This is a genomic window from Acidovorax sp. GBBC 1281 (assembly GCF_028473645.1).
Lineage (GTDB): Bacteria > Pseudomonadota > Gammaproteobacteria > Burkholderiales > Burkholderiaceae_C > Paracidovorax.
This window is the reverse complement of record NZ_CP097269.1, coordinates 5,020,575-5,469,137: the sequence shown is the minus strand read 5'-3', so window position 1 is coordinate 5,469,137 and position 448,563 is coordinate 5,020,575. Positions and strand designations below refer to the sequence as shown.

At 67.4% G+C, this 448,563-nt stretch carries 410 protein-coding genes, 1 tRNA gene, 15 pseudogenes, 1 riboswitch and 1 other annotated feature (2 of these 428 running past the window's edge); of the genes and pseudogenes, 218 read left to right on the top strand and 208 right to left on the bottom strand.

Annotated elements, in window-relative coordinates:
• From M5C96_RS25620 to M5C96_RS25610, 3 genes are all read right to left on the bottom strand, one after another.
• On the bottom strand, positions 1–265 hold the 5' portion of the coding sequence (locus M5C96_RS25620; RefSeq protein WP_272566139.1) for a universal stress protein. It extends 158 nt beyond the left edge of the window; the window shows 265 of its 423 coding nt (coding positions 1–265); its start codon is at positions 263–265; its stop codon lies beyond the left edge, outside the window.
• A gap of 125 nt (positions 266–390) precedes the next feature.
• Entirely contained in the window at positions 391–1,236 is an 846-nt protein-coding gene (locus tag M5C96_RS25615; protein ID WP_272566138.1) for a metallophosphoesterase, read from the bottom strand.
• Positions 1,237–1,270: 34 nt separating this feature from the next.
• Positions 1,271–2,239 (bottom strand): LysR family transcriptional regulator, encoded by a 969-nt coding sequence (locus M5C96_RS25610; protein ID WP_272566136.1) that lies wholly within the window; start codon positions 2,237–2,239, stop codon positions 1,271–1,273.
• Between the two features lie 126 nt (positions 2,240–2,365).
• Between M5C96_RS25610 and M5C96_RS25605 the strand changes: the two genes are divergently transcribed.
• Complete coding sequence (locus tag M5C96_RS25605) at positions 2,366–2,806, top strand: hypothetical protein (protein ID WP_272566134.1); 441 nt, start codon at positions 2,366–2,368, stop codon at positions 2,804–2,806.
• Between the two features lie 68 nt (positions 2,807–2,874).
• Here the strand turns inward: M5C96_RS25605 and M5C96_RS25600 are convergent, their stop codons facing one another.
• From M5C96_RS25600 to M5C96_RS25585, 4 genes are all read right to left on the bottom strand, one after another.
• Positions 2,875–5,994: an efflux RND transporter permease subunit gene (locus tag M5C96_RS25600; RefSeq protein WP_272566133.1), complete on the bottom strand. Its 3,120-nt coding sequence runs from the start codon at positions 5,992–5,994 to the stop codon at positions 2,875–2,877.
• On the bottom strand, positions 5,991–9,152 hold the full coding sequence (locus M5C96_RS25595) for an efflux RND transporter permease subunit (protein WP_272566132.1): 3,162 nt from the start codon (positions 9,150–9,152) through the stop codon (positions 5,991–5,993). The genes M5C96_RS25600 and M5C96_RS25595 overlap by 4 nt, the downstream gene beginning before the upstream one ends.
• 52 nt (positions 9,153–9,204) lie before the next feature.
• Positions 9,205–10,455 (bottom strand): efflux RND transporter periplasmic adaptor subunit, encoded by a 1,251-nt coding sequence (locus tag M5C96_RS25590; RefSeq protein ID WP_272566131.1) that lies wholly within the window; start codon positions 10,453–10,455, stop codon positions 9,205–9,207.
• 341 nt (positions 10,456–10,796) lie between these two features.
• On the bottom strand, positions 10,797–12,683 hold the full coding sequence (locus tag M5C96_RS25585; RefSeq protein WP_272566130.1) for a phosphoenolpyruvate carboxykinase (GTP): 1,887 nt from the start codon (positions 12,681–12,683) through the stop codon (positions 10,797–10,799).
• Between the two features lie 430 nt (positions 12,684–13,113).
• Between M5C96_RS25585 and M5C96_RS25580 the strand changes: the two genes are divergently transcribed.
• From M5C96_RS25580 to M5C96_RS25545, 8 genes are all read left to right on the top strand, one after another.
• Complete coding sequence (locus M5C96_RS25580; RefSeq protein WP_272566129.1) at positions 13,114–13,887, top strand: enoyl-CoA hydratase/isomerase family protein; 774 nt, start codon at positions 13,114–13,116, stop codon at positions 13,885–13,887.
• Between the two features lie 165 nt (positions 13,888–14,052).
• Complete coding sequence (locus M5C96_RS25575; RefSeq protein WP_272566127.1) at positions 14,053–14,682, top strand: TetR/AcrR family transcriptional regulator; 630 nt, start codon at positions 14,053–14,055, stop codon at positions 14,680–14,682.
• Between the two features lie 151 nt (positions 14,683–14,833).
• A complete protein-coding gene (locus tag M5C96_RS25570; RefSeq protein WP_272566125.1) occupies positions 14,834–15,829 on the top strand; it encodes a Bug family tripartite tricarboxylate transporter substrate binding protein in 996 nt (331 codons plus the stop codon).
• A 154-nt stretch (positions 15,830–15,983) separates the two neighbouring features.
• The gene (locus M5C96_RS25565; RefSeq protein WP_272566124.1) at positions 15,984–17,201 is read left to right on the top strand and encodes an acyl-CoA dehydrogenase family protein; all 1,218 of its coding nucleotides are present in this window, start codon (positions 15,984–15,986) and stop codon (positions 17,199–17,201) included.
• A 3-nt stretch (positions 17,202–17,204) separates the two neighbouring features.
• The gene (locus M5C96_RS25560; protein ID WP_272566122.1) at positions 17,205–18,284 is read left to right on the top strand and encodes an acyl-CoA dehydrogenase family protein; all 1,080 of its coding nucleotides are present in this window, start codon (positions 17,205–17,207) and stop codon (positions 18,282–18,284) included.
• Positions 18,285–18,357: 73 nt separating this feature from the next.
• Positions 18,358–20,469, top strand: coding sequence for an acetate--CoA ligase family protein (locus M5C96_RS25555; RefSeq protein WP_272566121.1), 2,112 nt, complete (start codon positions 18,358–18,360; stop codon positions 20,467–20,469).
• Entirely contained in the window at positions 20,456–21,013 is a 558-nt protein-coding gene (locus M5C96_RS25550) for a nuclear transport factor 2 family protein (protein ID WP_272566119.1), read from the top strand. The genes M5C96_RS25555 and M5C96_RS25550 overlap by 14 nt, the downstream gene beginning before the upstream one ends.
• Before the next feature lie 288 nt (positions 21,014–21,301).
• Positions 21,302–22,531, top strand: coding sequence for a porin (locus M5C96_RS25545; protein WP_272566118.1), 1,230 nt, complete (start codon positions 21,302–21,304; stop codon positions 22,529–22,531).
• Positions 22,532–22,709: 178 nt separating this feature from the next.
• Here M5C96_RS25545 and M5C96_RS25540 read toward each other — a convergent pair whose 3' ends face one another.
• Positions 22,710–23,492 carry an SDR family NAD(P)-dependent oxidoreductase gene (locus tag M5C96_RS25540; protein WP_272566117.1) on the bottom strand — a complete coding sequence of 261 codons (783 nt, stop codon included), beginning with the start codon at positions 23,490–23,492 and terminating at the stop codon, positions 22,710–22,712.
• 218 nt (positions 23,493–23,710) lie between these two features.
• Between M5C96_RS25540 and M5C96_RS25535 the strand changes: the two genes are divergently transcribed.
• Positions 23,711–24,478, top strand: a complete 768-nt coding sequence (locus M5C96_RS25535) for an IclR family transcriptional regulator (protein ID WP_272566115.1) — start codon at positions 23,711–23,713, stop codon at positions 24,476–24,478.
• A 30-nt stretch (positions 24,479–24,508) separates the two neighbouring features.
• Here M5C96_RS25535 and M5C96_RS25530 read toward each other — a convergent pair whose 3' ends face one another.
• The 14 genes from M5C96_RS25530 to M5C96_RS25465 form a co-directional block, all read right to left on the bottom strand.
• Positions 24,509–26,212 (bottom strand): flavin-containing monooxygenase, encoded by a 1,704-nt coding sequence (locus tag M5C96_RS25530; protein WP_272566114.1) that lies wholly within the window; start codon positions 26,210–26,212, stop codon positions 24,509–24,511.
• Between the two features lie 214 nt (positions 26,213–26,426).
• Complete coding sequence (locus tag M5C96_RS25525) at positions 26,427–27,218, bottom strand: SDR family NAD(P)-dependent oxidoreductase (RefSeq protein ID WP_272566113.1); 792 nt, start codon at positions 27,216–27,218, stop codon at positions 26,427–26,429.
• A 9-nt stretch (positions 27,219–27,227) separates the two neighbouring features.
• The gene (locus M5C96_RS25520) at positions 27,228–28,184 is read right to left on the bottom strand and encodes a branched-chain amino acid ABC transporter permease (RefSeq protein ID WP_272566112.1); all 957 of its coding nucleotides are present in this window, start codon (positions 28,182–28,184) and stop codon (positions 27,228–27,230) included.
• 8 nt (positions 28,185–28,192) lie between these two features.
• Positions 28,193–29,074, bottom strand: coding sequence for a branched-chain amino acid ABC transporter permease (locus M5C96_RS25515; RefSeq protein ID WP_272566111.1), 882 nt, complete (start codon positions 29,072–29,074; stop codon positions 28,193–28,195).
• Between the two features lie 34 nt (positions 29,075–29,108).
• Positions 29,109–29,828 (bottom strand): ABC transporter ATP-binding protein, encoded by a 720-nt coding sequence (locus M5C96_RS25510; protein WP_272566109.1) that lies wholly within the window; start codon positions 29,826–29,828, stop codon positions 29,109–29,111.
• A complete protein-coding gene (locus M5C96_RS25505) occupies positions 29,821–30,576 on the bottom strand; it encodes an ABC transporter ATP-binding protein (protein WP_272566108.1) in 756 nt (251 codons plus the stop codon). Before M5C96_RS25505 ends, M5C96_RS25510 begins: the two co-directional genes overlap by 8 nt.
• A gap of 22 nt (positions 30,577–30,598) precedes the next feature.
• Positions 30,599–31,354 (bottom strand): SDR family NAD(P)-dependent oxidoreductase, encoded by a 756-nt coding sequence (locus M5C96_RS25500; RefSeq protein ID WP_272566107.1) that lies wholly within the window; start codon positions 31,352–31,354, stop codon positions 30,599–30,601.
• Positions 31,351–32,259 carry an SMP-30/gluconolactonase/LRE family protein gene (locus M5C96_RS25495; RefSeq protein WP_272566106.1) on the bottom strand — a complete coding sequence of 303 codons (909 nt, stop codon included), beginning with the start codon at positions 32,257–32,259 and terminating at the stop codon, positions 31,351–31,353. Before M5C96_RS25495 ends, M5C96_RS25500 begins: the two co-directional genes overlap by 4 nt.
• A 36-nt stretch (positions 32,260–32,295) precedes the next feature.
• Positions 32,296–33,519, bottom strand: coding sequence for an ABC transporter substrate-binding protein (locus M5C96_RS25490; RefSeq protein ID WP_272566105.1), 1,224 nt, complete (start codon positions 33,517–33,519; stop codon positions 32,296–32,298).
• Between the two features lie 112 nt (positions 33,520–33,631).
• Positions 33,632–35,278 (bottom strand): long-chain-fatty-acid--CoA ligase, encoded by a 1,647-nt coding sequence (locus M5C96_RS25485; RefSeq protein ID WP_272566103.1) that lies wholly within the window; start codon positions 35,276–35,278, stop codon positions 33,632–33,634.
• Positions 35,279–35,492: 214 nt separating this feature from the next.
• On the bottom strand, positions 35,493–36,203 hold the full coding sequence (gene queC / locus M5C96_RS25480; RefSeq protein WP_272566102.1) for a 7-cyano-7-deazaguanine synthase QueC: 711 nt from the start codon (positions 36,201–36,203) through the stop codon (positions 35,493–35,495).
• Positions 36,204–36,279: 76 nt separating this feature from the next.
• Positions 36,280–36,435 carry a hypothetical protein gene (locus M5C96_RS25475; protein ID WP_272549895.1) on the bottom strand — a complete coding sequence of 52 codons (156 nt, stop codon included), beginning with the start codon at positions 36,433–36,435 and terminating at the stop codon, positions 36,280–36,282.
• Positions 36,436–36,517: 82 nt separating this feature from the next.
• Positions 36,518–38,119 (bottom strand): glucan biosynthesis protein, encoded by a 1,602-nt coding sequence (locus tag M5C96_RS25470; RefSeq protein WP_272566101.1) that lies wholly within the window; start codon positions 38,117–38,119, stop codon positions 36,518–36,520.
• 128 nt (positions 38,120–38,247) lie between these two features.
• Complete coding sequence (locus M5C96_RS25465; RefSeq protein ID WP_272566099.1) at positions 38,248–39,447, bottom strand: threonine ammonia-lyase; 1,200 nt, start codon at positions 39,445–39,447, stop codon at positions 38,248–38,250.
• Between the two features lie 166 nt (positions 39,448–39,613).
• Here M5C96_RS25465 and M5C96_RS25460 point away from each other — a divergent pair, with 166 nt between their 5' ends.
• Positions 39,614–41,398 (top strand): NEL-type E3 ubiquitin ligase domain-containing protein, encoded by a 1,785-nt coding sequence (locus M5C96_RS25460; RefSeq protein ID WP_272566098.1) that lies wholly within the window; start codon positions 39,614–39,616, stop codon positions 41,396–41,398.
• 208 nt (positions 41,399–41,606) lie between these two features.
• On the opposite strand, the gene M5C96_RS25455 is transcribed toward M5C96_RS25460, so the two are convergent.
• Together M5C96_RS25455 and M5C96_RS25450 are read right to left on the bottom strand one after the other, a co-directional pair.
• On the bottom strand, positions 41,607–43,277 hold the full coding sequence (locus tag M5C96_RS25455; protein ID WP_272566097.1) for an acyl-CoA dehydrogenase family protein: 1,671 nt from the start codon (positions 43,275–43,277) through the stop codon (positions 41,607–41,609).
• 88 nt (positions 43,278–43,365) lie between these two features.
• Positions 43,366–44,286, bottom strand: a complete 921-nt coding sequence (locus M5C96_RS25450; protein WP_272566096.1) for a LysR family transcriptional regulator — start codon at positions 44,284–44,286, stop codon at positions 43,366–43,368.
• Between the two features lie 163 nt (positions 44,287–44,449).
• Between M5C96_RS25450 and gtdA the strand changes: the two genes are divergently transcribed.
• The 11 genes and pseudogenes from gtdA to M5C96_RS25395 all read left to right on the top strand — a co-directional run bounded on the left by gtdA (position 44,450) and on the right by M5C96_RS25395 (position 54,495).
• Positions 44,450–45,520, top strand: coding sequence for a gentisate 1,2-dioxygenase (gene gtdA, locus M5C96_RS25445; RefSeq protein ID WP_272566095.1), 1,071 nt, complete (start codon positions 44,450–44,452; stop codon positions 45,518–45,520).
• Between the two features lie 47 nt (positions 45,521–45,567).
• Positions 45,568–46,266, top strand: coding sequence for a fumarylacetoacetate hydrolase family protein (locus M5C96_RS25440; protein WP_272569845.1), 699 nt, complete (start codon positions 45,568–45,570; stop codon positions 46,264–46,266).
• Positions 46,267–46,282: 16 nt separating this feature from the next.
• The gene (gene maiA, locus M5C96_RS25435) at positions 46,283–46,927 is read left to right on the top strand and encodes a maleylacetoacetate isomerase (protein WP_272569843.1); all 645 of its coding nucleotides are present in this window, start codon (positions 46,283–46,285) and stop codon (positions 46,925–46,927) included.
• A 61-nt stretch (positions 46,928–46,988) separates the two neighbouring features.
• Complete coding sequence (locus tag M5C96_RS25430; protein ID WP_272566094.1) at positions 46,989–48,314, top strand: MFS transporter; 1,326 nt, start codon at positions 46,989–46,991, stop codon at positions 48,312–48,314.
• Between the two features lie 53 nt (positions 48,315–48,367).
• Entirely contained in the window at positions 48,368–49,246 is an 879-nt protein-coding gene (locus tag M5C96_RS25425) for a cupin domain-containing protein (protein WP_272566093.1), read from the top strand.
• Positions 49,129–49,380, top strand: coding sequence for a helix-turn-helix domain-containing protein (locus M5C96_RS25420; protein WP_272569842.1), 252 nt, complete (start codon positions 49,129–49,131; stop codon positions 49,378–49,380). Before M5C96_RS25425 ends, M5C96_RS25420 begins: the two co-directional genes overlap by 118 nt.
• A gap of 199 nt (positions 49,381–49,579) precedes the next feature.
• Positions 49,580–50,308 carry an alpha/beta fold hydrolase gene (locus M5C96_RS25415; RefSeq protein WP_272566092.1) on the top strand — a complete coding sequence of 243 codons (729 nt, stop codon included), beginning with the start codon at positions 49,580–49,582 and terminating at the stop codon, positions 50,306–50,308.
• A gap of 85 nt (positions 50,309–50,393) precedes the next feature.
• Positions 50,394–51,158, top strand: coding sequence for an OmpW/AlkL family protein (locus M5C96_RS25410; protein ID WP_272566091.1), 765 nt, complete (start codon positions 50,394–50,396; stop codon positions 51,156–51,158).
• A gap of 673 nt (positions 51,159–51,831) precedes the next feature.
• Positions 51,832–52,461 (top strand): hypothetical protein, encoded by a 630-nt coding sequence (locus M5C96_RS25405; RefSeq protein WP_272566090.1) that lies wholly within the window; start codon positions 51,832–51,834, stop codon positions 52,459–52,461.
• Positions 52,462–52,687: 226 nt separating this feature from the next.
• Positions 52,688–53,317 (top strand): annotated as a pseudogene (locus tag M5C96_RS25400) (tyrosine-type recombinase/integrase).
• Between the two features lie 173 nt (positions 53,318–53,490).
• Entirely contained in the window at positions 53,491–54,495 is a 1,005-nt protein-coding gene (locus tag M5C96_RS25395) for a hypothetical protein (RefSeq protein WP_272566089.1), read from the top strand.
• 327 nt (positions 54,496–54,822) lie between these two features.
• Here M5C96_RS25395 and M5C96_RS25390 read toward each other — a convergent pair whose 3' ends face one another.
• Positions 54,823–55,734 (bottom strand): LysR family transcriptional regulator, encoded by a 912-nt coding sequence (locus tag M5C96_RS25390; protein ID WP_272566087.1) that lies wholly within the window; start codon positions 55,732–55,734, stop codon positions 54,823–54,825.
• 113 nt (positions 55,735–55,847) lie between these two features.
• Here M5C96_RS25390 and M5C96_RS25385 point away from each other — a divergent pair, with 113 nt between their 5' ends.
• From M5C96_RS25385 to M5C96_RS25370, 4 genes are all read left to right on the top strand, one after another.
• Complete coding sequence (locus M5C96_RS25385; RefSeq protein WP_272566086.1) at positions 55,848–56,858, top strand: 2Fe-2S iron-sulfur cluster-binding protein; 1,011 nt, start codon at positions 55,848–55,850, stop codon at positions 56,856–56,858.
• Between the two features lie 88 nt (positions 56,859–56,946).
• Positions 56,947–58,212, top strand: coding sequence for an aromatic ring-hydroxylating dioxygenase subunit alpha (locus M5C96_RS25380; RefSeq protein WP_272566085.1), 1,266 nt, complete (start codon positions 56,947–56,949; stop codon positions 58,210–58,212).
• 3 nt (positions 58,213–58,215) lie between these two features.
• Positions 58,216–58,707, top strand: a complete 492-nt coding sequence (locus M5C96_RS25375; protein WP_272566084.1) for an aromatic-ring-hydroxylating dioxygenase subunit beta — start codon at positions 58,216–58,218, stop codon at positions 58,705–58,707.
• 13 nt (positions 58,708–58,720) lie between these two features.
• A complete protein-coding gene (locus M5C96_RS25370) occupies positions 58,721–59,044 on the top strand; it encodes a non-heme iron oxygenase ferredoxin subunit (protein WP_272566083.1) in 324 nt (107 codons plus the stop codon).
• A gap of 24 nt (positions 59,045–59,068) precedes the next feature.
• On the opposite strand, the gene M5C96_RS25365 is transcribed toward M5C96_RS25370, so the two are convergent.
• The 12 genes from M5C96_RS25365 to M5C96_RS25310 form a co-directional block, all read right to left on the bottom strand.
• A complete protein-coding gene (locus tag M5C96_RS25365) occupies positions 59,069–60,538 on the bottom strand; it encodes a methyl-accepting chemotaxis protein (RefSeq protein ID WP_272566082.1) in 1,470 nt (489 codons plus the stop codon).
• 162 nt (positions 60,539–60,700) lie between these two features.
• A complete protein-coding gene (locus M5C96_RS25360; protein WP_272566081.1) occupies positions 60,701–62,008 on the bottom strand; it encodes an MFS transporter in 1,308 nt (435 codons plus the stop codon).
• Between the two features lie 4 nt (positions 62,009–62,012).
• On the bottom strand, positions 62,013–62,570 hold the full coding sequence (locus M5C96_RS25355; protein ID WP_272566080.1) for a hypothetical protein: 558 nt from the start codon (positions 62,568–62,570) through the stop codon (positions 62,013–62,015).
• A 61-nt stretch (positions 62,571–62,631) separates the two neighbouring features.
• The gene (locus M5C96_RS25350; protein ID WP_272566079.1) at positions 62,632–63,327 is read right to left on the bottom strand and encodes a hypothetical protein; all 696 of its coding nucleotides are present in this window, start codon (positions 63,325–63,327) and stop codon (positions 62,632–62,634) included.
• A 151-nt stretch (positions 63,328–63,478) separates the two neighbouring features.
• Positions 63,479–64,867 (bottom strand): sigma-54-dependent transcriptional regulator, encoded by a 1,389-nt coding sequence (locus M5C96_RS25345; RefSeq protein ID WP_272566078.1) that lies wholly within the window; start codon positions 64,865–64,867, stop codon positions 63,479–63,481.
• Positions 64,852–66,309 (bottom strand): sensor histidine kinase, encoded by a 1,458-nt coding sequence (locus tag M5C96_RS25340; protein ID WP_272566077.1) that lies wholly within the window; start codon positions 66,307–66,309, stop codon positions 64,852–64,854. Before M5C96_RS25340 ends, M5C96_RS25345 begins: the two co-directional genes overlap by 16 nt.
• Positions 66,310–66,446: 137 nt before the next feature.
• The gene (locus tag M5C96_RS25335) at positions 66,447–67,511 is read right to left on the bottom strand and encodes a homocysteine S-methyltransferase family protein (RefSeq protein WP_272566075.1); all 1,065 of its coding nucleotides are present in this window, start codon (positions 67,509–67,511) and stop codon (positions 66,447–66,449) included.
• Positions 67,512–67,533: 22 nt separating this feature from the next.
• Entirely contained in the window at positions 67,534–68,415 is an 882-nt protein-coding gene (locus M5C96_RS25330) for a LysR substrate-binding domain-containing protein (RefSeq protein ID WP_272566074.1), read from the bottom strand.
• A 52-nt stretch (positions 68,416–68,467) separates the two neighbouring features.
• The gene (locus tag M5C96_RS25325; RefSeq protein WP_272566073.1) at positions 68,468–69,631 is read right to left on the bottom strand and encodes an acyl-CoA dehydrogenase family protein; all 1,164 of its coding nucleotides are present in this window, start codon (positions 69,629–69,631) and stop codon (positions 68,468–68,470) included.
• Complete coding sequence (locus M5C96_RS25320; RefSeq protein ID WP_272566072.1) at positions 69,628–70,044, bottom strand: cupin domain-containing protein; 417 nt, start codon at positions 70,042–70,044, stop codon at positions 69,628–69,630. The genes M5C96_RS25325 and M5C96_RS25320 overlap by 4 nt, the downstream gene beginning before the upstream one ends.
• Positions 70,041–71,294, bottom strand: coding sequence for a CaiB/BaiF CoA transferase family protein (locus M5C96_RS25315; RefSeq protein WP_272566071.1), 1,254 nt, complete (start codon positions 71,292–71,294; stop codon positions 70,041–70,043). The genes M5C96_RS25320 and M5C96_RS25315 overlap by 4 nt, the downstream gene beginning before the upstream one ends.
• Positions 71,295–71,465: 171 nt before the next feature.
• Entirely contained in the window at positions 71,466–72,437 is a 972-nt protein-coding gene (locus M5C96_RS25310; protein WP_272549857.1) for a Bug family tripartite tricarboxylate transporter substrate binding protein, read from the bottom strand.
• Between the two features lie 280 nt (positions 72,438–72,717).
• On the opposite strand from M5C96_RS25310, the gene recQ reads away from it, so the two are divergent.
• The 4 genes from recQ to M5C96_RS25290 all read left to right on the top strand — a co-directional run bounded on the left by recQ (position 72,718) and on the right by M5C96_RS25290 (position 78,897).
• A complete protein-coding gene (recQ, locus tag M5C96_RS25305) occupies positions 72,718–74,592 on the top strand; it encodes a DNA helicase RecQ (protein WP_272566070.1) in 1,875 nt (624 codons plus the stop codon).
• 271 nt (positions 74,593–74,863) lie between these two features.
• Positions 74,864–75,865: a hypothetical protein gene (locus M5C96_RS25300; RefSeq protein ID WP_272566069.1), complete on the top strand. Its 1,002-nt coding sequence runs from the start codon at positions 74,864–74,866 to the stop codon at positions 75,863–75,865.
• A gap of 28 nt (positions 75,866–75,893) precedes the next feature.
• The gene (locus M5C96_RS25295; protein ID WP_272566067.1) at positions 75,894–77,030 is read left to right on the top strand and encodes a M15 family metallopeptidase; all 1,137 of its coding nucleotides are present in this window, start codon (positions 75,894–75,896) and stop codon (positions 77,028–77,030) included.
• A 109-nt stretch (positions 77,031–77,139) separates the two neighbouring features.
• Positions 77,140–78,897: an SAM-dependent methyltransferase gene (locus tag M5C96_RS25290; protein ID WP_272566065.1), complete on the top strand. Its 1,758-nt coding sequence runs from the start codon at positions 77,140–77,142 to the stop codon at positions 78,895–78,897.
• On the opposite strand, the gene M5C96_RS25285 is transcribed toward M5C96_RS25290, so the two are convergent.
• Both M5C96_RS25285 and M5C96_RS25280 read right to left on the bottom strand, forming a co-directional pair.
• Positions 78,894–80,066 carry a serine hydrolase gene (locus M5C96_RS25285; protein WP_272566064.1) on the bottom strand — a complete coding sequence of 391 codons (1,173 nt, stop codon included), beginning with the start codon at positions 80,064–80,066 and terminating at the stop codon, positions 78,894–78,896. The two genes, M5C96_RS25290 and M5C96_RS25285, sit on opposite strands and share 4 nt — an antisense overlap.
• Positions 79,948–81,180 (bottom strand): serine hydrolase, encoded by a 1,233-nt coding sequence (locus M5C96_RS25280; RefSeq protein WP_272566063.1) that lies wholly within the window; start codon positions 81,178–81,180, stop codon positions 79,948–79,950. The genes M5C96_RS25285 and M5C96_RS25280 overlap by 119 nt, the downstream gene beginning before the upstream one ends.
• Positions 81,181–81,386: 206 nt before the next feature.
• Here M5C96_RS25280 and M5C96_RS25275 point away from each other — a divergent pair, with 206 nt between their 5' ends.
• On the top strand, positions 81,387–82,292 hold the full coding sequence (locus tag M5C96_RS25275; protein WP_272566062.1) for a hypothetical protein: 906 nt from the start codon (positions 81,387–81,389) through the stop codon (positions 82,290–82,292).
• Positions 82,292–84,661 (top strand): ATP-dependent DNA helicase, encoded by a 2,370-nt coding sequence (locus tag M5C96_RS25270; protein WP_272566061.1) that lies wholly within the window; start codon positions 82,292–82,294, stop codon positions 84,659–84,661. The genes M5C96_RS25275 and M5C96_RS25270 overlap by 1 nt, the downstream gene beginning before the upstream one ends.
• Positions 84,662–84,712: 51 nt before the next feature.
• Here the strand turns inward: M5C96_RS25270 and M5C96_RS25265 are convergent, their stop codons facing one another.
• The 4 genes from M5C96_RS25265 to M5C96_RS25250 all read right to left on the bottom strand — a co-directional run bounded on the left by M5C96_RS25265 (position 84,713) and on the right by M5C96_RS25250 (position 90,078).
• Entirely contained in the window at positions 84,713–85,936 is a 1,224-nt protein-coding gene (locus tag M5C96_RS25265) for an MFS transporter (protein WP_272566060.1), read from the bottom strand.
• Position 85,937: 1 nt separating this feature from the next.
• A complete protein-coding gene (locus M5C96_RS25260) occupies positions 85,938–87,530 on the bottom strand; it encodes a carbamoyltransferase C-terminal domain-containing protein (RefSeq protein ID WP_272566059.1) in 1,593 nt (530 codons plus the stop codon).
• A gap of 3 nt (positions 87,531–87,533) precedes the next feature.
• Entirely contained in the window at positions 87,534–88,592 is a 1,059-nt protein-coding gene (locus M5C96_RS25255; RefSeq protein WP_272566058.1) for a SagB/ThcOx family dehydrogenase, read from the bottom strand.
• A 583-nt stretch (positions 88,593–89,175) separates the two neighbouring features.
• Complete coding sequence (locus M5C96_RS25250) at positions 89,176–90,078, bottom strand: oxidoreductase (RefSeq protein ID WP_272566057.1); 903 nt, start codon at positions 90,076–90,078, stop codon at positions 89,176–89,178.
• Between the two features lie 169 nt (positions 90,079–90,247).
• On the opposite strand from M5C96_RS25250, the gene M5C96_RS25245 reads away from it, so the two are divergent.
• Positions 90,248–91,255 (top strand): LysR family transcriptional regulator, encoded by a 1,008-nt coding sequence (locus M5C96_RS25245; RefSeq protein ID WP_272566055.1) that lies wholly within the window; start codon positions 90,248–90,250, stop codon positions 91,253–91,255.
• A gap of 70 nt (positions 91,256–91,325) precedes the next feature.
• On the opposite strand, the gene M5C96_RS25240 is transcribed toward M5C96_RS25245, so the two are convergent.
• A complete protein-coding gene (locus tag M5C96_RS25240; RefSeq protein ID WP_272566054.1) occupies positions 91,326–91,865 on the bottom strand; it encodes a GNAT family N-acetyltransferase in 540 nt (179 codons plus the stop codon).
• Positions 91,866–92,085: 220 nt separating this feature from the next.
• Between M5C96_RS25240 and M5C96_RS25235 the strand changes: the two genes are divergently transcribed.
• Positions 92,086–93,213 (top strand): hypothetical protein, encoded by a 1,128-nt coding sequence (locus M5C96_RS25235; protein ID WP_272566053.1) that lies wholly within the window; start codon positions 92,086–92,088, stop codon positions 93,211–93,213.
• A 113-nt stretch (positions 93,214–93,326) separates the two neighbouring features.
• Here the strand turns inward: M5C96_RS25235 and M5C96_RS25230 are convergent, their stop codons facing one another.
• On the bottom strand, positions 93,327–94,628 hold the full coding sequence (locus M5C96_RS25230; protein WP_272566052.1) for a Glu/Leu/Phe/Val family dehydrogenase: 1,302 nt from the start codon (positions 94,626–94,628) through the stop codon (positions 93,327–93,329).
• A gap of 166 nt (positions 94,629–94,794) precedes the next feature.
• Positions 94,795–95,721: a PPK2 family polyphosphate kinase gene (locus tag M5C96_RS25225; RefSeq protein WP_272566051.1), complete on the bottom strand. Its 927-nt coding sequence runs from the start codon at positions 95,719–95,721 to the stop codon at positions 94,795–94,797.
• An 86-nt stretch (positions 95,722–95,807) separates the two neighbouring features.
• Here M5C96_RS25225 and M5C96_RS25220 point away from each other — a divergent pair, with 86 nt between their 5' ends.
• Positions 95,808–96,626: a fumarylacetoacetate hydrolase family protein gene (locus tag M5C96_RS25220; RefSeq protein WP_272566049.1), complete on the top strand. Its 819-nt coding sequence runs from the start codon at positions 95,808–95,810 to the stop codon at positions 96,624–96,626.
• Between the two features lie 60 nt (positions 96,627–96,686).
• Here the strand turns inward: M5C96_RS25220 and M5C96_RS25215 are convergent, their stop codons facing one another.
• A complete protein-coding gene (locus tag M5C96_RS25215) occupies positions 96,687–97,634 on the bottom strand; it encodes a LysR family transcriptional regulator (protein WP_272566048.1) in 948 nt (315 codons plus the stop codon).
• A 117-nt stretch (positions 97,635–97,751) separates the two neighbouring features.
• Between M5C96_RS25215 and M5C96_RS25210 the strand changes: the two genes are divergently transcribed.
• Positions 97,752–98,228, top strand: coding sequence for a PACE efflux transporter (locus M5C96_RS25210; RefSeq protein ID WP_272569841.1), 477 nt, complete (start codon positions 97,752–97,754; stop codon positions 98,226–98,228).
• A 1-nt stretch (position 98,229) separates the two neighbouring features.
• On the opposite strand, the gene M5C96_RS25205 is transcribed toward M5C96_RS25210, so the two are convergent.
• The 3 genes from M5C96_RS25205 to M5C96_RS25195 form a co-directional block, all read right to left on the bottom strand.
• On the bottom strand, positions 98,230–98,919 hold the full coding sequence (locus tag M5C96_RS25205; protein WP_272566047.1) for a hypothetical protein: 690 nt from the start codon (positions 98,917–98,919) through the stop codon (positions 98,230–98,232).
• A 76-nt stretch (positions 98,920–98,995) separates the two neighbouring features.
• A complete protein-coding gene (locus tag M5C96_RS25200) occupies positions 98,996–99,820 on the bottom strand; it encodes a DODA-type extradiol aromatic ring-opening family dioxygenase (protein ID WP_272566046.1) in 825 nt (274 codons plus the stop codon).
• 54 nt (positions 99,821–99,874) lie between these two features.
• Positions 99,875–100,315 (bottom strand): DoxX family protein, encoded by a 441-nt coding sequence (locus M5C96_RS25195; RefSeq protein ID WP_272566045.1) that lies wholly within the window; start codon positions 100,313–100,315, stop codon positions 99,875–99,877.
• Between the two features lie 126 nt (positions 100,316–100,441).
• Here M5C96_RS25195 and M5C96_RS25190 point away from each other — a divergent pair, with 126 nt between their 5' ends.
• A complete protein-coding gene (locus tag M5C96_RS25190; RefSeq protein WP_272566044.1) occupies positions 100,442–101,347 on the top strand; it encodes a LysR family transcriptional regulator in 906 nt (301 codons plus the stop codon).
• A 96-nt stretch (positions 101,348–101,443) separates the two neighbouring features.
• Positions 101,444–102,253 carry an alpha/beta fold hydrolase gene (locus M5C96_RS25185; protein ID WP_272566042.1) on the top strand — a complete coding sequence of 270 codons (810 nt, stop codon included), beginning with the start codon at positions 101,444–101,446 and terminating at the stop codon, positions 102,251–102,253.
• A gap of 91 nt (positions 102,254–102,344) precedes the next feature.
• Here M5C96_RS25185 and M5C96_RS25180 read toward each other — a convergent pair whose 3' ends face one another.
• Genes M5C96_RS25180 through M5C96_RS25160 form a run of 5 tightly spaced genes read right to left on the bottom strand, consistent with a single transcriptional unit; the run spans position 102,345 to position 106,936 of the window.
• The gene (locus tag M5C96_RS25180; RefSeq protein ID WP_272566041.1) at positions 102,345–103,430 is read right to left on the bottom strand and encodes an alpha/beta hydrolase; all 1,086 of its coding nucleotides are present in this window, start codon (positions 103,428–103,430) and stop codon (positions 102,345–102,347) included.
• 35 nt (positions 103,431–103,465) lie between these two features.
• Positions 103,466–104,290, bottom strand: a complete 825-nt coding sequence (locus M5C96_RS25175) for a (R)-mandelonitrile lyase (protein WP_272566040.1) — start codon at positions 104,288–104,290, stop codon at positions 103,466–103,468.
• A complete protein-coding gene (locus tag M5C96_RS25170; RefSeq protein ID WP_272566039.1) occupies positions 104,287–104,904 on the bottom strand; it encodes a flavodoxin in 618 nt (205 codons plus the stop codon). Before M5C96_RS25170 ends, M5C96_RS25175 begins: the two co-directional genes overlap by 4 nt.
• A gap of 15 nt (positions 104,905–104,919) precedes the next feature.
• A complete protein-coding gene (locus tag M5C96_RS25165) occupies positions 104,920–105,909 on the bottom strand; it encodes an aldo/keto reductase (protein ID WP_272566038.1) in 990 nt (329 codons plus the stop codon).
• A gap of 10 nt (positions 105,910–105,919) precedes the next feature.
• Positions 105,920–106,936: an alpha/beta hydrolase gene (locus M5C96_RS25160; protein ID WP_272569840.1), complete on the bottom strand. Its 1,017-nt coding sequence runs from the start codon at positions 106,934–106,936 to the stop codon at positions 105,920–105,922.
• Between the two features lie 262 nt (positions 106,937–107,198).
• On the opposite strand from M5C96_RS25160, the gene M5C96_RS25155 reads away from it, so the two are divergent.
• The gene (locus M5C96_RS25155; protein WP_272566037.1) at positions 107,199–108,185 is read left to right on the top strand and encodes a LysR family transcriptional regulator; all 987 of its coding nucleotides are present in this window, start codon (positions 107,199–107,201) and stop codon (positions 108,183–108,185) included.
• Here the strand turns inward: M5C96_RS25155 and M5C96_RS25150 are convergent.
• Positions 108,182–109,099: a response regulator transcription factor gene (locus tag M5C96_RS25150; RefSeq protein WP_272566036.1), complete on the bottom strand. Its 918-nt coding sequence runs from the start codon at positions 109,097–109,099 to the stop codon at positions 108,182–108,184. The two genes, M5C96_RS25155 and M5C96_RS25150, sit on opposite strands and share 4 nt — an antisense overlap.
• Positions 109,083–112,520, bottom strand: coding sequence for a hybrid sensor histidine kinase/response regulator (locus tag M5C96_RS25145; protein WP_272566035.1), 3,438 nt, complete (start codon positions 112,518–112,520; stop codon positions 109,083–109,085). Before M5C96_RS25145 ends, M5C96_RS25150 begins: the two co-directional genes overlap by 17 nt.
• A gap of 173 nt (positions 112,521–112,693) precedes the next feature.
• Here M5C96_RS25145 and urtA point away from each other — a divergent pair, with 173 nt between their 5' ends.
• The 9 genes from urtA (at position 112,694) to M5C96_RS25100 (ending at position 120,555) form a co-directional block, all read left to right on the top strand.
• A complete protein-coding gene (urtA, locus tag M5C96_RS25140) occupies positions 112,694–113,959 on the top strand; it encodes an urea ABC transporter substrate-binding protein (RefSeq protein ID WP_272549824.1) in 1,266 nt (421 codons plus the stop codon).
• A gap of 204 nt (positions 113,960–114,163) precedes the next feature.
• Entirely contained in the window at positions 114,164–115,078 is a 915-nt protein-coding gene (gene urtB / locus M5C96_RS25135; protein WP_272566034.1) for an urea ABC transporter permease subunit UrtB, read from the top strand.
• 58 nt (positions 115,079–115,136) lie between these two features.
• On the top strand, positions 115,137–116,339 hold the full coding sequence (gene urtC / locus M5C96_RS25130; protein WP_272566033.1) for an urea ABC transporter permease subunit UrtC: 1,203 nt from the start codon (positions 115,137–115,139) through the stop codon (positions 116,337–116,339).
• A gap of 24 nt (positions 116,340–116,363) precedes the next feature.
• Positions 116,364–117,107, top strand: a complete 744-nt coding sequence (gene urtD, locus M5C96_RS25125) for an urea ABC transporter ATP-binding protein UrtD (protein WP_272566032.1) — start codon at positions 116,364–116,366, stop codon at positions 117,105–117,107.
• A gap of 51 nt (positions 117,108–117,158) precedes the next feature.
• Positions 117,159–117,848 (top strand): urea ABC transporter ATP-binding subunit UrtE, encoded by a 690-nt coding sequence (gene urtE / locus M5C96_RS25120; protein ID WP_272566031.1) that lies wholly within the window; start codon positions 117,159–117,161, stop codon positions 117,846–117,848.
• A gap of 74 nt (positions 117,849–117,922) precedes the next feature.
• On the top strand, positions 117,923–119,149 hold the full coding sequence (fmdA, locus tag M5C96_RS25115; protein ID WP_272566030.1) for a formamidase: 1,227 nt from the start codon (positions 117,923–117,925) through the stop codon (positions 119,147–119,149).
• A gap of 26 nt (positions 119,150–119,175) precedes the next feature.
• Positions 119,176–119,532, top strand: coding sequence for an FmdB family zinc ribbon protein (locus M5C96_RS25110; protein WP_272566029.1), 357 nt, complete (start codon positions 119,176–119,178; stop codon positions 119,530–119,532).
• A 140-nt stretch (positions 119,533–119,672) separates the two neighbouring features.
• Complete coding sequence (locus tag M5C96_RS25105; protein ID WP_272566028.1) at positions 119,673–120,158, top strand: hypothetical protein; 486 nt, start codon at positions 119,673–119,675, stop codon at positions 120,156–120,158.
• 25 nt (positions 120,159–120,183) lie between these two features.
• The gene (locus tag M5C96_RS25100; RefSeq protein ID WP_272566027.1) at positions 120,184–120,555 is read left to right on the top strand and encodes a hypothetical protein; all 372 of its coding nucleotides are present in this window, start codon (positions 120,184–120,186) and stop codon (positions 120,553–120,555) included.
• A gap of 115 nt (positions 120,556–120,670) precedes the next feature.
• On the opposite strand, the gene M5C96_RS25095 is transcribed toward M5C96_RS25100, so the two are convergent.
• Both M5C96_RS25095 and M5C96_RS25090 read right to left on the bottom strand, forming a co-directional pair.
• Positions 120,671–122,908 (bottom strand): NADP-dependent isocitrate dehydrogenase, encoded by a 2,238-nt coding sequence (locus M5C96_RS25095; RefSeq protein WP_272566026.1) that lies wholly within the window; start codon positions 122,906–122,908, stop codon positions 120,671–120,673.
• 159 nt (positions 122,909–123,067) lie between these two features.
• Positions 123,068–124,012 carry a DMT family transporter gene (locus M5C96_RS25090; RefSeq protein WP_272566025.1) on the bottom strand — a complete coding sequence of 315 codons (945 nt, stop codon included), beginning with the start codon at positions 124,010–124,012 and terminating at the stop codon, positions 123,068–123,070.
• Positions 124,013–124,358: 346 nt separating this feature from the next.
• Between M5C96_RS25090 and M5C96_RS25085 the strand changes: the two genes are divergently transcribed.
• Positions 124,359–125,048 carry a hypothetical protein gene (locus tag M5C96_RS25085; RefSeq protein ID WP_272566024.1) on the top strand — a complete coding sequence of 230 codons (690 nt, stop codon included), beginning with the start codon at positions 124,359–124,361 and terminating at the stop codon, positions 125,046–125,048.
• 37 nt (positions 125,049–125,085) lie between these two features.
• Here M5C96_RS25085 and M5C96_RS25080 read toward each other — a convergent pair whose 3' ends face one another.
• Complete coding sequence (locus M5C96_RS25080) at positions 125,086–125,925, bottom strand: transporter substrate-binding domain-containing protein (protein ID WP_272566023.1); 840 nt, start codon at positions 125,923–125,925, stop codon at positions 125,086–125,088.
• 114 nt (positions 125,926–126,039) lie between these two features.
• Positions 126,040–126,137: riboswitch (S-adenosyl-L-homocysteine riboswitch) on the top strand.
• A 29-nt stretch (positions 126,138–126,166) separates the two neighbouring features.
• Between M5C96_RS25080 and metH the strand changes: the two genes are divergently transcribed.
• The 4 genes from metH (at position 126,167) to M5C96_RS25060 (ending at position 132,507) form a co-directional block, all read left to right on the top strand.
• Complete coding sequence (gene metH / locus M5C96_RS25075) at positions 126,167–128,905, top strand: methionine synthase (RefSeq protein ID WP_272566022.1); 2,739 nt, start codon at positions 126,167–126,169, stop codon at positions 128,903–128,905.
• 109 nt (positions 128,906–129,014) lie between these two features.
• Positions 129,015–129,200, top strand: coding sequence for a hypothetical protein (locus tag M5C96_RS25070; protein WP_272566021.1), 186 nt, complete (start codon positions 129,015–129,017; stop codon positions 129,198–129,200).
• A gap of 46 nt (positions 129,201–129,246) precedes the next feature.
• A complete protein-coding gene (locus M5C96_RS25065) occupies positions 129,247–131,520 on the top strand; it encodes a phosphocholine-specific phospholipase C (protein WP_272566020.1) in 2,274 nt (757 codons plus the stop codon).
• Positions 131,521–131,586: 66 nt separating this feature from the next.
• Positions 131,587–132,507 carry a YihY/virulence factor BrkB family protein gene (locus M5C96_RS25060; protein WP_372588232.1) on the top strand — a complete coding sequence of 307 codons (921 nt, stop codon included), beginning with the start codon at positions 131,587–131,589 and terminating at the stop codon, positions 132,505–132,507.
• A 36-nt stretch (positions 132,508–132,543) separates the two neighbouring features.
• Here the strand turns inward: M5C96_RS25060 and M5C96_RS25055 are convergent, their stop codons facing one another.
• Positions 132,544–133,452, bottom strand: coding sequence for a DUF72 domain-containing protein (locus M5C96_RS25055; RefSeq protein WP_272566019.1), 909 nt, complete (start codon positions 133,450–133,452; stop codon positions 132,544–132,546).
• 220 nt (positions 133,453–133,672) lie between these two features.
• Between M5C96_RS25055 and M5C96_RS25050 the strand changes: the two genes are divergently transcribed.
• Positions 133,673–134,476 carry a glycine zipper 2TM domain-containing protein gene (locus M5C96_RS25050; RefSeq protein WP_272566018.1) on the top strand — a complete coding sequence of 268 codons (804 nt, stop codon included), beginning with the start codon at positions 133,673–133,675 and terminating at the stop codon, positions 134,474–134,476.
• Between the two features lie 272 nt (positions 134,477–134,748).
• On the opposite strand, the gene M5C96_RS25045 is transcribed toward M5C96_RS25050, so the two are convergent.
• On the bottom strand, positions 134,749–135,522 hold the full coding sequence (locus M5C96_RS25045) for a ferredoxin--NADP reductase (RefSeq protein WP_272549805.1): 774 nt from the start codon (positions 135,520–135,522) through the stop codon (positions 134,749–134,751).
• 231 nt (positions 135,523–135,753) lie between these two features.
• A complete protein-coding gene (locus M5C96_RS25040) occupies positions 135,754–136,374 on the bottom strand; it encodes a TetR/AcrR family transcriptional regulator (RefSeq protein ID WP_272566017.1) in 621 nt (206 codons plus the stop codon).
• Between the two features lie 125 nt (positions 136,375–136,499).
• Between M5C96_RS25040 and M5C96_RS25035 the strand changes: the two genes are divergently transcribed.
• The 4 genes and pseudogenes from M5C96_RS25035 to M5C96_RS25020 all read left to right on the top strand — a co-directional run bounded on the left by M5C96_RS25035 (position 136,500) and on the right by M5C96_RS25020 (position 143,039).
• A complete protein-coding gene (locus M5C96_RS25035) occupies positions 136,500–137,708 on the top strand; it encodes an efflux RND transporter periplasmic adaptor subunit (protein WP_272566016.1) in 1,209 nt (402 codons plus the stop codon).
• A gap of 18 nt (positions 137,709–137,726) precedes the next feature.
• A pseudogene (locus M5C96_RS25030) lies at positions 137,727–140,895 on the top strand (efflux RND transporter permease subunit).
• Position 140,896: 1 nt separating this feature from the next.
• Positions 140,897–142,351, top strand: a complete 1,455-nt coding sequence (gene adeC / locus M5C96_RS25025) for an AdeC/AdeK/OprM family multidrug efflux complex outer membrane factor (RefSeq protein ID WP_272566015.1) — start codon at positions 140,897–140,899, stop codon at positions 142,349–142,351.
• Positions 142,352–142,391: 40 nt separating this feature from the next.
• Entirely contained in the window at positions 142,392–143,039 is a 648-nt protein-coding gene (locus tag M5C96_RS25020; protein WP_272566014.1) for a TetR family transcriptional regulator, read from the top strand.
• A 7-nt stretch (positions 143,040–143,046) separates the two neighbouring features.
• Here M5C96_RS25020 and M5C96_RS25015 read toward each other — a convergent pair.
• Positions 143,047–143,968: pseudogene (locus M5C96_RS25015) on the bottom strand (LysR family transcriptional regulator).
• A gap of 106 nt (positions 143,969–144,074) precedes the next feature.
• Between M5C96_RS25015 and M5C96_RS25010 the strand changes: the two are divergent.
• The gene (locus M5C96_RS25010; protein ID WP_272566013.1) at positions 144,075–144,881 is read left to right on the top strand and encodes an SDR family NAD(P)-dependent oxidoreductase; all 807 of its coding nucleotides are present in this window, start codon (positions 144,075–144,077) and stop codon (positions 144,879–144,881) included.
• A gap of 8 nt (positions 144,882–144,889) precedes the next feature.
• Here the strand turns inward: M5C96_RS25010 and M5C96_RS25005 are convergent.
• A pseudogene (locus tag M5C96_RS25005) lies at positions 144,890–145,549 on the bottom strand (ATP-binding protein); the annotation flags it as partial.
• Between the two features lie 243 nt (positions 145,550–145,792).
• Between M5C96_RS25005 and M5C96_RS25000 the strand changes: the two are divergent.
• The 13 genes from M5C96_RS25000 (at position 145,793) to M5C96_RS24945 (ending at position 156,463) form a co-directional block, all read left to right on the top strand.
• Positions 145,793–146,356 (top strand): heteromeric transposase endonuclease subunit TnsA, encoded by a 564-nt coding sequence (locus M5C96_RS25000; RefSeq protein ID WP_272566009.1) that lies wholly within the window; start codon positions 145,793–145,795, stop codon positions 146,354–146,356.
• Entirely contained in the window at positions 146,356–147,126 is a 771-nt protein-coding gene (locus M5C96_RS24995) for a hypothetical protein (protein ID WP_272566007.1), read from the top strand. Before M5C96_RS25000 ends, M5C96_RS24995 begins: the two co-directional genes overlap by 1 nt.
• Positions 147,127–147,136: 10 nt before the next feature.
• On the top strand, positions 147,137–148,306 hold the full coding sequence (locus M5C96_RS24990; RefSeq protein ID WP_272566006.1) for a transposase family protein: 1,170 nt from the start codon (positions 147,137–147,139) through the stop codon (positions 148,304–148,306).
• Positions 148,303–149,235, top strand: coding sequence for a TniB family NTP-binding protein (locus tag M5C96_RS24985; protein WP_272566004.1), 933 nt, complete (start codon positions 148,303–148,305; stop codon positions 149,233–149,235). The genes M5C96_RS24990 and M5C96_RS24985 overlap by 4 nt, the downstream gene beginning before the upstream one ends.
• Positions 149,127–150,197: a TniQ family protein gene (locus M5C96_RS26955; protein WP_349816789.1), complete on the top strand. Its 1,071-nt coding sequence runs from the start codon at positions 149,127–149,129 to the stop codon at positions 150,195–150,197. Before M5C96_RS24985 ends, M5C96_RS26955 begins: the two co-directional genes overlap by 109 nt.
• Positions 150,198–150,608: 411 nt before the next feature.
• On the top strand, positions 150,609–151,010 hold the full coding sequence (gene tnpA, locus M5C96_RS24980; RefSeq protein ID WP_272563682.1) for an IS66-like element accessory protein TnpA: 402 nt from the start codon (positions 150,609–150,611) through the stop codon (positions 151,008–151,010).
• The gene (gene tnpB / locus M5C96_RS24975) at positions 151,007–151,354 is read left to right on the top strand and encodes an IS66 family insertion sequence element accessory protein TnpB (protein ID WP_272563683.1); all 348 of its coding nucleotides are present in this window, start codon (positions 151,007–151,009) and stop codon (positions 151,352–151,354) included. The genes tnpA and tnpB overlap by 4 nt, the downstream gene beginning before the upstream one ends.
• Positions 151,355–151,431: 77 nt before the next feature.
• The gene (tnpC, locus tag M5C96_RS24970; RefSeq protein ID WP_272564826.1) at positions 151,432–152,997 is read left to right on the top strand and encodes an IS66 family transposase; all 1,566 of its coding nucleotides are present in this window, start codon (positions 151,432–151,434) and stop codon (positions 152,995–152,997) included.
• Positions 152,998–152,999: 2 nt separating this feature from the next.
• A complete protein-coding gene (locus tag M5C96_RS24965) occupies positions 153,000–153,581 on the top strand; it encodes a plasmid pRiA4b ORF-3 family protein (protein WP_272563684.1) in 582 nt (193 codons plus the stop codon).
• 6 nt (positions 153,582–153,587) lie between these two features.
• Complete coding sequence (locus tag M5C96_RS24960; RefSeq protein ID WP_272564825.1) at positions 153,588–153,743, top strand: hypothetical protein; 156 nt, start codon at positions 153,588–153,590, stop codon at positions 153,741–153,743.
• Between the two features lie 424 nt (positions 153,744–154,167).
• Positions 154,168–154,929: a hypothetical protein gene (locus tag M5C96_RS24955; RefSeq protein WP_272566003.1), complete on the top strand. Its 762-nt coding sequence runs from the start codon at positions 154,168–154,170 to the stop codon at positions 154,927–154,929.
• Positions 154,930–154,961: 32 nt separating this feature from the next.
• Positions 154,962–155,642: a DNA adenine methylase gene (locus tag M5C96_RS24950; protein ID WP_272566002.1), complete on the top strand. Its 681-nt coding sequence runs from the start codon at positions 154,962–154,964 to the stop codon at positions 155,640–155,642.
• The gene (locus M5C96_RS24945; protein WP_272565999.1) at positions 155,642–156,463 is read left to right on the top strand and encodes an 8-oxoguanine DNA glycosylase; all 822 of its coding nucleotides are present in this window, start codon (positions 155,642–155,644) and stop codon (positions 156,461–156,463) included. The genes M5C96_RS24950 and M5C96_RS24945 overlap by 1 nt, the downstream gene beginning before the upstream one ends.
• Here M5C96_RS24945 and M5C96_RS26950 read toward each other — a convergent pair.
• The 6 genes from M5C96_RS26950 to dgt all read right to left on the bottom strand — a co-directional run bounded on the left by M5C96_RS26950 (position 156,398) and on the right by dgt (position 162,602).
• Positions 156,398–157,042 carry a nitroreductase family protein gene (locus tag M5C96_RS26950; protein WP_442867341.1) on the bottom strand — a complete coding sequence of 215 codons (645 nt, stop codon included), beginning with the start codon at positions 157,040–157,042 and terminating at the stop codon, positions 156,398–156,400. The genes M5C96_RS24945 and M5C96_RS26950 overlap by 66 nt on opposite strands.
• Positions 157,043–157,070: 28 nt before the next feature.
• Positions 157,071–157,667 carry a 7-cyano-7-deazaguanine synthase gene (locus M5C96_RS24940; RefSeq protein WP_272565998.1) on the bottom strand — a complete coding sequence of 199 codons (597 nt, stop codon included), beginning with the start codon at positions 157,665–157,667 and terminating at the stop codon, positions 157,071–157,073.
• Positions 157,664–158,881, bottom strand: a complete 1,218-nt coding sequence (locus M5C96_RS24935) for a PfkB family carbohydrate kinase (protein WP_272565997.1) — start codon at positions 158,879–158,881, stop codon at positions 157,664–157,666. Before M5C96_RS24935 ends, M5C96_RS24940 begins: the two co-directional genes overlap by 4 nt.
• Position 158,882: 1 nt before the next feature.
• Positions 158,883–159,215, bottom strand: a complete 333-nt coding sequence (locus M5C96_RS24930) for a hypothetical protein (RefSeq protein WP_272565995.1) — start codon at positions 159,213–159,215, stop codon at positions 158,883–158,885.
• 103 nt (positions 159,216–159,318) lie between these two features.
• A complete protein-coding gene (locus M5C96_RS24925) occupies positions 159,319–161,121 on the bottom strand; it encodes a hypothetical protein (protein ID WP_272565993.1) in 1,803 nt (600 codons plus the stop codon).
• Between the two features lie 104 nt (positions 161,122–161,225).
• Positions 161,226–162,602 (bottom strand): dGTP triphosphohydrolase, encoded by a 1,377-nt coding sequence (gene dgt / locus M5C96_RS24920; protein ID WP_272565991.1) that lies wholly within the window; start codon positions 162,600–162,602, stop codon positions 161,226–161,228.
• A gap of 447 nt (positions 162,603–163,049) precedes the next feature.
• Here dgt and M5C96_RS24915 point away from each other — a divergent pair.
• Positions 163,050–163,361, top strand: a pseudogene (locus M5C96_RS24915) (hypothetical protein); the annotation flags it as partial.
• A gap of 10 nt (positions 163,362–163,371) precedes the next feature.
• A complete protein-coding gene (locus tag M5C96_RS24910; protein WP_272565990.1) occupies positions 163,372–163,608 on the top strand; it encodes a hypothetical protein in 237 nt (78 codons plus the stop codon).
• A gap of 114 nt (positions 163,609–163,722) precedes the next feature.
• Here M5C96_RS24910 and M5C96_RS24905 read toward each other — a convergent pair whose 3' ends face one another.
• On the bottom strand, positions 163,723–164,634 hold the full coding sequence (locus M5C96_RS24905; protein WP_442867411.1) for an AraC family transcriptional regulator: 912 nt from the start codon (positions 164,632–164,634) through the stop codon (positions 163,723–163,725).
• 155 nt (positions 164,635–164,789) lie between these two features.
• On the opposite strand from M5C96_RS24905, the gene M5C96_RS24900 reads away from it, so the two are divergent.
• Positions 164,790–166,040 (top strand): MFS transporter, encoded by a 1,251-nt coding sequence (locus tag M5C96_RS24900; RefSeq protein WP_272565988.1) that lies wholly within the window; start codon positions 164,790–164,792, stop codon positions 166,038–166,040.
• 136 nt (positions 166,041–166,176) lie between these two features.
• Here M5C96_RS24900 and M5C96_RS24895 read toward each other — a convergent pair whose 3' ends face one another.
• Complete coding sequence (locus M5C96_RS24895) at positions 166,177–167,709, bottom strand: FAD-dependent oxidoreductase (protein WP_272565987.1); 1,533 nt, start codon at positions 167,707–167,709, stop codon at positions 166,177–166,179.
• A gap of 76 nt (positions 167,710–167,785) precedes the next feature.
• Here M5C96_RS24895 and M5C96_RS24890 point away from each other — a divergent pair, with 76 nt between their 5' ends.
• On the top strand, positions 167,786–168,433 hold the full coding sequence (locus tag M5C96_RS24890; protein WP_272565986.1) for a TetR/AcrR family transcriptional regulator C-terminal domain-containing protein: 648 nt from the start codon (positions 167,786–167,788) through the stop codon (positions 168,431–168,433).
• A gap of 1,053 nt (positions 168,434–169,486) precedes the next feature.
• Here M5C96_RS24890 and M5C96_RS24885 read toward each other — a convergent pair.
• From M5C96_RS24885 to M5C96_RS24845, 8 genes are all read right to left on the bottom strand, one after another.
• Positions 169,487–172,897, bottom strand: a complete 3,411-nt coding sequence (locus tag M5C96_RS24885; protein WP_272565984.1) for a hypothetical protein — start codon at positions 172,895–172,897, stop codon at positions 169,487–169,489.
• 497 nt (positions 172,898–173,394) lie between these two features.
• Positions 173,395–177,171 carry a hypothetical protein gene (locus tag M5C96_RS24880; protein ID WP_272565982.1) on the bottom strand — a complete coding sequence of 1,259 codons (3,777 nt, stop codon included), beginning with the start codon at positions 177,169–177,171 and terminating at the stop codon, positions 173,395–173,397.
• 669 nt (positions 177,172–177,840) lie between these two features.
• Positions 177,841–178,581: a DNA/RNA non-specific endonuclease gene (locus M5C96_RS24870; RefSeq protein ID WP_442867410.1), complete on the bottom strand. Its 741-nt coding sequence runs from the start codon at positions 178,579–178,581 to the stop codon at positions 177,841–177,843.
• Between the two features lie 191 nt (positions 178,582–178,772).
• Positions 178,773–179,369, bottom strand: a complete 597-nt coding sequence (locus tag M5C96_RS24865; RefSeq protein ID WP_272565980.1) for an alpha-ketoglutarate-dependent dioxygenase AlkB — start codon at positions 179,367–179,369, stop codon at positions 178,773–178,775.
• Positions 179,370–179,379: 10 nt separating this feature from the next.
• A complete protein-coding gene (locus tag M5C96_RS24860) occupies positions 179,380–182,502 on the bottom strand; it encodes an error-prone DNA polymerase (RefSeq protein ID WP_272565979.1) in 3,123 nt (1,040 codons plus the stop codon).
• Between the two features lie 9 nt (positions 182,503–182,511).
• The gene (locus M5C96_RS24855; protein ID WP_272565977.1) at positions 182,512–183,861 is read right to left on the bottom strand and encodes a Y-family DNA polymerase; all 1,350 of its coding nucleotides are present in this window, start codon (positions 183,859–183,861) and stop codon (positions 182,512–182,514) included.
• Positions 183,800–184,594: a translesion DNA synthesis-associated protein ImuA gene (imuA, locus tag M5C96_RS24850; RefSeq protein ID WP_272565975.1), complete on the bottom strand. Its 795-nt coding sequence runs from the start codon at positions 184,592–184,594 to the stop codon at positions 183,800–183,802. Before imuA ends, M5C96_RS24855 begins: the two co-directional genes overlap by 62 nt.
• Positions 184,595–185,260: 666 nt before the next feature.
• On the bottom strand, positions 185,261–185,728 hold the full coding sequence (locus M5C96_RS24845; RefSeq protein WP_272565974.1) for a hypothetical protein: 468 nt from the start codon (positions 185,726–185,728) through the stop codon (positions 185,261–185,263).
• Between the two features lie 1,225 nt (positions 185,729–186,953).
• On the opposite strand from M5C96_RS24845, the gene M5C96_RS24840 reads away from it, so the two are divergent.
• Complete coding sequence (locus M5C96_RS24840; RefSeq protein ID WP_272563777.1) at positions 186,954–188,048, top strand: IS630 family transposase; 1,095 nt, start codon at positions 186,954–186,956, stop codon at positions 188,046–188,048.
• A 6-nt stretch (positions 188,049–188,054) separates the two neighbouring features.
• Here the strand turns inward: M5C96_RS24840 and M5C96_RS24835 are convergent, their stop codons facing one another.
• The 4 genes from M5C96_RS24835 to M5C96_RS24820 form a co-directional block, all read right to left on the bottom strand.
• Entirely contained in the window at positions 188,055–188,411 is a 357-nt protein-coding gene (locus M5C96_RS24835) for a hypothetical protein (RefSeq protein ID WP_272565972.1), read from the bottom strand.
• Between the two features lie 34 nt (positions 188,412–188,445).
• Complete coding sequence (locus M5C96_RS24830; protein WP_272565970.1) at positions 188,446–188,781, bottom strand: hypothetical protein; 336 nt, start codon at positions 188,779–188,781, stop codon at positions 188,446–188,448.
• A 241-nt stretch (positions 188,782–189,022) separates the two neighbouring features.
• Positions 189,023–189,340 carry a DUF4124 domain-containing protein gene (locus tag M5C96_RS24825; protein WP_272565968.1) on the bottom strand — a complete coding sequence of 106 codons (318 nt, stop codon included), beginning with the start codon at positions 189,338–189,340 and terminating at the stop codon, positions 189,023–189,025.
• Positions 189,341–189,534: 194 nt separating this feature from the next.
• The gene (locus M5C96_RS24820; RefSeq protein ID WP_272565966.1) at positions 189,535–190,155 is read right to left on the bottom strand and encodes a hypothetical protein; all 621 of its coding nucleotides are present in this window, start codon (positions 190,153–190,155) and stop codon (positions 189,535–189,537) included.
• A 245-nt stretch (positions 190,156–190,400) separates the two neighbouring features.
• On the opposite strand from M5C96_RS24820, the gene M5C96_RS24815 reads away from it, so the two are divergent.
• Positions 190,401–191,522: a hypothetical protein gene (locus tag M5C96_RS24815; protein ID WP_272565965.1), complete on the top strand. Its 1,122-nt coding sequence runs from the start codon at positions 190,401–190,403 to the stop codon at positions 191,520–191,522.
• A gap of 12 nt (positions 191,523–191,534) precedes the next feature.
• Here the strand turns inward: M5C96_RS24815 and M5C96_RS24810 are convergent, their stop codons facing one another.
• Positions 191,535–191,792, bottom strand: a complete 258-nt coding sequence (locus M5C96_RS24810; RefSeq protein WP_272565964.1) for a hypothetical protein — start codon at positions 191,790–191,792, stop codon at positions 191,535–191,537.
• A gap of 160 nt (positions 191,793–191,952) precedes the next feature.
• Positions 191,953–192,504, bottom strand: a complete 552-nt coding sequence (locus tag M5C96_RS24805; RefSeq protein WP_272565963.1) for a hypothetical protein — start codon at positions 192,502–192,504, stop codon at positions 191,953–191,955.
• Between the two features lie 76 nt (positions 192,505–192,580).
• Here M5C96_RS24805 and M5C96_RS24800 point away from each other — a divergent pair, with 76 nt between their 5' ends.
• Together M5C96_RS24800 and M5C96_RS24795 are read left to right on the top strand one after the other, a co-directional pair.
• Positions 192,581–192,901: a helix-turn-helix domain-containing protein gene (locus tag M5C96_RS24800; protein ID WP_284428134.1), complete on the top strand. Its 321-nt coding sequence runs from the start codon at positions 192,581–192,583 to the stop codon at positions 192,899–192,901.
• Positions 192,902–193,074: 173 nt separating this feature from the next.
• Complete coding sequence (locus M5C96_RS24795; protein WP_272565962.1) at positions 193,075–193,590, top strand: hypothetical protein; 516 nt, start codon at positions 193,075–193,077, stop codon at positions 193,588–193,590.
• Between the two features lie 173 nt (positions 193,591–193,763).
• Here M5C96_RS24795 and M5C96_RS24790 read toward each other — a convergent pair.
• Both M5C96_RS24790 and M5C96_RS24785 read right to left on the bottom strand, forming a co-directional pair.
• A pseudogene (locus tag M5C96_RS24790) lies at positions 193,764–194,349 on the bottom strand (IS3 family transposase); the annotation flags it as partial.
• Positions 193,977–194,093 (bottom strand) — a sequence feature (AL1L pseudoknot). Its footprint overlaps the pseudogene before it by 117 nt.
• 103 nt (positions 194,350–194,452) lie before the next feature.
• Positions 194,453–195,331: pseudogene (locus M5C96_RS24785) on the bottom strand (YifB family Mg chelatase-like AAA ATPase); the annotation flags it as partial.
• 518 nt (positions 195,332–195,849) lie between these two features.
• Between M5C96_RS24785 and M5C96_RS24780 the strand changes: the two are divergent.
• From M5C96_RS24780 to M5C96_RS24720, 13 genes are all read left to right on the top strand, one after another.
• Entirely contained in the window at positions 195,850–196,512 is a 663-nt protein-coding gene (locus M5C96_RS24780; RefSeq protein ID WP_272565961.1) for a carbonic anhydrase, read from the top strand.
• Between the two features lie 18 nt (positions 196,513–196,530).
• Positions 196,531–198,144 carry a SulP family inorganic anion transporter gene (locus M5C96_RS24775; protein ID WP_272565960.1) on the top strand — a complete coding sequence of 538 codons (1,614 nt, stop codon included), beginning with the start codon at positions 196,531–196,533 and terminating at the stop codon, positions 198,142–198,144.
• A 298-nt stretch (positions 198,145–198,442) separates the two neighbouring features.
• Entirely contained in the window at positions 198,443–199,171 is a 729-nt protein-coding gene (locus tag M5C96_RS24770; RefSeq protein ID WP_272565959.1) for a TorF family putative porin, read from the top strand.
• 42 nt (positions 199,172–199,213) lie between these two features.
• Entirely contained in the window at positions 199,214–199,552 is a 339-nt protein-coding gene (glnK, locus tag M5C96_RS24765; protein ID WP_092744562.1) for a P-II family nitrogen regulator, read from the top strand.
• 46 nt (positions 199,553–199,598) lie between these two features.
• Positions 199,599–201,032 (top strand): ammonium transporter, encoded by a 1,434-nt coding sequence (gene amt / locus M5C96_RS24760; protein WP_272565958.1) that lies wholly within the window; start codon positions 199,599–199,601, stop codon positions 201,030–201,032.
• Positions 201,033–201,241: 209 nt separating this feature from the next.
• Positions 201,242–202,213, top strand: coding sequence for an SMP-30/gluconolactonase/LRE family protein (locus tag M5C96_RS24755; RefSeq protein ID WP_272569837.1), 972 nt, complete (start codon positions 201,242–201,244; stop codon positions 202,211–202,213).
• Positions 202,214–202,341: 128 nt separating this feature from the next.
• Positions 202,342–203,466 (top strand): glycolate oxidase subunit GlcE, encoded by a 1,125-nt coding sequence (gene glcE / locus M5C96_RS24750; protein WP_272565957.1) that lies wholly within the window; start codon positions 202,342–202,344, stop codon positions 203,464–203,466.
• 4 nt (positions 203,467–203,470) lie between these two features.
• Positions 203,471–204,274, top strand: a complete 804-nt coding sequence (locus M5C96_RS24745; RefSeq protein ID WP_272565956.1) for a YoaK family protein — start codon at positions 203,471–203,473, stop codon at positions 204,272–204,274.
• A 22-nt stretch (positions 204,275–204,296) separates the two neighbouring features.
• Positions 204,297–205,556, top strand: coding sequence for a glycolate oxidase subunit GlcF (glcF, locus tag M5C96_RS24740; RefSeq protein ID WP_272565955.1), 1,260 nt, complete (start codon positions 204,297–204,299; stop codon positions 205,554–205,556).
• Between the two features lie 78 nt (positions 205,557–205,634).
• Positions 205,635–206,612, top strand: a complete 978-nt coding sequence (locus M5C96_RS24735) for a ProQ/FINO family protein (protein ID WP_272565954.1) — start codon at positions 205,635–205,637, stop codon at positions 206,610–206,612.
• A 102-nt stretch (positions 206,613–206,714) separates the two neighbouring features.
• Entirely contained in the window at positions 206,715–207,113 is a 399-nt protein-coding gene (locus tag M5C96_RS24730; RefSeq protein ID WP_272565953.1) for a VOC family protein, read from the top strand.
• 13 nt (positions 207,114–207,126) lie between these two features.
• Positions 207,127–207,603, top strand: coding sequence for a GyrI-like domain-containing protein (locus tag M5C96_RS24725; RefSeq protein WP_272565952.1), 477 nt, complete (start codon positions 207,127–207,129; stop codon positions 207,601–207,603).
• Between the two features lie 66 nt (positions 207,604–207,669).
• Positions 207,670–208,374: a helix-turn-helix transcriptional regulator gene (locus M5C96_RS24720; RefSeq protein ID WP_272565951.1), complete on the top strand. Its 705-nt coding sequence runs from the start codon at positions 207,670–207,672 to the stop codon at positions 208,372–208,374.
• Between the two features lie 51 nt (positions 208,375–208,425).
• On the opposite strand, the gene M5C96_RS24715 is transcribed toward M5C96_RS24720, so the two are convergent.
• Positions 208,426–210,012 (bottom strand): hypothetical protein, encoded by a 1,587-nt coding sequence (locus M5C96_RS24715; protein WP_272565950.1) that lies wholly within the window; start codon positions 210,010–210,012, stop codon positions 208,426–208,428.
• A gap of 671 nt (positions 210,013–210,683) precedes the next feature.
• Here M5C96_RS24715 and M5C96_RS24710 point away from each other — a divergent pair.
• The 3 genes from M5C96_RS24710 to M5C96_RS24700 all read left to right on the top strand — a co-directional run bounded on the left by M5C96_RS24710 (position 210,684) and on the right by M5C96_RS24700 (position 212,541).
• Complete coding sequence (locus tag M5C96_RS24710; protein ID WP_272565948.1) at positions 210,684–211,388, top strand: hypothetical protein; 705 nt, start codon at positions 210,684–210,686, stop codon at positions 211,386–211,388.
• A 14-nt stretch (positions 211,389–211,402) separates the two neighbouring features.
• Positions 211,403–211,870, top strand: coding sequence for a hypothetical protein (locus M5C96_RS24705; protein ID WP_272565946.1), 468 nt, complete (start codon positions 211,403–211,405; stop codon positions 211,868–211,870).
• An 80-nt stretch (positions 211,871–211,950) separates the two neighbouring features.
• Positions 211,951–212,541 (top strand): hypothetical protein, encoded by a 591-nt coding sequence (locus M5C96_RS24700; protein ID WP_272565945.1) that lies wholly within the window; start codon positions 211,951–211,953, stop codon positions 212,539–212,541.
• 7 nt (positions 212,542–212,548) lie between these two features.
• Here the strand turns inward: M5C96_RS24700 and M5C96_RS24695 are convergent, their stop codons facing one another.
• From M5C96_RS24695 to lplT, 4 genes are all read right to left on the bottom strand, one after another.
• A complete protein-coding gene (locus tag M5C96_RS24695) occupies positions 212,549–213,034 on the bottom strand; it encodes a glutathione peroxidase (protein ID WP_272565943.1) in 486 nt (161 codons plus the stop codon).
• Between the two features lie 68 nt (positions 213,035–213,102).
• A complete protein-coding gene (gene dctP / locus M5C96_RS24690) occupies positions 213,103–214,116 on the bottom strand; it encodes a TRAP transporter substrate-binding protein DctP (RefSeq protein ID WP_272565942.1) in 1,014 nt (337 codons plus the stop codon).
• 202 nt (positions 214,117–214,318) lie between these two features.
• On the bottom strand, positions 214,319–215,191 hold the full coding sequence (locus tag M5C96_RS24685; RefSeq protein WP_272565939.1) for a DMT family transporter: 873 nt from the start codon (positions 215,189–215,191) through the stop codon (positions 214,319–214,321).
• Positions 215,192–215,393: 202 nt separating this feature from the next.
• Positions 215,394–216,674 carry a lysophospholipid transporter LplT gene (lplT, locus tag M5C96_RS24680; protein WP_272565936.1) on the bottom strand — a complete coding sequence of 427 codons (1,281 nt, stop codon included), beginning with the start codon at positions 216,672–216,674 and terminating at the stop codon, positions 215,394–215,396.
• A gap of 139 nt (positions 216,675–216,813) precedes the next feature.
• Between lplT and alr the strand changes: the two genes are divergently transcribed.
• Complete coding sequence (gene alr / locus M5C96_RS24675) at positions 216,814–217,920, top strand: alanine racemase (protein ID WP_272565934.1); 1,107 nt, start codon at positions 216,814–216,816, stop codon at positions 217,918–217,920.
• Positions 217,920–218,759, top strand: a complete 840-nt coding sequence (locus M5C96_RS24670) for a hypothetical protein (protein WP_272565933.1) — start codon at positions 217,920–217,922, stop codon at positions 218,757–218,759. Before alr ends, M5C96_RS24670 begins: the two co-directional genes overlap by 1 nt.
• Before the next feature lie 18 nt (positions 218,760–218,777).
• Here M5C96_RS24670 and M5C96_RS24665 read toward each other — a convergent pair whose 3' ends face one another.
• Positions 218,778–219,713, bottom strand: a complete 936-nt coding sequence (locus M5C96_RS24665) for a LysR family transcriptional regulator (RefSeq protein WP_272565932.1) — start codon at positions 219,711–219,713, stop codon at positions 218,778–218,780.
• A 157-nt stretch (positions 219,714–219,870) separates the two neighbouring features.
• On the opposite strand from M5C96_RS24665, the gene M5C96_RS24660 reads away from it, so the two are divergent.
• Positions 219,871–221,463 carry an ABC transporter substrate-binding protein gene (locus tag M5C96_RS24660; protein ID WP_272565931.1) on the top strand — a complete coding sequence of 531 codons (1,593 nt, stop codon included), beginning with the start codon at positions 219,871–219,873 and terminating at the stop codon, positions 221,461–221,463.
• A 130-nt stretch (positions 221,464–221,593) separates the two neighbouring features.
• Here the strand turns inward: M5C96_RS24660 and M5C96_RS24655 are convergent, their stop codons facing one another.
• From M5C96_RS24655 to M5C96_RS24645, 3 genes are all read right to left on the bottom strand, one after another.
• Complete coding sequence (locus tag M5C96_RS24655; protein ID WP_272565930.1) at positions 221,594–222,202, bottom strand: glutathione S-transferase family protein; 609 nt, start codon at positions 222,200–222,202, stop codon at positions 221,594–221,596.
• A gap of 135 nt (positions 222,203–222,337) precedes the next feature.
• On the bottom strand, positions 222,338–223,315 hold the full coding sequence (locus M5C96_RS24650; protein WP_272565929.1) for a 2-dehydropantoate 2-reductase: 978 nt from the start codon (positions 223,313–223,315) through the stop codon (positions 222,338–222,340).
• A gap of 110 nt (positions 223,316–223,425) precedes the next feature.
• On the bottom strand, positions 223,426–223,749 hold the full coding sequence (locus M5C96_RS24645) for a hypothetical protein (protein ID WP_272565928.1): 324 nt from the start codon (positions 223,747–223,749) through the stop codon (positions 223,426–223,428).
• A gap of 220 nt (positions 223,750–223,969) precedes the next feature.
• On the opposite strand from M5C96_RS24645, the gene radA reads away from it, so the two are divergent.
• From radA to M5C96_RS24585, 12 genes and pseudogenes are all read left to right on the top strand, one after another.
• Entirely contained in the window at positions 223,970–225,349 is a 1,380-nt protein-coding gene (radA, locus tag M5C96_RS24640) for a DNA repair protein RadA (protein WP_272565927.1), read from the top strand.
• 82 nt (positions 225,350–225,431) lie between these two features.
• Positions 225,432–225,881 carry a glycerate kinase gene (locus M5C96_RS24635; protein ID WP_272565926.1) on the top strand — a complete coding sequence of 150 codons (450 nt, stop codon included), beginning with the start codon at positions 225,432–225,434 and terminating at the stop codon, positions 225,879–225,881.
• A gap of 42 nt (positions 225,882–225,923) precedes the next feature.
• Complete coding sequence (locus M5C96_RS24630; RefSeq protein ID WP_272565924.1) at positions 225,924–226,862, top strand: branched-chain amino acid transaminase; 939 nt, start codon at positions 225,924–225,926, stop codon at positions 226,860–226,862.
• A gap of 5 nt (positions 226,863–226,867) precedes the next feature.
• Positions 226,868–227,074, top strand: a complete 207-nt coding sequence (locus tag M5C96_RS24625; RefSeq protein ID WP_272549760.1) for a zinc-finger domain-containing protein — start codon at positions 226,868–226,870, stop codon at positions 227,072–227,074.
• A gap of 3 nt (positions 227,075–227,077) precedes the next feature.
• Positions 227,078–227,878, top strand: a complete 801-nt coding sequence (locus M5C96_RS24620) for a glycosyltransferase family 2 protein (protein ID WP_272565923.1) — start codon at positions 227,078–227,080, stop codon at positions 227,876–227,878.
• Entirely contained in the window at positions 227,875–229,191 is a 1,317-nt protein-coding gene (locus M5C96_RS24615) for an O-antigen ligase family protein (RefSeq protein ID WP_272565921.1), read from the top strand. The genes M5C96_RS24620 and M5C96_RS24615 overlap by 4 nt, the downstream gene beginning before the upstream one ends.
• Positions 229,192–229,210: 19 nt before the next feature.
• Positions 229,211–230,185: a glycosyltransferase gene (locus M5C96_RS24610; RefSeq protein WP_272565920.1), complete on the top strand. Its 975-nt coding sequence runs from the start codon at positions 229,211–229,213 to the stop codon at positions 230,183–230,185.
• Between the two features lie 181 nt (positions 230,186–230,366).
• Positions 230,367–230,468: pseudogene (locus tag M5C96_RS24605) on the top strand (IS5/IS1182 family transposase); the annotation flags it as partial.
• Between the two features lie 67 nt (positions 230,469–230,535).
• Positions 230,536–231,630 (top strand): IS630 family transposase, encoded by a 1,095-nt coding sequence (locus tag M5C96_RS24600; protein ID WP_272563777.1) that lies wholly within the window; start codon positions 230,536–230,538, stop codon positions 231,628–231,630.
• Positions 231,627–232,478: pseudogene (locus M5C96_RS24595) on the top strand (IS5 family transposase); the annotation flags it as partial. The gene M5C96_RS24600 and the pseudogene M5C96_RS24595, both read left to right, overlap by 4 nt.
• 41 nt (positions 232,479–232,519) lie before the next feature.
• Positions 232,520–233,413, top strand: coding sequence for a DUF6402 family protein (locus tag M5C96_RS24590; RefSeq protein WP_272565918.1), 894 nt, complete (start codon positions 232,520–232,522; stop codon positions 233,411–233,413).
• Positions 233,410–233,787: a hypothetical protein gene (locus tag M5C96_RS24585; RefSeq protein WP_272565917.1), complete on the top strand. Its 378-nt coding sequence runs from the start codon at positions 233,410–233,412 to the stop codon at positions 233,785–233,787. Before M5C96_RS24590 ends, M5C96_RS24585 begins: the two co-directional genes overlap by 4 nt.
• A gap of 113 nt (positions 233,788–233,900) precedes the next feature.
• Here the strand turns inward: M5C96_RS24585 and M5C96_RS24580 are convergent, their stop codons facing one another.
• From M5C96_RS24580 to M5C96_RS24565, 4 genes are all read right to left on the bottom strand, one after another.
• A complete protein-coding gene (locus M5C96_RS24580; protein ID WP_272565916.1) occupies positions 233,901–234,416 on the bottom strand; it encodes a hypothetical protein in 516 nt (171 codons plus the stop codon).
• A 230-nt stretch (positions 234,417–234,646) separates the two neighbouring features.
• Positions 234,647–235,867 carry a HAMP domain-containing sensor histidine kinase gene (locus M5C96_RS24575; RefSeq protein WP_272565915.1) on the bottom strand — a complete coding sequence of 407 codons (1,221 nt, stop codon included), beginning with the start codon at positions 235,865–235,867 and terminating at the stop codon, positions 234,647–234,649.
• Between the two features lie 5 nt (positions 235,868–235,872).
• Positions 235,873–236,589 (bottom strand): response regulator transcription factor, encoded by a 717-nt coding sequence (locus tag M5C96_RS24570; protein WP_272549751.1) that lies wholly within the window; start codon positions 236,587–236,589, stop codon positions 235,873–235,875.
• A gap of 182 nt (positions 236,590–236,771) precedes the next feature.
• Complete coding sequence (locus M5C96_RS24565) at positions 236,772–238,106, bottom strand: AmpG family muropeptide MFS transporter (RefSeq protein WP_272565914.1); 1,335 nt, start codon at positions 238,104–238,106, stop codon at positions 236,772–236,774.
• A 109-nt stretch (positions 238,107–238,215) separates the two neighbouring features.
• Here M5C96_RS24565 and M5C96_RS24560 point away from each other — a divergent pair, with 109 nt between their 5' ends.
• The 3 genes from M5C96_RS24560 (at position 238,216) to M5C96_RS24550 (ending at position 240,958) form a co-directional block, all read left to right on the top strand.
• Positions 238,216–238,887 (top strand): helix-turn-helix domain-containing protein, encoded by a 672-nt coding sequence (locus tag M5C96_RS24560; protein ID WP_272565913.1) that lies wholly within the window; start codon positions 238,216–238,218, stop codon positions 238,885–238,887.
• Between the two features lie 135 nt (positions 238,888–239,022).
• Complete coding sequence (locus tag M5C96_RS24555; RefSeq protein ID WP_272565912.1) at positions 239,023–239,949, top strand: DMT family transporter; 927 nt, start codon at positions 239,023–239,025, stop codon at positions 239,947–239,949.
• A gap of 109 nt (positions 239,950–240,058) precedes the next feature.
• Positions 240,059–240,958 (top strand): M48 family metallopeptidase, encoded by a 900-nt coding sequence (locus tag M5C96_RS24550; RefSeq protein WP_272565911.1) that lies wholly within the window; start codon positions 240,059–240,061, stop codon positions 240,956–240,958.
• Positions 240,959–240,986: 28 nt separating this feature from the next.
• Here M5C96_RS24550 and M5C96_RS24545 read toward each other — a convergent pair whose 3' ends face one another.
• Positions 240,987–241,625: an MBL fold metallo-hydrolase gene (locus M5C96_RS24545; protein WP_272565910.1), complete on the bottom strand. Its 639-nt coding sequence runs from the start codon at positions 241,623–241,625 to the stop codon at positions 240,987–240,989.
• Between the two features lie 106 nt (positions 241,626–241,731).
• Here M5C96_RS24545 and M5C96_RS24540 point away from each other — a divergent pair, with 106 nt between their 5' ends.
• Positions 241,732–242,577 carry a hypothetical protein gene (locus tag M5C96_RS24540; RefSeq protein WP_272565909.1) on the top strand — a complete coding sequence of 282 codons (846 nt, stop codon included), beginning with the start codon at positions 241,732–241,734 and terminating at the stop codon, positions 242,575–242,577.
• A gap of 88 nt (positions 242,578–242,665) precedes the next feature.
• On the opposite strand, the gene M5C96_RS24535 is transcribed toward M5C96_RS24540, so the two are convergent.
• A complete protein-coding gene (locus M5C96_RS24535; protein WP_272565908.1) occupies positions 242,666–243,481 on the bottom strand; it encodes an exodeoxyribonuclease III in 816 nt (271 codons plus the stop codon).
• Between M5C96_RS24535 and pyrE the strand changes: the two genes are divergently transcribed.
• Together pyrE and M5C96_RS24525 are read left to right on the top strand one after the other, a co-directional pair.
• Positions 243,480–244,178 carry an orotate phosphoribosyltransferase gene (pyrE, locus tag M5C96_RS24530; RefSeq protein WP_272565907.1) on the top strand — a complete coding sequence of 233 codons (699 nt, stop codon included), beginning with the start codon at positions 243,480–243,482 and terminating at the stop codon, positions 244,176–244,178. The two genes, M5C96_RS24535 and pyrE, sit on opposite strands and share 2 nt — an antisense overlap.
• A gap of 5 nt (positions 244,179–244,183) precedes the next feature.
• Complete coding sequence (locus M5C96_RS24525) at positions 244,184–244,855, top strand: DUF4124 domain-containing protein (protein ID WP_442867340.1); 672 nt, start codon at positions 244,184–244,186, stop codon at positions 244,853–244,855.
• A 36-nt stretch (positions 244,856–244,891) separates the two neighbouring features.
• Here the strand turns inward: M5C96_RS24525 and gatB are convergent, their stop codons facing one another.
• Genes gatB through gatC form a run of 3 tightly spaced genes read right to left on the bottom strand, consistent with a single transcriptional unit; the run spans position 244,892 to position 248,212 of the window.
• Positions 244,892–246,397: an Asp-tRNA(Asn)/Glu-tRNA(Gln) amidotransferase subunit GatB gene (gene gatB, locus M5C96_RS24520; RefSeq protein ID WP_272565895.1), complete on the bottom strand. Its 1,506-nt coding sequence runs from the start codon at positions 246,395–246,397 to the stop codon at positions 244,892–244,894.
• A gap of 2 nt (positions 246,398–246,399) precedes the next feature.
• Positions 246,400–247,902, bottom strand: a complete 1,503-nt coding sequence (gene gatA, locus M5C96_RS24515; protein ID WP_272565893.1) for an Asp-tRNA(Asn)/Glu-tRNA(Gln) amidotransferase subunit GatA — start codon at positions 247,900–247,902, stop codon at positions 246,400–246,402.
• A 10-nt stretch (positions 247,903–247,912) separates the two neighbouring features.
• Positions 247,913–248,212: an Asp-tRNA(Asn)/Glu-tRNA(Gln) amidotransferase subunit GatC gene (gene gatC, locus M5C96_RS24510; RefSeq protein WP_272565892.1), complete on the bottom strand. Its 300-nt coding sequence runs from the start codon at positions 248,210–248,212 to the stop codon at positions 247,913–247,915.
• Positions 248,213–248,419: 207 nt separating this feature from the next.
• Between gatC and M5C96_RS24505 the strand changes: the two genes are divergently transcribed.
• The 4 genes from M5C96_RS24505 to mrdA all read left to right on the top strand — a co-directional run bounded on the left by M5C96_RS24505 (position 248,420) and on the right by mrdA (position 253,131).
• Positions 248,420–249,463, top strand: coding sequence for a rod shape-determining protein (locus M5C96_RS24505; protein ID WP_092745880.1), 1,044 nt, complete (start codon positions 248,420–248,422; stop codon positions 249,461–249,463).
• A gap of 180 nt (positions 249,464–249,643) precedes the next feature.
• The gene (gene mreC, locus M5C96_RS24500; RefSeq protein ID WP_272565891.1) at positions 249,644–250,561 is read left to right on the top strand and encodes a rod shape-determining protein MreC; all 918 of its coding nucleotides are present in this window, start codon (positions 249,644–249,646) and stop codon (positions 250,559–250,561) included.
• A gap of 64 nt (positions 250,562–250,625) precedes the next feature.
• Positions 250,626–251,144, top strand: a complete 519-nt coding sequence (gene mreD, locus M5C96_RS24495; protein WP_272565890.1) for a rod shape-determining protein MreD — start codon at positions 250,626–250,628, stop codon at positions 251,142–251,144.
• A gap of 46 nt (positions 251,145–251,190) precedes the next feature.
• Positions 251,191–253,131, top strand: a complete 1,941-nt coding sequence (mrdA, locus tag M5C96_RS24490) for a penicillin-binding protein 2 (RefSeq protein WP_272565889.1) — start codon at positions 251,191–251,193, stop codon at positions 253,129–253,131.
• Between the two features lie 15 nt (positions 253,132–253,146).
• Here mrdA and M5C96_RS24485 read toward each other — a convergent pair whose 3' ends face one another.
• The 5 genes from M5C96_RS24485 to M5C96_RS24465 form a co-directional block, all read right to left on the bottom strand.
• Complete coding sequence (locus tag M5C96_RS24485; protein WP_272565887.1) at positions 253,147–254,061, bottom strand: DMT family transporter; 915 nt, start codon at positions 254,059–254,061, stop codon at positions 253,147–253,149.
• 87 nt (positions 254,062–254,148) lie between these two features.
• Positions 254,149–254,892: an amino acid ABC transporter ATP-binding protein gene (locus M5C96_RS24480; RefSeq protein ID WP_272565886.1), complete on the bottom strand. Its 744-nt coding sequence runs from the start codon at positions 254,890–254,892 to the stop codon at positions 254,149–254,151.
• Positions 254,889–255,671, bottom strand: coding sequence for an amino acid ABC transporter permease (locus M5C96_RS24475; RefSeq protein WP_272565885.1), 783 nt, complete (start codon positions 255,669–255,671; stop codon positions 254,889–254,891). Before M5C96_RS24475 ends, M5C96_RS24480 begins: the two co-directional genes overlap by 4 nt.
• 33 nt (positions 255,672–255,704) lie before the next feature.
• On the bottom strand, positions 255,705–256,469 hold the full coding sequence (locus tag M5C96_RS24470) for an ABC transporter substrate-binding protein (protein WP_272565884.1): 765 nt from the start codon (positions 256,467–256,469) through the stop codon (positions 255,705–255,707).
• Between the two features lie 197 nt (positions 256,470–256,666).
• Positions 256,667–257,425: a sulfite exporter TauE/SafE family protein gene (locus tag M5C96_RS24465; protein ID WP_272565883.1), complete on the bottom strand. Its 759-nt coding sequence runs from the start codon at positions 257,423–257,425 to the stop codon at positions 256,667–256,669.
• 414 nt (positions 257,426–257,839) lie between these two features.
• Here M5C96_RS24465 and M5C96_RS24460 point away from each other — a divergent pair, with 414 nt between their 5' ends.
• The gene (locus M5C96_RS24460) at positions 257,840–258,832 is read left to right on the top strand and encodes a hypothetical protein (protein WP_272565882.1); all 993 of its coding nucleotides are present in this window, start codon (positions 257,840–257,842) and stop codon (positions 258,830–258,832) included.
• 24 nt (positions 258,833–258,856) lie between these two features.
• Here the strand turns inward: M5C96_RS24460 and M5C96_RS24455 are convergent, their stop codons facing one another.
• Entirely contained in the window at positions 258,857–260,569 is a 1,713-nt protein-coding gene (locus tag M5C96_RS24455; RefSeq protein WP_272565881.1) for a GMC family oxidoreductase, read from the bottom strand.
• Positions 260,570–260,826: 257 nt separating this feature from the next.
• Between M5C96_RS24455 and M5C96_RS24450 the strand changes: the two genes are divergently transcribed.
• From M5C96_RS24450 to M5C96_RS24435, 4 genes are read left to right on the top strand one after another with little or no spacing between them, the layout of a single operon-like run.
• The gene (locus M5C96_RS24450; protein WP_272565880.1) at positions 260,827–261,957 is read left to right on the top strand and encodes an MlaE family ABC transporter permease; all 1,131 of its coding nucleotides are present in this window, start codon (positions 260,827–260,829) and stop codon (positions 261,955–261,957) included.
• 4 nt (positions 261,958–261,961) lie between these two features.
• Positions 261,962–262,813, top strand: a complete 852-nt coding sequence (locus tag M5C96_RS24445; protein ID WP_272565879.1) for an ABC transporter ATP-binding protein — start codon at positions 261,962–261,964, stop codon at positions 262,811–262,813.
• Entirely contained in the window at positions 262,813–263,793 is a 981-nt protein-coding gene (locus tag M5C96_RS24440; RefSeq protein WP_272565877.1) for an MlaD family protein, read from the top strand. The genes M5C96_RS24445 and M5C96_RS24440 overlap by 1 nt, the downstream gene beginning before the upstream one ends.
• An 11-nt stretch (positions 263,794–263,804) precedes the next feature.
• Complete coding sequence (locus tag M5C96_RS24435; protein ID WP_272565876.1) at positions 263,805–264,482, top strand: ABC-type transport auxiliary lipoprotein family protein; 678 nt, start codon at positions 263,805–263,807, stop codon at positions 264,480–264,482.
• A gap of 10 nt (positions 264,483–264,492) precedes the next feature.
• On the opposite strand, the gene M5C96_RS24430 is transcribed toward M5C96_RS24435, so the two are convergent.
• The 7 genes from M5C96_RS24430 to M5C96_RS24400 all read right to left on the bottom strand — a co-directional run bounded on the left by M5C96_RS24430 (position 264,493) and on the right by M5C96_RS24400 (position 270,914).
• On the bottom strand, positions 264,493–264,654 hold the full coding sequence (locus M5C96_RS24430) for a hypothetical protein (RefSeq protein ID WP_272565874.1): 162 nt from the start codon (positions 264,652–264,654) through the stop codon (positions 264,493–264,495).
• 97 nt (positions 264,655–264,751) lie between these two features.
• A complete protein-coding gene (locus M5C96_RS24425; RefSeq protein WP_272565873.1) occupies positions 264,752–265,225 on the bottom strand; it encodes a hypothetical protein in 474 nt (157 codons plus the stop codon).
• Between the two features lies 1 nt (position 265,226).
• A complete protein-coding gene (locus M5C96_RS24420) occupies positions 265,227–265,934 on the bottom strand; it encodes a hypothetical protein (RefSeq protein WP_272565870.1) in 708 nt (235 codons plus the stop codon).
• A complete protein-coding gene (locus tag M5C96_RS24415; RefSeq protein WP_272565868.1) occupies positions 265,934–266,596 on the bottom strand; it encodes a hypothetical protein in 663 nt (220 codons plus the stop codon). The genes M5C96_RS24420 and M5C96_RS24415 overlap by 1 nt, the downstream gene beginning before the upstream one ends.
• A gap of 153 nt (positions 266,597–266,749) precedes the next feature.
• Positions 266,750–269,176 carry a TonB-dependent siderophore receptor gene (locus tag M5C96_RS24410; protein ID WP_272565866.1) on the bottom strand — a complete coding sequence of 809 codons (2,427 nt, stop codon included), beginning with the start codon at positions 269,174–269,176 and terminating at the stop codon, positions 266,750–266,752.
• Positions 269,177–269,383: 207 nt separating this feature from the next.
• Positions 269,384–270,376, bottom strand: a complete 993-nt coding sequence (locus M5C96_RS24405; protein ID WP_272565865.1) for a FecR family protein — start codon at positions 270,374–270,376, stop codon at positions 269,384–269,386.
• Positions 270,363–270,914 carry an RNA polymerase sigma factor gene (locus tag M5C96_RS24400; protein WP_272565864.1) on the bottom strand — a complete coding sequence of 184 codons (552 nt, stop codon included), beginning with the start codon at positions 270,912–270,914 and terminating at the stop codon, positions 270,363–270,365. The genes M5C96_RS24405 and M5C96_RS24400 overlap by 14 nt, the downstream gene beginning before the upstream one ends.
• 222 nt (positions 270,915–271,136) lie before the next feature.
• Here M5C96_RS24400 and M5C96_RS24395 point away from each other — a divergent pair, with 222 nt between their 5' ends.
• The 4 genes from M5C96_RS24395 to M5C96_RS24380 all read left to right on the top strand — a co-directional run bounded on the left by M5C96_RS24395 (position 271,137) and on the right by M5C96_RS24380 (position 273,458).
• Positions 271,137–271,535 carry a hypothetical protein gene (locus M5C96_RS24395; RefSeq protein WP_272565863.1) on the top strand — a complete coding sequence of 133 codons (399 nt, stop codon included), beginning with the start codon at positions 271,137–271,139 and terminating at the stop codon, positions 271,533–271,535.
• A gap of 191 nt (positions 271,536–271,726) precedes the next feature.
• Positions 271,727–272,350: a phosphoadenosine phosphosulfate reductase domain-containing protein gene (locus M5C96_RS24390; RefSeq protein ID WP_272565862.1), complete on the top strand. Its 624-nt coding sequence runs from the start codon at positions 271,727–271,729 to the stop codon at positions 272,348–272,350.
• Between the two features lie 210 nt (positions 272,351–272,560).
• On the top strand, positions 272,561–272,779 hold the full coding sequence (locus M5C96_RS24385; RefSeq protein ID WP_272565861.1) for a CsbD family protein: 219 nt from the start codon (positions 272,561–272,563) through the stop codon (positions 272,777–272,779).
• A 100-nt stretch (positions 272,780–272,879) separates the two neighbouring features.
• Positions 272,880–273,458, top strand: a complete 579-nt coding sequence (locus M5C96_RS24380; RefSeq protein WP_272565860.1) for a hypothetical protein — start codon at positions 272,880–272,882, stop codon at positions 273,456–273,458.
• Between the two features lie 115 nt (positions 273,459–273,573).
• Here the strand turns inward: M5C96_RS24380 and M5C96_RS24375 are convergent, their stop codons facing one another.
• Positions 273,574–276,942, bottom strand: a complete 3,369-nt coding sequence (locus M5C96_RS24375) for a sensor domain-containing diguanylate cyclase (protein WP_272565858.1) — start codon at positions 276,940–276,942, stop codon at positions 273,574–273,576.
• Positions 276,943–277,091: 149 nt separating this feature from the next.
• Here M5C96_RS24375 and M5C96_RS24370 point away from each other — a divergent pair, with 149 nt between their 5' ends.
• Complete coding sequence (locus M5C96_RS24370; protein WP_272565856.1) at positions 277,092–277,628, top strand: hemerythrin domain-containing protein; 537 nt, start codon at positions 277,092–277,094, stop codon at positions 277,626–277,628.
• 23 nt (positions 277,629–277,651) lie between these two features.
• Here M5C96_RS24370 and M5C96_RS24365 read toward each other — a convergent pair whose 3' ends face one another.
• From M5C96_RS24365 to M5C96_RS24340, 6 genes are all read right to left on the bottom strand, one after another.
• The gene (locus M5C96_RS24365) at positions 277,652–277,966 is read right to left on the bottom strand and encodes a hypothetical protein (protein ID WP_272565854.1); all 315 of its coding nucleotides are present in this window, start codon (positions 277,964–277,966) and stop codon (positions 277,652–277,654) included.
• Entirely contained in the window at positions 277,963–279,378 is a 1,416-nt protein-coding gene (creD, locus tag M5C96_RS24360) for a cell envelope integrity protein CreD (protein WP_272565852.1), read from the bottom strand. The genes M5C96_RS24365 and creD overlap by 4 nt, the downstream gene beginning before the upstream one ends.
• Before the next feature lie 124 nt (positions 279,379–279,502).
• Positions 279,503–280,966 (bottom strand): two-component system sensor histidine kinase CreC, encoded by a 1,464-nt coding sequence (gene creC, locus M5C96_RS24355; protein ID WP_272565850.1) that lies wholly within the window; start codon positions 280,964–280,966, stop codon positions 279,503–279,505.
• Positions 280,967–281,016: 50 nt separating this feature from the next.
• On the bottom strand, positions 281,017–281,718 hold the full coding sequence (locus M5C96_RS24350) for a response regulator (RefSeq protein WP_272565848.1): 702 nt from the start codon (positions 281,716–281,718) through the stop codon (positions 281,017–281,019).
• Positions 281,719–281,727: 9 nt separating this feature from the next.
• A complete protein-coding gene (locus M5C96_RS24345) occupies positions 281,728–282,363 on the bottom strand; it encodes a MarC family protein (protein ID WP_272565846.1) in 636 nt (211 codons plus the stop codon).
• On the bottom strand, positions 282,363–283,109 hold the full coding sequence (locus tag M5C96_RS24340) for an SDR family oxidoreductase (protein WP_272565845.1): 747 nt from the start codon (positions 283,107–283,109) through the stop codon (positions 282,363–282,365). Before M5C96_RS24340 ends, M5C96_RS24345 begins: the two co-directional genes overlap by 1 nt.
• Before the next feature lie 157 nt (positions 283,110–283,266).
• On the opposite strand from M5C96_RS24340, the gene M5C96_RS24335 reads away from it, so the two are divergent.
• The 5 genes from M5C96_RS24335 (at position 283,267) to M5C96_RS24315 (ending at position 287,253) form a co-directional block, all read left to right on the top strand.
• A complete protein-coding gene (locus tag M5C96_RS24335; RefSeq protein WP_272565844.1) occupies positions 283,267–283,956 on the top strand; it encodes a dienelactone hydrolase family protein in 690 nt (229 codons plus the stop codon).
• Positions 283,957–284,185: 229 nt separating this feature from the next.
• Positions 284,186–285,187, top strand: coding sequence for an acyl-CoA dehydrogenase (locus tag M5C96_RS24330; RefSeq protein WP_272565843.1), 1,002 nt, complete (start codon positions 284,186–284,188; stop codon positions 285,185–285,187).
• A complete protein-coding gene (locus tag M5C96_RS24325) occupies positions 285,175–285,933 on the top strand; it encodes a PIG-L deacetylase family protein (protein WP_272565842.1) in 759 nt (252 codons plus the stop codon). Before M5C96_RS24330 ends, M5C96_RS24325 begins: the two co-directional genes overlap by 13 nt.
• Position 285,934: 1 nt before the next feature.
• Positions 285,935–286,579: an SAM-dependent methyltransferase gene (locus M5C96_RS24320; RefSeq protein ID WP_272565841.1), complete on the top strand. Its 645-nt coding sequence runs from the start codon at positions 285,935–285,937 to the stop codon at positions 286,577–286,579.
• Entirely contained in the window at positions 286,576–287,253 is a 678-nt protein-coding gene (locus M5C96_RS24315; RefSeq protein ID WP_272565840.1) for a glycosyltransferase, read from the top strand. Before M5C96_RS24320 ends, M5C96_RS24315 begins: the two co-directional genes overlap by 4 nt.
• Positions 287,254–287,402: 149 nt before the next feature.
• On the opposite strand, the gene M5C96_RS24310 is transcribed toward M5C96_RS24315, so the two are convergent.
• From M5C96_RS24310 to hemB, 10 genes and pseudogenes are all read right to left on the bottom strand, one after another.
• Positions 287,403–289,043: an S-layer protein gene (locus tag M5C96_RS24310; protein ID WP_272565839.1), complete on the bottom strand. Its 1,641-nt coding sequence runs from the start codon at positions 289,041–289,043 to the stop codon at positions 287,403–287,405.
• A gap of 180 nt (positions 289,044–289,223) precedes the next feature.
• Positions 289,224–290,792 (bottom strand): DHA2 family efflux MFS transporter permease subunit, encoded by a 1,569-nt coding sequence (locus M5C96_RS24305; RefSeq protein WP_272565838.1) that lies wholly within the window; start codon positions 290,790–290,792, stop codon positions 289,224–289,226.
• A gap of 102 nt (positions 290,793–290,894) precedes the next feature.
• Positions 290,895–292,196, bottom strand: coding sequence for an HlyD family secretion protein (locus M5C96_RS24300; protein WP_272565837.1), 1,302 nt, complete (start codon positions 292,194–292,196; stop codon positions 290,895–290,897).
• 60 nt (positions 292,197–292,256) lie between these two features.
• Positions 292,257–293,843 carry an efflux transporter outer membrane subunit gene (locus tag M5C96_RS24295; protein WP_272565836.1) on the bottom strand — a complete coding sequence of 529 codons (1,587 nt, stop codon included), beginning with the start codon at positions 293,841–293,843 and terminating at the stop codon, positions 292,257–292,259.
• Between the two features lie 13 nt (positions 293,844–293,856).
• Positions 293,857–294,387 (bottom strand): MarR family winged helix-turn-helix transcriptional regulator, encoded by a 531-nt coding sequence (locus M5C96_RS24290; RefSeq protein ID WP_272565835.1) that lies wholly within the window; start codon positions 294,385–294,387, stop codon positions 293,857–293,859.
• A gap of 68 nt (positions 294,388–294,455) precedes the next feature.
• A pseudogene (locus M5C96_RS24285) lies at positions 294,456–295,266 on the bottom strand (ABC transporter permease).
• A gap of 1 nt (position 295,267) precedes the next feature.
• Positions 295,268–295,969, bottom strand: coding sequence for an ABC transporter permease (locus tag M5C96_RS24280; RefSeq protein ID WP_272565834.1), 702 nt, complete (start codon positions 295,967–295,969; stop codon positions 295,268–295,270).
• Positions 295,966–296,772: pseudogene (locus M5C96_RS24275) on the bottom strand (ABC transporter ATP-binding protein); the annotation flags it as partial. The gene M5C96_RS24280 and the pseudogene M5C96_RS24275, both read right to left, overlap by 4 nt.
• 55 nt (positions 296,773–296,827) lie before the next feature.
• A complete protein-coding gene (locus M5C96_RS24270; protein ID WP_272565833.1) occupies positions 296,828–298,006 on the bottom strand; it encodes a magnesium transporter CorA family protein in 1,179 nt (392 codons plus the stop codon).
• A 69-nt stretch (positions 298,007–298,075) separates the two neighbouring features.
• Positions 298,076–299,083 (bottom strand): porphobilinogen synthase, encoded by a 1,008-nt coding sequence (gene hemB, locus M5C96_RS24265; protein WP_272565832.1) that lies wholly within the window; start codon positions 299,081–299,083, stop codon positions 298,076–298,078.
• A gap of 126 nt (positions 299,084–299,209) precedes the next feature.
• On the opposite strand from hemB, the gene M5C96_RS24260 reads away from it, so the two are divergent.
• The 21 genes from M5C96_RS24260 (at position 299,210) to M5C96_RS24160 (ending at position 314,054) form a co-directional block, all read left to right on the top strand.
• Positions 299,210–299,638, top strand: a complete 429-nt coding sequence (locus M5C96_RS24260) for a CopD family protein (RefSeq protein WP_272565831.1) — start codon at positions 299,210–299,212, stop codon at positions 299,636–299,638.
• A gap of 23 nt (positions 299,639–299,661) precedes the next feature.
• On the top strand, positions 299,662–300,798 hold the full coding sequence (locus M5C96_RS24255; protein ID WP_272565830.1) for a VanZ family protein: 1,137 nt from the start codon (positions 299,662–299,664) through the stop codon (positions 300,796–300,798).
• A 9-nt stretch (positions 300,799–300,807) separates the two neighbouring features.
• On the top strand, positions 300,808–301,167 hold the full coding sequence (locus tag M5C96_RS24250; protein WP_092745838.1) for a (2Fe-2S) ferredoxin domain-containing protein: 360 nt from the start codon (positions 300,808–300,810) through the stop codon (positions 301,165–301,167).
• Between the two features lie 87 nt (positions 301,168–301,254).
• The gene (locus M5C96_RS24245; RefSeq protein ID WP_272565829.1) at positions 301,255–301,896 is read left to right on the top strand and encodes an alpha/beta hydrolase; all 642 of its coding nucleotides are present in this window, start codon (positions 301,255–301,257) and stop codon (positions 301,894–301,896) included.
• A 100-nt stretch (positions 301,897–301,996) separates the two neighbouring features.
• Complete coding sequence (locus tag M5C96_RS24240) at positions 301,997–303,166, top strand: D-alanyl-D-alanine carboxypeptidase family protein (RefSeq protein ID WP_272565828.1); 1,170 nt, start codon at positions 301,997–301,999, stop codon at positions 303,164–303,166.
• A 135-nt stretch (positions 303,167–303,301) separates the two neighbouring features.
• A complete protein-coding gene (rpsL, locus tag M5C96_RS24235) occupies positions 303,302–303,679 on the top strand; it encodes a 30S ribosomal protein S12 (RefSeq protein WP_010104110.1) in 378 nt (125 codons plus the stop codon).
• A 171-nt stretch (positions 303,680–303,850) separates the two neighbouring features.
• Positions 303,851–304,324: a 30S ribosomal protein S7 gene (gene rpsG / locus M5C96_RS24230; protein ID WP_056668881.1), complete on the top strand. Its 474-nt coding sequence runs from the start codon at positions 303,851–303,853 to the stop codon at positions 304,322–304,324.
• A 150-nt stretch (positions 304,325–304,474) separates the two neighbouring features.
• Positions 304,475–306,577: an elongation factor G gene (fusA, locus tag M5C96_RS24225; RefSeq protein ID WP_272565827.1), complete on the top strand. Its 2,103-nt coding sequence runs from the start codon at positions 304,475–304,477 to the stop codon at positions 306,575–306,577.
• 219 nt (positions 306,578–306,796) lie between these two features.
• Positions 306,797–307,987, top strand: coding sequence for an elongation factor Tu (gene tuf, locus M5C96_RS24220; protein WP_272549654.1), 1,191 nt, complete (start codon positions 306,797–306,799; stop codon positions 307,985–307,987).
• Positions 307,988–308,011: 24 nt separating this feature from the next.
• Positions 308,012–308,323: a 30S ribosomal protein S10 gene (gene rpsJ / locus M5C96_RS24215; RefSeq protein ID WP_005796953.1), complete on the top strand. Its 312-nt coding sequence runs from the start codon at positions 308,012–308,014 to the stop codon at positions 308,321–308,323.
• Between the two features lie 218 nt (positions 308,324–308,541).
• Positions 308,542–309,213, top strand: a complete 672-nt coding sequence (rplC, locus tag M5C96_RS24210; RefSeq protein ID WP_272549647.1) for a 50S ribosomal protein L3 — start codon at positions 308,542–308,544, stop codon at positions 309,211–309,213.
• The gene (gene rplD, locus M5C96_RS24205; RefSeq protein ID WP_092745107.1) at positions 309,213–309,833 is read left to right on the top strand and encodes a 50S ribosomal protein L4; all 621 of its coding nucleotides are present in this window, start codon (positions 309,213–309,215) and stop codon (positions 309,831–309,833) included. The genes rplC and rplD overlap by 1 nt, the downstream gene beginning before the upstream one ends.
• Positions 309,830–310,144 (top strand): 50S ribosomal protein L23, encoded by a 315-nt coding sequence (rplW, locus tag M5C96_RS24200; protein WP_272549645.1) that lies wholly within the window; start codon positions 309,830–309,832, stop codon positions 310,142–310,144. The genes rplD and rplW overlap by 4 nt, the downstream gene beginning before the upstream one ends.
• Positions 310,145–310,146: 2 nt before the next feature.
• Positions 310,147–310,971, top strand: coding sequence for a 50S ribosomal protein L2 (gene rplB / locus M5C96_RS24195; protein WP_092745109.1), 825 nt, complete (start codon positions 310,147–310,149; stop codon positions 310,969–310,971).
• Positions 310,972–310,981: 10 nt separating this feature from the next.
• The gene (gene rpsS, locus M5C96_RS24190) at positions 310,982–311,260 is read left to right on the top strand and encodes a 30S ribosomal protein S19 (RefSeq protein ID WP_272565826.1); all 279 of its coding nucleotides are present in this window, start codon (positions 310,982–310,984) and stop codon (positions 311,258–311,260) included.
• A gap of 9 nt (positions 311,261–311,269) precedes the next feature.
• Complete coding sequence (gene rplV / locus M5C96_RS24185; RefSeq protein ID WP_005796970.1) at positions 311,270–311,602, top strand: 50S ribosomal protein L22; 333 nt, start codon at positions 311,270–311,272, stop codon at positions 311,600–311,602.
• 16 nt (positions 311,603–311,618) lie between these two features.
• Positions 311,619–312,503 (top strand): 30S ribosomal protein S3, encoded by an 885-nt coding sequence (gene rpsC, locus M5C96_RS24180; RefSeq protein ID WP_272565825.1) that lies wholly within the window; start codon positions 311,619–311,621, stop codon positions 312,501–312,503.
• A gap of 2 nt (positions 312,504–312,505) precedes the next feature.
• Positions 312,506–312,922 carry a 50S ribosomal protein L16 gene (rplP, locus tag M5C96_RS24175; protein WP_056662458.1) on the top strand — a complete coding sequence of 139 codons (417 nt, stop codon included), beginning with the start codon at positions 312,506–312,508 and terminating at the stop codon, positions 312,920–312,922.
• 16 nt (positions 312,923–312,938) lie between these two features.
• Positions 312,939–313,136, top strand: coding sequence for a 50S ribosomal protein L29 (rpmC, locus tag M5C96_RS24170; protein ID WP_272549639.1), 198 nt, complete (start codon positions 312,939–312,941; stop codon positions 313,134–313,136).
• Between the two features lie 9 nt (positions 313,137–313,145).
• Positions 313,146–313,415, top strand: a complete 270-nt coding sequence (rpsQ, locus tag M5C96_RS24165; protein ID WP_092745113.1) for a 30S ribosomal protein S17 — start codon at positions 313,146–313,148, stop codon at positions 313,413–313,415.
• A gap of 132 nt (positions 313,416–313,547) precedes the next feature.
• On the top strand, positions 313,548–314,054 hold the full coding sequence (locus M5C96_RS24160) for a peroxiredoxin (protein ID WP_272565822.1): 507 nt from the start codon (positions 313,548–313,550) through the stop codon (positions 314,052–314,054).
• A 209-nt stretch (positions 314,055–314,263) separates the two neighbouring features.
• Here the strand turns inward: M5C96_RS24160 and M5C96_RS24155 are convergent, their stop codons facing one another.
• A complete protein-coding gene (locus M5C96_RS24155; protein ID WP_272565821.1) occupies positions 314,264–314,755 on the bottom strand; it encodes a GNAT family N-acetyltransferase in 492 nt (163 codons plus the stop codon).
• A gap of 93 nt (positions 314,756–314,848) precedes the next feature.
• A complete protein-coding gene (locus M5C96_RS24150) occupies positions 314,849–315,352 on the bottom strand; it encodes a TlpA disulfide reductase family protein (protein WP_272565820.1) in 504 nt (167 codons plus the stop codon).
• A gap of 182 nt (positions 315,353–315,534) precedes the next feature.
• Here M5C96_RS24150 and M5C96_RS24145 point away from each other — a divergent pair, with 182 nt between their 5' ends.
• The 4 genes from M5C96_RS24145 to ptsP all read left to right on the top strand — a co-directional run bounded on the left by M5C96_RS24145 (position 315,535) and on the right by ptsP (position 318,704).
• Positions 315,535–316,080 carry a hypothetical protein gene (locus M5C96_RS24145; protein ID WP_272565818.1) on the top strand — a complete coding sequence of 182 codons (546 nt, stop codon included), beginning with the start codon at positions 315,535–315,537 and terminating at the stop codon, positions 316,078–316,080.
• Between the two features lie 97 nt (positions 316,081–316,177).
• Complete coding sequence (locus M5C96_RS24140; RefSeq protein WP_272565817.1) at positions 316,178–316,633, top strand: PTS sugar transporter subunit IIA; 456 nt, start codon at positions 316,178–316,180, stop codon at positions 316,631–316,633.
• On the top strand, positions 316,602–316,871 hold the full coding sequence (locus M5C96_RS24135) for an HPr family phosphocarrier protein (RefSeq protein ID WP_272549631.1): 270 nt from the start codon (positions 316,602–316,604) through the stop codon (positions 316,869–316,871). Before M5C96_RS24140 ends, M5C96_RS24135 begins: the two co-directional genes overlap by 32 nt.
• Positions 316,872–316,949: 78 nt before the next feature.
• Entirely contained in the window at positions 316,950–318,704 is a 1,755-nt protein-coding gene (gene ptsP, locus M5C96_RS24130; protein WP_272565815.1) for a phosphoenolpyruvate--protein phosphotransferase, read from the top strand.
• A 98-nt stretch (positions 318,705–318,802) separates the two neighbouring features.
• On the opposite strand, the gene M5C96_RS24125 is transcribed toward ptsP, so the two are convergent.
• Positions 318,803–319,615, bottom strand: coding sequence for a TorF family putative porin (locus M5C96_RS24125; RefSeq protein ID WP_272565813.1), 813 nt, complete (start codon positions 319,613–319,615; stop codon positions 318,803–318,805).
• A 312-nt stretch (positions 319,616–319,927) separates the two neighbouring features.
• Between M5C96_RS24125 and kdpF the strand changes: the two genes are divergently transcribed.
• From kdpF to M5C96_RS24090, 7 genes are all read left to right on the top strand, one after another.
• Positions 319,928–320,026 (top strand): K(+)-transporting ATPase subunit F, encoded by a 99-nt coding sequence (gene kdpF, locus M5C96_RS24120; RefSeq protein WP_272565812.1) that lies wholly within the window; start codon positions 319,928–319,930, stop codon positions 320,024–320,026.
• Position 320,027: 1 nt separating this feature from the next.
• Complete coding sequence (kdpA, locus tag M5C96_RS24115; protein WP_272565810.1) at positions 320,028–321,833, top strand: potassium-transporting ATPase subunit KdpA; 1,806 nt, start codon at positions 320,028–320,030, stop codon at positions 321,831–321,833.
• Positions 321,834–321,842: 9 nt separating this feature from the next.
• Positions 321,843–323,939, top strand: a complete 2,097-nt coding sequence (gene kdpB / locus M5C96_RS24110; protein WP_272565808.1) for a potassium-transporting ATPase subunit KdpB — start codon at positions 321,843–321,845, stop codon at positions 323,937–323,939.
• Between the two features lie 21 nt (positions 323,940–323,960).
• Positions 323,961–324,533: a potassium-transporting ATPase subunit KdpC gene (gene kdpC / locus M5C96_RS24105; protein ID WP_272565807.1), complete on the top strand. Its 573-nt coding sequence runs from the start codon at positions 323,961–323,963 to the stop codon at positions 324,531–324,533.
• Between the two features lie 68 nt (positions 324,534–324,601).
• Positions 324,602–327,364, top strand: a complete 2,763-nt coding sequence (locus M5C96_RS24100; RefSeq protein ID WP_272565806.1) for a DUF4118 domain-containing protein — start codon at positions 324,602–324,604, stop codon at positions 327,362–327,364.
• On the top strand, positions 327,361–328,071 hold the full coding sequence (kdpE, locus tag M5C96_RS24095) for a two-component system response regulator KdpE (RefSeq protein WP_272565805.1): 711 nt from the start codon (positions 327,361–327,363) through the stop codon (positions 328,069–328,071). Before M5C96_RS24100 ends, kdpE begins: the two co-directional genes overlap by 4 nt.
• Positions 328,072–328,234: 163 nt before the next feature.
• Positions 328,235–329,386: a pectate lyase family protein gene (locus M5C96_RS24090; protein ID WP_272565804.1), complete on the top strand. Its 1,152-nt coding sequence runs from the start codon at positions 328,235–328,237 to the stop codon at positions 329,384–329,386.
• A 41-nt stretch (positions 329,387–329,427) separates the two neighbouring features.
• Here M5C96_RS24090 and M5C96_RS24085 read toward each other — a convergent pair whose 3' ends face one another.
• From M5C96_RS24085 to M5C96_RS24065, 5 genes are all read right to left on the bottom strand, one after another.
• Positions 329,428–332,601 carry a CusA/CzcA family heavy metal efflux RND transporter gene (locus M5C96_RS24085; RefSeq protein ID WP_272565803.1) on the bottom strand — a complete coding sequence of 1,058 codons (3,174 nt, stop codon included), beginning with the start codon at positions 332,599–332,601 and terminating at the stop codon, positions 329,428–329,430.
• A 9-nt stretch (positions 332,602–332,610) separates the two neighbouring features.
• Entirely contained in the window at positions 332,611–334,185 is a 1,575-nt protein-coding gene (locus tag M5C96_RS24080) for an efflux RND transporter periplasmic adaptor subunit (protein ID WP_272565801.1), read from the bottom strand.
• A 9-nt stretch (positions 334,186–334,194) separates the two neighbouring features.
• A complete protein-coding gene (locus M5C96_RS24075) occupies positions 334,195–335,496 on the bottom strand; it encodes a TolC family protein (protein ID WP_272565799.1) in 1,302 nt (433 codons plus the stop codon).
• Between the two features lie 105 nt (positions 335,497–335,601).
• A complete protein-coding gene (gene czcI / locus M5C96_RS24070; protein ID WP_272565796.1) occupies positions 335,602–335,967 on the bottom strand; it encodes a cation efflux protein, CzcI family in 366 nt (121 codons plus the stop codon).
• A gap of 114 nt (positions 335,968–336,081) precedes the next feature.
• Positions 336,082–336,411 (bottom strand): DUF4148 domain-containing protein, encoded by a 330-nt coding sequence (locus tag M5C96_RS24065; RefSeq protein ID WP_272565794.1) that lies wholly within the window; start codon positions 336,409–336,411, stop codon positions 336,082–336,084.
• A gap of 165 nt (positions 336,412–336,576) precedes the next feature.
• Between M5C96_RS24065 and M5C96_RS24060 the strand changes: the two genes are divergently transcribed.
• Positions 336,577–337,254 carry a heavy metal response regulator transcription factor gene (locus tag M5C96_RS24060; RefSeq protein WP_272565791.1) on the top strand — a complete coding sequence of 226 codons (678 nt, stop codon included), beginning with the start codon at positions 336,577–336,579 and terminating at the stop codon, positions 337,252–337,254.
• Positions 337,251–338,588 carry a heavy metal sensor histidine kinase gene (locus M5C96_RS24055; protein ID WP_272565789.1) on the top strand — a complete coding sequence of 446 codons (1,338 nt, stop codon included), beginning with the start codon at positions 337,251–337,253 and terminating at the stop codon, positions 338,586–338,588. The genes M5C96_RS24060 and M5C96_RS24055 overlap by 4 nt, the downstream gene beginning before the upstream one ends.
• A 45-nt stretch (positions 338,589–338,633) precedes the next feature.
• Here the strand turns inward: M5C96_RS24055 and lipA are convergent, their stop codons facing one another.
• The 3 genes from lipA to M5C96_RS24040 are packed head-to-tail and all read right to left on the bottom strand — an operon-like array spanning position 338,634 to position 340,649.
• Positions 338,634–339,614: a lipoyl synthase gene (gene lipA, locus M5C96_RS24050; RefSeq protein ID WP_272565787.1), complete on the bottom strand. Its 981-nt coding sequence runs from the start codon at positions 339,612–339,614 to the stop codon at positions 338,634–338,636.
• Between the two features lie 13 nt (positions 339,615–339,627).
• The gene (gene lipB, locus M5C96_RS24045; protein WP_272565784.1) at positions 339,628–340,329 is read right to left on the bottom strand and encodes a lipoyl(octanoyl) transferase LipB; all 702 of its coding nucleotides are present in this window, start codon (positions 340,327–340,329) and stop codon (positions 339,628–339,630) included.
• A 5-nt stretch (positions 340,330–340,334) separates the two neighbouring features.
• The gene (locus M5C96_RS24040; RefSeq protein ID WP_272565783.1) at positions 340,335–340,649 is read right to left on the bottom strand and encodes a YbeD family protein; all 315 of its coding nucleotides are present in this window, start codon (positions 340,647–340,649) and stop codon (positions 340,335–340,337) included.
• Positions 340,650–340,885: 236 nt separating this feature from the next.
• Between M5C96_RS24040 and M5C96_RS24035 the strand changes: the two genes are divergently transcribed.
• The 13 genes and pseudogenes from M5C96_RS24035 (at position 340,886) to pdeM (ending at position 355,678) form a co-directional block, all read left to right on the top strand.
• Positions 340,886–341,353 (top strand): ATP synthase subunit I, encoded by a 468-nt coding sequence (locus tag M5C96_RS24035; RefSeq protein WP_272565781.1) that lies wholly within the window; start codon positions 340,886–340,888, stop codon positions 341,351–341,353.
• A 21-nt stretch (positions 341,354–341,374) separates the two neighbouring features.
• Positions 341,375–342,253, top strand: coding sequence for a F0F1 ATP synthase subunit A (atpB, locus tag M5C96_RS24030; RefSeq protein WP_092745138.1), 879 nt, complete (start codon positions 341,375–341,377; stop codon positions 342,251–342,253).
• Positions 342,254–342,304: 51 nt separating this feature from the next.
• Complete coding sequence (atpE, locus tag M5C96_RS24025; protein ID WP_092745139.1) at positions 342,305–342,553, top strand: F0F1 ATP synthase subunit C; 249 nt, start codon at positions 342,305–342,307, stop codon at positions 342,551–342,553.
• A 34-nt stretch (positions 342,554–342,587) separates the two neighbouring features.
• Positions 342,588–343,058: a F0F1 ATP synthase subunit B gene (locus M5C96_RS24020; protein WP_272565779.1), complete on the top strand. Its 471-nt coding sequence runs from the start codon at positions 342,588–342,590 to the stop codon at positions 343,056–343,058.
• 11 nt (positions 343,059–343,069) lie between these two features.
• The gene (locus M5C96_RS24015) at positions 343,070–343,612 is read left to right on the top strand and encodes a F0F1 ATP synthase subunit delta (RefSeq protein WP_272565778.1); all 543 of its coding nucleotides are present in this window, start codon (positions 343,070–343,072) and stop codon (positions 343,610–343,612) included.
• Between the two features lie 43 nt (positions 343,613–343,655).
• Positions 343,656–345,209, top strand: coding sequence for a F0F1 ATP synthase subunit alpha (gene atpA, locus M5C96_RS24010; RefSeq protein ID WP_272565775.1), 1,554 nt, complete (start codon positions 343,656–343,658; stop codon positions 345,207–345,209).
• Positions 345,210–345,227: 18 nt separating this feature from the next.
• Entirely contained in the window at positions 345,228–346,094 is an 867-nt protein-coding gene (gene atpG / locus M5C96_RS24005; protein ID WP_272549600.1) for a F0F1 ATP synthase subunit gamma, read from the top strand.
• Positions 346,095–346,130: 36 nt separating this feature from the next.
• On the top strand, positions 346,131–347,537 hold the full coding sequence (atpD, locus tag M5C96_RS24000) for a F0F1 ATP synthase subunit beta (protein ID WP_272565773.1): 1,407 nt from the start codon (positions 346,131–346,133) through the stop codon (positions 347,535–347,537).
• A 121-nt stretch (positions 347,538–347,658) separates the two neighbouring features.
• A complete protein-coding gene (locus M5C96_RS23995; protein ID WP_092745245.1) occupies positions 347,659–348,075 on the top strand; it encodes a F0F1 ATP synthase subunit epsilon in 417 nt (138 codons plus the stop codon).
• A gap of 308 nt (positions 348,076–348,383) precedes the next feature.
• Positions 348,384–349,427: pseudogene (locus M5C96_RS23990) on the top strand (ligase-associated DNA damage response exonuclease); the annotation flags it as partial.
• A gap of 374 nt (positions 349,428–349,801) precedes the next feature.
• Positions 349,802–351,511 (top strand): ATP-dependent DNA ligase, encoded by a 1,710-nt coding sequence (locus M5C96_RS23985; protein WP_272565772.1) that lies wholly within the window; start codon positions 349,802–349,804, stop codon positions 351,509–351,511.
• Between the two features lie 394 nt (positions 351,512–351,905).
• The gene (locus M5C96_RS23980) at positions 351,906–354,947 is read left to right on the top strand and encodes a ligase-associated DNA damage response DEXH box helicase (protein ID WP_442867409.1); all 3,042 of its coding nucleotides are present in this window, start codon (positions 351,906–351,908) and stop codon (positions 354,945–354,947) included.
• A 14-nt stretch (positions 354,948–354,961) separates the two neighbouring features.
• Positions 354,962–355,678 carry a ligase-associated DNA damage response endonuclease PdeM gene (gene pdeM, locus M5C96_RS23975; RefSeq protein WP_272565768.1) on the top strand — a complete coding sequence of 239 codons (717 nt, stop codon included), beginning with the start codon at positions 354,962–354,964 and terminating at the stop codon, positions 355,676–355,678.
• A 23-nt stretch (positions 355,679–355,701) separates the two neighbouring features.
• Here the strand turns inward: pdeM and M5C96_RS23970 are convergent, their stop codons facing one another.
• From M5C96_RS23970 to M5C96_RS23955, 4 genes are all read right to left on the bottom strand, one after another.
• Positions 355,702–357,345: an NEL-type E3 ubiquitin ligase domain-containing protein gene (locus M5C96_RS23970; RefSeq protein WP_272565766.1), complete on the bottom strand. Its 1,644-nt coding sequence runs from the start codon at positions 357,343–357,345 to the stop codon at positions 355,702–355,704.
• A gap of 319 nt (positions 357,346–357,664) precedes the next feature.
• A complete protein-coding gene (locus M5C96_RS23965) occupies positions 357,665–358,243 on the bottom strand; it encodes a TPM domain-containing protein (protein WP_272565763.1) in 579 nt (192 codons plus the stop codon).
• A 2-nt stretch (positions 358,244–358,245) separates the two neighbouring features.
• The gene (locus M5C96_RS23960) at positions 358,246–359,169 is read right to left on the bottom strand and encodes a TPM domain-containing protein (protein ID WP_272565760.1); all 924 of its coding nucleotides are present in this window, start codon (positions 359,167–359,169) and stop codon (positions 358,246–358,248) included.
• A 22-nt stretch (positions 359,170–359,191) separates the two neighbouring features.
• Positions 359,192–359,791: a LemA family protein gene (locus tag M5C96_RS23955; RefSeq protein ID WP_272565758.1), complete on the bottom strand. Its 600-nt coding sequence runs from the start codon at positions 359,789–359,791 to the stop codon at positions 359,192–359,194.
• 193 nt (positions 359,792–359,984) lie between these two features.
• Here M5C96_RS23955 and M5C96_RS23950 point away from each other — a divergent pair, with 193 nt between their 5' ends.
• From M5C96_RS23950 to M5C96_RS23940, 3 genes are all read left to right on the top strand, one after another.
• Positions 359,985–360,434 carry a YybH family protein gene (locus M5C96_RS23950; RefSeq protein WP_272565757.1) on the top strand — a complete coding sequence of 150 codons (450 nt, stop codon included), beginning with the start codon at positions 359,985–359,987 and terminating at the stop codon, positions 360,432–360,434.
• Between the two features lie 80 nt (positions 360,435–360,514).
• Positions 360,515–361,591, top strand: coding sequence for a YheT family hydrolase (locus M5C96_RS23945; RefSeq protein WP_272565755.1), 1,077 nt, complete (start codon positions 360,515–360,517; stop codon positions 361,589–361,591).
• Entirely contained in the window at positions 361,584–362,108 is a 525-nt protein-coding gene (locus M5C96_RS23940; protein ID WP_272565753.1) for a DUF2946 family protein, read from the top strand. The genes M5C96_RS23945 and M5C96_RS23940 overlap by 8 nt, the downstream gene beginning before the upstream one ends.
• A 124-nt stretch (positions 362,109–362,232) precedes the next feature.
• Here M5C96_RS23940 and M5C96_RS23935 read toward each other — a convergent pair whose 3' ends face one another.
• The 4 genes from M5C96_RS23935 to M5C96_RS23920 all read right to left on the bottom strand — a co-directional run bounded on the left by M5C96_RS23935 (position 362,233) and on the right by M5C96_RS23920 (position 369,393).
• Complete coding sequence (locus M5C96_RS23935) at positions 362,233–363,129, bottom strand: c-type cytochrome (RefSeq protein WP_272565752.1); 897 nt, start codon at positions 363,127–363,129, stop codon at positions 362,233–362,235.
• Positions 363,130–363,442: 313 nt separating this feature from the next.
• Positions 363,443–364,906 (bottom strand): efflux transporter outer membrane subunit, encoded by a 1,464-nt coding sequence (locus tag M5C96_RS23930; RefSeq protein ID WP_272565750.1) that lies wholly within the window; start codon positions 364,904–364,906, stop codon positions 363,443–363,445.
• Positions 364,907–364,929: 23 nt separating this feature from the next.
• On the bottom strand, positions 364,930–368,088 hold the full coding sequence (locus M5C96_RS23925) for an efflux RND transporter permease subunit (RefSeq protein ID WP_272565749.1): 3,159 nt from the start codon (positions 368,086–368,088) through the stop codon (positions 364,930–364,932).
• 15 nt (positions 368,089–368,103) lie between these two features.
• On the bottom strand, positions 368,104–369,393 hold the full coding sequence (locus M5C96_RS23920) for an efflux RND transporter periplasmic adaptor subunit (RefSeq protein ID WP_272565748.1): 1,290 nt from the start codon (positions 369,391–369,393) through the stop codon (positions 368,104–368,106).
• A gap of 215 nt (positions 369,394–369,608) precedes the next feature.
• Here M5C96_RS23920 and M5C96_RS23915 point away from each other — a divergent pair, with 215 nt between their 5' ends.
• Positions 369,609–370,301: a TetR family transcriptional regulator gene (locus M5C96_RS23915; RefSeq protein ID WP_272565747.1), complete on the top strand. Its 693-nt coding sequence runs from the start codon at positions 369,609–369,611 to the stop codon at positions 370,299–370,301.
• A 33-nt stretch (positions 370,302–370,334) separates the two neighbouring features.
• Positions 370,335–370,410 (top strand) — tRNA-Arg (locus tag M5C96_RS23910).
• Positions 370,411–370,496: 86 nt separating this feature from the next.
• Here the strand turns inward: M5C96_RS23910 and M5C96_RS23905 are convergent.
• Positions 370,497–371,576, bottom strand: coding sequence for a YihY/virulence factor BrkB family protein (locus M5C96_RS23905; protein WP_272565746.1), 1,080 nt, complete (start codon positions 371,574–371,576; stop codon positions 370,497–370,499).
• 201 nt (positions 371,577–371,777) lie between these two features.
• Between M5C96_RS23905 and M5C96_RS23900 the strand changes: the two genes are divergently transcribed.
• On the top strand, positions 371,778–371,930 hold the full coding sequence (locus tag M5C96_RS23900; RefSeq protein ID WP_272565744.1) for a hypothetical protein: 153 nt from the start codon (positions 371,778–371,780) through the stop codon (positions 371,928–371,930).
• Positions 371,931–371,954: 24 nt separating this feature from the next.
• Here M5C96_RS23900 and M5C96_RS23895 read toward each other — a convergent pair whose 3' ends face one another.
• The 9 genes from M5C96_RS23895 to M5C96_RS23855 form a co-directional block, all read right to left on the bottom strand.
• Positions 371,955–372,722 (bottom strand): class II glutamine amidotransferase, encoded by a 768-nt coding sequence (locus M5C96_RS23895; protein WP_272565742.1) that lies wholly within the window; start codon positions 372,720–372,722, stop codon positions 371,955–371,957.
• A gap of 57 nt (positions 372,723–372,779) precedes the next feature.
• The gene (locus M5C96_RS23890) at positions 372,780–374,246 is read right to left on the bottom strand and encodes a DHA2 family efflux MFS transporter permease subunit (protein ID WP_272565741.1); all 1,467 of its coding nucleotides are present in this window, start codon (positions 374,244–374,246) and stop codon (positions 372,780–372,782) included.
• Positions 374,247–374,275: 29 nt separating this feature from the next.
• On the bottom strand, positions 374,276–374,464 hold the full coding sequence (locus M5C96_RS23885; RefSeq protein ID WP_272549570.1) for a 4-oxalocrotonate tautomerase: 189 nt from the start codon (positions 374,462–374,464) through the stop codon (positions 374,276–374,278).
• A 38-nt stretch (positions 374,465–374,502) separates the two neighbouring features.
• A complete protein-coding gene (locus tag M5C96_RS23880) occupies positions 374,503–374,751 on the bottom strand; it encodes a cysteine-rich CWC family protein (protein ID WP_272565740.1) in 249 nt (82 codons plus the stop codon).
• 184 nt (positions 374,752–374,935) lie between these two features.
• The gene (locus M5C96_RS23875) at positions 374,936–376,540 is read right to left on the bottom strand and encodes a methyl-accepting chemotaxis protein (protein ID WP_272565739.1); all 1,605 of its coding nucleotides are present in this window, start codon (positions 376,538–376,540) and stop codon (positions 374,936–374,938) included.
• Between the two features lie 227 nt (positions 376,541–376,767).
• Positions 376,768–378,984: a malate synthase G gene (locus M5C96_RS23870; protein ID WP_272565737.1), complete on the bottom strand. Its 2,217-nt coding sequence runs from the start codon at positions 378,982–378,984 to the stop codon at positions 376,768–376,770.
• Positions 378,985–379,195: 211 nt separating this feature from the next.
• Positions 379,196–380,590, bottom strand: coding sequence for a class II fumarate hydratase (locus tag M5C96_RS23865; RefSeq protein WP_272565735.1), 1,395 nt, complete (start codon positions 380,588–380,590; stop codon positions 379,196–379,198).
• A 4-nt stretch (positions 380,591–380,594) separates the two neighbouring features.
• Positions 380,595–381,578, bottom strand: coding sequence for a tripartite tricarboxylate transporter substrate-binding protein (locus tag M5C96_RS23860; RefSeq protein WP_272565733.1), 984 nt, complete (start codon positions 381,576–381,578; stop codon positions 380,595–380,597).
• Positions 381,579–381,606: 28 nt separating this feature from the next.
• Positions 381,607–382,980 (bottom strand): class-II fumarase/aspartase family protein, encoded by a 1,374-nt coding sequence (locus M5C96_RS23855; protein WP_272565731.1) that lies wholly within the window; start codon positions 382,978–382,980, stop codon positions 381,607–381,609.
• A 116-nt stretch (positions 382,981–383,096) separates the two neighbouring features.
• Here M5C96_RS23855 and M5C96_RS23850 point away from each other — a divergent pair, with 116 nt between their 5' ends.
• The 3 genes from M5C96_RS23850 (at position 383,097) to M5C96_RS23840 (ending at position 385,727) form a co-directional block, all read left to right on the top strand.
• Entirely contained in the window at positions 383,097–383,837 is a 741-nt protein-coding gene (locus M5C96_RS23850; RefSeq protein ID WP_272565729.1) for a GntR family transcriptional regulator, read from the top strand.
• A 199-nt stretch (positions 383,838–384,036) separates the two neighbouring features.
• On the top strand, positions 384,037–385,008 hold the full coding sequence (locus M5C96_RS23845) for a LysR family transcriptional regulator (protein ID WP_272565728.1): 972 nt from the start codon (positions 384,037–384,039) through the stop codon (positions 385,006–385,008).
• Complete coding sequence (locus M5C96_RS23840; protein ID WP_272565727.1) at positions 385,005–385,727, top strand: DUF3016 domain-containing protein; 723 nt, start codon at positions 385,005–385,007, stop codon at positions 385,725–385,727. The genes M5C96_RS23845 and M5C96_RS23840 overlap by 4 nt, the downstream gene beginning before the upstream one ends.
• Positions 385,728–385,766: 39 nt before the next feature.
• Here the strand turns inward: M5C96_RS23840 and M5C96_RS23835 are convergent, their stop codons facing one another.
• Positions 385,767–386,675, bottom strand: coding sequence for an FmdB family transcriptional regulator (locus M5C96_RS23835; RefSeq protein ID WP_272565726.1), 909 nt, complete (start codon positions 386,673–386,675; stop codon positions 385,767–385,769).
• Positions 386,676–386,831: 156 nt separating this feature from the next.
• On the opposite strand from M5C96_RS23835, the gene M5C96_RS23830 reads away from it, so the two are divergent.
• Positions 386,832–387,287 carry a DUF2214 family protein gene (locus tag M5C96_RS23830; RefSeq protein WP_272565725.1) on the top strand — a complete coding sequence of 152 codons (456 nt, stop codon included), beginning with the start codon at positions 386,832–386,834 and terminating at the stop codon, positions 387,285–387,287.
• 70 nt (positions 387,288–387,357) lie between these two features.
• Here M5C96_RS23830 and M5C96_RS23825 read toward each other — a convergent pair whose 3' ends face one another.
• The gene (locus M5C96_RS23825) at positions 387,358–387,696 is read right to left on the bottom strand and encodes a PsiF family protein (protein WP_272565724.1); all 339 of its coding nucleotides are present in this window, start codon (positions 387,694–387,696) and stop codon (positions 387,358–387,360) included.
• Between the two features lie 117 nt (positions 387,697–387,813).
• Between M5C96_RS23825 and argS the strand changes: the two genes are divergently transcribed.
• The 6 genes from argS to M5C96_RS23795 all read left to right on the top strand — a co-directional run bounded on the left by argS (position 387,814) and on the right by M5C96_RS23795 (position 394,217).
• Entirely contained in the window at positions 387,814–389,622 is a 1,809-nt protein-coding gene (gene argS, locus M5C96_RS23820) for an arginine--tRNA ligase (RefSeq protein WP_272565723.1), read from the top strand.
• A 12-nt stretch (positions 389,623–389,634) separates the two neighbouring features.
• A complete protein-coding gene (locus tag M5C96_RS23815) occupies positions 389,635–390,282 on the top strand; it encodes an SPOR domain-containing protein (RefSeq protein WP_272565722.1) in 648 nt (215 codons plus the stop codon).
• 57 nt (positions 390,283–390,339) lie between these two features.
• Positions 390,340–390,999: a thiol:disulfide interchange protein DsbA/DsbL gene (locus M5C96_RS23810; protein WP_272565721.1), complete on the top strand. Its 660-nt coding sequence runs from the start codon at positions 390,340–390,342 to the stop codon at positions 390,997–390,999.
• Positions 391,000–391,103: 104 nt separating this feature from the next.
• On the top strand, positions 391,104–391,757 hold the full coding sequence (gene lptA, locus M5C96_RS23805) for a lipopolysaccharide transport periplasmic protein LptA (RefSeq protein WP_272565719.1): 654 nt from the start codon (positions 391,104–391,106) through the stop codon (positions 391,755–391,757).
• A complete protein-coding gene (gene lptB / locus M5C96_RS23800) occupies positions 391,757–392,542 on the top strand; it encodes an LPS export ABC transporter ATP-binding protein (protein WP_272565717.1) in 786 nt (261 codons plus the stop codon). Before lptA ends, lptB begins: the two co-directional genes overlap by 1 nt.
• Positions 392,543–392,630: 88 nt before the next feature.
• Positions 392,631–394,217 (top strand): RNA polymerase factor sigma-54, encoded by a 1,587-nt coding sequence (locus M5C96_RS23795; protein ID WP_272565716.1) that lies wholly within the window; start codon positions 392,631–392,633, stop codon positions 394,215–394,217.
• A gap of 26 nt (positions 394,218–394,243) precedes the next feature.
• On the opposite strand, the gene M5C96_RS23790 is transcribed toward M5C96_RS23795, so the two are convergent.
• The gene (locus tag M5C96_RS23790) at positions 394,244–394,789 is read right to left on the bottom strand and encodes a TspO/MBR family protein (protein WP_272565715.1); all 546 of its coding nucleotides are present in this window, start codon (positions 394,787–394,789) and stop codon (positions 394,244–394,246) included.
• A gap of 213 nt (positions 394,790–395,002) precedes the next feature.
• On the bottom strand, positions 395,003–396,865 hold the full coding sequence (locus M5C96_RS23785; protein ID WP_272565713.1) for a methyl-accepting chemotaxis protein: 1,863 nt from the start codon (positions 396,863–396,865) through the stop codon (positions 395,003–395,005).
• A 206-nt stretch (positions 396,866–397,071) separates the two neighbouring features.
• Here M5C96_RS23785 and M5C96_RS23780 point away from each other — a divergent pair, with 206 nt between their 5' ends.
• Together M5C96_RS23780 and M5C96_RS23775 are read left to right on the top strand one after the other, a co-directional pair.
• The gene (locus M5C96_RS23780; RefSeq protein ID WP_272565712.1) at positions 397,072–398,343 is read left to right on the top strand and encodes a THUMP domain-containing class I SAM-dependent RNA methyltransferase; all 1,272 of its coding nucleotides are present in this window, start codon (positions 397,072–397,074) and stop codon (positions 398,341–398,343) included.
• Positions 398,333–398,812 (top strand): putative toxin-antitoxin system toxin component, PIN family, encoded by a 480-nt coding sequence (locus M5C96_RS23775; protein WP_272565711.1) that lies wholly within the window; start codon positions 398,333–398,335, stop codon positions 398,810–398,812. Before M5C96_RS23780 ends, M5C96_RS23775 begins: the two co-directional genes overlap by 11 nt.
• A gap of 40 nt (positions 398,813–398,852) precedes the next feature.
• Here M5C96_RS23775 and M5C96_RS23770 read toward each other — a convergent pair whose 3' ends face one another.
• Positions 398,853–400,667 carry an ABC transporter ATP-binding protein/permease gene (locus M5C96_RS23770; RefSeq protein WP_442867408.1) on the bottom strand — a complete coding sequence of 605 codons (1,815 nt, stop codon included), beginning with the start codon at positions 400,665–400,667 and terminating at the stop codon, positions 398,853–398,855.
• Between the two features lie 319 nt (positions 400,668–400,986).
• On the opposite strand from M5C96_RS23770, the gene M5C96_RS23765 reads away from it, so the two are divergent.
• Positions 400,987–402,288: a UDP-N-acetylglucosamine 1-carboxyvinyltransferase gene (locus tag M5C96_RS23765; RefSeq protein ID WP_272565708.1), complete on the top strand. Its 1,302-nt coding sequence runs from the start codon at positions 400,987–400,989 to the stop codon at positions 402,286–402,288.
• A gap of 37 nt (positions 402,289–402,325) precedes the next feature.
• On the opposite strand, the gene M5C96_RS23760 is transcribed toward M5C96_RS23765, so the two are convergent.
• Positions 402,326–403,156 (bottom strand): hypothetical protein, encoded by an 831-nt coding sequence (locus M5C96_RS23760; RefSeq protein WP_272565707.1) that lies wholly within the window; start codon positions 403,154–403,156, stop codon positions 402,326–402,328.
• 239 nt (positions 403,157–403,395) lie between these two features.
• On the opposite strand from M5C96_RS23760, the gene M5C96_RS23755 reads away from it, so the two are divergent.
• The 3 genes and pseudogenes from M5C96_RS23755 to M5C96_RS23745 all read left to right on the top strand — a co-directional run.
• Entirely contained in the window at positions 403,396–404,235 is an 840-nt protein-coding gene (locus M5C96_RS23755; RefSeq protein WP_272565705.1) for a UPF0149 family protein, read from the top strand.
• A gap of 84 nt (positions 404,236–404,319) precedes the next feature.
• Positions 404,320–405,822, top strand: a complete 1,503-nt coding sequence (locus M5C96_RS23750) for a SulP family inorganic anion transporter (protein WP_272565704.1) — start codon at positions 404,320–404,322, stop codon at positions 405,820–405,822.
• A gap of 15 nt (positions 405,823–405,837) precedes the next feature.
• A pseudogene (locus M5C96_RS23745) lies at positions 405,838–405,974 on the top strand (IS5/IS1182 family transposase); the annotation flags it as partial.
• A 119-nt stretch (positions 405,975–406,093) separates the two neighbouring features.
• Here the strand turns inward: M5C96_RS23745 and M5C96_RS23740 are convergent.
• Positions 406,094–406,534: a hypothetical protein gene (locus M5C96_RS23740; RefSeq protein WP_272565702.1), complete on the bottom strand. Its 441-nt coding sequence runs from the start codon at positions 406,532–406,534 to the stop codon at positions 406,094–406,096.
• A gap of 498 nt (positions 406,535–407,032) precedes the next feature.
• On the opposite strand from M5C96_RS23740, the pseudogene M5C96_RS23735 reads away from it, so the two are divergent.
• Positions 407,033–407,258, top strand: a pseudogene (locus M5C96_RS23735) (IS5/IS1182 family transposase); the annotation flags it as partial.
• Positions 407,259–407,364: 106 nt separating this feature from the next.
• On the opposite strand, the gene M5C96_RS23730 reads toward M5C96_RS23735, so the two are convergent.
• The 15 genes and pseudogenes from M5C96_RS23730 to apaG all read right to left on the bottom strand — a co-directional run bounded on the left by M5C96_RS23730 (position 407,365) and on the right by apaG (position 423,375).
• Entirely contained in the window at positions 407,365–407,910 is a 546-nt protein-coding gene (locus M5C96_RS23730) for a CinA family protein (RefSeq protein WP_442867339.1), read from the bottom strand.
• An 8-nt stretch (positions 407,911–407,918) separates the two neighbouring features.
• Positions 407,919–408,458 carry a phosphatidylglycerophosphatase A family protein gene (locus tag M5C96_RS23725; RefSeq protein WP_272565700.1) on the bottom strand — a complete coding sequence of 180 codons (540 nt, stop codon included), beginning with the start codon at positions 408,456–408,458 and terminating at the stop codon, positions 407,919–407,921.
• Positions 408,455–410,158: a DUF4139 domain-containing protein gene (locus M5C96_RS23720; protein ID WP_272565698.1), complete on the bottom strand. Its 1,704-nt coding sequence runs from the start codon at positions 410,156–410,158 to the stop codon at positions 408,455–408,457. Before M5C96_RS23720 ends, M5C96_RS23725 begins: the two co-directional genes overlap by 4 nt.
• Before the next feature lie 112 nt (positions 410,159–410,270).
• Complete coding sequence (locus tag M5C96_RS23715; protein WP_272565697.1) at positions 410,271–410,810, bottom strand: chemotaxis protein CheW; 540 nt, start codon at positions 410,808–410,810, stop codon at positions 410,271–410,273.
• A gap of 107 nt (positions 410,811–410,917) precedes the next feature.
• Positions 410,918–412,684 (bottom strand): methyl-accepting chemotaxis protein, encoded by a 1,767-nt coding sequence (locus tag M5C96_RS23710; protein WP_272565696.1) that lies wholly within the window; start codon positions 412,682–412,684, stop codon positions 410,918–410,920.
• 317 nt (positions 412,685–413,001) lie between these two features.
• Positions 413,002–414,735 carry a pectate lyase gene (locus M5C96_RS23705; RefSeq protein WP_272565694.1) on the bottom strand — a complete coding sequence of 578 codons (1,734 nt, stop codon included), beginning with the start codon at positions 414,733–414,735 and terminating at the stop codon, positions 413,002–413,004.
• Between the two features lie 373 nt (positions 414,736–415,108).
• Positions 415,109–416,083, bottom strand: coding sequence for a thiamine-phosphate kinase (gene thiL, locus M5C96_RS23700; protein ID WP_272565692.1), 975 nt, complete (start codon positions 416,081–416,083; stop codon positions 415,109–415,111).
• A 36-nt stretch (positions 416,084–416,119) separates the two neighbouring features.
• Positions 416,120–416,521 (bottom strand): annotated as a pseudogene (locus M5C96_RS23695) (GreA/GreB family elongation factor).
• A 410-nt stretch (positions 416,522–416,931) separates the two neighbouring features.
• Positions 416,932–417,282, bottom strand: coding sequence for an RNA recognition motif domain-containing protein (locus M5C96_RS23690; RefSeq protein ID WP_272565691.1), 351 nt, complete (start codon positions 417,280–417,282; stop codon positions 416,932–416,934).
• A 100-nt stretch (positions 417,283–417,382) separates the two neighbouring features.
• A complete protein-coding gene (locus M5C96_RS23685; protein ID WP_272565690.1) occupies positions 417,383–417,592 on the bottom strand; it encodes a hypothetical protein in 210 nt (69 codons plus the stop codon).
• Between the two features lie 290 nt (positions 417,593–417,882).
• Positions 417,883–418,404 carry an O-acetyl-ADP-ribose deacetylase gene (locus M5C96_RS23680; protein WP_272565688.1) on the bottom strand — a complete coding sequence of 174 codons (522 nt, stop codon included), beginning with the start codon at positions 418,402–418,404 and terminating at the stop codon, positions 417,883–417,885.
• Positions 418,405–418,427: 23 nt separating this feature from the next.
• Positions 418,428–419,552: a YbdK family carboxylate-amine ligase gene (locus M5C96_RS23675; RefSeq protein ID WP_272549522.1), complete on the bottom strand. Its 1,125-nt coding sequence runs from the start codon at positions 419,550–419,552 to the stop codon at positions 418,428–418,430.
• Positions 419,542–420,801: a cation:proton antiporter gene (locus tag M5C96_RS23670; RefSeq protein ID WP_272565687.1), complete on the bottom strand. Its 1,260-nt coding sequence runs from the start codon at positions 420,799–420,801 to the stop codon at positions 419,542–419,544. Before M5C96_RS23670 ends, M5C96_RS23675 begins: the two co-directional genes overlap by 11 nt.
• A 190-nt stretch (positions 420,802–420,991) precedes the next feature.
• The gene (locus M5C96_RS23665; protein WP_272565685.1) at positions 420,992–422,971 is read right to left on the bottom strand and encodes a site-specific recombinase; all 1,980 of its coding nucleotides are present in this window, start codon (positions 422,969–422,971) and stop codon (positions 420,992–420,994) included.
• Positions 422,968–423,375: a Co2+/Mg2+ efflux protein ApaG gene (apaG, locus tag M5C96_RS23660; protein WP_272565684.1), complete on the bottom strand. Its 408-nt coding sequence runs from the start codon at positions 423,373–423,375 to the stop codon at positions 422,968–422,970. Before apaG ends, M5C96_RS23665 begins: the two co-directional genes overlap by 4 nt.
• A 69-nt stretch (positions 423,376–423,444) precedes the next feature.
• On the opposite strand from apaG, the gene rpe reads away from it, so the two are divergent.
• The gene (gene rpe / locus M5C96_RS23655) at positions 423,445–424,125 is read left to right on the top strand and encodes a ribulose-phosphate 3-epimerase (RefSeq protein ID WP_272565683.1); all 681 of its coding nucleotides are present in this window, start codon (positions 423,445–423,447) and stop codon (positions 424,123–424,125) included.
• A gap of 38 nt (positions 424,126–424,163) precedes the next feature.
• Here the strand turns inward: rpe and M5C96_RS23650 are convergent, their stop codons facing one another.
• The 4 genes from M5C96_RS23650 to M5C96_RS23635 form a co-directional block, all read right to left on the bottom strand.
• On the bottom strand, positions 424,164–424,574 hold the full coding sequence (locus M5C96_RS23650) for a hypothetical protein (RefSeq protein WP_272565682.1): 411 nt from the start codon (positions 424,572–424,574) through the stop codon (positions 424,164–424,166).
• A gap of 157 nt (positions 424,575–424,731) precedes the next feature.
• Entirely contained in the window at positions 424,732–425,064 is a 333-nt protein-coding gene (locus tag M5C96_RS23645; protein WP_272565681.1) for a DHCW motif cupin fold protein, read from the bottom strand.
• Positions 425,065–425,106: 42 nt separating this feature from the next.
• Positions 425,107–426,150, bottom strand: coding sequence for an NAD(P)H-dependent flavin oxidoreductase (locus M5C96_RS23640; RefSeq protein ID WP_272565680.1), 1,044 nt, complete (start codon positions 426,148–426,150; stop codon positions 425,107–425,109).
• 66 nt (positions 426,151–426,216) lie between these two features.
• Positions 426,217–426,372, bottom strand: coding sequence for a hypothetical protein (locus tag M5C96_RS23635; RefSeq protein ID WP_272565679.1), 156 nt, complete (start codon positions 426,370–426,372; stop codon positions 426,217–426,219).
• Between the two features lie 96 nt (positions 426,373–426,468).
• Here M5C96_RS23635 and M5C96_RS23630 point away from each other — a divergent pair, with 96 nt between their 5' ends.
• Positions 426,469–427,563 (top strand): IS630 family transposase, encoded by a 1,095-nt coding sequence (locus M5C96_RS23630; RefSeq protein ID WP_272563777.1) that lies wholly within the window; start codon positions 426,469–426,471, stop codon positions 427,561–427,563.
• Here M5C96_RS23630 and M5C96_RS23625 read toward each other — a convergent pair.
• The gene (locus tag M5C96_RS23625) at positions 427,531–427,710 is read right to left on the bottom strand and encodes a hypothetical protein (protein WP_272565678.1); all 180 of its coding nucleotides are present in this window, start codon (positions 427,708–427,710) and stop codon (positions 427,531–427,533) included. The two genes, M5C96_RS23630 and M5C96_RS23625, sit on opposite strands and share 33 nt — an antisense overlap.
• Before the next feature lie 158 nt (positions 427,711–427,868).
• Here M5C96_RS23625 and ku point away from each other — a divergent pair, with 158 nt between their 5' ends.
• From ku to gph, 5 genes are all read left to right on the top strand, one after another.
• Positions 427,869–428,786, top strand: a complete 918-nt coding sequence (gene ku, locus M5C96_RS23620) for a non-homologous end joining protein Ku (protein ID WP_272565677.1) — start codon at positions 427,869–427,871, stop codon at positions 428,784–428,786.
• Between the two features lie 33 nt (positions 428,787–428,819).
• Positions 428,820–429,125 carry an endonuclease/exonuclease/phosphatase family protein gene (locus M5C96_RS26865; RefSeq protein ID WP_336297872.1) on the top strand — a complete coding sequence of 102 codons (306 nt, stop codon included), beginning with the start codon at positions 428,820–428,822 and terminating at the stop codon, positions 429,123–429,125.
• 5 nt (positions 429,126–429,130) lie between these two features.
• Entirely contained in the window at positions 429,131–429,631 is a 501-nt protein-coding gene (locus tag M5C96_RS26860) for an exodeoxyribonuclease III (protein ID WP_336297906.1), read from the top strand.
• 88 nt (positions 429,632–429,719) lie between these two features.
• Positions 429,720–430,196, top strand: a complete 477-nt coding sequence (locus M5C96_RS23610) for an RDD family protein (protein WP_272565675.1) — start codon at positions 429,720–429,722, stop codon at positions 430,194–430,196.
• A gap of 79 nt (positions 430,197–430,275) precedes the next feature.
• A complete protein-coding gene (gene gph, locus M5C96_RS23605) occupies positions 430,276–430,998 on the top strand; it encodes a phosphoglycolate phosphatase (RefSeq protein WP_272565673.1) in 723 nt (240 codons plus the stop codon).
• Between the two features lie 28 nt (positions 430,999–431,026).
• Here gph and M5C96_RS23600 read toward each other — a convergent pair whose 3' ends face one another.
• From M5C96_RS23600 to M5C96_RS23575, 6 genes are all read right to left on the bottom strand, one after another.
• Positions 431,027–431,668: a DUF1109 domain-containing protein gene (locus M5C96_RS23600; protein WP_272565672.1), complete on the bottom strand. Its 642-nt coding sequence runs from the start codon at positions 431,666–431,668 to the stop codon at positions 431,027–431,029.
• Complete coding sequence (locus tag M5C96_RS23595; protein ID WP_272569831.1) at positions 431,665–432,273, bottom strand: sigma-70 family RNA polymerase sigma factor; 609 nt, start codon at positions 432,271–432,273, stop codon at positions 431,665–431,667. The genes M5C96_RS23600 and M5C96_RS23595 overlap by 4 nt, the downstream gene beginning before the upstream one ends.
• A gap of 119 nt (positions 432,274–432,392) precedes the next feature.
• Positions 432,393–432,662, bottom strand: a complete 270-nt coding sequence (locus M5C96_RS23590; RefSeq protein WP_272565669.1) for a pentapeptide MXKDX repeat protein — start codon at positions 432,660–432,662, stop codon at positions 432,393–432,395.
• A 92-nt stretch (positions 432,663–432,754) separates the two neighbouring features.
• Positions 432,755–433,546 (bottom strand): molybdopterin-dependent oxidoreductase, encoded by a 792-nt coding sequence (locus M5C96_RS23585; RefSeq protein WP_272565667.1) that lies wholly within the window; start codon positions 433,544–433,546, stop codon positions 432,755–432,757.
• Positions 433,543–434,163, bottom strand: coding sequence for a cytochrome b/b6 domain-containing protein (locus tag M5C96_RS23580; RefSeq protein WP_272565664.1), 621 nt, complete (start codon positions 434,161–434,163; stop codon positions 433,543–433,545). The genes M5C96_RS23585 and M5C96_RS23580 overlap by 4 nt, the downstream gene beginning before the upstream one ends.
• Positions 434,164–434,429: 266 nt before the next feature.
• The gene (locus M5C96_RS23575) at positions 434,430–435,026 is read right to left on the bottom strand and encodes a chalcone isomerase family protein (protein ID WP_272565663.1); all 597 of its coding nucleotides are present in this window, start codon (positions 435,024–435,026) and stop codon (positions 434,430–434,432) included.
• 341 nt (positions 435,027–435,367) lie between these two features.
• On the opposite strand from M5C96_RS23575, the gene trpE reads away from it, so the two are divergent.
• Together trpE and M5C96_RS23565 are read left to right on the top strand one after the other, a co-directional pair.
• Positions 435,368–436,867, top strand: a complete 1,500-nt coding sequence (gene trpE / locus M5C96_RS23570) for an anthranilate synthase component I (RefSeq protein ID WP_272565661.1) — start codon at positions 435,368–435,370, stop codon at positions 436,865–436,867.
• Positions 436,867–437,202: a chorismate mutase gene (locus M5C96_RS23565; protein WP_272565659.1), complete on the top strand. Its 336-nt coding sequence runs from the start codon at positions 436,867–436,869 to the stop codon at positions 437,200–437,202. The genes trpE and M5C96_RS23565 overlap by 1 nt, the downstream gene beginning before the upstream one ends.
• Positions 437,203–437,245: 43 nt before the next feature.
• Here M5C96_RS23565 and M5C96_RS23560 read toward each other — a convergent pair whose 3' ends face one another.
• Positions 437,246–438,673 carry a helix-turn-helix domain-containing protein gene (locus tag M5C96_RS23560; RefSeq protein WP_272565658.1) on the bottom strand — a complete coding sequence of 476 codons (1,428 nt, stop codon included), beginning with the start codon at positions 438,671–438,673 and terminating at the stop codon, positions 437,246–437,248.
• 632 nt (positions 438,674–439,305) lie between these two features.
• Here M5C96_RS23560 and M5C96_RS23555 point away from each other — a divergent pair.
• Positions 439,306–440,019 (top strand): winged helix-turn-helix domain-containing protein, encoded by a 714-nt coding sequence (locus M5C96_RS23555; protein ID WP_272565656.1) that lies wholly within the window; start codon positions 439,306–439,308, stop codon positions 440,017–440,019.
• 314 nt (positions 440,020–440,333) lie between these two features.
• Here M5C96_RS23555 and M5C96_RS23550 read toward each other — a convergent pair whose 3' ends face one another.
• Genes M5C96_RS23550 through sctU form a run of 8 tightly spaced genes read right to left on the bottom strand, consistent with a single transcriptional unit; the run spans position 440,334 to position 447,733 of the window.
• On the bottom strand, positions 440,334–440,789 hold the full coding sequence (locus M5C96_RS23550; RefSeq protein ID WP_272549503.1) for a CesT family type III secretion system chaperone: 456 nt from the start codon (positions 440,787–440,789) through the stop codon (positions 440,334–440,336).
• The gene (locus tag M5C96_RS23545) at positions 440,786–441,808 is read right to left on the bottom strand and encodes a hypothetical protein (protein ID WP_272565654.1); all 1,023 of its coding nucleotides are present in this window, start codon (positions 441,806–441,808) and stop codon (positions 440,786–440,788) included. Before M5C96_RS23545 ends, M5C96_RS23550 begins: the two co-directional genes overlap by 4 nt.
• On the bottom strand, positions 441,805–442,068 hold the full coding sequence (gene sctS, locus M5C96_RS23540; protein ID WP_272565653.1) for a type III secretion system export apparatus subunit SctS: 264 nt from the start codon (positions 442,066–442,068) through the stop codon (positions 441,805–441,807). The genes M5C96_RS23545 and sctS overlap by 4 nt, the downstream gene beginning before the upstream one ends.
• A 16-nt stretch (positions 442,069–442,084) precedes the next feature.
• Entirely contained in the window at positions 442,085–442,756 is a 672-nt protein-coding gene (gene sctR / locus M5C96_RS23535) for a type III secretion system export apparatus subunit SctR (protein ID WP_272565652.1), read from the bottom strand.
• A complete protein-coding gene (gene sctQ, locus M5C96_RS23530) occupies positions 442,753–443,799 on the bottom strand; it encodes a type III secretion system cytoplasmic ring protein SctQ (protein ID WP_272565651.1) in 1,047 nt (348 codons plus the stop codon). The genes sctR and sctQ overlap by 4 nt, the downstream gene beginning before the upstream one ends.
• Positions 443,800–443,801: 2 nt before the next feature.
• Positions 443,802–444,566, bottom strand: coding sequence for a type III secretion HpaP family protein (locus M5C96_RS23525; RefSeq protein WP_272565649.1), 765 nt, complete (start codon positions 444,564–444,566; stop codon positions 443,802–443,804).
• An 11-nt stretch (positions 444,567–444,577) separates the two neighbouring features.
• Positions 444,578–446,632: a type III secretion system export apparatus subunit SctV gene (gene sctV / locus M5C96_RS23520; RefSeq protein WP_272565647.1), complete on the bottom strand. Its 2,055-nt coding sequence runs from the start codon at positions 446,630–446,632 to the stop codon at positions 444,578–444,580.
• 27 nt (positions 446,633–446,659) lie between these two features.
• Positions 446,660–447,733: a type III secretion system export apparatus subunit SctU gene (gene sctU, locus M5C96_RS23515; protein ID WP_272565646.1), complete on the bottom strand. Its 1,074-nt coding sequence runs from the start codon at positions 447,731–447,733 to the stop codon at positions 446,660–446,662.
• A 247-nt stretch (positions 447,734–447,980) separates the two neighbouring features.
• Between sctU and M5C96_RS23510 the strand changes: the two genes are divergently transcribed.
• Positions 447,981–448,517, top strand: a complete 537-nt coding sequence (locus M5C96_RS23510) for a type III secretion protein (RefSeq protein WP_272565645.1) — start codon at positions 447,981–447,983, stop codon at positions 448,515–448,517.
• 7 nt (positions 448,518–448,524) lie between these two features.
• Positions 448,525–448,563, top strand: partial view of a type III secretion system export apparatus subunit SctT gene (sctT, locus tag M5C96_RS23505; RefSeq protein WP_272565644.1) — the 5' end (the start) only. The gene runs 825 nt beyond the window's last position; 39 of the gene's 864 nt are visible here — the first part of the coding sequence; the start codon lies at positions 448,525–448,527; its stop codon lies off the right edge, out of view.

Below are 448,563 nucleotides of genomic sequence, written 5' to 3'. Positions count from 1 at the left end.
GGCCGGTCTTCACGATCCGCTGGGCGACCACCCCGTGGCGGGCGAGGAACTTGACCACCGGGCCGATGATTTTCTCGGCCTCTTCGGCGTGGTACTTCTCGACGGTTTCCTTGCCCAGGGCCGCGCGGGCGCGGGGCGGCAGGGCGGGCTGCACGGTCACCACGGTGTAATCGTGCGTGCCGGCCAGCAGTTCCTCGTGGGTGGCGAGGTAGGCGAGCATTTTCTTGGTGTACGGGCTGCCGTCGACGGCGAGGAGGATGTTCATGAAGACGTCTCCGAAAGAGAAGGGACCAGACTAATCTGCGCGTGCGCCTGTTGTCTTGACCTGCGTCATCTTTGTATGCCCTGCGCGGCGAAAGCGCCGGCGTGGAAGCCGGCACCTGTGAACGATCATACGGTGGCGGTGAAATGCGGCGAGAAGGTGTCCTGCTCGCCCTTGCGGGCATAGCCCAGCGGGTTGGCCACCACGCGGCAGCGCCAGGGCGTGCCATCGGCCCGCGCGCCCTGCACCGTGTAGTCGCTCGGCGAATGCAGGTGGCCGTGCATCCACAGCTGGGCATGGGGCAGCAGATCGTCCAGCGCATTGCAGAACCCCGCGGTGCCGGGAATCAACCCGTAGCGCGGGTCGGCGCTTTTCAGGCTGGGGGCGAAGTGCGTCACGGCCACGGTGGGACCGTCGAACGGGCGCGCGAGCGCGTCGCGCAGCCAGGCCTGGCAGGCCAGGGACTGCTCGCGCATCGGCTCGGCCAGGAAAGGCTCGCCGCTGCGGGTGCCGCCGGTCTTGCGCAGGTAGAAGTTGGCGGCGCGAAAGGCCTTCTCGCGCTGGCGCAGGCGGCGAGCGAGGTCGGTGCTGCCCTCGTCCTCGGCCAGCGCGTCGAAATCGCTCCAGAGGGTGGTGCCGACGAAGCGCACGCCCTCCAGCACCACGCTTTCGCGTTCCAGCCAGACCAGGCCCAGGCGGTCGCACACCTGGCGCAGGCGCTGCTGGGCGGCATCGAAGTCCTGCATGTCGTATTCATGGTTGCCGGGCACGAACAGCACCGGCGTAGGCCAGCCGGCGAACTGCGGCAGCGGGGAAAAGCGCGCCAGCCCGAAGTCGTCGTCGGCCAGCTGCGAGCCGGATTGGTAGGAGCCGATGTCGCCGGCCAGCACGAGCACGTCGGCGCCCGGGGCGGGGCTGGGGGCGAAGGCAGGGTGGGCTTCCAGGTGCAGATCGGACAGCAGTTGAATCTTCATGCCGCCGATTGTGGAGGCTGGCGCGGTGCCGCCGTCAGGCCACGGGAGGGCGCCGGGCCGTAGGCAGTGCCGAGCGCACCATCGCGCCCCGCAGCCAGCGGTGGGCCGCATCGTGCAGGCGGCGGCGGTGCCACAGCGCATCGACATGCACCGTGGGCAGCGGCATGGGCAGCGGGCGCCACACCAGTTCGCCGGCGATGCTGGCCACGCCCACGAAGTGGCGCGGCAGCACGGTGAGCAGGTCGGTGGTGGTCACCACGCGCCCAGCGGTGAAGAACTGGTTCACCGTGAGCACGATGCGCCGCTCGCGGCCCAGCGCGGTGAGCGCCTCGTCGATGAAGCCGTAGGGCTTGCCGGAAAAGCTCACCAGCAGGTGGCGCGCGTTGCAGTACAGGTCGAGCGTCATCGGCACCTGAGCGAGCGGGTGGCCGTGGCGCATCACGCACACGTATTCGCCGTCGTACAGGCGCACGCTTTCAAAGGCCACCACGCTGTCGGTCTGGGCGCGCGCGGTCAGGTCGGCCATCACCGCGGGGAAGTAGCCCACGGCCATGTCGGCGGATTCGTCGTCCAGCATGCTGCGCGGGTCGCGCGTGGTGAGCGGCACCACGCGCACAGACACCCCGGGCGCCTCGCGCTCGATGATCTCCACCAGCGGCGGGATCAGCGTGGCGCCCGTGGCGTCGGCCATGGCCAATACGAACGTGGAACTGGCGGTGGCAGGGTCGAAATCCCCCGGCGCCAGCGACTGTTGCAACTGCGCCAAGGCCTGCCGCACCGGCGGCCACAGCGTGAGCGCCCGGGGCGTGGGCTGCACGCCCTGCCCGCTGCGCACCACCAGATCGTCGCCCAGCACCTCGCGCAGGCGCCGCAGGGCGTTGCTCACGGCCGGCTGGGTGAGCGACAGCTTGTGCGCTGCACGGGTGAGGTTGCGCTCGGTCATCACCTCATCGAACACGCGCAGCAGGTTCAGGTCGAGCGAGCGGAAGTTGAGAGGCAGCATGTTGAACCATCACCTCAATGAATGACTGAGATTCAAAATATAAAGTGGAACAGCTATGGGGTAAACCCTAAGATTCACCCATTCGCCCGGCAATTTCGCCAAAAGCGTCTGAAAAGGGTCCTCATCATGGCAAATTTTGTACACATCGAATACCGCACCGAACACCCCGGCGTGCAGCGCGCAGAGCGCTTCGCCGCTTCCCTGAAGGGCGCTGCCGCCAGCCTGGACGGCGCACGGGGCGCATCCTCCCTCCTGCTGGCCGCCGTCGTGGCCGCCGTGCTGGTGGTCGCCAACCAAGTGGTCGACACCCGCGCCGAAGGCCACATGCTGGCCGCCTGGATGGTCATGTGGGTGATCGCCTTCGCCGCGCTGGCCCTCCTGGCCGGTCCCGCCCGCCGCGCCAGCGCCGTGTTGCGCTCCGGCTACAAGGCCTGGGCCGAAGCCCGCCGCCGTGAAGCCGAAGACGAAAAGACCTGGAACGCCGCACTGTACGACGCCCGCATCATGGCCGACCTGAGCCGTGCCATGAACGGCATCGCCGTGGACAACATCCGCCGCTACTACTGAGATCGGCGGCCGGACCGGCCGCGAAGTCTCCCCATCAAGGGCGCCCCACCAGGCGCCCTTTTTCTTTTTCATGGCGCGCCGGGTACGGGCTTCGCACCCCTTGCCAGCCACCGCTGGCGCCAGCGCTCCAGGCCGTAGTAGATGACAGGGGTGGTGTACAGCGTGAGCAACTGGCTGACCGCTAGCCCCCCCATGATGGCCAGGCCCAGGGGTCGCCGCAGCTCGGAGCCTTCGCCCGTGCCGAGCACCAGGGGCAGCGCGCCGAGCAGGCCTGCCAGATTGGTCATCAGGATCGGGCGCAGCCGCAGCGCCGCCGCACGGCGGATCGCCTGCTGTGGCGGCAACCCCTCGCGGCGCTGGGCGTCGAGCGCGAAGTCGATCATCAGGATGGCGTTCTTCATGACCACGCCGATGAGCAGAAACAGCCCCAGCAGCGCCATGAGGCTGAACGGCGTGTTGGTCAGCCACAACGCCAGCAGCGCGCCAACGCCCGCCGGCGGGACGGTGGAGAGGATCGTGAGCGGGTGCACCAGGCTCTCGTACAGCACCCCAAGCACCAGGTACACGGCCAGCACCACGCCCAGGATGAGCCAGGGCTGCGAGCGCACCGCGCCGGCCCGTGCCGCGTCTTCCCCGGACGGTGCCAGGTGCACCGAGGCGGGCAGCATGACGCGCGCCATCACGGCGTTGAGTGCACGCTGGCCCTGCTCCTGCGTCACGCCGGGGGCGAGGCTGTAGCCGATGTACATCGACGCGAACAGAGCGTCGTGCCACACCTGGTCCTCCGCCAGCCCGTAGCGCCACGTGGCAAAGGCCGTGAGCGGCACGCGCGATCCGTTCGGGGTGAGCACCTGCATCTGCGCCAGCGATTGCGGCTGCGAAGTGAAGCGCGGGTCCACCTCCATCACCACGCGGTACTGGTTGAGCCGGTCGTACAGCGTGGTCACCTGGCGCTGGGCGTAGGAGTTGTTCAACACGGACGCCACGGCCTGCATGTCCACCCCCAGCCGCTGCGCGGCCTCGCGGTCGATGTCCACCACCACCTGCTGCGCGCCACCGTCGCTCACGGCCTGCACGTCGGTGAATTCCGGTGCCTCGCCCATGGCCAGCGACACCTTCCGGGCCCAGGTGCGCAGCGAGCGAACTTCGCCCGAGCGCAGGATGACGGCCGTCTCGGCCTCGCCGAACGACACGCCGCCGATCTGGATGTCCTGCTCGATGCTGGGGCTCAGCACCCCGCCCGGCACGGCTGGCGCCTTCTCGCGAAGCCGGTTGACCACGGCTTGCGTCGGCTCGCCGCCACGCTCCGCCAGGGGTTTGAGGCTGACGATGAAAAAACTGTTGGCGATGCTGCCGCTGCCGCCGCTGGTGCCGGCCACGTGGGCCACGGCCGGGTCAGCCAGCAGCAGACGGCGGTAGGCCTCGATCTTCGGCTGCATCACCTGGAACGAAAAGCCATCGTCGCCGCGGATGAAAGCGTGGACGATGCCGGTGTCCTGCCGCGGCATCATGATCTTGGGCAGCGACTGGTAGAGCCACACGTTCACGCCTACCACGGCCAGGAATGCGAGCAGCACCACGAAGCTGTGGCGCAGCGCCCAGCCCAGGCTGCGGTCGTAGCCGTGGCGCAGGTCGGCCAGCATCGCGGCGCTGGCGGCCCCCACGCGAGCGGCCCAGGCATGCCGCGCCTGTGCCTGGCGTGCGCTGCGCTGCCCGCGCAGGCCATAGGCGCACAGCACGGGCGTGAGCGTCAGGGACACCACCAGCGAGATCACCACCGCCGCCGCCAGCGTGATGGAGAACTCGCGGAACAGCCGCTGCACCACGCCGCCCATGAACAGGATCGAGACGAAGACCACCACGAGGGCGAGCGTCATCGCCACCAGCGTGAAACCCACTTCGCCCGCGCCGCGCAGCGCGGCGCGCAACGGCGTCATGCCGCGCTCGATGTAGCGCTCCACGTTTTCCAGCACCACGATGGCGTCGTCCACCACCAGGCCGGCCGCCACGATGAGGGCCATGAGCGACAGGTTGTTGAGCGAAAAGCCCGCCAGGTACATCACCGTGAACGTGCCGATGAGCGACACCGGGATCGCCACGGTGGGAATGAGCGCCGTGCGCAGCCGCCCGAGGAAGGCCGCCACCACGGCCACCACCAGCGCCACCGAGAGCGCGAGCGTGAGATGCGCCTCGCGCAGCGTGGCCCGGATGCCCTGCGAACGCTCGACGACGATGTCCAGCCGCGCGCTCGCAGGCACCAGCGTGCGCAGGTAGGGCAGCTGCGCGCGGATCGCGTCCACGGTCGCCACCGTATTGGCGCCCGGCTGGCGCCGCACCTGCAGGATGACGGCATCGCACTCGTTGTGGAAGCCGCTGCTGTAGCGGTTCTCGGTGGAGTCGGTCACCCGCGCCACGTCGGACAGTCGCACCGGGGCGTTCTCGGCCCAGCGCACCACGAGCGACTCGTAGTCGGCCGCCCGGGCCGGCGCGCCATCCAGCGCCAGGGGCCAGTGGTGGGCGCCTTCTTCCACCGCGCCCAGGGGCTGCACCGAGCCGGCCCGCACGATGGCCGACCGCACTTCGTCCAGCGACAGCCCCTGGTGCGCCAGGGCGCCCGGATCGAGCTGCACCCGCACCGCTGGCAGCGAGGCGCCCCCGACCGAGACATCGGACACACCCGGTACCTGCGCGATCTTCTGCGCCAGGATCGTGGAGGCGGCGTCGTACAGCGCCGAGGGCGCGAGGTCCGGCGACGACAGCGCCAGCACCACGATGGGCCGCTGGGACGACTGGATCTTGCGGAAGGTCGGGTTGCCCTTCATGCCCGCCGGCAACTGGCTGCGCACTGCGTTGATCGCCGCCTGCACGTCGCGCGCGGCCGAATCCAGGTCGCGGCCCAGCACGAACTCGAGCTTCACCTCTGTCGTGCCCTGGTTGCTGCTGGACGAGATGGCCGCCACGCCGGCAATCGCACCGAGGGCGCGCTCCAGCGGGGCGGCCACGGTGGCGGCCATGCTTTCGGGGCTGCCGCCGGGCAGGCTGGCGCTCACGCGGATGACGGGGTAGTCCACCTGCGGCAGCGCCGCCACGGGCAGCAGCCGCCAAGCCAGCAGGCCCATGAGCACCAGCGCCAGCGACAGCAGCGAGGTGGCCACCGGGCGGCGGATGCACAGGCGCGCCAGGTTCATGGCCCGCTGCCCGCCGTGCCGTCCTGCCAGGCCGCACGGCGGCGCGAGAGCCTCTGCCCCAGCCGGTCGAAATAAAGATACACCACGGGGGTGGTGAAGAGCGTGAGCACCTGGCTGACCACCAGCCCGCCCACCATCACGATGCCCAGCGGCTGGCGCAACTCCGCGCCCGAGCCCTGTGCGAGCATGAGGGGCAGTGCGCCCACCAGGGCGGCCAGCGTCGTCATGAGGATGGGGCGCAGGCGCAGCAGCGCGGCACACCGGATGGCCTCGTGCGCGGGCAGCCCGAGGCGGCGCTGCGCATCCAGGGCGAAGTCCACCATCATGATCCCATTCTTCTTCACTAGGCCGATGAGCAGCACGATGCCGATCACCGCGATCAGGTCCAGCGGGCGGCCGCTGACGAGCAGGGCCAGCAGCGCGCCGACGGTGGCCGAGGGCAGCGTGGATAGGATGGTGATGGGGTGGATGGTGCTTTCGTAGAGCACCCCGAGCACGATGTACATGGTGACGACCGCTGCCAACACCAGCCAAAGCGTGTTGGACAGCGATGCGCGGAACGCCTCGGCCGCGCCCTGAAAGCGCGTCTCGATCTGGGGCGGCAGGCCGGTGGCCGCAAGCTCCCGTTCGATGGCCGCCACGGCCGCCCCGAGCGAGTGGCCCGCGCCCAGGTTGAACGACACCGTGGCCGCTGGAAACTGGCCCTGCTGCAGGACCTGCAGCGGCGCGGGCTGCTGGGTGATGCGCGCCACGGCCGCCAGCGGCACGCTGCGCCCGGACGGGGTGGACACGAACGTGGTCTGCAGCGCATCCAGCCCGCGTGCGTGGCGCGGATCGACCTCCAGCACCACGCGGTACTGGCTGGCCTGAGTGAACAGAGTGGCGATCTGCCGCTGCGCGTAGGCGTTCTGCAAGGCGGTGGCGATGTCGGCCACGGTGAGGCCCAGGCGCGCAGCGGCGTCGCGGTCCACCTCCACATGCGCCTGCAGGCCCTGTTGCTGCAGATCGCTGGCCACGTCCGCCAGTTCGGCGCGGGCGCGCAGCCGCTCTACCAGGCGGGGCACCCAGGTGTCGAGCAATGCCGGGTCCGGCGTGGTGAGGGTGAACAGGTACTGCGTGCGGCTCACGCGGTCTTCGATGGAGAGTTCCTGCACCGGCTGGAACCAGGCCGTGATGCCGCCCACCTGGCGCGCGCGGGCGCGCAGGCTGTCCAGGATGGCGCGGGCACTGGCCTGCCGTTCTCCATGGGCGCGCAGGTTGATGAGCATGCGCCCGCTGGAGAGCGAGGCATTGCTGCCGTCCACCCCCACGAAGGACGAAAGGCTCACCACATCCGGCTCCTGCAGCAGTGCGTCGGCCAGCGCCTGCTGGCGCTGCGACACCACGGTGAACGAGCTGTCGGGCGCCACCTCGGTCACCACCTGGACCACCCCGCTGTCCTGCACCGGAAAGAATCCCTTGGGCACGGCCAGGTAGAGCAGGACAGTGAGGACCAACGTGGCCAGCATTGCCAGCATCGTCAGGCCCTGGTGCGCGAGCACCGCATCGATCGCGCGGCCATAGCGTTCGAGCACGCGGTCCATGAAGCCCGTGCCCTTGCCTTCGCCGGGCGGCGCGTGAAGGGGGGCCTTGAGCAGCCGGGCGCTCATCATCGGCGTGAGCGTGAGCGACACCAGCAGCGAGATTCCGATGGCCACGGCCAGCGTGAGTGCGAACTCGTGGAACAGCCGCCCGACCACGTCGCGCATGAACAGCAGCGGAATCAGCACGGCCACCAGCGACACGGTGAGCGAGACCAGGGTGAACCCGATCTCCGACGCGCCCTTGAGCGCCGCCTGCAGCGGCGGCAGGCCCTGCTCTCGGTGGCGCGCGATGTTCTCCAGCATGACGATGGCATCGTCCACCACGAAGCCCGTGGCGATGGTGAGCGCCATCAGGCTCAGGTTGTTGACCGAAAAGCCCAGCAGATACATCACGCCGAAGGTGCCCACCAGCGACAGCGGCACCACCACGCCCGGAATGAAAGTGGCCGTGGCGCTGCGCAGGAACAGGAAGGTCACCAGCACGACCAGACCCACCGCGAACACCAGCTCGAGCTGCACGTCGCGCACCGAGGCGCGGATGCTCTGCGTGCGGTCGGTGAGCAGCGCCACGTCCACGGCGGCGGGCAGGGTGGCGGTGAGCTGGGGCAGCAGGGCGCGCACCCGGTCGGCGACGTCGATCACGTTGGCACCCGGTTGCCGCTGCACGTTGAGCAGCACGGCGGGCTGCCGATCGGCCCATGCGGCCAGAAAGCGATCTTCCGGGCCGGATTCGGCGGTGGCCACGTCGCCCAGGCGGATCGGAGCGCCCGGCGGCGCAGTGCCCGTGCCAGCGACGGCCGGGTTGGACGCCACCGTGCCGGTGGGGGTGCGCCAGGCGAGGATGAGCCGGCGGTAGGCGTCCGGCGAGGTGATCTGGTCGTTCGCGTCCAGCAAGGTGGTGCGGTACGGGCCGTCGAAGCTGCCCTTGGGCTGGTTGGCGTTGGCGCCCGCGATCGCCCGGCGCACGTCTTCCATGCCCAGTTGCTGCGCCGCCAGCGCCGTGGGGTTGACCCGCACGCGCAGGGCCGGGCGCTGACCGCCGGCCAGGCTCACCAGGCCCACGCCCGACAGCTGCGCGAGCTTTTGCGCCATGCGCGTTTCCACGAGGTCGTGCACCTCGTGCAGCGGCAGGCTCGCCGAGGTGATGGCCAGGGTGAGGATGGGCGCGTCGGCCGGGTTCACCTTGCGGTAGATCGGCGGTGCGGGCAGGTCGGCGGGCAGCAGGCTGGCCGCGGTGTTGAGCGCGGACTGCACGTTCTGCTCGCCCACGGCCAAGTCCGCGTCCAGCATGAACTGCAGCGTGATGACCGAGGCACCGCTGGAGCTGGTGGACGACATTTGCCGCAGGCCCGGGATCTGCCCGAGCCGGCGCTCCAGCGGTGCGGTGATGGCGCGGGCCGTGACATCCGGGCTGGCGCCGGGCTGGAAGGTGAACACCTGGATGACGGGGTAGTCCACCTGCGGCAGCGCCGCCACCGGCAGCAGGCGCCAGGCGATCGCCCCCGCGATGAGCAGCGCGAGCATGAGCAGCAGCGTCGCTACCGGGCGCAGGATGAACGCGCGCGATAGATTCATGGCAGCGGCGGCACCAGGGCGACGGTCGGGTGGGCGTTGCGGGACATCGCCATCAGCGCGCGGTGCTGGCGGGGGTGGAGGCGGGTTGCGCCGCGCTGGAGGCTGCGGCGGCCTGCGCCTTCGCGCGCTGCTGCAACTGCTGCGCGGTCCGGGGGGGCTCGCCATCCACCACCTGCGCCACGTCGATGCCGTCCCGCAGGCGATCCAGCCCTTCCAGCACGACGGAATCGCCTTCGGCCAGGCCCTGGGTCACGACCAGGCGCTCGCCATCGCTGGCACCCAGCGCCACGCGGCGCAGCACGGCTTTACCGTCCCGCACGGTGTACACGTAGGGGCCCTGGCTGCCGTGCTGAACCGCATCGGCCGGCACGACGAGGGCATTCTCCAGCGTGCGCACTTTCAGCCGCACGTTGACGAACTGGTTGGGAAAGAGCGCGTCGTCGGCATTGTCGAACTGGGCCTTGAGCCGCAAGGTGCCGGTGGCCGTGTCGATCTGGTTGTCCAGGGTGGTCAGCCGGCCGGTACCCAGCAGGGCGGCTTCGGCACGGTCCCAGGCCTGCACCACCAGGGGCCGTGCGCCGTGTGCGCCGGCACGCACGGCCGGCAGCTGGGTTTCGGGAATGGCGAACAGCACCGTGATGGGGTGCGTCTGCGTGATGGACACCAGGCCCTGGGCATCGGCCGTCGCGACCAGATTGCCCGCATCGACCCGCCGCATGCCCAGGCGGCCGGCCACCGGGGCCTCGATCCGCGTGTACGACAGCTGCAACTGGGCCTCCTGCACCTGGGCGCGCACAGTCGCCAGGCTGCCGCGCAGTTGGGCCACCAGGGCTTCCTGGGTTTCCAGCTGCTGCCGCGCGATGGAGTCCTGCTGCAGCAGCGTGCGGTAGCGCGCCACGTCGCGCTCCGCGCTTTGCAGTTGCGCCTGCATCTGCTGCTGCAGGCCCTCGGCCTGTGCCAGCTTCACGCGGAAGGGTGCGGGGTCGATCTCGGCCAGCACCTGGCCACGCCGCACCTCTTGGCCCTCCTGAAACAGCACGCGCGCCAACTGGCCGTCCACGCGGCTGCGCACGGTCACGCTTTGCAGTGCAGTCACGGTGCCGATGGCCTTGATCTGCTCGTCCATGGCCTGCCGCTGCACACCCACGAGGCGCACCGGAATGGGTCCGCTCCAGGGACTGGGCCCCGTTTCCTGCAACGCAGGTTGGCGCCACACGAGATACCACGCCACCCAGGCCAGCAACACCAGCACCACGCAGCCCAGCAGCCGCAGCCAGAGACGGCGTGTGGATGCCGCCGGCATCCGCTCAGAAACCATTTCAACCATGTCGGGCCCGTCGAGGGGAGAAGAGTGCCAGCGCCGAGGGCGCAGGAAGCGGGTGCGCAACCCGGCGAACCGGGCGGCGCAGCGGCATTGTCGGCCTCATGCGAAGACGGGGCAGTGGGGACGTGTGCGGTGCGATGCCCGGTGGGAGTTGGCCGCCTGCGAATTTAGCCGAAAGAACGGTCTAAATGATAATGACTTTTAATTGGAAGGTGATCTGTGCCACCACGAAAAAGCGCCCGGGCCGCTGTGCGGACCGGGCGCTGTGCATCGAACGGCCATTCGGGGCGTGGCGCCACCGAACCCCGTGCGCGAAGGGATCAGCCAGCCAAGCGCTTTTCCAGCGCAGCCTTCGTGTCCAGCAACGCGGCAGGCAGGTGGTAGGCCAGTTGATCGAAATGGGCTGTGTGCAGCTTCAGTTCGTCGGCCCAGGCGGCGGCATCGATGCGGGTGACCGTGTCGAACTGGGCCGGGGTGAATTCGATGCCCGTCCAGTTGATCTCGCCGTACTGGGGGGCGGTGCCGATCGGCGTGTCCTGGCCGCTGGCCTGGCCTTCGATGCGGTCGATCATCCACTTGAGCACGCGCATGTTGTCGCCATAGCCGGGCCAGACGAACTTGCCGTCGTCGCCCTTGCGGAACCAGTTGGTGGTGTAGATCTTCGGCTGTTGTGCGCCGGCGGCCGCGATTTTCTCGCCCATGTTCAGCCAGTGCTGGAAGTAGTCGCTCATGTTGTAGCCCATGAAGGGCAGCATGGCGAACGGGTCGCGGCGCACCACGCCCTGCTGGCCGGCGGCGGCGGCAGTCGTCTCGGAGCCCATGGTGGCGGCCATGTAGACGCCCTCCGTCCAGTTGCGGGCTTCGGTCACCAGCGGCACCGTGGTGGAGCGGCGGCCACCGAAGATGAATGCGTCGATCTTCACGCCCTTGGGGTCGTCCCAGGCTTCGTCGAGCGCGGGGTTGTTGGTGGCAGCCACGGTGAAGCGCGCGTTGGGGTGGGCGGCCTTGGCGCCGGTTTCCTTGGCGATCTGGGGCGTCCAGTCCTTGCCTTGCCAGTCGATCAGGTGGTCGGGCAGCTTGCCGGTGTCCTTTTCCATGCCTTCCCACCACACGTCGCCGTCGTCGGTCAGCGCGACGTTCGTGAAGATCACGTTCTTGTCCAGGCTGGCCATGCAGTTGGGGTTGGTGTGGTAGTTCGTACCCGGGGCCACGCCGAAATAGCCGGCTTCGGGGTTGATGGCGCGCAGGCTGCCATCTGCCTGGGGCTTGATCCAGGCGATGTCGTCGCCGATGGTGGTGACCTTCCAGCCTTCGAACGCCTTGGGTGGCACCAGCATGGAGAAGTTGGTCTTGCCGCAGGCGCTCGGGAAGGCGGCGGCCACGTGGTACTTCTTGCCTTCGGGGTTCGAGACACCCAGGATCAGCATGTGCTCGGCCAGCCAGCCCGGGCTACCGGAGGGGCCGCCAGCAGCCGCGCGGCCCATGGTGGAAGCGATGCGCAGCGCGAAGCACTTCTTGCCCAGCAGCGCGTTGCCGCCGTAGCCCGAGCCATACGACCAGATCTCGCGCGTTTCGGGGTAGTGCACGATGTACTTGGTCTTGTTGCAAGGCCAGGACACGTCCTTCTGGCCGGCTTGCAGGGGTGCGCCCACGGTGTGCACGCAGGGAACGAAGTCGCCTTCCATGCCCAGCACGTCGTACACGGCACGGCCCATGCGGGTCATGATCTTCATGTTCACGGCGACGTAGGGGCTGTCGGATAGCTCGATGCCCACATGTGCGATGGGCGAGCCCAGCGGGCCCATGCTGAACGGCACCACGTACATGGTGCGGCCCTTCATGCAGCCGTCGAACAGCGGCTGCAGCGTGGCGCGCATCTCGGCCGGTGCCATCCAGTTGTTGGTGGGGCCGGCGTCTTCCTTCTGGGCGGAGCAGATGTAGGTGCGGTCTTCCACACGGGCCACGTCGCTCGGGTCGGACCAGGCAAGGTAGCTGCCGGGGCGCTTGGCGGGATTGAGTTTCTGGAACGTGCCGGCACCGACCAGTTGCTGGCAGAGGCGGTCGTACTCTTCCTGGGAACCGTCGCACCAGTAGATGGTGTCGGGCTTGCAGAGGACGGCCATGTCGGCCACCCAGGCGAGCAGGCGGGCGTTTTTGACGTAGGCGGGGGCTTTGAGATCCAGGCCTTGCATGGTGGGTGCGTTCATCGGGAGCTTCCTGAAGTTGAAAAACAGTTTTTTCAAAAGAAGCTGCCGACGAGCGGCGCGACGTGGGGGCCTGCGCATGGGTCTTCTGAGCGCTGCCTTTGAAAAAACGGCTGGATGCTCAGTCGGCGGGCGGCGAGTGCGGCGAGAGCTGCAGGGTCCGCGGGTCGGCTGGGATGACGATTTTATGAATCCCACCCGCGCCTGTCTGTCAGACAGGCATTACTTTCATGCAAAAAAGGCATGGGGTTATGTGGATGGTGGACTTGATCTGGACTGCCATGTCGCTGCCGGGACAAATCTGCCGGTTTTTCCGTAGTCGCCTGCTTGCATGCCCTGCGGATTTCTCCGAAAGTTCAATTACCGCCCGGCAGGTAAAAATGGACTGCAGTGTTTTGGCCGTGGCGAGATTCCATGCCACACAAGGAGATATATGGACTTCCAGACCTTGCAACTCGCGGTGCAGGACCGCATCGCCGTCGTGACGCTGAACCGGCCACCGGTCAATGCCCAGAACGCGGAGCTGCGTGCCGAGATCACGCAGGTATTCGATGAATTGTCGGATCGGGAGGACGTCTCGGTCGTGGTGCTGACCGGCGCAGGCAAAGTTTTTTCCGCGGGTGCCGACATCCGCGAGCGCCCCAACCTCGGTGCGACCGCGGGCGCCTACGGCCGCCACAACCGGCTGGTGCGCGAATCGTTCTACGCCGTCGTCGAATGCTCCAAGCCCGTCATCGCGGCCATCAACGGGCCCGCCATGGGTGCGGGCTTCGGTCTGGTGATGGCCTCCGACATCTGGGTGGCTTCCGAGGACTGCTATGTATCGATGCCCGAGATCAACGTCGGGCTCGCAGGGGGCGTGACTTTCCTGCAGGAGGTGTTCGGCCGTTCACGCGCACGTCGCATGTTCTTCACCGGCATGAAGGTCAGTGGCGCCGAACTCTATCGCCTGGGCCTGGTGGAGGCCTGCCTGCCTGCCGAGGAACTGATGCCCTACGCGATGGACCTGGCGCGTGAGATCGCATCCAAGAGCCCCATTGCGCTGCGGCTGGCCAAGGAGGCCGCGCGACTGACGCAGCTGATGCCGTCGCGCGACGCCTATCGCTACGAGCAGGGCAACACCGTCGCGTTGTCCAAGACGGAGGATGCCAAGGAGGCCCAGCGCGCCTTCCTGGAAAAGCGCGCTCCGGTTTACGTGGGCCGCTGACGGGCAGAGAGAGCAGCCGGGGCTGTGCCCAGGACGCTGCTGCAAAATGGAGGCTGCACGACACCATCCCCATCGCAGCGATGCGAGGGGTTTGTGGCACCGGGGCGGCGCCGATCCGTCGCCCGGCCGGCTGCCAGAACTACAAAAGAGAGGAGGCCTCCCCCTATGGCAAACCGTCCAGCCGCTTCGGCGAACGACCCCGTCGACTCGGCGCCCACGACCCGCTCCGACACCCGGCAGGAACAGCTCATCGACATTGCATGCCGCTTGTTTGCGCAGCGCGGGTACGAGGGCACTTCGTTGCGTGACATCGCCGAAGAGGCCAAGATCACCAAGGCGGCGCTGTACTACCACTTCCCCAACAAGGAAGCGCTCTACGAGCGCATCGTGCTGGAATCCATGCAGGCGCTGGTGGACTCCGTGCGCGAGGCGATGGCCGGGGGCGCCACGCCGGTCGACAAGGTGCGATTGTTCATGCAGTCGTCGGCCGACTTCCTCGACCGCAGCCGCCATTCCTGGATCGCCGGCTCCAACGCCTTCTGGTCCGGCAGCGCGGTTGACCCGCGTGCCATGGCGGTCTATCTGCGCGACGAGTACGAACACCTGCTGCGCGACAGCATCGCGCAGGCCACCGCTGCAGGGCAGTTCCGCGCGGTGGACCCGGCCATGGCCGGGCGCATGCTGCTGTCCATGCTGAACCACATCGCGCGGTGGCATGTGCCTGGAGGGCGCCTCACCACCCGGCAGGTGATCGAGCAGTACCTCGATATGGCGTTCGGCGGCCTGCTGCAGTAGCGCGCGCCACCTTTCCTCGGGCGCCATTCCAAGCCGCTCCGGTCTGTGCCGGGGCGGCTTGTTCGTTTCTGGCCTTCCTGGCACGCGGCGCGGGTTTTCCCTGTTCATTTACTTGCCGGCCGTTTAGTAGACTTTTCGCAGGAGTCTACCCATGCGCACTGACCGACGCCATTTCCTCTTTTTGCCCTGGAGTGCAGGCCTGGCCTGTGCCCAGGCGCGGGCGCAAGGCGTGGTGGGCGTCGAGGGACTGGTGGGGTCCAGGCCCGTCCAGATCGTCGTACCCTATGCCGCCGGAGGTTTGACGGACAACCTGGCACGCCCGATTGCGTCGGCCCTCTCGGCGCGGTGGTCCCGGCCGGTGGTGGTCGACAACCGCAACGGCGGGGGCGGCACCATCGGTACGGCGGTGGTGGCGCGCGCGCCGGGCGATGGCCATACGCTGCTGCTCACGGCATTCGGCTACATCGCCAATCCGCTGTTGATGAAACAGCTGCCTTACGATCCGCGCGCCCTGACTCCCCTCGCCATGGTGGGCGACACGCCCAGCGTCCTGTACGTGAGCACGCGCCTGCCCGTCACGTCGGTGGCCGAGTTGGTGGCGTACGGCAAAGCACACCCGGGCAAGCTGGTGTTCGCTTCGTCCGGCAACGGGTCCAGTCCGCACATCGCCGCAGAACTGCTGGCGTCTCTCACGGGCATGGACATCGTGCATGTGCCTTACCGCGGCAATGGGCCCGCGCTGAATGATCTGCTGGGCGGGCAAGTGCATGCCATGTTCGATTCGGTGGCGTCGTTGTCCCATGTGCGCAGCGGACGGCTGCGGGCGTTGGGCGTTGCGAGTACCGCCCCGCTGGCCCGGGCGCCCGATCTGTTGCCCATTGCCCAGTCCGGCGTGCCGGAGCTGGCCTATTTCACCGCAGGGGGCTGGTTCGGCTTTTTCCTGCCGGCATCCACTGCGCCGGCACTGCAGCGATGGCTGCATGCCGAGTTGCGCCAGGTTCTGGAGCAGCCCGCCGTGCGCGAGGCCGTGGAGCGTGCCGGTGTCGAGCCCCGCAACCTAGAGCTGGAGGCCTTTGCGGCTTACCTGCGCGCGGAGAGCGAGCGCTGGGCCCCCGTTTTCCGTGAACGCAACATCCAACTGGACTGATGCGTGCCGTGGCCTCCACCCCGCCTGCGCGCGCAGCCGCCACGCCGCGGCACTCCACCGGCACCCGCCCTGACGGCCGCACCGTGGTCCAGGGCTGTGGCTTCCTTCTTTCCTGCAACGAACCGGGGCTAGCGCCCCAGCACTTCCAAGCACCATGACGATCCCCCACCCTTCATCGCACACCCTCGACCCCTACGATGCCTTCCGCGAGGAACTGCGCCAGTTCGCCGAGTCCGAATGCCCGCCGGCCCTGAAGGAGGTCGTTCGCACCAACCAGAAGGTCACGCGCAACGAGTACCGCATCTGGCAGGAAAAGCTCTTCGCGCGCGGCTGGGGTGCGCCCAACTGGCCGGTGGAATACGGCGGCACAGGCTGGGACCTGCAGCAGCGCTACCTGTTCGAGGAGGTCACCGCGCAGGCCGACTGCCCGCCCCAGTACCACCATGGCCTGGGCCACATCGGCCCGGTGATCATGCATTTCGGAACGCCCGAGCAGAAGGCGCGCTTTTTGCCGCGCATCCTGGACGGCAGCGAGTGGTGGTGCCAGGGCTACTCCGAGCCCGGCGCGGGCTCGGACCTGGCGTCGCTCAAGACGGCGGCGGTGCGTGATGGCGACCACTACGTGATCAACGGGCAGAAGATCTGGACCTCGCACGCGCAGGAGGCCGACATGATGTACACGCTGGTGCGCACGTCGAACGAGGGGCGCAAGCAGGCCGGCATTTCGCTGCTGCTCGTGCCCATGGACACGCCGGGCATCGAGGTGCGGCCCATCCCCACGATCGACCATTGGCACCACGTCAACGAGGTGTTCCTCAACGACGTGCGCGTGCCCTGCGCCAACCTCCTGGGCGTGGAGGGCGAGGGTTGGAAGTGCGCCAAGTTCCTGCTTGACCGTGAGCGGCTTTCGCCCGCGACGGTGCCGCGCCTGGCCCGCCTGGCCGAGCAGGTCGGGGAGCTGCTGCGCGCGCGCGGCGCTGGCGGATCGGCGCCCAGCGCGAGCCAGCATGTGCTGCTCGAACGCCTGTACCTGGCCCAGGCCGGCGTGGCGGGCGCGCGCGAGATGCTTCTCAGCGCGATCCAGGAGGAGATGCAGGGCACGTTGGCAGCCTCGAAATCGTCGGCGCTCAAGCTCTACTGCTCGGACCTGTCCCAGCAGCTCATCGGCATTGCGCTGGACATCGCCGGCCCCGAGTACGCCGCACGCCTGGTCGATACCGTCGCGGCCACGGGCCAAGAGGTGGCAAGCGATGCGGACGACTCCCTGCGCCAGCTCATCCACACCTACTTGTTCTACCGCTCGCGCACGATCGCCGGGGGCACCAGCGAAGTGCAGAAGAACGTGATCGCCCGCGACCTTTTCGGAGCCTGACCCATGACATTCCACGCGACGCCGATGTTTCCCGGCGACCTCTATGACACCACCGCCCGCGTGGCCGCTGCGGCGCCCGTGACCGAGACCTTCGAATCACAGGAGCCCAGCGAGACCTGGAGCCAATTCCTGCAACTGGGCTGGCAGGGAGTGCTGATCGACGAGGCGCACGACGGCGCCGGCGCCTCGCTAGGCGATGTGGCCGCCATCGCCGAAGCCGCGGGCCGACATGCCCTGGCGCAGCCCCTGGCCGCACGGTGTGCCGTGGTGCCCCTGCTGCTGGCCGGCCTGCCGGGCGCCAGCGACGTGCTGCGGGCCATGGCCGCGGGCGAGGCCTCGGTCTGCCCTGTGCTGGACACGGGCCCGGTGCCCCTGGCTGCCGTGCGCGATGGCGATCGCCTCACACTCAACGGTCGCCTCCATGGCGCCGACCTGACCGAGCCCGCCACGCACTTCGTGTTCGTCGCCACGCAGGACGATGGCCTGCCACTGCTGGTGCTGGCACCGCGTGATGCCGTGCCGGGCCACGCCAGCACCTGGCTGGGCATTGACGGGCGCCAGACGGCCGACATCGCCCTGTCCGGCGTCACGCTGGCGGCGTCCAGCGTCCTGGCACAGGGCGAGGACGTGTACACCCGGGTGGAGCGCGCCAGCGCCGTCGGCGGCCTGCTGGCCTGCGCCCAGACCGTGGGCGCGATCGGCGCGATGATCGAGCAGACCATCGAGTACCTCACCACGCGCGTGCAGTTCGGTGTGGCGCTGGCCACGTTCCAGGCGCTGCGCCACCGCGTGGTGGAGATGTACGTGGCCTATGAGAACGTGCGCGGCATGGTACGCCGACAGGTGCTGGACCTGTGCGAAGGCCCGGCCGGCAGCGCGCCGCGCGACATCGCGCTGGTCAAGCTCTACCTGTCGGTCACGGGGCGCCAAGTGGCCGAGTCCGCGATCCAGTTGCACGGGGGCATCGGCATGTCACGCGAACTGCCCGCGGCGCGCCTGGCCATGCACGCACTGGCCTGCAGCCTGCAGTGGGGCGATCGCTTCGCGCACCTGGACCGCCTGGCGCGGCCCGCGCTGCACTGAGCCGCCCCGGCCACGCCACCCTCCCGACCCGACCCGACCAGACAGAGACCCCCGTACAGAAGGACGCTTCCCCATGCATTCGTTGCACCCGCTGTTCCACCCCACGTCGGTCGCCCTGGTGGGCGCCTCGTCGGACCCCGAACGCATCGGCGGCAGGCCGCTGCGTTTCATGCTCGAAGGGGGCTTCGAGGCGCCGCTGTACCCCGTCAACCGCAGCGGCGACACCATCCAGGGCCTGCCGGCCTACGCCAGCGTGCGCGACATCCCGCACCCCGTGGACCATGCCATCATCTGCGTGCCCGTGGCGGGCGTGGAGGCGGCGGTGCGCGACAGCATCGCCAAGGGCGTGAAGGCCATCCAGGTGCTCACAGCCGGGTTCGCCGAGGTGGACGCCGAGGGTCGCGCGCTGCAGGACCGCATCGTGGGCCTGTGCCGCGATGCCGGGGTGCGCATGGTCGGTCCCAACTCCCTGGGCCTGCTGAACGTGCCCACGCGCTTCTTCGCCACCTTCTCCACGGCGCTCAATGGCCTGAAGCCGCGCCCTGGCCCGATCGCGCTGGCCACCCAGAGCGGTGCCTTCGGTTCGGCCGCCTACGGCGCGGCATCGTTGCGCGGACTGGGCTTCAGCAAGATCGTGGCTACGGGCAACGAGGCGGACGTGGATGTCGCCGAGTGCATCGACTACCTCGTGGACGACCCCGATACGCGCGTCATCTGCGCGGCGCTCGAGTCCTGCCGCGATGGCGATCGCCTGCGCGCCGCTCTGCTCAAGGCCGCGCATGCCGGCAAGCCCGTGGTCATCATGAAAGTGGGGCGCACGGAGCTGGGTGCTGCCGCCGCATCCACGCACACCGGCTCGCTGGCCGGCGACGACGCGGTGTACGACACGGTGTTCGCGGAGTGCGGCGCCTGGCGCGCCGCTTCGATCGAGGAGATGCTCGACATCGCCTACCTGCACTCCACCGCGGGCCGGCTGCCGCAGAACACCGATGTCGGCGTGGTTACCGGCTCGGGCGGCATCGGCATCCTGATGGCCGACGATGCGGGCGAGCGCGGGCTGCAGCTGTCGCCGCTGCCGGCCGCCGCGCGGGCCGCGGCGCTGGAGCTGCTGCCGTTCGCCGTGGCCAGCAACCCGCTGGACATGACGGCGCAGGTGACCGCCGTGCCGCAGGGCGTGCCGCGCACCGTGGCACTGATGCTGGACCAGGCCGACTACGGCACCGTGTTCGCCTACCTGGCGCATGTGGGCCTCTCGCCACAGCGCTTCGCGGCCACGCAGGCCGAGCTGATCGCGCTCAAGCAGCGCCATCCGCACCGGCTGCTGGTGCTCGTCATGCTCTCGCGGCCCGAGGTGAATGCGGCGCTGGAACATCACGGCATCGCCGTGTTCGAAGACCCATCGCGCGCTGTGCAGGCCGTGGCGGCGCTGGCCCACGTGCACCAGCGCCGGAGCACCCTGCACCTGCCGCCCCCACCGACCGGGCCTTCCGCACCACTGGGGAACGTGTCCACCGAAGACGGCGCCAAACGTGCGCTGGCGGCCGCGGGCCTGCCCGTGCTGCCCGAGCGGATCTGCCGCAGCGCCACGGAGGCTGCCGAGGCGGCCTCCGCCATGGGCTACCCCGTGGTGGCCAAGATCGTCTCGCCCGACATCGTGCACAAGACCGAAGTGGGGGGCGTGCTGCTGAACCTGCCCGACGCGCAGGCCGTGGCCGAAGGCTTTGCCACACTGATGCAGCGCGCGCAATCGGCCCGGCCCGATGCCCGGCTCGATGGCGTGTTGGTGGCGCCCATGCTGAAGGGCGGGGTGGAACTGATCGCCGGCATCCACCGGGACCCGACCTTCGGACCCATGGTGATGTTCGGCTCGGGCGGCACGGCCGTGGAGCTTTTCAAGGACGTGGCTTTCGCGTCGGCACCGCTCACGCCGCAGCGGGCCCGGGCGCTGATGGAGCGCGTGCGCTCCACACAGTTGCTGCGCGGCTGGCGCGGCGGTCCGCAGTATGACGAACAGGCCCTGGCTGATGCGCTGTGCAGGCTGTCGGAGTTCGCCTTCTCGCATGCCGACCAGATCGAGAGCATCGACATCAACCCGCTGGTGGTGCGCGTGCAGGGCGCCGCCTGCCTGGATGCCGTGATCGCCGTGCGCGCTCCCGCGCGAGGGGACTCCCATGGCACCCATTGAAGCGCGCCTGACGGCGCTGGAGGCCGGGTGGCAAGCCCTGGCCGACAAGGATGCCATCCGCGAATGCCTGTACCGCTACAGCCGAGGCATCGACCGCTGCGATGCAGAGGCCCTGCGCAGCGCCTACTGGCCCGACGCTACCGACCGGCACGGCCCCTACCAGGGCAGTGCGGAGGGATTCATCGACTGGGCCCTGGACAAGCTGCCGGGGAGCGGCCGAATGGTGCACCTGCTGGGCAATATCGCGATCGAACTGCGGGGCGAGCAGGCCGCGGTGGAGAGCTACTTCCAGGCCTTCCAGACGGGTACCAGCGCCCAGGGGGAGGCCGCCGAGACCTTTCTGTGCGGCCGCTACATCGACCGCTTCGAGCGCCGCTCGGGCCAATGGCGCGTGGCGGCCCGCACCGTGGTCTACGACTGGATCCACGAAGCGCCCGCCGCCCCGGGCACTGACGCGCAGCGCTTCGGCGTGCGCATGCCTGTGGGCGCACACAAGCCGGCGGACGCGTGGTATGCACTGCTGTCTGGATTACCCGATGGATAATTTCGACGCCTGATTTTCGTTGGGCTTCAGTAATGGCCTGGATGAATAATCCGGGCCATTGGTGCTGGATTTTTTGATTTTCGGATGGGTCTTCTTTGATGGTCGGTGAATACCCGTAATCGTTCGGTGCATACCCTGCAATTGCTATGTAGGTCATTGAAATCAATGGGATTTTTTCTTACCATTTTTTAACCGGTCGACAGGTAATTGATGATTTTGCTGTGGGTGGCCGGTCATGTGCCAACCCTGGCGGGTGGCGATTCATATTGCTGCGTGAGGAGACATTCGATGTCGGAAATATTCAACAAAACAGCCGGCCGCATTCGCCGGGGCATCCAGGGCACGCCATCACGCGTGCTAGTAGGCGCCATGGCCGCCTGGGCCTGTGGTCAAGCGCCGGCGTGGGCGCAACAGGCGCAGAAAGAAGAACTGCGCCAGATCACCACGCCCGCGGGCGGCATGGCCGCCGCCGCATCCAGCGTGACCCTTTATGGACTGATCGACACCAGCATCGCCTATGCCTCCGGCGCGGGCGGGCGCATCACCAAGCTGGACAGCGGGCACATGAATGGATCGCGGTTAGGTTTCCGGGGCTCCGAAGACCTGGGTGGCGGGCTGCGTGCCAATTTCTGGCTGGAGGCGGGCATCAACTCCGACACGGGTGGCTCGGGGCAGAACCAGGGCGCAGGTGCCAAGTTCTTCGGCCGGGGTTCCCTGGTCAGCCTCACGGGCGACTTCGGCGAGGTGCGGCTGGGCCGCACGGTGACCACGATCAGCTCCGAGGCGCAGGCCGTGGGCGATGCCTTCGGTTTGGGGGGCGCCGGCAACCTGCAGGGCATTCAGCCGGCCACGGGCCGCGCGAACAACACGGTCTGGTACCAGTCGCCCTCGCTGTCCGGATTCATCGGCAAGTTCTCGTACTCCTTCGGCGAGCGCACCAGTGCCACGGGAGGCACCCAGGCCGCCAACCAGGCCGCTGTCGCGTTGTTCTATTCCGGCCAGGCGCTCAGCGGCGCGGTGGCGTACACCACCTTGCGCCATCCCACGGACCTGAGCACGGTGCGCTGGCTCAACTCCAGCCTGGCCTACAACTTCGGCGGCTTCAAGCTGTTCGGCTCGTTCGCGACGTTCAAGAACCCCGGCGCCGACCTCAGCCCGGCCGTGCATGCCGCACTCGATGGCAATGTGCAGTTGGCGGGCATTCCGACCGTGGGCTACTACGCCGGGCAGGACGACCGCAGCGCCTCTCTGGGCGTGGCGGTACCGTTCGGGGCCAGCACGGTGCTCGCGCAGGTCGTCAAGGTGGATGACCGCGGCCCGCTGAACCGCGATGCCACGCAGTTCGGCGTGGCCTATCTGTATGCCCTGTCCAAGCGCACCACGCTGTATGCGGACTATGGCAAGGTGAAGAACCGCAACGGTGCAGGCTACGCGCTGACCGGCGCGACGTCGCAGGCCGGTCTCGGCGACGGCGGCAACAGCGATGCCGTGCACGTGGGCGTGCGCCACGCCTTCTGAAACCCGCGGTCGCGGGCAGGCCCACCTGGTGGGGACGGGGCCTGACCTCATGGCGCGCGGAGCAGCAGGAGTCCAAGGGCACCGGCCGCGTTGCAGCGCGGGTCGGCTGCCGGGTACCAAGCTCTGGAAGGCCCGGTGCGCAGGCTCGATGGGCCTGCGCACCGGGCCCGCAGGCGTTTCAGCCGGCGGCGGGGCGGGCCCAGCCGCCCATGGGCAGCGAACCCATGAGCGTGTGCGCCAGGCCGCCGTCCACCAGCAATTCGGCGCCATGCACGTAGGCCGCGTCGGGGCCCAGCAGGAAGGCGGCTACGCTTGCCATGTCATCGGCTTCGGCCAGTCGCCGCAGGGGCACGCGTGCCTCGCGCAGCGTGCGGGCCTCGGGATCGGCATAGGCCGCCGCCGTGCCCGGCGTGAGCGTCAGCCCGGGCGAGAGCGCGTTCACGCGGATGCCCTCAGGGCCCCACTCGGCGGCCATCTGGCGCATCAGCATGAGCGCGGCGGCCTTGCTGGCGCTGTAGGCGCCCAGCGGCGGCGTGGCATGGCTGCCCGAGATCGAGGTGATGAACAGCACGGTGCCGCGCGCGGCTTTCAGCGCCGGGTAGGCGGTCTGGGCCAACAGCAGCGGCGCGCGCGTGTTGACGGCGAAGACGCGGTCCCAGGTGGCGGGGTCGCCCGGTGCCGCGAAACCCGCGTTGCTGACCACGGCGTCCAGGCCTCCGAAGGCGCTCACGGCCTGCGCGCACAGGCGGGCCGGAAAGGCCGCGTCGGCCAAGTCGCCGCCCAGCACGAGCGCGGTGCCGCCCAGTTGCCGGATCTCGGCCGCCAGGGGCTCCAACTCGGCCAGATGTTGGTCTGCCAGCGCGATGCGGGCGCCGCCGTGGGGCGCCGCGTCCCGCGCCAGACGCAGTGCGATGGCGCGGCCGATGCCCCGCGCGGCGCCGGTGATGATGCAGCGGTTCATGCGGCCTCCGCTGGCGTGGTAACGCCGGGCTGGCCGATGGAAGGGAAAGGAAGGTGTGCCATGGGGTTCAAGGGTTGGAATGAAGGCTTGCGGGAAGGAAAGCGGTCCGCCGCGCGGGCCCGTGCCTGTGTCGCGCGCAGGGCTGCCGGCGGTGGCGGGGGCCCGCACAATGGGCCGGCCATGCCATGCACCCGCCGCGTTGTCTCTGGAGCTTTCCCATGCTCGCCAGTACGGTGAAGTCCGCCACGCGGGTGCTGCAGGTGCTGGAATACTTCGCACAGGTGCGCACGCCCCTGCCGCTCAAGCACATCAGCGAGGCGCTGGGCTACCCCCAGTCGAGCACCACGGTGCTGCTCAAGAACCTCATCGCCATGGGCTACCTGCGCTATGACCGCACCGAGCGCCTGTACTTCCCCACGCCGCGCGTCACGTCGCTGGGCGACTGGATCTCGCAGGCGCTGTTCGGGCAGGGCCGCATCTTCGAACTGATGCACGACCTGCACGGCGCCACGGGCGAGACGGTGTCCATCGCCATGCTCAACGACATCTACGTGCAGTACATCCGCGTCATCCAGTCCACGCATGCCATCCGCTTTCACACCGACGAGGGCAGCCTGCGCCCGCTGACCCGTTCGGCCGTGGGCTGGCTGCTGCTCACCGACCGCACCGATGCAGAGGTGGAAAAGCTCGTGCACCGCGCCAACATTGCCGTGCAAGGGCGGGGAGACCAGGTGCCGCTGGAGACCATCGCCCCCGAGGTGGCCGGCGCCCGGCTGCGCAAGGCGCTTTACCTGGAGAACCTGCCGCTGCTGGGCGGCGCCACCATCGGCGTGGTGCTGCCCTGGCGCGTGCAGGGCCGCCTCGTGGTGCTGGGCATGGGGGGCACCATCGAGCGCATGCGGCCCCACCGGGCGCGCTACACCGCGCTCATGCGGCGGCTGGCCCTGCAGCTGGAGCAACCGCAGCCCGAGCCGGGCCCCGCATAGCGCACGCATCGGGCAGGACGGCGCGGGCGGTCAGCCCGCCACCGCTGCTTCGGCCGGGGCTTCCTGGCCCGTATACGGCGCCGGCCGCGCCAGGGTTGGGCGCTGGAAGGCGAAGTTGCGGTAGCCGTCCTGCGCAGCGGCTGCGCAGTGCTCGCGATACTTGGCGAAGCCTCCGGTGAACAGCGTGAGGCCCTGCGGCTTGTCTTTCACGTTGGCGCCCACGTACCAGGTCTTGGCCTTGAGCAGCAGCGAGCGCTGCGACAGCGTGTAGACCAGGTCCATCCAGCCCTGCTCGGCCTGGGCGGTGGGCTCGATGGTGGCCAGGCCCTGGCGCTGCATGTGCTGCATGGCGGCGGCGATCCAGTCCACGTCGTTCTCGCTGATGCGGATGATGTTGGCCAGCGCGGCGGGGCCGTTGGGGCCGGTGGTCATGAAGAGGTTGGGGAAGCCCTCCATCATCAGGCCCAGGTAGGAGCGTGCGCCGTCCTGCCACTTGCCGTTGACGGTGCGGCCGTCGCGCCCGACCACGTCGAAGGCCAGCAGCGCGCCCGTCAGGCCGTCGTAGCCGGTGGCCAGGATGAGCATGTCCAGCTCGACCTCGCCGGACTGCGTGCGAACGCCCTTCTCGGTGATCTCCACGATCGGGTCGTTCAGCAGGTCCACCAGGTGCACGTTGGGGCGGTTGTAGGTCTCGTAGTAGCTGGAGTCGAGGCAGGGGCGGCGGGCGAAGATGGGGTAACCGCGCGGCTTGAGCTGCTCGGCCGTCACCGGGTCCTTCACGACCTCGCCGATCTTGCCGCGCACGAATTGCGCCACATGCTCGTTGGCTTCGGCGTTGGTCATCAGGTCGCAGAAGGTGCCGAGCATGGCCAGGCCGCCGCTCTTCCAGGCATCTTCCAGCAGTTGCTGGCGCTGGCGGGGCGTCACGCTGAAGAACGCGCGGGTGGATTGCGGGCGCACGCCGCCCACGGCACTGTTGCGCGCGGACTCGCGGATGCCGGCGTAGTGGCGCCTGACCTCGGCTATGTACTCGGGCGTGAGGTCTTCGTTGCGCATGGGCATGGTGAAACTGGGCGTGCGCTGGAAGACGAACAGCTCGCCCGCCTCCTTGCCCACCTCCTGCACGATCTGGATGCCGGTGGATCCGGTGCCGATCACGCCCACGCGCAGGCCTTCGAAGCGCACGGGCTCGTGCGGCCACCTGGCCGCGCGCAGCAGGCGGCCCTTGAAGCGCTCCAGGCCTGGGATCTCGGGGTCCTTGGGAATGGACAGCGGGCCGGTGGCCATGATGCAGTGGGTGGCTTCGTAGACGGCGCCGCGGTCGGTCTTCACCGTCCACAGCTGGCGTTCTTCGTTCCACACGGCGCTGGTCACGCGCGTGTTGAACTGGATGTGCCGGCGCAGGTCGAGCCGGTCGGCCACGAAGTTGATGTAGCGCAGCAGCTCGGGCTGGGCGGCAAACTGCTCCGACCAGGTCCACTCCTGCTCGATCTCGGGCGAGAAGGAGAAGCTGTAGTCGATGCTGGGCAGGTCCACGCGCGCGCCGGGGTAGCGGTTCCAGTACCACACGCCGCCCACGTCGCTGCCAGCCTCGAAGCCCTGGATCTTCAGGCCCATTTCCCGGAACTTGTACACGGCGTACATGCCGCCGAAGCCCGCGCCGACGATGGCCACGTCGATGCGCTGGGACTGGGTGGGAGCGTTGGCGTTCCCGTGCAGGGTTTGCGTTGTCATGTTGTCTCCTCTGGGGCGCGGCATGGTCCGTGCCGCGGATGGTTTCAGATGGGGTCAGGTCGCCACCGGCGCTGCGCTGGCGCGTGCGGCGTGCGGTCTGTCCTGCGGGAAATGATGCGTTCGCGCCGTGCGCGCATCAAGCAAATGCACGGGTGGGGCCTGCAACATCACATCCATGATTTCCGGGTGCCCGCGCGCCCCGTGCACGCCTGCCTCAGACGGCCAGCGTGCCGCCGTCCACCGGCAGCGTCACGCCGTTGACGAAGCTCGCCATGTCCGAGGCCAGGAACACCGCCGGCCCCGCCAGCTCGTGCGGCTGGCCCAGGCGGCCGGCGGGGATGCGCTGCATGAAGCGCGCGAGCCGCTCGGGGTTGGCGCGCGTGGCCTCGGTCATCGGTGTGTCGATCACGCCCGGCGCCAGCGCGTTGACGCGGATGCCATCGGGCGCGAGGTCGAGCGCCAGGGTCTGCGTGAACATCTTCACCGCCGCCTTCGAGGGCGAGTAGCCCAGCGCACCGCCCTGCGCGATGAATGCCGCGCCCGAGGCCACATTGATGATGCTGCCGCGCGTGCGCCGCAGCGCGGGCAGCCAGGCGTGCACCGTGTGGAACACCCCGAAGAGGTTCACGTCCATCGTGCGGCGCAGGTTCTCGGCGGCGCGCGGGCTGTCGATGCCTTCGCGGATGATCACCCCCGCGTTGTTGACGAGCGTGTCCACATCGCCGACCGACTGCGCCACCTGCGTGGCGAGGTCATGGCAGGCCTGGGCGCTGGACACGTCGAGCGCCCAGGCCCAGCCCTCGGTGCCGGCGGCGCGCACATCGCGCAACGTGTCCGCGCAGCGCTCGGCCTGCAGGTCGGTCACGATGACGCGCGCGCCGGCCTGGGCGAAGGCCACGGCCACCGCGCGGCCGATGCCGCTGGCCGCACCCGTGACAAGGGCCAGGCGGCCGGCCAGCAGCCCGGGCGTGGCGGGCCAGTTGAGGGGAAGTGCATGGGCTGGCATGGGGTCTTCCTACAGCGGTGCCGCGCCGCGCTGGCGGCGGCTGGCGAGATAGGCCTGGAACTGGCCGACGATGCCCTTGCGGAACAGCATGACCACGACGACGAACACCACGCCCTGCAGGATCAGCACCCACTCGGCGAACGAGGCGAGGTAGTTCTCCATGGTCACGATGACCATGGCGCCCACCACCGGGCCCAGCAGCGTCTGCATGCCGCCCACGATGCAGATGAGCAGGGCCTCGCCCGAGGTGGCCCAGTGCACGTCGGTCAGCGAGGCGAGCTGGAACACCAGCGCCTTGAGCGAGCCCGCGAAGCCCGCGATGGCGGCCGACAGCACGAAGGCCAGCAGCTTGTAGCGGTTGACGCGGTAGCCCAGGCTCTGGGCGCGCGGCTCGTTGTCGCGGATGGCGCGCAGCACCTGCCCGAAGGGCGAGTGCACCAGCCGGTGGATCAGCCAGAACGCGCCGCCGATGAGCACCGTGACGAAGTAGTACAGCACCAGCGTGTTCTCCAGCGAGAACAGACCCAGCACGGTGGGGCGTGGAATGTTCTGGATGCCGTCCTCGCCGCCCGTGAACGGCAGGCGCAGCGCCATGAAGTACACCAGCTGCGCGAAGGCCAGCGTGATCATCGAGAAGTAGATGCCCTGGCGGCGGATGGCCAGCAGCCCCGTCAGCAGGCCCAGCACAGCGGCCGCGGCCGCGCCCAGGGCGATGCCGCTCAGGCCCTCCCAACCCCAGACCTTGACCGCGTGCGCGGTGATGTAGCCGGCGGTGCCGTAGAACATGGCGTGGCCGAACGACAGCAGGCCGACGTAGCCGACCAGCAGGTTGACCGATGCCGCCAGCAGCGCGAAGCACATCAGCTTCATGAGGAACATGGGGTACACCACGAACGGCGCGGCGGCCAGGCAAGCCAGGGCGGCCAGCAGCAGCGCGTTGTGGGTGCGTCGACTCAGCAGGTCCATGGCGACTCCTAGTGGGCACGGCCGAAGAGGCCATGGGGACGGACGGCGAGCACGAGGATCATCACCACGAAGATGACCACCCCCGCGCCATCGGGATAGAAGACCTTGGTCAGGCCCTCGATGGCGCCGAGCGCGAAGCCGGTGACGATGGAGCCCAGGATGGAGCCCATGCCGCCGATCACCACCACCGCGAACACGACGATGATCAGGTTCGAGCCCATCAGCGGGCTTACCTGGTAGATCGGCGCGGCCATCACGCCGCTCAGGCCCGCCAGGCCCACGCCCAGCCCGTAGGTGAGCATGAGCATGCGCGGCACGTTGATGCCGAAGGTGCGCACCAGCGGGGCGTTCTCGTTGGCCGCGCGCAGGTACGCGCCCAGCTTGGTCTTCTCGATGAAGAACCAGGTGCCCAGGCAGACCGCCAGCGCTGCGGCGATTACCCAAACGCGGTACAGCGGCAGGAAGGTCACGCCCACGTCGATGCCGCCCGTCAGCGGGTTGGGGTAGGGTTGGCCGCTCACGCCGAACTGCAGGCGGAAGGCGCCCTCCATGAGCAGCGCCACGCCGAAGGTCAGCAGCAGCGCGTACACATGGTCCAGCGCATACAGCCGGCGCAGCATCAGGCGCTCGAACACGACCCCGAAGCCCGCCACCACCAGCGGCGCGATGACGAGCGCCGGCCAGTAGCCGATACCCAGGTATTCGAGCAGCCCCCACGCCACGAAAGCGCCCAGCATGTACTGCGCGCCGTGGGCGAAATTGACCACGTGCAGCAGCCCGAAGATGATCGACAGCCCCAGGCTCATCAGGGCATAGAAGGCGCCGTTGATGAGCCCGACCAGAAGCTGCCCGATCAGTGCAGCCCAGGGGATTCCGAATAGCCCGTCCATCGTGTTGTCCGTCCTGCGTTGGGTGAAGAAGGGCTCACAGGCCCAGAAGCGACTCGATGTGTTCGCGCTGCGTGTCGAGCTCGTCGCCGCGGAAGTGGCCTGCCACCTCGCCTTCCTCGATCACGTAGAAGCGGTCGGCCAGCGCGCAGGCGAAGCGGAAGTTCTGCTCCACCAGCAGCACGGTGAAGCCACGCTCGCGCAGCATGCGGATGGTGGCGCCGATGCGCTCGACGATCACCGGCGCCAGGCCCTCGGTGGGTTCGTCCAGCAGCAGCAGCTTGGCGCCCGTTCGCAGGATGCGTGCGATGGCCAGCATCTGCTGCTCGCCGCCCGACAGCCGCGTGCCCGGGCTGTGCCGGCGCTGCTGCAGGTTGGGGAACAGCGTGTAGATCTCGGCCACGCTCAGGCCGCCGGGCAGCAGCACCGGCGGCAGCAGCAGGTTCTCTTCGGTCGAGAGGCTGGCGAAGATGCCGCGCTCTTCGGGGCAGTAGGCCGCGCCCAGGCGCGCGATGGCCTCGGGCGGCAGGCCCTCGGTGGGTTGGCCGCGCAGCGTGATCCGGCCCTCGCGCCGGCCCAGCAGCCCCATGACGGCGCGCAGCGTGGTGGTCTTGCCGGCACCGTTGCGCCCCAGCAGGCACACCACCTCGCCTTCGTTCACGTCCAGGTCGATGCCTTGCAGCGCCAGGGTTTCGCCGTACCAGCCGCGCAGGCCGCGCACCTGCAGCAGGGGCCGCGTGTCGGGGGTCTCAGGCATGGGCACCTCCTACGTAGGCTTCGATGACGCGCGGGTCGCGCGAGACCTCGTCATAGCTGTCCTCGGCCAGCACCTGGCCGGCCTGCAGCACGGTCACGCGGTCGCACAGCTCGGCGATGACCTTCATGTTGTGCTCGACCATGAGCACCGTGCGCCCGCGCGCGGCTTCGCGGATCAGCGCCACCACCGGGCCGATGTCCTCGTGGCCCAGGCCCGCCATGGGCTCGTCCAGCAGGATCATCTCGGGCTCCATGGCGATGGTGGTGGCCAGCTCCAGCGCGCGCTTGCGCCCATAGGGCAGCTCGCCGGCGGGCGTGTCGCGCCAGCGCGTGAGGCCCACGCGTTCCAGCAGCTCCAGCGCCCGCGCGTCCAGCGTGCGCAGGACCTTCACATTGCGCCAGAAGGCGAAGGTGCCGCCGTGGCGCTTCTGCAGCGCCACGCGCACGTTCTCCAGCACCGTCATCTGTCCGAAGACGGCCGAGATCTGGAACGATCGCACCAGGCCCGCCATGGCCACGGAGGCGGGGTCGCTGCGCGAGATGTCGCGGCCGTTGAAGACCACGGTGCCCGAGGAGGGCCGCAGGAAGGTGGTGAGCAGGTTGAAGCAGGTCGTCTTGCCTGCGCCGTTGGGCCCGATGAGGGCGTGGACCGAGTGCCGGCGCACCCGCAGGTCCACGTCCTTGACGGCGTAGAAGCCGCGGAACTGCCGGCTGAGCTGGCGGGCTTCGAGGATGAAGGGGGCGTCCATGGCGGGGCGGCCGTTGGGCGGCTCAGAGGAAGGCATGGGTGACGCCGCCGTCCACGAGCAGCGACTCGCCGGTCACGAAGCTGGCGTCGTCCGAGGCCAGGAAGCATGCGGCCTTGGCGATGTCCTCCACCTCGCCCAGGCGCTTCATCGGCGTCTTGGCGATGCGCAGCTTGGCCTTTTCGGCATCGACGTTGATCTTCACGCCCTCGGTGAGCACCGAGCCCGGGCAGATGGCGTTGACGCGGATGCCGCGCGGCCCCAGGTCCACGGCGGCCGAGCGGGTCAGCCCCAGCACGCCGGCCTTCACACCGCAGTACAGCATTCCCTCGGGCAGGCCCAGAAAGGCGGCCGACGAGGCGATGTTGACGATGCTGCCGCCGGCCTCCATGGCTTCGGCACCCACCTGGATGCCCCAGACCACCGAGTTGAAGCCCGTGCCCACCATGCGATCGAGCATCTCGGGCGTGATGGCGTCGATGGGGCCGTAGCGCACCCAGATGGCGTTGTTCACGAGCACGTCCAGGCGGCCGAAGCGCTCCTTGAGCGCACCCACGGCGTCGCTGAAGCTCGCGCGGCGCGCCACGTCGCCGCCGAAGGCCATGGCCTGAAGCCCCTGCGCCTGCAACTGCTCGGCGGCTTCGTGCGCCATGTCCTCGGCGCGGTCCAGGATGCCGACGGCGGCGCCTTCGGCCGCCATGGCGTCGGCGATGGCACGGCCGATGCCGCGCGCACCTCCGGTGATGAGGGCAACCTTGCCTTCGAAACGTCGGGTGGTCATTGGGGGGTCCTTGTCGAATGGTGAGAGGGGAGGTCGGCGAAGCGGGCTTCCTCCAGCCCGCGCACGCCCGTGCCGTGGATGGCGAACACGGCGCCCGCGTCCGGGTGATCGCTGCGCAGCAGGTTGCCGCTGTCGCGGATGGAGGTGAGGTAGATCACGTCCAGCCCGGGGCCGCCGAAGCAGGGGCAGGTCACGAAGGTCACGGGCAGCTGGATGCGGCGCTCCAGCCGCCCGTCGGGCGTGAAGCGTGCGAGCTGGCCGTTCTGCACCAGCGCCACCCACAGGCAGCCCTCGGCGTCCACGGTAGCGCCGTCGGGCACGGAGCCCAGCACGCGCGCGTCCACCAGCACTTCGGCCGGGCCGATGTCGCCCGTGGCAGGGTCGTAGGCGTAGCGGCGCACCTGATGCGTGGGGCTGTCGGCAAAGTACAGCCAGCGCCCGTCGGGGCTGAAGCAGGTGCCGTTGGCCACGTGGATGCCGGTGTCCAGCGTGCGCACGCTGTGCGCGCCGAGTTGGTAGAGCGCGCCCTCGGGCGCCATGCGGCCCAGCGTCATCGATCCCACCACGAAGCGCCCGTTGCGGTCGGTGCGGCCGTCGTTCAGGCGCATCCGGTCGGCGCCGTGCGCCACCCGAACGCCCAGGGGCGAGAGGGTGCCCGTGTCCGGGTCCAGGTACTGGAAGTCGTCCTCCAGCGCCAGCAGCAGGCGGCCGCTGTAGCACAGCGCGATCGCGCCGATGTGCTGGGGCAGTTGCCACTGCGCGCCGGCCCCGGTGGCCGGTGTGTGGCGCCGCACGATGCCGGCGCGCCCGTCGATCCAGTAGAGCGACTGCGTGCGCGCGTCCCACAGCGGGCATTCGCCCAGCAGGTCCCGCTGCGGGGCCAGGATGTCGATCCGGAGGTCCATGGTGGGGCTCGGGCTGCGTATCGGCCGGGCGCGGGCCTACTTGGCGGCGGCCTTGATGTAGTCGCAGCTGCTCTCGGACAGCGGGCGCCAGGTCTGCTCGGGCGGGATCTCGCCGCGCACCGTGTAGAAGTCGTTGGGGCCCTTGGACTCGGAGGGCTTCTTGACCTGTATGGCGTACACCGTGCGCAGCGCCTGGCCGTCCTCGCGAATCTTTACGTCCTTGGAGAAGAAGTCGTTGATGGGCAGCTCGCGCATCTTGGCCGCGACCTTGGCGCCGTCGTCGGTGCCCGCAGCCTTCACGGCCTGCAGGTAGTGCCAGGCGGCGCTGTAGGCGCCCGCGTGGATGTAGGTGGGCACCACGCCCTTGTTGCGCGCCATGAAGCGCTTGGCCCAGGCGCGAGAGGCCTCATCGCGGTCCCAGTAGAACGGCAGCGTCAGCTGCAGGCCCTGGGCCACGTCCAGTCCCATGGCCGAGACGCTGTTGATCGTCATGCCGAACACCGTCACCACCTGGCCGCCGCGCGTGATCTTGTATTCCGCGGCCTGCTTGAGCGCGTTCGACAGATCGAGTCCCGCGTTCAGGATCACGATGGCCTGCGCGCCGCTGGACTGCGCCTGCAGCAGGTACGACGAGAAGTCGGTGGCGCCCAGCGGGTGCTTGACAGAGCCCACCACCTTGCCGCCGGCGGCCTGGATGAAGCGCGTCGCATCGTCCTGGTAGGCCTGGCCGAAGGCGTAATCCACGGTGATGAAATAGAAGCTCTTGATGCCCTGCTTCATCAGGCTCTGCACGCCGGCCTTGGGCAGCGCATAGGTGTCGGTGAGGAACTGGAAGTTCATCGGCGAGCAGGACTTGTTAGTCAGCTCCGCGCTCACCGTGCCCGCGATCAGGTAGGGCTTCTTGCGTTCCTTGAGCAGGCTGGAGATGCCCAGCGCGATCGACGAGGCCGAGCCGCCGACGATGGTGTCCACCTTCTCGGTGTCGAGCCACTTGCGCGCGATGTTCAAGCCCACGTCGGGCTTGTTCTGGTCGTCGGCCACGACCACCTCGACGGGCTTGCCGAGCACGGCGCCGCCGAAGTCCTCCGCGGCCATGCGCACGGCCAGCGTGGAGCCGGGGCCGCCGTTGCCCGAGTAGGGGCCGGTCTGGTCGGCCATGACACCGATGCGCACCACATCGTCGCTGATCTGGGCATGGGCCGCTGCGCCGCAGGCGAGGGCCAGGGCGGCAAGGGCAAGGCGGGAGCTGGGCAATGGCATGGGTGTGTCTCCTTGGTGTGTGCGTGTCTTCGGTCGGGACGGATGCATCCAGGGCCCCGCCGTCCGCGGGGTGTGCGATGCCAGCGGCCGGCAGGGGCCGCGGGGCGTGGAGTCAGGCCGCGTCGGTGGGCAGGCGGTGGTCGCGGAACAATTCGCGCAGCCGCGTCTTTTGCAGCTTGCCGGTGGCGGTGTGGGGCAGCGCGTCGATGAACACCACGTCGTCGGGCATCCACCAGCGTGCGATGCGGTCCTTCATGAAGTCGAGGATCTCCGCGCCGCTCACCGACTCGCCCGCCTTGGGCACCACGATGAGCAGGGGGCGCTCCTGCCACTTGCTGTGGTAGGCGCCGATCACCGCGGCCTCCTGGACCTTGGGGTGGCCCACGGCCAGGTTCTCCAGGTCGATGGAGGAAATCCATTCGCCGCCGGACTTGATCACGTCCTTGGAGCGGTCGGTGATCTGCACGTAGCCCTCGGCGTCGATCAGCGCCACGTCGCCCGTGGCGAACCAGCCGTCCGCATCCAGGGCCGCGCCCGGCTCCTGGCCGTAGTAGGCCGACACCACCCAGGGCCCGCGCACCTTGAGGTCGCCGGGGGTGCGGTCGTCCTGCGCGCGCTGGCGCCCCTCGGCGTCGAACACCGCGATCTCCACGCCGAAGATGGCGCGGCCCTGGCGGGCCTGCACGGCGTGGCGCCCTTCGGCGGGCAGGTCGGCATGCCGGGGCAGCAGGTTGCCGATGGTGGCCAGCGGGCTGGTCTCCGTCATGCCCCAGGCCTGGATCACGAACGCACCGAAGAGCCGGTCGAACTTCTCGATGATGGCGCGCGGCGCGGCCGATCCGCCCACCACCACGCGTTGCAGCCGCAGCGCCGCGCGCTCGGCGGCGGGCAACGCCTCGGCATGCTGGAAGAAGCCCAGCCACACCGTGGGCACGCCCAGCGAAAGCGTGCACTGCTCGTCGCGCAGCAGCGCGAAGAGGCGCTCGCCCGAGAGGTTGGGGCCGGGCAGCACGAGCTTGGCGCCGCTCATGGCGCTCGCATACGGAATGCCCCAGGCGTTCACGTGGAACATGGGCACGGCCAGCAGCACGCTGTCGCGCGCGCCCAGCCCCAGGCCGTCCGTGGCGCAGGCGGTCCACGAATGCAGCACCGTCGAGCGGTGGCTGTACAGCACGCCCTTGGGGTGGCCGGTGGTGCCCGAGGTGTAGCAGAGCGACGAGGCGGTGTTCTCGTCCAGCGCGGGCCAGGCGAAAGCGGCGTCGCCCGCGTCCACCAGGTCTTCGTAGCACAGCAGCGGCGCGGGCAGGTTCACCGCCGGCAACTGGTCGCGCCGGCACAGGGCCACGTAGGCCCTGACGGAGGGCAGGTGCGGCGCGATCTGGGCCACGAGCGGCGCGAAGTCCGGGTCGAAGCACAGGTACTCGTCGGCCGCGTGGTTGACGATGTAGCTGATCTGCTCGGGGAACAGGCGCGGGTTCACGGTGTGCAGGATGGCGCCCATGCCCGAGACCGCGTAGTACAGCTCCAGGTGCCGGTGCGTGTTCCAGGCCAGCGTGCCGACCCGCGCGCCCTGCGGCAGACCGCGAGCGTGCAGGGCGCTGGCCAGGCGCCGCGCGCGGCGGCCCACTTCGCCCCAACTGGTGCGCAGGCTGGTGTGCGCGTCGACGTGGGAGACGATCTCCACGTCGCCGTGGTGGTGAGCCGCGTGCTCCAGCAACGTGGAGATGAGCAGTGCTCCGGATTGCATCAAACCCTGCATTTGTCTTCCTCTTTCTCTGCGGCGTCGCCCTGATTCCATGAGCGATCTATTTTTTACATGCCGGCCGGTAAGTGAATTGATGCTAGCAGAACGACTCCGGACCAACAACGCCCGCGCGCTGGGTGAAAACCCTTGCGTCGCGAGGCATTCGACGCAGGGTGGGGACACAGGGAATGTGCGGAGAAGGCCGGAAAGTGGCGCATCTCCGCAGTCGTCAAGGGCCTGGCGGCAGCCCCGTCCACTGAAAGTAGCCTGCGCGCCGCAGTTCGCACGCCGGGCAGGTGCCGCAGCCGTAACCCCAGGCGTGCAGCGTGTCGCGCACCCCGTGGTAGCAGGTGTGGGAGCGCTGCACGATCAGGTCCACCAGCGCATCGCCGCCCAGCTGGCGCGCCATCTCCCAGGTGGCGGCCTTGTCGATCCACATGAGCGGCGTCTCGAAGGTGAAGCGCTGCCCCATGCCGAGGGACACCGCCACCTGCAAGGCCTTGAGCGTGTCGTCCCGGCAGTCGGGGTAGCCCGAGAAATCGGTCTCGCACATGCCGCCCACCAGCGTGTGCAGCCCGCGCCGGTAGCCCACCGCGGCGGCGAGCTGGAAGAACAGCAGGTTGCGGCCGGGCACGAAGGTGTTGGGCAGCCCGGCCTCGGTCATCTGGATGGCAGTGTCGCGCGTGAGCGCGGTGTCGCTGATCTGGCCCAGCACCGCGAGATCGACCATGTGGTCCTCTCCCATGCGGCCGGCCCATTGCGGGAACTCGGTGCGCAGCGCGGCCAGCACGTCCTGCCGTGCCTGAAGCTCCACGTGGTGCCGCTGGCCGTAGTCGAAGCCGATGGTTTCCACCCGCTCGAAGTGGGTCAGAGCCCAGGCCAGGCAGGTGGTGGAGTCTTGTCCACCGGAAAAAAGGACCAGGGCGTGGCCGGCTCTCATGGTGTGTTCCTTTGAAGGACGTGGGCGTAAAAAAGCCCCGCGGCGCGGGGCTCTGCGAAGGGGGAGGGGCCGGCGCTCAGGCCATGTAGATGGCGATGAAGGCCAGCAGGAACATCAGCACGCCGCCCACCACGGGCAGCACGATGGGCATCAGCGGGACCACGGCTTCGACGCCATCGGGGGCATGGTGGTGTTCGCCAACGTGCGGGGTGGTGGTCGTGTCGTGGGCCATGGGTTCTCCTGGTGGCTGCCTCAAAAAGTGATGAAATTCTAGCGGCAGCCGCCGGGCGGCCGCCACAGGGTTTCGACGGGTGTCACACCAGCTTGCGGTCCGCAGGCGCCGGCGGCACCCACTGGTAGAGCCACGTTTCGGTGATGGGCTCCTTGCCCACGCGCAGGAACAGGCGGATGGTGATGGGTTCGGTGCTGTCGTCCTCGGGCCGGATGTCGAACATCGCGCGCCAGCCGTTCACGGCGTCCAGGGGGCGGGCCGACGTGATCTCGACCTTGCCGCGGCTCACCGTGATCACGGGCTCCACCTTGGCGTCCCGGCCGAGCGCCACGAGGTTCTCGCCCGCGAAGTCGACCGCGAAGCGCCACGAGAAATACTTGCGCGGCTGGCCCACCACGCCGCCCAGGCCCGTGCGCGTGGCCACGCAGCTGGCCAGCGCGGGCCGGGCCGGTGGGTGCGCGCCCCAGTACAGGCGGTAGCCCACCAGCAGCTCTTCGCCCGCCTTCGGCTTGCGCTCGGGGTTCCAGAACGCCACGATGTTGTCGAAGGTCTCGTCGATGGTGGGAATCTCCACCAACTGGATCGAGCCCGCGCCCCAGTCGGCCTTGGGCTCCACCCACAGCGAGGGCCGGCGCTCGTAGAACACGCCGTCGTCCTGGTAGTGGTCGAAGTTGCGGTCGCGCTGCAGCAAACCGAAACCGCGCGGGTTCTGGTCGGCAAAGGCGTTGAACTGCAGGTTCGGCGGATTGGTGAGTGGGCGCCACACCCATTCGCCGTTGCCGCGCCACATGGACAGGCCGTCGGAGTCGTGGATTTCCGGACGCCAGTCGTTGGCCATCCGGTGGTCGTTCTCGCCGTGCTGGAACATGCTGGTGCAGGGGGCGATGCCGATGCGCTCGATTTCCTTGCGCGGGTACAGCGCGGCGTCGATCTCCATCACCTGCGTGTCGCCCGGGGTGATCGCGAAGCGGTAGGCACCGGCCACGCTGGGGGAGTCGAGCAGGGCGAGCACCACCACGGTGTTGGAGCCCGGGGCCGGCCGCTCCAGGTAGAACGCGGTGAAGTCCGGAAACTCTTCCGGCCGCTGCATGCCGGTGTCGATGGCCAGGCCCCGCGCCGACAGGCCGTACTGCCACTCGCCGCCCACGGCGCGGAAGTAGCTGGCGCCCAGGAAGGCCGCCACGTCGCGCACGGGGTCGGTGTGGAAGTTCAGTCGAAAGCCCGCGAAGCCCAGGTCGGCGGGCAGGTCGCCGGCCTTGAGGCCGCTCTTGCCGTAGTCGAACATGGCCGGGTCATAGGCCAGCTCCTGCGCCTGGCCGTTGGCCAGTTCGTACATGTGCACGGGCTTCTTGAAGAACAGGCCCAGGTGGAAGAATTTGGCCTGGAAGCGCAGCTTCTCGTCGGCCCAAAGGGAGTGGTCGGGCCGGAACTGCATGGACTGGTACTGGTCCCAGTCGAGCGACGTGACCGAGGGGGGCAGGGTGCCCTGGTACGGCTCGTAAGCCTTGGCTGCGAGGGCGCGGGCCTGGCCCTTGAGGGCGGCGAAATCGAAGGGCTGCGGCTTGCCCAGGGGCTTGAGCGTGGCGAAGGCCTGGGTCCAGTTCAGGCCGAGGGTCCCGGCCGAGGCCAGGGCGGCGCCTCGGCCGAGGGTGCGCAGGAAATGGCGTCGTTTTGGTTGCTGCATGGGCCAGCAGTGTGCCGAAAACCGTGCGCTATCCCATGCAACGCCGTGTATTCGGCGGGGAATTTCGGCAAAAAAACGCGTTTCTCCTACAAAAAACCCGCGGCCCGGAGCGGACGCCTTTCTGGGCCTCAGATCAGGTCGGCCTCCATGTGGGCCGCGCGCAATTGCTCCAGCACCTGCTGCACGTGCGCCTTGCCGCGCGTCTGCAGCACGAGTTCGATCTCCACGTTCTGGGCGGCCAGCATGGTGAAGGCCCGCTGGTGGTGCACCTCCTCGATGTTGGCGCCGGCTTCGGCCACGGTGGCGGTGATGCGCGCCAGCACGCCCGGGATGTCGCGCGCGCTGACCTTGATGCGGGCCAGCCGCCCGGAGCGCACCATGCCGCGCTCGATGATGGCGGCCAGCAGCAGCGGGTCGATGTTGCCCCCGCACAGCACCAGGCCCACCTTCTTGCCCTGAAAGCGTTCCGGGTAGCGCACGAGCGCCGCCAGGCCCGCGGCGCCGGCGCCCTCGACCAGCGTCTTTTCGATTTCCAGCAGCATGAGCACGGCCTGCTCGATATCGCCCTCCTGCACCAGCACCAGGTCGTCCACCAGCCGCGCGATCACTTCGCGGGTGAGCGTGCCCGGCGTGCCCACGGCGATGCCCTCGGCGATGGTGGAGGTGCCCTGCGGATGCTGCGTGCCCTTGATGGCATTGACCATGGCCGGAAAGCGCGCGGTCTGCACGCCCACGATCTCGATGCCGGGGCGGATCGCCTTGGCGGCCGTCGCCACGCCGGAGATCAGTCCGCCGCCGCCCACCGCGATGACCAGGGTGTCCAGGTCCGGCACGGCCTGCAGCATCTCCAGGCCCAGCGTGCCCTGGCCGGCGGCCACGGCCTCGTCGTCGTAGGGGTGCACGAAGGTCAGGCCGCGCTCCTCGGCCAATGCATAGGCGTGGGCGCGGGCTTCCTCCAGCGTGTCGCCGTGCAGCACCACCTCGGCGCCGAAGCCGCGCGTGCGCTCCACCTTCACGCCTGGCGTGAAGCGCGGCATCACGATCACGGCGCGCAGGCCCAGGCGCTGCGCGTGGTAGGCCACGCCCTGGGCGTGGTTGCCGGCGCTCATCGCGATCACGCCGCGCTGCTGCTCTTCGGGCGACAGCTGGCTGAGCTTGTTGCAGGCGCCGCGCTCCTTGAAGGAAGCGGTGAACTGCAGGTTCTCGAACTTGAGGAACACCTGGGCGCCCACGATCTGCGAGAGCGTCTTGGATTCCACGCACGGCGTGTCGAGCACATGGCCGCGCAGGCGGGCGGCGGCATCCTGGATGGTTTGGAGCGTGAGCATGGCCGCCATTGTGGCGTGTGCCGGACCGTGCACCGGCCATGACAACGCCAACCCACCGGCGGCGCCGGCCGGCCGGTTCGCCTCCAGCGCACCCCCTTCGGAGGGTGGGCGACCCTGGGTTCGGGCCCGGGGCAGCATGTCGGCGTTCTTCACTCCGCGATGCGCCATGCCCCTGTCCGGCCCTTCCCGTGCGCTGTCCGTGCCGGCCGCGCTGCCACCGCAGAGGCCGGCCGATCACGCGACCGCGCCGGTCGCCCCGCCGGAGAGGCACACGCTCGGATCGCTGTTGGGAATGCCCCTGGGGGCCATGGCGGCGCGGGCCCCTTCGGCACCAGGGGCCGCCGCCGCCGCGCCGATGCCCGCGCCCCCCGTGCGCCGCACGCTGGGGGAGCTGCTGGGAATCCCGCCCGCGCCCGCCGCAGGCGGGGCCGCGCACGGCGCACCAGCCACGCCCGTGCCGGCCGCAGCGTCCGCCCCGGGCCCAGCGGCCGAGGCGCCTGCCGTGTCCTTGCCGGCATGGGTGGACTGGCTGCAAGCGCCTGCCGCCGCCCAGTATCTGCACGCCAAGGCTCTGGCCCCCGCGCAGCGCGCGCTTCTCGCGCAAACCCTGGAGGCGATCTGGCGAAAGCATCCCGACCTGCAGGCGCCCTCCCCGGAGATGAACCTGTGGATGTCGGTAATGAAGGCGCAACTGCGAGCCCGCCGCGAGATCCGCCACGATGCCGGGCGCCTGGCCCAGGCCGGCCAGCGGGTCCTGTCCCTGCTGCGGGCCTGCGCCCCGCTCGATGCCGGGGTGGCGGTCCGCGACGGAGAGGGCCGCATGCGGGGGCCGGAGTACCGCGCGGCGTTCAACCACCTCCTGCGGGTGATCGGTGACGAATCGCTCGCGCAGCCCCTGCGCGATGCGGCCGAACGTGCCTTGCAGGCCCATCGCGAGAACGGCGCCACGCTCACGCCGGACCATGCCGCACGGCTGTCCCGGGAGGGCATCGTGGTCCTGGCGGAGCAGGGTTACCGGGCGATCGGTGCCGGGGCCCTGCACAAAGCCACGCCACCCCACCTTCGATCCGAGTTGCGCGCACCCTTCTCGCTCTGGCTGGAAGCCCAGGAAGCCTTCGATGGCGAGGAAAACGCGCCCGCGTTCGCCCATTTGCTGGAGCGAAGGCTGCCATCCACCCCGGCGCTGCGGAAAGCCCACGGGCCGGGCGCCACCCTCCTGCAGGAAGGGGCGCAGGTGATCCAGGCCATCGCCCGCGACGGCCGGCTCCGGGCGCGGGTTCTGGCCATGGCCGAGAACGCGCTCGGATCGTGCGGCGACAACGTGGCCGAAGGCTTTTCCGCCATCGTGCTCGCGGTGCGCAACCACCAGATGGCCCAGGCGGTGCAAGAGGGCCGCATCGACGCGGCGGGGCTGGACGGCTGGGCGCGGCAGCAGTTCCGACTGGGAGCGCTGGAGGCGGCCGTGCACCACTTCATCCGGCAGGCGCTGGAAACGCCCGGTGTTCCCGAGGACATGGAACGGCAGTTGCGCAGGGAACCCCTGGAGACCATGCTGCACGCCAAGGTCAGCCTGAAGGCCCTGCTGTGGCTGCCGGACAGCGTGCCCTCCGAGATGACCTATGCCGCGCAAAGCGTGCTGACGCCCGGCGACCTGTCGGCCCTGGCCGCGGGGGTGATGGACGCCGAAAGCGACGACTGGCAGCTCACGGCCTACCTGCTGTCCAACGAAACCTGGCGCGTCGGCATGCGGCACCTGCATCGCGGGCCGTTCGCCGCACTCGATGCGGCTTTCGACGAAGACCCGTTCCATGACCGCGATCTGCCGCGCGATGGCGATGCCCACGTGCAGGAGCGCGTGGCCTACAACGTGGCCGCCGCCGAGTTCATGCAACGCCAGCGCGCTGCCGAGGACGCGTTGCTGCTGCAGCGTTGGGGTGGCGTGCCGGGGTGAGCGTGCTCTCTGGCGGTGATCGAAGCGACCACAGGCGGCCCTCGCCCACTGTGGCAGGCGCGTCCGAGCCTTTTTTAGCGAAAACCGCCGCATGCCGGGAGATTGCATGCCTGTATTGCTATTTAATTGATAGCAAAAAGAGGGCCGGAGCGACGTCCGCCGGACGCGCGAAGGCCGCGTGGCAACGCGTGGGGCGTAGCCGGCTGGATCACGCCGGAAACGCCCGTTCCAGAATCGCCCCGGTGTCCATCGCTCGGGTGTCGATGGCGCCCACGACGCGGCCTGCGCCGCCGTCCTCCAGCCGGGTGGCAATGAACGCATCCGCCACCGCCTGCGGCGCATGGCGGCGCAGCAGGCAGGCTTGCGCCACCAGCACCAAGCGCTGCGCGAGCTGGCGGCCCAGGGGCTCCAGCTGTTCGGGCGGGAGGGCCAGCAGGCCTTCAAGGGGCCGGAGCGCGTCGAGGATGCGCGGCTCGCCGGCCGCGGCGTCGGCGAAGTCCTGCAGCAGCGCCGACGCGGCCTCGGGCTCGCGCGCCAGGGCGCGCAGCACGTCCAGGCACATCACGTTGCCCGAGCCTTCCCAGATCGAGTTGACGGGCGATTCGAGAAAGAGGCGCGCCATCACGCCGTCCTGCACGTAGCCGTTGCCGCCGAAGACCTCCATGGCCTCGCCGGCCAGCCCCACGCCGCGCTTGCAGACCCAGAACTTGGCGGCGGGCGTCATCACGCGCTTCCAGGCGCGGTCGGCCGCGCTGGCGGTGCCGTCGTCGTCGCGCTCGAAAGCCTCGGCCAGGCGCATCAGCAGCGCCAGCGCGGCCTCGCTCTCCAGCGCCAAATCGGCCAGCACGGCGCGCATCAGCGGCTGCTCGGCCAGGGCCCGGCCGAAGGCGTGGCGCTGGCGGGCATAGGCGATGGCCTGCACGGTGGCCTGGCGCAGGATGGCGGCGCTGCCGGCCACGCAGCTCAGGCGCGTGGTGGTCGCCATCTCGATGATCGTGGAAATGCCGCGGCCTTCCTCGCCCATCAGCAGGCCCCAGGCGCCGTCGAATTCCACCTCGCCGCTGGCATTGCTGCGGTTGCCCACCTTGTCCTTCAGGCGCTGCACGTGCACCGCGTTGAGCGTGCCGTCGGGCCGCCAGCGCGGCACGTAGAAGCAGGCGAAGGGGCCGCCCTCGCCAGTGCGCGCCACCACCAGGTGCGCGTCGCTCTGCGGGGTGGAGAAGAACCACTTGTGGCCGTGCAGCCGGTATTCGCCGCCGCGCCCGCCCGCGCCGACGGGCGTGGCCACGGTGGTGTTGGCGCGCACGTCGGAGCCGCCCTGCTTTTCGGTCATGCCCATGCCCAGCCAGACGCTGGATTTTTCCTGCGCGGGCCGGTCGCGCGGGTCGTGGGTGCGGCTGTGGAGCTTGTCCTCCAGCTGCGCCCAAAGCGCGGGCTCCTTGCGCAGCAGCGGGATCGCGGCCTGCGTCATGGTGGCGGGGCACAGGGTGCCCTGCTCGACCTGGCCGTGCAGGTAAAAGCCCGCGGCCCAGGCGGCCCATCGGCCGGGCCGGTCGCTGTCGAAGAAGGGCATGGAGACCAGGCCCTGCGCGCGGTACATCGCCATGAGCGCGTCCCACGCGGGGTGGAACTCGACCCGGTCGATGCGCCGGCCCCGGTTGTCGAAGCGGTGCAGTTGCGGCGTGTGGCGGTTGGCCTGTTCGGCCAGGGCCCCTGTCGCGGCCGTGCCGAGCTGCCGTGCGTAGGCGCCCAGGGCGGGCAGGGCGCCTTGCGCACCCGCGCGGCGCAGCCCGTCCTGCAGCGCGGCATCGGTGGCGAGCAGGTCGTAGTCGGTGCGTTCGGAAAACTGGTTGAAAACTGCGTGGGTGGCCTGGGCCATGGGTTGTCTCCTGCGCGTGGGGGCGCACCGTGCGCCCAGGCCGCCATGGTGCCCCCAATGGCACGGGCCTGCACGCCCTGGCGTGGGGTCAGGAGGCGGGTGCGGCGGCCTCGCGCAGGGCGCGCAGCATGCTGGCCACGGCCGCCCGGTCGGTGGTGTTCTCGCGCCAGTACATCGATACCGAGCCGAAGCCCGACAGCCGCACCGGCAGCACGCGCAGCGCGCCCATGTGCGAAAACCGCAGCGCCGCGCGGTGCGAGGCCATGCCGATCATGTCGCTGTGGCCCAGCAGCGTGAGGTTGAGCGTGACGGAGTTGGATTCCACGCTGCCCTGCGGCAGCGCATGCCCAGCGGTTGCCAGCGCGCCCTCCAGCGCGTTGCGGATCGGCGTGCCGCGCGGCCAGACGAGCCAGCGGTAGGCCATGAGATCGCCCCATTCCAGCGCGCGCTCCTGCCGCAGCAGCGGGTGCTGCGGGCGCGCCACCAAGTGGATGGGCTCCATGTACAGCATCTCGGTGTGGATGTGCGTGTCGTGCAGTTCGGGCGCGGAGCGGCCCACCACCACGTCCAGTTCGCCATGGGCCAGCTGCTGCATGAGCACGTTCATGGTGCTTTCGGCCAGCCGGATCTGTGCGCGCGGCAGCCACTCCAGCAGGCGCAGCACCGCCATGGGCACCACGTCGGACGCCGACGCACCCGAGGTGCCCACCGCCACCAGCCCGCTGCCGCCGTCGCGCAGGGCCTGCATGTCGTCGCGGGCGCTGTCCAGGTGGGCCTCGATGCGCCGGGCATGGGCGATCAGCGCCTCGCCCTGGGGCGTGGGCTTGAGCCCGCGCGCATGGCGCTCGAACAGCACCATGCCCAGGTCCTCCTCCAGCTCCTTGAGCCACTTGGAGAGCGCGGGCTGCGCGGTGTGGAGCAACTGCGCCGACTGGCTCATGTTGCCGGTCTGCGCCAGGCTCAAAAGCATCTGCAGCTGTCGCAGGCGCAGGCGGTGGGTCCAGTCCATGGGGTCGTCGGTGGTGTTGAAGGTATATCCAAAAGATTATGGATAAGACCAATAAATGATTTTACGGACTATCGACGGGTTCGAATAATCCGCCCCATGGACCGGCTGGCAACGCGCATTCGAGCGCTTTGGCATGGCTGGCCGCAGACACAGGAGACAACCCATGGACACGCCCACCCTGGCATCGCCGCCTGCCGCCGCATCCGCCGACCGGCAGGCCTACTACGACCACATCGCCCGCCACGGCATGGCCCCGCTCTGGGAATCGCTGCACAGCCTGGTGCCGCGCGAACCCCGCCCGCGGGCCGTGCCCGCCTTCTGGAAATACGAGGACGTGCGCCCGCTGGTGACGCAGGCCGGCGACGTCATCAGCGCCGAGGAAGCGGTGCGCCGCGTGCTCATCCTGGAAAACCCCGGCCTGCCCGGCCGCGCGAGCATCACCTCCACGCTGTATGCGGGGCTGCAGCTCATCCTGCCCGGCGAGGTGGCGCCCAGCCACCGCCACACGCAGTCGGCGCTGCGCTTCATCGTGGAAGGGCAGGGTGCCTACACGGCCGTCAACGGCGAGCGCACCACCATGCACCCGGGCGACTTCATCATCACCCCCTCGTGGACCTGGCACGACCACGGCAACCCGGCGGTGGCGGACGGTGGCGAGCCCGTGGTCTGGCTCGACGGGCTCGACATTCCCCTCATCGGCCACCTGGATGCGGGCTTCGCGGAGAACTACCCCGAGGCGGTGCAACCCGTGAGCCGGGCCGAGGGGCACAGCTTTGCCGCCTTCGGCCACAACATGGTGCCGGTGCGCCACCGCGCGGTGGAGGGATCGACCTCGCCCCTCTTCAGCTACCCCTACGAGCGCAGCCGCGAGGCGCTGGACCGGCTGTTCCGCCAGGGCGAGCTGGACGCCTGGGACGGCGTCAAGCTGCGCTACGTGAACCCCGCCACCGGGGGGTGGCCCATGCCCACCATGGCCACGTTCATGCAGTTCCTGCCGGCCGGCTTCCAGGGCCGCACCTACCGCACCACCGATGCGACCGTGTTCAGCGTGGTCGAGGGCCAGGGCACGGCGCGCATCGGCGAACGCACCTTCCAGTTCGGCCCGCGCGACACCTTCGTCGCTCCCTCGTGGGCGCCCGTGCAGCTGGCCGCGACGCAGGACGCGGTGCTGTTCAGCTATTCCGACCGCCCGGTGCAGGCGGCCCTGGGCCTGCTGCGCGAAGAGCGCCTGTGAGCCGCTGCGCATCCTGAATCTTCAATCCCCGTTTGAAAGACCCCTCCATGGCCTTCGTGTTTCCCGCTCCTCCCTCCGTTGCCGTGCCCGTTGCAGGCAGCGGCGATGCCTTCGCCGTGCGCCGCGTCTACTGCGTGGGCCGCAACTACGCAGCCCACGCCCGCGAGATGGGGTTCGATCCCGACCGCGAGCCGCCCTTCTTCTTCTGCAAGCCGGCCGATGCCGTCATCCCCGTGGCCCATGGCGAGACCCTGCGCTTGCCGTACCCCTCGCGCACCGACAACTACCACTACGAGGCCGAGTTGGTGGTCGCCATCGGCAAAGCGGGCAGCGACATCGCCCGCGAGAACGCGCTGGAACATGCCTGGGGTTACGCCGTGGGCCTGGACATGACCCGCCGCGACCGGCAGATGGAAATGCGCCAGATGGGCCGGCCCTGGGAGATCGGCAAGGCCTTCGATGTCTCCGCGCCCATCGGGCCCATCCACCGCGCCAGCGACGTGGGCCACTTCGAGCAGGCCGGCATCTGGCTTACCGTGAACGGCGCGGACCGCCAGCGCAGCGACGTGTCGCACCTGATCTGGTCGGTGGCCGAGACCATCGCCGACCTTTCCACCTGGTTCCGCCTGGAGCCGGGCGACCTGATCTACACCGGCACCCCCGAAGGCGTGGGCCCGGTGGTGCGCGGCGACCGCATGGTCGTGGGCGTGGAACGCCTGGGCGAGCTGCGGGTGGACGTGGTCTGACGCCATGGAGCCCGCCGTGCAGCTCTACAGCTTCTTCAACAGCTCCACCTCGTACCGGGTGCGCATCGCGCTGGCCCTCAAAGGGCTGCCCGCCGACTACCACGGGGTGAACATCCGCACCGGCGAGCACCGCGCGCCGGACTATGCCGAACTGAACGCCTCGCGCGTCGTGCCCACGCTGGTGGACGGCGACTTCGCCCTGGGCCAGTCGATGGCCATCCTCGACTACCTGGACCAGCGGCACCCCGAGCCGCGCCTGATCCCGCTGGAGCCCCGGCTGCGTGCCCGTGTGCTGGAGCTGGCCCATGTCATCGCCTGCGACATGCACCCCGTCAACAACCTGCGCATCCTGAAGTACCTGCAAGGGCCGCTGGCCCTGAGCGCGGCGCAGAAGGACGCCTGGTACGCCCACTGGGCGGCCGAGGGCTTCGAGGCTGTGGAGCGGCTGCTTGCCAGGCACGGTGACGAAGGCGGTCCCTGGTGCTTTGGCGACCAGCTCACGCTGGCCGACGTGTGCCTGGTGCCCCAGGTGGCCAACGCGCTGCGCGCAGGCTGCGACCTCCAACCCCATGCGCGTGCCATGGCCGTGTACGCGCACGCCGACCGGCACCCCGCCTTCATCGAGGCCCGACCGCAGGAGCAGCCCGACTACCAGCCTTGATTTTTCCTGTGGTCCCCGGCCCATGAGCCACCCCCATCCCTACAAGACGGAGAGAGACAAAATGACCCCATCCATGGCCGCCGGCATCCCGGCGGCAGACCGCGCCGCCTTCGGGCCGCTGCAGCTGCGCGTGACGCTGCTGTGCGCCATCGTCGCCATGCTCGACGGCTTCGATACCCAATCCATCGCTTACGTGGCGCCGCGCATCGCTGAAGACTGGGGGCTCAAGCCCTCGGAGTTCGGGCCCATCTTCGCGGCCGGCCTCTTCGGCCTCATGGCCGGCGCCTTCCTGCTCAGCCCGGCCGCCGACCGCTGGGGCCGCAAGAAGATCATCCTGCTGTCCACCTTCATCTTCGGCCTGTTCGCGCTGCTCACGGCCTGGGCCACCAGCATGAACGAGCTGTTGGCCTACCGCTTCATCACCGGCGTGGGCCTGGGCGCGGCCATGCCCAACATCATCGCCCTGACCAGCGAATATGCGCCGCAGCGCCTGCGCGCCACGCTGGTCACGGTGATGTTCTGCGGCTTTCCGCTGGGCTCCACACTGGGCGGGCTGATCTCCAGCTGGCTCATCGCGCATTTCGACTGGCACTCGGTGTTCGTGCTGGGCGGCGTGCTGCCCCTGCTGCTGCTGCCGGTGCTGGCCGCGCTGCTGCCCGAATCGTTGCGCTACCTGGCCGCCAGCGGCGCCGCGCCCGCGCGCTACGAACCCATCGTCAAAAGCGCCTACCCGGGCGAAGACCCGGCCACGGTGATGGCCGGGCTGCGCGGCGAGGCCGCGGGCGTGCAGGCGGGCTTCTCGGTGTTCGAACTGTTTCGCCACGGCCGCCTGCCCACCACGGTGCTGCTGTGGCTGGCGTTTTTCATGAACCTGCTGGTCATGTACTTCCTGGTCAACTGGCTGCCCACGCTGCTCAAAAGCGCCGGCCTGCCGCTGGAAAAGGCCATTCTCTCCACCGCCATGCTCAACCTGGGCGGCGTGGTCGGCGCGCTCGCGCTGGGCCGGCTCATCGACCGCTTCAGCGCCTACACCGTGCTGGGCGCGGCCTATGCTGCCTCGGCCGGCTTCATCGCGCTGATCGCCTTCAGCGGGCAGAACCTTACGGGGCTGCTGGCGGGTGCCGCGCTCTCGGGCTTCGGCGTGGTGGGCGCGCAGATCGGCTGCAACGCGCTGGCCGCCGCCATCTACCCCACCCACATCCGCGCCACCGGCGTGGGATGGGCGCTGGGCGTGGGCCGCATCGGCGCCATCGTCGGGCCGCTGGCAGGCGGCGCCCTGCTGGCCGCGGCCTGGTCGCCTGCGTCCATCATCCTGGTGGCTGCCGTGCCCGCGGTGCTGGCGGCTGCGGCGGTGCTGCTGCTCGGGCGTGTGCGCAGGGACGCCTGAGCCGAGCGCCCATTCAAGCCAAAACGGCCCGCAGCGCACAGGGAGAGCGCACCATGGCATCCAAAAGCATAGCAATGCAGTCGGAGCCGACCGGCGACAGGCAGGCCATGGAATGCGCCATCCGCACGTGGAGCACCGATGCCGTTCCTGCCGCGCAGCGGGCGGACTACTGGGTCGGCGCGGTCTGCGACTGCTTCCTCGACATGGAGGTGGAGCCCGGCCAGCGCCAGGCGTTCTCGGCCACGCTCGCCTCCATGCCCTGCGGCGGCCTGCGCGTCAACCGCGTGAGCGGCAGCGCGCAGCGCGTGCGCCGCACCTTGCAGGGCATCCGCCGCAGCGGGGGCGACAACTTCTACTACCTGCTCTGCAAGGAGTCGTCGCCCTGCCACGTCGCGCAGGACGATGCCGGCGCCGCGCGCCTGCTGCCGGGCGACCTGGCACTGATCGACTCGCGCCGCCGCTATTTGCTGGAATTTCCCGAGGCGGTGGACACCGTCTCCATCCAGATCCCCATCGGCTGGCTGGACACCTGGCTGCCCGCCGCCGACCGCTGGCTGGGCCGGCGCGTGGACGGCACCGCCGGATGGGGCCGGGTGCTGAGCGCCTACGTGACCCAGCTGCGCGCCGAACAGCCCGCCCGCCTGGGCACGCTGCAGGCCGAGCACCTGGGCGGCCTGTTGTCGCTGGCCTGCGGCATTGCGCCCGAGGCGCCGCCCCAGCCCGGCCTGCGCAGCGCATCGAGCACTGCGTGCGCCAGCGCTTTGGCGAGCACGGCCTCATCGCCGCCGACGTGGCCGATGACGTGGGCGTGTCGCTGCGCACCCTGCACCGCGCCCTGTCGGCGGGCGGAAGCACCTTCGCGCTGCTGCTCATGCGCGAGCGCATGGCGGTGGCGCAGCGCATGCTGCATGCGCCCTCGCACCGGCACCTGACGGTGGCCGAGATCGGCCGGCGCGCGGGCTTCCTGGACCCGTCGCACTTCGCACGCGCCTGCCGCCAGTGGTGCGGCAGAACCCCCGCGCAGGAGCGCTGCGCGCCAACGCGAGCCTTCGACAGTCCGCACTGACACGGCCTGGACTCAGTCGGGCAACCAGGCAAGGGGCGCCGCAGACAGTGCCGCAGCACGGCGAGGCGGAGCCAATGGCCGGCGCCGGTTAAAGGCCAGCCGTACGGCACGCAGCGTCCGCCACGCTGGCACGCATCGGCCATCCACGGACCGGCAGGCGCGACACCATGGGTCTCCCACATCACAAGGAGACAACGACATGGCGGACACCTACGTCCTGGTCCACGGCGCCTGGCACACGGGCGACACGCTGCAAGCCACCGCGGAGCACCTGCGCGCACGCGGCCACACCGTGCACTGCCCCACGCTGCCGGGCAACCGCCCCGGCGACGGCACGGCCCCGCTGGGCCTGCAGGATGCGATCGACGGGCTGGTGCAGTTCCTCGCGTCGAACGACCTGCGCGAAGTGCGGCTCGTCGGCCACAGCTACGGCGGCATGCTGCTGTCCGGCGCTGCCGACCGCGTGCCCGAACGCATCCGGCGGCTGGTCTATGTGAACGCCTTCGTGCCGCTGCCCGGCGAAGCCCTGTGCGACATGGCACCCCCGCACTACCGCGCCATGTTCGAGGGCCTCGCGGCCGCTGCAGGCGGTGGCGTGCAACTGCCCTTCGAGGTCTGGCGCGAATGCTTCATCAACGACGCCGATGCCGATCTGGCGCGCAGCACCTACGCCCTGCTGCACCCGCAGCCGCTGCGCTGCCTGACCGACCCCATCGCCCTGTCGCAGCCCACTGCCGCGCTGGCGCTGGGCAAGTCGTACCTGAACTGCCGCGAAGACACCGCGCTGCCCCACAGCCTGCCTTGGCACCCGCGCCTGTCGGAACGGCTGGGCCTGTTCCGCTACGTGGAGGCGGGCGGCAGCCACGAGGCGCTGTTCACCGACCCCGAAGGCTTCGCGCGCGGCATCGAGCGGGCCGGCCGGGACTGATCGGCAGGCGCCGCCGCTGCGCCCACGCCGCAGTACGGCAAAAGCGAAGAGAAGACACAGACAAATCAATTCAGGAGACGACACCATGCAATGCATTGCACACCACCACATCACCGCGCGCTGTTTCTCGGCGCGGCCCGCTTGCCCGCGCGCCCGGGCACGCCAGGCCGCCGCTGTCTTGGCCGTGGCAGCCGCTGTCGGCAGCCTCATCGCGGCACTGCCCGCACAGGCATACGCGCAGACCCCGGCATCGCCGGATGCGTCATCACCCTCGCCCTGGCGCATCTACGCGGGCCCCGCGCACATCGGCTTCAGCACCTCGGCCGAAGTGCGGGCCGGCGGCCAACTGGTGCCCGGCGCCAGTGCCAAGGCCGACTCCAACGACAGCATCGGCTTCGGCGCCATCTACGACTTTTACCCGGGCTGGAGCGCCGAACTCGCCCTCGGACTGCCGCCCACCACCGCGCTCAAGGGCGCCGGCGCCCTGGCTGGCGCGGGCACGCTCGGCAAGGTGAAGTACGGCCCCGCGGTGCTGTCCGTGCGCCGCCAGCTGTGGGACGAAGGCCCCGTGCGGCCCTACCTTGGCGCTGGCATCAACTACACGCTGGTGCTGGAATCCCGCGACGGCTTCGTGTCGGACCTGCATGTCAAGAACGGCATCGGCCCCGTGCTGCAGGTCGGCTTCGAGGTGCCGCTGGATGCACGCTGGAGCTTCTTCGTGGATGCCAAGAAGATCTGGCTCAAGACCACGGCGACCGGCACGCTGCCGGCGCTGGGTAGGGCGCCCGCACATGCGAAGGTGCGGCTGGATCCGCTGGTGGTGACGGCAGGGGTTAGTTATCGGTTTTGAGGGGGTTACGCTGGTTCGGGTGAGCTGGTGGACAAGGCGTATCGGGGTGATGCTCCGCTACGCCTTCTGTCTTTGCGGGGTCTTGTATGGCATTCAGGAAACCTATGCACGGCGTGTCGTGGCTGCTGATCGCTTTTGAAAGACTGCTTGGCAGCGTAAAGAGCCGGCCGGTGCCGGCAAGCCAGCTCACAGTTGATTCGGTTAAGCCGGCATACAGTTCGACGGCCTGCGCTGGCTTGACCGGCCGCTATGCGCGGCATAGCTGACTGAGTGCTGCGATTGGGCGGTGCGCGGCTTGAACGACTGCTCACACGCCGCACAAGCTCACAATTCCGAACAGAGGAGCCGCTCAGATCCAAGCCCCAAGGCCGTCCTTGGGGTGTGCAAGACACCCACGGCGCATCGAGCCTATGTAGTATTTTTAGCGAATGCTCTCAAAGATCCGATCCAGTAAGTGTGTGACGCGCATCATGGGAAGGGCTTCGGGCTAGCGCAATCCACATTAGTCAGACCTCTAGATATGTTCCACGAGCCACCAAAAAACTTTTTGTACTCATCCTATCGAGTTGACGCGAAACATACCGACAGTAGCGGCACATCTAAAGAAGGCATTGCTACTGGATTCGTCGTTGAGGGGAGGGCCGGGGAGGCTTGGTTCATCACGAACCGGCACGTGGTTGATCTCGACTACAGACAGGCGACAGCAAAATTCAACGACTTCCAACTAACCGAGTTCAGCATCACAGGGAGAAGGTCGGATGACTCCATCTATACATTCGATTTGCACCCAAGCGCAAGAATGTTCTTCCATGAAGATGAGGAGAACGACGTAGTGGTCATCGAACCACACTGTGTATGGGAAGGCGTGCCTGAGAACCAACGATCACTGCATTGGCATTTCGGCAAAGAGCACCTTGCAGACGAATCAGTCTTCAAAGAGTCCTTGCAGCCATTCGACGTGGTCTGCTATGCAGGCTTTCCTGATCAGCACGACAAGTTGGGCAATCGCCCAATCCTCCGAAGTGGCCACATCGCGAGCGATCCACGTTATGACTATTCGTGGGACTCAAAGGCCCGTGGGCAGTGTGTGGCATACGAAGGATTTTCGCTTTCGGGCTCCTCCGGCAGCCCAGTTTTCGCACCGCCAAGAGGCACAACAACTATGCCGAACTCTCGACATGGGTTTCTTGTCGGCATCAATGCTGGGCATTTGCCAAACCATCCAAGCGGGCATAGCGGTATCTCATATTTTTACAAGTCAACCGTTATCACGGAAATACTCGCTCGTAATGGCCTCGCCTAACTGGCCGACTAATTCCACTGTCCAAGGCTGTCCTACGGCGGCGGAACATCTCCAACGTTGAAGGTCTGTGTTCCAAGTCCACCACTGCCTGCTCTTGGCCTGGAATGCCAGTTCGCTTCGGCGCCTGGAAGTTGCCTGCCCGCACGAGTGGGCGCGCCCGCCCGGAATCTGACGGCGGATGTCGCCCTGACGACTAGCGAGCGCATCCTGGCAATCCCTCAACTCGATGGGAGACCATCATGGGATCGCAGGCAACAACGCTCATCGCGCCGTGGAACAAAGGCAAGATCGTCGGGCAGAAGGCGCCCTTCAAACTCAAGGATATCTGGGCACTTCGCGTGCGACTCCAGATGGAGCGGCGAGTCCGCGAACTAGCCCTCTTTAACCTGGGTATCGACAGCAAATTGCGCGGCTGCGATCTCGTCGCCCTAAGGGTAAGGGACGTGTGCCATGGTGACCAAGTGACGACACGCGCCATCGTCATGCAGCACAAGACCCAGCGCCCGGTTTAGTTCGAGATCACCCAGGCCTCCCGGCGCTGCAGGCGTGGATCAAGCAGGCTGGACTGAAGCAGGAAGACTTCCTCTTCCCGAGTCGGCTTCACGGTTCACCACCCCTCGGTACGCGGCAATACGCACGGATCCTCGGCCATTGGGTAGATGAACTCGGTCTGGACCGCGCCGACTACGGGACGCACTCGATGCGAAGAACCAACGCGACGCTGATCTATCGGCGCACCAAAAACCTGCGTGCCGCGCAACTGTTCCTAGGACACTCCAAGCTGGAATCAACCGTGAGGTGTCTTGGCATCGAGGTAGATGACGCCCTTGAGATCTCCAAGCAGACGGAAATCTGACGTGGTGGAGGTCCTGCCGCCCCCGCTTAAGCGCTGCGGCTGCGGGACACGACAGGCTGCTGTCTGGCACCCGGGTTCGCTCACGCTCCCGGCCAGGAGCTTCCGATCAATGACGTCTGCTTTCGGGTACGCTGTACGAACCTCTACAGCAACCTTGCGAGGCTTCGTTCAGTATGTTTAAGGTGTTCTACTCGTGGCAGTCAGATTTACCAAATGGCATCAATCGGGGTTTCATAGATAAGGGGCTGCAGCACGCGTGCGCAAAACTGACGACCACCAAAGGAGCGGCGGTTGAAGGCGTCGTCGACCGAGATACGCTCGGGGCATCGGGCGCACCTGATATTAAGGAGATGATCCTCGCCAAAATTGCAGACGCCGATGCTTTCGTCGCCGATGTCTCGATCGTCAACCAACCAAAGGACGAGCAAACCTCAAGCATGCGCGTGTCACCTAATCCCAACGTGCTCGTAGAGACTGGGTACGCACTATCGTGTCTTGGACCAGAGTCGTTAGTGTTGGTCTGCAACTCGTACTTCGGCCAGATCGATAGTCTGCCGTTTGATCTCCGCGGAATGCGCCTCCTTCAGTACAGGCTCGGACCCGGTGAAGACAAGAAGGCAGAGGCCGCGAAATTCCAGTCAGCACTCGCAGGAGCAATCGAGGCCGTGGCCAGAGTCGTTCGGTCTGACCATGTTTATTCGCTGCTGTATCAGCACTCGACAAGAATGGCAGGACAGGTCACGGGCATGATTGGCGACCTTCTGAAGATTGCTTCAGTAGCTGGACTCGAAGCCTCGCTGGAGATCACGCAGGAACAAGTTCAAACGGTGTGTCGCGCAGTCCCAATGAGTGCTCAGTTCCCACTGTTGATTGGCGATCTCCCCGAACGAGGTGGTCGCTATGCGACTGTCATTGAAGGGCTGAAGCACTGGAGAGGGCATAGCAAGGAAAATTTTCAGCGGCTTATGGTGTTCTCGTCGGCAGTAAAGCCGGAACACTTGGTGCTTGCGGCCAATGTCGAACACTCGTCCTTTTACGCGCTTCTTGATCAACTTCCCTCCAACGTTGGCGGCACGCTCGAATTCATGTCGTCAATGCTGTTCTCTCAAGTGCAGGCGGCATACAAACTTCAGCAGTATGCCGAGAGATACCTAGCCAGGCGCGCAGGCATTCTGTGACGGCTTCTCGCCATTGAGAAGTCGGGACTCGCAGAGTCTGCTGTAGGTCGATTCCTCCCAGTCACCTCAAGCCAGACCGGCCATTCAGGATTGGATCGCGGCCGCAAGTTGTTGAGTGGCAGGTTTGGGAGGTACTGCGGTCATACACGCCGCTGTCCGTCGATTGGCCGGTGATGATCGAAGCAGCCACCCAGGCTGCTGGCCGCGAATGACTCTGACCAGCCTGCAGGTGACATTGCGCTGTTCTTCTCCACATAAACAAGCGTTGCCGCAGCAGTATTTCCGTACGCGCTATGGCTAAGTCATGCAGACGTGCCATGAACCCCCTCACTCCCCTTCCGCAAACATCTCCACCAACACCCCTCGCAGCCACTGGTTCCCCGGATCCCGGTGGTACTTCGTGTGCCAGAACAGGTTGATCGCCACCTGCGGCAGCTTGGCGGGGTGGGGCGCATAGGCCAGGCCGAAGGGCTCGGCCATGCTCTGGGCCATTTTCTCGGGCACGGTGGCGACCATTTGCGTGGCCTGCAGGATGTGGCCGATGGCGACGAAGTGCGGCACGGTGAGCCGCACGTCGCGGGCCACGCCCATGCGCTCCAGCAGTTCGTCCACCTTGCCATGGCCCGTGCCTTCGGAGACCACCACCACGTGCTCCGCCTTGGAAAAATCCGCCAGTGCGATGCTGCGGCGCTTGTGCAGCGGGTGGCCCTCGCGGAACAGGCACACATAGGGTTGGCGGAACAGCCGGCGCTGGAAGAAGCCGGCCTTGAGCTGCGGCAGCAGGCCCACGGCCAGGTCCACCTTGCCGGCTTCCATGGCGTCCTTCAGGTCGGTGGCTGAATTGCGCACGGTGGTCAGGCGCACGCCCGGTGCGACCTGGGCCAGCCGCTCCAGCAGGCGGGGCAGGAAGTAGATCTCGCCGATGTCCGTCATGCCCACCTTGAACACGCGCCGGCTGGTGGTGGGATCGAACCCCAGCTTGTGGTTGAGGGCGCCGTGGATCATGGCCAGCGCGTACGACACCGACTCCGCCAACTGGTCGGCATAAGGCGTGGGTTGCATGCCATGGGCCGTACGCAAGAAAAGCTCGTCGCCCAGCAGGCGGCGCAGCCGCGCCAGCGCGTTGCTCACCGCGGGTTGCGTCAGGCCCAGGTTTTCCGCGGCCTGCGACACCTTGCGCGTGACCAGCAACTGCTGAAAGACCACCAGCAAATTCAGATCGATGTCTTCCAGTTCCACGGGGCACCTTTATTCATCAGGGTGATGCGGTGTATTCACGCCATTCTATTGGCTGATTATCGGATCGCGGGAATGATCGGGGCCATAACAACGACAGTGAGTGAGACAACCCGATGGAACTGCATATCGAGCCGCTGGGTCGCGTGCTGCCCGTGGCACCGGGCGCCAACCTGCTGGAAGTGCTGCGCGAGCACCAGATTCCCGTTTCCTACAGTTGCATGGCCGGGCGCTGCGGCACCTGCCGCTGCAAGGTGCTCTCGGGCGAGGTGATCGATGCGGGCCAAGCGCTGCGCATGCCGCCGCTGGGCGGCGGCGAGGGGCAATACGTGATGGCCTGCCAGACGGTGCTGAGCGAGTCCTGCACCATCGAGATCCCCGAGCCCGACGAGGTGGTGGTGCGCACCGCCCGCACGCTCAAGGCCACGGTGACGGCGGTGGAAACGCTCACGCACGACATCCGCCGCCTGCGCCTCAAGCCGGCCAAGCCGCTGGACTTCTCGCCGGGGCAGTACGCGCAGTTGCAGTTCGGCCCGGGCCTAGTGCGGCCGTATTCGATGGCCGGGTTGCCGCACGATGACGAACTCGAATTCCACTTGCGGCTGGTCGAGGGTGGGCGGGTGTCCACCCATGTGGCCCAGGTGCTGGCCGTGGGCGATGCGGTGCGCGTGAGCGGGCCGCTGGGCTCGGCCTACCTGCGCCGCAAGTACGAAGGTCCCATGCTCTGCGTGGCGGGCGGCACGGGGCTGGCGCCGATCCTCTCCATCGTGCGCGGCGCGCTGGAGTCGGGCATGCCCAACCCCATCCACGTCTATGCCGGCGCCCGGTCGGCGCGCGATGTCTACGGCCTGCAGTGGCTGAAAGATCTGCAGCAGCGCCACCCGCAATTGCAGGTGCATGCCGTGGTGGCCGCGGCCGCCGTGGTGGCCGCGGCCGATGCGGCGCCGGGCCAGCGCACGGGCCTGGTCACCGACGCGATCGCGCAGGACTGGCCCACGCTGGAAGGCTGGCGCGCCTACCTGTGCGGATCGCCGCCCATGGTGGAGGCCGTGTCGCTGCTGGCGCGCCAGCGTGGCGTCGCCGCCGAGCATCTCTACGCTGATGCCTTCTACGCCAGCACGCCGTGAGGCAGGGGCCAGCGCCCCTTCCTGCGCGCCCTTCCTTCTCTTGATTCGCAGCGCCCCATCACAAGCCCCAAGCCAAGGAGACAACGACATGAGTACGCCCCACCCCGTCTTCCCATTGCATCCGACCTGGGAAAGCCCCGGCACGCACCGCGTGCCCTTCGCGGCCTACACCAGCGAGGACATCTACCGCCGCGAACTGGAGCGGTTCTTCTACCGCAGCCACTGGTGCTACGTGGGCCTGGAGGCCGAGGTGCCGAACCCGGGCGACTTCAAGCGCACGGCCATCGGCGAGCGCTCGGTCATCCTGGTGCGCGGCGAGGACATGCAACTGCACGTGGTGGAGAACGTCTGCGCGCACCGCGGCATGCGGTTTTGCCGGGAGCGCCATGGCAACCGCAAGGAGTTCGTCTGCCCCTACCACCAGTGGAACTACAAGCTCGACGGCGCGCTGCAGGGCGTGCCTTTCCGGCGCGGCGTCAAGCAGGACGGCAAGGTCCACGGCGGCATGCCGGCGGATTTCAAGCTGGAGGAACACGGCCTGACGCGGCTCAAGGTGGCCACGCGCGGCGGCGTGGTCTTCGCCTCGTTCGACCACGGCGTGGAGTCCCTGGAGGATTTTCTCGGGCCGGTGATCCTGGGTTACTTCGACCGCCTGTTCAACGGCCGCAAGCTCAAGATCCTGGGCTACAACCGCCAGCGCATTCCGGGCAACTGGAAGCTGATGCAGGAGAACATCAAGGACCCCTACCACCCCGGCCTGCTGCACACCTGGTTCGTGACCTTCGGGCTCTGGCGGGCCGACAACAAGTCGGAGCTGAAGATGGATGCGCGCCACCGCCACGCGGCCATGGTGTCCACGCGCGGCGAGGCCAAGAAGCAGTCCGACGTGTCCAACGTCTCCAGCTTCAAGGCCGGCATGCAGCTGGAAGACCCGCGCTTTCTCGACATCGTGCCCGAGCCCTGGTGGGGCGGGCCCACGGCGGTGATGACCACGCTGTTCCCCAGCGTGATCCTGCAGCAGCAGGTCAACAGCGTCTCCACGCGCCACATCCAGCCCGTAGGGCACGATGCCTTCGATTTCGAATGGACGCACTTCGGCTTCGAGGACGACACCGAGGAGATGACCGAGCGCCGCCTGCGCCAGGCCAATCTGTTCGGGCCGGCGGGCTTCGTCTCGGCCGACGACGGCGAGGTGATCGAGTTCTCGCAGCAGGGCTTCGAGCAAAAACCTTTCCATCGCGCGCTGGTGGAGCTCGGCGGCCGGGAGGTGGGAGACACCGACCACATGGTCACCGAGACGCTGATCCGCGGCATGTACGAGTACTGGCGCGGCGTGATGGAAAAGGAGGACTGAACCATGGACGCCCAATCCACCGCGATCGAATTCGCCGACTACTTCGCCCTGCAGCAGCTCTATGCCGACTATGCCGCCGCGCTCGACGCAGCGCAGTGGGACCGGTGGCCCGGCTTCTTCACCGAAGACTGCCTCTACCGCCTGCAGCCGCGCGAGAACCACGAGCGCGGCCTGCCGCTGGCCACGCTGTCGTTCGACAGCCAGGGCATGCTCAAGGACCGCGTCTACGGCATCCGCGAGACGCTGTTCCACGACCCGTATTACCAGCGACACGTGATCGGTGCGCCGATCGTGCGGCGGGCCGGAGAGGGCCGTTGGGCGTGCGAGGCGAACTACGCCGTCTTTCGCACCAAGCTCTCGGAGCCTTCCACGGTGTTCAACGTCGGGCGCTACCTGGACGTGGTGGTGCGCACGCCCGAGGGCCTGCGCTTCGCCCGTAAGGAGTGCATCTACGACAGCGAAATGATCCCGAATTCCATCATCTACCCCATCTGAGAGGAGACACACCATGCCAGCAATCGACACCGGATGGACCGAGGCGACCGCGCGCGCCGACCTGCCCGAGGACGACGTGGTGGGCGTGACCGTCGAGGGACGCGACGTGGCGCTCTACACCGTGGACGGCGAAGTGTTCGCCACCGACAACCTGTGCACGCACGGCAATGCGCGGCTGTGCGACGGTTTCCTGGAGGGGCACGAAATCGAGTGCCCGCTGCACCAGGGCCGCTTCGACGTGCGAGACGGCAGCGCGCTGTGCGCGCCGCTCACCCAGGGCTTGCGCAGTTACCCCGTCCGCGTGGAGCAGGGAACGGTGTACCTCAAGCTCGCTTGACGCGAGGCGGCATGCGCCGCCGGCTCAGGTGGGCGCCGCCAGCGTGCCGCGCGGCGTCTGGAACTGGAACCCCTCCACCACGCTCTTGAGCCGACCGGCATGCTCCAGCAGGCTGGCCGCCGCGGCGGAGGACTGCTCGACCAGCGCCGCGTTCTGCTGGGTCATGTGGTCGAGTTCGGTGACCGACGTGCTCACGCGGCCCAGGTCGCTGGACTGGCCTTCGACCGACGTGCTGATGGTGCCCACGACCTGCGAGGCGCGCCGTGCGCAATCGACCACGTTCTGCATGTTGCGTCCCGCGTCGGCCGCCAGCGTGCTGCCGCGCTCGGCCTGCGCCACAGAGGCGGCGATCAGCGTGCGCACCTCGCGTGCGGCCTCGGCGCTGCGCCCGGCCAGGGCCCGCACCTCGCTGGCCACCACGGCGAAGCCCCGGCCCTGCTCGCCGGCACGGGCGGCTTCCACGGCCGCGTTCAGCGCCAGTATGTTGGTCTGGAAGGCGATGCCGTCGATCACGCCCACGATGTCGGCAATGCGGCCGGCGCTGGAATGGATGCCCTCCATGGTGGCGACCACCTCCGTCACCACGCCGCCGCATCGTTCGGCCAGTTGCGTGGCCTCCTGCGTCAGGCGGCGCGCGGCCACGGCCTCCTGCACGCTGTGGCGCACCACGCCGTCCAACTGCTCCATGGATGCGGCGGCCTCCTGCAGGTGCGAGGCGGTGCGCTCGGTGCGCTGGCTCAGGTCGCGGTTGCCGGAGGCGATCTCGCCCGAGGCCGACGCCAGGCCGGCCGCGGCCTGATGCACGTCCGCCACCACACCGTTGAGGCGTCCCAAGGCGCCCTGCAGCGCCCGGGCCGCCGCGCTGCGCACGGCCACATGGCCCACGTCCAGCGACAGCTGGCCGTTCGGCTGCAGGCGGCATAGTTGCTGCAGCTCGGCCGACTCGATGGCGTCGGCCCGCGTGCGCATGGCGATGGCGACTTCCACGGCGGTCTGCACCACCACGAAGCTGGCATGGATGAGGATGCGGCCGAAGTCGGGCTCGGTCAGGCAATAGATCGGCAGCCCCGCCAGTTGCAGCCGGTCGAACGCGATGTGGTGCACGGCGATCAGCCCCGCCGCGAAGAGGATGGGCCGCCAGTCGCGGTAGGCCAGCAGGAAGGCCAGGAACACGAAGACGCCGAAGTGCATTTCGGTGGCGCCCAGGCTGAGCTGGATGTGCAGCGCCACCATGCCCATGCCGGCCACCACCATGGCCAGGCGGCTGAGCAGCGTGCCGCGTGCCAGCAGGTAGGCCAGGGCGGCCAGGCCCGTCAAACCCAGGCCCCACAGCGCGGCGGTGCCGGGCCGGCCGTGCACCACGCCGATCCAGAGGGCGATACCCCAGCCCAGGGCGACGATGCCCAGCAGGAGGGCGTCGGCCCGGCGGCCGATCGCATGCAGGGCGTCGTGCGCGCCCATGGAGATGTCGTGGATGCCTTCGCCTCGTGCCATGCGGAATGCTCCCTGCAGTTTCGTTGGGACAGGCCGCGGGGCAGGCAACGCATGGGGTTGCTCCCGAGAATCGGAACCAGCAATCAGGACGCGGCGGGAAACATGTTGTAACGCAGCGGGCCCTCAGGCGTCAACCGAAAAGGTGTGGCGGGGCCTTTCTGCTCAGGCGGGCAAGGCCGGCGGTTGTGCAGGCGCCGGGCCGCTGTGGCCGGCAGCCCGCTGCGCCAGCCAGAAGACGGGCAAAGCCAGCACCGCACATCCCGCCAGCACGGCGAACGCGAGGCCGAAATGCCCCTGCGCCCCGACCACGCTGTTGGCAACGGCGGGGCTCAATGCTGCGCCCACGCCTTGCAGTGTCATCACCAGCCCCAGCGCGGTGTTGTAGCGGCCGCTGCCGCGCACGTACCGTTCCACCATCAGCGGAGTGGCCACGCCCAGCGCGCCGGCCGCCAAGCCGTCGAGCACCTGCACCGGGATGTTGGCCCAGGCATCGGGGATGGCCCAGGCGATGACGCCCCGCACGGGGAGCGCCAGGATGGCGATGTAGACGAACACCTGCAGGTCCCACCGCCGGCTGCGCGACACCCACAGGGCCACCGGCACCATGGTGAGTTGCGCGACGACGATGGCGACACCCGTCCACAGCAGCGGGGAGGAGTCGGGCACCGTGGCGGCGAGCCGCTGGTTCAGCAGCGGCAGCATGGAAGCATTGCCCAGATGAAAGAGCGCACAGGCCAGCCCGAAGCACCACAGCGCGCGGTGGCCCAGAAACGCGCGAAAACCTTCGGGTGCCACGGCTTCGGGGTGGGAGGAGGGGGCAGGCTTGGCACCGTCGGCTTCGGCGCCGCGCGCGGCCACATGGTCAATGTCGCCGGGCCGGATCGCCCGCAGGCACGCCAGCGCACCCACGGCCATGGCGGTCATGACGACGAGCATCCAGGGCGCGCCCATCCAGTGCGCAAAGGCCGCGGCCCCCAGCGCGGACACGATGTTGCCGGCATGGCTGTAGGCCTCGTTGCGGCCGGTCTGGTGGCGCAGGCCGGCGCTGCGCGCCAGCCCGAGCGTGAGCGCGGCCAGTGCGGCCGCCAGCACGGCGCCGGCAGCGCCGGTGAGCACCTGCGACAGCACGAGCAGGCTGGGCGACCGGGTCAGGAAGGCGACGGCGCTGGCGCCCAGCACCGCCAGCGCGCAGACCGCCACCAGCGCCCGCTTGGCGCGCGTACGGTCCGCGAGGGCGCCGGCCAGCCCCCCGGTGGACAGCACGATGCCGATCATCGTCTGGTCGATGCGCTGGGTCTGCAGGTAGGTGGCGAGGAACGGACCGAGCCCGTCGCGCACGTCCGCCATGAAGAACGCCATCCAGGCCAGGGCGGTCAGGGAAGCCCCGGCCGCAACGCCCGTGTGGGCGGGCGGCGGTACGGCCGGGGTGGGCGCGGAAAGCGCGCCAGGGGCGGTGTGCGCGGCGGTCATGGCGTTACAGCTTGGCGGGTTTGCCCGGCACGGCGTGGCCGTTGACGGTGCGCGCCTCGATCACGTGGGCGCCGGTGCTGCCGCGCAAAGGCCGGGCGGGGCCCTCGGCCGTCACCGCATCGCCCGGCTTCAGGTGCAGCCGGGCAAAGCCGTCGGGCCGTGTGTGGATGAAATCGCCCGTGTCCAGCACCACGCCGTTGGGCTCGCCGTGCCGGGCGTGGTGCAGGCGCGCCACATGGCCTTTCACCTCGCGCGGTGCGTCGTCCGGCGCGAACGCTTGGCCGTCGATGGACACCAGTCGCTCGAACACATAGACCTCGTGCGCGGCCTCGCCATGGGGAGGCGGTGGCGCCACGGTGCCATCGACGACCACCGTCTGGCCGGCGCGCAGGGCCTCGAAGGACTGGGCCGCACGGTCGTCGTGCTTGCCGAACACGAACTGCGCAGGCACGCCGTCCACGTCGATCATCACGCCCTCGATGTCGCCGCGCGGGCTGTAAAGGGCATGCTGGAACTGGCCTTCGAGGGACCAGACGTCGATCATTTCCTGGGGTTTGCTCATGGTGTCTCCGAATGGGTGAGGAAAGAAGAAGCGGGTGTATGACGCGTGCCGGGCGGCGGCTTCACGGGCGCAGCGCCGGGGCGCCGATCGGGCCGCCCAGCATGTCCTGCAGGGTGTCCGGCGTGGCGCCCATCTGCGCCGCTTCCATGCCGGTGCCCAGCGCGTTGCGGGTGCCCCAGCCGCGCACCGCCACGGTGGCGCCGGGCTTGAGCAGCGCCGCGACCGACGTGCCCATGTGGGGCGGAAAGCGCACGACGACGCCGTCTTCCAGCAGCAGGCCATGCGCATCGCCGCGGCTGTTGAACAGCACCTGGGCCACGCGGCCATTGGCCTGCAGGGCGGTCAGGGCTTCGCGCGGGGGTGGCGGGGGGCGCTGGCCGGGGGTGGGCGGCGTGTCCTGCACCGTGCGGCCCTGCGACTGGAAGGTCTCGGCGCGCAGCACGGGGGCATCGGGACGGTGCCAGCCGGTCACCTCCAACGGGTCGCCGGGGCGCAGCCACGCGGTGAGGGACTCCGACAGGTGGGGCGGGAAGGCGATCTGCGTGCCGTCCTGCAGCAGCAGGCCGTCCGCTTCGCCGTTCGGGTTGGGCAACCAGCGCTGCAGCCGGCCGCTTGCGGTCGCGGACTGCTCGGCGGCAGGGGCCTGGGCCAGGGGGCCCGGCCCGCCGGGCGGGGGTGGGGGCAGCTGTGCGTGGGCGGTGGCGGCGGCGAGGGCTGCGGCCATCAGGCTGGTGCGGAGCAAAGGGTGGAGCGTCATGAAAGTCATCCTTTCGAGTGGTGGTGCACTTTCTCACTCAAGACGCGTGCCAAGGCTGAATTCCTTATGAATCAATCACTTACGTGCGATGGTGACCACGCGCAGTGGGTGGAACGGCGACAGGTTGTCTGCTTTTGCGACAGGCCGGCGGTCATTCGATGCCGTATTGCGCGAGCTTGCTGTAGAGCAACTGGCGGTGGATGCCCAACCGCCGGGCTGCGAGCGAGCGGTTGCCCTGGGCCTGCGCGAGCGCGTGTGCCAGCATCCGCCGCTCCAACTGCTCGATGGCCTGGGGCAGCGATCCCTCCAGCCAGGCGGCGGGCAACGCGTCGCCCGCCCCGGCGAGGTGGCTGTGGTCGGGGTCATCGGGCGTGCCCAGCGATGGTTGCAGCCCCAGGTCGGCGGCCCCCACCACCGGGCCGCGCTGCAGGGCATGGCAGCGCTCCATGGCATTGCGCAGTTCGCGCACGTTGCCCGGCCAGGCGTGGTCCAGCAGCGCACGCGCCGCGCCGGCCGACAGTCGTTTGGCGGGTTGTGGCGCCGCGGCGCCGCGCAGGAAATGCTCGGCCAGCGGCACGATGTCGGCCAGGCGCTCGCGCAGCGGCGGCAGCACGATGTGCAGCACGTCCAGCCGGTAGCGCAGGTCTTCGCGAAACCGCCCTTCGCGCACGGCCGCCGCGAGGTCGCGGTGCGTGGCGGCCAGCACGCGCACGTTCACCTTCATGGGCCGGTGGCTGCCCAACGGCGTGACTTCGCCCTCCTGCAGCGCGCGCAGCAGCTTGGCCTGCACCTCCGGCGCCATGTCGCCGATCTCGTCGAGCAGCAGTACCCCGCCATCGGCCGCGCGAAAGCACCCGGGCCGCTCGGTGGCCGCGCCGGTGAAGGCGCCCTTCACATGGCCGAACAGCTCGCTTTCCAGCAGTTCTTTCGGAATCGCCGCGCAGTTCACCGCCACGAAAGGGCCCGCCGCGCGCGTGGAATGCCGGTGCAAGGCACGGGCCACCAGCTCCTTGCCGGTGCCGGTCTCGCCCTCGATCAGTACCGGGGCGTCGCTCGCGGCGGCCATGCCGATGCGCTTGTGCACCTCGCGCATGGCTTCGCTGATGCCGATGAGTTCGCCGTCCTCTTGTGCATCCGGTGGCGGTGCGGGCGCGGCGGCCGTGGCACCGGCGTCGGCCTCGGAGCGCAGGGCGCGCTCCAGCACCTCCACCACGGCCGCGCGGCTCACGGGCTTGGTCAGGTGGTCGAACGCCCCCAGGCGCATGGCCTCGATGGTGCCCGAGCCGCTGGCGTAGGCGGTGAGCACCAGCACGGGCGGCAGCCGAGCCATGCGCGCGGCCAGCGCCTCCAGCGTTTGCAGCCCGTCCATGCCGGGCATGCGCTGGTCCAGGAAGATGGCGCTGTAACGGTGGCTCTCCACCCGGCGCAGCGCCTCGGCCCCGCCACCGGCGCCGTGCACTTCGTGGCCCAGGCTCTGAAGGGTTTCGACCAGCGATTCGCGGAAGGCCGCGTCGTCATCGACGACTAAGAGGCGCGCCATGGCAGCTCCAGGATGAAACGGGCGCCGCCGCCCTCGCGGGGCGCGTAGTGCAGGTCGCCGCCATGGGCCAGCGCCACTTCGCGCGCCAGGGCCAGCCCCAGGCCGTTGCCGTCGGCGCGGCCGGTGGCGAAGGGCTCGAACAGTTGCGCCCGCAGGTCTTCGGGCACGCCGGGGCCGTCGTCCTCCACCGTCAGCGTGCACAGGGTGCGCGCCGCATCCACCTGCGCCGACAGCACGGCCTCGCCGCCGGCCGGCGCATGGCGCACGGCGTTGTCCAGCAGGTTGTCGATGGCGCGTGCCGCGTGCACGGGGTCGAACACGGCGTCGGCGGGCGCCTCGCCGCGCAGCGCCAGCCGCACGCCACGGGCTTGCGAGCCCGGACGGGCGGTGTCCAGCCGTTCCTGCAGCCAGGGGCCGAGCGGTACGGTGCGGGGGTAGAGATTGAGCGGCTGCACCAGCGAGAGCAGGCTTTGCACCAGGCCCTCCAGCCGGTCGATCTGCGTGACGATGGACGCCAGCGCGTCGGCATGGCGGGCCGGCGGCGCGGCCAGGGCGTTGTCCGCCTTCAGGCGCATGGCGGCAATGGGGTTGCGGATCTCGTGCGCGACCGAGGCCGTCATGCGGCCCAGGGCGGTCAGGCGCAGGTCGCGGTGGCGCTGGGCCAGGGCCTCCTTCAGCCGTGCCCGGGCGTCTTCCAGGCGGGTGCCGAACGCGTTGAAGCCGTCGACGATGCGGTCCAGCTCGCGGATGCCGGTGCGCTCCAGGTGCGGCACGGCGTCGCCCTGGGCCTGCGCCAGCGCGCCTTCCAGGCGCCGCACCTGGCGCAGGCCGCGCAGCAGCATCCAGCCCAGCCAGGCACCCGATCCCACCACCAGCAGTGCCAGCACCGCGATGCCGGTGCGCAGGGTGTCCTGTGCGGCGATGGCGCCGGCGTGGGCGCGCGTCATGGTCCACACCGCGGTGCCGGGGTGCGCGGCCAGGGGGCAGGCCGCGACCACCAGCACCTCGCGGCTGCCGCGCACCAGGTTCACGATGGGCTGGCCGGTGCTGCCGGCCTGCTTGGCCGACTCGACGATGAGCGGCTGCTCGGCGGCCGGCACGTCGATCTTGACGCCGCTGCCTTCATAGGTGGGGTAGGCGTAGGCCAGCATGCCGCTGCCGGCGCGCCACACGCCGCCTTCCACCTGCGGCACTTCCAGCAGCACCACGTGCAGCAGCACGCGCAGCAGGTCGGTCTGGGGGCTGTCGGCCGGCACGGTGGGCACTGACTTGGCGTAGCGCGTGGCGATGTCCTCGCAGGCCTGCGTGGCGCGTGCCCGGCTGGACGCCACCTGGGCGCCCGAGCCCGTCTGGTAGAGCACCACGATGATGGCCGCGACCAGGGCACAGGCGGCCAGCAGAAAGGCCCAGAAAAGAAGCAGTTGGATGCGCAAAGACCGCACGGTAGCCCATCGGAGTGAGTAAGGGCGAACACGCGGCCGCCCGGTAGGAAAGCGGCGTGTCTTGCATCGCCCGGTGGTGGCCGCGGCCCGTGCCGGGGCCAGGGGCTTCGAATGGGGCCGATCCGGCCCCATTGGGATCAGGCGGCTTCGGGGTAGAACAGCTTGCGTGCCGGCACGGGCGCCACGGCCTGGCCGATGGCCGCGATGTGGTCCGGCGTGGTGCCGCAGCAGCCGCCCACGATGTTGACCAGCCCTTCGGCGGCGAATTCATGCACCAGCCGGCTGGTCACCTCGGGCGTTTCGTCGAACCCCGTGTCGCTCATCGGGTTGGGCAGGCCCGCATTGGGGTAGCAGCTGATAAAGGTGTCTTCCGCCACCCGGTTCAGCTCCTGGATGTAGGGGCGCATCAGGGTGGCGCCCAAAGCGCAGTTCAGGCCGATGGCCAGCGGGCGGGCGTGGCGCACGCTGTGCCAGAAGGCCGTCACCGTCTGGCCCGAGAGAATGCGGCCGGAGGCGTCGGTCACCGTGCCGCTGATGATGAGCGGCAGGCGCTCGCCGCTTTTCTCGAAGAACTCGTCGATGGCGAAGAGGGCCGCCTTGGCGTTGAGCGTGTCGAAGATGGTCTCGACCAGCAGCACGTCGGAGCCGCCTTCGACCAGGGCCTCGGTCTGCTCGTAGTAGGCCGCGCGCAACTGCTCGAAATCGACGTTGCGTGCGCCCGGGTCGTTCACGTCGGGGCTGATGCTGGCCGTCTTGGGCGTGGGGCCCAGGGCGCCGGCCACGAAGCGGGGCTTGTCGGGCGTGGCGTATTTGTCGCAGGCGGCACGGGCCAGCTGCGCTGATTTCAGGTTCATTTCGCGCGCGAGATCGGCCATCTTGTAGTCCTCCTGCGCGATGGTCGTGGCGCCGAAGGTGTTGGTCTCGATCAGGTCGGCGCCGGCGGCCAGGTACCGCTCGTGGATGTCGCGGATCACGTCGGGGCGTGTGAGGCTCAGCAACTCGTTGTTGCCCTTCACGTCACGCGGAAAGTCCTTGAACCGGTCGCCCGCGCCGTCCGGGCCGCTGTAGCCCTCGCCGCGGTACTGGGCCTCGCCCAGCTTGAAGCGCTGGATCATGGTGCCCATGGCGCCGTCGAGGATGGCGATGCGGCGGGCCAGGATGTCGGGTAGCTGTCGGGCGCGGGTGTAGTGGAGCGGAGTCATCCCCCGATTGTAGGAAGCCGCGTCAACCCTTGCCGTGCCCGGCCACGTCGAGGAAAGTCTGCAGCACCGGGGTCAACGCGTCGCCATGCCACGCCAGGACCCCGACGGTCGGATGCTCCAGGTGGGCAATCGGCACGAACCGCACGCCCTGGACGGCCGCTTGCGCCATCGAGGCCGGCACCAGGGCCACGCCCATGCGCATGGCCACCAGTGCCACCACGGTGAGCCACTGCCGGGTGGCATGGCGCGTGTGGGGGTGGATGCCGGCACGGTGGAAGAGGGCGATGACGTTGTCGTGGTTGGCCGGCGCCACGTCGCGCGCGAACATCACGAAGGTCTCGTCGGCGAGGCTTCGCAGGTCGACTTCCGCCTGGCCCGCCAGGGTGTGGTCCTGCGGCAGGCAGGCCACGAAATGGTCCTCGGCCAGCGGCAGGCTGCGCAGGGGCGCGGGCACGACGCTGGCATTGATGAAGCCGGCATGCAACTGCCGGTGCAGCAGGGCTTCGAGCTGCTCGCCCGAGGACATCTCGCGCAGGTTGACCTCGATGCCCGGCGCGCGCTCGCCGAAGGCGCGCACGATGGCGGGCATGTCGCGGTACACCATGGAGCCGGTGAAGCCGATGTCCAGCCGGCCGCGCTGCCCCGCGGCCACGGCGCGGGCCGTCTCGCCGGCGCGGGCCACACGGTCGAGCGCCACGCGCACTTCGGCGAGGTAGGCGTGGCCGGCGGGCGTGAGCGCCACCTGCTTGCTGGTGCGCTCGAACAGCCGCACGCCCAGTTCATCCTCCAGCGCCTTGATGCCCGAGCTGAGCGGCGGCTGCGTGATGGCCAGCCGCTCGGCGGCCCGGCCGAAGTGCAGTTCCTCGGCCAGCACGGCGAAGTAGCGCAGGAGGTGCAGTTTCATGGCGGCGATGATGCCAGCGCGGCCCGCAGCGCCGGCACCGGCTTGCGGCCGTTCAATAGGATTTCGGCAGGCCCAGCACCTTCTCGGCGATGAAGCACAGGATGAGCTGCGGGCTCACCGGCGCCAGGCGTGGTATCCACGACTCGCGCAGGTAGCGCTCCACGTGGTATTCCTTGGCGTAGCCCATGCCGCCGTGGGTGAAGATGGCGCGCTCGCAGGCGTGGTAGCCGGCCTCGGCCGCCAGGTACTTGGCGGCGTTGGCCTCTGCCGCGCACGGCAGGTGCTGGTCGTACAGCCATGCGGCTTTCTGCACCATGAGGTGCGCGGCCTCCAGCTCCATCCACGACAGGGCCAGCGGGTGCTGGATGCCCTGGTTCTGGCCGATGGGGCGGCCGAACACCTCGCGCTCCCTGGCATAGCCTGCGGCGCGCGCCAGCGCCGCGCGGCCCAGGCCCACGGCCTCGCTGGCGATCAGGATGCGCTCGGGGTTCAGGCCGTGCAGGATGTACTGGAAGCCCTGGCCTTCCTCGCCCACGCGGTCTTCCACCGGAATGCGCAGGCCGTCGATGAACACCTGGTTCGAATCCACGCATTTGCGCCCCAGCTTGTCGATCTCGCGCACCTCGACGGTGCTGCGGTCCAGGTCGGTGTAGAACAGGCTCAGGCCCTCGGTGCCGCGGCATTGCTCCACCGGCGTGGTGCGCGCCAGCAGCAGGATCTTGTTGGCCACCTGCGCGGTGCTGATCCAGACCTTCTGGCCGTGCACCACGTAATGGTCGCCCTCCCGCAACGCGCGGGTCTTGAGCTGGAGCGTGTTCAGCCCGGTGTTGGGTTCGGTGACGCCGAAGCAGGCCTTCTCGCGGCCCGCGATCAGCGGCGGCAGCCAGCGCGCCTTCTGCGCTTCGGTGCCGAACACCACCACCGGGTGCAGGCCGAAGATGTTCATGTGCACCGCCGAGGCGCCGGACAGCCCCGCGCCGGTGGCCGAGATCGTGTGCATCATCAGCGCGGCCTCGCGGATCCCCAGGCCGGCGCCGCCGTAGGCCTCGGGCATGGCGATGCCCAGCCAGCCGGCGTCGGCCAGCGCGCGGTGGAAGTCCTCCGGAAAGCCGCCTTCGCGGTCGCGGCGCAGCCAGTAGTCGGCATCGAACGGGGCGCACACCCGCTCGATCGCGTCCCGGATCTGGGCGTGTTCGGGAGAGAGGTCGAAGTTCATGGGGCGGGCCGGATCACCTTGTCAGGCGACTCGCCGTAGGGCGGGCTGTAGATCACCAGCAGCTTCACGGGGGTGTCGCTGGTCACGGTTAAGACATGCATCTGGTCGGCCGGAAAGAAGCACATGTCGCCCGGCACCATGTCGAAGGCTTCGCCCGCCACTTCGGCGCGGGCCGTGCCTTCGAGCAGATAGCACGACTGCTCGATGCCCGGATGGGCGTGGGGCAGGGCGCCGCCGCCCTTGTGCAGCGTGCCCAGCAGCACCTCCATCTGCTGCGCGCCCACCGTCTCGGGGCCGATCAGGCGCTGGTTGTGCGTGTGGTGGTGGTTGGCGGGCTGGTAGCTGGGCACCTGGGCGGCGCGCACGCGGTACCGGGGCGCGGTGGTGGTGGTGGTGGTGGTGGCGAGGGTCATGCGGGTTCTCCGGTGGCGGCGTGGCAGGCGTTTTGCGCGAGCAGGCCGTCGATCTGGGTGGGGGTGTAGCCGGCCTCGGCCAGCAGGGCGCGGGTGTGTTCGCCCAGTTGCGGCGCGGGCGACAGGGTGCGGGGCGGCGGAGTGGCCGACCAGCGCGTGGGATGGGCCATGGCGTGCATGGGCCCCTCGGTGGGGTGCACGCTGTCGTGCAGGAAGCCCGTGGCGCGCAACTGCGGGTTGGTGAGCAGGTCGGCCGGCGAGTTCATCGGCATGTGCGGCACGTCGGCGGCATCCAGCAGCGCCTGCCACTGGGCCGTGGTGCGGGTGCGCAGGATGCGCGCCACCTCGGCATAGACGGTATCGATGTTCGCCGCGCGGGCGCCGTGCGTGGCAAAGCGCGGGTCCTGCGCCAGGCCCTGCGCTTCGCCGATCTCGCCGATGGCTGCGAAGAAGCTGCGCCAGTGCTTGTCGTTGTAGATCAGCACGCAGAGCATGCCGTCGGCGGTTGCATAGGGCTTGCGGTGCGTGGTCAGCAGCCGGGCGTAGCCGGCCTCGCCCTGCGGCGGCTCGAAGGTCAGGCCCGCCATGTGGTCGCCCAGGATGAATTGCGCCATGGCCTCGAACATGGGCACGACGATGGCCTGGCCCTGGCCCGTCTTTTCGCGGGCATAGAGCGCCGCCGTCACCGCGTACACCGCATGCAGCCCGGTCACGCGGTCCGACAGCGTGGTCGGCGCATAGGCCGGCTCGGGCGCGCCGTAGCGCTGCATGAGCCACGGGATGCCGGTGGCGCCCTGGATCAGGTCGTCGTAGGCGGGGCGGGCCGCGTCGGGGCCTTCCTGGTCGAAGCCGCAGCAGCTCACGTGGATGAGGCGCGGGTTGCGCGCGGCCACGCTGGCCGGGTCCAGGCCCAGCCGCGCCAGGGCCTGCGGGCGCACGTTGCTGATGAGCACGTCGCAGCGCTCGGCCAGCCGCAGCGCGGCCTCGCGGCCCTCCGGGTGCTTGAGGTCCAGCGCGATGCTGCGCTTGCCCGCGTTGGCATGCAGGAAGATGTGGCCCATGCCGGGGTGGCGCATGGGGCCCACATGGCGCATGTTGTCGCCGTCGGGCGTCTCCACCTTGATGACCTCCGCGCCCAGCTGGGCGAGGATCTGCGTGGCGAACGGGCCCATGATGACCGAGGTCAGGTCCAGGATCCGCACGCCCGCCAGGGGGCCGGTGCGTGAAGTGCTATGCGTGTTGTCGGTCATGCCATTCTCCAGAACGTCTGACAGGGGCAGCGGCCGGTGCCACCGGTGCGGCCCGCGCGAGCAGACGCCGCGCAAGGGCCGCCCCGCCGCGCTGGCGTCGTCCCCCTTCCCGCAGCGCGCAGCGATGCGAGAGCAAGGGGGAAGCGGCAACACCGCTCAGGGGGATGTCGTTCATTCGGGCTGGATGCGGGCCTGCTGGATCAGCGTGCGCCAGTGGGCCAGCTGGTCGGCCACGTAGGTCGCGAATTCCTGCGGCGTCTTGCTGGGCCACACCTGGAAGCCGATCTGCGCGAGCTTGTCCTGCGTGTCCTTTTCGGCCAGCACGGCCTGCAGCTCCGTGTTCAGGCGGTTCACGATGGCCGGCGGCATGCCGGCCGGCCCGAAGATGCCGTTCCAGGACGTGAGGTCGAAGCCCTTCACCGTCTGCCCGATCGGCGGCACGCCCGGCAGCAGGGGCGAGGGCTGCGTGGTGGTGATGCCCAGCGTGCGCACCTTGTCGCTGGTGAGCATGCTCTTGCCCGAACCCAGGTCGGCCACGTAAACCTGCACCTGCCCGCCCACCAGGTCCGTCATGGCCTGGGGGCTGGACTTGTAGGGGATGCTCAGCACATCGACCTGGGCGATGTGCTTGATGCTCTCCATCGCCACCAGCGAGGTGCTGTTGGGCGTGGCGTAGCTCAGCTTGCCCGGGTTGGCGCGCGCGTAGTCGATCAGTTCGGCCAGCGTCTTCGCCGGCACGCCGGGGTGCACCGCCAGCGCGAAGGGCAGCTCGCCCACCCGCGCCACGGGCGTGAAGTCCTTGATGGGGTCGTACTTCAGGTGGCTGTAGAGCGCCGGGTTGGCCGAGTGCGACGTGTTGGTCGTCATGAACAGCGTGTAGCCGTCCGGCTTGGCCTTGGCCGCGATCTGCGCGGCCACCTGCGCGTTGGCGCCGGGCTTGTTGTCCACCAGCACCGGCTGCTTCAGGCGCTCGGCGAGCTTTTGTCCCACCGTGCGCGCGACCGAGTCCGTGCCGCTGCCGGCCGCGAACGGCACGATCAGGGTGATGGGGGCGTTGGGGTACGGCGGCTGCTGGGCCCGTGCGGGCGCCACGGCGGCGGCCAGGCCGCAGGCTGCCAGCAGGGCCGGGATGAGGTGCTTCATGTCGTTTGTCTCCTGGGTCGGTAGGCCATGCCCCTGTGCCGGGGCTGAAGGCATCTTGTCCGGCGCAGCGATTCGCGTCCAATTGAATAATCGGAGCGATCCATTCGCGTTGCGAATCGTTGGGGGCCGCCGGCCGATGGCGGGGGCGCGGGGCCGGCGCACAATAAGCGCCTTTCCTGGTGGGCCGCCCGGCGCGGCGGGGCCGGGAAATTTCTGTCCAATCGGCCTCTAGTGCATATTCCACTAGGGCGATCTGCTATCAAAAAGAGAGTATTCGATTTTGTCCCCCGCGCATTTCGTTCTGCACGACGTCTTTGGCTATGACCAGTTCCGCGGCCCCCAGCAGGCCATCGTCGAGCATGTGATCGCTGGCGGCGATGCGCTGGTGCTCATGCCCACGGGCGGCGGCAAGTCGCTGTGCTACCAGGTGCCGGCCATCGTGCGGCGCGATGCGGGGCAGGGCGTGGCCATCGTCGTCTCGCCGCTCATCGCGCTCATGCACGACCAGGTGGGCGCGCTGCACGAGGCGGGCGTCGATGCGGCCTACCTCAATTCCACGCTCGACTGGCAGCAGACGCAGGACCTGGAGCGGCGCGTGGCGCGCGGCGACATCACCATGCTCTACGCCGCGCCCGAGCGGCTGACCACGCCGCGATTCCTGGAGTTGCTGGACGGCCTGCACCAGCGCGGGCAACTGTCGATGTTCGCCATCGACGAGGCGCACTGCGTGAGCCAGTGGGGCCACGACTTCCGTCCCGAATACCGCGCGCTCACCGTGCTGCACGAGCGCTATGCCGGCGTGCCGCGCATCGCGCTCACCGCCACGGCCGATGCGCTCACGCGGGCCGACATCGTCGAGCGGCTGCAGCTCGAAGGCGCGCAGCACTTCGTCAGCAGCTTCGACCGGCCCAACATCCGCTACCGCATCGAAGAAAAGAAGGAGCCGCTCGCGCAACTGCTGCGCTTCATCGAGCGCGAGCACCCCGAGGACGCGGGCGTGGTCTATTGCCAGTCACGCAAGCGCGTCGAAGAAATGTCCGCCGCGCTGGTGGATGCGGGCCTCAAATCGCTGCCCTACCACGCGGGTCTGCCGCCCGAGGTGCGCCAGCAGAACCAGGACCGCTTCCTGCGCGAGGAGGGCATCGTGATGGTGGCCACCATCGCCTTCGGCATGGGCATCGACAAGCCCGACGTGCGCTTCGTCGCGCACGTGGACATGCCCAAGAACATCGAGGGCTACTACCAGGAAACCGGCCGCGCCGGCCGCGACGGCCTGCCGGCCGACGCCTGGATGGCCTACGGCTTGCAGGACGTGGTGAACCAGCGCCGCATGATCGACGAGAGCCCGGCGGGCGAGGAATTCAAGCAGGTCATGCGCGGCAAGCTCGACGCGCTGCTGGCGCTGGCCGAGGCCACCGATTGCCGCCGCGTGCGGCTGCTGGGCTACTTCGGCGAGCCGTCCGAGCCCTGCGGCAACTGCGACAACTGCATCAGCCCGCCCGCGGTGTGGGACGGCACGGATGCGGCGCGCAAGCTGCTGTCCACCATCTACCGCGTGCACGAGGCCAGCGGCCTGACCTTCGGCACCGGGCACATCATGGACATCGTGCGCGGCAAGGACACCGAAAAGGTCAAGCAGTTCGGCCACGACCAGCTCTCCACCTTCGGCCTGGGCAAGGATTACTCCGAGGCGCAGTTGCGCGGCGTGCTGCGCCAGCTGCTGGCCACCGGCGCCGTGGGCCTGCACAAGGTGATGCTGGAGAGCGGCCACAGCTTCGACACGCTCAGCCTCACCGACGGCTCGCGCCCCGTGCTCAAGGGCCAGACGCCGGTGCAGCTGCGCGAATCCACGGCCGCCACGCCGGCCCGGCGCACGCGCCGCAGCGCCGCCCCACCGGCCGCCGCGGCCAACCTGGGGCCGGACGCGCAGGTGCGCTTCATCAACCTCAAGGCCTGGCGCGCCGAGGTCGCGCGCGAGCACAACCTGCCCGCCTACGTGATCTTCCACGACGCCACGCTGGCCGCGATCGCCGAACGCAACCCGTCCACGCTGGACGATCTGCAGGGCATCAGCGGCATGGGGGCCAAGAAGATGGAGGCGTATGGGGCCGAGGTGCTGCGGGTTTGCGGGCAGGGCGAGAGCACCGTTGGATGACACCCGCCTGACACCGCGGCCTTAATTGATTCAGCTCGTAAGAAGACTGGATCAGGTGTAACGCGCCCGGTACCATCCGCCGGCGTTCGCTCTCGAACGCTGCGCCGGGCGTTGCCATGGCCCCCGGTCTTGCCCGAAGCGCATGGCCTGGCGCGCGCATGCTTTGCCTGTCCTTCCTTGGGACCAGCGCACCGTGTTTCCTTCTTTTTCTAGGCGGATGTCCATGGTTTCCCCCTCATCGTCATGTCGCAGTGCCTGCCCGTCGGTTGGCGTGCCCGCCGCCACCCGGGCGCTGGGGGTGCTGGCGTCCTTCCTGTTGCTGGCAGGAGTGGCCAATGCCGCCTCCGCACAGCAAGACGTTCCTTCCTCCCGCCAGGTGCTGGAGTCTTTCCCGGTGAATGGCCAGCCGGTGCCTGGGGTGCGGCAGGGCTACGAGCTTTCCCTTGCCGCATGCAAGGATGCGGCCTGTGCTTTCGAGGTTCGCCTGCTGTCCGGGGTCGGGGAGCCGCTGGCCGAAGGCGGTGCGGGTGTGTCGGTACTGGGGGCCACGGCGCTGGAGTGGCCTGCCTCTGCAGCGCCCGCGCAGCCGCTGGACGCCCCGCAGCCGGGAACCGGCCCGTTTCTGGCCAACACCGCCGCGTCCCGCGTCTGGTCGACGGGGGAAGAGGAAAGCACGGTCACCGCGTCGGCCAGCGCCGTGCCGGTGGAGCCGGGCAAGCCCTCTGGTGCGCGCGCCTTGCTAGTCACGCAGATGGCCGGGTTCGACCACCCCAAGCGCCGCCACGCGCTGTACGTGACTTCGCAGGGCGCTCTCAAGACGGCCTGGTCGCGCAGCGAACCTCAGGGGCCCTACGTGTCCCAGGTCATCGCCACGCCAGGCCATGCGCCCATGTACCTTTCCGTGTTCTTTTCCCCCGATGACGATGCGGCCGACAAGGTGTCCGCCCGGCGCCTGGCGTGGAACGCCAAACGGCAGGTGTTTTCCGAAGAACCGTCTCTGGCCGCCGTGCAAGCGGTGGTGGCGGGTTCGTATCCCACCGTCCGTGCGGCCCGCGCTGCACGCGCCGCGTCGGCCTGTTTCGCGGGATATGGCGTGGTGGACACCTGGCCTGGCAAAGGGCGGGTGCCCCACCGCTACGCGCTGATCGCACTGGCGGTGGCACCCGAGCAGGCCCATGCGGAGGCGGCGCGCCTGGGGCAGTGCCAGCCAGGCCTGCAGGCACGGCAGCATCTGCTCAGTCGCCTGTCGCCGCGTTCATCCTCCAACCCGTAAGCCCGAACCATCGCACCGAGGGAGCACCATGCCGGACATCAAGGACAGCGTCGGAGAAGGCGCCAAGAACCAGGGCCACGACGTGGCACTTCTGCAAGCCATGCTGCGGGTCATCAAGGACGCCAAGAATGCGCCCTACCTCAGCGTGGACTACGACGGCAGCTACGGTGGGCAGACCCGCGCGGCGATCGAACGCTTTCAGATCGACCAGAAGCTGGCGCAGAGCCCGGTCGCCAAGGCCGCTGCAGCGAAAGGGCCTGCGGCCGTACCACCCGTGCCGGCTGCGGCGGGCGGAGCCCAGGAGACACTGGGTCTGGTCGCCCCTGGCAGCGCGACGTTGCAAAAAATCAATGCCATGCTGCCGGCCACGCACCAGGCGATGCGCTCTTCCCCCGGCTCCAAGACGGTGTACATCGCGGCCGATGCCAAGGATGCGGCCACCAGCAAGGCGGCGATCGCCAGCGATGCGGAGTACGAGCCCACCTTTCGCGCCAAGCTGTCCAACCTGGTGCAGCAGATGTACGACACCCACAAGATCGTCCTGTGGATCACGCCCACGGGCCGCCGCCGCACCTTCGCCCAGCAGGCGGCAGAGACGCAGACCAATGCCGGGCCCGGCGAGAGCAACCACAACTTCGGCCGCGCGGCGGACATCGGCTTTCGGCGGTTCCAGTGGGTCAAGGGCAACGGGGTGATCGCCACCGATGCCGACTGGCTCAACGGGCTCGAAGCCGCCAAGGCTGGCGAAGCGACCCGCTGGTGGAACGAGCGCGATCTGCTGGCCGCCAAGGAAGGGCTGCTGCCGCTGAACTTCGAGCGGGTGCATCTGCAGGCGTTCGCGCAGAAGGGCGTGAGCAACCAGCGATCGCTGGCCCAGCTGCTGAACGCGGTGTCCGCGAGCAACATGCGCTGGAAAGCGGCCTACCAGGCCGACCTGCAGTCCCAGGGCAAATACTGGGCGAATGTCGGCACGGCGAAAGCCATCTGGGCCGGCAACGCGGCGGTGACGAAATCCGACCTGGCCAAGGCGCGAACGGCGGCCACCGGAAAGCAGGTCAAGGATGCCGACATTGCGCAGGCCGAGGTCGACGCCATGCGCAAGACGCTGAAGGCGGACTTCCAGGCCGCCGATGACAACTGGGTGAAGTGGACCGCCGTGCCCTGATGCACGGGTCCCGGACCGGGCCTCGGTGCCTTGGCCGGTCCGTACCTGCAGGCGTCTTCGCCCTTGCGAAGTTTTGCCGTTCGACATTCCATGCCCGAGGGGCCCTATCTTGAGAAATGATTTTTCCCTGGAGGGTGCCGCGCGCATCCCCTTGCCCTTCAATCCCGAGTCCGCCCGCGCGATGCCTTCGGGACCGCGCTCTCCACAGGACGTGCTGTCTTGCGTCAAGGTCGCCTCGCACGAGCTTCAGGGTTTCCGGCCCATCGCCGAGAGCATCGAGTGGGACCTGGGCCATCTGCATTGGGCCCGGGCGGGGCTGCTGGCGTTCGCCGAGAACGAAGTGCCGTTCGTGGTGAACAACAGTGGGCGGCTGTCGGAAGACGCGGCCGCGCTGCTGTTCAACCACTGCGTGTCGACCGAGCCGGCCGGCCCGATCCATGTGCTCGAACTGGGCGCGGGCTGCGGCTTGTTCGCCCGCTATTTTCTGCAGGCCTTCAATCAGCTGTGCCAGCAGGAAGGCCGTGCCTTCGACAGGCAACTGGTGTATTTCGTCACCGATGCGTCCGAGCGCACATTGGCGCAGTGGCGCGAGCGCCGCATGTTCGATGCATTCGGGGCACAGGTGGTCATGGCGCGATGCGATGCCACCCGGCCGACCGAGATCCGCCTCGCTGACGGAAGGGTCCAGTCGCTGCAGGCGCTGCAGGCCGTTTTCTGCAACTACGTGCTCGACGTGCTGCCCGCCACGGTGCTGCGCCGCCAGGGGGAACGCATCGAGGAACTGCGCGTGCGCACCCGGCTGACCGACAACGCCGACTTGGTGCGCCAGTACACCCCCTTGGGCCTGGAGGAGATCCGGGCCTTGGCGAATGCCCACGATCCGGACCAACGCGCATTGCTGCTGCCGCTGGCGGGCCTGTTCGATTACGAGGTGGACTTCTTTCCGCTGGAGGGCGAACTGCCGCCATTTGCCGGGCAGGCGCTGGAGCGGGCCGATCCGGTGCCGAAGTTGCTGGTCAACCACGGGGCATTCGGTGCGCTGCACACGCTGCAGGGGCAGTTGGTGGACGGGGGCTTCATCCTCATCAACGACTATGGTGCCAGCACGCCCCAGGCGGCTGCGGAGTCGGCGGCGCCCCAGCGCTTCGGCAAGACCAGCGCGATCGGGCTGAATTTCCCGCTGCTCGGGCAACTGTTCGACCGCGACGGCTGGCGCGTGGTGGTGCCGGAGGGCGATGCCACGCGCGCCATCCATGCCCGCCTTTTGGTCAAAGTGGAGCAGGAGCGCACCATTGCGGCGTTCGGCAACCGCTTTTGCGCCGATGCGCAGCAGTTCTTCGATGGCCCGGCGCAGGACGCGCGCGGGCACCTGCAGGCCGGCCGGCAGGATGCCGCGCTCGAAAGCTACCGCCTGGCCATTGCGCGCAATCCGCGGGACTGGCGGCTGCTGGGCGAGGTGGCGGAGTTCGTGGGCATCCAGTTGCGTGACTTCGCCGCAGGCATCGAGTTGGCGCGCAGCGCGCTGGACATCAACCCGTGGCTGAGCGCCTGGCTGTGGAACGTCCTGGGCGATTGCCTTTATTGCCTGGAGCGGCATGGCGAGGCCCAGGAGGCGTACTTCCAGGCGCAGCGCATCGATCCGAAGGACACGCGCACCCAGCTCAACCTGGCCTATGCCTGGCAGCAGCGCGCGGATTTCGAGAAGGCGCTCGGTGCGGTGGCGCGGGGCCTGGCGGGCGACGTGCACGGCATCCACGGCCCCCGCCTGCTGGAAAAGCAGCAGCAGATCCTGGCCCAGATGGCATCGCTGCGGGCCACGGAAATGCAGCGCTCCGCAGAGCGCGCCGCGCGGCTGCAGGCGGCTTAGAGCGGCGGCCTGCTTCCCGCCTGGGGCCCCGCCGGCGCCCTGGGGCCCTTGGCCGGTATCCGGTCCTGCAGCATCGTCTGCGTGATCGCGCGGCCCACCTGTTCGAAGGCCTTGCCGGCCTCCTTCATCTCGTCCAGCCCCTCGGCGCAGGCGGCCACCACGATGGCGTTGCGGCCGTTGTCCTGCGGGTCGATCACGCCCATGTGGCAGGCCCGGTGCAGTTGCGTGCCGGTCTTGTGGATGAACCGCACGGTGCGCGGCAGGCCGGCCTCCAGGCGGTAGGCGTCGTAGGTGTCGAACTTCAAGTCCTTGTAGAGCAACTGCTGGTGCGCCGGCGAAACGAGCTGGCCGCGCACCAGCTTTTCCAGCATGGCGCCGTAGCCCTCCAGCGTGGCGGTGTTGTGGTTCGTGCGGTAGTAGCGGTCGTAGGCCTCGTCCAGGGTCTGCACGCGCAGCGCGGAGGGCGCCACGCCGAGCGTGCGGGCGAGCGCCTGCAGGCGCTTGGGGCCAACGGGGGCGCCTGCGATGCGCACCAGGTCCATGTTGGAGAGCCGGCGCGCGTCGGGGTGGGCCTCGGCATAGACCTGGTAGCGCACCTCGGTGAAGTTGGTGATGCGGCCCACGCCGCGGCCGCCCAGCAGGGCCTGCGCGCGCTGGTTCAGCGTGTCTTCGCCCACCGCGCGGATGAGCATGTTGGCGGCCGTGTTGTCGCTCTCCATCAGCATGCGCTGAAGCAGCGATTGCACGCTGTGGCGCGTGCCTTCGGGCTGCCAGACCACGGCGCCCGAGCCGTCGACCTTGTCGCGCGCCTGCACCACGAGTTGCTGGTCCAGGCGCAGGCGGCCGGCCTCGGCCTCCTGCAGCACGGCGATCGCCACCGGCAGCTTGACGGACGAGGCCAGGTACCAGGGCCGGTCGGCCGCATGCGCGAAGGTCTCGCCGTTGTCGAGCCGCTTGACGTACAGGCCCAGTTGGCCGGGCGTGGCCTGTTCGATGCGTTCCACCTGCTGGCGCAGCGCATCGGCCCAGGCGGGCGCGGCATGGGCGGGCTCAGGGTGGGTCGTCGTCCACGCCAGCGCCAGGACCAGCAGGGCCAGCGTGGCCCCCCGGGCCCGCGGTGCCGGAAGGGGCCGCGGCGCGGCTCGGCACGGTTTGGCAGGGAGTTTCATGGGGTTTTCCATCCGACAACAGGCCCGACTGGCAGAGGGCGATGCCGACCTGCCGAAGCGTGCGGTCGGACCGGGCCGTGGACAGTTCGCCGCGCGTGCAGGCCACCACGATCACGCGCCGGTCTGTCGGCAGGCGCGGCACCGTCACGAGGCCCGAGTCGCATGTTCGGGCGCGCTGCGTGCCGGTCTTGTGGGCGAAGCGCGCACGGGTGGGTAGTCCGGCCTTGATGCGGTTCGGGCCGGTCTTCACCCGCTCCATCACGCCCAGCAGGTAGGCCGTGTGGCGCGGCTCCAGGAGCTTGCCTTCCACCAGCTGCGCGAGCAGTTCGGCGTACGCATCGAGCCGCCCCGAGTTGAGCCCGCTGGCGTAGTAGGCCTCATACGCCTCGCCCACCGACAGGGGCCGAAGGCCATCGGCCGGCACCCGCAGCAGGCGTGCGAGGGTGGCCTTCACATCGGCATCGGTGCGCTGCTGGTGGAGCGCGATGAAGTCGCGCCCCGACAGGTGCACGGCCTCGGGTGTGAGCTGGGCGTAGGCCTGGCGCCGCACGTCCGCCAGGTGCGTGATGCGCTCGAAGCCGCCCGGCACCACCGACTGCACCAGCGCGTTCACCTCGCGCAGGCCGACGAGGTCGATCAGCATGTCGCTGGCGGTGTTGTCGCTGTACACGATCATCTGCTCCAGCAGCCAGCGCACGCTCAGCGCCGCGCCCACCGGCTGGTTCTTGGCGGGCCCGGCGCCGTCCACGTAGTCGGTGGCGCGCAGGGTGAGCGGCGTGTCCAGCGTGTAGTCGCCGCGCTCCACGCCGCGCAGCACGGCGATGGCCACCGGCACCTTGATGGACGAGGCCAGGTACCAGCGCTCCTCGCCGTGAAAGGAGAAGGACTGCCCCGTGTCCAGGTCGCGCACGTGCACGCCGAAGGCCGCGCTGCTGTGCGCCGCGACGCGGTCCAGCTCGCGCTGCAGGGCCTTGGCCCAGGGCGGCGCAGGGGTGGTCGCCGGGGGCGAGGGGTCGGGCGGTGTGGCGAGCGCGGGCGGCGGCAGCATCAGTGCCGCCCCTGTGGTCCAGGCCAGGGCGATGGGGCGCAAGCGTGCGAAAGCGGTAGAGGGCATGCGTGGCGTGTGAGGACAACCGGGAAGGAATGCGAAGCCGCCAAGGTACACCGGCCCCCGGCCCGGCGGCGTAACACCCCGTGCGGCGTGGGTGTGGGACAGGAGCGCATGGCAGGCTGTGGGCACTGTTTTTATAATCAGTGCCTTCGCGCACCCCCCAACCCTCGCACGCACCTTCGCACCCGGCCCCCCACCGCCTCCCCACCATGCCCGAGCCCACGCTCACCCGTTCCCACCGCACCCGCCTGATGCAGATCTGGCGTTCGGCCGGCTGGCCCTGCCAGGACGCGCTGGAGATCGACCTGCTGGCGGCGCGCATGGTCGCGCTGCACACCGCGCCCGAGGGCCACGCGGTGCTGCGCCTGACGGACGCGGGCATCCAGTGGCTGGCCGAGGCCCGCCAGCGCGGCCTGCGGGCCCTGAGCGCGCACGACCGGCTGGCCCAGCGCTTTGCCGAGCACCTGCTGGGCGCCGGCCGCATCGTCTGGCGCGAACTGTCGCTGCGCGCCGCCATCGAGCCGGCGCCCCCGGAGGTGGCCCTGGCCGCCGAAGGGCCCGCCGCAACGCCGGTGGCGGGCCGTGCCGCGGAACCGGGCCGGCTCTGGGCCGACGAGGCCGATGCGCCCCCGGCCCGCGCCGCCGCCCAGGTGTGGCGCATGGCGCGGCCTGATCTGTTCTCGGTGCGCAACACCACCGTGCCCGCCTACCTGCAGCCCATGGTGCACGAGGTGAAGGCCAGCCGCGCCGACCTGCTGTCCGACCTGCGGCACGGCGCCAAGCGCCAGGCCTACCAGTGGCTGTGCGAGGAGTGCTACTACGTGTTCCCGGCCGGCGTGGCCGCGCCCGAGGAGATTCCCGAGCAGTTCGGCGTGTGGGTGCTGCACGGCGAGATCGACCATGGCCGGTTCGAGCTGCTGCGCCCCGCCCGCCACGCGGGCTGCAGCCTGCCGTTCGCCGTCTGGATGGCGCTGTGCAAGGCCACGCCGCTGCGCAGCGAGGGCGAGCCGGCGCAGGGGCTGCTGGGCGAGGGGCTCGCTGGCCTGGAGGATGCCGACCTTTCGCGGGAGGCGGCTTGGGGGCCGGCGCCGGGCCCCTGCGAGGGCGCGGCCTGATGTACACCGTGGCCGTGCGCGAGCTGTGCGAGTTCACGGCCAAGCAGGGCGATCTGGACCTGCGCTTCACCCCCGCGCCCACCGCGCTCGAAGGCATCGCCGGTCATGCCACCGTGGCCCAGCGGCGCATGGCGGGCCGGGGCGCGGGCGCCGGCCCGGGCTACGAGAGCGAGGTGGCGCTGGAGGGCCATTACCGCCACCTGCATGTGCGGGGCCGGGCCGACGGGTTCGATCCCGCCGCGGGCCGGCTGGACGAGGTCAAGACCTTCAAGGGTCGGCTGGACCGGCAGCCCGACTCGCACCGCGCGCTGCACTGGGCGCAGGCCAGGGTCTATGGGTGGCTGCTGTGCCAGGCGCGGCAGCTCGCGCGGATCGATGTGGCCCTGGTGTACTTCGACATCGGCAGCCAGCAGGAGACGGTGCTGGTCGAGCCCTGCACGGCCGATGCCCTGCGCGCCCACTTCGAGGCGCAGTGCGAGCGCTTTCTCGGCTGGGCCGAGCAGGAGGCGGCCCACCGCGCCACGCGCGATGCAGCGCTGCGCGCGGCGGTGTTTCCGTTCGGAGGCTTTCGCACCGGGCAGCGGCCCCTGGCCGAGGCCGTGTACCGAAGCGCCACCGCCGGGCGCTGCCTGCTGGCGCAGGCGCCCACCGGCATCGGCAAGACGGTGGGCACGCTGTTCCCGCTGCTCAAGGCGGCGCCCGGCGAGCGGCTGGACAAGGTGTTCTTCCTCACCGCCAAGACCTCGGGCCGGCAGGTGGCGCTGGATGCGCTGGCCCGCATCGCCGCGGCGCAGCCGGTGGCGGACCCGGCCGCTGCGCCGGGGGGCGGTGGCGCCCAGGCCCCGGCGCCTGCCGGCCGCCTGCCGCTGCGCGTGCTGGAGCTGATCGCGCGCGACAAGGCCTGCGAGCACCCCGGGCAGGCCTGCCACGGCGAGTCGTGCCCGCTGGCCCGGGGCTTCTACGACCGCCTGCCGGCCGCGCGCGCGGCAGCGCTTTCGCCCACGGCGGGCGGCGGCGACCGGCCCCTGCTGGACCAGGCCCACGTGCGCGAGGCCGCCCTGGCCCACGGCGTGTGCCCCTACTACCTGGGCCAGGAACTCGCCCGGTGGGCCGACGTGGTCGTGGGCGACTACCACTACTACTTCGATGCCGGCGCGCTGCTGCACGGCCTGGCCCAGGCCAACCAGTGGCGCGTGGCGGTGCTGGTGGACGAGGCGCACAACCTCGTGGAGCGCGGCCGCCGCATGTACACGGCCGAATTGCTGCCCGATTCGCTCTACCAGGCGCGGCATTCGGACACCGCCGCCCGCGTGCCGGCGGTGAAGAAGGCGCTGGACAAGGTGCGCCGCGCCTGGGTGGCGCTGGACAAGGCGCAGCCGGGGGCCTACGCCGTGCACGAGGCCTTCCCCGCCGCGCTGCTGGCCGCGCTGCAGCAGTGCGGCAGCGCCCTGGCCGACCATTTCGCGGAGCACCCCGAGCAGATGGACCCGGCGCTGCAGGCCTTCTACCTGGAGCTGCTGCACACCCAGCGGCTGGCCGAGTGCCTGGACACGCATTCGATGGTGGACGTAACCCGCGCCCCCGGCGGCGCGCCCGGCAGCTCGGTGGTCTGCCTGCGCAACGTGGTGCCGGCGCCGTTCCTGGCGCCGCGCTTCGCGGCGGCGCACACCACCACGCTGTTTTCCGCCACGCTGCAGCCGGCGCGCTACTACGCCGACCTGCTCGGCCTGCCGACCGGCCATGCCGGCGTGGACGTGGCCTCGCCGTTCCAGGCCGCCCAGCTGCGCGTGGCCGTGGCCCGCCACATCTCCACGCGCTACCCGGACCGGGCCGCCTCGCTCGTGCCGATCGCGGACCTGATGGCGCTGCAGTTCGCTGACCGGCCGGGCAACTACCTGGCGTTCTTCAGCAGCTACGAGTACCTGGAGCAGGTGGCCGAGGCGTTCGCGCGGCGCCACCCGCAAGTGCCGCACTGGCTGCAGTCGCGCCGCATGCAGGAGGCCGGGCAGCGCGAGTTCCTGACGCGCTTCACCGAGGGCGGCGAGGGCATCGGCTTCGCCGTGCTGGGCGGCGCGTTCTCCGAGGGCATCGACCTGCCGGGCCGGCGCCTGATCGGCGCCTTCCTGTCCACGCTCGGGCTGCCGCAGATGAACCCGGTGAACGAGCAGATCCGCCAGCGCATGCACGCCCTCTTCGGCGCGGGCTACGACTACACCTACCTCTACCCGGGGCTGCAGAAGGTGGTGCAGGCGGCCGGCCGCGTGATCCGCTCGCCCAGCGACGAGGGCGTGGTGCACCTCATCGACGACCGCTTCGCGCGGGCCGAGGTGCAGCGGCTGCTGCCGGCCTGGTGGGCCGTGGAGGGTTAGGCCTTCAATCGGCCTCCAGTACAGATTCTTCTAGGGCATATTGCTATTAAATTAGTAGCGAAAAAAAGGGCGATTCCAGCGGTTTGACATGAACACCAGTGCCAACAGCATCACCGAGATGGCAGCGGCTGCGATGAACGGTATTTCAGTCCCTCCATGTGCAATAAGCAAAGCACCAAGAGACGGGGCCGACACGATCGCGAAGGTAGACACACTCCTCAAGGAGGTGCTTACCCGCCCCAGCAAATGCTGGGGGCACAGGTTCTGAATATTGACACTCGCGCCGATGGTGAATAATTCATAACCGAAACCGTTGGTAAACCAAAGCGCCGCGAAGGACAGATTATTCAAATGGTGTGGCGCCACCTTAATAATAACTGCCGAAGAAACGATGGCGAGCGAAAAAATAACAATGCCATGGCGGATAAGAAATCCTGCCTCCTTGTTCTTCAAAAGAAACCGTACTAAGAATGCCGCAGTGATTGCCCCTGCCGCAGTGCTCGAAACGATGAGGGAAAAAACGGTGGTGTCGAATCCCTTTGATCTGACAAAAGAAGCCAAATGGGGGTCGTAGATTGCCAAGGCCAGTGAAGCCCCGATTGTCAAGCACATACTAATCAATAAAGCGGGAGGGAGGCTGCTGAATGATTTGAAACCGTCGATGAGATTCATCGCGAGATTTCTGACGCCACGGATATTTTCCTTGATTGGAAAGTCGATGCCCTTGAACAAGCGCGGTAGTACCAACACGCAGATACCAGTCGAAGCTGCAGATACGAAAAAGACCCGTTGGGCTGGCACTGCCAGAATGAGCAAACCTGCCAATGCCGGGGTGGCGATTTTGGCCAATTGATCCAAGGCGCTTAAGCTTGAAAAATAGCGGGTGCGAACATTTTGGTGGATAACTTGGTTCGTGATAACGGCGCTAGATGGCCAATAAGCCAGATTGGCCAAACCTTTTGCCAGCACCAAAATAGCAAAAATCCAAAATGACGGGGCAACGGCAATGAGAACAGTGAAAAAGGTGCGGAAAATCGTGCCCAAGAGCATCAGCTTTCGGGGGTCGCTCCGGTCAAGAAATGCGCCAAAGATAGGGCCAATGATCAAACTAGGTAAGCCATAGAGGGCCGCGACCAATGCAACTTCAGAAGGGGACGACTTCCAAATAAAAGAGGCCACTGAAAAGATTAAAAAAATATCTATCCAGGAAGCAAAGCCTGCCAATGTCTGAATGCACAGCAAAAACCAATACTTGGATTGGTGATTTTTTTGCATGTTAGGGAATATTTTTGGGTTTTGGAGTAAAAATTCTGTTCTCAAAAACAAAGCCGTCCAGGCCATGTTCTTTTGCGAAATGAATCAGATCACTAAGTCGGTTTAAAAAACCTCCTCCGTTAAAATTCAGTGAGGTGTTGCATAGCACTCCCAGGCCAGTGTATTTTTTGAATTCCACTAATAATTCAAATATATCGGCATTATTTTCTGGCGTGATCGACTGAGGTCTGGCCGAATTGTCTACATGGGTGACGGCTGGAATTTTGTCGGAATTGACATTCCTGAAATGCAGCATGTACGGGCTGGGGACGGAGGAGCCGAAATACTCCTGCATGTCGTTGGCTAGGCATATTGGTGCAATTGGACGGTAGGCTTCCCGCTTTTTGATTTTGTTGAGCTTTGCCAGCATGTTTTTGGTTGAAGGGGATGCCAGTATGGATCGCGCCCCCAGTGCGCGAGGTCCCATTTCATAGCGACCGCGCATCCATCCTAGAACAGCCCCATTTGCGAGCAACTTGGCAAATGCAGGCGCAGCGTAATCGAAGATGTCCCAACCGCTGAGATCGGGATTGTCATCGTAGGGAGATTCTCCGGCGTAAACGTTCCACTTGACTTTTGCATGGCCACTGAGGAAATGTTGCGCATCAATCGCCGTTCCGATGGCCGAGCCACTGTCATTCACGCACGGCGGAATGAAAAAATCCTCGAATAACTGGCTGTCTACCCATTTTGAATTCCATTCACAGTTGAGGCCGCATCCTCCTGAAATGATGAGTGGATGTTTTCCATACAGTTTTATTGCAGATCGCGCCGCCTCTTCAAACTTCGAATAGATAGTATCGGATAATAATCGGGCCACATTGGAAAATTTTTGACTCGTAATGCCGCAATTATAATATTTGCTATTTTTGAGTTTTTCTTTATCTAGCGTGTTTCTAATATCACCAGTGGAAAGAATTCGACTGATGAGTTCCTGACCCTCAAGGTCTACCCCGCTGGGCTGGGCATAAGCTGCGATGGCCATCAGCTTGCCCGCATCGCTGAGTCTGACGAGTCCAGGCTTCAATTTGAATTCAGCGTCTGCGAGCCCGAAAAGGAACGCGTAACGTACCCCCGGATAAGTCATGACATCGCCGATTTTCTTGATTTGCACGTTCTCGTCGATGAAGTACCACGCGCCGAGATAACCTTCCCAAAGAAGAACATAACATGCCCGCCCCTGTTCCCATGGCGAAAGCCCATAGCCGCACATCAAATGGGAGCGGGCGTGACTAGAGCTGAAATAAGTCGCGGGTTGGCCCCAGATCGTTACCGCTTTCGATATGACACCATCGGTGTTCGAATACCCAGCTTCAATGGAAAAACCTTCAGGGTCTGAGCCTTTGCTCCAACCGCCATAAGCCAGCACATTGGGCTGTTTTTCTCCAGTGAGCATCAATTTCAACAGCGTGTCTCCGGAAAAATCGCTGTATCGGCGGCCATTGTCTTTTTCCGATTCTAGGGAATAGATTAGCTCTCCATTTTCAATCAGAGCGGCTGTGCCGTCATGACCGGGTTTTATGCCTAATATACATAAATCCTTAATGGATGTCATCAACTAAACTCCCCCTGTTATCTTACGGGTTATTCTATCCACACTGTTTCCACTGCCTGTGCCTCCGCCCACGACCAAAATTGGATGTTCGATATCCGCAGAACACTCCAGAATTTCCGCAAGCTCCCGGTCGTGAAAATAACCGGTAAGCCAAGGCTTCAATTCCATGGCTGTGATCAATAGATTCAGGGTTTGGGAGAGGTGGCCCACTTCCATCAACATCGGGCGGTAGGCTCGGGAGTGCGGATACTTCCACCACATCTTGTCGAATCGTGAGGTCATCACAATGGCGAAAGCCATGTCGTTAGCCCAATCTTGATGGCATAAGTAAGTGCCTATCGGTTCCTCTGGAAGTGCCTTGATGAACTCTAATTCGTGTCTTTTCGACATGTAGTGGTATATGCCACTAGGCAAGCCTTCGATATTGATTGCCCATAGATAGGGTTCGGTGCATTGCAATCCCCCAGCAGCTGGCGAAGTCCGCTTGTATCCATAGGTAGATAGATTTTCCATATTTTCGTCTACCTTGATATCACCAAAGGCGCAGTAGAGTAACGTTGAAATCTTTCTGAGAGACACGGGCTTGCCATCGAAATCCCTGCAGGTCCGCCTGCTGAGCAAAGATTCCCACAGATTTGCACTATTCAGTTCTTTCAATTCGAAATCCGGTAGGGCAAATCGGGTGCCTCCTTTGATGATTTCGACCGGCGGCATGGCATCACGAATAGAGGCGCAGAAATCCAAGTATGAAGCTGCATATTCGTGTGAACTTGTGGGCGACTGCATTGATTCTGGCGCTAGGGGGTGCTGGGTGCCATAATGAAAAATATGAGACAGCCAATCCCAAGACCATTTTTGCTCCCGAAAGGCATCAACTAATACCTCTGCATTGGAAATATCTTCGTCAACCTGCGTTTTTTTGACAAAGGCCCCCGTTGAAAATTCAAGCAAGCGATTAAGATGCTTGGGTGTTATTTCGAATTGTTGATGTTTTTCATAGTCCCAAAAAATCAATTTTCCCGCATCTATTTTTAGAAAGTGAGAAGGCTGCAGCCACTTCATAACTGTAATTGGAGAATTTGTTGAAATGGGTGAACACAAGTTCACCCATTGCTGAGTTAATTATTTTCTGATCGCGTGGTCTCGATATGCGTCATTGGATTGGCATTTCAATGGCGATTCAATTTGAATTTTCTTCATATGATGATCCTTAAGATTTAAAACGCCGCGAAATTGCGACAGAACAATATTGCCATCAAATAGGTGTCTGGAAAGGTAATATGAGAAACATCAACAAAATAAAAATAACTTATCTGCGAAGAAATAATTTTCTATATAAATTTTATTTAATATAATTATTTGCATTTTTTATGAATTGCTTCCCCCAATCCAGTGGGCTAATAAAAAATGATAGTGCGTCGATAAACAGGGCCTACGATGGCGGAAGCCGTGGTGCCGCACCTGTAGCCGGACGGTGAGTGGCAGAGAGTTTGGTCTCCAATCGGCCTCTAGCGCATATTCCACTGGGGCATGTTGCTATTTAATTTGCAGCATTCGACTGAATCGATCTTGCATGCCTGCGCATCGAAACAGAGCGCGGCGCGACGGTGGCGCGGCTTCCGCGAGGGGTGCCGCGCCGCTGGGGTCATGCGGCCGCGTTTATCGGGAAGTCCGTGGACGCGGCCAGCGCCCGCCACTGGGAAGTTTCCGCCTGCACGAACGCGTGCTTGTCGGCAATGGCCTGCAGCGTGTCGGTGCCCAGCGGCAGTCGCAGGGGCGGCGCGGGGCTGTCCACCAGTTGCAGGATGGCCTGGGCCAGGCGCACGGGGTCGCCGGGCTGGTTCAGGTGGATGCGGCGGGCCGCCTCGCGCACGGCGCCGGCGCTGGCGGCGTAGTCCTGCACGACCCGGGGCGAGATCGCCAGCGACGCCGTGTCGAGGAATTCGGTGCGAAAGTAGCCCGGCTCCACCACCGTGGCGTGGATGCCCAGCGGTGCCAGTTCGGCGTGCAGGGCTTCGGTCAGGCCCTCGACCGCGAACTTGGTCGAGCAATACACGCCGAAACCCGCACTCGATTGCACCCCGCCCAGCGACGAGATGTTGATCACGTGGCCGGCGCGTTGCGCGCGCAGGGTGGGCAGCACGGCGCGGGTCACGTTCAGCAGGCCGAACACGTTGGTGTCGTAGAGGCTCCGCACCTCGTCGGCGGTGGCCTCTTCCACCGCGCCCAGCAGGCCGTAGCCCGCGTTGTTGACCAGCACGTCGATCCGGCCGAAGCGCTCCAGCGCGGCGCCCACCGCCTGGCGGGCCTGTGCCTCGTCGGTCACGTCCAGGGACACGGCCAGCAGTGCTTCGTGGGTGCCCAGCCGCTGGGTGACGGACTGCGCGCTGCGCGAGGTGGCCACCACGGCATCGCCCCGGGCCAGCGCGGCCTCTGCGATGCGGGCACCGATGCCGCGCGAGGCGCCGGTGATCAGCCAGACGCGGGGATGGGAAGGCGACGAAGCGGAGGTGGAAGCGGAAGTGGCAATGGAGGCGGTGGCGGTCATGGAAAGGTCCTCGGGTTTCTATTGGGGGTGTGCTCGGTCCGGCAGTCCGTTCGATCCGGCTGCCGTGGGTGGGACTTTAGGCACGCCATTGCCATCGCACTAGCCCATAATCACTCGATTCATACGCAAGCAATACTTGTCAATCGACGGTCAATCAAGGGGGAATGCCATGGCCATCAACGAACTGCGGGCCATCGCCACCTTCGCGAAAGCCGCCGAACTCGGCAGCCTGCGCCAGGCGGCCTCGGCACAGGGCGTCACGCCGCAGGCGGCCAGCCTGGCGCTGGCACAGCTGGAGGCGCACCTGGGCGTGCGGCTGTTCCACCGCACCACGCGCAGCCTCAGCCTGACGGAGGAGGGCCGCCGGTTTCTCGATGCCGCGCAGCCCGGGCTGGCCACCCTGCAGCGGGCGGTGCACGGCGCGCGGCGCGGGCGTGAGGAGATCGCCGGGCCGCTGCGCATCACCGCGCCGCGGTCGATGATGCTGGAGGTCATCTGGCCCGTGGTGGACGCGTTCTGCCGCCGCTATCCGAACGTGGAGCCCGATGTGCAGCTGGACGACCGCATCGGCAACTGGGTGGAGGACCGGGTGGACGTGGGTTTTCGCTCCGGCCACCCGCCCGAGGGCGGGGTGGTCGCGCGGCGCCTCATGGCGCTGCAACTGGTGGTGTGCGCCACGCCGCAATACCTGGCGTGCCACGGCGTGCCGCTGCGCATCGAAGACCTGGCCGGGCACCGCTGCAGCGGTTTTCGCCACCCCGCCACGGGCAAGCCCATGCCGTGGGAGTTTCGTGTGGGCGACGAGATCGTGGCCCACGCCATCGCGCCGGCGTTCTGCGTCAACGACATCGAGCTGGAGGCGCGCGCCGTGCTGGGCGGCCACGCGATCGGGCAGCTGGTGGGCACCACCGCCGCGCCGCTGGTGCGCAGCGGCCGGCTGGTGCCGGTGCTGACCGATGTGGTCGCGCACCACCTGGGCCTGTATGTCTACTACGGCAGCCGTGCGGCCCAGCCGGCGCGGGTGCGCGCCTTCATCGATCTGGCGGTGGACATGCTGGCGGACAACCCGGCCCTGGGTTTGAGCCCGCAGGAGTTGGCAAGGGCCAGCGCGGCGCACGCGAAGGCGCTGAAGAAAAGCCAGAAAGCCGCCGCCCGGGCGCCGACCCGCTCGGCATAACGCGCAAGGCGGACTCTGAATCCACGGTGCCGGGCGCATCGCCGCGGCGTGTGCCGGCGCAGCGCCCGTGTCAGCGGCGGCGCAGTCGGCACGCCATCAGGATTTCGTCGTGGTACTGGCCATCGACGCAGAGGTACTCCCGCTCGACGCCGTACGCCACGAAGCCCAGCGCCCGGTACAGCGCCACCGCCGCCGTGTTCGACGCGGTCACCCCCAGGTTGACCTGGCGCACGCCCAGCGGCTCGACGGCGTAGTCCAGGGCATGGCGCAGCAGGCGCCGCCCCACGGACCGGTGCCGCGCTTCGGGCGCCACGTACATGCCCCAGAGGAACGCCTTGTGCGAGAGCTGGCGCATGTCTTCGCGCTGGATGCCCACCGTGGCGACGAGCGTGCCGCCGTCGAACGCGCCCAGCACGGCCCGGCCGGGCTGGGGCTGCAGGCGGCGTTCGAAGTCGGCCAGGGGCGTGGCGGCCTCTTCTTCGTAGCTGGACGAGAACGCCTGCGGGCATTCGCGCAGCCCGCGCCGCCGCAGGGCGGCGAACGGCGCGGCGTCGTCGGGGGTGAGGGTGCGCAAATGCAGGGCGTCGAGGTCGGGGGGCATGGAGGGCATGGAGGGCATGGGTCAAGCGGGGCGGCCGAGAAGGGCAGGGGGCCGGGCCGTCGCGGTGGCTTGCGGGGGGCGGGCGCACGATCCGGTGCGGGAATGCGTTCCGTTATACCCACCTGTGCGGCGAAGGCGGGTTGGCGAACCGCCAGAATCGGTGCACAGTTCCGCGAACGCACCGCCCCACCGCCGACCGAGCCCGCCACGCCTGACCCTGCTCCACGCCATGTCCGCCTCCATCGATCCGCCCCGCGCTCCGCTCGCCCCGGTGGCGCGCGTGCTGGCCGAAGCGGCGCTGCAGCGGCAGAACACCCTGCTCGGCGTCGATGCCTCGGGGGTGCCCGCGGCGGGCGGTGCCGACGGCGGCACCCCGGTGCCCGGCGCGTTGCCCCTGCCCCCTACAGCGCAGCGCCCGCCCCTGCCCGCGCCGGCCGACCGTGTCAGCATTTCTCCGCAGGCCCGCCAGAGCCTGGAGGGCGCGGCGACAGGTCCGGCGGGCGCGGCATCCGCCGCCCGTGTGGCCGTCCCGGGGCCGGGCGGTCCCGCCACGGCAGCGCCTGCCGCTGGGCGTTCCGGCGCCGCACCGGCACCGGGCGCGGCCGCCGTGCAGGGCCTGCCCTGGCCCGCCAGCGGCGTCGGCGCCCCGTTGCGCCAGATGCTCGGCGCGCTGCTGCAGCAGCTCACGGCGCCCACGGGGCGGCCCCAGCAGGTCGCCGTGGCGCAGCCGTGGCCCGCGGCCCTGGCGCAGGGCGCGGCGGACGATCTGCCGCCCCTGCAGACCTGGCTGGCGCGCCAGGGTGTGGTGGAAACGGCCGATGGCCCGCGCGGCTACGCCCTCACGCTGCGGGTGCCGGCGGCGTGGCTGCTGCAGCAGCAGCCGTCGGTGGGCGCGGCAGGCGGGTCGCCCGCGCCGGCGGGGGCCGGTCCGGCCGTGCCCGGCGAAGCCTCGCCGCCGCTCGTGTTCGCGGGCCGCCCGCAGGCGCTGCAGTCGGGGCTGTTCGCGCTGGTGCTGCAGTCGGGCGAGGGCGTGGCGGCCAGCCGCACCAGCGCCCTGCTGGCCCTGGACCTGGCGCCGCACGCCCAGGCGGCGGCCGTGGTGTACGGGCGGGACATGCTGGCCCTGCAGCGCTCCGATCCCTGGCTGCAGATGGCCGCGCTGCAGGCCAGCGGCTGGCGCCCCGAGGACGACGAGGCCGGGCGCAGCGGGCAGGGCGAGGCGTGCGACACAGCGGGCTGCCCCTACGCGGGCCGGGCGCCCTGCGTGCAGCCCTTTTGCGTGGCGCTGCGGGTGTTCGAGGCCGGTGCGGCGCGGCCGGCAGGCGATGCGCCGCAGGGCTCCGGCCCGCCGCCCTGACCGGCTCGCGAGGGCATGAAAAAACCGCCAGGCCCGGTGGGGCGCTGGCGGTCCATTCCAGGGAAGGGCGCCGGCCGGGTAGGCCGGGCGTACCCTCCTCGGGCAAGGGCGGGTCAGGGGTACAGACCGCGCATTTCGCGGGCGTGCAGGATGCGCTGGCACGCCACGATGAAGGTGGCCGTGCGCAGGCTCACCTTGTGTTCCTGCGCCACGTGCCAGATGCCGGCGAAGGCCTCCTGCATGATGCGCACGAGGCGGGCGTTGATCTCGTCCTCGCTCCAGAAGAAGCTGGAGAAATCCTGCACCCATTCGAAGTAGCTCACCGTCACGCCGCCGGCGTTGGCGATCACGTCGGGCAGCACCAGCACGCCCTTGTCGTGCAGGATGTCGTCGGCCTCGGTGGTCGTGGGGCCGTTGGCGCCCTCGATCACGAGCTTGGCCTTGATCTGGCCGGCGTTGTGCTTGGTGATCTGGCCTTCCAGCGCGGCAGGGATGAGGATCTCGCAGTCCACACCCCAGAAGTCTTCCTTGGCCATCGCTTCGGCGCCGCCGAAGCCGCCCACGCCGCCCGTCTTCTTGACGTGCTCCAGCAGGGCAGGCACGTCCAGGCCGCCCTGATGGAAGATGGTGCCGGTGTGGTCCTGCACGGCCACGACCTTGGCGCCCGCCTCGGCGAACAGCTTGCCGGCGATGCCGCCCACGTTGCCGAAGCCCTGCACCGCGATGCGCGCGCCTTCCAGCGGCAGGCCCGTCAGCTTGGCGGCCTCCACGCCCACGGTGTACACGCCGCGGCCGGTGGCCTCGACGCGGCCGAGCGAGCCGCCCAGGTCCACCGGCTTGCCGGTGACCACGCCCGTGGCGGTGGCGCCAGTGTTCATGGAGTACGTGTCCATCATCCAGGCCATGACCTGGCCGTTGGTGTTCACGTCAGGGGCGGGGATGTCCTTGGAGGGGCCGATGAGCAGGCCGATTTCGCTGGTGTAGCGGCGCGTCAGGCGCTCCAGTTCGCCGCGCGACAGCTTCTTGGGATCGACGCGGATGCCGCCCTTGGCACCGCCGTAGGGCACGTTCACGGCCGCGTTCTTGACCGACATCCAGGCCGACAGGGCCATCACCTCGGACAGCGTGACGTCCTGGTGGAAACGCACGCCGCCCTTGCCGGGGCCACGGCTCAGGTTGTGCTGCACGCGGTAGCCCTCGAAGTGGGCGATGGTGCCGTTGTCCAGTTCGATCGGCACGTCCACGATCAGGATGCGCTTGGGGCGCTTGAGCGTTTCCACCCAGCGCGCGAGGCTGCCCAGGTAGGGCGTGACGCGGTCCACCTGCTGCAGGTAGTTGCCCCACGGACCGAGGTCGTCGGCCTGGAGGTAGGAGGGCAGTTCGTGCTGGGTGCGGGTGCCGTTGGTGTTCGACATGAGGGGGTTTCCTTGAAGGAGGGATCAGTTCAGACGACGGAGCTTATGCCCGGCCCCGGCAACTGTCCAAGGCCGTAGTGTTACCGGGTTATGCGCCGCATGCATAACCTTCGCGGCGGGCCGCAACGCCGTTTTTCAAGGGCGGGCCGGCGGGCGGTCGCGCGGCTCATTCCATCTGGATGCCCGCCAGCGCGGGATCGCCTTCGGGGTAGCGCAGGCCGAGCCGGGCCAGCACCTCGCGCAGCACGGTGGCGATCATGAGGTTGCGGTGGGTCTTGGAGTCGGCAGGCACGATGGTCCAGGGGGCCCACGGCGTGTGCGTGGCGGCCAGCAGGGTGGCGTAGGCGCGCTGGTAGTCGTCCCACTGCTTGCGCGCGGCGATGTCGCCCAGGTCGAATTTCCAGTGCTTGGCCGGGTCGTCCAGGCGCTCCTGCAGGCGCTTGCGCTGCTCGTCCCGGCTGATGTGCAGCATGAACTTCACCACCACGGTGCCGGTTTCGGTCAGCAGGCGTTCGAAGTCGTTGATGTGCGCCAGCCGCTGGCGGTGCTGCTCGGGTGTGATCCAGCCGTTCACCACGGGCACCAGCACGTCTTCGTAGTGGCTGCGGTTGAACACGGTCAGCTCGCCCGCGCCGGGCACCTGCTGGTGGATGCGCCAGAGGTAGTCGTGGGCGCGTTCGGTGTCGGTGGGCGCCTTCCAGCCCACGGCGTGCACGCCCAGCGCGCTCATGCGGCCGAACACCCCGCGCACCGTGCCGTCCTTGCCGGAGGTGTCGGTGCCCTGCAGGATCACCAGTAGCTTGTAGCGCTTGTCGGCGTACAGCAGGTCCTGCAGGGTGTCCAGTTCGAGGGCCAGGGCCTCGACGCGCGCCTTGTCGCTGGCCTTGTCGCCCTGGGAGAAGGGCTTGGCCGAGGGGTCGAAGCGGGCCAGGTCCAGGGCGGGCAGGGGGCCTTCTTTCGCCGCTGCCTTGGCCTCGGCCTTCGCGGCCTTGCCGGCCGGCTCCGCGTGGGCCGGCGCGGGCTGCCATGGCGCCAGGCGCCGGGCGATCTCGTCGGGGGTCAGGGGAGCGGGGGCGGGGGCTTTGGCGGCCATGGCGGATCCTGGTGGGGTGGGAAAGTCCATAGTGTCGCGCGGGCCGCACAATCATCGCCCGAGCCCCTGAACGAGAAAGCCCTGCCATGCCCGTCGACCCCGCCGTGAATTCCGCCGATTCCTCCCCTCCGGTTGCCGGGGTTGCCGCGGTCGCGCAGGCCCTGCTGCAGGCCCGCGCCACCGCCGTGCCCGCCGACGCGCAGCCGCTGGCGGCCGCCCTGCCGGACGCCGATGCCGCCTATGCCGTGCAGGGCGCCGTGGCGCAGGCGCTGGGCTGGTGGTCCACCGGCGTGCCCCGGTACTGGAAGTCCGGCGGCGCGGACCGGGCGACCGTGCTGACCCACGCCCCGCTGCCCGAAGCGGGCGTGTGGGCCCATCCGGCCCAGGCGCAGGCCTGGCCGTTCGCGCTGCGCGGCATCGAGGCCGAGATCGCCCTGCGGCTGGGCCAGGCGGTGGATGCCGCGACTGCGGCCCGGCTGGCCGACGGCGAGGGCGCGCACCTGGTCGACGCGATGGCCGTGTCGATCGAGATCGTGGAAACGCGCTGGGCCCAGGACGGCGCGGTGGCCGGCCTGCTCACGCTGGCCGACCAGCAGTCGCACGGCGCGCTGGTGCTGGGCGACTGGGTGCCGTTCGACGCCGGTGCGCCGCCCGACTGGGCGCAGCAGCGCTGCACGGTGCGCATCACGGGCCAGGACGCGGTGGAGCGCCAGGGCACGCATTCGCTGGGCGACCCCGTCTGGCTGCTGGCCGCGTGGCTGCGCCATGCCACGCAGCACTTCGGCACCTTGCCGGCCGGCACGGTGGTCACCACCGGCAACTGGACTGGTCGGCTGAACGCCCGCCTGGGCGATGCGGTGGAGGTGGCGTTCGACGGCATCGGCACCGCGAGCGTGCAGCTGTAGCCGGTACCTCGGAGTGTTGTGCTATTAAATAAATAGCAATACGCCCTAGTGGAATATGCGCTAGGGCCGGTTTTGGTTCAAAGGCCGCGCGGCCTGCCCGTCGATCAGCTCCACGAAGCGCCGCGCGCCCAGGCCCAGCGGGCGCTCCTTGGACCACACCACGTCCACCCACAGCGCGACGCCGTTGCTCAGGTTCTCGAACGGCATCTCCACCAGCGAACCCGCCGCGATGCGCGGCTGCACCAGCGCGCGCGGCTGCCAGCCCCAGCCCAGGCCCGCCTCGATCAGGCCCAGCGCCGCCAGGTGGTTGTCGGTGCGCCAGTGGTGGCGCGCGAACACGAAGCGAGGATCGGTCTGCGCCAGGTCGCGGCTGGCCACGACGATCTGGCGCGTGGTGGTCAGGTGCTCCTCGCGCAGCAGGGCGGCGTCCGGGGGCTCGCCGCGCTCTGCGGCCGCGGCCCGCGCGGCGGCCAGCACGGGGTGGCCCGGCGCCATCACGGCGACCAGGGTTTCGCTGCCCACCTCCTGGAAGCCCTCGCGCCCGTCCATGCTGGGCCGCTCGAACACCAGCGCCAGCTGCGCCCGCCCAGCGTGCAGCAGCGCCAGCGCATCGGCCTGCGGCGCGGCCAGCACCTCGACCTGCAGCAGCGGGTGCTCCTGCGCCAGGGCCGCCAGCGGGCTGCGCCAGTGGGCGGCCAGCAGCTCGGGCGCGATGGCCAGGGTCAGGCGCTCCTCCAGCCCCTGGGTGAGAGCCAGCGCCTGCGCGTTCAACTGCTTGAGCTGCGCCGCCAGCAGCCGCGCCTGGGGCTCCAGCGCGCGGGCCGTGGCGGTGGGGCGGGGCTCGCGGCCGGTGCGGTCGAACAGCGGCACGGCCAGCTCGGCTTCGAGGTGGGCGATGGTCATGCTCACGGCCGAGGGCACGCGCGACAGCGCCCGCGCCGCGGCCGAGAACGAGCCCTGGTCCAGCACGGCCAGAAACACTTGCACGCTGTCGGAAGAGAACGCCATGGGGCCGGAGTATCTATCAATAAAACTGAAACAAGCTGACTTTATGTATCAGCCTGGCACACATACAGTGGCCCCATGTCCACGCACACCGCCCCCGCTACCCACCGCCCCACCGGCCTGCAAGGCCTGCCGCGCCGCGTTCTCTACGTCACCCTGTACGAGCTCATCGCCATCGTGGCCGCCACGGCGGCGCTGGCGTGGCTCACGGGGCAGGGGCCGGGGCATTCGGGCGTGGTCGCCGTGGCGGCCTCGGCCATCGCGGTGGTGTGGAACCTCGTGTTCAACTGGGCGTTCGAGCGCTGGGAGGCGCGCCAGCCGGTGCGCGGGCGCAGCACGGCGCGCCGCATCGCCCATGCCATCGGGTTCGAGGGCGGCCTGGTCTTCACCCTGGTGCCGCTGTTCGCCTGGTGGTTCAAGGTCAGCCTGTGGCAGGCCTTCGTGATGGACCTGGGGCTGATCGCCTTCTTTCTTTGCTACACCTTCGTCTTCAACTGGGGCTTCGACCGCATTTTCGGCCTGCCGGCATCGGCCCAGGCGGGGCCGTCCGGCGTTCAGGCCACCACGCAGGCCACCCCCCAGACCGTGATTCAGTGATTCAGTAAGGCAGCGCAAAGCCGTTGCGTCCGGCGTTGATGCGCGTGGCCGTGGGGGTGCCGTTCACCTCCTGCGCGGTGAGCGACACGCTGGCGCCCGGCACCAGCAGGCTGCGGTCGCCGCCGCGGAAGGTCACCACCGGCGCGCCAGGCGGCACGATGACGGTCTTCTCGCCACCCTGGTAGGTGAGCTTCAGCGTGCGGCCCTTGGCGGCCCCGCCGGCGGCATCGGACACACCCGCCACGTCGGCCACGGTGGCGTTGGTCATGGTGCTCTGGGGCTGCAGGTCGAACGGGCGGTGGCCCTCGCCGGCCCCGCGCGCGGATTCGGGGAACACCGTGACGGCGATGGCGCGCTGGGTGCCGTCCGCCTGGGGCAGCGCGGCCGTGCCGATGAAGCTGCCCGGCTGGATGTCCCCCAGCGCGATCGGATAGACCTCCTGCACCACCAGCGTGGGCGAAAGCGCCAGCGTGACCGTCTGCCCGCCGCGTTCCTTGACGGTGAGCGAAGTGGGCGTGGCGGCTTCGATGGTGCCGCGCAGGCGCACGGTCTGGGCGGGGGCAGCGGCGGGGGATGCCGCCGTGGGCGCTGCGGCCGGGGCTGTCTGGGCCATGGCCGCGCCGGCGCCCAGGGTCAGGGTGGCCGCCACGAAGAGCGGGGACAGGCGTGCGGGGGCGGGAATGGGCTTCATGGCGTGGCGCGGCGGCGTGCAGTGAAAGAGGCTGCCATGATGCCCGAAGCGCCCGGGCCAGGCGTTGCCGGGCGTTTCAGTGTGCCGTGCCGGCGCCGAAGCGAAAGCTCGACGCCGTCACGCCGCCGTACACGCCTTCCTCGTGGTACACGCAGTCGGCCCGTTCGGCCTCGGCCGCGCCGGCCGCGACCATGAGCGGAATCAGGTGGTCCTCGCGCGGGTGGGCGATGCGGGCCGCCGGCGCGCTTTCCCAGCCCATCAGCCGCGCGGGCCGGTTGGCCGGATCCGCGTGCACCAGCGCGTCCTGCAGCCATTGGTCGAACGCCACCGAAGGCGCCCGCCCGGCCTCGCCGAAGCGGCGCAGGTTGTGGTAGCTCAGCCCGCTGCCGACGATCAGCACGCCATCATGGCGCAGCGGCGCCAGTGCGCGGCCGAGGGCCAGGTGCTGGGCCGGGTCCAGATCGTGCTGCAGCGACACCTGGATCACCGGCACGTCGGCGGCCGGATACATCACCTGCAGCGGCGCGAAGGTGCCGTGGTCGAAGCCCCGCTCGGCATCGAGCCTGCTGGGCAGGCCGGCGGCACCGATAAGGGCCGCGATCCGCTGCGCCAGAGCGGGTGCGCCCGGCGCCGGGTAGCGCACCTCGTAGGTGTGGGGCGGAAAGCCGTAGTAGTCGTACACCATCGGCGGCCGGGGGCTGGCCATCACGGCGAAGGCCTCGTCCTCCCAGTGGCCGGACACCACCAGCACGGCCTGCGGGCGGGTGGCGATCTGGCGCGGGATGTCCTGCAGCGACTGCTCCAGCGTGTGCATGGTGCGGCGCATCTCCTGCACGTACGGCCAGGGGCCGCCGCCGTGCGACAGGAAATAGGTGGGCAGGGGGGAGGAGGGCGGGTTCATGGCGGTCCGTGGGGATGGGGGGGTGGTACAGGGCGAAAGGCGCCGGCGAGGGTGTCAGGCGCCGCGCGGACGGATCGGCGCGCGCCGGGCGCGGCCCCACAGCACGAAGGTGCACAGCGCCAGCAGCACGAGGTTGAGCGGCACCACCATCGCCTCGCCACGGCTCAGGTGAAAGGCGATGGCGAGCCCCTGCAGCACCACGCAGCACAGGGCCGCCAGCACGGTCAGCCGGGGCAGGATGCGCGTCAGCGCGGGCAGCAGGATGCCCAGGCCGCCCGCGATGTCGATCAGCCCGATGGCCCGCACGAAGGCGACGGGGTACTGCCCCGTCCACGGCATCATCGCGCTCAGTTCGGGAATGGGCGTGGTCAGCTTCACGACGCCCGAGGCGCAGAACACCGCGGCGACCAGCACCTGGGCGATCCAGAGGCCGATACGCAGCGCTCGGCCCGCGGACGGGGTGGAGGCGGTGGGCGAATACGGGGTGGCGGGCATGGCGGTTCTCCAAAGGGGCCACAGCGCGTGGCGATGAAAAGGGATGGGACTGGACGCAATTTAAGATTTCCCCCAAAGGAAATCGATGGCGTTAGAGTGATGGCATCCTTTCCTTCTTTGGCAACCATGAACCCTGCAGACCTGGAACTGACCGGCCTGCGCGTGTTCCAGGCGATCGTCGAAGTCGGCAGCTTCAGTGCCGCCGCGGACCGCCTGGGCATGGCGCCGCCCATGGTGAGCAAGCACATCGCCCGGCTGGAACGCACGCTGGGCGCGCGCCTGCTGCACCGCACGAGCCGCAGCATGAGCCTGACGGAGGCCGGCACGGCCTTCTACGAGCAGGGCCGGCAGGCGCTGGAACTGCTCGACGCCGCCGCGGCCTCGGTGGGCCACGGGCAGAACCGGCCGCGGGGCGAGTTGCGCATCAGCGCCCCCGTGTGGTGTGCGACGCCGCGCTTTGCCCGGCTGCTGGCCGACTATCGCCGGGCATGCCCCGAGGTGCGGCTGGACCTGCACCTGGACAACCGCATGGTGGACCTCGTCTCGGAGGGGTTCGACGTGGCGCTGCGCATGACCGCCGAGCCCGCGCCCCAGCTGATCGCGCGGCCCCTGTGCCAGATGGCGTTCCATCTGGTCGCGGCGCCCGGCTTCCAGCCCGGCCCCGACGAGGGCGTTGATTCGGGCGGTGCGCCCCGGCCCATCCCGATGGTCATGCCCAACTACGTGCAACTCGAGCGCCTCAAGAATGCCCTGCAGGAAGGCATGCACCGGCACATCGACGCCGTGATGAAGTCCAGTGACAGCACCCTGAGCTACCACGCCGTGGTGGCAGGCATGGGCGCGGCCTTCCTGCCCGCATGGCTGGTGGACGACGACCTGGCCAGCGGGCGGCTGGTGCAGTTGCCGGGCGATGCGGAGTTCGTGGGCACGCTGTATGCGGTGTATGCCAGCCGGCGACAGATGCCGCTCAAGCTGCGCAGCTTCATCGACTTTCTGGCCGAGCGCCTGGGTGGGGCGCCATTGCCGTCCTGACGCTCGCGCACCGATGACAATGCGCACAGCCGCCGCCGGAGATCCCACCACCCAAGGTAGCCCATTCCAACGCCATGCGATCACCTGGAGAGCGCGATGACAGAAACGAGGACCCTCCCGTCGCAAGGATCGCTGCTGTCGGTGCAGGCCATGGGGCAAGGCCTGCCCGTCGTGCTCCTCCACGCTGCGGTCTGCGACAGGCGCATGTGGGCGGCCCAGATGGGCGCATTGGCCGGCACCTGCCGGGTGATGGCCTATGACCGCCCCGGATTCGGTGACTCGCCCCTGCGCACGGTCGATTCGTCATCGATGGCGGATGGGTTGGCCGTTCTGGAGGGCCTGGGCGTGACGGAACCGGCTGTCGTGGTGGCCTGCTCCCAGGGTGGCCGCATCGCGCTGGAGATGGCGTTGGCGCATCCGTCCAGGGTGCGGGGCCTCTTTCTGATCGCCCCCTCGCTCAGCGGCGCCCCGGCGCCGGCGTATCCCCCCGAGATCGAAAGCCTGCTGCGAGGGCAGCAACTCGCGGAGCAGGCGCAGGACTGGGTGGCACTGAACCGTATCAAGGCACGCCTCTGGCTGGACGGCCCCCTGTCGCCCGAACTCCGGGTGGGGGGTGACGCGCGAAAGCTGTTCCTGGCGATGAATGCGATCGCCATCGCGAACAGGCTCCGGGGCGGAGAGACAGACAACGTGCCGGTGTACGGCCGGCTCGCGGAGATTCGATTGCCTGCCCGGGTGGTCTGGGGAGACCTGGATTTCCCCCACGTTCAGCAGCGCGCCCAGATGGCCGCAGACCAGATGCCGAATGCACAGGGGATCGCGTCGCACGGCGTGGCGCATCTGCCGTCCCTGGAGTGCCCCGATGCCGTCACGGGTTGGCTGAGGCGGTTTCTGGGCGAGATATGAAGCCGGTGGAGAGGCTGTTGTCTTTGCCACGCGAACTCGTGTCCGAAGGCTTTCCCTGCAAGCAGGCGCTCTGCCCGTCTGTCGAATCACCCTATCGATCCAGCCGCTTGCTGGACAGAAACTGCTGCATCTGATCGGCCACCTGCACGTTGTTCAGGTCGGAGAACGGGAAATGCGTGTTGCCGCGTATTCCGATCTCGGGAAGAAGCACCAGCTTCGCGTCGCCGCCATGCCGGTTGACGGCCTCGACCCACAGCCGTGCCATTGCCAGCCGCACGCGCCAGTTGTCCAGTCCGGGGTCCGTGCTCGGCGCTTCAGGGATGTTGTCGCCGTAGTAGAGGACGATGGGAATCCGCGTGAGCGCCTTGAACTGCGCCATCGGCACCGCGACCCCGTTCAGCGGGCCGGTCAGGCTGGGCAGGGTGGGGGGCACTTCGCGTTCGGGAAACACAAAGCCGCTTCCGGGCTCGTAGGAGACGACGGCGCGGATGGCGGGGTTGTCCATGACGGCCTTCCAGCCGAGCCAGCCGCTGTAGGAGTGCGTCACCAGCACGCCGGGCCCGATGCGCCGGAACAGCGCGGACATGGCATCGACGGCCACGGGGTTGTCCAGGGGGCCGGTGTCGGGCGCCATTTGCCGAAAGAACTGGTTCAAGGACTCCGGGTCGCCCGGAAACTGCACTTGCGGATAGAAATTCGGCCAGACACCCAGGCGAAAAACGTTGAACCAGCGCTGCTCGTCGGGCTCCGCCGTGATCTGGCCGGCCACGGTGCTGCGGCCGGCACCCCCTCTGCGCGGCTGATCGACGAGGTAGACCGGAAATCGGCGGCGCAGAAAGATCGTCTGGAACCCTTCGCGGCCATCGGGCGTGGTCTCCCACGTTTTGGAGAACACGCCGAAGCCGTGCCACATCACCAGGGGCAGCTGGCGCGCGTTCACCGGGATCTGGTAGGTCACGCGGGCATGGTCGCCGTGCAAGGTCTGCCCGGCCGGTCCCGGCTGTCCGAGGACGTAGGTGCCAGGACTTTGCACGACGGTGCCGCCGACCGCGAAACTGCCCTGCGCCTGGACGGCAATGGGTGCAGAAGCCGCAGTCTCCTGCGGCGCGGCATGGGCTTGAAGAACGACCGTGCCGCCGAGCAGCGCGGTCAGGGTCTTGCAGAGATGGCGTTGCATGGTGTTCCTCCACGGGGTCGGGGCTTTGCGCTTTCTCATTGGACAGGGGCCTTGAAGACGTCCCGCGCCACGCCGACAGCCGTCACGGCGTTCGGCCAGCCCGCATAGAACGCCAGGTGTGTCAGGGCCTCGACCAGTTCCGACTCGGTGACGCCGTTTTGCCGTGCCAGCGCCATGTGCGAGCGCAGCTGGTCGGGGCGGTTCATCGCAATCAGTGCGCTGACGGTGACCAGGCTCCGGTCACGCGGCGACAGGCCCGGCCGGGCCCAGACATCGCCGAACAGCACGTCGTCGGTGAGCTGGGCCAGCTTCGGCGCGACGTCGCCGAGCAACTGCTGGGCACGGGAGGGCTGGGCCGCAGAAGCGGAGGGGGTCGGGGACGTGTCCGTACGCGGCTTTGCCTGGTAGTCCTGTTCGCTGACCTGCTCCAGCCAGTCCACGGTCTTGCCGTCCTGCGCTTCCTGGATGGCGATGTGCGCCATGGCGCTGTCCGGTGCGGCGCCGTGCCAGTGGCGTGCATGGGGCGGGATGCGCACGACATCGCCCGGACGGATTTCCTCGACGGGTCCACCCCAGCGCTGCACGCGGCCAACCCCTTCCGTCACGATCAGCGTCTGGCCCAGCGGATGGGTGTGCCACGCGGTGCGGGCACCGGGGGCGAAGCGGACTTTGCCCGCCGAGGTGCGGGTGCCGCCGTCGGGGGTGAAAAGCATCTCGACCTGGACCGTGCCGGTAAAGTTCTGCGCCGGTGCCGACTGCACCGGGCGCGAGGCCGCGCGGGAGATCCGGATTTCCGGCTCGGCGGCGCCGGCGGTGTTCAGCATCGAGAACGCAAGCGCAGCGGCTGCGATGGGTTTCATGGTGTGCCTCCTTGGCGTGTGGTGGACGGGAGATGGGCTTGCAGCCATTGCGTCACCTGGTTCATGGTGCGCCGCTCCTGGTCCGCCTCCATGGCGAAGCCGCGGTGCAGCCGCGCCTTCGGCGCATGGGCGGCGAGCACGGACGGGCTGTTGCCCAATCCGTAGCCCCCGTGGGTGACGAAGGGAATCAAGGTCTTGCCTGCAAGATCGTGTGTGGAGAGGAACGAGCGGATGGCAGGAGGTGCCGTCTCGCCCCAGATCGGAAAGCCCAGGAAGATCGTGTCGTAGCGGCCGATGCCCGGCACCTGCGCATGCAGCGCGGGTTCAAGGCCGCTGTCGCGCTCTTTCCGGGCTTGCTCGACCACCGCGAGGTATTCCGCGGGATAGGGCACGGCCGTCTGGATCTCGAAGAAATCGGCACCGTGGGCGCGCTGGATCAGGCCGGCCACGACGCGCGTGTTGCCGGTGCGCGAGAAGCAGGCCACCAGCGTGGTCGGCGATGGGCCTGGGCGCGGCCCCTCCGATCGGGTGCTGGCACCTGCCGGGCCGCCGAGCGACAGCCCCGCCAGCGAGGCCATCAGCGCACGCCGGTCAGGTGCTGGTGGGAATGCCATGCGAGCGCCTGTGCATCAACGTCCCACGCGCGCCTGCAGCGCTGCGGGATAGCGGTCGCCTTCGATCGGCACTTCGGCCAGCACGCGCGCGATACTGCGGAGATCGTCGGCGGAAAGCGCCAGGGATGCCGCGCCCAGGTTCTCGTCCAGACGGTGCCGCTTCGTCGTTCCGGGAATGGGCACGATCCACGGTTTTTGCGCCAGCAGCCACGCCAGGGCCACCTGTGCGGGCGTCACGCCCTTGGCTTGCGCAATGGCGCCCAAGGACTCGACCAGCGCCTGGTTGGCCTGGCGCGCCTGCGGACTGAAGCGGGGCACGATGCTGCGGAAGTCGTCCTGGCCGAAGGGCGTGGTCGGGTCGATGGCCCCGGTGAGAAACCCCTTGCCCAGGGGGCTGAACGGTACGAAGCCGATCCCCAGCTCTTCCAGGGTTGGCAGGATCGCCTGCTCCGGTTCGCGCCACCACAGGGAGTATTCACTCTGCAAGGCGGTCACCGGCTGCACCGCGTGGGCACGGCGAATGGTCTGCGCCCCGGCCTCCGACAGGCCGAAGTGGCGCACCTTGCCTTCGGCGATCAGCGCCTTCACGGTGCCGGCGACATCCTCGATCGGCACATCGGGGTCCACCCGGTGCTGGTAGAGCAGGTCGATCACGTCCGTGCGCAGGCGCTTGAGCGAACCCTCCACCGCCCGGCGGATGTGCTCGGGCCGGCTGTTGAGAATCTGCTGTTTGCCGTCGTCCCCGAACGTGAAGCCGAACTTGGTGGCGATCACGACCTGATCGCGCATCGGTGCCAAGGCTTCGCCGACCACATCCTCGTTGAGATAGGGGCCGTACACCTCTGCGGTGTCGAAGAAGGTCACGCCGCGCTCCACCGCGGCCCGGATGAGAGAGACCGCCTGCTGCCGGTCGGTCGCCGGCCCATAGCCATGGCTCAGGCCCATGCAGCCCAGGCCCAGTGCGGACACCTGCAGGCCGGATTGGCCCAGTTGACGTTTTTCCATGGGGTTCACCTCACAAAGTTTTTGCGTAGAACGCGGTCAGCTTGGCCATGGCCGCATCCACGTAGCGCGGGACCCAATAGGTCTCGATGTGGGTGGCCCCTTCGATCTTGAACAGTTCCTTGTCCTTGGCGCCGGTGGCCTTGGCGAAGGCGTCCTCGCTCATGTACAGGCTGTCGGCCTGGCTGCCGGCGATCATCAGCAAGGGCTGCTCGATCAGGTCGATATGGTCGGTCGCATCCCAGCGCATCAGGTCCACCAGGCTGCTCATCGTGTACTTGAAGGTCGAGTTCGGGTGTGCGTGCGTCTTCCAGTAATACGCGTAGCCCTGGCGGTACAGGTCGAAGGGCAGCTTTGCGATCTGCTCGTCGGTGAGGTTGGCATCGCCTGCGTAAAGGACTTCTCCGCCCGCGGCCTCCTGCGCCCGGGCCGCCGAAGCCTGCTGCAGCCGTTGCGGCACGGTGTGGAGTTGGGAATCCGCATAGCCATTGCGGCGCACCCGTCCCGAATTGAACATGCTGACCGTCGCGACCGACTTGAACCGCTTGTCCGTCTGGGCCGCAGCCAGCGAATACCCACCGCCGCCGCACAGGCCCAGCAGCGCCATGCGCTGGGGGTCCACCCCGGCATACCGCGCCAGGAAATCCGCCATGCCGTGGATGTCCTCGATGCGGTTCGCGGGCTTGTCCACGCTGCGAGGCAGCCCGCCGCTGGCACCCTGGTAGGCCGCATCCGCCGCGATCGTGATGTAGCCCTGCTCGGCCAGTCGTTGCGCGTACAGGCCTGCCACCTGCTCCTTGACCCCGCCGTTCGGATGCGCGACCACGACGGCGGGATAGGCCTTGGCAGGATCGAAATGGGCCGGCGTGTAGACGTTCGCGGAAATGTCCAGGCCATTGAGCACGTACCTGACGGGGTGGATCTGAACCTTGCCGGGCTCGTTCCTGGTGATCGCACCTTCGTAGACCAGGGTGAAGGGGTTCTTCTGATGGTCCGCCGCGACGGCCTCTGCGCCGGCGATGCCGACCATCGCCGCAAGAAGCGTGGTTTTCAATGGGTTGGGAATCATGGGCGAGGCTCCTGTCCAGAAAGCGTTGTGGAATCCGGGTGGCTGCGCACGCTGCGACTGGCAACGGATCGTTGTCATCGCGACTGCGCAGCGTTCCACCCTTGCCTCGGACTTTAGGCAGTGGGGCTGCAAGCCACTAGCCCGCTTCAGCTTGCACCAGTGGCAAGTAAAGGTTGATACTGGGGTGCGCCCGACAGCGTGTTCTCATCCGGTCACACCCACCATGCCCATCAATGAATTCAAGGCGATCTCCACCTTCGCCAAGGCCGTCGAACTGGGGAGCATTCGACAGGCGGCCCTGGCGCAAGGGGTCTCTCCGCAGGCGGCGAGTCAGGCCATCGCCCAACTGGAGCAGCACCTCGGTGTCTGGCTGCTTCACCGAACGACCCGCCATCTCGCGCTCACCGAAGAGGGACAGAACCTGCTGGAGAGCACGCAGCCGGCCCTGGCGGCGCTAGACCGGGCCCTGGCCTCGGCCCGCCAGAGCAAGGAGGGCATTGCCGGCCCCCTGCGCATCGTCGGACCCAGGACCTCCTTTGCGGAAATCCTGATGCCGGTGCTGGACGAGTTCTGCCAAGCCCATCCCGGCATTCAACCGGACGTTCACCTGGACGACGGCATTGGCAACTGGGTGCAAGACCGGGTCGATATCGGTTTCAGAATCGGGGCATCGCCCCAGGAGGGGGTGATCGGCCGGCAGTTGTTTCCGATCCAGATGATCGTGTGCGCCGCTCCGGCCTATCTGGCTGCGCACGGCATGCCCCACACGCTGGAGGATCTGGCCACACACCGATGCAGCGTGTACCGCCACCCGGCCACGGGGAAGGTCTCCGCCTGGTATCTGACCGTCGATGGAAAGGTCGAGCACCGGCAGATGTCGCCAGCGTTCGCGACCAATGATTCCGAACTGGAATTGCAGGCCGTGCTGTCGGGGCAGGTGATCGGGCAGCTCGCGAATTTCTCCGCGGCCTCGCATATCCGGGCGGGGCGGCTGGTGCCCGTGCTGGTGGCGCACCTCAGCACCCACATCGGCCTGCACATCTACTACGGAAACCGCACCGCCCAGCCCAGGCGGGTGCGGGCGTTCCTGGACCTTGCGATCGCTCGCCTGCTCGATTGCCCCGCTTACGTGCTCTCCGGCAAGGAACTGGCCTCGGCCACGCAGGGAGCGAGGCGCGCGTTGTCGAAGGGCGCCGTGGCCCGGCCCTAGTCCTGCAGCAGCTGCCCCGCCAGCGCCGCCGCGGCGGTGCGCGTTTCCACGCCGAGCTTTTCGAAGATGTGCTCCAGGTGCTTGTTCACCGTGCGCGGGCTCATGCCCAAAATGTCAGCGATGTCGCGGTTGGTCTTGCCTTTGGCGAGCCACGACAGCACCTCGGTCTCGCGCGGGGTCAGCGCCACGGGCGGCAACCGCGGCGCGGCGGTGCCTGCGGCCGGGCCCTGGCTGAGCAGCAGCATCGACTCGGCCAGGCCGCTCGCGCCCAGGTGGCGGGCCTGCAGCTGGAAGCCGCCGGGCAGGGGCGTGCTGGCTTCGCCCTGCCGCTGGGCATGCGCCAGCCAGCGCGCGGGGTCGCCCGCGGGAGCGTCGCCGTGCCCGCCGAAGGCGGCCTCCAGCCAGCGCGTGGCCTGCGGCGAACGCCAGGCGATGCGGTCCTGGCCGTCGAGCACGACCACGCCCAGGCCCGCCACGTCCACGGCCTCGCGCGCCAGCCGGGCCGCCTGCGCGTTGGCCACGTGGGTGGCCAGGCGGGCCATCACCTCGGGAATGCGCAGGGGCTTGACCACATAGTCCACGCCGCCGCTGGCAAAGCCGCGCAGGATCTGCTCGGTCTCCGACAGCCCGGTCATGAAGACGATGGGCACGTGCGCCCACGGCGGCGTTGCCTTGATACGGCGGCACAACGCGAAGCCGTCGGTGCCGGGCATCACCGCATCGAGCAGCACGCCGTCGGGCACGGTCACCTCGAAGCGCTCGATGGCCTCGTCGGCATCGCGCGCGGCCAGCACGGCATAGCCTTCGCCTGCCAGCGCATCGCACAGCATGCGCAGGGTGTCCAGCGCATCGTCCACCACCAGGATGACGCGGCGCGGGGCGGCGGCCTGCACGCTGTCAGGGGAGTTCGTCATGTTCGGGTTCTCGCAGAAGGTGGGCCAGGGCATCGAAGTCGAAGCGGTCCGCGCAGGCCTGCAGCTGCGCCAGCGCAGCGGCATGGCCAGGCAGGCCGTCGCGTGCGCTGCGCAGCCGCTCGCGCACTGCGGCGGCCTGGCCCTGCCGCGCCAGGCGGTTCAGGTCTTCGCGCAGGTCGGCAGGCAGGGTGTGGGGCGGCGGCGCGGGGCTGGCGGGTGGCGGTCCCGGCGTGGCAGGGGCCTTGGCCGGCGTGTTGTCGTGCACCCATTCCAGTTGCAGGGCGGCCTGCAGGGCCTGCAGCAGCTCCGATTCGATGATGGGCTTGCCCACGAAACCCTGGCACTGGGCGGCGGCCAGCCGCGCGGGCTCGTTGTCGAACTGGTTGGCCGAGACGAAGACGATCGGCAGCGCTGCCGCCGGGCGCAGCGCCCGCAGCAGGGCGGCCGTCTGCCAGCCGTCGAGGTCGTCCATGGTGATGTCCAGCAGCACGAGGTCGGGGGGCGCCTGCCGCACGATCTCCAGGCATTCGCGGCCGCTGGCGGCCTCGCGCACGGTGAACCCCAGCGGCACCAGCAACCCGGCCAGCAGCTGGCGCTGCAGCGGCTGGTCGTCCACCACCAGCAGCGTGCGGCGCGGCGCGATGTGGCCGATGACGGGCCGCAGGGCCACGGCGTGCGTGGGGCGCCAGGCCGGGTCGGGGGAGATGCCGGGCAGGTACAGCCGAACGGTGAAGGTGCTGCCCTGGCCGTGCCGGCTGGCCACGGTGAGCTGGCCGCCCATGAGTTCGGTGAGCAGGTGTGTGATGGTGAGGCCCAGGCCCGTGCCCGCCTCGCTCGCGCGGCGCCCGGCGCTGCCGCGCTCGAACGGTAGAAAGATGCGCTCCAGATCCTGCGGCTCGATGCCGATGCCGGTGTCGATCACCTCGATGCGCGAGACGTGCGGGCGAAAGTCCAGACGCAGGCGCACCTCGCCCTGCTGGGTGAAGCGCACGGCGTTGGACAACAGGTTGATGAGGATCTGGCGCAGCCGCTTCCCATCGGCCCGGATCCAGTCGGGCATGGTGCCCAGGGTCTCCACCACGAAGGCCAGGCCCCGGGCCTCGGCCTGCGGGCGCAGCATGCCTTCGACGTTGCGGATCAGCTCGGCCAGCGGCAGCGGCGCCAGGTCCAGCCTCAGCCGGCCCGCCTCAATGCGGGCCAGCTCGAGCGAGCCATCGATCAGCGCGTGCATGTGCTGACCGCTGTGCTGCATGGTGGACAGCGTCTCGCGCATCCAGCCGTCGGTCTCGGGGTTCTTGAGCAGGATCTGCGTGTAGCCGAGGATGCTGTTGAGCGGCGAGCGCAGCTCGTGCGTCATGCCGGCCACGTAGCGTGTCTTGGCCATGCTGGCGGATTCGGCCCGGTCCTTGGCGGCCTGCAACTCGGCATCGGTGCGCTTGTGGGCTTCGATCTCCTGCAGCAGCAGCTGCGTCTGCCGCTCGGACTCGTCCTGCGCCATGCGCCGGCTGTCGGTGCTGAGCACCACCCACCAGGCGCACACGGCCGCCAGCAGGGACAGCAGGGCGAACACCTTCAGGAACGGGGTGCGCAGGAATTGGGCCGGTGTCTCCAGCCCCTCCTGCACGTAGACCACGCCCACCAGGAATGCCATCACCGCGCACAGCGACACCAGCACCATCAGGTACTGGCCGAGGCGGAAGTTCACCCGGGCCGCCCAGGTGCGCGGCAGCAGCAGCGCGGCCACCGCGCGCAATTGGTCGGCCGCGCGCGAGCCGGTCTTGCAGCGGTCGTGGCAGCGCGATTCGAGCGAGCAGCACAGCGAGCAGATGGGCGCGCCGTAGGCCGGGCAGCGGGCCATGTCCTCGGACTCGAACGGGTTCTCGCACACTGCGCAGCGCACGGACTCGCCGGGCTTCCACAGCGTGTCCGGCATGCGGGCCAGGTAGTAGCGCCCGCCGGTGGCCCAGGCCAGCAGCGGCGACAGCGCCATCGACAGCGCCAGCGCGATGAAGGGCGAGAACGCGGCCGCATGGTCGCCCAGCAGGCCGGCGTAGGCGCAGCAGGCCATGGCGGCCGCCAGCACCATGGCCCCCAGGCCCACGGGGTTGAAGTCGTACAAATGCGCCCGCCGGAACTCGATGCCCCGGGGCGACAGGCCCAGCGGCTTGTTGATGACGAGATCGGCCACCAGCGCGCCCACCCAGGCGATGGCCACGTTGCTGTACACGGCCAGCACCTTCTCCAGCGCGCCGAACACGCCCAGCGTCATCAGCAGCGTGGCGATGCCCACGTTGAACACCAGCCACACCACGCGTCCCGGGTGGCTGCGCGTGATGCGGGCGAAGAAATTGGACCAGGCGAGCGAGCCCGCATACGCATTGGTCACGTTGATCTTCACCTGCGAGACCACCACGAACACCACCGTGACCGCCACGGCCAGGCCCGGCAGCCCCAGCGCCTGCATGACCTGCTGAAAGCCGGCCAGGAACATCTGCGTGGGCTCGGCCGCGCGGTGCGTTCCGACCTCAAACTGCAGCGCGGCGAAGGCGAGGAACGCGCCGCCCGCCATCTTGAGCATGCCCATCACGATCCAGCCCGGGCCGGCCACCAGCACCGCGCCCCACCAGCGCCAGCGGTTGGCGGCGGTGCGCTCGGGCAGAAAGCGCAGGATGTCCACCTGCTCGCCGATCTGCACCACCAGGGAGAAGATCACCGCCGCCGCGGCACCGAACATGAGCGGATCGAACTGGCTGCTGCCGCTCTTGAGGCCCGACAGCCCCGCGAAGTCGCGGTACAGCTGCGGCTGCGCGAGCGCGATCCACACGAAGGGCAGCAGCAGCAGGAAGAGCCACAGCGGCTGCGTCCACGCCTGCAGCCGGGAGATGAGCGTGATGCCGCGCATGGCCAGCGGCAGGATCACGAGGGACGACAGCACATAGCACCACTGCAGCGGCCAGTCCACCGCCATCTGCAGTGCCAGCGCCATGATGGCGGCCTCCAGCGCGAAGAAGATGAAGGTGAACACCGCGTAGATCAGCGAGGTGATGGTGGAGCCCAGGTAGCCGAAGCCCGCGCCGCGCGTGAGCAGGTCCATGTCCAGCCCGTAGCGCGCCGCGCAGTAGGCGATCGGCAGGCCGGTGAGAAAGATCAGCACGCCCACCGCCAGGATGGCCCACATCGCATTGGCGAAGCCGTAGTTGAGCGCGATGGCGCCGCCGATGGCTTCGAGCGCCAGGAACGACAGCGAGCCGAACGCCGTGTTGGCCACGCGCCATTCGCTCCAGCGCCGAAAGCCCTTGGGCGTGTAGCGCAGCGCGTAGTCCTCCATCGTCTCGTCGGCCACCCAGGCGTTGTATTCGCGGCGGAACCGAAAAATAGTCTGCGGCGCGGTCTGGGGGGTGGGCGGTGCGATCGGGGCCATGCCGGGCCTGCATGCAAGAAACGTTCTTGTCCGCGCCGCACGCCGGCGCCGGGCGGCCGGCTACGTCAATTGACGTATGGGCGCGCAGCAGGGTTGTCCCTAATCTTGGCCCCAGCGCGGAACCACCGACGCCGTCCAACCACCCCGTATTGCCTGTTGCAAGGAGCGCTCCCATGAAGCACCCCCTCGATCCGAATGTCTCCCCCCTCCTGGCCGCGGATGCGGGCCGCCGCCGGCTGCTGCAGGCCATGGGGGCCGCCTCGGTGGCGGGCCTGCCCGCATGGTCCTTCGCGCAGCCCACGGCGCAGGTCAACACCACCAAGCTGGCGGTGACGGACACCGAGGTCACCGTGGGCCAGCTGCATTCGGCGACTGGCACCATGGCCATCTCGGAGACGGGATCGATCCAGGCCGAGCAGCTCGCCATCGACCAGATCAACGCCATGGGCGGCGTGCTGGGCCGCAAGATCAAGGTCATCAAGGAAGACGGCGCCTCCGACTGGCCGACGTTCGCTGAAAAGTCCAAGAAGCTGCTCATCAACGACCACTGCGCCGCCGTGTTCGGCTGCTGGACCAGCGCCTCGCGCAAGGCCGTGCTGCCCGTGTTCGAGAAGGAGAACGGCCTGCTGTACTACCCCACGTTCTACGAGGGCCTGGAGCAGTCCAAGAACGTGATCTACACCGGTCAGGAGGCCACGCAGCAGATCCTGTACAGCCTGGAATGGGCCAAGACCGAGAAGAAGGCCAAGACCTTCTTCCTGATCGGCTCGGACTACATCTGGCCGCGCACCTCGATGAAGATCGCACGCAAGCACGTGGAGAACTTCCAGAAGGGCAAGGTCGTGGGCGAGGAGTACTACCCGCTGGGCAGCACCAACTTCGGCTCGCTCATGAACAAGATCAAGGTGCAAAAGCCCGACTGCCTGTTCGTCGCCGTGGTGGGCGGCTCCAACGTGGCGTTCTACAAGGCGCTCAAGGCGGCGGGCATCACGGGCGACAAGCAGCTGCTGGTGACGCTGTCGGTCACCGAGGACGAGATGACCGGCGTGGGCGGCGAGAACTTCGCGGGCTTCTATTCGTCGATGAAGTACTTCCAGTCGCTGGACAACGAGAACAACAAGAAATTCGTGGCCGCCTTCAAGGCCAAGTACGGTCCCAACGCGGTGATCGGCGACGTCACGCAGGCGGGCTATCTCGGCCCCTGGCTGTGGAAGGCCGCCGTCGAGAAGGCCAAGAGTTTCGACGTGGACAAGGTGGTGGCCGCGTCGCCGGGCATCGAACTCAAGACCGCGCCCGAGGGCTACGTGAAGGTGGACGCCAACCACCACCTGTGGAGCAAGTCGCGCATCGCGCAGGGACTGCCGGACGCTACGTTCAAGGTGGTGGCCGAATCGCCCGAACTCATCAAGCCCGATCCCTTCCCCAAGGGGTATCAGTGACCACCCCCTGAGGCGCTGCGCGCCTTCCCCCTCTCTCGCTGCGCGGGAGGGGGACGACACCTTCGGTGCGGGGCGGCCCTTCCTCGGTGTCCCCGGCATGAGGCCACGCCGGTCGTCAGTCCCGTGCCTGGTGCGGACCGTTGTGAGGGCGGCACTGCCGCATCGGGTTTTTTCTTTGATGGGCTTGCACGCAGGAGCTGCACCATGACCTTTTCCGAAATGATGAACATCGGCCTGATGCAGGGCTTCGCCGGCCTGAGCCTGTTCGCCGTGCTGCTGCTCATGGGCCTGGGGCTGGCGATCATCTTCGGCCAGATGGGCGTCATCAACATGGCGCACGGCGAGTTCATGACCATCGGCGCCTACACCATCTACCTGGGCTCCACGCTCGCGTCCACGCACGCGCCGCAGTGGATGCCGTTCTATTTCCCGCTGGCCATCGCCGCGGCCTTCGGCTTCGCGTTCATTGCGGGCTGGCTGGTGGAATGGGGCCTGATCCGCCACCTGTACAAGCGCCCGCTGGACACCCTGCTGGCCACCTGGGGCATCAGCCTGGGGCTGCAGCAGTGCTTTCGCACCTTCATCGGCCCCAAGGAGGTGAGTCCGACCCTGCCCGACTGGCTGCTGGGATCGTGGGCGCCCGCGGAGGGGCTGGACATTCCCATCAACGGCCTGTTCGTGCTGGCGCTCACTCTGGTGGTGACGGTGGGCGTGCTGCTCGCGCTGCACAAGAGCCGCTGGGGCCTGCGGGTGCGGGCCACGGTCAGCAACCGGGTGATGGCCAACGCCATCGGCATCGATACGAAGAAGACCGACCGCCTCACCTTCGCCATCGGCTGCGGTATCGCTGGGGTGGCGGGCGCTGCGTTCACCACCATCGGCTCCACGGGGCCCACCTCGGGCTCGCTCTACATCGTCGATGCGTTCCTCGTCGTCACCTTCGGCGGCGCGGCGAGCCTGCTGGGCACGGTGGTGTCCGCCTTCGGCATCGCGCAGACGCAATCGATCACTGAGTTCTTCCTCGCCGGCTCCATGGCCAAGGTGATCACGCTGTCGCTGATCGTGCTGATCCTGATGGTGCGGCCGCAGGGCCTGTTCGCCTCGAAGGTGCGCCGCTGAGCGCGCCCCCATCGCTTCCATCGCCTTGTCCACACGCTGCACCCACCGGAGTCGCCCCATGAATGCCCTCAAAGCCTGGATCCTGCGCTACCAGTTGGCCAGCCTGGTGCTGCTCACGGTGCTGCTGGCCGTGGTGCTGCCGCTGGCGCTCGACATCTTCCGGCTGAACCTCGTCGGCAAGTACCTCACCTATGCCTTCGTGGCCATCGGCCTGGTGATGGTGTGGGGCTATGGCGGCGTGCTCAGCCTGGGGCAGGGCGTTTTCTTCGGCCTGGGCGGTTACGCCATGGCGATGTTTCTGAAGCTCGAAGCCTCCGACCCCATGAGCACCAGGATCCAGTCCACACCGGGCATTCCGGACTTCATGGACTGGAACCAGATCACCGAGCTGCCCGCGTTCTGGGTGCCGTTCAAGAGCCTGCCGTTCTCGCTGGCGGCCGTGATCGTGGCGCCCACGCTGCTGGCCTGGGTGGTGAGCTTCGCCATGTTCAAGCGCCGCGTGGGCGGCGTGTATTTCGCGATCATCACGCAGGCCGTGGCGCTGATCTGCACCGTGCTCATCATCGGCCAGCAGGGCTATACGGGCGGCGTGAACGGCATGACCGACCTGAAGACGCTGTGGGGCTGGGACACGCGCACTGACAGCGCCAAATACATTCTTTACTACGTGTGCGTGGCGCTGCTGGTGGCGTCCATCGTGCTGTGCCGCTTCATCCAGACGAGCAAGCTGGGCACGCTGCTGCTGGCCATGCGCGACAAGGAAGACCGCGTGCGGTTCTCGGGCTACGACGTCGCCAATTTCAAGGTGTTTACCTTCTGCTTGGCGGCGGCGCTCTCGGGCATCGGGGGTGCGCTGTTCACGCTGCAGGTGGGGTTCATGTCGCCGAGCTTCGTGGGCATCGTGCCGTCGATCGAGATGGTGATCTACGCGGCGGTGGGTGGCCGCATGAGCCTGGTGGGCGCGGTGTACGGCACGCTGCTGGTCAACGCGGGCAAGACGTACTTCTCGGAGAGCTTTCCCGACCTGTGGCTGTTCCTCATGGCGGGACTGTTCATCGGCGTGACCATGGCCTTCCCGCTGGGGCTGGCCGGCCTGTGGGAAAGCCGCATCGTGCCCTGGTGGAAGGGCCGCCGCGAGGCCCTGCGCCAGGCCGCAGTGCCCGCGCCGCAGGCCGCCGCGGCGCGCAGCACCGCGGTGGATACCGAGCCGGCGGCGCGCGGGCCCGGCCTGCCCGAAGGCACCCGCCGCCAGAGCGCCTGAGCGCACGCAACCGGAGCACCTCCCATGAGCAACACCGACTTCGCCCTGGCCGTGGAAGACCTGACCGTCTCGTTCGAGGGCTTCAAGGCCATCGACACCCTCACGCTGTACGTGGACAGGAACGAGCTGCGCGTGATCATCGGCCCCAACGGCGCGGGCAAGACGACGCTGCTGGACCTGATCTGCGGCAAGACGCGCGCCACCAGCGGCAGCATCAAGTTCAAGAACGAGGAGCTGACGCGCATGGCAGAGCACAAGCGCGTGCGGCTGGGCATCGGCCGCAAGTTCCAGACGCCGTCCATCTACGAGAACCTGTCGGTCTTCCAGAACCTGGAGGTGTCCTATCCCACCGGGCGCACCGTGTTCGGTGCGCTGGCCTTTCGCTGCATCAGCGCAGTGAAGGAGCGGGTGCAGGACGTGGCCGACGACATCGGCCTGGGCGGGTTGCTCGCCACCGAGGCCGGCCTGCTCTCGCACGGCCAGAAGCAATGGCTGGAGATCGGCATGCTGCTGATGCAGGAGCCCGAGCTGCTGATGCTGGACGAGCCCATCGCCGGCATGAGCGCGCGCGAGCGCGAGCTCACGGCCGAACTGCTGCAGCGTATCTGCAGGAACCGCGCGGTGATCGTGATCGAGCACGACATGGAGTTCGTCAAGCGCATCGCGCACAAGGTCACCGTGATGCACCAGGGAAAGATCCTGGCCGAGGGATCGATGGACAAGGTCCAGAACGACCCCAAGGTGATCGACGTGTACCTCGGCCATTGAGACGCGCTGCTGTCCTTTGCCCATGCCCTGAGTTTTCTGGAGCCTCAATCCATGCTGAAAGTCACAGACCTGCACGTCGCCTATGGGCAGAGCGAAGCGTTGCACGGCATCTCGTTCGAGGGCCGCGCCAATGAAACCGTGGCCATCATGGGCCGCAACGGCATGGGCAAGACCACGCTGTTCAAAAGCCTCATGGGCGTGATGCCGGTCAAGAGCGGCTGCATCAGCGTGGCCGGCCAGGAGGTGACGCGGGACGAGAGCTTCCGGCGCGTGGCCAAAGGCATCGCCTACGTGCCGCAGGGCCGCATGATCTTCCCCACGCTGACGGTGGAGGAGAACATCCAGACCGGCCTGGAGAACTCGAAGACCCGCCAGATCCCCGAGGAGATCTATGCGCTGTTCCCGGTGCTGTGGGACATGCGCCGGCGCAAGGGCGGCAATCTTTCGGGCGGGCAGCAGCAGCAGCTGGCCATCGCCCGTGCGCTGGTGACCGATCCCAAGGTGCTGCTGCTGGACGAGCCCACCGAGGGCATCCAGCCTTCGATCATCAAGGACATCGCCAAGGCCCTCAACGAGATCCGCAAGCTGCGGCAGATCACCATCGTGGTGAGCGAGCAGGTGCTCTCGTTCGCCATGGACGTGGCCGACCGCCTCTTCGTGATCGAAGGCGGCCGCTTGGTGCACGAGACCGCCCGCGCCGACACCGACCAGCAGCGCATCAAGGCCTACCTGTCCGTGTGACCGGCCACGGTCCGCGACGGATTTCCGTTCCTTCCCACTCGCCTTCTCTTCCCTTCACTTTCCAGGAGCACGCCATGGCTGAAACCCTCATCCACGTCGATCTGAGCCAATCGCCGACCCAGAACGAGAACATCCACAACCGCTGGCATCCCGACATTCCAATGGCCTGCTGGGTGAATCCGGGCGACGATTTCATTCTGGAAACCTTCGACTGGACCGGCGGCTTCATCAAGAACAACGACAGCGCCGACGACGTGCGCGACATCGACCTGACCACGGTGCACTACCTCTCGGGCCCGGTGGGCGTCAAGGGCGCGGAGCCGGGCGACCTGCTGGTGGTGGACCTGCTCGACATCGGCGCCAAGCAGGACAGCCTGTGGGGTTTCAACGGCTTCTTCTCCAAGAAGAACGGCGGCGGCTTCCTGACCGAGCATTTCCCCGAGGCGCAGAAATCGATCTGGGACTTCAAGGGCATGTTCACCAGCTCGCGCCACATCCCGGGCGTCAACTTCGCCGGCCTGATCCACCCCGGCCTCATCGGCTGCCTGCCCGACAAGAAAATGCTCGACCTCTGGAACGAGCGTGAGCAAAAGCTCATCGACACCGATCCCACTGCTGGCCTGGCCAACCCCCCCTCGGCCGGCACCGCTCACATGGGCCGCCTGACCGGCGAAGCCAAGGCCAAGGCCGCGGCCGAAGGCGCACGCACCGTGCCGCCGCGCGAGCACGGCGGCAACTGCGACATCAAGGACCTCTCGCGCGGCTCCAAGGTGTTCTTCCCGGTCTATGTCGACGGCGCGGGCCTCTCGGTGGGCGACCTGCATTTCAGCCAGGGCGACGGCGAAATCACGTTCTGCGGCGCGATCGAAATGGCCGGCTGGGTGCACATGAAGGTCACGCTGATCAAGGGCGGCATGGCCAAGTACGGCATCAAGAACCCGATCTTCAAACCCAGCCCCATCGTGCCGACCTACAACGATTATTTGATCTTCGAAGGCATCTCGGTCGACGAGGCGGGAAAGCAGTACTACCTGGACGTGAACGTGGCCTACCGCCAGGCCTGCCTGAACGCGATCGAGTACCTGAAGAAGTTCGGATACAGCGGCGCCCAGGCATATTCGATCCTGGGCACGGCCCCGGTGCAGGGCCACATCAGCGGCGTGGTCGATGTGCCCAACGCCTGCGCCACGCTGTGGCTGCCGACGCAGATCTTCGAGTTCGACATCAACCCGAACGCCAGCGGCCCGGTGAAGATGCTGGACGGCAGCATCGACATGCCGCTGTCGCCCGACCTCGTCTGATTCCCTCCACCACAGGACACCGCGCCATGCCCACCTACGACTACCAGTGCGCCACGTGTGGCGGCTTTGATGCCCTGCGCAGCCTGGCGCTGCGCAACGAGCCCGCTGCCTGCCCTCGGTGCAGCGCTGCCTCCCCCCGCGTCTTCGCCAGCGCTCCCCGGCTGGCCTGCGTGAGCCCGGAGCAGCGCCGTGCGTTCGACACCAACGAGCGGGCGCAGCATGCGCCGCGCTCCTCCCGCAACGGTGACGAAGGCAGTTACGGGCGGATGCGCCATCCGGCGGGGTGCGGCTGCTGCGGCTCTGGCAAGCGCAGCGCCGCGGTGACGGCGGCGAGCGGAGCGAAGGCGTTTCCGTCCAAGCGGCCCTGGATGATCAGCCACTAGGTGACCGGGACGTAGGCAAGCCGTGGGGTACTGCCCCATGGCCCACGCATGACCAAAATGACGGGGGCCGCGGCCCACAGAAAGCGCAGCTGCGCTGTTGTCTTACCCCTGGGCAGTGCCTGTTGCGACACATTTCGCCCATGGCAAATCGTGTTGCAAGGTGGGTTGAGCCCTGGCGCCTGTCGGCTTGCGGCCGCCGGGCTGGACTGGCGTGGCTGCCGCTTCTCGCGGCACTGGCCGGCTGTGAAGGCCGTCATGATCTGGCTTCCAGCGGATGCCTGCCGCTGCGTGCGCCGGCCCGTGTGGTGCTGCTGCAGGAATCCGGCCTCTACCAGGTGCGCGATGCGCCGACGCTCGTGCTCTCACCGCATCCGCGCGATACGGCGAACGACCGCTTTCACGGCCTGCAGCGGGTCCGCACGCTGCCGCCCGGGACGCCGCTGGAGATCACGCGCCTGGAACAGGCCTGGGGTTTGGACGTGGGGAAAGGGCGCATCAGTGCGTTCGGCACGTCGCCGCAGGGCGAGCCCTTCGAGTACGGTTGGGGTGGTGGCACGCAGATCGGCCGCGCGCCCTGGGAACCGGCCTCCGTTCCGCCACTTCGGGCGGTGCGGTGTGGTGATTGACCCCCCGCAAGACAAAGGAGCACAGATGGCATTTTCTTTTCGCAGCGCTGCATGCATGGCGGTCATGGCCGCAGCGGCCCCGGCTTTCGCCCAGAGCGTGCTGTACACCGCGCGCCCGGCCATCGGGCTGAGCGTGAGCGACAAGATGGCGACCCGCCAGCCGCGTGTGGAGTTCACCGTGACCATGCCGGACGGGAAGACGACCACTGCGACCGCCGAGCCCCAAGGGGGCGGCGAGCGGGCTGGCACCGTGCACTATCCCAGCGATTTCGGCAACGCGGGCACCCGCGTGGGCGACTACACCTGGGTGGCGCGCATCGGTGGCAAGGTCGTGCTCGACGGGCGCTTCAGCTATCGTCCGACGCCCGAGGGACAGCTGCTGTTCGTCCCCCGGTAGAGGCGGTCCGATCCGGCGGCCAGGATAAAAAAAGCGCCTGCCCGCATCGCAGTGGGCAGGCGCTTCAGGGGCAGGTGGCCGGCCCGTGCGCAAGGGCCGGCGTTTTCGCGCTGGATCAGGCGGTCACGGCAGCCAGCGCCGCATTCAGCGTGGCGCTGGGGCGCATCACGGCCTCGGTCTTCTTCGGGTCGGGCAGGTAGTACCCGCCGATGTCTGCCGGCTTGCCCTGCACGTCCGCCAGTTCACCGACGATCTTCTGCTCGTTGTCGGCCAGCGTCTTGGCCAGCCCGGCGAACTTGGCGGCCAGGGCCGTGTCCTCGGTCTGCGCGGCCAGTTCCTGGGCCCAGTACAGGGACAGGTAGAACTGGCTGCCGCGGTTGTCCAGCTGGCCGGTCTTGGGGCTGGGGTTCTTGTTGTTGTCCAGCAGCTTGCCGGTGGCGGTGTCCAGCGTCCTGGCCAGCAGGGTGGCTTGCTGGTTGCCGGTCTTCAGGCCCAGGTCTTCCAGGCTGACGGCCAGGGCCAGGAACTCGCCCAGCGAATCCCAGCGCAGGTGGTTTTCTTCCACCAGTTGCTGCACGTGCTTGGGCGCCGAGCCACCAGCGCCCGTTTCGTACATGCCGCCGCCGGCCATCAGGGGCACGACGGACAGCATCTTGGCGCTGGTGCCCAGTTCCATGATGGGGAACAGGTCGGTCAGGTAGTCGCGCAGGATGTTGCCGGTGACGCTGATCGTGTCCAGGCCGCGGATCACGCGCTCCAGCGTGTAGCGCATGGCGCGCACTTGGCTCATGATCTGAATGTCCAGGCCGGTCGTGTCGTGGTCCTTCAGGTAGGTCTTCACCTTCTTGATGACTTCGTTCTCGTGCGGGCGGTACGGGTCCAGCCAGAACACGGCGGGCATGCCGGAGTTGCGGGCGCGGGTCACGGCCAGCTTCACCCAGTCGCGGATCGGCGCGTCCTTCACCTGGCACATGCGCCAGATGTCGCCTTCTTCCACGTTCTGGCTCAGCAGCACTTCGCCCGTCGCCAGATCGACGATGTTGGCCACGCCGGCTTCAGGCACTTCGAACGTCTTGTCGTGCGAACCGTACTCTTCGGCCTGCTGGGCCATCAGGCCCACGTTGGGCACGGTGCCCATGGTCTTGGGGTCGAAGGCGCCATGCCATTTGCAGAAGTTGATGATCTCCTGGTAGATGCGGGCGAAGGTGCTCTCGGGGATCACCGCCTTGGTGTCCTTCAGGCGGCCGTCGGCGCCCCACATCTTGCCGCCGTTGCGGATCATGGCGGGCATCGAGGCATCGACGATCACGTCGTTGGGCGAATGGAAGTTGGTGATGCCCTTGGCAGAGTCGACCATCGCCAGCTCGGGGCGGTTTTCGTGGCAGGCGTGCAGGTCGCGCTTGATCTCGTCCTGCTTGCTCTGCGGCAGCGTGGCGATCTTGTTGTACAGATCGACCATGCCGTTGTTCACGTTCACGCCCAGCTCTTCGAACAGCTGCGCATGCTTGGCGAACGCCTCCTTGTAGAAGATGCGCACGGCGTGGCCGAAGACGATCGGGTGCGACACCTTCATCATCGTCGCCTTGACGTGCAGCGAGAACATCACGCCGGTCTTGTGCGCGTCCTCGATCTCCTTTTCGTAGAACTCGAGCAGGGCCGTCTTGCTCATGAACATGCTGTCGATGATCTCGCCGTCCTTCAGCGACACCTTGGGCTTGAGCACCGTGGTCTTGCCGCTCTTGCCGACCAGTTCCATCTTCACGTCGCGCGCTTTGTCGAGCGTGATCGACTTTTCGCCATGGTAGAAGTCGCCATGGTGCATGTGCGAGACGTGCGAGCGCGATGCCTGGCTCCATTCGGCCATGCTGTGCGGGTTCTTGCGGGCGTATTCCTTGACGGCCTTGGGTGCGCGGCGGTCGGAGTTGCCTTCGCGCAGGACCGGGTTCACCGCGCTGCCGATGCACTTGTTGTAACGGGCGCGAATGTCCTTTTCTTCGTCGGTCGTCGGATTTTCGGGGTAGTCGGGAATCGCATAGCCCTTGCCTTGCAACTCCTTGATGGCCGCCACCAGCTGTGAGACCGATGCGCTGATGTTGGGCAGCTTGATGATGTTGGCGTCGGGCGAGAGCGTCAGCTTGCCCAGGGCGGCCAGGTTGTCGGGCACGCGCTGTGCCTCGGTCAGGCGCTCGGGAAACTGGCCCAGGATGCGGCCAGCGACCGAGATGTCGCTGGTCTCCACGTGGATGCCCGCTGGGGCCGCGAAGGTCCGCACGATCGGCAGAAAGGCGGCGGTCGCCAGGGCGGGGGCTTCGTCGGTCAGCGTGTAGATGATGGTCGGTTGCGTCGTGCTCATTCGCTTGCGTTCCTTGGGAAGGGGTGACAGATCAGCCGGTGATTTTCGCGCTTTCTGAAGGCAGTCGGCACAGATTCCCCTCAGCGCCGTTCGGGGCAGGTGCCCACGCGCCCGATCATGGGCATGAAAGGGGTGCCCGCTCGAAGCGCTGCTGCAGGCTCACGCGCGCTGTGCCGATGCCCGGGTGACCAGCCAGATGCCGCCGCACACCAGCACCAGGGCCACCGCGTTGCGCCATTCGAGCAGGCTTTCTTCAAGGAACCATGCCGACAGCAGCGTGCCGAACACGGGCACCATGAAGTTGAACGCGGTGATGAGGCTCACCCGGTTGTGCTTGAGCAGCAGGCTCCAGATCGAGATCGCCAGGGACGACAGCACCACCAGATAGGCCAGCAGCGACGACGAGGCCCAGGTCACCTCGCCCAGCGCGCCGCCCGTGGCATAGCCGAGCGCCAGCAGCACCAGGCCGCCGATGGTCAACTGGTAGGCGGTCATCACGATGGGATCCATCCCCTGGGAAATGCGCTTGCCGTAGACGCCGCCCAGCGCCAGCACCAGGGCGGCGATCACCACGAAACCCTCGCCCAGCAGGGCGAACTCGAAGTCGCTCAGCGTCCCGGCCAACCCGGCGCCGAGGTTGACCGCCATGACCCCGGCGAAGCCCACGATGCAGCCCCAGGCCTTGGCATGGCTGATGCGGTCGTTGTGGTACAGGAAATGCGCCAGCAGCACACTGAAGAAGGTGCCGGTGGCGTTCATGATCGAGGCCTTCACCCCCGTCGTGTTCGCCACGCCGATGTAGAAGAAGATGTACTGCAGCGTGGTCTGCAACAGGCCCAGCAGCGCCAATTGGCCCCAGGCCCGGGCCGGCCAGCCGCCGATCTGCCGGCCGCTGGCGGTCACCCAGGCCAGCAGCGCCAGGCCCGCCAGGGCGAAGCGCCAGCCGGCGAACACGAGTTTGGACGGGGTGTCGCTGCTGTCGATGCCGAACAGGGCGTAGCCATTCTTGATCGCAGGGTACGAACTGCCCCAGAGCAGGCAGCAAAACAACGCCAGCAGGAAGACGTTCCTGCGTTGCGCTAAGGGGGAGATGGGGGGCGACATGGCTTCTTTCCAGACGGGGTGGTGCCCCAAAAAGGTGAATTTTGCACAAGTTGTACGACGACTCGGCGTGAAAATATCCTGCCTTGGCGGAATGCGGCCTCGTTTAGCTCTTTTTGCTCCTCATTGTCCGATGACTGTCGGAAACCGCAGTGACAGTGGACATCCAGCCCCGTGGGCGGCAACTGCCACCAGTCGGTGCCCCTGCCCAGGCGATCCTGCGAGGCCGGTGCAGATACGCAAGGAATGCCTCGGCAGTTTCAGGAACCCCCCGGGTGCTTTCCAGCCTTGTCGATAATGCGGCGCCATGCGATCGACTTTCGTTCCGCTCCTCCTGTCCTGTTGCGCGATGGTGACCCTGTCCGGCTGCAGCAGCCCGCCCGCGCCCCATGGCGAGGTCAAAGGCGCGTCTGCGAATGGCAGCGAGTTGGGGCAGTCCGACGTGAACCGCCTGGCGACGCTGGCCATGCGCGAGAACCTGGACAGTCTCTACCGGCTGATGGACAAGCTTTACCGCCGCAACCCTGCCGAATGGCGCAAGACCAGCGCCGTGGGCCGCGAGCAGGCCATGGAGCAGGTCCGCACCACCATCGAGAAGGGCGGGGTCTGGGCGCCCTTGCAGGGGCGGCGCGACATCGCGGCGATGGCCGCGGCCCTGGCGCCCGAATTCGCGGGCGACCGAGTGGCGGCGTTCATCTACGCCACGGCCGACATGCTGATCACCGCGCACGACGGAAAGATCGAGTTCTTCCTGCTCGACAGCCTGGATGCCCAGCACCTGTACAACGCGGCGCGCAACGTGGAGATCGCCGTGTGGATGCTTTCTCAGCGCCGCACCGCGGCGGGCCAGCCGCTGCTGCTGGCCGACGAGATCGGTCCGCAGGGGCGCAACCTGAGCTTCGAGCGCGAGTTCGGCAAGATCATCGGCCGGCTCGACCTGCTGTCGGCAGTGGCCACCGAAAAGTACCGTCGCGCCGCCATCACCTATGTGCAGGGGCTGGTGGGCGGTTCTTTCCTGCAGTTCTTGCCGGTGCGATGAATCAGAGGGTGGCGGTGGGCGCTGTTTCCGGTGCTGCTCACTTGAACATATCGGCCGAGAAGCTCTGGCGGAACCATTTCATGGCGTTGACCATGAGGGCGCCTGACGAACGGATGTTTGCCAGAAAGCGGTTGATCTCGTCCTTCAGCCGTGCCTCGTTTTGCCGAAGGCCGATATAGTATGGGCTCTCTTTGAGGAGCGCCACCTGGTGCACACGGGTCCGCAGACCGACATCCTTGATGGATTCCACCAGCACGTTGCCACCCGCGAAGAATTCGAAATGGCCTGCGGCATAGGCGTCCAGCAACGCGGCGCTGCCTTTGAACCCCTGGATTTTTGCGGTCGGCAGGAATGCCCGGACCAGGGATTCCTCCAGGCTGTTTTCCGACGCTCCGACGACCGGGGCTGGCAGTTTCAGCAATTCGTCGCGGCTCAATTTCTGCTGGCTGAAGACACCGAGGTAGGTCGGGGCGTAGACACTGGAGAAGTCGATGCTTTTCTCGCGCTCGGGCGTCTTGCCCAGGCTGGAGATGATGATGTCGACGCGGTCTTCCAGCAGTGCCGCCAGCCGGTCCCCGCTGGGCACCGGCACCATCTGCGGCGACACGCCCAGGTGCATCGAAAGCATCTTGGCGATGGAAATGTCGAAGCCCGCCAGCTCGCTGCCCTGCGGAAAGCCGAACGGTGGGAAGTCCTGCGGGACCGCCACGCGAAGGACCCGGGCGGAGCGGATGCGTTCCAGCTGATCGCGATGTTCGGCGGCCGCCAGCGGGCCCGACAGGCCGAGGGCCAGAATGGAGCCGCACACCAGGCGGCGTCGTTGCAGAATCTCACCGACCCATAGGCTGGGCGTTGCACCATCGAAGGGCGATTGCATGGGAGGGCTCCTTCCTGGGAAGCGGCCAAGCACTTTCCATGCCGCTGTCCGGAGAACCCGCTCAGGAGGCTGGGCGCGGTGATGGCCCGGGCGCAGGGCGCGTAAAATCCGGCCGCCCCCGAGGAGCGTTGCAGCGCCTGCCGATCAACCGGCTCAACCAGGCGTCAGGCTCGGGCGGCGATGGCCCCACTGTCCAACGACGCTCGCCTGTTCCCAACTACCGATTGCGCAGGTGAGCCTGATGTCCGCCCCCCTTATCCCGCCTCCCATGAAGCTCTCGGGCCTCGAACCGGTTTCCATCGGCGAGGGCACGCTGTTCGTCAACATCGGCGAGCGCACCAACGTCACCGGCTCCAAGGCCTTCGCCCGCATGATCCTGAACGGCCAGTATGAAGAGGCCCTGGCCGTTGCACGCCAGCAGGTGGAGAACGGCGCGCAGGTCATCGACATCAACATGGACGAGGCCATGCTCGACAGCAAGGCGGCCATGGTGCGCTTCCTGCAGCTGATCGCCTCCGAGCCCGACATCGCGCGCGTGCCGATCATGGTGGACTCCTCCAAGTGGGACGTGATCGAGGCCGGCCTGCGCTGCATCCAGGGCAAGGGCATCGTCAACTCCATCTCCATGAAAGAGGGCGTGGAGAAGTTCAAGCACGAGGCGCGCCTCGTGAAGCGCTACGGCGCCGCCGCCGTGGTGATGGCCTTCGACGAGGTGGGACAGGCCGACACCTACGAGCGCAAGATCGAGATCTGCGAGCGGGCCTACCGCGTGCTGGTCGATGATGTGGGTTTTCCGCCCGAGGACATCATCTTCGACCCCAACATCTTCGCGGTGGCCACCGGCATCGAAGAGCACAACAACTACGCGGTCGATTTCATCGAGGCCGTGCGCTGGATCAAGCAGAACCTGCCGGGCGCGAAGGTCTCTGGCGGCGTGTCGAACGTGAGCTTCAGCTTCCGCGGCAACGACCCGGTGCGCGAGGCCATCCACACCGTGTTCCTGTACCACGCCATCCAGGCCGGCATGGACATGGGCATCGTCAACGCGGGCATGGTCGGCGTGTACGACGATCTGGAACTCACCTTGCGCGATCGCGTGGAAGACGTGGTGCTCAACCGCCGCCCCGATGCCGGCGAACGCCTGGTCGAGGTGGCCGAGACGGCCCGCAGCGGTGCCAAGGACGAAAGCAAGCGGCTCGAATGGCGCGGCACGCCCGAGCATCCGAAGACCGTGGGCGAACGCCTGTCGCACGCGCTGGTGCACGGTATCACCGACTTCATCGTCGAGGACACCGAAGAGGCCTACCAGGCCATCGTCGCCAAGGGCGGGCGGCCGCTGCACGTGATCGAAGGCCCGCTCATGGACGGCATGAACGTGGTGGGCGACCTGTTCGGTGCGGGCAAGATGTTCCTGCCGCAGGTGGTCAAGAGCGCCCGCGTGATGAAGTCCGCCGTGGCCCACCTGATCCCCTACATCGAGGAAGAGAAGCGCCAGGACGAACTGGCCGGCCGCGACGTGCGCAGCAAGGGCAAGATCATCATCGCCACCGTGAAGGGCGACGTGCACGACATCGGCAAGAACATCGTCACCGTGGTCCTGCAGTGCAACAACTTCGAGGTGGTGAACATGGGCGTGATGGTGCCGTGCCACGAGATCCTGGCGCGCGCCAAGGTCGAGGGCGCGGACATCGTGGGCCTGTCGGGCCTGATCACGCCCAGCCTGGAAGAGATGCAATACGTGGCCGGCGAGATGCAAAAGGACGAGCACTTTCGCATCAAGAAGATCCCGCTGCTCATCGGCGGGGCCACCACCAGCCGCGTGCATACCGCCGTCAAGATCGCGCCACATTACGAAGGCCCCGTGGTCTACGTGCCCGATGCGTCCCGCAGCGTGAGCGTGGCGCAGAGCCTGCTGGGCGACGGCGTGCAAAGCTATGTCGATGAGCTGAACGCCGACTACGACAAGGTGCGCACCCAGCACGCCAACAAGAAGCAGACGCCCCTGTGGCCGCTGGCGAAAGCCCGCGCCAACCGCACGCCCATCGACTGGTCGGCCTATCGCCCGGCCACGCCGCGCCTGCTGGGGCGGCGCATGTTCAAGAACTTCGACCTGAACGAGCTGGCCCGGTACATCGACTGGGGCCCGTTCTTCCAGACCTGGGACCTGGCCGGCCCGTACCCTGCGATCCTGACCGACGAGGTGGTGGGCGAGCAGGCCACGCGCGTCTTCGCCGACGGCAAGGCCATGCTGCGCCGGCTGGTGGAGGGCCGCTGGCTGAGTGCCAGCGGCGTGCTGGCGCTGTACCCGGCCAACAGCGTGGGCGACGACATCGAGTTCTACACCGACGAATCGCGCACCGAGGTCGCCATGACCTGGTACGGCCTGCGCCAGCAGACCGAAAAGCACGTGATCGATGGCGTGCCGCGCCCCAGCCGGTGCCTGGCCGACTTCGTGGCGCCCAAGGAAAGCGGCGTGGCCGACTACGCGGGCTTGTTCGCCGTCACGGCGGGCCTGGGCGTGGAGAAGAAGGAGCAGGCCTTCGTCGATGCGCTGGACGACTACTCGGCCATCATGCTCAAGAGCCTGGCCGACCGCCTGGCCGAAGCCTTTGCCGAATGCCTGCACCACCGCGTGCGCACCGACCTGTGGGGCTATGCGGCCGGCGAGCAGTTGAGCAACGACGACATGATCGCCGAGAAGTACCAGGGCATCCGCCCCGCGCCCGGCTATCCGGCCTGCCCGGACCACAGCGCCAAGAGCGAACTGTTCCGCGTGCTGCAGTGCGGCGAGATCGGCATGGGCCTCACCGAAAGCCTGGCCATGACGCCCGCCGCCAGCGTGAGCGGCTTCTACATCGGGCATCCCGAGAGCCAGTACTTCAACGTCGGCAAGATCGGCGAAGACCAGGTGCACGACCTGGCCACGCGGCGTGGCATGGACGAAGGCATCCTGCAGCGCTTGCTCGCACCCAACCTCTGACGGGCGGCAGCGTCACGGCGGTGCCCCCGCCGCGTCACGCGGACGTCACTCTGGCGCCACAGTCGGCGGGAAGAATGAAGGACTTCATTCCTTCCCTTCTTCCCACGCCATGACCATCCCTCTGCAGCGCTCGCCGCTGCCTCTGATCGGCCGCCCGTTGCCGGGCGCCAGCGCGCTCTTTCTTGCCCTGCTGCTGGCGGGCTGCGGTGGCAGCGGTGGCTCGGATGCCACCGTTCCCGCCGCGGCGGCGGCCACATGCGCCAGTCCGGACACGCACTGCGCGCCCAAGCCCTGAACGGGCCTTCCCGAACCCCGCCCACGGACAAGAAAGACTCCTCCAAATGACCGTCGATTCCTCCAAACGCAATTTCCTCACGACCGCGCTCGGCGTGGGCGCGGCTTCGGCCACGCTCACTGCCTTCCCACCGGCCATCCGGCGTGCCCTGGCCATCGAAGCCCACAACGCCACCGGCACCATCCAGGACGTGCAGCACGTCGTCCTGCTGATGATGGAGAACCGCTCGTTCGATGGGTACTTCGGCACCTTCAAGGGCGTGCGCGGCTTCGGTGACCGCTTCCCGATCCCGACGCCCAACGGCCGCAACGTTTTCTACCAGACCTACACCAAGACGTCGCCGCCCAGCACCTATGTGCCCTATCGCCTGGACGAAGCGAAGGGCAATGCCCAGCGCGCCGGCAGCACGCCGCACACCTGGGTGGACTCGCAGGCGGCCTGGGACCACGGGCGCATGTCCCAGTGGCCCGACGCGAAGCTGCCCTTGTCGATGGGCTACTACGAAACGGCGGAGGTGCCGTTGCAGCGCGCGCTGGCCGAGGCCTTCACGCTGTGCGACCACTACCACTGCGGCATGCACACCGGCACCATCGCCAACCGCCTCTTTTACTGGACCGGCACCAACGGCCCGAACGGCGTCAGCCCCATCGACGGCTCCAGGGTCCGTGTCGCGGGCCTGAACAACCAGTTCAACGGCGGCAACGACATCGGCGCCTCCACCGATGGCTGGACCTGGACCACCTACGCCGACCGCCTGGAAAAAGCGGGCGTGAAATGGAAGGTCTATCAGAGCCTGATCGACAACTTCGGCTGCAACGAGATGATGGGCTTTCGCCACTGGCGCGCCGAGATCGAGAAGATGCCCGCGGACCGCAAGCCGATCTACGTCGCCAAGACCGACATCACGCAGCCGGTCGATCTGGCCGGGTCGTTCTACAACGCCAGGATCGATGATCCGCTGAGCCCATTGGCCAAGGGCTTCGGCAACACCATGCCGCAGGGCTTTCTGGAGACTTTCCGAGAGGACATCCGCCAGGGCACGCTGCCGGCGGTGTCGTGGATCATTCCGCCTTCGGTCTACAGCGAGCACCCCGGGCCGTCGAGCCCCGCACAGGGCGGCTGGTACGTGCAGGAGGTGCTGGATGCGCTCACGGCCAACCCCGAGGTCTGGAGCAAGACCGTGCTGCTCATCAACTACGACGAGAACGACGGCTTCTTCGACCACCTGCCTTCGCCCGCCGCACCGTCGCGCAATCCCGATGGCAGCCTGGCCGGTGCCTGCACACTGTCCGCCGCCGACGTGGCGGTGGAGTACCACGACTTCCAGCCCGCAACGCCGAGCCAGCCGGCGGCCGACGGCAAGCCCTACGGCCCGGGCCCGCGAGTTCCGATGTGGGTGGTGTCGCCCTGGAGCCGGGGCGGCTGGGTCAATTCGCAGGTGTTCGACCACACCTCCACCCTGCTGTTTTTGGAAAAGCGCTTCGGCGTGGCCGAGCCGCAGGTCAGCCCCTACCGCCGCGCGGTCTGCGGCGACCTGACGAGCTGCTTCAACTTCGTCAATCCCAACACCGAGACCTTGCCGACCCTCACGGGCCGCACCAACAAGGTTGCGGTGGACGCGCGGGTGGCAGCGCAGGCCGCTGCGCCCAAGCTGCCCCAGCCCACGGCCACGGCCGATGCCGCCCTGCCGGTGCAGGCCGAAGGCGTGCGGCCCTCGCGGGCGCTGCCCTATGAGCTGCACACCACGGCCCAGGCCAGCGCCGGTGCCGGCACGGTCACTTTGCTGTTCGCCCACACCGGCAAGGCGGGCACTGCGGCGGCAGTGTTCCACGTGTACGACAAGAACCACCTCGACCGGATTCCGCGGCGCTACGTCGTGGAGGCCGGCAAAGCCCTGAGCGGCGTCTGGAATGCCGCGGCCGATGGCGGGCGGTACGACCTGTGGGTGCTCGGCCCCAACGGCTACCACCGCGAGTTCATCGGCGACCTGCAGCAGCAGGGGGCCACCGGCGGCCCCGAGGTGCAGGTCTGCTACGAGCTGTGCGAGCCACCGCAGGTGCGGGTGAAGCTCTACAACCGCAGCAGCAGCGCGATGACGTTCTCCGCCGAGGCGCGGGCCTATCGCGCCGACGGGCCTTGGACGCGCAGCGTGGCGCCCGGCGCCGTGGAGGAACTCGCCTGGCCCCTGGGCGACAGCGGAAATTGGTACGACTTCGTGGTGCGCTGCAGTGCTGCACCCGCGTTCCAGCGCCGCTTCGCCGGCCGCATCGAGACCGGCAAGGACTCGGTGTCCGACCCTGCCATGGGCCACCCTGGCTGAGGCCGCAGGCGCACTGGCGAACTGTTCCGACACCTGGCCGCGCGGCCTTGGTGTGCAATGGGCGCCATGTCCCCATCGTTCCTCACGCCATGGATCGAGCGCGCGAAAGCGCTCGCCAGCCCGATCATGCCGCTGGTGCGGGCGGCCAATCTCTGGCTGGATGCGGACGGCCTGCGCATGAGCGCGGCGATGTCGTTCTACGGCCTGCTGAGCCTGGCGCCGGTGCTGCTTTTGCTGGTGGGCGTGCTGGGCTGGTGGATCGACAAGTCCTACCTGGAAAGCACCATGGTCAGCCAGGTGCGCGGCGTCATGGGCGACCGCGTGGCCGAAGTGGTGCAACTGGCGCTGTCCAGCGCGCGGGCGCCGTCGGAAGGGCGGATCGCTTCCATCGTTGGCTTCGTGCTGCTGCTGTCCGGCGCCACGGGCGTGTTCGTGGAGCTGCAATCCGCGCTGGAGCGGCTGTGGGCGCGCGATTCGGCCCCGGTGCCGGAGCAGAAGGCGTGGTGGCGCATGGCGTCGCTGCGGGTGCGGGGGCTGGCCTATGTGCTGGCCATCGGGTTCCTGCTGCTGATCTCGCTGGTGGTGTCCACCGTGATCCACGTGGTGGCCACCTGGGCCAGCGCGCGGCTGCCCATGGCCACGGGCCCGCTGCTGCAGCTGGCGAACGAATTGGTCGCCTTCGGCATCGCCGTGCTGCTGTTCGTGGGGCTGATGCGCATCGGCGGCGGCCAGAAGCCGCCGCTCATCTGCCTGGTGTTCGGGGCGGTGGTGGGTGCCATCCTCTTCACCGTGGGCAAGCAGCTGCTGGCGCTGTACCTGGCCACCGCGGCGGTGGTATCGGCGTATGGCGCTGCCGGCTCGCTGGTGGTGGTGCTGATGTGGATCTACTTTTCATCCGCCGTGCTGCTGTTTTCGGCCAGTTGCGCGCGGGCCTTCCAGGAGGTGCGGGAGGAAAACCTGGAAGGGCCGCCGGCCCGGCATCGCTGAGGCGGCCGAGGGGCGTTCGCAAACCGGGCCGCCGTGTCAGGCCCGGGGCGGGGCGGCCTGCAGGTGCGTGCCCAGCTGCAGGTAGCGTGCGAGCCGCAGGGCATTTTCGGGCGCGTGGATCTTCATGGTGTTGTCGAAAAAGCAGAACACGTCGCGTTCGGTCCGACTCGGTGCCGTGTCCGGTGGCGCGGCTGTCTCCAGCCCCTTCGGTGCCTGGCCGTGGGCCCAGGCGCGGATGCGTTCGCCCCACTGCGCGATCTGCGCGTCGCTGTAGCCGCTGGCATAAAGCTGTTGCGCGCCGTGCAGCCGCAGGTAGAGAAAGTCTGCCGTCACATCGCCCAGTTCGGGCCATCGCCCGCCGGTATCGGCCACCACCAGGGCCACGCGGTGGTGCCGCAGCAGGTCGATGCACTCCGGTGTGCAGTAGCTGGCGTGCCGCACTTCCAGGGCATGGCGCAGGCGCCAGGGGCGGTGCGGCTGGAGCAGTTCGCGGCCGTGCATGCGTTCCTCCCGCGCCTGCGCGAGCGTGGCGGCAGCGTCGGTATCGTGCGGCAGCAGGGCGAGAAACTCCTCCAGCAACGCCGCGTCGAATGGCAGGCTCGGCGGCAATTGCCACAGGATGGGGCCGAGCTTCGCGCCCAGCGCGAACAACCCCGACGCCATGAAATTGGCCACCGCCGCCCGCGCCTCGCGCAGCCGCAGGATGTGGGTGATGTAGCGCGGCGCCTTGACGGTGAACACGAAGCCCTCGGGCGTGTCCGCCGCCCACCGGGCGTAGCTGGACGGGCGCTGCAGCGCGTAGAACGAGCCGTTCAGCTCGATCGCGGGAAACTGGTGCGATGCGAAAGCCAGTTCCTTCGCCTGGACCAGATCTTCCGGATAGAACGCGCCCCGCCAGGGCGCATAGCGCCAGCCGGACACCCCGATGCGGATCTGTGCAGCCATCTGCGTGCCTCCTTCCTTCACGCACGCCGGGTGGCATGCGTGGCGCCAGTGTGGTGTGTGGCCGACATTCCCGCCACCGCCCGTCGGCGCGCCTGGTGGTAGGCGCATTCGCACAGACCCTTTGGGCAAACAGCTACTTACTTCGTTTACAGAACGCCCTGCTGTGTGAAGCGGACCCGCGTGTACCCTGCCTTCGAAACACCTGAAAAAGGAGAACACCATGGGTCTCATCATTCGAAACAATCCCTCCCTCGCGCCGGCGCTCGGCGCCTCCGCAGCTCCCGCCGGGGGCGCATCCGTCAAATGGCTGTGGGCGGCCGTGGGTGCGCTGGGCGTGAGCGTGCTGGCATTGGGCGCCACCCTGGTCATGCAGCAGCGCGGCGGCAGCGCCCCCGCCGAGTCTGCCGCGCAGGTCGCGCAACTGGCCCCCGGTGCCACGCGCACGCCCGAAGCCGAAGTCATCAATGAACGGGCGGGCGCCCAGCCCGCACGGCAACCGCAGCCCCTGGCCCAGAACATCGTGAACCGGGCCCCGGCCTCGCCGCAGTACGGCAGCGGGTCGGGCGGTGGGTACGACGCCTCCGCGGACGCCGGCCGGCCGGTGGCCATGCCGGCCCAGGCGCCGGTGTGCAGCACCTGCGGCCGAATCGAGTCGGTGCAGACGGTGCAGCAGGCCGCTCCCGCGTCCGGCGTGGGCGCCGTGGCGGGTGGGGTGCTAGGGGCCGTCGTGGGTAACCAGGTGGGCAAGGGCTCGGGCCGCGCGGCGGCCACCGTGCTGGGCGCGGTGGGCGGCGGCTACCTGGGCCACACGGTGGAGCAGCGCACCCGCACCACCACGGCCTACCAGATGCGCGTGCGCATGGACGACGGCTCGGTGCGCACCTTCACGCGCTCGCAGCCGGTGGCCGAGGGCACGCCGGTGCGCGTGGAGGGCCGCAGCTTCCGGGTGGACAACCGGCCGCAGGGCCAGGCCGGCTACACGCAGGGGGCGCAGTCGATGCGCGTGGCCAACAACGGCTACTGACCGGCGGGGCTGCGCAGGCTCCTTGCCCTCATTCACTGTCCCACGGGCGGCCTCGGCCGCCCGTTGCCATTGGGGGCGGCGGTTCCGGGGCCGCCGGCCACCGGGGCAGTACTCGTGTTTTGTGCCTCCAGTGCAATCAGTACTACGGTATTGTGCTATTAATTTAATAGCATCCGAGGGGTTCTTGCCGATGGTCCGGCGCTCCGCGTGGCCAGTGCCTCGCGCGGTGGACCGCCTGCCGTCCCGGGCCCACCCGCGCCCGGCGCGTCACTTCATTTCTCGACGAACGCGCGTTCGATCACGAAGTCGCCAGGCTTCGTGGTGTTGCCTTCCTCGAAGTCGCGGTGCTCCAGGATGGCCTTGAGCGATGCCAGCATCTCGGGGCTGCCGCACAGCATGACGCGGTCCACCAGCGGGTCCAGCGGGGGCACGCCCAGGTCGGTGAAGAGCTTGCCGCTTTCGATCAGGTCGTTGATGCGGCCCTGGTTGCGGAACGGCTCGCGGGTCACCGTGGGGTAGTACTTGAGCTGCTTGGACACCGTCTCGCCCAGGAACTCGTGCTGCGGCAGCGTTTCGGTGATGAAGTCGTGGTAGGCCAGCTCCTTGACCTGGCGCACGCCGTGCACCAGCACCACTTCCTCGAACTTCTCGTAGGTGTCGGGGTCGCGGATCACCGACAGGAAGGGCGCGAGGCCCGTGCCCGTGGAGATCAAATACAGGCGCTTGGCGGGCAGCAGGTAGTCGATGAGCAGCGTGCCCGTGGGCTTTCTGCCCACCACGATGGAGTCGCCCACCTGGATGTTCTGCAGGCGCGAGGTCAGCGGGCCGTCCGGCACCTTGATTGACAGGAACTCCAGGTGCTCCTCGTAGTTGGCGCTGGCGATGCTGTAGGCGCGCAGCAGCGGCTTGTCGTTCACCTTGAGGCCGATCATGGTGAAGTGGCCGTTGGAGAACCGCAGCGCCGGGTCGCGCGTGGTGGTGAAGGAAAACAGGCGGTCGGTCCAGTGGTGGACGGAAAGGACTCGTTCTTCGTTGAATGCGCTCATGGAAATGGTGCAGATTGGGTGTGAGACGAAAGAAGCCTTCAGGGGCAGGGCCGGTGGCGGATGGGCGCATTGCGCGAACTGGGCTGCCCCCTGCCATGCGGGCAAACCTGCACATTGTCGGGCAAACCGGCCCCGCGGCCTTATGGCATCTGCGCATGTGCTTATGCCAGCCGGGCCCGGTGGGGGCTGGGGGGCGCCGGGGCGCTTCCGCGATCGGCGGTGCCGGGCGCTTCAGGCGCCGTCGGCCGGGTCCACCGCGTAGCCGCGCAAGAACACGTCGATGGCCCGGCCGATGGCCTGGCGCATCTTCACCTTGGACAGGCTGTCCTCCAGGCCGAAGAGGCGCGGCGTGGCCGTCTCCGACTCCATCAGGGCCATGAAGTGGCGCGCCGCGGTCAGGGGGTCGGCCTGCCGCAGCAGGCCTTTGCGCATCTGGGCTTCCAGGAACGAACCCAGGGCCTGAATGCCCTTGTGGGGGCCCAGTTCGAAGAAACGCTTGCCGATGTCGCTGCGGCCCGATTCGGCGACGAAGGCGCGCTTGGCCTGGATGGCCGGCTCGCTGCAGATCACGGCCAGCATCTTCTCGGCGAAGGTCTTCAGCGCGGTTTCCAGTTCGCTCTCGTCCTGCTCGAGCGCGAGAAAGAACAATTCGATGTGCTGCTTGGCCGCGCCGATGGCGACCTCCAGGAACAGCTCTTCCTTGGAGCTGAAATACCCATACAGCGTGGACTTGGAGCCCCCGACCCGGGCGGCGATCTCCGCCATCGACGCCCCCTCGAACCCCGATTCCGAAAAAACCTGGGAGGCAATTTCCACGATCGCGTCCCGCTTGGCTTCCGTCTTGACGCGCATCTACCGACTTCCGTTTTCTGTATTCATGCGTCCGAGTATTGATGGGCGAAGAATCGAAGTCAAATTTACTTTACCGTACAGTACGGTTTGTATATCATCGACGCATTGTTCTTTGGAGATTGCCCATGCGACCCGTTCATCGCCCCTTGCTCACGCTGTCGGCCGCAGCTGCCATGGCCTGTCTGCTCGCCGCCTGCGGCAAGCCCCCGGGCGGCCCGCCGGCACCGCAGGGCACGCCCATCGTCGGTGTGATGACCGTGCAGCCGCAGCCTGTGGCGCTGAGCGCCGAACTGCCCGGCCGCACCGTGCCCTACCTGGTCGCCGACGTGCGGCCTCAGGTGGGCGGCATCGTGAAGGCGCGCAAGTTCCGCGAGGGCAGCGATGTGAAGGCCGGCGAGGCGCTCTATCAGATCGACCCCGCCACCTACCAGGCCACCTACGACAGCAACGTGGCCGCCCTGGCCAAGGCCCAGGCCAGCCTCAAGACCACCCGGCTCAAGGCCGACCGCTACAAGGAACTGGTGGCCATCCAGGCCGTGAGCCAGCAGGATTACGACGACGCGGCCGCATCGCTGGGCCAGGGCGAGGCCGACGTGGCATCGGCCCGGGCGAACGTGGAAACGAGCCGCATCAACCTGGCCTATGCGCGGGTCGATGCGCCCATCTCGGGCCGCATCGGCAAGTCGAGCGTCACGCCGGGCGCGCTGGTCACCGCCAGCCAGGCCACGGCGCTGGCGACCATCCAGCAACTGGACCCGATCTACGTGGACGTGACGCAGCCCAGCGCCGCGCTGCTGCGCCTCAAGCAGGCCCTGGCCCGCGGCGATCTGCAAAAGGCGGGCGCCAATGCCGCCAAGGTGCGGCTGATGCTGGAAGACGGCAGCGCCTACCCGCTAGAAGGCAAGCTGGAGTTCTCGGACGTCACCGTGGACCAGAGCACCGGCGCGATCACGCTGCGCGCCGTGTTCCCCAACCCGCGGGCCGACCTGCTGCCCGGCATGTACGTGCGCGCCGTGCTGCAGGAAGGCGTGAAGGAGCAGGGCCTGCTCGTGCCGCAGCAGGCCGTCACGCGGGACAGCACCGGCAAGCCGATGGCCTATGTGGTTGGCGCCGACAACAAGTTGCAGCGGCGGGCCCTGGAGACCGAGCGCACGGTGGGTGACCAGTGGCTGGTGCGCACCGGGCTGCAGGCCGGCGACCGGCTCGTGGTGGACGGACAGCAGCGGGCCGCGCCCGGCGCCGTGGTGAAGGCGCAGCCCTGGACACCCAAGGCCCCGGCCGCGCCCGTGGCGCAGGCCACCGCCCCCGAGGGTGCCGCCAACCCCGCGAACTGACGCGCGCGAAAGAACCCCATGGCACGCTTTTTCATCGACCGCCCCATCTTCGCGTGGGTCCTGGCCATCATCGTGATGCTGGCCGGCGCCCTCTCGATCTTCACCCTGCCGATCGCGCAGTACCCCAGCATCGCGCCGCCCGCCGTGGCGATCACGGCCAACTACCCCGGCGCCTCCGCCAAGACGCTGGAGGACAGCGTCACCCAGGTCATCGAGCAGAAGATGAAGGGGCTGGACAGGCTCAGCTACATGGCCTCGACCAGCGAGTCGTCCGGCCAGGTCACCATCACGCTCACGTTCGACAACGGCACCGACCCCGATACCGCCCAGGTGCAGGTGCAGAACAAGCTGTCGCTGGCCACGCCGCTGCTGCCGCAAGAGGTGCAGCAGCAGGGCGTCACGGTGACCAAGTCGGCCACCAACTTCCTGAACGTGCTGGCCTTCACCTCCGAAGACGGCAGCATGAATGGATCCGACCTGTCGGACTACGTGGCCGCCAACGTGCAGGACGCGATCAGCCGCGTGGAAGGCGTGGGCGACACGACCCTGTTCGGTTCGCAGTACGCCATGCGGGTCTGGCTCGATCCGGACAAGCTGGCCAACTTCGGCCTCACGCCGCTCGATGTGAAGACGGCCATCCAGGCGCAGAACGCGCAGGTCTCGGCCGGCCAGCTGGGCGCGCTGCCCGCGGCCGGCAACCAGCAGATCAACGCCACCATCACCGCGCAGACGCGCATGAAGACGGCGCCGGAGTTCGAGGAGATCCTGCTGCGCACCCTGACCAACGGCTCGCAGGTGCGGCTGCGCGATGTGGCGCGCATCGAGCTGGGCAGTGAAAACTACAGCACCGTCGGCCGCTACAACGGCAAACCGGCCGCGGGCCTGGCGATCAAGCTGGCCACCGGCGCCAATGCCCTCGACACGGTCCGCGCGATTGACGCGCGGGTGGACGAACTGCAGAAGTTCTTCCCCCCCGGCATGAAGGTGCAAAAGCCCTACGACACCACGCCGTTCGTGCGCATCTCCATTGAGGAGGTGGTGCGGACCCTGGTCGAGGCCGTGGTGCTGGTGTTCCTGGTGATGTACCTGTTCCTGCAGAATTTCCGCGCCACGCTGATCCCCACCATTGCGGTGCCCGTGGTGCTGCTGGGCACTTTCGGCGTGCTCGCGGCGTTCGGCTTCACGATCAACACGCTGACCATGTTCGCGATGGTGCTGGCCATCGGGCTGCTGGTGGACGATGCCATCGTGGTCGTGGAGAACGTCGAGCGGGTGATGACCGAGGAGGGACTGTCGCCCAGAGAGGCCACGCGCAAGTCGATGGGCCAGATCACCGGAGCGCTCGTCGGCGTGGCCCTGGTGCTGGCCGCGGTGTTCGTGCCCATGGCGTTCTTCAGCGGCTCGACCGGGGTCATCTACCGCCAGTTTTCCATCACCATCGTCTCGGCGATGACGCTCTCGGTGCTGGTGGCGATGGTGCTGACGCCCGCCCTGTGCGCCACGCTGCTCAAGCCGGTGCCCAAGGGCCACGCCATGGCGACGACCGGCTTCTTCGGCGCGTTCAACCGCGCCTTCGATCGCGGCAACCGCGGCTACCAGGGCATCGTGCGGCACATGCTCGGCAAGGGGTGGCGCTACATGGTGCTGTATGCGGTGCTGCTGGCGGCGGTGGTGTTCGGCTTCATGAAGCTGCCCGTGGGTTTCCTGCCCGACGAGGACCAGGGCACGATGTTCGTGCTGGTGCAACTGCCGCCTGGTGCCGCCAACGCGCGCACCGAAGAGGTCATCCACCAGGTGGAGAAGCATTTCCTGGAGGACCAGAAGGATGCGGTGGCGGGCGTGTTCTCGGTGTCCGGCTTCAGCTTTGCCGGCAGCGGCCAGAACACGGGGTTCGCCTTCGTCAAGCTCAAGCCCTGGGACGAGCGCAAGGGCGAGGCGCTGAGCGTGTCGGGCGTTTCGCAAAAGGCCGGTGCGTTCTTCGCGACGATCCGCGATGCGCAGGTGTTCGCCTTCGCGCCGCCTGCCGTGTCCGAACTGGGCAACGCCACCGGGTTCGACCTGATGCTGCAGGACCGCGCCAACCTGGGCCATGCCGAGCTGATGCAGGCGCGCAACCAGCTGCTGGGCGAGTTGTCCAAGGACCCGCGCCTGGTGGCGGTGCGCCCCAACGGGCTGGAGGACACGCCGGAGTTCCGCCTGGAGATCGATCCGCACAAGGCCGGGGCGCTGGGGCTGTCGATGGCCGACATCAACAACACGTTCTCGGCCGCCTGGGGCAGCAGCTACGTCAACGACTTCATCGACAAGGGGCGCGTGAAGAAGGTGATGCTGCAGGCCGACGCGCCGTTTCGCATGCTGCCCGAAGACATCGACCGCTGGTATGTGCGCAACAGCGCCGGCACGATGGTGCCCTTCACCTCGTTCGCCAAGGCCAGCTGGGCATCGGGTTCGCCGCGGCTGGAGCGCTACAACGGCGTGCCCTCCATGGAAATCCTGGGCATGGCGATGCCGGGCGCGGCATCGAGCGGCGAGGCGCTGGCGATCGTCGAGGCGGCGGTGGCCAAGCTGCCGCCCGGCATCGGCTTCGAGTGGACCGGGCTGTCGCTGGCAGGAGAAGGCCTCGACCGGCCAGACCGGCCTGCTCTATGCGCTGTCGATCCTGATCGTGTTCCTGTGCCTGGCGGCGCTCTATGAAAGCTGGGCGATTCCGTTCTCGGTGATCCTCGTGGTGCCGCTGGGCGTGTTCGGCGCGCTGCTCGGGGCCATGCTGACCTGGAAGATGAACGACGTGTACTTCCAGGTGGGCCTGCTCACCACCATCGGGCTGGCCTCCAAGAACGCCATCTTGATCGTGGAGTTCGCCAAAGAGCTGTACGAGGGCGGCAAAGGCCTGGTCGAGTCGGCGATGGAGGCGGTGCGCATGCGCCTTCGCCCCATTCTGATGACTTCGCTGGCGTTCATCCTGGGGGTGCTGCCGCTGGTGCTGGGCAGTGGCGCCGGGGCGGGCGCGCAGCATGCGCTGGGCACGGCCGTGATCGGCGGCATGCTGTCCGGAACCGTCCTCGCGATCTTCTTCGTGCCGCTGTTCTTCGTGCTGATCGTGGGTCTGTTCCGGCGCAAGCCGGCCGCCCCGAACGCCCAGGTCGCGCACGGTGCGCTGCCACACCCCGCTTCGGAAGGTGCCTGACATGTCCCGCTTCCTCCTCGCTCCCCTGGCCCTGGCCGCCGCATCCCTGGCTGGCTGCAGCCTGATGCCGGCCTATGTGCAGCCTGCGGCCCCCGTAGCCTCCACCTTCGCCGGCGATGCCGGCACGCCCGCCGCGGTGCCGGTGGCCGACATCGGCTGGCGCGACGTGTTCACCGACCCCTCGCTGCAGCGCGTGATCGAGATGGCCATCGCGAACAACCGCGACCTGCGCGTGGCGGCGCTCAACATCGAGCGGGCGCGTGCGCAGTACCGCGTGCAGGACGCGGCGCTGTTCCCGACCGTCAACGCCAGCGGTGGCGGCAGCGGCAGCCGCACGCCGGCAGACCTGTCCGGTGCGGGCCGGCCCGTGGTGGCCCACAGCTACAGCGCCACCGTGGGCTTCAGCGCCTACGAGCTGGACCTGTTCGGTCGCGTGCGCAGCCTGAATGCGCAGGCGCTGGAGCAGTTCTTCGCCACGGCGGAAGCCCGCCGCAGCACGCACATCAGCCTGGTGTCCGAAGTGGCGTCGGCCTACCTCACGCTGGCGGCCGACCAGGACCGGCTGCGCCTGGCGCAGGACACGCTCGCCAACCAGAGCAATGCCTTTGCCCTCAACCAGCGCAGCTTCGACCTGGGCGTGGCCTCGGCCCTCACGCTGCGGCAGGCGCAGACCAGCGTGGATTCGGCCCGGGTGGATGTGGAGCGTTACACCGCCCAGGTGGCGCAGGACCGCAATGCCCTGGTGCTGCTGGTGGGCGCCGACGTGCCGCCCGAGTGGCTGCCGCAGGCCCTGCCCAGCGATGCCAGCGCCGCATCGAACCCGCTGGCCCAGGTTCCGCCGGGGCTGCCATCGGACCTGCTGCAGCGCCGCCCGGACATCCTGCAGGCCGAGCGCACCTTGCGGGCCGCCAACGCCAGCATCGGTGCGGCCCGCGCCGCCTTCTACCCGCGCATCAGCCTGACGGCGTCGGCCGGTACCTCCAGCGCGGACCTGTCGGGCTTGTTCAAGGGCGGCTCGGGAAGCTGGACATTCGCGCCGCAGATCTCGCTGCCGATCTTCGACGGCGGCGCCAACCAGGCCAATCTGGACATCGCCCGGACCGACCGCGACATCGACGTGGCCCAGTACGAGAAGGCGATCCAGACCGCGTTCCGCGAGGTGTCCGATGCGCTGGCCCAGCGCAGCACGCTGGGCCGCCAGCTGGAGGCCCAGCAGTCGCTGGTGGACGCCACGGCCGACAGCTACCGCCTGTCGGATGCGCGCTTCAAGCGTGGGGTGGACAGCTACCTGACCGTGCTGGACTCGCAGCGCTCGCTCTACACCGCGCAGCAGAACCTGATCGGCACGCGGCTGTCGCGCTACACCAACCTCGTCACGCTCTACAAGACGCTCGGCGGCGGGTGGGTGGAATCGACCGGAACGCCGGTGGCTGCCGTCGGCGCCGCGAAACCCTGATGCCGGCCGGGCACCTGACGGGGCCTGATCGCCTGCCACCGTGGCCAAGCACACCAAGACCGAAGCGGAGCTGACGCGGGCGCGCATCGTCAGCGCTGCGTTGCAGGCCTTCGCCCGGCATGGGGTGCAAGGCGCCGGGCTGGGCGAGGTGGCTCGGCAGGCGGGGGTGTCCCGCGGCGCGATCTACTGGCACTTCGCGGACAAGACCGCGCTGCTGCAGGAGCTGCTCGGCCGCCTGCGGTGGCCGCTGGACATCGGCGCCCGCCTCGATGCTTACCAGAGCGCGGCGCAGCCCCTGTCGCTCCTGCACCGCTGCCTGGCCCACCAGATCGGCGAGTGCCGTGAAGACCCGGTGCAATGGCCGCTGGTGCAATGGGTGCTGCGCGAAGCCGGTGAGGCAGAGGAGTGGGAGGGCCTGGGACCGCGCGCGGCGGTGGCCCAGGCGGCGGCCGTTCGCCACCTGGAGTCCGCGCTGGCCGTCGCGGCGCGCCGGGGCCACCTGCGCGAGGGGCTGGAACCGGCCCTGGCGGCGCGCTGCCTGCATGCCGTCGGACGCAGCGTGCTGGCCGAGCCGGTGGAGGAGACCGATCCGGCCGGGTACCGGCGGCATGTGGACGCCTGCCTTGGGTTTCTGATGGACGGCATGGCGCCGGGCACGCCGCGCGCGCCGCTGGCCCATGGCCTTTGACGCGGGCTCAGGCGAAGGCATCGATGCGCGCCACGTGCGCCTCGATCACCTGCGCCATCCAGTCCATCACCACGCGCACGCGGCGGGGCAGGTGGCGGCGGTGGGCGTAGAGCAAGGTCAAGGCCATCGGCGGGGCCGGGTGGTCGGGCAGCACCTGCACCAGCGTGCCGCGCTCCAGGTGCGCATGCACCCCGATCAGCGGCGCCTGCACGATGCCCAGCCCCGCCAGGCAGGCGGCCTGGTATGCCTCGGCCCCGTTGACGGTGATGGGGCCGGCCATCGGCTGGCGCACGGTTTCGCCCTCATGCAGGTACTCGAACCCGCCGGACTTGGCGCCCAGCGTGGTCACGTAGTGGATCAGGTGGTGGTGCGCCAGGTCCTGCACGGATTGCGGCTGCCCGGCCCGCGCCAAGTAGCCCGGGCTGGCGCAATTGACCATGCGCAACTGCCTGAGCGGCCGCGCCACCAGGCTCGGCTCCGACACCGTGCCCACGCGCACCACGCAATCGAAGCCCTCGCGCACCAAGTCCACGCGGCGGTCGGTGCTGCTGATCTCGATCTCCAGGCGCGGGTGGCGCTGCAGCAGTTCGGGCAATTGCGGCAGAACCACGCGGCGCGCGATGCCGGTGGACATGTCGATGCGCACCCGCCCCCGCAGCGCTTCGCCCCCGGGCTGCTGGAACATGGACTGCAGCTCGTCCACATCGGCCAGCAGGTCCTTGCAGCGCTCGTAGTAGGCCTGGCCGTCCTGCGTGAGCTGCACCCGCCGCGTGGTCCGGTGCAGCAGCCGGGGTGCCGAGCTGGCTTTCGAGTTGCTGAACAGCCATCGACGCGCCGGCTTTCGGGATGCCGAGCGCATCGGCGGCCTGGGTGAAGCTGGACAGCTCTGCCACGCGGACGAACACCAGCATGCGGTCGAGGGGGTTCATTGTCGTTATAGGGTGAACAAACTGATCAATTTTTGCCGATTTATGGGGGGACGTCTGCTCAATAGACTGCCAGGCATTCCGTTGCTATCCCATTGAAAGGCCTGCCATGACCGCTTCTCTTCCCTCCCCATCCTCCACCGCGTCCTCGCCGGAAGCCGGCGCGCCCATCGCCTTGGTCACCGGCGGCAGCCGCGGCCTGGGCCGCAATGCCGCGCTGCACATCGCCCGGCAGGGCACCGACGTGATCCTGACCTACCGCAGCCAGGCGGCCGAAGCCGAGGCCACCGTGGCCGAGATCGAACGCCTGGGGCGGCGCGCCGTGGCCCTGCCGCTCGACGTCTCGCAGAGCGCCGGCTTCGCCGCGTTCGCGGCCCAGGTGCGCGAGGTGCTGTCGGGCCGCTGGCAACGGGAGCGCTTCGACTTCCTGGTGAACAACGCGGGCATCGGCATCCATGCCGGTTTCATGGAGACGACCGAGGCGCAGTTCGACCAGCTCGTCGACATCCATTTCAAGGGCGTGTTCTTCCTCACCCAAAAGCTGTTGCCGCTCATGAACGACGGGGGGCGCATCGTCAACGTGTCCACCGGCCTGGCCCGCTTCGCGCTGCCGGGGTTCGCGGCCTATGCGGCCATGAAGGGCGCGGTGGAGGTGCTGACCCGCTATCTGGCCAAGGAACTGGGCCCGCGCGGCATCGCCGTGAACGTGGTCGCCCCGGGTGCCATCGAGACGGACTTCGGCGGCGGTGCGGTGCGCGACAACGCGCAGATGAACGCGTTCATCGCGTCCCAGACGGCGCTGGGCCGGGTGGGTCAGCCGGACGACATCGGTGGCGTGATCGCCTCGCTGCTGCTGCCCGGCAGCCGCTGGGTCAACGCGCAGCGCATCGAGGCGTCCGGCGGCATGTTCCTGTAAGCCTCAGGTCACGCCGCGCCGCGGTGCAGCACCCGCCGGTACTGCACGGCCTCGGCCACGTGCGCCGGGGCGATGGCCGCGCTGCCCGCCAGGTCCGCGATCGTGCGGGCCACCTTCAGCGCGCGGTGCGTGCTGCGGGCCGACCAGGCCAGCCGGGTCGCGGCGGCCTGCAGAAAGCGCGTGGCTGCATCGTCCAGCGCCAGGTGGGTGTCGATCTGCTGGCCCTGCAGGGCCTGGTTGGGCAGGCCCTGGCGGTCGATGGCCCGTTGCCGGGCCTGCACCACGCGCTCGCGCACCGCCGCCGTGGCCTCGCCGGGCGGGGCCTGCAGCAGCTCGCCCGGGGGCAGCGCGGGCACTTCCACATGCAGATCGATGCGGTCCAGCAGCGGGCCGCTGAGCTTGCCCTGGTAGCGTGCCACTTGGTCGGGCGTGCAGCGGCAGGTGCGCTGGCCGGAGCCGAGAAAGCCGCAAGGGCAGGGGTTCATCGCGGCCACCAGCTGGAAGCGGGCAGGGTATTCGGCCCGCTGTGCCGCACGGGCGATGGTGATGCGGCCGGTCTCCAGCGGCTCGCGCAGGGCTTCCAGCGCACTGCGGGCGTACTCCGGAAATTCATCGAGAAAAAGGACGCCATGGTGGGCGAGCGAGATCTCGCCGGGCCGTGGGGGAGAGCTGCTGTGAAATACCGGATTTCTTGAGACACTCTCCCAGACAAATCAAGATGTTGAGTGGCTTTTTGTCAAATTAGCCGCGATCAACTTCCTTGATTAGGTGAGACCAAGGGGGAAATCTTGTTGATTAGATGCGACCATCCTGAGCAAGTACGCTCGGTGCGGAAGATTCCGTTAAACAGAAGGCATGTAACTGGCTTCGTAAGTTGGCGCGGGAATGAATCTGTTCCGTACGAATCACAGTTGGAGCGTGATTTCGTTCTCCGTCAGGAGTTCAGTCTGGGTGTCGCCTCAGTAGTGGCGCAGCCTTGCCGGGTTTCATATGCGACTTCCGAGGGGAATGTGGGGCACTACACCCCGGACTATCTCGTGATCTACACGGTTCGTGATGAACCCGTTGGTAGGGAGCGGCGGCCCATGCTGATTGAGGTCAAACCAAAATTGGACTGGGTACGGCATTGGCGAGAGTGGACACCTAAGTGGAACGCTGCCAGGCGATACGCGCAAGAGCGCGGGTGGATCTTCCATGTTTATGACGAGTCCCGAATTCGTACCTTAGCACTGGACAACATCAACTTCCTCCGCAGATACCGGGCATATCAGTTCGACCAAGAGGACTCCATGGCGGTCATTGAAGATCTACGTGAACTTGGCGCTGTATCGGTGGACTACTTGCTCGCAAAGCACTTTCCTGCGGGGTTCAGAGCGGAAGGTGTTGCTCACATGTGGCACTTGCTGGCGACGAGACGTATTGAGTGCGATATCTGTGATGAGCTCAGCTTGCAAACGGAAGTGTGGGTGCCCTAATGCTTATTGATCCAATCAACATACCAGATGGCGAAAGCACATCGATCGCGCCATCTCGACGCCGGATCCAGATCTGCAGCGGAGCACTGGTCCGCCATGCGGACGGAGTTTTTCGGATTGACGAGGTTCTCGATTTCGACACTGTCACTGCGACTAGCGTGGAGACTGGCAGAGTGCGTGTGCTGCGCATTGGTGAGTTGCAGGAGGTGGATCCCGCACCACAGCCGATGTCCGATGTGGATATCAATGCCATAGCTGAGGACGACTGGCGTGTGGCCCAGGCCCGATATGCAGCGATCCAGCCGCTGATCAAATCGAGTGAGCAGTCACGCTCTGAAGTTGAAGAGCGCGCCATGCAGATGGGGGTTAGCCCCGCAACTTTGTATCGCTGGCTAGCTCGCTACAGGTCGCTGGATGCGGTCTCTGGACTGATTCCATACAAGCGCGGCTGGAAAGCGGGCAAGGGCCGGATTCCTTCTGCTGTTGACGCCATCATTCAGGAAGTCATCGTGAATTTCTACCTCACGCCTGAGCGGCCGACATCTCAGAAGGTGGTTCGGGAAGTGCATAGGCTATGTGAAATGCGCAGCGTAGGTAAACCCAGCGCGACGGCGATCCGTGCTCGCATCGACAGCATTCCCGAGAAGCTGCGGTTGCAGGCCAGGGGTCAGCGCGAGAAGGCGAAGAACAAGTTCTTGGCCACGCCAGGTTCTACTCCTGGGGGAAACTACCCACTGGCAATCATCCAGATCGATCACACATCCCATTGATGTCATCGTCGTGGACGATGAGCACCGATTGCCTATTGGAAGGCCCTGGCTGACGGTCGCAATCGACGAGTACAGCCGCATGACCGTGGGATTTCACCTGTCATTTGATGCTCCGTCCATGACTTCGGTCGGGATGTGTCTTGCGAACGTGATGTTGCCTAAGGATGCGATCCTGATGGCGAATGGCATTGAGTCGCCTTGGCCTGTATGGGGCCGCCCAACTAAAGTGCGGTGTGACAACGGGCCAGACTTCCGATCGGAGAGCGTGCGCCGATCCTGCTCTCAGTACGCCATTGATCTCGAGTTCAGACCCGTGAAGGTTCCTAGATATGGAGGTTACGTTGAGCGGTTGCAGGGCACTCTCTTGCGGGAGTTGCATGATCTGCCTGGCTCGACTTTCTCTTCAACGGAAGTTCGCGGAGAGTACGACTCCGAGGGTCGCGCGGTATTGACGAAGTCCGAGTTGGAACACCAGCTGCTCATGCTCATTTGCAATGAGTATCACCGCAGGCCGCACGCTTCAATTGGCATGCCTCCTCTGCGCAAGTGGGAGTTGGGAATCTTTGGTGGTACCGGAAGCTCGGGCTCAGGCGTGGCTCCTCGCCCCGCGGATCGGACAACGGTGTATTTGGATTTCCTTCCAATGCTGGAAAGAACGGTTCAAAACGATGGCGTGAGCATAGACGGGTTGCGCTACTACGCAGATGTGCTGCGGCAATGGATTGGCGCCAAAGACGGTGACACAGGCAAGGCCCGCAAGCACATATTCCGTCGAGATCCCCGGGACATATCGGTGATCTGGTTCTATGACCCGGACATCAAGGAATATTTTAGGATTCCCACGGCCGATCAGTCCTTCCCATCCTGCAGCGTCTGGGAGCACCAGAAGGCCCAAGAGGACGTGAAGAAGGCAGGCTTTGACCCTTCGGATGAACGTGCGGTGTTACGGTCCATTACTGCTCGGCGCGAGCTCGTGCAGAAATCATCGGCTCGCACCAAGGCTACTCGGCGAGAAGCTCAGCGACGGGTCGAGCATGCCAAGTCCACGGGCCAGATTGCAGCGGCAGTGGCTTCAAAGAAGAACAGCCGAGACCTTGCACCTCGGCCGGGGAAAGCATTCAGCAAACTGCTGAGTAACGAGTTAGCCAGTGCTGTCGCAGCTTCGGATGACATCGCATGACTGATACCTCCCCAATTGTTGCGGACAATCCGGATGCAATGTGCTTCGCGGCACATATACATGAGAGGTTCAGCTACCTCGTCAATTTGAGCGATGCCGATCGCATTGCCTTCCTGGATGAGCCACGGTGGATTGGCTACGAGCGTGCGCAATTCGTGCTGGATCACCTCGTGGGCTTGATGAATAAGCCCAAGAGGCCGCGTATGCCCAACCTGCTCATTGTGGGCGAGTCGAACAACGGCAAGACCACGGTCATCGACCGGTTCATCCAATTGTGTGGCCAGGGATACGTCGATGATGAGTCGGAGTCGATTCGGCCGGTAATTCTGGCGGAGGCCCCCCCAACGGCTGATGAGAAAGGTTTGTACCTCTCCATCCTGAGCCAGTTCTGGGCTCCATACAAGAAGAGTGGTACGGCACATGAGTTGAGGTACGACGTCATCAACCGCTTGCGCAATTGCAAGGCCCAAATGCTGATTCTTGACGAGATTCACTCGCTGTTAATTGGACCTCCCGTGAAGCAGCGCCAAGTGATGAACACCATCAAGCTCCTGTGCAATGAACTGCGTATTCCCATAGTGGGAGTTGGCACCCGCGACGCAGTGCGCGTCTTGCACACCGATCCACAGCATGCCAGTAGATTCGATGTCGTCTCCCTGCCTTTGTGGGAGTTGAATCAGGACTTTCAAAAGCTTTTGGCTGGGTTCGAGAAGGTACTGCCGCTGAAACAGGCCTCCAGGCTATCCGAGCCGGAGATGGCTACGGTATTGCATACCGTCTGTGACGGCAACCTCGGCGATCTGCATCGCCTGCTGGTCGAGTGCGCGAAGGAGGCTATCGAGAGCGGCGAAGAGCGCATTACCAAGAAGATCGTCGAGGCGAAGTCTTGGGTGCGGCCAACGAAAGGCATCCGAGAACTGGTTCCGTGACTTTCCAACCGACCTGGACGCAGCCCTGCCCCGACGAACTCCTTTCATCCTGGCTTGCGAGGGTGGCGGTGCGCGGCGGTTGTGATCCTCTGAACGTCACCGCCACTATCTGGCCAGGTTGGCGTGTATGGTCTACCGATGTTGATCGTGGCCTGTCTCAAAGCCGCTGTATGACTCTGGCTGCTTGGATGCGTTGTGATGAGGCGCTGGTGCACGCAACGACGTTGCTGCAATACAGCGAACGTATTCATGGTGCAGGCGCTCGCGACCATGCTTCAATCCCCTGGATCATCTCGATGGGATGCCGTAACCGCCAGCGCTTCGCGGGTGTTCCCTGTTGCCCACAATGTCTGCAGGAGGATGTGCAGCCATACTTCCGAAGACTATGGCGGCTGGCATTCGTGGTCGGATGCGAGAAGCACAGAGTGCGTCTAATCGACCGTTGCCCTGCATGCGAATGCATCATTGCTCCGCATTTGTGCACATCACACGTGGGCAACATTGGCCTGTGCTTTGCCTGTCACTCGCGCTTGGCAGACTCTGTCTGCGTGAATGTGCAAGAGCGCGCCCTAACGCTCCAGCGCCTCGCTATGAACGTTCTGCGATCTGGTGAAGGCCTGTGGCAGGGACGCGCTGTGCCCGCAGCCAGTTGGTTCAGCGCTATGCGCCGCATGGCCACCCCACAGCGTTGTCCACTTTCTCCTGCGGACCAAGCGGAGATGGTGATACGCCCTACCGATCTGCCCTTGGAGATGGAAAGTCCCGTGGAGCGGGAAGCTCGCCTGTCAATACTCGCTGAACTCCTGGAGTCAAACTCCACCGGTGAGCTTTCGGCAACAAGGCGGAAATTGATTCAATACAAAGCCAGGGCGCCTGCCCAGACGGTTACCACTGGGTCCGTTGATGAACATAAGGTACGGGTTCAATGGGCACGTTGGCTGAGAAGGAACCGGATGTGGTGATTCACCAGGAGGAGGCGCTGTGCTGCGACGAATGCGGTAGAGAAATGTCCAAGGCCAAGCGTGTGGAAGGTGGCCACAAGTTCTGCGATACCTGCTATCAAAGATGCTTCAAGCGTCATCTCTGTCCAGGCTGCGGGAACGTAAGTAGGTTGCTCGCCAGCAACCCCAATGCCGTGTGCAAGAACTGCATGTCGGCAAAACCGTGCTTGCGCTGCGACCGAGTTGGTCGGCCTTTGGGTCTGATGCTCCCACAGGGGCCGGTCTGCAACTCCTGCTATCCCTACTTCCGCGACCCTAGGGACTGCGTAAGCGTCTTCTCAGTACCCTCTGTTTTTGCTGAGGGCTGATGTGCAGGATCGGTGGTCCATGTACGCTGCGATGGTGTGCATGAAGAACCGCTAATGCACATCAATGAACGATCAAGACACCCCGAGCAAGCGCCGTCGGCGCGAGCACAGCCCGATGTTCAAGCGCGAGCTGGTCGCACGAAGCCTGGTGCCCGGCGCGTCAGTGGCCGCCGTCGCGCTGCAGGCCGGCATCAACTCGAACCTGCTGTTCGCATGGCGCCGGATGCACCTGAGCACGCAAGAGCAGCCCCAGACGCCAGCGCCGCCGCAGCCCTCGCCGATGTTGCTGCCCGTCACCATCGAAGCTGCTCCGGTTGCGCCATGCCCTTCACCCACGGCGGCGGCGCCTCGTCAGCCTGGCGGGACCATCGAGATCGATGTCGGCGGGGCGAGGGTGCGATTGCGCGGTGCAGTCGACGAAGCCAGCGTGCGCCATGTCCTGCAGACGCTCAAGGCGCTGGCGTGATCGGCCTTCCCACGAGCACCCGCGTCTGGATCGTTGCCGGCCACACCGACATGAGGAAGGGCTTCAACGGCCTGTCTGCGATGGTGCAGACGGCGCTGGCGGCCAACCCCTTCTGCGGTCACGTCTTCGTCTTCCGCGGCCGGCGCGGCGACATGCTCAAGGTGCTGTGGTTCGATGGCCAGGGATTGCTTCTGCTGGCCAAGCGCCTGGAGCGCGGCCGATTCGTCTGGCCGCAGGCGCAAGGCGGCAAGGTCTCGCTCACGCCGGCACAGCTCTCGATGCTGCTCGAAGGCATCGACTGGCGCATGCCGATGCGCACAGATCAGCCTGCGCTCGCAGCTTGAACTGGGCTCAAGAATTCGTCTTCTGAACGCGCTGGTCGCGGTCGATTCCGGGTAGGTCCGATGGCATAGTAGATGGCGTGCCGAACACCGCCAACGCACCCCACACCGTCGACTCGCTGCTGCGTGTCGTGCAGGCCCGTGACGCGGAAGTCGCCCTGCTCAAACTGCTCGTCGACAAGCTCAAGGTGCAGTTGCTGCGCCAGGTCCGCGCCCGCTTCGGCGCCTCCAGCGAGCAGTTGGACGATCCGCAGATCGCATTGATCGAAGGTCTGCCGCTGCATGAACTCGCACCGGTCGGCAAGACACCGAAGGCGCAAGCGGCCAACAGCGAAGGCTTCGACCGCAGCCTGCCCACACACCTGCCGCGGGAGAACCATGTGTACCGGCCCGAGACATCGGATGCGCGGCGCGATGCCGCCGGCCAGGCCTGCGGCTGCAGCGCATGTGGTGGTCGGCTGCGGCAGATCGGCCAGGACGTCTCGGAACAACTGGAGTACGTGCCCTCGCGCTTCAAGGTGATCCGCCACGTGCGCCCCAAGCTCGCCTGCATGGCGTGCGAATCGATCTTCCAGGCGCCAGCGCCCAGCCGGCCCATCGCACGCGGCGTGGCCGGCCCCGGGCTGCTGGCCCACGTGCTGGTCGCCAAGTATTGCGACCACCAACCGCTGTACCGCCAGAGCCGGATCTACGCACGCGAGGGCGTCCTGATCGAGCGCTCCACGATGGCTGGCTGGGTCGGCCAGAGCGAGAAGCTCTTGCACCCACTGGTCGCAGCGCTCGGGCGCTACGTGCTGGCGGGCTCCAAGCTCCACGCCGACGACACGCCAGTGGCGGTGCTCTCGCCCGGGCGGGGCAAGACCAAGACCGGGCGGCTCTGGGTCTACGTGCGTGACGATCGGTCATCTGCGAGTGCAGACGCGCCCGCGGCGTGGTTGCGTTACTCGCCCGACCGCAAGGGTGAACATCCTCAGGCGCACCTGAAGAACTTCAAGGGCGTGTTGCAGGCCGATGCGTATGCCGGCTTCGCCAAGCTCTATGCAAACGGCAACGTCATCGAGGCTTCGTGCTGGGCGCATGCGCGCAGACCATTCTGGGATCTGCACGAGAGCCAGGGGCGGGCGCAGGGCTCGGTTGCAGAACAGGCCCTTCGGCGCATCGGTGCGCTGTATGCGATCGAATCCGACATCCGCGGCCGCCCACCGGATGAGCGCTGCCGGGAGCGGCAGGCGCGAGCCGGGCCGTTGCTCGAGGAACTGTTCGCCTGGTTGCGAGGGATGCTCGGGCAGGTGTGTGCCAAGTCGGAACTCGCACGCGCCATCGGCTACACGCTCACACGGCTCCGGTCGTTGACGCGCTACCGTGACGACGGTCGCATCGAGATCGACAACAACGCCGCCGAGCGCGCGCTGCGCGGCGTGAGCCTGGGCCGCAAGAACTTCATGTTCATGGGCTCGGACGCTGGGGGCGAGCGCGCCGCGGCCATCTACAGCCTGGTGGAGACGGCCAAGCTGAACGGGCTCGACCCCGAGGCTTACCTGCGCGATGTGCTCGGGCGCATTGCGGACCATCCGATCAATCGCATCGACGAGTTGCTGCCGTGGAACATCGGCCGACACGCCGAAGACCAACGACAAGCAGCTTGAGCATGGCGAGCAAGGTCCAACGGATCAAGGCACCAGCGGCGATCCTGCAACTGCACATTGAATTGCGCGGCACCAAGCCCAAGGTCTGGCGCCGCGTCCTGGTGCCAGAGACGATCACCCTGGCCAAGCTGCATCTTGTGGTCCAGGCTGCCTTCGGCTGGGGCCACTCGCATCTGCACGAGTTCATCGCTGGCGACGGCGAGCGCTATGGCACGCCAGACCCGATGCACGACGAGCCTGGCTCGATCACCAGCGAAAGCACGCGACTGACCACTGCCCTGAACCGGTCGACGCTGAGCTACGTCTACGACTTCGGGGACTACTGGGACCACCGCATCAAGGTCGAGAAGAAGATCGCACCGATGCCGCAGTTCGTGCTCCCGTTCTGTGCCGGCGGTGCCTGTGCAACGCCGCCGGAGGATTGCGGAGGCGCACCGGGCTATGCGGAGTTCGTGCGGGCCATGGCGAACCCTGACGATCCCGAGCACGACAACCTGGTCGAATGGATCGGTGCCGATACCTGGGACCCGTTGGCCTTCGACAGCATCGAGATCAACGACCGGCTCGCCGCGATCAAGGTCTGAGCGACGATGTCTCGGACGAACTACATCAAGGCCCTGATCGAGGACGGCGGCGACATCACGATCGGTGCGCTGCCACCGCACGAGTGCGTCGCCACGGCCGCCGATGGCAGCAACTGCCTGGCCATGCTCGTGCGTCGCGACGGTGAGAGCGACCTGCTGTAGTTCTTCCGTCGATCCCGCGTCAAGAGGGGGGCTGAGACGGCGCTTACGGGACTGCAGCGTGTGTCACAAGAAGACGCGCCGCTTTACTCGCCTGTATGGCAATGACGATGTCGTCTGCACAGGCTGTACTCCCAGCGCGTGCCGGACCTGCAGCCGGTGCAGGAAGCACCGCGAAGGTATGCCGCTTCCCGATGGGTCATGGCTTTGCAAGAAGTGCGAACAGCAGCCGGATGGGGCCTGCGAAAGGTGCTCCGCTCCGATCCCGCCTGGTGGTGGACAGCGCTGTGAAGCCTGCTATTGGCAGTCGCGATGCGAGCGCACTTGCATACAGCTGCAGGAACTGTTTTCCTCGCTCAAAACGCGGAAGGCATTTGGGTCTTATACGGCATGGGCCATGTCTCAGGCTGACCATAAGCGGCTGTGCATGACCGTTCGCAAGCATACGGATTTTTTCGATCTACTCGACCAAAACGCCAGTCAAACATGGGATGCTAAGTTCCTTCTGAAGACATTTGGAACGGGCATGCTCCGAAAATTCGAACTGCCAGTGCGGTGGATGGCTCAGGAGCGCGGCGTTTTCCTGAGCGAGGTTGCGAAGGGTGAGTCCGCAGCCTTGCGCTCAGCCGCTGGTCTGCTTGATCGTGCCCCTGCTGGTTCCAAGGCCCATGAGTTGCTGGCTGAGTTCGGCTCTGAACTACGGGCTAGGCTGGGCGCAGGGCAAATTAAGGCGAATTCTCTGCGCATGGCACTGCGCCCTGCCGTTCAACTGCTAGAGCGCTCGGAGCCGCCGTGGCAGGCCATTCCAGATCAGCGTACGCTGGAGAGGTTGCTTACAGACATTCCTGGTCAGCGAGCCGCGGCGTCTACCTTTCTGGGCTTTCTAAAGAAGCGCTATCAGGTTGAACTGTCCACCTCACAAGCAGTTGCTGCAGCGCTCACTGCGCGAGGGCGAGAGCTTGGCAATGACTTAGCGGCTTTGGCTCGTGTGAAGGAGCGAGATGAAGGCTTTCCTCGCCAATGGGGCGTCACTGCCTTGCAGTTCCTTCATCGCTTGAAGCCAACGCAAGCGCATGCCTTGTGGGCGGCAGGCTCGCGCGTTGAGCATATTGATGGTTACGAGGTCGTGCGCGACGGAAAGAGGTACTGGGTTCCGAATCCGCCCAAGACCATACCAAAGTGCATTTGACTTCATCGTCATTTCTGACGATGATTCGGTGCATGAGATATCCGGGTGGTAAAGGCAAGACGTATCAGCATGTAGTGAATCTCATGCCGCCTCATAGCGTCTACATTGAGACCCATTTGGGCGGCGGCGCTGTCATGCGTCACAAGCGCGCTGCGATTCGCAGCATTGGCATCGATTTGGATAAACGTGTGATTGATGCGTGGAAGGCTATGTCAGGCAGTTCTGTGGAGTTGGTGCACGGGAAGGCCGAGGACTTCCTCAGTAGCTATCCATTCACTGGTTCTGAGTTGGTGTACTGCGATCCGCCATATCACCCCGCAACACGTCGACAAGAGCGGGTATACCGGCACGATTACAACGAGCGCGACCATGTCGATTTACTGGAGATCCTCGCGGCTTTGCCTTGCAAGGTGCTGCTGTCCGGATACGCGCACCCTCTGTACGATGCCATGCTGACTGGTTGGAGTCGTAGGCAATTCGAGGCCGCGACCCACAACGGTGTGCGTGAGGAGAGTCTATGGTTCAACTTCCAGCAGCCCACACAGTTGCACGACGCCCGATACCTAGGCGCCGACTTTCGTGAACGGCAAAGCACAAAGCGCCGACTGCAGCGCTTGCAGTCGAAGGTGGCGTCCATGGATCCCATCGAGCGAACTGTGTTCATGCAATGGATGTGCGAGCAGTATCCGTTTCAGACAGGGGAGGTGTCTTGATGCAAACCGCCGCAATACTGGGCCCTGTAGGGGTCATGCAATTAGAACTGCCGCCGGCCCATGAACAGCTTCTTCCTGGCGTGCCCTGGGGTCGTGTCGGCGCTTTTCCGACGCCTGCTTACTGGGCCTACCAAGTGATGTCCAAACGAGTGCTAGGCGGCCCGCCCGAGTACAAGCTTGGAAAGACCCTGTCCCATGAAGTCGCGGCCTGCTTGCTCGGGGGCCATGGCATTCCCGCTGCAGTGGGCCTCGCTGCATATGCAAGCCTGCGTGACCAGGGCTTCTTGGAGGGTACTCCCTCGGAGCAACAACTACTGGAACTGCTGCAGGCACCGCTTACGGTCAAAGGGCGGAAGATTCACTACCGGTTCGCTCGACAAAAGGCGCGGTACCTGAGCGAGGCACTGGCCCATTTGTCTGCCAACACACCGCCCGTCGAAACGGGACGTGCGCTGCGCGACTGGCTATTGCAGCTGCCTGGAGTGGGGAGCAAGACGGCTTCCTGGATCGCTCGCAACTGGTTGCGAGCCGACGATGTCGCGATTCTCGACATTCATATCTTGCGTGTGGGCGCTGCGATTGGGTTGTTCCCTAAAAACCTCACGGTGGAGAGGCACTACTTCGCTCTGGAAGAGCTGTTTCTCTCTTTCAGCGAAAAGATGGGTGTCCGCGCATCCGAACTGGACGCAGTAATCTGGTACGAGATGGCTCGCTCACCGCTGTCTACGCAGGTGCTGTTGGGCAACCCCCTGCCTTCACCCAAGGTGAAGCCTGCCAAGCAGCGCCAGTCCAACCCCGCGCAGGCGTCCCTGTTGATCTAGTGTGTTTGCAATCATAGGATCTCCGGTGATCCCCAATGGGCAAAACCCCAGTCCCAGGGCCTCGGCTGCAATGCTGATGTAACCCAGCATCACGCCCGCATCGCGCCAGATGAGGCTTTCTGGACAGTCGTACTTCGCGGCTGTCTTACCAGGTTCTGCGATAAACGCGATCAGCGAAGCATTGCCTGTGGGCACCACTTCGTCTGCCGCAAGCCGAATTGCTTGAGCAGCATCCGAAGAACCCCGAAGAGTCACCAGTTCATGGCGCTTCGCGTCATACCTATTCCATTCCTCTCCTCTGCGTTCCTGGACGAGGCAGTGGATGCTGTGGATCGCCCCGGAGGCAGGGTGCCGCCTGAATTCAAGGTCAAACCCCAGATCGCTGATCCGCGCTTCCTGTGTCCGAGCGCTTAGGTCAAACAGCGCGGACAGATCTCCTTTGGTGGCTGGAGCGACAAAATCGCGCCGCGACCTGCGTGTCGCCAGGATTGCGGCGAGGTGGGGTGCTAAGTAAGCACCTGTGGTGTCAAGGGGACGGCAGTCACCCTGCGGCCAAGCTACAGGTGTGTATCGGTCCATAGCTCGCTTAGGGCGAGGATCGCCCAGATCACGCCAGTGTGGCACTGACCTCGTCATAGGTTTCTCGGTACTTGTTGCAGCCGCGGCAGTTCCAGCACGGCGTGTTGGCCTTGTGACAGCTATGAGCCCAGGCAAGCATGCTTGCCGGCACACCCGATTGACGGATAAGGTCGGCAGTGGCCACGCCGATGGCTGGTGCTTCTACCTGCAGGCCACCTTCTTGCAGTTGAAGGAGCTGGTCCACCAGCCGTACGAACTCAGGTGTTCCGTCAATGTGGCTGCCATCAGAGAGCACCGTACCGATGAGCAGCTTCTTGACGCCAAGCCCTATGCACTTCATCGCAGCGAAGGTGATGAGCATCTGGTTGCGATAGGGCCACCAGTCGCTCGCCGGAGCAGCGGCAGCAGGCGCCGCGTTTGCCATGTCCCCGGATCCTAGAGAGCTACAGTCTATGGATAGGAGGTGATGCTCGATACCCAACTCTTGGCAGACTGCTGCGGAGGCACGCTTTTCTGCCTCCGCAGCCTTTTGACCGTAGTCGATGGTAATGGCTACGTCGGGACGCTTCCACCATGCGATGGCCAGAGAATCCATTCCGCCTGAAAGGAGCAGTGCCGTCTTCATGTTTCCACCGCCTTCCATCGAGTCGCATAGATAGAAGTGGTGAAATTCTGATAGATATCGCACGCGGTGCCATCCATCATCTTCAGGGCTTCCTCGCCGCTGTGCAGCTCGCTGTAAATAACAACCGGCTTGTTGATGCTTCGGGCGTACCCGATCTCAAAGATCGTGCCTGGATCCAGGCCATCGGCGATAGCGAACATGAGGTCGCACTTTTTAATCGCATCGATATCTTTCTGAACGACATCTGATGCGCTTCCCAGGCCAATGTCATGAAACGGTGAGAAAACGTTTAGCCCTGCACTCTTGAGAAGAGTGCGTGCCTGTTCGATTATCCAGATCTGGCCCAGGTGAAAGAATGGACCCGCGAGATAGACCATCTTGTTCGCGCTCTGCTCTATCGTTTTGCACATGATCGGTGCATGCTTGGCGTGCTCAATCTGCTGCAGCGTGGCAAAGCCTTGGGTCTCGCAGTAGTAGGCGGTGGCGCGAGAGGCCCTGTCTGCTGCCAGAGCTGGCGCAAGGCCGTCCTCCATCCAGGCCTGGGCGAAGTAGGCGACGAAGCAGTCACCCGATCCGATCTTCCAGACATTAGCCGTTCGGTATGCCGGCACCTGTGACGTGCCTGACGCCGTCCACACGAGAGCGCCTTGCGCCCCTTGTTTGATGATGACGACCTCGGCGTTTTGCTCTCGTGCGATCTTTTCGGCGCACTGCTGTGCAGAGCCCTCGGTCAGAGCCGCCATCTGCCTAGCCTCCCAGCTGTTTAGCACCAACGCGAGATGCTTGGCCTTCGATCCGTTGGCATCGAAGGGAACGGGCGCGCCCTGGTTCTGAGGGTCATAGACTGCCCAGTCAGCATCAACGATGGCATCGCCTTCCAGCATCCCAAATCGCACCACGTGCTTACCCCTAACCTGCAAAGGAGCTGAAGGCGTCGTGGGCACGTGGTCGATCTGGGGATCCCCCAGATCGTGCAGGTAGTAGAACGAGACGGCCTTGTCGATGGATGCCGTGTGCGTCGTCAGCTTGCCGAACATGTGCGTATACATCTGCAGATGCTTTGCAGAATTGTCGCTCGTGTATGTGTGGAACACTACGTCCGAACCGCAGGTGGCAATGACTACGGCGGCGCGGCCACCGGAACCATAGGCCTCATCCCACGAAGGTCGGATGCATCGTTCATAGTAGAACCCGCCTGTGACATGGATGGTCATGTCAGGCGTGCTCCACCAGCACACGCACCTGACCACCATTGACGGACTTGACGGTTGCCTTGTAGGTATGACTCTCCAGCATGCACTCACGCATTCGCTGGACCTTGACTGCTAGGAGGCCGCCAACAAGTTGACCTCCAGTAGTGACAACTTGGATCTCCTGCGTCTTAGACGCAGACGCAATAATTACTTGCAGCTCATCGCCGATCTTAAGAGTAGGAACCACCTCCGAATTTGGCGATGCAATCTGAGTTTCGAATCGCAAAACATCACATGCGATCACTTCATCATCGGTACCACCACCACCACCACCACCTCCGCTAGAGCCAGACATATGCAAATCCTTTAGTAATAAATTGATACTAAGCGATGGAAATGTTGGTCGGAATAATCGCTACTTCTTTACTGGGGGGTCAGGCTTGTGTAAGCGATCTATGTCAGTCGCTTTGCTGAAATCCACCTGAGTACAATAATCCGTCGACGCCTAGCTTCTCCAGTGCTCTATTCGCGGTTCTGTACCCGGGCATCTGATCGCCGGTTTTGATGGAGCGATGGTAAAAGTCACCACTCGAATATTTGAAAATACGCAAAGCTGTGCTCATGATGCCTTTGGCAAGAGTAATGGCGGCCATCACGTTTGCAATCCATTCGCTCACGTTGGCATCTTTGGGTGGCACTGCCGCCAAGCCGCTATATGACTCTTCTGATACCTTATTAGGGTCAGCGCCGTCCTTTGCCTTTACGGGCGCCCGCTGGACTTCAAAGAGATAGCCAGTGAACGACGTCGTGACGATTCGCGAGATGAAAACCCCGCGGGATGACTTGAGCGTTGACTTGTTCAGCCAAGCGTAAATCTTCTTTGCATCGTAGTAGTGTGGTGGCGGATCGGGCAATCGGAGGTATCCAGGCTCAGAGTGCGGATCTGTTTCGAATTCGCCTTCGGCGTTGCACCATCCCACCGATTGGATCAATGAGGGATTGTCGGCCAGTGATTGATGCAGGCCTTCCCACAGATCATGCACGGCCCCTTCCGATTCGAGCATGGCGTTCGCAATGAACTCGGCCTTGCCGACGCCCTTTTTCGTGCCACTGCTGTCGCCTGGCGCGCTGACGTCGCTGGGCGCTGATGGCACCCGGATGGTGGGGCGGCTGGTATCGCGGCTGACGGTTTGATAGGTCAGTTTGGCGTGTGTTCCCAAGATCCTGATGGAGGAGTCTTCGACTGCATGGATATCGGTGTCAGTGTCCGACACGAGCTGTTGGGCGGTTGGTACCGTCTCCCCTTCGGGGATATCGATGGTCTTTCGTTGCGGGCGTAGGAACTTGCCCATCTCTCCCTCGGAGGGCTGATCACTCACCTTCCTGTACGTGCTGACTGGCGGTGTTGTCGGCAGCGAGTAGCCCACCACACGCAGGCCTAGAAATTCTCCGGTTCTCAGTAGAATGCCCTGGACCTCCAGTCGTGCCTTGCCTTCGAACCATGGGCCAGCGCAGACAAACGCATGAGACTGCTTGTCGCCGTTCAGTTGTTGATCGATCTGTGCCTTGATGGACTTGACTTTCTTCGAAGAGGCTTTGCCGTAGCGTAAGTGAGCGAGAAGAAATCCATCGGTAGGCGGACAACGCTCAGGTAGCCAAACGGGCCATGCATCAGATTCGGGTGAAATAGGCTCCTGGAGCAGCAGACGGTCGGTCACGTCGGCGTCTTCATAGGTGATGAGTACCCTTGTCACCTCGAAGTTGCTGGCATAGCATCGTGCTAAATACTCTGTACAAGGCAGCAATAAAGATTTGCCGTTTACCGTGAACCGGAGCATTGGGCTGCGATCCCCTCGTGGGAACTTGAGCTGGTAGTCGTCTGGTGGGATGAGGTGCGGGAAGTTCTTTACGCTGATGTGTTCCCGTTGCTCAGGCTTCCAGTGTTCTTCGAATGAGTAAGTGCATTCGATGAAGAACTCCTCGAAAACCAACTGCCGTGTTGAACACCCGTCTCGCCAAACTGACCCTATCCTGAACTGTCCAAGATAAGCCATGGAAACGGTTGCCTCCATGTTTCCCTGGCTGAGCGATCCATCGGGTTCCAACTGTTTGAAGAACAGAACAATCTGAGGCACTTTGCCCGCATAGAGCGACTTGATGCCGCCGTACCAAATGACCACGAAGTCTCGACCTCGCACTAGATTGAGGTCTATCGGTGCATTTTTTAGGGGGGTGGATTCGGTGAGAAACTTTCTTGGCATAGGGGAAGTTGATACTGAAGTCCGAGGTCCAAGGCGCTCCTCGCCTCAGCGTGCGATCGCTAGATGTTGTTGCCTGTGGCTTGCGTGGCGTCAAAAGCTCGTGCTCATAGAGGAACGAATAGGGATGCTGCGTTGCCGAATAAGCGGTTGTATAGATCCACGGCATAACGATCGGTCATTCCCGCTACGAAGTCGCAGATAACCCGCATCTTCTCGTTTTCATCATGGAGAAGATCGACCACTATGCGGACGTCCTGTGGCAACAAGCTGTGGGTGGTGGAGAGCGTCTCGAACAGCCTTGTGACTATCTCCCCTCCCCGGTGCTCCACGACCTTCAGCCGAGGAGACATGATTAACGATAGGTAGGTGAAATGCTTTAGCGCTTCGATCTTGAGAAGAATGTCTCTTTTTATGTTGAGACTGGCCATTGCCAAGTTATCGGTAGGCCTGATGCTGATTCCCATCATGAACTCATGTACCAGCGAGGACGACAGCTTGGTTCGCAAGTGAGAGTTCTCCGCAGCGAGGCGCGAGATTTTGAAATCGACGATGCCACTGTCGAACTTCTTGCCCTCCTCGGGAAGCTTGTACCCAACAGTGCTAGCTAGTGCCGCCAGGATCTCCGCATCGGTGACATCTGGGATGACGGGAGTAATTTTCTTTCTCAGCTGCTCCAGGAAGGGAGCGTGATCGGCGCGGCTGATTAGGTCAAGTGGGGAGGTGAAACCCGCTTTCATGGCGTCTTCGAGGTCGTAGGTCGAGTACGCGATGTCGTCGGCGATATCCATGATCCGGCATTCCAGAGTCTTGAATTCGCCTGTATGTCCCGGCGCGACATGACTCTTGATATGGCGAACGATGTCAGCTTCAGAGGCGTAGTACCCCTTGACGACATCAGCCTTGGGCCCCCGTTTCAGTGGGATGCGCTTGTTGTACTTGAGGATTGCGGCAAGTGATCGGTAGGTCAGGTTCAAGCCCAGCCTAGCGTCGTGGCCTTCCGCATCGATGCCGTGGATGAAGGAAGGATCCAGATGGCCCGCGTAGACCTTACGCTCTACCTTGGTGAGGATCCGCAGTGTCTGAGCATTGCCCTCGAAACCTCCATACTTCTTCATGCAAGCGTCTAGGGCACGTTCACCGTTGTGCCCGAATGGAGGATGACCTAGGTCGTGCGCCAAACCAGCGAATTCGACGAGGTCCTCATCGATACGAACCCGATCTTCTCCCGTCCCAAGGACGGAATCTTTCGCATTCAGCATCTGCGCGATGCCTTTGGCGATCTGTGCGACTTCCAGCGAGTGCGTAAGCCGATTGCGAAAGAAATCGGATTCAGATCCTGGGAGAAGCTGGGTCTTGCCTTGAAGCCGGCGGAACGATGGAGAGTGCAGCAACCTGCCATAGTCCCGTCGAAAAGGGGACCTACCCCATTCCTCTTTCTCCTTCTCCCCCCCGATGCGTGCGATGTCTTTATTGGTATACATGTGGAGCAACAAAAAAGCCACCCATTTAGGGTGGCTTCGATTGGACCTAAACAGCGATTGCTGTCTTGGCGTGAGATTTCGCTCTTGACGCAGGTTTCAGAGCGCGGGTAGCTGGCTGCGCTGCGTTGTTCGCTGTCTGCTTCTCAGTCGTGTGGTTGCGTTGCTGAGTGCGTTTGCTCGTTACCTGATGACTGTACATGTCGCGTTGCACTGCGGCTTGGGCGCCAAAAAAAGCTTGGTGATCAAACGGCATATCAGGCTCCTGATCCTTGGGATGTGGACTTTAAATGCTACATCGGTAGCAACGGGCGCGCAATTGTATGTTCACCCCTATGGGCTGTCGGATGTATTCCCGAGTGACGTAATCACCTGATCCGGCAGCTATTGGGGGCCGATTCTGCAGTGAGATAGAACAGGACTGTGCATGTGACTAGGCAGCTGAAGACTTCCACCGAACTGCGGCGCATCCCGGACAGCCGCGTGGTCCGCACTGCTGGGATCGTGACACTGCGCCAGCAACCGGAAACCGCCAAGGGAACGATCTTCGTGTCACTGGAGGACGAACCCGGCGCCAGGCAGGTCGTCGTCTGGCGTGGCGTTCGGGACGCGTAACGCGAGTTGCTGCTGGGCTCCAGATTGCTGGCCGTGAAGGGCCGCTGGCAACGCGAGGGCGAGGTGTGCAATCTGGTGGCAGACCGGCTCGCGGATCTGTCGCCGCTGCTCGGACGGCTGGCCACCGAGAGCCGGGATTTCAAATGAGGAACAAGTGATGATGCAGGCGCATCTGTTTGGCGAGGCTCCCATCGAGTCCTCCATCCAAGGGCTGGTCTATCAGACGCAGTTTCTGAGCGAGGAGCAAGAGCAGGCATTGATCGCCACCATCCGGTCGCTGCCGCTGCATGCGGCGCAATACAAGCAGTACCTCGCGCGGCGCCGGGTGACGAGTTTTGGTGGCTCGTACGACTTCGATGCCAACCGGCTGCTGCCGGGTGTGGACCTCGTGTAATCGTCAACGCTATTTGAGAATAAAGGCAAATCTCGGGGGTTAAATGAGAATTTGTCCGACTGGCCCAATCTGCCATAGCCGTACTCATAAAAGTTGTAGCTAAAGTCACCCGCCTCATTGTTCCGTTGCTGTTCGAAGTCGCCGCGTCTGCCCTGGCGGATTGCCAATGACCCGCTTGAAAGCGCGGCTGAAGGCGGCCTGCGATGTGTAGCCCAGCTGCTCTGCCACCGCGTCGATCGACAACCGGTCCTGCGTCAACCACTGGCTGGCCAGTCGCATGCGCAGCTCGGTCGCGTAGCGCAGCGGCGGCATGCCGATCGTGGCCTGGAAGCGCTCCGCGAACACGGAGCGCGAGATATGGCACTGTGCGGCCAGTTCTGCCACCGTCCAGTCGCGCCCCGGCTGCCTGTGCAGAGCAAGAATGGCGTGCGCCAGCCGTGGGTCCTGCAGCGCTGTGACTAGGCCCGCGGCGTTGTCGCACCCGCACTCCACCCAGCCGCGCACGATCATTGCCGCTGCCACCTCGGCCAGCCGCGCCAGGATGCCGGCGAAGCCGACACGCCCGGAGCAGATCTCGCCCTTCATTGAAGCGAGGATCGACGGCAGGCCGGGGTAACGCTCGCCCGTGGCATCCACCAGCATCAGCCCCGGCGTCAGCCGGCCGAGGGCCTGCATGCCTCCGAGGTCGAACTCTAGGCAGCCGTAGAAGAAGATTGCGCTGGGCAGGGGGCTGGTGCTGGGGCAGTCATCCACTCCGTAGACGCCGTCGCCGAGCGGCGGCGCGGCGAAGCTGCCGATGTCCTGCACGGACGCGTCCGGGCTCGACAGGAGCTGGTGCACCCCGCCCTGCGGTAGCAAAACGACATTGCCGGCCGAGAGCGCGTGCAGCGTGCCGTCTTCGGTACGCAGGATGGCGGACCCGACCGCGAGGTAGTGGAAGTATGCATGCCCAGGACGGGCTGCGAAACCGATGCCGAACGTCGGACCAGTCTGCACCCGTCGGTACTGCACGCCGCGCAGGCGCATGCCCGTCAGCAGTTCGCTGATTAGGCCGGAAGAAAGTGCGAAAGGTGGCGGCACTGGATTTCAGGTGTTTGGATCAAAAATTCAAGATAACCCATCATAGATCATCCTGAAGTTCACGCCTACAGTCGCCACTTCAATGCTTTCAAGGACGTGTGATGAATGATGCTGTTTGCGATCCCGCGCGGCTTTCCGGACCAAAGTACGCGCCCAGCGGCGCTCCTGCCGAGCCAGCCTGGACGGCGGTGCTCTCGTTGGCAATGGGTGTTTTCGGACTGCTTACGGCGGAGTACCTTCCTGCCAGCCTGCTGACGCCAATGGCGGCGGACCTGGGTGTCTCGGAAGCCCTAGCGGGGCAGGCGGTGACCGTGACGGCCGTCGTGGCCCTATTCGCTGGTCTGTTGGTGCCGGGCCTGACGCGGGCGCTCGACCGGCGGGTCGTGCTGCTGGGCTTCTCGGCGCTGATGGTCGCTTCTAACCTGCTGGTGGCCGCTTCGTCGAGCCTCGCGGTGCTGCTGCTGATGCGGATCCTGCTAGGCATCGCGCTAGGCGGCTTCTGGAGCATGGCGGCCGCGGTAGCGATGCGCCTGGTGCCGACGGCGCTGCTGCCACGCGCCTTGTCGATCATCTTCAGCGGCATCGCGGTGGGGACCGTCGTGGCGGTGCCGCTCGGCAGCTACCTGGGAGGGCGCTACGGCTGGCGCAGCGCTTTCCTCGCGGCGGCCGCGGTCGGAATGGTGACGCTAGCCTTCCAGTGGTTCACGTTGCCGCGGCTCGCACCCACCAAGACCGCACGTCTGCGGACCGTACTGGAGGTGCTACTGCGCCCGGGCATCGGCGTGGGCATGCTGGGCTGCGTGCTGGTGCATACCGGGCACTTCGCGCTTTTCACCTATATCCGACCGTTCCTGGAAAGCACTACCGGCATCGGGCCAGATGGGCTGGCGTTGATGCTGTTGGGCTTTGGCGTGGCGAACTTCGCTGGCACGTTGCTGGCCGGCTGGATGCTGCACCGCAGTGTGCGGGTTACGCTCGTACTGATGCCTGCGCTGGTCGGCGTGGCTGCGCTGGCCCTGGTGGGACTGCCCGCTACGGTGGCCGGGCAGGCGTTGCTGTTAGCGCTTTGGGGCTTGGCCTTCGGCGCTGTGCCTGTGGCGTGGTCGAACTGGGTTGCTCAGGCCGTCCCGGATCAAGCGGAAAGCGCCGGGGGCATGGTGGTGGCGTCGGTACAGTCGGCAATTGCCGCCGGTGCAGCGGCGGGGGGCGCGATGTTCAGCGTCAGCGGCATCGCGGGGGTGTTCGTCGCGGCTGGTATCTTGATGCTGCTCGCGGCGCTCCTGATCGCGCTGCGGGTCAGAGTCAATCCGGCAGGCCAAGAAAGGCGGAACGCCCAGAATTTACATGCTTAAGTTCGAGCCCGCGTTGACTCTTCCCAGCCGACACCGGTCGGCCCGTCCCTGGTCTGCTCGAGAACACAAGGCAAGTACAGGTTGTTGCGGCGATAGATGCCGCTGATGAACTCCCCATAGACTACTGGCCGATGAGTCATGCCGTATGCAGTGCATCCAGATTCGGCTTGACCGTGGTTGTCACGCGTACCTCCTGATGTGCGACGGCGTGATCCACATAGCCGTCTGGACGTATGAGCAAGGCATGCACGCCTGCCAGTGTTGCCTGGCGATCCGCGGGAACAGCTTTGACCGTAGCGACCCATCGCGCGTCAAGCTGAGGCGTGTAGTTGCCATCCTTGCCTTCCTCGGAGTTCGTGAGTTGTAGCAGCAGCCAAAGGCCACTGCGCAGAAAACTGAACAGCGAGGCTCGGCCACCCTCATCCAGTTGCAACTGCCAGTCAGACAGCCGCCGCCCCGTCCAGTCGGGCAGCAGCGCCCATCCCTGCGGAACAGCGGCGAGCGGGGCCAGGTATCGAACTCCGTAGCCGGACAAATCATGCGCGAGCGCTGCATTGAGTGCGGGGATTTTCATCAGCTCGCTGAACATCTCCCGCAGCGCCTGTCCTGGGGCATCGAACGAATTCATCATGAGCGCGCTCTGCGCCAAGGTGTTCTGGTACAACGCGGCACCCACTGCATGACGCTCCTGGTGGTAGCTTTCGAGCAGCGACTCGGGCGCGCGGCCGTTCACCACGCCCGCCAGCTTCCAGCCCAGGTTCATCGCGTCCTGCATGCCCACGTTCATGCCTTGGCCGCCAGCGGGAAGGTGGATGTGTGCAGCATCACCAACCAGCAGCATGCGATCTTTACGGTAGGCACTCGCCAAACGGGTTTCGTTCGAGAAGCGCGACAGCCACTCCGGCGCATGTAGACCGAAGTCCTGTCCCGCCACTCGGCGGGTTGAATCAGACAACTCTTCGAGCGTGACGGGCCTGGTCAAAGGCACGTCCATCCGGTCGGCATCAATGACGATAACCCGGTACAAGCCGCCACCCAGAGGAACCACCATCAAGCCGCCCACCATGTTGCCCACGCTGAGTCCCGGCGTAGACGGTGGCGCGCTCAGACGAACGTCGCCCAGCATTACTGTCTTCGTGGCGGGCAGGCCGTCGTACGCGATGCCAGCGTGCTGGCGAACCAGACTGCGCGCGCCGTCTGCACCGACCACGTAGCTGCCAGAAATATCGAAAGGCGTGCCGCTTTGTTGTCCCAACACGGAGACGCCATCGGCCACTTCGGCGATGCTCTCCACAGTGGCATTTCTGCGCACGTCAACGCCCAGTTCATGTGCCCATGCCTCTAGCAGTTGCTCGGTCACGCTCTGTGGGATGAAAAGAGTGAAGGGGAAGGCCGTGTCGATGACCGAAAAGTCGAGGCGGGTGCCGAGACCTGCGAAGTGCCCGGTTGGAATTTTCATGCCGGCCGCTAGAAAGCGGTCGGCCACGCCGCGCTGGGCCAGCATCTCCACCGTCCTACCGTGCATGGTCAAAGCGCGCGACTGCGCCACCGGCTTGGCACGGCGCTCCAGTACGGTGACGCGCAGGCCTGCCAGCCGCAACTCGCATGCCAGAGTCAAGCCCACAGGGCCTGCGCCCACCACGATCACATCCCCATTGTCATTTTTCATTCACATTCCAATCTAACGGTGTTAGTCATGAGCTTTATGCTAATCTAACGTCGTTAGTCTGTCAAATGGGAAATGCATGAAAATTCAACGTGAAGCAGTAATTGCCACTGCTTTGAGCCTGCTGGACGAGGTAGGCATAGAGGGTCTGACGATGCGCCGTCTTGCCCAGGAACTGGAAATCAAAGCGGCGTCGCTGTATTGGCACTTCACCAATAAGCAGGCCTTGATGGATGGCATAGCGGACGCTTTGATGGAAGGGGTTGCACACAAGCATCTGGCCGAACCCTCCACTTCGACCACGTGGTGCATTGCGGTCAGCATGACAGCGCATGAAATCCGCCGCGCGCTGCTCAAGCGACGTGACGGTGCGCGCGTTTACGCAGGCACCTATGTCACCACCGGCAACACCCTCCGCGTTGCCGAGGCCTTGATAGGCCCTTTGCGCGAGGCTGGGGCCTCCACTCGCTTGGCGTCTTGGGGGGCCTTCAGCATCCTGTATTACGTGATGGGTTTCGTGATGGAAGAGCAACCGTTGGTTCGTCCGGACGCAAAGCCCTTGAACATCGAGAGTCACCGAGGTTCGTTCGAGGCGCTGGCGGCCCACAGCTATCCCCATGCCTTAGCGGCTATGGGTGATTTGTTTAACCCGGATTTTGATGCGCGATTTGACCTAGGCCTCGATCTGCTCATTACCGGACTTCGCGTGAGGATCGCAGGAGGTTGAGTTGTCACGACTGGTCGCAGCGGATCTGCAGCGAGCGCTGTCGTTGATTAGGAATTCTAGAACGCCCTAGCCTTCATCTTTGTGTTGGCTGCCAAGCCGTTTGCGAGCAGGGGCGGACAAGATGCATGAAGCACTCAATCATCAACGAGCCGCCCGAACCCGCGTGGTTAAGCGCTTAGCTGTGATCGAAATGGGGCTTTACCGTCGTTTTACCGTGAGAAGCGCACGTCTTTTGCTGGCACGAAAGATGGAGCGATTTGCGGGGAAACGACTCTGGAGACACCATCATCAATCGGGTGTAAGGATCACATGCAAGACTTGCGGGCACATTTTCGACGGCAGCGCATGGGAGTGCCCTAAGTGCGGCGCCCCTGCTCCTCTTTATGCCGATAGCGGACGTTTGTCAGACTCGGCGCCCATCACATCATGCGGCCGAGAGCCTGGCATCAGTCTGATGCCTATCCCTGGGAGTTAATCCAGCACTTTTACAGTTGAGTCGCAGGCGCTGAGGCCGGTCGACTCGGCCCCGGCAATTCATCGACATTTCAAGCCTATTTTATGGCCACCGTAGTGGACTACACGCAACTCCAACGAGATGGTCGACTGATGCAACCAGACAGGCCGTCTCTGGTTTCAACCATGGATTGACGTGGCTTCCCTGAAAACCTGTCGAAGCTCGGGCTTAAATAGCAGCAAGTCCCCCCAGCGCTCGTGAAGCAACGTCGGCAGGGCGCCGAAACGGGAGTGAATTTAATGAAACGAATAAATTCCAATTTCGGCCAATGTCAGCTTTAGACAAGCGGGAGCGTTGCATTTGGGCCCTGAGCCGACTTTGCGTCAGCCAACTTGAGTGACTGCTTTGCAGCGATTGCTGCCATTCGCATCTCGGTCACGAATGGGTACTATCGGCCATAAGCGGCCATTCGGGAAGCGATATTCGACGAATGCTTCAGGCTGAACCCAGTCGCTCGGTTACTGCGATCGAACGGCGGCATCTGCCGCAACCAGCTGTTGGACTCAACACGCATAGGTGGACGTGCCCCTAGATGTTGTTCACAGGTTCTGCGAATAGGCCAGCTTGACGACCGTTGACTCACCGACCTCAACGCGTCGGGCGAAGGTGAGTTTGAGGTCAACCAAGTTTTTGACACCTTCAAGTTGTACCGACTCAACCCGTACAAACCGACCTTCACCGTAGTCGGTGAACGTCAGGGTGCGGAACACCTCACTGGAGAGCAAGACCGACTGGCCAATCGGAAGCGGCGCCACGTAGACCTCGATTTGGTTGAAGTCACACTGATACCCAGCGCCTTGCCCTTCACGGTGCCTGACCTGGAGATCCTCTGGCCGCTTGTGCATGGCATCGAAATCCGCGTGCTGCCAGTCCCACACCCAGTCGGGGCGGGTGGCGTTGTCCAGCAGAAGGATTGGCGTCCCGCCCTTTGTCACGATGAGGTCGGCCTGCGCCTGCAACGCTTTCCAGTAGGCATTACCGTCCCGGACCACGATCTCCTTGATATCCGATTGGCACAGGACATCGTTCAGTACGACGATGGCAACCTGCTGGGCCATGGCATCAGCGAAGTACTCTGCCTCGTTCACCGCTCGCTGGTCCATCTGCAGCTTTGTCAGCTCGCCGCGACGCACCTGTGTGAGGGTAAGAGTGAATTCCTCCAAGTTCTCGGCTGTGATTCCGATCGGGAACAAGTGGACCGGGAAGCGCCCCTTCTCTGTGCTGAATGCTGCGGTAGACGCATACCGCCCGATCTCCAGAAGTCGATTTGGGTCAATCGGCTGGCTGGCCAGAGTCTCTTCACGCCGATCCTCCAACGCCTTCTGGGCCGCAAGAAGGCCGGCCTTCACTTGGTCGATGGCCGTCTGCGCCGGCACTCCGGGCTTGACGCGCGCTTTAATGAGTTCGATGTGCTCGACCGAGAGGCCAGTCTGTGCGTCCAACCGTTCTAGCCAGCTCGTCAGTCGGCCACGAAGAATGTCAATGCTGCTGTATTGATCAAAGCGGGAATCGAACCAGACATCCATTTGCCGCTGCAGCGAGCGAGGCAAGCTCCAGGTTCCAGTGGCCAGAACGGCAAACAGTTCGAGTTGAGACTCCTGGAGCGACTCCACATCGTCGGCGCCACCAAAGGAGTACACACGCGAGCTGACCATGTTGGGCCTACGCATGTCTTTCACTCGTTCAACGAATCCGTCCAAGCGCCCCACATAGCCGCCACGCCATTCGCCTGATGCCGCGAACTGGCGTACCTTTGCAACTAGGTACTCGGGCGGCGACAAGTTGCTGAGCGAGTCGACAGCCTGACCGCCGCTCTTCCACTGCTTACCTGTCAAGAGCCCGCCGGCGATCTCGAACGCCAACGAACTGCTGGCAGATGCTGCCGGCACGGCGCGGACCCAGTCGAGCATCAGCTCGATGGTCAGTAAGCACACATCGGTCCAATAATTTCGCAGTGCCGCTTGGAAGGCGCCCTGCTGCAACTTTGGTCTCAATCGTTCCTGCAACTCAGGATGGTCGGCTTCAAGGCCAAATTTCGTGCAAAAGTCAGGCCAATCCAACCCAAGGTCTTCGATCGTGATGAACGTCGTCTTGTCGTAGAGCTGGTACGGCTCGTGATCGAAGTCCAGCGTGCCCCACCACTTGCTGAGCACGTCAGCCAACCATTCGGCGGCAGCCTGATCGCCGCGCAACACGGCCGCGAGCAGCATCCGAGCCGTCTCTTCGATGTGCTTGACGTTCAGGCGTGCCAATCTTGGTAAGGTTGCCCAGTCCAATGCATGCGCGTCTCGATTTCGCCTAGGCTTGTCGGGCCGCCCGTTCTCCCATCCTGCAACGAAGGTGGAGAGCACCTCGTCGTAGACACGATTGAGCGGCGGTCGTAGCACCACCATCTGCTTGTGACTGTGCTCGATGATCCCCTGCTCTTCGACCCTGAAGGCCCACCAGTTGCTGAGCTGGTACATCATCAGCGGCGGCAGCCGAAGCAGGTGTTCCCGGATCTCGACGGGCGATGCGCGAAGCTCGTCGGCATCGAGATGCTGCAGCAGATGGCACAAGCGACGCAGTGGCCTGGTGTCTCGGACCATACCCTCGATCGCAGCCTCGAAGATGCCGCGATAAACGTTGCTCCAGTTTTTGTGCAGGGTTCGATCGAAGAAGCTTTGCGGATCGGGCAGGAGCGCCCAGCTGCCTTGCTCGCCGGACTCCATCTTGTCCAGGCAGGCCGCAAGCAGCAGACCGTGCAAGTCGATCAGCGCGCTATAAGCGCGCTCAAACCCCTCGTTGTCGGGCTTGGCTGCCATGTTTCGCGCATCGGCAGCCAACTCACCAAGGATGGATTCAACCCGGATGCCATACCTCTCACGAGATGTCGGCTGCACCACCACCGACCAGCGCAGCAGCCAGCGCTGCCAAGGTGCAAGCTCCGGGCCGTCCGCCACCATGGCGAGAGGCAAATCGCCTTCGTAGACCGTACCCGGACTCATCGGCAACGTGAGCAATGGCCAGGACTTGTTGACACCAAACGCTTCCGGCTTGTCAGGCCTAGGCGATGTCAGTGCACTGCGATACCACGTTTCGACGACCAGCCTAACAACCCAGATGCGAACGTCCACCAATCGCGCCTGCGCCCGCAGGCGCAATTCTCCTTGGATATCACCCTCCGGGAACCCCCTGCCAACCAGCAGGCGCGGTCCTTCAGGTGCCTTGTCGTCCCCATATGACGGCACGGGAAACCAGCCCTTCGCAATGCCACCAGCCAACACTTGAAATGAGTTCAAGCGCTGCACGTCTCTGGGCAGCGCCACGTTGACGGTGTAGCGCTGAATGACCCTGGCTTGCACCTCTGGCCGGAGAAATTCCACCGTTCTGAACAGAAAAAACGTCGTCAGCGCGGCATTGAAGATGAACCAGGCGGTGTCGATCGCCGCCCAGCCTGGAAGCCATGCAGTTCCCCATGCGCTCAACATCAGGTACTGGATACCCATCACGATAACCAATCCTAACGACGACAAACCGGCTGCAAGCCCACCCGAGTCGAGTATGTAAAGGTGAATGAAGGCCTCCGCCGCCGGCCTGCGTTGCAAGTAGACGGCTACGAACGAGATCACTATCGGGTAGACCAGCGCGGCCAGCGTCGCCTGGATGGTCCACACAGTAGAGAAATGGCTCAGTTGTTCTGCGGCCTCCCATTTGAGCCAAGCGGGGGCGAACCAGCCCTGTGGAAGCACTGCAGCGAACACCAGCAGCGCGACCTGCAAAGTCAGCAGCGAGAAAGCAAACCGCAAAGGATGCTCGCCAGCGAGTAGCAGATCCCGCTCCAACTTGGACAGCGCCAGACGGCGTCTGCAGCTGTTCTGCGCGAACCACGCGGCCTCGTCGCGAAGCGCAACTGTGCGGACGGACCATGGGGTCTTAAGCAGATTTTGGGCAATACGAGTTGCGTGCATTTTGAAGAGCTTACGACAGCCCGCCACCTCCCCAACCGGCAAGCTGCGCGCCTATTGAACCTCAGCGACGATCGATAGTGCTCAGGTCGATGCTCAGTCCCTGCCGGTTTGGCTTGCTGCAGACGATGCATTTGGACGGAGTCATGCACAGCGCTGCCGCGGCAGCTACGTTCGTCGCGCGAACGACTGCACTGCTACCGAGACCGGATGTAGCGAGCCCTAACTCCACAGGCAGCAAACGCTGCAAAGCGGTCACTCAGGTTGGCTGACGCAAAGTCCTCTCAGGGCCCGGAGCGGACTTCCGTTTGACCTGAATTGCTGCCCGAAAGCGGGCGCTTAACGTAGAGCTAGCTGAGCTTGTCGAGGACGATGCAGCTCCGCGAGCAAACGCTTTGCAAGCCAACGCGCGTATATGAGCGCCTCATCAACGGGCGCTGCGCAGACTTCTGCGTACATCCGCAGGCAGCTATTGGAGAGTTCTCGCCCGAGAGCAACCCTCACCAGCGGAGCGATTCCTTCGCAGCCGACTGGTCCGCCCGCTCGGCTTCTCGCAGCCAGCTCTCCGCCATACCCATCAGCATGGCCGAGCTTCGCGGTGATGCCGGCATCGCTGTAGCCCAGTCTTGGCACTGTTTTGCGAGCACCCGCTCCTGCTGCCCTCCCTCTCCAAACGCCTTGCTGTAGACCCCCCGCATATTGAATCGCTCGATGGCAAGCCCTCGCTCCACCTCTTCAGACGCGAGGTGCTCAATAACGGCCCGAACGGCCTCGTGAGGCCAAGCTCCGTCTGCTTGGTTGAAAGGTGCATGTGCGAGCAGGGCGCCAATGCGTTGGTCCGTAATTTTTTCGCGGTCGACTTCATCCGCAATCAGTCGAACCTCTTGGCACCAAGCCAACAGTGCGGAGTAGTCGACCTCTGCGCCGTTCTGCCCTGGAAGCACCTGCAAGCCCGTCAAAAGCTCGTACGCGGCAACTGCGAGCTTCTCAGCCCCCTCCGACACAGGCTCTGGCTCCCGATTCGCCGGCTTGAACACTGCGCAAATCGCGTCCATGAACATTTGAGGCCGTTGCACCAACAGAGTGTGGAGTACGAGCGGCTGCCGACGCAAATGAAAGACCGGCAGGTACCTGAACTCCAGAGCAGCTATGTCGTCAGGGGTGATGTCGCCCCGCTTGCGGAGTTCATCAAAGGCATGCTCAATGTTGTAAATACTGAGGTTCCCACCGCCCCGTGCTGACGCATTAAGCTCAGGCACTGCGCCGTCAAGTAGCTGGACAACCAGCGTCGTTGGCAACTCACCCAACCTGCGTGTTGCAGCATCCAGCGCCGCAAGGGGACGCCCATACTCGAGATAGCGCCGAACTCCAAAGAGCAACTCATCAGCATCCCCACGTACAAAGTACGAAGGTTTCAGGCGCCAATAAGCATCATTTACCTCTGGACCGTATTCCTGCACATAGTTCCAAGTTTGAATCGATTCATCCAGCGCTGTTAGGATTCGGGCCACCCGCTCAGGCGCCACCCGCTCAAGGACAAAAGTCTCACGTGCGAAGTGAGTCCATTGTCCCTGGAATCGAGTGGCGCCCTCCGCCAGCACAGAACCGGCAACGACATCGACGCTCGGAGCTGCGCGCAGAACCTGAAGGAAGAACTGCCCAAGCTCATCGAAGCCAAATTCAAGACTCCTCGCGGCCATAGCAACGTGTTGCGGTTGCTTTGACCGCTGGGCCAGCTCAATCAGCCCTTGTCTGCCTGACTCCCTCATCACGTCCAAGACCGCTTCGTGCCGGGCCGCATCAATCGCCTCAGTGGGGTCGTCAGAGTCAACCTTGCCGGGCACATCTGGCATCCAGTCATCAAAAAGCCAGATGGACTTCTCTACCGCACTCTGAGGGGCAAATTGGGCGAGTAGGGGGTCAATGCGGGCCAATGCCTCCTCCGAAACTGCCCAGTCAGTTCCAGCGTACGTCCGGTGCTTATTCACTTCCTTCCGAAGTGCGTCCCAAACAGTGAATCGAGCCTCGCCGGCAGAACTGCTTAGCACGAGGTCCAACCCAGCAACCATCCTCTCGAACCCATCCTTTGGGAACTGACTCATCGCATCTATGAGCGTCGTCCATCTGCTTGGCTCGGTTCCCGCACGCGCGATTGCTTGTTCGACAACAAAGTCTTGAGCGTCCCAGACGACAGCGTATGTCAGAACCTCCGTCTCATCGAACTCTCGAAAGACTGGCGCCTGCGTCGGGCTTGAATGGTCATGTGGCCGAGGAAGGAGTTTGACCATTAGGTCCCACGCAACCTCCGGCACGGTATTCAAGACGTGCGCCAAGACACCCTTGCGCTGCGCAGCATTGGCTCCTGTGTTCGGAGCCCAAGACAGGAAGATTGCTCTTAGGCTATTGATGGGTCGATTTGAAACGGTACCACCGGGGTCAATCTTGGCCAGCTTGGCAAGGCAGACTGATGCACGCAGGAGGAGCCGCGGGTCCCAGGCAACAACCTCAAGGCCCCAAAGAACACCGTAGTAGTAGGCGTGGGACCCAACCAGACCCTTTTGCTCCTCGAAGATTGGCCGGATAGCCATGGCGTCGCCCTCGAGCAAACGCTCGAGGGCTTCAAGGAAAGGGATGGGAGCGGCCTCCGCCAACAGTGCCATCTGGTCTTGCAGACTGACCAATAGCCGGTGGTCTCGTGAAAGGCCTGGAAGGCCTCGAACAATGCCATTGACATAGTCCTGAGGAGTAGTGCCAGGAACTACAAACTCGGCTTGCTCATGAAGGACAGCCATATGGAGCAGGGTATTCATCATCCCGTCGCGCAACCAATGGCTATGTGTGTCGGCACCTCTCTGCTCTGCGGGCCTGTAGACCTCATCCGCCTTTGGCGGTTCAATCGCCTTCCCAAACACCTCACGTGCAGCTGCCGAGAACCTTTCAAGGTGCTCTGCCCCAATAAGGTGGCCCAGATTCACGAAAGCATCAACAGAGGCTCGAAGCGCCCAGACGTCCGTGACGTAGTCAATAGGTGGGTCCTGCAGTTTCGCGAGTTGCCGAAGCGGCGCCTCGCAAGCTGCGTAGTCTTGTACTGACGCGAGACCACAGATGACCGTTTGGTCAGATTTGCTCCTCACATGCCAGGCACCAGCCAGCAAGGCTGGCAAAAGCATCGCGCCTTTTTCTATCCACTCCGGCCTTGGCGCAGTACCGCTCGGAATTCGACGCGCAAGCACAGCCAAGCTGCGTCCGCAACTTCGCGCCATCGCGTAGGCATACTTGGAATTGAACCCCATCCCTTCGAGTGCGTGCCCGAGGTCGGTGCTCGATGGGCGGCGTAGCACCTCATGGTCATGCTTCTTGTCGTCTGCTCCCGCGCTGACCACTGTCGGACCCTTTTGGGCTAGGAGGCCGGCCAACTGACGTGCTTGCGAGCGAGGGAGGAATGACAACCCTGACGTAGCAACTTGACGGGCGGCGTCCTCGGTGTCCACGACAAGAGTCCTTGCCTCCAGGAAGAAGCGGACATCGGTCGGGGCGCTGCGAATCGCAGCAATCGCGAAGGCAACCACCTCGTCAGGTGAGTCGGCCGCGTAAGGCAGTTTGCTGACGCCCTCGCTGAGCTTTCGAACGAGGTCCTCGGCCTGCTGCACTCGACCGGCCAAGAGCACAGCTTCCACAAGTTGCGGTCCAAACCTAGTGGAGTATTCATCCCAGAACTCGTCTGTGCTCCGTACTCCAGCAGCTGGAAAGCAATTCAACTCGTACTTGGCGAACCTGGCTGAGACCGCGGGAGCACGGCAAAGCCAGTCCTCGACCATTGCGCCGTCGAGGTAAAGAACGTCCTTCCACTCACCAAGCTTCTTCTTGTCGTCTACCCAGTCAGCCAGCTTCTTCTTCGGGTTGTCCCAAGTCCGCGGAGACACAAAGACGAAGGACGTCTCCATGCGCTTCGCCTTGTCGACTTCCTTGGTCCTCTTCTCGAAGTCGGACTCGGCCTTGGCTGCGGCGCCAGCGTTGACGCCGAACTCCCAAATTGACTGGCCATCGGGCACGTAGGGAGGAACACCGGCAGCCTCCAGTACGCCGTCAAATCCGCGCACCTGCCCTTTGTCACCGTTGGGGAACCTGATGTTCGAGATGTCTCTTGCGGATGCCCGAATCAAGTCGGCGACCATTTCTGGGAAAACACTTCGAGCTGCAAGCGTGTCCGCCCACTGCTGCAGATTTAGAGCCGTAATCCATCGCATTTCTTTCCTCCCTCTCAATGCACGAAACAACGTGCTTTCTGCTTGCTCATTCCGTCGCTCGGGCCCGCAGCGCCTCCTACAACTCCGCAGGTCCCAAAAGAATGTCGCGCAGCCCTTCTCGCTGGGACCCTCGCTGAGCCAAGCGCCTGCGAGCTCATCATCGGGTGAGCTTAAAAGGCATCCATGATGGCTCCATCAGCGCCTTGCTGAGTGAGAACTGCTCCTCGATGATGTTACCGTCGTCGGACAGCTTAAGAAGGACAGCGCTGCTCAGGTCTTCGCGAAGCTGCTGGTGGGGAATGGGTCTGTCCGGCCCCCCGATGGCCAGTTCAAATTCCCCCAGGCAAGACAGCCGGATGATGACGTTTCAGTGCTACTGACGATGCATCTGGCAACGTCCTTGAGCCGCTAGCTCTTGCCCTCTAACTCCAGCATGCTGCAGCGGTGTATGAGGCAGTCCAGGATGGTGGCTGCCATGGTGGCGTCGCCCAGATACGCTCGTTGACGAACACACTAGACGTTGGGCTGCCATCAAGGCTGTACCGGTAGTTTCCGAGGGAGATGAATTTCCTTTGTGTGCCGAGATTCCAGGAAGCCGCCTGTCACCAATGACGGTTCCTGGCCGATAGTACGCGTTCGGCGACGAAGAGCGGATGACTGCAATCGCTGCAAAGCAGCCTCCTAGGGTGCACTCCAAGATCAGTGCTGCATTGCCATCCTCGGCAGAAACTCCACCCCGGTCCGCTTGACCAGTTCCTGATAGCTGATGGGCTGGCCAACCGATTCTCCTGCCTTGTTTTGCTGCCAATGCGCCCAAGCCCGCTGCGTGGTCGCGTCATAAACCAGCTTGTAAAGGTACGTTGGTACTTTCACCTGATTCGCACCAATCGTTGGACCGCTGTCCGTGAACACTGGCCCCGTGATCACATACACATCCCCTTTGGCCCGCAGCACATAGCGGCGCGTGTCCTGCTCGATCTTGTTCCACGCACCTCCGTTGTGTTGTGAATTCTGAGGAACCATGTTCGCCAGACTGAAGCTCTGCGCCATGCCGGTCGGCGTCGGCATATCGCCTGCGGGCGCCATGTGTCCACGGCTGTACCCCGAGTTCTTGTAGTCCTCTAATTCCGCCCGCTCTCCCCGGGGCAAACGGGCATCCGCAAAGAACCGCTTGGCGCGCTTTTCGTTGGCATCCTCGATGCTCTGGCGATTGAGCCGCTGAGCCACGTAGACAGGTGTCCGCGTCGAGCCGCTGTGCAGCACCGCAAACGCCTCGTAGCAAAGCTCACGCATCTCCCGCCGTGGCTTGATCGCGGGAGGCTTGCCGCCCGCAAAGAACTGCGGACACTGCGCGAAGCTGGTGGGCTGCGGGGTGAGCAGCGCCGCACTGTCGAATTGAGGCGTGCGGGCGGACGAAACACTTGAGAAGGCGCCAACCAATGACAGGACCAGCGCATAAGAAAAACGCACTCGGGGCGACCAAAAAAATTTCAGAATCACTGCGATCAGGCTGCAAAAAAATGGGACTGCCGATTGGAGCATTCGACGGCTTTGTTTCCGAAGTCCGGAGGCCGAATGCGCTGGGTTTTACAGGTGCTTTCACACAGGGGTGCTGCGATGGAGATCTGTGTTCAACTGCCGTTACCGCCTCGATTCATCCGCGTGCGAAACGTGATCGACCAGCGGAGCTCTGTTGTCGGTGGCACGCTGTGCTGCCAACCCCACCGTGCCTCGCCCGCCATCTTGTAGATTGATCGCGGCGCCACATCCAACTGCACGACCTTGCGTGTCGCAGGATCGTCGGGATACGGCCTGAACCGCAGCAGCGCGTGCCCGCCAAGCGACACTCCGACGATGGTCTCGAAGTCCGGTACATCGCGGTGCCAGCCCAGCGGCGTGCCGGGTGCATATTCGGCGACCAGCGCGTGCACCAGATCCTGTGGTGCGACGCCGGCCCACTGCGCTACTTGGTCCCGCAACGGGTGAAGCCGGGGATCGAGGTCCACACCCGGCAGCAGCCGGTTGGCATCGAAGTCGTACGAGCCACCAAAACTCGTCACCCGGCGCCGCGCGAGGTACTGCTTGTATTGCGCCGCATGCAGCGGCAGCGACCGGATGGTGGCGATCAATGCCTGCTCTTGCTCCTCGCTCAGAAACTGCGTCTGATAGACCAGCCCTTGGATGGAGGACTCGATGGGAGCCTCGCCAAACAGATGCGCCTGCATCATCACTTGTTCCTCATTTGAAATCCCGGCTCTCGGTGGCCAGCCGTCCGAGCAGCGGCGACAGATCCGCGAGCCGGTCTGCCACCAGATTGCACACCTCGCCCTCGCGTTGCCAGCGGCCCTTCACGGCCAGCAATCTGGAGCCCAGCAGCACCTCGCGCTGCGCGTCCCGCACGCCGCGCCAGACGATGACCTGCGTGGCGCCGTGTTCGTCATCCAGGGACACGAAGATCGTCCCCTTGGCGGTTTCCGGTTGCTGGCGCAGTGTCACGATCCCAGCCGTACGGACCACACGACCGTTCGGGATGCGCCGCAGTTCCGCAGAAGTCTTCAGCCGGTACTTGTCCAGCTTCTTTCTCAAGAGCGCCATTGGATGGGTGCGCAAGGTCAGGCCCACCGACGCATAGTCCCAGACCACGTCTTCTCCTTCCGGGGCCGCGGGCAGCTCCAGGTAGTCCTCGTCCACGGGCGCGTCCTGCAGCAGCTCGGGCGGAGCGTGCAGCGCAGCGGCATCCCAGACCTGCTGGCGCCGGTGGCCAGACAGCGTGGCGAGTGCCCCCGCTGCGGCCAAGAGCTTCATCTCGTGCTGTTCGAGCCTAGCGCGCCGGGCCAGTTCCTCAGCGCTATCGAACGGGCCCTCGCACCTCGCAGCCATGATGCGCTGCGCACTCGCCGCCTGCAGGCCACGAATCATGTGCAGGCCCAGCCGCACGGCAGGGACGTCCGGCAGGTCCTCCAGCGAGGTTTCTACATCGCTGAACATCACGTCCACCGGCCGCACCTCGACACCATGGCGGCGGGCATCCTGGACCAGCTGGCTCGGGGAGTAAAAGCCCATGGGCTGGCTATTGAGCAGCGCAGCGAGGAACGCGGCCGGTTCATGCCGCTTGATCCAGCATGACGCATAGACCAGCAAGGCGAAGCTGGCCGCATGGCTTTCGGGGAATCCGTACTCCGAGAACCCTTTGATCTGCTCGAAGATCTGCTCGGCAAACGCTCGTTCGTATCCTCGCGACGTCATGCCGTCCACGATCTTGTCGTAGTACTTGCCCAGACCCCCTTTGCGCTTCCAGGCCGCCATCGCGCGGCGCAGTCCATCGGCTTCGCCGGGCGTGAAGCCCGCGGCCAGGATGGAGATCTGCATCACTTGCTCCTGGAACACCGGCACCCCCAGCGTGCGGCCGAGCGCCGTCTTGAGCGCCTCGCTGGGATAGGTCACCGGCTCCTTGCCCTGGCGCCGGTTCAAGTACGGATGCACCATACCGCCCTGGATCGGTCCGGGCCGCACGATGGCCACCTCGACCACCAGATCGTAAAAGCAGCGCGGGCGCAGGCGCGGCAGCATGCTCATCTGCGCGCGGCTCTCGATCTGGAACACGCCGATCGTGTCGGCCTTGCAGACCATGTCGTAGGTCTCGCTGTCTTCGGCCGGGATGTCCTGCATCCCCATCACGCAGCCGCGGCGCTGGCCGATCATGTCCAGGGCCCGCCGGATCGCCGACAGCATGCCCAGCGCCAGCACGTCGACCTTCAAAAGGCCTGCTGCATCCAGGTCATCCTTGTCCCATTCGATCACCGTGCGATCGGCCATCGAGGCGTTCTCCACCGGCACCATGCGGCACAGCAGATCCCGCGTCAGCACGAAACCACCCGTGTGCTGCGACAGATGCCGCGGGAACCCCATCAACTGGGTGGTCAGCGTGATGAGCTGGCGAACAGCCAGATCGGTCACCGACATGCCCAGTTCCTCGAACCGCTCCAGCCGGATGTCCTCTCCGTCGAACCACTTCTGACCCTCGGCCAGGGCCTCCACCGTCTCCAGGCTGAATCCCAACGCCTTGCCTACGTCCCGGATCGCCGACTTGGGCCGGTAACTGATCACAGTGGCAGTGAGCGCTGCTCGGTCTCGGCCGTACTTGCCGTACAGGTACTGGATCACCTCTTCGCGCCGCTGGTGCTCGAAATCGATGTCGATGTCCGGTGGCTCATTGCGCTCGCGGCTGATGAAGCGCTCGAACAGCACCGACATGCGCGCAGGGTCCACTTCGGTCACCCCGAGGCAATAGCAGACCACGCTGTTGGCGGCCGAGCCACGCCCCTGGCAGAGGATGTGGCGTGAGCGCGCGAACGCCACGATGTCGTACACCGTCAGAAAATAGTGCTCGTAGCGCAACTCGCAGATCAGGGCCAGCTCATGCTCGATCTGCGATTGCACGGTGACCGGGATGCCAGACAGCCAGCGCCGGCCGGCGCCCTCATAGGTCATTTGTCTCAAATACTGCGCCGCGGTCAGGCCGCGCGGCACCACCTCATCGGGGTACTGGTACTTGAGCTCATCCAGGCTGAAACTGCACCGAGACGCCACGTGCAACGTCTCGGCCAGCAAGTCAGCAGGATAGGTCTGCGCCAGCCGCAGCCGGGTGCGCAGGTGCCGCTCGGCACTGCGCTGCAGGGCGTGTCCGCATTCCGTGAGCGGTTTGCCCACGCGTGTGGCCGTGAGAACGTCCTGCAGCGGCTTCCTGGAGCGCACGTGCATGTGCACATCGCCCACCGCCACCAGCGGCAAGGCCGTCAACTCCGAGAGCCAACGCATGCGGTGCAGCCAAAGCTCATCGTCCAGCTGGCGCAGCTGGTCCACCCCGATCCAGCAGCGGCCCCGAAACTGCTTCAAAGTCCACAACGCCAGCGCTTCCAGTTGCGCATCGCTAGCCTTGCGGTCCGGGCAAAGCAAGGCCAGGCAATCGGCGAGCTCCGCGCCGGTGATCTGGTCCAGCGTGAGGTGATAGGTCCCTTTGCTGGAAGCGCGGCGCAGCTTGGTGATGAACGCGCAGAGGTTGCCGTAGCCGTTGAGGTTCTGCGCAAGCACCACCACCGTGGCCGGCGCCTCGGTGGCACTGCGCGGCTGGATGCAAAACTGCGAGCCCAGGATCAGGGGCAGGCCTGCGGCCTTGGCTGCGACGTGGGCGCGCCCGACCCCTGCCATGCTGCACTCATCGGTGAGGGCCAGGGCCCGGTATCCGAGGTCCCTGGCTCGCTCCACGAGTTCGTCCGGCCAGCTCGCCCCGCGCAGAAAGCTGAAATTCGACAGGCAGCGCAACTCCACATAGTCCGGGATCGCGCGGGTAGGCCGATTCATCGTTCGCCCTCACGCGAAGTGACCGTGGAGAAACCACGCCGTCTGGTCACCGGCCAGGCGCTGCTGGAATACCCACAGAACGCCAGCGTGCGGGCTCAGCGCGAGCCAGTAGTCACGCTGCACGTGCAACGGCTTCGCGTCTTGGCCGCCTCCGCTCGCACCACCGCCTTCACCTGCCTCGCCGCGGTGCCACCAGCCACCTTCGACCCGGTCGGGCCCGAGCAAGAGTTGTAGAGGGCCTTGGTAGATGGGGCGGTTGTCGCGCTCGATCAAGCGCAGTGGTTCCTCCAGCACCCAGGTGGGCAGCGGCAACCCGTACGAAGGCTCCGTCGCCTTGCGGCGTTTGAGCACACCGCTCTCCCAGCACTGCATCCACTCCAGCCGGTGGTCTTCGCACAGGATCGGTCGGCGGACGCAGCCCTCTCCCAAGCGGGCCTGGATGCGTTCGAGCGTGAGGTCGGTGCTGCTGCCCTTGCGTATCGTATCCGGGATCAGCGATCGGCTTTCTTCGACAATGGGCGCCACCTCCGAGACCAGCAACTCGATGTCGCCGGCAGGCGCCAGCAGTGGCACCTTGGCCAGGTGCTCAGCCAGCAGGCGGGAGAAGTGTTCCACATGCTGGGTGGGGTGCGCCGTGCGGACGGTGAGCTCGCCACCCGTGCCTGCATCCTTGGCGCGCATCACGTCGTGGCACCAGCGCAGCGTAAAGGCCGTGGCGCCCAATCGCCTTGCCGCGAGCCATCCGGCCATCTGCAAGAGCAGGCGCCGCGCGCCGAACAGCAAGGCCGGTGCAGTCTCCACGCGCGACATCAACTCCAGCCTGGCGTGAAAGGTCTCGGGCAGTGTGATCCAGTCGTACACCTCGGGCCGCAGCCCGTACGCCTGGTCCATAGCCTGCAGCAAGGCTTTATGAAAGCGGCGGCTCAGGCCGCCCCGAGGCAAGGCCCGAACATCCCCGAGCGTGAGGCAACCGATCCGCGCCAAGGTGGCATGGTGCGCAGCCACTGCCGTGATCGCGGCCAGCGGCAGTGGATCCAGCCACTGGGCCAGCGGAGCGCGAAACCCGTCACAGTCTTCGGGGGTTGAGGCATGGTGCACCAGCGCCACCGCGGCGGTGCCAGTGGGCGCCCAGGCGATGCGGGCGCCGAGTTCCATGGCGCCTGCCTCCACGAGATCGTGCAATGGCTGCATCCCGCTAAAAAGCCGCGCGCTGGCCGACACCTCTGCGACGACGCAATCCTCCAGCAATGCCACCCGGGGAGTGAACTGCAAGGCCCAGATGCCGAGAGCAGTCACATCAATGGGCGATGGACTGGCGGGCAAAGGGATCGGGAGCAACGCGGCCCAATGCCCGAGCATCGGAGGCCTCCTTGTGGGAGCGTGCCACAGGGATCGCCTGCGGGACCCTCAATCGCGGCGGGATGACTGCCGCCAAGCTGGCAGGCATGGCCTCCAGATACAAGGCGTCCTCCAGCGACCCGCCACGCCGCTTGGGGATGCGCACTTCCAGCTGCCAGCCAGGAGCGAGCGACACTGCGACCCGCAGCGGAGCGGGCGAGGCATCATTCAAAGCGGTGATGGGGCGAAGCAGAAACACCGGGGCGTCGCAGGACTGGGCGTGGATCTGCAGGCGCCGGATCTGCTCTGGCCGGGCTTGAGGCAACCATGCCAATACGGCACCGGCAGGGTCGGACTTGACGAGTTGCTCAGTGATCCAGAGGCGGTCTACCGGGGCGCTGGCATGGATCCAGACGACCTGGTCGGGCGCCAGGCCGAGTTGTACCAATCCGCCCACGTGCGGCTGCTTCGGGGGCGCAACCAGGTAGACACGCCCACCGGCATTGAGGAACGAAGGGACCGATGGACCCAGCAGGCGCCACTCGCATAGAGCCGCCTGGGGGATGAGCAGCTCGGTCAGGGTGTGGGTCGGCCAGCCACCTCCGGGGAGCTGGGCATCAAGGGCGGCAAAGCCCGTCGGGACCGTGCGGGAGACCGAACTGCCGACTTCCGCACCGCGCCACACCGCCTCGGCCACGTGGCGCGGGAGTGCATCTAGACCGAAGGCACCAGGGACGGAGGCAGGCACTGGCATGGGTGGGACACCGGATAAGCATCGCAAATACTGTATGAAAGCACAGTATATGGGTGCGACCGCAATTCCGGTAGTCCAGCCTTGCGCCGTCAACCACCCTGGCGTGGAATTCGCTCAGAATGGCTGAGGCGCATAGACATCAAACAGGGGGGCGGATGGCCGGAAAATTCATGGGGCGTGACGCGATGATCAGCACCATCAAGAGCGCTGAGAGGACCAATGCCATGCAAAAGCGCAATGGCACGAATCACCCGGTATACGCGGTGGTCTGCGGGTGCTCGGATCCGCATTGCGGGGCGTTTCACAGAGCGGTGGTGGCGCGGACACTGCCTACCCCAGAAGAGGCGGACGCGACGCTCAAAACGGCGAAGTTAGCGAAGCGAAGTGTCCCTGCTCAGGACAAAGCAGGTCCACCGGGGGATAGCTAACGATCACAGCCCAATGCGGCTTGACTTCAATCTCGGTGTCAGGGCAACGCATAAACGGCCGATTACGAATCGCGGTTCTTCTTGACGCACTTATGCATGATACGGTTTCACAACTGACGATAGCGGGCTGCAGACGGCCAGGAGCAGCCAGTCATTGCAAATGAAAGCGGACGTTCAGCGTTCCAGATCAAGGTGCGGCGAAGCAGTCCGCTGAAGCGAAAGGTTAAACGGCACCACATCAAAAAACGCCAGCATCGCCGCGCTCAAAGGCTTGTCTCCACTGACGGTACCCGCCAAGTTCAAGATCCTGAACTGGGCTGTGCCCGACGAGCGTTTGTCCCGCAGCCGCTCCCGGGGAGCGATTTGGAGTGTGCCCCATCTTCACCTTCCACTTGCCCGCCTTTGCTGCAGCACTCGCGTCCTCGAAGGATTTGAACTCGCTCTCTCCATATGCCGCACTAATGATCAGCAGAAAGTCATCCTCGGTTGCTACAAACTTCTGACCCTGAATGTTAATAGCCGAGCCTTTCCTGAAATCAAAGCGATCGACCTTTAGAATTTTGTTGACAGAGAACATCCCGTCTTGCCGCTTGCTTACGAGCAAGTCCCCTTCCTTGAACGGGAAGGTTTTGTATTCGGGCGGGAAGAAATTTCCAGCATGAGCAGACATAGATAAAAGGAAAAAGAGGTAGATGAAGTAGCGCATTGGTGCTAATGACGTTCAACGTGATTTAGACCTCAAACCTGGCGGATAAACTGAATCGGGCGGCATAGCCTGAACACCGATTCCACTTGAAAGTGGCTTGCGTATAGCTGCCCCATAGTTTGGCAGATGTCTGCCACTAGGCGCGCCTCAATGCTATCCTCGATGTCGCCTGTGGGCCCAAAGCGGCCTGTCACCAAAAACGTTTGTTTTGTCTCTTTACCCAAATGACACGGCGTATCGCAAAGGTCCAAAACAGGGTGGCGACTCCAAGCCACAAGCACACAAAGAGCCAGTACAACATTGGCTCTTCAAAGCTTCGGACGAGATTCGAATTGTGCTTCGCCATTGTGGGCACCACGCCCGTTCCAAGGCCATAAAGGCCAACAAATAGAGGCACGAGCCCTGCCGCGAAAAAAGCGACTGTCGCCAGGGTTTGCAGGCGAGGGGCCCACTTCTCATGCCATCGAAAGCAGGCAGCAAGGTCGTTGTACTGAGCCGGCTTTTTCATAGAAGGTAGGTGTCCGCTGTTGGCCGACTGTGGCCGAAAGCTAGGCTGCTCCATTCGGTCGTTCTGAAGCTTCCTAGTTCGGCTACAAGGCTCTTCTGCGCTCGATGTTAGGATTGTGAGGTAGGCAATTTCCAACGCCTGACGCGCAGTATTTTTTACCAGTGTCGGTGAACAATTCCAGGGTTGATCGGAATCTCGTCCCAGCCTCTGAATTGCCCACTGCACGCATCCCATTCCTCGCCTCAAAATCAAGAGCCAACAAACCAGATACAAGCCAATTCTTTGGAAATCTATGTCCAGCCATGAGAGCCGATAGAACCTGTGAATATGATTGCTCCCAATCTGAGGTTGGCTCTGCACTGGGGAGCATGGCGTATGGCCAAATTCTTAGGTTCAAAGTGTTGAAATCGTTCTGCTCGCATAAGAGACGCAATTTCCCCACCGCCCAGTATCCGGCAGCGTCATTGTTTCGACTTAAAAACCAATGCACGAAGTCGTTGGCTACACCTTGCAATTCAGCGCGACGTGGCATGTGAGGGATTACAGCAGCGGTTTTTGAGTAACCGGGGTGGAAGGGCAAGCGTCTGCTTCTAGCCGGGTTCGGCCTGCGGAATGTATCGTAACGGGCCTGAGCTTATGTCCCGTAGCTAGTGTCCTGTCCCGTTAATTCGCAGGCACGATAGCTGCATGGTTTCGGGCCATCCTTGAGGTGCCGCCATGCCCAATGCAACGACCCGAACAGAAATTGCGCTTAGTGAAGTGGAGCGCGCGGAACTGACGTCCATGGCGCGATCACGTTCGCTGCCAGCGGCGTTGTCGCTCAGGGCGCGCATCGTGCTGACTTGCGAAGGCACAGATAAAGCCAGCACCGCGGTTGCGCAGGCTCTGGGGATCAGTCGTAGCACTGTCACCAAGTGGCGCGGGCGCTATGCGCGCCATCGCATTGCAGGGCTTTACGACGAGTTGCGCCCGGGTCGCCCCCGCACGGTAGATGACGAGCGTGTTGCTGAGTTGATTACCAAGACGTTGCACACCAAGCCTGCTGATGGGGGTACCCACTGGAGCACCCGCACGCTGGCCGCCGATACGGGCATCAGCAAGAGCACGGTGGCGCGCTATCTGCAGACCTTCAACCTCAAGCCGCACCGGGCCGACAGCTTCAAGCTGTCGACCGATCCGCTGTTCATCGAGAAGCTGCGCGACGTTGTGGGGCTGTACCTGAACCCACCTGACAACGCGCTGGTGCTGTGCGTGGACGAGAAGAGCCAATGCCAAGCTTTGGAGCGTACGCAGCCGATGCTGCCAATGGGGTTTGGCTATGTCGAAGGTGTCACGCACGACTACGTGCGCCACGGCACCACCACCTTGTTCGCGGCCCTGAACGTGATGAATGGCCAAGTGATCGCGCAGTGCCGGCCCCGGCATCGTCATCAAGAGTTCCTTGCCTTCCTGCGCGCCATCGACAAGGCAGTGCCCGACGAACTGGATGTGCACTGCATAGCTGATAACTACGCCAGCCACAAGCATCCAAAGGTGCGCGCTTGGTTGGCCGAGCGGCCTCGCTGGCACATGCACTTCGTTCCGACCTATTCAAGCTGGCTCAATCAGGTCGAGCGCTTCTTCTCGATCATCACCACGCGGGCAATCCGCCGTGGCTCGTTCACCAGCGTGAAGGATCTGATCAACAAGATCGACACATTCATCGCGAATTACAACCAGTCCTGCCAGCCGTTTACTTGGACAGCTACAGCAGACTCCATCCTCGAAAAACTCGCCAGACTATGCGGGCGAATTAACGGGACAGGACACTAGCGCTACTCAAGCAAACCGGTAGAACTCCCTGTTCTCCCAATCAGGCTCGAAAGCGGCAAGCACCTTCGCGTGTTCCGAACCTGTTGCGATGGGAGAATCGAGCGTCCTCAGATCCATCTCGATAGCCAAACGTACGCCTTCCCACCGAAGCAGGTGCATCAGGTAAGCAAGAGGCTCACTGCTAACCTGTTTTGTTCGAAAAAGGTCTACGAGAAGCTGCTCTATGTCCTGCTGATCCTGCGGCGTGGATTTGATAACGTTCAGGCAGCGCCGATAAATCGATTCGGCCAAGTCAAATGAGAACTCAGTGTTGAGTAGACGCTCAGCCTTCAGTAGCTCGTCTCGTATCTGCGATGCACTCACGTTCCTCACTCCCTCGATGTCCGCTTCTGGCCGGCTAAAGCCGCTCGATGGAGCGTGCCAATATCTCGGCGGGAAACGCTGAGAAATGGCCACACCCTCCGAGCTTTTCATCGGGACCTAGCAAGGTGCCAAGTACCGTGACACGCTTTCCGTGCCATCGCCGAAGCTGCTCTTTGTTGAACTCAAGGGAGCCTGACCCGACGCTTAGCCACACGCTCGATGGCTCGAGCGGCCCATCGTCTTCTGCATTGCGGCGCTCTGACTTTGGCAAATGGTCTAGGGCCGTCCGCTCGAACTCGAAGCACAGGATGCCCACCAAGGCGATGTTCTGGCCCACCAAGGTCGCCAGTCCATCAAGCGCGGCGTTCACGGAAAGCGCAGATTTCATCGAAGTTGGAAGCTGAGGTTGAAAGTTTGGGTTTGCAATGCAGAAGCACTCCCAGTGATGTTCTTTATTGTCTGCTCTCGATCGCAGCAGTAGCTCAATGAATGCGTGTTGAGCGGCAGCAACCAGCCTGGAGCTGACTTCGCATCAATCTACAGAATCACCTTAGACAGTGCCTAACGAGGCGCACCACACTTGAAACGAATACGCCCATCGACATCCGTATTCAGCACTTAAGCCAATAAAACTCTTGCCGGGCCTTATATAGCTCTGCCTCAGCGCGAAATCTCATCTCTCGATTGGCCGCAGCAGCACGACTTTCCAACTCAGGCAGCTGAAGGTCCGAAGACCTGCACTGCAACTTCTCTGCGGATGAAAGCCTGAACCTTCGGCGTTCCACATCCATTTGTTCGTGCGACATGCCAGTCAGAGGGCGGAAGCCATCGTCGAGCAGCTTGCGGTGCTCCTCACGCTGAACCTCGGCGCCTTTTCGAGTGACGCCAGTCATTTTGTTCACACCTTGGGTTGGGGTGGCATCGATCACCTTTGCTCCCACGCAAGGCTCATGCGAGTACCCCACCTTCCCGTTTTGCTCACATCGATAAACCGCCTGCTGCCCCTGTGCGGCCAGGGGCAACAGGGCGAGCCATAGAAGTCTTTGCACTTTTGTTCCCTCCCCCGACCATTGTGCAGAAGATCTTCACCATGCTTGCAAAGCTGTTCGGGTTGCAAGCCCAGTCACTTCAAACGGTATTGCCCACGCGCACCTTCCTTCAAACGGCCCATTTGCTTCAGCCGATGGATCGCGACAGCGATTGAGCCTTTCGGAATGCCCGCACCTTCTGCGATCGAGGCTTGCGTCATCTGTGACCAGGCGCTGCGAGTCAGTACTCGCTCGAGGTAAGTTAAGACCTTGTCGTCGTTGGAACTGAGAGATTGGGCATTGGGCACTCCAGATGACTGGGTCTTGGTTTTGGTTTTGGAACTGGCCCTGACGCCTTTGACTGGAGTGGGCTTGACGACTGCGTCCTCTGCCTGGGCCTGCTGACCAGGCGAAATCTGAGGTGATCTCCGCAGCGGCAAAGCCTGCAGCAATTGCAAGTCATTCTGAGCCAAAGAGGCGGCAGTTTGATAAGCCGTGCGAAGTTGTTCTTCGATGGCTTGGAGTTCGTGGGACAGGCGGGCCACGGTTCGAAGTTGGGCATAGGCGCGGTCAGCCTCAGCACTGAATGGCAGGCTTGCTACGGTATTTACCACGCTCTGGGCACCGGACTGAACCTCCTGAGCCATGGCTTGCTGGGCTGCATAGAGTGATTCACCGGCCTGTTGCAAAAGTGAAAGCGTGGAACGGCTAAGCATGAAGGGCCTCTCAAAAAGCAAAGCACTCACCAGGAGCACACCCTTGGATGGTGCCATAGGGCTTACGGAGCACTGACGCCCGCGCGTCGACTTCTGCGACCATGTCCAAGCGATATGTTGCAGAATGTTCTTCCTAAGCACACAGAGGCAGGGAGGGGAAAATGATCACATTACGTCGCCATCGCGCAACCAGTCTGTTCAGACTTTGCTCGGAGAGAAGCACTTCGGGGCAGGTCTTAAGACAGATGCTGGCAGTGCTGTCAGCGTGCCTTCTTTCCAGTGCTTCCCTTGCATTCCAGATCTCCCCGATGGGCTCCGAGTTCGAGGCGCGGTTGACCAACGAATCCGAAGCATCGCTGGCGCGAACCGCGGACAGCCTAGGCATCATGATCAAAGGCCGGGTTCACGAAGAGATCACTCAGATTGGAATGGGCTGTCCAGTCGATCCATCCAGCTTGGCTTCCGATAAGACCTGTGGTTTGCGAGATCGCCCCTTTGCCTCGGCGTATGTCATCTACGGCGTTCGATGGAACGATCTGCCGCCCTTTCGGCTGTCGCCGGATGAAGGGAATTGCACTTACCTTGGGAAGTCGTGCAATGTGGCGCAGACCATCCGATTCTCTACACAGCCATTGTGTTGGTACTGCCTTTTCAAGGATGCGGAGAAGAAGGCGCAAAGCCGCGCCATCGTGGGATGCAGCAAAGAGAAAGGCGCGCTTCAGGGGAACGTGATGACGCGTTCGCATTTTGGGGATCTGCAATTTCTGCATGCGATGGCGAGCCAGGAAGGCGTGCATCCTGGAGCGACCCGCGCCAAGGTACTCGATTGGCTGGAATTCGCCTGGAAGGCTTCGTCGCGAGAGATTAAGTCCGACACCTTCCTGCGAGACGTTCAGATCCCGACCGTACAAGAACACTTTGGATGCACAGAATGGCGCGTTGTCGACCTCTACATCCTGGGTCAACAAGACAAGCTGGGGCGGTATTTGCACCAGGTGGCCTTTGGTTCGGTGCTCCACACTGTGCAGGATTCGTTTGCTGGAGCCCATGTCTCTCGTGAAGCGCTACTGCCTGGTGGCATGTGCGCAGATACGGCCTATGAGGCCCCGCGCCGGATCGTGGAGTTTCACACCTACGGAGCGCAAGATGGAGCGCTGCACGACGAGCAAGACAGTCGCGAGGCGATGACCAAAGTCAGCGCGGCCGATCGCTGGCCAGATGCCATCGAGGCAACGCGCAATCTGGTGCAGTTCTACGAAGAGCGCGCGGGTTGGACCGATGTCCAGCCCTACATGCAGTGCCTGTTCGAGCTGGCCGATGATCGAAGAGATTCGTCGCCAGGAGCGCCGTACAAGCGATCACCCTGAACTGCGGCGCTCTCACTGAGCGTTGTTGGCCCGTTGATGTGGAACTGCACCCGTTTCATCGGGAATGAACGTTCCATCTTCGAGCAACCGTCCATGGACCACTGAGCCATCGGGAGAGGTCTTCCACGCTCGGTCCGGGTGATTGCCATCGAAGTTGACGAGATGCTGCCCCTGAAGGTGTTTCTTCCGGATCTCTTTACTTTCAGATCCCACCAGCCAGATCAGAGCGTCGATCAAATCCTTCGGTTTCTCTTGCGTCTTGCTGTTCATCACGCTTTCCTCCAGTCGAGAACCAGTGACCCATCAACACAAACGCCTCAGTGCCGAACAGCGTCTGCTGAGCTTGCATCGTTTGGCTCATTAATTGATGGAAAAGCGTAGCGAGCAGACCCGGCAGTGTCCAGAGGGGGGTCAACCGGCAACGTACGTCTCAAACCAGCCGAACCCCGGGAATGCGCTTCAGCGTGGCGGAGCATTGCTCCAACATGTCCAGTTGGTACTGCATGCCTCTGACCATGTTCTTGCCAGTGCGTCGCAATATGACGCCACCGCCGATGATGAGGATGCCCACAAAAACAAGGATGAGCGGAATCCCGATGATGATCATGGCGATGCCGCCCCAATGCATCAGCTTGCCCATCTTGCGGGCCTTCTCGATGTGAGCGACGGTGTCCTGCGACCCGCGCGCCTTCATATCAATTCCAAACGTCGGCTCATTCGGTCTGCCGACCGCGACCAGCACGGTCGCCACATCACCGCTCTGAACATGCTGACCGGATACCAGATGGAAGGAGCAGCCTTCCACGCCCTGGGCTGCCCGCAGCTTGGTCAGTAAATCCGCAAACACCGTGACGTTGCGAACACGCCCAGCATCGCGGAATTCAAGGTAATTGAACTTGGTTGCATCCACATCGCTTGTGGATGTGCCAACTTCCAAGAGCTGGTCGTGTACCACCTGTGGTTGCCAAGGCTTGAGGCTCATTCTTACTCCCGTTCAGATCTCAAATGTACGAATCAGTGTGTGTATCAATGAGTATACATAGCAGAGAGTTCCGGACGTGCCATCGCAGAGCCCGTCCACCCCAGCCAAGAAGCGTCGCGTCGAATTCGACCCGCGCAAGAGCCTGGGCCTGCGTATCAAGGAACTGCGTGTGGAGCACGGTCTCACGCAAGAAGAACTGTCAGATCGCAGTGGACTTTTCCGCACCTACATGAGTCGGATTGAGTCGGGGCAGGCGAATCCGACGCTCACCATGCTTCATCAGATCGCTGGAGCGTTTGCGATCGATGTCAGGGATCTGTTGATCCTTCCCCAAAACCAAAGACCTACCCGTGTTCGGGCGACTGCGACTGTCTCGCGTGGCCGTGTGAACAAGTAGCTCCCGTGTGCTGGCCGAAAAGCTTGGCAGGACTGTTGTCTGAGATGGAGCAGCTGTATGGTTAGAACAGACCGTTGGCGGTCGACCTTGATGTGCTTTCGTCGGCTTGAAAGCTTGCCCCGCTTGCGTCCTCGGGTATCCACGTTGAATTAGTGGTCATGACATGCCGCCCTATGGTCCCATCTGCGTTGCGTTTTATCGCATCCGGGCTTCTGGGTGAGCTTTCAAAAGACGAGCGCTTGTCAGCGACGGAGGGGTTTACTGTCTTGGTGCAGGGTGAACAATTGTCTGTTCCATATCGCGTCTACTACGAACCGACAAACCTCCAATCCGTCATCTCTTGCTCGGGAAGCGACGTTCGATTGCTAGCGCTCTGCCTGGGAACCAGGCACTGGAATGGTTACGTGCGTGAGCACTGCCTGAAACAGATTGTCAGCATTGATCGACCATGGGCTGTACCGTTCGTAGTTCAGCTTTTGGACGAGTACGTGATCGAGATCGTCGAAGTGGCTACAGCGACCCTTTCCCTTGCAGCACCTCAACTGCTGTCTGCGTTCGCTCTGGAAAATCCGCAGTTCATGGCCACGACCGAAAGGCGGGCTATTAGCTACTGGAACTGCTACCACCGTGGGCGCTTTCCAGCTTTGCATTCCTACCCCGCCCTGCAGGCAATCGATGCAATCCGGTAACCAGCAAGAGAGAGGCATCCTCCTAACTTCTGAATAGACGAGGCGGGACGAGACTGCGGAATGCCTGTGAAGCAAGGCCAGTGATGCTTGTGTTGTATCTATCCGGCCATCCGATCTTGCAACCATCGTTGGGCTCCTGCGTCGTCCCCGTGATGGAGGGTCTTGGACACGTTTACACCGAGTTTGTGCATCAGCCGCTCGACTGTGCGACGGGCCACAGTAACGCCTTCGCGGGCCAGTTGCCGCCACACTTTTTCTGCAACGTAGACCTGTATATTGGCTTGCCAGACCCGTTTAGTCTTCGGGCACAGCACCCCGTCACGCCCAGCCCGAGCACAGCGTTTGTGAGGCTCGCACAGCAGCGCCGCACGCCGCCGATACGTCGAAGGGGCAATCTGCAAGATCTTGCAGAGCGGCTCGACCCCAAAGGCAGCGCGATGCTTGTCAATGAAGCCCTTCAGGACTTCAGTCGGCGGTCGAGCTCAACCTGGGCGAAAAACGCGTTGGCCAACTTCAATATCTCGTTAGCCCGGCGCAACTCCTTGGACCCGCTGGGCCTCACTGGTCGTGACTCCTTAACGCATGCCAGCATCGACCTCTGCGCGCTTGACCCATTCGTTCAAGGTCTGCGGCACGCAGCCAATCTTGGGTGCGATGGACTCGATGGCCGCCCACAGCGACGGGTACTCTCCATGGCGCTCTTGCACCATCCTCTGCCCGCTCACGCACCTCGGGCAAAAATTTGTTCGACTTCTTCAAAGCTTCATCCTCAAGAGTTGAAGCCTCTTCAAACTCCGGGGCGATTCAGTGGCGAGTCTCACCTATTGCTGCAACATCTCACTAATTATAGAAACTCACAGCTGCCACCCACCAGTGAAATCGCGCTGCAGGTGTGATGGGGGGACGCGGTTGGCCGAGCACCCCAACTTTCCGGGCCGAAGCGGCCGGCCAGGCTCGCAATGGCAGCGCTCTCCAGCGCCTCGTCCACCGTCATCGGAGGCAGCAGCCCGGCAAAGCGGTGCGCCAGCATCGATTTGCCCGACCCCGGCGGGCCGACCAGCAGCAGACCGTGGCCGCCCGCAGCGGCGATCTCCAGCGCCCGCTTGGCGGCGGCCTGGCCCTTCACGTCGGCCAGATCCGCCTGCGGCGCAGCCGATTGCAGCGGTGACGCCTGCAGCCGCACGAACCCCTCGCCGGCCGGCTCGGCGGGCGCATGGGCGGAGACGGGCAGAAAGTGCTGCACCACGTCGAGCAGGTGGCGCGCCCGGTACACCTCGGTGCCGGGCACCAGGGCGGCTTCCTCCGCGCTGCCGGGCGGCAGCACCATGCGCACGACCACGCCGGCCGAACGCAGGGCCAGGCTGGTGGCGAGCGCGCCGCGCACGGGGCGCAGCTCGCCGGACAGCGACAGCTCCCCCGCGAATTCATGGCCCGCCAAGCGTGCGCTGTCGATCTGCCCGCTGGCCGCCAGAATCCCCAGTGCAATCGGCAGATCGAACCGACCGGAGTCCTTGGGCAGATCGGCCGGCGCAAGATTGACCGTGATTTTCTGGTTGTGCGGAAACTCCAGCCCGGCATTCTGCAGTGCCGAGCGCACGCGTTCCCGCGCCTCCTTCACTTCCACATCCGCCAAACCGACCAGCGTGAAGCTGGGCAATCCGTTGGCCAGATGCACTTCGACCGTCACGCACGGGGCCTGCAGTCCCAGCAATGCCCGGCTCTGCACCAAAGCAAGACCCATGGTTGATTTTCTCCCTCGTTGTAAAGCCGGCTGTTCGCCAGCGCCTGAATTTCGAAGGGCGAGGATATCGGCAATCGCGGCCCGCCCGGCATAGCAGCGGTGGAGAACCAGTGCAGAGGGCGCCCAGGCTGGCCGCGCCGGGGCGCGGGATCGCGCCATCGATCGGCCTCCGCGCGCCGCCGTTGCGGTCCTCTTTTGAATGCCTTGGTTTGCCTGGGTTAATCAGGGCCGGCAAAGCCGGAGATTAATGCCATGGAAAGGTCGGATCAGAAAAGATAAACGGCGGTTTAATAATGTACAACTCCGTACTATATTCGCTTTGAATATTATTTTCACTCGATGGGTTAAATAAAATTTCCTTATGTTGTGAGGGAAAAAAGCATGGCCCCAGGGCCATTGATCGAATCACACGCAAGCAAATGAAACATAAAAACCCCATATTAAAAATGGCGGTGGTTTTTGATTTAGCCTAATACCGTGCTGCACTGCAACATCGAATCAACAACACGGAGGTTTCCATGGACCTGACCACGCGACTCATGCTTCAAAACCGAGCCTGGGCTGACGAAATGACGTCACGCGACCCGGCTTTTTTCGAAAACCTGGTGGCCGGCCAGCAGCCGCGCGTCTTCTGGATCGGGTGCGCCGACAGCCGCGTGCCCGCCGAAAGCATCACCAATGCCCTGCCGGGCGAGCTGTTCGTGCACCGCAGCGTGGCGAACCTGGTCCGTCCGGACGATCCCAACATCATGAGCGCGCTGCAATACGCCCTCGACGTGCTCCAGGTGCGGTACGTGATCGTCTGCGGCCATGAAGGGTGCGGCGGCGTCCGAGCCGCGCTGATGCCGGCCGACAGCGCGATGCCGGCGCGGGGCGACTACCTGGCCGAGCACCTTCGCCCGCTGCGGGCCCTGTACCGCCGCCGTGCGGGCGAGATCGACGGCCAGACCGTCCCCGACCCGGACGATGCCGATGAAGTCGCCGCCCGGGTGGGCCGCTTCGTGGAGCTGAACGTGGCCGATCAGGTGCACACGCTGGCGGCCACGCCCCAGGTGCAGCGCGCCTGGCAGCGGGGGCAGCCCCTGCAGCTGCTGGGCTGGGTCTACGCCTTGCGCGACGGGCGCCTGCGCCAGGTGCTGGACCTCGATGCCAGCAGCATCCAGCTGGCGGCGGCGGCCTGACGCGAAGGAGTGCCCACCATGCAAACCACCCTTCGCAACCCGGGCGGCGCGTCGGCCGCCGGTCTTCTGTCCCACTGGCGCAGCGACGTGCCGGCGGGCGTCGTCGTCTTCCTCGTGGCCTTGCCCTTGTGCCTGGGCATCGCCTTGGCCAGCGGCGTGCCGCTGATGGCGGGGCTCGTCTCCGGCATCGTGGGCGGGCTGGTCGTGGCCTGGCTGTCGGGCTCCCAGCTCAGCGTGAGCGGGCCGGCGGCCGGTCTGGTCGTGATCGTCGTCGATGCGATCGCCAAGCTGGGGAGCTTCGAGGCGTTCCTCGTCGCCGTGATGGTGGCGGGCGCGCTGCAGTGGCTGTTCGGCCGCCTGCAGGCCGGCGATCTGGGCGCCTGCTTTCCCTCGCCGGTCATCAAGGGCATGCTGGCCGCGATCGGGCTGATCCTCATCCTCAAGCAGCTTCCGGTGGCGTTCGGCTTCGTGTCGGGCGAGCAGGCCATGCGCCTGGTGCCCCGCACGATCGACGGCTTCGATGACCTGGGCCGACTGGTCGGCGCCGTCACCGGCAGTGCGGTGATCATCGCCGCCGGTGCGCTGGCCATCCTGTTTGCCTGGGACTCCCCCTGGGCCAAGCGCCTGCCGCTGATCGGCCGGCTGCCCGGGCCGCTGCTGGCGGTGCTCTGGGGCATCGGGTACCAGGCCGTGGCCATGGCCACCGAGCCGTCCGTCGCGCTGCCCGACCACCAGCGCGTGGCCCTGCCCGAAGGCGACGGCCTGGCCGCGCTGTGGTCGCAGCTCGCCTCGCCCGACTGGTCGGCGCTGGCGCGGCCGGAGGTCTACACCATCGCCTTCACCCTCGCCGTCGTGGCCAGCCTGGAAACCCTGCTGAGCCTGGAGGCGGCCGACCGGCTCGATCCCCTCAAGCGCGTGGCGCCGCCCAACCGGGAGCTGCAGGCGCAAGGGGTGGGCAACATGCTGGCCGGCCTGCTGGGGGGGCTGCCGATCACGGCGGTGATCGTGCGCACCTCGGCCAACATCCAGTCCGGTGCGCGCACCCGGCTGTCGGCGGTGTTCCATGGCGTGCTGCTGCTGGCGAGCGTGCTGTTCCTGTCGGAGTTCCTGCAGTGGGTGCCGCTGGCCGCGCTGGCCGCCGTGCTGCTGCACACCGGCTTCAAGCTGGCCAAGCCGGCCATGATCGCGGCGGTCTGGCGCGAGGGCTGGTCGGCGTTCGTGCCGTTCGCGGTGACGGTGGGCGCGATCCTGGCGACCGACCTGCTCATCGGCATCCTCATCGGACTGGCCTGCAGCATGCTCTTCCTGATCCAGGCGAACACGCGCGGCGCGCTGACGATGATCTCCGAGGGCAACGTCCACCTGATCCGGCTCAGCAAGGATGTCTCGTTCTTCAGCAAGGCCACGCTGCGCAACCACCTGAACCGGGTGGAGCCAGGGCATTCGCTGGTCATCGACGGCTGCAACTGCGGCTTCATGGACCGCGACATCCGCGAGGCGCTGGATGATTTCATGGCCCATGCGCAGGAGCGCGGCATTCAGGTCGAACTGCGCTCCATGCCGCAGGCGGCGCCCCCCGCCCCGCCGGACGAGCCTCCGGCGCAGTGGCTCAAGGCCCGTTCGGCGCGCTGACGGCGGGAGCGCTTCCCCCCCAAAACGGCGCGATCGGCCCCGGAGGGGCGGCGGGATGCACCAACGCAGTGTGTCCCGCCGCCCTGTCCCCATGGTGGTGCATGGCCGTGCGATCGCGGCGAATTGTGGCCTGGATGGCACTGCAATGGTGCAAAAAGTAACGCGGGCGCATAGCATGTAACCACTTTCGGCATACCTGCCAGGCCGGCGCCCAGGCCCGGATGGCAACGTGCGAGGGAGATGGCACGGTCCATGCTTGGAGCGTGGACATCCCTAATCAGCCACCCCCGGAGGAACCATGTCCCGTGTATCCATGAAGTCCTTGAGCGTCGCCCTCGTTGCCGCCCTGCCTCTGCTGGCCAGCGCACAACTGACGGGCAACGTCAGCCTGACCACCAACTACAAGTTCCGTGGCCAGGACCAGGACGCCAGCCGGGTCAAGGCCGTCAAGCCCGCCATCCAGGGCGGCTTCGACTACAGCTTCGGCGACAGCGGCTGGTATCTGGGCAACTGGAACTCCAGCGTGGACTGGCTGCCGGGCAACTCCATCGAGATGGATTTCTACGGCGGCTACAAATTCAAGGCCGGCGACGTGGACCTGGACCTGGGCGCGCTGACCTATGCCTACCCCGGCAATTCCGTCGGCAACACCACCGAACTCTACGGCGCGGCCACCTACGGCCCGCTGACGGCGAAGTACTCGCACACCATCTCCAAGGACTACTTCGGCTGGGCTTCCGCCAAGACGACCAGCAACAAGGGCCGCAACACCGGCTACCTGAACCTGGCCTACGCGCAGGAAGTGGCCCCCAAGACGACGCTGAAGGCGTCGGTCGGCTTCACGCGCTTCGCCAGCGACATCAAGGACCTGGGCGTGCCCAACTACATGGACTACAGCGTGGGCGGTGCCTATGACTTCGGTTCGGGCCTGTCCCTGTCGGCCGCCGTGGTGGGCGCCAACAAGAAAGCCTTCTTCGGCCCGGTCAACAAGTCGCGCCTGATCGTCGCGCTCACGAAAACCCTGTAAGACAACGGGCGCCGAGGGGTGCCTCCAATGGAGAAAAGCAACATGAAAATGGTGACAGCCATCATCAAACCCTTCAAGCTCGACGAGGTGCGCGAAGCCCTGTCGGACATCGGGGTCCAAGGGATTACGGTGACCGAGGTCAAGGGCTTCGGCCGCCAGAAGGGCCACACGGAGCTGTACCGCGGCGCCGAATACGTGGTGGACTTCCTCCCCAAGGTGAAGATCGAGGCGGCCGTGTCCGACGAGCTGGTGGACCGCGTCATCGAAGCCATCGAGGGGGCCGCGCGCACCGGCAAGATCGGCGACGGCAAGGTCTTCGTGTGCCACCTGGAGCAGGTCGTCCGCATCCGCACCGGCGAGACCGGCAAGGAAGCCCTGTAAGGCCCGGCCCCCCGCGCCTGTCACCAGACACCCAAGAGAAACTGCCATGAAAAAACTGCTTGCTTCCTCCCTGCTGGGGTTGAGCCTGATGGCCTCCGGCACCGCCGTGCTGGCCCAGACGCCCGCGGCATCCGAACCCGCATCGGCCACGGCACCCGCCGCCGCTCCGGCCGCAGCCCCTGCGCCAGTGGCGGCCGCACCCGCACCGGCGGAAGCCGCCGCGGCCGCAGCGCCCGCCGCCGCCCCCACGCCCAAGCTCGATTCGGGCGACACGGCCTGGATGCTGACCTCCACGCTGCTCGTGATCCTCATGACCATCCCGGGCCTGGCCCTGTTCTACGGCGGCCTGGCCCGCTCCAAGAACATGCTGTCGGTGCTGGTGCAGGTGTTCGTGATCTTCTCGCTGATGAGCGTGCTGTGGGCCGTGTACGGCTACACCCTCACGTTCGGCGGCGAAGGCACGTTCTTCGGCGGCTTCGACAAGATCTTCCTCAAGGGCATCGCGCCGGACACGCTCTCGGGCGCGCTGCCGACCATCCCCGAGTACGTGTTCGTGGCCTTCCAGGGCACCTTCGCGGCCATCACCGTGGCGCTGATCGTGGGCTCGTTCGCCGAACGCATCAAGTTCTCCGCCGTGCTGATCTTCAGCGTGCTGTGGTTCACCTTCAGCTACATCCCCATGGCGCACATGGTGTGGGGCGGCGGCCTGCTGGGCAAGGACGGCGCGCTCGACTTCGCCGGCGGCACCGTGGTGCACATCAACGCCGGGGTCGCCGGCCTGGTGGGCGCCTACATGGTGGGCAAGCGCATCGGCTTCGGCAAGGAAGCGCTCACGCCCCACAGCCTGACGCTGACGATGGTCGGTGCCTCGCTGCTGTGGGTGGGCTGGTTCGGCTTCAACGCCGGCTCCGCCGGTGCCGCCAACGGCGCTGCGGGCCTGGCCTTCATCAACACCGTCCTGGCCACGGCCGCCGCCACGCTGAGCTGGCTGGCCGGCGAGTCGCTGCACAAGGGCAAGGCCTCCATGCTGGGCGCTGCATCGGGTGCCGTAGCGGGCCTGGTGGCCGTCACGCCGGCCGCCGGTTTCGTCGGCCCCATGGGCTCCATCGTGCTCGGCCTGATCGCCGGCGTAGTCTGCCTCTGGGGCGTGGGTGGCCTCAAGAAGATGCTGGGCGCCGACGACGCGTTCGACGTGTTCGGCGTGCACGGCGTGGGCGGCATCATCGGTGCCATCCTGACCGGCGTGTTCGCATCGCAAGGCCTGGGCGGTACGGGTGGCCTGACCCCCGACACGTTCGCCATGGGCGCACAGGTCTGGATCCAGCTCAAGAGCGTGCTGATCACCATCGTGTGGTCCGGCGTCGTGGCCTTCATCGCCTACAAGATCGCCGACCTGCTGGTGGGCCTGCGCGTGCCGGAAGAAGCCGAGCGCGAAGGCCTGGACATCACTTCGCACGGCGAGACCGCCTACAACCGCTGATCGGCTGAGATCCCTGCCGCGGTGACTGGTGGCATCGCGGCGGTGCGACAACAAGCGAGATATTCCTCCTGGACATTGGGCCCGCCGCAAGGTGGGCCTTTTTTTTGGCCCGCGGCCACCGCCCGCGAATAATGGATGGGGCAGACCGGCGCGCCAGCGGTGGCGTGCCCGGCCCCTTCCACCGCCTTCCCAGGAGACCTCCCATGCCCATGGACTGGCGTCCCGCCACTTCCGAGCCCGACCAGTTGGGCGAATCGCCTTTCTGGCACCCCGTCGAATCGCGCCTGTACTGGGTGGACATCGCCGGCCGCGCGCTGTGCCGGCTGCACCCGGCCTCGGGCCGGGCCGAGCGCTGGGCCATGCCGTCCGAGCCCGGCTGCATCGCGCCCGCGCGCACCGCGGGCCAGCCCAGCGGCCTGGTGATCGCCCTGCGCGACACCCTTTACCGCGCCAAGGACTGGGGCGGCCCCCTGGTGCCGGTGGCCCGGCTGCCGATCGATCCGGCCACGCAGCGGGCCAACGACGGCAAGTGCGACGCGCTGGGCCGCTTCTGGGTGGGCACCATGCACGAGCCCGCCGCGGGCCCCCGCCAGCCGGTGGCCGCGCTGTACTGCGTGGACGGGCGCGGCGACGGGGCGCCCCGCGTGCGCTGGATGCTGGACGGGGTGGCCACGGCCAACGGCCTGGCTTGGTCCCCCGATGGCGGCACGCTGTACTGGGTCGATACCCCCTCGCACACCATCCGGGCCTGGGCGTGCGATGCCTCGGGCGAGCCCGTGGGCGCGCCGCGCGTGCTGCATGCCTTTGCGCCCAAGCCCGATGGCTGGAAGCCCGGCCAGCCGGGCTACGGCGGCCGGCCCGACGGCGCGGCGGTGGATGCCGAGGGCCACTACTGGTGCGCCATGTACGAGGGCGGCCGCGTGCTGCGGCTGTCGCCCGGCGGCGAGATCGTGGCCGACCTCCCCGTGCCCGCGCAGTGCCCCACCATGCCCTGCCTGGGCGGCGACGGGCAGGCAGGCGCCACGCTGTTCGTCACTTCGGCCCGCCAGGGGCGCCCGGCCGACGAACTGGCGCGCGAGCCGCATTCGGGCCACCTGCTGGTCGCCGGCGAGCGCCTGCCGGTGGCCGGGCGGCCGGTGAACTGGTACGAAGAGGGGCAGTTGCCCGCAGGCCTCGCCTGAGCACTGGGGCGCCGCGCCGGATGGCCTGCAGCCGGGACGGTGGATTCACGCCCGGCGTTCAAAAAATTCACGGCCGGCCGAGCCCTGCCGGCACCCGTTGGCGAAGGGGGGCCGGTACGATCCACGCCATGGACTCCGCCCTCCGCCAGATCATCGACCGCGTGCGCGACAGCGTCCAGCGCCAGGCCCCCGTGTGCATCCGCGGTGGTGGCACCAAGGACTTCCACGGCGGCGCCGTGCTGCAGGGCGAGTGCCTGGACACCACGGCCCTGTCGGGCATCGTGAACCACGAGCCGAGCGAGCTGGTCGCCACCGTGCGCGCCGGCACGCCGCTGGCCGAGCTGGAGGCCGCGCTGGCGGCCCACGGCCAGTGCCTGCCCTTCGAGCCGCCGCATTTCGGCCCGGGCGCGACCGTGGGCGGCATGGTGGCCGCCGGCCTGTCGGGGCCCGCGCGCGCCAGCGTGGGCGCGGTGCGTGACTACGTGCTGGGGCTGGAGCTGGTCAACGGCCGGGCCGAGCTGCTGCGCTTCGGCGGCCAGGTGATGAAGAACGTGGCGGGCTACGACGTCTCGCGCCTCATGGTGGGCGCCTGGGGCACGCTGGGCGTGCTCACCGAGGTCAGCCTGAAGGTGCTGCCCGTGCCGCCGGCCGAGGCCACCCTGCGCTTCGATGCCAACCCCGCAGACGCGCTGCGCCGGCTGCAGGCCTGGGGCGGGCAGCCGCTGCCCCTGAACGCCAGCCGCTGGGAAGGCGGTCCCGGGGGCACGGGCACGATGTGGGTGCGGCTGCGTGGGGCCGTGGCCGCCGTCGAGGCCGCCTGCCGCAGCATGGGGGGCGAGCGCCTGGACACCGCCGCTGCGGCGCCCGCCTGGCAGGCCTGCCGCGAGCAGACCCTGCCGTGGTTCGCCGCCCGGGCCGAGCGACCGGACCTGGCCCTGTGGCGCCTGTCGGTGCCTGCCGCCGCGCCGGTGCTGGCGCTGCCCGCCGGTGTGGCGGCGCCGCTGATCGAATGGCACGGCGCCCTGCGATGGGTGCAGGCCCCGCCGGACGCGGGCGCGGCGCTGCACGAGGCGGCGCAGGCCGTGGGCGGGAGTGCTTCTCTTTTTGTAGCAGACCAGGCAATCGGTACTAGGGCATCGGGCCATTTCGATCCGGTGTTGCCCGGCACGCTGGCACAGATCCATGCGCGGCTGCAGCAGGCGTTCGATCCGGCGGGCATCTTCAACCCCGGCCGGATGGGCCCGGGGCGGTAGCGCCATGCGGCTGCTGCGGCACCTCACCGGCCGGCACCGGACCCCGTCCACCAACCGGCTGCTCGGCCTGCTGCTGGCCTTCAACGCCGGGGCGGTGAACGCGGGCGGTTTTCTGGTGGTGCACCGGTACACCTCGCACATGACGGGGTTCCTGTCGATGGTGGCCGACAACCTGGTGCTGGGCAACATGGCGCTGGTGCTGGGCGCGGTGGGCACGCTGTGGGCCTTCATGTCGGGCGCGGGCACCACGGCCATCCTGGTCAACTGGGCGCGCCACCACCGGCTGCGCAGCGGCTTCGCGCTGCCGCTGCTGCTGGAGGCCGTGCTGCTGCTGGTCTTCGGGCTGCTGGGCGCCATCACGCTGGAATGGCGCACGCCGTTTTCCGTGCCGCTCACCGTGCTGCTGCTGGCCTTTTTGATGGGGCTGCAGAACGCGGTGGTCACCAAGATGTCCTCGGCGCAGATCCGCACCACGCACATGACCGGCGTGGCGACCGACCTGGGCATCGAGATCGGCAAGATGCTGTACTGGAACCGCAACGGCACGCCGCCCGAGGCGCAGGTGCACGCCAACCAGTCGCGGCTGCGGCTGTTCGCCAGCCTGCTGGCCATGTTCACCGTGGGGGGCATCGTGGGCGCGGCCGGGTTCAAGCACGTGGGTTTCATCTGGGTCGTGCCGCTGGCCGCCATCCTGCTGGGCCTGTCGCTGCCGCCGCTGGCGGCCGATTTCGAACACTTGGCCCGGCTCTGGCGCGCCCGCCGCGCGCTGGCCCAGCGCGCGCCGCACGCCGAGCCCCCGGGCCCCTGACACCCCACCGCCGAGACACGCCATGCAAACCACGCTCGCCCCCGAATTCCTGGGCACGCCCGAAGGGCAGGAGGCCGAAGCCATCCTGCGCAAGTGCGTGCATTGCGGCTTTTGCACCGCCACCTGCCCCACCTACCAGCTGCTGGGCGACGAGCTGGACGGCCCGCGCGGGCGCATCTACCTCATCAAGCAGGTGCTGGAGGGCGAGCAGCCTACGCGCAAGACGCAGCTGCACCTGGACCGCTGCCTGACCTGCCGCAACTGCGAGACCACCTGCCCGAGCGGCGTGCAGTACGGCCACCTGGTGGACATCGGCCGCAAGATCGTGGACGAGAAGGTGCCGCGCCCGCTGGGCGAGCGCGCCCTGCGCTGGGCGCTCAAGGAGGGCCTGCCGTCGCCCTGGTTCGGCCCGGCCATGAAGGCGGGGCAGGCCGTGCGCGGGCTGCTGCCCGAGGGCCTGCGCGCCAAGGTGCCGGCGCCGCGCGACGCCGGGGCGTGGCCCGGGCGCGAGCACGCGCGCAAGGTGCTCCTGCTGGCCGGCTGCGTGCAGCCCGCCATGGCGCCCAACATCAACGCCGCCACGGCGCGCGTGCTCGATGCGGCGGGCATCCAGACCGTCGTCGCGCCGCAGGCCGGCTGCTGCGGCGCGGTGCGGTTCCATCTGAACGACCAGGCGGGCGGCAAGGCGCAGATGCGCGCCAACATCGATGCGTGGTGGCCGTTCGTGGAGCAGGGCGGTGTCGAGGCCATCGTCATGAATGCCTCGGGCTGCGGCGTCACCGTCAAGGACTACGGCCACCTGCTGCGGGACGACCCGGCCTATGCCGAGCGCGCCGCGCGCATCAGCGCGCTGACGCAGGACCTGTCCGAGTGGCTGCCCGAGCTGCTGGCCGGGCTGGCCGGCACGCTGCGCGGCCGCGTGGTGCCGCCCGACACGCTGTTCGCCTACCACCCGCCGTGCACCCTGCAGCACGGCCAGAAGCTGCGTGGCGGCGTCGAGACGCACCTGAGCGCCCTGGGCTTTCGGGTGCGGGTGGCGCGCACCGAGGCGCACCTGTGCTGCGGCTCGGCCGGCACCTACTCGGTGCTGCAGCCGGAGCTGGCCTATCCGCTGCGCGACCGCAAGCTCGCGGCGCTGGGCGAGGCGTTCGGCGAGCCGCCGCCCGGGGCCATCCTGTCGGCCAACATCGGCTGCATCACCCACCTGCAAAGCGGCACGGCGCTGCCGGTGCGCCACTGGGTGGAAGTGCTCGACGAGGCGCTGTCGCCTGCCGCGCGCTGACCCTGCCGGTCCCGAGGCTGGCATGATGGTGGGTTTTGACCGCCGCGCTGACGCGCACCAACCGCGTTTTCCTCTGCCATGACCGACTCCGTGACCGCACAAGAACAACAGAACCACGTCCCCGCGCCGGCCTCCACCTCGGCGGCCGTGACCGACGCTTCCAGCGCACCGGTGGTGACCGACGCCGCTGCCGCCACGGCATCGCCCGCGGCCGATGGCCCGCAGGCGGGTGAAGGGCCGCAGGAGGCCGCGCCGCGCGCCGACCGCCCCGCCTCGCGCCGCGGCGGCCGCAACCGCCGCAAGCCCGGCAGTGCCCCGGTCGCCGAAGGCGCCGCGCCCGCAGCGCAGGCCGCGCCCCGCAACGGCAAGGGCGCCGGCCCGCAAGGCTCGCAAGGCCCGCGCCGCACGCATCCCGCGCTGGAGCAACTGGCCGCGTTGTACCCGCACCTGTTCGGCGCGCAGTTCCTGCCGCTCAAGCGCGGCATCTTCCAGGACCTGCAGGCCGCCCACCCCGATCTGTTCGAGCGCGATGCGCTCAAGCTCGCCCTGGGCATCCACACCCGCTCCACGCGCTACCTGCAGGTGGTGGCCGAAGGCCGCCAGCGCCACGACCTGCAGGGCCATGCCGTGGAGGCCATGGCCCCCGAGCATGTGCACCATGCGCTGCTGGAAGTGTTCCGCCGCCGCAAGCCCCGCGACGGCGAGGACATGACCGCCAAGCTGCGCCGCCGCATCGCGCAGGCCTACGAGGCCTCGGGCCTTACCCGCGAGGCGTACGACGCGCTGGTGCGGGGCCGCGACGAGGCCGCCAATGCCCTGCTCGACGAAGCCTTCGCCGAAGTGGCCGAGCGCGACGCCAAGGCCGAGGCGCTGCTGCGTGCCTTCGAGGCCAGCGGCAGCACGGTGGCGCAGTTCGCCGACATGTACGGCATGGACCCGCGCACGGCCGAACGCTCGCTGCACCGCGCGCGCCAGCTGCGCGCCGCGCCGGTGGCGGCTCCTGCCGCACCGGCCGCCGACGCGCCGTCCGAACCCCCGGCCGAGCCCGCCGCCTGAGCCCGCGCGGCCGGGCCGGCGCAGCCTCCTGACACGACGCTGTCAGGAGGGCCCCCGCACCATGGCGTCCTTCGCAACAACGACCGAAAGGACCTTTCCGCCATGACCTCTTCTGCCCCCGCTTCTTCCGTTTCCGCCATCAGCTGGTTCAAGATCCCCTGCGCCGACCTCGGCCGCGCCCAGGCCTTCTACGAACAGGTGCTGGGCCGGCCCATGCAACGCCAGACGATGGGCGGCGATCCGCTGGCCGTCTTCGCCTACGACCGGCCGGCCACCGGCGGCTGCCTCATCGAAGGCCCGAGCCGCCGCGTGGCGCCCGATGCCGGCACGCGCATCTACCTCGACTGCGCCCCGGGCCTGGACGCTGCTGTCGACCGCATCGCCCCGGCGGGCGGGCGCGTGATCGATGCCTGCATCGAGCTGCCGAACGGCATCGGCTTCATCGCGCACCTGTGCGACACCGAGGGCAACACCGTCGGCCTGCACGCCATGGCGCGCTGAAGGGGCGAGCCGCATGTCCCCCACCCTGGAAACCTTCGGCGCCTTCACCGTCGCCGGCATAACCACGCGCACCTGCAACCGCCAGGAGCGCGACCCTGCCCAGGCCCGCATCGGCCCGCTGTGGCAGCGGTTCGCCGCCGAGGGCGTGGCCCAGCGGTTGCAGCAGCCCGGCCTGGCGCCGCCCCGCGTGGTGGGCGTGTACAGCCGGTATGCGTCCGACCACGAGGGCGAATTCGACGTGCTCGCGGGCGTGGCCCTGGACGGCGCCGGTGCCGCGCCCGCGCCCGGCCTAGAGCGCGTGCAGGTGCCGGCCGGCACCTACCTCGTGTTCCGCCGGCAGGGCGCGCTGCCGCAGGCCGTGATCGACACCTGGGGTGCGGTGTGGGCGCACTTCGGGCAGCACCCCGTGCCGCTCCGCCGCTTCGACGTCGATTTCGAAGCCTACGAAGGCCCCGACCAGGTTGCCGTCTGCATCGGCGTGCAGGGCTGACGCGCCCTGTGCGGGGCAGGGCACAATCCTCGCCCACGCCCCGATCCTGCCCCGATTGCCTCACCCATGCGCCGCGCCGACCGCCTGTTCCAGATCGTCCAGCTCATCCGGGGCCGGCGCCTGTCCACGGCCGACTTCCTGGCGAAGCGGCTGGAGGTCTCGGCGCGCACCATCTACCGCGACGTGGCCGACCTGCAGCATCAGGGCGTGCCCATCGAGGGCGAGGCCGGCGTGGGCTACCGCCTGGGCGCGGGCTTCGACCTGCCGCCGCTCATGTTCAGCCAGGGCGAGGCCAATGCGCTGGTCGCCGCCGCCCGGCTGGCGCAGTCCTGGCTGGACACCGGCCTGGCCGGCGAGGTGGAAAGCGCCCTGGGCAAGATCCTCTCGGTGCTGCCGCCCGCGGCGCGCGCGGCCGCCGAGGCGCAGGCGCTCTATGCCCCGGCCGTGGCGGTGGACCCGCGCACCCAGGCCCTGCTGCGCCCGCTGCGCGAGGCCGTGCAGTCCCGCCATGTGGTGCGGCTGCACTATGCCGACGAACAGGGGCGCCCCAGCGAGCGCCGGGTGCGGCCGCTGGGGTGCTTTTACTGGGGCAAGGTCTGGACGCTGTCCACCTGGTGCGAGCTGCGCGATGACTTTCGCGGCTTTCGCGTGGACCGGATCGTCTCGCTCGACGTGCTGGACGAGCGCTTCACCGTGGAGCCCGGCCGCTCGCTGGCCGACATGCTGCGCCACGTGTGGGGCCGCCCCGGGGTCGGGCCCGGCGGCGGCTGAGGGCCGCCCGCCGGCAGGCCCTGCGGCGGCCCTTGGCCGCCCCGGCGGCTGTCAGCGCGGCAGTTCCAGCTCGGGCGGGGTGCACAGGCGCCCGTTCCAGCAGGCCCCCAGGACCAGGGTCCGGGCGCCCGACGCGCTTTGCATCAGGCCGCGCAGCAGGCCGTTGCGGTCCACCGTGAACTGCTCGGCTCGGTAGGCCTCGCTCGTGGTGCCGCTGGGGGCCGTGCAGGTGCGCGTGCCTTCCGAGTCCAGGCCCTCGCCCGACAGGCGGTAGGTGCCGCGGTACTCGCAGGCCGTCAGCAGGTCCGCGGTCCGCGTGTCCATGCGAAAGATGCCGTCGCGCACCACCATGTCGATGCTGGTGGCGGTCGGGGTGGGTGACCAGAACGGATACACCTGGGCGGAGAAGGCCTTGTTGAAACGCACCAGATGGTCTCCGTAGCGGAAGCGCGAAATGCGGCGTGGCGTGTCGAAGGGCAGCGTGATGGTCGCGGTCGTGGGGCTGTCGAACACGATTGTCGCCGCACCCATGGTCGAGGCCACCTCCGCGGGGCGGATGGCGCCACCGATCACCGGGCCGTTGCGGAATTCGGTCAAGGGCACCGTGAACTGGGCATTGGTGTCGCGGTTCGCGGTGCTGCCCTGCATGAACAGCGAAGAGCCGTCGGTGCGGTAGCCCAGGTAGGACAGGACCAGCGCGCGGCTGCCGTTCTGGGTGTCGATCTGCAGGCTGCGGCCCGGTCGGCCATTCAACTCGCCGTCGAAGGCCCAGATGCCGGGCTGCACCACGATGTCGGATGGCGAAGCGCCCCATGCGCAGGTGCCCGGGCTGCCGAGAATGACGGCGCCCGCATGGCAGGCGCCCATGAAGAAGGATTCGATCCCATCCTTGCGCAGCGTGCCGGTGGCCAGGCCATAAGCGTCGACGGCGAACTGCTCGATCCGGTACGGACTGCGCTGCTGGGTGCCGGAGGGGGCCACGCAACTGGCGGTGCCGTCGGACTCGATGCCCTGTCCGCGCTTTTGGTAAGTGCCCGAGTAGGAGCACAGGCGGCCGTCGGACGTGGTCAGCTGGCTCATCAGAAAATTGCCGTCGCGCAGTTCGACGCGGTAGGAGGCGGCGGGCGTCGTTGACAGGCGGGTGGAATAGGTCTGCAGGGTGTATTGCGTGCCGCTGGTCGGGACTCCATACGTGAAGCGCGAGATGCGGCGCGTCACGTCGCCCGGCAGCGTGACGGTGCCGGAGGTGGGCGAGTCGAAGGCCAGCTGGATCTCGCCCGGGCTGCCCGCCACTTCGCCGTTGCCCGCACCGCCGCCGATCACGGGCGGCCCGTTGCGGAACTCCTGCAGCGGGCCCCGGAAGGCCGAGCTGTCGCCGCCGCGCAGGCCGCTGGCCTGCAGGAACACGGACGACCCGTCGGCGCGGTAGCCCAGGTAGGACACGATGAGGGCGCGGCCCTGCTCGGTATCGATCTGCAGGCTGCGCCCGGGCTGGCCGTTCAACTCGCCGTCGAAGGCCCACAGGCCCGGTTCCGGCTCGGCATTGGGTGGGGTGGTGGTCTGCGCCCAGGCCGAAGAGGCCAGGATCAGGCCCCCGGCGCAGAGCGCGAGTGTCTTGGTCATTGCGAAGCGGGACATGCGGGAAGTTCCTCCTTGGATTGGAATCAGGGTGCCTTGGCCTGCAACCGGCCCGACGCGAAATGCCTGCCAGCCCCGTCGAGGCGGGCGGCAGTTCTGCGAAAAAAAGCGGGATCCGGCTGGCTGATGCCATTCGCGACCCTGCCGGGGAAAGGCGGTCCGGCGCCCTCATCACCCGGTTTTGGATTTGCTCCTGTTTTTGTAGCGATATGCCCTAGAAAATCATGCGCTGCAGGCCTTTTTCTCCAAAAAAAGTCCGTATCCCCCCACCTTCAGCGTGATCTTCACCGCCGCAGGACAAGGCATGTGAAAAGTTCCTTCCGGCATATGGAATGGGGGCCGAAGACCCGTAATAGATACAAATCCAACGGGCCTGCCAATCCCCCCCTATGGTGGGGTGTGGGCTTTGACAAGCCCGCCCGGCGGGGCGAAAGACGCTGTGGCGCGGGGTTGCGCCCCTCGGTCGATCCGACACTTTCCTACGTATTGAAACCTCTTTGACCGATGGTTTCGCCCGATCGCCGCTCAGGCGGTTACTTTCGGCGCGTGCATGCCGCCATGCACCGGTGCGAAAAAAACCCAAGCCTCCCGACGCGGCCCCTGCTGCGCGCGGCCGGCGGCCACAACGCAAAACAGCGCCGTTTCCCATCCAGACGAGGAGACCACAACGCATGCAGAACGACGATCCGAAAGACCGTGCCGCCTTCGACTCGGCTATCCAGGCCCTGAAGGCGGAGATCGCCAACGCCGGGGCCCACCTCTCGCTGGATGCCTCGGCCCGGCTGGCCTATACCCGGCAGATCCAGGCCATGGCCAACGACCTGCAGTTCGAGGCGATGAGCGGCCGCATCACCTGGGCCCAGGCGGCCGAGCAGGCCCAGGTGGCGCGCAACACCATCATGGAGATCATCCGCGGGCGCAGCACGCCCATCGGGCGCGCCATGGCGCAGAGCCTGAAGGCCGAGGGCCGGACGCTCAACGAGCTCATCGCCCGCAAGGCCCAGCAGATCCACGGGCCCACCGTGCAGTTCGACCGGCTCACGGCGGCGCAGCAGAACGCGGTGTACGGCGAGATCGTCCAGTCCGCCGGCCGTTCCAACCCCAAGGTCACGCAGACCATGCGCGGCCTGTCGCGCGCGGGCCGGGGGCTGATCGTGCTGTCCATCGCCCTGTCGGTTTACAACGTGGCGACGGCCGACGACAAGACCGCCGCAGCGGGCAAGGAACTCGCCGTGGCCGGGGCGGGGATCGGCGGCGGCATCGCCGGGGGCGCGCTGGCGGGCCTGGCTTGCGGGCCCGGCGCGCCGGTGTGCGTGACCATCGGGGCGTTCGTGGGCGGCGCGCTGGCGGCTTTCGGCGTGGATTTCCTGTGGTGAGCGGCGGGCCGGCGATGCGCATCCTCACCCCCGCCGACATTTCCCTGGCACCCCTGCCCGCCGAGGGCGGCGAGGCCCCGATGCAAAGCCGGGTCGTGCAGGGCGGTCTGCCCCTGCAGGCCCGCGTGGACGGGCTGGTGCTGGAGGCGGCCTTCGAGTGCCGGGGCTTTCACCTGCTGTTCACCACCGACGATGTGCCGCAGGAAGACCTGCTGCACATCACGCTGTTCGATGGCCAGTGGCAGCCGCTGGACGCCGCCACCATCGGCGGGGCCTACACCACCGGGCGTTTTTCTCTGATCGGGCTGGAGGGCGAGCACACCGTGCGGTTCCGCTTCATCGGCGACACCGACTGGAGCGTGGAGATTTTGCCCAGCCCGGGCTTTCGCATGCCGCTGGTCTCGGAGCCCCGGGGCGTCACGCGGGCGCTGGGGTTCTCCAGGCACTTCGTGGTGCGCGGCGATCCGCAGCCGCAGCGCTGAAAGCGGTCAAGGGGGGCATTGCCCTGCGCGCATCCGTTCGTCGAATCCCTGCAGGCTAAGATTTCCTGCGGAGGAGAACCATGTTGCTCAAAAACCTGTCCGCCAGTGCCGCGGACTTCGTCAATACCGTCTGGCCTGCCATTCAGCATTACCCGCTGGTGGGCGGCGGCAAGATCCGGCCGGTTGAGGCCAATGCGGCGCGCGACTTCAAGGACGAACTCGATCTTTTGGCGGGCATTGATGCCTGGCAAGTGATGAACCAGCCCGGAGCGATACGGGGTCTGGCAAGCCGTGTGCAGTGGACCGAGGAAAACCACCGCAGCTTCACCATCCGTTATGCCCGCCCGTCGGGTGCGGAGACCGAATACCAGAAGCGGCTGATGGCGCTCAATGCTCGGCAGGAGGGCTATGTGTTCCCGCACCTCACGGTGCAGGCTTTCTTGTCCGGCCAGGGGGGCCGCCTTCGCTCGGCGGCCGTCGTCAAGACGGAAGATCTGATCCGCGCCGCGCAGTTCATCGTCACCAATGCCAAAGCCCCGCGCCCCGCTTTCTACGGCATGGTTCCGCAACCGGACGGCGGGCAGTTCCTGTACCTGAAGTGGGACTACCTGGCCTACAAGAAGGTGCCGATGGAGATCATCGATCTCGAAAAGCCCGTGGCCGCCGTGTAGGCCAGGCTCAGCGCTTGAGGGCGGCCTCGATGTCGCCCGCCATGGACTGCGGCGTGTCCCGCGGTCCGTAGCGGCGCAGCACCTGCCCGTCCCGGCCGATGAGGAACTTGGTGAAGTTCCACTTGATCGCCTGGGTGCCCAGCAGGCCCGGGGCCTCGGCCTTGAGCCAGCGGTACAGCGGGTCGGCGTCGGCGCCGTTCACGTCGATCTTGGCCATCATCGGAAAGCTCACGCCGTAGTTGAGCTGGCAGAAGCTGGCGATCTCGTCGTTGCTGCCCGGGTCCTGGCGGCCGAACTGGTTGCAGGGAAACCCCAGCACGGCCAGCCCCTGGGGGCCGTATTGCTGGTGCAGGGCCTCCAGCCCGGCGAACTGCGGCGTGAAGCCGCAGGCGCTCGCCGTGTTGACGATGAGCAGCAGCTGCCCCGCGTACTGCCGCAGGGGCACGGTCTGGCCGTTCATCTGCCGGGCCTCGAAGTCGTAGACGCTGGTCATGGCGGGCATCCCTTGCAAGAAAGGTGGATGGATCGGATCGATCGGGCGCCGCCACGCCGGCAGGGGGTTCACCGGGTCTTGGCGGCGGCAGCGGCATTCTCGCCGGAGAAGTACGGAATCATCATGCGGTTGCCGTCGGCGCCGGTGTCGCGGATGTATTCGAGCGAGAACTGCTCGCCCAGGCGCCGCAGCTCGCGGCGCAGCTCGAAGTCGGGCGTCTCCACCTTGATGCCGTTGCGCGCCAGCTCGGCGATGGAGGCGGTGGACGCGGCGCTGCTCGCGTTCCACCCCCGCACCTGGGCCTGGGCGGCGGCCTCCTCGACGATCTTGCGCGTGCCTTCGGGCAGGGCCAGCCACTGGGCCTTGTTGACCAGCACCAGGTTCTTCGGGTACCAGGCATGCACGTTGTAGAAGTACTTGATGGGCAGCTCCCATACCTTGTTCTCCACCCCGGTGACGGGGGAGGTGAACAGCGTGTCGATCTGCCGGTCCAGCACGGCCTGGTTGATGCCCTTGGTGGGCACGTCCACCGGCGTGGCGCCCATCAGCTGGGCGATGCGCACGGTGCTGGGGCTGTAGCTGCGCATCCTGGCGCCGCGCAGGTCGCTCACGTGGCGGATGGACCGCATGGTGAACAGACCCTGGGCCGGCCAGGGCACGGCGTACAGCGGCACCAGGCCCTGCCGGTCCAGTGCCTCCTGCAGCACGGGGCGCTGCGCCTTCCACAGCCGCAGCGCGTCGTCGTAGCTGTCCACGATGAAGGGAATGGCGTCGGCCCCGGCCAGCTTGGTGTCGGCCGCCAGCGAGCTGAGCAGCACCTCGCCCGCCGCGATCTTGCCGGCGCGCACCTGGCCGGCGATCTCGGACAGCCGGGCCACGCTGTTGTCGGGGCGCACGTCGATCACCAGCGCGCCCTTCGTGCGGTCGTTCACCTCCTGGGCGAACTGCTGCAGGTTGACGGTGTGGAACACCTCGGGCAGGTAGCCCGTGGCGAGGGTCCACTTTGCCTGCGCCGACGCGGCGCCGGGCAGCGCCAAAGAACCGAGCGCCATGAAGAGCGCGCACCATGAACGACGTTTCATACCGAATCTCCGAAAGCGCGCAGCGCCGGCCTGCGGATGCATGACAACGGCGTACGCTGGTGGCGTAACTTGCAATGACTATACCGGCGCCCCGCGGGCACGCAAGCACCGGCCGGGAGAGCCTTGATTTCCATGGCGGCCAAGGGCGTTTGGGCCCCGGCCCTGCGGCGGGGCGGCCCCTGCGCGGCGGCCCGCCGGGCGCTCAGCGCCGCAGCGATGCGAGGAGGGCGGCGAACACGATCAGGCCCCCGCCCAGCAAGGTGCGCGGCTGCAGCTGCGCGGCCGACAGCAGCACCGACGACACGCTGGCGAACACCACCTCCGACAGCAGGATCACCGCCGTGGTGCCCGCCGCCAGCCGCGACGCCCCGTACTGCAGCGCCCCGTTGCCCAGCCACAGCGCCACCGCCAGCAGGGCGGCCGTGGCGACCCAGGTGGCGTTCACCGGGGGAAACGGCTCCACCACGCCGGCCTGCAGCCCGATGCAGGTCACCACCAGCGCCATCAGCATGCAGCCGCCGAACATGACGAACATGCGCGCCTGTCCCGGCACCGCATGCAGCCGCCGCAGCGTGACGTTGGTCAGCGCGAAGAGGAAGCCGCCCGCCAGCGCCAGCCCGTCGGCGAGCGACAGGTTCTGCAGCAGCCGGGACGGCGAGGTGCCCTCGGGCAGCAGCACCAGCACCACGCCGGTGAAGGCCAGCGCCAGCCGAAGCAGCGCCATGGGCGTGGGCCGCTCGCCCAGCACCCGCCAGGCCAGCAGCAGGCCCCAGACCGGCATCAGATAGAACAGCAAGACCACGCGCACCACGTCGCCCACGGTCACCGCCCAGTTGAAGGCCACGTTGTTCAGCCCCGAACTCAGGGCCAGCAGCCACAGCTGCGGGTGCTGGCGCACCTGTGCCCACAGGCCCGGGCGCAGCGCCAGCAGGCCGGCCAGGATGGCGCTGTACATCACGGCGGTCGCCCACAGCGGGTGCAGCCCCGCCCCGTGCATCACCCGGAACGGCCACCATGCCAGGCCCCAGACGAAGGCATTGAACAGCAGGGCGAAATAGGGCAGCGGCGATGGCATGTAGCGTCGTGGTGCGGCAGGGGTGCCTCCGCTTCGCAGTCGGATGGGCACGGAAAAAGAGGGGCCGCAGCATCGGCATGATTTTCGGCCCTCGGATGAAGGCAGTTCCATGTCCGGCTGTGGTTAAGTTGTACTTTCCATTGCGCAGGCCGGCAGACGGCCGCGCGTGGCGCCCGGGGCGCGCCGCGGCGGCCGGCGGCGGTCAGTGGTGGTGATCGTGCCGCGCCAGGTGCAGCAGGTGGTCCACCTCTTCGCGGTAGCGCACGCAGTTGTGCTGGTGCCAGCGGCGGATCAGCCACATCACCCCGGCCACCACGAGACCGAACGCGGTGATGGCGCCGAACACCGACAGCCCCATCTTGAGCGACAGGCTGTAGAACGCGCCCAGCGCCAGGATGCAGGCCTGCTCGTTGAAATTCTGCACCGCGATGGAGCGGCCCGCGCCCATGAGGTTGTGGCCCCGGTGCTGCAGCAGCGCGTTCATCGGCACCACCAGGTAGCCGCCCAGGCCGCCCAGCAGGATGAGGAAGGGAATGGCGACCCAGATGCTCTTGATGAACACCATCAGCACCAGCAGCAGGCCCATGGCGATGCCCAGTGGGATCACCTTGGTGGCCATGTCCAGCCGCATGCGCATGGAGGCCACCACCGCGCCCACGGCCGTGCCGATGGCCACCACCCCGGTGAGGGCCGAGGCCTGCGTGGTGTTGTAGGAGAGCGCGGCCGCGGCCCAGGCCAGCACGATGAACTTGAGGTTGCCGCCCGCGCCCCAGAAGAGGGTGGTGGTGGACAGCGAGATCTGGCCCAGCTTGTCGCGCCACAGGCGGTTGTTGCAGGCCCAGAAGTCCGGCAGCATCGCCAGCGGGTTGGAGGGCAGCGGGCGCATCTCCACGCCGGTGTGGGGAATTCGGGTGTTGAACCACGCGGCGACCAGGTACAGCGTGATCAGCGCGGCGATGGCGGCCTCGGCCGCGGTGTCCACGCCGGTGTCCACGAAGGGCAGGTCCACCGACAGCAGCAGGCCGGCGATGGCGGGCCCCACGAGCTGGCCGCCCAGCAGCACGCCCAGGATGATGGAGGCGATGGTCAGCCCCTCGATCCACCCGTTGGCCTTGACCAGCTGCGAGGCCGGCAGCAGCTCGGTGAGGATGCCGTACTTGGCGGGCGAGTAGGCCGCCGCGCCCAGGCCGACCACGGCGTAGGCGATCAGCGGGTGCGAGCCGAACAGCATCATGAGGCAGCCCACGACCTTGATCGCGTTGCTGAAGAACATGACCTTGCCCTTGGGCATCGCATCAGCGAAGGCGCCCACGAACGGCGCAAGCACCACGTAGAACAGCGCGAACATCGGCACGAGCGCCGCACGCTGCCATTCCGGCGACCCGTTGGTGCGCAGCAATTCCACGGCGGCCACGAAAAGTGCGTTGTCGGCCAGCGAGCTGAAAAACTGCGCCGACATGATGGTGTAGAAACCGCGCTTCATCGAATGGCTGTTGGGTGCATCAGTTCGCCTGATGCCCTGTTAAATATCGAAACCCGCTGCAAGTGACTGGCGGTTATATCACGCGGTTTCTAGAGGGCGATGCCAGAATTCCTTCCTTTTCGCTCCGCAGATCCACCCCATGCCGCGTCCCATCCAAGCCACCATCCACACTGCTGCACTGCAACACAATCTCGAGCGCGCCCGCGCCAGTGCGCCGGACGCCCTGGCCTGGGCGGTGGTGAAGGCCAATGCCTACGGCCACGGCATCGAGCGCGTGTTCGAGGGGCTGCGCGCGGCCGACGGCTTCGCCCTGCTGGACCTGTCCGAGGCCGAGCGCCTGCGCGCCCTGGGCTGGCGCGGCCCCATCCTGCTGCTGGAGGGCGTGTTCGAGCCGCGCGACCTGGAGCTGTGTTCGCGCCTGGGGCTGTGGCACGCGGTGCATTGCGACGAGCAGATCGATTGGCTGGCCGCCCACAAGACGCAGGCGCCGCACCGCGTCTTCCTCAAGATGAACACGGGCATGAACCGCCTGGGCTTCACGCCCGAGCGCTACCGCTCGGCCTGGGCGCGGCTCAATGCGCTCACGCAGGTGGACGAGATCTCGTACATGACCCACTTCAGCGACGCCGACGGCCCCCGCGGCATCGCGCACCAGATGCAGGCCTTCCAGGCTGCCACGCAGGACCTGCCCGGCGAGAAGAGCGTGTGCAACAGCGCGGCCACCCTGCGCCATGCGGTCGATGCGCGCGTGCGCGGGGACTGGATCCGCGCCGGCATCGTGCTCTACGGCGGCGCGCCGGACCACCCCGAGCACGACGCCGCCCACTGGAACCTGCAGCCTTCGATGACGCTCTCGGCCCGCGTGATCGCGGTGCAGCACGTGCAGGCCGGCGACACGGTGGGCTACGGCTCCGCCTTCACGGCCGACGCCCCGCTCACCATCGGCGTGCTGGCCTGCGGCTATGCCGACGGCTACCCGCGCCACGCCGGCACCGGCACGCCCGTGCTGGTGAACGGCGTGCGCACGCGCGTGGTGGGCCGGGTGAGCATGGACATGATCACGGTGGACCTCTCCCCCGTGATCGCGGCGGGCGTGGAGGCGGGCTTCGGCGCCGAGGCCACGCTCTGGGGGCGCGCCGCCAGCGGTGCCGTGCTGTCGATCGACGAGGTGGCGCATGCCGCCGGCACGGTGAGCTGGGAGCTGATGTGCGCCCTGGCCCCGCGCGTGCCCGTGGCGGTGGCCTGATGCGCCCGGGGCAGCGCGCGCCGGCCGCCCGATCCGGCAAGGGCTCGACCTGGCGGCGGGTGCAGGCGCCCGACCGCGAACTGGTGCACACCCTCCGCCAGCGGCACCGGCTGCACGTGCACGGCTGGTGCATCGGCGCCTTCATGATGGCGTTGATGTGGGCCACCTCGCACACCCAGAAGGTGATGGGTGTGGACTCGCTCGCGCTGCGCTACGGCATCACGCTGGGCGTGGGCTACGTCGCCTACCTGCTGGTGCTGCGGGCCTGGGCGGCCTGGCTGGTGCGGCCGCCCCGCCAGCGGGACGACAGTGGGTGGACCGACGGCATCGACCTGCCGTCCGACATCGACCTGCCGACCGGCGGTGCGCGGGTGCCCGTGCCGCGCAGCGGGGGCGGCGGCGACTTCGGTGGCGGCGGGGCGAGCGGCGATTTCGGCGAGGGCTTGGGGAGCGGCCTGGGCGAGGGCTTGAGCGACGTGGCCGGCGGGGCGCTGGAGGCCGCCAGCGGGGCGGACGAGGGCGCGGTGGTGATCGTGCCCGTGGTGGCCATCTTCCTCATCGGCGCGGCCATCGTGCTGGGCGCGGGGGCCCTCGCGCTGCTGTACTTCGGCTTCGACGTGCTGCTGGCCGTGGCAGTGGAACTGGCGTTCTCGTACGCCACCGCGCGCGCCGCGATGGGCGTGGAGCGGGCCGGCTGGCTCTCGGCCGCGGTGCGGCTGACCTGGAAGCCGCTGCTCGGCGCACTGCTGTGCGCGGTGGTGCTGGGCGCGGCCATCGACCGCTTCCTGCCGCAGGCCAACTCCCTGCCCGAGGCCGTGCACCTGCTGCGCGCGCGCTGAAGCCCGCGGAGCCGGGCGTTACTTCGGCGCGTGCAGCAGCCGCAGGAACGCCTGGGCCGGCGGGCTCAGCGGCCGGTCGGCCCGCACCAGGCTGCCGTAGGCCTCCAGCGTGTGCTGGAAGCGGTAGGGCAGCACGTGCAGCAGGCCGTGCTCTGCATCGCGCTGCGCCACGGCCTCCGGGATCACCCCGATCAGTTCGGAGCGCCGCACCAGGTTGATGGTGGTGAGGATGGAGCCGGTCTCGATCAGCCCCTGCGGCAGCGCCGCGCCGTGGTCCTTGAACTCCTGCGCGATCAGGTCGCGCATGGGGCTGCCGGCCGGCTGCAGCACCCACGGAAAATCGAGCAGCGCCGCGAAGCCCACGCGCGCCTTGCTCGCCAGGGGATGGCCGTTGCGCACCACCACCGCCAGGCCTTCGCCGTCGATGGGCTGGAAGGTGCAGTCCCGGCCCGAATCGCCGGAACGCCGGCCCACCACCACTTCGAGCACGCCCTCGCGCAGCTGCGCCAGCAGCCGGTCGCTCGTGTCCACGGCGATCTCCAGCGCCAGCAGCGGGAACACCGCTTTCAGCCCGAGCAGCGCGTCGGTCAGCCGGCCCGGCGAGGCCGCCATGATGCTGCCGACCGACAGCTTGCCCGCGCTGCCCAGCCGCATCTCGCTGAGCTCGCGGTTCAGCGCTTCCATGCTGCCGCGGATGCTGCGAAAGTAGCCGGTCACCCGCTCGCCCGCGGCGTTCAGCCGCAGGCCGCGGCCCACCCGGTCGAACAGCGGCTGGCCGAGGGCGGCCTCCAGTTCGTGGAGCATCTTGGTCGCGGCCGGCTGGCTCAGGCCCAGCGCGCCCGCGGCCGCGCGCAGTGTGCGGTGCTCGGCGATGGCCAGCATCAGCGCGACCTGCCGCATGCGCAGCCGGTTGAGCAGCTGCGGGGTGCTTTCCTGCGGATCGATGGAGCCCATGGATGGCCAGTGGTGTGAGGTTTGGAAGGCAACGGGCCGGGCCCTGAATTTACCCGGCCCAGCGGCCTGCATAACGTTAGAACCACAAAGTCGTTCGCCGCGCGGAGGGCCGCGGGCATAGTGGCCGCACTCTTCGTTGCTTCAGGGCCTTTGCACCATGCGCTTTTCGCTTTCCCTCGCGGCCACCCTGGCCGCTGCCGCCTTCACCATGGCCACGCCGCTGGCCGCGCAGGCCGCCACCTTCCGCTTCGCCCGCCCGGCCGACGTGTCCTCGTGGGACATCCACGCGCAGAACGTGGGCGTGAACAACGCGCTGCATTCGGCCGTGTACGAAACGCTGGTCGAATACAACAGCAAGACCTTCAAGCCCGAGCCGCAGCTGGCCACCGCCTGGAAGCGGGTCAGCCCCACGCAGCTGCGCATCACGCTGCGCCAGGGCGTGAAGTTCAGCGACGGCTCCGCCCTCACGGCCGACGACGTGAAGTTCTCGCTGGAGCGCGCCAAGGCCAAGACCTCCAACTACGCCGTGTACACGCAGGGCATCGACCGCGTGGAAGTGGTGGACGCGAACACCGTGGACATCTTCTCCGAGGTGCCCAACCCGGTGCTGGTCAACCAGCTGACCGAACTGCGCATCATGAGCAAGCCCTGGGCCGAGAAGAACAACGCCACGGCCCCGAAGGACATCAAGACCAGCGATGAGCCCTACACGCACCGCAACACGCTGGGCACGGGCCCGTTCGTGCTCAAGTCCTGGGCGCCCGACCAGCGCCTGGTGCTGGCGGCCAATCCCCACTGGTGGGGCAAGGGGAAATTCGGCGGCAACGTGACCGACGTGGTCTACACGCCCATCAAGTCCGATGCCACGCGCACGGCGGCGCTGCTGTCGGGCGAGGTGGACTTCGTGCTCGACCCCAGCCTGCAGGACGTGGCGCGCATCCGCCAGCAGCCGCAGCTGAAGGTGCTGGACGGCGCCGAGAACCGCACCATCTTCCTGGGCCTGGACCAGTTCCGCGACGAGCTGCAGAACTCCAGCGTGAAGGGCAAGAACCCGCTCAAGGACGTGCGCGTGCGCAAAGCGCTCTACCAGTCCATCGACATCAACGCCATCCAGCGCGTGGTGCTGCGCGGCCTGGCCCAGCCCACCGGCGCGATCATCGCGCGGCAGGTGAACGGCTGGACCCCGAAGGCCGACGTGCGCTGGCCCTACGACCCCGCCGCCGCGCAGAAGCTGCTGGCCGAGGCCGGCTACCCGCAGGGCTTCGACGTGGACTTCGCCTGCAGCGCGGGCCGCTACATCAACGACGAGCAGCTGTGCCAGGCCATCACCGCCCAGTGGGCCAAGGTGGGCGTGAAAGCCAGGCTGCGCTCGCTGCCGTTCGCCACCTACTTCCCGATGATCCAGCGCAACGAGGCCAGCATCTACCTGCTGGGCTGGGGCGTGCCGACGTTCGATGCGTTCTATTCGCTGCAGTCGCTGATCCGCTCGCCCGGTGCCGGCGGCGACGGCAACTTCAACCTGGGCCGCTTCAGCGACCCGCAGCAGGACGCGCTGATCGAGCGCATCAAGAAGGAAACCGACGCCGCCACGCGCAACAGCCTGATCGAGCAGGCGCTGGTGCAGGACCACCAGCTCATCTCGCACATCCCGCTGTACAACCAGGTGATCCCCTGGGCGGCCTCGCAGAAGGTGGAGATCATCCACCGCGCGGACAACCGCATCGACTGGCGCCTGCTGAAGGTCAACTGAGCCGCCAGGCCATATCGTTGCCGGTCATCGCGCCCGGCCTTCACGAACCGCCCCGTGGGCCGCCCGGCCCCGGGGCTTTTTCTGGAGGGGCGCCGCCTCGCGCGGCATCCGCCCCCCCCCCCGCAGGAAATCAATCCAACGACCGCTGCACCGCCGGCCGCGCCGCCACGCGCTGCGCGTGCGCATGCACCTTGGGGAACCGGGCGATGTCCACGCCATCGCTTTGCAGCCATCCACCGATGGTGAACAGGTAGCCGTCGCTCACCGAATAGGCGTCGCCCAGCACCCACGGCCCCTGCAGCTGCTGCTCGATCAGCGCGAAGCATTCGGTCATGTTGGCGCCGACCTTGCGCTGCATCGCGGCGATGGCCTCGGGCTCGTCGGCCCAGCGGCTGGCGCGGGGCCGGTGGGCATGGGCCACATGCACGGTGGAGGCCAGGTAGCTGTTGAACTCCTGCATCCGCGCGAACCCGTGGGGATCGGTGGGCGCCAGCCGCGCTTCAGGGAACCGCTGGGCCACATAGGCCAGCAGCGCGGGCGTCTCGGTCAGCACGCCCTGCCCGGTGGCCAGGGCCGGCACGCGGCCCTTGGGGTTGATGGCCAGGTACTCGGGCGTGCGCTGCTGCTGCGCCTTGAAGTCCATGCGCTCCAGCGCGTGGTCGGCGCCGGCTTCGTTCAACGCGATGCGAACGGCCTGCGCGCAGGTGCCGGGGGCGTAGTAGAGGGTCAGCGAGGCCATGGGGGCTCCATTGGGTTGGCGATGGGAAAAGGACTGCCGCCGCCTGCGGCTTGGTGGTTTCAAGCCAAAAACCGCGGGAAGGCAATGAGTACTAGGGCATCTTGCTATGGTTTTTGATGTGCCCGTCCGCGCGCATCAGTGCAGGCCACGCACCTGCGCCATCAGCCGCACCAGGCCCAGCAGGGCGTCGGTGTGCGGCGTGGGCACGGCGGTGAGGCGGCCCAGTTCATGCACCGCGCCCACAAGGGCATCGATCTCCAGCGGCTTGCCGGCCTCCACGTCCTGCAGCATCGAGGTCTTGAAGGCGCCCAGCTTGCGGGTGACGGCATGGCGGTCTTCGGGCTGCTGGTCGATCGGCAGGCCCAGCCGTTCGCCGATGGCCTTGGCCTCGCGCATCACGTTGGAGATGAAGGTGCGCACCAGGTCGTCGTCGAGGATGCGGTCGGTGGTGGCGCCGGTGAGGGCGCTGATGGGGTTGACCGTCAGGTTGCCCCAGAGCTTGAACCACACGTCCTGCTGGATGCGGGAGGACACCTCGGCCTCGATGCCGCCGCGCCGCAGCGTGTCGGCCAGTGCCTGCAGCCGCGGCGTGGGCGCGCCGGCGGGCTCGCCCAGGATGAGCCGGTTGCCGAAGTGGTGGCGCACCACCCCGGGCGCATCGAGCGAGCAACTGGTGTGGACCACACCGCCGATCACCTGGCCGGCCGGCACGGCACGCGCCATGGCGCCCGAGGGGTCGACCGACTGCAGCGCCTGGCCTTGTGCGGGGCCGCCGCAGCCGTCGAGGAACCACCACGGCACGCCGTTCATGGCCGTGAGCACCAGCGTGTGGGGGCCGATCAGCGGCGCGATGCGTGCGGCCACGTCGGGCAGGGCCGGGGCCTTGACGGCCAGCACCACCAGGCCCTGCACGCCCAGGGCGGCCGGATCGTCGTGCGCTCGCACCGGCGTGGCGTGCACGGAACCATCGGGTTGAACGAGGCGCAGGCCCTGCGCATCGAGGGCCTGCCGCGTGGCGCCGCGCGCCACCATGGATACATCGCCGCCTGCACGCGCCAGTGCCACGGCGAGCCAGCCGCCGATGGCGCCCGCGCCATAGATACATGCCTTCATCGAAACATCCGCCTCTGCAGTGACCGGCCGAACGGCCGCGAAGCGGTGGATGTTAAGCGCTCCCCGCGGCGTGCGCCGGGGGCGGAGGCAGGGGCGCGGTCAGCGCGCGATCACTTGGCGTCGCTGGCCGGCTCGGAGGCGGCGGTGGCCGGCGCCGGCGTGCTGCCGCCGAACACGGCGCCGCCGGCCGGGGCGGAGGAAGACGGGGTGGAGGACATGCCGGCGTCCGACGCTGGCGTGGCCGGCATGGCAGGGGCGGGGGTGGCGGGGGTCGTCGGCGCCGGGGTGGTGACGGGTGCCGTGTTGGTGGGCGTGTCGGCCGGCTTGTTGCGGTCGCAGGCGGTGAGCGCCAGGGCGGACACGACGATCAGCGGGGCGGCGGCGAGCCAGCGGCGGGAAGGGGTGGCCGAAGCGTTCATGGTGGTTTGGGTCATGGGGGTATCTCCTTGAATGGCGTGCGGCGGACTGCCGCTGGAATGGGCATGCTAGGCAGGCTCCGGCAAGCGCGGGGTAGGATAGGGTTGACATCGCAATTGCTTACTTTCAGGCCGCGCACCCCCGCCGGCGCCCGGCTTGGAGCCCCCGTGGGGCGGCCTCCAGCAGGGCATGCTCCCCGCTGCGACCACCTTGCCGCCCCGTTTCCCGATCCCTGCCATGGCCAAAGAAAAAACCCTCTTCACCTGCTCCGAGTGCGGCGGCACCAGCCCGCGCTGGCTGGGCAAATGCCCGGCCTGCGGTGCCTGGAACACCCTGGTCGAAACCGTGGCCGAGGCCGGCCCGGGCAAGAACCGCCTCAGCGCGCCGCAGTTTTCGGGCCTGGCGCAGGCCCAGGCGGTGATGCCGCTGGCCGCCATCGAGGCGACCGACATCGCCCGCACGCCGAGCGGCATCGACGAGCTGGACCGGGTGCTGGGCGGCGGCATCGTGGAGGGCGGCGTGGTGCTGATCGGCGGCGACCCGGGCATCGGCAAGTCCACGCTGCTGCTGCAGGCGCTGGATGCGCTGCAGCGCGTGGGCCTGCCCACGCTGTACGTGACGGGCGAGGAAAGCGGCGCGCAGGTGGCGCTGCGCTCGCGCCGCCTGGGCCTGGACCACAGCCAGGTGAACGTGCTGGCCGAGATCCAGCTGGAGAAGATTCTCGCCACCATCGATGCCACCCAGCCGGCCGTGGCGGTGATCGACTCGATCCAGACGGTGTACTCCGACCAGCTCACGAGCGCGCCCGGGTCGGTGGCCCAGGTGCGCGAGTGCGCGGCGCACCTCACGCGGGCGGCCAAGGCCTCGGGCGTGACCATCATCCTCGTGGGCCACGTCACCAAGGAGGGGGCGCTCGCCGGCCCGCGCGTGCTGGAGCACATGGTCGATACGGTGCTGTACTTCGAAGGCGACACGCACAGCCAGTTCCGCTTGGTGCGCGCCATCAAGAACCGCTTCGGCGCGGTCAACGAGATCGGCGTGTTCGCCATGACGGAAAAGGGCCTCAAGGGCGTGACCAACCCGAGCGCCATCTTCCTGAGCCAGCACAGCGAGCCCGTGCCCGGCAGCTGCGTGCTGGTCACGCTGGAGGGCACGCGGCCCATGCTGGTGGAGATCCAGGCGCTGGTGGACGAGGGCGGCCCCAGCCCGCGCCGGCTGTCGGTGGGGCTGGACCGCGACCGCCTGGCCATGCTGCTGGCGGTGCTGCACCGGCACGCCGGCGTGGCCTGCATGGACCAGGACGTGTTCGTGAACGCCGTGGGCGGCGTGCGCATCAGCGAGCCCGCGGCCGACCTGGCGGTGATGCTGTCCATCACCTCCAGCCTGCGCGGCAAGCCATTGCCCAAAGGATTCATCGCCTTCGGCGAAGTGGGACTGGCCGGCGAGGTGCGCCCGGCCCCGCGCGGTCAGGAGCGGCTCAAGGAGGCGGCCAAGCTGGGCTTCAGCGTGGCCGTGGTGCCCAAGGCCAATGCGCCCAAGAAGCCCATCGAGGGCATCACCATCCATGCGGTGGAGCGGGTGGAGGAGGCGATGGAGGTGGTGCGCGGCATGGGCTGAAGGCCGCCCGCCGGGCGGCGATGCCGCGCCTACGCACCATCCACACCCGGCCCCGGCGGCCGCCATAGGACAATCTCGCCCCATGAATCTGCGCAACCTCTTCATTCCCGTCGGCATCGCGGTGCTGGTCTTCGCGGCCCACCGCTCCTATGGCTGGCAGGGCGTCATGGCGGTCGGGGGCGGGCTCGTGATGTGGGCACTGCTGCATTTCACCCGGCTCATGAACGTCATGCGCAAGGCGGCCGACCGGCCCATCGGCCACGTGGGCAGCGCCGTCATGCTCAATGCCAAGCTGCGCAAGGGGGTCAATCTCATGCACGTGGTGGCCATGACGCGCTCGCTGGGCGAGCCGCTGTCGGCCGACGGCGAGGAGCCCGAGCGCTACCGCTGGACCGACGGCACGCAGTCGCACGTGACGTGCGAATTCCGGGCCGGCAAGCTGGTGGAATGGGCGCTCGTGCGGCCCGTGCCGCAGGAGGATGCGCCCCAGGCGCCGGCGGATGTGGCGGCCCCTGCCCGCGCAGACTCGTAAAATCGCGGGTTTTGCGACTTCCAGCAATTCCAAAGGAACCCCATGAGTCCCGTAGCTCCCTCGATGGCCGACCGTGACGGCAAGATATGGATGGACGGCCAGATGGTCGATTGGCGCGACGCCAAGATCCATGTGCTGACCCACACGCTGCACTACGGCTGCGGCGCCTTCGAAGGCGTGCGTGCCTACAAGACGGCCGACGGCACGGCGATCTTCCGCCTCGAGGAGCACACCGAACGCCTGTTCAACAGCGCCAAGATCCTGCGCATGACCATTCCGTTCACCCGCGACGAGGTGAACGAGGCCCAGAAGGCCGTGGTGCGCGAGAACCAGCTCGAATCGTGCTACCTGCGCCCGCTGACCTGGATCGGCTCGCAGAAGCTGGGCGTGTCCCCCAAGGGCAACCAGATCCACCTGATGGTGGCGGCCTGGGCCTGGGGCGCCTACCTGGGCGAAGAGGGCATGAAGCGCGGCATCCGCGTCAAGACCAGCAGCTACACGCGCCACCACGTCAACATCACCATGACGCAGGCCAAGGCGGTGAGCAACTACACCAACTCGATCCTGGCCAACATGGAGGCCCTGGACGACGGCTACGACGAGGCCCTGCTGCTGGACGCCTCCGGCTTCGTGTCCGAGGGCGCGGGCGAGAACGTCTTCATCATCAAGAACGGCGTGGTGTACACGCCCGACCTGTCGGCCGGCGCGCTCAACGGCATCACGCGCAACACCATCGTCCACATCTGCAAGGACCTGGGCCTGGAACTGGTGCAAAAGCGCATCACCCGCGACGAGGTGTACATCGCCGACGAGGCCTTCTTCACCGGCACCGCCGCCGAAGTGACGCCCATCCGCGAACTCGACCGCCTCGCCATCGGCAGCGGCTCGCGCGGCCCGATCACCGAAAAGATCCAGAGCGCCTTCTTCGACATCGTGAACGGCCGCAATCCCCAATACGCCCACTGGCTCACCAAGGTCTGAAGAACATGTCGCAAGCCATCGTCGAACTGGTCGCCAAAGACCTCAACCCCCAGGGCGGTGTCTTCTGCCCGAGCCCCAAGGCGGACATGAAGATCTGGAACACCCACCCCAAGGTGTACCTGGACGTCGCCCACACGGGCGAGGCCAAGTGCCCCTATTGCGGCACGGTGTACCGCCTGAAGGCGGGAGAACGCGTCCACTCCGGCCACTGATTGATGCCGGCTGAACGCGGCAGCGCGGCCCGCCCCACGCTCACGGTGGCGGTGCTGACGCTGAACGAGGGCCACCGCATCGAGGCCTGTCTGGCGAGCGCCTCGTTTGCCGACCAGATCGTGGTGGTGGACAGCGGCAGCACGGACGACACCGTGGCCGTGGCGCGGCGCCTGGGTGCCCAGGTGCATGTGTATCCCGACTGGCAGGGCTTTGCCGTGCAGCGCAATCGCCTGCTGGCGCATGCCACGGGCGACTACGTTTTCTTTCTCGACGCCGACGAGGTGATGGGCCCCGACTTCCGCGAGGAGCTGCAGGCCATCGTGCGCTCGGGCGAGCGCGCGGTGTGGAAGATCCGCTGGCGCATGGTGGCCTTCGGCCACGAGTTGCGCTACCTGCGCACCACCTCGACCGTGGAGCGCCTGTTCCGGCGCGACATGCTGCGCGAGTACATGGGCGTGGTCCACGAGGAGGCCGTGCTCACCGAGCCCGGCGTGCCGCGCCACGTGATGCGCGCGCGGCTGCTGCACCACTCGCGCGAGACCGTGCGCGGCAGCCTGGAAAAGCTCACGCAGTACGCCATGCTGGGCGCCGCCAAGCGCGCGGCGGCCGGCAAGCGCGGCGGCGTGGGGCGCGGGCTGGCCTCGGGCGCGAGCATGTTCGTGCGGCTGTACGTGCTGCGGCTCGGGTTCCTGTGCGGCGGTGCCGGTTTCCTTTACTGCCTGTTCGTGGCCCTGGAAGCGTTCTTCCGGTACGCCGCGCTGGAGTACGACAGCGACCGCCTGAGCGAGAGCGTGCGCCGGTGAAACCTTCGGATGTCTTCGCACGCCTGTCCGACGTGGCGGCTTTCATGGTGCCCGGCCTGGCCCTGTGGCTGCGCTCGGGCTATTCGTGGGGCGCGGTGGTCCTGCTGCTGTGCAGCCTGGCCACGGCCGGCGTGTGGCTGCGCCGGCCCCCGGGCCGCGAGGCCTGGTGGCTGTTCGCCTCCATCGTCGCCATGGGCTTCGTGTGGGCCCTCGATTTCGACCCGGCCCAGGGCGGCTGGTCCAACCTGGACCGGCCGTCCAAGTACCTGCTGGCACTGCCCTGCCTTTTCTACCTGCTGGCCTATCCGCCGCGTGCGGTCTGGCTGTGGTGGGGCCTCGCCGTGGGGGCGTGCGGCGCGGGGCTCATCGGCATCTACCAGACCGGCGTGCTGCACCTGCTGCGCGCCAACGGCTACACCAATGCGATCCAGTTCGGCGGCCTGAGCCTGCTGCTGGGCCTGATGTGTTCGGCGGCCCTGCTCGTGCAGTGGGGCCGCTGGGCACCCTGGCAGCGCGTGGGCTGGGTGGTGTGCATCCTGCTGGGCTTCGAGGGCTCGCTGCTGTCGGAGTCGCGCGGGGGCTGGCTCGTGCTGCCGCTGGCGCTGCCCGTGTGCGCGTGGCTACAGGCCCGCTGCGGCCAGCGCCGGCTGGCGATGGTCGGGGCGGCGCTGATCCTGGCCGGCATGGCGGGCCTCATGGCGCTCAAGGCGCACGACGTGCGCTCCCGCGTGGACGAGGCGCGCCAGGAGATCACCCAGTACGAATCCAAGGGCGATGCGGCCAGCTCGGTCGGCCAGCGGCTCGCGCACTGGAAACTGGCCTGGTCCATGGGCCTGGACCGGCCGCTCACCGGCTGGGGCCGCTACGGCTACGAGGCCGAGAAGCAGCGGCGCGTGGCCGCAGGGCAGGCCCATCCGTTCGTGCTGCGGTTCAGCCATGCGCACAACGAGGTGCTGGACATCTTCGCCAAGCGCGGCCTGCCCGGCGTGGCGGTGCTGCTGCTGTTCTATGCGGTGCCGCTCGCGCTTTTCTGGCCGACGCGCCAGCGCGTCTGCCGGACCACCGAGCACGGCACCATGGACCCCCAGGTGCTGTGCCTGCGCATGGTGGGCGTGCTGCTGCCCATCGCCTACATTGGCTTCGGGCTCACGCAGGTGTTTCTGGGCCACAACAGCGGCACCATGTTCTACCTGTTCATGTGCATGCTGGTGCTGGCCATCCTGCAGGGCCGCGAGCGCGATGCACTGCGGCAGCGGGCGGCGCCGGCCGCCGTGCCGCCGGGCCCGGGCCGGCCCGCCGCTGCCTCCTCCTGACCGCCAAGAAGGTTTCGCCATGCACGTGCTGCTCGTCAACAACTCCCCGATCCCGGTCTACGGCTATGGCGGCACCGAGCGCGTCATCTGGGACCTGGGCCAGATGCTGGTGCGCCTGGGCCACCGCGTGAGCTACTTGGTGCCCGAGGGCTCCACCTGCGACTTCGGCGCGGTGCTGCCCATCCGGCCCGATGCGCCGTGGGATTCGCAGATTCCCGCCGACGTGGACATCACGCACTTCCAGTTCAACCCCCGCACCGAGATCGGCACGCCCTACCTGGTCACCGAGCACGGCAATGCCCGAAAGCCCAAGCCGCTGCCGCGCAACACCGTGTTCCTCTCGCGCGACCATGCGGCGCGCTACGGCTCCACCGAGTTCGTCTACAACGGCCTGCAGTGGGAGAGCTACGGCGCTGTGGACTTCGCCCGGCCCCGCGACCACTACCACTTCCTGGGCAAGGCCGCGTGGCGCGTGAAGAACGTGAGCGGCGCCATCCGCGTGGCCCAGCTGGCCGGGGTGGAGCTGGACGTACTGGGCGGCGACCGCATCAATTTCCGCCGGGGTTTCCGGTGGACGCTGTCGCGCCGCATCCATTTCTTCGGCATGGTGGGCGGCGCGCAGAAGACCGAGCGGCTCAACGCCTCGCGCGGGCTGATCTTTCCGGTGCGCTGGCACGAGCCCTTCGGCCTGGCCGTCATCGAGAGCCTGTACTTCGGCTGCCCCGTGTTCTCGACGCCCTACGGCGCGCTGCCGGAACTGGTGCCCGCCGAATGCGGCGTGCTGGCGGACAACGCCAGTGCCCTGGCCGAGGCGGTGCGCGCCAACCGCTTCGACCCCCGGGCTTGCCACGACCATGCCGTGCGCCACTTCGGCGCCGAGCGCATGGCACGCGACTACCTGCGCATGTACGAGCGTGTGCTGGCGGGCGAGACGCTCAATGCCCAGGCGCCCGTGATCCAGGGCGAGGCCCGCTCGCTCGCCTGGCGCAACTGATTGCGTCGTTGGACGCGCCCCGGTGTGACTATTGGTTACGAATAAATATGTCATTACTTAACCTTGAGTGGATTCGCCATTGAAAATGCCTGTTCAAAAATCAGGGAGGGCAATCCATGGATGGCGTGGTGAAAGGGCTTTGTTGCACAAATCGCGATGCTGATGCCCGTAGACTGACTGCGTGACAGAGACGAAGAACAGGCAGCGGAGCAAGTACCGCACGACGAACTGGAAGGCGTACAACGCGGCGCTGAAAGCGCGAGGCTCGTTGACGATGTGGCTAGTGTCCTGTCCCGTTAATTCGCAGGCACGATAGCTGCATGGTTTCGGGCCATCCTTGAGGTGCCGCCATGCCCAATGCAACGACCCGAACAGAAATTGCGCTTAGTGAAGTGGAGCGCGCGGAACTGACGTCCATGGCGCGATCACGTTCGCTGCCAGCGGCGTTGTCGCTCAGGGCGCGCATCGTGCTGACTTGCGAAGGCACAGATAAAGCCAGCACCGCGGTTGCGCAGGCTCTGGGGATCAGTCGTAGCACTGTCACCAAGTGGCGCGGGCGCTATGCGCGCCATCGCATTGCAGGGCTTTACGACGAGTTGCGCCCGGGTCGCCCCCGCACGGTAGATGACGAGCGTGTTGCTGAGTTGATTACCAAGACGTTGCACACCAAGCCTGCTGATGGGGGTACCCACTGGAGCACCCGCACGCTGGCCGCCGATACGGGCATCAGCAAGAGCACGGTGGCGCGCTATCTGCAGACCTTCAACCTCAAGCCGCACCGGGCCGACAGCTTCAAGCTGTCGACCGATCCGCTGTTCATCGAGAAGCTGCGCGACGTTGTGGGGCTGTACCTGAACCCACCTGACAACGCGCTGGTGCTGTGCGTGGACGAGAAGAGCCAATGCCAAGCTTTGGAGCGTACGCAGCCGATGCTGCCAATGGGGTTTGGCTATGTCGAAGGTGTCACGCACGACTACGTGCGCCACGGCACCACCACCTTGTTCGCGGCCCTGAACGTGATGAATGGCCAAGTGATCGCGCAGTGCCGGCCCCGGCATCGTCATCAAGAGTTCCTTGCCTTCCTGCGCGCCATCGACAAGGCAGTGCCCGACGAACTGGATGTGCACTGCATAGCTGATAACTACGCCAGCCACAAGCATCCAAAGGTGCGCGCTTGGTTGGCCGAGCGGCCTCGCTGGCACATGCACTTCGTTCCGACCTATTCAAGCTGGCTCAATCAGGTCGAGCGCTTCTTCTCGATCATCACCACGCGGGCAATCCGCCGTGGCTCGTTCACCAGCGTGAAGGATCTGATCAACAAGATCGACACATTCATCGCGAATTACAACCAGTCCTGCCAGCCGTTTACTTGGACAGCTACAGCAGACTCCATCCTCGAAAAACTCGCCAGACTATGCGGGCGAATTAACGGGACAGGACACTAGATGAGGGCATGCAGTGGTTTGGCACGCCGACCGGCAGGCGTGGACGCAGCCGAACCTTCTCGGACGCAGCAATCCAGTTCTGCCTGAGCATCAAGTGCCTGTTCGGCCAGCCCTTGCGACAGGCGCTGGGCATGGTGCAGAGCCTGCTGCGGCTGGCAAAGCTGGACTGGCCGGTACCTGACTTCAGCACTGTTTGCCGGCGCCAAAAGACCTTGCAGGTCGAACTGAGCTACCAGCGAACCAACTCGCCGCTGCAGTTGCTGGTGGACAGCACCGGCATCAAGTTCCTGGGCGAAGGAGAGTGGAAACGCAAGAAGCATGGTGCTGAATACCGGCGCGAATGGCGCAAGGTCCATCTGGGCATCGACGCGCAGACGCTGGAAATACGCGCCATCGAGGTGACCAGCAACGCCATTGGGGATGCGCCGATGTTGCCCGGGTTGCTGGCTCAGATTCCCACTGACGAATCCATCGAAAGCGTCAGTGCCGATGGCGCCTACGACACGCGCGCCTGCCTGGACGCCATTGCCGAGCGGCACGCGATGGCGGTGATCCCGCCCCGCAAGAACGCCAGCCATTGGAAGAAGTCGAGTCCGGGCTCGGCGCATCGTAATGAGGCCATTCGGGCGTGCCAGCGCCTGGGTCGCGGCATTTGGAAGAAGTGGAGCGGCTACCACCGGCGCAGCCTTGTGGAGACGAAGATGCACTGCTTCAAGCGACTGGGCGAACGGGTGATCGCGCGCACGTTCGACCGCCAGGTTGTGGAGCTGCATGTCCGCGTGGCCTTGCTCAATCGGTTCAGTCAGATCGGCCGTCCTCACACCGTGTCGGTGACTGCTGTGGCATAGGTCCGTCTGGGGTTGGGGTCATGCCGTCTGCAATTCGATTTGTGCAACAGCGCCTGGTGAAAGTGGATCAGGAAAGTCTTCGGGCGCAATTGCAGAAGAAGTTACCGCCTAAGGTTCGGCTGTTTCAACTCGAAGATATACCGGGGGTGATGCGCTCGCGAATGGGGTGGCCTGTCGCGGCAGGTTTGATGGAGCGGTGGTTTAACGGGGCCGCTTTTCGCATGCCGGCAGAAATGAAAGAGAGCCGCTCTCCGCATCGTTTGAATCAACTCAGTTCTGTGCACCTGGAAGAAAGCATTGTCACGATGTCCTGGGCCCTTCGATTCGCCCGTGTCCAGACCGCGATGGCCACACTGCAAAGCGGATGGGCGACCGCCAAAGGCATTAAAGAACTGAGGCAAAAAATCAAAGATCAGAGCTTTGGAAAAACGCTGAAGCGGTGGAGATTTGGTGATTTCAATCAATCTGCGAAGGTGCTGGATGCCACTTGCCAAGTGAACTATTTGACGTTCGGAAAACTGAGTGACCCTATGGATGATTTCTACGGGGCGATGGGCGAAGCGCAATTAAAAGTGGCAGCGTCTGGGTTCGTTTCAACGGGAAGTAACGGTTCTGGCACCGTAGATATCGATGAACTGGCGTTCTATCTGCGAGATTCCTATGACTTCAACGATAGCAATCCTTTGATGTCCCAACCGTTAGGATTTTGGGGAGCAACGGGAGTGGAGCGTCATTTCCAACTTCGCAGAGACATACCGATTTCAGATCAATGGGTGCATACGGACGCAGCCGACGTCGCGGCAACGAAATACGAAGTGCAGAACAACGATTTCCGGCGTTGGAGCGCTCTGCAAGGTAGAGGTGGGGATTTCATGGTGCTTTCTGATGTCCACCGCGTCCGCCTTGCATTCCCTCTGAGGTTTGACCTTCAATGAAATCTGTCATAAGCATTCATCAAAAACGGATTTTTTTCTGGACGCTGCTTTTTGCCTGCTTGGCCGGAGCAGGATGGTTGCTTTTCAAGCCTGCATTCAAGGGAAGCGATTTCAGTCCTCGCCATGTGTACCGAGTGGACTACTACGACGCTTCGCTATTTCAGCGCATGCTTCACCATGATCTGAAAATTCCCTCTTTCGTGCGTCTCTATCGCGTAGAGCCCGAAATTCTTTTGGGCGAGAGTGCCGTGGTTGATCTGTGGCTGAATGGGGATGCACGGTGGTACATGGATTCATCGTCCACAGTGGCGGTTGGAATGGACATCATCTTTGAAAATATTCCTCCTGAATGCGGCGCGCCTTGCCCGCGGTAGGCGCTGTGGCGCGTGGACGCCAGGCGGCCGACAATGCATTTCTCGCTATTTCAACCGGTGATCGGGGGCCGTAGAAAAGTCAGGCCGCATCTGTGCGTTGTCGCTGACCGGCTTCACACCGCCGCGTGGATCGTGAAACCCATCGGCACCGGCCCGAAGTCCTGAATCGTCTTGAGCCCCAGCGAATGGGCCGCCTTGGCCGTGGTGATGCAGCCGTCCGTGCGGCCGTGCCGGCATTCCACGGCGGCCTGCGCATTGCTGTTGACGAAGCACAGCTCCGTGCCGGGGGGCGCCAGCTGCTGCGGCGCGGGATGGGTCGAGATGGTGCGGGGCGCCTCGCCCGTGCGCGATGCCAGGATCATGTTGAAGGTGGGCATCACGAAGACATCCACCATCTGGAAGCGGTTCAGGTTGGAGAACACGAGATTGTGCAGGTCGGGATAGGCCACGCACCCCAGCACCGCGATGGCCGGATCGTCATTCAGCGCCTGGGCGGCGATCTCGAAGGTGGGGTGCAGGTGCACGGTGCCTTTGCGGCCGTTGCGCCGGAACCATTCGTGGGCTGCGGCTTCGCAGTTGGTGCCGGCCGGCCCGAGGGTGTGGATGACCCGGATGTCTTTGACTGCCATGGTGGAACTGGGTGGATCGGTGTGCAAAATGGACGCCTCGGTCTTGTATTCCGTTGGGCGGAATACAGGATAAGGGAAACCGCCTTCCGAAGCCACCCGGATTCCGGGGCCAAGCCGCTGACCGAACGAAACAGATGTGACCATGCGCAACAGCGGGCGCATGCCCTTGCATTGCGGCCCCAGTCGTGTACCAGTGCAGGTGCGGCGCGAGCCGCGCCTTCGCAAGGAGGTCAGGCGCTCGCCAACGGCAGGCTGAGCACGAAGCAGGCACCGCCCTCCCCGTCCGGGCGGTCTTCGCAGCGCACCGTGCCGCCCGAGCGTTCCGCGATGGAGCGCACCAGCGCCAGCCCCAACCCCACGCCGCCGGCGCGCTCGCTGGCGCCGGGCAGCCGGTAGAAGGGTTCGAAGATGCGCTCGCGCTGCGCCGGCGGCACGCCGGGGCCCTGGTCGCACACGCGCACTTCGGCGTGGGTGCCGGTGCGCTGCAGCCCCACCGTGATGTCGCCCTGGCTGTAGCGGCGGGCGTTTTCCAGCAGGTTGCGCAGGGCGCGGCGCAGCAGCTTGGCCACGCCGTTGACCTCCAGGCCGTCCGCGTCGGCGGCGCCGGCTTCCAGTTCGGCATCCACCCGCACGCACTCCTCGGCCGCCAGGCCCAGCAGGTCCACCAGTTCGACGGTGCCCATGTCCGCCTCGCGCGCATCCAGGCGGCTGGCGAGCAAGATCTCGTCCACCAGCTGGTCCAGCTCGGCGATGTTGCGCAGGATCTCGTCGCGGAACGCCGGGGACGGGGCCGAGCCCTGCATCAGCTCCAGCCCCATGCGGATGCGCGTGAGCGGCGAGCGCAGCTCGTGCGAGGCATTGGCCAGCAGCGACTTGTGGGATTTGACGAGCGTCTCGATGCGTGCGGCCGCGGCGTTGAACTGGCGCGCCAGGTCGGCCACTTCGTCATGTCCGGTCTCGGCCACGCGCACGGAAAGGTCGCCTTCGCCGAAGCGCTGCACGCCGCGCTGCAAGGTTTCCAGCCGCTGCAGCAGCCGCCGGATGATGGGGAACACGCCCACGGCCACGGCCACGCCGACCAGGCCCAGCATCCACAGGAAGCCGAACGGCGGGCGGGTCCAGAACGCCACCTCGCCGCGCCGGTCGGGGCCGGGCGGCTTCGGGCGCGGCGCCATCTGCAGCGAGAACACCTCGCCGCCCTCGGCCTCCACCCGGAACTCCAGCCCCTCGGCCGGCCCGTTCGGGATGCGCGTGGCCAGCCCGCGCAGCACCGGCTCGCCGCGCTCGTTGATCAGCACCATCTCGCGGGCGGGCGGGGTGGGGGGCGTCTGCGCGTTCTGGTCCGAGGCGATGCGCCAGGCCCATCCCACGGCCAGGGTGAGCACGGCCACGCCCACCACCACGGCCAGCCAGATGCGCAGATACAGGCGTCGGGAAAACGGGTTGGACATGGGGGTCAATCTTGCTGCTTGGCGAACACATAGCCCACGCCGCGCACCGTGAGGATGCGGCGCGGGTTCTTGGCATCCTGCTCGATCGCGGCGCGGATGCGGCCCATGTGCACGTCGATGGAGCGGTCGAAGGCTTCCAGCTCGCGGCCGCGCACGGCCTCCATGATCTGGTCGCGCGTGAGCACGCGGCCCGCGCGTTCGGCCAGCGCCACCAGCAGGTCGAACTGGTAGGAGGTGAGTTCGGCCGCCTGCCCGCTCACGGTGACGGTGCGCGCGTCGCGGTCGATCTCCAGCGAGCCGAAGCGCAGCACCTGCGCGGCGGGCGTGCCGCCGTCGGTGCGCCGGCGCAGGATGGCGCGGATGCGGGCGAGCAACTCGCGCGGCTCGAACGGCTTGGGCAGGTAGTCGTCGGCGCCCAGCTCCAGGCCGATGATGCGGTCCATCGGGTCGCCCTTGGCGGTCAGCATGAGCACCGGCACCTGCGCCGCCGGCCCCTGCAGCGAGCGGATGCGGCGGCACACTTCGAGCCCGTCCATGTCCGGCAGCATGAGGTCCAGGATCACCAGGTCGGGCAGGGGCCCCGCATCGCCCCCCTGCAGGCGCGCCATGCCGCTCTTGCCATCGGCCATGTGCGTCACTTCCAGGCCCGACTGGCCGAGGTATTCCCCCACCATCTGGGCGAGGCGGAAGTCGTCTTCGATCATCAACAGTTGAGAGCTCATGGCGGGTGTCCTTTGGGGGAGGCTTCATCGTCGCGCCGGGGGGCGTCGTTGCGTTGAAGTCCCCGTAAAGTTAGGTAAACCAGGGGCATCCTCCCAGCCGGGGCCATTTTGCGGCCGCGCAGGCCGGGCCGGCGTGGCGTGCTCCGTATGCTACTGAATTGATAGTTATGCCGGCATGAAAATCACCGGCGTGGGGGCGTTTCGATCCTGGGCGCCACCAGCACCAGCACCAGCACCGGCAGTCCCAGCAGCGCCGTCCCCACGAAAAACTCGGTGTAGCCGAAGGCGTCCACGAAGCGCCCCGAAAAGCCCGCGATCCACTTGGGCGCCAGCAGCATCATGGAGCTGAACAGCGCGTACTGCGTGGCCGAATACTGCACGTTGGTGAGGCTGGACAGGTAGGCGATGAACGCCGCCGACGCGATGCCCCCCGCCAGGTTGTCGGCCGACACCACGAAGACCAGCCCGGTCACGTCGTGCCCGCGCAGGCCCAGCCAGGCGAACAGCAGGTTGCTGCAGGCACTGAGCACTGCGCCCAGCATCAGCACGCGCATCACGCCCAGGCGCATGGACAGCACGCCGCCCACGAAGGCGCCGGCCAGCGTCATCAGCACGCCGAACACCTTGGTGACCGCGGCGACCTCGTCCTTGGTGTAGCCCATGTCCACGTAGAACGGGTTGGCCATGATGCCCATCACCACGTCGCTGATGCGGTACACGGCGATGAGCGCCAGGATCAGCGCCGCCTGCCAGCGGTAGCGCCCGATGAAGTCCGCGAACGGATCGACCAGCGCGCCGCGCAGCCACTCGGCCGGGTTGCGTGCGGGCGGCAGCGGGCGCGGCACGGGCTCGCGCGACAGCAGCACGGTCGCGGTGCCCACCAGCATCGAGGCGGCCATCGTCAGGTAGGCCGCCTGCCAGGCGCCGTGCTGGTAGCCGGCGAGGCCGGGCAGCTCGGCGCGCGCGGCCACCCACAGCACGCCCGCGCCGGCCCAGATCATCGCCAGGCGGTAGCCCGTCTGGTAGGTGGCGGCCAGCGCCGCCTGGCGGTCGGCGTCGGCCGATTCGATGCGGAAGGCGTCCAGCGCGATGTCCTGCGTGGCCGAGCCGAACGCCACGGCCAGCGCGCACCACACCAGTGGTTCGAGCGCCACGCGCGGGTCGTTGAACGCCATGCCCACGAGGCCCGCCATCACCATCGCCTGCGACACCACCAGCCAGCCGCGCCGGCGCCCCAGCCAGCGCGTGAGCAGCGGCAGCGGCATGCGGTCCACCAGTGGCGCCCACACCCACTTGAACGCGTAGGCCAGGCCCACCCAGCTCAGGTAGCCGATGGTGGTGCGGTCCAGGCCCGCCTCGCGCAGCCAGAACGACAGCGTGCCCAGCACCAGCAGCAGCGGCAGCCCGGCGGAGAACCCCAGCGCCAGCATGCGCAGGCTGGCCGGTTCGAGGTAGACGAGCCAGGCCTCGCGCCAACTGCGGCGGGGGGCGGTGGCGGGGGCGTGGTCTGGGGGCATCGGAAGGGGTGGGCGGGGGCGGGCCGGGTAGGGGGATCGCAGGGATTATCCGCACCCTTCCCCGGGGGCGCGCCGGCCGTGCGTGCGCCGTGCCGCTACGATGCGCGCCATGGGCCACGCCGCCGTCCTCCATCCCACCTGCTCGGTGCGCTGCTATAGCGGCGAACACGCCGCGCATGCGCACGGCCACGCGCAGGTGCTCTACGCGCTGCACGGGCGCATGGAGCTGGAGGTGGCGGGCCGCGCCGCCTTCGTGGACACCACCTGCGGCATGGTCATTCCGGCCGGCACGGCGCACGCGTTCCTGGCCCCGCCCGGCGCGCGGATGTTCGTGATCGACGCGCCCGACCAGCCCAGCGTCGCGCGCGTGCGGCGCTTCGCCATCGCGCCCGAGCACCGGGCCTTCGCCGCCAGCGACGATGCCGCGCTGCGGCTCGCCCAGATCCTGCAGGCCCCGCGCGTGCTCGCGCGCCGCGCCATCGCCCCGGAGCGGCTGGAGCGCGCCGTGCGTGCCGCCCTGCACGAGGACTGGCCCACGGTGCGCATGGCGGCCCTGTGTTTCCTGAGCCCCCAGCGCTTTCATGCCCGCTGGCTGGCGCTGACCGGCCGCACGCCCCAGGCCTGGCTGCGCGGCGAGCGCCTGGATGCCGCCGCCCGCGAGCTGGCCCAGGGCGTTCCGCTGGACACCGTGGCCCTGCGCACCGGCTATGCGAGCGCGAGCGCCCTGGCGTATGCGCTGCGCCGCGACCGGGGCACCGGCGCCCGCGCGCTGCGTGCCTGAATCAAGCGCTATTGTTTTTGTAGCTGCACGCCATAGTGTTGATTGCGGTGGAGGCCGATTCGGCGCATGGCCTGCCGACCCGCACTTCGCGCGTTGCTCGACATTTGCGCCGCCCGCCCGCGGCACCATGGCGGCATGACGACCCCTTCCCCCCATTCCACCCGCGGCATCGCTCTGGTGCTGCTCGCCTCCACGCTCTGGGGCACCACCGGCACGGCGCAAAGCCTGGGCGCGGGCGGCCTGTCGCCCTTCTGGGTGGGGGCCGCGCAACTGGCGGTGGCCAGCGCCTTCTTCTCGGTGCTGCTCATCGCTGCGCGCGGGCTGGCGCGCCAACGCGCGCAGCGGCGCGGCCCGGCACCGGACCCCACCCCCTCGGACCGCCTGCCCGCGCATTGGCTCGCGCTGGCGTCGGCCGGCGTGGCGGGCTACAGCATCTGCTTTTATGCCGGCGTGCAGCGCACCGGCGTGGGCGTGGGCACGGCGGTGGCCATCGGCAGCGGCCCCATCTGGGCGGGCCTGATCCAGGCCGTGCTGCTGCGCGCGCCCCTGATCGGCCTGTGGTGGCTGGGCACCGCCGTCAGCGTGGCCGGCGGCGTGCTGATGGTGCTCAGCAAGGGCGCGGGGGCCGGGCCGTCCTGGCCGGGGCTGGCGCTGTGCCTGCTGGCCGGCCTGTCATACGCCAGCTACGCGCTGGTGAACAAGCGGCTGGTGGCGCGGGCCTCCACCGGCTGGGTCAACTTCTGCGTGTTCACCGGCGCCGCGCTGCTGGCGCTGCCCATGGCATGGCTGCTGGCCGGCGTGCCGCAATGGAGCCTGCCGTCGCTGGCCGTGGTCGTCTATCTGGGCGTGGTGGTGTCCGGCCTGGCCTATGTGGCGTTTTCCAGCGGACTGCGCCACATCGCTGGGGCGACCAGCGTCACGCTGACGTTGGTCGAGCCGGTGGCCGCCTTCGTGCTGGCCGTGGCGATCGTCGGGGAGCGGCAGCCGCTTGCGGCCTGGAGCGGCCTGGGGCTGGTGCTGCTGGGCCTGCTGGTGGTGATCCGCGCAGAGTTGCGCCGGTAGGCGCGCAGGGGGGGGCGACCGGCGCCTCGCATCGGCGCGCTGAAAAAGGGCCCAGGGATGGCTTCCGGCTGACAGACCGGGCCCCCGGCCTGCGGCTAGACTGCCGCCCATGTCGCACCTGCCCGCCCCCGATCCCCGCGCTCCGGCGCCTGCCGAGACCGATTCCGCCACGGCCTGTTGCCGGTTCTGCAGCCTGCGCGGCGGTGCCTGGAACGCCCGCCGCGGCTTCCTGCTGGCGGCCGGGGCCTCCGTCGCGGGGCCCGCGCTGGCGCAGGTGGACGTGGGGTCCGCCTCGGGCATGCGCAAGCTGGTGCCGGCCGAGACGATCGAGACCGCCGCCAACCAGCAGTACAGCGAAATGATGGGCAAGGCCAAGGCGCAGCGCGCGCTGGCCGGACCCGACAATGCGCAGCTGCAGCGCCTGCGCGCCATCGCCCAGCGCCTGATCCCCTACACCGCCCAATGGAACGACCGGGCCCGCCAGTGGCAGTGGGAGGTCAACCTGATCGGCAGCAAGCAGATCAACGCCTTCTGCATGCCGGGCGGCAAGATCGCCTTCTACACCGGCATCCTGGACCAGCTCAAGCTCACCGACGACGAGGCCGCGATGATCATGGGCCACGAAATGGCCCACGCGCTGCGCGAACACGCCCGCGCCCGCCTGGCCAAAACCCAGGCCACCAGCGTGGGCCTGTCCCTCGGGGCGCAACTGCTGGGCCTGGGCGACCTGGGCAACGCAGCGGCCAACCTGGGCACGCAGCTCATCACGTTGAAGTTCAGCCGTGGCGACGAGACCGAAGCCGACTTGGTGGGCCTGGAACTGGCCGCCCGCGCCGGCTACAACCCCGACGCCTCGGTGAGCCTGTGGCGCAAGATGGGCGAGGCCACCAGCGGCCAGGGCGGCATCGCGTTTCTCTCCACCCACCCCAGCGGGCCGGAGCGCATCCGCCAGCTGGAGCAGAACGTGCCGCGGGTGCAGGGGCTGTACCAGGCGGCGCGCCGGGGGTGAGTCGACCGGGGTCGGCGTGGGGCGCGGATCAGGTCCCGCCCACGTACGGGTTGCTCTTGCGCTCGCGCCCGAAGCTGCTCTCCGGCCCGTGCCCCGGGATGAAAACCGTGCCGTCGCCCATCGGCCACAGGCGCTGCGTGATGCTGTCGATGAGCTGCTGGTGATTGCCCTGGGGAAAGTCGGTGCGTCCGATGCTGCCGGCAAACAGCACATCGCCCACGAAAGCCCGCTCGATCTGGGGCGCGTGGAACACCACGTGGCCCGGCGTGTGGCCGGGGCAGTGGCGCACCGCCAGCGTCTCCTTGCCGATCTGCACCGTGTCGCCATCGTCCAGCCACCGTGTGGGCGTGAAGGACTCCGCAGGCGGAAAGCCGAACATCGCGCTTTGCTGCGGCAGCCCGTCGATCCAGAACTGGTCCCCGGGATGCGGCCCGACGATGGGCAGCGCCTGGGTGCGGGCCAGCTCGCCCGCTCCGCCCGCATGGTCGATGTGGGCGTGGGTGAGCCAGATCTGCTCCAGCTTCAGCTGCCGCCGCTCCGCCTGGGCGAGGATGGCCGGCAAGTCCCCACCGGGATCGATCACCGCGGCCAGAAGGGTTTCGTCGCACCACACCAACGAGCAGTTCTGCTGGAAAGCGGTGACGGGTAATGTGAAATATTGCAACATCGTGTAAGTTAGTATTCAGGCTTCACGGCGATGATTTCGGGTTCGCGCTTCAGCATTCATCGGAGGGCTGGCGCCATTGTCGTCAATGCGAAAGAGAGAGGGAGCGATGTTCAAAAAGCTGGTGGCTGCGGCCTTTGTTTTCGGTGCGGGCGTGGCCCATGCGTTCATCCCCCAGGCGGGCACGTGGGTGGTGACCTCCGAGGTCAACGGCAAGCCCGGCCGCGGCTTCGGCATCGACGTGCAGAACGGCACGCTGGTGATGCAGATGTATGCGTACGAGAACACCGGCAAGTCCACGTTCTACCTGGCCGTGGGCAATGTGGTGGACAACCAGGTCACGGCCGATCTCAAGTCCTACGAAGGGGGCCGGTTCCTGGGCAGCGAAGACCGCTCGGGCACTGAAAAGGGCAACGCGGGCGCGGTCAAGATCCGCTTCGTCGACGGCGTGAGCGGTTTCATCACCTTCCCCGGCGAGAGCGAAAAGGCCATCTCGCGCTTCAACTTCGGTTACGCGGCCGTACCGCAAAGCCTGAAAGGCAGCTGGTTGTTCACGACGTACTCGCCCACGCTGGGCTGGGGCGTTGAGACTCCCACGTTCACAGCCGTGGGCAATGCCACCAGCACCGGTAGCGGGACGATCTCCGCGCCGTCCAGCAATCTGATGTGTGAACACCAGGTCAGCGGCGGTCTGGTGGGCTTCGTGTTTTGCGTCAAGTTCTTTTCCAACTCCAGCACCACGCAGCACACCTATCTCTTCAAGTACAGCGTGAACGAGGGCGAGGGCGACTGGTATCCCAACAACGGCAAGACCGGCTATGGCTTCTACGTCAAGCGCCTGATTACCGATGACGGCCAAGTCGCAGGGCTGATCCGCAAGGACGAAGAGGCCTTGGTGGCGCCGGAGCAGGCCCAGGCCTTCGCGGCCGAACTGGCCGCAGCCGCTCACCGCTGACCGGCCCATGCCCGCAACGGGAGACGGCCGCCCGGCAGGGCCGTCGTCCTGCAAGCGGGTGGATGCCCGCCGCAGCTGCGTGCTGCGCTTACAACACCATGTCATACCCGATCGTGATCGGCGCATGGTCCGAAAACTTCTCGGTCTTGTAGATGTGCTCGGTGCGGGCCAGGGCTGCGATGGCCGGCGTGGCCAGGTGGTAGTCCAGCCGCCATCCGACGTTGTTTGCGTAGGCCTGCCCTCGGTTGCTCCACCACGTGTAGGCCGTGTCCGTGGCGTCTGGTTGTAACTGACGGTAAACGTCTATCAGCCCGCCGCCTTCATCAGTTATGTGCAACAACTTTGTCATCCACTCGCGCTCCTGCGGAAGGAAGCCGCTGTTCTTCTGGTTGCTGCGCCAGTTCTTGAGATCGATGGCCTGATGGGCGATGTTGATGTCGCCGCAGAGGATGAACTCGCGCTCGCCCTTGGTGCGCATGAGGTGGGGATGGAACTCGTCCAGGAAGCGGAACTTGGCCAGCTGGCGCTCTTCGCCCGAGGAGCCGCTCGGAAAGTACGCGCTGATGATCGACAGCTTGCGCGCGGGCGTGTCGAAGCGGGCTTCCACGTAGCGGCCCTCGGCATCGAACTCCTGCGAGCCGTAGCCGATGCGCACGTCGCTCGGCTCGTGGCGCGAGTAGATGCCCACGCCCGAATAGCCCTTCTTGGCCGCGAAGTGAAAGTGCCCTTTCAGGCCCGCCAAGTGTTCGAAGCGGCCCAGCATGTCGGCCGACTGCGCCTTGATCTCCTGCACGCAAATACAATCCGGCCGCGTTGCGGCGATCCATGCCTCCACCCCCTTGGATGCGGCGGAGCGGATGCCGTTGAGGTTGAGGCTCGTTAATTTGAAAAGGGGTGAATCCATGGTGACAGACAAGGCGCAATCGGTGGAACAGGACCGCCTGGCGCAGGACTTCGTGCAATTCGCCGTGGAAGCGGGGGTGCTGCGCTTCGGCGAATTCAAGACCAAGGCAGGCCGCTTGAGCCCGTATTTCTTCAACGCCGGGCTGTTCGACGACGGCGCCAAGATGGGCAGGCTGGCCGAATTCTATGCAAAAGCCCTGCTGGCGAGCGGCATCGAATTCGACATGGTGTTCGGTCCCGCGTACAAAGGCATTCCGCTGGCGGCCACGGTGGCCGTCGAACTGGCGCGGCACGGGCGCAACGTGCCCTTTGCCTACAACCGCAAGGAAGCCAAGGACCACGGCGAAGGCGGCACGCTGGTGGGTGCCCCGCTGCGTGGCCGCGTGCTGATCGTGGACGACGTGATGTCCGCCGGCACCGCGGCGCGGGAGTCGATCGCGCTGATCCGCGCCGCGGGCGCACAGCCCCATGCCATGGCCATCGCCCTCGACCGCCAGGAGAAAGCGACCGAGAACGGCCAGGACGTGGAGCACAGCGCCGTGCAGTACGTGCGCGACCACCTGGGCATGCAGGTATGCACCATCGCCAAGCTGGCAGATTTATTGCAGTATTTGGCCCAGAGTGGGGAGCCGGGCGTGCACACCCACCATGATCACGTGCTGGCGTACCGCCAGCGCTACGGCGTGCAAGGGGGGTAGTTCGTTTGAGCAAGACGGCCTGGAGATTCGGCTGGTGGTTGATCGCCCTGTCGGGCCTGGCGGGCACGCCGGCCGGGGCGCAGCCGAGCGGCTCTTCGACCGCCGGCATCTACACCTGTGTGAATGCCCAGGGCCGTCGCCTCACGGCGGACCGGCCCATCGCCGAGTGCGTGGACCGCGAGCAGCGGGTACTGGGCCCATCGGGCACTGAGCGCCAGCGCCTGGGCCCCAGCCTCACCGACCAGGAGCGCGCCGTCCTGGAGGCCCAGCGCCGCAAGGAGGCCGAGGAGCGCGCCCGCATCGCCGATGAGCGCCGCCGCGAGCGCGTGCTGGTGGCCCGCTACCCCGACCAGGCCTCGCACGATGCCGAGCGCGCCGCGGCCATCCAGCAGGTCAACGAGGTCACGGCCGTTGCCGAAAAGCGCGTGGCCGACCTGCAGCGCCAGCGCAAGGCGCTCGACACCGAAATGGAGTTCTACCGCCGCGATCCCAGCAAGGCGCCCATGCTCCTGCGCCGCCAGATCGCAGAGCAGGAAGACGCCCTGGCTGAGCAGCAGCGGTTCATCGCCGGGCAGGAGCAGGAAAAGCGCCGCGTGCACCAGCGGTTCGACGCCGAACTGGTGCAGCTCAAGAGCCTCTGGGCGGGGCAGCGCCCCGCCGCCATGCCTTCGCAGTGAAGGCCACCCGCCCCGGTGGCCGGGGCAGGGCGGGCGTCAGGAAGACGCCGCTGCGAGCCGGGCGCGCAGCAGATCGTTCACCTGCTGCGGATTGGCCTTGCCCTTGCTGGCCTTCATGGCCTGGCCCACGAGCGCGTTGAAGGCCTTGTCCTTGCCCGCGCGGAACTGGGCCACGTTGTCGGGGTTGGCGGCGATCACGTCGTCGATGATCTTTTCCAGCGCGCCGGAGTCGTTCATCGGTGTCAGTCCTAGTGTGTCTATCAAGGTGTCGATGGTGAGATCAACCTTGAAATCCGCATCTGCATAGAACTTGCCGTTCTCAAAAACCAAGCTGCCGTCCCATAGCCCGTCAAAGATTGTTTTGCCACCTTTTGCGTTCAGCTTGCCGCTTTTAACTCTGCTAATAATTTCACCTAAAGCTGCGGCTGGAACTTTGATCGCTTCAAAGGTTAGAGCGCTTTCGTTAACACGCTTCGATACCTCGCCCATGATCCAGTTACTCGCCAACTTTGATTGGCCGCTGGTGCTTGCCGTTTCTTCAAAATACGCCGCCATCGCCTTCGACTGGGTCAGCGTGGTCGCGTCGTACTCGGGCAGGCCGTAGTCGGCCACGAAGCGCGCGGCCATGCTGCGGGGCAGCTCAGGCATCAGCGCGCGCTGCTCGTCCACCCATTGCTGCGAAATCTGCAGCGGCGGCAGGTCCGGATCGGGGAAGTAGCGGTAGTCGGCCGCGTCTTCCTTGGTGCGCATGGCGCGCGTCTCGCCCGTGCCGGGGTCGAACAGCACCGTGGCCTGCTGGATCGCGTGGCCGTCCTCGATCTGCTCGATCTGCCAGCGGATCTCGAAGTCGATCGCCTGCTGCATGAACTTGAAGCTGTTCAGGTTTTTGATCTCGCGGCGCGTGCCCAGCGGGGCTCCGGGCTTGCGCACCGAGACGTTGGCGTCGCAGCGGAACGAGCCCTCCTGCATGTTGCCGTCGCAGATGCCGATCCATGTCACGATCTTGTGCAACTCCTTGGCGTATGCCACGGCCTCTTCGGACGAGCGCATGTCGGGCTCGGTCACGATCTCCAGCAGCGGCGTGCCGGCGCGGTTCAGGTCGATGCCGCTCTGGCCGATGAAGTCTTCGTGCAGCGACTTGCCCGCGTCTTCTTCCAGGTGGGCGCGCACGAGCTTCACCGTCTTCTTCTCGTCACCCAGGAAGAAAGACACCTCGCCGCCCTGCACCACCGGGATCTCGAATTGGCTGATCTGGTAGCCCTTGGGCAAATCCGGATAAAAGTAGTTCTTGCGGGCGAAAACGCTCTCCGGCGCAATGGTGGAGCCCAGGGCCAGTCCTAATTTGATGGCGCAGGCCACGGCCTCGCGGTTCATCACGGGCAGGGTGCCCGGCAGGGCCAGGTCCACCGCGCAGGCCTGCGTGTTGGGCGCGGCGCCGAAGGCGGTGGGCGCGCGGCTGAAGATCTTGGATTTCGTCGCAAGCTGGGTGTGGGTTTCGAAGCCGATGACGACTTCGTAGCCGTGGATCAATGGGGCGGTCATGTTCAGAGGCCTCCCGGCGTGCGGAGGTGGAAATCGGTGGCTTGCTGCAGGCGGTGGGCGGCGTTGAGCAGCCGGGCTTCCTGGAAGTAGTTGCCGATCAGCTGCAGGCCCACGGGCATGCCGTCCTCGCCGAAGCCGGCGGGCACGCTCATGCCAGGCAGACCGGCGAGCGAGGCGGGCAGCGTGAAGATGTCGGCCAGGTAGTCGGCCAGCGGGTCGTTGCCGTGCTCGCCGAGCTTCCACGCCACCGTGGGTGCCACCGGGCCGGCGATGAGGTCGCACGACTGGAAGGCATTCTGGAAGTCGTCGGCGATCATGCGGCGGATCTTCTGCGCCTGCAGGTAGTAGGCGTCGTAGTAGCCGTGCGACAGCACGTAGGTGCCGATCATGATGCGGCGCTTGACCTCGTCGCCGAAGCCCTCGGCGCGCGTCTTCTTGTACATGTCCACCAGATCGGTGTAGTCGCTGGCGCGGTGGCCGAACTTCACGCCGTCGAATCGCGAGAGGTTGGACGAGGCCTCGGCCGGCGCGATCACGTAGTACACGGGAATGGACAGCTCGGTGCGCGGCAGGCTGATGGGCACCAGTTTCGCGCCGAGCTTCTCGTATTCCTGGAGCGCGGCATCCACCGCGGCGCGCACGCCGGGCGCCAGGCCCTCGCCGAAGAACTCGGCCGGGATGCCGATGCGCAGCCCGTCGATGCCGTCGTTCAGCTGGCGGGTGAAGTCCTGCGCCGGCAGGTCGAGCGAGGTGGAGTCGCGGTCCAGGTCCGGGCCGCAGATGGCCGACAGCAGCAGGGCGCAGTCCTCGGCCGAGCGGGCCATGGGGCCGGCCTGGTCCAGGCTGGAGGCGAAGGCGATCATCCCGTAGCGCGAGGCGCGGCCATAGGTCGGCTTGATGCCCGTGATGCCGCAGAACGAGGCGGGCTGGCGGATCGAGCCGCCCGTGTCGGTGCCCGTGGCGGCAGGCGCCAGGCGCGCGGCGACCGCCACGGCGCTGCCGCCCGACGAGCCGCCCGGCACGCGGCTGGCGTCCCAGGGGTTGCGCACCGGTGCGGGCGCATCGAAGCCCACCGGGGCCACGGCGGAGTTCTCGTTGGCCGAGCCCATGGCGAACTCGTCGCAGTTGAGCTTGCCCAGCGTGACGGCACCGGCATTGGCCAGTTGGCCGACCACGGTGGCGTCGAAGGGCGACTGGTAGCCGGCCAGCATCTTCGAGCCGGCCGTGCTGGGGAAGTCGCGCGTGACGAAGATGTCCTTGTGGGCGATGGGCACGCCGGCCAGCGGGCCCGCCGTGCCGGCCGCGATGGCCGCGTCCTGCGCGCGGGCCTGCGCCAGGGTGGCTTCTTCGTTCACGGCGACGTAGGCGCCCAGGTTCTGGTGGGCGGCGGCCCGCGCCAGGAAGTGCTGGGCGGCTTCGACGGCGGAGACGCGGCGCTCGCGCAGTTCGGTGGCCAGGGCGGCCACGCCCAGGTCGTGCAATGCGGTGGTGGAGTGGGTGGTCATCGGGGCGCCCTCATTCGATCACCTTGGGCACGAGGAACAGGCCGTTTTCCACGGCCGGCGCGCTGCGCTGGTTGGCTTCGCGCTGATCGGGTTCGCTGGCGACGTCCTCGCGCAGGCGCAGGGCCACGACCTGGACGGCGGCGACCGGGTGCGCGAGGGGGGCGATGCCGGTAGTATCCACAGCCCGCATCTTCTCGACGATGCCGAAGAAACCGTTGATCTGCGTGAGCATGCGCTCACTGTCGTCCGAACTCAATTCGAGCCGCGCCAGATTGGCGATGCGGCCGATGTCCTGGGGTGTCAGTGCCATAGGGGAAGGGGGGTGGGAAACCGGATGTAAAGCTGAAATCCGGGCCATGCCGGAGGGAGTTATTCACAGGGGATGCGGTATTATCCCGGCTTTGCCGCAATACCCTCCCAACTGCCGGTCATTGTGCGAAAAAATCCAATAAACACCCCCTAATATCACCCGGCGATGGCAGGCCGACGTGCATGCCGTGCCTGAGAGGATTTTTGAATGTTCGGAGCTTTCCGTCGGTACTTCTCCACCGACCTTGCGATTGACCTTGGCACCGCCAACACCCTGATTTTTGCCCGCGACAAGGGCATCGTGCTCGATGAACCCTCGGTCGTCGCCATCCGCCACGAAGGCGGCCCCCACGGAAAGAAAGTCATCCAGGCCGTCGGCCGCGAAGCCAAGGCCATGCTGGGCAAGGTGCCCGGCAACATCGAAGCCATCCGTCCGATGAAGGACGGGGTGATCGCGGATTTCGTGATCACCGAGCAGATGATCAAGCAGTTCATCAAGATGGTGCATCCCCGCACCCTGCTCACCCCCAGCCCCCGCATCATCATCTGCGTGCCCTGCGGCTCCACCCAGGTGGAGCGCCGCGCCATCAAGGACGCGGCCGAGGCCGCCGGTGCCACCGCGGTGTACCTGATCGAAGAGCCCATGGCCGCCGGCATCGGCGCCGGCCTGCCGGTCTCCGAAGCCTCCGGCTCCATGGTGGTCGACATCGGCGGCGGCACCACCGAGGTGGGCGTGATCTCGCTGGGCGGCATGGTCTACAAGGGCAGCGTCCGCGTAGGCGGCGACAAGTTCGACGAGGCCATCATCAGCTACATCCGCCGCAACTACGGCATGCTGATCGGCGAGCCCACGGCGGAAGCCATCAAGAAGAACATCGGTTCGGCCTTTCCCGGCTCCGAAGTGCGCGAGATGGAAGTCAAGGGCCGTAACCTCAGCGAGGGCGTGCCGCGCAGCTTCACCATCTCCAGCAACGAGGTGCTGGAGGCGCTCACCGACCCCCTCAACCAGATCGTCTCCGCCGTCAAGAACGCGCTGGAGCAAACGCCCCCCGAACTGGGTGCCGACATCGCCGAGCGTGGCATGATGCTCACCGGCGGCGGCGCCCTGCTGCGCGATCTGGACCGCCTGCTGGCCGAGGAAACCGGCCTGCCGGTGCTGGTCGCCGAAGACCCCCTGACCTGCGTGGTGCGCGGGTGCGGCATTGCGCTGGAGCGCATGGACCGCCAGGGCAGCATCTTCACGAGCGAGTGACACGCCCGGCCCTGGCGCGAAGCCGGGGCCCTGGAAAAGACATGGATCAACCGCTGGCCGTCCTCCTTCCGCCCCTGCCGGGCGTGCAGGGCTGCGGGCGGGCCACCGCCGCTGCGCACTTGGCGCGGCTCTCGGCCGCTGCCTGGCCGGTTGTCGCCTGATCCCACGGCCTGCCTGCCCATGCCCCTCGGTACGCTCGAACGGTCTGCGCCGCCCTTCTTCAAGCAAGGGCCCTCGCCGCGCTCCCGACTTGCCCTCTACAGCGCCCTGGCGCTGTTTTTGATGGTGGCGGATGCCCGGTTCCAGGTGACCGATCCGCTGCGCAAGGCCGTGGCCGTGGCGCTCTACCCGCTGCAGTGGACCATGCTGCAGCCGGTGGAGTTCGCCGCCAAGGGGGCGGGCTACTTCCAGTCGCTGCAGGTGGCCCAGGCCGATGCCGACACGGCCCGCCGCAACATGGCGCAGATGTCCGAGCGCGCCAACCAGGCCGAGCAGCTCTTGCAGGAGAACGCACGGCTGCGCAAGCTGCTGGAGTTGCGCGAGCGCCTGACGACGCCGTCGCAGGCCGCGCAGGTGATCTACGACGCCGCCGATCCCTACACCCGCCGCGTGATGATCGACCAGGGCCAGGTGGCCGGCGTCGAACTCGGCTCGCCGGTGATGGACGAGTCCGGCATGCTGGGCCAGGTCACCCGCGTGCACCCGTTCCTGAGCGAGGTGACCCTGCTCATCGACCGCGACCAGGCCATTCCCGTGATGAACCTGCGCACCGGCGCGCGCAGCGTGGCCTATGGCGATCCGGTCATCGCCCACGGCGGCGGGATGGAGCTGCGCTTCATGCCCGGCAATGCCGACGTGCAGGAAAACGACCTGCTGACCACCAGCGGCGTGGACGGCCTGTACCCGCCGGGGCTGCCCGTGGCGCGCGTGGTGCGCGTGGAGCGGCGCGCCGACTCGGCCTTCGCCCGCATCTACTGCGCGCCGCTGGCGCAGGTGAACGGCGCGCGCCACGTGCTGGTGCTCAAGCCGCTGACGGCCGACCTGCCGCAGCGCCCCGCGCCTGCGCCCGCCGCGCCGGTGCGCAAGGGGCGCCGATGATCCGCGCTGCCCTGCACCCCCGCGGGCCTGCCGTGGCCGCCGCATCCCGCCCCGGGAGGTCCGCATGATCATGCCCCGCGGGCAGCAACTGCTGCTGCCGGTCCGCCCCCTGTTCATCGTCGGCAGCCTGCTGGTGGCGCTGGCGTTCAACATGCTGCCGCTCGGGCGCGTGGTGTGGACGCCCGACCTCGTGATGGTGCTGCTCGTGTTCTGGGGCGTGCACCAGCCCCAGCGCGTGGGCATGGGCGTGGCCTTTGCCATGGGGCTGTGCATGGACGTGTACCAGACCGCGCTGCTCGGCCAGCATGCCCTGGCCTATTGCGCCCTGATGTACGGCGCCCTGTACATGCACCGCCGCCTGCTGTGGTTCAGCGTGCCGTCGCAGGCGCTGCAGGTGTTTCCGCTGTTCATCGCGGCCCATGCGATCGAGCTGCTGATCCGCATCGTGTCGGGCGGCATCCTGCCCGGCTTCGAAGGCCTGGTGGCGCCGTGCCTGGAGGCCTTGCTGTGGCCGCTCGCCAGCTGGATACTGCTGGCGCCGCAGCGCCGTCCGCCCGACCGCGACGAGAACCGCCCGCTGTGAGCGCGAATCGCCGCCAGCCCCCTGATCTGACCGTTTCTTTGCCGACATGACCGAACTGCGCAACACCGAAGCCGATGCGTCGCGTTTCCGCACCCGTGTGTTCGTGGTGGCGCTGGTCGTGTTGATGGCGCTGTGCCTGGTGGTGGCGCGGCTGGTGTACCTGCAGGTGGTGCGCCACGACGACCTCGCCGAGCAGGCCGAGAGCAACCGCACGGCCGTGGTGCCCATCGTGCCCAACCGCGGCCTCATCATGGACCGCAACGGCGTGGTGCTGGCCACCAACTATTCGGCCTACACGCTGGAGATCACGCCCTCCAAGGTCGAATCGCTGGACGACACCATCGATGCCCTGTCCAAGGTGCTGGACATCCACCCGCGCGACCGGCGCCGGTTCAAGCGGCTCATGGACGAGTCGCGCAACTTCGAATCGCTGCCCATCCGCACGCGGCTGTCCGATGAGGAAGTGGCGCGCTTCACGGCGCAGCGCTACCGCTTTCCCGGCGTGGACATCAAGGCCCGGCTGTTTCGCAACTACCCCATGGGGGAGGTGGCGAGCCACGCGATCGGCTACATCGGCCGCATCAACCAGCGCGAGAAGGAGCGCATCGACGACTCCGAAGACGCGGCCAACTACCGCGGCACCGACCACATCGGCAAGCTGGGCGTGGAGCAGGGCTTCGAGAGCACCCTGCACGGCCAGACCGGCGTGGAGCGCATGGAGACCTCCGCCGGCGGCCACGCCGTGCGCCGGCTGGCCAGCCACCCGGCCACGCCCGGCAACACGGTGATGCTGTCCATCGACATCAAGCTGCAGAAGATGATCGAGGACATGTTCGGCGAGCGTCGCGGCGCGCTGGTGGCCATCGACCCGCGCAACGGCGAGGTCGTGGCGCTGGTGAGCAAGCCCACGTTCGATCCGAACCTGTTCGTGGAGGGCATCGACAGCGAGAACTGGCAGGCGCTCAACGAGTCGATCGACAAGCCGCTGCTCAATCGCGCGCTGCGCGGCACCTACCCGCCGGGCTCGACCTACAAGCCCTTCATGGCGCTGGGGGCGCTGCAGCTGAACAAGCGCTCGCCCACCCAGGTGTACAACGACCCGGGCTTCTACACCTACGGCGGCCACACCTTCCGCAGCCACGAGGGCGGGCTGGGCGGCGTGGACATGCACCGCGCCATCCAGTTTTCCAGCAACACGTATTTCTATTCGCTGGCCGTGGACATGGGCGTGGACACCATCCACGACTTCATGAAGCCGCTCGGCTTCGGGCAGGCCACGGGCATCGACATCAACGGCGAGGTGCGCGGCGTGCTGCCCAGCACCGAGTGGAAGCGCAACACCTACCGGCGCCCCGAGATGCGCCGCTGGTACTCGGGCGAGACGGTGTCGCTGGGCATCGGGCAGGGGTACAACAACTTCACCATGCTGCAGCTGGCGCTGGCGGAGGCCACGCTGGCCAACGGCGGCACGCGCTATCGGCCCCACCTCATCAAGGCGATCAAGGACACGGTGACGGGCCAGGTCACCGAAGTGCAGCAGCCCCCCGGGCAGGACCTGGGCTTTTCGCCGAAGAACGTGGAGATCGTGCGCAATGCCCTCGTCGCCGTGAACAAGGGCGGCACCGGCACGCGCGTGTTCGCAGGCGCGCCCTACACCTCGGCCGGCAAGACCGGCACGGCGCAGGCGGTGAGCCTGGGGCAGAACGTCAAGTACAACGCCAAGGCGCTGGAGGACCACCAGCGCGACCACTCGCTGTTCGCCGCCTTCGCCCCGGCCGAAAACCCGCGCCTGGCGCTGGCCGTGATCGTGGAGAACGCCGGCTTCGGCGCCGCGCATGCCGCGCCCATCGCGCGGCGCGTGTTCGACTACTGGCTGCAGGGCGACTACCCCAATGAGCAGGACATGGCCGCGGTGCGCAAGGGCCAGGCGGCAGCCCCCATCGGCACGCCGCTGCGCGCGGCCGACGTGCCGCTCATCGAGCCCTGACGCCGCCCGGCGGGGTCAGTTCCCGGGCTGCGCGCCGCCGGCACCCGCTGTGCGCCGCGGTGCGGGTTGCCACTGGCTGAAGATCAGCGCCGCCACGATCAGCGCCGCACCGGCCACCCCGGCGATGCCCAGGCGCTCGTCGATCAGCACCCAGGCGGTGAGCGCGGCGAACACCGGCTCCAGCCCGAACACGATGGCGCTGCGCATCGCATCCACGCGCTGCTGGCCCCAGGCCTGCAGCGTCACCACCACCACACTGGCCAGCAGGCCGAGGTACACCAGGGCGATCCACGACGGCACCGAGAGCGTGGCGAGCGATGCCCACGTGCTGCCCAGCCCCCCGTGGCGCACGGCGATCAGCACGCTGGAGGCCGCCAGCATCATGGTGGCCTGCGCCGCGGCCATGCGCGTGGCGCGCACGGGTTCGGCGGCCGTGCGGCGCGCGCACTCTTCCAGCGCGAGGATGTACAGGGCATAGAACAGCGTGCTGGCGAAGGTCAGCGTATCGCCCAGGTTCCAGGGGTCGTTCTCATGGAACATCAGCGCCATGCCGGCCAGCGCCATCACGCAGGCGGCCCACAGGCGCCAGCCGTAGCGCCGCCCCAGCACGGCCATGGCCAGCAGCGGCACCACGAGCACGTTCAGCCCCGTCACGAAGGCATTGCGGTTGCTGGTGGTGCGCGCCAGCCCTTCGATCTGCAGCCAGAACGCCAGGAACAGCAGCAGGCCGAGCGCGAGGCCCCAGCGCGCCTCGGCGCGGCGCATGCCGCGCCACAGCGGGCCGAGCACCAGCAGCGCGATGGCAAAGCGCAGCCAGATGAGCTGCAGCGCATCGAGGTGCGCCGACAGCAGCTTCATCGCGGGGAAGGTCGTGCCCCACACCAGGGTCACGGCCAGCAGGGCCAGCAGGCCCAGGCGTTCAGGTTTCATGGAGACAAGGCGCCCGCGCACCCGAAAGCGCGCGGGCCGGAAAAAGCCAGTGGCCCGGCGGGAAGGGGAGGCGTGCGCCTCCCCGGTTCACGCACCCATGCGGCCGATGAAGGCGCGGATGCGGTCGCTGGCGGGGTTGCCGAAGAACTCGGCTGGCGGCGCGTCGTGCGCGATGCGGCCTTGGTCGAAGAACATCACGCGGTCGGCCACCTCGCGCGCAAAGCCCATCTCGTGCGTGACCACGATCATGGTCATGCCGCCACGGGCCAGCTCGCGCATGACGTCCAGCACCTCCTGCACCATCTCGGGGTCGAGGGCGGAGGTGGGTTCGTCGAACAGCATCACCTTGGGCGCCATGGCCAGCGCGCGGGCGATGGCCACGCGCTGCTGCTGCCCGCCCGACAGCTGCCACGGGTACTTGTGCGCATGGTCCTGCATGCCCACGCGCTTGAGCAGCGCCATGGCCTGCTCGTTGGCCTTGGCGCGCGGGGTGCGGTGGATGCGGCGGGGCGCCAGCGTCACGTTGTCCAGCACGCTCATGTGGCCGAACAGGTTGAACTGCTGGAACACCATGCCGACCTCGCTGCGCTGCTTTTGCAGCGTGCGCTGGTCGTCCGTCACCTCGGTGCCGCCGATGGTGATGCGGCCGCTGTCGTGGGGCTCCAGCCGGTTGATGGCCCGCAGCAGCGTGCTCTTGCCCGAGCCCGAGGCGCCGATGATGACCGTCACCTCGCCGGTGTTGAAGGTGGTGGACACCTCCTTGAGCACCTGGTGCGCGCCGAACGACTTGCACACGCAGTCGGCGACGATGTAGGGCGTGGCCTGGCTCATTGCGCCCGTCCTTCCACGTCGAAGCGGTATTCGACGGCGTTGGAGATCTGCGTGACCAGCGTGGTCAGCAGCAGGTAGGTGATGGCCACGGTGGAGAGCGTCGCGATGGGCTGGAAGGTCGCCGACTGGATGCGGTTGCCCACGTTGGTCAACTCCACCACGCCGATGGCGTAGGCCAGCGACGAGTCCTTGAGCAGCGCCACGAAGTTGCTCACCAGCGGGGGCAGCGAGATCTTGAAGGCCTGCGGAAACACCACGTCGAAGAACACGTGCAGGCGCGACAGGCCCAGGGCCCGCGCCGCCTCGGTCTGCCCGCGCGGCACGGCCAGCAGTCCGGCGCGCACCGCCTCGGCGTTGTAGGCACCCACGTTCAGGCCCAGCGCCACCACGGCGGCGGCGAAGTCGGGCAGGTTCAGCCCCGGCACCAGCACCGGCAGCGCGAAGTACACGAAGAGGATCTGCACCAGCAGCGGCGTGCCGCGGATGACCCAGATGTAGAACCCGGCGACCCAGCGCAGCGCGATCCAGCGCGAGGTGCGGGCCAGCGCGGCGCTGGTGCCCAGCACCAGGCCCACGCTGCCGCTCACCAGGGTGAGCCACAGCGTGGTGCGCGCGCCGTCGGAGAACGCCTGGGCGTTCGGTCCGATCGGGTCAGGCAGGAAGGAAAGAAGCTGGCCCAGCAGGGCCAGCGCCGACACCATCAGCAGCAGGGCGGAGACCAGCGTCGCATTGCTGCGGTGCTGGCGCGTCCAGTGCTGTGGCCACAGAGCATTGAGCATGGAAGGAAGGCGGTTCGAAGCCGGCGCCGCGGCTTATGGCGCGCAGCGGACGTCTTCGTTGAAGTACTTCTGGGACACGGCGGCGTAGCTGCCATCGGCCAGCACTTCGGCAAAGGCCTTGTTCCATGCGTCGGCCAGCCCGGTGTTGCCCTTGGAGACGGCGGGTGCGATCTTCTCGATGAAGAGCATGTCGCCCAGCTTCAGGCCCGCCTTGGGGTTCTTGGCGACCACTTCCTTGGCCACGAACTTGTCGGTCACCCAGGCATCGACGCGCTTGGAGGTGAGCGCGCTGCGGGCGTCCACGTCGGTGGGGAAGTTCTTCATTTCCTTGATGCCGGCGACCTTCTGCACGTTCTCCAGGTAGCTGGTGCCGGTCTGCACGGCGACGATCTTGCCGGTGAGGTCCTTGGCGGTGCGGATCTTGGGGTCGGTGGCGATGATCATGCCGCCCGAGCAGTAGTGGGGCGTGGCGAAGGTGACGGCCTTGGCGCGCTCTTCGGTCACGCCGTGCGAGGCGATGACGGCATCCCAGCGGTCCTGCGCCAGGCCGGTCAGCAGGGCGTCGAAGCCCAGCGTCTTCCATTCGACCTTCAGGCCCATCTTCTTGGCGACCAGGTTGGCCACTTCGATCTCGAAGCCGGTGAGCTGGGTGCCCTGGAAATAGTTGAAGGGCGCGAACTGGCCTTCGGTGGCGATGATGATCTTGCCGTCCTTCTTGACGGCCTCCAGCGTGCGGGCCTGCACGGAAAAAGCGGCACACATTGCCACTACGGTGGCGATCGTCTTGAACATCTTCATCTCTGTTGTTCCTGCGCAGGGTGGTTTCAGGTACAAAAAATCCGGCTTGGCGGTTAGCGAAGCCGGAGGCAGCGGCCAGTGGGCCGTCCGCGGGACGGGCAGTCACGGGATTGCCACATTATAAAAGGCGTGCATGAGGCCATGCACACCCGCAAACCCTGAACGCAAAAAACGGGCCCGTTTTGACTTTTTGAGGCTCAGCGCAGGAAGGCGTCGTAGCCCGTCTTGAGAATGAGCGCGCTGACCACCACGATGAAGATGCCGCGCACGAAGCCCGTGCCGTGCTTGAGCGCCATGTGCGTGCCGATGACGCTGCCCACCACGTTGGCCACCGCCAGCGGCACCGCGAAGTGCCACCACACGTGCCCCTTGGCCGCGAACAGGATGATGGCCGCCACGTTGGTGGCCAGGTTGAGCAGCTTGGCCGACACCGAGGCGTTCAGGAAGTCGTAGCCCAGCAGCCGCACGAACAGGAAGACGAAGAAGCTGCCCGTGCCCGGCCCGAAGAAGCCGTCGTAGAAACCCACCACCAGCCCGATGGCGCAGGCCAGGCGTGTCTCGATCCGGCCCTCGAAGCGCGGGGTGTGGTGGCGCCCCAGGTCCTTGCGGGCCAGCGTGTACAGCAGCACGGCCAGCAGGATCAGCGGCAGCAGCTTGCGCAGCGAATCCGCCGAGATCACCGTCACCGTCCAGGCGCCGGCAAACGCCCCGATGAAGCCCGCCGCGGCGGCCGGCAGCATCGCCTGCCAGCGCATCTGCACGCGGCGGCTGTACTGCCAGGTGGCGATGCCCGTGCCCCAGATGGAGGCGCTTTTGTTGGTGCCCAGCAGCGTGGCGGGCGGTGCGTTGGTAAACGTGGCGAACAGGGCGGGCACGAGGATGAGGCCGCCGCCCCCGACGATGGCGTCCACGAAGCCGGCCAGCAGCGACGCCAGAGAAACAATGATCCATTCCATCCCCCGATTGTCGGGGCTGCCGCAGGGCGGAACCGGGAATGGCGAGCGATTCGTGCGTGCCGGCGCACAGCGAACCGGCCAGGAGAACGGGCAAAGAAAAAGCGCCGGGGTCGCCGGCGCTTTGTAAAAAAGGCATCTTATAGGGGGATGCTCGGAATGGTTTGTTCGACTTCGAGATGTCTCCTCGGTCCCCTCGTTCGACGCGACGGGCGCGTTTTCGAGTGGTTGAACTGTAACGAGTGCACCCTGCTGGTGCATTGGTGGTTTCCCGCACCCCTTTCTGGGGCAGCGTGGCGAAGCACCTGCGGGATGGGCGAAGCACGGGCGCGGCAGCCGTTGGTTTTTACGGCGCATTGATGCGCGGTTTGATTCAATCGGCGGGCGTTTCGCTTTCCTCTCCAAGGCCTGTTCGCCATGACCGATCTTTCGCTTCGCCGCACCCTCTCCGCGCCGGCGGCCCTGGCTGCCCACCGCGCGGCCGCCCCCGAGTGGCCGGCGTTCCCTGCCACCGCGCCTGCGCTGCGCCGAACCGCTTCCGCCCCGGCCGGCCTGCGGGCCCGCGGTGCATCGCCGGCCCCGCAGCCGGGTGCGAGCCTGCCGCCCCGCGCCGTGCTGCTGCCCCGGGCCGCCTCGGCACCGGCGGCGCTGGGCGCCAGCAGGGTGGAAACGGACCGGCCCGCCGGCCCGTCGGTGGAGCGGATCGGCGCCCCGGAACATGTTGCCACCGTACCCACCGTACCCACCGTACCCACCGAAGCCGCCGAAACCGCCGAAACCGCCGAAACCGCCGAACCCACCGCGCCACGGCCGTCCGGATCGCCCTGGAGCGCGGTGCGCACCGCGTCGGCCTGGAGCGCCCCGGTGGTGGATGCCGCCGCGGCGGCGCTGTCCCTGGCGTCGGCCCGGCTGGCCGCCGTGCCCCGCGCCGCGCAGGCCACGGCGGCGGTCAGCGGCAGCCTGTGGGCGGGCGCTGCAATGGTGGGCGAGGTCGGCAACGTGCCGTACCGCGCCTGGACCACCGGGGCGAACGCCTTCGCCGTGGTGGCGGGCGGGCTGAGCGCCGCCGCTCCCTTCACGCTGGGCCCGGTGCAGCGCGCGATCGCCTACGGCTCCGCCGGTGCCTGGGCCGCGAGCGGCGCGGCGATGGCGCTCGGCGCCGTGGGCACGGGGGCCACCCATGCGGCCACGGGGCTGCTGCAGGGCGTGAGCGGCATCGCCAACCTGGCCGCCGCCGGCTTGAGCGCGGCGGCCGTCCAGGCGTCGGGCCGCGATGCCGGGCAGGCCGTGCGGCTGCAGACGGCGTCTTCCGCCCTGTGGCTCGCGGGCTCGGCCGCGGCGGTGGGGGCGGTCTGGGCGAAGACGGCGCAGCCGCACCGCGAGCCGCTGGCCGATCCGGAGCGCGGCTGAGCCCGGCCCCTGGCTGCCAGGAGATCAGCGCGCTGCGGCGGCCACCGCCTCGGCCCCGGGCGCCTCGGCCCGCGCCGCCTGCCGGATCCATTCGGCGGCCTTCTCGGCCAGCATCAGCGTGGGCGAGTTGGTGTTGCCGCTGGTGATGGTGGGCATGGCGCCCGCATCCACCACGCGCAGGCCGTCGATGCCGCGCACGCGCAGTTGCGAATCCAGCACCGCCATCGGGTCGCCGTCGCGGCCCATGCGCGTCGTGCCCACGGGGTGGAAGATGGTGGTGGCGATGTCGCCGGCCAGCCGCGCCAGGTCCTCGTCGGTCTCGAACTGCACGCCGGGCTTCCATTCCTCGGGCCGGTAGGGCGCCAGCGCCGGCTGGGCGACGATGCGGCGCGTCACGCGCAGGCTGTCGGCGGCGACCTGGCGGTCCTCGGGCGTGCTCAGGTAGTTGGGCGCGATGGCCGGCGCGGTGCGGAAGTCGGGGCCCTTGATGTGCACGGTGCCCCGGCTGGTGGGGTTCAGGTTGCACACGCTGGCGGTGAAGGCGGGAAAGGCGTGCAGCGGCTCGCCGAAGGCCTCCAGCGACAGCGGCTGCACGTGGTATTCGAGGTTGGGGTGGGCCTGGTCGGGCGAGCTGCGCGTGAAGGCGCCCAGCTGCGAGGGCGCCATGCTCATGGGCCCGCTGCGCTTGAAGGCGTATTCGAGCCCGATCTTCGCCTTGCCCAGCCAGTTGCCGGCCAGCATGTTGAGCGTGGGCACGCCGTTCACCTTGAACACCGCGCGGATCTGCAGGTGGTCCTGCAAATTGGCGCCCACGCCGGGCAGGTCGTGCACCACGTCGATGCCGTGCTGGCGCAGCAGCGCCGCCGGGCCGATGCCCGACAGCTGCAGCAGCTGCGGCGAGTTGACCGCGCCCGCGCTCAGCACCACCTCGCGCGTGGCGTGGGCGGTGACCATCTCCTCGCCGGTCCACACCTGAACGCCGGTGCAGCGGCGCGAGCCGTCGGGCTGGGTGTCGATCAACAGCCGGGTGGCCTGCGCGGCGGTCCACATCTCGAAGTTGGGCCGCCCGTAGCAGGTGGGGCGCAGGAAGGCCTTGGCGGTGTTCCAGCGCCAGCCGGCCTTCTGGTTGACCTCGAAGTAGCCCACGCCTTCGTTGTCGCCGCCGTTGAAGTCGTCGGTGGCGGGAATGCCGGCCTGCTGCGCCGCCTGGGCGAAGGCGTCCAGCACGTCCCAGCGCAGGCGCTGCTTTTCCACGCGCCACTCGCCGGTGCTGCCGGTGGTCTTGCTGCCGTGCAGGCGCTTGAAGGCCTCGGTCGCGGACGCGGGCTGGTCCAGGCGCCAGTGGTCCTCGTGGCGGCGGAAGTAGGGCAGGGCGTGTTCCCAGCGCCAGGCGTCGTCGCCCGTGATCTCGGCCCACTGGTCGTAGTCGCGCGCCTGGCCGCGCATGTAGATCATGCCGTTGATGCTGCTGCAGCCGCCCAGCGTCTTGCCGCGCGGGTAGCGCAGGCTGCGGCCGTTCAGGCCCGCGTCGGGCTCGGTGTGGTACAGCCAGTCGGTGCGCGGGTTGCCGATGCAGTACAGGTAGCCGACCGGGATGTGGATCCAGTGGTAGTCGTCCTTGCGGCCGGCCTCGATGAGCAGCACGCGGTGGCGTCCCCCGGCGCTCAGGCGGTTGCACAGCAGGGCGCCGGCCGTGCCGCCGCCGATGATGATGTAGTCGAAAGTGGTGTCGCTCATGGAGGCTGTTGGACGTTGAACACGTTCCCGGGGCATTGCGGCGGTGCCGGTCCATTGTGCGTAGCGCCGGACCGCTGTCGATAGGGAAACAGCCGATTGCTATTATTTTTGTAGCTATATGCCCTAGAAGATATTTTGCTGGAGGGCGTTTTGATCATAATTCACGCGGCCCATGCCCTGCGCAGGGACGCGTTCTGCGCTGACGCGCCCGGGCCCATCCGCTCCGCTACCATGCACAGCTGCTCCCGCCCCCCTCCATGACCGAAGACGACAGCCAGCCCCGCATCACCCGAGACGACACGCCCGACGGCCCCTGTGCGGTGTTGCACGGCCGCTGGGGTGCGGCGGAGCTGGGCACGCGCCGCCACTGGCGCGCGCTGTCGGCCCAGCTGTCCGAAACGCGGGGCGGCCCGGCCATCGGCTGGGACCTGCGCAGCCTGCAATGGCTGGACCACGTGGGCGCGCAGCTGCTGTGGAACCACTGGGGCCGCGACTGGCCCGAGCGGCTGGCGCTCGACGACAGCCAGCGCGACATGCTCGAACGCGTGGCCGAATTCAGCACCACCCGCCCGCCCGACACACCCTGGCGGCTGGCCGAGCAGGTGGACCGGCTCGGCGTGCAGGTGCTGCACGCCCTGTCCCACATGCGCCACCTGCTCGAACTGGTGGGGCAGCTCTTCATCGACATCTTCCGGGCCGCGCGCTCGCCGCGACGCGCGCCCTGGCGCGACATGTCGGGCCACCTGTACCGCATGGGCGCGACGGCGATGCCCATCACGGCCATCGTGGGCTTTCTCATCGGCGTGGTGCTGGCCTACCTGATGTCGCTGCAGCTGCGGCAGTTCGGCGCCGAGTCGTTCATCGTCAACATCCTGGGCATTTCATTGATCCGCGAGCTGGGGCCCATGCTCGCGGCCATCCTCGTGGCGGGGCGCTCGGGCTCGGCCATCACGGCGCAGATCGGCGTGATGCGCGTGACCGAGGAACTCGACGCCATGCGCGTCATGGGCATTCCGCACGGCTTTCGCCTCGTCATGCCGCGCGCCGTGGCGCTGGCCGTGGCCATGCCGCTGATCGCCGTGTGGACCACGCTGTGCGCGCTGGCTGGCGGCATGCTCGCGGCCGACCTCGCGCTGGGCGTGTCGCCCGCCTACTTCGTGCAGGCGCTGCCCAACGCAGTGAGCTTTCCCAACCTGGTGATGGCGGTGGCCAAGTCGGTGGTGTTCGGCGTGTCCATCGCGCTCATCGGCTGCCACTGGGGCCTGCGCGTCAAGCCCAACACGCAGAGCCTGGGCGAGGGCGCGACGGCCTCGGTGGTGAGTTCCATCACCATGGTGATCATCGTGGACGCGCTGTTCGCCATCGCGTTCAAGAACCTCGGGATCTGACGCCATGGACAACACCTCCCTCATCCACGCCGCGCACACCGCGCCGCAGGCCCCGCCCGCCGACGCGCCGCCGGTGGTCGAGATCAAGGGGCTGTCCACCGTGTTCGGCAAGGGCAAGGAGGCCTTCGCCGTGCACGAGAACCTCGACCTCACCGTGCGCCGCGGCGAAATGCTGGCCCTGGTGGGCGGCTCGGGCACGGGCAAGACCGTGCTGCTGCGCCAGATGCTGGGCCTCACGCGGCCCGCCAAGGGCGAGGTGACGGTGCTGGGCCGCCCCGCCGCCGAGATGGGCCGCGCCGGCGCCGCCAGCCGCGTGGGCATGCTGTTCCAGCAGGGCGCGCTGTTTTCCGCCTTCAACGTGCTCGACAACGTGGCCTTCGCGCTGCGCGAGCAGGGCACGCTGCCGGGCGACCTGGTCTGCGATGCGGCCATGGTCAAGCTGCAGATGGTGGGGCTGAAGCCCGAGCACGCCACGCGCATGCCGGCCGACCTGTCGGGCGGCATGATCAAGCGCGTGGCCCTGGCGCGCGCACTCATCATGGACCCGCCCCTGCTGCTGCTGGACGAGCCCACCGCGGGCCTGGACCCCAACAGCTCCGACGATTTCTGCGAACTGCTGCGCGAGCTGCGCGCCGCCCTGGGCCTGACCGTGGTGATGGTCACGCACGACCTGGACACGCTGTTTGCGCTCAGCACGCGCGTGGCCGTGCTGGCCGAAAAGAAGGTCATCGTCTCCGGCCCCCCGCAGGAGGTCGTGCACTTCGACCACCCGTTCATTCAACATTTCTTTCTCGGCGAACGCGGCCGGCGCGCCATGGCGCCCGCACCGGTTTCGCCCTCGACCAAGGACGCCTGATGGAAAACAAGTCCCACGCCCTCGCCGCGGGCATCTTCGTGGTCGTCGTGGCGGCCCTGCTGGCGGGCCTGGGCCTCTGGCTCACGCGCGACAACACCAGCTACCAGCTCTACGAGCTGTCCAGCAAGCAGAGCGTGGGCGGGCTGCAGCCGCAGGCCGCCGTGCGCTACAAGGGCGTGGCGGTGGGCAAGGTGGTGCGCATCGGCTTCGACCCCGACGTGGCCGGCAACGTGCTGATCCGCATCGCCGTGAGCGACCAGGCGCCCATCACCCCGGCCACCTTCGCCGTGCTGGGCTACCAGGGCGTGACGGGCCTGGCCCACGTGCTGCTGGACGACGGCCAGCAGGCCGAGCCACCGCTGCCCAAGGGATCGAGCGGCCTGCCGCGCCTGCCCCTCAAGACCTCGCCGTTCGGCCAGCTGGCCGAGCAGGGGCCCGCCATCCTCTCGCAGGTGGAAGAGGCCACGGGCCGCATCAACGACCTGCTGAGCGACGACAACCAAAAGCGCATCGCCACCGCCATCGACAACCTGGGCCAGGCCGCCGGCAACGCCAGCGCGCTGATGAAGCGCCTGGACACCACCGTGGTGCAGCGGCTCGACCCCGCGCTGGCCGCCGTGCCCGGCGTGGCCAGCGATGCGCGCGAGACGCTGCAGGCGCTGCGCCAGGCCGGCAGCAGCGCCTCCGCCGCGGCCAACGAAGTGGGCGCCGCCGTCAAGCAGCTGAGCGCCGAGGGCGGCCCCATCGACCAGATCGCCGAAGGCTCCAAGTCGCTGGCCACTGCTGCCGACCGCTTCGGCCGCGTCACCCTGCCGCGCCTGAACCACGCCGCCGACGAGACCTCGCGCGCCGTGCGCCGCCTGGGCCGCACCGCCAGCACCATCAGCGACAACCCTCAGTCGCTCATCTACGGATCGGGCACCGCCGCCGGCGGGCCGGGCGAGCCCGGCTTCGAGGCGCCTGTTGCCTCCAAACCTTGAGAGGGCTTGCCATGAGTACTATTAAAATGATAGCTAAACGCCGGCGTTTTCATTGTGCTGGAGCCGTTTTCGGCCTGGCATTCGCCGCCCTGCTGGCCGGCTGCTCGGCGCTGCCCGCACCGCCCGTGCGCGCCGAGGTCTACGACTTCGGCCCCGGCCTGATGGAGGCCGCGCCCTCGGATCGCCGCGCGCCGCTGCCGCCCCTGGCCCTGGCCGACGTGACCACCACCGGCCCGGTCGAGGGCAGCACCGCCGTGCTGTACCGCCTGGCCTACGACGACGCGCGCCGCCTGCGCCCCTACAACCAGGCGCGCTGGAGCCAGCCGCCCGCGCAGCTGGTGCAAAAGGCCGTGCGCGACCAGTTGGGCCTGCGCCGCGCCGTGCTGACGGGCGACGAAGGCGCCGCGCAGATCCTGGAGGGCGGCGCCCTGCCGGCCATTCTGCGCCTGGAGATCGAGGAGTTCAGCCACGTGTTCAGCGCCCCGGCCACCAGCGTGGGACTGGTGCGGCTGCGCGTATCCATCGCCGAGTCCACGCCGGCCGGCGAGAAGCTGCTGGCCCAGCGCGTGTTCCTGGTCCAGCGCCCCGCCGCCACGGCCGATGCGCCCGGCGGCACCCGCGCCCTGGCCGACGCCACGGCCCAGGCCGCGCAGGACATCGGGCAGTGGCTGGAGCAGATGGGGCGGTAAGGGGAGCGGTTCAGGGTTCCAGCGCTGCGAGGCGGTGCGACAGGGCGTCCAGGTCCTCTCGCCGCACCGGCATGAATTCGCGGACCGTGGTGCCCAGTGGGGGCGGGGCTGCCAGTTCCTTTTCGCAGAGGGCCATGTTCGAGCGGATGGCTGCGCGGGTGGCAAGTGGCACGCGGTAATGCTCGCTGGCAGCGAGTTCTAGGTAGTCTGCAATGCCAAAGTGGGCGCACTGCGTCAGCAGGGGAATCTGCGCGCCGGCCTTGTCGAGGTCAAAGGCGCTGCAAAGGAAGCGGGGGGGTGGTGTAGAGGTGCAGCAGGGTTAGGTGCGCGTCGGGGCTGGTCTGCGCGACGCGCAGCATGACGGCCTCCACGTTGCGCGCCTCGAAGCCGGGGATGCGGTCGCAGTAGCCGATCATTTCGCCGCGAAAAGCCAGCCCTACGCGGGCGCCGTGCATGGCCTGGAGGTGCCAGGCGCGAGATTCCTGCTGTTTACCTTCGGTTTCGAGGTAGGCGCCATACGTCCATTGCGCGGCGTTGTCGCCCTGCTCGGCGCGTTCCTGTATCCGCATGAGGCAGATGCCGCGAAGGGTGTACTGGTCCTGCGTCTCGCAGGTGCGAGCGCTATCGATCCACCACCATGCGGTGTAGCTGCCGATCAGGAGAGAGAAGATTAAGAGCAGTTGAAAACTGCAGCCGATGCGCTTCCACCATGCCATGGGCGCCTCGGCCTTCGGACGGTGCATCTTAGGGTTCCAGCGCCGCGAGGCGGCGAGACAGGGCATCCACGTCCTCTCGCCGTACCGGCATAAATTCCTGCGCAGTCGTATCCGGGGGCCCCTGTCCTGCCAGTTCCTTTTCGCAGAGAGCCATGTTCGAGCGGATGGCCGCACGGGTGGCAGGCGGAACGCGGTGATGCGCACTGGCGGCCTGTTCGAGGTAGTCGGCAATGCCAAAGTGCGCGCACTGCGTCAGCAGGGGAATCTGCGCACCCGCCTTGTCGAGGTCGAAGGCGCTGCAACGGGAGGGGGGGGTGGTATAGAGGTGCAGCAGGCGCAGATGCGCGTCGGGGCTGTTCTGCGCAACGCGCAGCATGACGGCCTCGACGGTGCGCGCCTCGAAGCCGGGGATGCGGTCGCAGTAGCCGATCATTTCGCCGCGAAAAGCCAGCCCTACGCGGGCGCCGTGCATGGCCTGGAGGTGCCAGGCGCGAGATTCCTGCTGTTTACCTTCGGTTTCGAGGTAGGCGCCATACGTCCATTGCGCGGCGTTGTCGCCCTGCTCTGCGCGCTCCTGTACCCGCATTAAGCAAATGCCCCGCAGGTTGTACTCGTCCTGCGTGTCGCAGGTGCGAGCGCTGTCGATCCACCACCATGCGGTGTAAGTGCCGATCAGTAGCAAGGAGATCAACAGCAGTTGAAAACCGCAGCCGATGCGTTTCCACCCCCGCAGCATCATCGTTTCCTCAGCAGTTCATGGGCCAGCGGACCCTTGACGAGTTCGCCGCCATCGCGGGGCGAGGTGCGCGTGGTGGCTATGGGTTGGCCGTCTGGCCCCCAGGTGCGCCATTGCCCTGGGCGCAGGAAGTTGGGGATGGCCAGCCGTTCCAGTACGCCAGGCAGCTTCTCGAAGGCGCCTTGGCCGATGGCCGGGCCGCCGAGAGGCTGGTTCCAGGTGGTCGTGGTAGGTGCGGTGACGTGGGTGCCCAGGGCCCCGGCTAGGACGCTGGCGACGCCGTCAGGCGAGGCCCCGGCATTGCACGCATCGATCAGGATCGGCTGCCTGTGCCAGATGCCGCTGAGATGGATAACACGGATGATTTCTCCAATATCTGTCACCCCCTGGAGTCGCTGTGCGTTTGCATGCGCGAACAGATACAGGTAACCATTGACCCCCCGCTCCCGCAAACCCGAGGCATAAAGGGCTTTCTCCCCGGGCTGGATCAAGATGATCTTCTTTCGCATCGGATCGACGGTAGCGATCTTCTGGACAAGTTTCTGTGAATTGTCCAACCCCTTGAACACCAGCTTGGGCAAGCCTTTCCCCGGTCCATATTGAATCCGCCCATTCTCGATGGGCTCCGCAGGTCCCTCCCGGAACCAGTAGGCAAGCGACATTGTTCTTCTCTTCCTGTGTGATCTCTGCGCAAAACCGGCCGTTAACGCGCGCCGGGCCGGATTGTTCCACAGGAAGGAATGTTCGATAAAAACCTATTGCTTGATCTGGGAGGTTTCCTGTTTGGACAGATTCCTGAAACGCCGGTGGCCCGGTCAGAAGCTGTGCCGCAGCGTCAGCATCGCATTGCGCGGCGCGCCCGGCAGGTTCAGGTTGGGGCTGCTGCCGTGGGCCGAGACGATGTAGTTGCGGTCGAACAGGTTGCGCAGGTTCAGCTGCAGCGTGGTCGCCTTGCCGATGCGGTACTGCGCCATGGCGTCCACCACCACGTACGACGGCAGGGTCACCGTGTTGCCCGGATTGGCGAAGCGGTCGCCCACGTAGTTGATGCCGCCGCCCACGCTCCAGTCGTCGCCCAGGCGCTGCGTGAGCCAGGCCGAGAACGCGTTGCGCGGCGTGATCGTGGCGCGTTTGCCCTGCACCGCCTGGCCGGCATCGGTGGCCGTGGAGCGCGTGATGCGGGTGTCCAGCAGCGCGTAGCTCAGCGTGGCCTGCAGGCCCGCCGCCAACTCGCCCGCCAGCGACAGCTCCAGCCCGCGCGTGCGCTGCGTGCCGATGGGGATCAGCTGCGTGGGCTGCGCCGGGTTGGTGGTCTTGATGTCGGTGCGCTCCAGCTGGAACAGCGAGGCCGTTGCCGTGGCGCGGCCGTCCAGCAGGTCGAGCTTGGCACCCACCTCGTAGTTGGTCGTCTGCTCGGGCTTGATGGCCGTGTTGGTGGCCGACAGCGCGAACATCTCGGCCGAGGGCTGGTAGGAGCGGCTGACCGAAACGTAGTACGACTGCGCCGCCGTGGGCTGCCACACCAGGCCTGCGCGCGGGCTCCAGGTGGTGTCCGTGCGCTCGAAGTCGCTCTGGCCCGCCAGGCGGTTGTCGGTCTCCTGGCCGAAGCGGTCGTAGCGCAGGCCGGCCAGCACTTTCCACTCGGGCGACAGCGTGATCTGGTCCTGCACGTAGAGCGCGCGCGTCAGGTAGCGGTTCAGCGCGCTGGCCGACACGGCCCCGCCGCCGTTGAGCGGTGCCACCGGCAGCACCGGGTTCCACAGGTTCACGTTGCCCAGCGTGCCGCCGGTGAGCGAGACCGCATCCTTGTTCTGCTGGCCCAGCTCCAGGCCGTAAAGCACTTCGTGCGCGACGCTGCCGGTGCGCAGGTTCTGGATCAGCTCGGTCTGGTTGAACACGCCGCGCTCGCGCCGGTCCACGCCCGAGCGCGTGAGCGCCACGGTGCCCGCGGCCTCGTTCGTGGTGCCCGCGGGCAGGGTGTTCTGGCGGTCCAGGTCGTAGTGGTAGTAGCGCAGGGCGTTGCGCACGCGCAGCGTGTCGGAAAAGCGGTGGCTGAACGTGGCGGTGAACGAGCTGACCGTGGATTCGGAGGTGTCCGCATCGCGCGCGTTGGCCGAGCCGAAGTAGGTACCCGCGGGCACGTTGACCGGGCGGCCCTGGTAGGCCGGGATGCCGAAGTCGGTCACGCGCTTGTCGTGCAGGTAGTCGGCCTGCAGCATGAGCGAGGTGGCGCCGTCGGGCTTCCACAGCACCGAAGGGGCGATGGCCTGGCGCTCCAGGAACTGCTGGCTGCGGTAGCTGTTGGCGTCCTCGGCCGCGCCGGTGATGCGCCAGGACCAGTCGCTGCCCGCGGGCGCGCGGCCCACGTCGAACTCGGCACGCTTGTCGGCCCAGCTGCCCACGCTCAGGGCGATGTCCGACACGTCCGTGCCGGGCTTTTTCGTCACGCGGTTGACCAGGCCGCCGGACGAGCCGCGCCCGTACAGCACGGCGGCGGGGCCCTTCACCACCTCCACCCGCTCGATGTTGGACAGGTCGCGGAAGTACAGCGCGTCGTCGCGAAAACCGTCCACGAACTGGTCGCCGATGCTGGTGAAGCCGCGGATGCTGACTTGGTCGCGCTGGCCATCGCCGTGCGACAGGCCCACGCCCGCCACGTTGCGCAGGGTGTCCTGCATCGAGGTCGCGCCCTGGTCGCGGATCACCTGCTGCGGCACCACGTCGATGGTCTGCGGCACGTCGCGCAGCGGGGCCTCGGTCTTGGTGCCGCTGGCGGTCGACGCGGCGTTGTAGGCCGTGTCCTCGCCACGCGCCGCCTGCACGCGCACCTCGCTCATCGTGGCGCCGGCCGCCGCACCCGCCGCACCCGCCGCACCCGCCGCACCCGCGGCCCCCGGGGTGCCACCAGTGGGGGCGGTGCCTCCGCGCTCCACCGTGAAGGTGCGGGCATCCTGCGCGCGCACCACCAGCCCGGTGCCGGCGACCAAGCGCTGCAGCGCGTCGCGCACCTCCAGCGTGCCCCGCACCGCCGGCGCCTGCTGGCCCTGGGCGATGTCGGTGACGAACACGATCTGCACGCCGCTCTGGCGCGCCAGGGCGTTCAATGACTGCGCCAGGGGCTGGGCGGGCAGGTCCACCGCGACGGGCTGGGCCTGGACGGCGGTGGCGGCGATGCACAGCGCGGCGGCCAGCGCGGCCCATCGGGCGCGGTGTGGCGGGCGGCGGTGTTGGGGGATCGGCATGGAGGCTCCTGGAAAGAAATCGGTCAAGACAAAAAGGGGACGGCGGGCGGGCAGGGCGCGCCCGTCCCCCTGTGAGCCGATGCGGCGGGCGGGTTTGTACACGTCGCCGATCCAAATCAACGAATGGCCAGCGGCGGCCCCTCGGCCGGAGACCGGGGCACTGGGCATCGAAACGGGCGCCACCGCAATCAATGCGCCGGCACCCTGCTATGGTTTTTGATGTGCCGTGCGCAGGCCGATCACCACGCTGCCGTCTGCATGGCGGTCCACCCGCACCGGGGCCAGGCGCGGCAGCAGGTCGATCAGCTGGTCGATGCGGTCCAGGTCGAACTCCCCCGAGATGCGCAGCGCTGCCGCGTGCCCGTCGGCCAGCGTGATGGGGGTGCGGCGGTGGCGCTGCATCTCGGCCACGGCGTCGGCCAGCGGCGTGGCGTCCAGCCGCAGCCGGCCGGCCTGCCACGCGGCGACGCGGGCGGTGTCCGCTCCCACCGGGGCGGGCCAGGCCGTGCCCGGCCGGGTGTGCAGCGCCTGGCCCGCATGCAGCACCACCGGCGCCGTCCCGACGCCGGCGTGCACGCGCACGCTGCCCTGCTGCACGGTGATGTCGGCGCCGGCATCGGCCGCGTCGCCGGCCGCTGCCGTCCCGTCGCGGCGGATGTTGAAGACGGTGCCGATGTCCTCCACCGCCACCGCGCCCGCCTGCACGGTGAACGGGCACTGCAGCCAGGGCGCCCAGGCGTGCCAGGGCGCGTGGGCGACTTCGAAGGCGGCCTCGCCGTGCGCCAGCGACAGGCGGCGCGAGCGCAGGTGCAGCGCCACCTCCACCCGGGTGCCGCTGTTCAGGCGCACCGTGCTGCCATCGAGCAGCGGCCGGGCCTGGCGCTCGCCCACGGCGCTGGCCAGCGATTCGCGGTGCAGCACCGGATCAGCCCACAGCACCCCCGCCAGCGCGGCCACTGCCAATGCCGTGGCCGCGCCCGCCGCGCGGGCTTTGGCGGGGCGCCGGCGTCGCTCGCGGCGCAGGGCCGCTGCCTGCTCGATGTCTTCGGGCGTGGGCAGGTGCTGGCGCAGCAGGTCGGCGAACGGCGCCAGGGCGTCGTCGATGGGCAAGTGGGCGCGGCGGCCCGCGCCGCGCACGGAAGGGTTGCCGGCGCCGGCTGCACGGGCGGCCGATACCGCGGCGGATTCAGCGGGCGGCATGGCCGGTGCCCTCGATCAGCACCGGCTCCACGTCGCGCAGGGCGCGCGCCAGGTGCCGGGCCACCATCCCGCGCGAGACGCCCATGCGCCGGGCGGCCTCGTCCTGCGGCATGCCGTAGAGCTTGGTGAGGATGAACGCCTCGCGGCTGGCCTGCGGCAACTGCTCGATGGCGGCCAGCAGCGCCCGCTGGCGCTGGTGGGCGGCCAGCGCCAGCTCCGGCGGCGACAGCGGCGCGGCCGAATGGGCGGGGGCGTCCGCCTCTGGGTGCTCGTGCGCCGTCTCGCGACGCCGGGCCTGGGCGCGGTAGCGGTCGATGGCCAGGTCCCGCGCCACGCAGCGCAGGAACGCCAGCGGATTGGCGATCTCGCCGGGCACGGGGCGCTCGAGCAGCCGCACGCACAGGTCGTTCACGATCTCGCGCGGAAAGCACTCGTCCCCGAAGCGGTGCCGCAGCGATCCCACCAGGTCTTCGTAGTGCTTCACCAGGGCGGCCAGCAGGGGCTCGGGCGGCGGAGGAAGCGAGGCGGGGTGCGGCATGGAACGCCGATTATAAAAAGAGAATGGGAATGATTCTTATTGTTGTATTTTTGCGTTTTCCTTATATGTCGCGGGGAGACGCTGGACTGTTGGCGGTGGTTTGGCGATGGCTGTGCCTGTGATGCTGTCAACAGCACGAGGAAGTTGCAGAACCATGCATGGGTCGATACCGTCGCTTAGACTGCTCGCTCTATGGACCTTGAGGCAACCTGGATCATCGTGATGGCAATCTCTGTGCCGATAGGTGCAGTTGTTGGCTTCGGTCTGCAGTTGAGGCAACTCAAAGAGGCGCGACTTCGCACCAAAGTGCTTGAGCTTCAGATCAAAGAGCTAGACGCCAAGGTCAAACAACTCGATTCCATGGTGTTAAGAGCGTCACTGGAAGAAATTAAGAAGTACGGATCGAACCATCGTCATAACGACATCCGCTTCAGCATCTCCGAAGAAGACACGGCTAGCTCCGCGACGGCAGTGAATACCACGTCAATCTTGCTCATGCTGAAGCAAGCAATTCAAAAAGCACTTTTCCCCGGAGTTCTTTTATCAATTGCTCTGTACCTGATTTACGACTTGTACAGAGTGGCCTTCTGGTTGGTGCGCAGCTTTGGATGGATTTCCTGATCGGGTAGGCGCGCAGCAGACCTACGTAACAGGCATGTTGCCGATTTCGGCGTGGTGATCCCAATTTCTACAATTCCGAAGGTTCGACATGTGATCGCTGTGCTCAGGGTAGCGGCTGCACAGATTCCGAGCAAAAGGCACAATCGCCCGTCCCACCGGGCCGCTCGCGCCCGGTCCCGTTGGAGCATGGAATGAGCAGCATCGACCTCGCAAGAATCAACGCCGAACTCGGCAAGGACGCCCAGGGCCTCGTGGACTGGGCCGTGGGCCTGGGCCGGCCCACCATCGTCACCACCAATTTCCGGCCGTTCGAGGCCGTCATCCTGCACATGGTCACGCGGGCCCGGCCCGACGTGCCGGTGGTGTGGATGGACAACGGCTACAACACCGAGGCCACTTACCAGTTCGCCGACGAGGTGACCCGGCAGCTCGGCCTGAACCTGTCGATCTACCTGCCGCGCCGCTCGCGCGCCCACCGCGAGGCCGTCGAAGGCCCGGTGCCCGCGCTCGACGATCCGCGGCATGCCGCCTTCACCGAAGAGGTCAAGCTCGAGCCCTTCGCCCGCGCGCTGCGCGAGACCGCGCCGCAGGTGTGGTTCACCGCGCTGCGCGCCACCGACACGGCCGTGCGCGCGCAGATGGACCCCGTGAGCATCAACCCCGACGGCCTGCTCAAGGTCGCACCGCTGCTGCACTGGTCGTCCAAGGACCTGTACGAATACCTCGTGGCCCACCAACTGCCCAACAACTTCGACTACGTGGACCCGACGAAGGGCGAGGACAACCGCGAATGCGGGCTGCATCTGGCTCACTGATCGCATGGGCCAATAGCCGAAAGGGGCGTGCACTGCACGCCCCTTTTTTTTTGTCCTTATCAACCGTAGGCCTAGGCTGACGCGTGCTGCCCCCGGATGACTACGCCTGTCCCGAGGGGGCACTTTTACAGTTCGTCCATCGCATCCAGCCAGGGTTCCAAACCGTCTCGGAGTGGAGGGCTGAAGCGAATAACCAAGAGGACTTGTGCCATGAATGAAGACACCGTCAAGGGAAACTGGAAGCAATTCACCGGCAAGATCAAGGAGCAATGGGGCAAGCTGACGGACGACGATCTTGACGTGGCAGCCGGCAAGCGCGACCAGTTCCTGGGCAAGCTGCAAGAGCGCCAGGGTCTGGCCAAGGATGCCGCCGAGAAGGAACTGAAGTCCTGGCAAGACCGCCACCCCGAATTCCGTTTCGACAAGTAAATCCCGGGCCTTTCCCACTTTTTAAAACCAGCGGTGTTCGCCGTTCTGCCACAAGGCAAATCGACAACCGCACCCCCCTACAGACATTGAGGAGAAAAATATGAAACACGCACGCAATCTTCTGGCCATCGTGGCCGCCGGCCTTCTCGCCACCAGCGGCATGGCCATGACCAAGGAAGAGCACAGCGCCGCCAAGGACCGCATCTCTGCCGACTACAAGATGAACAAGCAGAAGTGCGACAGCATGACGGCCAACGCCAAGGACGTCTGCATGAAGGAAGCCAAGGGCGCCGAGAAGGTGGCCAAGGCCGAACTGGAAGCCCAGTACAAGCCCAGCGACAAAGCCACCTACAAGGTGAACGAAGCCCGCGCTGACGCCGCCTACGACGTCGCCAAGGAAAAGTGCGACGACCAGCAAGGCAATGCCAAGGACGTCTGCGTGAAGGATGCCAAGGCCGCCCACGTGAAGGCCAAGGAAGACGCCAAGGTGGCACGCGCCCAGGCCAAGCCTTCGGACAACATGGCCAAGAAGGACGCCAAGGTCGCTGAAGTGAAGAAGGACGCCGCTGAAGAAAAGCGCGAAGCCGAATACAAGGCCGCCAAGGAGCGTTGTGATGCCGCGACCGGTGACGTCAAGGACAAGTGCGTTGCCGACCTGAAGCGCGTCTACAACCAGTAAAAAAGGTTTGGGCTCCCCCCGCGTTCGGATGAGCGAATGGGGTGCCAAAGCAAAAAGGCTTCGCAGTGCGAAGCCTTTTTTTGCGTTGCGGCGGCCGCAGCGAGGGGCTGTTCGTTCAGCGCCACCGCATGAAACGCGCCCGTCCGGCGGCCTTGGCCTGGTAGAGCGCCTGGTCCGCGTCGCGCACCAATTGCTTTTCTGTCACTTCCGCCGTGGGCTGCAGGGCCGCCACACCGATGCTCAGGGTGACGTGCGGGCCCAGGGGCGAAGCGCCATGGGGGAGGGCGGCATGGTCGAACGCCTGCAGCACCCGCTGGGCCACAACCTGCGCCTCGTCGCCCGTGGTGCCCGGCAGGAGCACCACGAATTCTTCGCCTCCGTAACGCATCGGCTTTTCATGGGCCCGGAACAACGCCCCCTGCAGCACGGCGCCGACCTGGCGCAGGCATTCGTCGCCGGCCTGGTGCCCGTGCATGTCGTTGTAGTGCTTGAAGTGGTCGATATCGATCATCAGCAGGGCCACGGATGCGTCTTGCCGGCGCGTTCGGCCCCACTCGGCGCTCAATGCCTCGTCGAACAGGCGGCGGTTGCCCAGCCCCGTGAGGGCATCCGTATAGGACAGTTCCGCCAGCGTGGCGTTCAGGCGCTGCAGTTGCAGCTCCGAGTGCTTTCGCTCCGTGATGTCCTGGAAGGCCCCGCTCAGCTGGACGATCTGGCCGTCCTGGTAGGTCGGCTCGCCCTGGGCGCGCACCCAGAGATGGCGTCCCTTGTGCGAGATCAGTTCCAGCTCCAGGTCCCACGGCGTGCCGTCGTCCATGCACCGCTGCACGGCCGCGCCGATGAGGGGGCGCGAGGCCTCGGTGTAGTAGTTCAGTGCCTGTGACAGGTCCGGCGCGGTTTGCGGCTCCAGGTCATGGATGCGGTAGACCTCGTCCGTCCACGCCGCCTCGCCCGTGGCCGGATTCAGCGTCCAGCCTCCCACGCGTGCCATGGCACCCGATTGCCGCAGCAGCAGGGCCGCGCGCGCCAGCGCCTCTTCGTCGAGCTTGCGCTGGGTGATGTCCATGAAGGTGCCGATGATGGTGGAGGGCGCACCCGTGGCGCTGCGCCGGATGACCTTGCCGCGGGAGAACAGCCAGATCCATGGCCCCTGCGGGCCCTGCACCCTGAACTCGTTTTCGTAGCTTTCCGTCAGACCGCCGAGATGCCGGCGGAACGCGGCCACGTTCGGCTCCTGGTCGAGCGGATGCAGCGCAGCGGTCCATTCGGGCACCGTCTTGGTCACCTCGGTGGGGCCGAAGCCCAGCATGGCCGATCCGCGGGCGTCCACCTGCAGCGTCATGGCCTCGATGTTCAGTTCCCACAGACCCAGTTCGGCCCCTTCGAGGGCCCGCTCCAGCCGCGCGGAGCTGATCGCGAGCCTGTTGGCGTAATCCTTGTGGATGGTGATGTCCGTCACCGTGAGGTGGAACCCGACTGCGGGCGCCGATGCCGGGTCCAGCCCCTCCGGCTGGACATCGGGGATGTAGCTGGCGAACATGACCCGGGTTTCGCCGGCGGCGTTGGTGACCTCTGCCTCGAACTGCACCCGTTCGCCTTTCAGCACGCGGTCGATGTAGGGCCAGGCTTTGGCGAAGTGCGCCGGCCCCAGGACTTCATCCATGGAGCGGCCCACGATCTGCGCGGGGTCCTTGCCGAACCATCGGCCATAGGCCTTGTTGGCGAACTGGTAGCGCAGGTCCGCGTCCACGTGCGCGATGAGTGCGGGCACGCTGTCGGCCATCAGCTGCAGCTGGGCTTCGCGCCGGCGCAGCTGCTGGTCGGCCGCGACGCGCTCGCTGATGTCGTGCATGAAGGCCGTCACGATGCGGGACGATTCCAGCTGCACCTGGCTGAGGGTGATCTCCATGGGGAACTCGTGCTGGTCGCGGTGCCATCCCGGAAGGAGTTGCCTGCGGGCCCGCGTGTCCTCGTTGCCCATGAGCGCCGCCAGGCTGTGCGTTCGCATCGCCGGGGCCAGGATGGCCTCTGCCATCGGCCGCCCCAGCACCTCGGCCCTGCGCCAGCCGAACGTCGCCTGGGCGGCGCGGTTCCACTCCAGAATGTGGCCGTCCTCGTCGGCCACGATGAAGGCATCCTCCGTGTTTTCCAGGATGCTGCGCATGCGGCGCTCGCTGTCGCGCAGGCGCTCTTCCATGGACCGCTGCTCCGTGACGTCCTGGATCTGGGCCACGAAATGCAGGGGCTGGTCGAATTCGTCCCGCACCAGCGAGACCGCCAGATGGGCCCACACCGTCTCGCCGTCCTTGCGCACGTAGCGCTTGCCCAACTGGTAGTTCTGCGTTTCCCTGCGGACCAGCCGGTCGATGTGGTCGCGGTGGGACATCAGGTCGTCGGGGTGGGTGAGCCGCCGGAAATCCATGTGCAGCAATTCATCCCGCGAGTAGCCCAGCATGTCGCAGATCGCGTCGTTGACCTCGATCCAGTGGCCCGTGGTGGCGACCAGGACCATCCCGTGGGTAGCGGCGCTGAAGGCGCCCGAAAAGCGCTGGGCCGCGATCGTGGCGGCCCGGGTGGCGGCGCGCAGCGCCGTCACGTCGTGCATCAGGCACACCGCGCCCATCTTGGTGCCGTCCGCATAGAACAACGGCGACGCGTTGCACAGCACCGACCGGGGCGCCTGGCCCCTCGCCTTGATGACCAGCTCGAACCCGCGAACGGTCTCGCCCCGCCAGGCGGCCAGCAGCGGGATGTCCCCGGTCGCCAGCAGCCGCGTGCCCGAAGCCTCGAACAGGTCGAAATGCTCGGCCCATTCGCTCGGCGGCAGGGAGCGAGGGTCGGTGCCGTGCCAGGCCCGGGCCACGTGATTGAACTCGCCCAGCAATCCATCGGGGCCGCAGGACACGACCGCATCGGGCATGGCCTCCAGCAGGCGGCCCAGGGTGCCCGCCTGGATCTGGGCCTCCCGGCGGCCCTGTCGGGCCTCCAGCTGGCTGACCACCTGCCTGGACAGGCGTTGCAGCGCCTCCCGCTGCGTTCCGGACAGGTGCCGCGGCACCCGGTCGATCACGCACAGCGTGCCGTAGACATGCCCGGCGCTGCCCACCAGCGGCGAGCCTGCATAAAAGCGGATGCGCGGCTCGTCGAGCACCATCGGGTTGCTGGAAAAACGCGGGTCCTCCAGCGCGTCGGGGACCTCCAGGATCTGCGTGGACGCCAGCGCATGGCTGCAGAACGCGATCTCGCGCGGCGTCTGCGATGTGCCCAGGCCGCAGCTGGCCTTGAACCACTGGCGCGTTTCGTCGATCAGCGAGATGAGCGCGATGGGCACATCGCAGCACTGGCTGGCCAGCCACACCAGGTCGTCGAAGACCGGCTCCGGCGCCGAGTCCAGCACCCCGAGCATCTGGAGCGCGGCGACGCGCTCACCTTCGTTCAACGGCATCGCGGCGGCGGCACTACCCGGGGTGGACGGCTGAGTCATCGAATAATTATCAGATGTCCGGCCCCTTTCCGGCAGGCCTGCGCCGCAGGCCGTGGCCCGGTGCGCGATCGCCGGCGCCCTGACCTGCATCAAAGCCCGGTGCCGCGGTGCCTCTTAAGCTGGCCTTCCACTGGATGCAAGGACTGGAAATGGCTGCACTGCAATGGTCCGAGGGCCTCGCCCTCGACCTTCCCCTCATGGACGAAACCCACCAGGAGTTCGTGGAACTGCTGGCCGCCGTGGAGGCCGCGCCGGACGCGCAGCTGCTGGGCGCCTGGCACGCGCTGGTGTCGCACACCGCCGACCACTTCGCCCGCGAGGACGACTGGATGGCCGCCACCCGCTTCGCCTCGGGCAACTGCCACAGCCTGCAGCACAAGGTCGTGCTGCAGGTGCTGCGCGAGGGCACGGCGCAGGCCGAAGCGGGCGAGCCGGCCGTGCTGCGCCGCATGGCATCGGAGCTGGCCCTGTGGTTTCCGCAACACACGCAGACCATGGACGCGGCGCTCGCCCTGCACCTGCGCCGCGTGGGCTTCGATCCCGCGACCGGCACCGTGCATGCGCCGGGCGCCCTGCCGGCGCAGGCCATTCACGGCTGCGGCGGCGCTTGCTCGGGCGATGGCGGGGCCCCGCAGGCAGAGGCGGCCGCCGCGCCCCGCCCGGCGCGCGAAGCGGTCGCGGCCTGAAGCCCGGCGGCCCTCGCCGCGGGCTAATGGCGCCCGCGGGGCAGCAGCAAGGCCGCCATCTGCCAGGAAAGCGTGCGCATGGCCCGGCGCCAGGCCGGGGACGCGGCATCCGCAGCCCCTGGCCAGTAGGCAGCCTTCAGGATGCCCTGCTTGGCCTGGCGCAAGGCTTCGCGGTCCCGCGCCGCCAGGGCGCACAGCAGGCGGTCGTGGTAGCGCTGCAGGCGCTGCGCCTGCGCCATCGACAGGCCCTGCTCGCCGCGCTCCGGCTGCGCCGGCGCGGCCAGGTGCGTGTCCCAGGGGCTGGCCCGGTGGGACGGCCAGGGCGACGGCGCGCTCATGCGGCCTCCGGACGAGGGGTGGGAACCGGGCGTTGCGCGGTCAGGCCGTACCAGTTCACCCGTCGCGTGAGCACCATCACGGCGGCCAGCACCAGGAACAGCGCGACGGCACCCACGGCCAGCGCGGTCTGCTCCAGCTGCAGCAGCAGGTAGAGCAGGCCGTAGAGCAGCGCGATGCCGGCCCCGAACGGCAGGCCGAGCCACAGGCTGCCCAGCATGTGGCTGGCGTAGTAGGCCAGCAGCAGCACGCACGCGCTGGCCGCGATGGCATACGAAACGCCGAAGGGCAGGTGCTCCGACAGGCTCACCAGCAGCAGGAAGAAGCTGCACAGGGCGCTGCCCACCAGCAGGTACTGCACCGGGTGCACCCGCAGCCGCTTCATCAGCTCGAACAGGCCCACCGCCACGAAGGTGAGCGCGATGAACAGCACGCCGTATTTGGTGGCGCGGTCGCTCAGGGAATAGGGATTGACCGGGTCCACGAAGGCCACGGTGAAGCTGTCGGCGCAGCCGCGGCCGTCGGCGGGCGCGGGTTCGTAGGCGCGGTCCGCGGTGGGGGCCGCCTCGCACGCGGGGCGGCCGGCGGCCACGTCCTGCTGGGCCGTGCTGGCCAGCGAAGACAGGCGCCACAGCGCGGAAAAGCCTTTGTCCCCCACGGTGCGCTCCGACGGCAGGAAGCGGCCGGCGAACGAGGGGTGGGGCCAGCTGCCGTCCATCTGCACCTGGGTCTGGCTGCCCAGCGGCACGATGGCCACGCTCTCGGTGCCCACGAGTTCCAGGTCCATCTCGGCCTTGAACGGGCCGGTGTCGCCGCCTGGCCGCTGCACCAGCGCTTCGGGCAGCGGGGCATGCAGGCCGCGGGGGTAGGCGGGGTGGAAGGTGCCGGGTTTCAGGGCCAGCGCCTGGCCGCCGACGGTGAGCTGGGCCGCGCGGATGCCCCGCGCATCGCCTACCGCCATCATCAGCAGGGGCGCGCCGCACTGCATGCGCGAGCCCTGCACGGTGGTGTCCGGACGCAGGCTCGCGAGCGACGACCACTCGGCGGCGACATGCGCCTTCAGGGTGTAGGTGTTGACCTTGTGCACGCCGCGCGAGCGCTCCTGCATGGCAGTGCCGGCGCGCAATTGCAGGGTATCCGGCATGGCGGTGAGCACGAACTCGCGCCGTTTCTCGACCGTGGTGCGCTCGCTGCCGGTGCCGGTCACGGCATCCCAGCTTTCCACGCAGGCGCTGTGGATCAGCGGCCCCAGCAGGGTTTGCGAGCCCGCCAGGCTGCGCGCCACGCCATCGGCGGTGAGGGTGCGGTAGCGTTGGCGGTCGCGCACCACGTCTTCGATGAGGCCCAGGCCGAACAGCAGGAGCAGGGTGATGGCCGCGAGCGCGGCCAGTTTGGTGAACAGGGGGTGTTTCAAGGAGGCTCTCCGCCAGTGGATGTGGAGGGCAGTGTGGTGATCGGGCGTGAGGCGGAAATGAAGTTTGTGAGTGCACGGTGAAGTGCGCCGGCGCGCGGCCGGCCCGGTGGCCGGGGCGCCGCCGTCAGGCGGCCGGAAAGGCGAGTTCGACCCGCAGCCCCGGCTGGGTGTTGCGCACCGCCATCGTTCCCCCGTGCAGCGCCATGATCCGGCGCACGATGGCCAGGCCCAGCCCCGAGCCGCTGCGCTCTCCGCCCGGCCGCGCGGTGGTGAAAAAGCGCTCGCCCAGCCGCGGCAGCGCATAGTCCGGCACGCCGGGGCCCGCGTCCTGCACGGCCACCACCGGGCCATGCAACTCCACGCGCACCGCGCTGCCGGCGGGCGCGAAGTCGATGGCGTTGTCGATCAGGTTGGTGATCGCCAGCGTCACCAGTTCGGCCTCCCACGGGCCGCCGGCGCCGTCGCCCGTGAGCACCAGGTCGATGGTGCGCTGGCTGGCGCGGGCCTGGGCCTGGCGCACCGCCAGGGCCGCGCAGTCCTGCAGCGAGACGGCGGCCGCGCCCTCGGCCCGCTGGCGCTGCTCGAGCTGGCTCAGCGCCAGCAGCCGGTCCACCAGGCGCTGCAGGCGCTCGCTTTGCTCGACCACCTGCGTGGCGAACTGGGCGCGGTCGGCCGGGGGCAGGTCCTCCTGCAGCAGTTCTCCCGCGCCGCGGATGGCGGCCACGGGGCTTTTGAGTTCATGCGTGAGGGCGCGCACGTAGCCTTCGATGTAGTCGTGCCCTTCCAGCCGCACGCGCATGCGGTCCATGGCGCGGGCCAGGTCGCCCAGCTCGCCCGGCACCCGCGGCACGGCCAGGGGCTGCGTGGGGTTCAGGCCCCCGTCGGCCGGGCCCTGCACGCTCAGGGCGTAATCGCGCAGGCGGCGCACGTGCCACACGGTCCACACGGTGACGGCCACGCCCACCAGCGCCGACAGGGCCAGCAGCAGCAGGCCGCCGCGCAGCACCTTGCGCTCGGCCCGGTCGATGAAGCGCTGCACCGAGCGCGTGGGCTTGGCCACGGTCAGCACGCCGCCGATGGTGCGGCCGGACGGCCCGTCCACCAGGATGGGGGCGGCCACGTACATCACGCCGCTGGTGTCGTCGCCCTGCACCTCGCGCGTGGCGCGGGCGCCGTACTCGCCCCGCAGCGTGCGCGCCACGTCGCGCCAGCCCGAATAGTCCTCGCCTACGGCGCTGCGTTCGGAGTCGAACACCACGCGCCCGGCGGCATCGGTCACATAGATGCGGAAATCGAGCGTCTGCTTGGTCAGCCCCCAGATCGCGGCATCGACCGGGCGGCTCGCGTACTGGCGCACGTGCTGCGCGAAGCGGCTCTCGGGCGTGCCGGGCGCGGTGGCGCCCAGGCGGCCGGCGGCCAGATCGTCGCTCGCCAGCTCGGCCAGGATGTTGGCGGTGTCCACCATCATGTCTTCCATCACCTCGCGCACGCTGGGCTTGATCTCGGCGGTGAACACGCGCAGCACGAAGAAGGCCGCGATGCCGTTGATCAGGAAGAAGGCGAACAGCAGGCGGATGCCCAGGCGCATGGGTCAGGCCCTCGCCAGGGTGGGCTGCGCGAAGCGGTGCCAGCGGGCGCTCATGGCTCCAGGCAGTAGCCCATGCCCCGGTGCGTGCTGATGTATTCGCGCGCCGGGTCCGCTTCGCGCAGCTTGGCGCGCAGCGTCTTGATGTGGGTGTCCACCGTGCGGTCGGTGCTTTCGCTGTCGTCGCCCCAGGCGCCGGCGAGCAGGGCCTCGCGCGACTGGATGCGGCCGGCGCCGCGCAGCAGGCAGGCCAGCAGGCGGTATTCGCGCCGCGTGAGCGGCAGCGGCCGGCCGTGCAGGCTCACGCGCTGGCCGGCGGCATCGTCGTGGAACGGGCTGGGCGGCGCCGATGCCGCCGCCAGCGGTGCGGGGGCCGCCGCGCGGCGCAGGAGAGCCTTCACGCGGGCCGCCAGCTCGCGCGGACTGAAGGGCTTGGGCAGGTAATCGTCGGCGCCCAGTTCCAGGCCCAGCACGCGGTCGAGTTCTTCGCCGTGGGCGCTCAACATGAGCACCGGCGTGGCCTGGTGCGCCGGGTCGCGGCGCAGATCGCGCAGCAGATCGAGGCCGTTGCCGTCGGGCAGGCCCACGTCCAGCACCAGCAAGTCGAAGGGCCGGGCGCGCAGCTGTTCGCGTGCGTCCCGCAGCAGCAGGCTGTGCACGATGGACAGCCCCTCGCGTTCGAGCGCATAGGCCACCGTGCGCGCGATGGCGGGGTCGTCCTCCAGCAGCAGCAACCGGGCGTGGGTGGTGGACATGCCGTGCCTTCAGCGCGCGACCAGCACGGGGAAAAGCTTGCCCAGCCCTTCGGCCATCACCTCCACCGCCAGCGCCGCGAGGATCAGGCCCATGAGCCGCGTCATCACGTTGATGCCGGTCTTGCCCAGCACGCGCGCGATGGGGTCGGCCAGCGCGAAGCACAGCGCCGTGGCGCCGGCGATGACCACGCCGTAGCCCACCAGCGCCAGGTGCTGCCAGAAGGTCTGCGCCCGGTCGGCATAGATCACCACGGTGGACATGCTGGCCGGCCCGGTGAGCAGCGGGATGGTGAGCGGCACCACGGCGATGCTGTCGCCCTGGGCGGCCTTCTCGGCGCCTTCCTCCAGTTCGTGGGTGTGGGGCTTGGCCTCGGCCGGCTGGGCATTGAGCATGTTCATCGCGCTGATGAGCAGCAGCATGCCGCCGCCCACCTGGAAGCTCTGCAGCGAGATGTTGAAGAACTCCAGGATCTGCAGCCCGAGCAGCGCGCAGGCCGCGATCACGCAGAACGCGCTGAAGGCCGCCACCTGGATGGTGCGCCGGCGCTGGCGCTGCGAGAACCCGTCGGTGTAGTGGATGAAGAACGGCACGATGGCCAGCGGGTTCACGATGGCCAGCAGCGTGATGAGCGGTTTCAGGTCCATCAGCGGCCTCCGGAGACTTCGAGCAGGGACAGGGTGGTGTAGCTGGCCGCCTCCGACATCAGCCAGACGATGGCCTCGGCCACCTCCCCGGCCGTGCCGCCCCGGCCCATGGGCACCTGGTGCGCCAGGTCGCGCACGCGGTCGGGCAGGCCGCCGCTGGCGTGGATGTCGGTGTCGATGAGGCCGGGCCGCACCGCATTCACGCGGATGCCCTCGGCCGCCACCTCGCGGGCCAGGCCGAGCGTGAGCACGTCGATGGCGCCCTTGGAGGCGGCGTAGTCCACGTACTGCCCGGCCGCGCCCAGGCGCGCCGCGGCGCTGGACACGTTGACGATGCTGCCGCCCGCGCCGCCGTGCTTCGTGCTCATGCGCCGCACGGCCTCGCGGGCGCAGAGAAAGCTGCCCACCACGTTGATGTCGAACATGCGGCGCAGGCGATCGGCGCTCATCGGGTCCACGCGCGCCGGCACGTCGACCACGCCCGCGTTGTTCACCAGGGCGCCGAGCGCGCCGAAGCGGGCATCGACCGCCTCGAACAGGGCGACGACCTCGTCTTCCTTCGCCACGTCGGCCTGCACGGCGATGGCCTGGCCGCCCGCCTCGCGGATGGCCTGCACCACGGCGTCGGCCGCCTGCGCATCGCGGGCGTAGTTCACCGCCACCGCCCAGCCCTGGCGCGCGGCCAGCCGGGCGGTCGCTGCGCCGATGCCCCGGCTACCACCGGTCACAAGTACCACTTTGTTCAATTGCCGTCTCCTGCAAGAATGCACCGTTGGCGAAAGGTCCCGCATTACAGCATCCGCCGGCCCGGGCCACCACCGGGCCGGCGCGTCTTTTCACCGTTCCGCTTTCTTCCAACCACCCTCTCTCACTCATCCCTTCCGGCAAAGGAGTCGCATCATCATGGGCAATTTCGTGGACATCGCATCGGCTGACGGTTTCAAGGTGCCCGCCTGGGTCGCGCAGCCCGAGGGCCAGGCGCGCGGCGCCGTGGTCGTGCTGCAGGAAATCTTCGGCGTGAACTCGCACATCCGCGCCGTGGCCGACCGGCTGGCCGCGCGCGGCTACCTGGCCGTGGCGCCCGCCACCTTCGCCCGGGTGCAGCCCGGGGTCGAGCTGGGCTACAGCGCTCAGGACATGCAGGACGGCATCGCGCTCAAGTCCCGGGTCGAGGCGCTGCCCGGCGCGGGCGTGCTGCCCGACATCCAGGCCGCCATCGACCACGCGGCGCAGGCCGGCGGCGGCAAGGTGGGCATCGTGGGGTTCTGCTGGGGCGGCCTGCTCACCTGGCGCGCGGCGTGCGAGCTGCAGGGCCTGTCGGCCGCCGTCTGCTACTACGGCGGCGGCATGACCACCACCGAGGAAAGCGCGCGCACCCCGAAGGTTCCGGTGCTGGCGCACTTCGGCGACCGCGACCACTTCATCGCGCTCGACAGCGTGCAGGCCTTCGGCCGGGCGCACCCGGAAGTGGAGGTGCACGTGTACGACGCCGACCACGGCTTCAACTGCGACCAGCGCGGCTCCTACGACGAGGCCTCGGCCACCCTGGCGCGCGAACGCACGCTGGCGTTCTTCGCCAAGCACGTGGGCTGAGCGGAGCCCCCAGGGCCGCCGGACCGGTTGCGGGCCCGGAGGCGGCCGACCGGCGTCCTACAACAGCGGCGGTCCGCCGACCGGCGTCCCATAACGGCAGGGGGCCGCCGACCGGCGTCCCACAGCGGCAGGGGGCCGAGGCTGACACGGCCGCCGAGGGCCGCCCCCTAGCGTCGGAAGGATGCGCCGCGATCTCCTTCCCCCCACCGATTTCCCTCTGGGCACCCCCGTGCGCCACGCACTGGACCGGGTCCAGGCGTTCGGTGCCGACCCGCAGGCCCGTGCCACCACCGCCGATCGTTTTCGCTGGCTCGCCAAGGTGACCGGTGAGGACGCCGCCATCGGCAAGCTGTTCGAATCCCATCTGGACGCGGTCGGCATCGCGCGGGAGATCCTGGGCGATGGCGACGCCGCCGCGCTGGTCCGTGCGGTCGATCCGTCGCAGGGCCTGTGGGGCGTGTGGGCCGCGGGCGGGCCGGCCGGCGCCGAACTGCAACTGGCCGTGGGCCCCGACGGCGGGCTGGTGGTCTCCGGCCGCAAGTGCTGGTGCTCGGGCGCCTCGGGCGTCAGCGCCGCCCTGGCCACGGCCCGCGATGCGGACGGGCAGGTTCAACTCATTGCCGTGTCCATGCACCACCCCCGGGTCACCGTCACCCGTGAGGGCTGGGACGCCGTGGGCATGGCCGATACCGCCAGCGTCGACGTGCTGTTCGACACGGTGCCGGCATGGCCCGTGGGGGCGCCCGGCGCCTACCTGGACCGGCCGGGCTTCTGGCACGGCGCGGCCGGCATCGCTGCCTGCTGGCACGGTGCCGCTGCCGCCGTGGCACAGCGCCTGCGCGAGCGGGTGCAGCAGCGCGGCGCGGCGGCGGACGACCTGCTGGCCGCCCACCTGGGCGCGGTGGATTGCGCGCTGTCCGCGTCCGCCCTGGCACTGCGCCACGCCGCCGCCGCCATCGATGCGCACCGGGCGGGCGGCCCGCCGTTCGGCCGCCGCGAGGCCCTGCAGGTGCGCGGCACCGTGGAAGCGGTCGCGTCCACCACGATCGACCACGTGGGGCGCGCCCTGGGGGCGGGCCCTTTGTGCCGCGACGCTGACCACGCCCAGCGCGTGGCGGATCTTGCGGTCTTCCTGCGCCAAAGCCATGCCGAATGGGACCTGGCGGTGCTCGGCCGCCTGGCGGCCCAGGCGAACGGAACCCTTCCTGGAGACAATGCATGGACGCTGTGATCGCCTCCCACAAGCCCGCCGCCCGGCGCCTGCGGGCCGTGCCCGCGCGCACGCCGGTGCCGGCAGCACCGCAGCCGCGGTTGCTGCCAGCCACCCCCGAATCGCTGGTGGCGCCCTTCAGCCGCGTGGTGGTCGTCGCGCCGCACCCCGACGACGAGGTGCTGGTGCTCGGCGGCACGGTGGCGCAACTGGCGCGACGTGGCCACGAGGTGCTGGTCTACGCGGTCACCGATGGGGAGGCGAGCCACCCGGGTTCGCACGCCTGGCCCGCCGAGCGCCTGCGGCAGGTCCGGCCGCAGGAGTCGGCCGACGCCCTGGCGCAACTGGGTATCGCGGCGACCGTGGTGCGCCTGGGCCTGCCCGATGGCGGCCTGGCGGCCGAGGAGCTTGCGCTCGCGGCACACCTGCAACTGGCGCCGGGCGACACGGTCTTCGTGCCGTGGCGCCACGACGGCCACCCCGACCACGAGGCCTGCGCCCGCGCCGCCCTGGCGGCGGCCCGCACGGTGGGGGCCTGCTGCATCGAATACCCCGTCTGGGCCCTGGTGCCCGAACACGCGGCCCACGCGCGGCTGCGCCATCGCACGCTGCGGCGCATCGCCGTGGCCGACGACCTGGTGCAGGCCAAGGCCCGCGCCGTGCGCGCCTTCCAGAGCCAGATCCAGCCGGACGGCGGCGTGGCGCCGGTGCTGCCGCCTTCGGCGCTGCAGGCGTGGAGCGGCCGCTTCGAGTGGGCGATGGCCTGACATGGGCGCGCCCCTGGCCGATACCGCGCACTTCGATCAACTGCACGCGCGCAGCGCCGACCCGTGGGGCGTGCACACGCGCTGGTACGAGCGCCGCAAACGCGATCTGCTGCTGGCCGCGCTCTCCCGTCCCCGATACGCCCAGGGCTTCGAGCCCGGCTGCTCGGTGGGCGGCAACACGGTGGCGCTGGCCGCGCGCTGCGACCGGCTCATCGCATCCGATGCCAGCGCGGCGGCGCTGGAGCGCGCCGCCGCCACGCTGAGCGGCGCCAGCCATGTGGCGCTGCGGCACTGGCGCTTTCCGCAGCACTGGCCCGAGGCCCCCAGCGACCTCATCGTGGTGGCAGAACTGGCCTATTACCTGCCGCCGGCCGATTTCGCCCATTTCCTCGCGCAGGTGCCCGGGCATCTGCAGCGCGGCGGCCACCTGGCGATGTGCCACTGGCGCGCGCCGGTGGCCGATGCGCCGGCCCATGGCGACGGCGTCCACGCGCAGGCGCGGGACACCCTGGCGCTCGACCACGTGGGCGGCTGGTGCGACGAAGACATGCGCATCGACGTGTGGCAGAACGGCGGCGGCACCTCGGTGGCGGAGGCGGGCGGCGCGCAGGAGCGGCTGGCCCGTGCGGCGGAGGGCGCCACATGATCGGCGTGTGCATTCCGGCGCACGACGAAGCCGCCCTCATCGGCGCCTGCCTGGATTCGGTGTGCGCGGCGGCCGCGCAGTTGCAGGAACCCGTGCGCATCGTGGTCGTGGCCGATGCCTGCCGGGACGCCACGGCGGCCCTGGCGCGCACGTGGGGCTGCGACGTGGTGGAGATCGGCGCGCGCTGCGTCGGCACGGCGCGGGCGGTGGGCATGGACCACCTGGTCGGGCTCGGCGCCCGCTGGCTGTGCTGCACCGATGCCGACAGCCGCGTGCCGCCGCAGTGGATCACGGCGCAACTGGCCTGCGCGAGCGATGCCGTGTGCGGCACGATCGGCGTGGAGGACTGGCACGAGCACCCCCTGCACGTGGCGCAGGCCTTCGCATCGCACTACCAGGATCGCAACGGCCACCGGCACATCCACGGCGCCAACCTCGGCGTCTCGTCCGCGGCCTACCGGCGCGCGGGCGGTTTCGCGCCGCTCGTGGCGCACGAGGACGTGCGGCTGGTCGAGGCCCTGCTCGCCCAGCAGGCGACGGTGGCGTGGGTGCGCGACCCGCGGGTGATCACCAGCGCACGCCGCATCGCCCGCGCGCCGGAAGGGTTCGCGGCGTGGTTGCAGGCGCGCTGGCACACGGGGGGCGGGGTGCCGGCCGGCGCCGCCCTGACGTGAGGCGGGCCGCCGCCGGCGCGCGCGCGGCCGCGCGGTGATCGAGCCAAAAAGGGCTCCAGCGCATATTTTTCTAGGGCATTGTGCTATTAAATAAATAGCAAACTACCCCGGCCATCCACAGGCGCCAGGCGCCCCGCCGCGCCCGGCCTTCAGCGCACCGACACGAAGATCGGGTTGGAATAGAACCAGAGGTTGCCGTAGTTGCGGTCGTTGATCTGGTCGTGGCGCTGGGCCGGGTCGGACGTGGTCACCGCCTGGTCCGCCAGCGGCTCGCCGTTCGCGGTGAGGCCGGCCACGTTCTCGCCCAGGTTCGTGCCGCGCAGGCGCAGGTACTGGTTCCTGGCGATGGTGAGCGGAATCTCCATGGTGTAGTAGCCCTCGCCGTCCTGCGTCCAGTCGGCGGCCGTGAACCGGCGCAGCACGCGGGTGGTCGGGTTGGTGGCCTGCTGGTAGGCGGCGGAGCCGGGCTGCGCGCGCTCGCCCACGTCGCCCGCGATGAGATCGATGTGGTCCACCTTGGGCGTCATGTTGCCCAGATTGCCGCTGGCCACCGGGCGCTGGTAGTTGTTGACCGGCGGGCTCTTGAAGCGGATGCGCACCGTCACGCTCTCGCCGGCCGAGGCCTTGATCTCCTGGCCCATGGTGCCCTTGCCGCTCAGGGCGTACACGTTGAAGTCCAGCGCGTTGATGAGGTCGCCGAAGACGCCGAAGCTGCGGCCCGCGCGCAGGCTGTCGACCAGGCCGCCGATGCCCCCCTCCGCCTTGCTGGCCTGCCAGACGTGGTTCTTGGCGTATTCGCCCGGGTAGTAGCCGCTGCTGTTGTTGTTCGAGTCGATCTCGAAGTGCGAGTCGGAGTCGGCGATGTTCCAGATGCGGCGGCCCTCGCCCAGCAGCGCGTCCCACACGCCGCCCAGTTTCGCCACGATGGCGTCGGTGCCGCCGTAGGTGCGGTTGGCTTGGTTGGCGTCGATGTAGGCCGAGGTGTAGCCGCCGCGATCGGGTTCGAGCTGGTTGCCCACCATGCCCGCGATGGCGAACACGATCCTGGGCGCCAGGTCGTTCATCTGGCGCAGATCGGCGATCGAATACTTGCCGGGGTTGCGCGAGGGGTGGTTGATCAGGGCGTAGCTGGTGTCGGGGTACTTTGCCTTCAGCCAGGCGATGGCCTTGAGCGCGTCGTCGGCCGTCTGGTTGAAGCGCTGCGGGTACTGGGCCTTCCAGCGGGCCACGTCCGCCGCGTCGAAGAGTGATTCGGCGCCCGTGGTGAACAGGTACTGGAACTCCTTGGCCCCGCTGGCGGAGGGCTTCAGGCTGCCGCTGGACCCCTCGAAGAGGCCCACGCCGATGTGGTCGTGCGTGGGCATGTCCCACTCGAACCCCGAGAAGATCAGCTTGCCGGCGTAGTTGCCGGAGGCCTGCAGCGCCTGGATGCGTGGGATCTCATAGGCCTCCATGCCATAGGCGAAGGCCTTGGGAGCGGGCAGCAGGTTGGCCGCGTTGTCGTACTTGGACGAACGCAGGTGGTTGGTCACCGCCATCCAGTCCAGGCGGTAGGTGGTGAAGGCCTTGCCGAGCAGGAAGTCGAGCGTCTGCGTCGTGCGCGAATCGTCCGATTGCACCGTGTGGGTGTGCAGGTCGCCGGTGGTCCAGCGACCCTGTTCGGCGGCGGGCGTGCCGTCGCCGGAGCCGCCGCAGCCCGCCAGCAGGAGGGAGGGAAGGGCCAGGGCGATGGCCAGGGGCATCCGCGCACGGCGGAAGGTTTTGGGGGCAGGGGCAGAGGGGCGGGTCATGGGTTATCTGGATTTTTTGACGCAGGGGCCGGCGGCCGGCGGATGCCGGTGGCAGCCCCGCGTTTGTAGAAATCCCGGATGAACCCGTGATGACATCGCCTGCGCAGGCGGCTTGGTGCCCGCGCGAATGCCCCGGAGTGAGGCCGTGGCGCAACAAACAGTCGCCCCGGCCCCCCGGCCTCAGTGCGCGCCGGCCGCGGCGTCCGCGCTGCCGGCGCTGGGACGCACCGGGTGGGCCAGCCAGACCAGCGGAATCAGCAGCAGGAACAGCACGGCCGACGCATAGAAGATGTCGTTGGCGGCCAGCATGAAGGCCTGCTGGTTCACCATGCGTTCCACCTGCGCCAGCGCCTGCTCGGGCGTGAGGCCGCCCGCCTGCAGCCCCTGCAGCGTCTGCGTGACGGCCACGCCGCCCTGCTGCAGCCCTTCGGTGAGCTGGGCATGGTGCAGCGTGGCGCGCCGCTCCCACAGCGTGGTCGAGACCGAGGTTCCGATGGCCCCGGCCGTGATGCGCATGAAGTTCGACAGCCCCGAGGCCGACGGAATGCGCGCGGGTGTGATCTCCGACAGCGTGATCGTCACCAGCGGGATGAAGAAGAACGCCATGGCGATGCCCTGGATGATCGTGGGCACCATGATCGTGGTCAGGTCGGCCTGGGTGTTGAACCGCGAGCGCATCCACAGCACCAGCGCGAACACCAGGAACGCGAAGGTGGCGAAGCGCCGCGGGTCCACCTTGGCGATGTTCTTGCCCACCACGGGCGAGAGCACCAGCGCCAGCAGCCCCACCGGCGCCAGCACCTCGCCGGCCTGCGTGGCGGTGTAGCCCATGTACTGCTGCAGCCACAGCGGCAGCAGCACCACGTTGCCGAAGAACAGGCCGTAGCCCACCGACGTGGCCAGCGCGCCGGCCCAGAAGTTGCGGATGCGGAACAGCGTGAGGTCCACCACCGGGTGCGGCTCGCCGCGCTCCCAGATCATGAAGGCGGCAAAACCCACCACCGCCACCACGCCGCACGCCACCACCCAGGGCGAGGCGAACCAGTCGTGCTCCTTGCCGATGTCCAGCATCACCTGCATGGCCGCGACCCAGATCACCAGCAGCGCCAGGCCGATGGAGTCGATGGGCAGCGCCCGCCGCTCGGATTCGCGCTTGTGGAAGATGCTCCAGGTGACCAGCACGGCCATGATGCCCACCGGCACGTTGATGTAGAAGATCCACGGCCAGCTCATGTTGTCGGTGATCCAGCCGCCCAGGAGCGGCCCCATCACCGGCGCGACGAGCGTGGTCATCGACCACATCGCCATCGCCAGCCCGGCCAGCGCCTTCGGGTAGCTGGACAGCAGCAGCGACTGCGACAGCGGAATCATCGGCCCGGCCACGAAGCCCTGCAGCGCGCGGAAGGCGATCAGCGTGGCCATGTTGGGTGCGATGCCGCACAGCAGCGAGGCGATCACGAACAGCGTCACGCTGGCCACGAACAGGCGCACCTGCCCGAAGCGCTGCGACAGCCAGCCCGTCAGCGGCACCGCGATGGCATTGGCCACCGCGAAGCTGGTGATGACCCAGGTGCCTTGCGTGGGGCTCACGCCCAGGTCGCCCGCGATGGCGGGCAGGGACACGTTGGCGATGGACGTGTCCAGCACGTTCATGAACGTCGCGGCCGAGAGGGCCAGCGTGCCCCACATGCGCGCGCTGCCTTCGAGGGGCGGCGGCGCCTGGGGCGCAGGGGTGTTGGGGGAAGACATGGGTCAGCGTGTTGTGGGAGTGGTTCTACGGCTGGCCCGCTGCGGCGGTGCGCAGAGGGTCTGTCTTGGGGGGGCGAGGCGCCGCCGGGGCGGTCCGCAGGGTCAGTGCGACGCGGTCGTGGCCGGCGCCATGGCGACCTGCGACGCGCCCTTGGCCGGCGCGGCGGCCAGCGTGGGCTTGTAGCCCGGGCCGGCGTTGGCCGCGATGATGCGGGCCACGTCGGCACCGGCGCCCTTGTCCAGGTCGTCGTACACCGCGGTCTGCGCCACGGCCTGGGTGCGCGGCGCGTCGGCCAGCAGGTGGCCGCTGCGGTCCTGCGTGTCCACCTTCACGTCCATGGACAGCCCCACGCGCAGCGGGTGGGTGCGCAATTGCTCGGTGTCGATCGCGATGTGCACCGGCACGCGCTGCACCACCTTGATCCAGTTGCCGGTGGCGTTCTGCGCGGGCAGCAGCGCGAAGGCCGAGCCCGTGCCCACGCCCATGCCGGCGATGGTGCCGGTGTACTCCACCTTCTTGCCGTACAGGTCGGCCGTGAGCCTGGCGGGCTGGCCCAGGCGCAGGTTGCGCAGCTGGTTTTCCTTGAAGTTCGCATCCACCCACACTTGGTTGAGCGGCACCACGGTCATGAGCGGCGTGCCGGCGGCCACGCGCTGGCCCAGCTGCACGGTGCGGCGCGCCACGTAGCCGTCCACGGGGGCGGGCAGGTCGGTGCGGCGGGCGGCCAGGTAGGCCTCGCGCACCTTGCCGGCGGCGGCCAGCACGTTGGGGTTCTGGTCCACCGAGATGCCCTGGGTGAGCGACTGGTTGCTGGCGAGCTGCTCGCGCGCTGACACCACGCCGGCCTCGGCCGCGGCCAGCGCGGTACGGGCCGCGTCGAGCTGGCTCTGGGCGTGGTTCAACTCTTCCTTGGACACGGCGCCGTTGCCCGACAGGGCCTGGCGGCGGCGCAGGTCGTCGGTGGCGCGGGCGATATCGGAGCGGGCCTTGGCCACGTCCGCCTGGCGCAGGCTGATCTGCGCGTTGAGCGAGCCGTTGTTGGCATAGAGCGTGCGCGCCTGACGCACCGCCTGGGCCAGGCCCGCCTCGGCCTGCTCCAGCGCCACGCTGGCATCCGCGGGGTCGAGCTTGACCAGCGCGGCGCCGGCCTTCACGAAGTCGGTGTCGTCGGCCAGGATGGACATCACGGTGCCGCCCGTCTGCGGCGTGATCTGGATGACATTGCCCTGCACGTAGGCGTTGTCGGTGTCTTCGTAGTGGCTGGCCACCAGCCAGTCGTACACGCCCCAGGCGCCGCCCGCCACCACCACGACGGCGGCGAGCGAGATCAGGGCCTTGCGGCGGCGGGCCTTGGCGGCGCCGGGGTCTGCGGGCGTGGTGGCGGGGGTTTGCGGTGCGTTCATGGAAAGGGCTCCTCGCGGTCGGGAAGGTGTTCGGTGCGGTAAAAAGGGGTGGCGGGCGGCTCAGTGCGCGGCGGTGGCAGCGGCAGGGGCCGCTGTGGCCACGGCACCCGCGGCGCCGGGCGTGGTGGCGGCGTAGCCACCGCCCAGGGCGCGGATGAGCGCGACCTGGGTGTCCAGGCGGCGTGCCTCCAGGTCCACGGCCTGGCGGCGCTGTAGCAGCACGGCCGTCTCGGCGGTGAGCACGTTCAGGTAGTTGCCCAGGCCCGTCTGGTAGCGCTGGCGGGCGATGTCGTAGGCGGCCTCGGCGGCCTCCTGGGCATGGCGCTGCTCGGCCTGCTGGCGGTCGATGGAGCGGGCCGAGGCGAGCTGGTCGGCCGCGTCATGCACGGCATCCAGCAGCGCGGCGTTGTAGCTCTCGACCGCCGCATCCACGTCGGCGGCCTTGCCGCGCAGGTTGGCGCGCAGGCGGCCCGAGTCGAAGATCGGCAGGCGGATCGCCGGGCCGATGCCCCACTCCTTGCTGCCGGCCTCGGCGAAGCGGTCCAGCCCGATCGACGACAGGCCCAGGAAGGCCGTCAGGTTCACGTTCGGATAGAACTGCGCCTTGGCCACGGCCACGTCCTGGGTGGCGGCCTCCACGCGCCAGCGCGCGGCGGCCACGTCGGGCCGCCGGCCCAGCAGGTCGGCTGGCAGCGTGCTGGGGATTGCTATCGAATGAATAGCATCCAGGGCAGGAAAATCTAGGGCGTTCGCGGCATTTGGCTGACCCACCAGCGCGCCCAGGGCATTGCGGGTGAGGGCGATCTGCTCCTGGATCGCCTCGATCTGCTGGCGCGCCTCGGGCAGGCCGCCTTCGCTCTGGCGCCGCTCCAGCAGGGTGTCCAGGCCCGCATCCACGCGGTCGCGCACCAGGCGCAGCGTTTCGTTGCGCTGGGCCAGCGTGCGTTCAGCCACGCCCAGCTGGGCCTTCAGGCGCGCCAGCTGGAAATAGCTGCGCGTCACGTTGCTGGCCAGCAGCAGGCGCGCGGCCTGGGCGTCGGCCTGCGCGGCATTGGCGCTGCCCAGGGCGGATTCGAGCGCGGCGCGGTTCTTGCCGAAGAAGTCGATCTCCCAGCTGCCCGACAGGCGCGCCGTGCCGCTGTTGAGCACGCTGCCAGCCAGCGGCGGCGGGTAGGGGCCGTTGGCGCTGTAGAGCTGCCGGTTCACGTCCAGGCTGCCGTTGAGCTGCGGGCCGTCGGCCGCGCGGGCGGTCTCGATGAAGGCCTGGGCGCGGGCGATGCGCGCCTCGGTGAGCTTCAGGTTGGGGTTGGTGGCCAGGGCGCGGTCGATGAGCGCATCGAGCTGGCCGTCGCCGAAGCCCAGCCACCAGTCCGTGGGCAGCGTGGCTTCGGCGAAGGACTTCTGCGCCGCGGCACCGGCGGCCGGCGCCGCGAGGCCGAGCGAGGCGGCATCGCGCATCTGCGCGTGCGGCGCGATGCCGGACATGTCGGCGCAGGCCGTGAGGCCCGGCAGGGCTGCCAGCGCGATGGCCAGCGTGGCGAAATATTGCAGCGCGCCGCGCAGCGAGCTGGGGGTGTCGGGCGCCGCGGCGTCGCGGGCCGAGGCCGCATCGGCTGCGGCGGGCGTGGAGGGAAAGGTGGCGTTCATGGTGGACTGACTCTCAGGATGGGCGGGGCGTGGCGGTGTCGGCCGCCGCCCCCAGCGTCTGCAGGTTGCCGTGGATGCGTTGCAGGAAGTCCTGCAATTGGCGGTACTCGGCCGGCTGGAAGCCCTGGGCGCACACCTGCTGCACGTTGCCCAGGATGTCGGGGATCTGCGCGGCTGCCGCATGCCCTTCGGGCGTGAGTTCGATGTGCACGACCCGGCGGTCTTCCACCGAGCGCGTGCGGGAGCACAGGCCCTTGGCCTCCAGCCGGTCGAGCAGGCGGGTCATGCCGCCGGCGTCGAGCTGGCACAGCCGCGCCAGGCCCGCGACCGTGTTCTCGTGGTTCAGGTACAGGCGCAGCAGCGGTTTCCATTGCGCATCGGTCAGGCCCAGGGGCTCCATGCGGCGCTCGATCTCGCTGGCGACGATGCACACGATGCGACGCATCTGGTAGCCGATGCTTTCTTCCACCAGAAACGGAATGCCCGCCACGGTGAGCGGGGCGGGCGGCAGGCGGCTGGCATCGGTTTTTTGGGCGTCGATCATGGCCTGAACAATAATTGACTAGACAAACAATGTCAAGTCTCTATTTGCCAGGTCGGGTTCGAAGGGGTTCAGTTGCCGGTGGAGGCGTAGTGCCGCAGGCCCAGGCGCCAGGCGCCAGGCCCCGAAGGCGGCGGCCAGGAAGGCGAAGCCGGCGGCGGGCGACACCCAACCCACCCAGGCGGGCGCGCCCAACGGGTCGGGGTGCGACAGGATCGCCAGGCCCGGGTAATACGCCACGCAGGCCAGCGGCACGGCGAATGTCAGCAGCCGGCGAAACCACTGCGCATAGAGCGCCAGCGGGTACTGCGCCGCCTGCACGCCGCCGTAGGTGAGGACGTTGGCGATCTCCAGGCTCTCCACGGTCCAGAACGCCAGCGTGCCCTGCAGCACCAGGATGCCCAGAAACAGGGCCACGCCCCCGGCCACCGCCCATGCCGCCAGCGCGAGGGTGGCCGGCGTCCAGTCGATCGGCGCCTGCGCGGTGGCGAACGCCACCACCATCAGCCCCTGCAGCAGCCGCCCCAGCCGGCTCAGGCGCAGGTCGTGGCCCATGAGCTGCAGCGCGAGCGGCTGCGGGCGCAGCAGCAGCCGGTCGAACGCGCCCGTGCGCAGGAACTCGGTGCCCAGCACGTCGAAGCCGCGCCCCAGTGCGTCCGCCACCGCGAACATGCAGTTCACCAGGCCGTAGAACAGCGCCACCTCGCCCAGGCTCCAGCCCTGCACGCTGCCGAAGCGGTGGAACAGCGCCCACACCGCGACCACCTCGATGCCCGTGGCGAGGAACTGCCCCAGTGTCATCAGCATGGCGGAGGCGGGGTAGCGCGCCTGCGCATGCAGCGAGGCGCCGGCCAGGCGGATGAAGAGCGCGAACGATCCCATCTCAGCCGCCCTGGATTTCGAGGTGGCGCAGCGTGCGCCGCATCGCCAGACGGCCCAGCGCCACCAGCACGGCGATCCAGAAGGCCTGCAGGGCCAGCCCGCCCACGGCCTGCCAGCCGGACCAGTGCCCTGAATGGATGCGCGACGGAATGTCCAGCAGCCCCGCCAGCGGCTGCGCGATCAGCGCCCACTGCCACGCATCGGGCAGCAGGGGCAGCGGCAGCAGGTTGCCCGACAGCACCACCACCGCCGGCACGGCCAGCGCGTTGATGCCGCGCTCGTTGAGCGCCGCCGTGGCCGCCACGTTCAGCAGCATCACCAGTGCGGTGGACAGCAGCACCCGCGCGGCGATCCAGCCGGCGCTGCGCGCGAACCACAGGCCGTAGGCGTCCACCGGCCGAAGCCGGTCGTACGCCACCGCGCCCGTGCGCACGGACTGCGCCACCTCCGGGTCGCCCGACCACGGCAGCAGCGCCAGCAGCCCCTGCGCCAGCCAGGTGTAGGTGATGGCCTGCTGCAGCGGCATGGGCACGCCCGAGGCGCCGGCGCCCCCGTAGAACGCGGCCAGCACCATCACCTTGATGCCGCCCCACCAGCACTGCGTGCCGAAGCCGGCGAGCGCCGCCGTGCGGTACTGCAGCATCTGCAGGAAGCGCGAGACGAACGCGGCGGTGTAGGGCCGCAGCGCCAGCGGTGGCCTCATGCCTCGGCCGCGCCGTGCAGCGCGTAGAAGCGGGCGATGACCTCTTCGATCGCCAGGCCCTCCAGGCGGATGTCCTGCACGGCGTGCGCGGCCACCAGCTGCGCGATGAGCGCGGGCGCCGTGGTGACGGCCGGATCGAACCCCAGCACCAGCGTGCGGCCTTCGCGCGCATGGACCGACACGCCGGGCTGCGGCGCCAGCACGGGCGCGTCGTGCCCGAAATCGACCACCAGGCGCCGCTCGGCCATCACCTGGGCGCGCAGGGCCTCGACCGGGCTGTCGGCCAGCACGCGGCCATGGCCGATCACGATCACGCGCTCGGCCAGCGCCTCGATGTCGTGCATGTCGTGGGTGGTGAGCAGCACGGTGGTGCCGCGCTCGCGGTTGGCGCGGCGCACGAAGTCCCGCACCGCGAGCTTGGACGGCGCATCCAGGCCGATGGTCGGCTCGTCGAGGAACAGGATGTCGGGCTCGTGCAGCAGCGCCGCCGCGATCTCGGCGCGCATGCGCTGGCCCAGCGAGAGCTGGCGCACCGGCTGGGCCAGCACGCCTTCCAGCGACAGCAGCGCGACCAGCTCGTCGCGTGCGCGGCGGTAGCGCTGCTCGTCCACGCGGTAGATGTCGCGCAGCAGATCGAACCCCTCGCCCACCGGCAGGTCCCACCACAGCTGGGTGCGCTGGCCGAACACCACGCCGATGCGGGCGACGTGGCGCTCGCGGTCGTCGCTGGGGTGGCGGCCGTCGATCTCCACACGCCCGCCGCCGGGCCGCAGGATGCCGGACAGGATCTTGATGGTGGTCGATGTGCGAAGGGGCGCCGATTCTATCGGCGCGCAGGGCCCGGCGCCCTGTGCCCCCTCAGTGGTGGCCCGTGCGGGCGAGGTAACGCTTGCGCCAGAACAGCGCGATCAGCGCCACCGCGATCACCGTCATCGAGCCCATCGCCCACCAGAAGCCGTCCTGCTTGTGCACCAGCGGAATGAACTCGAAGTTCATGCCGAAGATGCCCGCGATGAGGTTCAGCGGCAGGAACACGGCGGTGAGCGCCGTGAGCGTGCGCATGATGTCGTTGGTGCGGTTGCTCTGCACGCTGAAATGCATCTGCACCGCCGTCTCGGTGCTCTGCTCCAGCCGGCGCACGTGGTGCACCACGCGCTCGATGTGCTCCAGCACGTCCCGGCTGCGCACCTTGAGCAGGTCCAGTTCGCGCTGCAGCGCCGGGGTTTCGGGCTCGGGCCAGGTCTCCACCGCATCGATCCAGTCCTGCACGGCGGTGTTCTGGTCTTCGCAGATTTCGTCGAGCTGGTGCAGCGCCAGCCGGGCCTCCAGCAGCGCGCTCCAGTTGGCGAAGCGCGCCCGGGGCTTGAGCAGCTCGGCCTGCCAGTGGTCGAGCTGCCGGCTCAGCTCCCGGCGCAGGTCCAGGTAGCCGTCCACGATGAGGTTGACCACGCGCATCATCAGATCGGCGGGCGAGGTCGGCAGGCGCGCCACGGGCGAGGAGCCCGGCGGCCGGTGGTCGCGCGGCGCATCGCCCCGGGCCTCCCCCCGCGCGGTGGCCAGCAGCCGCGCCGCATAGGCATCGCGCACCGCGCAGTCGGCCGGGTGCACCGACAGCAGCACCTGGTCGAACACGGCGAATCCCACAGGGCTGGTGTCGATGCGGCGCAGCACCGGTGGGCCCGTCATGCGGCCCGGCGCGGCGGGAGGCGCGGCCTGCGGGCTTGCTGCGGTGGCCGCGCCGGCTGCGCTGGCCGGTGCCGCGCCCGGGCCGGCGGCCGCCAGGCGGCGGAACACCAGCAGGTCGTATTGCGAGGTGTAGTCGTAGTGCGATGGCAGCTGCGCGTTCAGCAGATCGGACACGTGCAGGTCCACCAGCTGCAGGCCGGTGGTGGCCTGCAGCTGGGCCTGCTGCAGGCCCAGCTGCTCGCCGAAAGCCGCGCGGGTGCACGAGATCCAGTAAAAGCCGGCGGCCGGGGGCTGGGAGGGCAGGGCGGCCAGTTCGGTGGCGTTGCCCTGGTGGATGTGAAAGATGCGCATGGGGGCCTGGGGCAGGGCGGGGAAGACACCGGCGCCGGCCCTGCGGGCAGGCGGCCGGGGGGCGGTCGCTTACTTTTGCAGCAGCCGCGCCGCGTCGCGGGCGAAATACGTCAGCACGCCGTCGGCGCCGGCGCGCTTGAAGGCCAGCAGGCTTTCCATCATCACCGCGTCGTGGTCGAGCCAGCCGTTGGCGGCCGCGGCCTTGAGCATGGCGTACTCGCCGCTCACCTGGTAGGCGAAGGTGGGCACGCGGAACTCGTCCTTCACGCGGCGCACCACGTCCAGGTACGGCATGCCGGGCTTGACCATCACCATGTCGGCGCCTTCGGCGATATCGAGGGCCACCTCGCGCAGCGCCTCGTCGGTGTTGCCCGGGTCCATCTGGTACATGTTCTTGTCGGCCTTGCCCAGGGCGCCGCGCGTGCCCACGGCATCGCGGAACGGGCCGTAGAAGGCGCTCGCGTACTTGGCGCTGTAGGCCATGATGCGCGTGTGGATGTGGCCCTGCACTTCGAGCGCCTCGCGGATCGCACCGATGCGCCCGTCCATCATGTCGCTGGGCGCCACGATGTCCACGCCCGCCTCGGCATGCGTGAGCGCCTGGCCGGTGAGGATCTCCACCGTTTCGTCGTTGATGATGTAGCCGGTGGCATCGAGCACGCCGTCCTGGCCGTGGCTCGTATAGGGGTCCAGCGCCACGTCGGTCATCACGCCCAGCGCGGGGAATTCCTTCTTGAGCGCCCGCACCACGCGGGGAATCAGGCCCTCGGGGTTGAGCGCCTCCTTGCCGTCCGGCGCCTTGAGCGCGGGGTCGATGGCCGGAAACAGCGCTAGCACCGGAATGCCCAGCTTCACGCAATCCTCGGCCACCGGCAGCAGGAGGTTCAGGCTCAGGCGCTCCACGCCCGGCATCGACGCGATGGCCTCGCTGCGGCCCTGGCCTTCGTGAACGAACACGGGGTAGATCAGATCGTGCGGCGTGACGGCATGCTCGCGCACGAGGTTGCGGGTGAAGGCATCGCGGCGCAGGCGGCGCGGGCGGTTCTGGGGGAAGGGGGTGGGGCTGGACAGATGCATCCCGAAATTGTGCGCCACATTGCCGCGGGGCGGGCTCCGTCCGGCCCTTCGACGTGATGCCGGCCGCCGTGGTTTTTGCGCGTCGGACTCCGCCGGACGGCCCGGCACGGCACGTACACTGCCCCCATGCTCTGGGTCAAAGCCTTTCACATCGTCTTCGTGGCCAGCTGGTTCGCCGGCCTGTTCTACCTGCCTCGGATCTTCGTCAACCTGGCCATGGTGGCACCGGGCTCGGCCGCCGAGCGCGACCGGCTCCTGCTCATGGCGCGCAAGCTGCTGCGCTTTACCACCTTCCTGGCCGTGCCGGCCATCGCGCTGGGGCTGTGGCTCTACCTGGGGTACGGCATCGGACGCGGGCCGGGCAACGGCTGGATGCACGCCAAGCTCCTGGTCGTGGTGCTCGCCGTGGGCTACCACCATGCCTGCGGCGTGCTGCTGCGCAAGCTGGCCAGCGGCCAGAGCCGGCGCAGCCACCGCTGGTTCCGCTGGTTCAACGAAGTGCCGGTGCTGCTGCTGGTGGCCGCGGTGGTGCTGGTCGTCGTCAAACCCTTCTGACGCGCCGGCCGCGCGCCCCCGCCGTGCACAAGACATCCGCCTGGCCCCTGGCGCTGATCTACGCGGCCCTCGTGGTCTTCGCCAGCCTGTTCCCCTTCGACGGATGGCGCGAGCAGGGCATCTCGCCATGGGTGTTCCTCACCGCCCGCATCCCCCCGCCGTACTGGACGTGGTTCGACGTCAACATCAACATCGCCGGCTATGCGCCATTCGGCTTCCTGCTGGCGCTGGCCCTGCTGCGCACCGGCTGGCCGCGCTCTGCGGTGCCCGTGGCCGCGCTGGCGGGCGCGCTGCTCTCGATGCTGATGGAGTTCCTGCAGATCTACCTGCCGCGGCGCGTGCCCTCCAACATGGACCTGATGCTGAACGCGCTCGGCACGCTGGGCGGCGCGCTGCTGGCGGCGCTGCTGGAGCGGCTGGGCGCGCTGGCCCGCTGGAGCCGGCTGCGGGCGCGGTGGTTCGTCGCCGACGCCAGCGGGGCGCTGGCCTTGCTCGCGCTGTGGCCGGTGGCACTGCTGTTTCCCGCCGCCGTGCCGTTCGGGCTGGGCCAGATGTGGGAGCGCCTCGAGATCGCGCTGGAAGACCTGCTGGCCGACACCCCGTTCCTGGACTGGCTGCCGCTGCGCGAAACGCCGCTGGAAGCCCTGTCGCCCAGTGCCGAACTGCTGGCCGTGATGCTGGGCCTGCTCGTGCCCTGCCTGCTGGGCTACTGCGTGATCCGCCACATCGGCCGCCGCGTGGCGTTCTCGCTGGCCACGGTGGTGGCGGGCGTGTCGGTGACCGCGCTGTCCTCCGCGCTCAGCTACGGCCCGGCGCATGCCTGGGAGTGGCTCGGCACCCCGGCCCGCGTGGGCGTGTGGGCCGGCATGGCCGTCGCGCTGATGCTGGCCGGCCTGCCCCGCCGCGCCAGCGCCGCCGTGCTGCTATTGCTGCTGATGCTGCACCTGAACATCCTCAACCAGGCGCCCACCAGCGCCTATTTCGCCGACACCCTGCAGGCCTGGGAGCAGGGCCGCTTCATCCGCTTCTACGGCCTGGGCCAATGGCTGGGCTGGCTCTGGCCCTACGCCACCCTGGTCTATGTGGTGCAGCGCGTGGCCCGGCGCGACCGGGACCCGGCCGAGGGCCACGCGGACACCCCTGTTCGCATCGGCTCCTAAAATGCCTGGATGACCGACACCCCCACGCCGCCAGCCGCGCAGCCTGGCTACTACGCCCGCCACATCTTCTTTTGCCTGAACGACCGCACCAACGGCGAGGACAGCTGCGCCCACCACGGTGCGCAGGCCGCGTTCGACCGCTGCAAGTCCCAGGTCAAGGCGGCCGGCCTGTCCGGCCCCGGCAAGGTGCGGGTGAACAAGGCCGGCTGCCTGGACCGCTGCGCCGGCGGGCCCGTCGCCGTGGTCTATCCCGAGGGCACCTGGTACACCTTCGTGGATGGCAGCGATATCGACGAAATCGTGGAATCGCACCTGAAGAACGGCCAGATCGTCGAACGCCTGCTCACGCCGCCGGAACTCGGGCGCTGATTCGCGCGCCGATCGGTTTTTAAGTGTTTTTGGCTGTCTGCCCTAGATTTTATTGTCCTGACAGCTATTTATTTGATAGCAAATCCAGTGAATGCCCAGACTGAACGCCTGACCCTCACCGGCGCTGCCGGAGCCATCGAAGCGGCACGCGATGCGGCCCAGGCGCCAGACGGCGCGCCCTCGCGCGGCGTGGCGGTGATTGCCCACCCGCACCCGCTGTTCGGCGGCACCATGGACAACAAGGTGGTGCAGACCCTGGCGCGCGCCTTCGTGCACAGCGGCTGGACCGCGGTGCGCTTCAATTTCCGGGGTGTGGGCGCCAGCGCCGGCACGCATGACGCGGGCCAGGGCGAGCTGGAAGACTTCCTGGAAGTGGTGCGCCAGGCGGCGCCCGAGGGGCCGCTGGCCCTGGCGGGCTTCTCGTTCGGCGCCTTCGTCACCAGCCATGCGCTGGAGCGCCTGTGGGGCGAGCGCAGCATCGAGCGGGTGGTCCTGGTCGGCACTGCCGCCAGCCGCTTCACCGTGGCGCCCGTGCCGGCCGAGGCGCATGAGCGCACGCTGGTCGTGCACGGCGAGCAGGACGACACCGTGCCGCTGTCGGCCGTCATGGACTGGGCGCGGCCGCAGATACTCCCCGTCACAGTCGTGCCCGGCGGCGGGCATTTCTTTCACGGACAATTGCCGCTCCTGAAAAACCTGGTGTCCCGCCACCTGCTGGCGGGGAACTGACAGCCCTCCAGACGCTCCCTACCGGGCACCGCACGGCGCGCCATCCCCGCCGCCGTTTTTGACCGTTTGGTTTGTTTCCTTGCCCCGAATGCCTGTTTCCATGAAGCCCTTCCTCTCCACGCTGCGTTCCTTCGTTCTTGCCGCCGTGCTGGCGCCTGCCGCCCTCTGGGCGCAGGGCCAGGCCCCCCAGCCTCCCGAGATCGCCGCGCGCAACTACCTGCTGCTCGACGTGACCGCCGGCCAGGTGCTCGCCGCCAAAGACATCGACGCGCCGGTGGAGCAGGCATCGCTCACCAAGCTCATGACGGGCTACTTGGTCTTCGACGCGCTGCGCGCCAAGAAGATCACGCTGGAGCAGAAGCTGCCCGTGAGCGTGCTGGCCTGGAAGATGCCCGGCTCGCGCATGTTCATCGATCCCAAGATGCAGGTGCCGGTGGAAGACCTCATCAAGGGGATGATCGTGCAGTCGGGCAACGACGCCACCATGGCCCTGGCCGAAGGCGTGGGCGGCACGGCCGAGAACTTCGTCAAGCTCATGAACGACCAGGCCAAGGCCCTGGGCATGAAGAACACGGCCTACAAGAACCCCGAAGGCCTGACCGAGCCGGGCCACACGACCACCGCGCGCGACCTGGGCGTGCTGGCCACCCGCCTGATGCAGGAATTCCCCGAGTACATGCACTACTACGCGACCAAGCACTACGCGTATCCGGGCACGCCGCCCTCCAATGGCACCAACCGCAATTCGCTGCTGTTCCGCGATCCCACGGTGGACGGCCTCAAGACCGGCCACACCGCCGCTGCCGGCTACTGCCTGGTGGCCACGTCCAAGCGCGACTTTCCGAACGTTGGCCAGCGCCGTCTGCTGTCCATCGTGCTGGGCGCCTCCAGCGAGAACGCCCGGGCGAACGAGAGCCAGAAGCTCCTGAACTGGGGCTACACGGCCTTCGACGCCGTCAAGCTGTTCGACGCCGGCCAGCCCGCCGCCACGCCGGCCGTCTGGAAGGGCAAGCAGAACACCATCCAGATCGGCCGCCCGGATGCCATCGTCGTGACCGTGCCGTCGGGCAGCGCCGGCAAGGTCACGACGCAGATCGTGCGCACCGACCCGCTCGTGGCACCGTTCACCAAGGGCCAGTCGATCGGCACCCTGAAGGTGTCGCTGGGCGAGCAGCCCATCGCCGAAGTGCCGCTGGTGGCGCTGGAGACGGTGGAGCAGGCCGGCATCTTCGGCCGCGCCTGGGATGCCATCCGCCTGTGGATCAAGTGACACGGCGGCGGCCGGCTGGCCGCCCCGCGATTGCTCCATCAGCGCCAACCTGCTACATTAGAAGGCTTTTCGGAATTTCCGAAGGGATTCACGTTTTCGTTTTTCACGAAGCATTTCACGTTTAGGGACGTATTCATGCCAACCATCAATCAACTGGTCCGTCAGGGTCGCGAGGTCGAAAAGATCAAGTCGAAGAGCCCCGCGATGGAAAACTCTCCTCAGCGCCGCGGCGTGTGCACCCGTGTGTACACCACGACGCCAAAGAAGCCTAACTCCGCACTGCGGAAGGTCGCCAAGGTTCGCCTGACCAACGGTTTCGAAGTCATTTCCTACATCGGCGGCGAAGGCCACAACCTGCAGGAACACAGCGTCGTGCTGGTTCGTGGCGGTCGTGTCAAGGACTTGCCCGGTGTGCGTTACCACATCGTGCGCGGTTCGCTCGACTTGCAAGGCGTGAAAGACCGCAAGCAAGCGCGCTCCAAGTACGGTGCCAAGAAGCCCAAGGCCAAGTAAGCCCTGCGCTTTTTTGCAAAAAGATATCCGGTGCTGTTTCCCGCGTGGCGCGGTGATCCAGCGTAGTGACCCCAAGCGCAACTGTCTTGCGTGGGTCGAGTAAGTGGGAGTCCTGAATGGCTCTCGCGGTGTCTGAAAAGATGCCAACTGAAGCAAACATGAGGTGAAAAAATGCCACGTCGTCGCGAAGTCCCCAAACGTGAAATCCTGCCGGATCCCAAGTTCGGCAATGTAGAGCTGTCCAAATTCATGAACGTGATCATGGAAGGCGGCAAAAAGGCAGTGGCAGAGCGCATCATTTACGGCGCGCTGGAACTGATCGAGAAGAAGCACCCCGACAAGGACCCCCTGGAAGCGTTCACCGTTGCCATCAACAACGTGAAGCCTATGGTCGAAGTGAAGTCCCGCCGCGTGGGCGGTGCCAACTACCAGGTGCCTGTGGAAGTGCGCCCCGTGCGCCGTCTGGCACTGTCGATGCGCTGGATCAAGGAAGCCGCCCGCAAGCGTGGCGAAAAGTCGATGGCGCAACGCCTGGCCAACGAACTGCTGGAAGCCACGGAAGGCCGTGGCGGCGCGATGAAGCGCCGTGACGAAGTGCACCGCATGGCCGAAGCCAACAAGGCATTCAGCCACTTCCGCTTTTAAGCCTCCAGGCTTTCTCCGGTGCAAACGTAAGGCCGCTGGCATTTTCTGCCTGCGGCCTTATCTTGATTCAGGTCGCCGGCAAATTGTGGTGCTGCGTCGCAAAAGCGGGTGGCCCATCACACGAACACAACGTTCAACCAAGGATTTACCATGGCTCGCAAGACCCCCATCGAGCGCTACCGCAATATCGGTATCTCGGCCCACATCGACGCTGGCAAGACCACGACGACCGAGCGGATTCTTTTCTACACCGGTGTGAACCACAAGATCGGTGAAGTGCATGACGGCGCAGCCACCATGGACTGGATGGAGCAGGAGCAAGAGCGCGGCATCACTATCACCTCGGCTGCCACCACCTGCTTCTGGAGCGGCATGGACCGTTCGTTCCCCGAGCACCGCATCAACATCATCGACACCCCCGGCCACGTGGACTTCACGATCGAAGTGGAGCGTTCCATGCGCGTGCTGGACGGCGCCTGCATGGTGTACTGCGCCGTGGGCGGCGTGCAGCCACAGTCGGAAACGGTGTGGCGCCAGGCGAACAAGTACAAGGTGCCCCGCCTCGCGTTCGTGAACAAGATGGACCGTACCGGTGCCAACTTCTTCAAGGTCGTCGAGCAGATGAAGCTGCGCCTGAAGGCCAACCCCGTGCCGATCGTGATCCCGATCGGTGCCGAAGAAAACTTCACGGGCGTGGTCGACCTGCGCAAGATGAAGGCCATCATCTGGGACGAAGCCTCGCAAGGCATGAAGTTCACCTTCGAAGAGATCCCTGCCGACCTGCTGGAAACGGCCAAGGAATGGCGCGAGAAGATGGTCGAGGCGGCTGCTGAAGCTTCCGAAGACCTGATGAACAAGTACCTGGAAGAAGGTGATCTTTCCGAAGAGGAAATCACCCTCGGCCTGCGCACGCGTGCCATCGCCTGCGAAATTCAGCCCATGCTGTGCGGTACGGCCTTCAAGAACAAGGGTGTGCAGCGCATGCTGGACGCCGTGATCGAACTGATGCCTTCTCCGGTGGACATTCCTCCCGTGGGCGGCACCGACGACGACGAGCAACCGACGAGCCGCAAGGCCGACGACTCGGAAAAGTTCTCTGCCCTGGCGTTCAAGCTGATGACCGACCCGTTCGTGGGTCAGTTGACGTTCGTGCGCGTGTATTCCGGTGTTCTGTCCAAGGGCGACACGGTGTACAACCCCGTGCGCGGCAAGAAGGAGCGCATTGGCCGTATCGTGCAGATGCACGCAAACAACCGCGAAGAAGTCGATGAAATCCGCGCTGGCGACATCGCCGCCTGCGTGGGCCTGAAAGACGTGACGACCGGTGAAACCCTGTGCGATCCCTCGGCCATCGTGACGCTGGAGCGCATGGTGTTCCCTGAGCCCGTGATCCGTCAGGCCGTGGAGCCGAAGTCGAAGGCCGACCAGGAAAAGATGGGTATCGCACTGGGCCGTCTGGCTGCCGAAGATCCTTCGTTCCGCGTCAGCACCGACGAAGAATCCGGCCAGACCATCATCGGCGGCATGGGCGAGCTCCATCTGGAAATCATCGTGGACCGCATGAAGCGCGAATTCGGCGTGGAAGCCAACGTGGGCAAGCCTCAAGTGGCCTACCGAGAAACCATCCGCAAGACGGTGGAAGAGGCCGAAGGCAAGTTCGTCCGCCAGTCCGGTGGTAAGGGCCAGTACGGCCACGTCGTGCTCAAGATCGAGCCGAACGAAGCCGGCAAGGGCATCGAATTCGTCGACGCCATCAAGGGCGGTGTGGTTCCTCGCGAATTCATCCCCGCGGTGGAAAAGGGCATCAACGAAGCCGTCACGCAAGGCGTGCTGGCCGGCTACCCGGTGGTGGACGTCAAGGTCACGCTGCACTTCGGTTCGTACCACGATGTGGACTCGAACGAACTCGCGTTCAAGATGGCCGCCATCTTCGGTTTCAAGGAAGGTTGCCGCAAGGCCAACCCCGTGATTCTCGAGCCCATGATGGCCGTGGAAGTCGAAACGCCGGAAGACTACGCCGGTACGGTGATGGGCGACTTGTCGTCCCGCCGTGGCATGGTGCAGGGCATGGACGACATGGTCGGCGGCGGCAAGGCCATCAAGGCGGAAGTGCCCCTGTCGGAAATGTTCGGCTACTCGACCTCGCTGCGCTCCGCAACGCAAGGCCGCGCCACCTACTCGATGGAATTCAAGCACTACAGCGAAGCCCCTCGCAACGTGTCGGAAGCCATCATGGCTGCACGCGCCAAGTAATTGGCAAGGGAAGGGGCGGCTTCGGCGGTCCCTTTCGGTTGGTTTTATGGAATTGGCTGCCAGCGCTTATCGAGTAAGCGCTGGCAGCTATGAAAAAAATAGCAGCAAGATCCTTGCAATCTGCGACCCGGTGCCGTCCTGTTGCCCTGTGCGGGACGACTCAGCAATCGGGTGCAGACGTTAAACCCTGACACAGGCATTGCTCTTTGGAGATTCAAAATGGCAAAAGGTAAGTTCGAACGTACCAAGCCCCACGTGAACGTGGGCACCATCGGTCACGTGGACCATGGCAAGACGACGCTGACGGCGGCCATCGCCACGGTGCTGTCCTCCAAGTTCGGCGGCGAAGCCAAGGCATACGACCAGATCGACGCAGCGCCCGAAGAAAAGGCCCGCGGCATCACGATCAATACCGCCCACGTGGAATACGAAACGGCCAACCGCCACTACGCCCACGTGGACTGCCCCGGTCACGCCGACTATGTGAAGAACATGATCACCGGCGCTGCCCAGATGGACGGCGCCATCCTGGTGTGCTCGGCCGCTGACGGCCCCATGCCCCAGACCCGCGAGCACATCCTGCTGGCCCGCCAAGTGGGCGTGCCTTACATCATCGTGTTCCTGAACAAGTGCGACATGGTCGACGACGAAGAGCTGCTTGAACTCGTCGAAATGGAAGTGCGCGAACTCCTGGACAAGTACAACTTCCCAGGCGACGACACCCCCATCATCCGCGGTTCCGCCAAGCTCGCCCTGGAAGGCGACAAGGGCGCCCTGGGTGAAGAAGCCATCATGAAGCTGGCCGAAGCCCTGGACTCGTACATCCCCACGCCCGAGCGCGCTGTGGACGGCGCATTCCTGATGCCCGTGGAAGATGTGTTCTCGATCTCCGGTCGCGGCACCGTGGTGACGGGCCGTATCGAGCGCGGCATCATCAAGGTCGGCGAAGAAATCGAAATCGTCGGTATCCGCGACACGCAAAAGACCACCTGCACGGGCGTGGAAATGTTCCGCAAGCTGCTGGACCAAGGCCAGGCTGGCGACAACGTCGGCCTGCTGCTGCGCGGTACCAAGCGCGAAGACGTGGAACGCGGCCAAGTGCTGTGCAAGCCCAACTCCATCAAGCCGCACACGCACTTCACCGCCGAGGTGTACGTGCTGTCCAAGGACGAAGGTGGCCGTCACACGCCTTTCTTCAACAACTACCGTCCTCAGTTCTACTTCCGCACGACCGACGTGACTGGCGCCATCGAGCTGCCAGCCGACAAGGAAATGGTCATGCCCGGCGACAACGTGTCGATCACCGTCAAGCTGATCAACCCCATCGCCATGGAAGAAGGCCTGCGCTTCGCCATCCGTGAAGGCGGTCGCACCGTCGGCGCCGGCGTCGTGGCCAAGATCATTGCTTAAGCCTCAGGCACAAAGGAACTTGCCATGTCCAAGCAAAAAATCCGCATCCGCCTGAAGGCGTTTGATTACAAGCTGATCGACCAGTCCGCTGCCGAGATCGTTGATACCGCCAAGCGCACCGGCGCCATCGTCAAGGGCCCCGTGCCCCTGCCGACGCGCATGAAGCGTTTCGACATCCTGCGTTCGCCGCACGTCAACAAGACCAGCCGCGACCAGCTCGAAATCCGCACGCACCAGCGCCTGATGGACATCGTCGATCCGACGGACAAGACGGTGGACGCGCTGATGAAGCTCGACCTGCCGGCTGGCGTGGACGTCGAAATCAAGCTGCAGTAATCTGACGGCTCCGGGGCGCGGCGGTTGCTGCGCGCCAACACATAACGCGGACTTGCTTGCAAAAGCAGTCCGCGTTATACTTTGCGGCTTCGCCTTTTTTGCGCTTTGCGTGACGGCGGCGGAGTTTTATCAACCTTCTTTCGCGCACGGCGGTGCAAACGTTGTGCAAACGCTTTGGCCAATTGAAGTCGAGGCGGTGAAAGTTTTGGAGAAAATCAATGAGTCAAAGCAACTCCCAAGGGTTGCTGGGCCGCAAGGTGGGCATGATGCGTCTGTTCACCGATGACGGGGACGCAGTGCCCGTCACGGTGGTGGATGTGTCCAACAACCGCGTGACCCAGGTTAAAACCCAAGAGAACGATGGCTACGTGGCCTTGCAGGTCACGTTTGGTTCGCGCAAGGCATCGCGTGTGACCAAGCCCGCAGCGGGCCATCTGGCAAAGGCCGGCGTCGAAGCCGGCGAAGTGATCCGCGAATTCCGCGTGACCGCTGACGTCGCCGCCCAGTACGCCGTCGGTTCCACCGTCCCCGTGACGCTGTTCACCGTGGGCCAGAAGGTGGACGTGCAAGGCACGTCGATCGGCAAGGGCTACGCTGGCACGATCAAGCGCCACAACATGGCCTCGCAGCGCGCATCGCACGGTAACAGCCGTTCGCACAATGTGCCTGGCTCCATCGGTATGGCACAAGACCCCGGTCGCGTGTTCCCCGGTAAGCGCATGACCGGCCACCTGGGCGATGTCACCAAGACCACGCAAAACCTCGATGTCATCCGCATCGACGAAGCGCGTCAACTGCTCTTGATCAAGGGCGCCATTCCGGGCTCCAAGGGTGGGTTCGTGACGGTGCGTCCAGCAGTCAAGGCCAAAGCTTCCAAGGGAGCGAACTAATGCAGCTCGAACTCCTGAATGACCAAGGCCAGGCCGCATCGAAGTTCGATGCGCCCGAAACCGTGTTCGGTCGCGAATACAACGAAGATCTGGTTCACCAGATCGTGGTGGCTTACCAGGCCAATGCCCGCCAAGGCACGCGTGCTCAAAAAGACCGCGAGCAGGTCAAGCACTCCACCAAGAAGCCTTTCAAGCAAAAAGGCACCGGCCGCGCTCGCGCCGGTATGACCTCCTCGCCTCTGTGGCGTGGGGGCGGTCGCATCTTCCCGAATCTGCCTGAAGAAAACTTCACGCAGAAGATCAACAAGAAGATGTACCGCGCTGGCATGGCAGCGATCTTTTCGCAGCTGGCCCGTGAAGGCCGTCTGGCCGTGGTGGACTCGCTGACGCTGGAAAGCCCCAAGACCAAGGTGCTCGCCGACAAGTTCAAGGCGATGAACCTGCAGTCGGTGATGGTGATCGCCGACGAAGTGGACGAAAACCTGTACCTTGCTTCGCGCAATCTGAAGAACGTGTTCATCGTCGAACCCCGTTACGCAGACCCCGTGTCGCTGGTGCACTACAAGAAAGTGCTCGTCACCAAGGGCGCGATCGACAAACTCAAGGAGATGTTCGCATGAGCACGCCCAAGTTTGACGAAGGTCGTCTGATGCAAGTGCTGGTCGCTCCCATCGTGTCCGAAAAGGCCACCATGGTTGCCGAGAAGTCCAATGCTGTGACGTTCAAGGTGCTGCAGAACGCAACCAAGCCAGAAATCAAGGCCGCTGTGGAATTGATGTTCAAGGTCGAGGTCAAGGGCGTTTCTGTGGTGAACACCAAAGGCAAGGCCAAGCGTTTTGGCAAGACCATGGGCCGTCGCGACAACGTGCGCAAGGCTTATGTCACGCTGCAACCAGGTCAAGAGCTGAACCTGTCCGGGGAGGCCGCGTAATCATGGCCGTCATCAAAATGAAACCCACTTCGCCCGGCCAACGTGCCGTGGTGAAGGTTACCCGTGACCACCTGTACAAGGGTGAAGCGTATGCGCCGCTGCTGGAGCCTCAGTTCCAGAAGGCCGGCCGCAACAACAACGGTCACATCACGACCCGCCACAAGGGCGGCGGTCACAAGCACCACTACCGTGTGGTGGATTTCGTCCGCAACAAGGATGGCATCCCCGCAAAGGTCGAGCGCATTGAATACGATCCGAACCGTACGGCCCACATCGCTCTGGTGTGCTATGCCGACGGCGAGCGCCGTTACATCATTGCCCCCCGTGGTCTGGAAGTCGGCAGCACGCTCCTGAGCGGCTCCGAAGCCCCGATCCGCGCAGGCAACACGCTGCCGATCCGCAACATCCCCGTGGGTTCGACCATCCACTGCATCGAGCTCAAGCCCGGTGCCGGTGCACAGATCGCACGCTCGGCAGGTGCTTCCGCGACGCTGCTGGCCCGTGAAGGCACGTACGCCCAGGTGCGCATGCGCTCTGGCGAAGTGCGCAAGATCCACATCGAGTGCCGTGCAACCATCGGCGAAGTCGCCAACGAAGAGCACAGCCTGCGCCAACTCGGCAAGGCCGGTGTGAAGCGTTGGATGGGTATTCGCCCAACGGTTCGTGGCGTGGCCATGAACCCGGTGGATCACCCTCACGGTGGTGGCGAAGGCCGCACCGGCGAAGGCCGCCATGCAGTCGATCCTTGGGGTAATCTGACCAAGGGTTATCGCACCCGCAACAACAAGCGCACACAAGTGATGATTGTGTCGCGTCGCAAGAAGTAAGGGATAACAAATGACTCGCTCTCTCAAAAAGGGTCCGTTTGTTGACCACCACTTGATGGCAAAGGTCGAAAAGGCCATTGCGACCAAGGACAAGAAACCAGTCAAGACCTGGTCGCGTCGCTCCATGGTTCTGCCCGATTTCATCGGTCTGACCATTGCCGTGCACAACGGCAAGCAGCACGTACCGGTGTATGTCACTGACCAGATGGTGGGCCACAAGCTGGGCGAATTCGCCCTGACGCGCACCTTCAAGGGTCACCCCGCGGACAAGAAAGTCCAGAAGAAGTAAGGAACGACCATGTCTGAAACACGTGCAGTCCTCCGGGGCGTCCGTCTGTCGGTCGACAAGGGCCGTCTGGTCGCTGATCTGATCCGCGGCAAGAAGGTCGACCAGGCTCTGAACATCCTGACGTTCACGCAGAAAAAAGCTGCAGGAATCGTCAAGAAGGTGCTGGAGTCCGCCATCGCCAACGCTGAGCACAACGACGGCGCCGACATCGACGAACTGAAGGTCAAGACCATCTACGTCGAACAAGGCACCACGCTCAAGCGTTTCACCGCGCGCGCCAAAGGCCGCGGCAATCGCATCAGCAAGCCCACGTGCCATGTGTACGTGACGGTTGGCAACTGAAGGCCCGAGGAAGACTATGGGACAGAAAATCCATCCTACCGGCTTCCGCCTGGCGGTCAGCCGCAACTGGGCCAGCCGTTGGTACGCGAGCAACCGTGACTTCGCCGGCATGCTGGCCGAAGACATCAAGGTGCGCGAATACCTAAAGGCCAAGCTGAAGAACGCTGCCGTCTCGCGCATCCTGATCGAGCGCCCCGCCAAGAATGCCCGCATCACCATCTACTCGGCACGTCCGGGCGTGGTGATCGGCAAGAAGGGCGAAGACATCGAGAACCTGAAGAAGGAACTCGCTACGCGTCTGGGCGTGCCGGTCGCAGTGAACATCGAAGAAGTGCGCAAGCCCGAAATCGATGCCAAGCTGATCGCCGACAGCATCACGCAACAGCTGGAAAAGCGGATCATGTTCCGCCGCGCCATGAAGCGCGCCATGCAAAACGCCATGCGTCTGGGTGCCCAGGGCATCAAGATCATGTCGTCCGGCCGTCTGAACGGGATTGAAATCGCCCGTTGCGAGTGGTACCGCGAAGGTCGCGTGCCGCTTCACACCCTGCGCGCCGACATCGACTACGGCACGTCCGAAGCCAAGACCACCTACGGCGTCATCGGCGTCAAGGTCTGGGTCTACAAGGGCGATACGCTGGGCCGCAACGATCTGCCCGCAGTGGAAACACCGCGTCCAGAAGAAGAGCGTCGTCCCCGTGGCCCGCGTCGCGATGGCCGCCCAGGTGGCGATCGTCCGGGTGCAGGCCGTGGTGGTCCACGCCGTCCAGCCGGTGCCAATGCGGCACCTGCAGACGGTAGCGACAAGCCCGCCGGTGCCGGTGGCGCCGATAACACCGCCGTTAAGCGCGTTCGCAAGGTTGACGCGCCCGCTACAGCAGCGGACGGCAAAGGAGAATAAAGATGCTGCAACCCGCTCGCCGCAAGTACCGCAAAGAGCAGAAGGGCCGTAACACCGGCGTTGCCACCCGTGGCAATTCGGTGGCCTTCGGTGACTTCGGCCTGAAGTGCACGGACCGTGGCCGTCTGACGGCCCGCCAGATCGAGGCCGCACGCCGTGCGATCTCCCGTCACGTGAAGCGTGGCGGCCGTATCTGGATCCGCGTGTTCCCCGACAAGCCGATCTCTACCAAGCCCGCCGAAGTTCGGATGGGTAACGGTAAGGGCAACCCCGAGTATTACGTGGCTGAAATTCAGCCCGGCAAGGTGGTGTTCGAGATCGTCGGTGTGCCTGAAGAACTGGCCCGTGAAGCGTTCCGCCTGGCTGCTGCCAAGCTGCCGTTGCGCACCACGTTCGTGGCCCGTCAAATTGGCGCTTAAATTCAGGAGAATCGAAATGACGAAAGCTGCTGAACTGCGCCAAAAAGACGTCGCTGGCATCGAAACCGAAATCAAGTCCTTGCAAAAGGCCCACTTCGGTCTGCGCATGCAGAAGGCCACGCAACAACTGGCAAACACCAATACGCTGCGTATCACCCGTCGGGATATCGCTCGTGCCAAGACCATTCTTGCTGAAAAGCAAGCCGCCAAGTAAGGAGCCCACATGACGGAAGCTAAAAAATCCCTCAAGCGCACCTTGATTGGCAAGGTGGTCAGCGACAAGCGTACGAAGACCGTGACCGTGCTGGTCGAGCGCCGTGTGAAGCACGAGCTCTACGGCAAGATCGTGGCGAAATCCAGCAAGTACCACGCCCATGACGAAAAGGGCGAATACAAGTTGGGTGACACCATCGAGATCACGGAAAGCCGTCCGATCTCCAAGACCAAGAACTGGGTTGCCACCCGTCTGGTCCAGAAGGCCGCACTGGTCTGATTGGCAGATCCTTACAAGCCCTACGGGCTTGTTGGCTGCAAAGCCGCTCAAAACGACCCACAATGCTGGGCCGTTTTGTTTTTTGGGGCCCGCGTTCTGCAGGTCCCTCATTCCACACCCTAGGAGCCCAGCATGATCAAAGTCGGTGAAACCCTGCCTGCCATCACCTTGATGGAATATTCTGAAGTCGAAGGCGACGGTTGCAGCCTCGGTCCCAACCCTGTCGCAGTGGACCAGGCCACCACCGGCAAGACCATCGCGCTATTTGCCGTGCCAGGTGCCTTTACGCCGACCTGTTCCGCCAAGCATGTTCCTGGGTATGTGGAGCAGGCCGAGGCCTTCAAGGCTGCGGGTGTGGACGAGATCTGGTGCCTGAGCGTGAATGACGCGTTCGTGATGGGCGCCTGGGCGCGCGATCAGAAGACCCAGGGCAAGGTGCGCATGCTGGCGGACGGCGATGCTGCTTTTGCCAAGGCCACGGGCCTGACGCTGGATCTGAACGGCAAGGGTCTGGGCCTGCGCAGCAATCGGTATTCGATGCTGGTGAAAGATGGCAAGGTGGCATCGCTGAACATCGAAGCGCCCGGCAAGTTCGAAGTGAGCGACGCGGCGACGCTGTTGGCACAGGCCAAGGGCTGAACACAAAAGGTGCCGTTGGTTCGGGGACGGGAGAGAAAATTGCCCGTTCCGTGTCCAGCGCGATGCGGTTTGTTCGGTGACCTCATCGCATGGCGCTGGTGATGGCAGGACGGTCCCCGGGGTCGATACGGACCGTTGTGCCAAGCACCACGCTGGCCATGGCGGCGAAGGCGCCGGGATGCTCCGCCCCTTCGCGCGCTCGCTGTGCCTTAATCGATATCCGCCTTGAGGTAGTGCGACCCTGCGATGGGGTTGTGATAGTAGGGCGGAATTTCTTCGAAGCCCAGGTCGGCATACAGCGCACGAGCCGATTCCATGCCATCAAGCGTATCGAGCAGCACGCAGGCATATCCCGCTTGCCGCGCCGCATCGAGAATGGCCTCTGCCAGTTGCCGGCCGAGACCGAAACCGCGGAATGCCTTGCGCACATACAGGCGCTTCATTTCGCTGGCGTTGGGGTAATCGGCGTTGTCCATGGGGCGCAGGGCACAGCAGCCCGCGATGGCACCGTCCACTTCCGCCAGCAGGAGCTGGCCACGCGGCGGTGCATAGTCCGCCGGCAGAGTGGCCAGTTCGGCCTCGAAGTTCTGGAAATACAGGTCGATGCCCAAGCTGTCGGCATATTCCCGGAAGATGTCGCGCACAGCGTCCATCTCAGCCGGAAGGGTCGGCGTCAGCAGGGCCACGGAGGGCTGGTCCACAGGCGGTTGCTAGGAACGAAGGAGTTGCCAGTGTAGCGGGCTCTGCCCGGCCCATTCAACCGGCGGTTGGCCGCCCAAGCCGTGGAGCGGGGATCAGGTCTCTGCCAGCAGGCGCTCGATGAGCCGATGGAGCTCGGGGAAGTCGGGAGCCCCGACATAGGTCTTGACGATCTCGCCGCGCTTGTTGACGATGAAGGTGGACGGGGTGAGCTTGACGTCACCCCAAGCCTGGGCCACCGCGCCGGTGTTGTCGATGGCGACCTTGAACGGCAGTTGGCGGGTTTCGGCGAAATTCACCACATAGCTCGGTGGGTCGTAGCTCATGGCGACGGCCAAGGTGTCGAAGCCCTGTGCCCGGTACTTCTGGTAGGTCGCCACGACCTCGGGCATCTCTGCCACGCAGGTGACGCAACTGGTGGCCCAGAAGTTGACCAGGGTGACCTGGCCGTGCAGATCGGCGGTGGTCTTCTTGGAGCCGTCCAGCAGCACAAAGGTCGACTGCGGTGCCTGGGACGTGCCGGCGCCCAGGAACACGAAGGCGCCGATGCCTGCGAATGCCGCCACTGCCGCGGCGCCCAACCAATGCTTGATGCCCATTGCGCTCTTTCCACCTGTGTCTGCACGGTGCGTGCAGCTGTCTGTCGACATTTTGCCGGACGGTCCGAATCTTCGGGGTGATGGAGCGCAAGGCCCTGCGAAAGTTCGCTGATCCTGCGAGGCCGAGGCCCCGGACCGGCTTGCCACGGCAGGCCCATTGCGGCACTCCGGATAATGCGCGGATGCATTGCCCAATTGGTATCGCCTCTGCGCTGGCCCTGCTGCTCGCCGGCTGCAGCCCCGCGCTGAACTGGCGCAGCGTGCCACTCGAAAGCGCCGGCCTCACGGTGCTGCTGCCTTGCAAGCCGGATCACGCCACACGGCCGGTGGATCTGGGTGGGCGGCCCGCGGATCTGGCCATGGTGGGCTGCGAGGCCGATGGCGCGACGTTTGCCGTTTCGCACATGGTGGTCGAAGACCCCTCGCAGGCGGGCGCTGTCCTCGCGCAGTGGCGGGCGGCGGTGCTGGCACGCATGCAGGCGCCGGCGGCAGGGGATGCCGAAGCGGGTGCTGTTGCCTTCGTGCCGGCCGGTGCCTTGGCCCTGCCGCAGTCGGTGCGGCTGCAAGCCCAGGGGCGGCGCAGCGACGGCGGTGCGGTGACCGCGCAAGCCGTCTGGTTTGCCCGCATGGAAGGGCGGCAGGCGCGTCTGTACCACGCGGTGGTCTATACGGCCGCCCCGCGCATGGCGGTCGCGGACACGTTCTTTGCCGGACTGGCGCTGCCATGATCGGAGTCGCCTCTCCTTCCTCAGGCCTCGCGCGCGGGCTGCGAATGCCCATCGAGGGCTGCACGCGGCGCCATAATGCGGTTCACTCCATTGCCCCATGAGCAGCACGCGCATCCTCATCATCGCCCACTCCCCGCTGGCCCATGCGCTGCGCGAGTGCGCTCTCCATGTGTTTCCCGACTGTGGCGAGGAGGTGCTCGCGTTCGACGTGCATCCCCACACGCCGCCCGAAGAGACCCTGGCCACCGCACGCATCCTGCTGGCCTCGCACGAAGGCGATTCGCCCACGCTGGTGCTGACCGACGTATTCGGCGCCACGCCGTGCAACGTCGCGCAGCGCCTGGTGGATGGCGAGCATTCGCGGCTGGTCACCGGTGTGAATCTGCCCATGCTGCTGCGCACCGTGAGCTACCGGCACGAACCGCTGGAGGCGCTCGTTTCTCGCGCGGTGGTCGGCGGCACCCAGGGCGTGATGCAGGTGGCGATCTCGGCCCCGCAGAACCAGATACGACGTTCCCACCATGATCAAGACGACCATCACCATCAGCAATAAGCTGGGCCTGCATGCCCGGGCGTCCGCCAAGCTCACGAAGCTGGCAGGCAGTTTTCCGTGCGATGTCTGGCTGGCCAAGGGCGAGCGGCGCATCAATGCCAAAAGCATCATGGGCGTCATGATGCTGGCCGCGGGGCTGGGCTCGACGGTCGAATTGGAGACCAACGGCGCGCAGGAGCAGGAAGCCATGGATGCGCTTCGGGCCCTGATTGACGGCAAGTTCGGCGAAGGGGAGTGATGTGCGGCCCGCGCTGATCGCCTGCCGCGCCGCCTGCCAGCCTGCGCGCGCCGCGGGCAGGCCAGGAGCGCCAGCGCCATGACGTTCGCCGTCCACGGTCTGGCGGTCGCCCGCGGCATCGCCATCGGGCGCGCCGTGCTGGTCGCGTCGAGCCGCGTGGACGTGGCGCACTATTTCATCGACGCGGACCAGGTCGGCGCGGAGATCGTGCGCGTGCGCAACGGCCGCAACGCCGTGGTGGAGGAGCTGCAGCGCCTGCAGGCCGAGATGCCGCACGATGCGCCCCCCGAACTGGCGGCGCTGCTCGACGTGCACATGATGCTGCTGCAGGACGAGGCGCTGGTGAGCGGCGTCAAGCACTGGATCACCGACCGCCTCTACAACGCCGAATGGGCGCTGACCACCCAGCTGGAGGTCATCGCGCGCCAGTTCGACGAGATGGAGGACGAGTACCTGCGCGAGCGCAAGGCCGATCTGGAGCAGGTGGTGGAACGCGTCCTACGCCACATGAAAGGCGTGGCCAGCCCGGTGGCGCCGCCGCCCAGCAGCCCCCGCCGCAGCAACCAGCAGGACCTGCTGCTGGACGACACGGTGGACGTGCCCCTCGTGCTGGTGGCCCACGACCTGTCGCCGGCCGACATGCTGCAGTTCAAGAAGAGCGTGTTCGCCGGTTTCGTGACGGACGTGGGCGGCAAGACCTCGCACACGGCCATCGTGGCGCGCAGCATGGACATCCCCGCGGTGGTGGGCGCGCGCGCCGCCAGCCAGCTGGTGCGGCAGGACGACTGGGTCATCATCGACGGCGATGCCGGCGTGATGATCGTGGACCCGTCGCCCATCATCTTGGCCGAATACGGTTTCCGCCAGCGCCAGACCACGCTGGAGCGCGAGCGCCTGTCGCGCCTGCGCCATACCCCGGCGGTCACGCTGGATGGGCAGAAGATCGAGCTGCTGGCCAACATCGAGCAGCCTGCCGACGCGGCCGCTGCGCTGCGCGGCGGCGCTGCGGGCGTGGGCCTGTTCCGCAGCGAATTCATGTTCATGGGGCGCAACGGCCACCTGCCGGGTGAGGAAGAGCAGTACCAGGCCTACCGCGAGGCGGTGCAGGGCATGAACGGCATGCCCGTCACGCTGCGCACCATCGACGTGGGGGCCGACAAGCCGCTCGACAAGGGCTACAAGGACAGCTACCTGAACCCCGCGCTCGGCCTGCGCGCCATCCGCTGGAGCCTGGCCGATCCGGCCATGTTCCGCACGCAGCTGCGCGCCGTGCTGCGCGCGGCCGTGCATGGCCCGGTGAACCTGCTGTTCCCGATGCTCGCGCACGTGAGCGAGATCCAGCAGACCCTCGCCCAGGTGGAGATGGCCCGCGCCGAGCTGGATGCGCGCGGCGTGGCGCATGGGCCGGTGCAACTGGGGGCGATGATCGAGGTGCCGGCCGCCGCGCTCATGGTGCGCAGCTTCCTGAAGTACTTCGACTTCCTGTCGATCGGCACCAACGACCTGATCCAGTACACCCTGGCCATCGACCGCGCCGACGAGGCCGTGGCCCACCTCTACGACCCCCTGCACCCCGCCGTGCTGCAGCTGGTGGCCCAGGTGATTGCCGAGGGCGAGCGCCAGGGCAAGAGCGTGTGCGTGTGCGGTGAGACGGCAGGCGACGTCTCCATGACGCGGCTGCTGCTGGGCCTGGGCCTGCGCAGCTTTTCCATGCACCCGGCGCAGATCCTCGCGGTCAAGCAGGAGGTGCTGCGCGCCGACACCCGCAAGCTCGGGCCGTGGGCGCAGGGCGTGCTCGCCTCGGACGACCCGGCCGCGCTGCTGGCCGAATAGATTGCTATAAATTTAATAGCTAAGGAGGCAATGAATCTCCTGGCGTCGGGCCTGTTTGACCGGATGCCGCTGCGCCAGCCTTGCCGGCGGTGCTCCCGTCAGAAAACCTGGGCCAGCGTGACGATGAGGCGCCCTTTGTTGGGCGAGTAGCGCGCGGCATCCGCTGCCGGGCCGGTGGCGGCCGCATAGGCGGCCTGCCGGTTGGCCCCTTGCAATGCCCCGGTGAGCGAGAGCCCGCCGCCGAAGTCGTAGGCCGCTCCGACCTGGTAATCGACGTAGCTGGGCCATCCCAGGCGGCGGATGTCTCCGGCCATTCGCGTATAGCCGATGGCGGCTTTCAAGCTGAGCTGCGCGCCCAGCGCGTGGCTGTACGCCAGGTTCACATAGCCCGTGTTGCGCCCCGACAGGCCCGAGCCCGTCCGGGCGCCCGCATAGCCGAAATAGTCGTCCGACACCGTGTGCGAGTACTTGAGCGTGAACGTGCCCAGGGCTTCGTCGGCATGGGTGGCGCTGGCATACAGCTCGGTGGTGTTGCCGCTGCGGTTGCCGGGGTAGAGGTAGGCGAGGGCGCCCACGTCGAGATCGGTGGCACCGGCCTTCCATTTGTAGCCGCCGTAGAGGTCGCTCTCCAGGTGGTTGCCGCGCAGCCAGTTCACGCTGGCGTTCCAGTTGCCCACGTACCAGCCACTGTCACCGAAGGCGTAGTCGACTCCGCCCTGCACCGCCGGCTTGAAGGCGCCGGTCTTGGCGAACTGGTTCGAACGGAGCATGTCCTGGTCCTGCCCGCGGAACTTGTAGTTCGAAGTGAGGGCGATGTTGCCGGTGAACTGGGCGTGGGCCAGCAGCGGCAGCGCCGCGCACAGGGCGGCGGCCAGGGGAAGGGCTCGGAAAACGGGAAAAGGGGTCGTCATGGCTTCACGCGGTCGTTGGAAAAGCGCAAAGCGTAGGCAGGCACCCGTAAAAACGGTGTCAAAAGCATGGCTCCGCCCATCAAGAATCGGTAACGGCACCCCGCCGCCGTGCGTTTTTACGGCGCGTTTACGCCCCATGCCCCAGTCTGTGCACCCTTTTTACGGCCGCCTTCCGAGAATCGATTCCATCGTTTTGATGCAGGAGTCAGAGATGGACATCGTGTGGATTGCAGCGCTCGTGGCGCTGTGGGTGGCCATGGCGGAGGCCGTGGTGCTGCTGGGCCGGTTCGACGGCCCCAAGGGAGCATCGCGGTGATCGCGCTCGACGTGCTCTACGGCTTCGGCGCCATCGTGGCCGTCGTCCTGTTCGCGTACCTGGTGTTCGCGCTCATCTGCGCCGAGGAGTTCTGACATGGACGCGTCCGCCTGGGGCCTGTTGGCCCTTTTCCTTCTCGTGCTCCTCGTGCTGGCCTGGCCCCTGGGCCGATGGCTGGCCGCGATCTGCGATGGCCGGCTGCCGCAGTGGATGCACCGCGCCGAGTCACCGCTGTACCGCGTGGCCGGCGTGCGGCCCGAAGAGAGCATGCACTGGCGCCACTACGCGCTGGCCTTGCTGGCGTTCAATGCCATCGGCGCCGTGGTCGTGTACGGCCTGCAGCGCCTGCAGGCCTGGCTCCCGCTCAACCCGCAAGGCATGGCCGCCGTGTCGCCCGACTCGGCTTTCAACACCGCGGTGAGCTTCGTCTCCAACACCAACTGGCAGGGCTATGCGGGCGAGGGCACCATGGGTTACCTCACGCAGATGCTGGGGCTGTCGGTGCAGAACTTCCTGTCGGCGGCCACGGGCATCGCCGTCGCTTTCGCGCTGGCCCGGGGCTTTGCCGCGCGCCGCACCGACGGCCAGGGGCTGGTGGGCAACTTCTGGGCCGACATGGTGCGCATCAACGCCTGGGTGCTGGTGCCGGTGTCTCTGGTGATCGCCGTGTTTCTGGTGGGGCAGGGCGTGATCCAGAACTTCTCGCCGTCCCGGGACGTCGCCACGCTGGAGGCCACGGCCTACCAGAACCCGAAGCTGACGGCCGACGGGCAGCCCGTGAAAGACGCGGCCGGCAACCCGGTGACGGAGAGCGCAAGCACCGCCACGCAAACGCTGGCCATGGGGCCGGTGGCATCGCAGGAGGCCATCAAGATGCTGGGCACCAATGGCGGGGGCTTCTTCAATGCCAACTCGGCCCATCCGTACGAGAACCCCACGCCGCTGACCAACTTCGTGCAGATGCTGGCGATCTTCCTGATCCCCGCCGCGCTGTGCTTCACGTTCGGCCGGGTGGTGGGCGATCCGCGCCAGGGCCTGGCGATCCTGGCGGCCATGACGTTGATGTTCGCCGTGGCGGTGGCCGTGGTCATTCCCGCCGAGCAGGCCGGCAACCCGCGCATCGCCGCGCTGGGGGTGGACCAGGCGGCGACGGCGCTGCAGTCCGGCGGCAACATGGAGGGCAAGGAAGTGCGCTTCGGCATCACCGCATCGGCACTCTTCGCCGCCGTGACGACGGCCGCCTCGTGCGGCGCGGTGAACGCGATGCACGACTCGTTCACCCCGCTGGGTGGGCTGGTGCCGATGGTGCTGATGCAATTGGGCGAAGTGGTCTTCGGCGGCGTGGGCACGGGCCTGTACGGCATGCTGGTGTTCGCCATCCTCGCGGTGTTCATGGCGGGGCTGATGATCGGCCGGACGCCGGAGTACCTGGGCAAGAAGATCGAAGTGCGCGAGATGAAGCTCACCTCGGTGGCCATCCTCGTCACGCCGATCCTGGTGCTGGTGGGTGCCGCAGTGGCGGTGATCGCCGAGGCCGGCAAGGCGGGCATCGCCAACCCGGGTGCGCATGGTTTCTCCGAAATCCTCTATGCCCTCACCTCGGCCGGCAACAACAACGGCAGCGCCTTCGCGGGCCTGTCCGCCAACACGCCGTTCTACAACGTGCTTCTGGCGCTGGCGATGTGGTTCGGGCGCTTCGGCGTGATCGTGCCGGTGCTGGCCATAGCAGGCTCGCTCGCAGCCAAGAAGCGGCTACCCGCCACGTCGGGCACGCTGCCTACGCACGGCCCGCTGTTCGTGGCGCTGCTGATCGCCACGGTGTTGCTGGTGGGTTTGCTCAATTACGTTCCGTCCCTGGCGCTCGGCCCCGTCGTGGAACACCTGATGCTATGGACCCAGTGAGGCCTTGATATGACTACCCCCAAGACATCCATTTCTCTGTCGCTGTTCGATGCGGCGCTGGTCAAGCCCGCGCTGTGGCAGTCGTTCGCCAAGCTCGATCCCCGCGTGCAGTGGCGCAATCCGGTGATGTTCATCGTGTTCATCGGTAGCCTGTTCACTACCCTGCTGTGGCTGCATGCGCTCACCGTGCCCGAGGACACGGGCATGCGCCCAGCCTTCGTGCTGGCCATCGCCGTTTGGCTGTGGTTCACCGTGCTGTTCGCCAACTTCGCCGAAGCGCTGGCGGAAGGGCGTAGCAAGGCGCAGGCCGCATCGCTGCGCGGCCTGCGCAAGGACACCTGGGCCAAGAAGCTCGCCGAGCCGCGCCATGGCGCGACCTTCCTGCCCGAGCAGACCACCAACTTGCGCCGCGGCGACGTGGTGCAGGTGGATGCGGGCGACGTGATTCCGCTGGACGGCGAGGTCATCGAAGGCGTGGCCTCGGTGGACGAAAGCGCCATCACCGGCGAATCCGCGCCGGTGGTGCGCGAGTCGGGCGGGGACTTCTCGGCCGTCACGGGCGGCACCCGGGTGCTGTCGGACTGGCTGGTGGTGCGCGTGACGGTGAACCCCGGCGAGTCGTTCCTGGACCGCATGATCGGCATGGTCGAGGCCGCCAAGCGCCAGAAGACGCCCAACGAGGTGGCGCTCACCATCCTGCTGGTGGCGCTCACCATCGTGTTCCTCGTGGTCACCGTGACACTGCTGCCGTTCTCGATCTTCAGCGTGGGTGCGTCGGGAGCGGGCACGGTCGTGTCGCTCACCGCGCTCGTGGCGCTCCTCGTGTGCCTGATTCCCACCACCATCGGCGGCCTGCTGTCGGCCGTGGGCGTGGCGGGCATGAGCCGCATGATGCAGGCCAACGTGATCGCCACCTCCGGACGCGCGGTGGAGGCCGCGGGCGACGTGGATGTGCTGCTGCTGGACAAGACCGGCACCATCACGCACGGCAACCGGCAGGCGAGCGCTTTCCTGCCGGCGCCCGGCGTGGCCAAGGAGCGCCTTGCGCGCGCCGCCATGCTCGCGTCCCTGGCCGATGAGACGCCCGAGGGCCGCAGCATCGTCGAGCTGGCGCGCCGCAGCGGCGTGCCCGACGAGGCCGCGGCGCCCGGCGTGCGCCTGGTGCCCTTCACGGCGCAGACGCGCATGAGCGGCGTGGACCTGCCCGCCACGGCCGGCGCGCCCGAGGTGGCGTTGCGCAAGGGCGCGGTGCAGGCCATGGTGCGCCACATCCAGGCGCTGGGCGGCAGCGTGCCGGCCGAGGTGGTGCGCGCGGCCGACGACGTGGCGCGGCGCGGCAGCACGCCCCTGGCGGTGGCCGAGGGCGCCCAGGTGCTGGGCGTCGTCGAGCTCAAGGACATCGTCAAGACCGGCATCAAGGAGCGCTTCGCCGAGCTGCGGCGCATGGGCATCAAGACGGTGATGATCACGGGCGACAACAAGCTGACCGCCGCGGCCATCGCCGCCGAGGCGGGGGTGGACGACTTCCTGGCCGAGGCCACGCCCGAGGACAAGCTGGCGCTGATCCGCCAGTACCAAGCCGAGGGCCGCCTGGTGGCCATGACCGGCGACGGCACCAACGATGCACCGGCACTGGCCCAGGCCGACGTGGCCGTGGCCATGGGCAGCGGCACGCAGGCCGCCAAGGAGGCCGGCAACATGGTGGACCTGGACTCCAACCCCACCAAGCTGCTGGAGGTGGTGGAGACCGGCAAGGCCCTGCTGATGACGCGCGGCTCGCTCACCACGTTCTCCATCGCCAACGACGTGGCCAAGTACTTCGCCATCATTCCGGCGATCTTCGTGTCCACCTATCCGCAGCTGGCCGCGCTCAACGTGATGCGGCTGGCGAGCCCTTCCTCGGCCATTTTGTCGGCGGTGGTGTTCAACGCGCTGGTGATCGTGTTCCTGATCCCGCTGGCGCTCAAGGGCGTGCGCTATCGCCCGGTGGGCGCCGCCGCGCTGCTGCGCCGCAATCTGGCGATCTATGGCCTGGGCGGGCTGGTGGTGCCGTTCATCGGCATCAAGCTCATCGACTGGGTGCTGGTGGCCGTGGGCCTCGTTTGAACTGTGCAAGGAAGCATCGACATGACCAAAATCCTCCGTCCCGCGCTGACTCTTTTCGTGCTGCTGAGCGTGATCACGGGCGTTGTCTATCCACTCATCGTCACGGGCGTGGCGCAGGCCGCGTTTCCGCAGCAGGCCGCGGGCAGCCTGGTGCTGCGCGGCGGGCAGGCCGTGGGCTCGTCCCTGATCGGGCAGAACTTCACCGACCCGAAGCACTTCTGGGGCCGCCCCTCGGCCACCGCGCCCATGCCCTACAACGCCAGCGCGTCGGGCGGCTCCAACCTGGGCCCGCTGAACCCCGCCCTCACGGAAGCCGTCACCGCGCGCGTCCAGGCGCTACGCGAGGCCGATCCCGGCAATGCCGCGCCCGTGCCGGTGGACCTGGTCACGGCTTCCGCCAGCGGGCTCGACCCGCACATCAGCCCCGCCGCCGCGCGCTACCAGGCCAGTCGCGTGGCCAAGGCGCGGGGCTGGCCGGTGGAGCGCGTGCAGGCCCTGATCGACGCGCACACCGATGCCCCGTTCCTGGGGCTCCTCGGTGACCCGGGCGTGAACGTGCTCGCCCTGAATCTCGCGCTCGATGCCGAGCGGTGAGCCCCATGGCGCGTGCGCCGATCCCGGCGCAACGCCCGCCACAATAGGGCCCACACGTTGCTTCGCCCATGCCTGACATCGCCCGCCCGGACCCCGATGCGCTCATCGCTCAGATGCGCGCGGAGGAAGAGCGCACCCAGCGCGGCAAGCTGCGCATCTACTTCGGTGCCAACGCGGGCGTGGGCAAGACCTGGTCGATGCTGAGCGCGGCGCAGCGCGAGCGCAAGGCGGGGCGCGACGTGCTCATCGGGGTGGTCGAGACCCATGGCCGCAGCGAGACCGCCGCGCTGGTCGAGGGCCTGCCCGTGCTGCCGCTGCGCAGCCTGGACCACCGGGGCCGCCAGCGCACCGAGTTCGACCTCGACGGTGCGCTGGCGCGCCAGCCGGCCGTGCTGCTCGTGGACGAACTGGCGCACTCCAATGCGCCCGGGTCCCGGCATGCCAAGCGGTGGCAGGACGTGCAGGAGCTGCTCGCCGCCGGAATCGAGGTGTGGACCGCGCTCAACGTCCAGCACCTGGAAAGCCTGAACGGCACCGTAGGCGCCATCACCGGCGTGCGCGTGCACGAAACCGTGCCCGATACGGTGCTGGACGAAGCCGACGAGGTGGTGCTGGTCGATGCCACACCGGACGAACTGGCCGCGCGCTTGGCCGCCGGCAAGGTCTACCTGCCGCAGCAGGCCGAGCGGGCGGCGCAGAACTTCTTTCGCAAGGGCAACCTGATCGCGCTGCGCGAGATCGCGCTGCGGCGCACGGCCGAGCATGTCGAGGACGACGTGCGCGGCTGGCGCGTGGAGCAGTCCGGCGCGGGCGGCGACCGCGTGCCACCGGCCTGGAACACCTCCGGCGCCTTGCTGGCCTGCGTGGGGCCCGGCGAGGATGCGGCCCAGACGGTGCGCACCGCGGCGCGGCTGGCCGGCCAGCTCAATGTGCGCTGGCACGCCGCCTATGTGGAAACGCCGCGGCTGCAGCGGCTCGATGCCCGGCGCCGGGACCGCGTGCTGGCCGTGCTCCAGCTGGCGGAGGGCCTGGGCGCGGAAACCGCGGTGCTGACCGGTGGCGAGGTCGCTCCGGTGCTGGCGGAGCATGCGCACCGGCTCAACTGCGCCACGCTCGTGGTCGGTCGCCCGGCCCAGGCCGCCGGCTGGCGGCGCTGGTGGCCCGCACGGCCCGTGGCGCAGGTCCTGGCCGCTTCGGCCCCGGCCCTCGACATCGTGGAGGCCGGGCGCGCCGGCAGTTCGCGGCGACTCGCGCAGGCGGACTGGGGGCGGGCCGGCACCGAAGCGCTCGACAGCGAGGAGCGCCAGCCGGCCCGCTGGCCGGGCTTCGTGTGGTCACTGGCCGTGAGCGTGGCCGTCACCTTGCTCACCCACCTGCTGTCCGGGGTGTTCGAGCTGGCCAACATCGTCATGCTGTACCTGCTCGGGGTGGTGGGCGTGGCCATGCGGTTCGGCCGGGCGCCGGCGGCCCTCGCGGCGCTGGTCAACGTGCTGGCGTTCGATTTCTTCTTCGTCTCGCCGCGCATGTCGTTCGCCGTGAGCGACGTGCAGTACCTCGTCACCTTCGGGGTCATGCTCATGGTGGGGCTGCTGGTGGGGCAGCTCACCGCGGGGCTGCGCTTTGCTGCGGGCGTGTCGGCGAGCCGCGAGCGGCGCGCGCAGTCGTTGTTCGACCTCACGCGCGAACTGTCCGCAGCGCTGCAGGTGGAGCAGATCACCGCCATCGGTGCTGCCGCGGTGCAAAAGCATTTCGGCGGGCGCGCGGCGGTGCTCGCGCTGGACGAGAGCGACCGTCTGACCATGCCCGAGGGGCTGCCACCCGGATTCGACGCGAACGTGGCCGACTGGACGCTGCGCCAGGGCCAGAGCGCCGGCTTGGCCACGGCCACGCTGGCCGCACAGACCTGGCGCTACGTGCCGCTCAAGGCACCCATGCGCGTGCGGGGCGTGCTGGCGCTGGAGCCCGTGCAGCCGCGCTGGCTGCTGATCCCCGAGCAGGCGCAGCAGCTCGATACGCTGGCCCGGCAGATCGCCATCGCCCTGGAGCGGGTGCACTATGTGGACGTGGCGCAGCGCGCGGTGGTGGACATGGAATCGGAGCGCCTGCGCAATGCCCTGCTGGGCGCCATTTCGCACGATGTGCGCACCCCGCTCACCGCGCTGATCGCGCTGGCGGAATCGCTGCCCGCGCAGTCGGCCGAAGGCCAGGCCGAGGCCGGCCGCGCCATCGTGGCGCAGGCCCATCAGCTGCACGCGCTGGTGAGCAACCTGCTCGACATGGCACGGCTGGAGAGCGGCATTGCCGGCGGCAGCGTGAACCTGCGGCGCGACTGGCAGTCGGTCGAGGAGGTGGTGGGCACCGCGATCCGGGCGGCACGCCCTGCGCTGGGGCGCTTGCCGGTGGTCACGCACCTGCCGGCGGACCTTCCGCTGGTGGAATTCGATGCCGTGCTCATCGAGCGGGTGCTGGTCAACCTGCTGGAAAACGCCGCCAAATACGGCGCGCCGCCCATCGAGGTGTCCGCCAGCACCACGCCCACCACGCTGCGGCTGGCCGTGCGCGACCATGGGCCGGGCCTGCCGGTGGCGCTGCGAGGGCAGGAGCACACGCTGTTCGAGAAATTCACGCGTGGCCAGTCGGAGTCGGCCACGCCCGGCGTGGGCCTGGGGCTGGCCATCTGCAAGGCGGTGGTGCAGGCGCACGGCGGCGACATCTCCGCCGCCAGCGCCGAGCGCGGCGGGGCGGAGTTCGCCGTGACCCTGCCGCGGCGCGACGAGCCCCCGCTTCCCCTGGACGACCCCTTGGAGCCCGGTGCGCCGGAAATGCCATGACCCTGGCCTTGCGAACGGTGATCGTGATCGAGGACGAGCCGCAGATCCGCCGCTTCGTGCGCAGTGCGCTCGAAGCCGAGGGTTGGCAGGTGCATGAGGCGGCCACGCTGCGCGAGGGGCTGTCGGCCGCCGGCACGCGGCAGCCGGACCTGCTGGTGCTCGATCTGGGGCTGCCCGATGGCGATGGCGTGGGGCTGATCCGCGACGTGCGCAGCTGGTCGGCGGTGCCCATCATCGTGCTGTCGGCCCGCACCGACGAGGCCGACAAGATCGCAGCCCTGGATGCGGGCGCCGACGACTACCTCACCAAGCCGTTCGGCACCGGCGAGCTGCTGGCGCGTGTGCGCGCCAACCTGCGCCGCCCGCGCGCCGCCAGCGGCAACGGGCTCACCCCGGTGGCCGAGGAGCCCGTGTTCCGCTTCGGCGACATCGAGGTGGACCGGAACGCTCGGGTGGTGCGGCGCGGCCATGCCGAGGTGCACCTCACGCCCACCGAGTACCGCATGCTGTCCGTGCTGGTGGCCAATGCGGGCCGCGTGATCACGCAGCGGCAGCTGCTGCGCGAGGTGTGGGGTCCCATGCGTTCGGACCAGAACCACTACCTGCGCATCTACATGGGCCACCTGCGCCAGAAATTGGAGGCGGACCCGGCCCAGCCGCGCCATCTGCTGACCGAGACCGGCGTGGGGTATCGGCTCGCCGTGTGAGCCCCGCATCCAGGGGCCGAGTTCGCTTGGTCGGCAGGTGCTTCGGGTCGGTGCGACGAGGACAGGGCTGCGCGTTGCCACAGTCACGGGGTGAATGGCCGTCCCCGCGCCAGAGGGGCCGGGGTTCGTGGCGCTCTGTTCTTCCGATCCAAAGGACTCCATCGTGATTCAACGCTCTCTCGCTGCACTCTTGATCGCCGCGCTTTCCGGCGCGGCGCATGCCGACAACACCACCGACACGGCACCGCCCGACGGCTGGGCCAGCCAGGGCGGCGGCACCACGGGCGGCGCGGGCGCCACGGCGAAGTACCTGAGCAAGGTCAGTTCGCCATCCCAGTTGAATGCCGCGCTCAGCGCGGGCGGAGCCCAACCGAAAATCATCGTGGTGTACGGCACCATCGACATGGCCGCCGCGGACAACGGAGGGCCTTTCACCAGCCGGGCCGATCAGGCTGCGCGCAACCTCATCACGATTCCGAGCAACACCACGTTGATCGGGGCCGGAAGCGATGCCCGGATCGTCAACGCCTCGATCCTGATGAAGCGGGTTTCCAACGTCATCCTGCGCAATCTGACCATCGTCGCTCCCTGCGATTTGTCGCCGGTCTGGAGCAGCAGCGAGGGGCGGTGGAACTCCGACTTCGATGCGGTCACGATCTACAGTTCGCAACGCATCTGGGTGGACCACAACCGGTTCACCGACGCGCCCGTCACCGACGATCAGGCACCCATCGAAAAGGGCCAGCCCCAGCAATGCCACGACGGTGCGCTGGACGTGATCCACGCGAGCGACTACGTGACGGTGTCCAACAACGTGTTCGACCGGCACGACAAAACCCACCTGGTGGGCGCCTCGGACAGCAGCACCGACGAGGAGGGCCATCTCACGGTGACCTTCCACCACAACCTCTACAGCCAGGTCGTGGAGCGCGCGCCCCGCGTGCGTTACGGCAGGGTCCACGTGTACAACAACTACTACACCGGCAGCAAATCGGACGCGCCCTACAAGCACAACTACAGCCTGGGCGTGGGCTACAAGGCGCAGATTCTCTCGGAGAACAACGTGTTCGAAGTGCCCGGCGCGGCCACCTGCGCCGATGTGGTGAAGAACCCTGGTGGGGCTTCCAGGACGGGTGCCATCCGCGATACCGGGTCGCTGCTCAACGGCGTTGCGCTCGGTCTCGCAGCCCAATGCGGCTTTGCTGCAGCGGGCTGGACGATTCCTTATGCGGGCGGCTACACCCTGGACGCCGCCTCGAGCGTCAAGGCGAAAGTGCTGTCCAACGCAGGCCCCGGCAAGCTGACGGTGAACTGAGCGAGGCCCGCCGGCCCGCAGAGGCCGGCAGGCAGGCGTGCTCAGGCCGTAGACGGCAAGTGGGCGGCGGCTTGGGCAACCTCTTCTTCGCTGCGCCGGTGCACGATCCGGTACAGCAGCGGCAGCACCAGCAGCGTGAGCGCGGTCGAGGACAGAATGCCGCCGATGACCACTGTGGCCAGCGGCCGCTGCACCTCTGCTCCGGTGCCGGTGGCAATGGCCATGGGAACGAAGCCCAGCGAGGCCGCCAGCGCCGTCATGAGCACGGGCCGCAATCGGGTGAGCGCCCCCTCACGGATGGCAGTGTCCAGCAGCATGCCGCCCTCGCGCAGGCCGCGGATGAAGGAGATCATCACCAGCCCGTTCAGCACGGCGACGCCCGACAGCGCGATGAATCCGACCGCGGCCGAGATCGAGATCGGGATGTCGCGCAGCCACAGTGCCACGATGCCGCCGGTGAGGGCGAACGGGATGCCGGTGAAAACGACCAGCCCGTCCTTCACATTGCCGAACATGGCGAACAGCAGCGTGAAGACCAGCAGCAGCGCGACCGGCACGACCACCTGCAGGCGCTGGGTGGCCGACTGCAGGTTTTCATACTGGCCGCCCCACGCTGTCCAGTAGCCCGCCGGGATCTGGACCGCCTGCATGGCCTGTTCCGCTTCTGCCACGAAGGAGCCCAGGTCCCGGCCCCGCACGTTGGCACTCACGACGATTCGGCGTTTTCCGTCCTCCCGGCTGACCTGGTTGGGGCCTGGTGCCAACTGCAGCGTGGCCACTTCGCTCAGCGGGATGAAGCGGGCGCGGGCGTCTGCGGCGTCGCCGCTGCGAGGCAGTGCGACCGGCAGCCGCTGGATGGCCTCCAGGTCGGTCCGGATGTGCTCGGGCAGCCGCACGAGGATGCCGAAGCGCCGGTCGCCTTCGAAAAGGGTGCCGGCCTCGCGCCCGCCCACGGCAATCGACACGGCCTCCTGGACATCGCCCACATTCAGTCCGTAGCGGGCGGTCTTGGCGCGGTCGATGTTCACCGTCAGCACCGGCAGGCCGCTCGTCTGCTCCACCTTGACCTCAGTGGCGCCATCGATGCGGTTGAGCACTTCTGCGACCTTCTGGGCGGTCTGGTCGAGCACGGCCATGTCGTCACCGAAGATCTTCACCGCCACATCGCTGCGCACGCCGGAGATGAGTTCATTGAACCGCAACTGGATGGGCTGTGAGAACTCGTAGTTGTTGCCCGGCAGTTGCTCCACCTCGGCCTGGATGGCCGCAAGGAGCTGCTCTCGCGACCGGGCCGGCGCAGGCCAGGTGTCCTGCGGCTTGAGCATGATGTAGGCATCCGAGATGTTGGGCGGCATCGGGTCCGACGCGATCTCGGCCGTTCCGGTGCGGGCAAAAACCCGCTCGATCTCGGGAAACTTCGCCTTCAGCGTGCTCTCCAGTTGCTGCTGCATCGCCACCGACTGCGACAGGCTGGTGCCGGGAATGCGCAACGCCTGCATGGCGAAATCGCCTTCACCCAGGCTGGGCGCGAACTCGGTGCCCAGGCGCGTTGCCAGCAGGCCGGACAGCAGCACGGCCGCGAGTGCCAGTGCGATGACCACAGGCTTGGCGCCCATGGCGCGGTCCAGCAGCGGCGCGTAGGCGCGGCGGGCCCAGCCCATGAGCCGGTTTTCCTTCTCGCCCACCGTCTTGCCGATGAACAGCGCGACGGCGGCAGGAATGAAGGTGACCGACAGCACCATCGCACCGACCAGCGCGATGACCACCGTGAACGCCATCGGATGGAACAGCTTGCCCTCCACCCCCGTGAGCGCGAAGATCGGCAGGTACACGATCATGATGATGAGCTGGCCGAACAGCAGCGGCCGCCGTGCTTCCTGCGACGCCGCGAACACCTCGTGAAAACGCTCCGCCCGCGTCAGCGGCCGGCCCTTGTGCTGCTGTGCGTGGGCCAGGCGCCGCACGCAGTTCTCCACGATTACCACCGCGCCGTCGATGATGATGCCGAAATCCAGCGCACCCAGGCTCATCAGGTTGGCACTGATCTTCTGGTTCACCATGCCGGTGAAGGTGAACAGCATCGACAGTGGGATGACCATGGCCGTGATCAACGCCGCGCGGATGTTCCCCAGGAAGACGAACAGGATCACGATCACCAGCACCGCGCCCTCGAAGAGGTTCTTCTTCACGGTGGCGATGGCCTTGTCCACGAGCACCGTGCGGTCGTACACCGTCACCGCATGCACGCCGGCGGGCAGGGTCCGGTTGATCTCCTTCATCTTGCGGTCCACGGCCTGGGAGACCGTGCGGCTGTTCTCGCCGATGAGCATGAACACCGTGCCCAGCACGACCTCTCGGCCGTTGTCGGTGGCGGCGCCGGTGCGCAGCTCCTGGCCCAGCCCGACCTCGGCCACATCCCTGACGCGCAGCGGCACGCCGCCCGCATTGCCGAGGATGACGTTGCGCAGGTCGTCCATCGACTTCACCTGCCCGGGAGCGCGAATCAGGTATTGCTCTCCGCGGCGCTCGATGTACCCGGCTCCCACGTTCGCGTTGTTGCGTTCGAGCGCGGTGACCAGATCCCCCATCGTGAGGCCATGCGCCAGCAGCTTGTCGGGGCTGGGTGCGATCTGGTACTCCTTGGCATACCCACCGATCGAATTGATCTCGGTCACGCCAGGTACGTTGCGCAGTTGCGGCTTGATGATCCAGTCCTGGATCTCGCGCAGGTCCGTAGAGGTGTAGGGTTGGCCGTCCGGCTTGCGGGCCCCGTCCTGGGCTTCCACCGTCCAAAGGTAGATTTCCCCCAGGCCTGTCGATATGGGGCCGATGACCGGGTGAACGCCCTCCGGCATCTGGCCGCGGGCCGACTGGATGCGCTCGTTCACGAGTTGCCGCGCGAAGTAGATGTCGGTGCCGTCCTGGAAGATCACGGTCACCTGCGACAGCCCGTAGCGCGACAGCGAGCGGGTCTGCTGCAGCCCGGGCAGCCCCGCCATGACGGTCTCGACGGGAAAGCTCACGCGCTGCTCCACTTCCAGGGGGGAGTAGCCGGGCGCCGCGGTGTTGATCTGCACCTGGACGTTGGTGATGTCCGGCACGGCATCGATGGGCAGCTTCTGGTAGCTGTAGAGACCCAGGGCTGCCATGCCGAGCACGGCCAGCATCACGAGCCAGCGCTGCGCGATGGAAAACTGAATGACACGTTCAAACATGGTCCACCTTCAGTGCGAGTGCGACGCTGAGCTCTTGCCCTGCTGGGATTTCACGACGAAGCTGCCTGCCGCGGCATAGGCCGTACCGGCTGCCAACCCTTTGACGATCTCGACCCGCTGGCCATCCGTGCGGCCCAGTTGCACCGCCTGGGCAATGAAGCCGCCTTCGGCCCGGATGAAGACCACGGTCTTGTCATCGACGGTCTGCACCGCATCGGTTCGCACGGTGACCGGCGGTGTCGCTTCGGACGACACCAATTCGACCTCCACGAACAGTCCGGGCCGCCAGACCTTCTGGGGATTCGCCACCGCCACGCGGGCCGTGGCCATGCGCGTCTGCGCGCCGATCAGGGCGCCGACATAGGAGACCTCGCCCTCTGCCTTCGCATCGAACGCGGTGGAGCGCACGGTCACCCGTTCGCCCACGCGCACCAACGGCAAGTGTTGCGCGGCCACGCTGATTTCGGCCCACACGGTGGACAGGTCGGAGAGGGTGAAGACATTGGCGTCCTCCTTCACGGACTCGCCCAGCGACAGGTGCTTTTCGACCACCATGCCGTCGAAAGGCGCGCGCAGTTCATAGCGGCCCAGGGCCGATGCGGCAGGCGTGGCACCGATGGCAGAGAGCTTCTGCTGTGCATTGGCGACCGCGATCTGCGCTTCGCGCAGAGACTGCTGCGCCTGCAGGTAGTCCTGCTCCGGCGCGATTTTTTCCTCCCACAGCTTCTTCTCGCGCTCGTACGTGGTCCGGGCCAGTTCGGCCCGGCGCTGTGCGGTCTGCAGTTCGCTGCGCTGCTCCGACAGCGCCGGGCTCGACAGCACGGCCAGCACCTGCCCCTTGCGGACCTGTTGTCCGAGCTGGGCCGAGACGCTTTCCACCACGCCCGCCAGCCGCGGCACCACGTGGGCCGTGCGGTCCTCGTTGAATTTGATTTCGCCCGGCAACTGCAGCGTGGCACGGATGCGCGCCGGGCCCGCGGTGTCGATCGCAATGCCGGCGGCCTTGGCCTGCGCCTCCGTCAGGGGAATTTTTCCCTCTTCCTGGTGCAGCGTGAAGGCGTATGCACGGCCATCCTTCTGGATGGAGAGGACGATCTCGAACACATGCGGCTCCTCGATGGCCTGTACGCTCTTCAATCCCTCGCCATCGGCGGTGAACGACAGTGTTTCCCGTTCCCCTCCCGGTCGCGTCAGCGTGGCGGACAACTGGGCGGCATCCGCTTTCACCGGCTTGCCTTGCTCGGAAAGCCAGACTGCGAGATGCGGGGGGCCGCCGTCTTCCGACACTTTTGCCTCGAGGCTGAAGCCGTCTTCCGTGAAGCGCTGGCCCCCATGCGGTCCTTTGGCCGCTTCCTCCTCTGCGTGGGCATCCTGGCTGGCGCTTTTCTCACCGGGGGAGCCATGGGACGTTTCCTCCACATGGGACGCATGGCCATCTGCCTCGGCATGGCCGCCCTGGGAGGAGGCGGGGCTGCCCCGCAGGATCAGGGCGCCGGCGATCAGCGTGACCAACAGGATGGCGGCCACCACCCACCATTGGCGCTTGCCGGCTTTGCCGGTCGATGGGTTCAGTCGTTGGTTCATGGTGGTCTTTCAGCGGGCAAATGAAATGGGGGAGGGCAGGTCGTCGCCGGCATGCCCCAGCAAGCGGTCCAGGTCGCTGGCGGCGCGGTGCGCGGCGGCCAGGGCGCGCAGCGTCTGCGTGCGCACCTGCAGCAGCGTGCGCTGCGCATCGAGGGCTTCCAGAAAACTGAACTTGCCCAGTTCGAACCCTTTGGTCGCGGCCTGGTAGGCGCTCTCCGCGCCGGGAAGGGCGTCGCGCTGCAGTGTTTCGGCCTCGATGCGCGACGCATGGAGGGTCTCCAATGCCGCCGCCGCTTCGGAGGCCGTGCGCAGTTCGGTGGACAGCAGTTCGTCGCGTGCCTGCTCCTCGCGGCTCAACGCTTCGGCCAGGTTGCCCTGGTTGGTGTCGAAAATGGGCAGGGGAATGGACACGCCTACCACCCACTGGTTTCTGCCCACGTCGGGGCTTCGCTTGCTGCCCAGCGTCACTGCGATGTCAGGCACCCGCTTGGCCTGCTCCAGGGCCGTCAGCGCACTGCGCCGATCAACTTCCAGCCGTGCCTGAACCAAAGAGGGTGCGCCATGCATCCGCTGCTCGATCTCCAGGCTGGACGGTGGGGTGGGCAAGGCATCGAGCTGTCCCACGGCATGGGCGAAGGCGGGCTTCGGATTGCCCCACAGCGCGGCCAATTGCTGCCTTGCGGTTCGCAGGGCGCCCTCGGCCTGCAAACGCTCCACCTGCACGCCGGATTCGGCCACCTTGGCCTTCGTTTCCTCCAGTGGCGAGACCTTGCCGGCCGCCACCCGGTTGGCCGCGGCATGCACCGCCCGCTGTGCCAGCGTGACCGAGTCCTGGGCCAGGCGGACGCGCTCCTGCGCGGCCAGGACTTCGAAGAAGGCGGTGATCACGCCCGCGCGAAGCTCTGATCGGCGTGCCAGGGCGGCGGCGGCGGCCTGGTCCCGCGCCCGCTCGGCGGCTGTGATGCGGGCGGCTCGCTTGCCGCCCAGCTCGATCGGCTGGCTGATCTGCACGGTCGTCGTGCGGCGCTCCTGCCGCAGGTCCTCCACCGTGGTCTCCAGCACAGGATTGGGCCGTGCGCCCGCCTGCCGGATGGCAGCATCCGCCGCATCGCGCGCACGCGCCACGGCAGACAGGTCGGGATTGTTCTGCCATGCCAGTGCCACCGCGGTGGCAAGGCTCAAGGGCTCGGACGATTCCACGGTGCGTGGCTGCACCGTGGACGGGGGAGGAAGCGGGGTGGTCTGGCTGTGCGAAAAGACCGGAAATGCCGCGAAAGCCATGGCGGCCAGCGACACGAAATGCCTGTGCATCGAATTCTCCTGGGTTGCAACAACAACGGGCGGACGAATTCGGCGAGAGTTCTCAGCGAAGGGCTGTGATCAAAGAGGGAAGGCCGTGCCGTGTCTCTCGCCGAATCAGGCGAGCGCGGGCCAGGCAGGGCGCGTGGGAATGCCTCCCACGTGGGAGCGATAGGACTCGGTGAAGGACGGGGGCCGGGCGGCGGGACCGGCCGTGGCCGCTACGTTGGCGGTATGGGCCAGGGGCTGCACCGTGCAGGTGTGGCAGGTCAGGCAATCATTGTCCGGACCTCCCGGCAAGGGGTCCGAAGGCGTATCGGCGTCTTGTGCCGACGCACTGGTGGCCGCGACGTGGTGGTGTTCGTGGTGCCCGAAATGCGAGGCGCTGGCATTGCTTTCGTGCTGGCAATAGCCTGCGGCGGCCGCCCAGCTCAGCTGGAACGGCATCGCGAAAAGCAAAAGAATCATCAGCCAGCGGCGCATCGGGCGGCAGTATATCGGTGGGCCGCAAGGGCCTGGCACGGGGCTGGGCATTGCCCGAAGCCTCCGGGTGGACAGGCGCCCTGCATTGGCATTTGCATGGGTGCGGAGGCGGGCTCAATGGTCGCCATAGCGCAGCAGGTTGCCCTTGGCGGCGCGCTCGGCTTCCAGGCGCACTTGCTCGCGTGTCAGCGCGCTCGGGGCATTGGCCTCTTTGCTGGGCACCTCCAGGCCCCACTGCATGGCCACCAGGGTGCCGTCGGTGCGGGCAGTGGCCAGCTCCGACAGGACCTGCGCCCGCGACTTTGCCTGGGCGGCATGCTGCGGATGCACGGTGTAGCCGGCTTCGGTGGGCGCGCTGTGCAAGGTGCTAGCCGCCGAAGCGCTCAAGGGCACCCATGCAGCCGACATGGCGGCGAACAGAAAAACGGCGGGGGAACGGGTCATGGTCAATCTCCTGGGTTGGGCATCCGGCCCGAACCGCCGGACCGGGATGCAGCCGAACGTTGTGCCGGCGTGAAGTCACTGTAAAAACCCAGTCGACCGATTCACCGACGGCAAGATGACGAATTCGTCATCTTTCAATCGGTCCCCGGGCGATACGATGGCCCGATGCGCATACTGGTCATCGAAGACGAGCCCAAGCTGGGCGATTACGTCAAAAAAGGCTTGGAAGAAAACGGTTACGTGGTGGACATTGCCAGGGACGGCATCCAGGGCCGGTACCTCGCCACGCAGGGCGATTACTCGGTCATCCTGCTCGACGTGATGCTGCCCGGGGTGGATGGTTTCGGCGTGCTGGCCGCCATTCGGCAGGGCAAGGACGTGCCCGTATTGATGGTCACGGCCCGCGATCAGGTCGAGGATCGCGTCAGAGGTTTGCAGCAGGGCGCTGACGACTATCTGGTCAAGCCCTTCGCGTTCTCCGAACTGCTGGCGCGGGTGCAGGCCTTGCAGCGCAGGGGGCCGCTGCAGGAGCACACCGTGTTGAAACTGGCCGACCTGGAACTCGATCTGGTTGCACGCAAATGCCACCGTGAAGGCGTGCGGATCGACCTGACCGCCAAGGAGTTCGCCTTGCTCGCCTTGCTGATGCGCCGCCAGGGGCGCGTGCTGTCCCGAACGACGCTCGCCGAGCAAGTGTGGGACATGCACTTCGACAGCGAAACCAATGTGGTGGAAGTGGCCGTGCGGCGCCTGCGCAGCAAGCTGGACGATCCTTTTGCGCAACGGCTCTTGCACACGGTGCGCGGAATGGGCTACGTCCTGGAGGACCGGGGAACGCCATGAGTCCTTTTCCGTCATCGATACAGCGCCGGCTGTCCCTCTGGCTGGCCCTGCAGACGCTGATCGGCCTCAGCGTGCTCTGCGTCTCCGTCTATGTCGTCACGGCGTGGAATTTTCGACAGAAGGCGCAGGAGGAGCTGGATCAGCAGGCACGACTGGCATCCCATCTGCTGAACGAGCGCAGCCAAGGTGGCGGGGCGCTGTCCTTGCAGCACAAGCTGGAGGATTACTTTTCCTCCCATGGCAACGTGAGCGTGTCCATCGGCCGCGATGGCGCGCAGGTGTTCCGCTCCACCCCGGCCACTTCGGGCGAATGGGTCTGGGCCGATCACCAGGTGGCGCCGCAAGACAGCGGCTCCCCCTTCAACGTGCGCATCGGCATCGACACGACGCAGGACGCGCGCCTTCTGCGCCGGCTGGGCGGGACGTTGGCCTTGGCCGTGGTGCTGGGCACGCTGCTGGTCTCGCTGACGGGGGCGCTGCTCGTGCGCCATGGCCTTCGGCCGCTGCGCAAGTTGGCGGAGCGAACCGCCCGCATCACGCCGGACGCTGCCAGTGTGCCCATTGATCCTCTTGAATTCGCCCAGGAGCTTCGTCCCTGGATCGTGCAATTCAATGCGCTCATGGCCCGGGTCGAACAGGCCTATTCGCAGTCCAAGGCCTTCAATGCCGATGTGGCCCACGAGTTGCGCACGCCCCTGGCGAACCTCATTGCCTCGGCGGAGGTCGAGCTGGCCCGCCCTCGCTCCGCCCAGGACATGCAGTTGCTGCTGGTGTCGAACCTGGAAGAGATCCGGCGGCTCTCAGGCATCGTGGCCGACATGTTATTTCTGTCGCGGGCCGATCGCGGAGAGTCCTTGCGCTCACGGCAGCCGGCCCGCCTTGCAGAGCAGGCCTGCGCCGTGCTGGAGTTCCATGAAGCCTTGATGGAGGACGCTGGATTGCGGGGCAAGGTCGTGGGGGAAGCCACCGCAGCGGTGGACGTGCCGCTGGTGCGCCGGGCTCTGTCCAACCTGTTGGGCAATGCCATCCGCTATGCGGCGAAGGAATCCACCATCGTCGTGGCCATTCGCCCGTGGGGCGACGGCGCGGAGATCGCCGTTGAAAATGAGGGCCCCCGCATCGCACCGGAGGCGCTCGACAGGCTGTTTGAGCGCTTTTACCGGGCGACATCGGCCCGCGATGGTTCGGACCAGCACCACGGCCTGGGATTGGCCATCGTGGACGCCATCGCGCGAATGCATGGCGGAAAAACCTTTGCCAGCAGCACGGCGCAGGTTACGCGCATCGGCTTCACCGTCAGCGCACCGCCTGCGGAATCGCCCGCGACGTCCTAAGCTGCGGGCTTCAACCGGAGGCCTTCTGTTCCTGCGATCCGGGTGTTACACGCCGGCCGCGTGCGCCTGCTGGTCTGCGTGGTAGCTGGAGCGAACCATCGCACCCACCGCCGCATGGCTGAAACCCATTTCGTAGGCTTTTTCCTCGAACATCTTGAACGTGTCTGGGTGCACATAGCGGCGCACCGGCAGATGGCTGTTGGAGGGCGAGAGGTACTGGCCGATGGTCAGCATGTCGATGTCATGCGCACGCATGTCGGCCATGACCTGGAGGATCTCCTCGTCCGTCTCGCCCAGGCCCACCATGATGCCGCTCTTGGTCGGAACACCAGGGTGCAGTGCCTTGAATTTCTTGAGCAGGTTCAGGCTGAACTGGTAGTCGCTGCCGGGCCGGGCTTCCTTGTACAGGCGTGGCGCCGTCTCCAGGTTGTGGTTCATCACGTCGGGCGGCGCGGCCTTGAGGATCTCCAGCGCGCGGTCATCCCGTCCGCGGAAGTCCGGCACGAGGATCTCGATCTGGGTGGTGGGGGAGAGGGTGCGGATGTGCTGGATGCACTCCACGAAGTGCCCGCTGCCGCCATCGCGCAGATCATCGCGGTCCACGCTGGTGATCACCACGTACTTCAGCCGCAACTGAGCAATGGTCTTGGCCAGATTCAGTGGCTCGTCCTTGTCCAGTGGGTCGGGTCGGCCATGCCCCACGTCGCAGAACGGGCAGCGGCGCGTGCACTTGTCGCCCATGATCATGAACGTGGCCGTTCCCTTGCCGAAGCATTCGCCGATGTTGGGGCAACTGGCTTCCTCGCACACCGTGTGCAGCTTGTTCTCGCGCAGGATGTCCTTGATCTCGTAGAAGCGCGTGGTAGGGCTGCCCGCCTTCACCCGGATCCACTCGGGCTTCTTGAGCACTTCGCCTTGCTCGACCTTGATCGGAATGCGCGACAGCTTGGCGGCTGCCTTCTGCTTGGCCAGCGGGTTGTAGGCAGCGGTGGTTTGCGCTTCGCGCACGACTTCAGGAGTGCTCATGGCAGGGTAGTGGTCAGGGGGCCAGGCGAATGGCGAGCTGCTGGCTCAGCACTTCGGCGGCTTCTTCCCAGGTGGTGTGGACCCCGATTGTAGAAAGGTCCACCGTTTGCAACCCTGCGTAGCCACAAGGGTTGATGCGCGAGAAGGGTTCCAGGTCCATGTCCACGTTGAGTGCCACGCCGTGGTAGGTGCAATGGCGCGACACCTTGATGCCCAGTGCGGCGATCTTGCCCAGCCCGGTGAAGTCAGGGGCATCATGGGCTTGCGTGGCTGGCAGACCCTCGGCCTTGCGTGGCCGCTGCGGCAGCTGGGCATGGCCTGCCGGGTCGTCCAGGCGCACGTAGATGCCCGGGGCCCCGCCCACGCGGTGCCCGGTGACGCCGAAATGGGCCAGCGTCCGGATCACCGATTCTTCGATGCGGTAGACGTATTCCTTGACGAAATAACCGGCGCGCTGCAGATCCAGCAACGGATAGGCCACGACCTGCCCCGGACCATGGAAAGTCACCTGCCCGCCCCGATTGGTGGCGACGATGGGAATGTCGCCAGGGGCCAGTACATGGTCGGCCTTGCCGGCCAGCCCTTGCGTGTAGAGCGGCGGGTGCTGGCAGATCCACAGCGCATCGGGAGTCTGGGGCGTACGCTCCTGCGTGAACGCCTGCATGCCCTGCAGCGTCTCCAGATAGTCCACGAGGCCCAGGTGGCGAATCTCCATGGGACTTAGAGCACCACCTTGACCATCGGGTGCGAGGACAGCGCCCGGTAAAGGTCGTCAAGCTGCTCGCGGCTGGTGGCTGTGATCGTGATGGTGACGCCCAGGTAATTACCGGCGCGGCTGTCGCGCAGTTCGATGGTCGACGCGTCGAAGGTCGGGTCGAAGCGGTGCGCCAGTTCCGTCACCGCGTGGACGAATCCATCCACTTTCTGCCCCATGACCTTGATGGGGAACGACGAGGGGTACTCGATGAGCGAATCCTTGCGGGGATCGGTCGCGGACGGGGCGTCTGATGGGAGCGTGGAAGGGGGCTGTGTCATGGCGATGGTCTATAAACGGCGGGCTTCGTGCCATTTTGAACGGGTTCGGGGCGGCAATCTTTCGGTCGAAGTCTGCACCGCGATAGGGCGGTTCACGTTGGCCGGTCACCACAACGGAGCGCGCGTGCGCACACTTTCATACCGGCCTGAGAGGTCATTGCCGGATGAAAGTGGTTTTTACTTATAATCAGGGGCTTTGTGAAAGTTTCGGTCTGTAAAGTGGGCGTCATTCCTCAATGAAAACAAACGCTCCCGACCACGAAACTGAGGCTGAAGATTCCGACTTCAAGCCCCTGTCAGCCGAAGAGGCTGCGCAGTGGCGCCTCCGGCATCCGCGGATCTCCGTGTGGCGAATCGTCTGGGGGCAGGCATTCGTCGGAGCACTGGCTGCCCTGGTGGCATGGCTGGTTTCCGGCAGGCCCTCTGTGGCTTGGTCCACGGGATATGGCGCACTGGCGGTGGTGATTCCTGCGGCCTTGTTCGCGCGGGGCATGGCCCGGCATCAAACTTCCGCGGGAGGTGCGATGGCTGGCCTGTTCGGTTGGGAGTTGGTCAAGATTGCAATGACCGTTGCCATGCTGGCGGCGGCGCCCCGGCTGGTTCCGGGGCTGAGTTGGCTGGCATTGCTGGCCGGCATGGTAGTGACGATGAAAACGTACTGGATCGCCCTCATGGTGCGGCCCGGTGTCCGAAAAACCGATTGATATTGATAGAAGAGTTGTCCGATGGCCGCAGAAGCGCATGCACCGACTGCCAGTGAATACATCGTTCACCACTTGCAGCATCTCCAGAACATCAAGCAGAAGTCCATTGTCGATTTCTCCGTGGTGAACTTCGATTCCGTGATCGTGGGTTTGGTTCTCGGTTTCATTGCACTTTTTGTCTTCTGGCGTGCCGCCCGCACGGCGACCTCCGGCGTGCCGGGCCGTTTCCAGGCTGCGGTGGAGATCCTGGTCGAGATGGTGGACAACCAGGCCAAGGCCAACATCCACAACGCTGAAAGCCGCAAGTTCATCGCTCCCCTGGCACTGACCGTGTTCGTCTGGATCTTCCTGATGAATGCCATGGACATGCTGCCGGTCGATCTGCTGCCCGCCATCTGGGCCCAGATCTACGGTGCCGCCGGCCATGATCCGCACCATGCCTACCTGCGTGTGGTGCCCACTGCCGATCTGTCCACCACCCTCGGTCTGTCATTCGCCGTGCTGGTGCTTTGCCTGTACTACAGCGTGAAGATCAAGGGCCTGGGCGGCTGGGCGCATGAACTGGTCACCGCACCGTTCGGCACCAGCAAGAATCCCGTCTTCGCCCTGATCCTGGGCGTGGTCAATCTGCTCATGCAGATCATTGAATACATTGCCAAGACCGTGTCGCATGGCATGCGGTTGTTCGGCAACATGTACGCTGGTGAGTTGGTGTTCATGCTGATTGCCCTGATGGGCGGTGCTGCTGCCATGTCGCTTTCCGGTGTGTTGCTCCCTCTGGGGCACATCATTGCAGGCTCGATCTGGGCGATCTTCCACATCCTGGTGATCACCCTGCAGGCCTTCATTTTCATGATGCTTGCGCTGATCTATCTCGGCCAGGCGCATGAAGCTCACTGATCCTTTCCCTTTCTTTTTCAACCTTCCTTTCTTTTCATCCTAGGAGTCATCATGGAAAACGTTCTCGGTCTCGTCGCTCTGGCTTGTGGTCTGATCGTGGGTCTCGGCGCTATCGGCGCTTCGATCGGCATCGCACTGATGGGTGGCAAGTACCTCGAAGCGTCCGCTCGCCAGCCTGAGCTGATCAACGAACTGCAAACCAAGATGTTCATCTTGGCCGGTCTGATCGACGCCGCCTTCCTGATCGGCGTGGCCATCGCTCTGCTGTTCGCTTTCGCCAACCCCTTCGTCCTGGCCTAAGCTCCGTTCAACGCCCAACTAGAAAGGTGTTGCCGTGAGTATCAACGCGACCCTGTTCGTTCAGGCCATTGTCTTTCTGATCCTGGTGCTGTTCACGATGAAGTTCGTGTGGCCCCCGATCGCGAAGGCACTGGACGAGCGAGCCCAGAAAATCGCCGATGGCCTCGCTGCCGCCGACCGTGCCAAATCCGAATTGACCGCTGTGAACCAGCGCGTCGAGAAGGAACTGGCCCAGACGCGCAACGAAACGGCATCGCGTATTGCGGACGCCGAGCGCCGCGCTCAGGCCATCATCGACGAGGCCAAGGCCCGTGCGACCGAGGAAGGCAACAAGATCGTCGCCGCTGCCCGTGCCGATGCCGAGCAGCAGTCGATCCAGGCCCGTGAAGCCCTGCGCGAGCAGGTCGCTGCGCTGGCCGTCAAGGGCGCCGAGCAGATTCTCCGCAAGGAAGTCAATGCTGGCGTCCACGCCGACCTGCTGAACCGCCTGAAGACCGAGCTGTAAGGAGCGCGCACATGGCAGAACTCGCCACCATTGCCCGCCCTTACGCGGAAGCCCTGTTCAAGGCCAGCACGTCCCAGCCGGGTGCCGACCTGAACGGCACCGTGGCCTGGGTGGAAGAAGTGGCGGCGATTGCCGCCAATCCCCAACTGCGCCAGCTGGCGGACAACCCCAAGGTGACCTCCGAACAGGTGTTCGACGTCATCACGGGCGTGGTTCGTGGCGCGCTGCCCGAGGCAGCCCGCAACTTCCTGCGCGTCATCATCGAGAACGGCCGTGTGGACGCGCTTCCCGAGGTGGCGGCCCAGTTCCGCGCGCTGGTGAATCGGCGTAACGGCTCTTCCGATGCCGTGGTGTTCAGCGCTTTTGCGCTGGACGCCGCCGCGTTGGCCGGCCTGGACGCGGTGCTCGAAAAGCGCTTCGGCCGCAAGCTGAATGTCTCGGTACAGGTGGACGAATCCCTGATCGGCGGCGTTCGCGTAGTCGTGGGAGACGAGGTGCTCGACACCTCCGTCAAAGCCCGTCTGGAACAAATGAAAGCGGCCCTCACTGCGTAAGCGGCTTGAGGTCTCGGCTAACCAAAGAAAGAAGGAAAGAGTCATGCAACTCAATCCCGCAGAAATTTCTGAACTGATCAAGAGCCGCATCGAAGGTCTGGCAGCCAGCAGCGATATCCGCAATCAGGGCACCGTGGTGTCCGTGTCCGACGGTATCGTGCGCGTGCACGGCCTGTCCGACGTGATGCAGGGCGAAATGCTGGAGTTCCCCGCCAACAAGGACGGTGCACCTTCCTACGGCCTGGCACTGAACCTCGAGCGCGACTCCGTCGGCGCCGTGATTCTGGGCGAGTACGAGCACATCTCCGAAGGCGACACCGTCAAGTGCACGGGCCGCATTCTGGAAGTGCCCGTGGGCCCCGAACTCGTGGGCCGCGTGGTGAACGCGCTGGGCCAGCCGATCGACGGCAAGGGTCCCATCAACGCCAAGCTCACCGACGTGATCGAAAAGGTCGCTCCGGGCGTGATCGCCCGTAAATCGGTGGACCAGCCCCTGCAGACCGGCCTGAAGTCCATCGACTCCATGGTGCCCGTGGGCCGTGGCCAGCGCGAGCTGATCATCGGTGACCGCCAGACCGGCAAGACGGCCGTCGCCATCGACGCCATCATTGCCCAGAAGGGCCAGGGCGTGACGTGTATCTACGTCGCCATCGGCCAGAAGGCATCGTCCATCAAGAACGTCGTGCGCTCGCTGGAGCAAGCCGGCGCGATGGAGTACACGATCGTGGTGGCCGCTTCGGCTTCCGAGTCCGCCGCCATGCAGTACGTGTCGGCCTACTCCGGCTGCACGATGGGCGAGTACTTCCGCGACCGCGGCGAAGACGCGCTGATCGTCTATGACGACCTGTCTAAGCAGGCCGTGGCCTACCGCCAGGTTTCGCTGCTGCTGCGCCGCCCACCAGGCCGCGAAGCCTACCCCGGCGACGTGTTCTATCTCCACAGCCGCCTGCTGGAGCGTGCCGCCCGCGTGAACGCCGACTACGTCGAGGCCTTCACCAAGGGTGAAGTCAAGGGCAAGACCGGTTCGCTGACCGCACTGCCGATCATCGAAACGCAAGCCGGCGACGTGTCCGCCTTCGTTCCGACCAACGTGATCTCGATCACGGACGGCCAGATCTTCCTGGAAACCAGCCTGTTCAACGCCGGTATCCGCCCCGCCATCAACGCCGGTATCTCGGTGTCGCGCGTCGGTGGTGCTGCCCAGACCAAGATCATCAAGAGCCTGTCCGGCGGTATCCGTACCGACCTGGCCCAGTACCGGGAACTGGCTGCGTTCGCGCAGTTCGCTTCCGACCTGGACGAAGCCACCCGCAAGCAGCTGGACCGCGGTGCCCGCGTGACCGAACTGCTCAAGCAAGCCCAGTACAGCCCGCTGCCCATCTCGTTGATGGGTGCGACGCTGTTCGCAGTGAACAAGGGCTTCATGGACGACATCGAAGTCAAGAAGGTGCTCGAGTTCGAACACGGCCTGCACCAGTTCCTGAAGTCCAGCCACGGCCCTCTGCTGGCCAAGCTGGAACAGGCGAAGGCCATGGACAAGGACGCTGAAGCCGAATTGACCGCCGCCATCGGCGCGTTCAAGAAGTCGTTCGCCTAAACCGAACGAGGAATCATCATGGCAGCAGGCAAGGAAATACGCGGCAAGATCAAATCGGTGGAAAACACCAAGAAGATCACTAAGGCCATGGAAATGGTGGCCGCGTCCAAGATGCGCAAGGCGCAAGAGCGGATGCGCTCGGCCCGTCCTTACAGCGAGAAGATCCGCAACATCGCCGCCAACCTCGGCAAGGCCAATCCGGAGTACGTTCATCCTTTCATGAAGGAAAACGATGCCAAGGTGGCCGGTGTCATCGTGGTGACGACCGACAAGGGCCTGTGTGGCGGCATGAACACCAACGTGTTGCGTGCCGTGACCACCAAGCTGCGCGAGTTGCAGTCTGCTGGCGTGTCCACCGAGGCCGTGGCCATTGGCAACAAGGGCCTGGGTTTCCTGAACCGCGTCGGTGCCAAGGTGGTTTCGCATGTCACCGGTCTGGGCGACACCCCGCATCTGGACAAGCTGATCGGCCCCGTGAAGGTGCTGCTCGACGCTTATGCCGAAGGCAAGATCAACGCGGTGTACCTGGGGTACACCAAGTTCATCAACACCATGCGGCAGGAGTCGGTGGTGGAGCGTCTGCTCCCCCTGTCTTCCTCGCAGATGGAAGCGGAGAAGACGGAGCACGGCTGGGACTACATCTATGAGCCCGATGCGCAGAGCGTCATCGACGAGCTGCTGTTGCGCTATGTCGAATCCCTGATCTACCAGGCCGTGGCAGAAAACATGGCCTCCGAGCAGTCCGCGCGCATGGTGGCCATGAAGGCTGCCACCGACAACGCAGGCAGCGTCATCGGCGAGTTGAAGCTGGTCTACAACAAAACGCGCCAGGCAGCGATCACGAAAGAGCTTTCGGAAATCGTGTCCGGCGCTGCTGCTGTGTAAACAGACAGCTCAACCCACATTTATTTGGAGCAAAAAATGGCTCAAGTGCAAGGCAAGATTGTTCAATGTATCGGCGCCGTGGTGGACGTGGAGTTCCCGCGCGACCAGATGCCCAAGATTTACGACGCCCTGAAGCTCGACGGTTCCACCCTGACGCTGGAAGTGCAGCAGCAGCTGGGCGACGGCATTGTGCGCACCATCGCCCTGGGCTCGTCCGACGGCCTGCGCCGCGGCATCGTGGTGACCAACACCGGCAACCCCATCACCGTGCCCGTGGGCAAGGCGACCCTGGGCCGCATCATGGACGTGCTGGGCGCGCCCATCGACGAGCGCGGTCCGGTCAGCCAGGACCTCACGGCCTCCATCCACCGCAAGGCCCCCGCGTACGACGAACTGTCGCCTTCGCAGGAGCTGCTGGAAACCGGCATCAAGGTGATCGACCTGGTGTGCCCGTTCGCCAAGGGCGGCAAGGTGGGTCTGTTCGGCGGCGCCGGTGTGGGCAAGACCGTGAACATGATGGAGCTCATCAACAACATCGCCAAGGCCCACAGCGGTCTGTCGGTGTTCGCGGGTGTGGGCGAGCGGACCCGTGAAGGGAACGACTTCTATCACGAGATGGCCGATTCCGGCGTGGTGAATCTCGAGAAGCTCGAAGAGTCCAAGGTGGCCATGGTCTACGGCCAGATGAACGAGCCCCCAGGCAACCGCCTGCGCGTTGCGCTGACCGGTCTGACGATCGCCGAATCGTTCCGCGACGAAGGCCGCGACGTGCTGTTCTTCGTGGACAACATCTACCGCTACACGCTGGCCGGTACCGAAGTGTCCGCCCTGCTGGGTCGCATGCCTTCCGCCGTGGGCTACCAGCCCACGCTGGCCGAAGAAATGGGCCGCCTGCAAGAGCGCATCACCTCCACCAAGGTGGGCTCGATCACCTCCATCCAGGCCGTGTACGTGCCAGCGGATGACTTGACCGACCCATCGCCCGCCACGACGTTCGCCCACTTGGACTCCACCGTGGTGCTGTCGCGTGACATCGCTTCGCTGGGTATCTACCCTGCCGTGGACCCGCTGGACTCCACCAGCCGCCAGCTCGACCCGCAAGTCGTGGGCGAAGAGCACTATGCGGTGGCCCGCGGTGTGCAAGGCACGCTGCAGCGCTACAAGGAACTGCGCGACATCATCGCCATTCTGGGCATGGACGAACTGGCTCCCGAGGACAAGCTGGCCGTGGCCCGCGCCCGGAAGATCCAGCGTTTCCTGTCGCAGCCGTTCCACGTGGCCGAAGTGTTCACGGGCTCGCCCGGCAAGTACGTGCCGCTGTCCGAAACCATCCGTGGTTTCAAGATGATCGTGGCCGGCGAGTGCGATCACCTGCCCGAGCAGGCGTTCTACATGGTCGGCACGATCGACGAAGCCTTCGAAAAGGCCAAGAAGGTCGCGTAAGGCGGCGCGGTCGGCGGCCTGCCACGGGTGAGCGTGCCATGCGGGTGCTTCCAGTCACCTGCGGCGCGCCGACCGAGCAGACTGCCGATTTCCAGCTTTCCCGACTTTTGGAAGGAACCCCATGAACACCATTCACGTCGATGTCGTCAGCGCCGAAGAGTCCATCTTCTCCGGCGAAGCGCGGTTCGTCGCTCTGCCCGGCGAAGCCGGTGAACTGGGCATCTACCCCCGCCACACCCCGCTGATCACGCGCATCAAGCCCGGCTCGGTGCGCATCGAGATGGCCGATGGCGGCGAAGAGTTCGTCTTCGTGGCCGGTGGCATTCTGGAAGTGCAGCCCCACCGCGTGACGGTGCTGTCCGATACCGCGGTGCGCGGCAAGGACCTGGATGACGAGAAGGCCAACCAGGCCAAGGCCGCGGCCGAAGAAGCGGTCAAGAACGCCAAGAGCGAACTCGACCTGGCCAAGGCGCAATCGGAACTGGCCGTGATGGCCGCGCAGATCGCTGCGCTGCGCAAGTTCCGCCAAAAGCGCTGACCGAACGAACGGCTTGCCTGCCGTCCGATACAAAGCCGCCTTCGGGCGGCTTTTTTCATGGCCACGATGAATGAGGCAAAAAGGGCCGTGCAGGCGGGCTCGGGGCGGGCGGCCGGGGCGCGCCGCCAGCACGGTAGGCGTCGGCTGACACGGGCATGCGGCGTTCCGCACCGGGGCGAAAGAGGGGTGGGCGATAGCATTCGGCATGAAAGCGCACACAGCACTTCCTTCTACGCACGGCGCATTGGGCGACGGGGTCAGACAGGTCGCCCGTAGGCGCTTCTCCCCTTTCGCGAAAGACACCGGACATGGCGCGCGGTGACGTCGATCTGATCGTCGCGCGCCCCGAAGGCCTGTACTGCACCGCGGGCGATTTCTACATCGACCCCTGGCGGCCGGTGGAGCGGGCAGTCATCACGCACGGCCATTCGGACCATGCGCGCATGGGCCACGCCCATTACCTCGCCCATACCGACAGCGAGGGCGTCCTGCGGGCCAGGCTGGGTGCCGATATCGCCTTGCAGACACTGGCCTATGGCGAGGCCATCGAACACCACGGCGTGCGCCTGTCGCTGCACCCCGCCGGCCATGTGCTGGGGTCCGCCCAGGTGCGGCTGGAGCACGGCGGGCGGGTGTGGGTCGCCTCGGGCGACTACAAGACCGAGGCCGACGGCACCTGCACCCCGTTTGAGCCGGTGCGCTGCGACACCTTCATCACCGAATCCACCTTCGGCCTGCCCATCTACCGCTGGCCCACGCAGCCGGTGCTGTTCGCCGACATCGATGCCTGGTGGCGCGCCAATGCCGCGCAGGGCCGGCCTTCGGTGCTGCTGTGCTATGCCTTCGGCAAGGCGCAGCGCATCCTGCACGGCGTGGACCGCAGCATCGGGCCAATCGTGGTGCATGGCGCAGTGGAGCCGCTCAATGCGGTGTACCGCGCGGCCGGCGTTGATTTGCCGCCCACCTTTCGCGTGACCGACCCGGGGGTGGATGCGCAAATGCTCAAGACCGCGCTGGTCTTGGCCCCGCCGTCCGCCCAGGGCACGCCCTGGATGCGCCGCTTCGCCCGCCATGCCGATGCATTCGCCAGCGGCTGGATGCAGCTGCGCGGCACGCGCCGGCGCCGGGGCGTGGACCGCGGGTTCGTGATGTCGGACCATGCGGACTGGCCCGGCCTGCAGCGGGCGATCGGGGCCACCGGGGCCGAACGCGTTTTCGTGACCCATGGCAGCGTGGCGGTGCTGGTGCGCTGGCTGTGCGAACAGGGGCTGGATGCGCAATCGTTTCACACGGAATACGGCGATGAGGATGACCAGGAGGCCGCTCCGGCATCGGCCGTGCCGGTGCCAGCGCAGGGCGATGAGGCGGTGGACGCGGCCCGTGCCGCGCAGGCGTCCAAGCCCGCGATCGCCCAGCCCGGTGGAGACGCATCCCCGGTGATCGACGGTGCGCCGTCCGCCCCGCCGCCGTCCGATGCCAGCGCCCCCGCTGCGCAGGCCGGAGAAGGCCCGAGGGATGGGGCCGCAGCCGCCCAGGCCGCAGCGCTGGACGGCGTGTCCGGTGCTCCCAGGCCCCGCCCCAGAGGCCGATCGACACGCGCCGCCGCGGCCACCGATCCCGATCAAGGTCGCCTCACGGAGCCCGCCACCGAAGGCGTTGCCCCTTCCGAGGCCGAGTCCCCCTCCCTCTCTTCCACGCTGCCCCGCCGACCCCCTTCGTCTGAACCATGAAGGACTTCGCCGCGCTCTATCGCGCGCTCGACGCCAGCACCTCCAGCCTGGCCAAGCAGGCCGCGCTGCAGGCCTACCTGCGCGCCGCGGCGCCGGCGGATGCGGCATGGGCGGTGTATTTCCTGGCCGGCGGCAAGCCAAGGCAGCTGGTGCCGACCAAGCTGCTGCGCACCCTGGCGCGCGATGCGGCCCGGTTGCCCGAATGGCTGTTCGACGAGAGCTACGAGGCCGTGGGCGACCTGGCCGAGACCATCTCGCTGCTGCTGCCCTCGCCCACCGCCGTGCAGGCGCTGGGGCTGGCCGAGTGGATGGAGCACCACCTGCTGCCCCTGCGCGGCATGCCGCCCGAGGCGCTGGAGACCACGCTGCGGGCCCAGTGGGCAGGCCTCGCGCCCGAAGAGCGGCTGGTGTATTTCAAGCTCATCACGGGGGCGTTCCGCGTGGGCGTGTCGCGCCTGCAGGTCACGCAGGCGCTGGCGGCGGTGAGCGGCGTGGATGCCAAGCGTGTCGCGCAGCGGCTCATGGGCTACACGCACATCGGGGCGCGTCCGGGCGAGGCCGACTACCTGCGCCTGGTCGCAGCCGAGGGCGAAGGCGGCGATGACGCGGCGCAGGGCGAAGCCCGGGGCCATCCCTATCCCTTCTTCCTGGCGCACCCGCTGCAACTGCCGGTGTCCCAGTTCGACACGGTGCTCGGCCCGCCCGCGCAGTGGATCGTGGAGTGGAAATGGGACGGCATCCGCGCCCAGATCGTGCGCCGCAGCACCGGCGCCGAGGGCGCCAGCGAAGGCGCCGGCACCTGGGTCTGGTCGCGCGGCGAGGAGCTGGTGAGCGACCGCTTCCCAGAGCTGCAGGCGCTCGGGGAAGCGCTGCCCGACGGCACGGTGCTCGATGGCGAGATCGTCGTCTGGCGCGCCGCCGAGGGCGATGCTGCGGCCCACGTGCGCCCGTTCGCCGATTTGCAAAAGCGCATCGGCCGCAAGACCCTCACACCGAAGCTACTGCGCGAGCTGCCCGTGGTGCTGCTCGCCTACGACCTGCTGGAGGAGGGCGGCCAGGACCTGCGCCAGCGGCCCCAGCACGAACGGCGGGCGCGGCTCGATGCGCTGCTGGCGCGCGTGGCGCACCCGGCGCTGGTGGCCAGCCCGGTGCTGCAGGGCGACCGCTGGCAGGATCTGGCGATCCAGCGCGAGCAGGCCCGCTCGCTGGGCGTGGAAGGCATGATGCTCAAGGCCCGCGATGCCGAGTACGGCGTGGGCCGCACCAAGGACGTGGGCACGTGGTGGAAGTGGAAGATCGACCCCTTGAGCATCGATGCGGTGCTGATCTATGCCCAGCGCGGCCATGGCCGGCGCGCCAGCCTCTACAGCGACTACACCTTCGCGGTGTGGGACGGCCCACCGGGCACGGAGGGGCGCGCGCTGGTGCCGTTCGCCAAGGCCTATTCCGGCCTGACCGATGCGGAGATGGCGCGGGTGGATGCGGTCATCCGCAAGACCACCGTCGAGACCTTCGGCCCGGTGCGCAGCGTGCGGCCCACGCTGGTGTTCGAACTGGGGTTCGAGGGCATCGCCCGCAGCAGCCGCCACAAGAGCGGGATCGCCGTGCGCTTTCCGCGCATGCTGCGCTGGCGCGAGGACAAGCCCGTGGACGAAGCGGATTCGGTGGACACCCTGGCGGCGTTGTTGCCGAGGTCGGATGCGTGATCGCCGGAGGCCCGTCCATGCCGCGCATTGACGATGGCCGTGAGCGCGCGGCGTTCCTGGGCCGGGCGGTGGGCCGGCGGCCGGCGCATCCTGCGGTGACGCATCCCAAGAAAACGCTCCGGGCCAAGGCGGCGCACCCGGCTTGCCTGCGCTTTTCGGCGGGCTGCCTGCGGTGCGCGCGGCGAGCGGGGGCCGTGCGTGCGCGCTCCGCGGCGGCGCGGCCGGGCGGGTGGTCGTCGTTCCGTCCGGTGCGGCCGTTCGTGCGCCAGCCGCTGCGCAGCGCAGCGCAAGCGGAGCGGGGGACGCAAGCCATGCCGCTTCCTTTGTCACGCCGCTGGGTACGGGCCGGCGAGGCGCGAACGTCGTTGCGGAGCCGGTCGCCACGGCAGGGGGGCTGGCAGTGACCCGGTCCACGGTCCAGCGCGCGGTGGCCGACTGGTTCGCGCAGCGGGGCTGGAAGCCTTTCCCGTTCCAGAAGCAGGTGTGGAAGGCCATGGCGGAGGGCCGCTCGGGGCTGCTGCACGCGACGACCGGGGCGGGCAAGACCTTTGCGGTGTGGCTCGGCGCCCTGCAGGCGCTGGCCGGTGATCCGGAAGGATCTGAGCCGAATCGGGCTCCGGCACAAAGAGTACTAGGGCATGATGCTATAAAAAAAGTAGCAATCCCTTCGCGGGGACGCCAGAGCACCGCCGCACCGCTCACCGTCCTGTGGCTCACGCCCATGCGGGCGCTGGCGGCCGACACGCTCAAGGCGCTGCAGGCGCCGCTCGATGCGCTGGCGCCGGTGCATGGCGGCGTGGCGCGCTGGACGGCCGGCGCGCGCACGGGCGATACCGCCAGCGGCGAGCGCAGCGCGCAGTCGCGGCGCCTGCCCACAGTGCTGGTGACCACCCCCGAGAGCCTGTCGCTGCTGCTGGCGCGCGGCGATGCGCGCGAGGTGCTGTCGTCCGTGCAACTGGTGGTGGCCGACGAATGGCACGAGCTGCTGGGCAACAAGCGCGGGGTGCAGGTGCAGCTGGCCATCGCCCGGCTGCAGGGCTGGAACCCGGCGCTGCGCGTGTGGGGCATGTCGGCCACGCTCGGCAACCTGGAGGAAGCCATGCACACGCTGCTGGGCCAGCCGCCCGGGTTGCCGGGCGGCGGCTCCACAGAGGGCGTGCTGGTGCAGGGGCGGGTGGACAAGCGCCTGGTGGTGGACACGCTGCTGCCCGACCACCCCGAGCGCTTTTCGTGGGCCGGCCACCTGGGCCTGTCGATGCTGCCCGCCGTGGTGCGCGAGCTGGCCGGCACGTGCACCACGCTGGTCTTCGTCAACGTGCGCTCGCAGGCCGAGGTCTGGTACAAGGCCATCCTCGATACGCGGCCCGACTGGGCGGGCGAGTTGGCCATCCACCACGGCTCGCTGGATCGCGGCGTGCGCGAATGGGTCGAGGCCGGGCTCAAGGCCGGGCGGCTGCGGGCGGTGGTGTGCACCTCCAGCCTGGACCTGGGCGTGGACTTCCTGCCCGTGGAGCGCGTGCTGCAGATCGGCTCGGCCAAGGGCATCGCGCGGCTGCTGCAGCGCGCGGGGCGATCGGGCCACGCGCCCGGGCGGCCGTCGCGCATCACGCTGGTGCCCACCCACAGCCTGGAGCTGGTCGAGGCCGCCGCCGCCCGCGCCGCGGTGCAGGCGGGCCAGGTGGAGATGCGCGCCAGCCCGCGCCGCCCCGTGGACGTGCTGGTGCAGCACCTGGTCACCGTCGCCCTAGGCGGCGGCTTCGAGCCCGAGGCGCTCTATGCCGAGGTGCGCCGCACGGCGGCCTATGCCGACCTGCCGCGCGCCGTGTGGCAGTGGTGCCTGGACTTCGTGCACCGGGGCGGGCCGTCGCTGGCCGTCTACCCGGACTACCAGCGCGTGGTGCCTGACGAGGGCGGCGTGTGGCGCATGCCCGATGCGCGCCTGGCGCGGCGCCACCGCGCCAACATCGGCACCATCGTGAGCGATGCCAGCATGGTGGTGCAGGTGCTGCACGGCGCGCGCCTGGGCACCATGGAAGAGAGCTTTCTCTCGCGCCTGTCGGCCGGCGACTGCTTCGTGTTCGCGGGCCAGGTGCTGGAGATGGTCAAGATCGAGGACATGACCGCCTACGTGCGCCGCGCCGCGCGGGGCCGGCCCACCGTGCCGCGCTGGGCAGGATCGCGCATGCCCTTGTCCACCGTGCTGGCCGACTTCGTGGTGCGCCAGCTCGCATTGGCGGCGGACGGCGACTACCGCTCGCCCGAGCTGAAAAGCGTGCGCCCGCTGCTGGAGGTGCAGCAGCGCTGGTCGGCCCTGCCCACGCCCGGCACGCTGCTGGCCGAAACCCTGCGCACGCGCGAAGGCTGGCACCTGTTTCTCTACCCTTTCGCCGGGCGGCATGCACACACCGGCCTGGCCAGCCTGTTCGCCTGGCGCGCGGCGCAGGGCGAGGCGGGCACCTTCTCGATCGCGGTCAACGACTACGGCCTGGAGCTGCTCAGCGCCACCGAGCGCGACTGGGCGGCCCTGCTGCCCGAGCTGCTCAGCACGCAGGCCCGCCCCGCGCCTGGTGCCCTCGCCGCGCCCACGACGGACCCGGCCCCCGGCGCGGACGCTTCCGACCTGCGCGTGCCCGCCAGCGAAGCCCTGGCCATCCGCAACACGGCCAATGCCGCCCGGGCCGAAGCCGACGATGCCGCGGGCCACCCCCTGCCCGAGGCGCCGCACGGCGACCCCGAGCGCCAGGCCCTGCTGCACGAAGTGCTGGCCAGCCTGAACGCCACCGAGATGGCGCGGCGGCGCTTTCGCGAGATCGCGCGCGTGTCGGGGCTGATCTTCCAGAGCCACCCCGGCGAGCGCCGCAGCGCCCGCCAGCTGCAGGCGTCGTCGCAACTGTTCTTCGAGGTCTTTCGCAAATACGACACCACCAACATGCTGCTGCGCCAGGCCGACGAAGAGGTGCTGAGCCAGGAGCTGGACGTGGCCCAGCTGCTGGCCGCGTTGCGCCGCATGCAGGGCCAGCAGCGGGTGGTGCGGGCGCTGCTGCGGCCGAGCCCGTTCGCCTTTCCGCTCATGGTGGAGCGCTTTCGCGAAAAGCTCACCAACGAGCACCTGGCCGACCGCATCGCGCGCATGCTCGCGCAACTGGACAGTGCTGCCGATGCGCGCGGCCCGGCGGCCGATGCCGCGCCCCGCATGCAGGACGTGGTGCCGCCCGACCCGCCGCTGCGCGCGCGGCGGCTTCCGAAGGCCGCGGCCAGCGAACCGCCGGCCGTCGACGCGGCCCCGGTGGTGCCGCACGATCCCCTGCAGTCCGCGGCGGCCGAGGTGCGCCGCACGCTCGACTTCTCGCTGACCGCGGCCGACGAGTCCGCACCGGGCGGCGGCGCGAAGCGGCGCCGCGAGCGCAAGCCCTCGCGGCCCTTGCCCCGGCTGTGAAGAACCATCAAGGCATGAGCGCAACGGACACCCACCCCGCGGCCGAGGGCGCCGCCATCTGCCACCTGGCCGGCACCGAAGTCCACCTGCTGCCCGACCGCTCCCTGTGGTGGCCGGCCGGCCGCACGCTGTTCGTGGCCGACGTGCACCTGGGCAAGTCCGACACCTTCCGCGCGCGCGGGCTGCCAGTGCCCTCGGGTACCACGCGCGACAACCTCGATCGGCTGTCGGCCACGATCGCCCGGCAAGGCGCGCAGCGGCTGGTGGTGCTGGGCGACTTCCTGCATGCGGCCGAAGCGCAGTCGCCTGCCGTGCTGGCCGCCCTGTCGGCATGGCGCGCCGCGCATGCGGCGCTGCAGGTGGTGCTGGTGCGCGGCAACCACGACAGCCACGCCGGCGATCCGCCGGCCGGCCTGGGGTTCGCCATCGTGGACGAGCCCTGGCCGATCGGGCCGTTCGCGTGCTGCCATTACCCGCAGGCGCACGGCACGCTGCACGTGCTCGCCGGCCACGTCCATCCCGCCGTGGTGCTGCGGGGGCGGGGGCGGGGGCGCGACGCCCTGCGCCTGCCGTGCTTCGCGGTGGAGCCGCAACTCACCGTGCTGCCGGCGTTCGGTGAGTTCACCGGCGGCCAGACGATGACCACCGGCCCGGAGCGCCGCTTTTTCGCCACCGGCGGCGGGCGGGTGTGGGCGGTGCCGGGCATGGTGGACTCCGTGAGGCCCAGCTGAAGCGGGGGGGCGCCTGCAGCGGCTCAGGCCGCGTCCGGCTCGGGCTTCATGGGATGCATCGGCGCGTCAAGACCCGCCAGGTGCCGCAGCAGCCGGTCCTCCTCGTGCTGCCACCGCGCCTCCACCGCCCGGGCGCGGATGGCGTATTCGACCTGCCCCTCCAGGTCCGTGGAAGCGGGAATGTCTTCGTCGAAGAACGGATCGTCGTCGCGCGCGTGCTGGAGCCAAGCGAATGCACGGGAGTACAGCGCCTTCATGCCTTCGCGCCAGGTCGTGTGGCCCATGCGGAAGTCACCGTAGGCGGCGGGGTCGCGGGCCTGCTGCATCACGGCTTTTTCCAGATCGTTCACGTCCTTTTGGCGCAGCACGCTCAGCTGCAGGGCCTGCACGCCCGTCACGGTGCCTTCCGGCAGATCGAGGCGATTGCGCAGCGCCTGCTTGGCGTGCATCAGGGTCTCCAGTGGCTCCCGCGTCAGCTGGCGCTTCGGCCAGGGGCCCAGGTCCTGGCGCTGCAGTTCGCGGTGAATGAACCGGGTGACCTCGCTCTCCAGCAAGGCCAGCCGAAATTGCTGTCCCGCCCATTGGTCGAACTGCGCGGCGTCCACCCGGCCGCTGCGGATGTCCGCCACCATCTGGTGGTTGCGAACGGCCAGCAGCGCCTTGGAAAAGCCTTCAAGCACGTTGTCCAGGCAGCTGCCCAAGGCCGTCTGCGCGATCAGGAAGACCTGCGCCCGCAGGTCGGGATCGCCCGCCACCGCATCAATGACGGCGGCGACCTGTTCCGCCCGCTGCGCCGTGGCCGTGGATGAGCTGCCTTCACGGCCATCTTGGCTGGCATCGCGCAGCCGTGCGAGCATGCGAGCGAAAGCGGGGGCCTGGGGTTCGTCGTCGAAGGTGCTCAACGCTGCGGCATCGGGATGGTCTTGGCCCAGCCATTGGGCGATTTCCCAGCCCAGCGGCATCGTCTGGCGCTGCAGGTCCCGGGCGAGTTCTTCGTGCTCATTGTCTTCCTCTTCGTCCTCCGACTCGACAGCTTCGTCCTCGAAGCGCACCAGAAGGCCCTGCAATTGCCAAATGGCTTCCGCCATGACCGGGTGCAAGGCCTCGTCCCTGGCACGGGCCTCCAACCCGTCGCACAATTCAGGCAGGGGTCCCAGTTCCACGAGCAGGTCGGCCGATACGCGCAGCACCTGCTGTGTCCGCTCCGGGTGGGCCTCCAGCATGTCCAGCAACGCGAAGACCTGGGCCGAATGGGGCGTGCCGTGAATGCCGAGTTCCGCATGGTTCACGAATGGGAGCGTGAGCGGGTCCGGCGCTGCGTCGTCATCGCTGAGCCAGTCTTCTTCGTCGGAATCCGAGGTCTGGGACGACTCGGCTGAGGATGAGGAGGAGGATGGCGGCGCGTTGTTCAGATCCGGCAGGTCGGGTGGTTGGCGCAGCGCAACGTTCAGATCCGGCAGGTCGGGTGGTTGGGGCAGTGCAACGTTCAGATCCGGCAGGTCGGGTGGTTGGCGCAGCGCAACGTTCAGATCCGGCAGGTCGGGTGGTTGGGGCAGTGCAACGTTCAGATCCGGCAGGTCGGGTGGTCGGGGCAGTGCAACGTTCAGATCCGGCAGGTCGGGTGGTCGGGGCAGCGCAACGTTCAGGTCCGGTAGCCGTGGGGGCAAGTGGTTTCGGGGCGCGCGCAAGACCGCCCCCGCCTGGGAGGCGCTGGTAGGCAATGGCGGGCGGGGAGGCAGGGCCGCGCCCAGGTGATCCGGGGCGTCCGTGCGTGCGCGGACGTGGCGTGCGGGCCCGGCGCCACTCTCCGGTCTGTGCTCGCGCGGCCGGACACGGCCGGAATGTCGTAGAGGGTCCATGGATCGCCTTTCCTGCCGCGCTCGGGCGCTGGCAGTGCCGGCGATGTTCGTGCGGTCCACCGGCAGGGGCCGATCCCTTCGCGCACGGATGGACCGTTTTGCGAAGCGCTGGCGCCCGTGACGCCGGCTATTCCTTCAGCAGCGCATCGCCACTCAGCACCGGCGCATCAGGCAGCCCGGCACCCTCCGCGGTGCCCTGGGCGGCTTGCGCGTGCGCCGGAAAGTGCTGCACCAGCAGCGCCGACACCTCCGCCAGCGCCTGCGTCAGGCCGTCCTCGTAGCGCCCGGCGCGAAAGGCCTCGCCCATGTGCACGACCAGGGTGCGCCAGGTCTCGGGCGGCACGGCGCGGGCCAGGCCCCGGTCGGCCACGATCTCGATGGCCTGCTCGGCCACCAGCAGGTAGATAAGCACGCCGTTGTTGTGCTCGGTGTCCCACACGCGCAGCTTGCCGAACAGCGTGACGGCCCGCTCGCGGGCGGTGGCGCCGCGCCACAGGTAGCTGGTGGGCAGGCCGCCTTCGGCGCAGATGCGGATCTGCCCGGTGTGGCGGCGCTCGCTGGCGGCCACGCGGCGCGTGATGCGCTCCAGCACGTCGGGCGGCAGCGCCTGGTGCAGGCGGCCTTCCACCCAGCGGTGCCGCACGAGCCGCGCGATGCGCCACAGGGCCGAAGGGGGGGCCGCGGGGGCCAGCGAGGTCTTTGCCATGGTCACCAGTCTCCCGAGGCGCCGCCGCCGCCAAAATCGCCGCCGCCGCCCGAACTGAAGCCGCCGCCATCGCTGCTGCTGCCGCCGCCACTGCCACCGCTCCAGCCGCCGAAGCCCCCGGTGGACGTGCCGATCCCGCCGCCGCGCCGCCCGCCCAGGGACAGGCCGGTGCCGCTGAAAAGCCAGGTGTAGAGCAGCGCGATCAGCCCGGCGCCGCCGGCCAGCAGCACGCTGGTGGTGAACAGAAACGCCAGCCCGCCCACGCCGCCGCCCAGCAGCAGGCCGCCCAGGCGGTTGCCGAAAATGCCGCGCGCCACCGGGCCGCCCACCATCACGCCGAAGAACAGGAAGATGGCGAGGTCGGTCCAATCCACGCCCGGCGCGGACCGGGCCGCGCGTTCGCTGGTGTCACTGGGCAGGGGCAGCGATTCGCCGGCGATGCGCGCGCCGATCTGGTTCACCGCGGCGGACAGGCCGCCTGCGTAGTCACCCTCGCGAAAGCGCGGCTTCATGGCGCCGTCGATGATGCGCGCGGCGGCGATGTCGGGGATGGCCCCTTCCAGCGCCTTGGCCACCTCGATGCGCATCTTGCGGTCGTCCTTGGCCACCAGCACCAGCACGCCGTCGCCCACGTCCTTGCGGCCGACCTTCCAGGCGTTGCCGACCCGGTTGGCGAACGCGGCCAGTTCCTCGGGCGCGGTGGTGGGCACCATCAGCACCACGACCTGCGAGCCGTGAGATTTTTCGATGGCAGCCAGGCGCGTGTCCAGCGCCTGCCGGTCGGCCGCGCTGAGCGTGCCGGTCTGGTCGATCACGCGCGCGCTCAGTGCCGGCACGGCGCGCTGCGCCTGCGCTGGCGTGCCGAAACAGCCGATGGCCATCAAAAAGAGAGCTGTCAGCGCGAGGCGAACGTGCGCCAGGGCCATGTCGGGCACTCCGGTGGTGGTGTCAGGGCTTGGACGCCGGCTTGGAGAAGTCCACCGCCGGCGGGGTGGAGATCTGCGCCTCGTTCTGCACGGTGAAGCTGGGCTTCGGGTCGTAGCTGAACACCTTGGCCGTAACGTTGGTGGGGAAGCTGCGCGCGAGCACGTTGTACTCCTGCACCGTCTGGATGTAGCGGTTGCGCGCCACGGTGATGCGGTTTTCGGTGCCCTCCAGCGTCACGCGCAGGTCGCGGAACGCCTGGTTGGCCTGCAGCTGCGGGTAGCGCTCGGCCACCACCATCAGGCGCGAGAGTGCGCCGGACAGCTCGCCCTGCGCGGCCTGGAATTTGTTGAATGCCTCGGGGTTGTTCAGCGTCTCGGGCGTCACCTGGATGGAGGTGGCCTTGGCGCGGGCCTCGACCACCTTGGTCAGCGTGTCCTGCTCGAAGGCGGCCTCGCCCTTGACGGTGGCGACGATGTTGGGCACCAGGTCGGCGCGGCGCTGGTACTGGTTGAGCACCTCGCTCCAGGCGGCCTTGGACTGCTCGTCCAGGCGCTGGAAGTCGTTGTAGCCGCAGCCCGAGAGGGCCAGGACGGCGGCCAGGGTGGCAAGAAGACGTTTCATGGCACGTGCGCTGGGCCGGGTGCAGGCGACAGTGCCGAAAGGCTGGCAGCGCCCGCGCATTCTGCCCCAGCCCGATCGGGCACCGCGTAGTCCGCCGGGCCGACCGCCCGGCCGGTCCGGCGGCCGCGGGCCGGGCGTTGCGGCCCGCCAGCCCCGACAATAGCGCCACCGCATGACAGCCCTCCGAAGCGCCATGACCCGATCCCCCTACCGCGCCGCCACCCTGGGCGGCTCCGCCGACGAGACCGAAGCCGCCTTCTACGAAGCCCTGCAAACGGGCAACCTGGAACGCCTGATGGCGTGCTGGGCCGAGGAGGACGACATCGTCTGCGTCAACCCCGGCGGCCCGCGCCTGCTGGGCGCCGCGGCCATCCGCGCCGCCTTCAGCGCCATGTTCGAGCACGGCACCCTGCGCGCACGGCCGGCCCAGGTGCACCGGGTGCAGGCCATGGCCAGCGCGGTGCACAGCGTGGTCGAGCACGTCGAAGTGGTGCTGGACGGCGGGGTGCGCGAGGCCATCGTGCAGTCCACCAACGTCTACCACAAGACCCCGCAGGGCTGGCGCCTGGTGGCCCACCACGCCAGCCCGGGCACCGTGCACGAAGCCCAGGCGCCGGGCCACCCGCCGCCGGTGCTGCATTGAGGCGCTGCCCGCCATGTTGTCGGCCCACGGGCTTCAAGCCTTTTAGCCCTCCAGCACAATAAGTACTAGGGCATGTTGCTATGAAATATGTAGCGCCTCGCTGGTTGCCCGGCGGCCACCTGCAGACCATCTGGCCAGCGCTGGCCTCGCGCCGGGTGCTGGCCGCGCCACCGGCCTACCGGCGCGAGCGCTGGACGGCGCCGGACGGCGATTTCGTGGACGTGGACTTCCTGGAGCCGGCCGCAGGGGCCGGGACGCAGGCCGATCCTGGCAGGCCGCTGCTGGTGCTGTTCCACGGGTTGGAGGGCTCGTCGCGCAGCCACTATGCCGAGGCCTTCGCCGATGTGGCGCGCGAGCGCGGCTGGGCCTACGCCGTGCCGCATTTCCGGGGCTGCAGCGGCGAGCTCAACCTGGCCCCGCGCGCCTACCACTCGGGCGACCACGAGGAGATCGCCTGGATCCTGGCACGGCTGGCGCAGCGGCAGGCCGACGGCGCCCTCGGGGCCGACGGCACGCCCGGCCCGCGCGCGCCGCTGCTGGCGGTGGGCGTGTCGCTGGGCGGCAATGCGCTGCTGCGTTGGGCTGCCGAGGCCGGCGCCAGCGCCTCGCGCAGCGCCGATGCGGTGGCGGCCGTGTGCTCGCCGCTCGACCTGGCCGCGGGCGGGGCGGCCATCGGCCGGGGCTTCAACCGGCAGGTGTACACGCGCATGTTCCTGCGCACCATGGTGCCCAAGGCGCTGGCCAAGCTGCGCCAGCACCCGGGCCTGTTCGACCGGCAGGCCCTGCTGGCCGCGCGCGACCTGTACGACTTCGACAACGTGTTCACCGCGCCGCTGCACGGCTTTCGCGACACCGACGACTACTGGCGCCGCGCCTCGGCCCAGCCGCTGCTGGGGCGCATCCGCATCCCGGCGCTGGCCGTCAATGCGCGCAACGATCCGTTCGTGCCGGCGTCCAGCCTGCCGCGCGCGGGGCAGGCTGGACCCCACGTCACGCTGTGGCAGCCCGCGCACGGCGGGCACGTCGGCTTCGCCCAGGGGCGCCTGCCGGGCCACGTGCGCGCCATGCCGGCCGAGGTGGCCGGCTGGCTGGCGGCCCACGGGGCACCGGACTACGCGGCCGGCGGAACCCCCTCGATACCATCGCGCCATGGATGACATCGTCAAACAGGCCATCGCCAAGTGGCCCAACGTTCCCGACTGCTACGGCTGGCTGGGGCTCGACGCGCGGGGCCGCTGGTACATGCGCGACGACGCCACCCAGGCCCAGGGGCCTTTCCCGCAGGCCAAAGGCTCGCTGCTGGCGCACGGCAAGCTCATCGACTTCATCCAGCGCAACTACGAGGCCGACGCCCAGGGGCGCTGGTTCTTCCAGAACGGCCCGCAGCGCGTGTACGTGGAACTGGAGATCACCCCGGTGGTCTGGCGCATCGAGCCGGATTTCACCCTGGTCGCCCACACCGGCCGCGCCTCCACCGCCCGCGAATGCCTGCTGGACGAGGCCGGGCGCCTGTACCTGTTCGACGGCACCGTGCTGGGGCTGGCGCACACGCTGGACATGGAAACCGCCGCGCAGGCGGTCGAGGCCGGGCAGTGGGACCCGCAGCCAGTGCAGGCAGCCGATCTGCCGGTGCGCTATGGCTACGTGCTGCAGCCCTCGGTGTTCCGGGTCTGAGCCGGTGCCGTGCCCCGGGCCCCGGCCCGGGGCGATATCCCGGCGGCGAGGGCCTTGTCACCCTGTCCGAAACGAAAAAAGCCGGTCGATGACCGGCTTTTTGCTGGGGGGAGGGTGCCTCGTCTTACTTGGCCGCGTTGGCCATGAACTCGACCGCCGCATGGATGTCCGCGTCCGACGCCTGCGTGCCGCCGCGGGGCGGCATGGCACCCTTGCCTGCAATGGCGATGCGGGTCATGCCGTCGATGCCGTCCTTCAGGCGCTCGGCCCAGGCGGCCTTGTCGCCGAACTTGGGCGCACCGGCGATGCCGGCGGCATGGCAGACCTGGCACGCCTGCTTGTACAGGGCTTCGCCAGCGCCAGCGCCGGCAGCGGCCGTTGCCGTGGGGGCGGCGGCAGGCGCCGCGGCCGTAGCCGGTGCCGCGGCCGCAGTGGCCTGTGCAGCGGAAGCGGGCGCTGCAGCCGCCGTGGGGGCCGCAGCGGCGTCGGAAGCCCCGGCGGCGGCACCGGAGGCCCCTGCGGCTGCGGGGGCAGCAGGCTCTTCGAACTTGGCGCCGGCCGCGTTGGCCATGTAGGCCACGCCGCGCGCGATCTCGGTGTCATTGAAGTCGCCGCCGCCTTGCGGGGCCATCGCGCCCTTGCCGGCGAGGGCGGAATGCACCAGCGCCTCGAACCCGGTCTTGATGCGCGGGCCCCAGGCCGCGGCGTCACCCAGCTTGGGGGCGCCTGCTGCGCCCGTGGCATGGCAGGCGGCGCACTGGCCCTTGAAGACTTCCTCGCCGGGGCGCAGGGGGCGGTTGGCATCGCGCACTTCCACCATGCCCACCTTCTGGATGCGTTCCGCCAGCGCCCGCTCGGGGTTCGCGGCGCCATCGGCCGGCTTGGTGCCCGAGGTCACGTACATCACGAGCCCGATGATGGCGAAGATCGGGACCACAAACGAAAAGAAGACCGTCAACAGCAGTTGCTTGGGATTCTTGATGGGGCCGGTGTGCGCTTCTTCGTGGGGGGTGTCGCTCATGACGTCCTCTATGTATCGGGGGCTTGATGAAACCAGCCGCTGATTATAGGAAGGCTCCCCGGGGCCGGCCGTTAGGGAAAACGGCCGGCTTTTCCTGGCGTTTGCGCTGCATCAAGAACTGGCGGTCGGCATTGGGGTGGCGGCTGTGCGGATCGCCCTTGTAGGCAGGTGGCACCACGCCGACGCATCGTCGCGCCCTGAAAATAAAAACGCCCTGCAAGGAAGGTTTTCCTTGCAGGGCGCGGGGCCCGGTCTGGCGGATAAAGCCGCACCCCAGTGCGTGCCCGAAGCCGCTTTGCGGGGGGGGGCGGGATCAGGAGCCCGAGGCGCGCTCGTCCTGCGGCGTCCAGCCGCCGCCCAGCACCTTGTACAGGGTGATCTGGTTTTGCAGCTGGATGAGCCGCGTCTGCACCACGAGTTGCTCGGAGGTGAACAGCGAGCGCTGGGCATCCAGCAGATCGAGGTAGCTGGACACGCCGTTGCGGTAGCGCAGGTCCGACAGCTGCAGGCGCTTGGCGTCCGCATCCGCCTGGGCGCGCTGCGCCGCCAACTGCTCTCCGAGGGTGGCCTGGCCCGCGAGGGCATCGGACACTTCGCGGAAGGCGGTCTGGATGGACTTCTCGTACTGCGCCACCGAGATGGAGCGTGCGGCCCGCGCCGATTCGAGCGTGGCCTGGTTGCGCCCGGCATCGAAGATCGGCAGCGCCGCCTGCGGCGCCAGCGAGAAGGCCCAGGAGCCGCTCTTGAACAGGCCCGACAGTTCGTTGCTCGCCGTGCCCACGCTCGCGGTCAGCGAGATGCGCGGGAAGAACGCTGCGCGCGCCGCGCCGATGTTCGCATTGGCGGCAATCAGCTGCTGCTCGGCCTGGCGGATGTCGGGGCGCCGCGTGAGCAGGTCGGACGGCAGGCCCGCCGGCAGCGCCGGCATGGCCGGGGCGTCGGCCAGGCGCGAGACCGTGGTGCCCAGGCTGTCACGGATGTCCTGCGGCAGGGGCTGGCCCAGCAGCAGGGCCAGGGCGTTCTCGTCCTGCATGCGCTGGCGCCGCTGCTGCGCATAGGTGGCGCGGGCGGCCTGCGCCAGGCCTTCGGCCTGGCTGTTGTCCAGCTCGGAACTCACGCCGTTTTCCAGGCGCAGCCGCGTCAGCTTGACTGACTCTTCGCGCGTGCCCAGCGTGCGGCGGGAAATGTCGAGCAGTTCCTCGTCGGCCAGCAGGTTGAACCAGGCGGTGGCGACGGACGACACCAGGCTCAGCTGGGTGGACCGGCGGGCCTCCTCGGTGGCGAAATACTGCGCCAGGGCCTGTTCCTTCAAGGCGGCGATGCGCCCGAAGAAGTCGATTTCCCAGGCCGAAACCGCCAGGCCGACCTGGTAGCTGTTGGCATACGAACGCGTGGTCGTATCGGGCTGGCGCGTCGCGTTGACGGCGGCGTTCACCGTGGGGAACTGGCCGGCGCGCTGGATCTGGAACTGCGCGCGGGCCTGCTCGATGTTGAGCGCGGCCACGCGCAGGTCGCGGTTGTTTTCCAGCGCGATGGCGATTAGCGTCTGCAGGCGTGCATCGGCGAAGTATTCCTTCCAGTCGATGTCCGCGGCGGCCTTGGCCGTTTCGGCGCCGCCGGCGGCTGCGGCGTTGGGGAACGCCTGCGGCACCGGAGCGGCGGGCCGCTCGTAGGTCGGGATGAAGCTGCAGCCCGCCAGCACGGCAGCGGCAGCCACCACGCTCAGCAGGGGGCGTGCGATGCGCGCACTAGCGCGCAGGGACGAGGGATGGGGCATGGGGGTCTCCAGCGGATCGGTCGTCATTCAAGGTTTTCCGTGGCATGGCGGTGCTGGACCTGCTTGGCGTCGTGCTCCTGCTGGCGCTTGCTGCCCTTGAAGAAGGTGCGCACCAGCACGAAGAACACGGGCACGAAGACCACGGCCAGCACGGTGCCGGTGATCATTCCGCCGATCACGCCGGTACCGATGGCACGCTGGCTGGCCGAGCTGGCGCCCGAGGCGATGAACAGCGGCACCACGCCCAGCGTGAATGCCAGCGAGGTCATGATGATCGGCCGGAAACGCAGGTGGGCGGCTTCGAGGGCGGCCTCCAGTGCGCTCTTGCCCTCGGCCTGAAGGTCCTTGGCGAACTCCACGATCAGGATCGCGTTCTTCGCCGACAGGCCGATGATGGTCACCAGGCCGATCTGGAAGTACACGTCGTTCGACATCCCGCGCATCAGCGTGGCCAGCAGCACGCCGAGCACGCCCAGCGGCACCACCAGCAGCACCGACACGGGAATCGTCCAGCTTTCATACAGAGCGGCCAGGCACAGGAACACCGCCAGCAGCGAGAAGGCGTAGAGGATCATCGCCTGGGAGCCGGCGAGCTTTTCCTCGCGGGACTGGCCCGTCCACTCGAAGCCGAAGCCGGGCGGCAATTGGCCGGCCAGGCGCTCCATCTCGTTCATCGCATCGCCGGTGGTGAAGCCGGGACCGGCATCGCCGGCGATCTTGATGGACGGGTAGCCGTTGTAGCGCACCGTCTGCATCGCGCCCGTGATCCAGCGCGTCGTTGCGAAGGTCGACAGCGGCACCGTCTGGCCCTGGCTGTTCACGACCGGCAGGTCCAGCACCGATTCCGGTCGCATCCGCGCCGCCGCGTCGGCTTGCACCACGACGCGCTGCAGGCGGCCCTTGTTCGGGAAGTCGTTGATGTAGCTTGAACCCAGCGCGGTCGAGAGCGCCGAGCTGATGCTGTCGAAGCCGATGCCCAGGGCGTTGGCCTTGTCGCGGTCGATGTCGATCTGCATCTGCGGCGCATCTTCCATGCCGTCGGGACGTACGCCCGCGAGGACCTTGCTCTGCCCGGCCATGCCGAGCAGCTGGTTGCGTGCCCCCAGCAGCGCTTCGTGCCCCTGGCCCGCGCGGTCCTGCAGCCGGAAGTTGAAGCCGGTGCCCGTGCCCAGTTCGGGAATGGGCGGCGGGCTCAGCGCGAAGATGAAGGCATCGCGGATGCCCGAGAGGGCACCGAAGGCGCGGCCGGCCACGGCCGAGGCCGCATGCTCTGCGCCGGAGCGCTCGCTCCAGTCCTTCAGGATCACGAAGGCCAGGCCCGCGTTCTGGCCCTGGCCGGAGAACGAGAAGCCCGCCACGGTCACGATGTTCTCGACCTCGGGCTGCTTGAGCATGTAGCCTTCGACCTGCTTGAGCACTTCGCTGGTCCGCGACTGTGCGGCGCCGGGCGGCAGCTGCACGTTGGTGATGATGTAGCCCTGGTCTTCGTTGGGCAGGAACGAGGTCGGCAGGCGCATGAACACCACCGCCACCGTGCCGATCAGCGCGAGGTACACGATCATCATGCGGCCGCCGCGGCGCAGCATCTTGCTCAGGCCGCTTTCATAGCCGTGCGTGGCGTTCTTGAACGAACGGTTGAACCAGCCGAAGAAGCCTTTCTTCTCGGCGTGGTGCTCGGGATCGATCGGCTTGAGCAGCGTGGCGCACAAGGCCGGCGTGAGCGACAGCGCGAGGAATGCCGAGAAGGCGATCGACGTGGCCATCGTGGCCGCGAACTGGCGGTAGATGTTGCCGGTGGAGCCGGCGAAGAACGCCAGCGGCACGAACACCGAGATCAGCACCACGGTCACGCCGATCACGGCGCCCGAGATCTGCCCCATGGCCTTGCGGGTGGCCTGCAGCGGCGGCAGGCCTTCCTCGGCCATGATCCGTTCGACGTTCTCCACCACCACGATGGCATCGTCCACCACGATCCCGATCACCAGCACCATGCCGAACATGGTCAGCACGTTGATCGAAAAGCCCATGGCCATCAGCACGCCGAAGGTACCCAGCAGCGCCACCGGCACCACGATGGTCGGGATGATGGTGTAGCGGAAGTTCTGCAGGAACAGGAACATCACGATGAACACCAGCACCACGGCTTCGATCAGCGTGTGCACCACTTTCTCGATCGAGACGGACACGAACTTGGAGGTGTCGTACGGCACCACGTAGTTCACGCCCTGCGGGAAGAACTTCTTGAGCTCTTCCAGCTTGGCCTTCACCGCCTTGGCCGTGGCCAGGGCATTCGCGGACGGCGTGGGCTGCACGCCCAGGCCCACGGCGTCCTTGCCGTTCAGGCGCGCGCTGGTGTTGTAGCTCTGCGAGCCCAGTTCGATGCGGGCCACGTCCTTGAGGCGGACAGCCGAGCCGTCCGTGTTGGCGCGCAGCACGATGCGGCCGAACTCTTCGGCCGACGACAGCTGACCCTGCACCACGATGGTGGCCGCCACGGGCTGGCCCGTCTCGGCCGGCAGATCGCCCAGGTTACCGGCGGACACCTGCGCGTTCTGCGCGCGGATGGCGGCGTTGACCTGGTCGAGCGACAGGTTGAAGCCCTTGAGCTTGGCCGGGTCCACCCAGATCCGCATGGCGCGTTCCGAGCCGAACTGCGTGAGCGTGCCCACGCCGGCCACGCGCTGCAGTTCGGGAACCACGTTGCGCGCCGCGTAGTCGTTCAGCGCCTCGATGCTCACGTCGGGGCTTTCCGTCGTGAGCATGGCGAACATCAGGAAGTTGGAGCGCGACTGCTCCACGCGCACGCCCTGCTGGGTCACGGCGCTCGGCAGCCGCGGCGTGGCGCGCGAAAGCCGGTTTTGCACGTCCACCTGCGCGAGGTCGGCATTGGTGCCGGGCTCGAAGCTCAGCACGATGCTGCCGGTGCCGTTGGCCTGGCTGGTCGTCTCGACGTAGGCCAGGCCGCTCGCACCGTTCATCTCGCGCTCGATGACGGCCAGCACGCTGTCCTCCAGCGTCTGGGCGTTGGCGCCAGGGTAGGCCACCGACACCTGGATGGTCGGCGGCGCGACGGCGGGGTACTGCGCGATCGGCAGCCGCGTGATGGAGATGGCCCCCATCACGATGATGAAAATGGTGATCACCCACGCGAAGATGGGGCGCTCGATGAAGAACTTGGCCATGTGCCGCGCTCCTTCTTATGGCTTGGCCGGAGCGGAAGCGGCGGACGCAGCGGGAGCCGCCGCAGAGGCGGGCGCACTGGGCGCCGCGGCGCCAGCGCCGCCGGCCTGCCAGGCCACGGGCTGCACCACGATCGGATCGCCGGGCTTGCCGCGCGGCAGCTTCTGGAAGCCGTCCACCATGACCTTCTCGCCCGTCTGCAGGCCTTCGAGCACCACCCAGTTCGTGCCCTGGGCCGGCCCGAGCTTGATGGGGCGCGGCGTGAGGTGGTTGTCCGCGCCCACCACCATCACGGTGTCGCCCTTGGCGGAGCGGGTCACGGCCTGCTGCGGCAGCAGCACGCCGCCGGCCACCTGGGCCTGCTCCAGGCGCACGCGCACGTAGAGCCCCGGGAGCAGCTGGCGATCGGTGTTGGGGATCTCGGCGCGCAACGTGACCTGGCCGCTGGTCGGGTCCACCGTCAGGTCGGTGAAGAGCAGCTTGCCGGTCTGGGGATAGAGGCTGCCGTCTTCCAGCACGACGCTCACGCTGGCCGAGCCCTTGCCGGCCTGCTTGTACTTGCCGCTGGCCAGGCCCGCCTTGAGCTTGAGTGCTTCGGAGGCGGACTGCGTGAAGTTCACGTACAGCGGGTCGATCTGCTGGATGACCGCCAGCTCGGTGGCCGAGCCCTGGCCCACCAGCGCGCCTTCGGTCACCAGCGCACGGCCGATGCGGCCGGAAATGGGGGCGGTCACGGCCGCGTAGCCCACGTTGATCTGCGCCGTGGTCACGGAGGCGCGGGCGGCGGCGAGGTTGGCTTCGGCGGTCTTTTGCGAGGCGACGGCGTTGTCGTATTCCTGCTTGCTGATTGCGTTGACGGCCACGAGCGGCTTGTAGCGCTCGGCCAGCGCGCGGGTCTGGGCCACGTTGGCATCGGCCTGCGCCACGCTCGCCCGGGCGCTTTCCAGCGAAGCCCGGTAGGGCGCGTCGTCGATGGCGAAGAGCTTCTGCCCGGCCTTCACGTCGCTGCCTTCGGTGAAGAGGCGTTTTTGCAGGATGCCCGCGGCCCGTGCACGCACTTCGGCGACGCGGGAGGCTTCCAGCCGGCCGGGCAGCTCGGTCACGAGGCCCACGTCGCCGGGCGCCACGGTGACCACGCCCACCTGGGGCGGGGGAGGTGCACCGCCACCGGCCTGGGCCGGGGCTTCGCTCTTGCCGCAGGCCACCAGGACGGTGGCGGCGACCAGGCTGAGGCAAAGGGCCACGACCCGGCGTGCGGGGTGGAGGGCGGCAGCGGAAACGCCAAGATCGTCACTGAGGCGAGGCATGAAAGTCCTTCCGGAAATGCGCTGATTGAAAAGGCCATGCAGGCACGGAGATGTCTTTGATCGGCATCAACCACGCAGATGGCCCTTGAATTCGGTGCGCGATTATACATACAAACATGAATGTATAATTGCTGCGGAGCGCTGGCGCCGTCCTTTCCACGGGGTAGGCAATGCCAGAAAAACGCGGACATCGAACACAAAAGGAGACATGCCCCATGGCCCGACGCACCAAAGAAGACGCCGTTGCGACACGCAATAGTTTGCTGGATGCGGCCGAGCAGGTCTTTTACCAGAAGGGTGTGTCGCACGCGTCGCTCAATGAGATCGCGCAGGCCGCCGGTGCCACGCGGGGCGCCATCTACTGGCATTTCAAGGACAAGGTCGATCTGTTCAACGCGATGATGGAGCGCGTCACCTTGCCGTCGGAGCGCGCCAACGGCGAATGCGAGAGCAACGAAGACATGGCGCCGCTGCAGCGCATGCGCGGCGTGATCGACCTGGTGCTGCGCAACCTGGCGCAGGACCAGCGCATGCAGCGCGTCTTCGAGATCGCTTTCTTCCGGGTGGAATACGTCGAGGAACTGGCAGGCGTGCGCGACCGGCACATCGCCGCCTGCGGCGCCTTCCGCGAGCAGCTCGCCAACGACCTGCGCCTGGCCGCCGAAAGCCAGAAAGTGCAGCTGCCCATGCCCCCGCAGATCGCGGCCATCGCCTTGCAGGCGATCTTCGAAGGGTTGCTGCAGGGCTGGATCCTGAACCGCGCCAATTTCGACCTCCCGGCGACCGGCCGTGCCTCGGTGGACGCCTACCTGCGCGGGCTGGGGCTGGAGCTGCCCCCGCTGCCGGACTGGCTGCAGGACTGCTCTTTGCGGGACGTGTGCCCACACGCTGCGAGGGCCGTGCCATAATCGCCGACTGATCGGGCCGCAATGGCCCGCTGTGCGGCTGTAGCTCAGTGGATAGAGTATTGGCCTCCGAAGCCAAGGGTCGTGGGTTCGATCCCCGCCAGCCGCACCATCGATGATCGCCGCAGTGCCGGACAACGCACTGGGTTCTCCCTCTTTTTTCATTCCTTCCGATTCGCGTCCGGCGTTATCTCCGCATCAGCGGCGCCTTCGCAACGCATCGCGCTTTTCACGCCGCTCCAGCCACAACGACAGCGCCACGCGCGCGGCCAGCAGGGCCACGGTGGTGGCCAGGGCGCCGGTGGACAAGGGCGCTGCCGGAGCCGCTTGCATGGCGGGCGCGGGCAAAGGCGTGACGGGCGTGAGCGCCGAGTTGGCATCGGCCCCGCCCTTGCGGGGCTCGACCGGGTCGAGCAAGGTCTCGGGGGCGGCGGCATGCGAGCCGTGCTCGGCCGCGTACACCTTGGTGAATTCCGCGCCCAGCAGGAAGATCTGCGCGGCGTAATACACCCAGATCAGCACCACCGCGATGGCGCCGGCGGCGGCATAGGTCGAGCTCAGGCCCGCCTTGCCCACATACAGGCCGATCAGCACCTTGCCCACCTCGAACAGCACGGCGGTCACCGCGGCGCCCACCCACACGTCGCGCCAGGCGATCGGCACCGAGGGCATGAACTTGAAGATCATCGCGAACAGCACGCAGCTGATGCTCATCGACAGCAAGGTGTTGATGCCCATCAGCATCAACTCCCAGCCCGGCATCAGGGCGCCGAGCCACGTGCCCGCCGCCGCCACCGCGGCGCTGACGGTGAGCGAGGCCATGAGCAGGAAGGCCAGGCCGAGGATCAGCCCGAACGACAAGAAGCGCGCGCGCAGCAAGCCCCAGATGCCGCTCGGCTTGGCGGGCTCCGGCACGTGCCAGATGCGGTCGAGCGCGCTCTGGATCTCGCCGAACACCGTGGTCGCGCCGATGCCCAGCAGCACCAGGCTGATGGTGCTGGCGATGATGCCTTCTGTGGGCTCGCGGGCGCTCTTGATCAGGCCCTGGATGGCGAGCGCTCCGTCGCGCCCCACCAGGCCGGAGATCTGTCCTTCGATGGTCCCGCGCACGGCGTCCTGTCCGAACACGGCACCGGCGATGGAGATCACGATGACGAGCAGCGGCGCAATGGAGAACGCGGTGTAGTACGAGATGGCGGCCCCCATGCTGGGGGCGTAGTCGTCGAGCCAGGCCTGGCAGGATTTCTTGGCGAGTCGAAAAAGGGTCGAGGCGTTCATTGCGGTTCCGGGATCAGGTCTCTGGTGTAACCAATCGCATTGCCGCAGGCTGTAGGAGGGGGCCGGAAGCGCCCTTCGCCGGTCCCGTTCGTTCCCCACGGGGAGCCCGTCCGATGCCGGGCGAGGGCGCCGTCCCACACGGTGGTTGCCGCAGGCGGTGCGGTAATCCGGTCATTCCCAGAACCTTTGCGAGGTCCGTGCATGTCCCGTTCGCACCGCCAGTGTTCCGATAAAGCCAAGCCCCGGGAGATCAAGCGCCAGCGCCAGCGGGAGGCGATGTTCAAGCCGGCCGGGCGGGGCGGCGTGCCGTTCTATCCCGATCCCGAACCGCCCGTGTGGAAACCGCTGGGCTGATGCCGCGGCCGCTGTGCCGGCGCCCTACGGCGTGGCACAGGCCCCGTCCACGAACACCCGCAACTCGCCGCTCTGGAAGGCGGTCCATTGCTCGTCGCTGGTGAGCGGCGCGGTCACGACGACGGCCACGCGGTCCTGCGGCGTGGTGTGGGCGGAAAAATCGATGCGCAGGTCTTCATCGCACAGGCGCGCCTGTGAGAAAGGGTGGTGCCGCTCTATGTAGTAGAGCTGCGTGGAGGCGTGCGCCCACAGCGCCTGGCCGTTCGACAGCAGGAAGTTGAACGTGCCGTGCGGGGCGATGCGCGCGGCCAGTTCGCGCAGGGTGATGGTCAGTTCCGCAATGCTGGGCACGCCCGCGTGGGACTTGGCCAGCTCCTGCATGATCCAGCAGAAGGCATGCTCGCTGTCGGTCGTGCCCACGGGGTGGAAGTGCGAATGCAGCCGTGGGCGGAAGTCCTTGAGGTCGCCGTTGTGCGCGAACACCCAGTACCGGCCCCACAGCTCGCGCACGAACGGGTGGCAGTTCTGCAGCGAGACGCTGCCCTGCGTGGCCTTGCGGATGTGGGCGATGACGTTGCGGCTCTGGATGGGGTAGCGGCGGATCAGCTCGGCCACGGGCGAGTCCACCGCACGCTGGTGGTCCACGAAATGGCGCAGGCCCTTGTCTTCGAAGAACGCGATGCCCCAGCCGTCGGAATGGTCCGCCGTGTTGCCGGCACGCTGCGCGAACCCCGTGAAGCTGAACGTCACGTCGGTCGGCGTGTTGGCATTCATTCCGAGCAACTGGCACATGGCGGGCTTTGGGGAGAAGAAAGGTCGAAGGACGAAAGGCGAGGGACGGGATCGGGTTCAGCGCCCCGGCGCCGCGGCTTTGGGCGCGCGCAACTGCCAAGCGGCCACCAGGGCCAGTAGGCACAGGCCGGTGAGCAGCAGGAAGGTTTCGCCGAAGGCGGCGATGCGCGCCGGGCTGCTGACCGCGTTCTGCAGCGAGTCGCCATGCGCGGCGATGCGCCATTCGAGCACGATCCCGCACAGGCTCACGCCGGCCGCGCCGCCCAGCATGCGCACGAAGCTGATGGCGCTGGAGCCCTGCGCGATGAGCGGCTTGGCCAGCGGCCGCATGGCGCCCAGGTTGAGCGAGGGCAGGATGAAGCCGAGCCCGATGCGGCCCAGCACCGCGAACACCACCAGCATCCACAGCCCGCTGGTCAGATCGACCAGCACCATGAGCGCGAACGAGATCGCCAGCAGCGCCAGGCCCGTGCCCACCAGCCAGTGCGTGGGGTGCCGGTCGGCCAGCCGGCCCACGATGGGAATGGTGATGGCCAGCACGATGCCCGCCGGCAGCATGATGGTGCCCACGTGCGAGGCCGACAGTTGCAGGCCCAACTGCATGAACACCGGCAGCAGGTAGGTGGAGCCGAAGAGCGCCGTGCCGTAGATGAAGGCCACGATGCTGCCCATGGCGAACTGCCGGTATTCGAACAGGCGCAGGTCCATGAGCGGCGTGGCGCCGCGCGCCAGTTGCCGGCGCTGCCACGCGATGAAGACGGCCAGGGCCGCGAAGGCCGCCAGCAGCAGCGCGCCGGCCTGCAGGCCCGGTCCGCCGTGGAGCGCCACCAGGCCGTTGAGCAGGCACAGCGTGCCGACCGCGCCCAGCACCAGCCCGCGCCAGTCCAGCGCGTTGCCGGACTGGCCGGCCACGGCGCCGCCGGGGCTGCTGACCGGCACGAACCGGTAGGCCAGCGCGATGGAGGCGATGCAGAACGGCACCACCATGAAGAAGATCGAACGCCAGCCGAACCAGTCCACCAGCAGCCCGCCGATGCTCGGGCCGATGGCCGGGGCCAGGACAACGCCCATGCCGAAGATGCCGCTCGCGCGGCCCTGCTCGTGCGGCTGGAAGGCGTAGAGGATGATGACCGCAGGAATCGGCTGCACCACGCCCGCGGCCAGCCCTTCAAGCACCCGGGCGGCCAGCACCAGCCCGTAGTGGCTGGCCACGCCGCCGCCGATGCCTCCCACCAGCAGCAGCACCATGGCGCCCACGTAGGTCGCGCGGTAGCCGAAGCGGGCCAGCAGCCAGGGTGTGGTGAGCATGGCGACCGTTGTGGCCACCATGAAACCCGACGACACCCACTGCGCGCGTTCCTGGCCGAGCGTGAAGTAGTGGCTCATGTCGGGAATGGCCACGTTCACGATGGTCGACGACATGATGGAGGCCATCGTGCCGACCATCACGGACAGCAGGAGCAGCCAGCGGTAGCGCTCGCCGTACCGTTCGCGCAGCAGGGCGGTGGAGCCGGGACCGGTCATCGGGCGGAAATCGGGCAGGGCCGGCCGGATCAGGTCCGCTCGGACCAGAGCTTTCCGCCGGTGGCCCAGTTCTCGCGCTTGACGTCGGTGATGAGGATGTCCACCGAGTCGGGCGAGCCGCCGAGGATTTCCACCGACACGCGGGTGATCTCTTCCACCAGCTTTTTCTTCTGTTCGATGGTGCGGCCTTCCATCATTTCGATGTGGTACGTCGGCATGTCGGTCCTTCAGGGGAGTTCAAAAAAGGGAGCGGCCATCATATCGGCGCGCCGGCCGCTGCGCCCTGTGGCGCGGAGCCCGTTCCGGCCGCGCACCGGGGGCACAGGCAGGCGGTGCCGCGCTGGCCGGGGGCCAGTTGCGCCAGGGCCTGCGCGGACACGGCGGCCGCCATGCACCAGCAATCCGCGGCGGGGGCGCCGGCTTCGATGGCGCACTGGTTGCGCCCGCCGCACAGGGGGCAGCGGGACGAGTCGGCGGGGGTGGAGGGCGGCGGCGCGGCGGTCATGGCATCGGGCAAACGTGCCAGTGTAGACCCCACCAGCGCGCGGGGATGCCGCACAGGGGAATGAATGAAAATGCCTTCCAGCGCATATTCTTCTAGGGCATATTGCTATCAATTAAGTAGCAATGGCGATCCGGGCGACCGGGGCATCCGCCCGTCCTGCCGGGCTCGGCGGGGCCCGTGCGCGTCAGCGCGCGAGGGCCGGCGCGTGCCGCGCTGCCGCGAGCGCCGGGCCGGCGCCATCGGCGTTGCCGACGCGGAACACCGCCACCGCACGCACCAGTTGCGCCGTCTGCGATTCCAGCGAGCCGGTGGCCGCAGCCGCCTCTTCGACCAGCGCCGCGTTCTGCTGCGTCACGGTGTCCATCTGGGAGATGGCCTGGTTGACCTGCTCCAGCCCGGTGGTCTGCTCCTGGCTGGCCACGCTGATCTCGCCCACAAGGTCGGTCACGCGGCGCACGCCGTCCACCACCTCGCGCATGGCTTCGCCGGCCTGCTCCACCAGCCGGTTGCCCGAGTCCACGCGCTGCACCGAGTCGTCGATCAGGCCCTTGATCTCCTTGGCCGCCGCCGCGCTGCGCTGCGCCAGCGTGCGCACCTCGCCCGCCACCACCGCGAAGCCGCGGCCCTGCTCGCCGGCGCGGGCGGCCTCGACCGCCGCGTTCAGCGCCAGGATATTGGTCTGGAAGGCGATGCCGTCGATGACGCCGATGATGTCCACGATCTTGCGCGAGGCCGCGTGGATCTCGCCCATCGTGGAGACCACGTTGCCCACCACCTCGCCGCCGCGCACGGCCTTGTCCGAAGTGGCCTGCGCGAGCTGGTTGGCGGTGCGCGCGTTGTCGGCGTTCTGGCGCACGGTGGCGGTCATCTGCTCCATGGACGCGGCCGTCTGCTGCAGCGCGCTGGCCTGCTCTTCGGTGCGGCTGGACAGGTCCAGGTTGCCGCGCGCGATCTCGCTGGAGGCCACGGCGATGCCCTCGGCCCCGTGGCGCACCTGGCCCACGGCGGTGCGCAGCTGCTCGCCCATGGCGTTCAGCGTGCGCAGCAGCTGGCCGGTCTCGTCCTGCGCGGTGCTGTCGGACGACACGGTGAGGTCGCCCGTGGCCACGGTCTTGGCCATGGACACGGCGTCGTGCAGCGGGTGGGTGATGCTGCGGGTGATTCCCACGGCCAGGGCCAGGGCGATCAGGGTGGCCAGCGCGCCCAGGATGATCAACTGCAGACGTCCGCTCTGGTAGTTGGCCTGCACGGCTTCGGAGGATGCGTTGATCTGCGCGCGCTGGAAGTCCAGCAGGGCCTGCAGCGCCTGCAGGTATTGCTCGCCCGCGGGGGTGAAGTCGGCGTTCAGGATGCGCTCGGCGTCTTCTGAACGGCCTTCGGCCTTGGCCTTGTAGATGGCGTCGCGGGCGACGACGAAGCGCTTGCGCTCTTCGCCGACCTTGTCGAACAGGGCCTGCTCCTGCGGGCTGCTGATGAGCTTGGACAGCTGGCTCTGCTGCTCGGACGACATCTTGGAGGCCGCCGCGTTGTCCGCCGCGAACTGCTGCGCCAGGGTGGAGTCGGTGCTGCGAGCCACCACGCTGTGGCGGCGCACGTTGCTGAAGATGGTGCGGTACCAGTCGGAGATGAGCCGCTCCTTGGTCAGGGGCAGCGCCATCATCGAAGCCGTCTCCTGCGCCACCGACTGCAATTTCCAGGTGCCCACGCCCAGCATGGTGACGATGAAGAGGATGAGCACGCCGAAGGCCAGGCCCAGGCGTTTTCCGATGGAGATGTTTTGGAGATTCATGGTGAAGATAGGGAAAACCCTTGGTTGGTGGGCGATTCTCTCTGTATTGCTCTAGCGCAACTACAAACCCTTACGCCTTGCCGGAACATATGGATTTACCCGGATACCCCTGTTAAGCCGTGTTTTTCGGGCGCCCAACGAAAACGGGGCACCCGGAATGGGTGCCCCGTCGAAGGGGGGCCGGCCGGCACTCGGGGTGCCGGCTAGGCGTAACGTACCGAGCCGCTTCAGCGCACGGCGGTGCCGGCCTTCACCTTCAGCCGCCAGGCGTGCAGCAGGGGCTCGGTGTAGCCGCTGGGCTGCTCCACGCCCTTGAAGACGAGGTCGCACGCGGCCTGGTAGGCGGCCGATTCGGCGAAGCGCCCGGCCATCTTCTGGTACAGTGGATCGCCGGCGTTCTGCTGGTCCACCACGGCGGCCATGCGCTCGAAGGTTTCGCGCACCTGCGCTTCGGTCACCACGCCGTGCAGCAGCCAGTTGGCCATGTGCTGGCTGCTGATGCGCAGCGTGGCGCGGTCCTCCATCAGGCCCACGTTGTGGATGTCGGGCACCTTGGAGCAGCCCACGCCCTGGTCGATCCAGCGCACCACGTAGCCCAGGATGCCCTGGGCGTTGTTGTCCAGCTCCTGTTGCTTTTCGGCATCGCTCCACTGCGGCGTGGCGGTGACCGGCACCGTGAGCAGGCCGGTCAGCAGGTTGTCGCGCTCGGCGTTGGCGTCGGTATTTTCCAATGCCTTCTGCACCTCGGCCACGTTGACCTGGTGGTAGTGCAGCGCGTGCAGCGTGGCGCCCGTGGGGCTCGGGACCCAGGCGGTGTTGGCGCCGGCCTTGGGGTGGGCGATCTTCTGTTTGAGCATCTCGGCCATCAGGTCGGGCATGGCCCACATGCCCTTGCCGATCTGCGCCTTGCCCCGCAGGCCGCACGACAGGCCCACGAGCACGTTGTTCTTCTCGTACGACTGGATCCAGGCGCTGGCCTTCATGTCGCCCTTGCGCACCATGGGGCCGGCCTGCATGGCGGTGTGCATCTCGTCGCCCGTGCGGTCCAGGAAGCCGGTGTTGATGAACGCCACGCGCGCCGAGGCCGCGGCGATGCAGGCCTTGAGGTTGACGCTGGTGCGGCGCTCCTCGTCCATGATGCCCAGCTTGACGGTGTTTTCGGCCAAGCCCAGCAGCTGCTCCACGCGGCCGAACAGGTCGCTGGCGAAGGCCACCTCGGCCGGGCCGTGCATCTTGGGCTTGACGATGTAGACGCTGCCCTTGCGCGAGTTGCGGATGTCGCCCTGCCCCTTGCCCTGCAGGTCGTGCAGCGCGATGGTGGTGGTGACCACGGCGTCCAGGATGCCTTCGGGAATCTCGCGCTGCGTGCCCTGCGCATCGGTCCACAGCACGGCCGGGTTGGTCATGAGGTGGCCCACGTTGCGCAGGAACATGAGCGAGCGGCCGTGCAGGCGCACCTCGCCGCTGCCGTCCGGGGCGGTGTACAGGCGGTCGGGGTTCAGGCCGCGCGTGAAGGTTTTGCCGCCCTTGCTCACCTGCTCGGTGAGGTCGGCCTTCAGGATGCCCAGCCAGTTGGCGTAGCCGTTGACCTTGTCCTCGGCATCGACGGCGGCCACGGAGTCTTCCAGGTCCAGGATGGTCGAGAGCGCGGCTTCCACCACCAGGTCGCTCACGCCGGCGGGATCGGTCTTGCCGATGGGCGTGCTGCGGTCGATCTGCAGGTCCAGGTGCAGGCCGTGGTGGCGCAGCAGCACGGACGAAGGCGCCGACGCCTCGCCCTGGTAGCCCACGAACTGGGCCGGTTCCTGCAGGCCGGTGGTGCCGCCGCCCTCCAGCGCGACGACCAGTTGGCCGCCTTCCACGCGGTAGCCGGCGGCGTTCTTGTGCGTGCCCTGGGCCAGCGGCGCGGCCTGGTCGAGCACCTCGCGGGCGAACGCGATCACGCGGGCGCCCCGCACGGGGTTGTAGCCCTGGCCCTTCTCGGCGCCGTCGGTCTCGGGAATGGCATCGGTGCCGTAGAGCGCGTCGTACAGCGAGCCCCAGCGCGCGTTGGCCGCGTTGAGTGCATAGCGCGCGTTCAGGATCGGCACCACCAGCTGCGGGCCGGCCTGCGTGGCGAGTTCGTCGTCCACGTTGGCGGTGGTGGCCTGCACATCGGCCGGCTGGGGCACCAGGTAGCCGATCTGTTCGAGGAAGGCGCGGTACGCCGCCATGTTCTGCACCGGGCCCGGGTTGGCGCGGTGCCAGGTGTCGAGTTCGGACTGCAGGCGGTCGCGCTCGGCCAGCAGGGCGATGTTACGAGGCGCCAAGTCGGAAACCAGCGCGCTGAAGCCTTTCCAGAACGCCTCGCTGTCCACACCCGTGCCGGGCAGGACCCGGTCTTCGACGAAGCGGTGCAGGGAGGTGGCCACTTGCAGGCCGTGAACGGTGGTGCGGTCGGTCATGGAGGTCTCTTGGGTCTGGGAAAGGGTGGATGCGAACCGGCAACGGCCGCCAGGGACCGTCACCACGATGTCGACCCACTGTATTGCAAATCTTTCCAGACATAAACCGCCTGAAAATCTCAGAACCAGTGACTTTTACGCACAAATGAAGAAAGCGGCGGCGGAGTCCGGGCGGGGTTGCGCCGCCGCCCGGAGCGCCTTGTGGGGCCCGTCAGCCGCGCCCGGCCATGGTCCGCGCGTCCACCCTTCGGTCGTACTCGTCGCCCGTGAGAAACCCCAGCGCCACGGCGGCGGCCTTCGGCGTGATGCCGCGCTCCATGGCCTCGCGCGTGATGCGGGCCACGCGGTCGTAGCCCAGCACCGGGTTCAGGGCGATGGCCAGCAGCAGGGCGTTGTCCACGTTGGCGGCCAGGCGCTCGGTGTCGGCCTCGATGCCCTGCACCAGCCGCTCGGAGAACACGCGGGCGCTGTCGGCCAGCACGCGGATGGACTGCAGCAGGTTGTAAATGAGCACCGGCTTGGCCACGTTCAGCTCGAAGTGGCCCGACGCGCCGGCCAGCGTGATGGTGGTGTGGTTGCCCATCACCTGCCAGGCGGCCTGTGCCACTACCTCGGCGATGGTCGGGTTGCGCTTGCCCGGCATGATCGACGAGGTGAGCCCGTCGTCCGGGATGCGCAGCTCGCCCAGGCCGCAGCGCGGGCCCGAGCCCAGGAGCCGCAGGTCGTTGGCGATCTTGGCCAGCGACGCGGCGACCACGTTCAGGGCGCCGGACACCTCCACCAGCGCATCGTGCGCGCCCATGCCCTCGAATTTGCTCGGGTTGGGCGTGAAGGCCATGCCGGCCAGCGCGCTGGCCTCCTCGCAGAACGCCACGTCGAAGCCGGGCGGCGCATTCAGTCCCGTGCCGGCCGCGGTGCCGCCCTGCGCCAGCAGGCACAGGCGGGGCAGCGTGGCGTGCAGCCGGTCGATGCCATGGCCCACCTGGCGGGCGAAGGCGTCGAAGCCCTGGCCCAGCGTCATGGGCACGGCGTCCATCAGGTGGGTGCGCGCGATCTTCAGCACGCCGGCGAAGGCGGTGGCCCGCTCCTGCAGGCGCGACTGCAGCAGCGTGAGCGCGGGCACCAGGCGGTCGCGCAGCTCCAGCGCCGTCGCCAGGTGCATCACGGTAGGAAAGCTGTCGTTGGACGACTGCGAGGCGTTCACGTGGTCGTTCGGGTGCACCGGGCTGCGCGTGCCCGGCGGCTGGCCCAGGCGCTGGTTGGCGCGGTTGGCCAGCACCTCGTTGGCGTTCATGTTGGTCTGCGTGCCCGAGCCCGTCTGCCAGATGGTGAGCGGAAAGTGCGCATCCAGCAGGCCGGTGCGCAACTCCTCGGCGGCGGCCTCGATGGCATCGGCGCGCAGGGCGTCCAGCGTGCCCAGGCGGCGGTTGGCGCGGGCCGCGGCCTGCTTTTGCAGGCCGAAGGTGTGCAGCAGGCAGGCCGGGAAACGCTCCTCGCCGATGTCGAAGACCGCGAGCGCGCGCTGGGTCTGTGCGCCCCACAGGCGGTCGGCGGGAATCTCGACCGGCCCGAAGGCGTCGTGCTCGGTGCGGGTGGCGGCGCCCATGCGGTCAGTCCAGCGAGATCCTGGCCTCGGCCGCCACCTTGCGCCAGCGCTCCACCTCGGTGGCGGTGTGTTTGGCCAAGGCGTCCGGCGTGTACTGGTCGTCCGGCAGCATGCGGATGCCCTGCGCGGCCATCCTGTCGGTCCAGGCCTTGTCGGCCAGGGCCTTGGTGTAGGCCTGGTAGACCTTCTGGACGGCCTCGCGCGGCGTGCCCTTGGGGGCGTAGATGCCGTACCACGTGGCGGTTTCGAAGCCGGGAATCACCTTCTGGCCCAGCGGGGGCACGCCCGGGAACTGCGGCATGGCCTTGTCGGCGGTGAGTGCCACGGCGCGCACGCGGTCGCCAGCCAGCTGGGGCAGGGCGGTGTTGGTCTGGTCGAACATGGCATCGACCTGGCCGGCCACCAGGTCGGTCATGGCCGGGGCCGCGCCCTTGTACGACACGGAGGTGATCTCGACCTTCGCGCGGCTGGCGAACAGCGCCGCCACCAGGTGCGAGGTGGAGCCCACGCCGGCATTGCCGAAGTTGAGCTTGCCCGGGTTCTGCTTGCCGTAGGCGATCAGGTCCTCGGCCGTCTTGTATGGCGAGTTCTTGCCCACCAGCAGCACCAGGGGCGTGTCGGGGAAGCGGAAGACGGCGTCGAAGTCCTTCACCGGGTCGTAGGCCAGCTTCTTGTACAGCGAGGGCGCGGCGCCCATGTACCCCATGTGGCCGACCAGAAAGGTGTAGCCGTCTGCCGGCGCGCGCGCCGCCTTGGCGCTGCCGATGGTGCCGCCGGCGCCCGGCGTGTTCTCGATGATGATCTGCTGGCCCAACTGCGTGCTGGTGCGCTGCGCGATGTCGCGCGCCATGGCGTCGGTGGGGCCGCCGGCGGCGAAGGGCACGATCCAGGTGAGCGGCTTGGCGGGGTAGCCCTGCGCCTGGGCGGCGAAGGCGAGGGTGGCGGCGGCCAGCGCCACGGCGGCGCGGCGGAAGGTCGAAGGTTGCATGCTTGTCTCCGGTTGACGTTCTTGGGAATCAGCTTGTCTGCGCGCGCGACAGGGCCAGGGCGCGGTCCACCATCCCGGGCGCGGCGCCCAGGTAGTTGCGGGGATCGGTGAGGCGGTCGATCGCCGCGCGGTCGAAGTGCGCCGACACCTCGGGCAGCCGCGCCAGCGCATCGGCCAGCGTGCCGCCCTGCGTGTTCACGGTGCGGCAGGCGCCGTAGACGATGTCGTGTGCCTGCTGGCGGCCGGTGAACGGGGCCAGGCCCATCATCACGGCCTCGGCCACGATCAGGCCGTCCGTCATGTCCAGGTTCTTCGCCATGCGGTCTTCGTTGACGATCAGGCCGCCGAGCATGAAGCGCGCCTGGTTCAGGGCCCCGGCGGTGAGCACGAAGCTCTCGGGAATGGCGATCCATTCGGCGTGCCACGGGCCGGTGGCGCGCTCCAGGTCCTGCACCATGGCGTCCAGCATCAGGCCGGCATGCTGGCGCACGGACTTGGATGCCGCCAGCATCAGCTCGCTGGAGATCGCATTGCGCTTTTGCGGCATGGTGCTGCTGGCGCCGCGGCCGGGCACGAAAGGCTCGAACACCTCGCCGAACTCGGTGGCCGACAGCAGCATCACGTCGTAGGCGATCTTGCCCAGCGAGCCGGTCACCAGGGCCAGGAAGTTCACCGCCTCGGCCAGGCCGTCGCGTGCCACGTGCCAGGTGGTGGCGGGCACGCCCAGCTGCAGCTCCTCCATCAGCAGGCCCTGCACCTCCAGCCCGCGCTCGCCCAGCGAGGCCAGCGTGCCCGCTGCGCCGGCGAACTGGCCGACGAGCACGCGTTTTTTCAGCTCCTGCAGCCGCTCGGCATGGCGGTCGAACATCGCCAGCCAGATGGCGGCCTTGTAGCCGAAGGTGATGGGCAGCGCGTGCTGCAGATGGGTGCGCCCGGCCATGGGCGTGTCGCGGTAGCGCTCGGCCAGGCCGGCCAGGATGCCGCGCAGGGCCGCGATGTCGGCCTCCACCAGCGCCAGCGCGTCGCGCACCTGCAGCACCGTGGCCGTGTCCATGATGTCCTGGGTGGTGGCGCCCCAGTGCACGTAGCGGCCGGCGTCGCCGCACTGCTTCACCAGCTGGTGCACCAGCGGCAGGATGGGGTAGCCGACAATGTCGGTCTCCTGGCGCAGCAGCTCGAAGTCGAGCGCGTTCAGGTCGCAGCGCGCGGCGATCTCGCGGGCCGCTTCGGCCGGAATCACGCCGCAGCGGCCTTGCGCGGTGGCCAGCGCCACCTCCACTTCGATGTAGCGGGCGACGAGCGTGCGGTCGGCGAAGATCGCGCGCATGGCGGGCGTGCCGAAAGCGTCGCGAAAGAGCAGCGAGTCGATGGCGGTGCTGGAGGCGAAGGCAGGGGTGGTCATGGTGTTGGTGGGTTGCGTCGGCGTCCGCAGGTGATTAAGTTCGGACATATGAATTATTGTGTTTATGTACGTACATAAAGAAAATCCGGATTTACCCCGGATGGAAGGCTGCGCCCATGGCTGAGCCGCGCTACGCGCTGGTGGCGCGCCATCTGTCGGAACGCATCGCCGCGGGCGAATACGTGGTGGGCGCGCTGCTGCCGACCGAGCTGGAGCTGTGCGACCGCTACGGCGTGAGCCGCCACACGGTGCGCGCCGCGATCTCGGAGCTGCAGCAATCCGGTCTGGTGTCGCGCCGCAAGAAGGTGGGCACGCGCGTGGAGGCGGCCACGCCCAATGCGCACTACCAGCAGACGCTGGCCTCGCTGGACGACCTGGTGCAGTTCGGCGCCACGCACGTGCGCGAGGTGCGCCGCATCGAAGAGGTGGTGCTCGACCGCGACCTGGCCGCGGAGCTGGGTTGCGCCGCCGGCAGCCGCTGCCTCGCCATCGCCAGCCTGCGCCGGGACGGTGCCGCGCCGCACCTGCCCATCGCCTGGACGGTGGTCTATGTGGATGCGGCCCGCTTCGACGCGCGGGAACTGGCCGAACACGTGCGCGCCGCGCCCGACGTGCTGGTCAGCAGCCTGCTGGAGGCGCAGTACGGCCTGCGCATCGCCAAGGTGCGGCAGGACATCGTGGGGGCGCTGGTGCCGGAGTCGCTGGCCGAAGAGCTGCAGGCGCCCGCCGGTTCCGCGGCGCTGAAGATCGTTCGTCGCTACGTGGACACCGGCGGCGAGCTGATGGATGTGAGCGTGACGCTGCACCCGGCCAGCCGCTACACGCTGTCGATGCAGCTCACCCGCGCGGCCGTCTAGGCGCGGCTGCGGGAGCGATCGGCGCGGGGCGGCGCGGCGCGGCCCCGTGCGATCCCATGGGGCGAAGTTTGCTATGGTATTGATAGCTGTATGCCATAGATTTTATTGTGCTGGTGCCCGATTTCGCTTGAATTCATACGTCAGCAATCAGCGCGGAACCCGCATGCATCCGTGACATCCATCCGCATAATCGGCGCCCATGGACAAGCTCAAGGCCTTCGAGTCATTCGTGTCGGTGGCAACGCGCGGCAGCCTCACCGCCGCCGCCAAGGCCGAAGGCGTGGCTCCGGCCATCATGGGGCGCCGGCTCGATGCGCTGGAAGAGCACCTGGGGGTCAAGCTCATGGTGCGCACCACGCGGCGCATCCACCTCACGCACGAGGGCAGCGCCTTCCTGGAAGATTGTCAGCGCCTGCTGTCCGACGTGGCGAATGCCGAGGCCAGCGTGTCCGCCGGCGGCGTCAAGGCCACCGGGCACCTGCGCATTACCGCGCCGGCGGGTTTCGGGCGGCGCCACGTGGCGCCGCTGGTGCCGCGCTTTCGCGACCTGCATGCCGAGGTGACCATCTCGCTCAACCTGAGCGACCGCGTGGTCGATCTGGCCGGCGAGGGGTTCGACTGCGCGGTGCGCGTGGGCGACCTGCCCGACTCTTCCCTGGTGAGCGTGCGCATCGCCGACAACCGGCGCCTGTGCGTGGCCACGCCGGCGTACCTGGCGCGCCACGGTACGCCGCGCCACCCGGGCGACCTGGCGCAGCACGCCTGCCTCACGCTCTCCAGCGACGCCTCGCAAACGCGCGGCTGGGCCTTTCGCATGCCCGCGGCCGAGGGCGGCGGCGCCGAGGTCGTGCACTTCAAGCCCGGCGGGCCGCTGGACTGCTCGGACGGGCAGGTGCTGCACGACTGGTGCCTGGGCGGCTGGGGCATCGCCTGGCGCAGCACCTGGGAGGTCGAGGCCGAGATCGCCGCGGGCCGCCTGGCCGCTGTGCTGGAAGACTTCGCCGCGCCGCCCAACGGCATCTACGTGGTCTTTCCCCAGCGCAAGCACATGCCGCTGCGCGTGCGGCTGTGGATCGACTACCTCAAGCACCATTACGGCCAGCCTGAGTTCTGGCGCCGCACGGCGGGCCCTGCCGCCACCCCATCCACCCAAGAAGGAGCCTTGCCATGACCCACCATTTCCCACCGAGGCGGCGCGGCGCGGCGCCGCGCGCCGCGGGCATGGCCTGGCCGGGTCGCGGCCGCGCGGGTGCGGCGCTGGTCCTGCTGGCCGCCGCGGCCTTGCTGGCCGCCGCGGCCTTGCTGGCCGGCTGCGCGGGCGGGCCGCCAACGGCTCCCGCTGCGCCCCAGGCGCCCGTGGCGGGACGAAGCCCGGCCCCGGAATCCGCACGGCCGGCCGCTCCCGGCCCGGGGCCTGCCGCGGCACGCGGCGCGCAGGCGATTCCTCCGGGCATCGTCAGCGTGGAGTACGACGATCCCTCCCGCTTCAGCGATGCCCGAATGGGCCCGCACGAGTCCGACCGTGCGCGCCGGGCATGGGTCGATGCCCTGTGCCAGCACCTGTCCGAACGCGCCGCCGCCGCGCTGCCCGATGGCGAGCGGCTGGCGGTGCGCATCACCGACGTGCAGCGCGCGGGCGGGTTCGAGCCCGGACGCGGCGCGCAGCTGGCGCAGGTGCGCATCGTGCGCGACGTGTATCCGCCGCGCATCGATCTGGAGTTCCAGCGGATGGCGGCCGACGGCCGCGTGCTGCAGTCCGGTCGCCGCGAGCTGCGCGATCCGTCGTTCCTGTCCCGCGCTGGGCGGGGCGGCAGCGATCCGCTGCGGTATGAAAAGGCGCTGCTCGACGACTGGGTGCGCCAGGACATCGGGGCGCCGGCGCCGCAGTGATGCGGCGCGGGCGGTGCCCCGTTGCGCTGCCTGCGCGGGTCAGCGGCCGGGCCCGACGACCGCCGGGTCCTTCAGTGCCGTGTTGATCCGGTCGATGTAGGCGCTGGCGTTGGCATTGCCCGGGTCGGGGTTGCCCGACACGTAGTACGCCAGCCCCTGCTGCAGGCCGCCATGGTCGGCCACGCGCTGGGCCAGGTTGGACGCGGCCATCCGCAACTGCGTCGTCACGCTGTCCTGGTATTGCTCGGTGGACACCTTCTGGCCGCCGACCCGTTCGTTGCCGGGGCCGCCATCCGCCCATTCGCGGCCGTCCAGGAACTTGCGGGAAATCTGCCCCAGGCCGATGGAGGTGTTGTTCTCGCCGGCGCGGCCAAGGTCGCCTTCCAGCTTCATGGCGCCTTGGAAGCCCTTGGAGAAGGCGTTGGATTCCACCTCCAGCTGCGCGCGGAACAGGTTGGGGTCGAGGCCGTATTCCCTGGCCGTGGCATCGGCCGCCTTGCCGAAGTCCGCCTGCGTCTTGATCTGCGAATCTTTTTGCGACTCGTCGCCGCGCAGCACTGGCTCGAATTTCGGGTGGACCTTGCCCGCACCTTCCGCCACGCTCTGCGTGCCGAAGTCGTTGCCTGCCGTGCCGCTGCCGGGTGCGGCAGGGCTGGCCGCGGGTGCCGGTGCGGGGGCCGTGCCGGCGGTGCTGTTTTGCGTGGGCGTAGGCGCTGGAGGGGCCGATGGGGTGCTGGCCGGGCCGGCCGACGGGCTGGGGGCCGGGCTGGCAGCCGGCGCGCCGCTGGATGGGCTGGACGGCGCATCGTCTTTCTTGCTGAGCTTTTCCAGCAGGCTGACGAGCAGCATTTCCAGGACCTTCTTGACCAGGTCCTGTGTGTCGGACTTGCCCTGGCCGTCCTTGAACAGAGTGCTGAGCTGCGTGTGGGAAATCGATGGGATCGGCATGGACATGCCTCGCAAGAATGGTGAAGCCGTCACTGTTGCGCCTTCTCGGCGATCCCGCGCGTGCATCCGAAGCGCTGCACGGGCAAGCGAAACGCGGCGCAGGCGTTGCCGTGGGCGCGCTACCATCGCGCCGCCCCCAACTCCAAGGAACGCCACATGACCACCGAAGCCCTTTTGGCCTATGCCCATTTCCTGGCCATTCTCACCATGGTCACCTTCCTGGCCAGCGAAGCCGCGCTGTGCCGCCCGGCCTGGCTGAACGCGGCCGCGGTGGAGCGGCTGGCGCAGCTGGACCGGTTCTATGGCATCGCGGCCCTGGCCGTGCTGGCCACGGGGCTGGCCCGCGTCGGCTGGGGCATCAAGGGCGTGCAGTGGTATGGAATGCAGCCGCTGCTGCATGTGAAGGTGGGGCTGTTCGTGGTGGTCGGGCTGATCTCCATCGCGCCCACCCTGCGGTTCCTGCGCTGGCGCAAGGCCCTGCGCGCCACGGGGGCGCTGCCGGACGAGGCGGCGATCCGCAGCACCCGGCGCCTGGTCATGATCGAGGCGCACCTGCTGGTGCTGATCCCGCTGGCGGCCACGTTCCTCGCGCGGGGCGTCGGCATCCGCTGAACGCCCCGCGCCCAGCAAAAAAGCCCCGCAACGCGGGGCTTTTGGACGATAGGGCGGGCCGGCGGCCGGATCAGGCGGCGGGCTTGTTGCTCAGGCACTGCTTCATGAAGGCCTTGCGCTCGTCGCCCTTGAGCGCCTTGGTCTTGGCGTCGGCGTTGCAGGTGGTCATCTTGCCCTGCTGGGCGGCCTGCTTGTCGGCGCTGAGGCAGTCCTTCATGAAGGCCTTGCGTTCGTCGCCCTTGAGTGCCTTGGTCTTGGCATCGGCGTTGCAGGTGGTCATCTTGCTCTGTTGAGCAGTGGGGGCCTTGGCCGGCGCGGAGGCGGCGGCTGCGGGGGCATCGGCGGCATGCGCCGTGGCGAAGGAGAGGGCGAGGCCGGCGGCGGCCACCACGGAGAGCAGATTCTTCATGTCGTGTTCCTGCAAAAAGTGGATAGGAAGCCCCCCGTCGACGCGCACCCCGCGAGGCTGTTCAGCATAACGTCATGGCCGAAAGTTTGGATGACGGGCGGCCCGTAGAATCGCCGCATGCTCTCCGTCAAACAGGAATTGCTCGCGGCGCTCGCCGGCGAGCTGGAAAAATTGTCGCCCGGCGCTGCCGGGCGTGCTGCTTTTGAATCCCCCAAGGTGGCCGCGCATGGCGATTTCGCCTGCACCGCCGCCATGCAGCTGGCCAAGGCCGCCAGGCAGAACCCCCGCCAGCTGGCCGAAACGCTGCGCGAGGCCCTGCTGGCCACGCCGGCCTTCGGCCGCTGGGTCGACGCGCTGGAGATCGCCGGCCCCGGCTTCATCAACATCCGCCTGAAGCCCGCCGCCAAGCAGGAAGTGGTGCGCGAAGTGCTGGCCGCCGGCGAGCGCTTCGGCCAGCAGCCGGACAACGGCCGGAAGGTGCTGGTCGAGTTCGTCTCGGCCAACCCCACGGGCCCGCTGCACGTGGGCCACGGCCGCCAGGCGGCCCTGGGCGATGCGATCTGCAACCTCTTCGCCACGCAGGGCTGGAAGGTGCACCGCGAGTACTACTACAACGATGCGGGCGTGCAGATCCACACGCTCACGCACAGCACGCAGCTGCGCGCCAAGGGCTTCAAGCCCGGCGGCGACTGCTGGCCCACCGACCCCGAGAATCCCGCCAGCAAGGGGTTCTACAACGGCGACTACATCCAGGACATCGCCAACGACTTCCTCGCGAAGAAGACGGTGCAGGCCACCGACCGCGCCTTCACGGCCAGCGGCGACGTGGAGGATGTGGAGTCCATCCGCAACTTCGCGGTGGCCTACCTGCGCCACGAGCAGGACAAGGACCTGCAGGCCTTCAACCTGAAGTTCGACGAGTACTACCTGGAGTCGAGCCTGTACACCAGCGGCCGCGTCGAGGCCACGGTGAACCGGCTGGTCGCCAACGGCAAGACCTACGAGCAGGACGGCGCGCTGTGGCTCCAATCCACCGACTACGGTGACGACAAGGACCGCGTGATGCGTAAGCAGGACGGCTCGTACACGTACTTCGTGCCCGACGTGGCCTACCACATCTCCAAATGGGAGCGCGGCTACGCCAAGGTCGTCAACATCCAGGGCACGGACCACCACGGCACCATCGCCCGCGTGCGCGCCGGCCTTCAGGCCGCCGACGTGGGCATTCCGCAGGGCTACCCCGACTACGTGCTGCACACCATGGTGCGCGTGGTCAAGGGCGGCGAAGAGGTCAAGATCAGCAAGCGCGCCGGCAGCTACGTGACGCTGCGCGACCTGATCGAGTGGACCAGCAAGGATGCCGTGCGCTTCTTCCTGCTGAGCCGTAAGCCCGACACCGAATACACCTTCGACGTCGATCTGGCCGTGGCTCAGAACAACGACAACCCGGTGTACTACGTGCAGTACGCATATGCACGTATTCGCTCCGTGCTCGCCGCTTGGCACGCGCAACGCCGGGGTGATGACCCAAATATCTCGGATGAAAAACTCGAAAGCTTGGCGCCAGCAGAACTAGAAAGTTTGGGTGAACTTGCTCGATCAGATCAAAACTTTGCGTTCATATTGAATGAACTTAAAGACGTGGACCTGTCCGCGCTCGAAGGCCCGCAGGCCCAGGCGCTGATGCTGCAATTGGCCAAATACCCCGAAATGCTCACCGCCGCGACCGAAGGCGAGGCGCCGCACGACGTCACCTTCTACCTGCGCGACCTGGCCGCGAGCTACCACAGCTACTACGACGCCGAGCGCATCCTGGTGGACGATGAAGCCGTCAAGCGCGCGCGCCTGGCGCTCGTCGCCGCCACCGCACAGGTATTGCACAATGGCCTGGCCGTGCTGGGCGTATCGGCGCCAGCCAGAATGTGAGTGTTTACGGATATGACAAAACAGCAACGTGGGGGCACCGCCATCGGCTTCATCCTCGGGGTGGTCGTGGGCCTGGGGGCGGCGCTGGGCGTGGCCGTGTATGTGACCAAGGTGCCGGTGCCCTTCCTCAACAAGGGCGGTGCGCGCAGTGCCGACCAAGACGCCGCCGAATCCCAGAAGAACAAGAACTGGGACCCGAATTCGCCCTTGTACGGCAAGAACCCGGCCCGGCCGCCCGTGCCCGCCAGTTCGACGCCCGCCGTGGCCGGCGTCGCCCCAGCGCCCGCGAGCACCGCTTCGGTGCCGGCCGCCGTGGCCGCCGCTTCGGCGCCCCGGGGTGCCGCCAGCAAGCCGGCCGCCTCGTCCGATCCGCTGGGCGACCTGGCCAAGGCCCGGGCCGCCAGCGCGCCCGGCGGTGCTGAGCCGTTCGACTACTTCGTGCAGGCCGGTGCCTTCCGCACCCAGGGTGATGCGGATGCGCAGCGCGCCAAACTGGCCATGCTGGGCTGGGAGGCCCGGGTGAGCGAGCGCGAGCAGAGCGGCCGCACCGTCTTTCGCGTGCGCGTCGGTCCCTTCACCAAGCGCGACGACGCCGAAATGCTCAAGGACAAGCTCGATGGCGCGGGCGTCGAATCCGCGCTGGTGCGCGTGCAGCGCTGAACTTTTCCCGCAGGCTGCCGCTCACAACCCTCTGACCGAACAAGGAGTGTCTTTTTCATGAAACGCCGCGAGTTTTCCCTGTCCACCGCCACGGCCGTGGCCGCTTCCGCCCTGACGCTGCCCCTGGCGACGCCCGCCATGGCCCAGGCCCGCCAATTCAAGGAAGGCAAGGACTACGTCAAGCTCGCCAAGCCCGTGGCCAGCGACGTGCCCGCCGGCAAGGTCGAGGTCATCGAGTTCTTCTGGTACAGCTGCCCCCACTGCAACGCCTTCGAGCCCACGCTGGAAGCCTGGATCAAGGCGGCGCCCAAGGACATGGTGATCCGCCGCATGCCCGTGGCGTTCAACTCCAGCTTCGCACCGCAGCAAAAGCTGTACTTCGCCCTGGAAAGCATGGGCAAGGTCGGCGATCTGCACGCCAAGGTGTTTCGCGCCGTTCACGTGGAAAAGCAGGCCCTCAACAAGGACGACCTGATCTTCGAATGGATCGGCAAGCAGGGCGTTGACGTGGCCAAGTTCAAGGAGGCGTACAACTCCTTTTCCGTGTCCAACCAGCTGCGCAAGGCCGCCCAGCTGCAGGAAGCCTACGGCGTGGAAGGCGTGCCCTCGATGGGCGTGGCCGGCCGTTACTACACCGATGGCACCATGGCCGGCAACATGCAGGGCGTCCTGCAAGTGGTGGAGTACCTTGCTTCCACCGCCGCCAAGGGCGGTTGAGTCCCCCGCTCCCATGCGATGCGAGCCCGCGTTTGCGGGCTTTTTCTTTGCTGCTCCCGGATCGCGCCAAGGGGTGGCTACAATCTTTGCAAGATTCGTGCCCTATGAGAAAACGCCTCCTACCGATCCTCCTGCTTGCCGCCCTGGCTTTCGCCATGGGGGGCGCCCGCGCCGAAAAGGCCGACCGCAACAAGCCCATGAACATCGAGGCCGACGCACTGCGCCACGATGAGCTCAAGCAAACCAGCGTCTTCACCGGCCGCGTGGTGGTCACCAAGGGCACCATCCTGCTGCGCGGCGCGCGGCTGGACGTCCGGCAGGACCCCGATGGCTTCCAGTACGGCACCATGACGGCCGAGGCCGGCAAGCGGGCCTTCTTCCGGCAAAAGCGCGACACGGCGCCCGGCATGCCCGACGAGTTCGTCGAGGGCGAGGGCGAGGTCATCGAGTACGACGGCCGGGCCGATCTGGTGCGGCTCATCCGCCGCTCGGAACTGCGCCGCTACCGCGAATCCACCCTCACCGACGAGATGGCCGGTGCCCTCATCGTCTACAACAACCTGACCGACGTGTTCACCGTCGATGGCCAGAAGGCCGCTCCCGCCGGCAGCAACACCGCGGCCACGCCCGGAGGCCGCGTGCGCGCGGTGCTCTCGCCCAAGGAGACTCCGGCCAAGGCCGGGGCGCCCGCTGCGGCCCCCACCTCGCCGGCCCCCGCGCTGCGGCCCAGCGGCGAACTGGGCGGCGGCGCGAAGTGATGGCGGCGGCACACCCTTCCGACGCCTCGGCGGCCGGCAACAACACGAGCCGGCTGGAGGTCGAGCACCTGGAGAAGTCCTACGGCAGCCGCAAGGTGGTCAAGGACGTGTCGATGGTCGTGCAAAAGGGCGAGGTCGTCGGCCTGCTCGGCCCCAATGGCGCGGGCAAGACCACCTCGTTCTACATGATCGTGGGGCTGGTGCGCAGCGACGGCGGCGACATCCGCATCGACGGCCACTCGGTGGCCGACATGCCCATCCACCGCCGCTCGCGGCTGGGCCTGTCCTACCTGCCGCAGGAGGCGTCGATCTTCCGCAAGCTGACGGTCGAGGAGAACGTTCGCGCCGTGCTGGAGCTGCAGCGCGACGAGAACGACAAGGCCCCGAGCCGCGACGAGATCGAGTCGCGCCTCACCGCCCTGCTGCAGGAACTGCGCGTGGAGCACCTTCGGGCCTCCCCGGCCCTGGCGCTCTCGGGCGGCGAGCGCCGCCGCGTGGAGATCGCGCGGGCCCTGGCCACGCAGCCGCGCTTCATCCTGCTCGACGAGCCGTTCGCGGGCATCGACCCCATCGCCGTGATCGAGATCCAGCGCATCATCGGGTTCCTCAAGGCGCGGGGCATTGGCGTGCTCATCACCGACCACAACGTGCGCGAGACCCTGGGCATCTGCGACCACGCGTTCATCATCAGCGATGGGCGCGTGCTGGCGCGGGGCACGCCCTCCGAGATCGTGGACAACGCCGAGGTGCGGCGCGTGTACCTCGGCGAGCATTTCAGGATGTGAGCATGGCGTCCACGCTGGTCATCGTGTTGACTGCGCTGCTCCCCACGGGGGCTCTCGCGCCTCGGGGCGGCCCGGCGGCACCGGTGTGATGAAGCCGGGGCTGTCGCTGCGCGTCTCGCAGCATCTGGCACTCACGCCGCAGTTGCAGCAGTCCATCCGGCTGCTGCAGTTGTCCACCCTGGAACTGTCGCAAGAGGTCGAGCAGATGCTCGACGAAAACCCCTTCCTTGAACGCACCGCCGAAGAGGCCGCGCGCGAAGAATTCGGCCTCCCGCAGGCCGATGCGCCCGTGAGCGAGGACGATCGCCACACCGAAGAGGCCATCTATTCCGGCGCGCCCGGCGAGTCCAGCGCGGCGGTGGAGTCCTCTTCGGAGGGCGATGCCGCGAGCGCCGCCGAGGCGCCGGGCAGCGCCGACGCCCCCGACTGGGAAGGCGACGGCACCGTCGAGATGGCGCCGGACGACGGCGAATGGGGCGGCGACGCCCCGGCGCGCACGCGCACGGCCGGCGAGGGCGACGAAGCCGACGCCACCGAACTGGCCCGCAGCCACGAGTCGCTCACCGCCTACCTGCACCGGCAGGCGTTGGGCCTGCGCCTGTCCGAGGTCGACACCGCCGCTTTGCGTTTTCTCATCGAGTCGCTCAACGACGATGGCTACCTGGACGAGCCGCTGCCGTCGCTCGCCGTGAGCCTGGCGGGCGAGGACGACACCGAGCAGGTCGAGGAGCTGGTGCACCGCTTCACCGTGGCGCTGGGCCTGCTGCAGAGCCTGGACCCGGTGGGCGTGGGCGCGCGCGGACTGGCCGAGTGCCTGACCCTGCAGCTCAAGGCGCTGCGCGAGGACGGCGAGGGCGACCCCGACGTGGTGCAGACCGCGCTGCGCATCTGCCAGCAGCCGCTGGAGATGCTCGCGCGGCGCGACGTGCGCCGCCTGGCGCAGGCCTGCGGTGGCGGCGAGGAGCGCACGCGCGCGGCCATGGCGCTGATCGCCCGCCTGGAGCCCCGGCCCGGCCGCGCCTTCGCCGAGGTGGAGCGCAACATCATCGTGCCCGACGTCATCGTGAAGAAGACCGGGCGCGGCACGCAGCAGAACTTCAGCGTGCAGCTCAACCCCGATGTGATGCCGCGCCTGCGCGTGCACGACATCTACGCCGGCGCGCTGCGCGGCAACCGTGGCGGCGAGGGCCACCAGGGCCTGCAGCAGCGGCTGCAGGAGGCGCGCTGGTTCATCAAGAACATCCAGCAGCGCTTCGACACCATCCTGCGCGTGTCGCGCGCCATCGTGGACCGGCAGAAGAACTTCTTCGTGCACGGCGAGCTGGCCATGCGGCCGCTGGTGCTGCGCGACATCGCCGATGAGCTGGGCCTGCACGAGTCCACCATCAGCCGCGTGACCACGGCCAAGTACATGGCCACGCCGCAGGGCACGTACGAGCTCAAGTATTTCTTCGGCTCGGGCCTGGGCACCGAGACCGGGGGCAACGCCTCCAGCACGGCGGTGCGGGCGCTCATCAAGCAGTTCGTCTCGGCCGAGAGCCCGGCCAAGCCGCTGTCGGACAGCCAGATCGCCGAGATGCTGAAGGAGCAGGGCATCGAGTGCGCGCGCCGCACCGTGGCCAAGTACCGCGAGGCGCTCAAGATCGCGCCGGCCAACCTGCGCAAGGCGCTGTAGCCCGCGCCGCGAAAGACGCCGGCCCCTCAGCCCAGCAGCTGCGGATTCAGCCGCCAGACCGTGAAGTTCAGCGCGGCGGCGAAGGTGATCCAGGCCAGGTAGGGCGCCAGCAGCGCCCCGGCCAGCGGCCGCAGCCGCCAGAACGCCACCAGGGTGGCGGCCACGCAGCACCACAGCAGGCCGATGTCGGCCAGCGCCCAGGCGCCCTGGTGCCATTGGAAGAACAGCCAGCTCCACAGCGCATTGAGCGCCAGCTGCACGGCGAACAGCCACAGCGCGCGCCGGCGCAGGGCCCCTGCGGGCTCGCGCCACACCAGCCAGGCGGCGATGCCCATCATGGCGTACAGCGCGCTCCACACCGGCCCGAACAGCCAGGTGGGCGGTGCCCAGGCCGGCTGGGTGAGCAGGGCGTAGAACTGCGGCGCCTGGACCGATGCGATGCTGCCGACCGCAGCAGCCACGAAGGCGATCGCGAGCCAGCCGGCCAGGGCGAGCCAGGTGCGTGGCGTGAGGGGGGCTCGGCCGGGGCGGGCTGGCGCCGAAGGGGTGCGCGAGGGCAGGGTGGGGGTCATCGCGCCATCATGGCCGCCAGGGGGCCTTGGCGCCGTCAGCGAAGGCCGGAAAAAAGGCGCGCGCGGGCTTGAATGCCACCCGGCGCCCCTGTGCTTTATCGCTGATTGGGGCTGCCACGCCCCAGGCTTGAGCCCGATCGCCATGCGGTCGGGTGATTTGCTATCAAATATATAGCTATGTGCCCTAGTGTTTATTGTGCTGAAGGCCGTTTTTTATCGCATGGTCAGGGCGCGGTTCGTTCCGGCCGCCGGACCGCCCCGAGACGGCGCTGCGGCCCCGTGGGCGTCGAGCTTGAAGCCGGCGACCGCATCGGCCAGCTGCGCCGCCTGCTGCTGCAGCGACTGCGCGGCGGCGGTGGCCTCTTCCACCAGCGCGGCGTTCTGCTGGGTGGACTGGTCCATCTGGCTCACGGCGCTGCCGATCTCGGCGATGCCGGTGCTCTGCTCCTGGCTGGCGTTGCTGATCTCGGCCACGATGGCCGTCACGCGGCGCACGCTGTCCACCACCTTGTCCATGGTGGCCCCGGCGTCCTGCACCAGCTTGCTGCCGGCGTCCACCTGCGTGACCGAATCGTCGATCAGCGCCTTGATCTCCTTGGCGGCGGTCGCGCTGCGCTGGGCCAGCGTGCGCACCTCGCTGGCCACCACGGCGAAGCCCCGGCCTTGCTCGCCGGCGCGGGCGGCTTCCACCGCCGCGTTCAGCGCCAGGATGTTGGTCTGGAAGGCGATGCCGTCGATCACGCCGATGATGTCCACGATCTTGCGGGCCGAGGCATCGATGCCGCCCATGGTCTTCACGACCTGGCCCACCACGGTGCCGCCGTGCGTGGCGATCTCCGAGGCGCCCGTGGCCAGCGTGTTGGCCTGGCGCGCGTTCTCGGCGTTCTGCTGCACGGTGGCGGTGAGCTGCTCCATGGCGGCCGCCGTCTCCTCCAGCGAGCTGGCCTGCTGCTCGGTGCGCGAGGACAGGTCCTGGTTGCCGCTGGCGATCTCGCTGGTGGCCAGGCGCACGGATTCGGACGAGGCGCGGATCTGCACCAGCACCGCCGCGATCTTGTCCACGAAGTGGTTGAAGGCGCTGGCGATCTGGGTGAGTTCGTCGCTGCCGTGGGTGGACAGGCGGCGCGTCAGGTCGCCGTCGCCCGAGGCGATGTCTTCCAGCGCATCGCGCACCACGCCCAGGCGGCGCAGCTGGTGGCTCACGGCCACGGTGACCAGTGCGACGGCGGCCACCACGCTCAGCAGGGTGATGACGATGGCCACCTGCAGCAGTGCGCGCACCGATTGCGTGGCCTCGGAGCGGTCGATGGCGATGGCAAGCGTCCAGGGCGTGCCCTCCACCTTGGCGGCGTAGAGCATCTGGTCGGCGCCGTCCACCTGGACGTCCGCGCGGCTGCCGTCTTCGGCCAGGCGCTTGAGGAGGCTGGCGTCCAGCGTGCCCGCGATGGCCGAGACGGGCTTGAGCGCCAGTTCCGGCTTGGCGTAGGCGAGGATCTTGCCTTCGCCATCCAGCAGCACCGCAAAGCTCTTGGGGATGGGATGGATCGCGCTGACCTTGCGGGTCACGGAGTCCAGGAACATGTCGCTGCCCACCACCGCGGTGATCTGGCCGGCCGGGCCGACCGGCTCCGCGAAGCTGATCGTGAGCTTGCCGGTGGTGGCATCCACGTAGGCGGGGGTGACCACCGGGCCACCGGCCTGCGCGGCCTGCCGATACCAGGGGCGCGAGGTGCCGTCATACCCGGGGGCCATTTTCGACAGCGAAACGTGCCGCTTGTCCGCATAGGTGAAGTACACCGCGTCGAAAGCCCCCGCCTGCTGGGTCGCCTGCAGGAAGGGAATCGGCTCCGCCTGGCCCACCGCGACTTTCAGGGAGCCGGTGACGCGCTGCTTGTCCTTGACCCATTCGGCCACCTCGCTGGCGTGGTTGCGGGTCAGTTGGCCGATCCGGGCATCCAGGTCCGCCAGCGTGTCCTTGCGCACCACGAAGAAAGTGACCAGCGCCAGGGCCAGCAGCGACAGCACGGTGATGGCGACGCAGATGCCGATGAGGCGTGCACGCAGGCTTTTGAACATGAAGTACCTTTGCAAATGGATACACACAAGGGTTCATTCTGACCATCGGTTGACTCAGAACAAACGCCAAGTCAGGAGTTCTGTTAGGTGGAAACCCGGATTCCCCGGATGGCCTGGTCTTCGGCACACCGGCCGCCCCCCAGGCCGGTGTCGGCGGCCCCTCGGCGCCGCAACGGTGCTGCCAGCGCGTATCCTCGGGGCCGTCTATGAACCAACTGCAACTTTTCCTGCCCTGCGCCGCTGGCGTCGAGGGCTTTCTGGCCGACGAGGTGCACGGCATCACCGGCCTGACCGGCCAGGACCTGCTCACCGGCCGGGGCGGCGTGCTGCTGCGGGCCTCCTGGCGCGACGCGCTGATGCTCAACCTGCACAGCCGGCTCGCGCAGCGCGTGCTGGTGCAACTCGGCCACCGGCCGTACCGCTCCGAGAACGACCTGTACGCCGCCGCGAGCGAGGTCGCCTGGGAGATCTGGTTCACCCCGCGCCAGAGCTTCAAGATCGACGTCACCGCCCAGCACAGCCCGCTCACCAGCTTGAACTTCGCCGCTTTGCGCGTGAAGGACGCGGTGGCCGACCGCTTCCGCGCCAAGACCGGCGTGCGCCCGGACGTGGACACCCAGTGGCCCGACGTGCGCATCCACCTGCACCTGACCACCGACGAGGCCACGGTGTACATCGACACCTCGGGCGAGCCGCTGTTCAAGCGCGGCTGGCGCGAGGACAAGGGCGACGCCCCGCTCAAGGAAACCCTGGCCGCCGCCATGATCGCGGCCACCGGCTGGGACCCGCAGGGCGACGTGCCGTTGTACGACCCCTGCTGCGGCAGCGGCACCGTGCTGATCGAGGCGGCGCAGATGGCCTGCCACATCCCCGCCGGCATGCAGCGGCGGTTCGCCTTCGAGAAGCTGCTGCCGTTCCAGGCCCATGTCTGGTCTGCTATCAAAAATGAAGCAGAACAGGCCATCAAACCGCCGGCAGTGGGCATCTTCGGCTCGGACGTTTCGCACCGCATGGTGGACTTCGCCCAGCGCAACGCCGAGCGCGCGGGCGTGGCCCAGGCCATCGAGCTGCGCGGCGGCGACGCGCTGCAGCGCATGCCGCCCACCGCCCAGCCCGGCGTGATGCTGCTGAACCCGCCCTATGGCGAGCGCATTGCCGCCGCGGGCACGGCCGGGCGCAGCGCGTCCGAGCGCGCCGGCCACGTGGAGCGCGCGGGCCGCGAGACGGCGCAGACCGAGGACGGCGGCGAGTTCTTCAGCCAGCTCGCCACGCACTGGAAGAAGCACTTCTCCGGCTGGCAGGGCTGGATGCTCACGCCCGACCTCAAGCTGCCCGGCAAGATGCGCCTGAAGGAGTCGCGCCGCGTGCCCATGTGGAACGGCCCCATCGAGTGCCGCCTGTTCCGCTTCGACATGGTGCGCGGCTCGGCGCGCGAGCGTCCCCCCCGGCCCGTGGAAAGCCCGCCCGATGCGGGTTGAGCTGCGCCTGCCGGCGCAGGCCGCGGGCGCAGACGCACCGCGTGCCGTGGTGGTGGACACCAACATCGTGCTGGACCTGCTGGTGTTCGCCGATCCCGCCGTGGCGCCGTTGCGCGAGCTGCTCGCCCAGGGGCGGCTGCAGTGGGTGGCCACGCAGGCCATGCGCGACGAACTGGAGCGCGTGCTGGCCTACCCGCAGATCGTGCCGCGCCTGGCGTTCTACGGCCTGGATGCCGCGGCCGTGCTGGCTGCCTTCGACGCCCGGGTGCGTGTGGTGCCCGAGGCGGCGCGCGTGCCCTCGGTGTGCAAGGATGCGGACGACCAGAAGTTCATCGACCTGGCCGTGGCGCACCGCGCCATCCTGCTGTCCAAGGACAAGGCCGTGGTCTGCATGCGCAAGCGCCTGCTGGCGCAGGACGCGCACGTGGCGACCGTGCTGGTGCTGGAACCCGCGGCGTGCGCCGCTTGAGCCTGCTCACGCCACCCGCCGCGCGCGGCGCCTCATCCCCTCACGCCTCGAACTGAAAGCCCTCGGCCGGGTGCAGGGCCCAGCGGCCCTCGCCCAGCAACTGCAGCACGTGTGTGTGGTGCGCCAGCACCGCCGGCCGATGGGCGATGCTGATGATGGAGGCGCCGCTGGCGCGCAGCCGCTCGTAAAGCGCTGCCTCGTTGGCGCCGTCCAGCGCGCTGGTGGCTTCGTCCAGGATCACGGTGCGCGGCTGGCGCACCAGCACGCGGGCGAAGGCCAGGCGCTGCTGTTCGCCGACCGACAGCTGCTTTTCCCAGTCGCGCGTGGCGTCGAGCCCGCCCACGCGTTCGGCCAGCTCGGGCAGGTGCACGTCGTTCAGGATCTGAAGCAACTGCGCGTCGTCCAGCGCGGTCGTGCGCGCCGGGTAGATCATCTGGCTGCGCAGCGTGCCGGGCTGCATGTAGGGGCGCTGGGGCAGGAAGAACACCTCGTCCAGCGGCGGGTGCTGCACCACGCCGTCGCCCGTGCGCCACAGCCCGGCGATGGCGCGCAGCAGCGAGCTCTTGCCGCAGCCGCTGGCCCCGGTGATGAGCAGCGCATCGCCCGGCTGCAGCTCCAGCGTGAGGTCCTTCACCAGCAGGCGGCCGAATTTCGGGGTGTAGAGCGTGAGCCCGTCGATGGCCAGGCGTTCGCCTTCCCTCGCCTGGATCTCGCGCGAGGTGTCCAGGGCCGCCGCCTTGGCGGTGGGCGCGGGGGGCGTTGCCTGGGCTGCCTGGGCGGCCGCCGGGGAACTGCGCTGGCGGCGCGACTCGCGCTTTTGCTGGCGGCGCAGCTTGCGTGCGGCGGACACGGCCTCGGGCGCCGCCGGCTCCTCGCGCCGGGCTGGCGCACCCAGCAGGGCCTGGGCCAGCGTGTCCAGGCGGCCGATGCCGGCCACGAAGCGGCTCAGGCTCTCGAAGTTGTCCACGATCAGCGAGACGGCGGCGAGCACCGCCGCGAACGCGCCGGCCGCCTGGATGGCGCGGCCCACCTCCATGTCGCCGGAGAGCACCGCATCGGCCAGGATGATGGCGGGAATCACCACCGTGAGCTGGCTGAACGCGCGCTGGAACAGGTTGAGCGAGCGCTGGCGCTTGATGAGCCGCGCGTAGTTGGTGAACACCGCCTGCAAGCTGTGGTCCAGCTGCGCGCGCTCCTGCGACTCGCCGCGGTAGAACGCGATCGACTCGGCGTTCTCGCGCAGCCGCATCAGCCCGAAGCGGAAGTCCGCCTCGCGCCGCAGCTGCCAGAAGTTCAGGCGGATGAGCGGCGCGCCGAACACCCACAGCGCCACCACCGTGCCCAGCAGGGCATACACCGCCAGAAAGGCCACGAGCACCTTGGAGATCGACCACAGCACGGTGCTGAAGGCCACCAGCTGCATGCCCGCGCCGACGAAGATCAGCAGGAAGTGCGTGGAGCGGCCGGTGAAGGTGTTGATGTCCTCGCTGATGCGCTGGTCGGGGTTGTCGATGCCGCCCTGCGTGTTCAGCTCGTAGTAGCGCCGGCCGCCCAGGTAGCCGTCCAGAAAGCGGTGCGTGAGCCAGCGCCGCCAGTGGTTGGAGAACGCATCGCGCATGTAGTAGTAGAAGGCGTACACCGGCACGGCGAAGCCCAGCACCAGCAGGCAGGTGCGCACCGCGTCCCAGAAGCGGTCGCGGTCCTTGGCGGCCAGGGCCGAGGTCATCTCGCCGGTGCGGTCGATCAGCATCACGGCCAGCTGCGTCTCGCACAGCATCAGCAGCACCAGCAGGCCGAGCAGGGACCAGGCAGCGACCTTCTTGTCGCCGAGCCAGTACGGCTTGGCCACGCTCATGAACTGGCGCCAGGCGGCGGCGGAAAAAGTGGGGGCGCGCCGGGAAGCGGCGAGGGGGGCGGCAGGGGCGGGTGCCGCGGTGGCTGCCGCGGGGTGCGCAGCGGCAGAAGCAGAGGAAGACATGCAGGCGGTAGGAAAGGAACGGCGGGAGCGCTGCGGCGAAGATAGGCCGCGCGCAGGCCGGGCCCTGTCGGACGCGGCCCACGGCCGGCTACGGAATCGCACGCGACCCGGGGGGCCGCGGCCGGCCGGGCGCCAAACGGGGGAGGGGGTTACAGTGCCGGCTGTTTTCTTTTCGGGTTCCCCCCGCATCCCGCCCATGTCCAATCTCATCGTGCACGGAGGCACGCCGCTGCGTGGCCGCATCACGCCCTCCGCCAACAAGAACGCCGTGCTGCCCGTGCTGTGCGCCACGCTGCTGACCCAGGCGCCGCTCACCTTGCACGGCGTGCCCGACATCACCGACGTGCGCAAGATCCTGGACATCTTCCGCACCCTGGGCAGCGACGTGCGCATGGACCATGCCAGCGGCACGCTGCACCTGCACCACCAGCACACCGCGTTCGATGCCGCCGCCCACCGCCTGCCCGAGGAGATGCGCTCGTCCATCATGCTGGTGCCCCCGCTGCTCGCGCGTTTCGGCGTGGCGCGGCTCGAAGACAACGTGAAGGGCTGCACGCTGGGCGTGCGCGAGATCGATCCGCACGTGGAGGTGTTCCGCAGCTTCGGCGGCGAGGTGGAGCGCGCGCAGGGCTCGCTGCTGGTGCGCTGCGCCGGGCCTTTGAGCGCGACCCACCACTGGCTCGACTACGCCTCGGTCACCACGACCGAGAACTTCGTGCTGTGCGCGGCCTCGGCCCGGGGCGTCTCCACGCTGAACAACGCGGCATCGGAGCCGCACGTGCAGGAGTTCTGCCGCTTCATGGCCATGCTGGGCGTGCGCATCGACGGCATCGGCACCTCGCGCCTCACGGTGCACGGCGGCGCGGCGCTGGGGGGCGGCGAGTTCCGCTTCGACGAGGACTTCCACGAGATCACCACCTTCCTGGCGCTCGGGGCCATCACCGGCGGCGACGTGGTGGTGCGCAACAGCGCGCCGGAGAACTTCCCGCTGATCGACCGCACCTTCGCCAAGTTCGGCGTGCGCATCGAGCATGCGGACGGCTGGTCGCGCGCGCACCGCGACGGGCCGCTCACCGTGCAGACGCCCTTCACCAGCAACGTGCTGACCAAGGTGGAGGCCGCGCCCTGGCCCTACTTTCCCGTGGACCTGCTACCCATCTTCATCGCGCTGGGCATGCGGGCGCAGGGCAACGCCATGTTCTGGAACAAGGTGTACGACGGGGCGCTGGGCTGGACGGGCGAGCTGTCGAAGTTCGGCGCGCACGTGTTCTCGTCCGATCCGCACCGCATCGTGACCTTCGGCGGCAACGCGCTCACGCCCGCGGTGGTGGAGAGCCCCTACATCATCCGCGTGGCCATTGCCCTCTTCATGGTGGCCGCCAGCATCGACGGGCGCTCGGAGATCCGCCACGCCACGCCCATCCGGCGCGCGCACCCGCGCTTCGTGGAGAACCTGCGCAGCCTGGGCGTGCAGGTGGAGTGGACGAGCGAGGAGTGACCGCGCTCAGGCGCCATCTGCGCCGGGGTGGGGGCGGTCAGGGCGCCAGCAGGTCGTAGGCGGCGCGCACGCGCTGCAGGTCGCGGCCCAGGCGCCGGCTGGGCGGCAGGTGGCGCAGCCAGCGCAGGCGGCGCACCGTGGTGGCCAGCACCGCGCGCATGTCGGGGCCCTGGGCGCCCAGCCAGGCCGCCCACAGCGCGCGGGCCGCCTCCAGCGCGCCCGCCTGGCGCAGGTAGAGCGCGGTGGACTGGGCGTAGCACAGCGCATCGCGCGCGTGGCACACGGCCTGCGGCAGCGCGGTGGCGGGGTCGTCCTCGAAATCCACGTAGCCCACCACGCCGTCGGGGCAGCGCACCAGGTTGCGCGCGAACGCCTGGCTCAGGCAGGTGCCGCTGGCGTGCACCCGGGCGATGGCGTCCAGGCCCTGGCGCCACAGGGCCAGCACGGCCTCGGGGCCCTCGGCCACGGCGTGGTCGATCTCGTTGCCCAGGGAATGGGTTTCCTCGTCGGGGGCTCCCAAGTGCCGCATCAAAAAAGCGTCGTGCTGCACCGCCAGCACCTCGGGCGCGCGCAGGCCGCGCGCAGCGAAGTCCCGCAGGCGCCGCACCTCGATGGCGATGGCCGCGGGCCCGCCCGGCGTGGGTACCGGGCGCAGCACCGCCAGCCCCAGCAGGCGCGCCAGCACCGCCATGGCGCGGTAACGCCCGGCGCCGTGGCTGGCGCCCGCGCGCTTGAGCCACCACTGCTCGCCGGGCAGGCGGTAGCTCTGCACGTCGGGCGCCTGGGTGGCCGCATGCTCGCGCAGGAAGGCCGCGGGGTCGGTGGGGACGGCGGCGGCGGGCGCAGCAGGGTCGGCGTGGGTCGGCATGGGGCGGTGCGAAAGAGAGGAAACGGGCCGGGCCCGGGGTTGCGAACGGGGTGCGGACCGAGGCTGGCAGGGCCGGGCGGATAAAATCGCCGCCTGCGGCCCGGCCGTGGCCCTGGGCGGGGCGGTCTGCACCTGCCTCCAGCGCCATGCCTGCGCCCGCCCCGGTTCGCCGCTTTGCGCGGGCTGCGGCATCATAACGAAGCCTTTTTCTCCCCCCCGCCGCGCCCTGGAGCCGCCCCATGACCGAATCCTCCCACGACACCGCCGCTGCCGCCGGCACCGAACCCGCCCTCGACAACGATGCGCTCGACGAGCTGGACACGCTGCTGGACGACCTGCGCAGCCGTGCCGAAGAAATCCCGCAGTGGGAGTTCTGCGACGGTTTCCTGACCGCGCTGGCCTGCACGCGCCGCGCCATTCCCGCCGCCGAATACCTGCCCATGCTGCTGGACGACGGCGGCCCCATCGATGTGACCGAGGGCGCGGGCGCCCCGTTGCCGCTGCTGCCGGCCTTCAAGGACGAAGCCCAGCAGGCACGGTTCATGGAGCTGTGGACGCTGCGGTTCGACGAGGTCAGCCGCCAGCTGGCGACCGAGGTGGAATCGCTGGAGGACGACCGCGCCTTCCAGCCCGAGGTGATGGACATGCGCGGCGCCGTCGCCTGCCTGCCCGAGGAAGAACGCGCCGAGATGGCCGGCCAGGACATTCCCTCGTTTGGCCAGGTGTGGGCGCTCGGCTTCATGTTCGCCGTGGAGAACTGGCCCGAGGAATGGGCCGCCCCGCGCGACAAGGACGCCGCGCAGTGGCTGGACGGCGCGCTGGAAAACATCGTGGTGCTCACCGAGGACGACACCGGCAAGCCCGAGCACAACCTGTATGCCGAAGACGGCCCGGCCAGCGTGAGCGAGGCCCGCCTGGAGTCGTTCAGCGAAGCCGTCTGGGCCGTTTACGACCTGCGCCAGCTCTGGAAGAGCATCGGCCCGCGCGTGGAGGCCGTGCGCCGCGCCGACACCCCCGGCCGCAACGACCCGTGCAGCTGCGGCAGCGGCAAGAAATACAAGAAGTGCTGCGGCGCCTGACGGACGCCGGCGCGGCCTGACTGGGCGCTTCTTCTTCCCCTTTCCTTTTGCTTTTACGCGCGCTCCGGCGCGCGTTGCCGTTCCATGACCCCTGCTTTCCTGGCCCGCCTGCGCGCCGAATGGGCGCCCAGCATTCCGCGCGAACTGCTCGCGGGTGCCGTGGCCACGTTCGCGCTGATTCCCGAGGTGATCGCGTTTTCGTTCGTGGCGGGCGTCGATCCCTCCGTGGGGCTGTTCGCCTCGTTCGTCATCAGCATCGTGATCGCCTTCGCGGGCGGGCGCCCGGCCATGGTGTCGGCAGCCGCCGGTTCGGTGGCGCTCGTGGCGGCCCCGCTGGTGCAGTCGCACGGGCTGGGCCACCTGCTGGCGGCGGGGCTGCTGGCGGGCGTGGTGCAGGTGGCGTTCGGGCTGCTGCGCATGGGCGTGCTGGTGCGCTTCGTCTCCAGCTCGGTGCGCACGGGCTTCGTCAACGCGCTGGCGGTGCTGATCTTCTCGGCGCAGCTACCGCACCTGCGCGGCGCGGGCGCCGCCACCTGGGGCATGCTGGCGCTGGGGCTGGCCCTCATCTACGGCCTGCCGTGGCTGGGCCAGCGGCTGCGGGTGCTCACCGCCATTCCGTCGCCGCTGATCTGCGTGGTGGCGCTCACGCTCATCGCCTCCGCCATGGGGCTGCACCTGCCCACCGTGGCGGACCTGGGCCGGTTGCCCGATGCGCTGCCGCTGTTCGGCCTGCCCGCGGTGCCGGTGTCGCTGGAGACGCTGCGCGCCATCGCGCTGCCGGCGCTGGCGATCGCCATGGTGGGGCTGCTCGAATCGGTGCTCACCGCCGCCGTGGTGGACGAGATGACCGACACGCCCAGCGACAAGAACCGCGAGTGCGCGGGCCTGGGCCTGGCCAACATCGCGGCCAGCTGCTTCGGCGGCATCGCCGGCTGCGGAATGATCGGCCAGGCCGTGGGCAACGTGAAATACGGCGGGCGCGGGCGCCTGTCCACGCTGTTCGCCGGCGTGTTCCTGCTCATCCTGATGGTGGCGCTGAAGGACTGGGTGTCGCGCGTGCCGGTGATCGCGCTGGTGGCCATCATGGTGATGGTGTCGGCCTCGACGTTCGACTGGAAGTCGCTGGGTGCCGTGGTGCGCCACCCGCGCCTGTCCAGCGCCGTGATGCTCGCCACCGTGGCCGTGACGCTCGCCACGCACAACCTCGCGGCCGGCGTGGGCGTGGGGGTGGTGCTGAGCGGCGTGTTCTTCGCGTTCAAGGTCGCGCGCCTGCTCGGCGTGCGGGCCGAGGACGATGCCGCCACCGGCCTGCGCACCTGGCACGTGTCGGGCCAGGTGTTCTTCGCCTCGGCCGATGCGTTCATCGAAGCGTTCGACATCCTCGCGGCCGAAGGGCGGCCGGTGCGCATCGACGTATCGCGCGCGCATTTCTGGGACGTGACGGCCGTGGCCGCGCTGGAGAAGGTGGTGCAGCGGCTGCGGCACCACGGGGCGGTGGTGGAGGTGGTGGGGTTGAACGAGGCGAGTGCGGGGCTGGTGGGTCGATTGGACAAGCGCCAGGAAATGCAAGGGTGCAATGCCAAGTGACACGTGGCCATGCGCAAGGCACTCGATCCCAAGCGCGAACTGCACAAGCTGCTGGATAAGGCCGAGCGGCTCAAGGCCAGCGTGGGGGCAAGGTCGAACACCCGTTCCGGGTAAGCAAGCAGCAGTTTGGTTATGCCAAGGTGCGTTATCAGGCGAACCAAAGTTCGCCATCAGACTGTACGGGTATAGCGAACGGGATTTTGCAGATTTTTCCTGGCTAATTCAGCCAGAGTGGCGATGCTGCATTGCTCCGGGTTAGTTCAGCAGCCATTTAGTCAGCACAATCTCTCACTACCGACACGTCTCCAACTAATGGTTCAGTAATACGGTAGCAGTGATTTTTATTGAGTGGCAGATTTAGATAGGATGCTCGCTGCGATGCAGATGGATCAACCCAAATATGCAACCAACCGCCATCATTCCCATCGGTGTAATTCCAAGTAAGGGATGATCCGGGCTTTTTGTTTAGCTCTTGCCAGTGATAGACTCGTTCTCCTTTCCCGTTATAAAGATCGGCATATACCGACCATTTATAATGGGCCTGCGGTGATGAGTTGACTGTAATTGTATGCCTTGTGCCAGCCGCATGAGTGCTGCTGCAAATAAAGATTGCAGCAGCCGTAAAAAACCCCAGTCGAGTCGAACCAAACCTCTGAGTCATAAAACCTCTTTTAAATTGCCAGGATGAAAACATTGCTTTCCAATAATTCACGATTCAACTTAAGTGAGTCGCGAATTTCGAGGGTCGATTATGCTATGGTTTTCAAAAAACGCGGGGAGTTTATTTAAAAAATTTGTAATTTTTCATCTTGTTGCTTATTGGTAAAAAAATATTCGGTCCATTATTAGAATGCGTTATAGGCTGGCTGCTTGTAGGCTGGCGTGATAGGGGGTGTCAGCATGTGTAATTGGGTGCGGCTATCCAGTTTTTCTGAGGGCGGTCTCCCATCTGAAGTGCAACACCTGAACCTCAGATATCTTGCACAGATGACTTCGCGGTACACGCACTTGCAGCCTGAAGAGCGCCTCACGCTGGCCTCGCTGGTCCAGCAGGGATGGAGCGGGCGATCTATCTCCTGCTCGGGCGCAGCCCCAGTACACGTTGACGGCGCCAGGGTCTGCCATGACGGCATTGCCAGGCGCGGCACTGGTGATCCCCGCCCAGTCGATATGCAAAGGTGGGCCAGCGAATCAATGAAGGTTAAAGCACCAGAACGAGGCGATTCGGTCCTGCCAGCGCCTGGGGCGTAAGCATCTGGAAGAAGTGGAGCGACTTCCACCGGCGCAGTCTGGTGGAGACGAAGCTGCACTGTTTCAAGCGCCTGGGCGAACGAGTGGCCGCACGCACCTTCGAGCGGCAAGTGGGCGAACTCAAAGTTCGCGCTGCGCTGCTCAATCGCTTCACGCAACTTGGTCGCCCTCAAACCGTCGTTCTTGATGCCCTTCCGCCGTTATCGGGACCGGCACAAGAAGATTCCCATCACGCTGGGAATGCTTGCCCAGGCCGTCGAACTTCGGCGATGGGATGCGGCAAGGATCGAGTCAGGCGGTGCGAAGGCCTGATTCGAGCCACGTCGCCAGCCGCTCCAGCGCGTGCTTGACCGTGGCGCTGCGCACGGCGGCCCGGTCGCCGTCGAAGCGCACCACTTCGCTGCGCACCACGCCCTCCACCGACCAGCCGAACGACACCGTCCCCACCGGCTTGTCCGCGCTCCCGCCCCCCGGCCCGGCCACGCCCGTCACGGCCACGCTCACCTGGGCCAGCGAGCGCGCCACGGCGCCCTCGGCCATGGCGCGGGCCACGGCCTCGCTCACGGCGCCATGCGTTTCGATGAGTGCGACGGGCACGCCCAGCAGATCGCTCTTGGCGGCGTTGGAATAGGTGACGAAGCCGCGCTCGAACCAGCGGCTCGATCCGGCCAGGTCGGTGCAGGCTCCGGCGATCAGGCCGCCGGTGCAGCTTTCGGCGGTTGCCAGCATCCAGCCGCGCGCCACGAGCGCCTGGGCGATATGAGCCAAATCGGCCTCCAGCGCAATATCCCCTAGGGCAATGCGCTCTGATTTTGATAGCAAATCGTTGGAGGTCATGTCCGGCGTCACCCCAGGTGCCTCCAGAGCGACATCACCACCAGCGTGCAGAAGGCCGCCACCAGGTCGTCGAACACGATGCCCCAGCCGCCGCGCCAGCCGAAGCCCTTGAACAAACTGTCGGCCCAGGCCACGGGGCCGGGCTTAGCGGCGTCGAAGAAGCGGAACAGCGCGAACGCCGCGCACTGCCCCCAAAAGCCCATGGGCATGGCCAGCCACAGCACGAGCCAGAAGGCGATGACCTCGTCCCACACGATGCTGCCGGGGTCGGCCACGCCCATGTGGCGCGCGGTGGTGGTGCATGCCCACCAGCCGACGAGCGTGCCGGCCAGGATCAGCACGCCGAAATGCAGGGGCGCGAGCCACTGCTGCAGCACCAGGTAGGCCAGCCACGCCCACAGCGTGCCCACGCTGCCGGGGGCCTTGGGCGACAGGCCCGCGCCGAAGCCCAGGGCGATCCAGTGCGCCGGGTGCGACCGCATGAAGGCGGCGGTCGCGCGGCGCGGTGCGGTGGCGGGTGTGGCAGGGCCGAAGGGGGCGGCGTTCATTCCCGCTCCCTCAGCGCGATCTCTTTCGGGTAGCGCACGGTGTGCGTGGCCGTGAAGCGCGCGGTGGCGCCGGCGGCCAGCGGCTGCTGCCAGGCGATGGTGCCGGGCGTGCGGTTCCAGGCCGTGTCCTGCGGCGCGGGCGTGTAGCGGGATTCGACCTCGATCTTCTCGTTGCGCGAGACCGGCGCCGCATCCAGCACCTGCAGCGCGATGGCCCGGGCGTGGCGGTTCTCCACGCGGTAGGCGCGCTCGGTGCGGCGCTCGGTGCGCCCGCCCGTGAAGCCGGCGCTGCCGGTGGTCTCCTGCGGCGGCTCGGCCTGCACGATCACCTGGTCGTCGGCCCCGAACCACAGCGTGGCCCGGCCGCCGGCCGTGGCGTCCTGCGCGAAGTCCAGCGTGTCGTTGCCGATGAAGGCGCCGTCGCGGTACAGCCCCACGGGCCCCGCGGGCCAGGCGCCCGGCGGCGGCGCGATCTCGGCCACGAGATAGGCCGTCTCCTGCCGGGCGGGTACGGCGCGCGTGAGCAGCGTGGCGGCCGCGTTGTGCGTGCCCAGGGCCAGCGTGGTGCGCTGGCCGTTCGAGGGCACGGTGATGCGCTGGGGCACGGCGAACTGCGTGGCGTAGGTGCCGGCGAACGCGGTCACGTCGAAGCTGGGCGCCTCGGCTTCCTCGGCCACGCTGGCGGGCGCAGCCATCGCGGCGGGTGCCGCCGGTGCGGGCAGGCGGGCCATGGCCATCTGCGGCTGCGGGGGCGGCGCCACATCGAGGGTCCAGGCACCGGGCACGGGGCCGCGCGTGGCGCGGGTGGCGGCTTGCGTGGAGAGGGTGAGCCGCACGTCGGTCCAGTCCTCGCCGCTGTTCTGTGCGACGAGCGCCAGGCGCTCCAGCACCACGGCGCCGGTGTCGCTGTTCAGCACGGCGCGGTAGGTGGGCTGCCAGCCGGGGCCGCGCACCTGGTAGGTCAGGCGCAGTTCGCCCTCGCGCTCGGCCGCCAGATTGACGGCGACCGACACGGCGCGCGCCCGGGGCCCGCCCGCATTGCGGTTGCGCTCGGCCACCAGGGGCTTGAGGGCCAGTTCCAGCGCCTCCTGCCGGCGCTTGAGCGCGTGCGAGCGGGTGAGGGCGTCGAGCGAGGTCTTTCGCAGCGCATCGGCCGTGGCGCCGATCTGGCCCGGGCTTACCGCGGCGGCGGGGCCCGCGGCCGGGCGGCGGTCGGGCTGCGGCGTGTCGGCCGCGCTGCCGGCATTGCCGGCCACGCCTTGCAGGTAGCGGTTCACGAGCTGCAGCGATGCGGTCTCGGCACGCACGGCGGCCAGCTGGTCTTCCAGGTCCTGGATGCGGCCGTCCAGCGGGCTGGCGCAGCCCGCGGCCACGTCGCGGTCTTCGGTGGTGATCTTGAATTCGCCCACGCGCACCCCGGTGCCTGCGGCGATCTGCAGGCTGGCGGTGTCGATGGAGGCGGGCAGGCATCGGAACACGGCGCTGCGGGCACCGGCGGCCACGCGCGTGGTGCGCTCCACGGTGGCGCTGCCGGGGGAGACGGTGACCTGGGTGATGCGCGAGGCCACGCTGTCCTGCGCCAGGGCGGCGCCGGTGCACAGCAGTGCCGTGGCGCTGGACAGGCAGGTCAGCAGCGCGGCCAGGGAGGTGGTCGGCCGTGCGGCGGGCGCGGGCCGCAGGGAGGGCAGGAAATGGATCAAGTGCGGCTCCTGGGTGGGCTGGCGGATGCAATCGTAGGGCGGGCGGCAGGATACCGCGCCCGGCGATTATTCACCCGTGCCCGCCGCAGCCGCGGCCGCAGGCGCTCGGTGATCAGTCGGCGAAGGCCGCCGCGGCCGCTGCGGCGGGCCTCATGTGGGTCGGCCGCATGCGGCCCAGCGTCTCGCTGCCCACCAGGCCCTCGATGTCCACGAGGATGAGCATGCGGTCGTTCACGCTGCCCAGGCCCAGGATGAATTGGTCGTCCACGCTGGAGGACAGCTGGGGCGCGGGGCGGATCATCTCCGCCGTCAACTCCACCACATCGGAGACGGCGTCCACCACCGCGCCCACGGTGTACTGGCCGACATTGAGCACGATCACCACGGTGGAATGGTTGTACTCGGCGCTGGCGCAATGCAGCCGCAGACGCAGGTCCACGATGGGGATGATGATGCCGCGCAGATCGACCACGCCCTTGATGAATTCCGGCGCGCCGGCCAGCCGCGTCGGCGGCTCGTAGGAGCGGATTTCCTGCACCTGGAGGATGCCGATGCCGTACTCCTCATCGCCCAGGCGGAACGAGAGGAATTCGCCGCCCTTGCTGACGGCATTGGCGGCGGTGGTGTCGGTGGGCGATGGAGAAAGGGCCATGGCGGATCTCTTGCGGGCAATGGAGGAAGAAAAGGGGTCCCGGCGGCGTCCGGTGGCCCATCGTACCGGGGCGGGACGATGGGCCATGGACGGTGCGTGGGGGCGGGTCAGAAGTTCTGCCAGTCGTCTTCGCTGCCGCCGCCGGCCATGGCCAGCGACGGCTGGCTCGGGCTGGGCGCGGCGGCCTTCTTGGGCGCAGCCGCCATGCGGGCCGGCGCGTGCGGTGCCATGGCAGCGCGCAGCGGGGCGGGCTTGGGCGCTGCGGCGCGGGCCGGGGCGGAGGCCGCCACCGCGTGCAGGCTGGGCGCTTCGTGGTCCAGGCGGAACACGCTCACTGCCTGCACCAGCTTGCCGGCCTGGGCCCGCAGGCTGTCCGCCGCCGCGGCGCTTTCCTCGACCAGCGCGGCGTTCTGCTGCGTCACCTGGTCGAGCTGGCTCACGGCGTCGCTCACCTGGCCGATGCCCAGGGTCTGCTCCTGCGTGGCGGCGCTGATCTCGCTGATGAGGTCGTTCACGCGCTTGACCTGCGCCACGATGTCGGCCATGGTGCGACCGGCCTCTTCCACCTGCTGGCTGCCCGCGTCGACCTTCTGCACGCTGTCGGTGATGAGGCCCTTGATCTCCTTGGCGGCGTCGGCGCTGCGCTGCGCGAGGCTGCGCACTTCGCTGGCCACGACGGCGAAGCCCCGGCCCTGCTCGCCGGCACGGGCGGCTTCCACGGCGGCGTTGAGTGCCAGGATGTTGGTCTGGAAGGCGATGCCGTCGATGACGCCGATGATGTCCACGATCTTCTTGCTGGAGGCGGTGATGGCCTCCATGGTGTCCACGACCTGGCCCACCACCACGCCGCCGCGCTGCGCCACGGCGCTGGCGGAGTCGGCCAGCTGCGTGGCCTGGCGGGCGGTATCGCCGTTGTTCTTGACGGTGGCCGTGATCTCTTCCATCGAGGCGGCGGTCTGCTGCAGGTTGGAGGCCTGCTCTTCCGTGCGCTGGCTCAGGTCGGCGTTGCCGGTGGCGATCTGCGTGCTGCCGGTGGCGATCGAGTCGCTGCTCTGGCGGACCTGGCCCACCACCTGCGCCAGGCTGTCGCGCATGGCCTTCATGCCCGCCAGCAGGCTGGCCTGGTCGCCTGAGCGGGTGCTCACGTCCACGGCGAGGTTGCCCGCTGCGATCTGGCGCACCACCTCGGAGGCGTAGTCCGGCTCGCCGCCGAGCTGCCGCGTGATGGACCGGGTGACCCACACGCCCAGGGCGCAGGCCAGCCCGATGGCGAGCAGTGATCCTGCCACGATGACGCTGGCATTGAATGAGCGCATCTGGTCTGCGGCAGCGGCACGGCTGCTCAGGAGATCGCTTTGGACCTTGTCGAATTCGGCGTGCAACGCACGGAATCCATCCATCGTGGCCTTGTCGTTGCTTTGTCCGGCTTGCCCCAGCAGATCCTGCGTTGTTTTGGTCCCTGCAGCGATATCGCGCCGCAATTGGACAAGGCTGCTCATGACGGCCACAAACTCCGCATTCTTCGCCTTCATGGCGTCCAGCCGCTGCTGCTGCGCCGGATTGGCGACGATCAATTGCTTGGCTTGCATCCACGCCTCGTCGAATTCACGGATGCCGGTGTTCCAGGGCTCGAGAAACCGTTCCTCGCCGCTGAGAAGATAGCCGCGGACGCCGGTTTGCATGTTGACCATGCTGCTGAGCAAGCTGTTGGCTGTGTCCATCACTTTGTAAGTGTGGACGTTCAGCTTCTCGGCCTTCTCCAGTTGGGTGCCGCTGTATAGAGACGACGCGGTGACGGCCATAAAGATGCCGATGACGGTACCGAAAGCGATCAGAAGTCGCCGGGAAACGGTCAGGGTGCTGCGCGGGGTCATGTCAATCCTCTCTGGTCTGGCTGGGGAGCTGGAAATGCAATATTTCGCAGAAATGATAGATTTGAAACCAAAAAATGTGTATCAAAAAATATCTGAATTCCGGACATTTCGACCCGTGTAAAGAGAAATGCGTCGCGTTGAGCCCTTTTTGCTCTCTTTTTTATTTGATAAATATGATACTTTGTGCGCCAATCCATTGGGTGCGACCCAATGAAAGGCAGCCTGCCAGCCCGGGGTCCGATCCCGGGCCGGCAGGCTGCGGCAGGTGGCCACAGCGTTGGACGCTGGTGCGAAAAAACGTCAGTGCCCGCGCTGCATCACGCCTGCGGTGCGACGTAGGCGATGAGCCGCCCCATGCGGCGGATCCACTCCGAGGTGACGATGAACTGCGGCTTGTCCCGCTTCACGTAGGGCGGGACCTCCGGCGGATTGTCGGCCGGGTAGGGCGACGTGTCCCAGGCATCGCCCACGTGCTTGCTGCGGTAGGCGGTGCCGGTGTAGGCCGCCGAGGGCCCGTCGCCCTGGTAGGGGTTGACGACCTCGGGCACGGGCGAGGTCCAGTAGCCCTTGGTGCCCAGTTCGTCCACCAGCGTCTGCGCCTCGCTGTCGGGCACCTTGGGCGTGGCCATGGTGGCGCCCGCGAACAGGTCGGGAAAGTCCACCTCGCGGATCGAGAAATACCGGGGCAGCGCGCGCGCGGTCGTGCCGGCCTTGAGGGGCGAGCGCGCCGCCATGGCGGCCACGGCCGCATCGCTCATGCCATCGAGCTGCCGGTAGGTGGACTCCAGCCCCGCGATGTCGATGGCGCGGCCCGTCGAGTAGTGGCTGACGGTGTTGGCCCAGTCCTTGTCGGCGTAGTAGCCGCCGTTGTGGATGTTGGAGCCGTAGCGGTGCACGTACAGCGGCGCGTTGGTGCCCAGCTCCACGAACGTGGGATGGGTGCAGCCGCCGCCCAGCAGCGGGCAGGTCTTGAGCCAGGCGATGGCCTCGGGGATGCGCGCGAGATAGCGGCGCTCGCCCGTGAGCTGGAAGTAGTTGAACAGCTGGCGGATGTTGGTCTGCGTGGCCAGCGAGCGGGGCTCGTAGCTGCGCGCGCCGGCCGGTGCGCCGGCCGGGCGGCCGGCCATGGGGCGCGACAGGTGCTGCAGGCTCCAGCCGGCCTGCGGGCCGCTTTGCTGCATGAGGCGCATGCATTCCATGGCGCGTGCGATGGGGGCCAGCAGGCGCGTCTCGCCCAGCGCCATCACGCACATCGTGAGGAACTTGATGTTCTCGCCCATCACGTCGTCGTTGAAGGTCACGTGCAGCGTGTAGTCGCCGTCTTCCATGCCCGAATGGGCGCCCGCGGGCACCTGCTCGGGGTGGGGCGAGGGCATGGCGCCGACCGCGCCGGGAAAGTGCGGGAACCGCTGCGGCCAGCCGCCGTTCGCCACGCCGTATTCGGGGCCGAACTGCGCGTTCAGCACGAAGTCGATGGCCTTTTGCAGCGGCGCGAGAAAACGCACGTCGCGCTTTTCCACATACATGCGCAGCAGCAGCTGCGAAGCCACGGCCGTTCCCGCGTCGTCGAACGTGGCGTTGCCGTAGTAGTGCTGGAACTCCTCCAGCCGCCAGCCGTTCTTGCCGATGGTGTCGTACCACTGGCGGAGCGACGCCTCGCCTGCGAAGTCGTGGATGTAGTTCCAGCCGCCCGAGGCGTGCTGCGCCGCGACGATGGCCAGCGTGGTGCGCTCGGCGGCCTGCAGGAAGCGCTCGTCGCCGGTGGCGTGGTAGGCGTCCAGGTACACGTGGCCGACCGACGGCGTGCCTGGCGGCTGGATCCAGCACATGGTGCGGTAGGCCTCCATCTCGCCGAAGGTCTGCTTCAGGTCGGGCGAGTACGACCACACGTAGCCGCCGCGGTACGAAACCACCTCGTCCATGTAGTCGGCGGCGCGTCGCAGCGCGGTGGCCGCCTCTCCCTGCGGGCCGGATGCGCCGCCCGAACCGCCGCCACAGGCGGTGAGCCACAGCGGCGCGAGCGCCGTCAGCGCGAAATCTCTGCGTTTCATGGAATGTCTCCTCTCGTCTTCGATGCAAGGAATGCACGCGCCGTCGGCGCGGCGATCGCAGCCTGGGGATCCCGGCTGTCTTGTCGTGTAGATCATCTTGAAGGATGTCGTACAACTTGGCGGCGATTGTGGGAGGCAGGGGAGAGGAGGCGATGCGTGTTTACCCGGTCTGCCACGCTCCAGAGGGCTCGTAAGCCTTTGGTAAGGCGCTTCGAGTTAGTACCTACTTAGGCGCAAACGATTGCGCGGCCGGTATCTGTCGCCAATGTCGGGACCGCCGAAAGCGTGATTTCAGTGGCATTTCGTCACAAAGTGGTACGACAACTGCCGCTTTACAGGGGCGGCGATGTCCCGCAAGTGATTGCGCTGCCGATCAGTGGAAGTGGTCGTATGACGAGTGCTGGTGAGGGAGGGGCTGGCCTTGGGCATCCACCAGCCGCAGGCCGGGCGCGGCCTCGATGGTGCCGATGCGGGCCACGGGCGTGGCCGTGGCCTGGCCAGCGGCCTGGACCTCGGCGCGGCGGTCGGGCGCGGCGGTGAACAGCAGTTCGTAGTCGTCGCCGCCGGCCAGGGCGCAGCGCAGCAGGGTTTCGTGGTCAAACGCCCCTGATGCCCTAGTACTTATTGTCCCTTTTGCTATTAATTCAATAGCGTTCTGGGTGTCGATGCGGGCCCCCACGCCCGAGGCCTGCAGGATGTGGCCCAGGTCGCCCACCAGCCCGTCGCTCACGTCGATGGCGCTGCGGGCCAGCCCGCGCAGGGCCTGCCCCAGTGCCACGCGCGGCGTGGGGCGTTCCAGCCGCTCGCGGGCCTGGGCCAGCCAGGGCGCGGGCAGGGTGCGCTCGCCGCGCAGCGCCTCCAGCGCCAGCCGCGCGTCCCCGAGCGTGCCGCTCACCCACAGGTCGTCGCCCGCACGCGCGCCGCTGCGCAGCAGGGCCTGGCCGGCGGGCACTTCGCCGAACACGGTGATGCAGATGTTGAGCGGCCCGCCCGTGGTGTCGCCGCCCACCAGCTCGCAACCGTGCGCATCGGCCAGCGCCAGCAGCCCGCGCGAAAAGCGCTCCAGCCAGTCGCTGTCGGCACGTGGCAGCGACAGGGCGAGCGTGAAGGCCAGCGGCCGGGCGCCGCACGCGGCCAGATCGCTCAGGTTGACTGCCAGCGCCTTGTGGCCGAGCGCCTCGGGATCGACGTCGGCGAAGAAATGGCGGCCCTCCACCAGCATGTCGCTGGAGACGGCCAGGTGCATGCCCGGCGCGGGCGCGAGCAGCGCGCAGTCGTCGCCCACGCCCAGCGCGGCACGGCGCACGGGGCGCTGGAAGAAACGGCGGATCAGATCGAATTCACCCATGGCAGGAGCATACGGTGCGGCAGGCCACGGCCCGCGCTACGTCTGGTAGTCGCCGCTGGCCTCGGGCTGAAAGAGGATGGCGACCACCTGCGCCGCGCAGGCGTCGCCGTTCGGCGTGAGCCACTTCGCGACGTCCCCGACCTTCAGGCCCAGCAGGCTGCTGCCCACCGGCGAGAGCACGGAGATGAAGCCGGCCGTGGGCTCGGCATCCCGCGGGTAGCAGACCGTGAGCGTCTGTCGCCGGGCGGTCTGCACATCGACCAGCTCCACGCGCGATTACATCGTCACGACGTCGCCGGGCACGGCGCGCGAGCCGGTCACCTCGGCGCTGGCCAGCAGCGCGGCCAGGGCGGGGGGAAGCTCGCGCCCGGGCAGTTTGCTCAGGCGGGCGAAATCAAGTTCGGTGAGCGTGCGCTCGCCGTGAATCGTTGCATGCATCGACACACTCCATCGAATGAATGCGGGCACCGCCCGAAAGAGCGTGCGCCCGCGGCCGCGCGAGGCGGGGGCCCGGCGGCGGAGGGTTGCGCTGAAAGAAGGAGGGGGGGAGCGGACCGCCGGGCTCAGGAAGGTGCGGGGGGCACCTGCCGATGCGCTCTCTGGGCGGCCGCGTGCGCGCCGGCCGCTGCGCGGGGCAGTGCGGCCAAGGTGGCGTGGGGGCCGGAGAGGGGGAAGGGCATGCGGGCAGTGTAGGCCGTCATGCGGGCGGCACCCGCAATGGCCTCACGCCCTTTGCCAGATTGGGTGCCCTTTCGCGCTGCGGCGCGCGCCGAGGGGCGGCCTGCAGGACGGCCGGGCGAAAAAAAACCGGCCCAGGAGGGCCGGTCTTGCGCGGAGTGCGGCAGGGCTCAGTAACGGCCACCGCCGAAACCACCCGTGCCGTAGCCCACGTCGGATCGCTTGTTCGCGCCGTAGCCCGCTGCGCTGTAGCCACCCGAACCGCCGCCTTCTTCGCGGGGACGGGCCAGGTTCACGACGATCGAGCGGCCGTCGACGGACATGCCGTGCAGGCCGGTGATGGCGGCCTGGGCGACTTCGGCGGACGCCATTTCCACGAAGCCGAAGCCCTTGGAGCGGCCGGTTTCACGGTCCATCATGACCTTGGCCGAAGAAACGGCGCCGAACTCGGCAAAGTTGCTTTGCAAGATCGCATCGGTCACGGAGTAGGGCAGGTTGCCCACGTAGATTTTGCTGCTCATGGAAAGAGCCTTTCTGAAAGAGGTGCGCAACGAATGGCGCGCCGTTGGAGGACGGTGGTGCGAAAGGGGAAAAGGGATCTGCCTTGGCAGACCCTTGGCCTCAGCACGCCGGAGGATGCGGCATGCTCGTTTGCAGCCAGCCCTGGGTGATGGCAAAGAGCCGGGCGGCTTCGCGGGATGCAAAGGCTTTGTCGAAACGGAATACGCGGCAGTAGCTGCCGTTACCCTGGGATCGATGGACCGAGAAGGAGGCGCGGAAGCGGCCACAGTCGGTCGGGTGTGTCGAGGGCGAGACGACGTACTGGCCCATGGGAATGGCGGTCTTGGAAATCTAATTCATTCAGGATCGCAGGCGGGAGAGGGCCTGCGTGAGCATCGAGGAACTCGGTCGGCTGCAGCTCGGCAGATCGACAGGGCGACGAAGGTCGCAAAAGGCGGCTTGCCGGGGGCCGATGGCCGGTTTCCAGCAAGCGTTGCGGTGACGGCACGGGTCAGGCGCCAGGACTGCAACAAAGGGCATTATATCACCATTGAGAATTTAAAAATCAATCAATATTCTCATTGGTTTTAAAGATGCCGCCTCCAGGGGCATTCCCGTGGCTATTCGGCCTGTTGCGCGAGCACCGCCCGGTACACGGACAGGTCTTGCTCCGAGAAGCAGCAGAAGGTCACCTCCCGAAACTCGGGCGTCTGTTCGAGGGTGGCGCGCACCGTATCGACGGCCACCACCGCCGCCTGTTCGATCGGGTAGCCGTAGATGCCCGTGCTGATGCAGGGAAACGCCACCGTCCTCGCCCCGCGCTCGCTCGCCAGCAGAAGCGACTGGCGATAGCAGGAGGCCAGCAGGCCCGCCTCGCCGTTCGAGCCGCCGCGCCACACCGGGCCGACCGTGTGCACGATGACGGAGGCCGCCAGCCGGTAGCCCCGGGTGGCTTTCGCCTCCCCGGGCTTGCAGCCGCCCAGCAGGCGGCATTCGTGCAGCAGCTCCGGGCCGGCCGCGCGGTGGATGGCGCCATCCACCCCGCCGCCGCCGAGCAGCGACGAATTGGCCGCGTTGACGATGGCCTCCACCGCCAGCCGGGTGATGTCGGCGCGCAGCGCGCGAAGCGTGGCGTTCGCCATGGGCGCGGCCTGCCGTCGGCCCGTCAGGACACCGCGCCCCGAAAGCGCTGCGCCGCCTGCCGGCTCACCTCGCCCAGCAACTGCTCGTTGCGCTGGCGCTCGCGCAGCCAGCGCGCGTCGTTCTGGCCGGCGTCGGCCTCGCTGCGCAGCATGTGCAGCGCGCTCGACGCCCCGGTGACGCCCGCGTGGCGCGCGATATGGTCGATCGTCTGCAGGATGTGGTCACGCAGCGGCATGTGGTTGCCCGTGGCCGGGTCCACATAGACCGCGTCCATGCCGAAGCGGCAGGCCTGGAAGCGGTTGTAGGTGTAGACGAGGTAGTCGTCCTCGGTCGGCATGAAGGGCTGCTCGGCGAGGAACCACGCACCCAGCGACTGCACGAAGCCGGCGAGCGCGGCGGCGCGCTCCACGGTGAGCGGCGTGTCGAACACGCGGATCTCGATGGTGCCGAACTCGGGCTTGGGGCGGATGTCCCAGTAGAAGTCCTTCATGCTCTTGACCACGCCCGTGCGCGTCATCTTGTCGAAGTAGTGCTCGAAGTCGGTCCAGGTGAGCGCCATGGGCGCGCGGCCGGACAGCGGGAACGCGAACACCGAGTTGAGCCGGGCGGAATCGAACGCCGTGTCCTGCCCCTGCACGTAGGGGCTGGAGGCCGACAGCGCGATGAAGTGCGGGATGTAGCGCGACATGCGGTGCAGCATCAGCAGCGCCGCGTCGGCGTCCGGGCAGCCGATGTGCACGTGCTGCCCGAAGATCGTGAACTGCTTGGACAGGTAGCCGTACAGCTCCGACAGCTCGCGAAAGCGCGGCTTGTCGTAGATGCGCCGCTCGTGCCATTGCTGGAACGGGTGCGTGCCGCCGCCCGCCACGGCGATGTTGAGCTTGTCCGCGCTCTTGACCAGCGCATCGCGGATCTGCGTGAGCTGGCCCAGCACCTCGCTGCTGCTGTGGCACACGCCGGTGGAGATCTCGATCATGCTGTTGGTCATCTCGGGCACGACGCTGCCGGGCAGCGGCGTCTTGTGCATGAGGCGCAGCATGTCCTCGGCATAGGGCGCGAGGTCGTAGTCGTGCGTGTTGACGAGCTGCAGCTCCAGCTCGACGCCCAGCGTCAGGGGCTCGGAATGGTGGAAGGCTTCAAGACTCACGGCTGTTGTCTCCGTTGGCGGCGCGCGAGAGCGGCGCCCAGGGTTTCGAACTCTCGCCCGCGCGGTAGATGGCGACGGTGGCGATCACGGCCCCCAGCACTTCCATGACCAGGATGGCCGGCAGCGCCACGCGGGCGATCAGCTGGCCGGTGGAGGCCGAGGCCACCACGAACTGCGATGCGATCAGCAGCGCGATGGACGACATCGGCGTCATCGCGCAGCCCACCCACAGGGCCTGGCGCCAGCTGGCGCCGCTGCCCACGTTGCCCACCGCCACGCCCAGGGCCTTGGCCGCCAGGCGCACCACGATCAGGGCCAGCACCACGCCGGCCACCGGCCCGCTCCAGTCGGCCTGCGCCGCCACGGTGGAGACCAGCACGAACATCAGCATGGTCAGCAAAGACGAGGCCGTGCCCATCTGGCGCGGCCAGGCCCAGGGGCGCGGATTGAGCTGCTTGAGCAGCATGCCGGCCAGGAGCGCGGCCAGCGGCGCGGAGCCGCCCATGTGCGCCGCGACGGCCGTGCCGGCGGCGATCAGGGTGAGCAGCAGGAACGAGGTGTTCTCGCTCGTGGGGCTCATGAAGCGCAGCGCCATGCGCAGCACCAGGGCCAGCACGGCGCCGACGATGATCGAGACGCCCAGCACCACCATAACGGGGTAGATGGTGTCCATGATGCGCGCGGCGGGGCGGTTGATCAGCTCTGCCGTGGCGCTGCCCAGCGTCAGGGCGTACAGCGTGGAGAGCGTGGCCAGCACCATGGCGCGGTCGGTCACCGGGCCCGCGGCGCGCGTGTCGGCCACCACGCGGCTGAGCACTGCGGGCGAGGCGGCCAGGGCCACCAGGGCGAGCGGGCCGGCGGCGCGCTGGGGCACGTCCAGCCACATCAGCACGTAGTACACGGCGAAGTAGGTGAGGGCCGATTCGGCGATGCTCTGCACCAGCACCATCGGGTTGTGGCGGAACCAGCGCAGCGGAATACGCCCGCCCGCCTCGAACAGCACCAGTGCGATGCCCAGCTCCAGCAGGAACAGGCTGATGCCCTGCAGCGGCCACACGGCGCCGGTGAAGCCCAGCAGGCCGGCGATGGTGCCGACCAGGGTGTAGCCGACCACCTTGGGCAGGCCGATATGGCGTTGGAAAAGGTAGCCCGATACCGCGGCCACTGCGAGCAGCAGCGACCATTGCACGGTGGGCAACCCGGCCGAAGGGCGCAACCATTGCGCCCAGAAGCTCAGGATTTCATCCATTCTTTGTATGTCCTCTTCGCGCAGGCGCCAGGCCTGTAGGGTTGGGTCGGCCTTCGCGAAGCCCCCTCGGCGCGCAGCGGCCCGACCCCGGGGTCGCCCGAATTTACCCGCTGGGGTGGCCCCACCCTGTAGGACGGAGGCCTCCATTCCGGGGTGTATCGGAGCGGCGGAAAGGTCCTTTTAACCGAGCTCAGGCCGCGCGCCGGGCGGGCATGAAAAACTCCAGCGGCGCGCGCCGCAGGCGCGAGCGCAGGGCCGCATAGACGCGGGCCCGCTCCACCCCCGTCACGCTGTGCGCGCGCAGGGCGAGCCGGAAGGCCAGGTAGAAGCTCACCGACACGTTCAGCGCGCCCAGCAGCGGGATCGTGGCCACGGCCCACCAGAACTGCGGCATGTGCAGCACCGGCAGGCCCAGCGCCGTGCTGGCCGCGCCCAGTTGGCCCGACGACAGCGTGACGTGGCGCACGTCCAGCCCCAGCCCGAAGAACGAGGCGATGGGCGGCACCAGCCCCAGCATGAAGCCCAGCGAGATGTTGGCGGCGAAGCCGGACAGGTTCTCGCGCAGGAAGTGCGCCCAGCGCGCGGCGCGCGCCGTGCCCAGCAGCCGGGTGATGCGCGGGTTGTACTGCACGGCCGAATCCAGGCGGTGCAGCACGAACCAGTTCTCCGCCCAGCCTGCGATGATGCTGGAGGCGAACAGCAGCACGCCGGTGAAGGCCGCGAACAGCAGCGAGGGCCCCAGCAGGTGCAGCGACTCCAGCACGTGGTGGGCCTGGGCCGTGCTGATGGCCGTCTGCCCGGTCCCCTTGGCGATCAGCAGCGTGATGCCGATCACGGTCGGGAACACCACGAGCACGTTGCCCAGCACCGCGGCCACCTGCGACCGCACCAGGTGCGTGACCTCGTCCACGAAGGACACCACGGCCTCATCGGAGTGCAGGTCCTTGAGCTTGGCCGCCATGGCCGGCGCGGTCATCGCGGGCTGCTTGGTGGCCACCGTGAAGTGCAGCAGCAGGATCAGCACGAAGCTCACCGAATAGTTCACGCCCGCCCAGAAGCCGCCCCAGAAGGCCGACAGCGCCAGTGCCGCCAGGCCGAACTTCATGAGGGTGGTGAAGGCCATCACCAGGCCGCCGCCCGCGGCCTTGCGGACCATGGCGCGGTATTCGGCGCCGGTGCGCGTGATGTAGTGCTCGCCCGTCTCGGCGCTGCGCTCGGCCACCTTGGCCGCCAGCAGCGACGAGTTGGACGCCAGCAGCGCGCGCAGGCTGCGCCGTTCGCGGCCCACGGTGACCAGCCGCGCCATCAGGCGGGCGGCGGTGGGGGCGGGTGTGGGCGAGAGCAGGCAGTCCAGCAGCTCGCGCACGCGCAGGATGCGCTCACGCAGCTGCCGCAGCCGGAACACCAGGCCCACCGAAATGCCGTTGTCTTCGAAATGCGAATACACGGTGGCCGCGGCGGCACGGCAGGCATCGAGCCGCTCGCGCAGGCGCTGCACGGATTCGTCGAGCCGGTCGGTGGTGCGCAGCTGGTGCAGGACCTCCACGCGCACGCTCTCCACGTCGCGGATCAGGGCGTGGAACGGCTGCGCGTCGCGCGCGGCCTCGCTCATGCGCAGGCGCAACTCGGGTGCGAAGCCGGTGGACAGGATCTGCCCCGCGCAATAGGTGATGGCGTCCAGCAGGGCGCGCTGCCAGCGTGTGGCGCCCGGCGCCTCGGCCGGGGACATGGCCGACAGCAGCCGCGCGAGCAGGGCCTCGTCCAGGGCCGCGAGCCACAGCGCATCGAAATCGTAGGGCAGCGCCAGCATGAACAGCTCGGACGCGTCGATGGTCTCCGGGCTGCCCGGCAGCAGCTTGTAGCGCAGGCGCTCCGCCACCTCGCTGGCGAGGGCCGTGCGCGGCGCGAAGCCGAAATCGGCCAGCAAGGTGGTGATGTCCACCGTGCCGACGAGCGCGCTCCACCAGTCCTGCAGGCGCTGGCGCGCGGCATCGTCCTTTTCGATGGCTTCTACGAACAACTGCATGCGGCCGACCGCGGCCTCGACCGAGCGGCGGTTGCCCCGCACCCAGTCCAGCAGTGAGATCAGCCAAAGGTGGCGCTGCGCCAGCGGCGCGCCCGCATCCAACTGGGCCAGCAGGTGGCCCAGGTCGTTGGCGTGGCGTTTCAATGCAGCACTCTGCCGTTCAGGGGGGCGCCCGAGGCGTCGCCGGACACGGCTTCCAGCACGAAGAGCGCAATGGGGCATTCGAACGGCTCGCCGTCCTCGGCCACGCAGAAATAGCGGCCGTGCATGCTGCCGCTGGCCGTGCGAAGGCGGCAGCCGCTCGTGTACTGGAAGGATTCCCCGGGCTTGAGCAGCGGCTGCTGCCCGACGACACCCAGGCCCTTGACCTCTTCGGTGTGGCCGCGCGCGTCGCTGATGACCCAGTGGCGGGAGATCAACTGGGCGGGGATGTCGCCCGTGTTCGTGATGGTGATGGTGTAGGCGAAGCCATAAAAGCCCTCGTCGGGCGTGGATTGCTCGGGCAGGTACTGGGATTGCACCTCGGCCTGGAACTGGTACTTCGGCATGGGCGCAATGGTACCCGGGCCGGCGGCCGTGCCTTCCGGAGCGCCGCGGGCTGCTGCGACAATCGGGGGATGAGCCGCACCTACCGCATTGCCCCCTCGATTCTGTCCGCCGATTTCGCCCGCCTGGGCGACGAAGTGAAGAACGTCATCGCCGCCGGCGCCGACTGGATCCACTTCGATGTGATGGACAACCACTACGTGCCCAACCTGACGTTCGGGCCCATGATCTGCCAGGCGCTGAAGCCCCACGCCAGGACCCCGGACGGCCAGCCCGTGCCGATCGACGTGCACCTGATGGTCCAGCCCGTGGATGCGCTGGCCGCCGCTTTCGCCGATGCCGGCGCCGACTACATCAGCTTTCACCCCGACGCCTCGGCCCACGTGCATCGCAGCGTGCAGGCCATCCGCGCCAAGGGCGCCAAGCCCGGCCTGGTGTTCAACCCCGCCGAACCGCTCGACGTGCTCGACTGGGTGATCGACGACATCGACCTCATCCTCATCATGAGCGTGAACCCGGGCTTCGGCGGCCAGAGCTTCATCGACTCGGCCCTGCGCAAGATCGAGGCCGTGCGCCGGCGCATCGACGCCTGCGGCAAGGACATCCGCCTGGAAGTGGACGGCGGCATCAAGACCGACAACATCCGCCGCGTGGCGGATGCGGGCGCGGACACTTTCGTGGCGGGCAGCGCGATCTTCGGCAAGCCCGACTACGCCGGCGTGATCGGCGCCATGCGCACGCAGCTGGCCTGACGCGGCCCGGCCGCGGGCTGGGGCTGCATCCACGGCGATCAGCGCGCTGGTGGCGTGGCGGGGGCCGGCACGATGGTGGTCGTGGTGCTCTCGCGCAGCACGCCGCCCGCGGCGGGCGAGCCGGAAACGGCACTCGGGCCCTTCACGCGGTCCAGGCAGGCGGAACGTTCTTCGGGCGTCTTGAAGACGGCGCAACGGTCCACTGCATTGCTCTGCTCGGCCTGGGCGCCCGGATTGGTCAACTGGCCGGTGCGCGACGATTCGAGGGCCGCACCCGCTTCCTGCAGGCACACGGCCTCGGACTGCTGCGTGTTGCCGCTCAGGCAGGCCTGACGGTCGCGCTCGTAGCGGGCCCGGGCGGATTCGTCCGGCGCGGCGTGCGCGGTGGCGGCGGCTGCGGCCAGCAGGGCGGTGGTGGCGAGAGCGGAAAAGCGGCGAAGAGAAGACATCGGCATGGTGATCCTTTGGTATGCGAACCGCCCCTGGCAGCGGGCGAAGGCCCGGCCGGGGCAAGGTTTGCAGACTAGGCGTACACCGAGGGAGCGTCTGTCGGACGGTGCGCAGCCGCCGTGCGGGCCGTTCGCCCGCCACAGGGCGGTCCAGGCGTCAATCCACGATGAAGAGCTGCGCGCCCGTGGCCGTCGACGACCGGTGGGCCGCATCGCCGAAGTCGGACACCTGATAGCTCATGCCGGCCGTGAGCGTGACACGGCGGCCATCCTTCAATTCGGTTTCCAGCGTGCCTTCCAGCACGAACAGGATGTGGCCCCGGTCGCACCAGTGGTCGGCCAGGTAGCCGGCGGAATAGTCGACCCGGCGAATGCGAATGTCGCCCACGGTCTGGGTGCGCCACAGGGCCGTTCCGGTCTCGCCAGGGTGCTCGGTGGGTGCGATGAGCGACCAGTCCGTCGTCGTGAAGGGCAGTGCAGGAATTTTCATGTCAAAGCGGTGGGGCCGGTGAATCTGGAAACGGACGGCCGCTCAGCGCAGGCCCTTCGCCAGCGCGCGCGTCAGGTCGGCGGCGGACGCCTCCCGGCAACCGCTCGCGTTCTGTCCGGACCACAGTGGTGAAAAGTCGCTGCGCCCCAAGGCTTCCGCCTTGGCGCGCAGCGGGGCCAGCGCGGCCGTCGCGAGAGGGAACTCCGGGGCCGCGGGGTTCAGTGGCCCCAGTTCGTGCATGACGCGGTTCATGATGCCGCGGGCAGGGCGGCCGGTGAACAGGTGGGTGAGGGCGGTATGGCGCGCGGCGTCGCTTTGCAATGCGGCGCGGTGCACTGCGCTGGTGGTGGCCTCGGTGGCCAGCATGTAGGCGGTGCCGACCTGCACGCCCGAGGCCCCCAGCGCCATGGCCGCGGCCACGCCCTGGGCGTCCGCGATGCCCCCGGCCGCGATGACCGGGCACTGCACGGCACCGACGATCTGGGGCAGCAGCGCGAAGGTGCCGGATTGCTTCGTCAGGTCGTGCGACAGGAAGTGCCCGCGGTGCCCGCCGGCCTCCAGGCCCTGCGCGATGACCGCGTCCACGCCCCGCGCCTGCAGCCAGAGCGCTTCTTCCACCGTGGTGGCCGACGCGAGGACTTTGGAGCCCCAGCTTTTCACCTGCGCCAGGAGGTCGTCCGGCGGCAGCCCGAAATGGAAGCTGACCACCGGCGGCCGGAACTCCGCCAGCAGGCCGGCCACCTCGGCGTTGAACGGATGGCGTCCCGCACCGGCGGGGATGTCCTCCGAACGAAGGCCGAATTCGGCGTAATAGGGCGCCAGCGCCGCACGCCATGCCGCCTCCCGCTGCGGATCGGGCTGGGGCGGCGTGTGGCAGAAGAAGTTGACGTTGTAGGGCCGGCGGGTGGCCGCGCGGATGGCCGTGACTTCCTGGCGGATCAGGTCGGGCGTGAGCCCGGCGCAGGGCAAGGAGCCCAGGCCCCCGGCTTCGCTCACGGCGATCACCATCGCGCTTCCCGACACCGCCACCATGGGCGCCTGGATGAGGGGAAATTCGGTGCCGAGGAGGTGTTGGAGCGTGGTCATCGGTGGGGCCTGTAGGGACGTGGTGGGCATTCTGCACCACCTCCTCCAGCCGCCACGCGCGGCGGTTCAGCGGGCGGGGCCGAATCCGAACAGCGAGGGTTTGGAGGGGGCCTGGGGATCGGCTGGCGGGCGCTCCGTCTGGGGCGCATCGTCCGATGGTGCCACCGCTTTCACGGCCCGCTTCACATCGAGGCGAGGGCCGATGTCCAAGTCTTCGATCATGGCTTGCAACACCCGAAGCCCATCGGCTAGTGTCCTGTCCCGTTAATTCGCAGGCACGATAGCTGCATGGTTTCGGGCCATCCTTGAGGTGCCGCCATGCCCAATGCAACGACCCGAACAGAAATTGCGCTTAGTGAAGTGGAGCGCGCGGAACTGACGTCCATGGCGCGATCACGTTCGCTGCCAGCGGCGTTGTCGCTCAGGGCGCGCATCGTGCTGACTTGCGAAGGCACAGATAAAGCCAGCACCGCGGTTGCGCAGGCTCTGGGGATCAGTCGTAGCACTGTCACCAAGTGGCGCGGGCGCTATGCGCGCCATCGCATTGCAGGGCTTTACGACGAGTTGCGCCCGGGTCGCCCCCGCACGGTAGATGACGAGCGTGTTGCTGAGTTGATTACCAAGACGTTGCACACCAAGCCTGCTGATGGGGGTACCCACTGGAGCACCCGCACGCTGGCCGCCGATACGGGCATCAGCAAGAGCACGGTGGCGCGCTATCTGCAGACCTTCAACCTCAAGCCGCACCGGGCCGACAGCTTCAAGCTGTCGACCGATCCGCTGTTCATCGAGAAGCTGCGCGACGTTGTGGGGCTGTACCTGAACCCACCTGACAACGCGCTGGTGCTGTGCGTGGACGAGAAGAGCCAATGCCAAGCTTTGGAGCGTACGCAGCCGATGCTGCCAATGGGGTTTGGCTATGTCGAAGGTGTCACGCACGACTACGTGCGCCACGGCACCACCACCTTGTTCGCGGCCCTGAACGTGATGAATGGCCAAGTGATCGCGCAGTGCCGGCCCCGGCATCGTCATCAAGAGTTCCTTGCCTTCCTGCGCGCCATCGACAAGGCAGTGCCCGACGAACTGGATGTGCACTGCATAGCTGATAACTACGCCAGCCACAAGCATCCAAAGGTGCGCGCTTGGTTGGCCGAGCGGCCTCGCTGGCACATGCACTTCGTTCCGACCTATTCAAGCTGGCTCAATCAGGTCGAGCGCTTCTTCTCGATCATCACCACGCGGGCAATCCGCCGTGGCTCGTTCACCAGCGTGAAGGATCTGATCAACAAGATCGACACATTCATCGCGAATTACAACCAGTCCTGCCAGCCGTTTACTTGGACAGCTACAGCAGACTCCATCCTCGAAAAACTCGCCAGACTATGCGGGCGAATTAACGGGACAGGACACTAGGGCCTGGTGGTAGGTGCCTGCGGCCGATTCGGACCGTTCCATCTCCGCCCAGGCACCGCCGCCTTCGCGCTCCATCAGCACCCAGCGGAAGTCCCCGGGGGCAGGCTCTTGCACATGGATGGCGATGGGGCGGAGGGCGGACGGCATCGCTCCAGCATAGGGGATCGCGGGGGATGGACCAAGGCCGTGCCGCTCCCCGATTGGCAGGCAATGCCTACCGATGCGGCAAGCGGCCGCCTACAAGGGTGGCAGACCGGTCGACGCAGACTGGAACGCACGGGGTTTCCCCTTCGGAGAAAAGTCACATGGCAACTGGCAGTCGCACGCTCTGGAAGGGCGCCATCACCTTCGGCCTGGTCCATATCCCTGTCGGGCTGCACACGGCGGCGACGGAGCAGGGCGTGGATTTCGACTGGCTGGACAAGCGGTCCATGGACCCGGTGGGCTACAAGCGCATCAACAAGAAGACCGGCAAGGAAATCGACAAGGACAACATCGTCAAAGGCGTGCAGTACGAAGACGGCAAGTACGTCATCATCAGCCCGGAAGAGATCGAAGCGGTGTTCCCCAAGACCACGCAGACCATCGAGATCGAGCGCTTCATCGATGCGAACGACATGCCGTTCATCTTCCTGGAGCGGCCGTACTACGTGGCACCCGTCAACAAGAGCGACAAGGTCTATGCGCTGCTGCGCGAAACCCTCATCGCGACGGGCAAGGTCGGCCTCGCGAAGGTCGTCATCTCGACGAAGCAGCATCTGGCCGCGCTGGTGCCTTCGGGGCCGGCGCTGGTGCTGAACCTGCTGCGATGGGGCGACGAGGTCAAGACGCTCGACTCGCTCGAACTGCCGGCCGCCGGCAGAAAGAGTGTGAGCGCCGCGGAACTCAAGATGGCCAAGCAGCTGGTCGAGGAGATGTCCGGAAAATGGGACCCCGCCGACTTCAAGGACGAGTTCCGCATCCAGGTCATGAAACTCGTGGACAAGAAGGCGAAGGCGGGCGAAGGCCACACCGTCATGGACCCGGAGGAAGAAGCACCGCAGACCGGCGAAGTGATCGACCTCACGGCCCTGCTCAAGCGCAGCCTCAAGGGTGGCTCCGCGCCTGCGCGCAAGGGCGCGGGCAAAACCGCCGGCAAGGCTTCGGCCAAGGCGCCTGCCAGGAAGGCCGGTGCCAAAAGCGCCGCCGCCAGGAAGAGCGCACCGGAAAGAAAAGCGGCGTGAGCGATTCGACGGCGTGTCCAGGCCGGTGACGCCATGCGCGTCGCCACGTGGAACATCAACAGCGTGAACAAGCGGATCGACCGGCTGGTCGATTGGCTGCAGCGCACGCGGCCCGATGTGGTCGCGCTGCAGGAGCTCAAATGTCCCACGGCGCAGTTCCCGGATGAGGTGCTGCGCGCGGTGGGCTACCGCGGCGTGGCCGTCGGCCAGCGCACCTGGAATGGCGTGGCGCTGCTCGGTCGCGGGCACGATCCCTTGCCCGTGTTGACGGCGTTGCCGGGCGACCCGGCCGACAAGGAGGCCCGCTACCTCGACGCGGCGATCAACGGCGTGCTCTAGCCTGCCTGTACCTGCCCAACGGCAACCCGCAGCCCGGCCCCCGATTCGACGCCAAGCTGCGTTGGTTCAAGCGGCTGAACCGCCGCGCCCAGGCGCTCTGGGCGTCTGGCCATCCCGTGGTGCTGATGGGCGACTGGAACGTCGTGCCGACGGATGCGGACATCTACCGGCCCGACACGTGGAAGGACAACGCCCTGTTGCAGCCGGCGCCCCGGCAAGCCTATGCCGACCTGTTGGCCCAGGGGTGGACGGATGCCATCGCCACGGTGCACCCGAAGGACGTGCCGTTCACCTTCTGGGACTACCGGCGCCGGCGCTGGGAGCGCGATGCGGGACTGCGCATCGATCACATCCTGGTGAGCCGCATGCTCCACGTGGCGGACGCCGGTGTGGACCGGGACGAGCGCGGAAAGGACAACGCGAGCGACCATGCCCCCGTCTGGGCGGAACTGACGGTGGCGAAGGCGCCGGTGCGGCGCCGGGCGGCCGGGCCGGCCGGCGTTTGAAACGCCCCACGTCCGGCGATCGCTGCCAGAATCCAGGGTGCCTCGACCCCTGAGGCCGCAAACACCTGCTTCAGAAGGAAACGATGCCATGAACGACCCCAGCGGCTTTCCCGATCTCGAATATGTCGGCTTCTGGGCGCGCGTGGGCGCGACGCTGATCGACACCCTGCTGCTGATCGTCGTGACGGTGCCGCTGCTGGTGGCGTTCTATGGCTGGGCGTATTTCGAATCCGAGCGCCTGGTCTTGGGGCCTGCGGATTTCGTCATCTCCTGGGTGCTGCCGGCCGTGGCGGTGGTGCTGTTCTGGCTGAGCCGGCAGGCCACGCCGGGCAAGATGGCCATCGGCGCCCGCGTGGTGGATGCCGCCACCGGCAAGCCGATGACCCCCGGGCAGTCGGTGGGCCGCTACGTGGCGTATTTCGCCTCCGCGATTCCGCTGGGCCTGGGCCTGCTGTGGGTGGCGTTCGATGGCCGCAAGCAGGGCTGGCACGATAAGCTGGCGGGCACGGTGGTCGTGCGGCCCAAGCGGCGTGGGACGCAGGCGGTGAGTTTTCCACAGGGTTGAAGACGTCCTCCCCGCACCAGGACCGCCACGGCGCCACCCCGCCTTCATTCACTGCACGCCTGTTTTCATGGCCATGACGATGCAACCTGCCCCCTTTTCAGACTGGATTCCGCTGTCCCCCGCACAAGCCGATGCCGCGATCGTGGACCTGGACGGCACCATGGTGGACACGCTCGGCGATTTTTCCGAGGCGATCAACCGCATGCTGCACGAGCTGGGGCTGCCCGGCATCGCGGCGCCCGACATCGAACGCATGGTGGGAAAGGGCTCGCAGCACCTGATTCATTCGGTGCTCAATCACGTTCTGGCGCATGATTCACTAGGGCATATTGCTATCAAAACAGAAGCAATCTATCCCCAGGCCTGGGAAAGCTACCAGCGCCATTACGCCGCCGTCAACGGCCAGTTCGCCGCGCTGTACCCTGGCGTGGTCACCGGACTGCAGGCGCTGCGGCGGCAAGGCGTGCGCCTGGCCTGCCTGACCAACAAGCCTACGGCGTTCGCCGTTTCGCTGCTGGAGGCCAAGGGGCTGGACGGCTTCTTCGAGAAGGTGTTCGGCGGCGATGCCTTCGAGCGCATGAAGCCCGACCCGATGCCCTTGCTCAGGACCTGCGAGGCGCTGGGCACTGTGCCCGCGCGCACGCTGATGGTCGGCGACTCCAGCAACGATGCCTGGGCGGCCCGCGCCGCCGGCTGCCCCGTGGTGCTGGTGACCTACGGCTACAACCACGGGCAACCCGTGCGCGAGGTGGATGCCGACGGCTATGTCGATTCGCTGGAGGCGCTGCTGCCCGGCCCCTGACGCGGCGCAGCAGCGGGGCGATGGCCCGCTACCAGCGCAGCAGCCGAGGCCCCAGCACGGCACCAGCGGCCACCGGCAGCGACATGCCCAGAACGTACCAGATGGCAATGAACGGTGCGGCCAGCTCCGGGCAGTGCAGCGCATAGACCGTGGCGCCAACCGCGCCGCCCAGGGCGCCGGCCCCTGCGCCGGCCCATGCGGGGTGGACGGGCGCCATGCCCCGCAACACCCAGATCGCGGCCAGGAACACCGGCAGCGACAGCATGGCAATATTTTCCGCGCACACACGCCAGGTGCGGCTGAGCACCAGTTCCGGCAGTTGTGCCGCGGGGGCCTGCCACACCGCCATCAGCCCCAGGGCCCATACCAGGCCGATCGGGGCGGCCCAGCCCAGCCATGCGAGGCGGGTGACAGAGCCCGGTTTTCCGAGCCGGGCGACCAGGAGCAACGCGGCCAGGGCCATGAGCAGCGGAGCGCCGAACTTCACCCAGAACATGGGCAGGGTGGCGTATTGGCCGAGCGCTGGATTGAGCCCGAGCCCATGCCGCATCAGCAAGCCCGAAACCGGCACGGCCAGGAGAAGGCCGAGCGCGAGGCGCTTCGCTGCGGCATGGCGAGGGACCGGCACCGTGTCGGCGGCCAATAGATGGATCAGATCTTCGGTTTTCATGGGGAGGCCTTTGGCTTCGCCGTGGGTGGGGACGAAGACGCGATGCGGCTCGCCAGCGCCTTCAGGCCCCGGTGGATGCCGATTTTCACGGCGGATTCCGTCATGCCGGTTTCCAGGGCCACGTCGGAGACCGAGCGGCCATGCAGCTTGACCTGCTCGATGGGCAGGCGCTGGCGGTCGGGCAGTGTGGCGAGCAGTCGCCCGAGATCGCGCCGGGCCTCGGCGGCCGTGTCCTCGGCGTGATCGAAGAGGCCGGTTTCATCGTCGTCCAGGGGGTCGTGCAGCGCTTCGCGCGCCTGGCGCGCGCGCAGCAGATCGATGGTCTTGTAACGCGCGATGGCGTGCACCCAGGCCGTCAGCGGCTGGGTGCGCTGGTAGGTGTGGCGCTGGTTGTGCAGGGCCAGCAGGGTGTCTTGCACAAGGTCCTCCACGTCGTCGGGCCAACCGGACAGCCGCCGGCGGTAGAACGACCGCAGGCGGGTCGCCATCTGCTGCAGGAATTGCCGGTACGCCGCCGCATCGCCCTCCAGCCCGGCGAGCATCAGGCTTCGCAGGCGCTGTTCGGTCTGGAGGTGCGCAATATCTCGAGGCGGTCGGGGTGCCATGGCCGCATCAGGGTACACGGCATTGGCATCGGCACCACTCGCGCGCATCGCGCGATGGCTTCGAACGCCGCCTGCGCTGACGGCATGCATGGACCCACTGCCTGCAGGCATGCCGTGGCTTATTTCTTCATCTCGTCCTTCTTCATCTCATCTTTCTTCATCGCGTCCTTTCCCATGGAATCCTTGGCCATAGGGTCGTGTTTCATGCCGTCTTTCTTCATCGCATCCTTCTTCATGCCGTCGTGTTTCATGGCGTCTTTCGGTGTGGCTTCCTTCGCCATCGAGTCCTTGGCCATGGGGTCCTTTTTCATCATGTCGTCCGCCGCCATGGCGGAGACGGAGGCCGCAGTCAGGCAGGCGGCGAGCAGTGCGGTCGTGAGCTTGTTCATGTCGAAAGTCCTTTGAGAGAGAGAAGAGAAAAATTGCGCCGCACCCGGGAATCGGGCACGGCCGCGCCGTCTGCGGCGCCGAGCCCGATCGCTCAGCTGCCGCCGAACCCGTTGTAGCCCTGGTCTTCCCAGTAGCCGCCTGGATAGGTATTGGTCACGGACATCGCCATGACATGTTTCGGGTTCTTGTAGCCCAGCTTGGTCGGTATGCGCAGCTTCAGCGGAAAGCCGTATTTCGGTGGCAATGGCTCGCCGTCGCAGGTCAGCGCGAGCAGCGTCTGCGGGTGCAGCGCGGTCGCCATGTCGATGCTGGTGTGATAGTCGTCGGCACATGCGAAGCCGATGTACTTCGCGCTCAGGTCGGCGCCGATGCGTCGCAGAAAATCGCCGAAAGGCACGCCGCCCCACTTTCCGATGGCGCTCCAGCCCTCCACGCAGATGTGGCGGGTCACCTGCTCCTGCTGCGCGAGGGCGCGCAGTGCCGCAAGGGTCCAGGGGCGTTTTTCGGCCACCAGGCCGGCCACTTCGAGGCGGTAGCCTTCCTCTTTCACGATCCGGACTTCGTCTTCGCCGTAGTACGCATTGAAGGGAAACGGCCGGACGATCATGGATTCGGGATAGGTGGGCGCCAACCGGCCGGGGTCGAACAGCCATCCCTGGGCCCGGTCGTTCCAGCGCGAGATGCGCTGGAGCATGGCTTGCACATCCTCGTTGTCGCTGATGCTGCAGCCGGCCAGCAGGGACAGTCCGCCCAGCGTCAGGCTGCCGCGCAGGAAATGGCGGCGCGCGGCGGGCGCCATGCGGCGCTCCAGGAGCTTGCGCGCGTCGGCCACGGCCCCGTCTGCATCGGCATTGGACAAGCTCCGGCGTCTGAAGAGGTTCATGCCGCACTCCCTTGGCGGCCGGCGCTCAGCATGGTGAGCAGCGTGCGCGGCACCAGGGCCACCATCGCACCGTGCAGGGCAATGAACCCGACCAGCAACCCCATGGCCACGAAATGGATGCGGCGCGAGAACTCGTAGCCCCCCAGCCATTCCCGCAAGACGGGGAACTGCACGGACTTGAACAGCACGAGCCCGGACAGCACCAGGACCAGAAGGTCCAGCATCACGAACAGATAGGCCAGCCGCTGCACGCTGTTGTATTGGCGCGCATCCGTGTGGGCGAGCTTTCCGCGCAGGGCGTCCATGGCATCGCGCAGCACGGCGCGCGGCCAGACCGGAAAGAAACTGCGGGCCAGCCGGCCGCTGGCGAGGTTCATCGCCAGATAGAACAGGCCGTCGGCCGCCAGCAGCCACATGGCGGCGAAATGCCACTGCAGTGCACCTCCGAGCCAGCCGCCGAGGGTCAGCGCGTTGGGCAGCGTGAAAGGGAAGAACGGCGCCGCGTTGTAGATGCGCCAGCCGCTGGCGATGAGGATCAGCACCGCCAGGGCGTTCAGCCAGTGGCTGATGCGTATCCACAAGGGGTGGATGGGCTGTGGTTTCGCGGATGCCGCCATGAATGCTCCTGAAAGAGGGCCCGGCGATCGGGCCTCGTTCAGTAGTTCGGGCGGAATGCGCCGCGGGTTACAGGCGGGTGAAAAAATTCCTGGAATTCAGGTGGCGTGCCGGCATCGCGGTTTTCTTGAAAGCGGCCAGAATCATGCTCTGGCGCAATATGTACTAGGGCATGTAGCTATAAAAATAATAGCATTGGTTTGCGGGGCAGGAAAAGCAGGGGCCGGACGCCCGTGCGCCGCCAGCCGGAGGACCGCGGACACCTGGGTCAGCCGCCCGCCTTGCCCAGCAGGGCGTCCTTGAGTTTCCAGTCCGCCGGCCGCTCGCCCAGCCAGATGCCCATCAGGGCATCGAAGAATTCGGGCTCGCGGAACGGCTCGCCCTGCGCCACGCCCTTGACGCTGATCACGGTGCCCGTGCCGGGCAGCCAGTCCACGGTGAAGGTGTCGCCGGCCGAGAGCTTCTTGTGCTGGGAAAAGATCTCGCTCATGCGCAGCACGCCGGGCACCAGGCGGGAGAACGAGGCCTTGTCCATGTTGTCTTCCATGCCGCGCGAAAACAGCTTGCCCAGTTCGGCCGATTCGATGTCGCGCAGCATGGTGATCGACAGCCGCTTCGGGCCGCGCAGGGCGGCCACTTCCTGCGGCGTGCCCGCCTTGCGCTCTAGGTACAGGCCCGCCGTGTACACCTTGAAAACGGCCTTGTAGCGAATGCCCGCGCCATTGAGCAGCAACGGGCTGCCTTGCAGTTGCAACGCGGTGCAGTACTTCACATCGGCGACGGTCACGACCTGGGCCGAGGCGGCCCCCATGGTCACGAGAAGGCCGGCGAGGGCGGCGACCAGCCACCGCTGCAGAAACATCATGGCAACTCCAAAAAAAGAACGATCGTTCGTTTCTGATTGTTGCCGCGTGTCCGGGCGCGCACAACAGGGTTTTCAGCAAGGATTGCGGCAGGGCCTCTGGTTCGCCGGCCGCGGCGGGCGGGCGCAGGCGCTTTGCTACACTTTCTCCCCATGTTCATTCACCACGTGTTCATCACAGGTTGCAGCGACCGGGGAGCCTGGCCCTGGCGCAAGCCAGCCGCATCGAACGCCTGATGGCACCTGGGGCAATCCCAGCTGCACCCGTGGCCCTGACGGGCCGAACGCAATGAACTGCGGCGCCCCACGTCCTTGTGCTGGCGCTGCCCGACTGGGAAATTCCCGTGATTACAGAACTTGAATTCAAAAGCCTGGCCAGCGAAGGCTACAACCGCATTCCGCTCATCGCGGAGGCCTTCGCCGACCTGGAGACGCCGCTGTCGCTGTACCTGAAGCTGGCCTACAGCAAGGACGGCGGCAAATACAGTTTCCTGCTCGAATCGGTCGTGGGGGGCGAGCGGTTCGGCCGCTACAGCTTCATTGGCCTGCCGGCGCGCACCTTGCTGAGGGCCAGCGGCTTCGGGGCCGACGCCAAGACCGAGGTGGTCACCGATGGGCAGGTGGTCGAGACCGCCGCCGGCAATCCGCTGGATTTCATCGAGGCGTACCAGAAGCGTTTCAAGGTGGCGCTGCGCCCCGGCCTGCCGCGGTTCTGCGGCGGCCTGGCGGGGTACTTCGGCTATGACGCGGTGCGTTACGTCGAAAAGAAGCTCGAAGCCAGTTGCCCGCCCGACACGATGGGCATGCCGGACATCCTGCTGCTGCAGTGCGAGGAACTGGCTGTCATCGACAACCTCTCGGGCAAGCTGTACCTTATCGTCTACGCGGACCCGGGCCAGCCCGAGGCGTATTCCAGGGGCAAGCAACGCCTGCGGGGCTTGAAGGACCAGCTCAAGTATTCGGTGGCCGCGCCGGTCGTCAAGCCGACGGAGAGCCATCCCCCCCAGCGCGACTTTGCCAAGGCCGATTACCTGGCGGCGGTGGACCGTGCCAAGGAGCTGATCGCCGCGGGCGACTTCATGCAGGTGCAGGTGGGCCAGCGCATCCAAAAGCGTTACACCGAGTCGCCGCTTTCCCTGTACCGCGCGCTGCGGTCGCTGAATCCCTCGCCCTACATGTTTTATTACCACATGGGCGACTTCCACATCGTCTCGGCGTCGCCGGAGATCCTGGTGCGGCAAGAGAGCACCCCGCAAGGCCAGAAGGTCACGATCCGGCCTTTGGCCGGAACGCGTCCGCGCGGCAACACGCCCGAGCATGACAAGGCCACGGAAATCGAACTGGTCAACGACCCCAAGGAGCGCGCGGAGCACGTGATGCTGATCGACCTTGCGCGCAACGACATCGGGCGCATCGCCAAGACGGGCACGGTGAAGGTGACGGAGGCGTTCGCCGTGGAGCGCTACAGCCACGTGATGCACATCGTGAGCAACGTCGAGGGCCTGCTCAATGACGGCATGACCAACATGGACGTGCTGAAGGCCACGTTTCCGGCAGGCACGCTCACCGGCGCGCCCAAGGTGCATGCGATGGAACTGATCGACCAGCTGGAGCCCGTCAAGCGTGGCTTGTATGGCGGGGCGTGCGGCTATCTCAGCTACGCCGGGGACATGGATGTGGCCATTGCCATCCGCACCGGCATCGTGAAGGACGGAACGCTCTATGTTCAGGCCGCGGCCGGCGTCGTGGCCGACTCGGTGCCCGAGCTGGAGTGGAAGGAAACGGAACACAAGGCCCGCGCCCTGCTGCGCGCTGCCGAACTGGTTGAGGAAGGACTCGAATGATGACCCGGTCGATCGACAAGGTAGAGCGCTGCAGCAGCATGGCGCAGGTGCGCGCGCGCATCGACGCGCTGGACGACATCCTGGTGCCGTTGCTGGTGGAGCGCGGAGGCTACATGACCCAGGCCGCATTGAACAAGCAGCGCGAGTCCCAGGTGCGGGACGAAGGCCGCATCGAATTCATCGTGCACCGGGTGCGCGAGCGTGCGCTGGCCGAAGGCGGTGAGCCCGAGGTGATCGAGGCCATCTACCGCAGCATGATGGAGACCTACATCGCCTACGAGCATGAAGAGTTCGCGCGGCTGGTCGAGCAAGGCGCCAAGACCTCCGCGAAGTGACGGCAGGGCGGCGGGCGGCTGTCGCGTCCCGCCAGCCGTGATGTCAGTGCGCATTGGCGGGACGCCCGGCGGACAGTTTGAAGGCGTTGGCCAGCGTGGACCGGTTGCAGATGCCCCAGCGTGACGCGACGTCCAGCATGTGGGCCCGTCCACCGGTTTCGCTCATCTCGCGCAGTTCGTCTTCGATGCGCTTCACGCGCTCGGTCCGGATCAGTTCGGCAGGCGTCATGCCCAGGTGGTTGCGGAACGCCAGTTGCAACGCGCGTTCGGTGACTCCCAGGCGGCCTGCGATTTCACGCACCGAAAGGTTGGCGTCGTGCAGGTGCTCCACGATGTAGCGGTAGGCCGCGCGGTAGCGGGGCGGCAGGCGCAACCCGGTCGTGTCCTGGGCCTGGGAGGGCAGGGTGGACGCGGCGCTGTTCATGCGCGCCAGCACCGTGTTGTGCACCACCCGCATGGCCTGGGCCACGTGGCGCTTGTACTGGCGCAGTGACTCGCCCAGCCGGCCTTCTTCCATGTGTATCTTGGACAGGCAGTACTGGATGTCCGACGCGTAAGGGTGCCGATCGACCTCGCGTTCGACGCTGGCCAGCGGCTGGATCACATCGCGGGCACCCGTGGCCGCCTTGTCGGTCAGCAGCGCGAGGCAGGCTTCCACCCGCACTTGCGATTCCAGGCCCGCCAGTTCGTGTTCGCGCAGCCAGCGCACGAAGCTCGCCACCGCCTCTTGCCGGCTGGCAGGGTGGTGTCCCAGCAAGCCGCAGCGCAGGTAAGCCAGTCGGGCCCGCAGAAGCTCGGGCACGTGGGTGCTCGACTCGAGCGCCGCCAGTTCGGCCACCATCTCCGCCGTGGTGGGCAGATCGCGTGCCAGCGCCATGGCGGACTCCGAGAGTGCATGGTCGGTCAGTTCTTCATGGCGCAGCAGGTGCACCCGGGCCAGCACCTCCAGGCGGATCGCCCTGGCGAGCGGCTCCAGCATGGCTGCACCGGCAGATTGGCAGAGCGCTTCCGCCTGGCGTGCGGTGGCCAGGGCTTCTGCATGCTGGCCCAGGGCCTGCAGCGACAGCGCCTTGCCGCAATGGCCTTCCACACGCAACTCAAGCGGGGCCTCGTGGTCGCCGGCCACGATCGACCAGCAAGCCACGGCGCGGGCGGGCTTGTTCAGATGATGAAAGAGCCAGGCCTGGTCCAGTGCCGACTGCCAGCGCACGTTGCTGCGCGAAACCTGGTCATAGGCTTTGAGTTGCTGGTGAAACACTTCGCTGGCCGCCTCTTCCATGCCAACCAGCAGCAGGCTGCGTCCGAGCAGCGCGCCTTCCTGGGGCGTGCCCGTATCACGCCCATTGCGCTCCAGGCGCCGGCGGCCGATGCCCGCTGCATCCTTGACGCGCATGGCATGAATGAGATTGGAAAGCTCTGGCGCCTGGGCTTGGGCGCGCTGGCAGGTCAACGACAGAAGTGTGAGCAGCATGGGTCTTCGCGGTGTTGCCGCGCCTTTGATTGATGACCAGTCAATGCTAGGAAAGGGCGTCCGGGCAATGCTCAACTTCCTTACGTTCAATCCTCAACTTTTGCTAATTGCCACGTTTTATGGTGAGTGCCTTCGGATACCTTTGCACGCGTTGCCTGAAGCTATTGGCAGCACATCCGCTCCCCTGTTCATCCAATGTTCATCGGCAAGTCATCGGTTTTTCATGAAGGTCTGCTTCGTCGTTCATGCGAGGTGCTTAGAGTGAAATCAGGCCGTCGAGGACGGGATTTGCAGCGAGAGAGGGGAGCGCGGCGGATTCAGAACTGCCAGCAAAAAAACAGGGACTGCTGCGCCAGCCGATTGAGCGCACAAAGCCGGAGTTGGAGACTGATAAGGGACTGCTATGGCGTCGAATAGTTATTGCCTATAAGCAATTGACCTATCGAAAGGGCATACTGCAGAGAATATTTCGCTGATTCTGTTCCGCGGAAGGTTGGGAAAAAATTGCAAAATCTGTGACTATGTGTAGCAACCGGATGGCGATTTTTTGGCACCCACGCCCAGCTGAACAGGCCAGGGGGGCAGCGTGATGCGCCGCCATTTGTCGATATAAATTTGCGTCGAGGGTTTCCATGAACATTGCTCTTCTTTCGCGTCGATCGACGGTGAACCAGTTCCTGGTGGATCTGCTTTCCCGTGGCGGAATTCAAGCCATGCTGCACGTCAGCATTGCGGCCTTCCGCATGCAAGTGAGGCAGCAGGCTTTTGATGCCGTGATCCTTGAAGACTGCGGAGGCACCTTGGCGGAAGATTTGGGATTGATCAAAACCTGCGTCTCCGATCAGGTTCCCGTCGTGGTGGTGGGGGCCGAGTTGCACGCCGGCTTCGGCGTGGCCCTGGCCTGCGGGGCGGTGGACTACATCAGCCTTTCCCGCGTCGGGCATGACGAACTCAAGACCCGGCTGCGCGGCCACATGGAAGCCCAGGCGTTCCAGGCCGCCCACCCGATTGATGTCGACGGCTGCAGGCTCGACCCGGCCAGGCTTTGCCTCGTTCATGGGGACAAGACGGTGGGTCTCACGCACCGCGAATGCGAACTGGCCTGCCTGCTGTTTTCCAAGCCCAACCAGGTGGTGTCTTTGCCCACGATCATCGCCAAGGTGTGGGGGCGCTCGGTCGAGTCCAACAAACGCACCCTGGAGCAGCACATCTACAAGCTGCGCACCAAACTGCGGGAGGCCGGGTGCCAACTGCGCGTCCAGGCGGCTTATGGACGCGGCTACCGGCTGCTGTCCCATGAGGGGACGGAAGCGGTCGGCAACGAATACACCGCGCTTTACTGGTAACGGCAGCAGGAGCGTGCTCAATGTCTTTTTCGGGCCGTGCAAGTGACGTTTCGGGATGGGGTGCAAGGCGCAATGCGCCAGCCATCGCCTGGGACTTCGGCCAGCGCTGCCACGCTGCCGGCCGCCTGAGAAGGTACGGGTCCCGCGGGCTGGAGCGGAACCGGATGACGCAGCGCTCCGGCGACCTGCATGCGCACCCGCCCATGCGGTGCCACTGGGGCCCACCCCCTCCGATTGCGCGTCAGCATGGGCTCCAAAAAAGGCCTTGAACACGTTCTAGCCCGATCAGGGCATTGGCGGCGGGGGCCCGGGTTTCAAACCTTGAGCCAGATGTAGTCCCCCGCGCAAATGCCGTTGAAGGCTTCATCGGTGGAGCTCAGCACGTTGTCTTTCCAGTAGCGTCCGTGCTCGGTATAGTGGGTCAGCGTTTCGGCCAGCCAGGTCCCGGTGATTTCCGGTGTCATCGGCACCCGCACGATCAGGATGATGCCGCCCGTATCGGGGTTGATGCCCGCCTGGGCCTGATCCTGCGCATATACGGTGAGGTTGGCCTCCAGCAGGAGCCGGAAGATGGTCAGCGTGCGCCCTGCGGTGACGATGCCGAAATGGAAGTTGAGATACAGCGCGGCGGGGTCGTTCTCGTAGTGCGACAGCAGAACCTCGAACCCTTCGACCTCAATCCAGCCCTGTGCGAGCACCGCCTGCGGATCGGGCAAGTCGATGGCTTCGCACAGCTCGGTGACCAGTTGGTTGTATTGGTCGAGACTCATGGGCGAACGGGCCTTTTCAGGGACTGGCTGGCCTGCAATTGCCGCTCTGCAGCGATGCTCGCCTGGGACGGCGTGCGCGGGAGATCGGTGCTCAGCAACGCGAGCGGCAGCAAGGCCTTGAGGTCTTTCATGCGAACGGTGTCACTGGCTGCATCGGGAGCGGGACCTCCGCACAGCAACAACGCCATCTTGACCCGCTGCAGGGTTCCCAATGCACCCTGCTCTTCGTGGTTTTGCAGGTAAGCCGCCATCTCCGCCATGCCCCGCGTGGGGGTGGCGGCGAAGTGGGGCTTTCGGCTGTGCTCCCAAAGCCGCCGGGTAAGGACCTGGGCCCGGTCTTGCGCCGTGCCGGCGTAATGCCGCTGCAAAACCTGGTGGGCCGCCATGGCTCCCTCCGCAAGGCCCGATTTGGCCATTCGGCTTGCCTGAGGGTTGTCACGTGAACTTCCTTGATCGCCTTTGCCAGATCCCGACCCGGAACCGGAACCGGAACCCGAACCCGAACCCGAGCCGGAGCCGGAGCCGGAGCCGGAGCCAGAGTTGCCGCCTTCGGAGTTCTCTTGGGAGTCCCCCTTGTCACGGCTGCTGCTTCCTTGTCGCAGAAAGCTGTCCAGCGCCGTGGGCTCGTTCCCGGTGTCCCGCAGCGATTCCCGGTACCGCGCATAGCGCTCTCCGCGGTCGTCGTCGAGGGCCGCTTTCCACCGCTCGGCAGATCCCAGCCGTGCTTCGGCTTCTTCGGGATCGGTTTGCAGGATTTCGAGCGGAATGTCCTGCCCTGGCGCAAAAAGCGGGGCATCGGGCTGGCCGGGGAGTCGGGTCTGCTTGGGTGGCAAGGGCAGCGGCGGACGGGGAACCGTACGGAAAATGTAGTCGCCGAACCGGCCTTGCTGCATGAGCGAGGCGTTGCGCGCGGCCTGATCATGCTGCACTGCGAGCAGGTGGTTGTGTTCGCGCAGGCGCAACTGCTTGAGCCGCTGCAACTGCTGCAGCCCGCGAAAGAGCGGCGCGTTGGGGTTCATGGCGTGAACGTGGCGGCAAGCAGCCTCTGGGAGAACTGCAACACGGTGGTCCCGACCCACGGGGCGGAGACCGCAACGGTGACGGTCACGCAGATCAGCTTGATGCCTTGCGAAATGGCAGCATCCTGGAGCGAAGTCACGGCTTGCACGAGCGCCACCAGCAAACCGACGATGGCCGCCACGGCCACCGCGGGCAGCGAAAGAATGAGGCACAGCATCAGTGCCTCGGACGTCAGTTGAACGATGTTGTCGTGTGTCATGGCGTTGCGAGCTCCGTCATCGGTAGGTCAGCACGAGTCCGTGCATGACCTGGGACCACCCGTCGAGCACGACGAACAGCAGCAGCTTGAAAGGGATGGCGATGTTGGTGGGCGACACCTGAGACAGGCCCATGGCCAGCAGCACGTTGGCGATGACGAGCTCCACGATCACGAAGGCCAGATACAGCAGGAAACCGATGCGAAAGGCGGCCGTCAGCTCCGTCAGCAAGAAAGCGGGGGCCACTACGATCAGGTCGTCGACCAGCAGTGCCTTGGCGCGTTCCTGGGGCCATATCGCCTGTGCCGACTTCAGGAAAAACGCCTTTTCTGCCGGGTGCGCGTGCTTGACGAGGAACTGCCGGAACGGTTCCTTTGCTGCAGAAGCGGCCGCCAACAGCTGCTGGGTGTTCGACGTCTGCGATGACGGCGGCCCGTTCTGGATTTTGTCGGCCGCCTCCATGGCGACCGGCGCCATGACGTAGATTGAAATGATGATGGCGATGCCGTTGAGCACCATGTTGGGCGGCACCTGCTGGATGCCCAGCGCGTTGCGCAGCAAGCCCAGCACCACCACTACCTTGGTGTACGAGGTCACCACCATGGCCGCGAACGGCAGCACCGCCAGCGCCATCAGGGCGATGAACAGCGAGATGGGGTCCAGCCCCTGGACGGATGACAGCGGCGTCATGGCAAGTCTTGTGGTGGTGCTTCGGCCGCCTGGCTGAGCCCCATGCGCTCGATGCGCACCCCGAGCTGCTCGCCGATGACGATCAGGCGGCCGGTACCGACCACCTGGTCGTGGCACACGAGGCGCACCAGTGCCTCGCGCACGGGCATGTCCAGCGTGATGACCGAGCCCGGTCCGAAGGCCGCGAGATCGTCAAGCCGGACACGGGCGCTGTCTATCTCGAAGGCCACGGGGATGGACAGCTTTCCGATGGCCCCGATTTCCGCACCCGCTGGCAGGTCGTGCTCCGGAATGGGTTCGCTGCCGGGCTGAGGTGCCCCGTCGAGCGTGGCTTCGTGCGAGTCGATATCGAGTTGTGCGGTGGTTTCCATGGAGACGCCCATTCCAAAAGACAAGTGGCAATGCAAAGAGGCCGAAGCGCCGGCGGGCACGCCTGTGAGCAGCACGTCGCCCGCCCTGACCGAGCCCAGTTCGGAGGCTCCATACGTTTTGCGCGCGAGCCGGATGCGGCAGGCCACGCGCAGGCCGAGCAGGTGGCTTGCGTCGCTTCGGACCGAGGCAGCCAGCAGCGCCTGGATCTGTCCTGCCATCGCTTCGTCGATGGCCTGCAGCCCGATGCGGCGATTTCTTGCGGTGATCTCGAAAGGCGCAGCGCCGGAGTCCAGCTGCATCCCATGCAGCACCAGGCCTGCAAAGCGGGACTGGAACGGGGCGAGCGGCTGGGCCAGTAGCGACTGCGCAACGTCCCGCGCCAGCGCGGGGTCCGGCAGGCGCGCCGCCATCTCCAGCGCAGGCCAGTCGGTCCTGGGGACCGACAGCCGCATCGTGCCCTGCGCCGACCGAAATTCCATGCTGATGCGTTTGCCGGATCGACCGGGCGCCCGGCTGATCGACGCACCCGGTTGTCCCGAAAGGGCCCGGACCCAACGCACGAACCGCCGATCGAACATCACCCGCGCCAGACGGGCTTCGCCGTGGTCCATGGGCGGTAGATACCTTGCGAGGTCGCTTAAGGGGAAAGCCGGTGGCTTGACAGCGTTCAAGGTCATTCCAGGTCAATGTCGATGCTTCGATGGGCCGTGCCCAGGCGGGCAAGCAACCCGTGCAGTTGATCGCGATGCTTTGAGATTAGGTGGCGGGACTCGGGCGACACCGTTCGGAAGCGAAGCGTCATGGCATAGGACGAAAGCCCCAGGGCCAGTTCGCATTCCGGCAGCACCTTGGGGTCCATGGGCACTGTGACGGCCCAGGACTGGAAGGCCGGGTCTGCCCGCAGGCACAGATCGGTAATGGTTTGCGCGGTATTCCGCAGCCATTGCGGCGGCTCCGCATCCGTGGCGGTACCGGTGGCCCCGATGGCGTGCACGGGTGGCCGGTCGTCGGGCAGGTCTTGCCCCGCTTCCCCGGGGGCGGGTGTGCGTGCCAGTGGCGGCGGCACGGTATCGCCCTGGATGAAGAAATATTGCGGTGGCAATGGGTCCGGCGTCGCTGCCTGCGGCGCAGGAGCGGGCGGTGCGTTGTCGTCCCGCTCTTCTTCGTGCGGCGAATCGCCTTGCGCATCGGCCTGCTCCCGGGGCTCTCCCTCGCCCGAGTCCATGGGATCGGGCGGGGCGCCGTCCGCAGCCATGGCGAAGGGATCGGTGGACTCGATCGCCTCGCCTTCGGCGGGGTCTTCCTGCGGCAGTGCGGGGGGAAACAGCTCGCGGCGAAACCGCTCTTGCGAGTTCGGCCGCAGCAGCGCGGCGGTGGCCGCCACTGCGGGGTGCGCGACGTGGCGCAGGGTGTGGTCGGGGCGCTGAAGGGAACTCATGGCCGCGGGCCTCAGGAAACGCGGCCGATAGGCCGCAGTTCCACCTGGGTTCCCAACTCCTGGAACGAGTACACGCGCAGCCAGTCGAGACGGCTTTCGATCATTTTCTTGACATAGCGGCGAATGTCCATTGACGTCACCAAGGCCACGCCGGGTTGTCTTGCGGTGTCGGCAACCGCGGCGATGCGCTCGGTCAGGTCGCGCGCGTCGTCGGGCGACATGGCCAGGTAGTTACCCGCCGGCGTGGGCTTGATGCAGCCGCGGATCGCCTGTTCGATGTCCGGATCGAGCAAGATGGCCGACAGATGCCGCTGGCCACTGGTCGCCTCGTGCGCGAGATAGCGACCCAGGTCGGAGCGCACGTACTCGGTGAGCAGCAGCAGGTCTTTTTCCTTGGGTCCCCAGACGATCAAGCTCTCGAAAATGCTGCGGATGTTGCGGATCGGCACCTGTTCTTCCAGCAGCCTGCGCAGCACCTCGGCCATGCGCTGCAGCGGCATGATCTTCTGCACCTCGGCCACGAGACCGGGGTATTCCGGCGTGCTTCGCTCGATCACCCACTGCACCTCCTGAACCCCCATGAACAGGTGGGCGTGCCGCTGCAGCATGCCGACGACTTCGCGCGCGATGACCTGCTCCACATCGATGCATACGCCTTCGCGTTGGGCGATGGGCACGGCCTCCGGTGCCAGCCACAGCGAGACCTCGCTGCCCAGCGCGGGTCCGTGTTGCTGGGCCGATGCGGCCAGTGGCGATTGGGGGTCGAGCAGCAGCAGCATGCGGCCCGGCAGTTCCGGCTGTGCCACCGGAACGTCGTTGATCAGCACCTCGTAGCGCAGGCCCGCCAGTTCGGTGGCCACCCACATCGCAGCGCCGGGAAACGGCAGGCCCAGCCGGGACTGCAGTCCTTCCCGTTCCTTGTTGAGTGCCCCGTTGAGCCGCTCGGCATCGATCAGCTTGCCCAACGCATCCGACATGCGGATGGAAAGGGGCTTGGCAAACTCGGGTGCTTTTTGCTGGATCGACGGCGCATCGCCCTTGGCCCCCTCGCGCATCAGTGCCGCGATCGGCTTGGACAGCGAATTGCCCGCCAAACGGGCGCGCTTCTTGGTCAGGAAGTGTCCGCCAGCCACCAGCCCGCCCGCCAGCAAGGCAAACGGCAACAGCGGAAAGCCCGGGATGAAGCCGAAGCCGATCGTGAGCGCCGCGGCCAGATACATCGAGCGCGGGTTACGGGTCAGCTGTTCGGTCATGTCCTCGCCGAGCGAGGTGGGCTTGGTCTTGTGCTCGTCCGTCACCCGGGTGGTCAGCACGCCGGCTGCCATACAGATGAACAGGGCGGGAATCTGCGACACCATGGCATCGCCGATGGACAGCACCGCGAAGCGGTTGGCGGCTTCGCCGGCCGTCATGTTGTGGTACATGATGCCGACCACGACCCCGGCGAGGATGTTCACCATGGTGATGATCAGCCCGGCGATGGCGTCGCCCTTCACGAACTTCATCGCGCCGTCCATGCCGCCGTGCAGCATGCTCTCCATCCCCAGGTGCGCGCGCTTTCGCTTGGCCTCGTCGGCCGTCAGCAGGCCGGCACGCAAGTCGGCGTCGATGCTCATCTGCTTGCCGGGCAGGGCGTCCAGCGTGAAGCGCGCACCGACTTCCGCCACGCGCTCGGAGCCTTTGGCGATCACGATGAACTGCACGATGGTGATCACCAGGAACACCACGATCCCCACGACCAGGTTGCCACCCACCACCAGCTGGCCGAAGCTCTCGATCAGGTGGCCCGCGTCCGCATGCAGCAAGATCGCCTTGGTCGAGGCGATGTTCAGCGCCAGCCGGAACAGCGTGGTGAACAGCAGCAGCGAAGGAAAGGTCGAAAGCGATAGCGCGTCCGGTATGAACAGCACGGTCATGAGCAGCAGGATGCTCACCGTGAGGTTGATGGCCAGCAGCGCGTCGATGAGGATGGTCGGCAGTGGCAGGATCATCAGCGCGATCACGCCGACGAGAAAGCCCGCCATCGTGACGTCGTTGACCAGGGTGGAGTCGAAGCGTTTGGCCATTGGGGTGTTCCTGGTGATGAAGACTTGTCAGGGAGCCGGGTTGTTTGCGGCAGCGCCGCCGCCGAACTGGTCGAGCTCTGCGACCCAGCGCAGCACGACGGCAACGGACTCGAGCAGTTCTTCGGAAATGGGTTGGTTCAGCGGCAGGCGGTGCAGCGCGCGGGCCAGGGGCGGGTTGGCGATGATCGGAACACCATGCGTTGCGGCCAGCCCGCGGATCACTGCGGCCTGTGCATCCATCCCCTTGGCCACCACGATGGGCAGGGGCGTGACGCCTTCCTCGTAGAGCAGGGCCACGGCGTAGTGGGTCGGGTTGGTGACCACCACGGTGGCGCCTGGCACGCGCTCCTGCGGTGGACTGTTGGCCAGTTCGTCGCGCAGCGAGCGCTGCTGGCCCTTCACATGGGGGTCTCCGTCGCTGTCCTTGCGCTCGCGCTTGATGTCGTCCTTGCTCATGCGCTGGTCGCGCATGAACAGCCAGCGCTGCAAGCCGAAGTCCACCGGCCCGATGATCACGAACACCAGGCACGAAAAGCCGATCAGCTTCAGGATGGCGATCCACGCCACCTGACCCGCACCCTGCGCGGACAGATAGGCCGAGCCCACCAGCAACGGCACGAGGCCGAGCACGATTTGCCAGATCACGGCCCCCAGTGCCACCGCCTTCACCACCGACTTGCAGAACTCGATGATCGAGCGTGCGTTGATCAGTTTCTTGAGGCCTTCGGCGGGGTTCAGTTTTTCGAATTTCGGCTGGATGGCTTCGAACGAAATGATCACCCCCACCTGGCCCATCATGGCAATGATCGCCACCAGCACGGAGACGATGACCAGGGAGAACGCGGCGATTGCGCCGTCCAGCACCATGGAGGAAATCAGCGCCAGAACCTCCTGCGTGTCCTGCGCCTGCATGCCTTGGTGCATGGCGGTCTTCACCACCTTCGCGATGTGGTCGTAGAGCATGGGGCCGGAGCCGATCAGCACCAGCAGCGAGGCCACCAGGATGGCCGCGGCCACGACGTCCTGGCTCTTGGGAACCTCTCCCTTCTTGCGGGCGTCCAGGAGCTTCTTGTCTGTGGGTTCTTCCGTTTTTTCTGACATGGCATGGGCTCGTTGGTCGCGGTGCGCGATGGGTTCCTGCAATCTAGCTCTGCACGCCGCCTGGCACGCGATCGATGCGAAGTCCTTGCCCTCGCAGACGAACGTGACGGATCGCAGTCCTGCGCTGCGTGCCCACATTCGCATTGCCGTGACTGCCTTCGTCCGGGCTCCATGGCGCGAGGCCGCGCGCTTCTAGTCTTGCCGCCAGAAGGTCGATCAATGTCGGTCGGCCGCTGGAGAGGGATTCATGAGCACGATCAAGGGGTTGCGCATCCTGGTGCGCCTGAAGAAGCGGCGCGTCGAGCAGAGCGAAGCGGCATTGCAGGAGAGCGCCCGGCAGCGCGACCGCGAGCAGGCCGCGCACGAAGCGGCCGTGGCCGAGGAGGCGCAGGTGCGCCAGGCCGAGCGCGACGTGCGCGGCCGGATCGCCTCGACCACCGAGCGCCCGCAAGGCTTTCATGCGCAGGAAGTGGTCACGCTGCAAATTCTGGTCAAAGAGGCCGAAGTGCGCAGCGCCGATGCCGGCAAGCTGACGCAGCGCGCTGCAACCCAGGTGGAGGCGGCCGTGCAGCGGGTGGCCGAGCGCGAGTTCGCCCTGCGGCGGGCAACGCAGCAACTGGAGGCGACCGAGGCCCGGCTGGAGCGGGCCGTGCAGGAGGCGGAGCGGGCCCAGGAAGACGCGCAGGACGAGGAGGCCGAGGAAACGGCCGTCGCTCGCATGCTGGCCTGCTCCCGTGCCGCTGCGCGCACGCGATTGCAGCTGGCGCGCGGCGCCAGGGCATGAGGTGGCGATGGACCCCTCCATGCAGCAGGGGCTGGGCCTTTTCCAG

Excerpts from the sequence above, each read along its gene's own strand:
- queC (WP_272566102.1), bottom strand. The coding sequence starts at position 36,203 with ATGAGAGCCGGCCACGCCCTGGTCCTTTTTTCCGGTGGACAAGACTCC.
- M5C96_RS24080 (WP_272565801.1), bottom strand. The coding sequence starts at position 334,185 with ATGAACCAACGACTGAACCCATCGACCGGCAAAGCCGGCAAGCGCCAA.
- sctV (WP_272565647.1), bottom strand. The coding sequence starts at position 446,632 with ATGGCCAAACGCTTCGACTCCACCCTGGTCAACGACGTCACGATGGCG.
- M5C96_RS24250 (WP_092745838.1), top strand. The coding sequence starts at position 300,808 with ATGACCGACACCCCCACGCCGCCAGCCGCGCAGCCTGGCTACTACGCC.
- M5C96_RS25145 (WP_272566035.1), bottom strand. The coding sequence starts at position 112,520 with ATGGCCCCGATCGCACCGCCCACCCCCCAGACCGCGCCGCAGACTATT.
- M5C96_RS24840 (WP_272563777.1), top strand. The coding sequence starts at position 186,954 with ATGCCCAATGCAACGACCCGAACAGAAATTGCGCTTAGTGAAGTGGAG.
- M5C96_RS24650 (WP_272565929.1), bottom strand. The coding sequence starts at position 223,315 with ATGAAGGCATGTATCTATGGCGCGGGCGCCATCGGCGGCTGGCTCGCC.
- M5C96_RS24725 (WP_272565952.1), top strand. The coding sequence starts at position 207,127 with ATGTCCCCCACCCTGGAAACCTTCGGCGCCTTCACCGTCGCCGGCATA.
- M5C96_RS25255 (WP_272566058.1), bottom strand. The coding sequence starts at position 88,592 with ATGAAGTGGCTGCAGCCTTCTCACTTTCTAAAAATAGATGCGGGAAAA.
- kdpB (WP_272565808.1), top strand. The coding sequence starts at position 321,843 with ATGACTACCCCCAAGACATCCATTTCTCTGTCGCTGTTCGATGCGGCG.
- rpmC (WP_272549639.1), top strand. The coding sequence starts at position 312,939 with ATGACGAAAGCTGCTGAACTGCGCCAAAAAGACGTCGCTGGCATCGAA.
- M5C96_RS23950 (WP_272565757.1), top strand. The coding sequence starts at position 359,985 with ATGACCCGATCCCCCTACCGCGCCGCCACCCTGGGCGGCTCCGCCGAC.
- M5C96_RS23905 (WP_272565746.1), bottom strand. The coding sequence starts at position 371,576 with ATGAACGCCTCGACCCTTTTTCGACTCGCCAAGAAATCCTGCCAGGCC.
- M5C96_RS23835 (WP_272565726.1), bottom strand. The coding sequence starts at position 386,675 with ATGCCGATCCCATCGATTTCCCACACGCAGCTCAGCACTCTGTTCAAG.
- M5C96_RS25595 (WP_272566132.1), bottom strand. The coding sequence starts at position 9,152 with ATGAATCTATCGCGCGCGTTCATCCTGCGCCCGGTAGCGACGCTGCTG.
- M5C96_RS23865 (WP_272565735.1), bottom strand. The coding sequence starts at position 380,590 with ATGGGCGCCGCCACCCGCACCGAGCACGACGCCTTCGGGCCGGTCGAG.
- glcF (WP_272565955.1), top strand. The coding sequence starts at position 204,297 with ATGCAAACCACGCTCGCCCCCGAATTCCTGGGCACGCCCGAAGGGCAG.
- M5C96_RS24570 (WP_272549751.1), bottom strand. The coding sequence starts at position 236,589 with ATGAGCTCTCAACTGTTGATGATCGAAGACGACTTCCGCCTCGCCCAG.
- kdpC (WP_272565807.1), top strand. The coding sequence starts at position 323,961 with ATGACCAAAATCCTCCGTCCCGCGCTGACTCTTTTCGTGCTGCTGAGC.
- M5C96_RS25225 (WP_272566051.1), bottom strand. The coding sequence starts at position 95,721 with ATGGCCGCCAAAGCCCCCGCCCCCGCTCCCCTGACCCCCGACGAGATC.
- mreD (WP_272565890.1), top strand. The coding sequence starts at position 250,626 with ATGATCATGCCCCGCGGGCAGCAACTGCTGCTGCCGGTCCGCCCCCTG.
- M5C96_RS25540 (WP_272566117.1), bottom strand. The coding sequence starts at position 23,492 with ATGAACCGCTGCATCATCACCGGCGCCGCGCGGGGCATCGGCCGCGCC.
- M5C96_RS25200 (WP_272566046.1), bottom strand. The coding sequence starts at position 99,820 with ATGAACCCGCCCTCCTCCCCCCTGCCCACCTATTTCCTGTCGCACGGC.
- M5C96_RS24420 (WP_272565870.1), bottom strand. The coding sequence starts at position 265,934 with ATGCTGCGGGGGTGGAAACGCATCGGCTGCGGTTTTCAACTGCTGTTG.
- M5C96_RS25245 (WP_272566055.1), top strand. The coding sequence starts at position 90,248 with ATGGCCATCAACGAACTGCGGGCCATCGCCACCTTCGCGAAAGCCGCC.
- M5C96_RS25455 (WP_272566097.1), bottom strand. The coding sequence starts at position 43,277 with ATGGCCCAGGCCACCCACGCAGTTTTCAACCAGTTTTCCGAACGCACC.
- M5C96_RS25355 (WP_272566080.1), bottom strand. The coding sequence starts at position 62,570 with ATGAGCAAACCCCAGGAAATGATCGACGTCTGGTCCCTCGAAGGCCAG.
- M5C96_RS25190 (WP_272566044.1), top strand. The coding sequence starts at position 100,442 with ATGAACCCTGCAGACCTGGAACTGACCGGCCTGCGCGTGTTCCAGGCG.
- M5C96_RS25505 (WP_272566108.1), bottom strand. The coding sequence starts at position 30,576 with ATGGACGCCCCCTTCATCCTCGAAGCCCGCCAGCTCAGCCGGCAGTTC.
- M5C96_RS25430 (WP_272566094.1), top strand. The coding sequence starts at position 46,989 with ATGACCCCATCCATGGCCGCCGGCATCCCGGCGGCAGACCGCGCCGCC.
- M5C96_RS23545 (WP_272565654.1), bottom strand. The coding sequence starts at position 441,808 with ATGAACCCCAACGCGCCGCTCTTTCGCGGGCTGCAGCAGTTGCAGCGG.
- hemB (WP_272565832.1), bottom strand. The coding sequence starts at position 299,083 with ATGCATCTGTCCAGCCCCACCCCCTTCCCCCAGAACCGCCCGCGCCGC.
- M5C96_RS25330 (WP_272566074.1), bottom strand. The coding sequence starts at position 68,415 with ATGAAACTGCACCTCCTGCGCTACTTCGCCGTGCTGGCCGAGGAACTG.
- M5C96_RS23895 (WP_272565742.1), bottom strand. The coding sequence starts at position 372,722 with ATGTGCCAGTTGCTCGGAATGAATGCCAACACGCCGACCGACGTGACG.
- M5C96_RS25085 (WP_272566024.1), top strand. The coding sequence starts at position 124,359 with ATGGTGACCCTGTCCGGCTGCAGCAGCCCGCCCGCGCCCCATGGCGAG.
- rplD (WP_092745107.1), top strand. The coding sequence starts at position 309,213 with ATGCAGCTCGAACTCCTGAATGACCAAGGCCAGGCCGCATCGAAGTTC.
- M5C96_RS25325 (WP_272566073.1), bottom strand. The coding sequence starts at position 69,631 with ATGAACTTCGACCTCTCTCCCGAACACGCCCAGATCCGGGACGCGATC.
- M5C96_RS25365 (WP_272566082.1), bottom strand. The coding sequence starts at position 60,538 with ATGGCACGAGGCGAAGGCATCCACGACATCTCCATGGGCGCGCACGAC.
- M5C96_RS25175 (WP_272566040.1), bottom strand. The coding sequence starts at position 104,290 with ATGAAACCCATCGCAGCCGCTGCGCTTGCGTTCTCGATGCTGAACACC.
- M5C96_RS23750 (WP_272565704.1), top strand. The coding sequence starts at position 404,320 with ATGACCCCTGCTTTCCTGGCCCGCCTGCGCGCCGAATGGGCGCCCAGC.
- M5C96_RS23925 (WP_272565749.1), bottom strand. The coding sequence starts at position 368,088 with ATGGCCAAGTTCTTCATCGAGCGCCCCATCTTCGCGTGGGTGATCACC.
- M5C96_RS24125 (WP_272565813.1), bottom strand. The coding sequence starts at position 319,615 with ATGACGACCCCTTTTCCCGTTTTCCGAGCCCTTCCCCTGGCCGCCGCC.
- M5C96_RS25410 (WP_272566091.1), top strand. The coding sequence starts at position 50,394 with ATGCAATGCATTGCACACCACCACATCACCGCGCGCTGTTTCTCGGCG.
- M5C96_RS25545 (WP_272566118.1), top strand. The coding sequence starts at position 21,302 with ATGTCGGAAATATTCAACAAAACAGCCGGCCGCATTCGCCGGGGCATC.
- M5C96_RS23680 (WP_272565688.1), bottom strand. The coding sequence starts at position 418,404 with ATGGCGAACGCCACGCTTCGCGCGCTGCGCGCCGACATCACCCGGCTG.
- M5C96_RS24955 (WP_272566003.1), top strand. The coding sequence starts at position 154,168 with ATGACCGTTCGCAAGCATACGGATTTTTTCGATCTACTCGACCAAAAC.
- M5C96_RS25500 (WP_272566107.1), bottom strand. The coding sequence starts at position 31,354 with ATGACCACCCGACGTTTCGAAGGCAAGGTTGCCCTCATCACCGGAGGT.
- urtD (WP_272566032.1), top strand. The coding sequence starts at position 116,364 with ATGAGCAACACCGACTTCGCCCTGGCCGTGGAAGACCTGACCGTCTCG.
- M5C96_RS24480 (WP_272565886.1), bottom strand. The coding sequence starts at position 254,892 with ATGAGCCAGGCCACGCCCTACATCGTCGCCGACTGCGTGTGCAAGTCG.
- sctU (WP_272565646.1), bottom strand. The coding sequence starts at position 447,733 with ATGTCAGAAAAAACGGAAGAACCCACAGACAAGAAGCTCCTGGACGCC.
- lipA (WP_272565787.1), bottom strand. The coding sequence starts at position 339,614 with ATGAGCACTCCTGAAGTCGTGCGCGAAGCGCAAACCACCGCTGCCTAC.
- M5C96_RS23685 (WP_272565690.1), bottom strand. The coding sequence starts at position 417,592 with ATGGGCCAGTACGTCGTCTCGCCCTCGACACACCCGACCGACTGTGGC.
- M5C96_RS24585 (WP_272565917.1), top strand. The coding sequence starts at position 233,410 with ATGAAATCTGTCATAAGCATTCATCAAAAACGGATTTTTTTCTGGACG.
- M5C96_RS24560 (WP_272565913.1), top strand. The coding sequence starts at position 238,216 with ATGGGCCACGCCGCCGTCCTCCATCCCACCTGCTCGGTGCGCTGCTAT.
- M5C96_RS23645 (WP_272565681.1), bottom strand. The coding sequence starts at position 425,064 with ATGAAAATTCCTGCACTGCCCTTCACGACGACGGACTGGTCGCTCATC.
- M5C96_RS24365 (WP_272565854.1), bottom strand. The coding sequence starts at position 277,966 with ATGAGCGCGCCGTCGCCCTGGCCGTCCCACCGGGCCAGCCCCTGGGAC.
- M5C96_RS25560 (WP_272566122.1), top strand. The coding sequence starts at position 17,205 with ATGACATTCCACGCGACGCCGATGTTTCCCGGCGACCTCTATGACACC.
- gatC (WP_272565892.1), bottom strand. The coding sequence starts at position 248,212 with ATGGCACTGACACCCCAGGACATCGGCCGCATCGCCAATCTGGCGCGG.
- M5C96_RS23610 (WP_272565675.1), top strand. The coding sequence starts at position 429,720 with ATGAACGACCCCAGCGGCTTTCCCGATCTCGAATATGTCGGCTTCTGG.
- lplT (WP_272565936.1), bottom strand. The coding sequence starts at position 216,674 with ATGAAGCGCGGTTTCTACACCATCATGTCGGCGCAGTTTTTCAGCTCG.
- fmdA (WP_272566030.1), top strand. The coding sequence starts at position 117,923 with ATGGCTGAAACCCTCATCCACGTCGATCTGAGCCAATCGCCGACCCAG.
- M5C96_RS23885 (WP_272549570.1), bottom strand. The coding sequence starts at position 374,464 with ATGCCGACGTACCACATCGAAATGATGGAAGGCCGCACCATCGAACAG.
- M5C96_RS25385 (WP_272566086.1), top strand. The coding sequence starts at position 55,848 with ATGGAACTGCATATCGAGCCGCTGGGTCGCGTGCTGCCCGTGGCACCG.
- M5C96_RS23815 (WP_272565722.1), top strand. The coding sequence starts at position 389,635 with ATGACAAAACAGCAACGTGGGGGCACCGCCATCGGCTTCATCCTCGGG.
- M5C96_RS24375 (WP_272565858.1), bottom strand. The coding sequence starts at position 276,942 with ATGACTCAGCCGTCCACCCCGGGTAGTGCCGCCGCCGCGATGCCGTTG.
- M5C96_RS25395 (WP_272566089.1), top strand. The coding sequence starts at position 53,491 with ATGTTTAAGGTGTTCTACTCGTGGCAGTCAGATTTACCAAATGGCATC.
- M5C96_RS24580 (WP_272565916.1), bottom strand. The coding sequence starts at position 234,416 with ATGGCAGTCAAAGACATCCGGGTCATCCACACCCTCGGGCCGGCCGGC.
- M5C96_RS24065 (WP_272565794.1), bottom strand. The coding sequence starts at position 336,411 with ATGACCCGTTCCCCCGCCGTTTTTCTGTTCGCCGCCATGTCGGCTGCA.
- M5C96_RS24950 (WP_272566002.1), top strand. The coding sequence starts at position 154,962 with ATGAGATATCCGGGTGGTAAAGGCAAGACGTATCAGCATGTAGTGAAT.
- M5C96_RS24620 (WP_272565923.1), top strand. The coding sequence starts at position 227,078 with ATGCCGGCTGAACGCGGCAGCGCGGCCCGCCCCACGCTCACGGTGGCG.
- M5C96_RS25485 (WP_272566103.1), bottom strand. The coding sequence starts at position 35,278 with ATGCAGGGTTTGATGCAATCCGGAGCACTGCTCATCTCCACGTTGCTG.
- M5C96_RS23525 (WP_272565649.1), bottom strand. The coding sequence starts at position 444,566 with ATGAGTTCCCTTCAGCGCCCCGACCACACCCTGCGCCACGTCGCGCAC.
- atpA (WP_272565775.1), top strand. The coding sequence starts at position 343,656 with ATGCAACTCAATCCCGCAGAAATTTCTGAACTGATCAAGAGCCGCATC.
- M5C96_RS23640 (WP_272565680.1), bottom strand. The coding sequence starts at position 426,150 with ATGACCACGCTCCAACACCTCCTCGGCACCGAATTTCCCCTCATCCAG.
- M5C96_RS25195 (WP_272566045.1), bottom strand. The coding sequence starts at position 100,315 with ATGCCCGCCACCCCGTATTCGCCCACCGCCTCCACCCCGTCCGCGGGC.
- atpB (WP_092745138.1), top strand. The coding sequence starts at position 341,375 with ATGGCCGCAGAAGCGCATGCACCGACTGCCAGTGAATACATCGTTCAC.
- M5C96_RS25575 (WP_272566127.1), top strand. The coding sequence starts at position 14,053 with ATGGCAAACCGTCCAGCCGCTTCGGCGAACGACCCCGTCGACTCGGCG.
- M5C96_RS24145 (WP_272565818.1), top strand. The coding sequence starts at position 315,535 with ATGCATTGCCCAATTGGTATCGCCTCTGCGCTGGCCCTGCTGCTCGCC.
- M5C96_RS24575 (WP_272565915.1), bottom strand. The coding sequence starts at position 235,867 with ATGTCCAACCCGTTTTCCCGACGCCTGTATCTGCGCATCTGGCTGGCC.
- M5C96_RS24085 (WP_272565803.1), bottom strand. The coding sequence starts at position 332,601 with ATGTTTGAACGTGTCATTCAGTTTTCCATCGCGCAGCGCTGGCTCGTG.
- M5C96_RS24705 (WP_272565946.1), top strand. The coding sequence starts at position 211,403 with ATGCGCATCCTCACCCCCGCCGACATTTCCCTGGCACCCCTGCCCGCC.
- M5C96_RS24940 (WP_272565998.1), bottom strand. The coding sequence starts at position 157,667 with ATGAAGACGGCACTGCTCCTTTCAGGCGGAATGGATTCTCTGGCCATC.
- M5C96_RS25520 (WP_272566112.1), bottom strand. The coding sequence starts at position 28,184 with ATGGACCTGCTGAGTCGACGCACCCACAACGCGCTGCTGCTGGCCGCC.
- M5C96_RS25250 (WP_272566057.1), bottom strand. The coding sequence starts at position 90,078 with ATGACCGCCACCGCCTCCATTGCCACTTCCGCTTCCACCTCCGCTTCG.
- M5C96_RS24735 (WP_272565954.1), top strand. The coding sequence starts at position 205,635 with ATGACCGACTCCGTGACCGCACAAGAACAACAGAACCACGTCCCCGCG.
- M5C96_RS25035 (WP_272566016.1), top strand. The coding sequence starts at position 136,500 with ATGCGACCCGTTCATCGCCCCTTGCTCACGCTGTCGGCCGCAGCTGCC.
- rpsC (WP_272565825.1), top strand. The coding sequence starts at position 311,619 with ATGGGACAGAAAATCCATCCTACCGGCTTCCGCCTGGCGGTCAGCCGC.
- M5C96_RS25335 (WP_272566075.1), bottom strand. The coding sequence starts at position 67,511 with ATGACTCCGCTCCACTACACCCGCGCCCGACAGCTACCCGACATCCTG.
- M5C96_RS25095 (WP_272566026.1), bottom strand. The coding sequence starts at position 122,908 with ATGAGCACGACGCAACCGACCATCATCTACACGCTGACCGACGAAGCC.
- M5C96_RS24335 (WP_272565844.1), top strand. The coding sequence starts at position 283,267 with ATGGGCAATTTCGTGGACATCGCATCGGCTGACGGTTTCAAGGTGCCC.
- M5C96_RS25590 (WP_272566131.1), bottom strand. The coding sequence starts at position 10,455 with ATGCCGGCGGCATCCACACGCCGTCTCTGGCTGCGGCTGCTGGGCTGC.
- M5C96_RS24040 (WP_272565783.1), bottom strand. The coding sequence starts at position 340,649 with ATGACACAGCCCCCTTCCACGCTCCCATCAGACGCCCCGTCCGCGACC.
- dctP (WP_272565942.1), bottom strand. The coding sequence starts at position 214,116 with ATGAAACGTCGTTCATGGTGCGCGCTCTTCATGGCGCTCGGTTCTTTG.
- M5C96_RS24280 (WP_272565834.1), bottom strand. The coding sequence starts at position 295,969 with ATGAGGCCACCGCTGGCGCTGCGGCCCTACACCGCCGCGTTCGTCTCG.
- M5C96_RS23830 (WP_272565725.1), top strand. The coding sequence starts at position 386,832 with ATGACCACCGAAGCCCTTTTGGCCTATGCCCATTTCCTGGCCATTCTC.
- pdeM (WP_272565768.1), top strand. The coding sequence starts at position 354,962 with ATGAGCGCAACGGACACCCACCCCGCGGCCGAGGGCGCCGCCATCTGC.
- M5C96_RS25230 (WP_272566052.1), bottom strand. The coding sequence starts at position 94,628 with ATGTCGAACACCAACGGCACCCGCACCCAGCACGAACTGCCCTCCTAC.
- M5C96_RS25345 (WP_272566078.1), bottom strand. The coding sequence starts at position 64,867 with ATGGCGCGCCTCTTAGTCGTCGATGACGACGCGGCCTTCCGCGAATCG.
- M5C96_RS24550 (WP_272565911.1), top strand. The coding sequence starts at position 240,059 with ATGTCGCACCTGCCCGCCCCCGATCCCCGCGCTCCGGCGCCTGCCGAG.
- M5C96_RS23780 (WP_272565712.1), top strand. The coding sequence starts at position 397,072 with ATGAACCAACTGCAACTTTTCCTGCCCTGCGCCGCTGGCGTCGAGGGC.
- M5C96_RS23890 (WP_272565741.1), bottom strand. The coding sequence starts at position 374,246 with ATGACCGGTCCCGGCTCCACCGCCCTGCTGCGCGAACGGTACGGCGAG.
- M5C96_RS24470 (WP_272565884.1), bottom strand. The coding sequence starts at position 256,469 with ATGAAGATGTTCAAGACGATCGCCACCGTAGTGGCAATGTGTGCCGCT.
- M5C96_RS24925 (WP_272565993.1), bottom strand. The coding sequence starts at position 161,121 with ATGCCAAGAAAGTTTCTCACCGAATCCACCCCCCTAAAAAATGCACCG.
- M5C96_RS24655 (WP_272565930.1), bottom strand. The coding sequence starts at position 222,202 with ATGGCCTCGCTGACCCTCTACTACGCCCCCGGCACCTGCGCGCAGGCC.
- M5C96_RS23870 (WP_272565737.1), bottom strand. The coding sequence starts at position 378,984 with ATGACCGACCGCACCACCGTTCACGGCCTGCAAGTGGCCACCTCCCTG.
- M5C96_RS23995 (WP_092745245.1), top strand. The coding sequence starts at position 347,659 with ATGAACACCATTCACGTCGATGTCGTCAGCGCCGAAGAGTCCATCTTC.
- M5C96_RS24310 (WP_272565839.1), bottom strand. The coding sequence starts at position 289,043 with ATGACCCGCCCCTCTGCCCCTGCCCCCAAAACCTTCCGCCGTGCGCGG.
- M5C96_RS25285 (WP_272566064.1), bottom strand. The coding sequence starts at position 80,066 with ATGAAACTCCCTGCCAAACCGTGCCGAGCCGCGCCGCGGCCCCTTCCG.
- M5C96_RS24810 (WP_272565964.1), bottom strand. The coding sequence starts at position 191,792 with ATGAACAGCAAGACGCAAGAGAAACCGAAGGATTTGATCGACGCTCTG.
- M5C96_RS25315 (WP_272566071.1), bottom strand. The coding sequence starts at position 71,294 with ATGACCGACAACACGCATAGCACTTCACGCACCGGCCCCCTGGCGGGC.
- M5C96_RS25425 (WP_272566093.1), top strand. The coding sequence starts at position 48,368 with ATGGCATCCAAAAGCATAGCAATGCAGTCGGAGCCGACCGGCGACAGG.
- M5C96_RS24395 (WP_272565863.1), top strand. The coding sequence starts at position 271,137 with ATGGCAATCTCTGTGCCGATAGGTGCAGTTGTTGGCTTCGGTCTGCAG.
- rplW (WP_272549645.1), top strand. The coding sequence starts at position 309,830 with ATGAGCACGCCCAAGTTTGACGAAGGTCGTCTGATGCAAGTGCTGGTC.
- M5C96_RS24150 (WP_272565820.1), bottom strand. The coding sequence starts at position 315,352 with ATGGGCATCAAGCATTGGTTGGGCGCCGCGGCAGTGGCGGCATTCGCA.
- urtB (WP_272566034.1), top strand. The coding sequence starts at position 114,164 with ATGACCTTTTCCGAAATGATGAACATCGGCCTGATGCAGGGCTTCGCC.
- gtdA (WP_272566095.1), top strand. The coding sequence starts at position 44,450 with ATGGACACGCCCACCCTGGCATCGCCGCCTGCCGCCGCATCCGCCGAC.
- M5C96_RS24295 (WP_272565836.1), bottom strand. The coding sequence starts at position 293,843 with ATGAACGCCACCTTTCCCTCCACGCCCGCCGCAGCCGATGCGGCCTCG.
- M5C96_RS24545 (WP_272565910.1), bottom strand. The coding sequence starts at position 241,625 with ATGTTGCAATATTTCACATTACCCGTCACCGCTTTCCAGCAGAACTGC.
- lptA (WP_272565719.1), top strand. The coding sequence starts at position 391,104 with ATGAGAAAACGCCTCCTACCGATCCTCCTGCTTGCCGCCCTGGCTTTC.
- M5C96_RS24815 (WP_272565965.1), top strand. The coding sequence starts at position 190,401 with ATGCTGGCAGTGCTGTCAGCGTGCCTTCTTTCCAGTGCTTCCCTTGCA.
- M5C96_RS25275 (WP_272566062.1), top strand. The coding sequence starts at position 81,387 with ATGCCCGAGCCCACGCTCACCCGTTCCCACCGCACCCGCCTGATGCAG.
- rplV (WP_005796970.1), top strand. The coding sequence starts at position 311,270 with ATGTCTGAAACACGTGCAGTCCTCCGGGGCGTCCGTCTGTCGGTCGAC.
- M5C96_RS24695 (WP_272565943.1), bottom strand. The coding sequence starts at position 213,034 with ATGACCAGCGTCTACGACTTCGAGGCCCGGCAGATGAACGGCCAGACC.
- M5C96_RS25600 (WP_272566133.1), bottom strand. The coding sequence starts at position 5,994 with ATGAACCTGGCGCGCCTGTGCATCCGCCGCCCGGTGGCCACCTCGCTG.
- M5C96_RS24565 (WP_272565914.1), bottom strand. The coding sequence starts at position 238,106 with ATGCCCCCAGACCACGCCCCCGCCACCGCCCCCCGCCGCAGTTGGCGC.
- M5C96_RS25070 (WP_272566021.1), top strand. The coding sequence starts at position 129,015 with ATGACCATCCCTCTGCAGCGCTCGCCGCTGCCTCTGATCGGCCGCCCG.
- M5C96_RS24475 (WP_272565885.1), bottom strand. The coding sequence starts at position 255,671 with ATGCTCAATGCTCTGTGGCCACAGCACTGGACGCGCCAGCACCGCAGC.
- argS (WP_272565723.1), top strand. The coding sequence starts at position 387,814 with ATGCTCTCCGTCAAACAGGAATTGCTCGCGGCGCTCGCCGGCGAGCTG.
- M5C96_RS23705 (WP_272565694.1), bottom strand. The coding sequence starts at position 414,735 with ATGAAACGCAGAGATTTCGCGCTGACGGCGCTCGCGCCGCTGTGGCTC.
- M5C96_RS24900 (WP_272565988.1), top strand. The coding sequence starts at position 164,790 with ATGAATGATGCTGTTTGCGATCCCGCGCGGCTTTCCGGACCAAAGTAC.
- tnpA (WP_272563682.1), top strand. The coding sequence starts at position 150,609 with ATGAACGATCAAGACACCCCGAGCAAGCGCCGTCGGCGCGAGCACAGC.
- M5C96_RS26865 (WP_336297872.1), top strand. The coding sequence starts at position 428,820 with ATGCGCGTCGCCACGTGGAACATCAACAGCGTGAACAAGCGGATCGAC.
- M5C96_RS23825 (WP_272565724.1), bottom strand. The coding sequence starts at position 387,696 with ATGAAGAATCTGCTCTCCGTGGTGGCCGCCGCCGGCCTCGCCCTCTCC.
- M5C96_RS24805 (WP_272565963.1), bottom strand. The coding sequence starts at position 192,504 with ATGAGCCTCAAGCCTTGGCAACCACAGGTGGTACACGACCAGCTCTTG.
- M5C96_RS24380 (WP_272565860.1), top strand. The coding sequence starts at position 272,880 with ATGAAACACGCACGCAATCTTCTGGCCATCGTGGCCGCCGGCCTTCTC.
- M5C96_RS23880 (WP_272565740.1), bottom strand. The coding sequence starts at position 374,751 with ATGACCGCCGCGCCGCCGCCCTCCACCCCCGCCGACTCGTCCCGCTGC.
- M5C96_RS24755 (WP_272569837.1), top strand. The coding sequence starts at position 201,242 with ATGGACTGGCGTCCCGCCACTTCCGAGCCCGACCAGTTGGGCGAATCG.
- M5C96_RS25605 (WP_272566134.1), top strand. The coding sequence starts at position 2,366 with ATGGCAAATTTTGTACACATCGAATACCGCACCGAACACCCCGGCGTG.
- M5C96_RS23795 (WP_272565716.1), top strand. The coding sequence starts at position 392,631 with ATGAAGCCGGGGCTGTCGCTGCGCGTCTCGCAGCATCTGGCACTCACG.
- M5C96_RS24685 (WP_272565939.1), bottom strand. The coding sequence starts at position 215,191 with ATGCCATCGCCGCTGCCCTATTTCGCCCTGCTGTTCAATGCCTTCGTC.
- M5C96_RS25615 (WP_272566138.1), bottom strand. The coding sequence starts at position 1,236 with ATGAAGATTCAACTGCTGTCCGATCTGCACCTGGAAGCCCACCCTGCC.
- M5C96_RS23725 (WP_272565700.1), bottom strand. The coding sequence starts at position 408,458 with ATGAACGCCGCCCCCTTCGGCCCTGCCACACCCGCCACCGCACCGCGC.
- urtC (WP_272566033.1), top strand. The coding sequence starts at position 115,137 with ATGAATGCCCTCAAAGCCTGGATCCTGCGCTACCAGTTGGCCAGCCTG.
- M5C96_RS25170 (WP_272566039.1), bottom strand. The coding sequence starts at position 104,904 with ATGGCATTCCCACCAGCACCTGACCGGCGTGCGCTGATGGCCTCGCTG.
- rpsG (WP_056668881.1), top strand. The coding sequence starts at position 303,851 with ATGCCACGTCGTCGCGAAGTCCCCAAACGTGAAATCCTGCCGGATCCC.
- M5C96_RS24820 (WP_272565966.1), bottom strand. The coding sequence starts at position 190,155 with ATGCTTAGCCGTTCCACGCTTTCACTTTTGCAACAGGCCGGTGAATCA.
- M5C96_RS25555 (WP_272566121.1), top strand. The coding sequence starts at position 18,358 with ATGCATTCGTTGCACCCGCTGTTCCACCCCACGTCGGTCGCCCTGGTG.
- M5C96_RS24505 (WP_092745880.1), top strand. The coding sequence starts at position 248,420 with ATGTTCGGAGCTTTCCGTCGGTACTTCTCCACCGACCTTGCGATTGAC.
- M5C96_RS24320 (WP_272565841.1), top strand. The coding sequence starts at position 285,935 with ATGGGCGCGCCCCTGGCCGATACCGCGCACTTCGATCAACTGCACGCG.
- rpsJ (WP_005796953.1), top strand. The coding sequence starts at position 308,012 with ATGTCCAAGCAAAAAATCCGCATCCGCCTGAAGGCGTTTGATTACAAG.
- M5C96_RS25060 (WP_372588232.1), top strand. The coding sequence starts at position 131,587 with ATGTCCCCATCGTTCCTCACGCCATGGATCGAGCGCGCGAAAGCGCTC.
- M5C96_RS23650 (WP_272565682.1), bottom strand. The coding sequence starts at position 424,574 with ATGTCTTCTCTTCGCCGCTTTTCCGCTCTCGCCACCACCGCCCTGCTG.
- M5C96_RS23850 (WP_272565729.1), top strand. The coding sequence starts at position 383,097 with ATGGCTGAGCCGCGCTACGCGCTGGTGGCGCGCCATCTGTCGGAACGC.
- M5C96_RS25180 (WP_272566041.1), bottom strand. The coding sequence starts at position 103,430 with ATGCAACGCCATCTCTGCAAGACCCTGACCGCGCTGCTCGGCGGCACG.
- M5C96_RS24845 (WP_272565974.1), bottom strand. The coding sequence starts at position 185,728 with ATGCGCTACTTCATCTACCTCTTTTTCCTTTTATCTATGTCTGCTCAT.
- M5C96_RS24910 (WP_272565990.1), top strand. The coding sequence starts at position 163,372 with ATGATGCAGGCGCATCTGTTTGGCGAGGCTCCCATCGAGTCCTCCATC.
- M5C96_RS24775 (WP_272565960.1), top strand. The coding sequence starts at position 196,531 with ATGCAAACCACCCTTCGCAACCCGGGCGGCGCGTCGGCCGCCGGTCTT.
- adeC (WP_272566015.1), top strand. The coding sequence starts at position 140,897 with ATGTCCCGCTTCCTCCTCGCTCCCCTGGCCCTGGCCGCCGCATCCCTG.
- M5C96_RS24370 (WP_272565856.1), top strand. The coding sequence starts at position 277,092 with ATGGCTGCACTGCAATGGTCCGAGGGCCTCGCCCTCGACCTTCCCCTC.
- M5C96_RS24055 (WP_272565789.1), top strand. The coding sequence starts at position 337,251 with ATGAGTCCTTTTCCGTCATCGATACAGCGCCGGCTGTCCCTCTGGCTG.
- M5C96_RS24140 (WP_272565817.1), top strand. The coding sequence starts at position 316,178 with ATGAGCAGCACGCGCATCCTCATCATCGCCCACTCCCCGCTGGCCCAT.
- M5C96_RS23855 (WP_272565731.1), bottom strand. The coding sequence starts at position 382,980 with ATGACCACCCCTGCCTTCGCCTCCAGCACCGCCATCGACTCGCTGCTC.
- M5C96_RS25065 (WP_272566020.1), top strand. The coding sequence starts at position 129,247 with ATGACCGTCGATTCCTCCAAACGCAATTTCCTCACGACCGCGCTCGGC.
- M5C96_RS25375 (WP_272566084.1), top strand. The coding sequence starts at position 58,216 with ATGGACGCCCAATCCACCGCGATCGAATTCGCCGACTACTTCGCCCTG.
- M5C96_RS25565 (WP_272566124.1), top strand. The coding sequence starts at position 15,984 with ATGACGATCCCCCACCCTTCATCGCACACCCTCGACCCCTACGATGCC.
- M5C96_RS24700 (WP_272565945.1), top strand. The coding sequence starts at position 211,951 with ATGTTGCTCAAAAACCTGTCCGCCAGTGCCGCGGACTTCGTCAATACC.
- M5C96_RS24855 (WP_272565977.1), bottom strand. The coding sequence starts at position 183,861 with ATGCTCGGGCATTGGGCCGCGTTGCTCCCGATCCCTTTGCCCGCCAGT.
- M5C96_RS23715 (WP_272565697.1), bottom strand. The coding sequence starts at position 410,810 with ATGGCCCTTTCTCCATCGCCCACCGACACCACCGCCGCCAATGCCGTC.
- M5C96_RS24350 (WP_272565848.1), bottom strand. The coding sequence starts at position 281,718 with ATGTCCACCACCCACGCCCGGTTGCTGCTGCTGGAGGACGACCCCGCC.
- M5C96_RS24720 (WP_272565951.1), top strand. The coding sequence starts at position 207,670 with ATGCGCCGCGCCGACCGCCTGTTCCAGATCGTCCAGCTCATCCGGGGC.
- M5C96_RS23765 (WP_272565708.1), top strand. The coding sequence starts at position 400,987 with ATGTCCAATCTCATCGTGCACGGAGGCACGCCGCTGCGTGGCCGCATC.
- M5C96_RS25470 (WP_272566101.1), bottom strand. The coding sequence starts at position 38,119 with ATGCAGCAACCAAAACGACGCCATTTCCTGCGCACCCTCGGCCGAGGC.
- gatA (WP_272565893.1), bottom strand. The coding sequence starts at position 247,902 with ATGACCACCCACTCCACCACCGCATTGCACGACCTGGGCGTGGCCGCC.
- M5C96_RS23940 (WP_272565753.1), top strand. The coding sequence starts at position 361,584 with ATGGATGACATCGTCAAACAGGCCATCGCCAAGTGGCCCAACGTTCCC.
- M5C96_RS24290 (WP_272565835.1), bottom strand. The coding sequence starts at position 294,387 with ATGATCGACGCCCAAAAAACCGATGCCAGCCGCCTGCCGCCCGCCCCG.
- M5C96_RS23630 (WP_272563777.1), top strand. The coding sequence starts at position 426,469 with ATGCCCAATGCAACGACCCGAACAGAAATTGCGCTTAGTGAAGTGGAG.
- M5C96_RS24405 (WP_272565865.1), bottom strand. The coding sequence starts at position 270,376 with ATGCCGCCCGCTGAATCCGCCGCGGTATCGGCCGCCCGTGCAGCCGGC.
- M5C96_RS23810 (WP_272565721.1), top strand. The coding sequence starts at position 390,340 with ATGAAACGCCGCGAGTTTTCCCTGTCCACCGCCACGGCCGTGGCCGCT.
- M5C96_RS24260 (WP_272565831.1), top strand. The coding sequence starts at position 299,210 with ATGCTCTGGGTCAAAGCCTTTCACATCGTCTTCGTGGCCAGCTGGTTC.
- amt (WP_272565958.1), top strand. The coding sequence starts at position 199,599 with ATGAAAAAACTGCTTGCTTCCTCCCTGCTGGGGTTGAGCCTGATGGCC.
- M5C96_RS24935 (WP_272565997.1), bottom strand. The coding sequence starts at position 158,881 with ATGACCATCCATGTCACAGGCGGGTTCTACTATGAACGATGCATCCGA.
- M5C96_RS24905 (WP_442867411.1), bottom strand. The coding sequence starts at position 164,634 with ATGCGCCTGCGCGGCGTGCAGTACCGACGGGTGCAGACTGGTCCGACG.
- M5C96_RS24135 (WP_272549631.1), top strand. The coding sequence starts at position 316,602 with ATGATCAAGACGACCATCACCATCAGCAATAAGCTGGGCCTGCATGCC.
- M5C96_RS24635 (WP_272565926.1), top strand. The coding sequence starts at position 225,432 with ATGAATCTGCGCAACCTCTTCATTCCCGTCGGCATCGCGGTGCTGGTC.
- M5C96_RS23960 (WP_272565760.1), bottom strand. The coding sequence starts at position 359,169 with ATGGCCCTGGCGCACGTTCGCCTCGCGCTGACAGCTCTCTTTTTGATG.
- M5C96_RS23575 (WP_272565663.1), bottom strand. The coding sequence starts at position 435,026 with ATGATGTTTCTGCAGCGGTGGCTGGTCGCCGCCCTCGCCGGCCTTCTC.
- M5C96_RS24795 (WP_272565962.1), top strand. The coding sequence starts at position 193,075 with ATGGTCCCATCTGCGTTGCGTTTTATCGCATCCGGGCTTCTGGGTGAG.
- M5C96_RS23920 (WP_272565748.1), bottom strand. The coding sequence starts at position 369,393 with ATGCCTCGCCTCAGTGACGATCTTGGCGTTTCCGCTGCCGCCCTCCAC.
- M5C96_RS25165 (WP_272566038.1), bottom strand. The coding sequence starts at position 105,909 with ATGGAAAAACGTCAACTGGGCCAATCCGGCCTGCAGGTGTCCGCACTG.
- M5C96_RS24390 (WP_272565862.1), top strand. The coding sequence starts at position 271,727 with ATGAGCAGCATCGACCTCGCAAGAATCAACGCCGAACTCGGCAAGGAC.
- M5C96_RS25080 (WP_272566023.1), bottom strand. The coding sequence starts at position 125,925 with ATGCAATCGCCCTTCGATGGTGCAACGCCCAGCCTATGGGTCGGTGAG.
- M5C96_RS25490 (WP_272566105.1), bottom strand. The coding sequence starts at position 33,519 with ATGCCATTGCCCAGCTCCCGCCTTGCCCTTGCCGCCCTGGCCCTCGCC.
- M5C96_RS23985 (WP_272565772.1), top strand. The coding sequence starts at position 349,802 with ATGAAGGACTTCGCCGCGCTCTATCGCGCGCTCGACGCCAGCACCTCC.
- M5C96_RS23935 (WP_272565752.1), bottom strand. The coding sequence starts at position 363,129 with ATGAGCGACACCCCCCACGAAGAAGCGCACACCGGCCCCATCAAGAAT.
- M5C96_RS25105 (WP_272566028.1), top strand. The coding sequence starts at position 119,673 with ATGGCAAATCGTGTTGCAAGGTGGGTTGAGCCCTGGCGCCTGTCGGCT.
- M5C96_RS23595 (WP_272569831.1), bottom strand. The coding sequence starts at position 432,273 with ATGGCACCCCGACCGCCTCGAGATATTGCGCACCTCCAGACCGAACAG.
- creC (WP_272565850.1), bottom strand. The coding sequence starts at position 280,966 with ATGCGCCTGGGCATCCGCCTGCTGTTCGCCTTCTTCCTGATCAACGGC.
- M5C96_RS23790 (WP_272565715.1), bottom strand. The coding sequence starts at position 394,789 with ATGACCCCCACCCTGCCCTCGCGCACCCCTTCGGCGCCAGCCCGCCCC.
- urtA (WP_272549824.1), top strand. The coding sequence starts at position 112,694 with ATGAAGCACCCCCTCGATCCGAATGTCTCCCCCCTCCTGGCCGCGGAT.
- M5C96_RS23710 (WP_272565696.1), bottom strand. The coding sequence starts at position 412,684 with ATGACCCCGCGCAGCACCCTGACCGTTTCCCGGCGACTTCTGATCGCT.
- M5C96_RS23560 (WP_272565658.1), bottom strand. The coding sequence starts at position 438,673 with ATGCTGCTCACACTTCTGTCGTTGACCTGCCAGCGCGCCCAAGCCCAG.
- M5C96_RS23770 (WP_442867408.1), bottom strand. The coding sequence starts at position 400,667 with ATGAGCGTGGCCAAGCCGTACTGGCTCGGCGACAAGAAGGTCGCTGCC.
- M5C96_RS24780 (WP_272565961.1), top strand. The coding sequence starts at position 195,850 with ATGGACCTGACCACGCGACTCATGCTTCAAAACCGAGCCTGGGCTGAC.
- M5C96_RS24035 (WP_272565781.1), top strand. The coding sequence starts at position 340,886 with ATGAAAACAAACGCTCCCGACCACGAAACTGAGGCTGAAGATTCCGAC.
- M5C96_RS24540 (WP_272565909.1), top strand. The coding sequence starts at position 241,732 with ATGTTCAAAAAGCTGGTGGCTGCGGCCTTTGTTTTCGGTGCGGGCGTG.
- atpG (WP_272549600.1), top strand. The coding sequence starts at position 345,228 with ATGGCAGCAGGCAAGGAAATACGCGGCAAGATCAAATCGGTGGAAAAC.
- M5C96_RS24100 (WP_272565806.1), top strand. The coding sequence starts at position 324,602 with ATGCCTGACATCGCCCGCCCGGACCCCGATGCGCTCATCGCTCAGATG.
- M5C96_RS23965 (WP_272565763.1), bottom strand. The coding sequence starts at position 358,243 with ATGGCAAAGACCTCGCTGGCCCCCGCGGCCCCCCCTTCGGCCCTGTGG.
- lptB (WP_272565717.1), top strand. The coding sequence starts at position 391,757 with ATGGCGGCGGCACACCCTTCCGACGCCTCGGCGGCCGGCAACAACACG.
- M5C96_RS24485 (WP_272565887.1), bottom strand. The coding sequence starts at position 254,061 with ATGAAACCTGAACGCCTGGGCCTGCTGGCCCTGCTGGCCGTGACCCTG.
- dgt (WP_272565991.1), bottom strand. The coding sequence starts at position 162,602 with ATGTATACCAATAAAGACATCGCACGCATCGGGGGGGAGAAGGAGAAA.
- alr (WP_272565934.1), top strand. The coding sequence starts at position 216,814 with ATGCCGCGTCCCATCCAAGCCACCATCCACACTGCTGCACTGCAACAC.
- M5C96_RS24465 (WP_272565883.1), bottom strand. The coding sequence starts at position 257,425 with ATGGAATGGATCATTGTTTCTCTGGCGTCGCTGCTGGCCGGCTTCGTG.
- M5C96_RS24885 (WP_272565984.1), bottom strand. The coding sequence starts at position 172,897 with ATGCACGCAACTCGTATTGCCCAAAATCTGCTTAAGACCCCATGGTCC.
- M5C96_RS25510 (WP_272566109.1), bottom strand. The coding sequence starts at position 29,828 with ATGCCTGAGACCCCCGACACGCGGCCCCTGCTGCAGGTGCGCGGCCTG.
- M5C96_RS25350 (WP_272566079.1), bottom strand. The coding sequence starts at position 63,327 with ATGACGCTCCACCCTTTGCTCCGCACCAGCCTGATGGCCGCAGCCCTC.
- sctR (WP_272565652.1), bottom strand. The coding sequence starts at position 442,756 with ATGACGCCGCTGTCATCCGTCCAGGGGCTGGACCCCATCTCGCTGTTC.
- M5C96_RS25240 (WP_272566054.1), bottom strand. The coding sequence starts at position 91,865 with ATGCCCTCCATGCCCCCCGACCTCGACGCCCTGCATTTGCGCACCCTC.
- M5C96_RS24440 (WP_272565877.1), top strand. The coding sequence starts at position 262,813 with ATGGAAAACAAGTCCCACGCCCTCGCCGCGGGCATCTTCGTGGTCGTC.
- imuA (WP_272565975.1), bottom strand. The coding sequence starts at position 184,594 with ATGCCAGTGCCTGCCTCCGTCCCTGGTGCCTTCGGTCTAGATGCACTC.
- mreC (WP_272565891.1), top strand. The coding sequence starts at position 249,644 with ATGCCCCTCGGTACGCTCGAACGGTCTGCGCCGCCCTTCTTCAAGCAA.
- M5C96_RS25360 (WP_272566081.1), bottom strand. The coding sequence starts at position 62,008 with ATGACCGCCGCGCACACCGCCCCTGGCGCGCTTTCCGCGCCCACCCCG.
- M5C96_RS23690 (WP_272565691.1), bottom strand. The coding sequence starts at position 417,282 with ATGAGCAGCAAAATCTACGTGGGCAACCTGCCCTACTCCGTGACCGAT.
- M5C96_RS23775 (WP_272565711.1), top strand. The coding sequence starts at position 398,333 with ATGCGGGTTGAGCTGCGCCTGCCGGCGCAGGCCGCGGGCGCAGACGCA.
- M5C96_RS24730 (WP_272565953.1), top strand. The coding sequence starts at position 206,715 with ATGACCTCTTCTGCCCCCGCTTCTTCCGTTTCCGCCATCAGCTGGTTC.
- M5C96_RS25055 (WP_272566019.1), bottom strand. The coding sequence starts at position 133,452 with ATGGCTGCACAGATCCGCATCGGGGTGTCCGGCTGGCGCTATGCGCCC.
- M5C96_RS25495 (WP_272566106.1), bottom strand. The coding sequence starts at position 32,259 with ATGGACCTCCGGATCGACATCCTGGCCCCGCAGCGGGACCTGCTGGGC.
- rplP (WP_056662458.1), top strand. The coding sequence starts at position 312,506 with ATGCTGCAACCCGCTCGCCGCAAGTACCGCAAAGAGCAGAAGGGCCGT.
- M5C96_RS25050 (WP_272566018.1), top strand. The coding sequence starts at position 133,673 with ATGGGTCTCATCATTCGAAACAATCCCTCCCTCGCGCCGGCGCTCGGC.
- radA (WP_272565927.1), top strand. The coding sequence starts at position 223,970 with ATGGCCAAAGAAAAAACCCTCTTCACCTGCTCCGAGTGCGGCGGCACC.
- M5C96_RS23585 (WP_272565667.1), bottom strand. The coding sequence starts at position 433,546 with ATGAACCTCTTCAGACGCCGGAGCTTGTCCAATGCCGATGCAGACGGG.
- M5C96_RS25460 (WP_272566098.1), top strand. The coding sequence starts at position 39,614 with ATGCCCCTGTCCGGCCCTTCCCGTGCGCTGTCCGTGCCGGCCGCGCTG.
- rplC (WP_272549647.1), top strand. The coding sequence starts at position 308,542 with ATGAGTCAAAGCAACTCCCAAGGGTTGCTGGGCCGCAAGGTGGGCATG.
- M5C96_RS23565 (WP_272565659.1), top strand. The coding sequence starts at position 436,867 with ATGACCCGGTCGATCGACAAGGTAGAGCGCTGCAGCAGCATGGCGCAG.
- M5C96_RS24305 (WP_272565838.1), bottom strand. The coding sequence starts at position 290,792 with ATGTCTTCCCCCAACACCCCTGCGCCCCAGGCGCCGCCGCCCCTCGAA.
- M5C96_RS25550 (WP_272566119.1), top strand. The coding sequence starts at position 20,456 with ATGGCACCCATTGAAGCGCGCCTGACGGCGCTGGAGGCCGGGTGGCAA.
- M5C96_RS24075 (WP_272565799.1), bottom strand. The coding sequence starts at position 335,496 with ATGCACAGGCATTTCGTGTCGCTGGCCGCCATGGCTTTCGCGGCATTT.
- M5C96_RS24555 (WP_272565912.1), top strand. The coding sequence starts at position 239,023 with ATGACGACCCCTTCCCCCCATTCCACCCGCGGCATCGCTCTGGTGCTG.
- M5C96_RS24610 (WP_272565920.1), top strand. The coding sequence starts at position 229,211 with ATGCACGTGCTGCTCGTCAACAACTCCCCGATCCCGGTCTACGGCTAT.
- ptsP (WP_272565815.1), top strand. The coding sequence starts at position 316,950 with ATGACGTTCGCCGTCCACGGTCTGGCGGTCGCCCGCGGCATCGCCATC.
- M5C96_RS24625 (WP_272549760.1), top strand. The coding sequence starts at position 226,868 with ATGTCGCAAGCCATCGTCGAACTGGTCGCCAAAGACCTCAACCCCCAG.
- M5C96_RS24455 (WP_272565881.1), bottom strand. The coding sequence starts at position 260,569 with ATGAGCGACACCACTTTCGACTACATCATCATCGGCGGCGGCACGGCC.
- gatB (WP_272565895.1), bottom strand. The coding sequence starts at position 246,397 with ATGACCGCCCCATTGATCCACGGCTACGAAGTCGTCATCGGCTTCGAA.
- M5C96_RS25465 (WP_272566099.1), bottom strand. The coding sequence starts at position 39,447 with ATGCTCACGCTCCAAACCATCCAGGATGCCGCCGCCCGCCTGCGCGGC.
- M5C96_RS25570 (WP_272566125.1), top strand. The coding sequence starts at position 14,834 with ATGCGCACTGACCGACGCCATTTCCTCTTTTTGCCCTGGAGTGCAGGC.
- M5C96_RS25160 (WP_272569840.1), bottom strand. The coding sequence starts at position 106,936 with ATGGTCGGCATCGCCGGCGCAGAGGCCGTCGCGGCGGACCATCAGAAG.
- mrdA (WP_272565889.1), top strand. The coding sequence starts at position 251,191 with ATGACCGAACTGCGCAACACCGAAGCCGATGCGTCGCGTTTCCGCACC.
- M5C96_RS24630 (WP_272565924.1), top strand. The coding sequence starts at position 225,924 with ATGAGTCCCGTAGCTCCCTCGATGGCCGACCGTGACGGCAAGATATGG.
- M5C96_RS25530 (WP_272566114.1), bottom strand. The coding sequence starts at position 26,212 with ATGACAACGCAAACCCTGCACGGGAACGCCAACGCTCCCACCCAGTCC.
- M5C96_RS24160 (WP_272565822.1), top strand. The coding sequence starts at position 313,548 with ATGATCAAAGTCGGTGAAACCCTGCCTGCCATCACCTTGATGGAATAT.
- glnK (WP_092744562.1), top strand. The coding sequence starts at position 199,214 with ATGAAAATGGTGACAGCCATCATCAAACCCTTCAAGCTCGACGAGGTG.
- pyrE (WP_272565907.1), top strand. The coding sequence starts at position 243,480 with ATGGTGACAGACAAGGCGCAATCGGTGGAACAGGACCGCCTGGCGCAG.
- M5C96_RS24315 (WP_272565840.1), top strand. The coding sequence starts at position 286,576 with ATGATCGGCGTGTGCATTCCGGCGCACGACGAAGCCGCCCTCATCGGC.
- M5C96_RS24600 (WP_272563777.1), top strand. The coding sequence starts at position 230,536 with ATGCCCAATGCAACGACCCGAACAGAAATTGCGCTTAGTGAAGTGGAG.
- M5C96_RS24325 (WP_272565842.1), top strand. The coding sequence starts at position 285,175 with ATGGACGCTGTGATCGCCTCCCACAAGCCCGCCGCCCGGCGCCTGCGG.
- urtE (WP_272566031.1), top strand. The coding sequence starts at position 117,159 with ATGCTGAAAGTCACAGACCTGCACGTCGCCTATGGGCAGAGCGAAGCG.
- rpe (WP_272565683.1), top strand. The coding sequence starts at position 423,445 with ATGAGCCGCACCTACCGCATTGCCCCCTCGATTCTGTCCGCCGATTTC.
- ku (WP_272565677.1), top strand. The coding sequence starts at position 427,869 with ATGGCAACTGGCAGTCGCACGCTCTGGAAGGGCGCCATCACCTTCGGC.
- M5C96_RS24435 (WP_272565876.1), top strand. The coding sequence starts at position 263,805 with ATGAGTACTATTAAAATGATAGCTAAACGCCGGCGTTTTCATTGTGCT.
- M5C96_RS25010 (WP_272566013.1), top strand. The coding sequence starts at position 144,075 with ATGACCGCTTCTCTTCCCTCCCCATCCTCCACCGCGTCCTCGCCGGAA.
- M5C96_RS25235 (WP_272566053.1), top strand. The coding sequence starts at position 92,086 with ATGTCCGCCTCCATCGATCCGCCCCGCGCTCCGCTCGCCCCGGTGGCG.
- M5C96_RS24670 (WP_272565933.1), top strand. The coding sequence starts at position 217,920 with ATGCGCCCGGGGCAGCGCGCGCCGGCCGCCCGATCCGGCAAGGGCTCG.
- kdpA (WP_272565810.1), top strand. The coding sequence starts at position 320,028 with ATGGACGCGTCCGCCTGGGGCCTGTTGGCCCTTTTCCTTCTCGTGCTC.
- thiL (WP_272565692.1), bottom strand. The coding sequence starts at position 416,083 with ATGGGTGAATTCGATCTGATCCGCCGTTTCTTCCAGCGCCCCGTGCGC.
- rpsQ (WP_092745113.1), top strand. The coding sequence starts at position 313,146 with ATGACGGAAGCTAAAAAATCCCTCAAGCGCACCTTGATTGGCAAGGTG.
- M5C96_RS25525 (WP_272566113.1), bottom strand. The coding sequence starts at position 27,218 with ATGCCAGCCCATGCACTTCCCCTCAACTGGCCCGCCACGCCCGGGCTG.
- fusA (WP_272565827.1), top strand. The coding sequence starts at position 304,475 with ATGGCTCGCAAGACCCCCATCGAGCGCTACCGCAATATCGGTATCTCG.
- M5C96_RS25535 (WP_272566115.1), top strand. The coding sequence starts at position 23,711 with ATGCTCGCCAGTACGGTGAAGTCCGCCACGCGGGTGCTGCAGGTGCTG.
- M5C96_RS24450 (WP_272565880.1), top strand. The coding sequence starts at position 260,827 with ATGACCGAAGACGACAGCCAGCCCCGCATCACCCGAGACGACACGCCC.
- M5C96_RS23785 (WP_272565713.1), bottom strand. The coding sequence starts at position 396,865 with ATGTTCAAAAGCCTGCGTGCACGCCTCATCGGCATCTGCGTCGCCATC.
- M5C96_RS25155 (WP_272566037.1), top strand. The coding sequence starts at position 107,199 with ATGCCCATCAATGAATTCAAGGCGATCTCCACCTTCGCCAAGGCCGTC.
- rpsL (WP_010104110.1), top strand. The coding sequence starts at position 303,302 with ATGCCAACCATCAATCAACTGGTCCGTCAGGGTCGCGAGGTCGAAAAG.
- M5C96_RS23635 (WP_272565679.1), bottom strand. The coding sequence starts at position 426,372 with ATGATCGAAGACTTGGACATCGGCCCTCGCCTCGATGTGAAGCGGGCC.
- metH (WP_272566022.1), top strand. The coding sequence starts at position 126,167 with ATGTCCGCCCCCCTTATCCCGCCTCCCATGAAGCTCTCGGGCCTCGAA.
- M5C96_RS23755 (WP_272565705.1), top strand. The coding sequence starts at position 403,396 with ATGACCGAATCCTCCCACGACACCGCCGCTGCCGCCGGCACCGAACCC.
- M5C96_RS24930 (WP_272565995.1), bottom strand. The coding sequence starts at position 159,215 with ATGTCTGGCTCTAGCGGAGGTGGTGGTGGTGGTGGTGGTACCGATGAT.
- M5C96_RS23915 (WP_272565747.1), top strand. The coding sequence starts at position 369,609 with ATGGCCCGACGCACCAAAGAAGACGCCGTTGCGACACGCAATAGTTTG.
- M5C96_RS24770 (WP_272565959.1), top strand. The coding sequence starts at position 198,443 with ATGTCCCGTGTATCCATGAAGTCCTTGAGCGTCGCCCTCGTTGCCGCC.
- M5C96_RS25320 (WP_272566072.1), bottom strand. The coding sequence starts at position 70,044 with ATGACCCTCGCCACCACCACCACCACCACCACCGCGCCCCGGTACCGC.
- M5C96_RS24425 (WP_272565873.1), bottom strand. The coding sequence starts at position 265,225 with ATGCACCGTCCGAAGGCCGAGGCGCCCATGGCATGGTGGAAGCGCATC.
- M5C96_RS23730 (WP_442867339.1), bottom strand. The coding sequence starts at position 407,910 with ATGACCTCCAACGATTTGCTATCAAAATCAGAGCGCATTGCCCTAGGG.
- M5C96_RS25110 (WP_272566029.1), top strand. The coding sequence starts at position 119,176 with ATGCCCACCTACGACTACCAGTGCGCCACGTGTGGCGGCTTTGATGCC.
- M5C96_RS24960 (WP_272564825.1), top strand. The coding sequence starts at position 153,588 with ATGTCTCGGACGAACTACATCAAGGCCCTGATCGAGGACGGCGGCGAC.
- M5C96_RS25045 (WP_272549805.1), bottom strand. The coding sequence starts at position 135,522 with ATGAGCGCATTCAACGAAGAACGAGTCCTTTCCGTCCACCACTGGACC.
- M5C96_RS24995 (WP_272566007.1), top strand. The coding sequence starts at position 146,356 with ATGCTTATTGATCCAATCAACATACCAGATGGCGAAAGCACATCGATC.
- tuf (WP_272549654.1), top strand. The coding sequence starts at position 306,797 with ATGGCAAAAGGTAAGTTCGAACGTACCAAGCCCCACGTGAACGTGGGC.
- M5C96_RS25150 (WP_272566036.1), bottom strand. The coding sequence starts at position 109,099 with ATGACGAACTCCCCTGACAGCGTGCAGGCCGCCGCCCCGCGCCGCGTC.
- M5C96_RS25450 (WP_272566096.1), bottom strand. The coding sequence starts at position 44,286 with ATGGACTGGACCCACCGCCTGCGCCTGCGACAGCTGCAGATGCTTTTG.
- M5C96_RS25205 (WP_272566047.1), bottom strand. The coding sequence starts at position 98,919 with ATGAAGCCCATTCCCGCCCCCGCACGCCTGTCCCCGCTCTTCGTGGCG.
- M5C96_RS25370 (WP_272566083.1), top strand. The coding sequence starts at position 58,721 with ATGCCAGCAATCGACACCGGATGGACCGAGGCGACCGCGCGCGCCGAC.
- M5C96_RS24410 (WP_272565866.1), bottom strand. The coding sequence starts at position 269,176 with ATGCCGATCCCCCAACACCGCCGCCCGCCACACCGCGCCCGATGGGCC.
- atpD (WP_272565773.1), top strand. The coding sequence starts at position 346,131 with ATGGCTCAAGTGCAAGGCAAGATTGTTCAATGTATCGGCGCCGTGGTG.
- M5C96_RS24945 (WP_272565999.1), top strand. The coding sequence starts at position 155,642 with ATGCAAACCGCCGCAATACTGGGCCCTGTAGGGGTCATGCAATTAGAA.
- M5C96_RS24445 (WP_272565879.1), top strand. The coding sequence starts at position 261,962 with ATGGACAACACCTCCCTCATCCACGCCGCGCACACCGCGCCGCAGGCC.
- M5C96_RS24460 (WP_272565882.1), top strand. The coding sequence starts at position 257,840 with ATGACCGATCTTTCGCTTCGCCGCACCCTCTCCGCGCCGGCGGCCCTG.
- M5C96_RS25270 (WP_272566061.1), top strand. The coding sequence starts at position 82,292 with ATGTACACCGTGGCCGTGCGCGAGCTGTGCGAGTTCACGGCCAAGCAG.
- glcE (WP_272565957.1), top strand. The coding sequence starts at position 202,342 with ATGGACTCCGCCCTCCGCCAGATCATCGACCGCGTGCGCGACAGCGTC.
- apaG (WP_272565684.1), bottom strand. The coding sequence starts at position 423,375 with ATGCCGAAGTACCAGTTCCAGGCCGAGGTGCAATCCCAGTACCTGCCC.
- atpE (WP_092745139.1), top strand. The coding sequence starts at position 342,305 with ATGGAAAACGTTCTCGGTCTCGTCGCTCTGGCTTGTGGTCTGATCGTG.
- M5C96_RS24385 (WP_272565861.1), top strand. The coding sequence starts at position 272,561 with ATGAATGAAGACACCGTCAAGGGAAACTGGAAGCAATTCACCGGCAAG.
- M5C96_RS24345 (WP_272565846.1), bottom strand. The coding sequence starts at position 282,363 with ATGGACCTGAAACCGCTCATCACGCTGCTGGCCATCGTGAACCCGCTG.
- M5C96_RS23930 (WP_272565750.1), bottom strand. The coding sequence starts at position 364,906 with ATGCCCCATCCCTCGTCCCTGCGCGCTAGTGCGCGCATCGCACGCCCC.
- M5C96_RS25295 (WP_272566067.1), top strand. The coding sequence starts at position 75,894 with ATGCCGGACATCAAGGACAGCGTCGGAGAAGGCGCCAAGAACCAGGGC.
- M5C96_RS24400 (WP_272565864.1), bottom strand. The coding sequence starts at position 270,914 with ATGCCGCACCCCGCCTCGCTTCCTCCGCCGCCCGAGCCCCTGCTGGCC.
- M5C96_RS25040 (WP_272566017.1), bottom strand. The coding sequence starts at position 136,374 with ATGCGCGTCAAGACGGAAGCCAAGCGGGACGCGATCGTGGAAATTGCC.
- M5C96_RS23875 (WP_272565739.1), bottom strand. The coding sequence starts at position 376,540 with ATGAATCTCCAAAACATCTCCATCGGAAAACGCCTGGGCCTGGCCTTC.
- lipB (WP_272565784.1), bottom strand. The coding sequence starts at position 340,329 with ATGGAGATTCGCCACCTGGGCCTCGTGGACTATCTGGAGACGCTGCAG.
- M5C96_RS24865 (WP_272565980.1), bottom strand. The coding sequence starts at position 179,369 with ATGATGCAGGCGCATCTGTTTGGCGAGGCTCCCATCGAGTCCTCCATC.
- M5C96_RS25580 (WP_272566129.1), top strand. The coding sequence starts at position 13,114 with ATGGACTTCCAGACCTTGCAACTCGCGGTGCAGGACCGCATCGCCGTC.
- sctS (WP_272565653.1), bottom strand. The coding sequence starts at position 442,068 with ATGACACACGACAACATCGTTCAACTGACGTCCGAGGCACTGATGCTG.
- rpsS (WP_272565826.1), top strand. The coding sequence starts at position 310,982 with ATGACTCGCTCTCTCAAAAAGGGTCCGTTTGTTGACCACCACTTGATG.
- M5C96_RS25280 (WP_272566063.1), bottom strand. The coding sequence starts at position 81,180 with ATGCCCTCTACCGCTTTCGCACGCTTGCGCCCCATCGCCCTGGCCTGG.
- M5C96_RS23945 (WP_272565755.1), top strand. The coding sequence starts at position 360,515 with ATGAAATATGTAGCGCCTCGCTGGTTGCCCGGCGGCCACCTGCAGACC.
- M5C96_RS23550 (WP_272549503.1), bottom strand. The coding sequence starts at position 440,789 with ATGAGTCTCGACCAATACAACCAACTGGTCACCGAGCTGTGCGAAGCC.
- M5C96_RS23555 (WP_272565656.1), top strand. The coding sequence starts at position 439,306 with ATGAACATTGCTCTTCTTTCGCGTCGATCGACGGTGAACCAGTTCCTG.
- M5C96_RS24710 (WP_272565948.1), top strand. The coding sequence starts at position 210,684 with ATGCAGAACGACGATCCGAAAGACCGTGCCGCCTTCGACTCGGCTATC.
- M5C96_RS24890 (WP_272565986.1), top strand. The coding sequence starts at position 167,786 with ATGAAAATTCAACGTGAAGCAGTAATTGCCACTGCTTTGAGCCTGCTG.
- M5C96_RS25585 (WP_272566130.1), bottom strand. The coding sequence starts at position 12,683 with ATGAACGCACCCACCATGCAAGGCCTGGATCTCAAAGCCCCCGCCTAC.
- M5C96_RS25440 (WP_272569845.1), top strand. The coding sequence starts at position 45,568 with ATGGCCTTCGTGTTTCCCGCTCCTCCCTCCGTTGCCGTGCCCGTTGCA.
- M5C96_RS23625 (WP_272565678.1), bottom strand. The coding sequence starts at position 427,710 with ATGCCGTCCGCCCTCCGCCCCATCGCCATCCATGTGCAAGAGCCTGCC.
- M5C96_RS23860 (WP_272565733.1), bottom strand. The coding sequence starts at position 381,578 with ATGCAACCTTCGACCTTCCGCCGCGCCGCCGTGGCGCTGGCCGCCGCC.
- M5C96_RS25610 (WP_272566136.1), bottom strand. The coding sequence starts at position 2,239 with ATGCTGCCTCTCAACTTCCGCTCGCTCGACCTGAACCTGCTGCGCGTG.
- M5C96_RS23510 (WP_272565645.1), top strand. The coding sequence starts at position 447,981 with ATGAGCACGATCAAGGGGTTGCGCATCCTGGTGCGCCTGAAGAAGCGG.
- M5C96_RS23955 (WP_272565758.1), bottom strand. The coding sequence starts at position 359,791 with ATGAAACGTCTTCTTGCCACCCTGGCCGCCGTCCTGGCCCTCTCGGGC.
- M5C96_RS24060 (WP_272565791.1), top strand. The coding sequence starts at position 336,577 with ATGCGCATACTGGTCATCGAAGACGAGCCCAAGCTGGGCGATTACGTC.
- M5C96_RS24895 (WP_272565987.1), bottom strand. The coding sequence starts at position 167,709 with ATGAAAAATGACAATGGGGATGTGATCGTGGTGGGCGCAGGCCCTGTG.
- M5C96_RS26950 (WP_442867341.1), bottom strand. The coding sequence starts at position 157,042 with ATGGACCGATACACACCTGTAGCTTGGCCGCAGGGTGACTGCCGTCCC.
- M5C96_RS25185 (WP_272566042.1), top strand. The coding sequence starts at position 101,444 with ATGACAGAAACGAGGACCCTCCCGTCGCAAGGATCGCTGCTGTCGGTG.
- M5C96_RS25475 (WP_272549895.1), bottom strand. The coding sequence starts at position 36,435 with ATGGCCCACGACACGACCACCACCCCGCACGTTGGCGAACACCACCAT.
- M5C96_RS25515 (WP_272566111.1), bottom strand. The coding sequence starts at position 29,074 with ATGGACGGGCTATTCGGAATCCCCTGGGCTGCACTGATCGGGCAGCTT.
- M5C96_RS24665 (WP_272565932.1), bottom strand. The coding sequence starts at position 219,713 with ATGGGCTCCATCGATCCGCAGGAAAGCACCCCGCAGCTGCTCAACCGG.
- czcI (WP_272565796.1), bottom strand. The coding sequence starts at position 335,967 with ATGCGCCGCTGGCTGATGATTCTTTTGCTTTTCGCGATGCCGTTCCAG.
- M5C96_RS24415 (WP_272565868.1), bottom strand. The coding sequence starts at position 266,596 with ATGTCGCTTGCCTACTGGTTCCGGGAGGGACCTGCGGAGCCCATCGAG.
- M5C96_RS23900 (WP_272565744.1), top strand. The coding sequence starts at position 371,778 with ATGTCCCGTTCGCACCGCCAGTGTTCCGATAAAGCCAAGCCCCGGGAG.
- M5C96_RS25090 (WP_272566025.1), bottom strand. The coding sequence starts at position 124,012 with ATGTCGCCCCCCATCTCCCCCTTAGCGCAACGCAGGAACGTCTTCCTG.
- M5C96_RS25260 (WP_272566059.1), bottom strand. The coding sequence starts at position 87,530 with ATGACATCCATTAAGGATTTATGTATATTAGGCATAAAACCCGGTCAT.
- M5C96_RS23590 (WP_272565669.1), bottom strand. The coding sequence starts at position 432,662 with ATGAACAAGCTCACGACCGCACTGCTCGCCGCCTGCCTGACTGCGGCC.
- M5C96_RS25310 (WP_272549857.1), bottom strand. The coding sequence starts at position 72,437 with ATGAAGCACCTCATCCCGGCCCTGCTGGCAGCCTGCGGCCTGGCCGCC.
- M5C96_RS24965 (WP_272563684.1), top strand. The coding sequence starts at position 153,000 with ATGGCGAGCAAGGTCCAACGGATCAAGGCACCAGCGGCGATCCTGCAA.
- M5C96_RS23840 (WP_272565727.1), top strand. The coding sequence starts at position 385,005 with ATGACCCACCATTTCCCACCGAGGCGGCGCGGCGCGGCGCCGCGCGCC.
- M5C96_RS25380 (WP_272566085.1), top strand. The coding sequence starts at position 56,947 with ATGAGTACGCCCCACCCCGTCTTCCCATTGCATCCGACCTGGGAAAGC.
- M5C96_RS24535 (WP_272565908.1), bottom strand. The coding sequence starts at position 243,481 with ATGGATTCACCCCTTTTCAAATTAACGAGCCTCAACCTCAACGGCATC.
- M5C96_RS24645 (WP_272565928.1), bottom strand. The coding sequence starts at position 223,749 with ATGACCCAAACCACCATGAACGCTTCGGCCACCCCTTCCCGCCGCTGG.
- M5C96_RS23760 (WP_272565707.1), bottom strand. The coding sequence starts at position 403,156 with ATGCCGACCCACGCCGACCCTGCTGCGCCCGCCGCCGCCGTCCCCACC.
- M5C96_RS24860 (WP_272565979.1), bottom strand. The coding sequence starts at position 182,502 with ATGAATCGGCCTACCCGCGCGATCCCGGACTATGTGGAGTTGCGCTGC.
- M5C96_RS23670 (WP_272565687.1), bottom strand. The coding sequence starts at position 420,801 with ATGGATGAAATCCTGAGCTTCTGGGCGCAATGGTTGCGCCCTTCGGCC.
- M5C96_RS24240 (WP_272565828.1), top strand. The coding sequence starts at position 301,997 with ATGAAGCCCTTCCTCTCCACGCTGCGTTCCTTCGTTCTTGCCGCCGTG.
- kdpE (WP_272565805.1), top strand. The coding sequence starts at position 327,361 with ATGACCCTGGCCTTGCGAACGGTGATCGTGATCGAGGACGAGCCGCAG.
- M5C96_RS25215 (WP_272566048.1), bottom strand. The coding sequence starts at position 97,634 with ATGGCGTTCTCTTCCGACAGCGTGCAAGTGTTTCTGGCCGTGCTGGAC.
- M5C96_RS23600 (WP_272565672.1), bottom strand. The coding sequence starts at position 431,668 with ATGAAAACCGAAGATCTGATCCATCTATTGGCCGCCGACACGGTGCCG.
- M5C96_RS24660 (WP_272565931.1), top strand. The coding sequence starts at position 219,871 with ATGCGCTTTTCGCTTTCCCTCGCGGCCACCCTGGCCGCTGCCGCCTTC.
- M5C96_RS24985 (WP_272566004.1), top strand. The coding sequence starts at position 148,303 with ATGACTGATACCTCCCCAATTGTTGCGGACAATCCGGATGCAATGTGC.
- M5C96_RS25100 (WP_272566027.1), top strand. The coding sequence starts at position 120,184 with ATGGCATTTTCTTTTCGCAGCGCTGCATGCATGGCGGTCATGGCCGCA.
- M5C96_RS25265 (WP_272566060.1), bottom strand. The coding sequence starts at position 85,936 with ATGCAAAAAAATCACCAATCCAAGTATTGGTTTTTGCTGTGCATTCAG.
- M5C96_RS23845 (WP_272565728.1), top strand. The coding sequence starts at position 384,037 with ATGGACAAGCTCAAGGCCTTCGAGTCATTCGTGTCGGTGGCAACGCGC.
- M5C96_RS24300 (WP_272565837.1), bottom strand. The coding sequence starts at position 292,196 with ATGAACGCACCGCAAACCCCCGCCACCACGCCCGCAGACCCCGGCGCC.
- M5C96_RS24745 (WP_272565956.1), top strand. The coding sequence starts at position 203,471 with ATGCGGCTGCTGCGGCACCTCACCGGCCGGCACCGGACCCCGTCCACC.
- rplB (WP_092745109.1), top strand. The coding sequence starts at position 310,147 with ATGGCCGTCATCAAAATGAAACCCACTTCGCCCGGCCAACGTGCCGTG.
- M5C96_RS24715 (WP_272565950.1), bottom strand. The coding sequence starts at position 210,012 with ATGTCCCGCTTCGCAATGACCAAGACACTCGCGCTCTGCGCCGGGGGC.
- M5C96_RS25220 (WP_272566049.1), top strand. The coding sequence starts at position 95,808 with ATGCCCGTCGACCCCGCCGTGAATTCCGCCGATTCCTCCCCTCCGGTT.
- M5C96_RS25415 (WP_272566092.1), top strand. The coding sequence starts at position 49,580 with ATGGCGGACACCTACGTCCTGGTCCACGGCGCCTGGCACACGGGCGAC.
- gph (WP_272565673.1), top strand. The coding sequence starts at position 430,276 with ATGCAACCTGCCCCCTTTTCAGACTGGATTCCGCTGTCCCCCGCACAA.
- M5C96_RS24015 (WP_272565778.1), top strand. The coding sequence starts at position 343,070 with ATGGCAGAACTCGCCACCATTGCCCGCCCTTACGCGGAAGCCCTGTTC.
- M5C96_RS24270 (WP_272565833.1), bottom strand. The coding sequence starts at position 298,006 with ATGCGCATCTTTCACATCCACCAGGGCAACGCCACCGAACTGGCCGCC.
- M5C96_RS23580 (WP_272565664.1), bottom strand. The coding sequence starts at position 434,163 with ATGGCGGCATCCGCGAAACCACAGCCCATCCACCCCTTGTGGATACGC.